Here is a 345,483-nt window from a genome sequence, read left to right on the forward strand (position 1 = left end):
CCTAGTACGAGAGGACCGGGACGGACGAACCTCTGGTGTGCCAGTTGTTCCGCCAGGGGCATGGCTGGTTGGCTACGTTCGGGAGAGATAACCGCTGAAAGCATCTAAGTGGGAAGCTTGCTTCGAGATGAGGTCTCCTGCCCTTGTGAGGGGGTAAGGCTCCCAGTAGATGACTGGGTTGATAGGCCGGGTGTGGAAGCCTTGTGAGGGGTGGAGCTGACCGGTACTAATCGGCCGAGGGCTTGTCCACCGCAGATGGCTGGGTGCTCGCGCACACTATCGACACTTTGTGGCCCGGGAGGGTCGGGTGTTGTCGCACACGAATCAGGATTGTTTTATATTTTTATAGTGCCGCGTGTTGTCGTGGCCCGTGGTTTTCCACGCTGGCGGGTTGTTCCTGTTGGTGGTGGTTGAGGGTTGCGGTGGTTATGGCGGGAGGGGTACACCCGGTCTCATTCCGAACCCGGTCGTTAAGTCTCCCTGCGCCGATGGTACTGCCTTCATGGTGGGGGTGGGAGAGTAGGTCGCTGCCGCGCGTTTTGTTGGTGGGGATCGTCCTGTGGGGCGGTCCCCACTTTTTTGTTGCCTGGGTTTGTGAACAAGTGAATGAATTTCAATTGGACACCATGACAGCTCAGCCGCTAGAGTCACCCCCATGAAGCGCGCTGCTATTACGACGACGCCGGAGAGTGTCCCGGCGCGCTGATCTGTGTCTTAGTCCGAAGCCCTGGGGCGAGTGCCCCGGGGCTTCGGCGTTCGGTCACTCGCCCTGTGTAAGCGAGGAGACCGTAATGTATGACCATCGCAAGATCGGCCGCGAGCTGGATCTGTTCGATACCGACCCCCTAATCGGCTCTGGGCTGCCGTACTGGCTGCCCAACGGAGCTGCTGTGCGCCACGCCCTCGAGCAGTACATCCGTTCTGCCGAGCAGCGGGCCGGCTATCGGCACGTTCACTCGCCAGTGCTGGGGAAACGGCAGCTGTACGAAATCTCCGGCCACTGGTCTCACTACAGAGACGACATGTTTCCCCCGATGGACCTGGGGTCGGAACAGGTTGTCCTACGGCCGAGTCTGTGCCCTCACCACGCAGTGATTTACCGTTCCCGTTCACACAGCTACCGCGATCTTCCCCTGCGCATGGCCGAGTTGGGTGGAATGTACCGGTCTGAGCTCTCGGGCGTGCTCGGCGGGCTGAGTCGGGTGCGGGCCATCCACCTCAACGACGCACATATTTTCTGCACACTTGACCAGGTCGCTGCCGAGGCGCAAGCGGCCTTGGACATGATCCGTCGCGCCTATGAAGCTCTAGGCATCACCCCCGTTCGCTACCGGCTCTCCCTGCCCGGCCATGGCGGGAAGTACATCGACGCCCCTGAAATGTGGGAACGGTCCACCGCATTGCTGACCGCTGCTCTCAAACAGTCTGGCCTGGTTTACGAGGCTGTAGAGGACGAGGCCGCGTTCTATGGCCCAAAGATCGACGTTCAGGTGGCTGATGGCGCCGACCGGGAGTCCACTCTGTCCACCGTCCAGGTTGACTTTCATCAACCTAAGCAGTTTGACCTGCATTACATCGGTTCGGACGGTGCGAAGCAGCGCCCAGTTATGGTTCACCGGAGCATTATTGGCAGCGTGGAGCGGGCCGTCGCTCATCTCATCGAGCACCATGGAGGTGCTCTTCCCCCTTGGCTTGCCCCCGTTCAATTAGTAATTTTTCCGATCTCCGAGGCCGAGCTGGCAAGTGCCTCCGCGTTGGCCGAGCAATGTGCCGCCCTTGGGCTTCGGGCCGAGCTTTTCGGGTCGGAACGTGGAAAATTGGGTGCCCGCATTCGGGAAGCGCGGCTGGTTCCCTATCAGGCCGTTATCGGCCCAAAGGAGGTCGACAGTGGTCATGTGGCCCTGCGGCTGCGCGACGGACGACGAATCGATTCGCTCCCTGCGGTTGACGTCCTTGAGCGTATTGGTGCGCTTATCGATGCCCACAGCACTGAGCTATGGGAGCGAACCTCTCGTGCCTCTTAGGGTTTTCTTAAATTAGAAGCATAAGCCGTCGTCTCTCTCACGAGGCAGTTATCGGAGCGGGGTGGCGCTGTGTCTGGGCTCCCCTTTTTTTGTCTGTGCTGGGCCCTCAGAGCAGGCCGGACAGGGGATGCGACGTCGCCACGTGGCGGTCCCCGAGGGGGATGGCCCTGTCGGCGACTGCGGCTCGGGTTGGGTGCGTCTTGGGGCACATTGAGCTCGCCCATGACATGAACAGGGATACTGGACGTCCGTTATCTCCTCTGTTGGTGCGTGAAAAGAACGCAAGAAAAGTTATCCACAACAGGAAAATCTCCTATGACACTCCGTGACGGGGGTCTCTAGCGTGGATGGTATGGGCGATGAGGCATCCTTTTCCGGTTCCTCCCCGCAGCCGCCGGACGGTATGGGGGAGGCGGTGGCGTGCCTCCAGCGTGCCGCCCGGATCCTCCGGGAGGTGGTCCAGGCCGACATCCCAGCTGGGGCCTCGCACGCTCTGGGGAAGGACCTCATCGCGGTGCTGGGAGCGCTGGATGACGTAAAGTTGGCGTGCGCCGATGGTGCGGCGGTGTTCCAGGCCCGCGGCGGGCTGAAGGGATCGGGTCAGCCTTCGTTGGCCCGCTGGCTGCAGCACACCGCCGACCGGGCTCCAGCAGAAGCCTCCCAGCTGGCCTCGTTAGCCCACCGTTCGGCCCACCTGGAGGAGTCTGAGCAGGCCCACGCCGACGGGGAGATCTCGCTGGCGCGTTTCGAGCGGATCTGTCACTGGGTGGGTGAGGGTCTGCACGTGCGGTGCAGGAAAGAGTGGCCGAAGGCCGAGGCATTCGTGCACGCGGCCGAGGGCACTCTGCTGGCATTGGCCTGTGAGCCGTCGGCGACAGTGCGGAAGTTGAACCATGCGGGGCGCCGGGTGCGTTATATGTGCGACCCAGCCCGGCACGAGAGGGAGTACCAGGACCGGTATGTGGGCCGGGGCGCCCGGTTGACGCGGGGCGTGGACGACTCCTTCCACCTGGAGGCCTGGGGAGACGAGGCCAGCGGGGATGTACTGCGCAACGCGCTGGACGCTTTTCTCACCCCGCCGCGCGACAGCGACGAGCGCACCAGCGCGCAGCGCACCCACGACGCCCTCATCGAGATATGCCACACCGTGGCGGAGCTATCGGCCGACAAGGCGCCGTGCCGCAAGGCGGGCGCGGCCCCCGTCACCGTGGTGGTGGGCCTCGACTTGCTCCAAGGCGAGCGGGAGGCGGGCCCGGCGGTCAGTGAGTACGGCACGCTGTGGCCGGCCTCGGCAGCCCGGGCGCACGCGGGTGATTGTGTGTTGACACGGTTGGTGGTCGACCCGCTGGACGGGCGCGCGGTCGATGTGGGGCGCTCGCAGCGGTTGTTTCCTCCGGCTGTGCGCGTTGCGTTGAAGGCGCGGTACCGGACTTGTGCGTGGGAGGGTGGGTGTGATCGGCCGGTCGCCTGGTGTCAGGCGGACCACCGGCAGGCGTGGTGGGACGGTGGTGCGTCCGACCTGGCCAACGCTCAGCCACTCTGCCGGTTCCACAATCTGGAGAAAGAACACCGCCGCGCTCGTGAGCGCGGCTGGGCGCACAGGCCTCACAGGAAGAAGAGGCCGCTATCGCCCCCAACCCAGCCGTCTGCGGGACGGCCTCCGGGCGTGCCCGAGCAGCGCAAGCGGTCCGGGCGGGGTGCGCGTCTACCGGACGAGGATTCCGACGCCTCCGACCCGCCTTCAGGTTCCTCAACGGACCCTTCGGCGGATCCGACGTCCTGATAGCGGTCTCCCTGTGGCGGGGGTGGACCCCGCTGAGGTCATGCGCTCAGCGGACGACACCCGTGACTGCACCCGCCAGGTGCGGCTGACCCGCAGGAAGGCAACCCGATATGGATCACCAGTCAATGTTTTGTGCGGGTGCGGCAGCTTACACGTGCCTCCTGATCTGCTCGATCAGACTTGCTAGGCCTGCCTCGGCGTGACCAGCGGCCACCGTACGGTCGGTGAGCCCTTTGAGGTGCTCAAGGATCGTGGTGTCAATGCCCTCGTCATGGAAGGCCTTGATAAAGGTCTGCATCCCGGCTGCCTGCATGGCGAGCGGGGAGGCGTCGTCCGGGTAGTGGCCGTCATCGATCTGCCGGGCGGTTTCGTCCATGTCGCCTAGCACGATGCCAGAGATGACGCCCTCCGCGAAGGTAGCGAAGGACGTCGCATCGACATTGGCCGTGCCCACCAATGCAGCGCCGTACAGAAAACCGGCGAACGACATGTACATGCTCGTGAGCAGGGCGATGTCATACAAGGAAGCAAGCCCCGGGTCGGTGCCGAAGTAAGAGCTAGCGCCTCCGAAGCGTTTGAGTGTCGCCTCATGGGCCTCATAGGCTTGCTCCGAGCCGCTGTAGAGCAGGAAGGCTTCCGGCTGTCCAATCATCGGCGGTGTGGCCATGATCGCGCCGTCCAGATAAGTGGTCTTCATCGTCGCGGCCCACGCACCCGCCTCACGAGCCTGCTTCGGCGTGCCGGTGGTCAGGTTGACCAACACTCGACCTGCGAGGCCCTCACCCAGCGGGTCAAGGAGTTCGTGCATGATCGTGTGGTCGAGTACGCAGACGATCACCAGAGGGCTCGCCTGCACTGCCTCGACAACAGTCGCTGCCCTACTCGCACCCTGCTCGGAGAGCGCTTCGGCTTTCTCCGCCGAGCGGTTCCAGACGGTGGTGGAGTGTCCGGCTTTGAGAAGCGCTGTTGCCAGCGCGGAGCCCATCGCGCCCAGACCGATCACACTCACAGGTGTAAGGGTGGTTTCCGTCATTGGGAATCTCCTTGAGAGGGTTCCGTGGTCGTCTTAGTGCGACCTCGTTACTGCCAGAGTGTCGACCGGACCTTCGGATTGACTTCGGTTCTACTTCGGACTCGCCCAGGGCTCGCTTCGGGCAGGCGGAGTCCTTCTTGACAGGGGCCATGAGGAATTCCCCAAGTACGGCCAGTTACCCCAGTGACCGTGCGTGGTTTCCATCCAGGGAGTTCCGCCTCGCCATAGGCGCAGACGTGCCCGCTCCTCGAAGCCGCACGCGTTACTGCCAGGTCAACCGCGAGCGTCAGCCGCGTGATCCGGGAACATGACCGCACGTCATCGCCGGGTCGATCTCTGGTTGACCTCAACCCCGCTAGAGGTTGTGTACTGGCGTCAGCCCAAGGAAGGAAGATCTTGACCACCAAGACACTGCAGATTCCCACCCCAGACGGCCAAGCCGATGCTTTCGCCGCCTTCCCCGACTACGGCGAGCGGCACCCGGGGGTACTGATGTACGCGGACGCCTTCGGTATCCGGCCCGTGCTAGAGGAGATGGCCCGTGAACTGGCCGAGCACGGCTACTATGTGCTCGTCCCCAACTTTTTCTACCGGCACGGCCCGGCACCGCTGATCGAACTTCCCGAACACATCGGAGAAGAGGTCCGGCCCGCGGTCATCGCCCAATTAATGCCCTTGATCGAGGCGCACACCGCCGAACGTGTCCTGAGCGACGCCGACGCCTACCTCAGGTTTCTCAGCACCCAGCCCGGGGTCAGCGCCGGACCGGTCGCGGTGACCGGCTACTGCATAGGCGGTCTTTTGGCGATGCGCACCGCCGCGGCCCACCCCGAGCAAGTGGCCGCCGTCGCCGGATTCCACGGCCCCGTGGGCGCTGACGGGCCTGACAGCCTGCACCGCCTCTTCTCCAAGCTCACCGCCCAGGTCCACCTCGGCCACGCCGAATCCGACCTGACGCCCGAGGCCCTCGGCGAGCTCAACCAGGCCCTGGATGCCGCGGGTGTTGGCTACACGTCCGAGATCTACCCCGGCACCGTCCACGGCTTCACCATGGCCGACACCGACGCCTTCAACCCCGCCGCACTGCAGCGCCACTGGGACCGCCTACTTGCCCTCCTCGACCGGACCCTGCCCACCAGCTGAAGCTCAGGGCCTAGGAGTCCTAGTTCCCACGCCAGCCGCTTAGTGCCCGATTTTTGTCGCCCACAGTCACATACGCGGCCAGTTAGCTTCCTGCGAACTGGCCGCGGGTGGGGGAGCGGAACTGGCCGCTTACATCCTCCTACCGTCACGCCGCATGCGCCGCTTTTCAACTGTTTTGCCGGGCTATCGTGACGCCATGCGCTTCGGGATACTCGGTCCACTGGAGGTATCGACAACCGACGGGAGATCGGTCAAAGTTCCTGAGCTGAAGGTCCGCACCGTGCTCGCCGATCTCTTGGCGCACGACGGTCGACCGGTGTCCGCCGACCGGCTGATCGATGATCTGTGGGAGGTGAGCCTTCCCGCCAATCCGGTTGGCGCCCTCCAAGCGAAGGTGTCCCAGCTGAGGCGTGCACTCGACGACGCCGAACCAGGGAGCCGTGACCTGGTGGTCTCGCGGTCCTCTGGGTACCAATTGGTGGTCGCCCGCGAAGCCGTGGACGTCCGGCGCTTCCAAAATCTGACGGCTCGTGCGCGTGCAACGGTGGACCTTCGCACCAGGGCCGACCTTCTTGCTGACGCCCTCGCATTGTGGCGGGGCCCAGCACTCGCTGACTTCGCCGACGCGGAGTTCGCTCGTCCCGTGATCGCGCGCCTGGAGGAACAACGCCTCCTCACGCTGGAAGAACAAGCGGAAGCCCGCCTGAAACTGGGAGAACATGGGCCACTGGTCAGCGAGCTGGGCGACCTGGTAGCGCGTTACCCCCTCCGCGAGCGTCTGCGCGCGACACACATCCGTGCCCTGTACCGCGCTGGCAGACAGAGCGAAGCCCTCGCCGATTACGAGGACCTGCGCGTTCATCTCGCGGAGGAACTCGGTGTGCAGCCAAGCCCGGAGCTCGCCGCCCTCCACCAGGCCATCCTCGAACATGATCCCGGCCTTGCGGCTGACCTTGACGACGCCCTTACCCCGTCGAAACAGGCGCGCACAAACCTGCCAGCTCCACTCACCGATCTCATCGGACGCGGTACCGCAATCGCCCAGGTGCTCACACGCCTCCGTTCCGAGCGTCTGGTGACCCTCATCGGTCCGGGGGGCGTCGGCAAGACCCGACTGGCCCTCGAAACGTCAGCGCAGCTGACGGGGTCATTCCCTGAGGGCGTGTGGGTCGTCGAGCTCACTGCTATTGGACGTCCCAATGGACGCGAAGGAGCGAAATTCACACTCGCGCAATGCGGCGAGGCCGTAAGCTCGGTACTTGGAATTCGGGACGACTGCGCAGTCACTTCCGGGGTACTGGACACGCCAACCGCATTAGTCGACCGCGTCGCGGCTGCCCTGCGCACCAAGAACCTGCTGTTGATACTGGACAATTGCGAGCACATCGTCGACGCGGTCGCCGAACTCGCAGAGCTGCTCCTGAAAGCCGCCCCCGACCTCCGGATCCTCGCCACCAGTCAGGAGCCCCTCGGTCTCACGGGCGAAGTGCTGTGGCCCGTCCCACCGCTCTCCCCGCCCGCCCCGTCAGCGGATTCGTCCCGTTCAGCCGTGGAGGCATCCAGTGCGGCCCGGCTCTTCATCGCTCGGGCGACCGCTGTCGCACCCGCCTTCACTCTTGACGCCGACAATGCGAAGGCGGTCGCGACCATCTGCCGTCGTCTCGACGGAATCCCGTTGGCCTTGGAGCTCGCGGCGACCCGGCTGCGCGTCCTCGACGTCCGCGAGCTGGCTGATCGTCTCGACGACCGGTTCCGCCTCCTCACTTCAGGTAACCGCGGCGCCCCGGCCCGGCAGCGGACACTGCGCGCGATGATTGACTGGAGCTGGGAACTGCTCACCGACGCCGAACGCACCGTGCTGCGCCGCCTAGCTGTTTATTCCGACGGCTGCACGCTGGAGGCCGCCGAGACGGTGTGTGCGGGGGAAGGCGTACAGGCCTCGGACGTCCTCGATCTGCTCGCCCGTCTTGTCGACCGCTCGCTTGTCGTCATGGCCGCCGATACCACGGCTACTCGGTACCGGCTCCTCGAATCGGTCGCTGCCTACTGCATGGAGCGTCTGCAGGAAGCCGGCGAGTTCGACCGTGTGTCCGATCGTCACGGCCGGTACTACGCGCGACTGGCCGAGCATGCCGAGCACCACCTTTGCGGACACGAGCAGCGGCAGTGGCTGGAACGCCTGGACGCCGAGGCCCCAAATCTGCGCTTGGCCCTCGAACGCGCGACGTCCCGCGAGGATGCCGACCTTGCCCTCAGGCTAGTCAACGCCCTGGGCTGGTACTGGTTCCTACGTGGGCGGCGAGGAGAAGCTCTCCGGTCTCTCACCGCAACCCTGTCGCTCGGCAATGGAGCAGGAGCATCGGGCGCCCGAGCGCGGGCCGCCGCATGGAAAACGGGTATGCGGCTGCTGGTCGCTGATGTCATCCATGGCGGAGAACAGGCGACGGAGCTGAGGGCGGAGCAGGCTGAATCGGCGCTGCCGCCCTACCAGCACATCGACGACGCTGCCCAGCGCGCTGGCGCCCAGTGGTTCGTGGCCTACGCGGGGTGGGGCACTGGTGACCTTGCTACAAGCGTCGACAATGTCAGGCAGGCGCTCGCGGACTTTCGCGCTGTCGGTGACCGATGGGGTGAGGCTGCGGCACTCAGCACCCGAGCCACGCAGTCCCTGCTGTTACATGGTGATCTGGATGCCGCGCTGTGCGACGGTGAGCACAGTGCACAGCTATTCCGGGAACTCGGTGATCGCTGGGGACTGCTGCAGGCGATGGACGCCATCGGCACGGTCGCTGAAGCCGCCGGTGACCACGAACGCGCCCGCCGGTTGCATCAGGAAGGGGCGTGTATCGCCGAGGACCTCGGGCTCTGGGGCGAACTCTCCGTGAAGTTGTCCCAGCTCGGCCGGATGGCGCTACTGAGCGGCGAATACCGGCAGGCCGAGGAGCTCCACGAGCAGGGTCGGCGATTGGCTATCGAACAGTCTGACGTGCGTAGACGCGAGTATGCGGAGCTGGGGCTTGCGCTCGTCGCCCGACGCGAGGGTCGACTCGATGTTGCAGAGAACTATCTGCGCACCTGGGTCGACTGGTGCCGCCAAGTAAACGGGCAGCCGGGACTGGCGCTGACCTTGGCGCAGCTCGGGTTCGTGGCTGAGCAGCGCGGAGACGCCGCACACGCCCTCGCCTTACACCTGGAGGGATACGAGGCGGCGAGGAGTACGGGTGACCCGCGAGCCATCGCGCTCGCCCTGGAGGGGTTGGCCGGGGCACAGGCGCTCACGGGTCACCTCCTGCATGCGGCCGAGCTGTTGGGATGCGCTGCCGCATCCCGAGACGCGGTCGGAGCGCCGCTTCCATCCGCCGAACGCAGTGATGTCGACCGCATCTCGGCGGCGGTCCAACGGGCGCTGGGCGAGGAGGATTTTGAAGCCGCGCTAGGACGCGCCGCCAGGCTGAGCTACGAGGAGTGCGTATCCGCTCTGGCGAACGCGGATCACTTGTGGGCAGGGCCATAGTCCAGCGACAGGGCGGGCACGGGCGTTGAATCTCCTGTAAATCCGTTCATGGCTGGCCTGGGCTCGGCGGGCAGGATGGTGCCGGTCCACCCACTCGGCCTAGCCAGCGCGACCTAGCCAAGGGGATTTTCCCGGCGGTGGGGCTTGACCAGCTCGGTCTTGTGCAACACGACCGCCGACTCCATCGAGGCGTTAGCGTTGGCGTCGCTTTACCGGCCCGATGGACGCGGCGAACCGGACCAGGGTGATCGCCAGCCCCTGTCCGGCAGGGAGGGCCGCTACTTCCGTCCGAAGGGCAGGGATTCGCTTTCGTGCTGCCGTAGCACGGCGTGCTTCCGCGAGGAGTGTTTCCGTTCCATGCTCTTAACCGGGGCGCCGATCAAAAGGTGGGTGGGGGAGAGTTGGCCGTACGCAGCCTCGGTCGCTGTGTGGAGGAGTCAGGACGGTGCCGACAGTTCGTCGAGTAACTCCCCGGACGGTGCAGCGCGATCGGCGGCGCTGTCCCGTCGGGACGGAAGTGGTTACCCTGACCGTGCCCTTGGTGAGCGTGCACGGTTTCGCCACGGTCGTCCTACCGAGCGATCAGCTCTCCGGATGGGAAGGGGCGTGTGACGCCTAACCTGAGGTGTGCCCACCGCGCATCTCTCGGGAGCGCTGCGAGGACGCGTCTGCCCACCTTTGCTCTTCCGATCCTCCTGGCCCCCAGAGCCCGGGGGCTGGCCGGTTGCAGAACATGTCACCACGGCTATGCGCGGGATGAGAACTTGATGGGTTGTCACCCAACCGCGGTGCCGTACCGAGTAGTCCGGAAGACGGCGAGAAGGGCGGCACGCGACGGCACGACGTCGTCGCATGGTGTGAGTCGTTGCCGCTTCCCCTTACTCCGTGGGGGCTGTTGGATGGGCTGTGCCAGGGGCGCGATGGCGTAAAGTGGGATGACCGGGAATCACAATGCGCTGCTACGAGTAGGTGGCAGCGCTTTTGACTGCTTACGGACGGGTAATGACTGACGACAGCCGATCGGGGGGCCGCGACGGCTCCGGAGCTCGCAACAACAGGGGGCACCGCCCTGGGGGTTCCGGTGGTCGCAGGAACGGCGGCGGCAGTAGCGACCGTTCCCGGTCGGACTACGGCCGAGGGGGCGGCGAGCGCGGAGGAAACCGCGGCGGAACCGGCGGTAGAGGAGGACGTTTCCGCGACGGTGACCGCTCGGGGTACCGGGGCGGTGAAGGCCGCCGTGATGATCGTTCCGGATACCGGAGCGGTGAAGGTCGGCGTGACGACCGTTCAGAGTCCCGCGGTGGCGAGGGTCGTCGAGACGACCGTTCCGGTTACCGCGGCGGTGAGCGCAGGCGAGGCGGGTCCTCCGGTGGCGATGAGCGCGGTGGGCGGCGCGACACCCAGGGGCAGGGGCGCGGTGAGCGTTCGTTCCGCTCTGACGATCGCCGCTCGGGTGGGCGCTTCGACCGCGACCGTCGTCCGAACCGGCCTAACCGTCCCCACCGTGACGAACGGGACCGCCGCGACCGCCGGAACGAGGAGCGCGATCCTCGGGACATCGCTCCCTCGATCCCGGAGGACGTAACTATCGCTCAGCTCGACTCCGAGGCCCGCAGAGAGCTCGGCTCACTGCCGCGCACGCTTGCCGAGGTCGTCGGCCGCCACCTGGTGATGGCCGGGCGGCTGCTGGACGAGGACCCCGAACTGGCCTATCAGCATGCCGTCTACGCGCGCCGCAAGGCGTCGCGTCTGGGTGTCGTGCGTGAGGCCGCCGGCGTCGCCGCCTACAGCGTCGGCAACTGGCAAGAAGCCCTTTCGGACCTGCGTGCGGCCCGCCGAATGACTGGTAGCAATAGCTTCTTGGCCGTCATGGCCGATTGCGAGCGTGGCCTGGGCCGCCCCGAGCGCGCGCTGGAGATCTCTCGGTCTCCCGAGGCCGAGCACCTGGAAGACGCGGAGCGTGTCGAGCTGCGGATCGTGGCCGCGGGAGCTCGACGCGACCTTGGTGAGATGGAGGCGGCCCTCGTTGAGCTGCAGATTCCGGAACTCAAGGAGCGCCGCGCTCGCCCGTACATCGCGCGGCTGTTCTACGCCTACGCCGATGTTCTGCAGGAACTCGGCCGTGATGCCGAGGCTCGGGAGTACTTCGCGCGAGCATCGGCCGTCGACCAAGAAGGGGTAACCGACGCCGACGAGCGCCTTGCGGCGCTGGAGGGCGTTGAGATCGTCGACATCGACGATGGCGTCGTCTGGACCGACGCTGAGGATCCTGCGGCGGAGGAGGACCTCGTGGCAGAGGTCGACGCTGACTCTGCCCTGGACTCCGACGCTGAGGCGACGGCTGATCCCGCCGCCGTCGGCGCCGGATCTCGCGATCGGTCCGAGGAGGAGGCCCAGGCTGAGTCTGAGACCGCTCCGGAAGCCGACCGCGGACGCGAAAACGAGGCCGAGGGCGACAGCGGACAGCCGTCGCAGCCCGCGCAGGAGTCCGATGGGGGGCCTACGCAGGACCCTTCCTCAAGCTCTCCTAACTGAGTCGGGCAGCGCTGCAGCGACAGGGCGCCTGTCCCCCGCACCGGGGACAGGCGCCCTGTCGTTTGTCGGCCGATGGGGGTGCCCGGTCGCGTCCTGTGTACGCGCGTCCCGCTACTCGCCCCCCGGGCCGTGCTGCTCCGGGGTGTGACGGGCGGTGTAGGGCTGGCTTGCCCCGGCTTCTCACGGCCACGCCCCTGGTGTCCTGCTTCCTGTGTGCCGCCCCGCTGGCAAGCCAGGGAGGTGCGGCTGCGATTGGGGCAGGGGGTGTCACCCCAGCCGATCGGCTTCCGCCCGCGTCAGCCCTTGCTGACCGGCTCCCCCGCGATGTCCGGGACGCCATGGCGGCGGTAGTGCGCACTGCGCCGCATCAGGATTCCCGCCGAAATCAGTGTGGCGAGGAGGGACGCGATCAGCACGCCGCCCTTGGCGTGATCCAGGACCGTTCCGGCGGGAAACGCGAGCTCGCTGATGAGAAGCGACACCGTGAAGCCGATGCCACCGAGGATGGACATCCCGCAGATGTCGATCCACTTCAGGGTCGGGTTGAGCTCGGCCCTGGTCAGCTTGGTCGTGAGCCAGGCTCCGCCGAAGATCCCAAGTAGCTTTCCACCGACGAGACCGAAGATGATGCCGAGAGCGACGGTGTTGGTGATCATGCTTCCCATGCCCGAGAACACGACACCAGCGGACATCAGCGCGAAGATCGGCAGCGCGAGCGCCGAGGACCAGGGGCGAAGCGCGTGCTCCACGCGGTGCAGGGGGGAGTCGCTCTCTCCCTTATGGACGCTGGTGCGCATGAGGAGACCCATGGCCACGCCCGCGATGGTCGCGTGCACGCCGCTCTCGTGCATGAACGTCCAGATGGCGAAGGCCAGGGGGACGTAGATGATCAGCATCGGGAACGAAGAACGGTCCAGTGCGGCGGCGATCCCACGACCCTGCTGCAGGTAGGCGAAGAGACCGAGGAGGAGAAGGGCACCGAGCAAGGCGAAAAAGTTGAGCTTGTCGGTGTAGAAAATCGCGATGACCATGATCGCGCCGAGGTCGTCGACGATGGCCAAGGTCAGCAGGAAGGTGCGCAGCGCAGTTGGCAGGTGTCGGCCGACAACGGCGAGGATGGCCAGCGCGAACGCGATGTCGGTGGCCATGGGGATGCCCCAGCCGCCCAGCGTCTCGGGGCGGGTGGCGTTGAAGGCGACGTAGATCAGCGCGGGTACGATCATGCCGCCGATAGCGGCGATGATAGGCAGCATCGCGCGGCGCGGATTGCGCAACTCTCCGTGGACGAACTCCTGCTTAAGCTCGGCGCCGACGATGAAGAAGAAGATGGCCAGCAGGCCGTCGGCCGCCCATGTGCCGATGCTCAGGTTGAGGTGGAGTGCCCCAGGGCCGACTTCGAAGCCGCGGATGCTCTCGTACAGCCCGGCCGCGGGGGAGTTCGCCCAGATGAGGGCGATGGCGGCGGCGGTGATGAGCAGGAAGCCTCCGACCGCGTCTCGTCGCAGCGCGTCAGCGATCGCATGCATTCCTGACTTCTTCGCCATGCCCAAGCTCCCGAGTCGTCCTTGGAGGATTGCGTCTTTCCAGCCGACCAGACTTCCCGGCACACCAGTGCGCCACGATGACGACGCGAACCACTACCTTGCCCTATGCGCGGGGTGGTGTCCAAATCCTCCCACGCAGTTCGCTACTTCACCGTTTGCGGATTCCTAACGTGGCGTGGGAGTTCCCGTTGCTCGCGAGAGCAGTGTCACAGGGGGGAGAGTCTGAAATCTGAGACCGACACGCCCTGTAGGATAACCGCGCCTAAGCTTGTCAAACCGGGAGGCCTGCGCGGATGAGCCGACTTCACCCACTCAAAGGGGCGAAAGTGCGGCTCGGTGGCCGTCTGCCCGAGCGCTACGACTCGGTGGTCTGCCTCCTCTTCTCAGGGGACCGTCCGGTGCTCGTGCGCAACCGGAACCGCGCGTGGGAGTTCCCCGGCGGGCACGCCGAGGCAGGGGAGGATGTCGAAGCCACCGCCCGTCGCGAGGCGCGCGAGGAAGCCGGGGCCGAGCTGTCGGACGTGGTCGTCGACGGCTACTACGTGCTGGCCAGCGGCCACACCACGGTTGTGACACATGCCCAGGTGGCGGAGTGGAGTTCGCTCACTGGGGAGTTCGAGACCGTTGAAGCCCGTGAGTTCGATGCCCTGCCCAGCGACCTCTCGTGGGACGACGGGCTCTACGCCTACCTGCTGCGGATGCTCGGCCTGCCGGGTGCGCCCGGGGCCGAGTGATCGCGCCGATCATCCTCACCGCCCGGCGGCCACTCGGACGTTTGCGGACCGGCAAGATGCGACGGCTCCGCGCTCCTCCCGCGGCGCCGCCCTCAGGTCCACCTCCGCGAGCAGCCGCGCCAGCACCTCTCACGACTCCGTTCACAGAACCAGGGCATAGTGCGCCTCGGTGGTGTGGTGTCTATACCCGAGCCATGTGTTGATGGCGAGCATGGGCGCGTTGGTCTCGTCATTGGCGGTGTAGGCCAGCCGAAACCCGCGCTCGCGGGCGCGGTGCAGCGCGACGGCCTTGGCGTACTTTGCGAACCCGCGCCCCCGGTACTCGCGGAGGGTCCCGGTCATAGCGGACACCAGTCGTGTCCGGCGGTCGGACTGAAGGGCGACGATTCCCGCGGGGCGTCCATCCACCAAGAACACGACGCTCAGATCGTGATCCAACCGAGGCTCGTGCCAGCAGAGGTCGAGCCATGTGTCATAGGGCATCGCGTCGATCGGGATATCGCTCGGTTCGTCAGCGCTCACGGCCTCGTCCAGCGTGTGCGGGATCCGGGGGTCATCCGCGTAGTCGGCCATGGGGCGCAGCTCCACGCCCGCAGGGACCGGTGGAAGCGTCGGCAGCCCGGTCAGGTCCAGTTCCTGGTGGCGGGAGGTGGAAGCTCGTTCGTAGCCGCGACGGCGGGCGAACCCATCAGCCTCGGAGATTGGCCCGCCGCCCTGGAGGACAGTCGCCCCAGCGGTGCGCAGGTGGTCCTCCGCGGCGTCAGCCAACGCACCGCCCACCCCTGCCCGCCGGTGGTCCGGATCGACCATCACCACGATCTGCCCTTGGTCGCGTCGGGTGCTGTCCCAAGTGAGCATCGCGGTTGAGTAGCCGACGACCCTCCCGCCGAGCTCGGCGACGAACATCCTGAACCGTGCCTGCTCAGGGGTCCTTTCCGCGCGCCAGCTAAAGGCTTCGCGTACTGAGATCTCATAGGGGAACACGCGGCTGCGGATGCTGACCGCAATGGGGAGGTCGTCCGGTCGGGACGGGCGGATGCCAAGGCTCATGGCGCGGACGCTAGACCATTGGTCCGTGAGAAGTCGCCGGATTTTTCCGGCGCGGGCGCGTGGCGGACGACGTTAGCCGAGGTGACCAAGCATCGGCCGCTTCACTCTCCCGTAATCCCCTACTCCGCCTTCCGCGGCTTCTCTGCCTTGGTCTCCCGCTGGTCGGCGGCGACACGGTCGAGCCAGTGCGCGATGCCCGCGACGTTGCTATCGACCCCGCTGAGCAGCTCCATAACCTCCGCCGACTCGCGGGACGCCTCCTCAGGCAGCGGCCGGTAACGAGCCTGCACACGCTCGCGGACCATCGCAACCGCGTGGTCGAGGTCCCCGCTACCGGAGTGGCGCGCGTCGCGGACCGCCTCGACCCACGCGTGTAGCTCCTCGCGAGCCCGCTCCAGCGTCTCCTCGACCGTGTCCACCGCCCCGAAGTGCGAAAACATCAGACGCCGCGCACGTACGTCCCCCAACAAACGCAACGAGGCCAAGGCCGCCTCCATGTCGAAATCCGGCGGGGGAGTGGCCGGGCGGACGTCGCGGGTGTGCGGGTTGTACACACCGAGCGCGTCGCCGACATACAGGTCACCGGTCAGGGAATCCACCAGGCCCATGTGGTGCTTGGCGTGCCCGGGCGTGTAGTGGGCGACCAGGCGCCGCCCCTCGCCGAGTTCGACCGTCCCGGTCTCGGCGACCGAGCGGATACGCGCCGCCTCCGTCGGGTGCATCTCGCCGAACAGCACGTCGAGCTTGTCGCCCCACACCATCTTGGCGCTGTTCATCAGCCGGGCGGGGTCGGCGAGATGACGGGCACCGCGCTCGTGCACGACGATCTCGGCGTTGGGGAACATGGCCGCGACGTCGCCCGTGCCCCCCGCGTGGTCGAGATGGATGTGGGTGACCACGATGGTGGCGAGGTCATGCGCCTCCACACCGAGCGCGGCCAGCGCGTCACGCAGGACCGCAGCCGATCCGGCGGTGCCGACCTCGACGACGCAGGGCCGTTCGGTTCGAATCAGATAACTCGAGGTGATCCCCGGGTACCCGGCCATCCAGGTGTCGATGGCGTAGACCTCGTCGCCCAGCGGGGTGATGCCGCTGGGGAATCCGGTCGTGCCCGCGTGCTCGTGCACTGCCTCGCCTCCTTCTGATCGACCCGCGCCGCCGGGTTTAAGAATCTAGTTCACCACCGGATGGGAGCCGCCTCCGGGTTGTCCACAGGCCGCAGATTTGACTTTCGGGGGAGGGGCGCGGGGCTTGACGCTGGAATCGCACGACGGACCATCCGGTCGAAGCGCGCTGTCGGCCGGGGCACCGGATATCCCGATCGGGAGGAGCAGCATGCAGGAGAAGCACCCACCCCACGCCGCCACCAGCCGTTCCACCGCCCGCTGCACCGCCACCGGGCGGACCGCCACCGCGCGGGCCACCCCTGGTCGGCCCGCCTCCGGCCACTCGCTGTGCTCGGCACCCAAGGTGGCACCCGCGACGGGCACTGTCCCGGTCCCGCGCGACGGCCGTGCGCGCGACCGCTGCGGGCACCGCAACGAGGTCGTAGTGGCCGGACGCGTTACGGCCGAACCCTACGTCCGCGAGCTGCCCAGCGGCGACCACCTCATCACGTGGCGTATCTCCATCACCCGGCCTCCGGCGGACCGGCGTCCGAGCCAGCCCGCCGATCCGATCACGTGCGTCAGTTTCCGCCCGGACATCGAGGAGGCAACACGCGGCTGGAGGATCGGCGACGTGGTACAGGTCAGCGGCTCGCTGCGGCGGCGGTTCTGGCGCTCGTCGAAGGGGTCGACCAGCGTGATCGAGGTCGAGGCCGCCGCGGTCGTCCTGTTGGAAGGCGCCTCCGTCGACAACAGCGGCCCCAACACCAGCAACAGCGGTCAAGGAACCAGCGGCGGGACGGGGCCGTCGACCGTCGCCGCGCGTGACGAATCCGAGGAGCGCGGAGGGCCGGGAGCGCGCGGGTCAGCGACCAACGATCAAAACGAGTAGCAACAGCACCACGAGTGAGTGGGGAGGGCGGCGGCTACGCGGAAGCCGCATCACCAGCCGAGCTGAGCCAACGCCGACCCGAAGGAGGCCGTCTCGGCCCGCGCCGCGTCCGCCGCTCCTCCAGCCACCGGTGCGGCAGGGGCGTTCCATGCCGCGGCACACAGCGCCCGCAGGGCGTCGAGCCGGTCGCCGCCGCCGGTCAATTGGAGTCGTCCCCCGTGCACCGCGGCGGTCCAGCCCCCGCAGTGCACGCCGGCGGCGTCCATGTGGATTTCGGGGTGGGCGAGATTCATCCCGGACAGGTCCCAGGCGAGATAGGAGGGGCGGCAGTGGGCTGGGGCGGTGATCAGGTCGGCGGGTGCCGTGACCCCCGAGAGCACTAGCATGCTCGCCGCCCCACGCGCGCACGCGCCTTCTATGTCGGTGTCGAGCCTGTCGCCGACGACGAGCGGGTGGGCGGCGCCGGTGCGGATCACGCCCTCCTCGTGCAGTGGCTGCATCGGCTTGCCCGCGACGAGGGGTTCCTGTCCGGTGGCACTGGCGATCACACGGGAGAATGAGCCGTTGGCTGGGAGCATGCCGCGTTCCATCGGGGCCGTGGCGTCGGAGTTGCTCGTGATGAACAGTGCCCCTTGGGCGACGGCGAGCGTGCCCTCGCAGATGAGGTCGTAGCCGATTCGCGGCGAGTACCCCTGGATAACTGCCACCGGACGTTCGGCGGCCACCGAGACCGGCCGCATGCCCTGTCGGCGCACCGCCACACGGAGGCCCGTGTCGCCCACGACGAGCACCGGCGACCCCGCGGGAAAACGCTGGGCCACCATTCGGGCGGCGGCCTCGGCCGAGGTCACCACGTCGCCCGGTGCTGCGTGGATGTCCATCGCGGTGAGCCGTTCGGCGATCGCGGCGGGGGTACGCGAGGCGTTGTTGGTGACGAACGCCACCCGCATCCCGGCGGCCCGGGCCTTGTCGATGGCCTCGGGAGCGGCTGGGACGGCCCGCGGACCAATGTAGACGACGCCGTCGAGGTCAACCAGTGCGGCGTCATAGACAGTGTTCAGGGGCTGGGCAGAGCCGAGCAGGGTCATGAGTCAACCAGTTCGTCGTGTCCGTCGAGTGTGGTGGTGGCATGGGTGGGACCGGGCGCCGGTCGCGGATCCGGCATGGCGGCACACGGGTGCTATGACGCTCGTCCTCCGCCCGTGAAACGCGATCGGGGCCGCCAGCTCTTCCCCGCGCGGCAGCGGGTACCGGGTCATTCCAGATGCCGCATGACCAGTCCAGTCCGTGGTTTGGGGCCGAAGGAGGTGGACTTACGCGGGGTGAGCTCCCCGCGCGCGGTCACAGCGTAGACGTCCTCGATACGAAGTTCCGGAGCCAGCACGGCGGTATCGATTCCGGGCCGTGCTGCCTCGACCGCTTCGGCCGGGTCGTCGTGGACCAGGTCGATTCGGCCGTTGTCGACCTCCCACAGAGGGCAGAGGAGGTGTTCGAGGGCGGCGGTGGGCAGCATCCGCCACTCGGCGGATCGGTTCGGAGCGACCGCCGCGAGGTGCTCCGGAGTGAAACGGTGCAGCAGGTAGGAGGCGTCGTCACCAGGTCCGGCGAGCAGCAGAGCGGGACCGTTGCCTGCCTCAAGGCGGAGCCGCTTCATCGCCGCGCTCACGTCGCCCGGCCCGGTGACCGGCTCGGAGAGCCGTTCGACCTCGGCGACTTTCGAGGCGCGACGGGCGGCCGCGTGGACGTCGATATCGCGCACGACGCGATGGATGGCGCCCAACCGGGGAGGTGAGGAGTCGGAGTCGACCAACATGGCCAAGCCGTGCTCCCATGGCCCGGGACCGGGTCTCTCGGAGCGAAGCCGCTGGTAGGCGGCGTAACGGTGGTGACCATCGGCGATCAGTGCCGTGCGCGTGGCCAGGTCCGCGGCGATGTCGGCGTGAACGGCCGGGTCGTCAATGGCCCACAGACGGTGCGTGATCCCGTCGCTGGTGACCGTGTCCACCAAGGGTGTGGTCCCGCTGTCCGCGGTGGCCTCGGTGGCGAGCGTGGCCGCGCCTCGCGCCTCGCCGGTGCCGCCCTGGTAAAGGAGGAAGATCGGCTCAAGGTTGGCTCGGGTCGTGGCCATCAACCGGGCACGGTCGGCGACCGGGCCCGGCGCGGTGTCTTCGTGTGGCCGAACCGCTCGCCCGTTGGGTGGCGGCAGCCGAAGAGCTCCGATGAGGCCACGTTGGCGCTCCCCCGTGGGCGAGGTCTGCTCGTAGACGTAGATCACGGGAGCGGCGTCGCGCACCAAGACCCCGTTGTCGATCCAGTTCCGCAGCGTATGAGCCGCCGCCTGGTACCGGTCCGGGCCGGTGAGCTCCAGAGCGGAGGGGATGAGCCCGGACGCCGATTCCGCGTCGACACCGACGGGAGGGGCGGTGAGCCGCATGGCGTTGTGCGGCTCCGCGCGCATCATGTCGAGGAAGGATCCCGCGTCCACGACGTCATAGGGCGGGGCCAGCGCGAGAGCCAGGTTGAACGCTGGGGAGTCGATCAGCGCCCCGGCGTCACGGGTGGCATAGCGCAGGCCGCGCAATGGCGCCAGTTCAAGGGCATCAGTGCCCGCATCTCTCCGCACGTTTGGACGATACCCACCGTGAACCGATGATCCGTGATCGGATTAAAGCAATTTGCGCATCCGCATCAGGTCACTGAAGCTCGCGTCGATCTTCACACGACCGGAGAACAACGCCTTGCTGAAGTCCAACCGGTCCTCGGCGAGGGCCACGAGGTCGTCACCGGAGGCAGTGATGCGGACCTGCGCGCGGTTGCCGGGGGTGCCGGCGTCGCGCGAGGTGACATCCTCCAGGCCGTTCTGGGTGAGCCGCATGTCGAACACGGTGTCCAGGTCGCGAACCGTGACGCTGATCGTGCGCTCCACGATGTGTTTGCGCCGGTCGGCCTCGTCGACCTCCATGATCCGGTCCGAGACTTTGTCGATCGCGTTCCGGCAGTCTTCAACGCTGGTCATGCGCTCCATCATGCCCCACGCCGCCGCGCGCGAAAGTACCGCGGGGTGGGAGAGGCATCACACAGAGCACGCATAGCGTGCGGGTTTCGCTCCACGTGCGGGGCCGGTCCCGGTAGCGTTGTCGCTTGGTCCCCTCGTCGCTTAGTCCGACCGGTCACTCACTGAGGAGCACGTCACGATGGTCGTGGAAGCGGTTCGCACGTATCTCGATGCCGCCAGTGGCCTTACCGAGCTGACCCGCAAGCGCGCGGTCGCGGCCGCCAAGACGCTGCTGAAGGCTAACGACGACCGCGCCGCCAGCACTGCCGACGCTGGCGGTTCCGCGGCCGGACCAGGACGGGTGGGGCAGAACATCCAGACGCTCGCCACCGAGCTGATGGAGACGAACGACGCCAACCGCCAGGCACTGGGCGACCTTGTGCAGGCGGAGGTAGAGCGGGCACTGGAGCGCCTCGACCTGGTCCGCCGCTCCGACTACGAGCGCTTGGCTCGCCGAGTCGCCGAACTCGAGCGCAGACTCGCCGCCCAGCGTCCCCCCGCACAGCCGGCCCAGACCCCGGTCCGGGCGGCAGTTCAGCCCGCCGCTCCGGCGGCCGTTCCGTCTCCAGCGCAGGTATCAGCCCCGGTCGCTTTCCATGCGACGGCCCCCGCTCCGGCCGCGGCGGTGTACCCGGCTTCCGCGGCACCTCCATTTCCGATAGCGGCTCCGGCTCCGGAGGTGGCTTCGGCACCAGGGGCGTTCGCCGAGGCGAACCGCCAACCGGCCGCCGAGGCGGCCACGGAGGCGCCGACCGCCGAGAAGGGCTCCGAACAGCCCAGCTCGCCTGGGAAGAGCGAAGCGGTGCAGGCCGAGGCCGCAACCGCGGCGACGCCCGAGGTCGAGCAGAACGCCGAGCAGGACACCGAGCAAAAGCCTGAGAACAAACCTGAGACGGACCCAGGGGGCGATCAGACGACCGCGGCTGAGGGCAAGAAGGCGGCCGGGGCGAAGTCGGCGAAGACCCAGAAAGCCACCCAGCAGAGCGCGGGTAAGACGTCGACGAGTAAGAGCAAGAGCACAAGCTCGCGCACCCGTTCCACGTCCGCGAACAAGACCGGAACAAAGCGAACGGGAAGCCGGTCGAAGAACGCCACCGCCCCCAAGAAAGGCGAGCAGAAGTGAGCGACCAGCCCGAGGATGACGCTGCGGCAGACCTCGCGAAGCAGACACTGGACGGCACCCGTCAGCGCCTCGCTGACCTTGACAGCCTGCCGATCTCTGAGCACGTCGCCGTCTTCGACCAGCTCCACCGCGACCTGAGCACGGTGCTGAACACCATTGACCAGCAGGAGGATCAGGGAAGGGCCTGAGTCGTCCCGCCTTGACCGCCGCGCGGTGGAGCGGCTGCCGCCGAAGGGGCCGCATGCCGGGCATCGGCGTAGGAAACACCACACGCCACCGAGGTCGCCTCGTCATTGCGGGGACGGTTCGTCGGCGTCCAGCGAACTGGGGGCTGACCGGCGTCGGCGCCGCGCACGCTCCGGGGAGCTGGTTGATGTGCTTCCAACGTGAACAAGTGCCCCCTGGGGCCCGCAGAGGCGGGGAGGGGCTGGCAGGACACTCGCCGGGCACACGCGCTCGTACGCGCCTCGCCCGCACAAAGATGGTCCCGTGGCGGACCCGAACGGCCGGGGTCGGCGCTGCGCCGCCGAGGCTCGAAAAAGGGCGGCTCTCCCGATACAAGCGCGGATCTGACGAGAAACCTGGGGACACATCGGAGTACGCAACGGTCCGGAATGCGGTCAGCGCACGAGGAACGGGGCTCTCCGCCCCCACATGCGCCGCATGCGTCCGAAGGGGAGCAGGGGGTGGGCCCATCGCCTGCGGGATGATCGGTCGGTCCGCTGGCGCGGGTATCGTCACAACGCAGGATTTCTCTAGCGGATAGGCGCCTGACCTTCACTATGGCCAAGAGAGCCCGGCTCGATGCCGAACTGGTCCGTCGTGGGCATGCTCGCTCACGCGGGCACGCCGCTGAACTCATCGACAGCGGGTGCATCCGCGTCAACGGCATGGTGGCGACGAAACCCGCGACCCAGGTGGGGACTGATCAGGCGATCGTCGTGAAGGTTCCCGATGAGGAGCCCGCCTACGTCTCGCGTGGTGCGCACAAGCTCGTCGGGGCGCTTGACGCGTTCGGGATCGATGCCAAGGGCCGTCGTTGCCTTGACGCGGGGGCGTCGACCGGCGGCTTCACCGACGTTCTCCTGCGCCGCGGCGCCGCTCACGTTCTCGCCGTCGATGTCGGGTATGGGCAGCTCGCCTGGTCTCTGCGCAGTGATGACCGGGTGCGGGTCGTAGAGCGGTGCAATGTCCGCGACCTCACGCCGGAGTTGGTCGGTGAGCCGCGCCCCGACCTGGTCGTAGGCGACCTGTCGTTCATCTCGCTCAAGCTGGTGCTTCCTCCCCTGGTGAACTGCGTCGCGCCCGACGCCGACTTCGCGATGATGGTGAAGCCGCAGTTCGAGGTGGGCAAGGAGCGGGTCGGCGCCGGAGGCGTGGTGCGCGACCCCGACCTGCGCGCCCAAGCGGTGCGTGAGGTTGCCGAGCACGCGGCCACGCTCGGCCTTGGGACCAAGGCCGTGGTCGCCAGTCCACTCCCCGGGCCGTCCGGCAACGTCGAGTACTTCCTCTGGCTGCTAGCCGGGGCCCCGTCCCTCGATGAGGAAGTGCTGCGGCGCGCCATCGAAGAAGGGCCGCGGTAAGGGCGGTACGGACGATAGGGGCGGTGGTGAGGGCGACGCCCGTCACCGGCGCCTGCGGTGGGAGGGTCCGCGTGGCCGCGACCCGTGGCGAGGAGGCGTGGGTCGGCCGCGTGGCCCAGCGCAGCTGCCTGGCGCCCCCGCGTTTTCCCTGCTCCCCCCTGTGGCGGGGCGCCTTTGCCGCTCCGCCACCTGCGACAGGGAACAAGACACGCGCGCCGAATCGTTCTCCACAGGTGGCGACATGGCCGTGACGGCGGACGTTCCGTGCGCGGGGGCGGTGCTCGGATTGGGCCACGGGCACCCTCGGGTTCGTTGTAACGTGACCCGGCCGGGGGCGCAGCGGCTCCCGGATCGGGGGCCGAAACGGTGACGAGAGGATCTTCCATGACCAGCGCGGGTCAGGGCGGCAGCGGGGTGGCTGGGGCAGAGGGCCGGTCGGACCGCAGTGTGCTGCTGCTGGTACACACGGGGCGTGCCGCCGCGATGCGCAGCGCCAAGCTGGTCCATCGCAGCCTGACCCAGGAAGGGCTGACGGTCAGGATGCCTTCCGCTGAGGCCGACGACCTCAAGCAGGCCGGATACGAGCTCGACCCGATCGAGGTAACGCGCGGCCCGGACACCGCCGATGGCGCGGAGCTGGTCATGGTGCTCGGTGGGGACGGAACGCTGCTGCGAGCCGCGGAGATCGCCCGTCCCGCCGGAGTGCCTGTCCTCGGTGTCAACCTCGGCCACGTCGGCTTCCTTGCCGAAGCCGAGCGGGAGGACCTGAACGAAACCGTACGGGCCGTCGTCGACCGTGCCTACGAGGTCGAGGAGCGGATGACCCTCGACATCGCCGTCTACAACAGTGGCCGCGACGGCGGCGCACCGCCGATCCACAACTGGGCGCTTAACGAAGCCACCTTGGAGAAGTCCACCTCCGGCCGGATGCTGGAAATGGTGTTGGAGATCGACGGCCGCCCGTTGTCGCGCTGGGGCTGCGACGGCGTGGTCTGCGCCACACCCACTGGTTCCACCGCGCACGCCTTCTCCGCTGGGGGCCCCATCGTGTGGCCGGAAGTGGCGGCGCTGTTGGTCGTGCCGATAAGCGCGCACGCCCTGTTCGCCCGGCCTGTGGTCGTCTCCCCGGATGCCACCATTGCTCTCGAAGTCGTACCGGACACGACCACGGGCGTGCTCTGGTGCGATGGACGCCGTATGGTCGAATTGCCCCCAGGGGCACGGATCGAGGTAACGCGTTCGGATGTGCCGGTTCGTCTGGCGCGTCTGCAGCGGCCGCCGTTCACCGATCGGCTGGTCGCCAAGTTCGGCCTCCCGGTCGCCGGATGGCGCGGCCGTAGCGAGCGCGACCTGTAGTCGGACGGCGCCCCCCGCCGGAGAACGACCCGGATCCGGGTCCGCAGGCGAACATCGATGACGCTGGACGGACCTGGACGGACGCTTCAGGGTGGGCGGCACACCAGTGGTGGGAGCAGGAGAGGGTTCGGTGCTCGAAGAAGTTCACATCCGCGGTCTCGGCGTCATCGATGACGCCGTACTGGAACTATCTCCGGGGTTCACCGTGGTCACGGGTGAGACCGGTGCCGGGAAGACCATGGTGGTGACCGGATTGGGATTGCTCTTCGGTGGGCGCGCCGACCCGCAGCGTGTTCGGCCCGGCGCCGATCGCGCCGTCGTGGAAGGGCGCCTCACTGTGCCCACCGACGGCCGCGTCGCCGACCGCGTCGCGGAAGCCGGCGGCGAACTGGACGACGACATCCTCATCCTCACCCGCATGGTCTCCGCCGAGGGGCGCTCCCGCGCCACGCTCGGCGGCCGGTCGGCGCCGGTGAGCCTGCTCGCCTACCTCGCCGATGACCTCGTCGCCGTGCACGGGCAGTCCGACCAGCAGCGGCTTCTGCGCACCGACCGCCAGCGCGCCGCACTCGACCGCTACGCGGGGGCCGAGCTGAGCGCGACACTGAAGTCGTATGTCGCCACGTACCGCCGCCACCGTGAGATCGCCGAGGCGCTCGACGAGCTCACGACCCGCGCGCGGGAACGCGCGCAGGAAGCCGACATGTTGCGCTTCGGCGTGGCGGAGATTGCCGCGGCCGAGCTGCAGCCCGGCGAGGACGCCGAGCTGCTCGCCGAGGAGAGCCGACTCGCCCACGCCGACGCGCTCCGCGTCGCCGCCACCACCGCGCACGAAGCGCTCACGGGTGATCCTGCGGCCGATGTGCAGGCCGACGTGGTGGGTCTTCTCGCCGCCGCCCGTGGGTCGCTGACCGCCGTGCGCGAGCACGATCCCGCGCTTGCCTCGGTCGCTGACCGGCTCGACGAGGTCTCCTACGTGCTCAGCGACGCCGCCACCGAACTGGCCTCGTACGCGGAGTCGGTGGAGGCCGACCCGGCCCGCCTCGCGGCCATCCAGGAGCGCCGGGCGCTGCTCACCCAGCTGTCCCGGAAGTATGGCGAGACCACCGATGACATTCTGGCCTGGGCCGAGGATGCCACCAAGCGGCTGGCCGAGCTGGAGAGCGACGACGACCGGATCGACGAGCTCCGCGCCGAACAGGCGGAGGTCAAAGCGAGTCTCGATGAGCTCGCCGCCGACCTCACCCGGATCCGGACCGAGACCGCCGAGCGGTTCGGCGCCGCAGTGACCGAGGAGCTCACCGCCCTCGCGATGCCCCACGCGCGCGTCACCGTGAAGGTCACGACCGGCGACGAATTCGGTCCGCACGGGCGCGACGACATCGAGCTCCTGCTGGCCCCGCATCCCACCGCCCCGCCGTTGCCGCTGGCCAAGGGCGCGTCCGGTGGTGAACTTTCGCGGGTCATGCTCGCCATCGAGGTCGTGTTCGCGGGCGCCGACCCCGTCCCCACGTTCGTCTTCGACGAGGTCGATGCCGGTGTGGGCGGCAAGGCGGCGGTCGAGATCGGTCGTCGGCTGGCCCGGCTGGCCCGACGGGCCCAGGTCATCGTCGTTACCCACCTACCGCAGGTCGCGGCGTTCGCCGACAACCATCTCGTGGTGGAGAAGTCCAACGAGGGGACCGTCACCGAGAGCGGCGTGATGCGTCTCGACCGGGGCGGCCGGACGCGGGAGCTCTCCCGGATGCTCGCGGGCCTGGAGGACTCCGAACTGGGGCGCGCGCACGCTGAGGAGCTGCTCACCATCGCCGCCGCTGACCGCGCGTCCTGACCCCGCGGCAGCGTCGGGGATCCCGGGGTAACCTCCCACCTCCTTCTTCCTTTCCTTTCGTTTTCTCCTTTCCCGCCGCGCATGGTGGACTTCGCTGCCCGCTTTCCGGATCCGACCCGGCATTCTGTTCTGGTCAATCCGGGCGGTGTGGCGGTGTCCCCTTCCGGCCATCAATTCGTCACCTGCGCCTCGTTTACACCCTGGTGAGCACGGGAAACATGCCCGGAACGACGCTGGTGTGGTGAACACGCCGTGTACTCGCCGTTATAACTATTCCGGAATCGGCTCTGGCAGGATGCGAGCGATGAAGGTTCCGGCGGCGCTCAGCGCCCGACTCACGAAACTCCGTCGACCGCTCCCTGACGACGGTTCCTCCGGTATTACCGCCCCCGCTCGCTCGGACCGTCGGACCAAAGACCTCACCAAGCGCCTCAAGCCGGGCGACATTGCGATTATCGACCACGTCGACATCGACCGCGTCAGTGCCGAGGCGCTACTCGAGCGCGGCGTGTCGGCGGTGCTCAACGTCGCCACCAGCATCAGCGGCCGATATCCCAACCTTGGTCCGAGCCTGATCGTGGAGGCCGGCATCCCCCTCGTCGACGACGTCGACCCGGAGATTTTCTCCCGGGTCCATGACGGCGAAGAACTGCGCCTGGACGCCGGGACCCTGTACCGGGGGGACGAGGTCCTGGCCAAAGGGGTCGTGCAGAACGTCGAGTCCGTCGCGGCCGCGATGGCCGAAGCCCGCGCGGGGCTCTCGGTACAGCTGGAGGCGTTCGCGGCGAACACCATGGAGTACCTCAAACGGGAGCGGGAACTCCTCTTCGACGGCGTCGGAATCCCCGATCTCCATACGAGGATCGACGGCCGTCACGTGCTCATCGTCGTCCGCGGCTACCACTACCGCGAGGACATCTCGACACTGCGCTCCTACATCCGCGAATACCGACCCGTCATGATCGGCGTGGACGGCGGCGCCGACGCGCTCCTGGAGGCCGGGTACCGGCCCGGCATCATCGTCGGGGATTTCGACTCGGTGTCCGACCACGCCCTGGCCACCGGTGCGGAACTCGTAGTGCACGCCTACCGCGACGGCCGTGCTCCCGGGCTCAAGCGCCTCACCGACCTCGGTTACGAGGCCATCGTCTTCCCGGCCACGGGCACCAGCGAGGACGTGGCCATGATGCTCGCCGACGACTCCGGTGCGACCCTCATCGTCGCGGTCGGCACCCACGCCACGCTGGAAGAGTTCCTGGACAAGGGGCGCGCCGGCATGGCCAGCACCTTCCTCACCCGGCTGCGGATCGGCGGCAAGCTGGTGGACGCTAAGGGCGTGAGCCGCCTCTACCGCAGCCGGATCTCGCCGTGGGCGCTGCTGGCGCTCGTCGCGGCCTCTCTGCTCACTGTCCTTGTCGCGGGCTACAGCTCGCCGGCAGGACAGGTGTTTCTTACCTCCCTTGCGGCGCGCTGGGACGCGCTCGCCTACTGGCTCACGGGGCTGTTCACGTGATCGATTTCCGTTACCACCTGGTGTCCATCGTTGCGATCTTCCTTGCCCTGACGGTCGGCATCGTGCTCGGCACCACCATGCTCCAGGATCCGCTGCTGAACACGCTCAAAGCGGAGACCTCCGACCTGCGCGAGCAGAGCGACCGGCTGCGGACGGAGAAGGACGTCGCCAACAGGCTCAACGCGGGCGGGGGCGAACTCATCTCCGCCTACGCCGAGGACATGCTGGACGACCTGCTGACCGACGTCGACGTCGTCATACTGGAGTCGCCCGGTGCCGACAAGTCCACCCGGGACGAGCTGATCGCCCGCATCGAGCAGGCCGGTGGAGAAGTTCCCGGCCAGGTGGTGTTCACCGACAAGTACATCGACACCGGGCAGGCAACGTTCGTCGACGAACTCACCGAGCAGCTCGCCGAAGGGATGCGCCTCCCCAAGGGCGGCGCGTACGAGAAGGCCGGGGCCGAACTGGCCCGCGCTGTTCTCCGCCACGAGCAGGACGACAGCACAGCGAACAACGAGGACGACACAGCGGGCAGCGAGGGCGCCTCCGCGAACGACGGGGGCGGCGACGCGGACACAGTGGACGAGACCGGTGAGGAGGCCGTCTCCGAGTTCGACGCGGACGCCGTGCTCGCCGGGTTCTCCGAAGCCGGGCTGCTGACCGTTCAAGGCAACGTCGTCGAACAGGGCGACATCGCCGTGGTCCTCGCTCCGGCGCAACCGTTCCCGACCGAGAGCAGATCCAGCCCCAAGGAGCACGACACTCCGACGGCTAATGCCGCGATGCTGGCCCTGGCGCGTGCTGCGGACGACGCGGCGCACGGCGCGGTACTCGTCGGCGGCCCCACCTCGATCGAACCGGGCGGTCTCGTGGCGCAGGCCCGCGCGCAGGAGGCGAGGTACAGCACCGTGGACACCGCCGGATCGACCAGTGGAAACGTGGTCGCCGCTCTGGCTGTCGCCGCCGCGGAGGCGAACCGCAGCGGAGCCTACGGCATCGGCGAGGGAGTCGACGGGTTCCTGCCTGACCCGCTGCCAGAACCCAAGGAGAACACCAAGGGGAACAGCGAGGGCAGCGGTAAGGAGCACAACAGGTACGAGGGGACCGGGAAGAAGAAGCGGGACGCGACGGCATCGGCGTACGCCTCGTAAGACATCGCAGGTGCGGCCGGACGCCCTCACCCCCCGTCCGAGGGCGGAAGCGGCCGCGGCCGACAAGCGCCTCCGAAAACCGCAGGACCGCGCGCCGCGCGCGGAGGACGCCCGGACCGGAGAGGAGCGTGGTCGACGCCCGCACCCCCATTCTCCGCGCACCTCGAACACCCCCGGTCCTTCCCCCCCGGAGAGCTCTCCAGTGGGACAGGCGCCGGGAACGACGCTTCCGAGGACCGCCGCGGCGCACGGCCGTAAAAAACGCCGCCCGACGGACGGTCCGACGACGAATCGACGACGAAGAATCGGAGCGAGCTCATGGCTTTCCCTCGCCGCACCCGACGTGCGAGCCGCAGCCGGTCCCTCTTCCGGGGACTGGCCGGTGCCGCCCTCGGCGCCATCGCCGCGCGAACCGCCTTCACCCGCGCGACCCACGCACCCCGTGGCGACTCGGTCGACGACGTGTTCCTCGGATCCGGTGCCGCCCGCGACCTGTGGGCGCGCACCAATTTCCGCGGCGAGAAGGTCACCCTGCTGGAAGGCCCCGCCCTCGCCGCTGGAACGTGCGCCGCGGCCGCCCTCACGCCCGGTGTACCCGGACGGCTGCGCCTGGCCACCATCACCGCCGCCACCGGCGCGGCGGGCTTCGGCGCGTACGACGACATCTCGGGGTCCTCACGTTCACGTGGGTTCAAAGGCCACCTGAGCGCGCTGGGGCGAGGAGAGATCACCACGGGGGCGGTCAAGGTGGCGGGGATCGGCCTGACCGGGCTGCTCGCCGGAGCGATGATCCACCGCCGGCCGGTCGACACACTGATCAACGGTGCGCTGATCGCGGGCTCCGCCAACCTCCTCAACCTCTTCGACCTTCGTCCGGGCCGCGCAGCCAAGGTCGGACTGATCGCGGGCCTCCCCGCCCTCACCGGTCCGGCCGCCGGAGTTGTCGGGCCAGTGCTTGGCGCCACCGCCGCACTGCTCCCCGACGACCTGGGCGAACGCGCCATGATGGGCGACGCCGGAGCGAACGCGCTCGGCGCTGTCCTTGGTGTCACCGCGGCGGCATCGCTGCCCCGCCCGACACGTGCGGGGATGCTCGGCGCTGTCGTGGGTCTGACGCTGGCCAGCGAGTTCGTCAGTTTCAGCAGGGTCATCAGCGCCACCCCTCCGCTGCGGGCCCTGGACGACGTGGGCCGACGCCCCGCGCCGCGGCCGACGACAGCGGACTCGGCGACCGGGGACGACGGCCGGAGCGGCCCGCGCCCTTTGGATGCGGCGGACACCCCGCCGATCAACGTCCCGGCACAGCAGAGCCTCCAAACGACGCGCCGCCACAGCGACGGAGGCCCGGACCGGACGTGAGACGCTGCTCATCACGCCCGAGCGCCTCCATCCCCGACGTCGGACCTGGTCACCCTCAGATGTGTGCCCGGTCGAGGGGAGGGCCGCTCCTCATCCGTACCAGTTCTACGGACCCGCGGGCGGCCGCCCGTCCGACGGTCGCACGAGCAGAGGGAAAAGGCGTGTTCCCCACGCACGCGGGGATCGAGGCCGCCCGTCCCCGGGCCGCATCACGCGGACGAACTCTTCTCCGGCTGGTCGGGTGCCGCCGGGCTCGTATCAGCGGGCTTTCCCGTGGAGCACCCCCGTGTGGTGAGGATGCGGTGCGCCCATGTGGCTGAGACAGCGCCTGTGGGCGGGTGTGGCTGGTGCGGCGGCGCTGATCGCCGTTGTCACGGCGTTCGCGCGCGTGGCCGGGTTCGCCCGGACCGTGGTCTTCTCGCAGACCGTGGGGGACAACTGCCTGGGCACCGCCTATGTCACCGCGAACATGCTGCCCACCATCCTGTTCGAAATTGTCATCGGCGGCGCGCTCGCGGGGATGGTGGTACCCGTCTTGGCGGCTGGCGCCGACAAGGGCGATGACGCGCATGTGCGGCACACGGCTTCGGCGTTGGTGACGTGGGTGATCGTGATCGCGGTGCCGCTGAGCCTGGCGCTCGCCGCCATCGCTGTTCCGGCGATGTCGGTGATGTTGGGGCCGGGCCAGGGATGCGACCGCGCCGAGCTGGTCTGGTTGGCCGCGCGATTCGTGTTCGTCTTCGCGCCGCAGATCCTGTTCTACGGTCTCGCGGCCGTACTCTACGGAATCCTGCAGGCGCACCGGCGCTTCCTCGCCCCGGCGCTCGCTCCCCTGGTTTCCAGCCTCGTGGTGATGGCCGCCTACGTCGCGTTCCGGCCGCAGGGCGGGGCCTACACCAACGACCTTGCCCACCTGCCGCTGAACGCGGAACTGACGCTGTCGGTCGGTACCACCACCGGTGTCGCCGTGCTGTTCGCCACCGCGCTCTTCCCGACCCTGCGGTTGCGCCTCGGCCTGCGCCCTCGGCTGGCGTTCCCGCCCGGTGTGGGGCGGAGGGTCCGGTCGCTGGCGGCTGCCGCGCTGCTGCCGCTGGTGGCCATGCAGCTCAGCCTGTTGCTGGCGGCCGCCCTCGCGAACCGAGGCGGGGGATCGGGCGCGATCGTGCTCAACAACTATGCCTGGGTGCTGTTCACGCTGCCCTACGGGATCATCGCGGTGCCCATCGCCACCAGTGCGTTCACCACGCTCGCCGTACGCCACGGCGAGCACGACCAGCGCGGGTTCGACCGGGTGCTGGTCGGGAGCGCACGCGCGTCGCTGATCATCACGGCCGGCCTGGCCACCGCCCTGGCCGCCGCCGCGGCGCCCGTAGGCGCGCTGTTCGCCCAGGACGACCCGCTTCCCCTCCAACGGGCGCTGCTCTGCTACGCGCCCGGCGTCGTCGGATTCGGCCTGGTCGCGCTGTTGAGCCGGGCGCTGTATGCCTCTCGGCACGGACGTGAGGCCGCGGTGGCCCAAGTGACCGGATGGCTCGCGGTCATGGTGGGAAACGTGGTGCTGGTCGGGGTACTGCCTGCCGAGTGGACGGTGGCGGCGCTGGGCACCGGGACCTCCATCGGCCTGACGCTGGCCGCCATACTGCTGTCCGTCGCGACGCTCCGGGCGCACGGGCGGGCGGCCTTCGCGGGGCTGGGTCGGGGACTGCTGGCGGCGGTCATCGGCGCGGCGGCCGGGTACCCCGCCGGGGCGGCGGTGTCCGGGCTGTTTCCTCTCGACGGGGCGTGGGGCGACGCCATAGCGGCCCTCGTCGGGGGAGGAGCCGCCTTCGTGGTTTTCGGTGCGGCGGCTCTGGTGATCGACGGCCGCGCGGTGAGGTCCGCGCTGGCGCGGGGGACGGCGGTGCCCCGGGTGGCCGACGACGAGGGACAGGCACCTCCTGGCGATGATGAGATAACGGGTGAGGGTAGGTGAGGGGCAGGTGAACAAGATGCGGGTCGCGCTGGTGATCGGCACCAGCAGCGGGGGCGTGGGCAACCACGTCCGCTCCCTGTGTGAGGGGCTGGCCGGCCGGGGGCACCGGGTGGCGGTGATCGGGCCGCCGGAAACCGAGGAGCACTTCGGCTTCACGGCCACCGGTGCGAGGTTCGCCGCCGTCGATATCGGCGCGCTGCCGCGCCCTGGAGCCGATGTGGTCGCGGCCGCCAGGCTCAGTGGACTCCTGGCGGGTGCCGACGTCGTGCACGCCCACGGGATCCGCGCCGGCGCCATGTGCGCTCTCGCCGGGGCCGCCCCGCTGGTGGCCACCGTGCACAACGCGCCGCCCGAGCTCAGCGGGCCACGCGCCTGGGTGTTCCCGACACTGGAGCGTGTCGTGGCCCGGCGCGCGGACATCGTGCTGGGGGTGTCCAGCGACCTGGTGGACCGCATGCGCGCCCGCGGCGCGCGCCGCGTCGTGCGAGCCGTGGTCACCGCACCGCCGATGCCCGCGGCCGGGACGGCACGCGCGCAGGTCCGGGCCAGACTCGGTGTCTCCGGTGATCGCCCGCTTCTGCTGGTCGTGGCCCGCCTCGCCCCGCAGAAGGGGCTGAAGGTGCTGCTGGACGCGGCGCCCATGATCGCGGCAGGCGTCGGTGCCCCCGCCGAGCGCGCGACCCGTGTCCCCGCGACGGCCGCGCGCGACGCGGGGGCGGTGCCTCCGCTCATCGCCATCGCGGGGGACGGGCCGATGCGTGAGGAACTCTCCAGGCGGATCGACGCCGAGGATCTGCCCGTGCGACCGCTCGGGCACAGGTCGGACATCCCGGACCTGCTTGCCGCGGCCGACCTGTTCGTCCTGCCGTCCCTCTGGGAGGGGCCCTCGCTGGTCATCATGGAGGCGCTGCGCGCCGGGCTGCCCGTTGTGGCGACGCGCGTCGGGGGCATCCCGGACCTGTACGAGGATGTCGCGCTGCTGGTACCGCCGGGCGATGCGGGGGCGCTGGCCGAGGGGGTGACCCGGGTGCTCGGCGACCCGGGGCTGGCCGCGAAGATGCGCGCGGACGCGGAAGAGGCGGCGGAACGGCTCCCTACGGTGGAGGACACGCTGCGTCAGGTGGACGGGATCTACGCGTCGCTGACGGGTCGGTGAATTCTGGACGACCGGGAGGTGGACGGCCGGGTGTCGCCGCGGGTCGGATCGGCCCTCCGCGATTCCGATATCGCGTGAGGTCGGGGGATACCCGCACTCTGACCACGTCGTGGACGCAGCGGACATGGTCTGGTTCGCGCGCTCCGCGGGCGGCGAGGATCCGTCGAATATCCGTCAAGGATGGTCCCCAGCATGGCCAAGAGATGGCATGATGGACGTCAGTTCCCGGATCCGGCGGTAGTGCGCCCGGTGTCCGGATCGTTGAAGACAGGTGAGGGGAGTATCCCTTCGCGACGGTGTCGTCATCACGGATCGCAATGATGCGCTCCCGGTGCCGTCGGTCCACCTTCCGCGCTGTGTTCTCGGCGTGGTGCCGCGTGGGCGGGAGAGACCTCCGGTTAACTGGCATGCGCGGAGTCTCGGCTTCGGGCGGTGTGACCGGAGGAGTACCCCGATGGACGTTCCCCTGTGGGTGTGGATCGCGACGATCGGCGCGATGACCGCCATCCTGCTGATCGATCTCGCGATCGTCGACCACCCCTGGAGCAAGAAGAGCGGGCCGCGCGAGTTCGGCATGAAGCAGGCGGCCTGGTGGGCCGTCTTCTACGTCGGTATCGCGATCGTCTTCGGGTTCGGCCTCTGGTATTTCGGCGGGGCCACGGTAGCCGGTGAGTACTTCGCCGGGTTCATCACCGAGAAGAGCCTCAGCGTCGACAACCTCTTCGTCTTCTATCTGATCATCGGCGGGTTCGCGGTACCCCGGCGGTACCAGCACGAGGTGCTGCTCGTCGGCATCGTGATCGCGCTGATCATGCGCGGCTTCTTCATCGCCATCGGTGCCCAGGCCATCAACGCCTGGAGCGAGGTCTTCTACGTCTTCGGCGCGTTCCTCATCTACACCGCCGTGAAGATCGTCCACGATCACCTCAACGGCGACGAGGACGCCGACTACACCGACAGCTTCGCGGTGCGCATGGTCAAGAAGGTCTGGCCGGTGGCCGATGACTACCACGGCTCCAAACTGACGGTGCGTCTGAGCGGACGTCGCCACGTCACCCCGATGCTGATGGTCATCGTCGCGATCGGCGTCACCGACCTCGTCTTCGCCGTCGACTCGATCCCGGCGATCTTCGGCCTGACCAAGGACCCCTACATCGTCTTCACCGCCAACGCCTTCGCCCTCCTCGGGCTGCGCCAGCTCTACTTCCTCCTGGCCGGGTTGATGGACCGCCTCGCCTACATCAGCTGGGGCCTGGCGGCGATCATGGTGTTCATCGGCGTCAAGATGATCCTGCACGCGCTGCACGAGAGCGGCTTCACCGTCCCGGAGATCTCCACGAGCACGTCCCTGGTGGTGATCATCGGCGTGATGACCGTCACTATCGTGGCGAGTCTGCTGTGGTCCCGCGGCAGTGGCCGAACCGGGGAGAAGGAGCTCGAAGCCGAGCGCGGCGTCCCCTCGGAGTGACGGGGCGTGGCCGCCGAACCGGCCACCGAAGGACCTTCCTTCGAACGAATGTTCGTCTATAGTGGTGGTGTCCGCCGGTGATCCCGTCGGGCACCACGCGTTTCCCCCGGGCGGAAGATTCCGCCCGCCGAAGTCGTTACCGTTAAAGGTCCATCACCGCGGTCGCCTGCGTGCCCCTACGCGCCGCCGCGTTCTGGTGGGCCATATTCCGTGCGGTGTCTGGACGGGGCCGGTGTGTTCTCCGGCGCCCCAACCGCGCGCCGATGCCGAGGGGGCTGAAGCAAGAACATGGCCGAGCAGCTGGTGATCCGGGGCGCCCGGGAGCACAACCTCAAGGATGTCTCACTGGATCTGCCGCGCGACGCGATGATCGTGTTCACCGGCCTGTCCGGATCGGGCAAGTCATCGCTGGCATTCGACACGATCTTCGCCGAGGGGCAGCGGCGCTACGTGGAATCGCTCTCGGCCTACGCCCGGCAGTTCCTCGGCCAGATGGACAAGCCCGACGTCGACTTCATCGAGGGGCTGTCCCCGGCGGTCTCCATCGACCAGAAGTCGACCAGCCGCAACCCCCGCTCCACGGTCGGCACCATCACCGAGGTCTACGACTACCTGCGACTGCTGTGGGCGCGCATCGGCGTACCGCACTGCCCCGAGTGCGGCAGGGAGATCGCCCGCCAGACCCCGCAGCAGATCGTGGACCGCGTTCTGGAGCTCACCGAGGGGACCCGCTTCCAGGTGCTCGCGCCGGTCGTGCGCGGACGCAAGGGCGAGTACACCGAACTCTTCAAGGACCTGCAGTCCAAGGGCTTCACCCGGGCCATGGTCGACGGCGCCATGGTGCGGCTGGACGAGGCGCCCACGCTGAAGAAGCAGGAGAAGCACGACATCTCCGTGATCGTCGACCGCCTCACGGTCAAGGAGTCCGCGCAGAAGCGCCTCACCGACTCCATCGAGACCGCGCTGCAGCTGGCGGGCGGCACCATCGTGCTCGACTTCGTCGACCTGCCCGCCGACGACGCCGAACGCGAGAAGGTCTTCTCCGAGCACCTCTACTGCCCCTACGACGACCTTTCCTTCGAGGAGCTGGAGCCGCGCTCCTTCTCCTTCAACTCGCCCTACGGCGCGTGCCCCGAGTGCGCCGGGCTCGGCAGCCGCATGGAGGTCGACCCCGAGCTGCTCATCCCGGACCCGGCCAAGACGCTCAACGAGGGCGCCATCGCCCCCTGGTCCGGCGGGCACGCCAGCGAGTACTTCGGTCGACTCATGCAGGCCGTCGGCGACGCCATCGGCTTTGACCTCGACACCCCCTGGGAGCGCCTGTCCAGAGCCGCGCGCAAGGCGCTGCTGGAAGGCCACAACACCCAGGTGAACGTGCGCTACCGCAACCGCTACGGGCGCACCCGCTCCTACTACACCGACTTCGAGGGCGTCATCCCGTGGGTGAAGCGCCGCCACGCCGAGAGCGAGAGCGACTACGGCCGCGAGCGCCTGGAGGGCTACATGCGCACCGTGCACTGCCCCGCGTGCGGCGGCCAGCGGCTCAAGCCGGTGGTGCTGGCGGTGACCGTCGGAGGCGCCTCCATCTCCGAGGTGAGCGCCATGCCGCTGAGCGAGTGCGCACAGTTCCTGCGCGACCTCACGCTGAGCGAGCGCGACCAGGTCATCGCCTCACAGGTGCTCAAGGAGATCAACGCCCGCCTGGGCTTCCTGCTCGACGTCGGGCTCGACTACCTCAACCTTGAACGCCCCTCCGGCTCACTGTCAGGCGGTGAGGCGCAGCGCATCCGGCTGGCCACCCAGATCGGCTCCGGTCTGGTGGGTGTCCTCTACGTGCTCGACGAGCCGTCCATCGGCCTGCACCAGCGCGACAACTTCCGGCTGCTGGAGACGCTGCAGCGGCTCCGCGACATCGGCAACACCCTCATCGTGGTGGAGCACGACGAGGACACCATTCGCGCCGCCGACTGGGTCGTCGACATCGGCCCGGGAGCAGGGGAGCACGGCGGCAAGGTGGTCGTCTCCGGTCCCGTCGAGGACCTGCTGTCCAGCACCGACTCCGCCACCGGCGACTACCTCTCGCGTCGGCGGAAGATCGAGGTCCCCAACGAGCGCCGCCCCGTGACCAAGGGCCGCGAGCTCGTGGTCAAGGGCGCCCGCGAGAACAACCTCCACAACATCGACGTGGCGTTCCCGCTCGGCGTGTTCACGGCCGTCACCGGCGTCTCCGGGTCCGGAAAGTCCACTCTCGTCAACGAGATCCTGTACAAGGCACTGGCCAAGGAACTGCAAGGCGCCCGCTCGGTGCCGGGACGGCACACCAGGGTCAACGGGGTTAACCAGGTCGACAAGATCGTGCACGTCGACCAGAGCCCCATCGGCCGCACACCGAGGTCCAACCCCGCCACCTACACCGGGGTTTTCGACCACATCCGCAAGCTCTTCGCGCAGACCACCGAGGCGAAGATGCGCGGATACCAGCCGGGCCGCTTCTCCTTCAACATCAAGGGCGGCCGCTGCGAGGCGTGCGCGGGTGACGGCACCATCAAAATCGAGATGCAGTTCCTGCCCGACGTCTACGTCCCCTGCGAGGTGTGCCACGGGGCGCGCTACAACCGCGAGACGCTGGACGTCCACTACAAGGGCAAGACCATCTCCGAGGTGCTCAACATGCCGATCGAGGAGGCCCTGGAGTTCTTCGAGCCGATCTCCGCGATCCGCCGGCACATGCAGACCCTGAACGACGTCGGCCTGGGCTACGTGCGGCTGGGCCAGCCCGCGACCACGCTCTCCGGCGGTGAGGCCCAGCGCGTGAAGCTCGCCTCGGAGCTGCAGCGCCGCTCCACCGGGCGGACCGTCTACGTGCTGGACGAACCCACCACCGGCCTGCACTTCGAGGACATCCGCAAGCTGCTCGGCGTGCTCAACCGGCTGGCCGACAGCGGCAACACGGTCATCGTCATCGAGCACAACCTCGACGTCATCAAGACCGCCGACTACATCATCGACATGGGGCCCGAAGGCGGTGCTCGGGGCGGCACCGTCGTCGCCACCGGCACCCCCGAGGCGGTCGCGGCCGTCCCCGACTCCTACACCGGGCAGTTCCTCAACAAGATGCTCTAGCCGCGACGGTCCCACGGGCTAGGGTGGGACACGGCATCACCACTGCCTGGGGCGCGGCCGACATGAGACGATCCTGCCCGGAGCGGTTCCGTCCGGGCGGCGGATGCGCGGGTTGGCGCCGCTCGGAGCGGCGCTGCCCGGGTCGGCGTGCGCCGGATCGGCACCTGCGGTGGTCAGCACGTCCGTTGTCCAGAGCTGGGGCGGCCGGAGCGGTGGTGCGCCAGCGCTGTCGTGGGGTGGCACTGTCGGGGTCGGCGCCTCCGGCGCCGTAACGCCTGGAATCGAGGAGACGATGAACGACGCCCTCTCCGGGGAGCCCGGTGCCGGCGTCCAGGTACCGGCCGGAATGGGCATGCGGGTCCTCGCGCGGGTGATCGACCTGGTGATCGTCGGCGCTATCGGACTGGTCGTGAGCGCCGCGGTCTCCTACGAGGTGCCGGTCGGCACCGAGACCGCGTTGAAGGAGTTCCTGGCCTCGCTGGTCACCTCCCTTATCCTGTTCGTGCTCTACGCGGGCTATGAGGTCGCCTTCACCGCGGTCTACGGCGCCACGCCCGGCAAGCTCTTCTGCCGCCTGCGTATCGCCGCCGCGGTGGACGAGGAGACAGGCAGCGGGGGCGGGCCGGCCGACGCCCTGGGCGTGCTGAAGCGCTCCGCCGTCCTCTACCTGTCGGTGCTGCTCAACTTCGTCCCGATCATCGGCCTGCTGGCACTGGGTGTGTCCATCTACGCGGTCACATCGGCGTTCCTCGACCAGCCGCGGGGCAGGGGGCTGCACGACCGTATCGGCGGCACCGAAGTGGTGACCACGCGAGAGCGGCCGGTATCGTCGGATGACATTTGATACGGGCGTTTTGGCGCCCCTCCACCGCCCTGATCAACCCCATCCGAGAGGGTCTCAGCGCAGATGAACCAAGCTCCGCCGCCGTGGAATGAGGGTGCGGTACCCGCCCCCGGTCCTGGCGCGTCCGGGACCCCCGGGGGGCCGCCGGGTGTGCCAGGTGTGCCGGGAGTTCCACAGGAACGCGGGTGGTCCGCCGACGCCGCGTCCGGGACCCGCCACGGCCCGCCTCCGCCCTACCGGGGTCCCGGCATGCCGGGACCGGACCCGGGACATCACGGCGAGGCGCCCCGCCAACCGGCGCCCTGGATGCGGCGGGCGGGGGCGCGCCTCGTCGACGTCATCCTGGTCATGATCCCGGCCGCCGTCGTGGCCGCGATCGTCGCCTTGGTGTGGCTCGGCGCGCAGGCGCTCGTCGGCGGCGCGACGTCGGAAAGCTACTTCATCATCTTCTGTGTCTGCTACTACCTCATCCTGGTGGGGTACGACGCGGTCAGCGTGGCGCGCAAGCGCCGCACCGCCGGCAAGAAGCTGCTCGGCCTCGAAGTGGCGCCCCAGGACGCGGAGGGCCGCCCGGGCCCCATCCCCATCACCGCGATCGTCGCTCGCGCGGCCGTGTTCCACCTGTGGGTGCTGTTCTGGTGGATTCCCGGCTGGAAGTGGGTGGTCGGCGTCCTCTTCCTGGTCCTGTGCGCCCTGTGGCCGCTGCGGGCGCGCCCCTACCCGCAGGGGGTCCATGACAGGGTCGCCCGCACGATCGTGGTGCACAGCGCCTGATCAGGCCCGCGCGCCGCGTCCCCGGTGGTCGGTCCGCACCAAAGTAGTACTACGCTATGTAGTGCTTTTCTGGGTTCGATCGAAGGGAGCCGTGCGATGGACGCGGGGGCGACGTGTGCGTGCGGAATGAGCCGGAGACGGCTGCTCGGCGCGGCAGGGGCCGCGGGGGCCGCCGTAGTAGGGGCGAGCGCGTGCTCGAGCGCCGAGGGCCGTCCCAAGCCGCAGGACGCACTGCGGGGCACGGTGGTCGCGCAGACGACGGACATCCCCGAGGGCGGCGGCAAGGTCATCGTCCGCGACAAGCTCGTCATCACCCAGCCGGAGAAGGGGGACTTCCGGGCGTACAGCGCCGTGTGCACCCACGCCGGATGCACGATCCAGGAGGTCACCGAGGCCGACAACATCCACTGCCTGTGCCACGGCAGCGAGTTCGACATCGCGACGGGTGAGGTGCTCAAGGGCCCGGCTACCGAACCTTTGGAGAAGTTCGGGGTCACCGTGAACGGCACCGACATCGTGCTCGACGAGGCTGAGTAGACGACCCCTCCGTCACACGGCACTGCGAGGGTGCCCGCGAGGTGCGACCACGGCTGCGGCGGCCCGCCCCATATGGGGCGGGCCGCGCGCGGGACGGGGTGGCGGGCCGCCGCAGCCGTGAAGACAGGGAGCGAAGGTAGAGATCAGGGAGCGAACGGGAGAAGGGGCTTAGGTGCCGTCTCCGTCGCCATCGCCGTCGCCGTCGGGTCTGGACCCCTCGGACCCCTCCGACGCCTCCTCCCGCAGCGACCCGTCGGGAGCCCCGCCCGTGCCCCGGGGCCGAGCGTGGGGGCGCCGGAACGCCGAGTCGGGGAAGATCTCCGCGTAGGCGTCGTCCCCGTCCCGGACCACGAACTCGGTCCGGCGGCGTGGCAGCGAGTCCGGGTAGTTCGTGGTGATGAAGGCGATCAGGTGCTCGCGCAGATCGCAGCAGAGATCCCACCGCGCGTCGGAGTCGGCGGTGGTGGCCACGGCGCGCAGTTCGACCAGGCCGCCCTCCAGGATGTCGGTGGCCTGCAGCGACCAGCGGCGGCCGTCCCACAGCGGGTGGGAAGTGACGAAGTCGCCCACCTCCTCGCGCAGCCGTCCGATCGGAATACTCCAGTCGACCCGGAGCATCACCCATCCGGTGATGGACGTGCTCTCCTTGGTCCAGTTCTCGAACGCGTGGCCGGTGAAGTGGGAGACCGGCACCACCAGCCGCCGCTCGTCCCACAGCCGCACCGTCACGTTGGTCAGGCTCAGCTCCTCGATCCGGCCCCAGTTGCCCTCGAACACGACGATGTCGTTGATCCGCAGCGAGTCGCTGAACGCCAACTGCAGCCCGGCGAAGAGGTTGCCCAGTGTCGACTGGGCGGCGACACCGGCGACGATGCCGATCAGTCCCGCGGACGTCAGCAACCCGGCGCCGAGCAGCTTCACCGAGTCGAAGGTGAACAGCACCGCGGCCGTGGCGATGACGGCGATGACGGTGGCGACGATCCGGCGCAGCAGGCGCACCTGGGTCTGCAGCCGCCGGGCGCGGCGGTCGGCGTCCCCGTTGCTGGTCGAGAGCCGCTCCAGCACGCTGTCGGTGATCGCGTAGGCGACCGTGATAGCGAGCCAGGTCAGGGTGATGATCATCGCGATCGTCAGCACGTGCTGGATCACCGGGTAGAGCGCGGTGTCCTTCATCTCGGTCTTGTCCGGCCGCGCGATGTTCACCCCGACGACGATGGCCGCGGCGTAGGCGGAGTAGCGGCACCGCCGGACCAGGGGCGGGGCCACCTGCCAGACCTTGGACAGCTGGTGGGTGAGCAGCCAGTGCACCACCGTCACCAGCAGGACGGAGATCGCGACGGAGACGCCGATCACGGTCCACTGTGCGGCATCCACGGGAACGGTCCCCCTTAGAGAACGTGAGAGAAACGGAATAATCGGCAAGTACCACGCCCAACCTAGGCCATCGAGATGCCGAATCGTGACGTTTGCGGGGTGAGGCATGGCATGCGCGCTGGTCACCGCCCGCGTTTTCCACCCTAGGTCCGCCGGGCGGCCCGATCCCGGAACAGCCGATCGGGAGGCCGGCGCCTCGCCAGTTGGCCGAATGTCACCCTCGCCCACGAGAATGGGGCTATGGCTGCCCGTTCCCATCTGCGCCCCAGTCCCGGTTCCATTCCGACCTCCCCCGGGGTGTACCGGTTCCTGGACGAGCACGGCCGGGTCATCTACGTGGGCAAGGCCAAGAACCTGCGGGCCCGGCTGTCCTCCTACTTCCACGACTTCGCCGCCCTGCACCCGCGCACGCAGAGCATGGTGTCCACCGCCGCCGACGTCGACTGGACGGTCGTCGGAACCGAGGTGGAGGCGCTGCAACTGGAGTACTCCTGGATCAAGGAGTACGACCCGCGCTTCAACGTCAAGTACCGCGACGACAAGAGCTACCCCTACCTCGCGGTCACCCTCAACGAGGAGTACCCGCGTGTGCAGGTGATGCGCGGCGCCAAGCGCAAGGGAGTGCGCTACTTCGGCCCCTACGGGCACGCCTGGGCTATCCGCGAAACCGTCGACCTGCTGCTCCGCGTCTTCCCGGTGCGGACCTGCTCGGCCGGGGTGTTCCGGGGCGCCCGCAACAGCGGCCGCCCCTGCCTGCTCGGGTACATCGGCAAGTGCGCCGCGCCGTGCGTGGAGCGGGTCTCCGCCGAGGAGCACCGGCGGTTGGCCGAGGACTTCTGCGCCTTTATGGCGGGCGACACCAGCCGGTTCATCCGGAGGCTGGAGCAGAGCATGCGCGAGGCCGCCGCCGAGCAGGAGTACGAGCGCGCCGCACGCATCCGCGACGACATCGAGGCGCTGCGCACCGCCCTGGAGAAGCAGGCCGTGGTGCTCGGCGACGCCACCGACTGCGACGTGATCGCGTTCGCCGAGGACCCGCTGGAGGCCGCCGTCCAGGTGTTCTACGTACGCGGCGGGCGCATCCGCGGCCAGCGCGGCTGGGTGGTCGACAAGGTCGAGGACGTCGGCACTGGTGAACTCGTCGAGCGCTTCCTCGCCCAGACGTACGGCGGCACCACCAGCGCGGGGGCCGGCGACTCCGCCGATGACGGAGCGCCCGGCGGCCCGGAGTCGGCGATCCCCCGCGAGGTGCTGGTGTCGGCGGAGCCCGCCGACCGGGAGGCGGTCATCGCCTGGCTCAGCGAACGCCGCGGCGCAAACGTGAACCTGCGGGTGCCCCAGCGCGGCGACAAGAAGACCCTGCTGGAGACCGTGGCGAAAAACGCCGAGCAGGCGCTGGCCCGGCACAAGACGCAGCGCGCCGGCGACCTCACCACCCGCAGCCGCGCGCTGCACGAGATCCAGGAGGCCCTCGGCCTGGACGAGGCGCCTCTGCGTATCGAGTGCTTCGACATCTCCAACCTCATGGGCGAGCACGTTGTGGCCTCGATGGTGGTCTTCGAAGACGGCCTGGCGCGCAAATCGGAGTACCGGCGCTTCAGCGTCCGCGGCACGAGCAAGGGCGACAAGGAGCAGAACGACGTCGCCTCCATGCACGAGGTCATCAAACGCCGCTTCACCCGCTACCTTGAGGAGAGCAGCCGACACGGTGAGGTCGCCCGCATGGGCGACGGGGCCACAGGCGACGGCGCCGCGTCGGAGAACGGTGAGGGCGCGGCCAGGCCCGGGAAGTTCGCCTACCCGCCTAACCTGGTGGTGGTGGACGGTGGACTCCCGCAGGTGCGGGCCGCGCACCAGGCCATGGCCGAGCTGGGCATCTCCGACATTGCGGTGTGCGGCCTGGCCAAGCGTCTGGAAGAGGTGTGGCTGCCCGACGACGAGGACCCGGTCATCCTGCCACGGGCCGGAGAGGGGCTCTACCTGCTGCAGCGGGTGCGCGACGAGGCGCACCGCTTCGCCATCGCCTACCACCGGCAGAAGCGGGCCAAGGCGCTCACCGGAAGCGCGCTGGACGACCTTCCGGGCCTGGGCCCGGCCCGGCGCTCCGCGCTGATCAAGCACTTCGGGTCGGTGAAGCGGCTGGCGGCGGCCGAGGCCGAGCAGATCGCTGAGGTACCCGGCATCGGTCCGCGCCTCGCACAGACCATCCACGACCGGTTGTCCGGCGCGGACGGCGGCGCGGCCACGGCCACCACCACGGAGGCGCCGGAACCGGACGCGGGTGGCTCCGGCAGCGCGAGCGCGGACGACGCAAACTGTGAGCCGCGCCGTAACGCGCCGGACAACGAGGGCGGCTAGCGTCGGAGGCCCACAAGCGGGGGACGCGGGAGCGCGCGACGAAGCGCGCGTGAATGAGGACCAGTGGCGAAGACCCATCGCGAATTGGGGGAGAGGGGACGGATGACGAACAATCTCAGCGGGGAACTCCCGCCCGAGATCGTCATTGTCACGGGTATGTCGGGTGCGGGTCGGAGCACGGCCGCGCGGGCGCTGGAGGACCTCGACTGGTTCGTGGTCGACAATCTCCCGCCGGGGCTGCTCCCGACCATGATCGATCTCGCCGGGCGTACCCAGGGAGCGGTCCCGCGTGTCGCCGCGGTCGTCGACGTCCGGAGCATGGCCTTCACCGAGGACCTGCTGTCCACCGTGGAGGAGCTGCGCTCGCGCGGCATCATCGCGCGCGTGGTGTTCCTGGAGGCGGGCGATGACGAACTGGTCCGCAGATTCGAGAGCGTGCGCCGCCCGCACCCGCTGCAGGGCGACGGCCGGCTCACCGACGGCATCGCGCGCGAGCGCGAGACCCTGCGCGCCATCCGGGGCGAGGCCGACCTGGTCATCGACACCTCGCAGCTCAACGTGCACCAGCTCAAGGCGAAGGTCATCGGCTTCTTCGGCGGGGCCGAGGAGGCGCGTCCACGCGCGAACGTGGTCTCGTTCGGGTTCAAGCACGGCCTGCCCGTCGACGCCGACCTGGTCCTCGACTGCCGCTTCCTGCCCAACCCGCACTGGATTCCCGAGCTGCGTCCGATGAACGGGCGCGACACCCCGGTGCGCGAGTACGTCCTGGCCCAGGAGGGCGCCAAGGAGATGCTGGACGCCTACACCGAGGTCCTGCGCCTGATCCTCGCGGGCTACCAGCGGGAGGGCAAGCACTACATGACGTTCGCCGTGGGTTGCACCGGCGGGAAGCACCGCAGTGTGGCCATGGCGGAGCGCTTCGGTGAGCGCCTGCGCGAGCAGGGGATCGAAGTGCACGTGGTCCACCGGGACCTCGGCCGCGAGTGATTTCGGCCCCGAACGGGCAGCGCGGCGCTCCCGGACGTCCGGTCGTCTGCGGGGACCTGCGGTGGAGCGGGCGGACGGCCGCGACGCGGGGCCGTGGCGGAGCCCCGGCGCGGACCCCGTCGCCGCGCCCGGATGGCCAAAGGGCGCCGGGATCCCTAGCATTGGCACGTTCACCCTCGGTGGCGCGGAGCTCTTCGACGTGTGCGGCGCGGGCACCCTGCTTCGGGCACGGACCGCGGATGAGAAGCGGGCAGGAAGAAGCGGGCAAGAAAAGGTACGAGGTACACGACACTGATGTCAGGCAACACGCAGGCGCGCGACGACAGCGGACGCGCCGACCCGGACCGACGGGCGGCGGACGCCGCTGAGGACGGTCTCCCCCCGCGCGTCGTGGCCCTGGGCGGCGGCCACGGGCTGCACGCCTCGCTGTCGGCGCTGCGCCGCGTTACCACCGACCTCACCGGAGTGGTCACCGTTGCCGACGACGGCGGGTCGAGTGGCCGGCTCCGCCGCGAGCTGGGGGTGCTGCCCCCGGGCGACCTGCGCATGGCGCTGGCCGCGCTGTGCGGCGACGACGAGTGGGGCCACACCTGGAGCGAGGTCATCCAGCACCGCTTCCGATCCGAGGGCGAGCTGCACGGCCACGCCGTCGGCAACCTGCTCATCGTCGCGCTGTGGGAGCTGCTCGGCGACTCGGTGGCCGGACTCGACTGGGTGGGCCAGCTGCTCGGCGCGCACGGGCGCGTTCTGCCGATGTCCTCGGTACCGCTGGACATCGCCGCCGAGGTGCAGGGCGTCGATCCCGCGCGGCCCCATGACATCACCACCGTGCGCGGCCAGGTGGCCTGCGCGAGCACGCGCGGCCGGGTGCGTTCGATCTCGCTGATCCCGCAGAACCCGCCCGCCTTCCCGCAGGCGCTCAAGGCGGTCCGGGAGGCCGACTGGGTGGTGTTCGGCCCCGGCTCCTGGTTCACCAGCGTGCTGCCGCACCTGCTGGTCCCCGAGCTGGCCGAAGCCCTGGTGGCCACTCCGGCGCGCCGGATCGTGACCCTCAACCTGTCGCCGCAGCGGGGCGAGACCGACGGCTTCCAGCCCGAGACCTACCTGGAGGTACTGGCCGCTCACGCGCCGGACCTGCGGGTGGACGTGGTGCTGGCCGACCGGGGTGTGGTGGAGGACACAACGCGGCTGATCGAGGCCGCCAAGGCGCTCGGCGGACGCCTGGTGCTGGCCGACGTCGGCGCGCCCGACGGCTCGCCGCGCCACGACCATGAGCTGCTCGCCGCCGCCTTCGACGACATTATTCGAGGCTGACCGAAACCGGCGGTCCGCGTTGCGCCACCCGCTCCGCGGCACCGCCGCGGGGCGGGGACCGGCTCCGGGCGGAGCCGGCGCGGGAATGGACAGTGCGGTGCTCTGAGCGAAGACGGCCGCAGGTCGGCGGGGCGGCGGCCCTATTCCTACCAAGATCGTTGGAAGAGGGAAGAACGCGACTCGCCGGTTCGACCAGGGAGATCGGACACGCGGCCAGGGGAGTGGCGTACCGGCTGTTGGCCAGTAGTCTGCGTACGAGGCCGCTGCGTTCGCACCCACCCGTGCGTGAGTCGTCGCCCCTGTGGCGATCGCGGCCGCCTCGCGATGGCGAGGACCCCGCAGGCGTGGGGGGAGAACCGCGACGAATTCCAGGGGGAGGACCGCATCCATGGCGATGACCGGTGTGGTGAAGGACGAGTTGAGCAGGCTGACCGTTCTCAAGCCATGCTGTCGGAAGGCAGAGGTCTCCACGATCCTCCGGTTCACCGGCGGTCTGCACCTCGTCGGCGGACGCATCGTAATCGAGGCCGAACTCGACACGGGGGCGGCCGCCCGCCGGTTGCGCAAGGACATCTCCGAGGTGTTCGGGCACGAGTCCGAGGTCGTCGTTCTGTCCCCCAGCGGCCTGCGCAAGGGCAACCGCTACGTCGTCCGGGTCATCAAGGACGGCGAGAGCTTCGCCCGCCAGACCGGGCTGATCGACAACAACGGGCGGCCGGTGCGCGGGCTGCCGCGGCATGTCGTGGCGGGTGGTTCGTGTGACGCGGAGTCGGCGTGGCGGGGCGCGTTCATCGCCCACGGGTCGCTGACCGAGCCCGGGCGCTCGATGTCGCTGGAGGTCACCTGCCCCGGCCCGGAGGCCGCCCTGGCCCTCGTCGGCGCGGCGCGGCGGCTGAAGGTGCACGCCAAGGCGCGCGAGGTGCGGGGGGTGGACCGGGTCGTCGTGCGCGACGGCGACTCCATCGGGGCACTGCTCACTCTCCTGGGGGCGCACCAGAGCGTACTGACCTGGGAGGAACGGCGGATGCGCCGCGAGGTGCGGGCCACCGCCAACCGGCTGGCCAACTTCGACGACGCCAATCTGCGCCGCAGCGCCCGCGCGGCGGTGGCCGCCGGCGCGCGGGTGGAGCGGGCCCTGGAGATCCTCGGTGATGAGGCCCCCGACCACCTGGTCGCGGCGGGGCAGCTGCGGCTGGCCCACAAGCAGGCGTCGCTGGAGGAGCTGGGCCAGCTGTCCACGCCGCCGCTGACCAAGGACGCGATCGCCGGCCGCATCCGACGGCTGCTCGCCATGGCCGACAAGCGCGCCTCCGACCTCGGCATCCCGGGCACCGACGCCAACCTGACCCCGGACATGCTGGTGCCATAGGCCGTCGCCGTGGGGCCCGGCCGCGCTTTGAGGGGCGGCTTCCCCGGGGCGTGACGAGGGGGTGGCACTGCGGCCGGGACCGCGGGGCAAAGCGTCCTGGTCCCGGGGCCGGCCGCCCGGTGGATATCGCGTCGCCCAGCGGCCAGTGTTGCCCTGTGTGAACAGCGGCGATGTCGGGATAACTTTGGAAAATGGTATAGACCTCTGCTCGGCCAGGGTGCCACCATGGCGGGGGTGCTCGCGGAGCAGGCCGTCGAAGGCAGGGCGGACATCGTCACCTGCCACTACTCCGCTAAGCTCGGTTTCGACCCCAGCGCGCATCTTCGCCGGGCCGGTACAACCTATGCCTCGTCGGTGCGGCGATCGTCAAAGCATGCAACAAGTGAGGAGACTGGTTCCGTGACCATCCGTGTAGGCGTCAACGGATTCGGCCGGATCGGCCGCAACTTCTGGCGGGCGGCCCAGGCCGCCGGCAGCGAGGTGGAGATCGTCGCGGTCAACGACCTCACCGACAACGCCACGCTCGCTCACCTGCTCAAGTACGACACCGTGCTGGGCACCCTCGACGGCGACGTCGCGGTGGAGGGCGACACCATCCGCGTCGGCAACGCCTCGGTCAAGGCCATCGAGGAGCGCGACCCGGCCCAGCTGCCGTGGAGCGACCTCGGGGTCGACGTCGTGATCGAGTCCACCGGCCGCTTCACCAAGGCCGAGGACGCCAAGAAGCACATCGACGCCGGTGCTAAGAAGGTCATCATCTCCGCTCCGGCCAAGGGCGAAGACCTGACCGTCGTCATGGGCGTCAACGACGACAAGTACGACCCCGCCCAGCACCACATCCTGTCCAACGCCTCCTGCACCACCAACTGTGTGGCGCCGATGGCCAAGACGCTGCTGGACAGCTTCGGCATCGTCAAGGGTCTGATGACCACGACCCACGCGTACACCAACGACCAGGTCATCCTGGACTTCCCGCACAAGGACCTGCGCCGGGCGCGCGCGGCCGGACAGAACATCATCCCGACCACCACGGGCGCCGCCAAGGCCACCGCCCTGGTGCTGCCGGAGCTCCAGGGCAAGCTGGACGGCATCGCCATGCGCGTCCCGGTTCCGGACGGCTCCGTCACCGACCTGGTGGTCGAGCTGGAGCGCGAGGTCACCAAGGACGAGGTCAACGCCGCGTTCAAGGCCGCCGCTGAGGGCCCGCTCAAGCAGGTGCTGACCTACACGGAGGACCCGATCGTCTCCTCCGACATCGTCGGCACCTCGCCCTCCTGCACCTTCGACGCGAGCCTGACCATGGCCTTCGGCAACACGGTCAAGATCATCGGCTGGTACGACAACGAGTGGGGCTACTCCAACCGCCTCGTGGACCTGGCCAAGCTGGTCGGCTCCAAACTGTAACCGTCACCGGGTTCGGCCGTGTGAGCACCGGGGTGGCGCCCCTTCGATGTGCGGAGGGGCGCCACCGCTCCCATGTACAGGGCGGTTCTGTACGAGGCGGTTTCGCGCGCGCCACCACCGCGGAAGAAGGAGAAACTCACATGCGGACGATCGAGGACCTCGACGTCTCCGGCAAGCGCGTGTTCGTCCGGGCCGACCTCAACGTCCCGCTCGACGGTGACCGCATCACCGACGACGGCCGGATTCGCGCAGCCCTGCCCACCATCGCCAAGCTGCGCGAGCGCGGCGCCCGCGTCATCGTCGCCGCCCACCTCGGTCGGCCGAAGGGCGCGCCCGACCCGCAGTACACGCTGCGCCCCGTCGCCGCCCGGCTCGGCGAGCTGCTCGGCACCGAGGTCGCCTTCGCGACCGACACCTCCGGGGAGTCGGCCGCCGCCGTGAGCGCCGCACTGGCCGACGGCGACGTCGCGCTGCTGGAGAACCTGCGCTTCGAAGCCGGGGAGACCAGCAAGGACGACGCCGAGCGGGGCGCGTTCGCCGACCGCCTGGCCCGGCTCGCCGACCTGTATGTCGGCGACGGGTTCGGCGCTGTGCACCGCAAGCACGCCAGCGTCTACGACCTGCCGCAGCGGCTGCCGCACGCCGTCGGCGGACTGGTACTCGCCGAGGTCGAGGTGCTGCGCAGGCTGACCAGCGACCCCGACCGCCCCTACGCGGTCGTCCTCGGCGGTGCCAAGGTCTCCGACAAGCTCGACGTCATCGACAACCTGCTCAACACCGCCGACCGCCTCATCATCGGCGGCGGCATGGTCTACACCTTCCTCAAGGCGCGCGGGTACGAGGTCGGCAGCAGCCTGCTGGAGGCCGACCAGGTCGAGACGGTCCAGGGCTATTTGCAGCGGGCCCAGGAGCAGGGCGTGGAGATCGTGCTGCCGGTCGACGTCGTCGCCGCCGAGGCGTTCGCGGCCGACGCGCCGCACGGCCCGGTCGACGCCGACGCCATCCCCGCCGACCGTATGGGCCTGGACATCGGGCCGAAGAGCGTCGAGCTCTTCGCCGCCAAGCTCGCCGACGCCCGCACCATCTTCTGGAACGGCCCCATGGGGGTCTTCGAGATGGAACCCTACTCGCACGGCACCCGCGGCCTGGCCGAGGCGCTCATCGGCTCCGGCGCGTTCACGGTCGTGGGTGGCGGCGACTCCGCCGCCGCCGTTCGCGCGCTCGGCTTCGACGAGAAGGCCTTCGGGCACATCTCGACCGGCGGCGGGGCGAGCCTGGAGTACCTGGAGGGCAAGACCCTGCCGGGCATCGAGGCGCTCGACGACTGACCACCTGACCGACGCCCACCACCGCAGTCGAGGACACCGAAACACCATGGCAAACGCCCAGCGCAAACCGCTGATCGCGGGCAACTGGAAGCTCAACAACAACCACCTGGAGTCGATCGCTCTCGTCCAGAAGCTGGCGTTCGCTCTGAACGACGCCGACTTCGACGCCGCTGAGATCGTCGTGCTTCCGCCGTTCACCAGCCTGAGGACCGTCCAGACCCTGGTCGACGGCGACAAGCTGCGGATCGGCTACGGCGCCCAGGACATCTCGCAGCACGACAAGGGCGCCTACACCGGCGAGGTCTCCGGCGCGATGCTGGCCAAGCTCGGCTGCTCCTACGCCCTGGCCGGGCACTCCGAGCGGCGCGAATACCACCACGAGGACGACGCTATCGTCAACGCCAAGGTCAAGGCGGCGTTCGCTAACGACATCACCCCGATCCTGTGCCTGGGAGAGGGGCTGGAGGTCCGCAAGGCCGGCAACCAGGTCGCCCACACCCTGGCCCAGCTTGAGGGTGCCCTGAAGGACGTCACCGCCGAGCAGGCCGCCCGGCTGGTCATCGCCTATGAGCCGGTCTGGGCCATCGGCACCGGCGAGGTCGCCACGCCCGACGACGCGCAGGAGGTCTGCGCGGCGCTGCGCCAGCGCATCGGCGAGCTCTACACGCCCGAGGTCTCCCGCGAGACGCGCGTCCTGTACGGCGGCTCGGTCAAGGCCGACAACATCGCCGGGATCATGGCCAAGGCCGACGTCGACGGCGCGCTCGTCGGTGGCGCCAGCCTTAAGCCCGACGAATTCGTGAAACTGGCCCGCCTCGGCGAGGAGAAGTGATATACCGCTGCTGAGCGGCTATGAACGGATGACCGACGGACGTGGCCGGGCCCGCCCCTGGCGGTCGGGCCCGCGCCGCGTCACGGGACCGTGACGTTGTCGGCCCGCGCGGCCCGACCAGCGGCGGAGCGAGACGCGATTCGTTCGGCCGAGGTCGGAACGGAATGGTCCTCCGCGCGCGTTAGACTGCGCGGAAGGTATTTTCCTGCAGTGTCCGTGTGTCGTTGTGGTGCACGGTAAAATCGAGCAACGTCCCCGGTCCCTCCTCCGTCTGGCCCATGACCCCGCCCCGGCGGGGCCCTCCTGCGGTCGTTGGATCTAGGTCGTCAATTCCCCCTCGTCGGGGTCGAGTTACGGGTGAGAGCGTGATCATCGGTCTGTCCATTGTCGTGATGCTCTGCAGCGTGCTGCTGATCCTGCTGGTGCTCCTCCACAAGGGCAAGGGCGGTGGCCTCTCCGACCTGTTCGGCGGCGGTGTGACCTCTTCGCTGGGCGGATCGTCGGTGGTGGAGCGCAACCTCGACCGGCTGACAATCGCCACGGGTCTCATCTGGATCGTGTGCGTGGTCGTGCTCGGTCTGCTCATCAACCGGGGCGTGTAGGTCCGTCCGCGCCTCGCGCCCGCACGGCGCGGGTGTGCGTGTGACGCGCCCCGCCGCTGTGTGGGGCGCGTGTCCGTTGTCCCCCGTCGTGGGGTATGTCCGCCGAAGGAGTTTTTCGTGGGTAGTGGCAGCGCCATCCGTGGCAGCCGCGTCGGCGCCGGTCCCATGGGCGAGGCCGAGCGCGGTGAGTCCGCGCCGCGTATCCGGGTTCCGTTCTACTGCGCCAACAATCATGAGGTTGTGCCGAGCTTCGCGCACGAGGCGCAGGTTCCCGAGGAGTGGGACTGCCCCCGGTGCGGTTTCCCGGCGGGCAAGGACCCGCATAACCCCCCGGCCCCGCCGCGCACCGAGCCGTACAAGACGCACCTCGCCTACGTGAAGGAGCGCCGCAGCGACGAGGAGGGCCAGGCCATCCTGGACGAGGCTCTCGCCAAGCTGCGCGCCGACCGCGCCGAGGTCGAGGCCTACATGCGGGCCAACGCCAACTGAGGCGTGGCCGGCCGGGGCCGGACGCAGACATCGCGGCGCCCGTGGTCCTCGCAGGGGGCCGCGGGCGCCGTTGTCGTATCCGGGGTCGTCCCGCGCGGCCTCAGTGTCGGCGCCGGCGCAGGTGCAGCCGGGTCACGTAGGCAAGCTCGACCTGGGTCGTGGCGCCGTGGCGCTCCAGCAGGGCGCGCAGCTCGGCCGAGATCCGCTCCTGGCCGAGGCGCCGCACGACCGGCTGCATCATGGTGGTCGACATCGCCAGGCCGATGAACGCGTCGGGTTCCAGCGTGCGTACCCAGGGCGTGGCGCTGTCGTCAGGGTCGCCGAGCCCGTCCACGCGGTTCAGTTCCGCGGCGAAGTCGATGTCGCGGTAGTGCCGTGAGTAGCCGTCGCCGTGGCGTTCGAGAAACGTCTCGTACTCGTCGACGAGGGCGCTGCGCTCCCCGTCCTTGTCGTTGGCCATCAGCGCCACCGCCCCGCCGGGGCGCAGCACGCGGACCGCCTCGGCGTAGAAGGCCGGACGGTCGAACCAGTGCGCGGCCTGCGCCGCCATGACCAGTGAGGCGGTCCCGTTCGCCGCGGGCAGGGACTCGGCCGTTCCCTCGATGAACCGGATGTCCATCGCCTCGCGGGGGCCGCCGGGGCCGTGCTCCGACTCGGCTGTCGTGCGCATGCCCACCCCCGGTTCCACGCCGATGATCTCGGGCTCCGGGCCGAAGGCGGCCCGCAGCGCGCGGGCGGAGATGCCGGTGCCCGCCCCCACGTCGATGAGCAGGGCCGGGCCCCCGCCCCGCGCCGCGGTGCCCGCGCGCACATAGGCGGTGATCCGGTCCAGCGCGGCCCGGGGGTAGCTGGGCCGGAAGCGCTCGTAGAGGCCGGCCAGGTCGTTGAACCGCTGCGTGTCGTCGATGACGCTCACCCGTTTTCCGTCCCCTGCCACGGCGGCCCCGTCCCGCTCGCGGTGCGCCGGAGCGGGACCGCGGGACGCGTACAGCTTCAGTTGTACCCGGTGGCCGGGGGCGCCGGGGGAGAGGGTGCGGCGCGTCGGGCACGGGGCGCGGTGGTGGCACCCCCGCGCTTCAGGACGGTTGGGGTATCCTGCCGCCCAGCCGCCGGGTCAGTTCGGCGGCGGCGTCGCGGGCGCGGGCCGCCAGCGCGGCCGGGGTGACCGGGCGCGCGGAGGGGATGGTGAGGCTGATCGAGGCGACCGGGGCGCCGTTGTGGTCGAAGGCCGCGGCTGCCACCGACGAGAACCCCTCGGTCACCTGTCCCTCCTCGATCGCGTAGCCCTGCCGCCGCTCGCGGCCGAGGAGTTCGCGCAGCTCGCTGGGGGATGCGGGACCGAGACCGGTGCGGGTCACGAAGCTGTCGGAGGTGGGGTAGAGCGCCCGCACCTGGGCGCGGGGCAGGTGGGCCAGTAGGGCCCGTCCCGACGCGGTGAGGTGTGCGGGCAGGCGCACTCCGACGCCGGTGATGAGTGTCGGCGCGTGCGGCGGCTGTTCCTTGAGCAGGTAGAGCGTGTCGGCGCCGTGCAGCACACCGAGGTGCGCGGTCGCGCCGGTTTCCTCCGTCAGCCGCTCCAGCAGCGGGCGGGCCAGGCGCTCCAGCGGGTCGTGGCGCAGGTAGGCCGACCCGATCTCGAACGCCGCCAGGCCGAGGCCCCAGCGGTGCTCCTCGGGCAGGTGGGTCACGAACCCTTCCTCGGCCATCGCCTCCAGCAGCTGGTAGACGCTGGAGCGCGGCAGGCCCAGCTCGGCGGCGATGGCTGTCGCCGACACCGGCCCGGAACGCGTCGCGAGGAACCTGAGCAACCGCAGTGCCCGGGTGGCCGCCGGAACGTGAGTCATCACGCGATTGTGCCACGGAGCGCGACCGCCTCCGGCCGGTCCGGGACCGTGCCGGGCCATGGTGATCGTCCCCCGCCGCAGGGCTCCACCGGTGTCCCCGTGCCCGTCCCTGGCGGGGGACGGCCGATGGTCGGGGCATGCGCACCGCGACGCCTCTCTGCGGAGCGGGGAAAGCGGCGACGCGGAGGCGGGGGGCGGGTGCCCTGCTCCCGATGATGGGGGGACGGAAAACGGGTGAGCGTCATCGACGACACGCAGCGGTTCAACGACCTGGCCGGCCTCTACGAGCGCTTCCGGCCCAGCTACCCCCGGGCCGCGCTGGACCGGATCACCGCCTATGTGCGCGCGGGCACCGCGGCGCGGGGCGGGGGCCCGGCCCTGCTCATCGACGTGGGGGCGGGCACCGGCATCTCCGCCCGCGCGCTGCGGGCCGCCTTCGGCCCGGAGCCCGGGACCACGGGAATGCTCCCGGCACAGCGGGGGTGGCTTCCTGTGGCTGTTGCGGCATCGCACGTGATGAAGGTGGTGGAATGCCCGCTAGGACCTCAACTGGCGCACACCCGCCGACGTCCTCGATCCGTTACTCGCTGCGATAACCCCGTGATACCAAGCGGACAGAATCGCATTCCCGGCCGTGATCACCCGCGGAAGGTGCTTGTGCAGGGATGGCGCTTTCGGAACGCGGCATGCCCCTCACGCGCAGCCGAGGCCAGGAGTTCCGGCGGGTCGGCCGTGCAGATGTGCCCGCCCGCGACCGTCCCCTGTCCCTTACCGCAACCGACGTCCGGACGGTACTCGCCCGCTCGTACAGGGCCGCTCATGTCCACCCGTTGGCGGGCGGGGGTGCCCCACCCCGCCGCCGTGTCGCTGCTGCCAGCACCACCCCGTCGGGAAGCCGTGCGGCGTGCCGGTCGTCGCCGACGCTGGCCCGGCGCCGCTCGCTCCGATCGGCGCGGGGGCCGCAGGACGCGGTCCCACGCTGCTGGCCGATATCGGGTGTCCCGGGCTCCGGGATGGGCATGACGACGGCCGGTGGGTCATGGCGGGTCATCTGAAATCTCAGACACATCCCGCGTGTTACCCCTCGCGAGAACGGTGCGAAGGGCGTGCAATGGGTGCATGTCCACCACCCTTGAGATTCCGGTCGGCCGCGAACCACTGCGTCCCCAGGACGTCGTCGCCGTCGCGCGCGACGGGGCGCGCGTCCAGATCACCGACGACGCGCGCAAAGCCCTGACCGAAGGGCGCGAGCGGGTGCTGGCGCTGGCCGCCGGTGAGGTCCCCGCCTACGGGGTGAGCACCGGATTCGGTGCGCTCGCCACCCGGCACATCGCCCCCGACCTGCGCGCCAAGCTGCAGCGGTCGCTGATCCGCTCGCACGCCGCGGGGACCGGGGCCGAGGTCGAGCGCGAGGTCGTGCGCGCCCTCATGCTGCTCCGACTGCGCACGCTGGCCTCCGGTAACACCGGTGTGCAGGTTGTGACCGCCGAGACCCTCGCGGCCATGCTCAACGCCGACATCACCCCCATCGTGCGCGAATACGGCAGCCTCGGCTGCTCCGGCGACCTCGCGCCGCTCTCCCACATCGCGCTCGCGCTCATGGGCGAGGGCGAGGTCCGCACCGCCGACGGCACGCTCACCTCCGCCTACACAGCGCTGCACAGCGCCGGGCTGCGCCCGGTGGAACTCGGCGCCAAGGAAGGGCTCGCCCTGATCAACGGCACCGACGGCATGCTCGGCATGCTGCTGTTGGCCTGCCACGATCTCGACCGGCTGGTCCGCGTCTCCGACATCAGCGCCGCCATGAGTGTCGAGGCGCTGCTCGGCACGGACCGGGTCTTCGCCGCCGACCTGCAAGAGCTGCGCCCCCACCCCGGCCAGGCGGCCTCGGCGCGCAACCTGCGCAACCTGCTCGCTGACTCGCCGATCGTGGCCTCCCACCGCGGGCCCGACTGCACCCGGGTCCAGGACGCCTACTCGCTGCGCTGCGCGCCCCAGGTCACCGGCGCAGCGCGCGACACCCTCGACCACGCCCGCAACGTGGCCATGCGCGAACTCGCCGCCATCATCGACAACCCCGTCGTCCTGGACGACGGCCGGGTGGAGTCCAACGGCAACTTCCACGGCGCGCCCGTGGGCTACGTGCTCGACTTCCTCGCCGTCGCCGTCGCCGACCTCGGCTCCATCGCCGAGCGCCGCACCGACCGCATGCTCGACGTCGCCCGATCCCACGGCCTGCCCGCGTTCCTCGCCGACGACCCCGGCGTGGACTCCGGCCACATGATCGCCCAGTACACCCAGGCCGCGATCGTCTCCGAGCTCAAGCGCCTGGCCATGCCCGCCAGTGTCGACTCCATCCCGAGCTCGGCCATGCAGGAGGACCACGTCTCCATGGGCTGGTCGGCCGCGCGCAAGCTGCGCCGCGCCATCGACGGCCTGACCCGTGTCCTGGCCGTGGAGCTCCTCACCGCCGCCCGCGCCCTGGACCTGCGCTCCCCCCTGCTGCCCGCGCCCGCCACCGGCGCCGTGGTGCGCACCCTGCGCGAGCGGGTCCCCGGCCCCGGGCCGGATCGCTACCTGGCGCCCGAGATCGACGCGGTGGCCGCCCTCATCGCCGACGGTTCCGTCCTCGATGCGGCCGAATCCGTTACCCCGCTCGCCTAATCGCCCCACGTGACCCAGAAGGGGAAAGGGGAATCGACCACATGACAACCCACAACGCGACCTCCGGCCCGCGCCCCGTGCGCGCACCGCGCGGCACCGCGATCTCCGCCAAGGGCTGGCAGCAGGAGGCCGCCCTGCGGATGCTCCATAACAACCTCGACCCGGAGGTCGCCGAGCACCCCGACGACCTCGTCGTCTACGGCGGAACCGGCCGGGCCGCCCGCGACTGGCCCAGCTTCGACCGCATCTCCGCGTCCCTGCGCGACCTGGAGGCTGACGAGACCCTGCTCGTGCAGTCCGGCCGCCCCGTCGGCATCATGCGCACTCATGAGTGGGCGCCGCGCGTCCTCATCGCCAACAGCAACCTCGTCGGCGACTGGGCGAACTGGGAGGAGTTCCGCCGCCTGGAGGCGCTTGGCCTCACCATGTACGGGCAGATGACCGCCGGGTCGTGGATCTACATCGGTACCCAGGGCATCCTCCAGGGCACCTACGAGACCTTCGGAGCGGTCGCCCGCAAGCTCGGCCGCTCCGGCGGGCAGGGCGACGGGACGCTCGCCGGGACCATCACCCTCACCGCCGGCCTCGGCGGCATGGGCGGCGCCCAGCCGCTCGCCGTCACCATGAACGACGGTGTCGCCATCGTGGTGGAGTGCGACTCCAGCCGCATCGACCGCCGCATCGAGCACCGCTACCTGGACGCGCGCACCGACAGCATCGACGAGGCGCTGCGCCTGGCCGTCGAGGCGCGCGACGCCCGCCGCCCGCTGTCCGTCGGCCTGCTCGGGAACGCCGCCGACGTGGTACCCGAGATGCTGCGCCGCGGCGCCCCCATCGACATCGTCACCGACCAGACCTCCGCCCACGATCCGCTGGCCTACCTACCGGTGGGGGTGCCCTTCGAGGAATGGCGCGACTACGCCGCCGCCAAGCCCGAAGAGTTCACCGAGCGGGCGCGCGCCTCGATGGCCGCGCACGTCGAGGCGATGGTCGGGTTCATGGACGCCGGGGCCGAGGTGTTCGACTACGGCAACTCGATCCGCGGCGAGGCCAAAACCGCCGGATTCGCCCGCGCGTTCGACTTCCCCGGTTTCGTGCCCGCCTACATCCGACCGCTCTTCTGCGAGGGCAAGGGCCCCTTCCGGTGGGCGGCGCTGTCCGGCGACCCCAGCGACATCGCCCGCACCGACCAAGCTATCTGCGAGCTCTTCCCCGACAACGAGCATCTGATCCGGTGGATCCGCATGGCCGGGGAGCGCGTGGCCTACCAGGGGCTGCCCGCCCGCATCTGCTGGCTCGGCCAGGGCGAGCGCGCCGCGGCGGGTCTGCGCTTCAACGAGCTCGTCGCCTCCGGTGAGATCAGCGCGCCCCTCGCGATCGGCCGGGACCATCTGGACACCGGCTCGGTGGCCTCCCCCTACCGGGAGACCGAGGCGATGAAGGACGGCTCCGACGCGATCGCCGACTGGCCCTTGCTCAACGCTCTGGTCAACACCTCTTCCGGCGCGTCGTGGGTGTCCATTCACCACGGTGGCGGGGTCGGCATGGGACGCTCGATCCACGCGGGCCAGGTCACGGTCGCCGATGGCACCGACCTGGCCGCGATGAAGCTGGAGCGGGTGCTCACCAATGACCCGGCCATGGGCGTGATCCGGCACGTCGACGCCGGTTACCCGGAGGCCCAGGAGGTGGCCCGGCGGCACGGGGTGCGCGTTCCGATGAGCGAGCGCTAGGCCCGCGCCGGCGGGACGGCGGTGCCGGGGCCGACTTCCCCCAGCCCCGGCACCGCCGTCCGGTACGGGACCACGCACGTGCCACGGCAGCGATATCCATGACCAGCGAGGACGAGGACAGAGGGCGGGCATGAGCGACGGCTTCGATCAACTCTGGGCGGACCTGGAACCTTTGGGCCGGAACCGGACCACCGGCGGCTACCGGCGCTTCTCCTGGGGGGAGGCCGACGCCGACGTTCGCGCGTGGTTCGTCGCGGCGGCGACCGCCCGCGGGCTGACGGTCGAGACCGACCGCAACGGCAACCTGTGGGCGTGGTGGGGCGAGCCCGGACCCGACGCCGTAGTCACCGGCTCCCACCTGGACTCCGTCCCGGACGGCGGCGCCTTCGACGGCCCGCTCGGCGTCGTCAGCGCGCTGGCGGCGGTGGACGAGCTCAAGCGCCGCGGCGTGCGCCCTTCCCGCCCGCTCGCCGTCACCGTCTTCGTTGAGGAGGAGGGCGCCCGCTTCGGTGTGCCGTGCCTGGGGACCCGGCTGCTCACCGGAGCTATCACCCCCGAACGCGCCCTCGGGCTCACCGACGCCGACGGCGTCACCTGGGAGCGCGCCATGGAACAGGCCGGACACGACCCCAGCCGCATCGGCGCCGACCCCGACCTCCTCGGCCGCGTCGGTGTCTTCATCGAGCTCCACGTCGAGCAGGGCACCGCGCTCATCCACACCGACGCCGCTGTCGGCGTCGCCAGCTCCGTGTGGCCGCACGGCCGGTGGCGGATGGACTTCTCCGGCCAGGGCGACCACGCCGGAACGACCCGCCTGGCCGACCGCAAGGATCCGATGCTGCCCTTCGCCGAGACCGTGCTGGCCGCGCGCGCCGCGGCCGAGGCCCACGACGCCGTGGCCACCATCGGGAAGGTGCACGTCGCCCCCAACGGCACCAACGCGATCCCCAGCCGGGTCCGCACCTGGCTGGACGCCCGCGCTCCCGATGAGGCGACGCTGCACGCGGTCGTCGGCCACGTCGACGCGGCCGCCCGGCGCGCCGCCAACGAACACAACGTCTTCCACGCCCGCTTCGAGGAGTCCTACACCCCCGTCGTCGACTTCGACCCCACCCTGCGCGACCACATCGCCGCGGTCGTCGGCGGAGACGGCACCCCCGCCCCCGTGCTCCCGACCGGAGCCGGACACGACGCCGGAGTCCTCGCCGCCTCGGTTCCCACAGCGATGCTGTTCGTCCGCAATCCCAGCGGCATCTCCCACGCCCCGCAGGAGTTCGCCCGTCCCGAGGACTGCCACCAGGGCGTCGTCGCCCTCGCCGACGTCCTGGCCGACCTGCTCGGCGACGCGTAGCCCAGCGACGGGCAGCTGGAGAGAAGAATGGAGAACGAGTGAGCCCCAGCCCCACCTCCGCCGGTCAGGGACCGGACTCCGGTGCCTCCCACACTGGGCGCGACCCGCGCCCGGCACCCGGGGCGCCCGGAACCGGGAGCACCACAGCGGGCAGTACCATGCGCCGCTACTGGTGTGAGTGGGCCTGGACCGGCGGGGACGACGCCCCGGTCGAGGCCGATGTCCTGATCGAGCTCGGCGCCAACGGCCGGATCGCCGCGGTCACCCCCGGATCGGCGCCGGCCGCCGACGCCGAGCGACTGCCCGGCCTCACCATGGCCGGGCTCGCCAACGCCCACTCCCACGCCTTCCACCGCGCCCTGCGCGGGCGCACCCACGGCGACGGCGGCTCGTTTTGGACCTGGCGCGAGCGCATGTACGAGGTTGCCGACCGGCTCACCCCCGACTCCTACCACCGGCTCGCCCGCGCGGTGTACGCGGAGATGGCGCTGGCCGGTATCACCTGCGTCGGCGAGTTCCACTACCTGCACCACGACCGTGCCGGCGTACCGTACGCCGACCCCAACGCGATGAGCGCGGCCCTGGTCGCCGCCGCGGCCGACGCCGGGATCCGCATCACCCTCCTCGACACCTGCTACCTGTCCGGCGGCCTGTCCGCCGAGGGCGGGCATACCCCCCTCGACGGCACGCAGCTGCGCTTCGGTGACGGCGACGCCGACGCCTGGGCCGCCCGGGTGGACGCCTTCCGGCCGCAGGGCGACCACGCCCGCCTCGGCGCGGCCGTGCACTCGGTGCGCGCTGTCCCCGCCGCGCAGATCCCCGGCGTCGCCGCCTGGGCCGAGGCCCGCGAGGCCCCCCTCCACGTCCACCTCTCCGAGCAGCGCGCCGAGAACACGGCGTGCGCTGCCGCCTACGGCCGCACCCCCGCCGCCCTGCTCGCGGACGCCGGCGCGCTCGGCACCCGCACCAGCCTGGTGCACGCCACCCACCTCACCGACGCCGACGTCAGCGCCGTCCGGGCGGCGCGTGCCACGGTCTGCCTGTGCCTGACGACCGAGCGGGACCTGGCCGACGGCATCGCCCGCACCGGCGACCTGGTGGCGGGCGACGCCGCGGACGGCACCGGCCCCGCCGCCCTCTCCTTGGGCACCGACCAGCACGCGCAGATCGACATGTTCGAGGAGATGCGCGGCGCGGAGCTGCACGAGCGGCTGCGCACCGGCCGGCGCGGCGTCCTCACACCCTCGGCCCTGCGGACCGCCGCCACCCTGCACGGGCACGCGTCCCTCGGCTGGATCTCCGAGACCACCGCCGAGGCGGGCGCGCTCACCCCCGGAGCCCGCGCCGACCTGGTCACCCTGCGCCTGGACAGCATCCGGCTCGCCGGGCTCGACCCCGCCCGCGCCAGCGACGCCGTCGTGTTCGCCGCCACCGCCGCCGACGTTCGGCACGTCATGGCCGACGGCCGGTGGATCGTCCGCGACGGCGCGCACCTGACCGTCCCCGACACCGCCCGCGAGCTCGACGCCGCCATCACCGAGCTGTACGCGCCGGCCGCGCGGAACCGCTGACACGCCGCGCCCGAGCGGGCCGGGAACCCGCGCGCGGACGAGAACCCGACGACAAGGAGCACCGCAGATGACCGCACCGGCCGCGCCGACCTCCGTACTGATCGACGGGATCGGCACCCTCGTCACCAACGACCCCGGCCTGGGGGAGGGGCCGCTGGGCGAACTCGCCGACGCCGCGCTGCTGATCGAGGAGGGCCGTGTCGCCTGGGTTGGGGCCCGCGCGCGAGCCCCCGAGGCCGACGTCCGCGTGGACGCGAACGGGCGCTGCGTCATCCCCGGCTTCGTCGACAGCCACTCCCACATCGTCTTCGCTGGTGACCGCAGCCGCGAGTTCGCCGCCCGGATGAGCGGGCAGCCCTACGCGGCCGGCGGGATCCGCACCACGGTCGCCGCCACGCGCGCCGCGGGCGACGCCGACCTGCTGGGCAACGCGACCCGCCTTTTGCGGGAAGCGCACGCCCAGGGCACCACGACATTGGAGATCAAGTCCGGCTACGGGCTCAGCGTCGCCGACGAGGAGCGCGCCCTGCGGGTGGCCGAGCGTCTCACCGACGAGGTCACCTTCCTCGGCGCCCACATCGTCCCCCCGGAGTACACCGACGACCCCGGCGGGTACGTCGACCTCGTCACCGGCCCCATGCTGGACGCCTGCGCCCCGCACGCGCGCTGGATCGACGTGTTCTGCGAACGCGGCGCGTTCGACGAGGAGGCGTCGCGGCGTATCCTCGCCGCCGGACAGGGGCGGGGGCTGCGCGCGCGTGTGCACGGCAACCAGCTCGGCGCAGGGCCGGGCGTGCGGCTGGCCGTCGAGGTCGGCGCCGCCTCGGTGGACCACTGCACCTACCTGACCGGCGACGACGTGGACGCCCTCGCCCAGTCGGCCAAGAGCGGCGACGGCACGGTCGCCACCCTCCTCCCCGGCGTGGACTTCTCCACCCGCCAGCCCTACCCCGATGCCCGCGCCCTGCTCGACGCCGGTGCGACGGTCGCCCTGGCCGGGGACTGCAACCCCGGCTCCTGTTTCACCTCCAGCATCGCCTTCTGTATCGCCCTGGCGGTGCGGGAGATGCGGATGACCCCCGACGAGGCGCTGTGGGCGGCGACCGCGGGCGGAGCGCGCGCCCTGCGCCGCACCGACGTGGGCCACCTGGGTGTCGGCGCCCGCGCCGATCTCGCGCTACTGGACGCGCCCAACCACATCTACCTCGCCTACCGCCCCGGCGTCCCCCAGGTCGCCGCGGTGTGGAAGGACGGGGAGATCGTCAGCGGCCGCCCCTGAGCACGGCCGTCACTCCCGGGATCTTCCGTCACTCCACGTCACTCCCTGCCCCGGGGGAACAGCACCTCGCACCGGCGCAATCCCCGACACCGCAACGGTTCCGGGTTGATGGCGACGCTAACCTCCCCGTAGCCTGCCGGAAACATAGGGTAAGCAGACTCGGAGCGACTCGGCGCATTTCTACCGCCGATCCAACGCCGTATCGCGGTGGGAATGCGCCCATCTGAAGAGGGAGTGCTCATGACCCTGTGGCGGATCCGAACGGTCGTCGACGACCGGCCAGGTCAGCTCGCCGGGGTGGTCGAGACGATGGCCGCCCACGGCGGAAACATCGTGGGCCTGTCCATCCACACCGACGCCGCCGGGGTGGTCGATGAGTTCATCGTCGACATCCCCGGAGAGCACCACTCGCTGCTGCGCGCGGTCAGTCAGCGCAGCGTCACGGACTCCGTGATCGCCGTCCCCGCCGAGCGCCGCGAAGTAGGCGACGACGTCACCCGCGGCCTCCTGCTCACCGCGCGGCTGCAGCGCGAACCCAACCGGCTGCCCGAGGCGCTGGCCGAGCTCCTGCTCGCCGACGATGGCCGGTGGACCAACCTCACCCAGCCCGTGCCCGAGTTCCCCGAGGAACCCGAGAGCACCCTGCTGGTGCCGGTCGGCCCGCTGCGCGGCGTCCGGCTGCGCCGCGAGGACCAGCCGTTCACCTGGACCGAGTCGGCCCGCGCCGACGCCCTGGTCCGCTCCGTGCTCCCGTCGGCGGGTCCCGCTCCCACCGACGGCGCCGTCGTCACCCACCACGGCACCGACATCTACGTCTGGCAGGTGGGGGCCGGGGACGCCGCCGCCCTGCAGCGCCTGCACCGGCGCTGCTCGGCGGAGACGACGCGCCGCCGCTACCTCTCCAACGTGCGCGAGCTCAGCCCGCGGATGCTCGGCGTCTTCTGCGACCCCGAACGCGGCCTGACCCTGGCCGCGCGGTCGCTCAAGGGCGGTGAACCCGTCGCCCTGGCCCACCTGATGTACACGCTCGATCCCGGGGTGGGGGAGATCGCGTTCCTCGTCGAGGACGCCTGGCAGGGAACGGGGGTCGGGACGGCCCTCGCACGGGCACTGACCGCGATCGCCGCCGACTGGGGGCTCGCGGAAGTCCGCGCCGAGACCACGCCGGGCAACCGGTCGATGCTGCGGATCATGCGACGGCTGGGCGCCTCGGTGAGCCCGCCGCGCCAGGGTGTCGTCCAGGCCCGGCTGCCGGTCGCGGGGACGGTGCCGTCGCGTCGGCCCGGGCGGTTGATGACCCTGATGAGCCAGTCCGGAGCGCCCGGCGGCCCCATGGGCTGACGGCGGGGGCCGGGCGGAAGGTCGCCACCGGGCCGCGACAGGACCAACCAGGACGATGAGAAGACGAGAAGAACACGAGGCGGGGTCCGCGCCATGGCGCGGACCCCGCCTTTCGACCGTGCGTGAGCGGTGGGACCGGGAGCCTCAGCCGCCGGTACCGCCAGCACCCCCGGTGCTGGCAGTGGGCCCGCTTCCGACCGGCTCGGGCGTGGCGGCGCCCTCCCGCTCGGCGCGGCCCACACGGCTGTTGCGCATGCCGTAGGCGAGGTAGATGACCACACCCACCGCCATCCACACCAGGAAGCGGATCCAGGTGTCGACGGTCAGGTTGACCATCAGCCACGCGCAGGCCAGGGCCGCGATGATCGGGAGCACCGGGACCCACGGGGCGCGGAAGGCGCGCGGCAGGTCCGGTCGGCTCCTGCGGAGGACGATCACGCCGATGGACACGATCACGAACGCGAACAGCGTCCCGATGTTGACCATCTCCTCCAGCGTGCCGATCGGCACCAGTCCGGCCAGGACGGCGACGACGACCGTGGTGACGATGTTCATCACGTAGGGCGTGCCGAAGCGCGGGTGCGACTTGGACAGCCCGCGCGGCAGCAGCCCGTCGCGCGACATCGCGAACCCGACCCGGGCCTGGCCCATCATGAGGACCAGGATGACCGTCGTGATACCGATGACGCCGCCCAGCGAGATGATCGAGCCCGCCCAGTCGGCACCGACCGCGCGGAACGCCTCGGCGAGCGGGGCGGGGGTGTCCAGCTCGGCGTAGGGGCGCATGCCCGTGATGACCGCGGAGACGGCCATATAGAGGAGCGTGACGATGATCAGGGAGCCGAAGATGCCGATCGGCATGTCGCGCTTGGGCTTCTTGGTCTCCTCCGCGGTCGTGGCGACGACGTCGAAGCCGATGAAGGCGAAGAACACGACCGAGGCGGCGGTGATCACGCCCCAGAGGCCGTACTGGCTCGGCTCCAGGCCGAACACGACGTGGGTGAGCGGCTCGTGCCCGATCGACGTCTCCTGGGCGGGGACCGCGTGCGGCGCGGGGATGAACGGCGTCCAGTTGGCGGCCTTCACATAGAAGGCGCCGACGCCGATGATCAGCAGCACGATGCCGACCTTGATGGCGACGATGACCATCGACACCCGCCCGGAGAGCTTGGTGCCGAGCGTGCTGAGGACACCGAGGACGATCACGATGAGGATCGCGCCGGCGTTCACCGTCCACCCGCCGACGTCGAACGAGGTGGGGATGCCGCTCAGGTCGCTCGCGTAGCCGGACCAGCCCACCGCGACCACCGATGCGGCCAGGGTGAACTCCAGGATCAGGTCCCAGCCGATGATCCAGGCGAGGAACTCGCCCAGCGCCGCGTAGCCGAACGTGTAGGCGCTGCCGGCCACCGGGACGGTGGAGGCGAACTCCGCGTAGCACATGGCGGCGAGGCCGCACACGAGTCCGGCGATGAGGAACGCCAGGACGATCGCGGGACCCGCGTTCTCCGCGGCCTGCCGTCCGGTGACGACGAAGATGCCGGTACCGATGATGACACCGATGCCGAAGATGATCAGGTCGAACCCGTTGAGGTCCTTCTTGAGCTGGTGCCCGGGCTCATCGGTGTCCCGGATCGACTGCTCGATGCTCTTGGTGCGCGCGAGACTGCGCAGGATGCTCAAGAGCGCCTCCGTGCCCGTACTTGGCCCTTGTGGGGCGAGTGGGATGAATGATGAATAACGTCGGGTGATCTTACCGGGGATTTAACCCGCGCTAATACGCACCGTTTAGCGAGGGGTGAGCTAGACGGTGCGGTCGGAGAGCCTAGATGAAGCTTCGCAGCCTGCATAGAGCAAACACGTTTAGCCGAACTTCATGTCATGCTCGCGCGTCACCTCGGCCTGGGCGCGTCGGCGCTGATCAGCGGAGGCCGGGCTCGGCGTGCCGGGGAGGGGCCGGCCGGAGGATGCCGGAGCACGCAAAAGCCGGTGCCGCGCCTGCAGGCGCGGCACCGGCTTTTGCGTGCGGGGTCGAAAGGTCAGGCGTCGGTGGAGGCCTCGGCCGACGACCCGTTGTCCGCGGCATCCTCGGGGGCGGCGGACTTGGTGCCGGTCTTCTTGGTGGCGCGGCGCTTCTTCACCGGGCGGGAGTAGTCGACCAGCGGCTCGTAGCGGGTCTCGTGCTCCTTCTTGCACTCGGCGCAGGCGTCGACCTCGCGGACGGTGCCCTCCCAGGCGAACTGGATGATGTCAGTCGCCTCGACCTTCTCCTCGCGGAGTGCGTGCGGATCGCAGTACTTGAGCGTGAAGACCTCGGTAACCACGGCGGTGGCATCCCTTCGGTAGTCGGTATGGGGACTGGTGCCCAGATCATACACGTGTTCGAAGGGTCCGTAGGGGTTATGGCGGACCGATTCTCGGGGCCGGACGCGCGGCGAGTGCGGGCGATGGGGCCCTCGGGAAGCCTAGCGAAGTCCGGGGCTGAGCCGGGGCGGGCGAACAGGGTATGGCAAGGGGATATGAGTCACGCCTGTGTGGCGACGGACACGTGTTGCGTCTGAGTACGTTGAATACGATGTAACTTCCAAGGAAGATTCTTTCCTTGTAATTCCCTGTTTCCGGGGATGCGGGTGGATCGCCGCCCGCGCCTGTCCCCGACACCGACTCATGGAGAGAGACCGATGCCAGGACAGACTCTGCCGGCGAGGGCCCTGCTGGCCGACATCACCACCCTGCTCGCGCGCATCGCCATCGGCGCCGCCTTTATCATCCACGGGCTGCAGAAGCTCGGCATGGGGGTGGAGGCAACCGCCGGCTTCTTCCGGGACCACGGTGTCCCCATGCCGGAGATCGCCGCGATCGTGGCCATCGTCATCGAGGTCGGCGGCGGAACCGCGCTGCTGATCGGCTTCGCCCTGCCGGTCGTCGGCGTGCTACTGGCGCTCCAGATGGCCAGCGCTATCTTCTTCGTCCACTTGGGGCAGCCGTTCGTCTCGGCCGAGGGGGGACCCAGCTTCGAGCTTCCGCTGGTAATGGGGGCCGCATCGCTCGCGCTCGGCTTTGCCGGCGGGGGCCTCGCGGTCGACCGGTTCCTGCCGTGGGGTGCACGGACCATGCAAGTCCGCGCCTGAAGGGGGCGGGGCCGTGCTCCCGCCGCGCGCCGCCGGGTGCGCCCGGCGCGAGATCGGCCCGCCTCCGCGCGGGCGTGAGACGCCACTGCTGTCGGTGCCACACCGTGCGCGTCCCTGCCTTCGCTCATCACCGCAGCCATCCCAGCGACAGGGCAGCCGACCGGTGAGCAGCCGCGAGAACCGATCGCCCCGCACGACGTCGGCCCACGGCGTGCGGGGCGACGACGCGCCGCTGTTGGCTGGCGGGGCGGGGAAGTGCGCTGGCTCCGCTGGGCGGCCTGGCCCGCTTTCGTCGGTGTTCGGTGCTGGAAAGCGGCCGCGACGGCCGGCGGGGTGGCGGCTGCCTCTCGACCACTGGTAGGGCCCGGGCAGGTGAGCGCCGGGGAGCGCCCACCGCGGAGCTTTTCGGGTGGAGCGGGGCAGGAGACGACGAGGGAGGCGGGGCGGGGCGCCCGGGTCGGCTTCCGGGCGGCCCCGAGGGGCGGGTCAGCGCTGCCCGTACCCCCGGTCAGCGGTGATCACGGCGAACGTCCTCGGTTCTGGCCCTTTCCGGCCCTTGGTCTCCATGGGTCGTTGCACCGAGGAACTGGTCGAGGACTTCGGCGGGGCTGCGCCAGTCCGGGTTCTGGCGGCATCGGCCGACGGCTCCTTCCCCAGGGTGATCGCGTTCCTCCTCCGCGTGCCGTTCCCGGACAGCTTCCGGGGGCAGGGCCGCCAGCGATGTGCCGCGGATGATCCGGAACCCCGGAAATTTATCAGGTCGATTTGCGAATATGGACCCGACGGAACCTGATTCGCGTATAACGTGTTCCACCACCCCGATCGATACCGATGTGTGCGGGAGGCACGTGCGCACGGAGGTCGATCGGTACCGATATCGCCCAGGGGAGGGCGAATCGGAAGTAAGGGGGAGGAGTGGACCGCGGGTCCGCTATGTCTGGTAACTATCCACGTATTGGGGGAGGATCGTGGTCGACTATCTCGAAGGAAAGCCCGGGATGGTGCCCGAAGTAAAGGAGGCGGAGCCGCTCCGCGGCGTTGGTGAACAGCGCGGACGGTCGCAGGGAGCGACCATGTCGGCCGTCTTCGCCTCATGGAATCCGCAATTCGTCACGCTGCGCAGGCGTTCGATGGCGCAAATGATCATTTTGGTGGCCACCGTTCTGGCGTGGTATCTCGGCTATCTATTTCTGTCCGCCTATCAGCGCGACGTCATGGGCTACCAGGTCGTCGGCTCGGTCAATGTCGCGCTCATTGTCGGCGTCGGGCAATTCGTCTCGACATTCTTCATCGCGTGGGCGTACGGGCGCTACACCAGGCGTCGCCTCGACCCCCTCGCCGAACAGATCCGCACCGGATCCGACAACGGGGACGCGGACACGCGCACCTGCCACGGCGGGAAGGCGGGACGCCCGTGACCACCGCCGAACTCGCCGCGATCCCCGAACGCACCTTCGGCGCCTCCCACGTCTGGACGCTGCTGCTGTGCGCCCTGTTCATCGGCGTGACCCTCGCCATCACCATCCGCGCGCGGCGTACCACCCGGGCCGCCGTGGACTTCTACGCGGGCGGGCGCAGTTTCAGCAGCACGCAGAACGGCCTCGCTCTGACCGGGGACTACCTGTCGGCCGCCTCATTCCTCGGGATCGCGGGCATGATCTCGCTGAAGGGCTACGACGGCTTCCTCTACTCCATCGGCTTCCTGGTGGCGTGGCTTCTGGTACTGCCGATGGCGCAGCTGATCCGCAACACCGGCCGCTTCACCCTGGCCGACATACCGGGGTTCCGGATGCGTCGGATGCGGATCCGCCTGGCCTGCGCCACGTCCACGGTAACGGTCAGTGTTTTCTACCTGCTCGCCCAAATGGTCGGCGCCGGAGCCCTGGTGACCGTCCTGCTGGGTATCGCCGAGGGCGGGACCTTCCTCGGCCTGACCGCGTCGCAGGCCAAGACCGGGTCAATCGTCTTCGTCGGCCTGCTGATGATCATCTACGTGATGTATGGCGGCATGAAAGCGGCCACCTGGCTGCAGATCATCAAGGCGTTCCTGCTGCTGGCCGGAACGCTGCTGATGTCGCTCATGGTGCTGGCGGTGTTCGGCTTCAACGTCAGCGCGCTGCTGGGCAGCGCCGCCGAGGCCAGCGGCCACGGGCAGGCCTTCCTGGAGCCGGGGCTGCGCTTCGGCGTCGAGGTCCCGGGCGATCCCGCACAGAGCCTGACCAACAAGCTCGACCTGTTCAGCCTGGGCATGGCCCTGGTGCTCGGCACCGCGGCGCTGCCCCACATCCTCATCCGCTTCTACACGGTCCCCGATGGCCGCGCCGCGCGCACGTCGGTCAACCGCACCATCCTGCTGGTGGGCACGTTCTACCTGATGACGCTGGCCCTGGGGTTCGGGGCCGCCGCGCTGGTCGGCCCGGACCGCATCCGCGCCCAGGACGCCGCGGGCAACACGGCGGTGCCGCTGCTCGCCGAGGAGCTCGGCCGGATCGTCGCGGGGCCGGCGGGCGGCGCGGTGATGCTCGCGTTCATCAGCTCGGTGGCGCTGGCCACCATCCTCGCGGTCATCGCCAGCCTCACCCTGGCGTCGTCGTCCTCGGTGGCGCACGATGTCTTCGGGCACATCCTCATGTGGGGCCGCCCCCGGGAATCCCAGGAGGTGGGTGTCGCGCGTTTCGCCGCCGTCATGATCGGCCTCGTCGCGATCATCCTGGCGATCCGGGCGCAGAACCTCAACGTGGCCTTCCTCGTCGGGCTCGCGTTCGCCATCGCCGCCGCCGCCAACCTGCCGGTCATCGTGCTGTCGCTGTTCTGGCGGCGGTTCAACACCCGGGGCGTGGAGTGGGGGATCTACGGCGGTCTCGGCGCGTCGCTGCTGCTGGTGCTCCTGTCCCCGGTGATGTCGGGCAAGACCGACCCGGCCACCGGGGAGAACCTGTCGCTGCTGCCGGAGTGGATCGACATCCAGGTGTTCCCGCTGGAGAACCCCGGCCTGGTGGCCATCCCCCTCGGCTTCGTCTGCGCCGTTATCGGGACCCTGCTCTCCGACGAGCGCAACGCCACCCGCTTCCAGGAACTGCGGGTCCGCGCGCTCACCGGGCTCGGGGTGCGGTAGGCGGGGCGGGGTGAGATGACGCGTTGCGTCGCGCCGCTGCGCGGTGGCAACGCCGGCGGTCACCGGCGGGTGCCCAGGGTCGGCCTGCGTTAACCGTTGGCCGACCTGGGGTGCGCCGGCGTCCGGCCCCCCGCCCGCGGAGCGGTGACGCCGCTCTGTCGGCTGCTGACCGGCACCCAGCCCCCGGAGCTGGCCCGCGGCCGACCCGTCCACCCCCGGCCGTGGGGACGCTTTGACGGGCGCCGGTCCCTATCGGCGATCCACCGGCGACGACATCACATTGCGCCCGGACGTCGCGCGCCGCCATCATCTCCCCCATGGTGATCAGAGACGCGACGCCCGACGACTGGGCGCAGATCTGGCCGTTCCTGCGCGAGATCGTCGCCGCCGGGGAGACCTACACCTGGCCCCGCGACATCGACGAGGAGCGAGCCCGCGCGCTGTGGATGAAGGAGCCCCCGGGCCGCACGGTCGTCGCCGTCGACGCGCAGGGGGAGGTCGTGGGGTCCGCGGCGATGTACCCCAACCAGCCGGGACCCGGCGCGCACGTCGCCAGCGCCAGCTTCATGGTCGCGCCGGGGCGGGCGGGCCGGGGCGTCGGCCGCGCCCTGGGCACCCACGTCCTGGACCGGGCGCGGGCCGACGGCTACCGCGCGATGCAGTTCAACGCCGTGGTCGAGGCCAACACCCGCGCTGTCGGCCTGTGGCGCTCGCTCGGCTTCGAGATCGTCGGGACCGTGCCCGAGGCGTTCCACCACCCGCGGGAGGGGTACGTGGGGCTGCACATCATGTACCGGCGCCTCTAGGTGCCTCACCGAGCAGCGCCGGCGCCAGCTCGCGCAGCGCGGCCACCTGCGCGGTGAGGGTGGCGGCCAGCGGCTGCACGGCCACGTGGTCGGCACCGGCGTCGCGGTGCTCCCGCAGGCGCTCGGCGATGGTGCCGGGCCCGCCCCAGGGGACGATCGCGTCGACCAGGGCGTCGCTGCCGCCGTCGGCGAAGTCCGCGTCGTCCCAGCCCAGTTCGCGGAGGTTATTAACATAGTTCGGCAGGGCCAGGTACCGGGCCATGTGGTCGCGTGCCGTGGCGCGGGCGCGCCGCGGATCGGTGTCGAGGACCACCGCCTGTTCAGGGGCGAGGAGCGGCGCGGTGCCGAGGGTCGCGCGGACCCGCGCGGTGTGGGCGGGGGTCGTGAAGTAGGTGTGGGCGCCGTCGGCGCGGTCGCGGGCCAGACCCACCATCTTGGGTCGCAGCGCGGCCAGTACACGCGGGGCGGGAGCGGGCCGCGGCTCGCTAGGGAAGTCGACGGCGTCCATCGCGTCCAGGTAGGAGCGCATCGCCGTGAGGGGTTTGCGGTATTCGGACCCGCGGGCGGCGACCAGCTTCGCGTGGCTGACGCCCAGTCCCAGGAGGAACCGGTCGGGCCACGCCTCGGCGAGGCTGGTGGCGGCCGTGGCGGCGGCGAGGGCGTCGCGCGACCAGATGCTGGCGATGCCGGTGGCCACGACCGTGCGCTGGGTGGCCGACAGCAGGATCGCCGCCTGCGAGATCGCCTCCTTGCTGCCGGGGCCGTCACCGCCGAACCACAGCGCGCCGTAGCCGAGCCGATCGAGGTCCTGGGCCGCCTGGCGGACCGTGTCCGCGGGGGCCGCGGCCAGGGTGTACCCGAGCCAGACGCCGGTGGGGCCCAGCCGCCGCTTGAGGTCGGCGGTGTCGGCGCGGCGCGGCCGCGGTGCCGGGGACACCGGAGACGGGGCTCGCTCGCTGCTCTCGCCGCTCTGACGCGTGTCCGCTTGGTCCTGCTGGTCGCTCATGGGGGTCCGCCTCTCCCGACACAGAAACTTATGTTCTTAATCTTGCGAACATAGAAGCTACATCATGTTCGCAAGAATGCGAACATCGAGGGAGGGGAGAGGTGGGGCATACTCAAGACCATGGCCAGCCGCACCGCCACCCCACTCGTCCACCCCGGCGTCAACGAACTGGTGTTCACCACCGTGATGGCCGCTCTCAGCGACCCCGTCCGCCTGGGGATCGTCGCCGTCCTCGCGGACCACCCCGGCACCCCGTGCGGCACCTTCGAACTGCCCGTCGGCAAGTCCGCAGGGTCCCGCCACTTCCGCGTACTGCGGGAGGCCGGGCTCCTGCGCCAGTGGGACGACGGTACCCGGCGCCGCAACGCACTCCGGCGCGAGGAGTGCGATCGGCGCTTTCCCGGCATCCTCGACCTGGCCATCGCCGAGGGGCGGCGCCAGGGCACCGTGCGCGTGGCCGACCACGCCGATCCGGACTACGTGCGCGCGGACACCGCGCCCCAGCGCGACGCGAGCGACCCCGACGCCACGCCGTGAACGCGCCCCGACGGCGTCGGCCCCGCCCACCTCGAACAAAAACGGGGGCGGGGCCGACAGCGTCACGGTCGGGCCGTAGGGGCTTTACAGCGCGCCGGGCACCTCGATGCCGTCGGGCAGCTGGGCCGCGGCGGCGTGGTCCAGCAGGAACAGGGTGTGGTTGCGCCCGCGCGCACCGCACGCCGGCACCTGCACCGCTCCGCCGTCGCCCAGCGCCACACGCACGGCGCCGGCCTTGCCTTCGCCGCTCGCCAGGACCCAGACCTCGTGGGCGGCGCGGATGGCCGGCAGCGTCAGCGAGACGCGGGTGGGCGGCGGCTTGGGTGCGCCGTGCACCGCCACCACGGTCCGCTCCTCCTCATACAGGGCGGGCATGCCGGGAAACAGCGAGGCCACGTGCGTGTCCGGGCCGATCCCCAGCAGGCAGACGTCAAACGAGGGCACTCCCGCGTGGTCCTCGGGGCCGGCCGCCCGCGCCAGCTCCGCGGCGTAGCGCTCGGCGCCCGGTTCGGGCACGTCGCCGTCGGGGCCGTCGGACGCCGGCATCGGGTGCACCCGTGCCGGGTCGACCTTCACGTGGTCCAGCAGCGCCGCGCGCGCCTGGGTCTCGTTGCGCTCCGGGTCGCCGGCGGGCAGGAAGCGCTCGTCGCCCCACCAGATGTCCAGGCGCCGCCAGTCGATGGCGTCGCGCGCCGGTGCCTGGGCGAGTTCGCGCAGCACGGCGATCCCGATGCCGCCGCCGGTAAGCACGATCGACGCCGTGCCGCGCGCGGCCTGCGCGTCGACCAGGCGGGTCACGACGCGCGCCGCCGTGGCCGTGGCCAGCAGGGCGGCGTCGGGGTGGACGATGATGCGGGGAGCGGTCACGCCGGCGCCCCCGCTCGTTTCCTACGGCTTCCCACGTGCTTCGCGGTCCTTTCGTAGATCTCGTCGGCGTCCAGGCGGCGGAGCTCCTCGGCGAGCGCCTCGGCGGCGTGCCGCTGCGACAGCGCCACGTGCTGGTCGGGCTGGTTGGGCCGGGTCAGCGTGGCCACGCGCCCGTCGAGCCGGTTGATCGCGATGTCACCGCAGTCGGTGATGAGCCGGGCGCCGGTGATGCCGGGGCCGTCGGACTCCTTGCGCTCCACCGGCACCTCCAACTGGTCCGACAGCCACGACGCCAGCAGCTCGGCGCTGGGGTAGTGCGGTTCGGCGGTGACCTCGGCGGCCGTCACCCAGCCGCACGGCTGGTCCATGGTGCTGGCCAGCAGCGAGCGCCACGGGGTGAGCCGCGTCCAGGTCAGGTCGGTGTCGCCGGGGCGGTAGTGCCGGATGCGCTCCAGCAGGTCGTTGACGGGGTCCTCGGCCCGCAGCGCGTCGGTGATGCGGCGGTGCGCGATCTGCCCGACCGGGTCCGACGCCGGGTCCGCGGGGCCGGCCCCCGGCCACCACGCGACCACGGGCGCGTCGGGCACCAGCAGCGGGACGACGACCGAGTCGGGGTGGTCGCCCAGCGGCCCGTACAGGCGCAGCAGCAGCGCCTCGCCGGGGCCGGCCGTCCCGGGGCGGCGGATCTCGGCGTCGATGGCGGGTGCGGCGTCCGGGTCGCGGCGGATCAGCGCGATAACGCGCGACGGGTGCTCGCGCCCGGCCTCGGTGGCGGCGCGCACGGCGTCGTAGTGGTCGGCCTCGTCGGTGACGATGATCAGGGTCAGCACCATGCTCATCGCCCCGCCGCCGACGCTGTGCCGCTCGGCGGTCAGTTCCTCGGAGATCTGGGAGGTCGTGGTGCGCGGCAGGTAGAGCGTCATGGTCTCCTCCATTGGCGGCCGTCACGGCCGAGCAGCTCGTGTCCCGAGGAAGGGCCCCAGGTGCCGGCGCTGTAGGCCTCCGGGCGGCCGTTCTTGGCCCAGAACTCCTCGATCGGGTCGAGGATCTTCCAGGACAGCTCGACCTCCTGCTGGCGCGGGAAGAGCGGCGGGTCGCCGATGAGCACGTCGAGGATGAGCCGCTCGTAGGCCTCCGGGCTCGACTCCGTGAACGACTGGCCGTAGGCGAAGTCCATGGTCACGTCGCGCACCTCCATGGCCGCGCCCGGGACCTTGGAGCCGAACCGCAGGGTGACCCCCTCGTCGGGCTGGATGCGCAGGACCAGCGCGTTCTGGCCGAGGTCCTCCACGTCGGTCTGGCTGAACACCTGGTGCGGAGCGCGCTGGAAGACCAGGGCCACCTCGGTCACCCGGCGCCCCAGCCGCTTGCCGGTCCGCAGGTAGAACGGCACGCCCGCCCAGCGCCGCGTGTTCACGCCCAGCCTCATCGCGGCGTAGGTCTCGGTGATGGAGTCGGACGGGATGCCGTCCTCCTCCAAGTAGCCCGACACCCGCGCGCCGCCCTGCCAGCCCCCGGCGTACTGGCCGCGCGCGGTCCCCGTGGCGAGGTCGGACGGGAGTGTCACCGCCGACAGCGCCTTCTCCTTCTCCGCCCGGATCGCGTCGGCGGTGAAGGACACCGGCTCCTCCATCGCCACCAGCGCCAGCAGCTGCAGCAGGTGGTTCTGGATGACGTCGCGCGCCGCGCCGATGCCGTCGTAGTAGCCGGCCCGCCCGCCCACGCCGATGTCCTCGGCCATGGTGATCTGCACGTGGTCGACGTAGTTGCGGTTCCACAGCGGCTCGAAGAGGGTGTTGGCGAACCGCAGCGCCATGATGTTCTGGACGGTTTCCTTGCCCAGGTAGTGGTCGATGCGGAAGACCGCCGACGGGGGGAACACGTCGTCGACGACCGCGTTGAGCTCCTGGGCGCTCTGCAGGTCGTGGCCGAAGGGCTTCTCGATGATGACCCTGCGCCACGCATCGCCGTCCGAGTCGGCGAGGCCCGAGCGCTTCAGCTGCGTGACGACGGTCGGGAACAGCTTGGGCGGCAGCGACAGGTAGAACGCGTAGTTCCCGCCGGTGCCCCGCTGGGTGTCCAGCTCGCGGACGGTGCGGGCCAGCTGGTCGAAGACCGCGTCGTCGTGCAGCTCGCCCTGGACGTAGCGGACGCCCTCGCTGAGCTGGCGCCACACATCCTCCCGGAAGGGGGTGCGGGCGTGCTCGCGCACCGCGTCGTGGGCCAGCCGCGCGAAGTCCTCGTCCTGCCAGTCCCGGCGGGCTACCCCCACCAGGCCGAAACCCGGCGGCAGCAGTCCCCGGTTGGCGAGGTCGTAGATCGCCGGAAGCAGCTTCTTGCGGGCGAGATCGCCCGTGACTCCGAACAGCACGAGCACACTCGGCCCGGCGACGCGTGGCAACCGCCGGTCGAGGAAGTTGCGCAGCGGATTCGGGATCGCTCCCGGCATCACCGGTTCTTTCACTTTGTGGAAACTCCCCGTGTGGTCGTGTGTCGCCGCGCTCCCGCGAGGCCGCTCCGGCGCGCTGGTCGGCCTCGGCCGCGGCCCGTGTCTCCTCGGCTGCTTCCCTGGCTGTCCTTCTGCTGGAATCGTCCGCCGCCCGGAGGGTCCCTGTCAGGAGAACACGCGGGGACCCTCCGACGCGATGCCGATCGCGGGATCAGCCGGCCGACCCCAGGCGGCTGGCGACCATGGCCAGCAGCTCCTTCCAGGACTTCTCGAACTTCACGACGCCCTCGTCCTCCAGGAGCTTCACGACGTCGTCCATGTCGATCCCGACCTCGGCCAGGGCCGCCAGGTCGGCGCGGGCCTGAGCGTAGCCGCCGCGCACGGTGTCGCCGACGATCTCGCCGTGGTCGGCCGCGGCCTCCATGGTGGCCTCGGGCATGGTGTTCACGGTGCCGGGCGCCACCAGCTCGGTGACGTACACCGTGTCGGGGTACGACGGGTCCTTGACGCCGGTGGACGCCCACAGCGGACGCTGCGGCTGGGCACCGGCCGCCTCCAGGGCCTTCCAGCGCTGCGAGCCGAAGACCTCCTCGTAGGCCTCGTAGGCCAGGCGCGCGTTGGCCAGGGCGGCGCGGCCGCGCAGCTCCTTGGCGGCGTCCGTGCCGATCGTGTCGAGGCGCTTGTCGACCTCGGTGTCGACGCGGCTGACGAAGAACGACGCGACCGACTGGATACGGGACAGGTCGTGCCCGTTCTCCTTCGCCTTCTCCAGACCGGCCAGGAACGCGTCCATGACGGCCCGGTAGCGCTCCAGGGAGAAGATCAGGGTGACGTTGACGCTGATGCCCTCCGCGAGCGCCGCGGTGATGGCCGGGAGGCCCTCGACGGTGGCCGGAATCTTGATCATCAGGTTGGGACGGTCCACCATCCACCACAGAGCACGCGCCTCGGAGATCGTGCGCTCGGTGTCGCGGGCCAGCCGGGGGTCGACCTCAAGGGACACCCGGCCGTCGGTGCGGTCGGTGGAGTCGTACAGCGGGCGCAGGACGTCGGCCGCCCAGCGGATGTCGTAGCCGGTGATGAAGCGGACCGCCTCGTCCACCGAGACGCCGCGCGCAGCCAGGTCGTGCAGCTGCGCGTCGTAGGCGTCGCCCTCCTTGAGCGCCTTTTCGAAGATCGTCGGGTTGGAGGTCACGCCGACGACGCTGCGGGTGTCGATCAGCTCCTGGAGGTTCCCGGAGCGGAGCCGCTCGCGGCTGATGTCGTCCAGCCAGACGGCGACGCCCTCACCGGACAGTTTGTGCAGCGGATTCGTCATATAGTCTTCGCCTCTTCACTCGTCGGGCGCCAGGCCGTGTCCCCGGGCACCCTGCCTGGCGGGGCGCCGTTGTGGTGCGCGGCGCCCGAGCCGCAGTGGGGTCCTTTAGGTGCGGTGAAGGATCCCCTAGTACAACACTCAGTTTCCGGTTGTCGTTCCCCGCTCACCGCCGACCTTGGCGATGCTGGCGTGCACCGCGGCGACGACGCGGTCCGGGGTGATCCCGAACTGCTCGTAGAGCGTCTGGTACGGGGCGGAGGCACCGAAGTGCTCCAGGCTCACCGTCTCGCCGGCGTCGCCGATGAACTCGCGCCAGCCCATGCCGATGCCGGCCTCGACCGCGACGCGGGCGCGCACCGACGGGGGCAGCACGTGCTGGCGGTAGGCGTCGTCCTGCTCGGCGAACCACTCGACGCTCGGCATGGACACCACGCGGGTGGGGATGCCGGAGGCCTCCAGGCGCTCGCGGCCCTCCAGAGCGATGGCGACCTCGCTGCCGGTGGCCAGGATGATCGCCTCGGGCTTGCCGTTGGACGCCTCGGCGAGGATGTAGCCGCCCTTGGCGGTGTCCTCGGCGTCGCCCAGCTCGGAGCGGTCGAGGGTGGGGACGTTCTGCCGGGTCAGCGCCAGCGCGACGGGGCGGTCGCCGTTGCACATGATGGTGCGCCAGGCCACCGCGGTCTCGTTGGCGTCGGCCGGGCGGACCACGTCCAGTCCGGGAATGGCGCGCAGCGCCCACAGCTGCTCGACCGGCTGGTGGGTGGGGCCGTCTTCGCCCAGGCCGATGGAGTCGTGCGTCCACACGTAGGTGACCGGCAGCTTCATCAGCGCGGCGAGCCGGACCGCCGGGCGCATGTAGTCGCTGAACACCAGGAAGGTGCCGCCGTAGGGGCGGGTGGGGCCGTGCAGGGCCATGCCGTTGAGGATCGCGCCCATGCCGTGCTCGCGGATACCGAAGTGCAGCACGCGGCCGAACCGGTTGCCGGAGAACGCCTTGGTGGAGTACTCCTCCGGGATGAAGGAGGGCTCGCCCTTGGGCGTGGTGTTGTTGGACCCGGCGAGGTCGGCGGAGCCGCCCCACAGCTCTGGCAGTACCGGCGCGATGGCGTTGAGGACCTCACCGCTGGCCTTGCGGGTGGCCATGCCCTTCTCGCTGGCCTCGAAGACGGGAAGCGCGTCCTCCCAGCCGTCGGGCAGCTTGCCCGCGGCCAGCCGGTCGAAGAGCTCGGCGCGTTCGCCGACCTGGCGGCGCCAGCCGTCGAAGGCCTCCTCCCACGCCGTGCGCGCGGCGCGGCCGCGGTCGACGGCCTTGCGGGTGTGGGCCAGCACGTCCTCGGGGACGTCGAAGGAGACCTCGGGGTCGAGCCCCAGGACCTTCTTTGTCTCGGCGACCTCGGCCGCGCCCAGCGCGGAGCCGTGGACCGCGCCGGTGTTCTGCTTGCTCGGCGCGGGCCAACCGATGATGGTGCGCAGTTTGATGAAGGAGGGGCGCTCGGTCTCGGCCTGGGCGGCCAGGATCGCGCGGTGGAGCGCCTCGACATCCTCGGTGTAGGAGCCGTTGGCGGCCCAGTCGACCTCTTGGACGTGCCAGCCGTAGGCGGCGTAGCGCGCGGCCACGTCCTCGGAGAACGCGATCTGGGTGTCGTCCTCGATGGAGATGTGGTTGTCGTCCCACAGGAGGATGAGGTTGCCCAGCTTCTGCGTGCCGGCGAGCGCGCTGGCCTCGTGGCTGACACCCTCCTGGACGTCGCCGTCAGAGCAGATGGCGTAGATGAAGTGGTCGAAGGGGCTCTCGCCGGGCGCGGTCTCGGGGTCGAACAGGCCGCGCTCGCGGCGCGCCGCCATGGCCATGCCCACGGCGTTCCCGATGCCCTGGCCCAGGGGCCCGGTGGTGGTCTCCACGCCAGCGGTGTGCCCGTGCTCGGGGTGGCCGGGGGTGAGGCTGTCCCACTGGCGCAGCCGCTTGATGTCGTCCAGGCTCAGCCCGTACCCGGCCAGGAACAGCTGGATGTAGAGGGTCAGGCTGGAGTGGCCGCAGGACAGGACGAAGCGGTCGCGGCCCACCCAGGACGGCTCGCTCGGGTCATGCCGCATCATCTTCTGGAAGAGCAGGTAGGCCGCTGGAGCGAGGCTCATCGCGGTCCCCGGGTGGCCGGAGCCCGCCTCCTCGACCGCGTCCATTGCCAGGGCACGGACCACATCGACGGCACGCCGGTCGAGGTCCGACCAGTCAAGGGCTTGGGAAGTGTCGATGTTCACGCGGGCTTCAGGGCTCCTTTCGCGCATCCAGCCGATACCCGGACACCTCGGCCGGGGACCGTGAATGTGAGGTTGTCCATCTTTATGGTGATCTGCCGTGCGATCCGCGCGCGCAGAAGCGCTGGCACGGCGCGGCGGCCGACTCGTGACGGCGCGACCGCGTACCCCGGAGGACGCGGCAGGTGTGACCAACTGCGAGCTTACCGCCCACATGGACGCCGCGCTTGTCCGGGATGTCACAAATGAGCTTATGTCCCCACAACTGAGCACGGCCATAGCGTCGAAAGCGTGGCGTGCCGGGCGTTCCGGCGCAGGATATGGAAAGCTGCGGACCACGGCCGAAGCCGGCCGGGTGGCGGAAGGAGGGCGCGCCCTGCCGCATACTCGGGCAAGGGCGGGCGCGGAGGGACGAACCGCCGGGGCGGGTCGAACCCCGGTCAAAGAAGCGCCGCACGAAGTACTACAGTATGTCGTTGACGGGGCATACGGCACCTTGACCTGGCGTCTGGAGTGACCTGGATCCCCGCTGTGGCGAGCAGTGTAGATCCCTGATTTCTTTGAGGTTCAGCGTGTCTTTGTCCGTAAAACGGATCATCCCCGTCGTCATCCCCGACGAAGCGGCCCCCGCGCGGCCGGGAACACGGCGGCACTCATGGCACTGATGAACCGATCCCCTCGCGGCGGGTCCGAGACGCCCGCTGATACGCCCCCCGCGGGCGCGTCCCGCGGCGCCCCCTCCTTCGGCGACTACGTCCGCGCCTACGTCGCACTGTCCAAGCCCCGCGTCATCGAGCTGCTGCTCATCACCACCATCCCGGTGATGTTCGTCGCGGCCGGAGGGGTACCCCCGCTGTGGACCGCGGTCGCCACCCTGCTGTTCGGCACCATGTCGGCGGCGAGCGCGAACGCCATCAACTGCTACATCGACCGCGACATCGACCAGGAGATGCGGCGCACCCGCCGCCGCCCTGTCGCCATGGACCAGGTCACCCCGCGCGGCGCCATGATCTACGGGCTGGTGCTGGCCGCCGCCTCCACCGCCGGCTTCGCGGTGTTCGTGAACTGGCTGTCGGCGGCGCTGTCGCTGTTCGCGATCGCCTTCTACATCTTCGTCTACACGATGCTGCTGAAGCGGCGTACCGCGCAGAACGTCGTGTGGGGAGGCATCGCCGGGTGCATGCCGGTCCTCATCGGATGGTCGGCCATCACCGAGCGCCTCGACTGGGCGCCGTTCATCCTGTTCCTGGTCGTGTTCTTCTGGACACCGCCGCACACCTGGGCACTGGCCATGCGCTACCGCGAGGACTACGCCGCCGCCAAGGTCCCGATGCTGCCGGTGGTCGCCGGTGACCGCCGGGTCATGCTGGAGTGCGTGGCCTACAGCTGGGCCACCGTCCTGGTGTCGCTCCTGCTGTGGCCGGTCGCCGGGACCACGCTGGTCTACCCCCTGGTGGCTGCCGTCCTGGGCGCCCTGCTGCTGGTGCAGGCGCACCGGCTCCTGGCCAAGGTCAACGCCGGGGTCAGCGGGGCGAGACTGCAGACGATGGGCTTCTTCCACCTCTCCAACGCCTACCTGGCCCTGCTGTTCTGCGTCGTCACCATCGACCCGCTGCTGGTCGGCATCCTTCCCTGACCTGCGCAGTCAGCGTCTGCGCGGCCCGTCCCCCGCGCGGATCCGCCGGGGGCGGTGCCGCGCCCCTGCCGCGGCCGCGGCGCCCCCGCGCCCTTCCGAACCACATCCGACCGGCGCGGACGGGCCCCCAGGAGCCCCGGACCCGTTACCATCTGGGGCCATGCCCGCACTTGACACCAAGGCCATCCTCCAGGGGCGCAAGCCCGGTCGATCCACCAGCCTGACCATCGGCATCACCGTCGGCACACTGTGCACGCTGGGGATGATCGGCTACCTGCTCCTGTCGGGGCTGGCCCAGGGCGGTGTCCACGGCATCCTCGGGTTCCTGCTGAGCCTGCTCGCGGCCGTCATCCCGGTCGCCATCCTCATCCCTCTGATCCTGCTGCTGGACCGGCTGGAACCGGAACCCGGGTCGATGCTGGTGTTCGCGTTCCTGTGGGGCGCGGGCGTCGCGGTGGTCGTCTCGTTCATCCTCAACACCCTGGGCATGGAGGCGGTCGCCGTCCCCGTCTTCGGCGCCGACCTCGGCCACATGCTGAGCACGTCCGTCGGCGCCCCGCTCGTCGAGGAGAGCGCCAAGGGCATCGTGCTGCTCCTGCTGCTGTGGCGGCGCCGCCACGAGATCGACTCCTTCACCGACGGCGTCACCTACGCCGCCATGGTCGCCACCGGCTTCGCCTTCACCGAGAACGTGCTGTACTTCCTCAGCTCGTTTTTCTCCGAGGGCTTCTTCGGCCTGGTCTTCACCTTCGTGCTGCGCGGCCTGGTCGCCCCGTTCGGGCACCCGATCTACACCTCGATGATCGGCATCGGCGTCGCCTATGCCGCGATGAACCGCGGGGTGCTGCGCTTCCTGGCCCCCGTGGCGGGCTGGGTCGCCGCGGTGCTGCTGCACGCGCTATGGAACGGTTCGACGTTCTTCGGCTGGGTCGGGCTGGGTGTCGCCTACCTCGTGCTCTTCTTCGTGCTGATGGGGATCGTGGTGATCGCCGTACAGGACCGGCGCCGCCAGGTTGAGGCGATCTCCTCCTACCTGCCCACCTACACCCCCACCGGTCTGGTGACCCCCGCCGACATCCGGATGCTCAGCTCGATGAAGGGCCGCCGCGGGGCGCGGGCCTGGGCGCAGCGCAACGCCGGGCAGCGCGGGCGCCAGGCGATGAAGGACTACCAGCTCGCCGCGACCGAGCTCGCCCTGCTCCACCAGCGCCTGGACCGCGGGGTGGCCCGCCCCCACTGGGAGGGGCGCCGCGACTCCTTCCTGGCGCTGATGCACGTGGCGCGGGAGGCGTTCCTCGGCCGGGTCCAGCAGCCGGTCGCCCCGGGCTGGGCGGCTAACCCCACCGACTCCGGCTTCCTCAAGCGTGCCGACTTCGCCCACGTCATCGCCAGTGCCCAGGACCAGCGCGGGCAGCGCCCCACCCCGCCTCGGCCGACCGGCGGCGGGCCAGCCCAGCAGGGGCGCCAGGGGCCGGGCACCCCGCCTAGCGGAGATCAGCCGCGGCCGGGTCCGCACGGCCCCGAGGGGCCCGCTCAGGGCCGCTGATGGCCACGCGCTCGGCTGTCGCGAAGTAGAGCCGCAGGATCGCGATCCACGTCAGCGCCGACCCGAGCACATGCAGCACCACCAGCCCCTCGGGAAGGCCCAGCAGGTACTGGGTGTAGCCGATCACGCCCTGTCCGAGGATCACGGCGATGAGCAGCCACGACTGTGTCCGCGCGGTGCGGGGCGCGTCGCTCCGCGCCAGCAGTACCGCCATGGCGACGGCGCCGATGAGCGTGCACCAGGCCAGCGCGGAGTGGATCCGGACGACGAGGACCATGTCGAAGCCCCAGCGCGGTGCCTCCGCGTCCCCGCCGTGCGGGCCGTTGCCGGTGACCACGGTTCCGGCGGCCAGCAGCACGAAGCCGAGCACGACGAGCGCTGTGGCAAGGTGGCGCGCGGCGGGGGCGACGGTCAGTCGCAGCTCGCCCTGCGGCTCGCGGCAGCGCACGTAGAACGCCACCGTCAGGATGACGACGAGCGTGGAGAGCAGAAAGTGCGCGGCCACCGAGGCCGGGTGCAGCTTGCTCCACACCGTGATGCCGCCGACCACGCCCTGGCCCAGGACGCCGACGGGGATGATCGCCGCCAGGCGCGTCAGATCGCGGCGGCGCGGTCGCATGCGCAGGCAGGCGACGAGCACGATGATGCCGACCGCCATCACGAGGAAGGTCAGCGTGCGGTTGCCGAACTCGATGGCGGCGTTGATCGCGGAGTGGTCGGTGGCGACGGGAACGAAGCTGTCCTCGGTGCACTTGGGCCACTCCGAGCAGCCCAGCCCCGACGAGGTCACCCGCACTGTCGCGCCGGTGACGGCGATGCCCGCGTTGAAAATGATGTTCCCCAGCGCCCACCAGCGCAGCGTGCGGGTGGTCGGATTCCAGATGGTCCGGGCGAGCAGGACCAGCGCGACGACGCCGGCGACGGCGAACGCGACCTGCCAGGCCCACAGGGGGACGGAGAGGAATTCGATAGCGTCCGTCGCGAGCGCGGCCGGACCGGGGTCACCAATCATACGACGAACTGTAGTAGACGACGGTGGCCGCCCTCGTCAGGGGCGAGCCGGGCGGTCGGTGGTGTCGCGGGGCCGACCCCGCGGTCGTGTGCGGGCGGCCCGCGGCCCGGGGGAGAGACTAAGAGGCTAGGAGACGGGGCCGGTGCCGGGTGGCCGGGGCGTCGCGGCCCGTTGTTCTCTGTCGTCCTGTGGGCCCGGGTCGGGGCGCGGGCGCCGCGCGCGGGTGGCGCCCGCGCTGGCACCGACCACGCAGGCCACAGCGATCCACTGCCACACCGACAGCAGTTCGCCGAGCAGTACCAGCCCGATCAGCGCGGCGGCCGCTGGTTGCAGGCTCATCAGGATGCCGAAGACCCGCGGCGGCATGCGGCGCAGCGCGTGCATCTCCAGCGAGTAGGGCACCACCGACGACAGCACCCCCACCGCCAGGCCCAACAGCAGCAGACGCGGGTCCAGCAGCGCGGTGCCTCCCGCGGCGACCGCGGCGGGGGAGAGCAGCACCACGCCCGCCAGGCTGGCGATCGCCAGTCCGGAGGTTCCGGTGAACCGCCGCCCGGTGGCGGCGCTGAGCAGGATGTAGCAGGCCCACGCCCCGGCCGCGAGGAGGGCGAAGGCGAGCCCCGCGAGGTCGATGGCGCCGTCGCCGCGGCCGAGCAGCACGACGCCCGTACCGGCGAGCACCACCCACACGAGGTCCAGTGCGCGCCGGGAGCCGATGAGGGCGAGGGCAAGCGGGCCGAGGAACTCGACGGTGACCGCGATCCCCAGCGGGATGCGCGCGATGGCCTGGTAGATCGCCCAGTTCATCCCGGCGAGCGCCATCCCGAAGCCGAGGACGACCAGCCAGTCGGCCCGGGTCCGTCCGCGCAGGGCGGGCCGGGCCACCACCGTGAGCAGAACGGCCGAGGTGAGCAGCCGCAGCCACACCACCGTGCTCGGCGGCAGCACGGCGAACAGGTTTTTGGCGATCCCCGCGCCCGCTTGCACGGACAGGATGCCGATCAGGATCATCCCTGTCGGCGGGACCGCGTCACCGGCTGTGCGCAGCAGGGTTCCGGCGCTCGGCAGTCGGCCCCACAGGGCACCCCCGCGATCGTTCACCGCTGTGTTGGCACTCACGACCGACCATCCTACGAATGACGTGGGGGAGCTCACGCCGTTGAACGGCTCTCATTGGCGCGAGTGCAGGTCAGCGACGCTTACCGTGTCCAAGTGCCGTGAAGGGCCCTGAGCCGGGGTCCGCCACCGCACGCGGGGACCGGCCGCACGGCCCGGACTCGACGGATTCCTCCGGGCGCGCCAGGAGCCGCCCACGCCGCACCTTCCGCGCCCGACGCGCGCGGTATGGCACGGCCGCGGACCGCCCGGCGGGCGCCGGCCGGAATCGACGGGGGAATCCATCGGAGCGGGCCGGAAAGCGTCCGCCCGGTCACACCATCGACCTGTCGGCACGGGCGCCGTCGCGCCCGCAACGGAAACGGATGCCACTGTGGCTGTATCGCAGGCGGAACGGGCACCGCTGCAGGAGGAACACTCCCGCCCGGACAGGGGCGGTCGTGGCGCCCTCGGCCTGCCCATGGCGACCGCACTGGTCATGGGCAACATCGTCGGCATCGGCATCTTCCTGCTCCCGGCCGAGATGGCCGGCTTTGGCACGGTTAGCCTGGTGGCGTTCGCGCTGGTGTCCCTCGGTGCTGTGGCGCTTGCCGCCGTCTTCGGCCGCCTTGCCGCGCGACTGCCCGCACCCGGCGGGCCCTACGCCTATGCCCGCGCCGCCTTCGGGGACTTCACCGGATTCTGGATCGCCTGGTCGTTCTGGATCACCACGTGGGCCGGGATCGCCGGGATCGCGGTGGCCTGGACCGGCTACGCCAACCACTTCCTGGGCTGGGAGTCGAACGAGGGGCGGGCCGCCGTCGCCCTGGCCGGTGTCTGGATCCCGGCCATGATCAACCTGCTGGGCGTGCGCGTTATGGGCGCCATCCAGGTGATCAGCACCATCGCCAAGTTCGTTCCGCTGGTGCTGGTGGCGGTCATCGGCCTGTTCTTCATCGACCCGGCCAACTACGGGCCGTTCAACGCCACCGGCGGGTCGCTGCTGACCGCGGTCTCGATGGCTGGTGCCGTCCTGCTCTTCGTCTACTCGGGCGTGGAGAGCGCCTCCGTCGCCGCCGAGAAGGTGCGCGACCCCCGCCGCAACGTCGGCCGCGCCACGGTCATCGGCACGCTGGCCTGCTCCGCCGTCTACCTGCTGTGCCTGGTGTCGATGATGGGTGTGGTCCCGAGCCAGGAACTGGCCGGCTCCCGGGCGCCGTTCGCCCTCGCCGCCGACACCATGTTCGGCGGGGTTTTCTGGGGCTCGGCTGTGGCCCTGATGGCGGTGGTCTCCGGGCTGGGCGCGATGAACGGCTGGATGATGGTGGTCGCCGAGATGCCCATGGCCGCCGCGCGCGACGGCCTGTTTCCCCGGTTCCTGGACCGCGTGAACCGCCGCGGCGTGCCGCACACGGGCGTGCTCGCCGGAGCGGTCATGGCCTCGCTGGTCATCATCGGCAACTTCTATGGCGCGGCGGACGCGTTCCGCTCGATCGTCCTGCTGGCCACCTTCACTTCCGTGGTGCCCTACTTCTTCTCCGCCTGCGCCCAGCTGTACTGGCTGGCCACCGGCGCCCGGCCGGTGAGCGCCGCCCGCCTCGCCGTGGACGCGGTCCTGGCCGCGCTGGCGCTGCTCTTCTCCCTGTGGATGGTGATCGGCGCCGGAGCCGAGGCGACCTTCCAGGGCGTGATCATCATGCTGCTGGGGGTGCCGATCTATACCGTCGTCAAGGCCCGACGCGAACGCGAGCGAGCGAGCGGAGGCGTCGATGCCGCTCCGGCCGGAGGCCCGGTTGCTTCGGCGGTGGAGTGAGTGAGGAGTGTGAGCGCGGGGGTGGTGCTGTCGCGAACGCGATCGAGCGAGCGGAGGCGTCGATGCCGCTTCGGCCGGAGGCCCGGTTGCTTCGGCGGTGGAGTGAGTGAGGAGCGGGAGCGCGGCGTAGCCGCTCCTACCAGCTCCTGACCCTCACCACCCCGGTGGGAAACGGCGCCGCGCCGGTCCCACCGGGGTTCGCGGAGAGCGCGCGGGGAATGTTTCCGGCGTTGCGAATTCGCGAGAGAAACCGAGGCACCATGGGGTTTTCGGTCGCGTCGGAGGTGGGGCGGCTCCGTCAGGTGGTCGTCCACCGCCCGGATCTGGAACTTAAACGGCTCACCCCGTCGAACAACGACGAGCTGCTCTTCGACGATGTCCTGTGGGTCCGGCGCGCCCAGGAGGAGCACGACGCCTTCGTCGAGCAGCTCTACGACCGGGGCATCCGGGTGCACTACTTCCACCGGCTGCTCCGGGACGTCCTGGAGATCCCCGAGGCCCGCGCCTACGTCCTCGGCAGCATCCTGGACGACCGCTTCTTCGGGCCGATGGCGGTCGACGCTATTCGCACCGCCTTCGACGCCATGGACGCCGAGACGCTGTGCCGCTTCCTCATCGGCGGCATCACCAAGCGCGAACTGCTCCAGCGCATGACCGAGCCCAGATCGGTCTGGTTCCACACCCTCGGCACGGACGACTTCGTCCTCACCCCGCTGCCCAACCACATCTTCACCCGCGACACCTCCTGCTGGCTGTACAACGGGGTCTCCATCAACCCGATGCGCAAGAAGGCGCGGCGCCGCGAGACCATCCACTACGAGGCGGTCTACGCCTGGCATCCGATGTTCGCCGGGGCCGACTTCGAGGTCTGGAACCCCGGCCGGGCGTGGGCTCCGGCGACTATCGAGGGCGGCGACGTCATGCCTATCGGCAACCGGGCTGTGCTGATCGGGCTGAGCGAGCGGACCCGGCCGCAGGCCGTGGAGCTGCTCGCGCACGAACTCTTCGCCCGCGGCGGAGCCGACCGGATCCTCGGACTGTGGATGCCCAAGGCTCGCGCGGTGATGCACCTCGACACCGTGATGACCAACGTGGACTACGGGGTGTTCACCAAGTACGCGGGTCTGGGCATGCTGCCGTCCTACACCATCGAGCCGGGCGACAACGAGAAGGAACTCAAGGTCACCGACCACCCGCCCGACGACATGCACCGCGCGATCGCGCACGCCGCGGGCCTCGACGACATCACGGTGCTCACCCCCACCCAGGACGTGTTCTCCACGGAGCGCGAGCAGTGGGATGACGGCTGCAACGTCTTCGCGGTGGAACCGGGCGTGGTGATCGCCTACGAGCGGAACATGACCTCCAACACCTCCCTGCGCAAGAACGGCATCGAGGTCATCACCATCGGCGGCAGCGAACTGGGCCGGGGAAGGGGCGGGCCGCACTGCATGACCTGCCCGATCGAGCGCGACGCCTGAGCGGGCGCGATGGCGTCAGGCCCCCGGGGGTCTGACGTTCTGACCCGCCGGGAGCGGGCGGCTCCACACGACGACGGCCCCGACAGTAACCAGAAGGAGGGGCGGTCCCAGATGTCGAACCAGCACACACCGGGGCACCCCAATGACGTCCCCCGAGCGACCCTGCCGATGCGACCGGACACTCCACCGCACCTTTGCCGGGGCGGTCAATCGACGGGGGAGTCCGGAGAATTGGTGGGATTCCCATCCCACCGGCGTGTAGCTTGTGCCTATGAGCGTACGCAAGCTCTCGATCTCGGTCCCACCTGAGGTCGAGGAGATGATCAAGGCCTCTGCTGCCAAGGAGGGCCAGCCGGTGTCCGCCTGGCTGGCACATGCGGCCGTGCAGCAAGCGATGGAGGCTGCCCGCATCGAGGAAGGCCGAGAGGCAGCCCGGGAACTTGTAGCCGAGTATGAAGCGGAGTTCGGGCCGCTGCCGGAAGAGTCTCGGGAGAAAGCGCGCGAATTCATGCGGGAGGCCGGGTTGCTGGACGATCAGTGGCCGGCGGCGGGTTGATGCGCCACATCGTTTACGACACAGGCGCTTTGATCGCGGCGGAACGGCGCGCTCCCGACATGCTGTCCCTGCATGACGAGGTGACGGGGGCGGGGCTGTGCCCGATCGTGCCGGTCGTTGTTCTGGCTCAGGCGTGGCGCGGTGGCCCTCAGCAGCGTCTATCCCGCCTGCTCAAGGGATGCGACATTGTGCCAGACGACGCGGCCATAGGGAGGGCTGCCGGTACCGCCTGTGGTGCAGCCGGTACGTCCGATATTGTCGACGCAATTGTTGTCACGACCGCTCTCCAGAGCAACGCTTCGATCGTTACGAGTGACCCGGACGACCTCAATCGAATCGCTGGTGGAGTCAGCGTCAAGCTTCGGCTCTACGTCGTGTGACGTTTCGTTTTACTCCCAGCGGAAGAAGCGGGCGGCCAGCGCCGCTCCGATGGCTGCCCAAGCGGCCAGCACGACGATGGGGAGCACCGAGGGGGAGGCACCCTCGGTCAGAACGGAGCGGAGGCCGGAGGCCAGCGCCGTGATCGGCAGCGCCTCCAGTACCGGCTGCACAGCGGACGGGAAGCGGTCGACCGAGAAGACGACGCCGCCGAGGCCCAGCAGCACCACGTAGACGAGATTGGCGGCGGCCAGGGTGGCCTCGGCGCGCAGGGTGCCGGCCATCAGCAGGGCCAGCGAGCTGAACGTGGCGGTGGCCAGCACGATGAGCAGGGCGGCGTACAGCGCGCCGATGACCCCGCCGTGGGGCGACCAGCCCAGGGCGAGAGCGACACCGCAGATCACCGCGATCTGCAGGGCCTCCACGGCGACCACGGCCAGGGTCTTGGCCGCGATCAGGCCGAACCGCGACAGCGGGGTCGCTCCCAGGCGCTTCAGTACGCCGTAGCGCCGCTCGAAGCCGGTGCCGATGGCCTGTCCGGTGAACGCCGTGGACATCACGGCCAGGGCGAGGATGCCGGGGGCGAGGAAGCCGACGCGGGAGCCCGCTCCGATGTCGAGGACCGAGGTCAGGCTGAACCCGACCAGCAGCAGCACCGGGATGACCATGGTGAGCAGCAGCTGCTCGCCGTTGCGCAGCAGGATGCGCAGTTCCATTGCGGCCTGCGCGCGCACCATGCGGTGCATGGGCGCCGCGCCCGGCGCGGGGGCGAACGTCGTCGGAGAGTTCTGGACGGAGTTGCTGCTCATGTCTCGCGGAGGTCCCGGCCGGTGAGGTTGAGGAAGACGTCTTCGAGGGTACGGCGCTGCACGCGCAGGTCCTGGGGGAGGACACCGTTGGCGGCGCACCAGGTGGTGACCGTGGCCACGAACTCGGGGCCGATGTCGTCCGCCGCGGCCGTGGTGATGGCGTAGCGGACCACGTCGTCCTCGTGGTCCCGACCGGGCCGGTCGCCGGAGGCCTCATCGGACCGCACCTCGACCCGGCTCTCGGGCGGCAGCGCGGCGAGCAGGCTGTCGGTGTCGAGCCCGCCCTTCGCCGCGAAGCGCAACTCCTGGCGGGCGTCGGTGAGGTCGTCGGTGGTCCCGTCGGCGACCACGCGGCCGTGGTCGATGATCACCACACGGTCGGCGAGGCGCTCGGCCTCTTCCATGTAGTGCGTGGTGAGCACAACGCCGACCCCGGCGGCGCGCAGCTCGCGGATGAGGTCCCAGGTGGCCATGCGCGCCTGCGGGTCGAGCCCGGCGGTCGGCTCGTCGAGGAAGACGAGCTCGGGGCGGCCGATGACGGCGGCGGCCAGCGACAGCCGCTGCTGCTGCCCGCCCGACAGGCGACGGAAGGGGGTCGTGGCGACCGAGAGTAGGCCGAGCCGTTCCAGGAGCGTGTGCGGCGGGATGGGCTGGGCGTGGAACGAGGCCACCAGGCGCAGCCATTCCCCGGCGCGGGCGCCGGTGGGGACCCCGCCGGACTGCGGCATCACGCCGACCTTGGGCTTGAGCGCGGCGGCGTCGGCCACGGGGTCGAGGCCCAGCACACGGACCCGGCCGGAATCGGCTGACCGAAACCCCTCGCAGATTTCGATGGTGCTCGTCTTGCCCGCCCCGTTGGGGCCCAGCAGCGCGGTCACCGCGCCGCGGGGTGCGGTGAACGACAGGCCCGCCACGGCGGTGGTGTCGCCATAGCTCTTGACCAAGTCGGAGACCTCGACCGCGGCTGTGCTCATGGAGTGAGAGTCTACGGCCGGTCCGCGGGCGCCTTGCACACCCCCGTCCGTTTTGCAAGGGGCTGGGGGTATCTCGCGGAAAGGTGCCGCCGTCCGCTGCCGCGCCGGCGCGGCAGCGGACATCGCAAAAAAGTTCGGTCGGGTCGGCGGGAATATCCACCGTCCTGTCGCGGTCGTGACCTGTGGTGGGGCGCGTTTTCCCTTCCCGGTTCCGTCTCACATCGTGGTCAGTCCGTATCGTCCCGCGAGAATTTCAGCGCGCGACCCCGGCGCCGCGGGTGGAGGTCAGGGCGGCGTGCGTCGAGAAATGCCTGTTAGGCAAGGCTTGCCTGCGTGAGTAAGCGCACGGAGTGGCGGTTGCCCGCAGGGACTGATTTACGCCACACTGATGTTGTGAAAAAGGTGAGCAGCAAACGACGAGTAGACGGGAGCGCCGATTCCGGCGCGCCCCGGGTGCCCGTCGGTCCGGAGCGGGGGGCCGAGACCGGTACCCGCGCGCGGGTGGCGCGGCTCATTCTGGAACACGGTCCGATCACGGCGTCCACGCTGGGGGAGCGCCTCGGACTGACACCGGCGGCCATTCGCCGCCACCTTGACAACTTGATGGATGAGGGAATGGTGGAGGCCCGCGATGCCCGTCCGCACGGGCGCCGCGGACGGGGCCGCCCGGCCCGTGTCTTCGCCATCACCGAAGCCGGCCGTGATGCGTTCGTGCACGGATACGATGACCTGGCCTCCAGCGCCCTGCGTTTTCTCGCTGAGAAGGCGGGCCCCGAGGCCGTCACCGAGTTCGCCCGGCTGCAGGTCGCCGATTTGGAGCGCCGTTATCGGCCGCTGCTCGAATCCGTACCCCCGCAGCAGCGGGTCCGGTTGCTCGCCGAGGCGCTGTCCAGCGACGGCTACGCGGCGACGGCGGGTGAGGCCCCCGCCCCCGGTGGCGGCGAGCAGCTGTGCCAGCACCACTGCCCGGTGGCGCACGTCGCGGCGGAGTTCCCGGAGCTGTGCGAGGCCGAGGTCGAGGCCTTCGCCCGGCTGCTGGGGACGCCGGTGCGGCGGCTTGCGACCATCGCCCACGGCGACGGCGTGTGCACCACACACGTCACTCCCCGCGACATCGCCCGAGAGGACCCGCCCGAAACCCCGTGAAGCAGGCCAGGGCGGCAATGACAGCAATGCCAGATGAAGGACGTCTGAGTCCAGGAGGATCCGCGTAATGACGTCTATCGCGCACCCCGAGCTCGAAGGGCTCGGAACCTACGAGTACGGCTGGGCCGACCGTGACGAGGCCGGAGCCTCTGCTCGGCGCGGTCTGAACGAAGAGGTCGTCCGCGACATTTCGGCCAAGAAGGGTGAGCCGGAATGGATGCTGAAGCGTCGGCTCAAGTCGCTGAAGCTCTTCGACAAGAAGCCGATGCCCTCCTGGGGTGCCGACCTTTCGGGGATCGACTTCGACAACATCAAGTACTTCGTCCGCTCCACGGAGCAGCAGGCCGCCTCCTGGGAGGACCTGCCCGAGGACATCAAGAACACCTATGACAAGCTCGGCATCCCCGAGGCCGAGAAGCAGCGCCTGGTCGCCGGTGTCGCCGCGCAGTACGAGTCCGAGGTCGTCTACCACCAGATCCGCGAGGACCTGGAGGAGCAGGGCGTCCTCTTCCTCGACACCGACACCGCGCTCAAGGAGTACCCCGAGATCTTCGAGGAGTACTTCGGCACCGTCATCCCGTCCGGCGACAACAAGTTCGCCGCGCTGAACACGGCGGTGTGGAGCGGCGGCTCCTTCATCTATGTTCCCAAGAACGTGCACGTCGAGATCCCGCTGCAGGCCTACTTCCGGATCAACACCGAGAACATGGGCCAGTTCGAGCGGACCCTGATCATCGTCGACGAGGGCGCCTACGTCCACTACGTCGAGGGCTGCACCGCGCCGATCTACAAGACGGACTCGCTGCACTCCGCGGTCGTCGAGATCATCGTCAAGAAGAACGCCCGCTGCCGGTACACGACCATCCAGAACTGGTCGAACAACGTCTTCAACCTGGTGACCAAGCGCGCCGTCGCCTACGAGGGCGCCACCATGGAGTGGGTCGACGGCAACATCGGCTCCCAGGTGACCATGAAGTACCCGGCCGTCTACCTGATGGGCGAGCACGCCAAGGGCGAGACCCTGTCCATCGCCTTCGCGGGCGAGGGCCAGCACCAGGACACCGGCTCCAAGATGGTGCACTGCGCGCCGAACACCTCCTCGACCATCGTCTCCAAGTCGGTGGCCCGCGCTGGCGGCCGCGCCTCCTACCGCGGCCTGGTGCAGGTGCAGGAGGGCGCCGCGCGCGCCAAGTCCACGGTCAAGTGCGACGCGCTGCTGATCGACACCATCAGCCGCTCCGACACATACCCCTACAACGACCTCCGTGAGGACGACACCGAGCTCGGCCACGAGGCGACCGTCTCCAAGGTCAGTGAGGACCAGCTCTTCTACCTGATGAGCCGGGGTCTGGACGAGGACGAGGCCATGGCGATGATCGTGCGCGGCTTCGTCGAGCCCATCGCGCGCGAACTGCCCATGGAGTACGCGCTGGAACTGAACCGGCTGATCGAGCTGCAGATGGAAGGAGCGGTTGGTTAAGTTGGCCAGCCCGAATCTCGGAATCAAGGAACACTCCCACGGCGACGTGGAGCTCCCGATCTCCAAACTCGACGTGCACGGCTCGTTCGACGTCGACGCGTTGCCGGTGCCCACCGGCCGCGAGGAGGAGTGGCGCTTCACCCCGCTGCGCCGCCTGCGCGGTCTGCACGACGGCCGGGACATCAGCGACGGTTCCGTCAAGGTCGAGACACGTGCGCCCGCCGGGGTCACGGTCGAAACCGGTGTCGGCTCCGACGACCCCCGCCTGGGGACCTCGTTCCTGCCCACCGACCGTGTGAGTGCGCTGGCCTACCGCGACTTCGACAAGTTCGACGGCGCCACCGTCGTCACCGTGCCCAAGGAGACCGAGGTCTCCGAGCCGGTCTTCATCACGACCACCGGCACCGAGCAGGGCGACGCCTATGGCCACGTGCTGGTCCGCGTCGAGCGCCACGCCTCGGCCACCGTCGTCCTGGAGTACGCCGGGTCCGCGGTCTACGCCGACAACATCGAGTTCATCGTCGACGACGGTGCCAAGCTCACGGTGATCAGCCTGCAGGACTGGGACACCGACGCGGTCCACGTCGCCCACCAGTACACCAAGGTCGGCCGCGACGCCCGCTTCAAGAGCCACGTGGTCACCCTCGGCGGCGACCTGGTGCGGATCTCCCCGAAGGTCGGCTACACCGGCCCTGGGGGCGACGCCGAGCTGCACGGCCTGTACTTCACCGGCGACAACCAGCACCACGAGCACCGCTCGCTCATCGACCACAACGTGTCCAACACCCGCAGCCGCGTCAACTACCGTGGCGCGCTCAGCGGCGAGGGCGCGCACGGCGTGTGGATCGGTGACGTCATCATCGGCGAGGGCACCGAGGGCACGGACTCCTACGAGCACAACCGCAACCTCGCGCTCACCGACGGCACCCGGATCGACTCCGTTCCCAACCTGGAGATCTTCACCGGTGAGGTCGAGGGCGCCGGGCACGCCAGCGCCAGCGGCCGCTTGGACGACATCCACCTGTTCTACCTCCAGTCGCGCGGTATCCCGGAGGACGAGGCGCGCCGCCTGGTCATCCGCGGCTACTTCGCCGAGCTGATCAACACGATCGAGATCCCGGAGCTGCGCGACCGGATCATGGACGAGGTCGAGGAGAAGCTGGCCCGCCATGAGTAACGACGGATTCACCAAGGTCTGCTCGCTGAACGACATCCCCGAGGAGGGGGCGCTCGGCGTGGAGGTCGATGGCACTCCGGTGGCCGTCGTCCGCAGCGAGGGCGAGGTGTTCGCGATCAGCGACATCTGCTCGCACGCCGAGGTGAACCTGTCCGAGGGGGAGGTCGAGGACGGCGCGATCGAGTGCTGGCTGCACGGTTCGTGCTTCGAGCTCTCGTCGGGCAAGCCGATCAACCCGCCGGCGACGCAGCCGGTCTCCACGTACGCAGTCAAGATCGAAGGCGATGACGTGCTCGTCTCGCTGGACACGAAGAATTCCTGAGGCTGATTCACACATGACGAAGTTCGAACTCCGCGGGGTGCGCGCCGATGTCCTCATCGGCGCCGAAGAGCGCGAAGAGATCCTCAAGGGCGTCGACCTCACCATCAACTCCGGTGAGACGCACGCGATCATGGGCCCCAACGGCTCCGGCAAGTCCACCCTGGCCTACGCGATCGCCGGCCACCCGAAGTACGAGATCACCGCTGGCGAGGTCCTCCTCGACGGCGAGAACGTGCTGGAGATGAGCGTCGACGAGCGCGCCCGCGCCGGCCTGTTCCTCGCCATGCAGTACCCCGTCGAGGTCCCGGGCGTCTCGATGTCCAACTTCCTGCGCAGCTCGGTCACGGCCGTGCGCGGCGAGGCCCCGAAGCTCCGCGCCTTCTCCAAGGAGCTGCAGGGCGTGATGTCGGACCTGTCCATCGACTCGTCCTTCGCCGCCCGCGGCGTCAACGAGGGCTTCTCCGGCGGTGAGAAGAAGCGCCACGAGATCCTCCAGCTGGAGCTGCTCAAGCCCAAGATGGCCATCCTCGACGAGACCGACTCCGGCCTCGACGTCGACGCCCTGAAGGTCGTCTCCAAGGGCATCAACCGGGCCAAGGAGAACCACGAGATGGGGGTCATGCTGATCACCCACTACACCCGGATCCTCAACTACGTGAAGCCGGACTTCGTGCACGTCTTCGCCGACGGCCGGATCGCGGAGTCGGGCGGCCCGGAGCTGGCCGACACCCTGGAGTCCGACGGCTACGAGCGGTTCGTGAAGGCGGGCGCTTAATCGTGGCGACGAGCGAGCTGGCGCTGCTCGACGTGGAGGCCATCCGGGCGGATTTCCCGATCCTCGCCCGGACGGTCCGCGACGAGCGCCCACTGGTGTATCTCGATTCCGGGGCGACCTCCCAGAAGCCCCGGCAGGTCCTCGATGCCGAACGCGAGTTCTACGAACGCCACAACGCGGCGGTGCACCGAGGCGCGCACCAGCTCGCGGAGGAGGCCACCGACGCCTATGAGGCCGCGCGGGCGACCGTCGCGGCCTTCATCGGGGCCCAGTCCGACGAAGTGGTGTTCACCAAGAACGCCACCGAAGCGGTCAACCTCGTCGCCTACGCCATGAGCAACGCGGCCACCAGCGGGGACTCCTACGCCCGCTTCCGCGTCGGCCCGGGCGACGAGGTCGTCGTCACCGAGATGGAGCACCACGCCAACCTGGTGCCCTGGCAGGAGCTGTGTCGGCGCACCGGTGCGACGCTGCGCTGGTTCTCGGTCACCGACGAGGGCCGCCTCGACCTGTCCGCCATGGACGAGCTGGTCAACGAGCGCACCAAGATCGTGGCCCTCACCCACCAGTCCAACGTGCTCGGCACCATCAACCCCGTGCGGACCATCGCCGATCGGGCGCACGAGGTCGGTGCGCTGGTCGTGGTCGACGCCGCCCAGTCCGTGCCGCACATGCCGGTCGACGTCCGTGACCTCGGCGCCGACTTCCTGGTGTTCTCGGGGCACAAGATGCTCGGCCCCAACGGCATCGGTGTGCTGTGGGGGCGGCCGGAGCTGCTCGCCGCGATGCCGCCGTTCATCACCGGCGGGTCGATGATCGGCGTCGTGTACATGGACCACTCCACCTGGGCCGAGCCGCCGCAGCGCTTCGAGGCCGGAGTGCCGATGTCGCCCCAGGCCGTTGGCTTGGCCGCCGCGTGCGACTACCTGAGCGCCCTCGGGATGGAGAAGGTGTTCGCCCACGAACACGCGCTCACCGAGTACGCGCTCAAGCACGTCGGCGCGCTCGACGGTGTGCGGATCGTCGGCCCGATGGACAGCGACCAGCGCGGCGGCGCGCTCTCGTTCACCGTGGACGACATCCACCCGCACGACGTCGGCCAGGTCCTGGACGACCAGGGGGTCGCGATCCGCGTCGGACACCACTGCGCGTGGCCGCTGCACCGCCGTTTCGGAACGGTGGCCACCACCCGGGCCTCGTTCTACCTGTACAACACGTTTGCTGACATCGACGCGCTGGTCGAAGGCATTAAGGCGGCTCAGCGGTTCTTCGGGACCGCCGAGGCGCGGTGAGGGTGAGGATAGCCACAGCGATGCGTTTGGACGCGATGTACCAGGAGATCATCCTGGACCACTACCGCAACCCGCACAACAAGGGGCTGCGCGACCCGTACAACGGCGAGGCGCACCATATCAACCCCACCTGCGGCGACGAGGTGACGCTGCGGGTGACGCTCACCCCGCCCGACGGTCGCGAGCTCGACGGAAGCGCCGTCGTCAGCGACGTCTCCTACGACAGCATGGGGTGTTCGATCAGCCAGGCCAGCGCCTCGGTACTGACCGACCTGCTGATCGGAAAGACGGTTGACGAGGGCATGCGGACGCTCGACGCCTTTAACGAGCTGATGCACTCCAAAGGCCAGGGCGAGCCCGACGAGGACGTCCTGGAGGACGCGGTGGCCTTCGCCGGTGTGTCCCAATATCCTGCCCGTATCAAGTGCGCCCTGCTCGCCTGGATGGCGTGGAAGGACGCGACCGCCCAGTCCCTGGACAAGGAGAAGGAGGGCGCCTCATGACGGACAACGAGTCGGCCGAGGCCGTGGCGGCCCCGGAGCAGAGCGCGGCCGGCGGCGACGAGGCGCTGAGCGAGGAGATCGCCGAGGCGCTGAAGGACGTCATCGACCCCGAGCTGGGCGTCAATGTCGTCGACCTCGGACTGCTGTATGGCGTCAACGTCGACAAGGACGCCATCACCCTCGACATGACGCTGACCAGTGCGGCCTGTCCGCTGACCGACGTCATCGAGGACCAGGCCACCAGCGCGCTGGACGAGTTCGAGCGTGACGTCAAGATCAACTGGGTCTGGATGCCGCCGTGGGGTCCGGACAAGATCACCGAGGACGGCCGCGACCAGCTGCGCATGCTGGGCTTCAACGTCTGACCTTCTCCCGGCCGGGGCGGTCGGATCGAGCAACTTCCTTCAGGGGCGAGCGCGAACGCGCTCGCCCCTGACGCTTTATGCCCGGACACGAGCCGCTCGGCCTGAACGGCCCGCCCCGACCTCCGCGCGCGGGAGAGGCGACTAGTTCACGGCGTACAGGCCCGGCCCCAGCTCACTGACGATGTCGTCGTCGCCGCGCTTGGCGAGCCGCTCCAGCAGGGCCTGCGGCTCGGCCGGTACCTCCTCGCCCTCCGGGCTGATCCGGTGCGCGATGATCTTCATCGCCTCCTCGGTCGTGGCCGGGGCCGTGTAGCCGATGAGGTGCAGCGCCCGGCTCGTCGGGGCGTGGTCGCTGAGGTCGGAGGCCGGAAGCCGCCGGGCATCCAGCTGGTCGCCGTTGACGGTCATGAAGACCCGGTCACCGGGCTGGGCCGACAGGCGGCGCAGCAGCGGGCGCAGCGAGTCGAAGGCGGGCTGGTCGCGCCACACGAGCACGAGGAGGTCCGCGCCGGGCGCGGTCAGGCACAGCAGGCGTCCCGGCCGGAGACCGAGGTGGGTGGCGTAGCCGGGCGGTACCGTCACCGGCGCCCCGTTGAGGTGGTCGGCGGTGACGTCGACCCGGTGCCACCACCGGCCGTCCGGTGCGCGGAAGCACCGTGGCGAGGTCTCGACGCCGGGAAGCGGCTCCGCCTCCGCCACGAGGTGCTCCCCGGCGTGCGGCTGACCCGGCCCGGGGCGGCGCCGGATGGGCAGCCCGTTGGTGGTGGTCGACCCGTCGCCCGCCTGGTGCATCCCCGCGTGGCCGCCACCTGCGGCCTGCGGCGGCGGCTCCATCGGCGTGGCGGGATCCACCAGCACCTGGCCGTCGCGGATGGTCACACCGGGGGTGCTGAGCAGCCACGCGCGCAGCGACTGCTGCCGGATGCCCAGGCGGCCGAGCCGGATCCCGGCCTCGGTCAGGCTGGGGGCGTCGCCCAGCATCTCCCGGGTCTGCCAGCGCAGACGCTGCGGGTCCTCGGTGACCAACCAGCCGTTGTGCAGGCGGCGGTCGGTGAACAGGGTGATGACGACCCGCCACAGGGGGGTGCGCAGTGTGGGGACCTCCGCCGAGTGGTCCGGGTGGGCGCTGATCAGGTGGTCGATGGTGGTGGCGGTGCCGAGCTTCTCCGACAGGTCGCGCAGGTGTTTGGTGACTGGTGCGCCGGAGGGGGAGCCCAGCCACTGGAGCAGCCGCTCCTCGACGCTGCGCTGGGCGTTGCGTATCTCGGCGATCTCGACGCGGACCTGGTCGGCCAGCAGGCGGATGCTGACGGGGTCGGCGGCGAACAGGCGCTCGGCGGCGACCGTGCGCTCCAGGTCGCCCCAGCTTCGGAAGAGGTCTTCCAGCAGGTCGACCAGGGGGTGTGTGCCGAGCTCCCGGGCGCCCTGGTTGGTGTCCTGTACCGCTCCGCACGGCTCCGCGGGCGGGGTGAAGCTGGGGCGGCGTGACCCGTCGCGCCCCAGGAGAGCGTTGCGGCGCTTGGCGAGCTTGCCGGACAGGGACGCCGCGGTCGGGGCGGGTTGCTCGGCGCCGCTCTTCGCGGCCTCCTCCTCGCTCCGTTGGGCGCGCAGCGCCCGCAGCGTACGGATCGCCCGGGAGGCGGGGCTCTGCGGGGCCTCGTGGTCCGATGCGGGTACGGGGTCGCCCGCGCAGTCGGCGCCGGTGGCCAGCGCGAGGTAGGAGAGGGCGTTGTGCACGTGCTCGGGCGCCGAGGCGGGCATCCAGTTGCTGATGGCGCGCACGGCCTCGATCACCAGCGCGGGCGAGGGGGCCGGGGTGCGGGCGGCGCCGTCGGTGAACGGCTGCAGGGCCTGCCAGGAGACGGTACTGACGACGTCGACGATGCCGCAGTCGCCGTGCGGGAACCACCCGGCCATCGTCTCCGGGCTGGTCGACACCAGTTGGTCCCAGCTGCCCGCGGTGGCCAGAACGGCGCCGCGCACGGGCTCGGCGATGTCGTGGAGGTCGAGGGGGCACTCCCGCAGGGTCGGCAGGAAGTCGCCGAGCTCCAGGTAGGCCCACTGCTTGGTGGCGAGCCTGGCCAGGCAGTGCGACAGCCAGGTGGGACCGGCGATGTCCAGGACACGGGGGAGGGGGAGGGACCGCCACCATCCGTCGACCAGCCGGGCATGGCGCAGCACTGGGGAGACGTCCGCGGGGTTGCTCCAGCGCAGGGCGGGCGCGAGGTCGGTGAGGCAGATCGGGGAGATGGCGTTCATCTGCGAGAGACCTCGACCTCCAGGCTGTCGGCTCGTGAACATGAAGGGGACCGCACGGGCATTCGGCTAGTGCTCCACATTACGCGCCCTCGGCCGGGGTGGCGGACCGAGTGGGCCCAACGGTTGCCGGAAGCGACGATGGAGTCGCGGTGCGCACTTCCCGGTGATCGTACGTGGGTCCATGTCTCCTGGGTAGTCCCCGCTGCAGGATCGACGGTGCTGACAAGGCGGCATGGGGGTACGCGGCGTGCGCGCCACGGGCACTCGGGCGCGGACCGGCGGCTGGCCCTCGTCCGAAATGTAACATGAATCACACCTTGTGGCCGGGGCTGGTCAGACTGCCATCTGGCGGGGCCGCGCCACGTGTGATATCTGACCGGAGCGGCGTCGCGGACCGGCCCGCCCGGCCCCTCACCAGGTGGCGGGGCGCCTTGTCCACCGGCGAGGGAAGGCGGGCGGCGGTATGCTGGTCGCGCACGCCGCCCGATCCCCAGTGGCGTCCGCTCGCGCTTGGTGCGAAGAGGGCTCCTGGCAGGCCAAGTCCACGACGTATCCGTGCGCGTCCATGCGGCCCGGCGTGCCGCGCGCACGGGGTCGTGCCGCACGATTGGTTGTACGTGACTGACCTGGACATGAATCCCCACCGAGGCTCTCCGCCAGCGAGCCCGCCGGCCATTCGCTCATACGTGGCGCTCGGGGACAGCCTGACCGAGGGCCTCGACGACCCCGGGCCCGACGGCGAGTACCGCGGATTCGCGGACCGGCTCGCCGCCCACCTCGCCCACGGCGCCGCCGACTTCCGCTATGCCAACCTCGCGGTGCGCGGGCGCCGCATGCGCCACATCTTCGGTGAGCAGCTCGAACAGGCCCTGGTTAGCGCCCCCGACCTGGTCACCGTGCACGCCGGAGGCAACGACCTGCTGCGTCCCGGCGCCGACCTGGACGAACTCGCCGCCGCGTTCGAGCGCGGCATCCGCAGGATGCGGGCGGTCGGGATCCGCACCGTCATCCTCTCCGGCCACGACACCGGCTGGATCCCCGTGCTGCGCGCCTATCGCGGCCGGATCGCGGTGTTCAGCATGCACCTGCGGGCCATCGCCGAGCGGACCGGCAGTGACATCGTCGACCTGTGGGCCATGGCCTCGCTCAACGACCCGCGCGCCTGGAGCGTGGACCGGCTGCATTTCAACGCTGCCGGCCACCGAATCGTCGCCGCGCGCATCGCCGAGGTCCTCGGCGCCCCCATGGGGCCGCGGGAGGTCTGGGAGCGCCCGTGGGACACCCCGCCGCCGCAGCTGCCCCGGATCCTCCGCCGCCGGGAGACGCTGCGGTGGACCCGCGAGCACCTCGTGCCCTGGCTCAGCCGCCGCGCCCTGGGCCGCTCGTCCGGCGACGGCCGCCTGCCCAAGCGCCCCGAGCTCACCGAACTCGACGGTGACGCGGGCGACGACCGCGGGCATCTGCCGCTGTAGTCCCCGTCGGCCCGGACCGGGGGAGCTGTCGGGGGTGCCACAACGGCCTGGGGGCTCGTCCCGCTAGTCCTGCGACGCGGAATCCGCGACGCGCGAGCACAATCCCCCCCACGGTCCCCGTCCGGCGGCGACCACGGGAGTCCCTCGGGTGAACCGGCACGGGGCCGACGGGGGGAGACAAAAGGGCCGCACCCGCGTGTGCGGGTGCGGCCCTTACCGAGCCGTCCGGGCGTCCTCCGATATCCCTCTCCAACACCGGATGACGGCCTCCGGCGGCCTCGGCCTGGGGCTGCAGTTGGGATCTACAGCGGAATGTTCCCGTGCGCGCCGCGGGCGGCGGGGGCGGTGGAAATGGCCTGGGCCAGAGCGGTGCGGGTGCGTGCCGGGTCGATCACCTCGTCGACCACACCAAGCTCTTGAGCCCGCTCCAGACCCCCGGCCTTTTTCTCCTGCTCGGCGGCGAGCTGCTGCTCAAGCGCCGGACGCTCCTCCTCCGGGACGGCGGCGAGCTGCTTGCGGTGCAGGATGCGCACCGCCGCCACGGGGCCCATGACCGCGATCTCCGCGGTCGGCCAGGCCAGCACCCGCGTGGCACCCAGCGAGCGCGAGTTCATCGCGATGTAGGCACCGCCGTAGGACTTGCGCGTCACCAGCGTCACCCGCGGCACGGTGGCCTCAGCGAAGGCGTGCAGCAGCTTGGCGCCGCGGCGCACCACGCCGTCCCACTCCTGACCGACGCCGGGCAGGTAGCCGGGCACGTCCACCAGGACCACCAGCGGAACGCCGAACGCGTCGCACATCCGGACGAAGCGCGCCGCCTTCTCCGCCGACTTGGAGTCCAGGCACCCGCCGAGCCGCAGCGGGTTGTTAGCGATCACACCGACCGTGCGCCCGCCGAGGCGGCCCAACACCGTGACCATGTTCGGCGCCCACTTGGCCTGCAGTTCGATCGAGCCCTCGCCGATCGGCGCGTCCAGGACACGGTTCACCAGCGGCTTGACGTCGTAGGCCCGGCGCGGCGACTCCGGCAGCACGTCGCCCATGTCGGCATCGGCGACGTCGTCGGGGCGCATCTGGCCCTGGTGGCCCATCAGCAGCGCGAGCTCGCGGCCCCTGACCATGGCGGCGGTGTCGTCCGGCGCGGTCAGGTGCACCACCCCGCTGCGCCGCCCGTGGGCGTCGGGTCCGCCCAGCTCCTCGGCGGTGATCTCCTCGCCCGTCACGCTGCGGACCACGTCGGGTCCGGTCACAAACACCTTGCCGCGCTCGGACATGACCACGATGTCGGTCAGCGCCGGACCGTAGGCCGCGCCGCCCGCGGCAGCTCCGAGTACCACCGAGATCTGCGGGACCACGCCCGAGGCCCGGGTCATCGCCGCGAACACCCGGCCGACGGCGTGCAGGCTCTCCACGCCCTCGGCGAGGCGCGCGCCGCCGGAGTGCCACAGCCCGATGACGGGCATCCGCTCACGCACCGCGTGCTCGTAGGCGACCTCGATCGCCGCGCAGCCGGCGGTGCCCATGGCCCCGCCCTGGATGCGGGCGTCGTTGGCGAAGGCGACGGCGGGCATGCCGTTGATCCGGCCCAGGGCGGCGAGCGCGGCGCTGTCGTCCTCGGCGGTGAGCAGCCGCAGCGACCCCTCGTCGAAGAACGCGGCGAGCCGCAGCCGCGGCGTACGCGGGTCCTCGGGTTCGGTGGGGGCGGTGGTCGCCGCCGGCGCCCCCGCCACTCTGTTGTCGGTCACGGTCATGAGGGCCGACTCCAATTCTCGTGGAAGCGGTCGATGGTGAATCGGTCTGAGCCGCCGGTGCTCGTCCGCGGATGTGGGTTCCCCGCGCGGTCGGTGGTCGTCGGCGGATGGTCGGCGCACCTCGGGAAGCGGTCCGCCTCCCGGTGGCCGGTACGGTCCCCGGCACCGGCCACCGGAAGGGGACGGATCAGGGGCGGCGGAAGACGGTGCAGATGTTGTGGCCGCCGAAGCCGAAGGACTCGTTGATGGCGGCGAGCGGCCCGGTCGGCAGGTCGCGCGGCTTGTCCCGGACGATGTCCACCTGGACACCCGGGTCGAGTTCCTCGATGTTGGCGGTCGCGGGGATCACGCCCTCGTGGAGGGCCAGGATGGTGGCGATGGCCTCGACCGCGCCCGCACCACCGAGCAGGTGCCCGGTCATGGACTTGGTGGAGGTGACCGCCACCTGGTCGGCGGCGTCGCCGAGGGCAGCGCGGATGGCGATGGTCTCGCCGACGTCGCCCATCGGCGTCGACGTGGCGTGGGCGTTGATGTGCGCGATGTCGCTCGGCTTGAGGTCGGCGTCGGCCAGCGCCTGGGTGATGGCGCGCGCCTGCCCGGCGCCCTCCGGGTCCGGTTGGACGATGTCGTGGGCGTCGTCGGTGTAGCCCGCACCCGCGGCCACGGCGTAGACGTGGGCGCCGCGCGCGGCGGCGTGCTCGGCCGACTCCAGCACGATGATCCCGGCGCCCTCGCCCAGGACGAACCCGTCGCGGTTGACGTCCCAGGGGCGCGAGGCGTGCTGCGGGTCGTCGTTGCGGGTCGACAGTGCCCGCATGGATGCGAACGACGCGATGTTCAGCGGGTGGAGCGCGGCCTCGGTGCCGCCGGCGATGACCACGTCGGCGCGGCCGTCGCGGATCATCCTGATGGCGTCGCCGATGGCTTCGGAGCTGGAGGCGCAGGCGCTCACTGGAGCGTGCGCGCCGGCGCGCGCCGTGAACTCCAGGGCGACGGCGCCCGCGGGGCTGTTGGGCATGAGCATCGGCACCGTGAACGGCGAGACGCGCTTCCAGCCGCGCTCGCGGAAGATGTCGTACTGCTCCAGGATGGTGAGGATGCCGCCGATGCCGCTGGAGACGACCACGCCCAGGCGCACGGGGTCCACCTCGGGGGCTCCCGCGTTCTGCCACGCCTCCTGCGCGGCGATCAGCGCGAACTGCTGGGTGCGGTCGAGCTTGCGCAGCCGCTGGCGGGGCAACTTCTCCGCGGGATCCACGACGGCCTGACCGGCGAAGTGGACCGGGAGCTGCTCCTTCCACTCGTCGGGAAGCTCGGTGATGCCCGACCGACCTTCGAGGAGGGCGGACCAGGTCGTGGGGACGTCACCCCCCAGCGGGGTGGTGGCGCCCAGGCCAGTGACGACGACTTCGGTGGTACTCATCGGCCTATCGCCCTCTCGTCTCGTAGGTCGATCCCCGGCGGGGTCGCGGCGGGGAATGGTGTCGGGTGGGTGGCGGCGTCCGGGTGCGGACGCGGGGCGAGGTTGGGACGGGGCCCGCCGGCGGGGGGTGGACCGGCGGGCGCGGGGAACCGGCGCCGTGACGTCGGCCCCGACTTCCCTCCTGCGCTACTTCTGGATGAAGGTGATGACGTCCTGGACCGTCTTGAGGTCCTTGAGCTGGTCGTCGGGGATCTCGACCCCGAACTTGTCCTGCGCGGCGACGGCGATCTCGACCATCGACAGGGAGTCGATGTCGAGGTCGTCGACGAAGCTCTTCTCCGCGGTGACCTCCGCCGCGGGGACGCCCGCGATCTCGTCGATGATCTCGCCGAGGCCGGCCAGGATCTCCTGCTCGGTGTGAGCCATTTGGGGTCGCTCCTTTGTGAGTACTACTGCGATGCGGTGAAACGTTCGCCGTGGGGCCGGGCGCGCACGCCGAAGGCCGGGGTCCACGGAGGTTCAGGGAATCTCCAGCACCTGGGCCGCGTAGGTCAGGCCGGCGCCGAATCCCAGGGTCAGCACCGTGCCGCCGGATGGCAGCTCTCCGCGCTCGATCATGCGCGAGAGCGCCAGTGGGATCGAGGCGGAGGAGGTGTTGCCCGCAGTGACGATATCGCGAGCGATGATCGCCTGTGGCGCTCCGAGCTTGCGGGCGATCGACTCGACGATGCGGAGATTCGCCTGGTGCGGGACGAAGGCGGTGAGCTCGCCCGGGTCGACCCCGGCTCGTTTCATCGCCGTGAGCGCCACCTCGGTGAGCTCGGTGGTGGTCCACCGGAAGACCGCCTGGCCCTCCTGGTGGAGGTACTTGTGGTCGCGCAGGTAGATCTTGTCGGCGCGCTCGCCGGAGCTGCCCGACACCATAGGGCCGATGCCGGGGGTGTCGGAGGCGCTGACCACGGCCGCGCCCGCGCCGTCGGCGAAGATGACGCAGGTGGAGCGGTCGGTCCAGTCGACCCAGTCGGACAGCTTCTCCGAGCCGATGACCAGAGCGTTGCGGGCGGACCCGGCGCGCACCTGGTCGGAGGCCACGCCCAGCCCGTAGCAGAACCCCGCGCAGGCGGCGTTGATGTCGTACGCGCCGGGGGCGGTGATCCCCAGCCGCGCGGCGACGGTGGCGGCGGCGTTGGGAATCTGGTCGTGCTGGGTGCAGGTCGCGACGATCACCAGGTCGATGGCGTCGGGGGTGAGCCCGCTGGCCGCGATCGCCTTGCCGCCCGCGATGGCCGCCATGCTCTCGACGGTGTCCTCGGGGCCGGCGATGCGCCGCTCCGTGATGCCGACGCGGCTGCGGATCCACTCGTCGGAGGTGTCGACCCTCTGTGCGAGGTCGTCATTGGTCAGGATGTTGCTGGGCTGGTAGTCGCCCAGGCCGAGGATCCGCGCCCCGGGGGCCATTGGGGGCTGCTTCATCATCGGGCACCTTCCGGTTCGGAGGCCGGGCGTCCGGCGTGCTCCGCGATCAGCCGCTGGGCGGCGTCGAGATCGTCGGGCGTCTTCATGGCGAGGCGTTCGACGCCGCGCATCGACCGCTTGGCCAGGCCGGTCAGCGTGCCCGCGGGGGGCAGCTCGATCAGGGCGGTGACACCGAGCTCGATGAGGGTCTCGGTGCAGGCGTCCCAGCGCACCGGGGAGCTGATCTGGGCGACCAGGCGGTCGAGGTAGTCCTGGCCGTCGGCGACCACGGCGCCGTCGCGATTGGACAGCAGGCGGGTGCGGGCGTCGGCGGGTCTCATCCGGTCGGCGGTCGTGCGGACCCGCCGCACGGCCGGGGCCATGTGGTCGGTGTGGAAGGCGCCGGCGACCGACAGCGAGCGCAGGCGTGCCCGCGCGGGTGGGTTCTCCGCGAAGGCGGCGAGCTGCTCTGTGGTCCCGGCGGCGACGATCTGGCCCGAGCCGTTGTCGTTGGCGGGCGTGAGTCCGGCGGTCTCGATGGCGGCCAGGACCTCGTCGCGGTCGCCGCCGAGGATGGCGGTCATACCCGTGGCGGTGGCCGCCGCGGCTTCGGCCATGCCCCGGCCGCGCTCGGCGACCAGCGCCACCGCGTCGGTGGGGCTCAGCACACCGGCGATACCGGCGGCGGTGAACTCACCGACGCTGTGCCCGGCGACGGCGTCGATGGCGTCGGGGGCCTTGGCGAGGTCGTCGAACAGGGCGATGGCGGCCGCCAGGCCCGCGCTGACCAGCAGCGGCTGGGCGACGGCGGTGTCGCGGATCTCATCCGCGTCCGCGGTGGTGCCGTAGCGCGCCAGGTCGACCCGGGCGACATCGGACCACTCCGCGAGACGCTCGGACATGCCGGGGAGTTCGAGCCATGGAGAGAGGAAGCCGGGGACTTGGGCGCCTTGGCCGGGAGCAACGATTGCAAGCACGACATCAACATTGCCCTGTAGAAGATCGCCAGAATGATGGCGGGAAGCACGAAGTTTCCAAGATCCGTTTTGTGGGATCCCTACAATAAGAGGCGCCGGTCGGGCGAATCGGGTGGAGCACGTCACGTTGTGACCGCTCGGTAGGGCGTGCGGCCCCGAACCGCCCCCCTGCGACAACCGGCGGACCACGCCCTCCCGGGGCGGCGCCCAACCGGGTGCCGTGGATGCGGTGTCCCTCGCCGCACCGGGTTGATGACACTGTAGGAAATGTGACCACGGAACCCACTGAACACAACGAACCGGCCGGTCAGGCGCGTACCTCCGGCGATGACCCCCAGGTGCGTGCCGAGACCGCGCGGCGGCTGGAGCGTGCCATGGGGACGCTCGGCACCGCCGCCGTGGCCCGGATGGAGAGCCGCCTGTCCTGGTTCCGCCAGATGTCGGCCGAGGACCGGTCCTGGGTGGGCCTGGTGGCGCAGTCGGGTGTGGCGGCGTTCGTCGAGTGGTTCAAGAAGTCGGGCAGGGGGCGCCCCGCCATCACCGTCGAGGTGTTCGGCACGGCCCCCCGCGAGCTCACCCGGTCGGTGACGCTGCAGCAGACCGTGGACATGCTGCGGGTCGTCATCGACGTGGTGGAGAACCAGGTCGACGAGCTCGCAGCGCCAGGGGGCGAGCAGCAGCTGCGCGAGGCGGTGCTGCGCTACACCCGCGAGGTCGCCTTCAGCTCGGCCAAGATCTACGCCCGCGCGGCCGAGGCGCGCGGGGCGTGGGACGCGCGGCTGGAGGCGCTCATCGTCGACGCGCTGCTGCACGGCGACCGGGAGGAGGGGCTGCAGACGTGGGGGGCGGCCCTGGGATGGTCGCGCACACCCGTCGTGGCCGTCGCCGGTGGGCTCGGCGAGCAGGAGGAGGCGGGCCTGCTCGACGATCTGCGCTCGGTCGCCCGCCGGGTGGGACACGACGTGCTCGCCGGCGTGCAGGGGCAGCGCGTCATCGCGGTGATCGGCGTCAACGAGAAGTACGCCGGGGACTCCGATCCGATGGCGGCCGTGGAGCCGCTCACCGGGATGTTCGGCCCCGGGCCGGTGGTCGTCGGTCCGGCCGTCGCCGACCTGCGCGCCGCCGGGGAGTCGGTGGCCGCCGCCGTCAACGGGCTGAGGGCCGCGGTCGCCTGGCCCGACGCTCCACGCCCGGTGCTCGCCGAGGACCTGCTACCCGAACGGGCGCTGGAGGGGGACGCAGCGGCCCGTCGCCAGCTCGTGGAAGAGATCTACCTGCCACTGCGCAACGCCGGTTCGCCGCTTCTGGACACGCTTTCGGTCTACCTGGAGTACGCCTCCTCACTGGAGTCCACCGCGCGGATGCTGTTCGTCCACCCCAACACGGTGCGCTACCGGCTCAGCCGGATCGCCGAACTCACCGGGCACGTCCCCGCCGACGGCCGGGGCTCCTTCGTTCTGCGGATCGCGGTGACGCTCGGGCGCCTGTCCGAGGGTGCGGCCTCCGGGGCGTAGCGGGGCATGGCGGCGCTGGGGCGGCGGAGGGCCGGTGCGAGGGACGGTGGGGCCACCGGTGGGCGGGGCGCTACCGGGCCGTCGACGCGCACGATCTTGGCGGGGCGAAAATTCATGAAAACGGACGCCGGAACTGGGAACCCCGCGCGGAGACGGGACGTTGCCACCGAAGCGGATGTCCTCGTCCTGACAGGATGGAACATCGCAGGTGGACGCCTATGTGAGCGAACCTCCACGAATCGTGCGAGGACCGTGTCAACCGGGAGCGGAGCACAGGCGTCTACTTTCAGCGGGGGAATATCGGGCGATGGTGAATAGAGGGCCGAAAAGCGGATAACGTGACACATGAGTGGGTGTTCACGGGCTGAAGCGAAATTCGGCTTTCCTCTCCAGTCGGTGTGGACAGACGCCGACCGCCGCGTCGGCTCGAAGGACCCCCTGCGTAGGAGTGTCGGCGCGTGAGCTTTGGGGGGTGCGATGGCAGATTTCGGCGAAATCGTAGAGAAGCTGTACAGCAGATGGCTGGAAATTGTCCGAGAACCGACGGAATCCGGGCAGTTGGCCCGCCAAGTTATTTTCTTCATTCCGGTCCCCCTTCCCGTGCTCGCCCTCGTCGCGCTGATCGTCGGAGGCAGTTGGTCGGCGTCGGGCTGGATGATCCTCCTCTCCGGGTCCGTCGCGGTCGCGGCGCTGCTGCTGGCCATCGTCGTGCAGCCGACACCGCTGCCCGAGGGGCTGTCCGCCGAGGCATCGGTGCGCCGCTCACTGCACCGCTTCCGGCAGATCACCTCGCTGCGCATCGCGCTGGCGCTCACCCCCGTCGCTATCGGCGCCGGTGCCTCCATCGCCGGTGGCGGCATGCTCCCGCTGCTGGTCGCGCTGCTGATGGCCTGGCCCCAGCTGGTGCTCGCCGCCCCGCTCTTCTTCACCATCACCCGGGCACGGCGCGCCATGGAGGCGTGGGGGACCAAGGCCTACCTGTGGGCGGCGCTCGCCCAGCCGGCGCCCGTGGAATGGCCCATCGCCACTGAGCTGGCGGCCCGTTACCGCGCGTGGCAGGCGCAGCGTGCCGCTACCGAGGGACGGCAGAGCCAGCCCGCCGCGGCGGCGGCCGAAGGCGAGGACGGAGACGACGACCTGGCGGAGCATTCCGCCACCGCGACGGACGCAAGCGGTCGCACCACCGCCGCCGACAGCTCCGACAACGGGCCGGTGGCCGGTCTTCCCGAGCGGCTGGCCGTTCCCAGCAGCGAGCCCCGGCCGGAGCCGGGCCAGCTGATCCCCGGCTTCGAGCTCCCGGCCGTCTCGGTGACGGCCCGGCGCGTCCTGCGCAGCGGAGGTGCCCTGCGCCGCAAGGCCCGCCAGGCGCGCGCCGGCAATCGGCGGCCCAAGACCAGGAGGTGACGAGAGCTGGCTGACGCGGGCGGATCCGTCCCGCGCGGTCACGACCACACCGTGGGGGGCCGGGGCGTACGCCCCGGCCCCCCACGGTTGTCCCGGCATCCCCCGTCCCGCTCCCCACTCCGCCCGTCGCCCTGGTGACCGCCACCCGGACGCGTACATCGTGCGTCGCCCGGGAACACCGTGACGCAGAGGAGCCGGGTGGAAAGGGGAGCGGTGTGCCCGCACGAGGCTGGCGGTTCTGGGTGGACCGCGGCGGCACGTTCACCGACATCGTCGCCCAGCGCCCGGACGGGCGGCTGGTCACGCACAAACTGCTCTCGCAGAGCCCCGCACACGACCGCGACGCCGCCGTAGCGGGGATCCGCGTCCTGCTCGGGCTCGGACCGGACACACCGATCCCCGGAACCGACGCGGCGCCGCCTCCCCACGATGGGGTCCCCGCACCGACCGACACCGGGGGCGACCGCGTCGGCGTCGAATCCGTGCGGATGGGCACCACCGTCGCCACCAACGCGCTTCTCGAACGCAAGGGGGAGCGCACCGTCCTCGTGATCACCCGCGGGTTCGCCGACGCGCTGCGCATCGGGTATCAGGACCGCCCGCGCATCTTCGACCGGCACATCGTGCTGCCGGAGCCGCTGCACGAGCGCGTGATCGAGACCGAGGAGCGCGTCACCGCCGACGGCACCGTGCTGCGCGCCCCCGACCTCGATCACCTCGCCGCCGAGCTGGAGCGCGCCTACGCCGACGGCATCCGCGCGGTGGCGGTCGCGTGCATGCACAGCCACCTCTACCCCGCCCACGAGCGGGCGATCGGCGTACTGGCCGAGCGCCTCGGCTTCCCCCAGGTATCGCTGTCCAGCGAGACCAGCCCCCTGACGAAGCTGGTGTCGCGCGGCGACACCACGACGCTGGACGCGTACCTCTCGCCCGTGCTGCGCCGCTACGTGAGCCATGTGGACGCGCAGATGCGCGGGGTGCGGCTGATGTTCATGCAGTCCAACGGCGGTCTCACCGAGGCCGGGCACTTCCGCGGCAAGGACGCCATCCTCTCCGGACCGGCCGGGGGCATCGTCGGGATGGTGCGGGTGTCGCGGATGGCGGGGTTCTCCAGGATCATCGGCTTCGACATGGGCGGTACCTCCACCGACGTGTCGCACTGGGCCGGGGCCTATGAGCGGGTGCTCGACACGCGCGTGGCCGGGGTGCGGCTGCGCGCGCCGATGCTCGACATCCACACCGTGGCGGCGGGCGGCGGGTCCATCCTGCACTTCGACGGCAGCCGCTACCGCGTCGGCCCCGACTCGGCCGGGGCCGACCCCGGCCCCGCCTGCTACCGCGCCGGAGGGCCGCTCACCGTCACCGACGCGAACGTGATGCTCGGCCGCGTCCAGCCGACACACTTTCCCCGGGTGTTCGGTCCCGGCGGCGACCAGCCCATCGACGCCGAGACTGTGCGGCGGCGCTTCGCCGACCTGGCCGCCGAGATCACGCGCGCGACCGGTGACGAGCGCCCGCCCGAGCAGGTCGCCCAGGGGTACCTGCACATCGCCGTGGCCAACATGGCCAACGCGGTCAAGCGCATCTCGGTCCAGAAAGGCCACGACGTCACCGGTTACGTGCTCACCACGTTCGGCGGAGCGGGCGGGCAGCACGCCTGCGCGGTGGCCGACTCCCTGGGCATCTCCACCGTGCTCGTGCCTCCGATGGCCGGTGTGCTGTCCACACTCGGGATCGGCCTGGCCGACACCACCGCGATGCGCGAGCAGTCGGTGGAGGCGCCGCTGCGAGACGAGGAACTGCCGGAGGTCGGCGCGCTCGCCGACCGGCTCGCGGACCAGGTCGCCGCGGAGCTGAGGGACGAGGACGTGCCCGAGGAGCGCATCCGGATCGAACGCAGGGCGCGGCTGCGCTACGACGGAACCGACACCGCGGTCGAGGTCGACCTGGTCGACATGAAGTCCATGATCGCGGAATTCGAGGCGGAGCACCGCCGCACCTACTCGTTCCTCATGGACCGCCCGCTCATCGTCGAGGCCGTCACGGTGGAGGCCGTCGGACGCACCGACGAGCCCGACCTGCGCCACCTGGGCACCGTCTCCGAGCCGCAGCCACCAGGGGCGCCCATGACGCCGCCCGGCCCCGCTGCGGTCCGGCTCTACGCCAACGGCACCTGGCGCGAAGCCCCGCTGTACGAGCGGCCGCACCTGCGGCCGGGGGAGCAGGTGACCGGACCGGCGATCATCGCCGAGGCCGACGCCACCACGGTCGTCGACGACGGCTGGCGGGCGACCGCGACGCCGACCGGGCATCTCCTCGTCGAGCGCGTCAAGGCACGCGCCGAGGCGGGGGTGGGCACGCGGGCCGACCCGGTGATGCTGGAGATCTTCAACAACCTCTTCATGTCCATCGCCGAGCAGATGGGCGCGCGGCTGGAGTCCACCGCGCAGTCGGTCAACATCAAGCAGCGCCTCGACTTCTCCTGCGCGCTCTTCGACCCCGAGGGCAACCTCATCGCCAACGCCCCGCATATGCCGGTGCATCTGGGGTCGATGGGCACCACCATCAAGGAGGTGATCCGCCGCAACGCCGGAGACATGCGGCCCGGCGACGTCTACGCGGTCAACGACCCCTACCACGGCGGCACCCACCTGCCCGATATCACGGTGGTGACCCCGGTGTTCGACACCGCCGGAACGGAGGCGACCGGAGGGGCGAGCCCGGGCAGCGGCGACGTCCTGTTCTTCGTCGCCTCGCGCGGCCACCACGCGGAGATCGGCGGACTCACCCCCGGCTCGATGCCCGCGGCCAGCCGCGAGGTCCACGAGGAGGGCGTCCTCTTCGACAACCACCTGCTCGTGCGCGGCGGCGAATTCCGCGAGGACGCCACCCGGCGCCTACTCACCGAGGCGCCCTACCCCTCCCGCGCACCGGAGACCAACCTCGCCGACCTGCGCGCGCAGATCGCCGCCAACGCCAAGGGCGTCGAGGAGGTCGGCAAGATGATCGACCACTTCGGCCTGGATGTCGTGCAGGCGTACATGCGCCACGTCCAGGACAACGCCGAGGAGGCGGTCCGCCGCGTCATCGACGCCCTCGACGACGGCCACTACCGCTATGAGATGGACTCCGGCGCGGCGATCGAGGTGCGCGTCTCGGTGGACCGCGAGCAGCGCGGTGCGACGCTCGACTTCAGCGGCACATCGGCGCAGCTCGACACCAATTTCAACGCGCCCTCCTCGGTGGCGACCGCGGCCGTTCTCTACGTCTTCCGCACGCTCGTGGCCGACGACATCCCGCTGAACGACGGTTGCCTCAAGCCCCTGCGCATCAACATCCCGCCGGGATCGATGCTCTCCCCGGTCTACCCGGCCGCGGTCGTCGCCGGAAACGTCGAAACCTCCCAGGCCATCACCGGCGCCCTCTACGCCGCCCTGGGGGTCCAGGCCGAGGGATCCGGCACGATGAACAACGTGACCTTCGGCAACGAGCGGTACCAGTACTACGAGACCGTCGCCTCGGGTTCGGGCGCCGGGGAAGGATTCGACGGCGCCCCGGTGGTGCAGACCCACATGACCAACTCCCGCCTGACCGACCCGGAAGTGCTGGAATGGCGGTTCCCCGTGCTGCTCGAAGAGTTCCGCATACGGCGCGGCAGCGGAGGGGCCGGACGGTGGCGCGGAGGCGACGGCGCCGTCCGCCGGATGCGCTTTTTCGAACCGATGACCGTCAGCACCCTCACCGGGCACCGCCGCCGTCCCCCGTACGGGCTCGCCGGAGGCGCACCGGGCGCCCTGGGGAGCAACAGCGTGCAACGCGCGGACGGCACGGTCGAACCCTTCGAGGGCTGCGGCTCCGTCGACATGCGCCCGGGCGACATCCTGGTCATCGAAACCCCCGGCGGAGGGGGGTACGGCCCTCCGCCGCCATGAGCCGGTGGGGGTGATGGTCAGGCGGTCACCGGCGGAAGGGAGGGCGGCCGGGGCCCGCGGGGCGGCCGTGTCGCCGGTCGCCCTGTCCGGTGTTCCGCGATGGGCAGCGGCGAGGACGGGGTGGGGCGCCGTGGACGCTGGTCTCCTGACAGGTGGGGCGGATGGGGGGCCAGCGCCGTGGGCGTGCACGACGCGAAGCTGTGAGACGGAGCGAGGGAAGGGCGTCCCCGACGGCGGGCGGTGGCACCCCCCTGCCGCCCCTCTGGCACCCACCCGGTGATCGAACAGAGAAGCCCCTCACCCCCACCGGGAGGCGTGCCGGGGTGGATGCCCCGGCGCTCGCCGGCGGTGGCCGGCGCCCCGCGTCCCGGGCGCCCGCGCGGTCGATTCAGGCGGGCTGTTCGAGTTCGGCGAAGGCGTCGACGAGCTGGCGTTCGGCGACGTCGAAGTAGTCGGCCAGCCGCTCGGCGGCCTGGTGGGCGGCGCCGTCGCTCAGCAGCTGGTAGATCTCGCGGTTCTGTTCGAGGTAGGGGACGTGGAAGTCGCGGGGAGCCGCCATGACGTGGAAGACGAGCCGCAGTTCGGCGAGGAGCCGGTCGACGATTTCGTCGGTACGCGGGCTGTCGGCCAGTCCGGCGATGGCCTGGTGGAAGTGCATGTTGGCCATGCCCACGCCCCACCAGTCGCCGCCGTTCAGGGCGGCGGTGCCCTCCTCGACGGCGGCGCCCACGCGGGCGATCGCCGCGTCGTCGGCGTCCGTGGCGCCGCGGAGGGCCGACAGTTCCAGTGCGCGCCGGACGCGGAACAGGTCGGTGACGTCCTCTGCGGTCGGCTTGGCGACGAAGACGCCGCGGTTGAACTCGTGGACCAGCAGGCGCTCGTGGCTCAGCAGGCGGAAGGCCTCGCGCAGGGTGTTGCGGGAGACGCCGAGCGCGGAGCCGATGGCCTCCTCGGACAGTCGGGTGCCCGGGGCCATGGCGCCGTCGACGATCTGGGCGCGCAGGGCGTCGGCGACGCGCTCCGCGGTGCTCGATCGCTCCAGCATTCCGCGGAAGCGGGTGAGCCCTTCGAATCCGTCGCCGGCCACCGTCGTGGTCACTCCATTCTCCGTCGCGGGGGATGGCTTCATTCTCGCTGATACGGCCGCGGGGCGCGGCCGGTCGGGCGGAGGTCCGAGGGGGCGTCGGGGGCGGCGGACCAGCGGGATCGTCGGGGTGTGTCGTGCGGCATACGGGGGTGTGTCGCAGTCGGCGCCGCCCATGTACTATGGCGTCCTTCACACGATTGAAGGATTGTTCAACAATCCTCGAAAATCCTCTGTGGAGAGGATCCCGCCTCGGACCAACCCGCCGATCCGACAGAAACGAGGGTCGCCATGGGCGAAACGCAATCCCCCGCCCCCGCTCCCACCGTCCGCGCCGCGGCCGCGCGCGGCACCCTCCTCGGCGCGATGTTCCTGATGGCTACCAGCGCCATCGGCCCCGGATTCATCACCCAGACCACGAAGTTCACCGCCGAGCTCGGGGCCGCGTTCGCCTTCGCGATCCTGGTGTCGATCCTCATCGACATCGCCGTCCAACTCAATCTCTGGCGGGTGATCGGCGTCGCGGGAGAGCGCGCCCAGGACCTCGCCAACAAGGTCGTGCCCGGCGCGGGGTACCTCCTCGCCGCCCTTGTCGTCTTCGGCGGGCTGGTGTTCAACGTCGGCAACATCGGCGGGACCGCCCTCGGCCTCGACGCGCTGGCCGGAGTCGACGTCCGGATCGGCGGCGCCGTCTCCGCCGTGATCGCCATCGCCATCTTCCTCAGCAGGCGCGCCGGGATCGCCATGGACCGCATCATCGTGGTCCTCGGCGTGCTGATGATCACGCTGACCCTCTACGTCGCGTTCGTCTCCGCACCGCCCGTGGGCGAGGCGGTGCGCAGCGCCGTGCTGCCCGGCGCGATCGGATCGGACGGCTTCGTCGCGATCGTGACCATCGTCGGCGGAACCGTCGGCGGATACATCACCTACGCCGGGGCGCACCGGCTCATCGACGCGGGGATCAGCGGCCCGAACAACGTCCGTGCGATCACCCGCTCGTCCGTCATCGGCGTCATCGTCACCGGCGTGATGCGCATCGTGCTCTTCCTGGCCGTGCTCGGCGTGGTCACCGGCGGCGCCTCGCTCGTCGGCGTCGACAACGCACCGGCAGAGGCGTTCTCCCACGCCGCCGGCGAGGTAGGGCTGCGCCTGTTCGGCGTGATCATGTGGGCCGCGGCGATCAGCTCCGTCATCGGGGCCTCCTACACTTCCGTCTCCTTCATCACCACGTTCTCCGCGGAGCTGGAGCGCCGCCGTACCTGGCTGGTCGCCGGGTTCATCGCGGTCTCCGCGATCGCCTACCTCCTCCTCGGCAAGGCCCCGACCACCCTGCTCATCCTCGCCGGCGCCCTCAACGGCCTCATCCTTCCGGTCGGCATGGGGATCATGCTCTGGGTCGCCACCCGGCGCTCCGCCGACCTGCTGCACGGCTACCGCTACCCCGCCTGGCTCCTGGCCATCGGCTGGATCGCCTGGCTGATCACCATCTACATCGCCTGGATGGCGCTCTCCGGCATCACCGACCTGTGGGTGTGACACCCGACGGGCCCGCGCACCCCCGGCCCCGCTCACCACGACACCACGCGAGACAAGGAGACCCGCTGACGTGCGTATCGACCTCAACTCCGACCTCGGGGAGAGCTTCGGCCGCTGGGAGCTCGGCGACGACGCGGCCCTGCTGACCATCGTGACCAGTGCCAACATCGCCTGCGGCTTCCACGCGGGGGACCCCACCGTGCTGCGGACAACCTGCGCACAGGCCGTTGAGCGCGGCGTGGCCATCGGTGCGCAGGTCGGTTACCGCGACCTCGCCGGGTTCGGGCGGCGCTTCATCGACGTGCCGCCCTCCGACCTGACCAACGACGTGCTCTACCAGATCGGTGCGCTGGACGCGATGGCCCGCGTGGCCGGGGGCCGGGTCCGCTACGTCAAACCGCACGGGGCGCTGTACAACGCGATCGTGCGCCATGAGGAACAGGCGGCCGCCGTCGTCGAGGCGGTCCTCGCCTACGACCCGGCCCTGCCCGTCATGGGGCTGCCGGGCTCGGCGTGTCTGCGCCTGGCCCGGGAGGCCGGGCTGAGCACGGTCCAGGAGGCGTTCGCCGACCGCGCCTACACGCCCGAGGGCGCCCTGGTCCCGCGCGGGGAACCGGGGGCGGTGCTCGACGACGCCGCCGAGATCGCGGACCGCTGCCTGCGCATCGTTCGACGGGAGCCCATCACCGCCATCGACGGCACCCCCGTGCGGATCGAGGCCGACTCGCTGTGCGTCCACGGCGACAGCCCCGGAGCGGTGCGCATCGCCCGGGCCGTCGCCGATCGTCTGGGCTCGGCGGGGGTGGCCATCGCCCCGTTCGCCGCCGTCCCGGCATCGTGACCCCTCCGGTGCCCCCGACCCCCCGGATACCGCCGATCCCGCGTCCCTCTTCCCGGAGGCACACATGCGCGTCCTGAACTGCGCCGACACCGGTGTCCTCGCCGAGGTCGCCGACCTCGACGAGGTCCTGGCCCTGCACGGCGCCCTGGCCGAGGACCCTCCGCCAGGGGTCACCGAGGTCGTCCCGGCCGCCCAAACGGTGCTGCTGCGCCTGGCCGAGGACGGCGACGCCGCCGCCGTGGCCGCGGCGGTGCGGCGGCTGCGCCCGCGCGCCCCGCGGCCGGGAAGCGCGGACGAGGCGGAGATCGAGGTGGACTACAGCGGGGCCGATCTCGCCGACATCGCGGCCCACACCCAGATGAGTGAGCGCGACGTCGTCGCCGCGCACACCGGAGCTGTCTGGACCGTCGCGTTCTGCGGCTTCGCGCCCGGGTTCGGCTACCTGGTCGGTGGCGACCCCCGGCTCGACGTCCCCCGCCGGGCGGAGGCGCGCACCCGCGTCCCGGCCGGGGCCGTGGCCCTGGCCGGGCGGTTCACCGGCGTCTACCCGCGTGCCTCGCCCGGCGGCTGGCAGCTGCTCGGGCACACCGACGCCGTGATCTGGGACCTGGAGCGCGACCCGCCGGGGCTGCTGCGTCCGGGGATGCGACTCCGGTTCCGGGAGGCCTGACCGCGGCGCCGGGACGGGGCCGGAGCGCGGGCACAGGCGCGTGCCGGTGGTGGAACAAGAGGCCCGGGGGCGGACCGGGCGAGACGACAATGAAGACCAGGAAAACGAAGACCAGGGGGGAACGGTCGGCGACATGGCGGGCATGACGGGTGTGGCCGGTGCGGCGGGGCTGGAGGTGCTGGGCACCGGCCCGCTGACCACGCTGCAGGACAGCGGACGGATCGGGCACGCGTCCCTCGGTATCGGCCGCTCGGGAGCCGCCGACGGCGCCTCCTACGCCCTGGCCAATCGCCTGCTGGCCAACCCGCCCGGCGCGGCCGCCCTGGAGGTGACCCTCGGCGGTCTCGCGGTGCGCACGCGCGGCGCGGTCACCGTCGCGGTCACCGGCGCCCCCGGGCCGGTCACCGTTGACGGACGCGGCGCCGCGATGAACACCGTGCTGGACCTGCCCGACGGCGCCGAACTGCGGCTGGGCACACCCGCGCGCGGGCTGCGCGCCTACCTGGCGGTGCGCGGCGGGATCGACGTTCCCCCCGTGCTCGGCTCGCGCAGCACTGACACCCTCGCGGGGCTCGGCCCCGCCCTTCCCGCCCCCGGCGACGTCCTCCCGGTGGGCGCGCCACCGGCGGAGTTTCCGGTGCTCGACCACGCTCCGGCGCGGGCCGTCCCCGGCGACGAGGCCGAACTGCGGGTCGCTCCCGGCCCGCGCGACGACTGGTTCCATCCCGGGGCGCTGGACGTGCTGTTCGGCCACACCTTCGAGGTGACCGGACGCAGCGACCGGGTCGGCGCCCGGCTCGCCGGCCCGGAGCTGCGCCGCGCCAAGCACGAGGAGTTGCCCAGCGAGGGCATGGTGCCGGGATCACTGCAAGTCCCGCCCGGCGGGGACCCCGTTCTTTTCCTGGCCGACCACCCGGTCACCGGCGGGTATCCGGTCATCGCGGTGGTGATCGCCGCCGACCTTCCTCGCGCGGCCCAGGCCCGCCCCGGCACACGTCTGAGATTTCGGCCATGGCGCGCGCTCGGCGCTCCGGCGCGGTGACGGCGGTGCCGGGCCGGAGGGGTGGCGGAGGGAGCGCAGCACGGACGAACGCGGGCGCGGCTGGTCGATGGGTGCTCACCGCCGTCCAGGTCGGACCGGCGCCGTATCGGCCGCCGTCCACCGCGACGCCGCAGCGGCTCCCCCGTCGACATCATCGGCCGTGAGGGGATGACGATGGAGAAGGACCGATCGCATCGACGCGAACACGGAGCAACCCCATGAGCGCTGACGACTCCGACGCCTCCGCCACCGCCGCCGAGCTGCGCCCGGATCAGGCCAGGGCGCGGTTCCGCAGGGGTACGCGGGTGACCACCTCCGGGTACTGCGCCGGGTACGCCCAGGCCAACCTGATCGCCGTACCGCGCGACCTCGCCTATGACCTCCTCCTGTTCGCACAGCGCAACGCCAAGGCCTGCCCGGTGCTCGACGTGACCGACCCGGGCGAGAGACGCGCCTCGATCTTCGCCGGCGACCTGCGCACCGACCTGCCCGCCTACCGCGTCTACGCCAACGGTGTACTGGTCGCCGAACCCGGCGACGTCCGCGACGTCTGGCGCCGCGACCTGGTGTCCTTCCTCATCGGGTGCAGCTTCACCTTCGAGACCGCGATGCTCAGGGCCGGAATCCCGCTCCGGCACCTGGAAACCGGCGGCAACGTCGCGATGTACCGCACCAATCGGCGATGTCGCCCCGCCGGGCGCCTGCGGGGCCCGCAGGTGGTCTCGATGCGCCCGATCCCCGCCGACCGGGTCGCCGATGCCGTGCGCGTCAGCTCCCGCTACCCGGCGGTGCACGGAGCGCCGGTACACGTCGGTGACCCCGGCGCCCTGGGTATCGCTGATCTGGACCGCCCCGACTTCGGTGAGCCCGTGGAGGTGCGCGCGGGTGATGTCCCCGTGTTCTGGGCCTGCGGGGTCACCCCGCAGGCCGCCATCATGGCATCGGCTCCGGAGTTCGCGATCTCGCACGCGCCGGGCCACATGGCGATCACCGACGTGCGCGACACCGCCTACCAGGTGCCCTGAGGGAGCGGGGCGGCACCGGGCGATCCCGAACGGTTGGCCGACGCACCGCCGCCCTAAGCCGAAGTGACACTCACCCGGACAGCGTCCGGCGCATCAGCTCGGCGACCGGCGGTCGGAGCGGATCCCCCTCCGAAGCGTTCCCTGCCGGGGCCGCCGCCCGCGCCACGTGCTCCCAGCACACCTCGGCGCCGCGCCCCTTTAGAACCAGAGTTGCCAGCGCGTTCTGATATTTCGGACCATCCGCCAAGCGCCACCTCAGCGGCGGTCGGCCGACCCCCGCGAGGCGCGACAGCACCGCGCCGACCGCACCCGCGACGCGCAGCGCCGACAGCGAGGTCAGGCGACCCATGAGCGGGGGCAGGCGGTTGCACGTGGGTGAGCACACGAGCTGGGTGATCCGGGTGGCGGACCGCCGCGCCGCCCCGCTGCTCGGACGTGCGCGGGCGAGGTAGGAGAAGTGCACATCCCCGCCGAGGAACAGGACGGTGGCGGGGGGCGCGCCGCGCTCGCCCGCCGCGATATCGAGCACCGCGGCGGCGAGGAAGCGGAACGAGCGCTGGAACGCCGCCCAGTGCTCCAGGTCGATCGCGCGGCGGAGCCGCTCCCCGAAGCCGCGCAGCGCCCGCCCCCACCGTCCGGCGCACACCGCCTCGTTCCACGCCTCCAGGTGGTGCACGGCGGTGGGCAGCAGGAAGGGCAGCGTGCTGGCCACGACGAGGTGATCGACATCGCCGGTCAGCTGCGCGTCGAGCCACGCGGTGCCCGTGCGGCCGAGGATCGAGCGGCGCGCGTCGTCATCGACGTCGCGGCCGCAACGCGTGTCCACCATCAGTACCCGGGTGCGTCCGATGTCGAACCTGGAGGACCAGACGTAGGTGCCGGGCTCCTCATGCGCCCGCCACGCGAACGCGTCGACGATCGGGGCGGCGTCCCCGTGCCCCGACGCGCCCTGCCCAGTGGCGTCCCGCCCGCTGCCCGCCGCTTTGCGTACCGCTGCGAACACGGGGTCGGCGGCGCGCTGGTCGGGGCGGAGATTGCCCAGGTGCTGGTAGATCCAGTAGGCGCCGAGCCCGGACGTGATGCGCTGCGCCCACCAGGGGGTGCGCGCGATGTCGCGCCGCCAGGAGCCGGACGTGTTCCAGTCGTCCCGGATGTCGTGGTCGTCGAAGAGCATCAGGGTGGGGACGGTGGACAGCAGCCAGCGCAGGTCGGGGTCGGACCATGCCTGCCGGTAGAGCTCGGCGTATTCGTCGAAGAAGACGACCTCGTCGTCCGGGGGACGGGCGGCGTGCGCGCGCAGCGACCGGTCGCTGCGGACACCGCCGCCATCGGGCCCATCGACCTCCGCGCGCTTTTGGCACCCATCGCTCTCCCCGCGTTCGCCGACGCCATCAGCGCGGCTCGCCCCCAGGAACTCCAGCATGCGCGGCTGTAGCTCGTCGGCGTAGACCTGGTCGCCAATGAGGAGCAGCACCGTCGGCTCGCCGCCCTCGCCCGCTCGGCGCCGCTCCGCGAGGCGCAGCGCATAGGCGCGGAGCATGTCCGGGCCGTAGCGCGCGACGGCGGCGGGAGAGTGATCGGTGGGTATGTGGCAGGAGCCGAAGAGGATCCGGGCCGGTGCCGCGTGGTCCAGGGTGCGGACGAGACTCGGCGGGTAGGGCGCGTCCGGTTGCGGCCATACAACGGCGTCGTCGAGGCGGACCTCGTAGGAGAGCGTGCCACCGGCGGGCAGTCCGGACAGGTCGCAGAGCGCGTAGTGGTGGCCGTGCACGGCGAACGTCGGTGTGTGCGCGGTGTAAGCGCCAGCAGGCGTGTCCCCGCCCGCATCGGCCTGCGCGCGTGCGATGACCGTCACCCGGCAGGGGGCGTCGGTCTCCACCCAGACGGTCGCCGTTGTGTCGGTCACGTTCCGCAGCACGGGACCGAGCCGCAACGCAGCGCCCACATTCACCCCTCGTGTTGTGCCTGCCGTACCCAACCGTGCCCGCCATCGCGGGAGGAACACGCCCGGATGGTCGTGCACGGACGGTTCCTGGCCCCGAGTATGGCGCGTCCGGCGGACAAGGGTGGATCCGGACCGGTCGGCACGGTGCGCGTGGTCATGGTTGCACGTGGACGCCGTGTGGGTAACCGTTGCCACATGCGGACACAACTTCTCGACCTCCATACCGGAGGTTCGGAGAGCATCACCGATATCACCGGAGCGTGCCGGGACTTCACCGCCGAGGCCGGGGGAGACGGCCTGCTGCACGTCTTCGTCCCGCACGCCACCGCAGGTGTGGCGATCATCGAGCTGGGGGCCGGGTCCGACGACGACCTGCTGGCCGCACTGGACGACCTGCTCCCCGCCGACGACCGGTGGAGGCACCGGCACGGCTCACCGGGACACGGGCGCTCGCACGTCATGCCGGCGCTGATACCGCCCTACGCCACGATTCCTGTCACCGGCGGCCGTCCCGAGCTGGGAACATGGCAGTCGATCGCCATTGTGGACCTGAACGTGGACAATCCGAATCGTCAGGTGCGGCTGTCGTTCTTGACGAGTGCGCCAGAGAGAGCAGGATGGTAGGTCAGACGGTGGGAGCGGTGACGCGTTGACGGATCAGGCTCTCAGCGTGTGAACTTAACGAGCAACAGCGGGATCGACCCGGTAACGGGGCCGCGTACAGGGCCGCGCCCGTCGAAACGGATCGCGGGCCGGCAGGATGAATGAAGTGTGGAGGAGGACTTTCGTGAGCGCGACCGCGGGCCAGGCACAAAGTGAACGTGGCCTGGCCGATCGACTCGGGTTCAAGCCGGGTCAGGTGGTGCAGGAATTCGGGTTCGACGATGACGTTGACGAGCAGCTGCGCACGTCGATCGCCGAACGCACCGGTGAAGAGCTGGTCGATGAGGACTACGACGGCGTCGTCGACGCCGCCCTGCTGTGGTGGCGGAGCGACGAGGAGGACGACCTCACCGATGTTCTGGTCGATGTGCTCGGCGCGGTCGAAGGCGGGGGCATCATCCTGGTGCTGACCCCGAAGGCCGGGCGCGAGGGCCATGTGTCGCCGAGTGACGTGGCAGAGGCCGCGAGCACGGCGGGCCTGTCGCAGACCAGTGCAGTGAGCGCCGGCTCGGACTGGGCGGGGACTCGTCTCGTCGCACCCAAGATCCAGCGCTGAATCGATCCTGTCGTGCCCGGGGACGGCGGCCGGGGCCGCCGCCCGCTCGGAGATGAGCCGCGCAGCGTACCGCCCGCCCACGGAGGCGGGCGGTATCAGTCCTGTGCCTGCGACACGGAGCCCCGGACCGTCCGGAGTGGAGATGACCGCAATGTCCATCGAGGTCGGCCAGAGCGCGCCCGATTTCGAGCTGTCCGACCAGCACGGCCAGACCGTCCGGCTGTCGGATTTCACCGGCCGCAAGAACGTCCTCCTGGTGTTCTACCCGCTGGCGTTCTCCGGCGTCTGCCAGAGCGAGATGCACGAACTGCGGGACCACGCCGCCGAGTTCCCCGGCGACGACGTCCAGGTGCTGAGCGTCTCCGTCGACTCGATGTTCGCCCACCGCGCCTGGGCCGACGCTGAAGACCTTGAGTTCCCGCTGCTCTCCGACTTCTGGCCCCACGGCGACGTGGCCAACGCCTTCGGGGTGTTCGACGAAACCCGGGGCGTCGCCCTGCGGGCCACCTTCCTGATCGACACGGAAGGCGTCGTCCGCTGGAAGGTCGTCAACCCGATCTCCGAGTCCCGCAGCCTTGAGGACTACCGCAAAGCCCTCGCGGAGCTCGCCTGACGCCGCCCCGATCCGCCCCGCCGCTCCGGAACGCGCCCACATCCCAGCGCCCCCCGCGGCGCGCGCCCCCACACGCCGCAACGGCCGCACCGCCGTCGGAAACCCGGTACTATTTCTTCCGTTGTCCGATCCTGCACGCCGACGGCGGGGCGGATCGGGCCAGCCACGTATCACCGGGGCGCGTAGCTCAGTTGGTTAGAGCCCCCGCCTTACAAGCGGGTGGTCGGAGGTTCGAGTCCTCTCGCGCCCACCCTGGACGGCTTACTAGAACCCTTAACCAAATCAAGGGAGTCGAGAAGCACGTCGACCGAGCTCCACACAGCACACTCTCCGCCACCGGAGGGGGTGCTGTCGTCGTCCCGGGGTGAAGCGCCATCCTTCGTCCTGTTCGCGCCTGTGTGTGCGTCCTGAAGGGCGTGCAGCCGGTCGAATGGCTCCTTGAGGAGGTGGCCCCTGATCTTTTCCTCCTCCACGTACAGGGCATGGAAGAGCGCCTGGTTGAGCATGCGCCGCTGCTCCTCGTCGCCACGTAGGTAGAGCGCCTGCGGGTTCTCCAACAGCCGCAGACACAGCTCGATCAGTCGTGCGGCGTCGGATAGATCCTCGCCGGTCTGATTGAGCCGTTCGGAGATGCGGGCACGATGCTGCTTTACCTCGCGCAGCTTCTCGCGGAGCCGGTCGTGGCCGATCGTGGGATCGCCGGCCAGGTTAAGCAGCCCATCCTCCGTGGTGTCCAGCTCACGCAGTTGGGCGGTGAGCTGTTGGTGGAGGAGCCGGTTCGCGGCCTGCTGCTGCTCGATCGTCTGTGCCAGGTGCTCGCGTACCCGGGCGGTGAAGCCCGCGCTGAACCGCACCGTGGCGTAGTGTGCCTCGACCGCCTCCTCCAGCCGTATGGCGCTGATGTGTGGGGTGTGGCACTGGCCGCGTTGGTTGCCGATGCAAAAGAAGTACAGGTAGTCGGTGCCGTAGCGATTGGGGTCTTCTGGATGATCACGCGCGTGTCGACGCCGTGGACCCGCTTGCAGTCACCGCACAACAGCGAGCCCTTGAGGTAGTGGTGGTGCGTCCGCCGCCGTTCCGTCTGCGGGCGACGCAGCTTCCCGGTCTGGTGCTTTCGATGGTCGGGGGGCCGACGGCCAGTTCGAACCGGCCGTTGATCGTCGCCACCGCAGTAGGCACCACCGCCAGAACTGCTGTATCAGGCTCCGCCCCTCGATCAGAGAGGGCGGAGCCCGCCCGCTTCGTAGAAGAGGCTGCGTGGTCAGCGAGCTTGCCGCTACGAGCTGTTCTGGCTGACTGCTGCCGAACTGGCCTAGGTGTTCTGCTGCAGGCTCTTCTTCCGCTGCTGGTACTGGCTGCCTGCGAAATAGGCCCACACGATTAGGGTGGCTGAGCCGACGCCATAGCCAACGATGCCCGACCACTGCACAGGGGCATAGGTTGCGAAGAGGAGACTGCAGGAGACGAAGGCAGCGAACCCGATGTGCGGCAAACGACGCTTATCCACTTACGATGACCTCCTCATTTACCAGGCTTCGTTAATGCAGTACCCGATCACGCCGCCGGTGGTACCTGCAGCCGCTGCAATGCAGGGGACACAGGCCGTCCCGGCAGTGCCGCCGCAGACCACCCCGCAGGCGGCGACGATCGCGGCGACGACCCAGGCGGCTATGCCGGAGTTGTTCAGGCAGTCGACGAATTCCGACCACCCCTTAGTCGTGGCCCGGGGTACATCGATCACCCGGTCGAGGCTCTTTACTCCGTTGACCCAGAACTCCACGCTTCCGGAGGTGGCGCTGATCTCCCGCAGGAGTATCTCGTGGACTCCGGTGTCTCCGTTGGGGGAGAAGGAGACGGTCAGTGCGCTGCGGGTGAGGTCTCCGCCGGTCAGCGGGAGGACCACGAGGGTCGTGCCATCGTCGAGGCGGGTGACGCGCCCCTTGGAGAACTCCGCAGTCCCGCCCTCATCCGCGCGCAGGTGTGTCCCCGTCGCGGAGGCTTTATCGTGGGCTTGGTCGATGTAGGAGGCGGCCTCTTCGCCTTTGACCTCCTCCGCGCCGGTGAGCGTCTCCCTGGCGTTTCCAAGGTTTTCCATAGCAGGCTGGGAGGGGGCCACCGACGCACTCCCGCCTGTGCCCGTAAATGCGGACGCTGGAATAGAGTTCTGCACCAGGACCGCCGTCGACAGGAGGAGAATGGTCAGGAAATTAAGCGATCTCGATTTTATCATTTTCTCTTGCTACCAGCCTTCACTGATGCAGTACCCGATCGTTCCTCCCGTAGTTCCGGCAGCGGCGGCGATGCAGGCAATGCAGGCCGTCCCGGCGCTCCCGACACAGATCGCCGAGCAAGCAATGGTGATCGCCGTCACGATCCACGCGGCTACGCCGGAGTTGTTCAGGCAGTCGACGAATTCCGACCATCCCTGTGTCGAGGCCTGGCTTTCCTTGACGATGTGGTCGACCTGCTTGAGGCCGTCGACCCAGAATTCGACGCTTCCGGACGTGGCGCTGATCTCCCGTAGGAGCATTTCATAGACCGATCCGGTCGTTCCGTTGGGAGCGAAGGAGACGGTCAGTGCGCTGCTGGTGAGGTCTCCGCCGGTCAGAGGAAAGACAACAAGGGTCGTGCCATCGGCCAGGCGGCTTACCTCGCCTTGTGAGAATTTGCTGGACTCGCCCTCCTTCAGGTGGGTGCCCGTCGTGGAGACCGCGTCGCGTGCCTGAGCGATATATGAGTCGGCTTTCTCGCCTTTCACGAGTTGGGCTTCGGCCCGCTGCTCTAACGCCTTTGCCAAGTCCGCCGTCGCGGTTTGCGATGGAGCGGCCATAGACATAGCGCCAGCTGTCGTCAGCGCCGATGCTGGGAGAGTGTTATAGACCAGGGCCGTCATCGAGACGAGGAACACCGTCAATGCCGTAAAGGCTTTGGATCTCATAGTTTCCCAACGATATGGGGGCAGTTCGGTGGCAGACCTTAAATGAGGTCCGGCTCCAGCAGCAAGGGTCCCTCGATCGGAGCTATTATCCCGAAGTCGTCCCGTGAGATCTTTAATGTTTGGAGTTCCTGGTGTGAGCGTGAGTACCGGCGAATATGCAGAGGCGAGGGCTGTCCGCATTCGGCCCGAGTCTTGACATGTTTGGTTCTGGTCTTTAAGGGGACAGAAACGCCATGCTGCTCCGTCTCCCTGCCGGAGATTCCTGGGGCCTGCAGCCTCGCGAGTCACTGGGGATAGCGATGCCGCCTAGCACGAGGTGGGCGGTTGTCGGGCTGCGGGCGTCCTGTCGAGCGTAGTGTAGGTGGGGCGCCTTCTCGGCGAGGACGTCGAAGCCCTCGTCGGTGGAGCGGCCGATGCCGTGGTGGGGTGCCAAGACGGCTGGGCTGGTGCCGTCGCGGTAGTGGCGCAGGACCACGACGGCCTGGCAGAAGCAGCCCAGGGCGCGGGTAGCCAGTGCGGGTGCCGCGTTGTCGGAGCTCGTCGGCCAGGAGCTTAGACCGGATCGGCTCACGCGCCCGAGGGATCGCGCTGAAGGCGCAGAATTCGGGACGTTGCATCGAATACGCGTCGACGTCGCGACACGGGCAACATCGCCGCAGTTCAGGGCAGGTTGCGCAGACGTCGGTCAAACCGCCGCCTCAGGCTACGTAGGTTTGAACGCCATGCTTGTCTCAAAGTATGACGCCCCTTGAGCGCTCCGATGCGCGGTTGAGGGATGGAGCCGAAGCTATTCGGACAGAAAATCCGACCCATGCCTGTCAACGTCGTTTGAATCTGGGCTCTTGCACGGGTTTCGTGAGTCGACCACGTGAGTCCGGCTGCCCTGGCGAAGATGCCGGGTGTCGATCTTTTCCCTGATAGAGACTCTCTTTCCCCATCTGTCCCGGTTGCAGATCAATGACGTCCGCCGGTGCGGCACCGCCATCGTGATTAGCGCCTGTGCCCGGCAGCGGAGCGCTTGCTGCATTTCATGTGTCCTGTATGGGCGCAATCAAGACGCGGCTGGAAAGAATGATGGCCTTATATCGTCGACGCCGCAGGGAGTGCTACCGCTAAATCCTATGCCGATCTGCCAACTAGCGCCAATGGTATATGAAGCGAATATGCGAAGGTTGTATAAACGCGATTGGGGTGCGCCAGAAACCCTGTGCGACCTGGCTATCAGCATGTCCGCTTCTTTGACGGATCGATGGCGTTTGCTACTTCCAGAACGGCCTTGCGTACGTAGTACAGGTTGCCCTCAGGGGCATCGCGGGTTCCGCGTACATCGTCGAGGTTGATCTCGTAGACCATCTGCGGGAGCGAACCAAACGGCCCCTCAGCGTCGATCGTGACAGTGTGGATCTGCGGCCCTTCGCTTTTAAGGAGTTCGAATCCGCGTCCGATGGACCAAATGAGCTTGTGGCCAGGGCCGAGCGTTGCAATACTGTCGCCCAAGCGCCTCAGGCCGTCGGCGCCACAGCTCGACTCCTCGTACGGCAGCTCCGGTTCGATCGTGGCACGGACGTTGGGCGCGAACGTCGGCCCCGAGTTGCCCAAGACCAGATTGAGAAGTGTCCCCTGGGCTTCGTCCGGCCGTACGTCCACCCATACGTAGGGCTGGGCGGCATCTTTCCTCAGCTCCCGCTGGATTTCTGTCTGTGCCTTTGCTGCATTCGCCGCTCGCCTCGTGTAGAAGAGACCAGGGAGGTGAGGGCGGCCGCGATGGCAGCCAGCGCGGCCGCGGCCCCGGCGATCGCGGAAACAGTCTGCGGATCCAAAGCTCCATACTCCCACTTGCGGGAGCAGTGGGCCCGTCATAGACGGTTTTGCTTTCCCTCTCAAACGGAGGCGTTGGCTTCCACCTGTGCCAAATACGTGCTGAATATTGCCGATAGCTTGGCTGGTGCCGCTGTTGTCGCAGGTCAGGGTGCTTGTGTTCGAGGCGTGATGGAGGGCGCGGGCCGCCGCTGTACCGTGCTCCTCAGCCAGGCCGCAGGGGATGAGGCGGATCTGGTCCGCGAGGCCGTGGCGGCGCATGGCGTCGCGCGGTCGCCGCGCCATCGAGACGACCTGGAGGCGGCTGCTCAGCTCGGCGATTCGGGCGGCGGGCGCTTTTCGTGGCCGAGCAGGAACAGTACCTCGCAGCGGTCAGCGAGGAGCGCGTCGACGGCACGCTGCTCGCTGCGGCCGCGGCCCCTGACACCCAGCTCCCACCTGCTGGTGGTGGTTTACCGGTGGCCGGTGGCCGGTGGCTCGCGTGAGCGGCCGAGATTCACACGTTCGGACACTCTGGGTAATCGGTTGGGTGTATTGTGCTACGGGTCGGGTGGTCGAAGCGGGGGAGTCATCGTGCGTGTCATCGGGTCTGACGCCCGGGGAGAGGAGCGTCCGAGCCGGGTCGCGGAGGTCGGCGAGCGGGACGGCAGAGACGGCGAAAGGGCGGGCACCGAGGGAGTGGAGGCGGCATCTCCCGGCCCGTGGCATCCGTTGGACGTCGCCGCCAAGCCCGTGGTGCTCGACCGGTTGCGCGTGCAGGCCGCCGCGTTCTTCGACCTCATTAGGCCCGAGCGCGTATGGGAGGATCCAACGGCGGCGGGCCACTGGGAGGTGCGGGACCTGGCCGCGCAGATGGTGGCGGAGACCACGCGGCATCTGGTCGGCCTCACCGCCCCGGCGAGCACCTGCCCCACCGCTCCGCCGTCGCTGAGAAGGCACGCGCGGCGCAATGACGAGGTGACGATGGCGGCCCGCGTCGTCGGCCGCGGCGACACCATTGCCACCCTTCGCGACCGCCTCGCCGTGGTCCTGGCCCTGCTTGAGGGCCTCGACGCGACCATGTGGACGCGGCCGGTCGCCGCTCACCCGGTGTTCGGTCCGGTCTCCGGTGCCTTCTGCGCCGTCCACCAGATCCTCTCCTACACCGTCTACGCGTGGGACATCCGCGAGGGGCGCCGACAGCGGCACGCCGTCTCGGCCGACGCCGCCGACATGGCGTCCCCGTTCCTCCTGACCACGTGGCAGCGCACGCTCTACGCGGCCCCCGCCGGGCCGATCCGCGTCGGAGTCCAGGTCAGCGGGCGCAACGGCGCCGGCTACCTGGTCGACGTCGATCGTACCGGCGGCTTGTCCTACGCGCTTGGTGACGCGTGGAGCGCGCCGGCCGTGCTCGCGTTCGACCCGGGAAGCTTCCTGTTGACCGTCTACGGGCGCGTCAACGGCGGTTGCGATTACGGCGACCTCGCTCTGGCGCGCAAGTTCCGCAACCTGTTCTTCCGGATCTGATCAGCTGTTTCGCCGGGGATCCAGGGTGATGCCCGCTTGGCGCCGCGCTGGGCCGCGTTGCCTGGGCGCGGTTCCCGAGTGGCATTTAGGGTGGCCCATATCGAAATCTCAACTGTAAAGGTGCCGGTTCCGAGGGGATGTGATGGGAGGCGACACGGTCTACTCGACATCGGTCCGATAGCGCGGCCGCAGCGCCCGTGCGCGCAACGCGGCGAGCGCGGTGATCTCCCCGCCTTCGGTCAGCACTGGCGGCTCGTCCACCAGGCAGTCGTCGTCGAGCATGCCCAGCGCCCACATCCGGTACCGGAACCGGTGGGTCTCCCTCCGAATCGGTCCACCGAGGTCACCCCCGTCGCGGAAGGCCCAGCCCTCCTCCGCGAGCATCGAGGTGAGCCGCTGCGTCAGCTCGTCGGCGGTACGCGGTGTGGAGGTCAGCAGGACCAGCAGCGCCGCCTCCCGCACGGCCACACCGAAGTCGGGCTCGCCGCCCTCGCGCCCGATGACCGCGGCCGTGGCGGTCCTCCAGAACACGTCCTGGTCTTCCAACATGCGGACGCCCGTCTTGGTGAGGACGAGGGAGGTCCCAGCGCGGCGGATGGCGCGCATCTCGCGCTGCGCGAGCGTGCGCAGCGTGTGCAGCGGGACGACATCGAGTTCCCGGTTGAGCGGGCCGGTGAGCCACTCCCGCCAGCCGAACAGGTCGACGGCCTCGGAGACGAGCATCGGGGCGATGTAGTGCCGGGCGGTGAGCGGGAGCCGGTCGCGGCTGTGGCCCAGCAGCCAACCAAGCGCGCGCAGCACCCCCTCCGGTGCCGGATCTGGGGCCTTGCAGGGCATCGCCAGCAGCCGCGGTGCCAGTTCCCCGGCGAGGGTGGAGCGCTCCCCGTGGCGCTCCACCACCCACGTCTCCAACCTCTCGGAGTGGATCCGCTCCAACCAGCAGGCGCCGTCGAGTTCGGGCCGCTGCTGGGTGAGCCAACGCGTCAGCAGCGCCTCGCGCGCCTTCTTCCATCCGCGCCCGCCCACCCGCAGCTCCCCCGACGCCAGCGCCAGATCCAACGCCGCAGCGCAGTCGCCGAACGCCGCGTTCTCCTCGGGGCCCATCAGCGTCCCCCAGGTGTGCAGCGGGGTGGCGGTGGGTACCGAGCCACTCCTGGTCGTGGCCTCGGTGTAGGCGGCCACTCCGGCGTCGTGGCCCTCCTCCTCGTAGATCCGCAGGATCTGCTCGGTGAGCTCGGACTCGCAGACCGCCGCGTAGCGTTCCAGGCCGTTGAGGTTGAGCAGGCGGCCGAGCGCATGGGCCACCTGCACACGTTTCTCCGTGCTGATCATCCATTTGACCGGCAGGGCGTACCAGAGGAAATCCTGCATGCGCAGCAGATCGATACCCTCCAGGCCACCGCTGGACAGCCAGCCCATGGCGGCGGCCGCGTCTTCGGCGTGCTCGGGATTCTCCCGGCGCAGTACCGTCAGCGCCTCTCGTTCGCTCAGCATGGCGCCAGTCTGCCGTGTCGTATGCGTTGAAGTACACCAGCAGGTGGAGGTGTTCGCGGTTCCGTCGAAGTGGAGCTATGGCTCCGTGCGTGGATAACGGGTCTGGACGGGGGCCGCTGCGGGACCATGGGGACGGAGGCCGGCGAAGGGACCGGGTAGTGTGAGGTGCACGACGGCGCCCTGATCTCCCCAACGTGGTCGGACACCAGCGCGGAGGATGAAAAAGGCCGAGAGGGGTGCCAGCACCCCTCGACAAGGGCGTGTCCAAGCCATGGCGGTCGTTTCGTCGTGCTCCGTAGATTGATGGTGTCGGTTCCGGCCGCGCTCACGTGCGCACACGGCGCCGATCCCCGCATTGGCCGGGGAGCGAGCACGTGCCACCAACGCGGTGACCGGTCGGCCGACTCCGCTCGCATCGCAACGCACGACCCGCAGGGTCGTATGACCACGACATAGGGCCTGCTGGGTGACCCGATCCGCCCACCCCCCACGACCCAGAGCTCCGCGCCCCGCGCTGTACCCCCATCTTCTGTACCTCCCCGTCCACGACCGTTCCGGACGCGGGAGCCCGCTCGCCAAGGAGGAACGACCTTGCCCGCCACCGGAGTGAACAGCAGCCCGGTCGAACCCGATGCCCGGACACGACGCCGCTCACCGTCGGGACGGGGAAGCGACTTCGCCCGACTGTCGCAGCGCGTCGCCGCCGTCGGCCTGCTCGATCGCGCGCCCTTCTCCTACTACGCCCTGCGGCTGGGCGCCATCGGCCTTCTTTTCGTCGCGAGCTGGGCGGCAGTGTTCGTCCTTGGCGATTCCTGGTGGCAGATGCTGGCGGCGGTCTTCCTCGCCGCCATGTTCGGCCAGGTCGCACTGGTCGCCCACGACCTCGCCCACCGCCAGGTGTTCCGGACCCGGGTCCCCAGCGAGGTGTGCGGACGCCTGGTTGGAAACCTCGGCATCGGTATGAGCTACGGGTGGTGGCAGGACAAGCACACCCGGCACCACGCCAACCCGAACCACGAGGACCTCGACCCCGACGTCAACCCCGACGTCCTTGTCTGGTCTTCCGACCAGGCCGCCGAGGCCACGGGCCTGCCCCGCTTCATCGGCCGCTACCAGGCGTTCCTGTTCTACCCCCTGCTCACGTTGGAGGGCCTGAACCTGCACGCGCAGAGCGTGCGGGCGCTGTTCCAGCCCTACATGAAGCAGCGCTGGCCGGAGGCGGCCCTTCTCCTCGGCCACTTCGCGATCTACCTGACCATCGTGTTCTCCGTGATGTCGCCCGCCAAGGCCGTCCTGTTCATCGCCGTCAACCAGGCCCTGTTCGGCGTCTACCTCGGTAACGTCTTCGCGCCCAACCACAAGGGCATGCCCACCCTGAAGAAGGGCGAGAAGCTCGACTTCCTCCGCAAGCAGGTGCTCACCTCGCGCAACGTCAGGGGCGGCTGGCTCATCGACAACGCCATGGGCGGTCTCAACTACCAGATCGAACACCACCTCTTCCCGAGCATGCCGACCCCGCACCTGCGCCGCGCGCGGCTGATCGTGCGGGAGTACTGCGCCGAGAACGGTATCCCGTATCACGAGACCGGGTTTATCCGCTCGCACGTCGAGGCCATGCGGCACCTGCACAGCCTCGGTTCGCCGATCCGCGGTGCGGCCCGGGCGGCCTGAACCGCAGGAACCGGCCTCGCGCTCTGAGTACCTGTACTCAGGCGCCTCCGCCCCCGTTCGCGGTGAGATGGGGGCCGCGAGGGTAGGTTTCCAGCGACGGCCGCAAGCGGTCCGCGTCCGATCAACCGGGTCGCGGACCGCTGCGGCGTTCGAGAGGGGACGGCGAGGATGTCCAGGCAAGCACGGGCCCGCGACTCCGAGGCGCGAGAGGAGGTCTTGCGCCAACTGGTGGTGGAGGGCGTGCTCTCGGCCGAACAGGCGGGTGCGGTGGGAACGGCGCTCCGTCGTGCCGGTGTCGGTGGCGGAAGCGGTCGGACGCTGGTCCGCGGGGCCGAGGTCGCCGGGTACGCCGGCGGCGGCCTGGTACTGGCCGGTGTCTTCGCGCTGCTCGCCACGGCCTGGCAGGACCTGGACGTCGCGGTGCGGGTGCTGCTGCTGGCCGCCATTGCCGTGGCCGCGGCGGGTTCCGGGCTCGTCATGGCCGGTGGGCCGCGTGTGGCACTCGGGCCCGACTCGCTGGCCGGGCGGCTCCGCGGGCTCTCGGCGGGTCCGACGGTTCCCGCGGTGCGCCGCCGGGTGGCCGGCGTGCTGTTCGCGCTGGCAGCGCTGGCCGCGGCGTTCGCCGTGAGCGTCGGGCTCGACGGCGCGGAGGGGCTGGAGTGGGTCGCCCCGCTGGTCGGGTTGGTGGTCGCCCTCTCCGGGTATGCGGCGCTGCCCTCAGCCGTGGCGCTGGTGATCAGCTGGTGGATGAGCGGGACGCTCGTCATAGTGGCGTTCAACGCGTTCGTGACGGACCGCATCGACGTCACACTGGCCACAGGGCTGACTCTGGTCGTGGTGGGCGCGGCATGGGCCGCCCTGACCGCATGGGGCGCGCTGGTCGAACGCGGGCTCGGCATCGGCCTGGGAGCGGCGATGGCCCTCCTCGGCGCGCAGTTCCTGCTTTTCCGGGAGGAGACGTCGTTCCTCGGCTACATGCTGACCCTGGGCGCGGCGGCGCTGTGCCTCGGCTTCTACCGGTGGGAACGGACCGTGGTGCTGCTCGTGTTCGGGATTCTCGGGATCACCGTCGGCGTGACGGAGCTGGTGTGGGATCTCACCGGTGGCGCGATCGGTGCGGCGGCGATCCTGCTGACGGCCGGGGCCGTCCTCCTCGCTTCCTGCTGGGTCGGCATCAGGCTGCACAGAGACGGCGCCGCGGAACCCGCGCGGGCAGGTGGGCCGGAGGAGGCCGAGCCGACCAGCACGGGGCCGGCACCTGAGGGACCCGCGCCGAACGGTCCGACGCCGACACCCGGGGCCGACCGGCCCGAGTAGGGACGCCCGCGGCCGCGCGGCGGTCCGGTTCCCCCCGCATTCTCCTCCGCCCGGCTTCCGTTGCCTGGCGGGGGCACCGAACGACGACGCGGGCGGGGGGCCCGCCCACAGGGGCGGGGCCCGCGGCCGCGTCCGGTGCCGGTCACCTCGAACCAGCGGATCGGTCCTCTTACACCTCGGCCCGCGCAGGCGCGGACCAGGGCACCTGCCTCAAGGCGTCTCGCTAGCTCAGGCCCTTGTCGAGTCCGGCGCGGCGCAGCGCTTCGGCCATCGCGCCCCCCGGCGCGGCGTCCTGGCGTCCACCGCGGTCCCGGTTCGATCGGCCGTCACGCCCTGACTGGCCGCCCTTGCCGCGCCCACGGCCGGAGGAGCCGCGCTCCCGCTGGCCTCCGCCCTCGGCGCTGCCGCGCGTGCCGCCGCGCCTGTCGCCCCCGGCAGCAGCAGTGTCGGCATCGTCGTCCAACCGCATGGTGAGCGAGATGCGCTTGCGCGCGGTGTCGACGTCGAGCACCTTCACCCGCACGATGTCGCCGGACTTCACCACGTCGCGGGGGTCGTTGACGAAGTTCTTCGACATCGCCGAGATATGCACCAGGCCGTCCTGGTGCACGCCGACGTCCACGAACGCGCCGAACGCGGCGACGTTGGTGACGGTGCCTTCGAGCAGCATGCCGCGTTCTAGGTCGTCGAGGGTTTCCACGCCCTCCCTGAACGACGCGGTGGTGAACGCCGGGCGCGGGTCGCGGCCCGGCTTCTCCAGCTCGCTGAGAATGTCGGTGACGGTGGGCAGACCGAACGTGTCGTCGACGAACTCCTGCGGCTTGAGCGTGCGCAGGACCGACCCGTTGCCGATCAGCGACCCGATCTGCACGCCCGCGCGCTCCAGGATGCGGCGCACCACCGGGTAGGCCTCCGGGTGCACGGCCGACGCGTCGAGCGGGTCGTCGCCCCCGGGGATGCGGAGGAACCCGGCACACTGCTCGAACGTCTTCGGTCCGAGCCGCGGGACCTCCGTGAGGGCCGCGCGGGAGCGGAACGGCCCGTTGGCGTCGCGGTGGGCGACGATGTTCTCCGCGATCGTGGAGTTGATGCCGGACACCCGCGTCAGAAGCGGCGCCGAAGCCGTGTTGACGTCGACGCCGACGCCGTTCACGCAGTCCTCGACCACAGCGTCGAGCGACCGGGAGAGCTTCACCTCGGACACATCGTGCTGATACTGGCCGACGCCGATCGACTTCGGGTCGATCTTGACCAGCTCGGCCAGCGGGTCCTGCAGGCGGCGGGCGATGGAGACGGCGCCGCGCAGGGACACGTCGAGGTCCGGCAGTTCCTTGGAGGCGAACGCGGAAGCCGAGTAGACGGAGGCGCCGGCCTCCGACACCGTGACGCGGGTGAGGCCGAGCTCCGGGCGGAGCTTCATCAGCTCGGCGGCGAGCTTGTCGGTCTCCCGCGACCCGGTGCCGTTGCCGATCGCGACCAGCTCGACGCCGTGCTCCTGGGCGAGGCGGCCGAGCGTGTCCAGCGACTCGTCCCAGCGCCGCTGGGGCGCCAGGGGGTAGATCGTGGTGGTGGCGACCACCTTGCCGGTACCGTCGACCACCGCGACCTTCACGCCGGTGCGGATGCCCGGGTCCAGGCCCATGGTCGGGCGGGTTCCGGCCGGTGCGGCGAGCAGAAGGTCGCGCAGATTGGTGGCGAAGACGCGCACGCCGTCGTCCTCCGCCGCCTGCCACAGCCGCATCCGCAGGTCGATGTCGAGGCGGACGAAGACACGGGTCCGCCAGGCCCAGCGCACGGTGTCGAGCAGCCACCTGTCGGCCGGGCGCCCCCGGTCGACGATGCCGAAGTGCGCGGCGATGGTGGTCTCGTAGGTGCTCGGGGCGCGGCGCTCGGCCAAGGGTTCGGCGGGCTCCTCCGGCTCCAGGGTGAGGCTGAGCACCTCCTCCTTCTCGCCGCGGAACATCGCCAGGATCCGGTGCGAGGGCAGCTCGGTGAGCGGCTGGGCGAAGTCGAAGTAGTCGGCGAACTTCGCGCCGTCGGTCTCCTTGCCCTCGCGCACCTTGGCCACCAGGCGGCCGCGCTCCCAGACGCGCTCGCGCAGGGTCCCCACGAGATCTGCGTCCTCGGCGAATCGTTCGACGAGGATGGAGCGGGCGCCGTCGAGCGCGGCGTCGGCGTCGGCGACGCCCTTCTCGGTGTCGACGTAGGCGGCGGCGCTGGCCTGGGGATCCTGCTCGGGGTCGGTCAGGAGCAGGTCGGCGAGCGGTTCGAGCCCGGCCTCGCGGGCGATCTGGGCCTTGGTGCGGCGCTTGGGCTTGTAGGGGAGGTAGATGTCCTCCAGCCGGGCTTTGGAGTCGGCCTGCCTGATCCGCTCTTCGAGCGCGTCGTCCAGCTTGCCCTGGGCGCGGATCGATTCCAGCACGGTGGCCCGGCGTTCCTCCAGCTCGCGCAGGTAGCGCAGCCGTTCTTCGAGGGTGCGCAGCTGGGCGTCGTCGAGGGTGCCGGTCACTTCCTTGCGGTAGCGGGCGATGAACGGGACGGTGGCGCCGTCGTCGAGCAGCCCGATGGCCGCCGTCACCTGCTGCTCGCGAACGCCGAGTTCGTCGGCGATCCGCTGATCGATGGAGGTCGTCACGTTGGCTTGTTCACCTTCTTACTCAGGGACACCGATGCATTGTCCTGGTGGGGGGACGGGTTGTCACGCCGGGGTCGTGGATCGGGGCGAGAGTGTGACGCGGTCGGCGGCCGGTGGGAGGGCGGCCGGGGTCGGTTGGGCGGCCTGGTCGGCGTGGATCCTGTCCGGTGGTGTGCGGTAGGCGGCGGCGAGGATTGGGGTGGTGGCCGGGGCCGCACCCCCGCCCGGACGCGCACGGGGTACCGAAGGGCCCGAAGCCATGGGGGCCTCATTGCGTTCCTTTGGCCGGACTCTGGGACGCAGCTCACCGAGCATTGATAGCGTCCCTGTTCTCCTGTTAGGGAGGGAATAATCACCTCTTCCGGCGCGCCGGATGGGGCACATCGACGAGGGGCGGTATGACCGTGATCCTTGATCAGACGTCGCTGCGGGATCTGGCGACGATGTCGGACGCCAGTGGAGTGCTCTCGGTCTACGCGACGGCCGATCCACGAGACCGAACAGCCTCACCCACCTGGCGGCGGACCGTCGCCAACGCGATTACCCGCCTGCGCAACGAGGTCGCCTCCAACGGCGACAAGAAGCACGCCTCGGCCGTGCTCACCCGGCTGGACAAGTTGGAACCGGAACTCGACGGCATCCTCGGCGCCACCGAACCCGGCCTGGGGCGGGCGCTGTTCGCCCCGGTCAGCAGCGACGAGGTGCGCACCGTTGTCGTGCAGGTCCCGCTCGATGACTGTGCTGTCCTGGAGCCCAAGCCCTATCTGCGGCCGCTGGCCGCCGCCTTCGCCACGGGGGCGCCCGCCGGCGTCCTGGCGGTGGCGCAGGACGGGGTGCGGGTCGTCGACATGCGGTTCGGCATCGCACGCGACCTCACGCGCTTCACCTTCGCGCCGGACACCGGGGAGTGGCGGGAGATGCGCGGTCCGGCGTCGGCGGGCCGCCCGGGCATCGCCGACCGCTCCGCGAGCCAGACCGACCGCTTCGACCGGCGCATGGAGGAGCAGCTCCTGCGCTATCTGCACTCGGTGCGTCCCAGGATCACCGAGCTGGCCGACCAGCAGGGGTGGCAGTCCATCGTCATCACCGGCGACTCCCGGCTGATCGACGTCATCCGCAAGGGCCTCCCGGCCAACGGGCCGCGCGACATCGTTCTGCTGGACCGCGTCGTCGAGACGCTGTCCGTCTCCGACATCGCCGCGCGGGTGCGCCCGGACCTGGAGGCCGCACGCGTCCGCCGCTGCCGCGAACAGGCCCGACAGGCCCGCGACGCCGCGCTCTCCGGTGGGCAGGGGACGGTCGGGCTGAGCGACACCCTCGGCGCCTTCCGCGAGGGCCGGGTGGCCCACCTCTTCCTCGACGGCTCCAGGGAGATGCGCGGCCACCGCGCCGCGAACGGCTGGTACTACGCTCAGGGCGAGACCCCGCCGGGGGAGGCCGCCACCGATATGACGGCCGAACGGGACCTGGGCGAGCGCATGATCGAGCTTGGTTTCGTCGGCGGCTCCGAGGTCACGGTGCTACCTGAAGAGGCCGCGGACGTGCTCGCCGAGGACGAAGGCGTGGCCGCGCTGCTGCGCTGGTAACGCGACGCCGGCCGGGCGCCCCTGACCGCGGGGCGCCCGGCGCTTCGCGCGTCGCGCCCGAACACGGAGCCCTGGGGGCCGCCTCGGACACGGTCGCGGACACGAGTGGGAAAGCCGTCAGGAGGGCGCGCGCTGTGGCGATGGCCGGGATCGACGCACGCGGCTTCCAGCTGGTGCTGCTGCGGCGCATGGCGGACTTCCAGCCGGAGCGGGTCGAGGAGGCGGTGCGCGCGCTGGGCGCCTCGCGCACCGAGATGCGGGAGGCCAACCGGCGCTGGCAGGCCATGATCCGCTCCACGCGGGCTCCCACAGGGGCCCGGCGCTACTCGGCCGTCCTCGGACCCGCCGAGACGGTCCGCGACCAGAGCATCGGCGACCTGGCCTGTCGCGCGCACCGCTGGCCTCTGGACCTCTGGCCCGACCTGCGCTTCGAGGTCGTCGCCCTGCCCAACGGCGCGGTCGTGCAGGAATGGCTGGTGCGCTTTACCGACGCGTCCGCGCCCGCCCTGCGCGATGTCACCGACCTGGAGCCGTGGTCCTGCGTCATCGACGACGTCGCCCGGGCCTTCGCCCCGGCCACCCCGCTGGAGGGGACCGCGCCGTCGCGCTGGCGGTTGATGTTCAGCGCCCCGGATACCGAGGGGCACAGCGGACGCTTCGTCGCCGACTTCACGTGGGGACTGCTGCAGCGGGTGACACGGGCGGACCAGGGCGCAGCGGGGTGACGGGCGCGCGGCACCCGCGGCCGCCGACAACGGCGGGGCGACCGAGGAAAAAGGGCCGACCACGGCATGGCCTCGGGGCCACGCCGCCATGATGGCGCCTCGGAGCGTGCCGGACCGGTGACGCGTTCAGCGCCGGAAGCTGTGCTGCGAGTGGTGGCGCATCAGCAGCGTGACCGTCGCGAAGATCGTCGGTATCCCGATGGCGAGCAGGGCGATGATCACGAGCTCAGCGGTTTGCAGTCCCATGAGGGTGATGTACCCCTCCTGCCTGGTGAAACACGACGCGCCCCCGTGCCGTATCCCGGCTGTCGTCGGTGGAGCCCTCGCGTGGCCTGTCTCCTTTGAACCCGGACGGATCGGGCGGCGGGAAAACGGCTTCAGCCCTCGTCGCTAAGCAGGTCGGGGGCGTAGTACTCGTCCAGCGGGACCGGGCCCCGGTAGCCCTGGCACATGCACTGGCGGTAGGTACCGCCGGCCTGGCCCGTCCAGCGTCCGGGGATAACGACCTGGGCCTGGCACATCTTGGTCTTCTGGTCGTGAAAGACGAGGTGGTGGCCGCAGCCGCAGATGGGCCGGGGCGTGCGCTGGGCGGACGAGAGGGCCTGCTGGTGCTGCTGGTGTGGCGGGAAGGCCTGCCGGTCAGCGCGCCTGGGGAGCATTCGGCCGACGAGGACGCCGCCGAACGCGATGGCCGCTCCGAGCACCAGACTCACCGGGTCCATGGTGTGCACCGCCCTCCGTTGCGCGTCGTTTTTCATTGTGGCCCACATTCGGGGCAACGGTTCCCCGGGGCGAGGGGAGTGCCCGCACATTACCTACCCGATTTTGGTGGTCTGCCGGGATGGGCGGCGCCGTGCATCGCGCGACGCCAATCCGGACAATCCCTTAGGCGGTTTTTCGGTGACCGCGGCGAGGCCGGAGCGTCGGTGGGCGGCCCGGTTGCACGCCGGTTCGGGCCGCACAATGTGGGCCACCTCCGGGGTGCGGCGTTTCTTCGCGATGAATGGCCAGGTCGCGTGGGCGGTCCCGCGGTACGGCCGAGGGGGCCGCGGACACCGAACTCCAGAAGATTTTCTTTGTGTTTCTCATGAGGTGCGGTGGGCGTTCGAACACGTCGCGGTGGGTAGCCCTGCACCAGACCGTCCTGTGCGGACGGGGCACGTCCAAGATCGATCCTGGGAGGGTCCGTGGAGATCACCGGCATCATCAGTGCACTGGTCGTCGGCCTGATCATCGGCGCGCTCGGCCGTCTTGTCGTTCCAGGCAAGCAGGCGATTCCGATCTGGCTCACCCTGATCCTGGGCATCATCGCGGCGTTCATCGGCGGCGCCATCGCCGCCGTTTTCACCACGTTCTGGCTCTTCGTGCTGATCGTCCAGGTCCTCGTGGCGGCCGCCGCGGTGGTCCTCGCCGAGAAGCTGTACACGCGAGGCACGTGACCACGGTCGGCCACGCGCGCCGTCCGGCGCACGACCACCGCGGCACGGGCGGTGCGCCCGCTGCTGCGCGGGACTAGCCCTCGCGCAGCGTCTTCAGTGTCCGCACATCCGCCGCGTGCGGGCCTTCCGGGCCGGGGGTCTCCAGCGTGATGGGCACTCCCGCGCTCACGGGGTGGCGGAACAGCTCGCCGAACGGCTCGGCACCGATGTGGCCCGCGCCGATGTTCTCGTGCCGGTCCTTATTGCTGCCGCACGGCTCCTTGGAGTCGTTGGCGTGGATCAGCCGCAGCCGCTCGGCGCCGACGACCTCGCCGAACCGGTCCAGCATGTCCCGCATGCCCTCGCGCGTCGCGACGTTGTGGCCCGCGGCGAACACGTGCGCGGTGTCCAGGCACACGGCCGCCTGGGGGTGCCAGTCCAGCGCGTCCAGGTACCCGACGAGGTCGTCCACGGTCGCGCAGAGCACCTGGCCCTGACCGGCCATCGGCTCCAGCAGCACCGGCGGGGCCTCGTCCCCGAGCCGCTCCAGCAGGGGCAGCAGTCGCGACCGCATCCGCTCCAGGCCCTCGGCGCGCGTGCCCTTGACCGCGGAGCCGGTGTGCACGACGACACCCCGCGCCCCGGTCTGCGCACCTCGCCGCAGAGCGTGCTCCAGCGACGCCACCGACTTGTCCGCCACCTTCGCGTCCGGCGCCCCCAGGTTGATCAGGTAGGGGGCGTGGATGAAGACGGGCAGGTCGTCGCGTTCGCGCAGCCGCGCGTCCTCAGCCGGGTCGCCGTCGGCGGTGGCCCAGCCGCGCGGGTTGGTGACGAACACCTGGATGGTCTCGGCGCCGATCTCGGCGGTGTAGGCGAGGCCGCGCTTGGCCAGCCCGCCGGATACGGGTACGTGCGCCCCGATGGGCGTGAAAGGGAGTTCAGACATGGCTGGTCACTACGTTAGCCGCCGGGGCGGGCCGGCCCGACCGGGACAGGCGGCCCACCCGCGCGAACCGGCCGCCGGAAGCCCCGGACCCCCGGGCTAGCGTTCCCCGGAACGGCCGGTCAGGGCGTCCACGCACACGGCCACACTCACCACCAGGGCCGGATCGCCGCCCAGGTCGGTGCGGAAGGTGTTGACGTCGACCGCGTAGGTGTCGCGGAGCTGGAACCACTTCCTGGAGATCTGCGCGACCGGCCCCTCGGCGTCGCTGATGGAGTACTCCTTGTCCAGGAAGCTACCGGTGATATCCCACGCCCCGCCCCCCGCCAGGTCCACGTCCAGCCGGTCCTTGATCAGGTTGAACATGCGCTGGCGCACCGTGGCGACGGTCTGCCCGTCCCGCTCGATCTCCATGGTGCCGCGCAGGCTGAGGAGCTTCTTGCGGATCACGAAGAGGATCTGCCCATCGGGCGTCTTCAGTTCGAAGGTCTGGCGCAGCCGCAGCGCCTTGCCGTCGACCCAGAAGGCCCGCTGCCCCTGCTCGTCCTCGACCCAGAAGTCGTCACCGATGTCGAAAATGCGCGCCCGGACCAGGAACTTCATCGCTCAGCCTCTCGTGTCCCCCGCTGTCATCGGGCACGGCTCCCGTCGCGTGGAGGATGCCCTCGCCGTCCAAGCTACGGGACTCCGGGGGCGAAGAGCGGACAGGCCCGACGCGCGGGCGCGGTACGCGCCCGCGCGAACCGCTAATCTGCGGTTCGTGACCACAACGCCTGCACCCATCACCCTGCACGACGTGACCCGCGCCTTCGAGGAGATCTATCCCCCGGCCTGGGCCGCTTCGTGGGACGCCGTCGGCCTGGTGTGCGGCGACCCCGCGCAGCACGTGCGGCGGATCCTGTTCGCGGTCGACCCCGTCTCCGCCGTCGTCGACGATGCCTCCGCGTGGGGCGCCGACCTGATCATCACGCACCACCCGCTGCTGCTGCGCGGGGTGACCAGCGTCGCCGCGACCACGCCCAAGGGGCGCCTCGTCCACCGCCTCATCTCCTCGGGCATCGCCCTGTACACGGCCCACACCAACGCCGACACCGCGGCCCCGGGCGTCTCCGATGCCCTGGCCGCCGCGGTCGGTCTGGACGGCGACCTGCGCCCGCTCGACCCTGACCCCACCGACACCGAAGGGCGGCGCGGCATCGGCCGCGTCGGGGCCCTTCCCCGGCCGATGGCCCTGCGCGAGTTCGCGGCGCAGGCCGCCGCCGGGCTCCCGGAGACCGCCGCGGGCGTCCGCGTCTCCGGCGACCTCGACCGCCAGGTCCGCACGGTGGCGGTATCCGGCGGGGCCGGGGACTCCCTCCTCGGCGCGGCCCGCGCCGCCGGGGTCGACGTCTACCTCACCTCCGACCTGCGTCACCACCCCGCCTCCGAGTTCGCCGAGCACGACGACACCGCCCTCATCGACACCGCGCACTTCGCCAGCGAATGGCCGTGGCTGGCCGATGGCGCAGCCCGGCTGCGCGGCACGCTGGGCGGCGAACGGGCTAACGTGGAGACCCGCGTATCGACGACCGTCACCGACGCCTGGTCCCAGACGTTCTGAGCCCCGGTACCCCGCCCGGTCAGCCCGTCGAAGCGCCTCACCCCGTCCGGCGCGACCGGTCGGGGACCACCGCCGCACAAAAAGGAGTCTGAGTACACCCGTGAAAGCAGAACCCGCCGAACAGAAGCGACTGCTGGACCTGCAGGAGATCGACAGCCTCCTGGGCCAGCTGACGCATCGCCTCCGCACCCTCCCGGAGGCCGCCGAAATCCAGCGGCTGGAGGCTCGGGTGCGCGAGCTCCGCGACCAGAAGGCCGTCGCCGCGACCAAGCTGACCGACCTCGACCGCGAGCAGCGCAAGGCCGAGTCCGACGTCGAGCAGGTGCGTGCCCGCGCTGAGCGGGACACCCAGCGGCTCAACGCCGGGCAGGTCTCCTCGCCCAAGGAGCTGGAGCGGCTGCAGTCGGAGATCGGCTCGCTGCAGCGCCGCCAGACCGAGCTTGAGGAGGTCGTGCTGGAGGTTATGGAGCGGCGCGAGGCGACCGATGCCGAGCACGTGCGGTTGCAGAAGGAGATCGAGGCGGCCGAGGCCGAGCTGGAGACCCTGGAGGAGCGCCGCTCCGCGGCGGTCGTGGACATCGAGGCGGACCGCGCCTCGGCGAACGACCGCCGTCGGCGGATCGTCGGAGAGATCCCCGAGGACCTGCTCGCCCTCTACACCAAGCTGCGCGACCAGCACGACGGTGTGGGCGCCGCGATGCTGCGCTACGGCCGCTGCGAGGGCTGCAAGCTGGCGCTGAGCACCGCCGAACTCGGCGAGATCCGCCAGGCTCCCGCTGACGAGGTGCAGCGCTGCGAGGACTGCCGCCGCATCCTGATCCGCACGACCGAGTCCGGCCTGTGACGGCCGTCGCAGGGGAGCGGGGGAGCCGCGCATGACACGGCGTCTGGTGGTGGAGGCCGATGGGGGTTCCCGGGGCAACCCGGGACCCGCGGGGTACGGCGCGCTGGTTCGCGACCCCCTCGGCGGAGAGGTGCTGGCCGAGATCGCCGAGCCGATCGGTGTGGCGACCAACAACGTCGCCGAGTACCGGGGCCTGATCGCCGGTCTGCGCGCGGCGGCGGAGATCGACCCCGGGGCACGCGTCGAGGCGCGGCTCGACTCCAAGCTCGTCGTGGAGCAGATGTCGGGGCGCTGGAAGGTCAAGCACCCTGATATCCGCCCGCTGGCAGAGCAGGCCCGCGAGATCGCCGCGGGCCTGGCCGAGGTGGTCTACACCTGGGTGCCGCGCGCGGAGAACGCTGACGCCGACCGGCTGGCCAACGAGGCGATGGACGGTGTGCCGGTGCGCCGCGGGCCGGACCGTTCGGGCGGAGAACCGGGCGCCGAGACGAGCGGGGGCGCCTCCGGGGACACGGCAACGGGCGCACCCCCGGGCGGCGCGGCGGGTCCCCGGCACGGCTCCGGACCGAGCACGGCCGCGTCCGGCCGCACCGGCTGGGCCGCGCCCGACACCACGCCCACCCGCCTGATTCTGCTGCGGCACGGCCAGACACCGATGTCGGTGGAGCGGCGCTTCGCGGGTGTCGGCGACATCGAGCTGACCCCGACCGGCCACGAGCAGGCCCGGGCGGCGGCCCGTCGGCTCGCCGAGCGCGGCGACGTCGACGTCATTGTCAGCTCTCCGCTGCGCCGCACCCGTGACACCGCCGAGCACGTCGCGCGGGAACTGGCGCTGCCCGTGGAGGCGTGGTCCGGGTTCGCCGAGACGGACTTCGGGGCGTGGGAGGGGATGACCTTCGGCGAGGTCCGCGAACGCTGGCCGGACGAGATCGCCCGGTGGCTGGCCGACCCCTCGGTCCCGCCGCGGGGAGGGGAGAGCTTCGCCGCGGTGGCCGAGCGCGTCGGAGCGGCGCGCGACAAGGTCCTGGCCGACTACGCGGGACAGACGGTGCTCGTCGTCAGCCACGTCACGCCGATCAAGGTGTGCCTGCAGCAGGCGCTGCTCGCCCCGCCCGAAGCGCTGTTCCGGATGCACCTGGATGTGGCGTGCCTGTCGGAGGTCGACTGCTACAGCGACGGCCCGGCGGTGGTCCGCTCGCTCAACGACACCGCTCACCTGGCCTGAGGGGGCCGTCCGCGAGCTGGCACGCGACCGCGGACGGCTGCACGACCCCCGAAAGCGCCGTAGAATAGGGGGTGCAGGGGAGAGTCGACCAGACGGCCGCGGCACCGTTCGCGGTGTCGAGGAAAGTCCGGACTCCACAGGGCAGGGTGGTCGGTAACGCCGACCCGGGGTGACCCGCGGGACAGTGCCACAGAGAACAGTCCGCCACCGCGTGCGGTGGTAAGGGTGAAACGGTGGTGTAAGAGACCACCAGCGGCCGGAGTGATCCGGTCGGCTAGGTAAACCCCACCCGGAGCAAGGTCGAGAAGGGGGATCCCGTTCCCCCGCGCGGATGTTCGAGGGCGGCCCGCCCGAGTCCGCGGGTTGACCGCACCGAGGCTGTCGGCAACGGCAGTCCCAGATGGATGGCCGTCCGGTCCCACCGGGACCGACAGAATCCGGCTTATCGGTCGGCTCTCTCCTTCGCGGTTCTTCGCACCCGTCGCGCGGGATCGCGTTCCGCGCTCGCCCCCCGGGGTTGAAGCGGCGGAACGTCGCTCTCACGCCGGCCCTGGCGCGCCGGCGCCCCGGGGACCGGTCGGGGCGTGGGAGCGGCGGGATCACCGCTAGATTGGGGAGCGTCTGCCCCCCATCGAGCCGGCGTGCGGGTCGGAACCGCGTCTCGGTCGGCTCGCTCGCGAATCAGGTGTCGGTACATGCTGGACTCTCCCGTGATCTGGATGATCATGTTCGGTCTCCCTATCGTCGCGATCATCACGATCGTCTCGTTCGCCTATTACCACACCACCGAAGTGCGGGATGACGGCCGGGACGACGAGCCGACTGAACCGACCGACGGGTGAACACCGGGCCTCGACGTCGTGACGGCCACGGCACGGCGCCGGGCGGCCCGGGTCTCTGGGCCGCCCGGCACCGTGGTGACGTCGGGCGGAAGCGGGTCCGGCCGCCTGGTCAGGCGGGGGAGCGCTCCCCGGCGCTGTCGCGTGGAGCCGTGCGCGGACCGGGGATCCGGTCCGGCGGAACGGGGACGAACTCGCCGCGCTGCCCGTCCAGCACGTGCACCTGGGCCGTCTCAAGGTCGTAGTACAGCCCCGTCAGCTCCAACCGCCCCTCCTGCAGCCGGTGGTGAACCGCGGGATAGGTCAGCAGGTTCTCCAGCTGCCGCACCACGTTGGACTGGGAGAGCATGCGCACCGCCGCGGGTGACGGCCCTTGCGGGGCCTCGCCGTCGCCCCGGGGCAGTTCGGCCGCCCCGTCGCGCAGCCACTGCTGCAGCTGGGTCAGCCGCGCGTCTCCGGGATCCTCGTGCGCGCCGTCCAGCAGCGCCTGCATCGCCCCGCAGTGCGAGTGCCCGCACACCACGATGGACGGCACCTCCAGTACCGTGACCGCGTACTCGATCGCGGCCCCCACCGAGTCGTCCCCGCTGCCCTTGGGCGGCACCAGGTTGCCGATGTTCCGCAGTGTGAAGAGGTCCCCCGGCCCACTGGCGGTGATGAGGTTCGGCACGACCCGCGAGTCGGCGCAGGCGATGAACAGGGCCCGCGGATGCTGGGCGTGCGCCAGGCGGCTCATCAGCGAGCGCATCCGCCCGGCCGTACTCGCGTGGTACTCGCGCGCACCGGTCATCAGCAACCCGGAGGCGGAGTCGGCGTTGTGGTCGTAGCCGCGCAGCCCCCACGGCGCCCACCAGCGCGCCAGGCCGTCCGGGGACGTCTTGCCGGATGGGGGAGCGTGCATGGACCGCCGCTCGTACCAGTTCTCGTGCACCTCGTCGATGTCGACGGTGCCGCCGGTGCGCTCGTGGTCGAGCCGCCAGGCGTGGATCGACTCGAAGGCGGCGTGGTCCATGAAGTCGACGTGCAGGTCCAGGTCGACCCGGGCGCCGTGCGGGACGTTGCGCAGCACCTGGGTCACGCGGGGGACACCCAGGAATGTCAGGGAACCCTGCACGATCACGTGGTGGCGGTCATCGCGCTCCTCGGTCAGGACCGTCACCCGGGTCAGGCGGTGCAGGGAGACCGCCATGGCGAGGCCGAAGCCGATGAGCACGCCCTCCAGCAGGCCCAGGAGGACGACGCTGGCCAGCGTCACCAGGTAGATGCTCGACTCGTGGTGCCGGCGCAGGTCGCGCACGTGGGTGAGGTTGACCATCTGGATCCCGATGAAGACCAGCAGCCCGGCCAGGGCCGCCATCGGGATCAGCTCCACGAGGTCGGCGAACAGGGCGACAAAGACGAGGATCCACACGCCGTGCAGGACCGCCGACAGCGGGCTGCGCGCTCCGGCGCGGACGTTGGCGGTGCTGCGTACGATGACCCCGGCCACCGGAAGTCCGCCGAGGGAGCCGCTGACGGTGTTGGCGGCTCCCTGCCCGATGAGTTCGCGGTCGAGGCGGGCGCGGCGGCCATCGTGCATGCCGTCCACCGCGATCGCGCACAGCAGGGACTCGACGCTGGCCACCATCGCGACCGCCGCCACGGCGACCGCGACCCCGTGGATCTGGTCGGGTGCGGGCAGAGCGGGGCCGGACCAGGCGTCGGCCAGCGAGTCGGGCAGATGGACGCGCTCCAGGTTCCAGCCGCCGGCGGTCGCGGCGGCCGTCGCGGCCACCACCGCCACCAGCGCGGCGGGGACGCGGTTCACGCGCAGGCCCCCGATACTGGGCAGCCGCCCCCACAGGAACATGATGGCGATCGTGATGAGGCCGACGGCGACGGCGGCGGTGTGGTTGTCGGCGATCTGACCGGGCAGCTCGGCGATGTTGTCCAGGGCCGAGCTCTGCGGTGCGCCGCCCAGGATCACGTGCAGCTGGGCGAGGGCGATGGTCAGCCCCACCCCGGCCAGCATCCCGTGGATGACCGCGGGGGAGATGGCCAAGGCCGCCCGGGCGATGCGGAAGGCGCCCAGCGCCAGCTGGACCACTCCGGCCAGCAGGGTGATGAAGCAGGTGACCCGCCAGCCGTAGGTGAGAACGAGGTCGGCGACGATGATCGTGAGTCCGGCGGCGGGGCCGCTCACCTGCACCGCCGAGCCGCCGACGGCTCCGGCGACGATGCCGCCCACGACCGCGGCGATGATGCCCGCCACGAGGGGCGCCCCCGAGGCGACGGCGATGCCGAGTGACAGGGGCACGGCGACGAGGAACACCACGACGGAGGCGGTGGCGTCAGACAGCGGGGCCTTCGGTAACGGGACGGAGCGGACACCGGAGAGCGGGCGGACCGCCCTCTCCTTCGGGTTGAGATCTGGTCCCTGGGCGTCGTGACGCATGCTTCCCCCCGAGTGGGTGAACGAAATGGCGCTCTGGGACAGCCGCTGGTCGGAGGAGCCCCGACACCGGATCCGGGTGCGCGGAAAAGTCCCGCTTTTCCTCGGATCCGACGATTCGGTTACTCAACGAATGCTGTCGACAACTAAAGGTAGTTCCTGGGAGGGCTCTGCGCGCCGTGAGACGTGGGATATTGATCACCATTTTTCTTGCGCGAACCACCGGCGGCGCCGAGACCGGGGAGGAACAGCGAAGGGCGGGGTGCTGGCAGCACCCCGCCCTTCGCGTGTCGACCGCGCTGGACTCAGCGGAACCAATCGTCGCCGGGTCCGCCGTACCCGTATCCGTAACCGCCCTGATCGTAGGTGGGCGCTCCGCCGTCGGCGGCTTCGCGCCGATCGGGGTACACGTCGCGGTAGGACGGCCACTCGCCGCTGGGGGACTCGTAGGCGGGGCCCGGGTAGCCGCCGGTCTGGTCGGGCGCTCCCCGGCCGTAGTCGCCGAGCACGTCGGCGTAGCCCGGGTAGGCCTGCGGGGGCTCGGGGTAGCCCGGCATGCCCGGCGCGCTGGGCATGCCGTCGTGTGCCCCGGTGTGGGGGTAGGACCCGCGGTTGTAGGACCCGGTGTCGTGCGGCGTCGGCGGCTCGAACCCCGTCTGCGGCGCCAGCGACGGCTGCCCGCCGGTGGCCCCGCCCCAGCCGTTCGGATCCCACGGCGTGGCCGGGGTCCCGTTGTCGTAGCCGTAGGTGTAGCCCGCGGGCGGCGGGTAGGCCCCGGGACCGGAGGGGTCCTGGGCCGGAGGGGGCGGCGGAACATCCCCGCCGGGGCGGGTGTAGGGGCCGGTGTCGTAGGCGGACCGGTTGAACGCTCCCGTGCTGTAGGACGGCGGCGTCTCGCCCGGCAGGGGGCCTTGGGCCGGGGGGAAGGACGGTGGGGCCGGCGGCTGCGCGGGGGGTGGGGACGGGCGCGCGTGCGTGCCGGTGTCCATGCTTGACCAGATGGGGGAGGGGGGCTCGGCACCCGGGCGCGCCGTCGGCGCGAGCGGGTCGGTCAGCGGGTCGCCGCCCGGCACGCCGCCCGCGGGGGTTGCACCGTCGTAGGAGGAACCGCTGTAGGCGGAGCGGCCGTGGGGGCCGGTGTCGTAGGACGATCCGGTGCTGTGCGCGGTGGGGTCGTAGGCCGAACCCGGGGTGAAGGACGTCCCCCGGGAGTGCGCGCCGGTGTCGAACGACGAGGACGGCTGTGCCCCCGTTCCGTAGCGGGAGCGGTCGTGGGGCCCGGTCTCGTACGACGCGCCGCGCGTGTGCGCGCCCGTGTCGGACGACGAGGAGGACCCGCTGTCCCACCCTCCGCTCCGCGGAGTGGGGGTTCCGGGGTCCAGGGAGGAGCCGCTGTAGCCCGATCCGCGGGCGTGGGAGCCGGTGTCGTAGGACGAGCCGGGCATGGAGGGCGCCCCCCGCGTATACGCCCCGGTGCCGTAGGAGGCGGGACCGCTGGACGCGCTGGGCGCGCCGAGGGGGTCGCGGGAGAAGGAGCCGGAATCCCACGCGGCGCCCCGGTCGGACTCCCCGCGGTCGGGTGCCGCCGTGGGGGACCAGGGGTGCCCCGGCGTCAGCGGCCCGGAGGAGGGCGAGGGTGCGGCCGGAGTGGGGCCGGTGTCGCGGCTGCGCGGCAGGGGGCCGCTCAGCGGGTCGTCGTCCACCGCGGGCGGGCGTCGCTGGGCGGCCGAGGCCGCGGAAGTCTCGGCGGAACCTGAGGGGGCCGCTGGTGAGGCGTCCTGGCCGAGGCTGGCCAGGACCGCGATGTCGCGGTTGGCGAAGTCGCCGGTGTCCTTGGAGGAGGGGCCGGACGCGGACGGCGCGGAACCGGCGTCGCGGCCGGAGCGGGGCCGCCGACCGCGCGCCCGCGGGGTCGACGCGGCCTCGTCGTCCTCATCGTCGTCCACGACGGCTTCCATCGCCTGCGTGGATTCGTGGCGGGTGTCGCGCCGCCCGCTGCGTTCCGGGCGCTCGGGCGGCTCGTCATCCGGGGCGTCGTCGGCGAGGCTGGACCAGAAGTCGTTGTCGGACAGGTCGCCGGAGTCGTCCGCCCAGTCGTCGTCGCGGCCCCGGCGTGACCGGGAACGGCGCGACGGCCGGGCGGCGGCGTCCTTCTCGGCGCGGGGGCGGCGACCGCGAGCGCGCGGCGCGGGTGCGTCCGCGCCGTGGCGGTCGTCCTCCGGGTCGCCGTCATCGGCATAGGCGTCGTCATAGCCGTCGTCGTACTCGTCGCGGGCGCTGCCGACGCTGAGCGCCCGCATACCGAGGAGGATCAGCACGAGCACGATGAGAACGACGATGATCGCGATGATCGAAAGGATCGCGACGGTCATGGTGAAAGCACCACCCTTGGGCCCGTGGCCGTTACGAGGACAGAGGTGCCACCGGCGGGGGTGACGTGGCCGAAGCGGGGGGAGCCGCCCGAGACGGGCCACTGACGGTGGGGTATCTCCGGATCCGATGCGCGTCGCCCGCGGCGTCGGTCACGTGGATCCGCCGGTGCGGGGGTGCGGATCCCGTGGTGGCCGCAGCGGTGTGCCGGGCCGCTGGGGACGGGCGGCCCGTCGTCGGTGCCCGCCGGGGAAGGGGCGGGGCGGCGCGCTACGGCATGCTGCATGGAATCGGTCATTACAGAATCGACGGGGGGCACGGCCCCACTTTATGCATAGTTGCGCTGTCAGTGCAGTGGGCGACCGGTGACGACTCCCGTGATTCCGGAGAAGTCGGGAACGAAATGCGGACAATGTACCAATTTCGGGGGGCGATGCGATGGTTCCGCATTCCACTACTCGCCGGTAGCCGTAAGCGTACCCCGCGCGATCGTGCGTTGCGCGATGGCCTCAAGCGAGTCCTGGAGCGGCGCGTCGTCGCTCAGGCCGATCTCCCCGTCGAGCGCGTACACGGTGAAGCGGACGTCGTGGCCGTGGGACTCTCGGGGGCAGGGGGGCGCGTACTCCGCCGTGCCCTCGCTGTTGCGGCCCGTGCGCCCCGGTTGCGGAACACTGTTCTGCCGGATCTCCGCGAGCTGCGGGTCCAGCCCGTAGAGCACCCAGTGCACGGTCGCGTTCCCCGGGTCGTCGACCACCACCGCCAGGGACTTTACGTTCTCCGGCAGGCCCGACCACTGCAGAGGCGGCGACACCCCCTCGCCGTCGCAGGTGTAGGTGTCGGGCAGCGGTTCGCCTTCCTTGATCATCGTGCTGCTCACGTTGATGTCGGAGCTGACCTCGCCATTGGTCCCGGGGATGAGCCCGCCGCACCCGGCCGCCGTCAGCAGCACGACCGCCCCGCCCGCCGCGGCGGACAGCCGCGCCGTGCGCGCGCGAGCCGGGGACATGCGTTGTGAGCGGTGAGGTGCGGCCGTGTACATGGGGCTCCAGCGATGGGTGATCGGCGACGGGGATGGTCGGTGGTTCCGACGGGACTCGACCGTTGGGCGGTGGGCCTCCGGCACGGCGAGTTCCTCTGCGAACCTTACTGCGGTCGGTGCGAACACGGGCCGCTCATTCGCGGACTGTACATATGTATGCGGCAGATGTCCGTGACCGGCGCATCCGTGTCCGTTCGCGCCGGGCGGACGTTTGGCGGACGTCAGCCGCCCCCGATCATCAGGGATCATGGGACCGTGCGGTTCTCGATTCTGGGCCCAGCGACGGTCCGCGACGACGCGGGCGAAACCATCACCATCGGCGGGGCGCGGCTGCGTCGCCTTCTGGTGCTGCTCCTGCTCAGCCCCGGCCGCACGGTCGGCACGGATCGGCTCATCGACGGGATCTGGGGCGGCGAGGCGCCCGCCAGCGCGGGCAACGCCCTGCAGGCGCTGGTCTCCCGGCTGCGGCGGGTCCTGGGCGACGAGGCGCCCCTGTACGGCGACGCCACCGGGTACCGGCTGGACGTCCCGCCCGACCGGATCGACCTGCATGAGTTCGACACGCTCGTGGAGCGCGGCCGCCGCGCCCGCGCGGAGGGGGATCCGCGCACCGCGCAGCGGCTCCTCGGCGAGGCGCTCGACCTGTGGCGCGGTCCGGCCCTGGCCGACCTCAGCGGCCCCGACGGCGCCGAGGACGTCATCGTCCGGATGGAGGGGCTGCGCCGCGCCGCGATCACCGAGCGTCTGTCCATCTCCCTCGACCTGGGCGCCTACGCGGAGGCCCTGCCGGAGATCGAAGCGCTGGTCGCCCGCGAACCGCTGCGCGAGCAGCCGGTGGAGCTCCTCATCCGCGCGCTCGCCGGGTGCGGCCGCCAGGCCGACGCGCTGGCCGCCTACGAGCGGCTGCGGCGCGGGCTCGCCGACGAGTTGGGCATCGACCCCTCCGAACACATGCGGGAGCTGCATGTGCGACTGCTGCGGGGCGAACTGGAACCGCAGGCGCCCGAAGGCCCGGTCGCCGCCGACCGCGCCGCGGAGGTATCCGCGCCGCGTCCGGCCATCACCCGGCTGCCCCACATCCTCACCAGCTTCATCGCGCGGGAGGAGGAGGTCCGCGACGCGGTCGGGCAGCTGTGCCGCGAACGTCTGGTCACGCTCATCGGGCCCGGCGGGGCGGGCAAGACCCGGTTATCCATCGAGACCGGAGCCCGCTTCGCCGAGGAGCACGCCGACCTGGCCGCCGACGGCGTCTGGTTTGTCGAGCTCGCCCCGGTCAGCGAGGGCGCCAACCTCACCCACGCTGTCCTCAACGCCCTCGGCCTGCGTGAACTGTGGTCGCGGACGCTGAGCGCCGCGCCCGCCTCCGGCGGGAGCGACGACCCCGTGGAGCGGATCATCGAGGTTCTGGCCGAGCAGAGACTGCTGGTCATCCTGGACAACTGCGAGCACGTCATCGTCGACGCGGCCCGGCTCATCGAGCGGCTCCTGGCCGCTTGCCCCGGTCTGCGCATCCTGACCACCAGTCGGGAACCCCTGGCGCTGGCCGGAGAACGGCTTCTTCCGGTGCCCTCACTCGCCCTGCCGCCGGAGCACACCTCCGCCGCGAGCGCCGGGAACTACGCCTCGGTGCGCCTGTTCGTCGAGCGGGCCGCCGCCGTCACCCCCGGGTTCGCCCTCGACGACAGCAACGTGGACCCCGTCGTGCGCATCTGCCGCGAACTCGACGGCATGCCGCTGGCACTGGAGCTGGCCGCCGCCCGGGTGCGCGTCATGCCGGTCGCCCAGCTGGCCGTGCGGCTGTCCGACCGCTTCCGGCTGCTCACCAGCGGCAGCCGGTTCGCGCTGCCCCGCCACCAGACCCTCCAGGCGGTCGTCGACTGGAGCTGGGAGCTGCTGGACGAGCCGGAACGCACGCTCATGCACCGCCTGTCCGTCTTCCCCGGCGGGGCGACCCTGGAGTCCGTCGCACGCGTGTGCTCCGACGGCCCGGGCGACACGATCGGCGGCCGGGACGTCTGGTCGGTGCTGTTCGCGCTCGTCGACAAGTCCCTCGTCGTCTGCGACGGCTCCTCCGACGACGGCGCCGATCCCCGCTACCGGCAGCTGGAGACCGTGCGCGCTTACGGGGCGCAGCGGCTCGCCGAGAGCGGGGAGGAGGACCCCGTCCGCCGCGCGCACGCCGAGCACATGCTGCGCCTGTGGTCCGAGGCCGACCCGCACCTGCGCGGCGCCGAGCAGCTGACCTGGCTGTCCCGGGTGCGCGCCGAGCACGACAACTTCACCGCCGCACTGCGCTGGGCCATCGACCGGCGCGACGTCGAGCTCGCCCTGGACCTCAGCCACGCCGCCCAGTGGTACTGGCAGATGGCGGACGACTGGGCCGAACCGGGCCGCTGGTCGGCCGAGATTCTGCGGCTGGCCGGCGACACGCCGCCCGAAGGCCGGGAGGTCGCCTACGCCGAGTGCCTGTTCATGGTCTCGATCGACCACGGGAACGCCGACGAGCAGCTGCTGCTGCGGATCACGGAGGTCCTGGAGGGGGCGGGGGAGCGGGCCGAGGACCACCGGGGCCTGGTGTTCGTTCCGATCGTGCTGGCCATGTTCGGCCACGACCTGGAGGGGACCATGCGGCGGCTGGACGCCCGGGCCGAGCGCCAGGAGCCGTGGCTGCGCGCCACCACGCGGGCCTTCGTCGGCGTCGTCGCGATGTCGACCGGTCAGGCGCGGATGGCCCAGGAGCGACTCACCGCCGCCCTGGAGGAGTTCCGCGTCATCGGCGACCGGTGGGGGACGTCGCAGAGCGTCGTCATGCTCTCTGAACTCGTGCGCCTCGGCGACCTGGAAGAGGAGGTGGCGCTGCTCGACGAGGCCGTCACCCTCGCCGAGGAGATGGAGCTGACCGGCATGGTCCGCGCCCTGAAGGCCCGGCAGGCCGCCAGCTGGGCGCGGATGGGGCGGGTCGACGACGCCCGCCGCGTGGTGGCGGAGGCCCACCAGCTCACCGGGATCTCCCGGGACAGCCGCACGATGCTCCTGCTCAGCGAGGCCGACGTGGAGCGGTCGGCGGGAAACCCGGCCCGCTCCCGGGAGCTGCTGCTCGGCCTCACCGACGACATCAACGCCTTCGCGCCGATCGTGCGCGCCCATGTGGAGCCGATGTGGCACGTCATGATCGCCTCGGCCTGCGCCGACCTGGGCGACGTCGACGAGGCGTGGCGCCGGGTCGGCCTGTCCTGGCGGGCGCTCGCGCCGGAGTGCATCTCCTCGCAGGTCGGCGGGGTACTGGAGTGCCTCGCCGGGCTGGTGGCCGAACGGGAGCCCGAGCGCGCCGGCACCTTCCTCGGCTACGCGGAAGCTATCCGGGGACTGCCCAACGTGGCCGACCCCGCCGTCGGGCGGATCCGGCAGCGGATACGCCGACGCCTGGGCGACGCGGGGTTCGCCCAGGCGTACGACGCCGGTGCCGCGACGGCACCCGAGAAGGTTTTCGAGGTCGTCGGCGCCTGGCTTGAGGAGGCGGGGCCCCGCTGAGGAACGCCCCGCCCGACTGCCCGGCCCCTGAGGAGGCCCGCTAGGAGCGCCGCCGGTAGGCGCGGGTCGCCAGCGGAAAGAACACCGCGATGAGCAGGACGGCCCACACGGCGGTCCACATCAGCGGCCCGGCCACGTCCCCGCCCTCCAGGAACGCGCGCATCGCGTCGGTGACGTGGGTGACCGGATTGATTTTCGCGAACGCCTCCATCCAGCCCGGCATCAGCTGCGGGTCGACAAAGGTCGAGCTGGCGAACGTCAGCGGGAACATCCACAGCGTGCCGAAGATGTTCACCGCCATGGGCGTGCGCATCAGCAGCCCGACGAACGCGGAGAGCCAGCACAGCGCGAAGGCGAACACCATGACCACGGCGAAGGCGCCCAGCACGCCGACGAACCCGCCGCCGGGCCGGTACCCGATGGCCACACCGACCAGCAGCACGATCAGCACGGTGATCGCGTAGCGGACCAGGTCGCCGAGGACCGCCCCCGTCAGCGGCGCCGACCGCGCCACCGGCAGTGACCGGAACCGGTCGAAGATGCCCTTCTCGATGTCGGTGTTGAGCGAGACACCGGTGCCGATGGTCGCGAAGATGACCGACTGCGCGGTGATGCCGGGAATAATGAAGTCCCGGTAGGTCTGCCAGTCGCCCATCATCGCCTCGCCGAAGACGAAGACGAACAGCGCGACGAACATGATCGGCATGAACGTCAGGCCGAGGACCTCTTCGGGGTTGCGCTTGATCTTCAGCAGGCTGCGCCAGGTCAGCAGCGCGCCGTGGTGGAGAGCGGAGACGGGGGTGATCCGCTCCGCCACGCGCGGTCCGGGCGGGGCCGACCGCTCCTGGGTGGTCACGGCGCTCATCGGGGTACCGGGGCGTGGACCGCGGCCGATGGCCGCGGGCGGGGCGCCCCTCCCTCCTCTCTGGTGGTCGGATCGAGTGCGGGGATGGGGGTGACGACGGGTGGCATCAGGCTCCGGTCCTCTCGGGGGCGGGGGCCGCGGAGCCGCCCGGGATGTCGTCGGCCGGGTGGCCGGTCAGCGCCAGGAACACCTCGTCCAGGCTGGGCTTGCGCAGGGTCAGCTCGGCCACCTGGATCTCGTCGTCGTCCAGGCGGCGCACCACCTCGGGCAGCGCGGCGGGGTCGGTGACCGAGGCGCTGACGGCGGAGTCGGAGGAGCGGACCTCCGAGCCCGTCACCGCCTCCACGATCCGCGCGGCCCGCGGCAGCAGCCCGTGGTCGACCGGCCGGACCTGCAGCACCTGCGTGCCGGCCTGCGCCTTGAGCTCGTCGGGGGTCCCCCGGCTGATGACCCGGCCGTGGTCGAGCACGACGATGTCGTCGGCCAGCTGGTCGGCCTCCTCCAGGTACTGGGTGGTCAGCAGCACCGTGACGCCGTCGTCCGTGAGACCGCGCACCACGTCCCACAGCTCATTGCGGCTGTGCGGGTCCAAACCGGTGGTCGGCTCGTCGAGGAAGAGCAGGCTGGGCCGTCCCACCAGGCTCGCCGCGAGGTCGAGCCGGCGCCGCATACCGCCCGAGTAGGTCTTGGCGGCGCGGTCGCCGGCGTCCGACAACGCGAAGCGCTCCAACAGCTCGGCGGCGCGGGCGCGCGCCTGCGGGCGCGAGTAGCCGAGCAGCCGGGCGATCAGCACCAGGTTCTGGGTACCGGTGAGATCCTGGTCCACCGCCGCGTACTGGCCGGTCAGGCCGATGAGGCTGCGGACCTTGTGCGGATGGGAGACCACGTCGAACCCGCCGACGGTGGCGCGCCCGCCGTCGGGGCGCAGCAGCGTCGACAGGATACGCACGGTGGTCGTCTTGCCGGAGCCGTTGGGACCGAGGACACCCAGCACGGCTCCCGTGCGTGCCACGAGGTCGACCCCGCCCAGGGCGATCTGCCCTTTGAACTCCTTGACCAGGCCTTCCGTTCGGATGGCGTCAGTCATTCGTCCTCCAATTGGCGTGTAGGGCCCCAGTGTCTCCAGTGCTACTGACAAAATGCTGATACCGGTTCTATGGGACCTGACAGTCGGCTGTCACGAGGTTTTCCGGCGGCGCCATCCGACACGATCGGGCGCGGGGCCGGCCGCGCGGCACCGACCGTTCTGCGGTATCACCGGATGCTTGGTCCGGGTTCCCCGCGATACCGGGGCTTTACCGCCGTTTCCCGAATCGGGAATCAGGGCGCGGGCGCCGTAGACTCGGGCTTGTGACAATCTCTCCATTGCGTCCTCCGGCGCACCGCGTCTCGCCTCGGGCCGTTCCGATGTGGACCCTGTCCATCGCCATCGGCGCGCTGGTGATGGTGGCCGTACTGGCCGCGGCGGCCTGGGGGATCACCACGGCCGGCTGGGACTGGATCCCGGCATGGGTCGCCGGGTACGCCTGGTGGGTGCCGGGCCTCTACGCCCTCTACGCCGCGGCCAAGACCGCCATCGCCCCGCGCTGGCGGTACAAGGTCCACCGCTGGGAGATCACCGCCGACATGATCTACACCAGGACCGGGTGGATCAGCCGCGCCTGGCAGCTCGTGCCGGTGAGCCGGATCCAGACCGTCGACCACACCCAGGGGTGGCTGGAGCGGATGTTCCGGGTCGCCACGCTGGAAGTGCAAACGGCCTCGCACGCCGGGTCCTCGACCATCGAGGGCCTCGACGCCGACGAGGCACGGCGCATCTCCGAGGAGCTGGCGGTGCGCGCGGGCGAGCTTCGGGATGATGCGACGTGAGCGGCGAGGACCAGCGCGGCCACGAGGAGGAGGCCGCCGTCGATCGGCCGACCGCGGAGCCACCGGTCCCCAGCGCCGCCCGGGAACATGAGGCCGAGCACGCCCCCGCCGGGTCCGGCGCCCCGGGCACCGATCCCGCCGCGGGGCCGGACGCCGTTCCGGCGTCCTCCCCGCACCCCGGGTCCGGCGGGGAGAGCGGCTCCGAGCCCGAGATGCGGCTCAGTCCGCTGACCCTGCTCACCGCTCCTGTGGGCTACCTGAAGAACCTCGCCGTCCCGCTGATCGTGGCGCTGGTGGCTGGCACCTTCAACCCCTGGGTGCTGGGCAGCACGCTGGTGGCGATCGTCGGAACACTGGCCGCCGGTGTCGTCACCTACAAGACGTTCCGCTACCAGGTGGGCACCGACCGGCTGGAGATCCGCAAGGGGCTGATCAGCCGGTCCCGGCGCACCATCCCGCTGGAGCGCATCCGCGGCGTGGACGTCACCTCCCAGCTCCTGCACCGCATGCTCGGCCTCGCCGTGGTCAAGATCGAGGCGGCCTCTGGCGGCGGGGAGAGCGAGGAGGGCAAGCTCGACGCCGTGACGGTCGCCGAGGCCGAACGCCTGCGCACCGTTCTGCTCCACCGGCGCGCCGTGCTCCGCGGCGACACCGCCCCGGGCGGCCCTGCCGACGCAGGGCCCGCGGCCGCTCCCCCCGGGGGCGCGCCCGCCGCACACCCCCAAACGCCGTCGACCGTCTACTTCGTGATGCCGCCCCGGTGGTACTTCTACGCGGTGTTGAGCCTGGGCTACCTGCTGACGCCGTTCGTGGCCATCGCCGCGCTGCTGGGGTTCGCCGGGCAGGCCATCGACGTCGCTCCGGGGACGGACGGCGGCGACGCGGCGCACCTGACCTACCTGTGGCTGCGCGACATCGGCTGGACCATGGTGCTCGCGCTGGCCACAGCCGTCGCGCTGGTCCTGGTGCTGATGATGCCGGTGGCCGCCGTGGTCTCCTACGCCGTCACCTACTGGCGCTTCACCCTGTTCCGGCGCGACTCCTCACTGGTGACCGAGCGGGGGCTGTTCACCCGGCAGAGCGTGACCCTGGAGCACCGCCGGATCCGCGGTTACGAGCTGCTCGACAACCCGCTGCAGCGCCTGCGCGACGCGGTGAAGCTGCGCGCGATCGTGACCGGCCTGGGCGAGACCACGACGCGCGCGGTGCTGCTGCCCATCGGCGACCGCACGCGCGTACTGGAGGTCGTCGGCCGCGCCCTGCGCCCGTTTGGCGGCACGTTGATCGGGCACCCACGCGCGGCGCTCGGCCGGCGGATGTTCCGCGCGGTGGCGCCGTTCGCCCTCGCCACGGCGATCGCGGCGGCACTGGACCTGTGGTGGGCCGCGGGCCTGTTCGCGGTGCTGGCGCTGGCGGGCATCCCGCTAGCCGTCGACCGCTACCGGTCCCTCGGGCACGGCTACGACGGTGAGCTGGTCAGCGTGCGGTCGGGGTCCATCAGCCGGGAACAGGCCGTGGTCGAGCGCGCGGCCATCATCGGCTGGACCTGGCGGCAGACCCTGTTCCAGCGGCGCTCGGGCCTGGCCCACCTCGACCTCGCGGTGGGGGCGGGGGACGGCGCCTACACCGCCCTCGACGCGGGGTTCGACGAATCGGTGCTCTTTGCGTCGGGCGTGACACCCGAGATGGTGCGGCCGTTCCTGCGGGAGGGGGCGGCGACCGCGTCCGCGGGCGGCACGGAGCCCGCGCGGGGCGGCGGGGCACCGGGCGGCGGGCCCTCCGGCACGGCGTGAACGAGTGAGCGTGCGCGGTGCCCGGGGCCGCGCCCCGGGCACCGAAGATCAGGCGGGTGGGGTCAGTCCGTCTTCTTGGAGCCGAACATGATCTCGTCCCAGGACGGCACCGAGGCGCGACGGCCACGGCTCTTGCGTCTTGGAGGCTGGGACCCGGCGGTCGCCGCACCGGCCGCCGCGGCGGGCAGCGGCGGCTCCTTCCGGCGGCGCGGCTCCGGGCGCTCCGCGGCGGCGGGACGCTGGACGGCCGGCGCTTCGAGGGGGTCGATGGTCGGACGGGCCCGGGTCGGGCGGCTGATCTCGGAGCGATCCGGGCGGGTCGGCGGCTCCGGCGCCTCGTGGGGGGTCTCGTGGTCGACGTGGACCGCCGTGCTCTCCTCGGCGGCGGGGGCGGGGCGCACGTGGTCGGCGGTGACCGGGATCCGTCCGGACGCGGTGGGGCGCTCCGGCAGCGCGGAGGGGAGCGGGCCATCGGCGGGCTCCGCCACGGGCTCCGGCGCCGCCTCTTGGCGGCGCGGCACGAACGGGGTCACGTTCGCGCTCGCCGGACCCAGGTCGATCGGTTCGTCGGGATCGGGGTCGAGGAAGCGCAGCGCCTCCTCATCGGCCGGCGCCACGCAGCGGCGGCGCGGTTCATAGACCCAGTGCGCGACGCGCTCCTCACCGGCCAGCAGGAAGGCCAGCTTGATCTGCCAGGTGTTGTCCTCGCGCTTCCAGGAGTCCCAGACGGCGTCGCCGGTCTCCAGCTGGTGGGCGCCGACGCGCTCGGCCACGAGGTCGCCGAGGGCCGGACCGGGGGCGGATTCTCCCGGGCGGCGCACGGAGGCACGCTGGGCCTGCTGCGCCATGTACTCGCGTTCCTGGAGGACGGGCCCTTCGAACCAGCGCACGCGTTCGATGGGGATCCCCGCGTGGTCGGCGATCGCCTCCGCTGTCTCACCGGAGCGTATCCGGGCCTGGATTTCCTTGGGGCGCAACGGATTCTCCACTTCGATCTCGTACTGGCCGAGTCGGGAGAACTGGCCGCGAACGGCGGCGCGGAGACGGTCGTCGACGGGCAGCATGAAACGGGTTCCACGGCCGGCGCTCGCCAGTACCAGGTAGGTGCCGTCCTCACTCACGGCAACGAGGCGAAGCTCCTGCATCGCCCTCCCTTTCGCGTCCCGTCGAGGGTAGGTCCTCGGCCATCCCCCATGTTCTCAGTCTCATCAGCAACCGGTTGTTCGGCCAGTACCGCGCCCGGCATGTCCGAACTGTGGGCGACCCTCCGGGCGTGTGTGCCGCCGCCGCGAGCGTCGTGGTGCTCCCATCGTGCCATCTTGGCACGGGAGTGGTCCGGTGGCCGAGGGGCGGGAGCCGGGTTTCGGTCGGGCCCGTGCGTGACCGGGCACACCAGGCGCCGGTACGCCGACGCCGACCGCGTCCAGCGCGCCCCCCGGTCGTGATGGGCGTCACCGCGGGAGTGGGGCTGCGCAACTCGACACGCCGATCGAGATCACAGGGTGATTGATCCAATCTCTGACATTTATAAGAACATTAGTGATCTTCGCGTAAGTTGTTCCGTTATGTATGGGGTGGAGCCGGTCGACTCCGCGAGAACGCGTTGCGGCCGGGCCGAAACCCGCCATGGCTTATCGGGAATCCCGACGGGCGTCAGGGGGCGCCGGAAGGGGGAGGGTTGAGCGAGGTCGAAGAGAAGAAGAAGCGGATCGACCTGAGCATGTCCCAGGTCGTCGGGGGTGGTATCGCTACGCTCGGCGCCGCGTCGGCGGCCTCGTATCTGGGGGTCTGGGGCACCATCGGGGGTGCCGCGGTCATGAGTGTCATGAGTACGGTCGGCGGCGCGGTGATCCAGCACTTCGTCAAGCAGAGCGGAGACAAGGCCAAGAAGTTAGCCGAGCGCACCCAGCTGGCCCCCGCTGGCAGGCAGCGCAGCACCAGCGCGGGTGCGCCTGACGGCGCCACCGCTGTGGCCGGTGGCGCGCCGGTGTACGACGGCGCGGACGCCACCCAGGCCATGCCCGTGCCGGGTGCGGCGGACGCGACCTCCGAGATGGCCGCGTCCGGCGGGGCCGACACCGAGGCGACCCGGGCGATGCCCGTGGTCGACGCCCCCGCCTCCCTGGGGGAGGAGCCGCCTGGGGACACCGAGGACGAGCGGACCTGGTGGCAGCGGTGGCGCTCCGTCGTCATCCCCGCCGCCGTCGTGTTCGTCCTGGTCATGGGGGTGATCCTGGCGATTGAGCTGATGACCGGCCGCACCCTCAGCGACAATATTCAGGGCAACGACGTCCAGTCGGGCCCCAGCATCTTGGGCGGCCAGAGCCAGGCCTCCACCACCGACACCCCCGACGACCCGGGTACGGCGCCCGACACCGGGCGCCAGGACGACGGGACCACGCAGCACAAGCCCCAGAGCCCCGCGCCGAGCGCCAGCGCTAAGCCCGACCCGAACGGCGGCACGGACAGCGATGCCGACCAGGGCAGCGACAGTGACAAAGGCGGGTCCACCGAAGGCGACGGCGGCGACACCGGCGGCGACACGGGTGGCGACACCGGTGGCGACACGGGGAAGGACGACGGAGGCTCCGGCGGCGAACAGCCGGGCGGCGGTGGCGGCGGAGCCGGCTCAGACCAGCGGGCCCCGAAGTCGGCCCCCTCCCCGGGCTGAGCCGGACCACGTCTCCGTTGAAGGCGCGGCACTACCCCGGCCAGGGGTAGTGCCGCGCCTCCCGGGGCCGGGACGTGGTCAGCGCCCCAGGACGCCGTCGAGGTAGGTGTTGGCGAACCTGCGCTTGGGGTCGACCCGGTCGCGGACGGCCACGGCGTCGCCGAAACGCGGGTAGACGGACTCCAGGTAGGCGCGGTCGCGGGTGTGCAGCTTGCCCCAGTGCGGCCGTCCGCCCACCGAAGTGAAGACGGCCTCCAGGTCGGCGAAGTACCGCTCGTAGGGCGCCCCCCGGTAGACGTGCGCGGCCACGTAAGCCGTGGCCCGGCCGTAGGCCGTGGACAGCCAGACGTCGTCGGCCGGGGAGAAACGCACTTCGATCGGGAAGCTGATCCGGTGGTCGCGGCGGTCGATGATCGAGCGGATCTCGCGAAGCACGTCGGTGAGGTCCTCGGCCGGGATGGCGTACTCCATTTCCACGAACTTCACCCGCCGTGTGGTGGCGAACACCTTGTAGGAGGTGTCGGTGTAGGTGCGCGACGACAGGGCGCGCGCCGAGATCTGGTTGATCGTGGGGATGGCCGCGGGGGACCGCCGCCCGGCGCGGTTGACGAGATCGAAGACGGTGCTGGAGAGGAACTCGTCGTCGAGCCAGGCGCGGAACGGGCTGACCGGGTGGGCGGGCCCGGCCACGCGGTTGTTGCGCTTGGTGTAGGTGCGTCCGGTGTGCGGGAACCAGAAGAACTCGAAGTGCTCGTTGTCAGCGCGCAGCCGCGCCCAGCTCTCCAGCACCTCCTCCAGCGGCATCGGGACCTCCTGGGCCCGCAGGAGGAAGGACGGGCGCACCGCCACGGTCAGCGCGGTGACGACCCCGAACGCCCCCAGGCCGACCCGCGCGGCATGGAAGAGGTCGGTGTTCTCCTCGGCCGAGCAGGTCACCACGCTGCCGTCGGCGAGCACCAGTTCCATGCCCACGACCTGCGAGGCCAGGCCGCCGAGGTCGCGGCCGGTGCCGTGGGTCCCGGTCTGGATGGCTCCCGCCATCGTCTGCGTGGCGATGTCGCCCATGTTGGCCAGGGCCAGTCCGTGCCGGTGCAGCGCCTCGTTGGCATCGCATATCGGCAGCCCGGCCTCGACCGTGGCGGTCCCGGACGCGGGGTCCACGTCGCGCACGCGGGTCAGCGAGGTGGGGGAGAGGAGGGTGCCGTCGGTGATCGCGACGTCGGTGAAGGAGTGGCCGGTGCCTACCATCCGCACCCGGATGCCCTCCTCAGCCGCGGTGCGGACCGCCGAGACGACGTCGTCGGCGGTATTGGGGTATCCCATTCGGCGCGGCCGGGCCCGATGTGTTCCAGGCCATGTGGTCCACAGCACGTTCGTCATGCTTTGGCACGCTACCGAACTCCCGCGAGCGGGTGGCACCTGGGCCGACGGATCGGTGACGATCGTTACGCGCCGCCGGGGCCGACCCGGGACGCGGCGACCGCTGCGGCCTGGTTATATGTAATTCATGAGGCCCTACGACGCGTTTCTGCTGATCTCCTTCGGCGGCCCGGAGGCCGTCGACGACGTCCTGCCGTTCCTGGAGAACGTCACGCGCGGACGCGGGATCCCCCGCGAACGACTGGCGGAGGTCGGCGAGCACTACTACCTGTTCGACGGTGTGAGCCCGATCAACCAGCAGTGCCGCGACCTGATCGAGGCGATCCGCGCCGACTTCGCCGCCAACGGGGTGGACCTGCCCATCTACTGGGGCAACCGCTTCTGGGAGCCGATGCTCACCGACACCGTCGCCCAGATGGCCAAGGACGGCGTCCGCCGCGTCGTCGCGCTGGCGACCTCGGCCTTCAGCAACTACTCCAGCCACCGCGCCTACCTCAACGACATCGAGGCGGCGCGTGCGGCCGTTGGCCCCGACGCGCCGGAGATCGAGCTGATCCGCCCGTTCTTCGACCACCCCGGCTTCATCGAGCCCCTGGTCGAGTGCGCCCGCGCGGCGCTCGACCGGCTGCCCGAGAGCGAGCGGGCCGGGGCGCGGCTGCTGTTCTCCGCCCACTCCATCCCCACCGCCATGGCCGATGCCAGCGGCGCCCCCGAGCAGGGGTACGGACCGGGCGGCGCGTACGTCGCGCAGCTGGAGGAGGTCGCGCGACTGGTCACCGAGCGCCTGGGCGGCGGGCACGACTACGAGCTCGTCTACCAGAGCCGCAGCGGCCCGCCGAGCCAGCCGTGGCTGGAGCCCGACATCAACGACCGGTTGGAGGAGCTCGCCGCCGAAGGCGTGTCCGCGGTCATCGCCATCCCGCACGGGTTCGTCTCCGACCACATGGAGGTCAAGTACGACCTCGACCACGAGGCGGTGGAGACCGCGCGTCGCCTGAGGATCGCCTTCGAGCGCGCGCTGACCCCCGGCACCCACCCGAGGTTCGTGGCGATGGCGCGTGAGCTCGTCACCGAGCGGGCGGCAGGAGCCCCGCGGGTCGGGCTGAGCACGCTCCCCGGCTGCCCCGACGGCTCGACCACCTGCTGCGCACCCCGGTGACCGGCGTCGACCATTTGTGATCATCCTCACCACGAGCCCCTGGTGCGGGGCCGTGGCCTCGCAGTTGCACGCGCGCCGGGTCGCTGCGGGGGTTTCCGCTACGTGAGGCCGCGGCGGGGTGGGCCTCCTGGCCTCGCGGGACGACGGCTACGATGCAACGCGTGAGAGCCTGGCTGACGCGTGCTCGTCCACGCGTGACCGTCCCGGTCGCACTCCTGGCCCTGGCCGTTGCCGCCGGGGCCGTCGCCGCGGCTGGGCAGGGGGCCGACGACGGCGGCTCGTACCGGGTGGTCGAGCAGGTCATCGACGTCCCGGAGGAACCCGGCGGCGACACCGACATCGGGCTCGACACCAGCCTCTTCCTCCCGGACGACACCGAGGGCCGTGTCCCGGCGATCCTCGTGGCGCACGGCTTCGCCGGCAGCAAGGAGAACAGCCGGAAGGAGGCGGCCGCCCTGGCCGAAGCCGGGTACGCGGTGCTGACCTGGACGGCGCGGGGGTTCGGGGCGTCCGGCGGGGAGATCGGGCTCAACGACCCCGACTACGAGGTCGCCGACGTTTCCCGCCTCCTCGACTGGCTGGCCCAGCGCCCCGAGATCCAGCTCGACGGCGAGGGCGACCCCCACGTCGGGATGACCGGGGGCTCCTACGGCGGGGCCGTCACCCTGCTGGCGGCCGGGACCGACGACCGGATCGACGCGATCGCACCGCGCTCCACCTACAGCGACCTGGCCGACGCGCTCTTTCCCGACGCCTCCGGCAACGGGCCGCGCAACGGCGTCTTCAAGCAGATGTGGGCCGGGCTCCTGTTCACCGCGGGCAGCGTCGGCACGCAGGACCCCGGCGGACTCGGCGGTGCGGGCGGGTTGGCGGCACCCGGCGGCGCCCGCGCCCCCGCCTCGGACTCCGCGCCGCCTCCCCAGGGGGCATCCACGGGGGAGGCGGAACCCGGCGCCACCGGCTCGGCGCGCTGCGGGCGCTTCCGCCCCGAGGTGTGCGACCTCTACGTGGCGGCCGCCGAGGAGGGGCGCCCCTCACAGAAGATGCTCGACCTGCTGCACCGCAACAGCCCCGCCTCGGTCGTCGACGACATCGCCGCCCCCACCCTGCTCGTCCAGGGCATGCAGGACTCGCTGTTCCCCCTCGACCAGGCCGACGCCACCGCACGGGCACTGGAGAACAACGGCGTCCCGCTGGACGTCATGTGGACCGAGGGCGGCCACGACGCGGCGGAACCCGCGACCCAGGACGAGGCCGAGGCCATTCGGAACTGGTTCGACGCCTGGCTCAAGGGCGACGGCGCGGCCGACGCCGCGACCGGGTTCTCGGTGACACGCGAGCAGCATGTGAGCAACGGCGGCCGCTCGACACGGCAGGGCACGATCCCCCGCGCCGCGCGCACCGAGGCCTACCCCGGCCTGGACGGGACCGACGCCGCGTCCGTCCCGCTCAGCAGTGGGACGGGAGGCGGTGACGGCGGTCAGCGGATCGTGGCCCCGCCGGGAGGCTCGCCCGCCGCGCTGTCCTCGATTCCCGCCCTCGGTGCCCTCAGCGGTCTGAGCGGCGGCCTGCCCGGGGGCGCCGGGTTCGCCCTGGACATCCCCGGGCAGACCGCGACGTTCACGTCCGCACCCCTGGACTCCGACCTCACGGTGACCGGTGCGCCCACGATCACCATCCGCGTCGCCGACGGCGGGGACACGGCACCGGCCGACACGAAGGACGACCAGGGGGACGACCGGGACGGCACCCCCACCGAGGCCGTCCTCTTCGCCAAGGTCTACGACGTCAGCCCCGACGGCACGGCCAGGCTGCCGCGCCAGCTCGTCGCCCCCGTGCGCGTGCCCCTCACCGCGGACGGCACCGATGTGGAGATCCGCCTGCCGGCGGTCGACCACACCTTCGCCGAGGGACACACCCTCCGCTTCGCCGTGAGCACCACCGACCTGGCCTACGACCGGCCGCGCACCGCCGCGACCTACGGCATCGACCTGCCCGACCCCCAGGCCGGGCTTACCCTCCCCACCCAGCCCGACCTGGTCACCCCGCACCCCCTGCTGCCAGTGTGGACCTGGGCGCTGCCGCTGTCGGCGGTGATCGTGGCGGCCGGACTGCTGCTCATCGGGCGTCGCAAGGCCGGACCGGCCCCGGTCGACCCGGACCTCGCCGACGTTCCGCTGCGCATCGAGGGCCTGACTAAGCGCTTTCCCAACGGTTACCTCGCGGTCGACCACCTCTCCCTGCGGGTGGAGCGCGGCCAGGTGCTCGGCCTCCTCGGGCCCAACGGTGCGGGCAAGACCACGACCCTGCGCATGCTCATGGGACTGGTGCGCCCCGACGCGGGCGACATCCGCGTCTTCGGCCACCAGGTCGTCCCCGGCACCCCCGCGCTCGCCCGCCTGGGATCCTTCGTCGAGGGCCCCGGCCACCTGCCGCACCTGTCCGGCCGGGCCAACCTGGAACTGTACTGGCGTGCCACCGGCCGCCCGCTGGCCGAGGCCAACATGGACGAGGCCGTGCGTATCGCCGCCCTCGGCGCGGCGCTGGAGCGACCGGTTCGCACCTACTCCCAGGGCATGCGGCAGCGGCTGTCCATTGCCCAGGCGATGCTCGGCCTGCCCGACCTGCTCGTCCTCGACGAACCCACCAACGGGCTCGACCCGCCCCAGATCCGGGAGATGCGCGACGTACTGGTGGCCTACGCGGCCACCGGCCGTACTGTGATCATCTCCAGCCACCTGCTCGCCGAAGTCGAGCAGACCTGCACCCACGCCGTCGTGATGGACCGGGGGCGGCACGTCGCCGCCGGTCCGGTCACCGACATCGTGGGCGAAGGGGACGCCGTCCTCGTCGGAGTGCCGGACCCCGCCGCCGTGGCCGATCGCGTCCGCGCCATGGACGGCGTCGCTGAGGCCGAGCCGGCCGAGGGCGGACTGGTCGTGCGGTTGCGGGAGGGGACCGTCGCCGGGCTCGTCGCGGCGCTCGTGGCGGCGGATATCCCCGTCCAGCGGGTGGTGCCGCGGCGCCGTCTGGAGGACGCGTTCCTGTCGCTGATCAGCAGCACCGAGCGGCGAGCCGACGAGTGAGCGGAGTCGTCGTTGCCGGGTGCCGGAGGCCGGGTCGCTTCGGCGGCGGAGTCGCGTGAGGAGGGGAGTGCGGGTGGGGGTGCTGTGCGGCGAGCTGACGGGTGAGCGGAGTCGTCGTTGCCGGGTGCCGGAGGCCGGGTCGCTTTGGCGGCGGAGTCGCGTGAGGAGGGGAGTGCGGGTGGGGGTGCTGTGCGGCGAGCTGACGGGTGAGCGGAGTCGTCGTTGCCGGGTGCCGGAGGCCGGGTCGCTTCGGCGGCGGAGTCGCGTGAGAAGGCGAGCGCGAGCAGAGGCCTAGAGGCGGGGGAGCGCACGTGAGTGGACCACAGTCCGGCGTGTTGGGCGGCGGGGCGAGCCAGGGAGGAGAAGCGATGAGCGAATCGACGCGACCGGAGCGCCACGTCCGGCACACGCTGCCGCTGCGGGTGGAGTTCAGCCGCCAGCTGCGCCGCCGGCGCACCCTGCTGACGTTCGGTTTCCTGCTGCTGCTTCCCTGGCTGCTGGTGCTCGCCTTCGCGGTGGACAGCGGGGATTCCAACGGCGGCGGCCCCACCTGGAACCTGCTGGACCTGGCCACCACCGGCGCGTTCAACTTCACCGTGTTCACGCTCTACGTGGCCGCGGGCTTCCTGCTCGTCGTCGTGGTCGCGCTGTTCTGCGGCGACACCGTGGCCAGCGAAGCGGGCTGGTCAAGCCTCCGCTACCTGCTGGCCGCGCCGGTCCCGAGAATGCGGCTGCTGCGGCAGAAGCTGATCGTCGCGCTCGCGCTGAGCGCGTCCGGTGTCCTCATCCTGGCCCTGATGGCGCTGGTCGCGGGCGGACTCGTCTACGGCTGGCGGCCCGTCGAGCTGCCCGCGGTCGGGCCCGCGCCGAGCCTGGCCGACTCGTTCCTGCGGATGGGCGTCGTGGTGTGCTACCTGATGGTGGCGCTGCTCGTGGTCGCCGGGACCGCGTTCGCGCTGACCGTGGTCACCGACTCCCCGCTGGGGGCCGTCGGCGGTGCCGTCGCGCTGGTCATCATGTCCAACATCCTGGAAGCGGTCGAGGCTCTCGGCGCCGTCCGCGAGTTCCTCCCCGCCTACTGGATGTTCGCCTGGACCGACGCGCTGCGCCCCGAACTGCCCTGGGACGGGATGGCGCGCGGGGCGGCCGTCTCGTTCACGTACGCGACCGTGCTCATCGCCTGGGCGTTCCGGTATTTCCGGGACAAGGACGTGGTCTCCTAGGACGCTCTGCGCCCCCGCGGAGCCGAGGATGACCGGGCGCTCGCCCCGGCCCCCGCCCTCGGTAGGGTCGCTCCAGACCAAGAGTCGACAACGCGGGAGGTTCGCTGTGGTCCGTTCCTGGTATGAGCTGCCCGACTACGTCAGGTTGCGCCGCGTCAACGGGCTGCGGCTCTCCCCCGACGGGTCACGGCTCGTCGCGCCCGTCAGCGAGCTCAACCCCGACGCCACGTCGTTCGGGACGGCTCTGTGGGAGATCGACCCCGCCGGTGACCGGGAGCCGCGCCGCCTTACCCGTTCCACCGCCGGGGAGGCGGCCCCGGCCTTCCTCCCCGACGGGTCGGTGCTGTTCACGTCCACCCGCGCCGACCCCGAGGCCACGTCGAACGGGTCCGCCGACGCGCGCAAGCCCGCGCTGTGGCTGCTCCCGGCCGAGGGAGGGGAGGCCCGCCAGGTGGCCGATCCCGCGGGCGGTGTCAAGCGGTTCTCCGTGGCCCGCGGCTCCGGCACCGTCGCCTTCACCGCCCACACGCGGCCCGACGCCGAGGACGCCCAGGTCGACGCGGAGTGGCGGGCGGCCCGCAAGGACAGCGGGGTGACGGCGATCCTGCACGAGTCCAGCCCGGTCCGCTACTGGGACCACGATGTCGGCCCGGATCTCCCGCGGCTCTACGCGGCCACGCCTCCGGCCGACGCCGCGTCCCGCCTGGGAGAAGCGCGTGACCTCACCCCCGACGCGGGCAAGGCGCTGATCGAGCAGACCGGGGAGATCACCCCCGGCGGCGGCACGGTCGTCACCGGCTGGCAGGTGCACGCGGGCAAGGGCGTGTGGCGCAGCGAGGTCGTCACCGTCGACGTGGCCACGGGGGAGCGCGTCGCGCTGGCCACCAGCACGACGTTCGAGTTCCAACATCCCCGGGTCTCCCCCGACGGGCGGTACGCGGTGATGCTCCGCACCTTCGAGGGGGAGTACGACGGCGAGCCCCGCGACTGCACGCTGTGGCTCGCGGACCTCACCACCGGCGAGGGCCGCGACCTGCTGCCCGGCACCGAACTGTGGCCGCGCGAGTACGCCTGGGCCGCCGACTCCGCGGCCGTCTTCTTCGCCGCCGACCTCGGCGGGCGCCGCCCGGTGTTCCGCGTCGACCTCGCCACCTCCACGCTGGCCCGGGTGACGGGCGACGACGGCGCCTACAGCTCCCTCAACCCGGGGCCGGACGCGCACACGCTGTACGCCCTGCGCGACGCCTGGGACGCCGCGCCCGCGCCCGTGCGCCTGGACGGGGCGGCGACCGAGGGTCGGCCGACATTCCTGAAGTCCCCCCAGGCGCCCCTGGACGTCCCCGGGACGCTCACCGAGGTCGAGGCGGCGGCCGAGGACGGGACCCCGCTGCGGTCCTGGCTGGTGCTGCCCAGCGGAGCCGCGGTGGACGCCCCGGCTCCGCTGGTCGTGTGGGTGCACGGCGGCCCCTACCTGAGCTTCAACGGCTGGACCTGGCGGTGGAACCCGTGGCTGCTGGCGGCGCGCGGGTACGCCGTGCTGCTGCCCGACCCGGCGCCGTCGACCGGGTACGGCCAGGACATGCTCCGCCGCGCCTGGGGGCGGTGGGGGTCGTGCACGTTCGGTGACGTCGTGGCGATCACCGACGCCGCCGTCGCCCGCGCCGACATCGACGCCGACCGCACCGCCATGATGGGTGGCTCCTTCGGCGGCTACATGGCCAACTGGATCGCCGGGCACACCGACCGCTTCAAGGCGATCGTCTCGCACGCCTCGCTGTGGGCCCTGGACGCCTTCGGCAGCTCCACCGACGCCCCGTGGGTGTGGGCGCGGGAGTTCGGCGATCCCCGGAGCCAACCGGAGCGGTACGAGCTCAACAGCCCGCATCGGCACGTGTCCCGGATCACCACGCCCATGCTGGTCATCCACGGGGACAAGGACTATCGGGTGCCGATCGGCGAGGGACTGCGGCTGTGGTGGGATTTGGTCAGCCACGAGGTGGACGCTAAGTTCTTGTACTTCCCGGACGAGAGCCACTGGGTCCTCACCCCGGGCAATATCGCGGTCTGGTACGAGACCGTCTTCGCGTTCCTCGACCACCACGTGCTCGGCAAGGAATGGTGCCGCCCGGAGCTGCTGTGACGTGCGGCCGTGCGGCCGTTGTGATCACCGTCGCGGTTCCGTCCCGGGCGGCTCCGGGCACAACGCGTGCGTAACCACACACCAGGGGGATTTTCCATGTCCGTTGCGGATCCGGCCGAGCTCCTCGCGCTCGCCCTCGACGCCGCCCGGGAGGCCGGGCGGCTCGCGGCCGAGGGCCAGGAGGGCATCGGCGTCCTCGAAACCAAGTCCACGCCCACCGACGTCGTCACCGCCATGGACCGCGCGTCGGAGGACCTGATCCGCAAGCGCCTGCTCAGCGCCCGCCCCGGGGACGCGGTCCTCGGTGAGGAGGGCGGCGCCGCGACCGGTTCCAGCGGGGTCCGCTGGATCGTCGATCCGATCGACGGGACGGTGAACTACCTCTACGGCCGCGAGGACTGGGCGGTGTCGGTCGCTGCCGAGCGCGACGGCGAGGTCGTGGCCGGTGCCGTGGTGGCGCCGGTGCGCGGCGACGAGTACACGGCGACGCGGGGCGGCGGGGCGTTCTGCAACGGAGCGCCGATGCGCGTGCGCCCCGCGGTGCCGCTGGAGATGGCGCTGGTGGCGACCGGTTTCGGCTACAGCACCGAGCGCCGCGCCCACCAGGCGGAGGTGCTGCGGGCGCTGCTGCCGCGGGTGCGCGACATCCGGCGCGCCGGATCGGCGGCGCTGGACCTGTGCGCGCTGGGTCGGGGGCGCCACGACGCCTACTACGAGCGGGGTCTCAACGCGTGGGACTGGGCGGCGGCCGCCCTGATCGCCCAGGAGGCCGGTGCGCGCGTCGAAGGACTGCGTGGGAGGCCCGCCAACCCCGACCTGGTGGTCGCGGCCCCTCCGGGCCTCTTCGAGGAGCTGCACGACCTTCTGGAGCCGCTGCGGGCGGACAGCGACGCCGCCGCGCCCCCGGCGTAACGCGGCGGTGGCCCGCCTCCGGAGGCGGGCCACCTGGCGGCGGTCGGGGCGCCACCGAGCGGGCGCGGGCGCAGGAAAAAGGGCCGGTCGGATCTTCGCGATCCGGCCGGCCCACGGTGTACGACGAGGTCAGGCGCTTTCGGGGTCGATCCCGTTGCGAGCCGCGATGCGGTGCAGGTCCTCAAGTTCCGACAGGTGCGCGTCGGCGAGGAAGTCGTCTCCGGCGGACTGCGCCGCTTGGAGCGACATGGAGGTCTCTCTGATGCGGCATTTGATCTCCGCGAGGAACTCGCCCATTTCACCTCACTCTATGTTCAAGCAGGAACTACGATGCGTCACACCAGTGTGACAGGGGAATAGCAGTTCGGACCGTGCGTACCCACCTCACCGGTCCGGGTAAACCTCGCCTGGGCGGCTATGGGCGGTCGGCGATCGGATCGCTCCGGACGGTGCGGCGTGATCACATCATGCCAGTCGATGTGATGCGTGTCCCATCAGGGGCGGCGATCGGGTGGCCTGGGCGGCGGCCCCATGCGCCCGGATTTGGTGCCGTAGGTGCTGATGAGGGGTGATGGCGGGTATTGGGGATGATGGTCGCCCTTCGGGCGTGGCGCGGGACACAACGGATGATTCGTGCGAGTGCTTACTTGTTTCTTATCCTGGATGTGTCAGATTCGAGATGTGCGGGGTGATGCCGCTGCCGGCGGTTGGGGGATACGTCGGCAGCGGCTCCTCGCATTCGGGGGAACGTCGGTGCGCCGATCCCGACCCTGGGATCGGTCACCGATACTCGAACTCCCGGCGCCTTTCGAGGTTGCCGCGCTCCGGGTGCCGCTCTACGTTGGGCGGTACCGGATGAAAGCCAGGGCCGCGTTATCGTGGCCACGCAGCAGAACGTATCCGGCTGCGACGGTTTACTTCATCCTTATCCGGGGTGTGGGACAACGTTGGACGCGGCCGGGTTATAGACGCCGCTGCCGGTGTGTTGGGGGATGCGCCGGCAGCGGCCCACCGGGCTCTGCGGGAAACGAAGGACACAGTGCGCGTACTTGTGGTCGAAGACGAGCGAGTGCTCGCCGACACCGTCGCCGTCGGACTGCGGCGGGAATCGATGGCCGTTGACGTCGTCTATGACGGGGACAGTGCCCTGGAGCACGCCGGAGTCAACGAATACGACGTGATCGTCCTGGACCGGGACCTTCCCGGGGTCCACGGCGACGACGTGGCGCGGTCACTGGTCGAGCAGAGCTACACCGGCCGGATCCTGATGCTCACGGCCTCCCGCGAGCTGGAGGACAAGGTCGAGGGTCTCACCCTCGGCGCCGACGACTACATGGCCAAGCCGTTCGCCTTCCCCGAGCTCATCGCCCGCGTGCGCGCCCTGGGCCGCCGCGCCGTCCCGCCGCTGCCTCCGGTGCTGCGCCGCAGCGGCATCACCCTCGACCCCGCCAACCACACCGTGGAGCGCGACGGCCGCGACGTGGTGCTTACCCCCAAGGAGTTCGCTGTCCTGGAGGTGCTGATGCGCGCCAACGGCACGGTGGTGAGCGCCGAGGGGCTGCTGGAGAAGGCCTGGGACGAGAACGCCGACCCCTTCACCAACGTCGTCCGCGTCACCGTGATGACCCTGCGCAAGAAGCTGGGTGAACCCCCCGTCATCCAGACTGTCCCCGGGGCGGGATACCGGATTTGAGTACGGGCGACGGCCAACCCGAGGTTCCACCGGGAGAGGTGGCGCCGACCCCGCCCGGTGAGACCGGGACCTGGCGGCGGCTGACGACCCCCGCCACGCCCTCGACCAAGCCGCAGAGCGTGGTCTCCCACCACGTGCACCGACTGGCCGACAACATGAGCCTGCGCGCCCGGCTCACGCTGATCTACGGCATGCTGTTTTTCGCCGCCGGCTCCCTGCTGGTGCTGCTGAACTACGTCATCGTCGCGGGCGTGCTGAACACCCTGCCGTTCATCGCCAACCCCGAGGTCGACTCCCCGAATCTGTCGCCCGAAGCCATCGCCTACTTCAAACAGCGACTGATCGAGAGCATGCTCGCGCAGGTCACCCGGTTCTCGGTGCTGGCGCTGGTCATCGTGGGGCTGCTCGCGGTCGCGCTCGGCTACGTGATCGCCGGGCGGGCCCTGTCCCCGCTGCAGAAGATCACCCGCACCGCGCGGCGCCTGTCCGAACGCTCCCTACACGAACGCATCGCGCTCGGCGGCCCCGAAGACGAGATCCGCGAACTCGCCGACACCTTCGACGGCATGCTGGAGCGTCTCGACCGCGCGTTCGACGGGCAGCGCCGGTTCGTCGCCAACGCCTCGCACGAGCTGCGCACCCCCCTCGCCATCAACCGGACGCTGCTGGAGGTCGCACTGAGCGACCCCGACGCATCGGCCGATCTGAAATCGGTCGGGCGCACGCTGCTGGAGACCAACGCCCGACACGAGCGGCTCATCGACGGGCTGCTGCTGCTTGCCAAGAGCGACAAGGAGCTCGACACCCGCGTCCACATCGACCTGGCCGAGGTTGCCGAGACCACCCTCAGCCAGCTGTCGGCGGAGATCGAGGAATCCGGTCTGACGCTGCGCTCCGACCTGCGGTCGGCCCCGGTCACCGGCGACCCGGTCCTCCTGGAACGGCTGGTGGGCAATCTGGTGGAGAACGCGCTGCGGTACAACGTCGCTGATGGCGAGATCACCATCCGCACCGGCATCTACGACGGCGCGCCCGCCGTCCAGGTGGAGAACTCCGGCCCGGTGATCCCCGGCTACGAGGTCGAGGGCCTGTTCGAGCCCTTCCGGCGCGCTTCCGGGGACCGCCTGCGCTCCGCTAAGAGCGCCGGGCTGGGGCTGTCCATCGTGCGCTCGGTGGTGCGGGCCCACGGCGGTACGGTGCAGGCCTGGCCGCGCTCCGGAGGCGGCCTCGTGGTGACGGTCTGCCTGCCCGAGCGACGCGCCGAAGGCCCCTCTGGAACGGGCCGCTGAGTCCTTCGGCGACCAGGCTGCGCCGAGGATCTCCTCCGTGATATCTATACGTGTCGCACGACACGGCCACCCTGGGTCCGAGCACCCGCCAACGGTAGGTATGCTCTCCCGGGCGTGAATACGGAGGGAAATCATCCCGACGTAGGCGTGTCTGTTCTGACCTTGCCACTCGGGGAGTACCCGCGCTCGGCCGGTGCGAGGAAAGACGAAGAAATAGGTCGGAATCCTTCGGGCGTTGGGTAGCACATGAGAACGAACCGGTCCGCGTCGTGTACCGACATGACCGGACCCGGCCGATCCGTGTCACCAGCAGGTGGAACGTCACCCGGGAGGGGGAACACTCCACTCGCGCCCACGGAAAAATCCGGCTGAAACGGGCACAAGAGGCGTCTCTCAAGCGTTACATCCGCGCGACGAGGCATAGAACGAGGGGGATGGAGTTAGCGCAATGGCCACCGATTACGACAGCCCGCGCAAGACCGACGAGGACATCAACGAGGACAGCCTGCAGGAGCTGCAGGCGCGTCGGGTCGACAAGGGCACGGGCACCATCGACGTCGACCCCGACGAGGTCAACGAGGGCCTGGAACTGCCGGGCGCGGACCTGTCCGGCGAGGAGCTGGCGGTCCGGGTGCTGCCGCGGCAGGCGGACGAGTTCACCTGCTCGCGCTGCTTCCTGGTGCACCACCGCAGCCAGCTCGCCGAGGAGCGCAACGGGCAGCTGGTCTGCAAGGAGTGTGTCTGAGACAGGAGGGCCTCCCTCCCTTGAGTCGCCTCGTAGGCCATGCGCCCTGGCATGCTGATGCGCCCCTCATGGCGGGGGCGCATCGCCATGTTCGCCCGGTGCCCACCCGACCCGGCCCCACCCCCGGCGCCCCACCCCCGTCTGGTTTCATGGAGAGGGACGTCGAGAGGAAGGTGAGCACGGTGTCCAGCGCCAGTGCGGAGGACGGCGGCGGCGCGGCAGCGGAAACAACCCCCGTCCCCGCCGAGAACGACGATGTCGGCGCGCTCGTCGGGCGCATCATCACCGACGACGGCACCGACCCGAAGCGGAAGGCCGGACTCCTCGGACGCCTCGCCCGCGCCCTGTCCGACGGCGCGCGGCGGGCGGGCGTCAAGGGCACGGCCGGCGGCCGCTGGATCACCGAGGTGTTCGCCGACGACATCGCGCCCCGCATCCCGGTACGCGACCGCGCGACACTGGTCCGCCACCACAACGGCCTCGACGGCGAGGAGCTCGCCGACGCCCTGGTACGCAACGCCGCCCACGCCACCACCACGGTCGGCGCCGCCGGCGGCGCCCTGGCGGCCGTCCAGTTCACCGCCCCGCCGCTGCTGCTGACCGCGCCCGCCCAGATCGTGGCCGAGACGCTCGTGGTCGCGGCCGTCGAGGTCAAGCTCATCGCCGAGCTGCACGAGGTGTACCAGACACCGGTGCCGGACTCCGGATTGCGGCGTGCCTCGGGCTACCTGTCGGCGTGGTCCCGCAAACGCGGCATCGACCCCCTCCAGGTGCCCGAATCGGTCGCGGTGGCGCTGGGGACCGCCGCCAAGGCCGCCCTCCGCAAGCGCCTGCTGCGGCTGATGGGCCGCCACCTCACCACGCTGGGCCCCTACCTCACCGGCGCGGTCGCCGGAGGCACCCTCAACCGCATGGCCACGTTCGCCTTGGGCAAGGCCGTCCGCGCCGATCTGCGCGCCCAGGCGCCCGCACCGCTGCCCACCGCGGCGGGGCGGCAGGTGCGCGCCGCACCCTCCGCCCCGGACACCGGCCCGGACGCCTGATCAACGGAGAGCCGGCGATTCATCGGTGAAGGCTCAGCGGCCTTCCAGCTCCCGGCGGCGGTGCGGCCCCATGCGCTTGTAGGCGGCGCGCACCGCCAGGACCCGCGCGACCTCCATGCCGACGCCGGTCACCACGGCCCACCCCAGCGCCTCGCCCAAACCGATGTCCAGCGACTCCGGGTCGTTCGGCGGCTCCTTGCCGGTCACCTGGGTCCACGCGAAGGTCAGGACCTTGCGGGCCGCGAACCCGGCCGCGAGAGCGGCCACGCCGCCCACGATCTGCGCGGCGAGCTCACCTTCCTGCTTTGCCATGTGATTCGATCACTTCCGTTCTCGTGGTCAACATGCGGGGGTCTGCCGACGATACTGTCATGTCCCAGGCCGCGCGGCACGGCGTCCCACCGGTGTCGTCCCGGCGACATTGGGCGTGCCGTCCCAGTGAGGCACACGCCACGATCATCCCCGGTGCCCGGAAAACCAGGAGCGATCACGGTCGGCAGAGCAATACCATTGCCCCATGACCAACCGCTCTCGTTCCTTCCGCGTGCCCGACAAGCCTTCGCTCGACGGTATCGAGGCGAAATGGGTCGACGTATGGGATGAGTCCGGCGTCTACCATTTCGACCGCGCCAAGAGCCGCGACGAGATCTTCTCGATCGACACCCCGCCGCCCACGGTCTCGGGGGCCCTGCACATCGGGCACGCCTTCTCCTACACCCACACCGACACCGTCGCGCGCTTCCAGCGCATGCGCGGCAAGTCGGTCTTCTACCCGATGGGCTGGGACGACAACGGCCTGCCCACCGAACGCCGGGTGCAGAACTACTACGGCGTCCGCTGCGACCCGTCGATCCCCTACGACCCGGACTTCTCCCCGCCCGCCAAGCCCGACCCCAAGCGGCAGGTGTCGATCTCGCGCCGCAACTTCATCGAGCTGTGCGACCGGCTCACCGCCGAGGACGAGAAGGTCTTCGAGAACGTCTGGCGCCGCCTGGGGCTGAGCGTCGACTGGCGCTACACCTACGCCACCATCGACGACACCTCCCGTGCCGCCGCCCAGCGGGCGTTCCTGCGCAACCTCGCGCGCGGCGAGGCCTACATGTCGGAGGCGCCCACGCTGTGGGACGTCACCTTCCGCACCGCCGTCGCCCAGGCCGAGCTGGAGGACCGCGAGCGCCCCAGTGCCTTCCACAAGCTGGCGTTCCACCGCGCCGACGGCGGCCAGGTCCACATCGAGACCACCCGCCCCGAGCTGCTGGCCGCCTGCGTCGCTCTGGTCGCCCACCCCGACGACGAGCGCTACCGCGACCTGGTCGGGCAGACCGTGCGCACGCCGCTCTTCGGCGTCGAGGTCCCGGTCAAGGCGCACCATCTGGCCGACCCCGAGAAGGGCTCGGGCATCGCCATGATCTGCACCTTCGGCGACACCACCGACGTCACCTGGTGGCGTGAGCTGCAGCTGGAGACCCGCGCGATCGTCGGTTGGGACGGCCGCGTTGTGGCCGAGCCGCCCGCGGCGATCACCTCCGAGGAGGGCCGCCTGGCCTACGGCCGCCTCGCCGGCGCCACCGTGCACACCGCCCGCGAGCGCGTCGTCGAGATGCTGCGCGAGTCCGGCGAGCTGATCGGCGATCCCACGCCCATCACCCACCCGGTCAAGTTCTACGAGAAGGGCGACAAGCCCCTCGAAATCGTCACCACCCGCCAGTGGTACATCCGCAACGGCGGCCGCGACACCGATATCCGCGAGGCGCTGCTGTCGCGCGGCCGGGAACTCGCCTGGTACCCGGGGCACATGCGGTCCCGCTACGAGCACTGGGTCGAGGGGCTCAACGGCGACTGGCTCATCAGCCGCCAGCGCTTCTTCGGCGTCCCCTTCCCCGTCTGGTATTCGCTGGACGGCGAGGGCAACCCCGACTACGAAGCGCCCATCGTCCCCGACGAGGCGGCGCTGCCGGTCGACCCCAGCTCCGAGGCCCCCGCGGGCTACACCGAGGACCAGCGCGGCCGTCCCGGCGGGTTCATGGGCGACCCCGACATCATGGACACCTGGGCCACCTCCTCGCTGACGCCGCAGATCGCGGGCGGCTGGGAGCGCGACAACGACCTGTTCGAGCGCGTGTTCCCGATGGACCTGCGTCCCCAGGGGCAGGACATCATCCGCACCTGGCTGTTCGCCACGGTCGTCCGGTCGCACTTCGAGCACGGCACCGTCCCGTGGCGGAGCACCGGCATCTCCGGCTGGATCCTGGACCCCGACCGCAAGAAGATGTCGAAGTCCAAGGGCAACGTCGTCACCCCCCTCGACCTGCTGGAGCGCTACAGCTCCGACGCGGTCCGGTACTGGGCGGCCAGCGGGCGGCTGGGCACCGACACCGCGCTCGACGAGGGCCAGATGAAGGTCGGGCGCCGCCTGTCCATCAAGATCCTCAACGCCAGCAAGTTCGTGCTGTCGGTCGCCGGTGAGGACGCGACCGACGCCCCGGCCGCCGTCACCGAGCCGCTGGACCGCGCCATGCTCGCGGCACTGTCCGAGGTCGTCGAGGACGCCACCGCGGCCTTCGAGGCCTACGACCACACCCGCGCCCTGGAGCACACCGAGCGGTTCTTCTGGGAGTTCTGCGACGACTACCTGGAACTGGTCAAGGCCCGCGCCTACGACGGCGACGCCACCACGGGGGCCGGCGCCTCGGCGCGCGCCGCCCTGCTCATCGCCCTGTCGGCGCTGCAGCGGCTGTTCGCCCCGTTCCTGCCGTTCGTCGCCGACGAGGTCTGGTCCTGGTGGAACGAGGGCTCGGTGCACGCCGCGTCCTGGCCGGACGCCGCGGAGTTCCGCGCCGCCGCCCAGGACGGCGACCCCGCCGTCCTCGCCACGACCTCCGACGTGCTGCGGGCGGTCCGCAAGGCCAAGTCCGAGCGCAAGCTGTCGATGCGCGCCGAGGTCGAGCGGGTCGTCGTCCGCGGTAAGAACGTGCGCAACGCGCAGGTCGCCGAGGGCGACCTCGTCGCCGCGGGGCGAGCCGCCGAACTCGACTTCGAGATCACCGGCGACAGTGAGCTCACGGTCGACGTGGTGCTGCCCGCGTCCGACGCCTAGCGGCCGAACCGGCGGGGGGTCCGCGCACGCGCGGACCCCCCGTCCCTCAGCGGCCATCGGATCCACTGAGCATGGCGGCTGCCGAGCCGCGATAGGCTCGCCAAGTGTGAGTAGTGATTCCGTTAACGGCCCGGTGGAGATCCTCATCCACCGCCTAGACCCCGGGGTGGACATCCCCGCCTACGCCCACGCCGGCGACGCCGGCGCCGACCTCGTCACCACCGAGGACGTCGTCCTGGATCCCGGGCAGCGCGCGACCGTGGGAACCGGCGTCGCCATCGCGCTACCCGAGGGGTACGCCGCGTTCGTGCACCCCCGTTCCGGGCTCGCCGCCCGATGCGGCCTGACGATCGTGAACGCGCCCGGCACCGTCGACGCCGGGTACCGCGGCGAGATCCGGGTCACCCTGATCAACACCGACGCGACGACCCCGGTCAAGCTGCAGCGGGGCGACCGGATCGCCCAGCTGGTGGTCCAGCGGGTCGAGCGGGCCGCTTTCCGCGAGGTGGACGGTCTCCCGGACGACTCGACGCGTGGGGAGGGCGGCTTCGGTTCCACCGGCGGCCACGCGGCACGGAGATGACGACCACCACCCCGGCGCGGCCGGGGATCAAGAAGTAGCGGGAGAGGTGTGAGGCGTGTTCGGACGCCGACGCAAGAAGAGCGAGAAGAACGGCGCTGCCGACACCCCCGAGGTCGCCCACGAGTCGACCCCGGTACAGGAGCCGGACAAGCCCGAGGACGAGCACCGGGCCGAAGGGCCGTGGGACGCTTCGGAGGACGCGCCCGAAGCGGCCCGCATCGACCTGGGCTCTATCCAGGTGCCGGTGGAGCAGGGCCTGGAGGTGCAGGTCAACGTCGCCCAGCGGACCAACCAGATCATCGGTGTCACGCTCGTGCAGGGCAACTCCGCACTGCAGGTCCAGCCGTTCGCCGCGCCCAAGTCCAGCGGACTGTGGCAGGAGATGCTCGATGAACTGCGCGAGCAGGTCGTCTCGCAGGGCGGTAAAGCCGAGGACTTCGACGGCCCGTTCGGCAAGGAGCTGCGGGCGATCGTCCCCGTCGAGGGCAAGACCAACGAGCAGGGCCATCAGCTGGGCCAGCGGGTCCGGTTCATCGGCGTGGACGGCCCCCGCTGGGTCCTGCGCGGCGTGATCCGGGGCGAGGCCGCAGCCAAGCCCGAGGCCATGGCGGCGGTTGAGGCGATCTTCCAGCAGATCGTGGTCGTCCGCGGCGATCACCCCATTCCACCGCGCGACCTCCTGGAGATCACGGTCCCGCCGGAGATCAAGGAGTCGATGGACAAGCAGCAGCGTGCGGCGCAGGCCCAGCAGAACGGACAGGCCGGGCAGCCGGACCAGGACTGACCCCCGCCCCCTGCCACCCGCCGATCGCCCTTGGCCCTTGCGCTGCCCGCGACCCGCTGTCGGCTGACGGCTCTACCGTGCTCGGGGCGGCATACCGCGTCCGCCTGCCGCCCCGAGCCGCCGTCGGCCGTACGCTGATCCCCATGACGACCACAACGGCCCCCGAACCGCTGCCCGAGGACTGGACCCGCGCCCTCACCGTCGTGGCGCACCCCGACGACCTGGAATTCGGTGCCTCCTCCGCCATCGCCCGGTGGACGGCACAGGGCAAAGACATCACCGAAGTGCTGGTAACCCGGGGCGAGGCGGGCATCGACTCGCTCCCACCCCAGGAGAGCGGTCGGCTGCGGGTCGAGGAGCAGCTCGCCTCCGCCCGCGCTGTTGGCGTCGAATCCGTCGAGTTCCTCGACTTCCCCGACGGCACCCTGGAGTACGGCCTGCCCCTGCGGCGCGCCCTGGCCCGGGCGATCCGCCGGTACCGGCCGGAGGTCATCGTGTCGCTCAACTTCCGCGACCACTTCCCGGGCTCGGCCGCCTACAACCACGCCGACCACCGCATGCTGGGCCCCGCCCTGCTCGATGCCGTCCGCGACGCCGCCAACCGGTGGATCTTCACCGATCTGGTCGATGAGGGGCTGGCGCCCTGGTCGGGCGTGCGCCAGGTGGCGTTCTCCAACTCGCCCCGCGTGACCCACTTCGTCGAACTCACCGAGGAGCACCTGGCCGCCGGAATCGCCTCGCTCGACGCGCACGAGGTCTACCTCGCCAACATCGAGGGCTTCGACCAGAAGTCCTTCCTGCGCACCGACGCCGAGCGCGACGGTGCCTCCTGCGGAGTGGGGCTGGCGACCACCTTCGAAGTCGTCCCCGCCTGAGGCCGACGGTCGCGGCGCCGCGGGTGGGTCCTGCGGGCACGGGGCAGGCGGCGTCCCGGCGGCTTTTGTTCAGCTGCCCGGCCGCGGATCGGCCACCACTGCCGCCTGCCCGCGCCGCCGGAGGGGCCGAAGCTCCGCGTGCGGCACGCCCGTCGCGACTACGCGGGACCGGGGTCGCGCGGATCGGCCACCACGCCGAGGAACAGGATGGCCGAGCGGCGCCGGAGCACCACCGTGAACGGGCGGTCCGCCGTGAACACCACGGGACGGTTGGGGATCGCTGCCGCCAGCGCCACCATGACCGCGGTGGCGGCGGCGCCCTCGGCGCCCTTCTCGTCCACGCGCAATACCGCCTGATGGATCACCTGGTCGATGCGGAGCGGCCGGTCGCTGATCCCGCCCAGGTCGCCGTCGTCGGTGAACACCGTCCGCACGCCGACGGCCTTCAGGGAGCTGTTGAGTTCGGTACGGTGCGTCAGCTCGAAGCGCGGCAAGGACAGGTCCACGGTGGTCGGGGTGGCCTTGCGGTAGAGCTGGGTGAGCGCCTTCGGAGTGAGCGGAGCGTCGGCCCGGTCGGGCAGCAGCACATCCAGCGCGAGATCGTGGTCACCGGCGAGGGTGACCATGCGCCACCCGGCCGCCTGCGCGTAGGGGATGCTGCTCTCGCTGCGCATCATCGGGACCTCGCGGGTGCCGCTGGGCGCGTGGAACCTCCGGGGGGCGGTCGCTGCGGGGCTGAACGGCTTGCACCACCGCAGCCGCACCCACAGCGCGTTGAGCAGGAGGGCCTGGGTGTCGGTGGTCACCGTGCCGGGCAGGAGCAGCTCGTCGATCATTCCCCGGGTCACCTTGGCGACCTCGCTGTTGACCGCTGTGCGCACGCCCTCGGGGTCGTTGGGGAAGTCGGCTGTGTGCACGGAGGACTCCGGGCGGCCGCGCAGCGCGGCTTCGAACTCGGGACGGATCGACAGGTCGTCGCGGACCCACAGGCCGGTCGTGGTGGCGAGTTCGGGGCCCTCGGAGACGGCGTCGTCGAGCGCCGCCAGGTGGTCGGCCAGATCGCGGCCGAGCAGGTCGGTCAGTTCCGTGTGCGTCGCTCCGCGCGTACCGGTCGCCACGAGGCCCATCGCGCTGGCCACCGAGTAGGGGGACCAGACGAATCCTGACGGGGCGGCCGAGGCGGTCAGTTCGGAGTGCAGCCGCAGTGCGAAGTCGAGGTGATCGGGGCGCAGGGACACGGACGCAGACACAGCACTCTCCTCGCGAGAACCACTCACACTCAGGTCTGCCGTCAGCCTACGCATCCCGCCGTCGGGGGTCCACGGACGTGCGCCCGCCTGCCCGCCCGGGAGCTGGCCCGACGCCGACGTGTCCGGGGACGGCCCCGCCAACACTCGGGTGAGGGGGGAACACCGGCCACACGGCGGCGCGTTGGCCTAGGGTGGACACCACAACGGCCGATACCGGTTTCCCGTCGGACGCAGTGCCACCGATTCCCACTGGAGCAGCATGACCGACCAGCAGCGGGCCGTGGAGACGTCCCGCCCGTCACCCCCGACCACCCGGAGCGGTGGCGCCGAGCGCCGTGCGTCGTCCGACGAGGCCGCGAACCAGGCCGCGGACCGCGCGACGGAGGCCCCCGAGCACCCTGAGGTCTCCGAGCAGACCGTCGAGGCCGTCGTGCGCGCGCAGCTGTCCAAGGCGCTGGGCGGGAAGCGGGGCATGGTGGAGGCGGCGGTCCCCACCATCGCCTTCACGGTCAGCTACATCATCACCCAGAACCTCCAGCTGGGGCTCGGGCTGGGGATCGGTGCGGCGGTCCTGCTGGCGATCGCGCGGCTCGTGCAGCGTTCGTCGGTCCAGTTCGTGTTCAACAGCCTGTTCGGCATCGCTATCGCGGCGATATTCGCACTGCGCAGCGGCGACGCCGAGGACGCGTTCCTGCCCGGCATCATCTACAACGCGGTCTACGCGGTGGTCCTGACCCTGACGATCGTCGTCCGATGGCCGGCCATGGGACTGCTCATCGGCTCGGTCACCGGCGACCCCACCGGGTGGCGGAACAATCCCGCGGTGGTCAAGCTCAGCTCCCGGTTGACCTGGCTGCTGGTGGCGCCCTGCGTCATCCGGGTCGCGGTGCAGTGGCCGCTGTGGGCCGCGGCGAGCTACGGCGTCGCGGACACCTTCGCCTTGCTGGGCTTCTCCAAGATCGCCATGGGATGGCCGCTGCAGGTCGCCGGACTGGCGGCCATGGTGTGGCTGCTGGCCCGCGGGCGCACGGCGATGAACGGGACGTCCCTCGCGCCGCCGCGCGAGTCCGACACCCCCTGACACGCCCGACCACCGTTGATCTCGGCGATATCGACGTAATAACCGCCGAAATTCGGTCGATATCGCCGAGATCAACGGAAGGGCCGGGGAATCAGGGCGCGAGCAGCACCCCGAGCTCGTCGACGGACTCCGCACTGCTCAGGAAGACCAGGTCGTCGCCCGCGGCTAGGACCGTCTCCGGTGCGGGCGGGCGCACCCGGCCCTCGCGCACGAGCGCGACTAGGACGATATCCTCCGGCAGGGCCGGGGTCAGCTCGCCCACCGGGCGGCCGGCGTGCGGCGTATCCGGCGGCAGCGTGAACTCCAGCAGGTCGGTCTCGGGCAGCGACAGGAGCGCCATCGCGTCCCCGGCCTCGTTGACCTCGGCGACATCGTCCACCAGTGAGGCGATGAGCCGGGGCGGCGACACCGCCACATCGACCCCCCAGGAGTCGGTGAACAGCCACTCGTTGCCCGGATCGTTGATCCGCGCGATAGTGCGGTCGACCCCGAACTCCTTCTTCGCCAGCAGGCACACCACGAGGTTCACCTTGTCGTCACTGCTCGCGGCGACGACCGTGTCGAAGTCGGCCAGCCGCGCGTCCTCCAGCGTGGACAGCTCGCAGGCGTCGGCCAGCATCCACTCCGCGCGCGGCAGCTCGTCCACGCCGATGGCGCGGGTGTCCCGGTCGATGAGCAGCACCTCGTGCCCGCTCTCGCTGAGTTCGGCGGCGATGGAACGGCCGACGCTTCCTGCTCCGGCGATTGCGACCCGCATCGGCTAAACCCCCTGGTCATGGCTCTCGTGCGCGCCCAGCCGCGCCTGGAGAGCGTCGATGTCGGCGGCACGGGCGAGGACGTGCAGGACGTCCCCGGCGCGCAGTGTCTCGTCTCCACGCGGGAGCAGGATCTCGCCGCCCCGTGACAAGTAGGCCACGCGCAGCGGCAGCGCGGCCTCCAGCTGTTCCACGCGCTGCCCCACCCAGGTGGCGCTGAGGGGCGCCTCGGTCATCAGCACCGTCCCCGACGGGTCGCGCCACAGCGGGCCAACGTCCAGTCCCGCCGATCCCGGGATGAGTCGCCGCAGCACGGTGTCCGCTGTCCACCGCACCGTGCCCACGGTCGGGATGCCGAGCCGCTGGTAGACCTCGGCACGCCGCGGGTCGTAGATGCGGGCGACCACGTGCTCCACCCCGAACATCTCGCGGGCCACCCGCGCGGCGATGATGTTGGAGTTGTCACCGCTGCTCACGGCGGCGAAGGCGTCGGCCCCGGCGATCCCCGCCGTGATGAGGACGTCGCGGTCGTGGCCGATGCCGTGGACGGCCGTCTTGGCGGTCGAGGAACGCAGCCGGCGGAAGGCCTCGGGGTCCCTATCGATCACGGCGACTGTGTGCCCCATGTCCTCCAGTGTGTGCGCGAGGGTGGAGCCCACCCGGCCGCAGCCCAGTATGACGATGTGCACAGGTCATCCGCTCCCGGTCTCGGCGTTCGGACGTACACCCGCTCGGCAGGTGGGAATGCCGCTGATGAAGCGGCCCCGGCAACGGTATACCCAACCGGAGCGGGGTGCCCGCTCGGCTAGAGTTACCGCAGATGGGCGGTGGCTGTACGCGGGAGTCACCTGCGACATGCCCGAGGAAGTCCCGTCGTGCCGGAGGTCGTCTTTACATGAGCCGTGTCGGAACCCACCTGGAGCTGCGCATCGACGGTGTCGCGCACGGCGGGTGGTGCGTGGGGCGCCACGACGAGCAGGTCGTCTTCGTCCGGCACGCGCTGCCCGGGGAGCGGGTTCGGGTGCGGATCACCGAGGAGACCAAGCGCTTCCTGCGCGGTGAGGCCGTCGAGGTGCTGGAGGCGTCGCCCGACCGGGTGGAGGCGCCGTGCAAGTTCGCCGGTCCGGGCAAGTGCGGCGGCTGCGACTGGCAGCACGCCTCCCTGGAGGCGCAGCGCCGGATCAAGGCGCAGGTGGTCACCGAGCAGCTGCGGCGCATCGCCGGGATCGAGCGTGATGTGCACGTCGAGGAGCTGCCCGGCACGCCCGACGGTCTGGGCTGGCGCACCCGCGTGCGGTTCGCGGTCGATGCCGACGGTACGGCCGGGCTGCGCAAGCACCGCTCGCACGCCGTGCAGCCCGTCGACGAGTGCCTGATCGCCCACCCCGAGGTCGACCGGCTGGGGGTTACCGAACTGCAGTGGCCGGGCGTCAGCGAGGTCGAGGCCGTCTCCTCGGCCTCCTGCGCCGACACCGCGGTCATCGTCACGCCGCGTGGCGCCAAGCTCCCCCTGCTGCCGACCCCCAAGGCCTCGGCCGCCGTCCTGCGGCGGTTCAAGGGCGGACGTACCCAGTCGGTCCGCGGGCGACGGGGGATCCGGGAGACCGTCGGCGGACGCGAGTACCGCGTCAGCGCCGGAGGGTTCTGGCAGGTGCACCCCGCCGCCGCGCAGACGCTCAGTGACGCCGTCATCGCGGCCCTGGAACCGAAGCCGGGGGAGACCGCCCTCGACCTGTACTGCGGTGCCGGACTGTTCGCCGGGGCCCTAGCGGACGCCGTCGGCCCCGAGGGGCGCGTCCTGGGTGTGGAGGGCAACGCCGAGGCCGCCCGCGACGCCCAGCACAACCTGCGCGACCTGCCCTGGGTCCGGGTGGAGCGCGCCGATGTCGCCTCGCAGCTGCGCGAGTGGGTCGATATGCGGGTGGACATCGCGGTCATCGACCCGCCCCGGGCGGGTGCCGGGCGGGTGGTCGCCGAACAGCTCGCCGAGCTGCGCAACCGCCGCGTCGCCTACGTCTCCTGCGACCCGGCGACGCTGGCCCGCGACCTCGTGGCGTTCATGGACTGCGGCTATGAGCTGGCGGATCTGCGGGCGTTCGACAGCTTCCCGATGACCCACCACGTGGAGTGCGTGGCGACCCTCGTGCGAGACGACGCCTGAGGCGCGCGACGGGGCGGTCCTCCTCGGACGAGGAACGGCCCCGCGCCAGTGAGCGCCGAACCGACGATCGCGTCGTCGAAGATCCCTCCCAGTGGGCCAGTCGACGGACGTCGAGGCCGCGGAGCGAGACGTAGGCGATCGCCAGCCACGGGAAGGGGCTGCGCGCCAGGCGCGTGAGCTCAAACCCGACCAGGCGCGTCAGGGACGCGGCCGCATGCGCGTCGCCGTGAACCCCTCACCGGCACGACGGCGGAGCAGGCTCGGCGGTCTCATCGGCGGGGGCACTCTCCTCGACCAGGGGGAAGTCATCGGAATCGCCAGTACCGAAGAAGCGCTCGATCTCGCTCCGGGCGCGGGCCCGGTGGACGTCGGTCACCTCGATGCCCAGCAGTTGGGCGGCCTCGGCGGAGGTGGTGTCAGGTGAGAGCAGCCGTTCCCAGGACCGGTTTAGCCCCCGGAGGACCGTGGCATCGGGGGCCTCCCGCATAGCGAAGGCGAGCGCGATGTCCCCGACATCGGGGTAACTGATCCCGGGGAGGGACACCAGATCGGGGGTGCGGGAGAACGGCCGCATCGAAAGCCAGATGTAGACCGGGAGCCGTCCCTGGCCCGCGAGCGTGCACTCGCCGTCATTCCCGTCCATGGGCATACCGGCCACGATCCCGGCGACCTCAGCGGCCAGAGCCCGCTGCTGGTAGGAATCGTCGAGGAACCACCTCTCAGCGGGTGCGGCGACCCCGTCCTCCGCTGTTTTGCGCGGGGCTTCGAACGATTGCAGGGCGACGGTCGGCAGGTCCTCGCGGGCGCGCGGCGGGACGGCCTCGGCCACCGGGTCCACGACCTCCTGCCAGTAGGGGATCCAGTTCTCGTAGCCCGCGTAGCTGCAGTAGGTGACGTCACCGTGCGCGCGGCATACTCGCTCCGGCGCGGAGATTCCGAGGGGCAGCCCGCCCGCGGCCGCGACGTCGCCTTGCAAGGACAGCCGCTGGCCGGCGTACGCACCGCCCACACCGGTGAAGAGGAGCAGTGCGAGCAGGACGGTGGTGATTCGGTGCCATTTCCTCGGGGAGACCCGCACCAGCGTCGTCGCGATGCCACCGCCCATCAGGAACAGCAGTTGGACCAGGTGGAGCGGCGGCACACCCCACAGGTCGGAGGCAGCGCCCCCCTCCGGGGGGTTAAGCAAAACGTTGGCCACGGTGTAGAGGGCGTTAGCGCCGGTTATCGGGGCACCGACGATCGGCGACTCGCTGACGGGGTACCAGCTGAAGGCGACGAACGTCGGGACGGCCAGGAGCGGAACCAGGGCGGGGACCCACGACCGCGTCCAGATGCCCACCAGCGTCCCGGCCACGCCGCCACTGGCTACGATGAGCGACGGCGTCACGAGGTCGGCCAGGCTCAAGGAGCCGATGACCTTGTCGTAGGAGACCAGCGCCAGCGCCGCCCCCCAGACGAGCGCACCCTTGGCCGCTCCGCAGATAACGACGGCGGCCAGCAGCGCGATCGCCCGCTCCCGAGCGGCGACCGGTGAGGTGATGGCGCCGCCGTACCGCGCCTGGCGGACCGCGGGGAGGAGCGCGGCGATAAACATGACAGCGGCGGCGGCCTCACTGATGTACAGCGTGTTGTGGGTGATGGCTGGCCAGGACGGCAACTCGACCGGGGATTCGGTGGCCTTCACGGCGCCCTGAAGGCCGATGACCCCGAGCAACCCGAGCCAGAACACGGGGCTGCGCAACAGCCGCTTGAGCTCGAACCAGGACAACCGCGCGATGGAGATCGTCATGCGCGACCCGCTACCGCCCCTCGGCCGCTCGCGGTGTCGGCGGCTCCGGTCAGCAGGAGGTAGCCGTCCTCCAGCGTGGGCTCGACCGGTGCGGCCGACGCTTCATAGCCCTCAGGCGGGCGCGTCGCGTACGGCGTGAGCACGCGGTACCGGCCGTCGGGCCGCCGCCACGTCGTGGTGCCGGCGGCCGGGCGCTCCGGCAGCGCCCACACGTGCCCGCGCGCCTGGCCGATGAGTTCGGCGGGGGTTCCGGTGAACACCAGCCGCCCCTCGTCCAGCACGATGACGCCGTTGCACAGCGCCTCGACGTCCTCGATCTGGTGGGTCGACAGCACGACGGTGCGCGTGGTCGCGAACTCCGAGACCAGGTCGCGGAAGCGGATCCGCTGTTCGGGGTCGAGGCCGATGGTGGGCTCGTCGAGGAGCAGCAGCTCCGGCTCGCCGAGCAGCGCCCCGGCCAGCGCGAGCCGCTGCTTCATGCCGCCCGACAGCCGGCGCACCCGGGTGAACCGGCGGTCGTACAGCCCGAGCAGGCCCAGCACCCGCCGTACCTCGTCGTGCCGCTTCCTGCGACCTCCCAGCTCCTTGAGCACGGCGATGTAGTCGAGCAGCCCGAACGCCGTGAAGTGCGGGTAGAGCGTCGGATTCTGCGGCAGGTGGCCGAGGCGGCGGCGGATGTCGGTCCGCTCGCGGGGGCGCTCCGGGTTGCGGCCCAGGATCTCCAGGCGGCCGCTGCTGGGGTCCAGGTCGGTCGACAGGCACCGCATCAGCGTGGTCTTGCCCGCGCCGTTGCGGCCCAGCAGTCCGGTGACCCCGCGGCCGATCTCCAAAGACACGTCATCCAGTGCGGTGCGCAGGCCGTACCGCCGCGTCACCGCCTGCGCTACCACCGTGCCCAGGGCGGTGCGCACGGGAACCTCGGGCGCGGTCATCCGGCCCACCCCCGGCGTGCCTTCAGGACCGCGAACGCTCCCACGATCAGTACGAAGGCCGCGGCCCACAGCATCTGCGCGTGCGGCGCGAACAGTTGCTCGGGCCTGAGGTGCCTGGCCGCCGAGGCCAGCGCCAGTGCCGCCAGCCAGCCGCTCGCCAGTGCCGCACTGGCGAGGGTGAGGTTCACCCACCGCGAGAGCATCAGCGACGCGGAGACCAGGGTCAGCGCCGGGAGCAGCCACGCCACGGGCGCCCAGTCCGGGCCGCCGACCCCGGGCAGCAGCAGGGCCGCGCCCGTGCACAGCGTGAAGGCCGGGACGAGCACCGCCATGGCGCGCAGGAACAGCAGCCGCTGCCCGGCCATCGGCGTCACCGAGGTGAACTCGTGGGCCGGATCGACACCGCGTCCGTAGGCCAGCGCCACGCCCGCCAGCGGCAGCACCGGGGCCAGGAAGTAGAACATCAGCGAGCCGCGGGGCACCGTGTGGGCGGCGATCAGCGCCGTCCCCAGGACGACCACCATGGCGATCAGCCACGCCCGGTAGAGCGTGGGCGTGGCGACAAGCAGCCGGGCCGTGGCCTCGTTGAGCCCGCTGGCCTCCAGCGCGCGCTCCAGCAGGCCGCGCCGCGGGCGGTCGACGATGTCGCGCAGTTGCGCCCAGCTCCTTTCCAGCCATTCCTCGTCGGTCGGTAGTTCCTGGCGGCAGGTCGCACAATGCATCAGGTGAGCCTCCGCGGACATCGCCACAGCGTTGTCCGCACGTCCAGCGGCGTAGTCCGTGAGTTGCCGGGATGTGAGATGCCAGGTCATGTCAGCTGCTCCCGGAGTTGGGCCTTGGCCCGCATGACGCGGGTCTTGACGGTGCCTTCGGGGATTTGGAGCATCAGCGCGGCCTCACGCACGGTCAGGCCGTCCAGGATCGTGGCCTGGATGGCCAGGCGCAGCTCCGGGGAGAGGTTGTTCAGCGCGGCGCCGAGCGGGCCGTGTTCGATCCGGAGGAGCACCAGGTCCTCGGCGGACGCCTCGCCCACGGGTTCGTAGGGTTCCGGGTCGGTGGCCCCGAGCCACTGGTTTCCGCGCCTGCGTAGTTGCGAGATGAGTTGGCGGATCGCGATCGTCCAGATCCACGCACCGGCGTCGCCGTCGGCATCGCGGGGGGTGAAGGTCTTCGAGTTCTTCCAGATCGCGAGAAACGTCTCCTGCAGCGCGGCGTCCACCAGGTCGGGGTCGCCGCACCGGTAGCGCAGGCGGGCCCGCAGCCAGGGCGCGTGCCTGCGGTGCAGGATCTCCAAGGCGCGGGAATCACCGCATGCGACTGCGCCGATCAGCTCGGCGTCCGAGCTGTCGGGGTCGTAATCGGGGGTGCGCTTGGCACGTCGGAACAGCTTCACGTCGGAACTATCGCGCCTTCGGTCGGGTCCGGTTCACGGGGTGTTTCGAGCGGTGTCCGAATATCGACGTTATCCGCTCAGCGCTCCACTGTGAGCCGGTGACCTGCGAGATGTCCGTCGGGGCGGAGGGAAGCGTAGCGACCGTGCCGACCGCTCCACACGTTCGCTCCGGGTGCCCTGGTGGGCACTGAGCGTATTCCGGTTTCACGTTCTGCGCTTAGGTAGAACAATGGGACGCATGCGCTTGAGGATTTTCACTGAGCCGCAGCAGGGCGCGACCTACGACACGCTGCTGACGGTGGCGAAGGCAGCCGAGGACCTCGGCTACGACGCCTTCTTCCGTTCGGACCACTACCTGAAGATGGGGGATGTCGACGGCTTTCCCGGCCCCACCGACGCCTGGATCACCCTCGCGGGGCTTGCCCGCGAGACCTCGCGCATACGCCTGGGCACGCTGATGACCGCGGCGACGTTCCGTCATCCCGGCCCCCTGGCGATCTCCGTCGCCCAGGTCGACCGTATGAGCGGGGGACGGGTCGAGTTCGGATTCGGCGCGGGCTGGTATGAGGAGGAGCACCAGGCCTACGGGATTCCGTTTCCAGCGTCGGCCCGTGAGCGCTTCGACCGCTACGAGGAGCAGCTGGACATCATCACCGGCCTGTGGTCGACCCCGGTGGGCGACTCGTTCCGCTACGAGGGCCGCCACTACCGGCTTGCCGAGGGGCCCGCGCTGCCCAAGCCCGAGCAGGCACCCCGCCCGCCGGTGCTGATCGGGGGGACCGGGGTGAAGCGCACACCGCGCTTGGCGGCGCACCACGCCGACGAGTACAACGTGCCGTTCAACGGCATCGACGACACCTTGGCGGCCTTCGAGCGCACCCGCGCCGCGGTCAAGGCCTCCGGCCGGACCGATCCGATGGTGTACTCGGCGGCGCAGGTCCTGTGCTGCGGCCGCAACGACGCCGAGGTCGCCCGCCGCGCCGCGGCGATCGGGCGGCAGGTGGACGAGCTCAAGGAGAACGGCTTGGCCGGAACCCCGGCCGAGGTCGTCGACAAGATCGGTCGCTACGCGGAGATCGGCAGCGAGCGCATGTACCTGCAGGTGCTCGACCTGTCCGACCTCGACCACCTGGAACTGGTCGCCGACCAGGTCGCCCCGCAGGTGCGCTGAGCGCCTCGCCGCGGTCGGTAACGGAAAGCGAAGCAATCGGCCAATGGACGGTGCTGGATCGCGAGCGCGGTCCAGCACCGTCTGCTATGCGTGGGTCCCGCCCTGTGTGAGGCCTGCGCAGCACCACACCCCGCCCCCGTCGACGCAGGTCCACCCCGGCGCGGTGGATACGGAAGAGGACCGCGATGCCGCGGCGCGCTGTGTTCTCGCGGTGCCCTGACGTTCGTGTTCGTGCACTCGCGCACCTGGATTGGTTCGTGGCGCTGGTGCGCTTCATCATCCCTGTGGGGTTATCCGCTTGTTTTGGGTAGGGGTGGGATTGGGCGCCCAGTATCTGCCGTATGGGGTGTTCCGTGATGCGGTGTCCTGTCGTTGAGGGCGTCGCCTTTCCTGCGCCTCCGCGTGGGGCCTGTCTCTGCGCACCGTGCTTCGGGCTGAGGAGAAGGCCGGACGCGGGCGGAGAGATCGCACGGGCGTCTACTCGCGGGTAACTTGATATCGAGATATACGTTCGATAGCTTGATGTCGAGATAAAACGACAGTTGATTACTGGGTGTGTGAGGTTGGCCGCTGCCACCTGAGGCAGCCGCTCGGAACGAAACCGTGCGGCCGGTGCGCGCGGCGGCGCAGGCGGCGACATCACCCCTGGTAGAACAGTTACTTTGGCGTGCTGTGAGGTGGGTCGGCCTCGGTCCACGCGCCATCTCATAAGGGCAGCCTCAGTGATTTCCCGGCCCCGCCATTGGTGCAGGATGCTGGGAGAAAGTGGCGAGATCAGGAGGCAAGCATCGTGTCCGCGAACAGCTTCGGCAGCCGTGACACGCTCCGCGTTGGCGACGAGTCGTATGAGATTTTCCGTTTGGACGCCGTCGAAGGCTCCGAGCGACTTCCCTACAGCCTGAAGGTGCTGCTGGAGAACCTCCTGCGCACTGAGGACGGCACGAACGTCACCGCCGAGCACATCCGGGCCCTCGGCAACTGGGACCCCAAGGCCCAGCCGAACCAGGAGATTCAGTTCACCCCCGCGCGGGTGATCATGCAGGACTTCACCGGCGTCCCCTGTGTGGTGGACCTCGCGACCATGCGCGAGGCCGTCAAGGAACTGGGTGGCGACGCCAACAAGATCAACCCGCTGGCCCCCGCCGAGCTGGTGATCGACCACTCCGTCATCGTCGACATCTTCGGGCGCCCCGACGCCTTCGAGCGCAACGTCGAGATCGAGTACGAGCGCAACCGCGAGCGCTACCAGTTCCTGCGCTGGGGCCAGACCGCCTTCGACGAGTTCAAGGTCGTCCCGCCTGGCACCGGCATCGTGCACCAGGCCAACATCGAGCACCTCGCCCGCGTGGCCATGGTCCGCAACGGGCAGGTCTACCCCGACACCTGTGTGGGTACCGACTCCCACACCACCATGCAGAACGGTCTGGGCATCCTGGGCTGGGGCGTCGGCGGTATCGAGGCCGAGGCCGCCATGCTCGGCCAGCCGATCTCGATGCTCATCCCGCGCGTTGTCGGCTTCAAGCTCACCGGCCAGCTCAACCCCGGCACCACCGCCACCGACCTGGTGCTGACCATCACCGAGATGCTCCGCAAGCACGGCGTGGTCGGCAAGTTCGTCGAGTTCTACGGCGACGGCATCGCCTCGGTGCCGCTGGCCAACCGCGCCACCATCGGCAACATGAGCCCGGAGTTCGGGTCCACCGCCGCGATCTTCCCGATCGACGGGGAGACCATCCGCTACATGAAGCTGACCGGTCGCAGCGAGGCCCAGACCACCCTCGTCGAGACCTACGCCAAGGAGAACGGCCTCTGGCACGACCCGGCCAACGAGCCCGCCTTCTCCGAGTACCTGGAGCTGGACCTCGGCGACGTCGTCCCGTCCATCGCCGGCCCCAAGCGTCCGCAGGACCGCATCGCGCTCTCCAGCGCCAAGCCGACCTGGCGCCACGACGTGCAGAACTACGTCAGCGACCCGGTCGACGAGTCCAGCGACGAGTCCTTCCCGGCCTCCGACGCCCCGGCGCAGGCCGCCAACGGCGGTCGCCCGAAGAAGCCGGTCAAGGTCACCATGTCCGACGGCACCGAGACCGAGATCGACCACGGCGCGGTCGTGATCGCCGCGATCACGTCCTGCACCAACACCTCCAACCCGTCGGTCATGCTGGGCGCCGCCCTGCTGGCCAAGAACGCGGTGGACAAGGGCCTGACCCGCAAGCCGTGGGTGAAGACCTCGCTGGCGCCGGGCTCCAAGGTCGTCACCGACTACTACGAGCGCTCCGGGCTCACGCCGTACCTGGACAAGCTCGGCTTCAACCTGGTCGGCTACGGCTGCACCACCTGCATCGGCAACTCCGGCCCGCTGCCGGAGGAGATCTCCAAGGCCGTCCAGGAGAACGACCTCGCGGTCACCGCGGTCCTGTCGGGCAACCGGAACTTCGAGGGCCGGATCAACCCCGATGTCAAGATGAACTACCTGGCCTCGCCGCCGCTCGTTGTGGCCTACGCCCTGGCCGGGTCCATGGACATCGACATCACCACCGAGCCGCTGGGCACCGGCGCTGACGGCGAGCCGGTCTACCTGGCCGACATCTGGCCGTCGCCGGAGGAGATCGAGGAGGTCATCGACTCCGCGATCGCCTCCGACATGTACGAGTCGGCCTACTCCGACGTGTTCGCCGGTGACGAGCGCTGGCGCTCGCTGCCGACGCCGACCGGCAACACCTTCGAGTGGGACACCGACTCCACTTACGTGCGCAAGCCCCCGTACTTCGAGGGCATGGCCACCACCCCGGACCCGGTCAGCGACATCACCGGCGCCCGCGTGCTGGCCAAGCTCGGCGACTCCGTCACCACCGACCACATCTCGCCCGCGGGTGCCATCAAGCCGGGCACCCCGGCGGCCGACTACCTGAAGGCCAACGGAGTGGAGCGCAAGGACTTCAACTCCTACGGCTCACGGCGCGGTAACCACGAGGTGATGATCCGCGGCACGTTCGCCAACATCCGCCTGCGCAACCAGATCGCGCCGGGCACCGAGGGCGGCTACACGCGCGACTTCACCCAGCCCGACGCCCCGGTGTCGTTCATCTACGACGCCGCGCAGAACTACGCCAGGCAGGGCACCCCGCTGGTCGTCCTGGGCGGCAAGGAGTACGGCTCCGGATCGTCCCGCGACTGGGCGGCCAAGGGCACCCGCCTGCTGGGCGTCCGCGCGGTCATCGCCGAGTCCTACGAGCGCATCCACCGCTCCAACCTCATCGGCATGGGCGTCCTGCCGCTGCAGTTCCCGGAGGGCAAGTCCGCCGACTCGCTGGGCCTGACCGGCGAGGAGACCTTCGCCATCGTCGGCATCACCGAGCTGAACGAGGGACGCATCCCGTCCACGGTCAGGGTCACCACGAACACCGGTGTCCAGTTCGACGCCGTGGTGCGCATCGACACCCCGGGTGAGGCCGACTACTACCGCAACGGCGGCATCCTGCAGTACGTGCTGCGCCAGCTGATCGCCGAGTAACAGCAGGCGCCAGTGGGCGAAGCCGATCGGCCGTGGCAGCAGTAGCCGTCCGCCGGCCCTTCTACGGGGTGGACCCCGGATGGGAGGAGCGGCGGACGGCGGGGCCACAAGAACGGGCCGCCATCGTCTTTTTTGACGGTGGCGGCCCGTTCGCATGCGGTGCGGAATCAGCGGCGGTTCAGCGATTGGCGCCCACCAGCGAGCCCGTGGTGCCCTCGGGATCGACGGCGATGCAGGTGATCTGGCGGTAGTCGAACAAGTTCCACATCGTCTCAGTCGGGTGAAAAGCAAAGTAGTCGAGTTCGGACTCGCTGGGGGCGATGTGGATAAACCACGCGAACTCCTCAACGCAAATGTCCCGTACCATCTCCTCGACCTTCCTCTGGCCGGGGTACTCGCCGTCGTCCATCGTGGCGCTCGCATAGACCTCGGCCTCGTGGGTCTCCGAGCAGTCGACGATCTCGACGTCGTGGAGTGCGTCGTCCATGGGATCCCTGAGCAGACAGTCGCCGACTTCGAGGTCCGAGGGGCGGTCCGCCGTCGAGGCGAAGTAGATGTCCGCCATGAGGGAGCACCCCGACATGGACAGGCCCGCGACGACAGCGGCGGCGGTGGCGATGCCACGCCTGATGCGGACGTGGGGGGATGACGGCAGCCATACAAGCTCCGAGGTGACGTGGTTGGGGGATGTCGGGGATCAATCTAGTAACCAGTTGGGACGATCGGATCTCTGTTCGGTCATAGTCGAAAAACGTTGCACAGGCTGGGACCAGCACGGACGGACGATTCGGAGGCGCCGGCGACTCGGTCGAGGCTGGGCGGGCGGATATGGCGGCTGCTCGCCGGCGAACCGCACCGGGACCCGGCCGTCTACCCCTCGCACGACGACGCGATCACCAGGAGTAGGAACAGGATCGCCAGCACCGAGAAGAAGCCGAAACAGCCGTGAGAGTCGTGCTTCTCCGCGTTGAATTCGACCATGCCGCCGGGGATGAGTTTTGGGTGGTGGTCGGCGTAGTGGGCGACCGCTCGGTCCTCTGCCTCGGATTGAGTGATCCACCCCGTCTTGAAGGAGCATTCGCCGCATCGGTAGCGGTATGCCATACCGATCCTCCTGAGTGTCGCTACCGGATGAGGGGGAGAGCCGGGCCTCGGCGCGGTTCTGCGTGCTGGCGGAGCCGTCCCTTGCGTCCAGCCCGGACTGCGGGGGCTGAGCAAGCACCGCCTCGTATGCGTTCTCCGGCCGATGGAACGGCCCGGCTCACCACAAAGATGGCGTTTGGTGTGCTCAGTGCACAGGCCAGGGGACCGGCCATCCATGACCGGTCGTCGTTTCGACGGCCTCTCACGTGGTCCGCTGCGGCGCGTCGGTGCCGATCCGGGCGCGGAGTTCGGCGAGGGCTTCCGCTCCACCGTCGGCGTCAGCCTCACCTCATGCCTGCCGTAGGCGCGCGAACGCCCCGCGACGTACGTGTGCTCCGCGGGGCGTTCGCTGTAGTTCGGGGACCGATGGGGGTTCAGGTCCGCTCTGGCTGGCCCTCGCACAGGGCCGTGTCCATCAGGTTGGTCAGCTGGACGCCTGGGTTGTTGGTCAGGAAGTACACGTTGGTCACGGCGGACGCATGGCGGCCGTCCTCGGTGACCAGGGTGTAGGTGTGGTAGCCGGGAACCCCGCCGTTGTGGCCCCATGCCACGCCCCCGCAGGGCAGGCTGTGCTTGCTGAGGCCGAGTCCGTAGCCGTCCCCGGAGTCGCCCAGGTCCCGCACCTTCCGCATCTCGTCCAGCCCCGCGGGAGAGATGACCTCCCCTGCGACCAGTGCCTGATAGAAGGCCGTCAGGTCCTCCAGAGTCGAGACCATCGCTCCGGCGCTGCTGTAGAGGGACGGGTCATAGGTGACGACCGAGCGCCAGAGGCGGACACCGCCTATGCGCAAACCGTGATAGCCGTTGACGGCCGGGCTCGGCAGCGTGCGGCTCCCCGGGGAGGGGAATGCGGTGCGGGTCAGGCCGAGCGGGTCGATGATGCGGCCCGTGATGGATTCGTGCACCTGCGTACCCGTCACCTTCTCGATGAGCATGCCGAGGATCAAGTAGTTGGTGTTGGAGTAGGTCAAGCTGGCACCGGGCTCGGCGACCGGGCCGCGACTGAGCCCCTTCCGCACCGAGGCGGAGAGGTCGTATGTGCCGTCGGGGTTGGGCTTGGGCGTCTGAGTGATCGGATACGGGTCGTAGGGAGCGATCCCGCTGGTGTGTTGGAGCAGCTGGCGCACGGTGATGCGCGTGCCGTCATAGCCATTGCCGGTGACGACACCGGGAAGGTAGTCCCCGATGGGCGCCTCCAGGGAGATCTCTTTCTCGTCCACCAGTTGCAACAGCACCGCCGCGGTGAAGGTCTTGGTCTGGCTGCCGATACGGAAGTGCTCGTCCGCCTTGATGGGCCGGTTGGCGGGCCAGGCGCCCGTGCCGACGGACAGGGTCCAGGCGTCGCCGCCGCCTCCTGCGTGGATGGCCGCGCCTGGCCCGGCGTTCGCCTGGAAGACCTTCAGCGCCGCGAGCGTGTCGGCGTGGTCGTCTCCGGTCGTCTGGGCGTGCGCGGCTGGACTCGGCAGCGCCAGCATGGTCGCGCACACCGCGCCTATGACGACGGAGATCCGCGTCCTGCTCCACTTCGTTTTCATTGCCATCGTGTCGGCTCCTCGGGGGTAGGTCACTTCGTCTCCTCGGCCGCGAACGCGGCCTCTAGGCGGGGGATGTAGTCCGCGAAGGCGGGTGCCCAGCAGCCGTAGTTGTGGCCGCCGTTGCATGTTGGGGAGAGCGATGACCCGTCGCCGTAGTTGACCGCACGGCTGGGGATGCCGAGCTTGTCCAGACGGGATGTGACGATGTCGACGCCGTCCGCGGTGTGGTTCTCGACGAGGTCGTTGTCGCCGGTGTAGAGCGTGATGCCGGTGTCGGCGAGCTTGGCCAGGTTGGCGGAGGCCGCGGGGTTGACCGATCTCCAGATGTGGTCGGCGTTGAAGACGGGGTAGGGGGAGCCGAAGATCGCGTCGCTGTCGACGACGGGGCCGTAGTCGGCGCATCCGCGCGAGCTGGAGACGGCGCACCAGGCGGTCGTGAGGTTGAGCTCCGTGGCCACCACGGCGCCGCGGACGGCGTAGTTCCCGAAGTCGATACCGCCGGACATCGAGGCGACATGGCCGAACAGGTCGGGTCGGGTCTGGGCGTAGTGCATGGAGCCGAAGCCGCCCATGGACAGCCCGACGACGGCGCGTTGGCCGCGGTCGGGGATGGTGCGCAGGTTGGCGTCGATGAGGGGGACGACCTGTTCGAGGTGGAAGGTCTCCCAGTTGGCCGCGCCTTCGGCGGTGTCCTGCATGAGCCAGTCGGCGTACCAGCCCTTCCGGCCCCCGTCCGGTGCGACGGTGATCATCTGGTCGGAGCGCAGCGCCTCGACCGTGCCGGCCTCGTCCGGGTTGCCGGGTCCGCCGTGGAGGAAGTACGTCACCGGCCACCGCTTGCCGGGCTCGGACGCGTAGTCGCTGGGCAGGAAGATACGGATCTTGTGCTGGCCGGCCACCTCGGGGGTGGTCACCGTGATCGAGAAATCGGTGCTGGAGTGCACCTCCCTGTCCTCCGTGACCTGGCTCAGTCCGAATCCGTCATCGAACTCCGGGACGGCGGGCGTGTCGGCGTGGGCGACCTGCCCGGTGACGGAAGCTAATGCCAGGACCGCGGTGGCTGCGGTGACGGCTCTGGTGGCGCGGAACCTGCGGGACAGTAGGGATCTCATCAGGATCGTGTCCTCTGTGAGCAGTAGCAGGAGGAGGCGGGGCCGCCGCGCGGCGGCCCCGCCTTTGTCCGGGTGGACGAGGGCGGCTCTGCCGGGGTCTGGCACGGAGTGCTGAACACGACCACCCGCAACGACCATGTGGTTCGCGTTGCTCACAGAACAGGCCAGGGGACCGGCCATATGTGACCGGTCGTCACGCTAAGCTCTCAACGCCCGTATTCGTGCGAAGGGTGGCCGATGTGACGGACCATTCAGGAACGCCGCTACGTCGGCTGCGCAAGCAGGCGGGTCTCACACAGGAAGAGCTTGCGGAACGCGCCGAGGTGAGCGTGCGCACCATCCGCAGACTGGAGTCTGGCAAGTCAGCAGACCACCGGCTGGCGACGATCAATCTGCTGGCGGACGCCCTGAATGCCAGTCCCGAAGACCGGCGTTACCTGACAGACCTGCCGGGCAACGGACAACCCGAGCCGGGCACCTCGCGGCTGGCACCGGGGGCCTCACCGTCGCTGCCGCTTCCCGGGTCGGATTCCGGGACGCAGCCCGCGGGCGCAGCGCTCGCCGAGGCTGCCGAAGCACTGGCGAGAGAAGTCAGACGTCGCTGGCGACGGGAGGAGGGGCAGCGCCGGGTTCACGATCCGTTTCCGCTTCCCGTGCGGTGGCAGCAGGCTCCGACGGGACTGACGGACCATGCAGAGAACATCCAGCGTCTTCCGCCGGGAGCGGCCTTGCGGGAGGTGGACCTCAGCGGTGATGCGCGGAACGTGGCCGCGACCTACCGGCGCATTTCCTCGGGGCGGCTGGTGATCCTCGGCAGGGCGGGCTCGGGGAAGTCGATTCTGGCGATCAGGTTCGCGCTTGACCTCCTCTCGGCCCCGGATCCCCCCGACCGTGTGCCGGTGATATTCAGCCTCGGGTCCTGGGACCCGACAACCACTTCGTTGCGCGACCTGCTGGTCGACGGGCTCCTGCGAGACCATCCGCACTTGAGCGGCCGGGTCCCCGGCGGGGCGACGCTGGCCGCCGCTCTGGTCGACGACGAACTGATCCTGCCGGTCCTGGACGGCTTCGATGAGATCGCCGAAGGATTGAGGGGCGAGGCGCTCCGCGCGCTCAACACCACGTCGCTGCCGCTCGTCCTGACCAGCCGACGTGACGAGTACGAGCGAGCCGTCCGCGGGGGAGAGCCGCCCCTGGTCTGGGCCGCCGGTATCGAACTCACCGACCTCACCCTCGATGACCTCGCGGACTATCTGCCCCGCACCGCGCGGCACGCTGCCCACGGCAACGGCCCCGACCAGGACGCGGGCACATGGGATGGCGTCCTGAAGGAGCTGCATGCCGGGCAGACTCCAAAGAGCGTGAACCTCGCCCGGGTTCTGCGTACCCCGCTGATGGTCAACCTGGCACGGACGATGTACAGCGAGACACCCGGAACGGACCCGCGGGAACTGCTCGACACCGAGCGCTTCCCCACGGGGGACCTGCTTGAAGAGCACCTGCTGGCGGGGTTTGTACCGGCGTTGTACCGGCGCCGTGCCCCCGAGCGGGCCGAGGACGGCCAACTGCGGAAGCAGTGGGACCCGGACCGAGCCCAGCACTGGCTCGGCTACCTTGCCCGTCTGGACCCCGGTCGGCAGGACATCGCGTGGTGGCGCATCGCGGGCTCGCTTCGGCTCTCGACACGCATCCTGAGCGTCGTGCTGGCATCCACACTGTGCGTTTCCGTGTCCGCGTGGACTGTCGGCCTCGCTTTCTCCTTATGGGTCCTCGGAGAGCCGGTGGGCCTCGGCTGGATTCTGGTGCAGGGTGCCCTGAGCGGGCCGTCCGCCGGTGCCGCGTTCGGAACCGCCTACTGCGTCATTCCCATGTACCGCCGAGGCGAGTTCCAGCCATCCCACGTACGGCTGCGGCTTCCTGCTGCGAGTCGTGGTGTGAGCCCCAGACCGTTCCGCGCGTTCACCACCCGCTTCACCGTCATGCTGCTGGGCGGGTTCGTGTTGGGCACCGGCTATGCGTGCGCTCTCGCCGTACTACGGGTGCTGTTCCAGGGGCTCTCACTCACGGCCACGAGTATGGTACAGGTCACACTCATCAACATGCTGGTCTTCGGCCTGGTCTTCGGATTGGTGACCGGGCTGGTCTTCGGGCTCCTCGCCGCACTCGAAGCCCCCATGGTCACCACTGCCGCCGCCACCCCGGTCAGACTGCTGTCCTCCAACCGCGCGACCGTGCGACGGCAGTTCCTGGTACTCGTACCGATGCTCACCCTCGGAATCTTCCTGTCCGGGCACGTGGTCGTCGAGTTGCTCCAGGGCGTCTTCGGTCCAATGGTCTGGGGTCCGGACGGCTTCCTCATCGGAGCAGCCGGAGGGCTCGGAGGCGCGGCCGCCTACATGCTCGCCTTCACCGCCTGGGGCCAATGGCTGACGCTGTCCCGCATCTGGCTCCCGCTCACCGGCAAGCTCCCCTGGGATCTGGTCGCCTTCCTCGATGACGCTTACCACCGTGGTGTGCTGCGCCAGACCGGCGCCGTCTACCAGTTCCGCCACATCCGACTCCGACAGCACCTCGACCGCACGTTTCGCCATCAGCAGCCCGACAGCCAACCCGATCAAGCCGCGACTCCATAATCGGCCCTCTCCCGATCAGCCCGTGATCACGACGATGCGGGCAGCTCGTCAACGGTCAGTGTGTTCGGGCTTGTCCCCATGTCGCCAAGGCGTTCCGGTAGCAGTTCCGCCGCTACTGGCCATCCCCCGGCAGAAGCGGACGAAGTGCCGCACACCGACCCAGCGACCGGCTCCCTTTTGACGTAGCGAGACCACGACCGCCTGGCCCGCCTCCCGAGGAGGCGGTGTGGGTCTGTTTGCCGTAGGCAGGGTCAATCTCCCAGGAACCAAAGGTAACGGTGGACCTTTCTTGTCCCCATACGACACATACGTTCTACCAATTCCAGGGATTCCTGCTGCGTTTGTGTGATGAACGATTCCTTTTTCAATCGTTCTACCTCACTAAGGAGTGTGACCATTTGCTGTCTATTGAATATCGTGTTTCCATATAAGTCGATATGGCCGATCATCGGATACTCATCTGGGTTGACTTGGGGGAGAAGCTCGTTTCCCCGTATTGACTCCTCAGCTTCAATGCGTCCGCGTTCGGTCTGAAGGCTCACGATCATCCTATGATGGCCTTTCAATTGGACCTGGGTGGATGGTCACCAAGTCGCCAGTCCATCTGTCTCTAATCACAGTATAGGTGCTTGTATGGGATCCGTCGTGATTTTTCCCGATGGGTTTGCCTGCGTCCACCTCGTAGGCAACAACGTCCCCCTTTGGATTCTTTTGTATTGTGCCCTCCATGTCCTTTGTTGCATTTGCAAGTTCCGCCTTCTTCTTGTTGTCAATTTCACTTTCCCAAACACTGTCCTTGCCAGGCCTATATCGATCCCCTGTCTCATCGTGCCGATCGCTGGAGTGCTCGATTCCGTCCGTATCATCGCGTTCGTTCCAGGTCTGCTCATCGAACTTGAAGCATTCCTCATTGTGCGTCAGCGCTTCGGCCGCTCCGGCGCGGACGTAGTACGTGTTGAGGTCTTGAACGGTAAGGTTGTGAACCTGCTGGTTTGTGACGATGCGGTTCTCAACTGCTGTAACTTTCGCCCAGGTGCCGCCAGATGTGCGCAGCCAGGTTCCTGGCTCCAGGTCGATCGCGTTGACCCACTCGGCCGTCTCGGGCACCCAGAACGGGTGTCCGTCGGTGGCGGTGACCGAGCCCGTATCGCCCTCGTCATCGACGATGGTTATATCGACGAGGGTCTTCTCGCCCGAACCGGTGATGGTGGCGGTCACTGGGCGCGGGCCTTCTTCACCGGTCAGGGGATCGAAGGCCCAGACCGCGTGGCCTACTGCTACATCTTCGATGGGGGAGGTGGTGCCGTCCGCCAGTAGGACAGGGGTGCCAGGAAGGAAGCTGTTGCCCGTTGAACACCCAGCCGTGTTTTTGTCCCCATCGTTCTTCTCGGAGTCTGAGGAATCCTCTTTATCAGGCTGCTTTCCGCCGTCCTTGTCGGTATCGCTTCCCTCTGGAGGTTTCGCGCCGTTCCCTGTCGGCGCCTTGCTGAGAGCTTTGCTGGCCTTCAAGATCAGACCGACACCACCGACGAGGGTTGTACCGACGTCCCACAGACCATAGCCAAAGGCCGCTGGCCAGTCTCCATTCTTCCAGGCGTCTCGGAACTCTTCGCTGAGGATCAGTCCGACGGGGTCCTCGACGATGGCGTCCACTGCGTCGCTGGCGGTTCCCACGGGGTCAGTAAGGAGGGACCAGAAGCCGTCGACAGCCCCTGAAGCATCGTTACCGGCGCCGTCTGCCAGAGCATCGAGGAACCGTTCCACCGGCGGGTCGTCATCATTGATCTCTCCGAGTCCCTCCGGCGTCACCTCGCTGTCCGGCGCCAAGTTCAGCGGTTCGCCGTTCTCATCGGTAGGAGCGTCTGTGCCGCGGGTGCGGGCATACTCGCGAGTCGCGGACCCTTCGGGTGTCCCCGTGATTTTAGCGCCTTGCTCGGTGGCGTCGTCTGGGCTGGCGTCATTGTCCGCGAGATCGGTCGGACCACTCTTGTTTCCGCTCTCCTCACCATAGATCCCTGCCAGAGCTTGCTCGATTCCGGCCGCAACGCGGTCTCCGATTCCCGCGTTCATGACTGCGCTAAAGATCGCGGCGACGAGGAGAACGACAGCGGCGTATTCGATCATGTTCGCACCGCGATCAGGGTCATGAATTCTGCGGAGCATCAGGAGGACCTATCAAGGGTGGGGGTGGGAGGTCGCAGCGCAGCTTTTATTTGGAGACGGAAGAGTCTGACGTCAGAAAGGCACGAGAGGATTTCTGGAGGACGAAGACGGTGATCAGAACCGGGAAAACGAGGTTCGTCAGTCCTCGCGGGTCGCCGTTGCCGATCCTTCCAAGCGCGAAGAGGAGGAGGAACGCCTGAAGGATCAAAATCGCCGCCATCATCCCTCGGCCGCCCTTGGGCAGCCTCAAGCCGAGGAGTAGCGCTGCGATCCCGGGGAGCGCGGTCCATACGAGCACGCCGAGGAGTTCGGGCCCCAGCTCATAGATCATCAAGCCGCCGACGATCTGCAGACCGACGACAACAGCCAGTACGAACAGCAGAATCCGGGCTACGCGGAGCGGGGTCGGCAGCGTTTCACGCATGGTGGTGACCCTTTGGAGCGAGAACAGGCACACGGCCGAGTTCGAATCGGGGGAACAAGCGGGACACGGTGTTCTCCGCGGGTTGGGGGAGATGTGGTTTGGGCGAAGGCGCGCTTGGGGGATGGGCAGTCGTGACCCTAGCGCGGCTTGCGGTCCGAACGCCAAACCTGTGACCGTTTGCGGACACACGTGTGCATCGTTGTTCGGGCTGCCAAGTTCACGAGGTCACCGTGGGTTTTCCAGCCGCGGTGAACAGCGTGAACATACAGCAGGGCCCCGGACCAGGATGAGGTCCGGGGCCGCACCCGAGGTGTGAAGTTATGTGGGGTCAGCTGTCCAGTTCCCCCTTCTTGATGGAGGAGATGAAGGCGCTCCAGTCGAGGAGCGCGAACGACAGGTGACCGTGATCCGGGTGCTGGGAGTCTCGGACCAGAGACGCACGCGCCGCCTGAGCGACCTCGACGCATTCTTTCCCGCCTCCGCTATAGCTGCTGGTGCGCCAGAGCGGCTCGGCGGACTCGCGGACCATCTATCTGGTCTCCTTCGCAAGGCGTTCAATGAACGCGACAGTCTCAGCTTTGCTGAGAGCCGCGTCGAGAGACTTTTCAGCGGCCAGCATATAACGGGACATATCGGCCACGTCTTCGACGTAGACGTCGCCGAACAACCCTTCCTGGTAGGCGACAGGTGGGTCCTCGGGGTCGGGGAACTCGAAGAGAGTGAACTGGCCTTCTTGCCCCATGTGCTCGCCCGCTTGAAAAGGGATGACATGGAGGTCCACGTTCGGCCGTTTCCCCAGCTCCAGCAGATGCTCAAGCTGCTTCTTGTAGGTCGTTTCCCCTCCGACGGTGCGGCGAAGAACGCCTTCGTCCATAACCGCGAGGATTCGCGGAGGCTTGCGTCGGGTGAGGATGGCTTGGCGCTCCATCCTGACCTGGACCTGGCGCTGGATGGCGTCGTCGGCCATGTCGGGGTGCGCGGCACGTATCAGGCAGCGTGCGTAGTCCTCCGTCTGCAGCAGCCCAGGGAGGAGATTCGGAGCGTAGAAGCCGATCTTAGCGGCGTCGTTTTCCATGACGAAGAAGCTCTCGCCCTGGTAGAGGTCCCTGTAGGCAAGCCACCAGCCACGTTTCCAGGCATCGCGGCCGAGTTGGAACAGGGACTCACGTTCGGGGGAGCGCACGCCGTACAGCTCCAAGAGCTCTTCAAGGTCATCGAGGATGAGCCGACTCTCGCCTCGCTCAATCCGATAGAGCTTCGTCTTATGCCACCCCAGCCGCCTGGCTACCTCTTCGGGGCTCATCTCTCGCTCCATGCGATGCCGACGCAGCTCGCGCAGTAGCCGCTTGCCACGGACCGACAAGCTGAGCCGTGTTCTCATACCCACTCCACTCGACGCGTCAGGCTGGTTGCAGTGCCTCATCTTGCCAGCTGTCGCCTGATGCATGCGAAGCAAAAATGCGACGAACTATTAATAGTCCCTTGCGTCAGCGTGCTCAAGCGCTCATGCTAGGTGGTGCGTGAGCAACACGTGGCCGCTTCGCCACAAGTGGTTAGCTTTGCGCGCACAAAAACGGCCCCAGCCAGAGTGCGCAACCACTCGGCCAGGGCCTCAGCCCTCACACCTGTAGAGGCAGGCGAGGACCTATGTCCCAACGTATCGCCGACACGTCCACCCGAACTCCCAGGCTCCCCCTCCGGCTGAGCCGCCGCCGATTCGCTGGCGAACCCCCCAGTGTCAAGGCCGCCCGTGACTGGCTGCGTGCCCGGTTGACGCAGGCGGGCGTCCCTGACCAGCCGACCGACAACGCCCTGCTCCTCCTCTCGGAGCTGGCGTCCAACTCCCTGCGGCACGCGAGTGACCCCGACGATCACAACGGCTTCCGCGTTCGCGTGCACCTATGTCGCAACGGTCTTCGCGTCGACCTGCACGACGACGAGCCACCCTTCGCGATGTTCATCGGCCCGGCAGCCCACGATGCCGAGCACGGTCGCGGCCTGTTCCTGGTCGACGCGATCGCCGACCGCTGGGGGCACTCCGCCTCCCCGAACGGATCCGGGATGTTCTTCGCCATCAGCTGGGACGATCCGCCGGATGCGGCGGGGGAACCGCTCGCTTCCGGAACGGCACGGTGATCCCTGTGCCCGGGTACGGACTCTTTCCCAGCAGCGACGTCATCCGGCTCCGTGCCGAATTCCCCGGCTATCTCATCTGTGAACTGCACGACGAGCTGGGCTTCCCCAGTTACGTGGCCACGCGGCGCGCACGATCGGAGGGCGGTCAGGTCCTGTTGATCACGGCCCGCACCGTCGCGAACCTCCGCGCCGAGATTCAGGCCCAGGAACACCGGCAGGGAGGCGACGCATGACGACCGACCCCAACGACATCGCTAAGCGCCGCGCCGCACTCTTCTGGCTGGGCAGCGTCCACAGCCGATCGGGATGGATCTTCTGGTACGGCTCAGCCACCGGTCAGTACTGGGCGGCACACGCGAACGCCATGATGCTCATCTGCGGCGACACCCCGGACGAGCTCGACCGCTCGATTCACCGATTTTGCGCCCCCCGGCACGCGCCTCGGGGGCCTCGACACCTCCCGCCGAGACCTTGGCCAGGGCGCCGCCCAGAGATGCGAAGAACACGACCCGTACCGGCGTAAGCGCGTGGCATGACACAACAGTGCCCCGGCGCGGTACGCGTCGGGGCCCGTCATCGACAGCCGGTCAGACGTCACTCCGCAGGCCCCCGTTCGTTGGCGAGCGCCACGAGCGGGGGCGGTTTCGAATCAGCGCTCGGCGCCCTTCAGCGAGCCCGTGGTGCCCTCGGGGTCGGCGATGATGCAGGTGACCTGGCGGTCGTCCCACGTGTTCCACGACTCCTCGGTCGGGTACAGCGAGGTGAACTCCAGTTCGGAATCGTTGTAGCCGATGCCGACGAATGACTCGAACTCCTCCGAGCACCGGGCGTCGACCGTCTTCTCGATCTTCTTCACGCCCGGGAAGTCACCGTCATCAAGCGTGACGTTCGCATAGACCTCTCCTTCGTGGGTCTCCGCGCAGTCGATGGTCTCGACGTTGAAGACCTCCCCGTCCTGAGGGACGGACGCCAGGCATTCGCCGACCTCGATGTCGAAGGCATTGCCCATGAGGAAACCGCAACCCGACAGGGATACAGCGGCCGTGGCGAGGGTGGCGGCGGCCACGCCGCGACCGGTGGGGATACGGGGGATGAGTGCACGCATGAAAACTCCGCGTCGATCCAGGGGAATGTAGAGGATCAACATAGCGGGCATTGGTGGCACGAAAGGACTTATTGGGGCATCGACGACAAACGTCACAGAAACGTGGCCTGCGGCGGCTAACGTGCGCCGTGCGGCGGCCGGTGATGGCAAAGGCCGGTTCTGACGTGCCGACTGAACGCTGCCCTCAGCGTGGCACACCCGCCCGCAGTTCTTCTCCCACCTCCTGGGTGCGCTCGCGGGCGTTCGTCGAGACGGGCTCGGGCACGCTCTTTTCACGGCCGGGAGCCCACACCCACCGCGTGAGGCGGGAAAAGGACACGAGGGGCTATAGTCGCATCCCGTACCCCCACCCGCATATCCCCCGCAGGGCCCGTGCCGCACGCTATCGGGCCGCCTCGGGGACGTCGTCGGAACCGGCGGCTTGCTCGGTTCCTAGAGAGACGGGAATGACCGAACATCCCGAGACGGCGGCCGGTAACCGGACGATCGGCAAGTACCGGCTGGTGCGACGGCTTGGCCGAGGCGGATTCGGCGAGGTGTTCCTGGGTGAGGACCCTGACGGCCGCCGTGTGGCGCTGAAGCTGCTGCACGACAGCTGGGCTTCCGACGCCGAGGCCCGTCGCAGATTCGCCGAGGAAGTGACCCAGGCGCGCCGGGTCAGCGGATTCTGCACGGCGGACATCCTCGACGCCGATCCCGACGCCGTGACCCCGTGGATCGCCTCGGAGTACATCGACGGCCCCACCCTCCTGGAATCCGTGCGCGCCGACGGGCCGCGCCACGGTGCCGACCTCCACCGGCTGGCCGTGTCCACCGCCACGGCGCTGACGGCGATCCACGCGGCGGGCGTCGTGCACCGCGACCTCAAGCCGGAGAACATCATGCTCGCGGCCGACGGCCCGCGCGTCATCGACTTCGGCATCGCCCGGGCCGTGGAGGCGACCTCCGTCACCGCCAGCGGTGTGGTGGGGACCATCGGCTACATGGCTCCGGAGCAGCTGGAGGGCTCGCGGCTGACCGCCGCCGTGGACATCTTCGCGTGGGGCGCTGTCATGGTGTACGCCGCCACCGGGCACGAGGCGTTCGCGGCTCCAACGCAGGCGGCCCGTATCGCCCGGATCCTGGCGGGCGAACCCGACACCGGCGACCTCGGTGCCCCGCTGCTGCCCATTGTGCTGGCCTGCCTGGAGAAGACGCCCGAGGCCCGTCCCAGCGCCCGGACCCTCATGGACTGGCTGGTCACCGGCACGCCGACCCGGGACACGGGCGGCGGTGCCCCGGCCGAGGGCGGTGCGGCGACGGCGGATCCCTCGCACGCCCCCACCTCCGTGGTGTCGCCGACCTCGCCGACCACGGTCGAGTCACCCACCGCGCTCACAACCGTGGAGCCCCAGCTGTCCCCGACGACCGCCGCGCCCGCCACCCCGCCCACCCGCGTCGCCCCGGGCGCATCGGCGCCCGGGACGCCGCAGGGCGGGACGCTGGCCTACACCCACGCGGCGCCGCCCACCGGGACCGACGAAACCAACGAGGCATCGCGCCACGCGCAACCACCGGTCGATCCCGACCGCGGCACCGCCGTGGTTCCGCCCGGCGGCGGAGAAGGCTTCGGGGCCGCCTCAACACAGCGGCCAGGAACGGGAAGCATCCCGCCCTACTGGTTCGCGGGCGAAAAGTACAACGACGCCGCCGAACTCGCCGCAGCCATGCAACTGAACTGGGGCGAGGCCGTCCGCGTCTTCGCCAACGAGTCCGAGCGGGCTGTGCTGGGCTCCTGGATGGTCGACGACGTCGGCGACACCACGGTCGACCGCTCCGTCTTCCGCCGCAAATCCGAGGACGTCAACCAGACCGTCGCCTGGTTCATCGCCCAGCTGCGCCCCGACCTCCCACCGGTCTTCCGCGGCCAGGACGCCTCCGTCGACGGTCTCCGTGAACTCTTCGCCGACGTGCGCCCGTTGTTCACCGGCGCCCCGCCGGCCAACGAAATGCTGCTCCTGGCCAGACCGGATGTGCTGCGCACGATGGCCCTTTACCACGGCCCGGACAGCGACCTGCGGCGGCAGCTGGGCGACGATCTGCAGACGGCCGAATCTGCCGCCGTCTCCTTCCTGGAGCAGCTGCGCGGACGACTCGACGGATGGCGCCAGGCCCCGCCGGTCTACGTCGACGCCGGACTGATCGTGGCCTTCCTGCTTCGCCCCGGCCAGATCCAGCCTCCGGACAGCAACGGCGACGACGAGGCCCGGGAACTGTTCAACGCGCTCTGGCAGCGCGTGGAGCGCGCCCAGGGCCCCGAGCGCGCGGGATACGCCGCCGCTGTCCATACCGCCGCAGGCACGGTCCGGACGATGGCGAAGCACCGGCGCACGTGGCGCCGGGAGCTGGAACAGGCCCACACGGATCTGGACAAGGCCCGTTCGCGGGCGCTTTTGCAGACAGTGTTGTACGTGGCCAAGTTCCTGCTCTTCGCGGCCGCGATTGTGCTCGTCCCCGCAGGCTGCATCAACCTCGGCTACGTTGCATCGAACTCTCCCGCTGACGCTGACGGCGCGTTCGACAGCTGGGTCACCTGGGAGGTCTTGCTGGTCGTCGCGGCAATCGCCATCCAAGTGACCACGGGTCCTGTCAACGGGTACAAGTCACGTCGGCACGCCGCCCAGGCGGCAAAGGTCGAAGTCGCCGCCCGCGTCGATCACCTACGCACCGGGATTGCGGAGGGGGACCGCGAACTCCAGCTCACCCGCGAGATCTGCGCCCGCTACTGAGCTTTCACCGAGGCGCGGGTGCTCGTGGCGAGGGCCTATACCTCGACCTTCATCGGCTCCTCGCTCGGTTCGGGCATGCCGGACGCCGGTTCCAGGGTGATGCCGATCTGGCGGGCCGAGCCCAGGTCCTTGGCCATGCCCGACAGCATCCCGTCGGCCGTCTGCTCCAGCATCCCGGCCGAGCGCATACCGCCGTCGTCCACCAGCCACATCTGGTAGCCCATGCCCTCAGGCGGCGGGGCCAGGCCCTCGACCATGATCATGGCGCTGTCCATCTTCTCGGAGGTGACAACGGTCGCGCGGGCGGTGGTGTGCGAGACCTCCGACTCCCGCATCCGGGCGTCGGACGCCGCCAACAGGGCCTCGACCTCGGCCGTGTGTGCCCGCATGTCGTCCATCCGCTGCTGCATCGACACCACGACACCGCCCAGGATGAGCGTGATGACCAGGCACGCGGCAGCGACGAGCCACGGCACCACCGTGCGACGCCGCAGTGCCGCGACGGGCGCGGGTTGATCGGACACCTCGGGGGTCGACTCATCGGACGCGGCGGGTGCCGATGTCTCGGCCCCGGCGGGCTCCTGGCCGCGCTCGGCCGTCAGAGGCGGGAGCTGCCGGATGTGCGGGACGGCGGCGCGCAGCCGTTCCCAGACCCGCTCGGGGGGCGCCTCCGCCTCGCCGTGGGCCAGCCGCGTTGTCGTCGCCCGGAACTCCCGCAGGTCGCGGCGGCAGTCGGCGCACTCGGCCAGGTGCCGTTCGGCCCGCTCCCGCTCCTCGCCGGTCAGCGCGTCGACCGCGTAGGCGGCGGTCAGGCCGTGCACCTCGTTGTTGTCGGGTGCGTTGTGGTCCGGCGTGCTCATTGGGCCACCCCCAGGCAGTCGCGCAGCTTGATCAGTCCATCGCGCAGGCGGCCCTTGACCGTGGTCAGGGGGACCCGGAGCAGCTCGGCCGCCTCGCGCTGCGTGTAGCCGGTGTAGTAGGTCAGCCGCACCGTCTCGCGCTGGACCTCGGTCAGGCGGCGCAGGCAGCGCCGTACCTTCTCCCGTTCCAGTCGGTGTTCGACCTGGTCAGGTACGTCATCGACGGGGGAGGAGTCCGGTTCCAGCCGGCCGACCTGCTCCAGGCGGGTCGCGGCCGCCTGCTCGGAGCGGACCCGGTCGACCGCGCGGCGGTGCGCCATGGTCAGCACCCAGGAGCGCGCGCCGCCGCGCTCGGCGTCGAAGCGGGCGGCCGTCCGCCACATCTCGGTGAACACCTCCTGGGTGACCTCCTCGGCCTGGGCGCGGTCCCGGAGCACCCGCTGCGCCAGCCCGAAGACGGGGCCGGAGAGGTCGCGGTAGACCGCTTCGAACGCGGTGAGGTCACCGCGGGCGGTGCGGCGCAGGAGGTCGCCCAGATCATCCGGTGGGTGCACCTCCGCGCCGCCGCCTTCCGGTAGGGAGCCCACCGGTGCCGCCTGCTCCACCCCGGCCACCGCCCTTTCCCCTGGTGCTTTCGCGTAGCTGTCTTTTACTTTGGCATTCGGAGCGGGGATGCGGACGGCGACGCCGCTCGTGCCCCGTTCTGCCGTATTTATCTTTTCGTTACCGAAGTCTCCGTTGCCCCGCCACACGCCGGTCCGAAGCAGAGGCGTGTCGGATCAACGGAATCATTCATCCACGCCCGATGGGTCCGGCGACACGGCCCCCGTAGTGCGCCCCGCCATCGGCGCGTTGAGCGGGCTGGTCGCCGCGGGCGCCGGACTGGCGGCGGCCGAGGTCGCCGGCGCCATCACGCGACCCGAGGCCACCCCGCTGCTCGTCGTCGGCGCGGCGGTCATCGATCTTGTCCCGCGCCCGGTCAAGGAGTTCGCCGTCGCGACCTTCGGGACCGCCGACAAGGCCGTGCTGCTGGGCGGGATGGCCGTCACGCTGGCCGCCCTCGCCGCCCTGGTCGGGAGCGCGGCCCGGCGTCGGCCCGCTATCGGCGACGCCGGGATCGTGCTGGCCGGTCTGATCGGTGTCATCGCTGCGCTGACCCGGCCGGACGGCGGACTGCTGGACGGGCTGCCCTCGGTGCTCGGCGCGGCCGTCGCGATCGCGCTGCTCCGTCTCCTGCTAACCCGCGCTCCGCGCGAAGCACCCCGACAGGACGCGGGCGTCCTCGCCCCCGCCCCGCCGCCGACCCGCCCGGACGCGGTGGCGACGCCCACTCCCGCCGCCGAGGCTCCCGGCGGGTTCGACCGCCGCGGATTCGTCCTGCTCGCAGGTGCCGCCGCAGCGGTGTCGGCCGGTGTCGGCGCGGGTGCTCGCTGGTACGCGTCGTCGAAGGCCGAAAGCGCCGCGGCCGCTCGGAAGATCACGCTTCCCGCCCCGGCCGCGCCCGCACCACCCCTCCCGGACGGCGCTGACTTGGAGCTGGAAGGGCTGGCCCCCTTCCTCACCCCGTCCACCGCCTTCTTCCGCATCGACACCGCACTGTCCGTGCCGCGCATCGACGCCACCGCCTGGACCCTGCGTATCCACGGCCGGGGCGCTACCGAGCGCCGGTACTCCTTCGACGACCTGCTCAACCGCTCTGACCTGATGGAACGCGACATCACGCTGGCGTGCGTCTCCAACCCCGTGGGCGGGTCCTACATCGGCAACGCCAGGTGGATCGGGGTCCCGCTGGCGGCGCTGTTGGAGGAAGCGGGTGTCCGCCCGCCCTCCGAGGGCGGCCCGGCCGATCAAATCGTGTCGCGCTCCTCCGATGGCATGACGATCGGCACCCCCGTGGCCGATGTGCTCGATGGCCGCGACGCGATGCTCGCGCTCGGCATGAACGGCCGCCCCCTGCTGCCGGAGCACGGCTTCCCGGTGCGCATGCTCGTCCCCGGCCTGTACGGATACGTCTCGGCGTGCAAGTGGATCGTCGAGATCGAGCTGACCACGTTCGACGCCTTCGACGCCTACTGGGTCCCCCGCGGATGGTCGGACCGGGCACCCATCAAGACCCAGTCGCGCATCGACACCCCCAGGCCGGGGGCGCGGCTCGACGCCGGACCGGTGGTGGTCGCCGGTGTCGCCTGGGCGCAGCGCGTCGGCGTGGACGCCGTCGAAGTCCGGGTGGACGATGGCCCGTGGCGCCCCGCCCGACTCGCGGCGGAGGATACGACCGACACCTGGCGGCAGTGGGTGCTGGAGTGGGAGGCCGGACCGGGAGAGCACCGGCTCAGTGTCCGCGCCACCGATCGGAACGGGGCGCTCCAGCCCGGGGACGAGTCCCCGCCTGCCCCCGACGGCGCCACCGGCTGGCACACGATCGACGTCACCGTGGAATGACCGACGTTCGGGCAGGGGGCGGAAGCCACCGCACGACCCGCGCGATTACCCCGCCCGACACCCCCATGACTCCGTGCGGTCACCGCGACCGGTCACGGTATCGACGGGAGCGCCCCCGCTCCCGTCAGGAATCGCAATGCCCGCTGAAGACAAGGAGACCGAGATGTCCATTCGCTCGATGAAGCGGCTTCGCTCCCTCGCCGCCGCCGGCGGTATCGCCCTCGCCATCGCGGTTCCGCTGACCGCCTGCAACGACACTGAGGGCTCCGGGGACGAGGTCTCGAACGAGCAGGAGTCCGGCCAGGAGTCCGGTGACGAGGAGATGCAGGGCCAGGAAGGCCAGGAGAACATGGACGACGAGTCCATGGACGAGGGCGGCGAGATGGACGGCAAGGAGAAGGGTGAGGACATGGAGGACGACAGCTAGGCCACCCTCTCCTCCGCCCCCTCGTGCGTGCCCCGCATGCGGCTGAGGGACCGGGGCGGGCGGCCGTCGACCGAGCCACCCGGGACCCGGCGGTGGGCGGGGCGCTACAGCAGTCCCGCCGCCGGGTTCTCGATGATGAGGTCGGCGTGCTCGCGCGGGCGGTGGTCGGCGTAGAAGGCGTCCTCCTGACGCGCCCACATCTCCCGGTAGGGCGCGTACAGGTCGGCGTCCCAGCGCCGCGCGAGGCGTTGACCGCGTAGCGGAGCCGGGGCCTCCACCCAGGCCAGGACCGACAGGTATGGGCGCAGCTCCTCGGCGCCCGTCCCGCAGCCCTCGATCAGCAGTGCGTCGCCGACCGGCGCCTCCCGCCACGCGGTCGCGTGGCGGCCCAGATCCCAGTCGAACGGCCGCCATCGCGGGTTTCGGCCGCGCAGCAGCGGCTCGATCAGCCACGCCCGCGCCAGCGGGACCGACGCCGCGAGTCCGTCCCACCCCGGGTACAGGTCGTCCATGTGCAGGACCGGGCAGTCCAGCTCGGCGGCGAGACGCTCGGCCACCGCGGTCTTGCCCGCACCGGAGGGCCCCTCCACCGCCATCACCCGGCAGCGCCCGGCACGGGGCGGCCTACCGCGCACCAGTCGCGCCGCGGCAGGGGCCCAGTCGGGCGCGGAAGTCGAAAGGAGAGGCACGCGACGGGAGTCTATCCCGGGCGCGACGCCCTCGACTGCGGCCTGCCGCGCCCGGTCCCGTCCCGGCTCCCGGCCGGGTTTCGGCAGCGGGGCCGTCCGCCCACGGCCGAGGAGCAGCCGCCCTGAGCGGTGACCGAGGATCGCGGCTAAGCTCCCTGTCACCGAGGGCCCGGCCGTCCAGGTCGGGATCAACCCGTGAACTCAGGAGTGACAAGGGGAACCCGCTGTGAACCCTCCCCCAAGCACAGGAGGGCGATTCCTGGCTCAGGAAGCCCCACAGGTCAGCGACCGGAAAGGTCGTACTCCATCACCATCGGCCGGGGCGGGACCCGCCGGGTGTGCCGCGGCGACGCCTGCGAGTTCTGTGCCGTCGTGGTGTCCGATCGGCGCGGTGGACGCGCTTGGCTGCCGCAATCCACGCGGTACCCCGGCCCCGATCATGCAGGCGGCCGTTCGCCCTGGCAGCACACCCCCGTCCTCGCCCTGCTCCGCGGGGGCTCGCTTCCTCCCCCGGCTCATGCCGGGGGCATCTGCGAAGGAGTCCCGGTGACCGAGACCGAGGCGGCACCGGGAAGCCAGGCGGAACTGCGTCGGGCCAACCAGCGTCGGGTGGTCGAGGCGCTGCGCGCCGGCGGCACGCTCACCCAGGCGGAGATCGCCCGCGCCACGGGGCTGTCTCCCGCCAGCGTTTCCAACATGGTGCGCGACCTCCGCGCGGCAGGGACGGTGTCGGTGCGCGAGACGTCGTCGAACGGGCGGCGGGCGCGCGCGATCACCCTGCTGCGTCCGCCCGGCGCCGCGGTCGCCATCGACTTCACCCCGGCCGGGCTCACCGTCGCCCTCGGCGACAGCCAGGGGACGACGCTGGCCCGGGAGTCGGTCGCCTATGACGTCGCCGCGGACCCCGTTCGGGGCGTTCGGCGCGCGGTGTGGCTGGTCGAGACCGTGCTGGCCGGTGCTCGGGTGGACCATTCCACGGTGACCTCCGTTGTCGCGTCGATCCCCGGCCCCATCGACCTGGCCACCGGAGAGATCGGTGATATCAGCTGCCTGCCCCGCTGGGCGGGCTTCTGCCCGGCCGACGCCCTGACCGAGAAGCTGGGGGTGCGGGCGGTGGCCGAGAACGACGCCAACCTGTGTGCCCTGGCCGAGACGGCCTCCGGTGCCGGGCGCGGCCTGGACCACATCATCCACGTGCAGCTCTCCGAGGGCGTGGGCGCCGGGATCGTCATCAACGGTCAGCTGCTGCGCGGTGCGCGCGGTAACGCGGGCGAGATCGGGCATATCGGGTTGGACGAGCGCGGGCAGGTGTGCCGCTGCGGAAACCGGGGCTGCCTGGAGACCCTGGCCGGGGCGCCCTACCTGCTGGGCATGCTGCCCGGGCAGCAAGGACAGGGGAACGGCGGTGGCCCCGCCACGATCCCGCAGGTCGTGGCGGCTGCCGACGTCGGCGATCCGGGGTGCCGTCGCGTCATCGCCGAGGCCGGGAGCGCGCTGGGCCGCGGTATCGCGATCCTGGTCAACACGTTCAACCCGGACCTGGTGACCGTCGGCGGCGAGCTGGCCGCGGCCGGGGAGCTGCTGCTGGAGCCGATGCGCCGCGAGGTGCAGCTGGGCGCCCTGGGCAGCGCGGTGCGCGACCTGCGCATCGTGCGGGCCGACTTCAGCACCGACTCGGCGCTCCGGGGCGCCTTGCGGCTGGCCGCGGCCTCGGCCGAGTGACACGATTCGATAAACACGGCGGATGGGCACAGATCTTCACGTGTCACACATCACCGGCATGGTCTGGCTTTCTGTTGCATTCACGCATTGAATCCATGTCGCGTGACGTTTCAGTTATGTGTTCACGCCTTGACGGCAAGATTGCCGGGGGTTTGACTTCCCGCCATGACCTCACCGGGCGCCACCCCCCCATCCCCTGCCCGGTGTGAGCCCAGGAGGAGGACACCCCGTTGCAGAAGCGAACTGGAATGGTGAGCCGCGCCGCGGTCGGTACCGCGGCCGCGTTTGCGCTGCTCGCCGCGGGATGCGGGACCACCACCAGCGGGGACGCCGAGGGCGGCACCGCCAGCATCGAGGACGGCTTCAAGGTCGGCCTGCTCCTGCCGGAGTCCAAGACCGCCCGCTACGAGAAGTTCGACAAGCCCTACTTCGAAAAAGCCCTGGCCGAGCTGTGCGAGAAGTGCGAACTCTCGTACCAGAACGCCGACCAGGAGACCGCCAAGCAGCAGGCGCAGGCCGAGGCCATGCTGACCGCGGGAATCGACGTCCTCGTCCTGGACGCGGTCGACGCGGAGTCGGCCGCGAAGATCGTTAAGGACGCCAAGGGCCAGGGCGTGCCCGTCGTCGCCTACGACCGGTTGGCCCAGGGCGGCGTCGACTACTACGTCTCCTTCGACAACCGCAAGGTCGGCGAGGTGCAGGGCAAGGCGCTGGTCGAGGCGCTGGAGAAGGAGGGGACGGCCGGAGAGGGCGAGATCGTCATGATCAACGGTTCGCCGACCGATCCCAACGCGGCGGACTTCAAAGCCGGCGCCCACGCGATCCTCGACAACGAGGCCGAGATCGGGGCAGAGTACGACACCCCCGACTGGTCGCCGGACCGAGCGCAGACCGAGATGGAGCAGGCGATCACATCCATCGGCGCCGACGACATCGTCGGCGTCTACGCCGCCAACGACGGTATGGCCCAGGGCGTCGTGGCCGCGCTGAAGAGCGCGGGCGTCGACGAGCTGCCGCCGGTCACCGGACAGGATGCCGAGATCCACGGCATCCAGCGGATCATCGCCGGTGAGCAGTACATGACCGTCTACAAGGCCATCCGCCCCGAGGCCGAGACCGCCGCCACGATGGCGGTCGCTTTGGCCACCGGCGAGGAATACGACGGCGGCGAGATCGGCCTCACCGAGGTCGAGAGCGGCGACGGAGAGAAGGTCCAGGCGGTGCTGCTCGACCCCGTCCCGGTCACCGAGGAGAACGTCGAGGAGACGGTCGTCTCCGACGGCTTCTACACCATCGAGGAGATCTGCACCGACGCCTACGCCGCGACCGACTTCTGCGCGGCGGCCAACGACAGCAAGTAGCCCGGCGCGGTGTCCGGCCCCGGCACCACGGCGGTAGGGGCCGGACACCGCGGCCGAACGGTGACATCGCAGGTAGGAAAACGGACCGCGAACACGGCCGCCGATGGCCCCGGGGAAATCGGGGAGTGTCCATCTGCACCGGCGGCGGTTGGCCGATGGCGGGAGCGGACACGGACCCCGCCGCCCAGGGCCACGCCCCACCGCGCTGAGTGACAGAGAACCGGCAAGCCACGGCCGCTCCCCGCGACCCGAGGAGCCAACCCACCCGCCCACCCGTCCACCAGGGGTCCGCCCGAAGGACCATCCGAAACCCGCGGCACGCGGAGTCTGAGGGAACACGACATTGAGCACACCAGTCCTGGAGCTGTCCGGGATATCCAAGAGGTTCGGCGCCGTCCAGGCGCTCAGTGAAGTCGACCTGCGGGTCGGGGCCGGTGAGGTCGTCGCCCTGCTGGGCGACAACGGCGCCGGAAAGTCCACCCTGGTCAAGACGATCGCCGGGGTGAACCCGGCCGACAGCGGCTCCATCCTGTGGGAGGGGAAGCCGGTCTCCATCGGCAAGCCGAACGACGCGCAGCGCCTCGGCATCGCGACCATCTACCAGGACCTCGCGCTCTGCGACAACCTGGACATCGTGGCCAACCTCTTCCTCGGCTCCGAGCACACCGGGCTCGGGCTGCTGGACGAGGTGGAGATGGAGCGGCGCGCTCAGGAGCTGCTCGACTCCCTGTCGGTGAGCATCCCGAGCCTGCGGGTTCCCGTGGCCTCGCTCTCCGGGGGGCAGCGGCAGATCATCGCGATCGCCCGCTCCCTGCTCGGCGACCCCAAGGTCGTCATGCTCGACGAGCCCACCGCCGCGCTGGGCGTGGCCCAGACCGCGCAGGTGCTCGACCTCATCGAGCGCCTCCGGGACAAGGGGCTCGGCGTCATCCTGATCAGCCACAACATGGCCGACGTGCGCGCGGTCGCCGACCGCGCCGCCGTGCTGCGGCTGGGCCGCAACGCCGGTGACTTCCGGGTCGAGGACACCAGCTACGAGGAGATCGTCGCGGCCATCACCGGTGCCGCGGACAACCCTGTCTCGCGTCGGTCCGGACGGGTCTCCGTGGCCGGAACGGAGGAAGCGTGATGGCGCAGCAGACCCCCGTCTCCACCGGCGCCCCGGCGCCCGGCATGCCCGAGCGCGACCCGCGGCTGGTCGTCACCGCGCCCCACTCGCCCGCCGACATCCTTCGCGCGCTCATGGAGCGCGTGCGCGGCGGCGAACTGGGGCCGCTGCCGGTGCTGACCGGCCTGATCGTCATCTCGATCGTCTTTCAGGCCCTGCACGAGCGGTTCCTGTCCCCGCAGAACCTTTCCAACCTCACCGTGCAGATCGCCGCCGTGGGCCTGATGACCACCGGCGTGATCATGGTGCTGCTGCTCGGCGAGATCGACCTGTCGATCGGGTCGGTGGCTGGGGTGTCGGCGGCGGTCCTCGCCGTCCTCACCGTCAAGCAGGGCGTCCCCGAATGGGCCGCCATAGCGGCGGCCGTCGGCGTCGGCCTGGTTATCGGCATCATCCACGGCACGATCTTCGCGAAAGTCGGGGTCCCGGCGTTCGTCGTCACCCTCGCCGGACTCCTGGGCTGGCAGGGCGCGCAGATCTATCTGCTCGGCGCCGACGGAACGATCAACATCAGCGATGGCGGCGCGATCGCCTACCTCACCCAGACCTACTTCGTCCCCGCGGTCGGCTGGGGGATCGCGGCGGTCGTGGTGGTGGTGTACGCGGCCACTACCGTCTACGGTGAACGGCGCCGCGTGCGCGCTGGCCTGCCTCCCCGGACGCCCCTGGAGATCGCGTTCCGCGCGCTGCTGCTGGTCCTGCTGGCCGTTCTCCTCTTCGGCGCCGTAGCGGTGCTGAACCAGTTCAAGGGGGTGCCGCTGGCGTTCCTGATCTTCGTCGGGTTCGTGGTCGCCTTCGACCTGATGCTGCGTAAGACCCGCTACGGGCGGATGGTGTTCGCGGTCGGCGGGAGCGCCGAGGCGGCCCGCCGCGCCGGGATCAACGTCGACCTGATCCGGATGTCGGTGTTCGCGCTGTCCTCCATGCTGTCGGCGATCGGCGGCGTGATGATGGTGTCGCGCTCGTTCTCCGCGAGCCTCGACACCGCGGGCGGTGACGAGCTGATGCTCGCGATCGCCGCGGCGGTCATCGGCGGCACCAGCCTCTTCGGGGGGCGGGGCAACGCCTATTCGGCACTGCTGGGCGGTCTGGTGCTCGGCGCGATCACGTCCGGGCTGTACCTGTTGCAGATGGACGCGTCGGTCCGCTACATGATCACGGCCCTGGTACTGCTGATCGCGGTGATCCTGGACGCCATGTCCCGACGGAGCCGCAAGACGCACGCCCGAGGATGACCCGCGTGTGCCCCCGCCCCGACTCGTCGCGGCGGAGCGGCCACGCCTAGTCGACCGGCCGCGCCCCCACTCCCGCTCCCGGCGGGCGCGGCCGGTCTCTCCGCGGAAGAGTGGAGACGCCGATGCGGAATCCGATCGAGCATCGGGGGAGGAACGGACCACCGCCGCGCCTCCGCCGACCGGCGGTGCGGCTGGGGCTGACCCCCGTGTCCCGTCCCGCCCGCGGTCGAAATCGATCCGGAGATCCTACCTCTGTATTCAGGTCAGGAATGCGGGGAAATAGTCTCGTTCAACGATGCCCGACATGACCTTCCTCCTCGTCGCCGGAACCGCGGTGATGCTCGGAGCCGTGGTGCAGAGCAGCGTCGGTCTGGGACTCGGCCTGGTCGCGGCGCCCGTCGTCTCTTTCCTCGACCCCACGCTGATGCCCGGTGCCATGCTCGTCGCGACCGCCGTGCTCCCCATGCTCACCCTGGCCACCGAGTGGCGTCACATCGACTGGCGCGGCCTGGCCTGGGCGGTGCCCGGGCGCGTCCCCGGATCGGTCCTGGGCGTGTGGGTGGTCTCGACGCTCGACCCGATGATGTTGCGGGTCGCTGTGGGCGCCATGGTGCTCGTCGCGGTGGCGCTGTCGGTCCGAGCGGTTCGCGCCCGGGTCACCCCGTCCTCCCTCGTGTGCGCCGGAGCACTGTCCGGCCTCACGGGCACGGCCACCTCCATCGGCGGACCGCCCATGGCGCTGCTCTACCAGAGCGAAGAGGCCGCGAAGGTCCGCGGAACCCTGGCCGGGTTCTTCCTCGTCGGCGTCGTGATCTCCCTCGCCATGCTCGCCGCGGGCGGTCAGCTGGGCGTTCACGAGATCCGCGGAGGTGCGGCGCTGATCCCCTTCCTCGGCGCGGGGTTCCTCGCCGGGCGCCCGCTGCGCCGCGTTGTGGACGCCGGGCTCATGCGTACCGCCCTGCTCGTCGTCGTCACGGTCTCCGGCCTGACGCTGATCGGCACCTCGTTCTTCTCCTAGTGGTCCCGCAGCGGGAACCATACAGACACCGGAGAGAAGGTAGGCTCCACACCCCATGAAGGCGACACCCACGGCGAGGCCGACCAAGGCCGAGCTCGCGGCCGCGCACGGCGCCACGATCCCCGATGTCATCGCGCCCGATCTCGACGTGCTGTTCTGCGGTATCAACCCGGGGCTGTACTCCGGGTACACCGGCCACCACTTCGCGCGCCCGGGCAACCGGTTCTGGCCCGCGCTGCACCGATCCGGTTGGACACCGCGGCAGCTGCGCCCCGATGAACAGCACCTCCTCCCCGAGTGGGGAATGGGCATCACCAATATCGTGGCCCGCGCCACCGCCCGCGCTGACGAGCTGACGGCCGAGGAGCTCCGCGCGGGCGGCGACGCGCTACGAGAACGGCTGGAGCACTACCGCCCCCGCCTGCTTGCCGTCCTCGGCGTCACCGCCTACCGGCAGGCATTCGGCCGTCCGAAAGCACAGATCGGGCCACAGACGGACCGCATCGGGCCTCCACCTGTGTGGGTGCTGCCCAACCCGAGTGGGCTCAACGCCTCGTGGCCCGTGTACGCCATCGCCGAGGAGCTCATCCGTGTGCGCCGCCAATGCAAGGGGGACGACGCGTGATGCGCGGGCGCGGCCCCGCGGGGAGGGAGAGCGGTGCGGCGGCCGCAGCAGGTGGGCGACCTGGACGTCGCCCACGAATGGATAGAGATAGGTTCAGGTAAAGGTCACTTCACGTGGCCCATAAACTCGATGGCACGTGCGTGGTCGGTGTGCAGTGCGCAACCCGCACTCACGCCGAACGGACGTTGGACGAGGGGACTGAGGAGAGTTGGCGCTGCTTGAGTCGATCGGCAATCCGGACGACCTGAAGAAGGTCAGCGAGGACAAGATTCCGCAGCTGACACAGGAGATCCGTGACTTCCTCATCTCCGAGGTGTCGCGCACGGGCGGACACCTGGGGCCGAACCTGGGAGTCGTGGAGCTGACGGTCGCACTGCACCGCGTGTTCGACTCGCCGCGTGAACCGATCCTCTTCGACACGGGGCACCAGTCCTACGTGCACAAGATGCTCACCGGGCGGCAGGACTTCTCCAAGCTGCGCAAGTCCGGCGGCCTGTCCGGCTACCCGTCGCGCGCGGAGTCCGAGCACGACTTCATCGAGAACTCGCACGCCTCCACCGTCCTCTCCTACGCCGACGGGCTGGCCAAGGCCAACGAGGTCCAGGGCCGCACCGACCGCACGGTCGCTGCGGTCATCGGCGACGGCGCCCTGACCGGCGGTATGGCCTGGGAGGCGCTCAACAACATCGCCGAGGGCAGGGACCGGCGGGTCGTCATCGTCGTCAACGACAACGGGCGCTCCTACTCACCGACCATGGGCGGGCTCGCCGACCACCTCGCCACCCTGCGCATGGCGCCCGGTTACGAGCAGGCCCTCGACCTCGCCAAGGCCGCGCTCAACAGCGCGCCCGTGGTGGGGCCGCCGCTGTACGAGGCGCTGCACGGCTTGAAGAAGGGCCTCAAGGACGCCATTCAGCCGCAGATGATGTTCGAGGACCTGGGGCTGAAGTACCTCGGCCCAATCAACGGCCACGACGAGCAGATGGTCGAGAAGGCGCTGCGCCGCGCCCGCGACTTCGGCGGTCCGGTCATCGTCCACTGCATTACCCAGAAGGGCAAGGGCTACGCCCCGGCCGAGAATCACGACGAGGACCAGTTCCACGCCATCGGCGTCATCGACGCCGAGACCGGCGAGGTGCAGTCCACGCCGGGCGTCGTGAAGTGGACCAAGGTCTTCAGCGAGGAGATGGTCAAGCTCGGCGCCGAGCGCGAGGACATCGTCGCGATGACCGCGGCCATGCTGCACCCCACGGGCTTGGCGGCGTTCGCCGAGGCCTACCCGGAGCGCACCTATGACGTCGGCATCGCCGAGCAGCACGCCGCCACGTCGGCCACCGGGCTGGCCATGGGCGGCCTGCACCCCGTGGTGGCCGTGTACGCGACCTTCCTCAACCGCTGCTTCGACCAGGTGCTGATGGACGCCGCCCTGCACAAGCAGGGGGTCACCTTCTGCCTGGACCGCGCCGGCATCACCGGCGACGACGGCGCCAGCCACAACGGCATGTGGGACCTGTCCATCCTGAACGTCGTCCCGGAGCTGCGCCTGGCTGTGCCGCGCGACGCCACCCGACTCCGCGAGGAGCTGCGCGAGGCGGTCGCCGTCACCGACGCCCCGACCGTGCTGCGCTACCCCAAGGGCGAGGTCAGCCCGGACATCCCCGCCGTCGGGACGGTCGGATCGATGGACCTGCTGCGCCGCGCCGCGGACAGCGGACACTCCGAGGACCTGCTGCTCGTCGCCGTCGGCCCCATGGCCGAGACCTGCTGCGAGGTCGCCGACCGCATGGCCGACCAGGGCATCGGCGTCACCGTCGTCGACCCCCGCTGGGTCAAGCCCCTCGATGACGCCCTCGTCGGCGAGGCCGCCAAGTACAGCGTGGTCGCCGTGGTCGAGGACAACGGCCGCGTCGGGGCCGTCGGGGACGCCGTCGCCCGCGCCCTGCGCGACGCCGACCTCGACATCCCGGTGCGCACGTTCGGCATCGAGCAGAAGTTCCTGGACCACGCCAAGCGTGCGGCCATCCTCGCCGATATGGGCCTCACCCCCCAGGAACTCGCCCGCAAGCTGACCGAGACGGTCTCCCGGCACACCGAGAAGCCGTTCGAAGACGAACCGGCGCAGAGCTGACGGCCGAGCGGCGACGAGAATCGCCCGACATCAGAAGCGGGCCCGCAGATCATCGGATCTGCGGGCCCGCTTCGTGTGGTCGCAGAGGTCTCTGTGTCCGTCGGCCTCGCGCGACCGTCAGTTCACGAATCCGTGCCTGTGTGCCGGTGGAAAGGGCCGGACCCGCTCAGGCGGTGCCGCCAGACACAAATCCCGGCCATCACCTTCGTGCCGTGGGTCCCGGTGCCGCGGGCCGTCGCCTCCGACGTCGGCTTGACGGAGCCGCTCCGGCTGGCAGCGTCCACTCTGACGGTGGAGGTCGCAGCCCATCATCACTCCTCGATTCCGCGTGTTCAGGTGGTCTTCCCGAGAACACGGATTCGATAATCGAGTGAAGAAAAGGGGCGGCCAACACCTTTCAGTGGTGATGGGAATCCTTCCGGGGAGATCCTTCTCTCCGGAAGGATTCTCCATGGGAAGGCTACGTGGGTCTTTTGGTGTGCTGAGTCCGAGATGTGCCCTGTTTTCCTACGTCTTGGTTTTGACAGCGAATTCCACCAGGGCCCTCTTCACGGGGGTGTTTTGGCAGTCGCCCTCTGTCGGCTGGAATGTGGCGGTACCTTCCAGGCCGCCGCTCACTACGACCAGGCCACCGGCGATCTGGAAAGAGAACGTCGTCGTGTGGGTCTTCTTCTGGCCGTCGACGGTGGTCACGGCGATCGAGGACGTGCCGGTCCCTGTAAAGCCACTAGCGAGCGACGCACAGTTGATGGGCTCATCCGTATCGGCGTTGACCCCCCAACTTCCCAGCTCCGTCGTGTCGACGGTCTCGCCGCCGATCGTTCCCTCGCAGGCGGCTGTTCCGCCCTTGCCGTTGAAGTTGGCAGGCTTCTTCGTTACGAGATCGATCGGCGGGTCGATCTTGCCTTCGACTTTGAGGACACATGTCATGCTGGCCGTGCTTGACTCGGTCTCGGCGGCCTGCGCGCCGACTGCGCTGAGGGTCGTCAGGCCGAGTGCGGTGGCGGCGATGGCTGCGGGGAGGGTGCGTCGGATCGAGGGACGTGTCATGGAAAACCTCCATTTCGTCGTGGTCCCACCATGGTGAAGACATGGGGGGCCGATAGGAGAGACGCGATTCTGCGCTGCCTATTTGTGTGTCCCGTTCCTAACAGCCGCCCGCGGAGGTCCGGTCCTCGCCATTGGTCTTACGCCAAGTAGGCATCCATCCGCAATATCGGGTTTTGTGTTGAACAAAGGGATTTATACGGAGTGTAGTGAACGGCCTTGGCAGGGCTGGCGAGTTCGTGGTGGTCGCGCCTTCTCGGATCGAGTGGTTCTGCGGTCGACGGGTGGCGGAGGAGCAGGCCAATGCCCGGCGCTGTGGCATCGGAGAGGCGTTAATGGTCGAGCCCTCGGGTGTCCAGGGAGGTCTGAAGCTCGCCGTTGGCCTGCCCTTCGCTACAGTTCGTGATGGTATTACCCGCCAGGTGGTGTTGGAAGGATTTTCGAACCTGGCCACCTGGTGCTTGTCGGCGGGAGGGTCGCCGTGCGCCGGTCGGCTCAATACGCAGGAACATCGGGATGTAGGGTGAGCGGTCGGCGATGCTGTGGGCCGTCATGACGTCCGGACGTGGTCGGGGTGCGATCGCCGATCTCGATATCTAACATCACCCAGAGGGTCATGTGGTGGGTGGATCACAGAGGTGGTCGGCCCCGAGATGTCGACGGCGCCCCTCCGGGGCGGGCGAACCTCAGCCGTCGGCGGCCCGCGCGCGAAACCCGTCGATGATCAGGCGGAGGCCGTAGTCGAAGTCGGCGTCGCCGTCCTGTGCGCGGAGCACGTCCGCGGCTTGCGCCAGGAGCGGAGTGTCCCGCAATGCCCCATCGGGGAACGGTTCGCTGGCCTGTCGGCCGGAGGCGTCCTGGCTCAGGGCCTGCTCCTCGGCCACCCACCCCATCGTGTAGCGGTCCACCGCCAGGCACAGTCGGAGCGCGTCGCGTGGAGCGAAGCCGGCCTGGTGCAGCGCGCGTAGCTGCGCCTCGACGGCCGGGAGCTCACCGGCGGTGGGCAGGGTTCCGGCGTGCACGCGGGCGCCGTCGCGGTGGGCGAGCAGGGCTCGCCGCTTGGCGTGCGCATCGGCGATCAGCCACCCGTCCCAGTCGTCGGGTGAGGGCTCACGGTCGTGCGGCAGGGCGTCGGCCAGCATCGCCTCGGCCATGAGGTCGAGCAGCTCCCGCTTGTTCTTGAAGTGCCAGTACAGCGCGGGCTGGCGTACGCCCAGTTCGGTAGCGAGGCGACGGGTGCTCAGCCCGTCGATGCCGACCTCGTCCAGGAGACGCAGTGCCGTCCGCACCACGGTTTCGCGCTCCAGTGCCATCCCGTCCGCCTCGCCTCAGCTGTCGACTGCTCGAAAAACCGATCGTGTCCCCGACCTTATCGGTGATAAGTTTCCGTCGCTAGATTGCTTATCACCGATAAGGAGAGAATCCCGTTGGACGACACCGAGCGCCGTCAGCGGCGCTACATGATCGACCTCGGCCCGCTCCGCGACTCACGCGACTTCCGCTTGGTCTGGACGTCGGGGGTGGTCACCCTCATCGGGTCGATGTTCACGATGGTGGCCCTGCCCCTGCAGATCGCCGACACCACCGGCTCGCCCTGGGCGGTGGGACTGATTGGCGCGGTCGAGCTGGTCCCGATGGTCGTCTTCGGCCTCTACGGCGGAGTGCTCGCCGACCGCTTCGACCGGCGTGCCATGGCCCTGGCCACCGAACTCGCCCTCGGCGTGCTGAGCCTCGCCCTCCTCGCCAACACCCTGCTCGACGCGCCACTGCTGTGGCCGCTGTACGCGGCCGCTGGCTGCGCGGCGGCACTGCAGGGCCTTCAGCAGCCGTCGCTGGAGGCGATGGTCCCGCGGCTGGTCCCCCACGAGCAGCTCACCGACGCGGGGGCGCTCACCTCGCTGAGGTGGAGCGTCGGGGGAGTGGTGGGTCCCGCCCTGGCGGGGCTGGTCGTCACCGCCGGAGGGTTCGCCGCCGCCTACGCGGTGGACGTGGCGACCTTCGCCATCTCCCTCCTCCTGCTGTGGCGGCTGCGCCCCGTGCCCACCGCCGACGGTGCGACACCGGCGCCCGCCCTACGGGAGATCGCCGAGGGGCTCGCCTACGCCTGGAGCCGCCCCGACCTGCTGGGCACCTACCTCGCCGACATGGCAGCCACCGTCCTGGCCGTGCCCACGGCACTGTTCCCCTTCCTGGCCTCGGAGCTCGACGCCCCTTGGGCGCTGGGCCTGCTGTACGCGGCGAGCGGAGCCGGTGCCCTGCTGGCCGCCGCCACCGGCGGCTGGACCGGACGCGTGCACCACCACGGCCGGATGGTCCTGCTCGCGGGCGCCGCGGTGGGGGCCGCGACGGCCGCGGCGGCGGTCGTCGGCGGTCTGTGGGCGGTCATCATCCTGCTCGCGGTGGCCGGAGCGGCGGGATGGGTCGGCGACGTCTTCCGCACGACCATGTGGAACGCCTCCATCCCCGACCGCCTCCGGGGGCGCCTCGCCGGAGTCGAACTCCTCATCGGCGCGGCGGGACCCGCCGCGGGCGACCTCCGCGCGGGCGGTACCGCGGCGCGGTTCGGCATCAAAGCGGCGATGTGGAGCGGTGGCCTGGTCTGCCTGGGCTCGGTCGGGGTCCTCACAGCTGCACTCCCGGCACTGTGGCGCTACGACGACCGCACCGACCCCCACGCCTCCGCCGTCCGAGCGGAGAGCCGAGAGGGGGCGTAGCGGGGCCTCCCACCAAGGGCAGCGGGCGCCGACTCGCGGATCAGCCTTCCGCGGCGGGCACGACCGGCGGGGAGTCTCGGTAGAAGATATCGATATCGACCTCCTCGCCTCCCACGGCCAGCGTCTCCCACGGTCCACTGGCCACCAGGGTCCGCAGCGTCTCGCCGCCCAGCGTTCGCAGGTGGTTCCGGAGGAGTGCGTCGTCGGGCATACCGGGGATACGAGATGACAGGCGGCTTCGGATCCTGCGCAGCTGCTCCATGAGCGCGTCGATGTCCGCCTCTTTGTGCTTGTCCGCATCCTCGGCTGTCACCCGCTCGATGCTCTGGGCGATTCTGTCCTTGATCGTGCAGACGGATCCGTGCTCATCGGTAGTCACCATCGCCTTCCAGGCGCGGCTCTTGTGCCGGTACTGGAGCATCGACATCGCCGCTTCGTGGCGGATGAAGTCGGCATCACGGAATGGCCGCCCACTCCAGGCGCTGCTGAACGACCTCGCCAGCGATATGGCCGACGCAAGCCCGCTGTTGAGCCCGCGTCCCGGCCAGAAGTGGATCGCGTTGGCGGCATCACCGAGCAGAAAACCGTAGGTCCCCGGGGTGGTCGATGTCGTTGCGTAAAGCTGGGCGGTGAATCGCGGACGCTGCACCATAGCCAGACGAAAGCCGGTGACAGCGCTCAGGTTCTCCTCGGTGATGCCGAAGAGCGTCAACCCCTCCCGCACCCGTTTCCACAACGCCGAGCCTTTGACCAAGGCGGGCAGGAAGAGCGTGCTGTGGGTGGGGCAGCAGAAGTCCCCGTCTTCGTTCCTCCCCATCACGCACGGGCGCGAGGCAATGCACTCCTCGAACACGTGCCGGACGGGGTCGACCCCGATGACTTCCCTGGCCTCCGCGTCCGTGAGGCGCATGTTCAGGAAGCCTTCGCCACGCAGAGAGTTCAGCAGGAAGCGGTTCTGGGCCACGGTCAGCAGGACGATCATCGGGTCCGACAGGTCGGACTTGACCCGCAGGCCAAGTACGACATCCTGTACGTGATGGCCATCCAGTGAGTAGATCCTTTTGTCGGCTTTTCCGAACTTGTCGGTGAAGTGCTCGCGCGTTGGGGACCGCGCCCCCTCGCAGATGGCGAGTGCATGGCCCTCGACCACACTCGCGTGGTACTCGACGGGGTCAAACCTGGTGGGCATGAGCCGAATACTGTCGGGTTTTTCATTCGCCACCTCAAGGAGTCTGTCCTCGATGTAGGCGATCCGGAGATTCCGTGGGCTGTAACCGCGGATCGAATCGGGGCCCGGCGGCCACATTTCGGTGTACGCATCGGCGCTGAACAACCGCTCCTGAACCTCCTCGGGGAGGTTGAGGAACTGACGGCTCTGGATCGTCACGACTTGCTGCCGCCGGACGTTGCCCTGTCCTTCGTTCTTCCATACGATCCGTGACCCGTCCTGAGTCCAGCGGTCGTCGTAGACCGTGATGGCCACTTGCCGCCCCATGAGGTGTTCGAGTAGCAAGGCAAAACTCAGCCCGACAGGACCGCCGCCCGAAACGGTGACATCCAGAACCGGCCCTGGAGTCTCCTCCACCATGGTCATGGTCTGGCTCTCGGAGAGATCAGTGATCGTCGCTGTTTCGTCGACGCTTTCGAAACGGAACGCCTCATCGCCGATCGTTATCACATCGCCGGGCTGGAGCACGTGCGACGTCACGCGTTCCCCATTGACCAGTGTCCCGTTACTGCTCTCCCGGTCGTGCAGGACATAGTCGTCGCCGTCGCGGACCACCTCGGCGTGGAACCGTGAGGCCTTCTTGCTGGCGACTACCACGCGGTTGTTGTTCTTGCGGCCGAAAGTGATCGGCGTTTCCCCGAAAGGGTACCGCCGTCCGGCCAGAGGGCCCTCACTCCCAACGATTTCACATGGCACAGGCCGCTTCTTTCTATAAGGGGATCGCGGAAGACCTCCGCCTGATGGGCAGCTACAGTCCGCTCATTCGCGATAACACAGGTCGGGGGCCCCGGATCGGACGCGTGCGGGGATCGCCGCCCCGCTGCGCGACCCGACCGGCGTTCGGCCGCGGCGGCGGGGCCGGACCCGCGGTCGGTCAGGACGCGGCGGCGGGCGCCGGCGGCTGGCGGAGAATCGGGAAATGCCATGCCGGAATCGGTGTTCCGGTGCGCCTCTTCGACGTCGGCGCGCGGCGCCCTCGCAGCCCTTGCGCGCGAGGTGACCACTGCCTGACCCACCTGCCACACCGTCACCTCAGCCCGACCGATATTCCACCCCTCCTCAGCCGGAGCTGCCGGATCCCTCGCCCGCGTACGCGGGACCAAAAGGCCTGAGCATTTACTTTCTAAGGCAGCTATTGAGGAAAGTCAACCCTGAAAGGTGCCTATGCGTCGGCATTTCGGCGGCGGCATCCGGTGGCCCGACGAAAGGATTGGGGAGGGTGGATCGACCTTTCTGCAGAGACCGCGTATTCGTATCTCGTGGGTGCCGGAGGATCTTTTTTGGCTGGCCAAAAAGCGAAACCGGCAGAGTGGCGGCTGAGATTCGGGTATTGGGGGGCATAGTGCCTCTCGCTGGCGGCCCCTCCCTCGCAGACGTCAGGAGGTGAGCAAGGAGGCGATGGCCAGAGCCACCGCGGCCGCCGCCAGGATGATCAGTGCGCGGTTGAGTTCCGGTGACAGCGGACCGCCTCGGCTCTGGGCGTAGCTCCAGACCAGCAGCACCCCGGTCGCCAGCAGAGTGACCACCATCAGGCCGAAGAGCAGCTGCGATACCGACATCGGGGTGGCTCCCTCGCTCCCATCCGCGGACGCGGCCTTCCTTTCCCATCCTCTCCCAACGCGGGTGGCGGGGGCGGCCGGGCGTCGACACTAGAGGCGGAAACACTGCGTGATGGGGGAGAATGGAGTAATGAGCTCTCCCGACTCACTGCGCGTCGCCGTCATCGGTTCCGGTCCCGCCGGAATCTACACCGCTGACGCCCTCACCAGGCAGAGCCGCGAGACCGTGGCGGTCGATGTCATCGACCGCCTGCCCACCCCCTATGGGCTGGTGCGCTACGGTGTCGCCCCCGACCACACGAAGATCAAGGGTGTGGCCCGCACCCTGCGTCAGGTCCTGGAGCACCCCGACGTCCGCTTCATCGGGGGTGTGCGGTTCGGCCGGGACGTGACCGTCGACGACCTGAACCGTGTCTACGACGCCGTCGTGTATGCCACCGGCGCGAGCGTCGACCGCAAACTGGGCATCCCCGGCGAGGACCTGCCGGGCAGCGTCGCCGCCACCGACTTCGTCAACTGGTACTGCGGACACCCCGACACCGACGTGCAGCGGTTCCTCCTCGACGCGAAGGAGATCGCCGTCGTCGGGGCGGGCAACGTCGCCCTCGACGTCGTCCGCGTCCTCGCCAAGAGCGCCGACGAGCTGCGCCACACCGACATCCCGCAACCCGTCCTGGAGGTCCTGGCCGCCAGCAAGGTGCTGCGCATCCATCTGCTGGCCCGTCGCGGCCCCCTCCAGGCCAAGTTCACCGCGCCCGAGCTCCGTGACCTCGGCGAGCTGGCCAACGCCGATATCACCGTCCGCCCCGAGCAGATCGATATCGACCCCGCCAGCGAGGCGATGCTGAGCGCCGCCCGCGCCGCTCGCACCAACCTCAAGATCCTCACGTCGTGGGCGCGGCAGGAGCCCGCCGGCCGGCCGCGCCAGATCGACCTGCGGTTCTGGGTCCGCCCCATCGAGATCCTGGGCCAGGAGAGCGTTGCCGGGCTGCGTGTCGAGCGCACTGAGCTCGGCGATGACGGCCGCCTGACCGGAACTGGCGAGGAGGAGGTGCTCGACGTCGGCATGGTGTTCCGCTCCATCGGCTACATGGGCGTCCCGCTGCCCGATGTCCCCTTCGACGAGTCCACCCGCACCGTGCCGCACGCCGACGGCCGTGTGCTCGGTCCTGACGGCGCCGCGCTGCCCGGACAGTACGTGGCGGGGTGGATCAAGCGCGGGGCGACCGGAGTGATCGGGACGAACAAGTCCGATGCGGCGGCGACCGTGCGCGGGCTGCTCGACGACGCCCCCGTACTGCGCGAACGGCGCGGGGAGGGCGCGGAGGAGCTCTCGATCGACCGTCTGCTGGGCGAGCGCGGGGTGACCTTCACCGACTACGGCGACTGGCTGACCATCGACGCCGCCGAAGCCGAGCGCGCAGCCGACCTCGGGCGCGGTGAACGCGTCAAGCTGCACCGCTGGGACGAGCTGTACGGCGCGCTCGGCCACTCCTGAGAGCCGCGCACCGGATGCTCGCGCCGACAGAGAAGTGGGAACCGAGGAGCGGCAGGGGCGCCAGCGCCAGCTTCGCGGTCACCGAGGAGTACCGGAACGGTCCCCTTCGCGTGTGTCGGTAGGCGGCCCACCTCGCGAGGAGTGCGGGCGGGAGAAGAGCGGGAAAACGAGGGGCGGGGGTGCGGTGCTGCAGCACCGCACCCCCGCCCCTGTGCCGTGAACCGCGCTAAGGGCGCTGGGATCGTCGCCCGCGGTCAGCGGACCTTCGACGCCGGAGCGCCGAAGGTGTTGCACGATTCCAGGGTGTCCCCGGCCGCGCCCGCCTGGTACCACTGGCGGCGGTTGATCGACTTGCCGTGGGTGGGCAGGTCTCCGCCGGAGTTGAGGAGCTCGTTGATCTCGTCGATCTGGGTGTCGTCGAACTGGCCCAGGCCGCGCATGGCGACGCCGGAGAAGCATTCGGCCTGAAGCTCGGTGCGGCGCAGCTCTTCCAGCTGGTCCGACTCGGAGTCGGCCTCGTACTCCGCCTCGACGGACTTCGCGAGGACCGCGGTCACGTTCTGGACATGGTGACCGTACTCATGGCCGAGCAGCGCGGACCAGACGCCCTCCTGCTGGCCGTCGGGAATGAACCCCGCCATCTCCTTGACGTTGGGCAGCACCACCGTGATGGTGCGCTCCTCAGGCTGGTAGAAGGCGAGGGTCGACCCCTCCTGCACGAGGTCCTGCTGAGGCTTCTCGCTGGAGACCCCGAACTCCGGTCCCGGTGTGCGGATCCCGAGCTCCTCGAAGCGCGGCGTCCACATCTCGTTGAGGCAGTCGCCCACCTTCGTGCTGAAGCTCTCCCACGACGAGTCGGAGGCGGTGTCGAGCTTCGGAAGGTCGCACTCGATCGGCTCGGGCATCGCCACGTTGTAGACGGGGTGCTCGTCGTTCTCGAACTCCAGGTCGCCGGGCCGGTCGTCCAGCTTCCGCGAGTAGAACGAGGACAGCTCCTTATCCCGGGCCGCCTGCTGTTGGGACTCCGACGCCGTGGACTCCGCCCCCTGGGCCATCAGGGCGACGAGGATCGTCAGGGCGACGACAGCGGCGAGAGCGGAGCCGCCCGCGCTCACCACGACAGCGGTGGACGCACGGCGCCGCCGCCGGGGCGGCGCGGGCGGGGGGTAGGCACCGAACGGCCCCGGCATCCCTTGAGCGGGGATTCCCTGAGGAGGCATCCCTTGGGGCGCGTGGGCGCCATACGGCCCGTAAGGGCCCTGGGGGCCCTGGGGACCTTGCGGGCTCTGTGGACCATAGGGCCCGGGGTGGCCCTGGGGGAACGGCTGCCCCGGCTGCCCTTGCGGTCCATAGGTGGGATGCGGGCCCTGCGGGGGCGGTGCGGAAGGCGGAGGAGGGAACGCGGGGTGCGGTCCCGGTTGCGGCGGGGGCTGCTGGCTGTGGGGCGGGGGCATCGGGGGGCGCTGCGGTGCCGCGTCCACGGGAGCCGAGCCGTGCGGCCCACGCGCCGGTTCGGGGCGCGGTCCGGGGCCGCTCGGGGCGGTGGCCGGTCGCCCCTCGGGTGGGGGCGGGCCCGCGGCCTGCGGCACGTGACCGGGAGGGTCCTGCGGGGCGTCCCGGGGGTCGGTGGGCCGACGCGTGTCGGGCGTGGGGCCGGGCGCACCCGAGGGCTCGGACGGGGGGCCGCTCACGGGCATGGGCTCACCATCGGGGGAGGTGTCCACTAGGTTGTTCCTTCTGTTCTGCTGCGCGCGGGCAAGCGTGACGATCAACCTTATTCGGACACGCGGTGGGGCCGGTACTTCGACGGCCTTTCCCACGTGGCCGAGAGTGGCCGGTGTGTGGGCTGGGGCTGTCAAGGGGAAGCGCACCAGCGGCCGGCAGCGGCCCGAACCAGCTGACCTGTACCCGCTCCTAGTTGTTCAGCGGCTCTGCCTGCCCCGCCGACCGGAGCAGGCAGAGCACGGATCACGGCGCGCGGTAGGAGACGCCCACCGTGCGCAGGATGTCGGGAAGCTCGGCCTCGAAGAGCGGCTCCATGTCGGCCATGACGAAGGACAGGTGCTGGAAGACCTCCATGCAGACCAGTCCGTAGAGCCGCACCCAGCAGGAGGTGAGCACGCGCATCGCGCCGTTGGAGACGTTCTCCGTCGTGAATCCGGTCTGCTCGGCGAAGGCCTCAAGCTGGCGGCAGAGTACCGGCGACAGTTCGGCGTCGCCGGGCACCTCGAACCGCCGTTCCTGGAGCAGCCGGTCGAAGAGGGCGAAGAAGATCGCGGCGAAGCGCTGCCCGGCCTCCAGCGCGCCCCCTTCGTGCCTGCGCTGGTGCGGTCCGGGTGGGCCGAAGAGCAGGGCGAACTCCGCGCGGTTGGCCAGTGCCCACGTGCGGAAGGCGCGCAGGGAGGCCAGGATGCGGCCGTCGACGTCGTCCTCGGGGAGGGACTGGTCAGAGGCTTGGACCGACTCGGTAAGCTCGGTGAAGAAGTCGGCTGTCAGCGAGGACAGCAGATCGTCGAGACTGTTGAAGTACCGGTACAGGCCGGGTGCGGTCATGCCCATCTCGCGCGCGATGGCGCGCAGCGATACCCCCGGGGGCCCCTGTTCGACGAGGTGGCGGCGCGCGATCTGCTTGATCTCCTGCGCGGTGGCCTCCCGGACACGTTCGCGCCGTGACAGCGCGGCTGCTGTCGGCTTGTCCTCCTCGACGTGCACTGGTGTCGCCTTTCTGACCGCGTTCTGTCTTGCGGGGAGCGCGGGTCGGGATGCCATAGGTCACATTGACATCGGTGAATAACGTCGGATCTAGTAAACACTGTAAGCAAACAGCGTTCACCGTGCTCCGCATCTCACGTTAACAGTCACGCCGGAGGACCGATTGATGTTCGCAGGCCTTGGGCGGTTCACCTACCGGCAACGGATCTGGGTGCTCGCCGCCACGGCGCTGTTCATCGCCTTCGCCCTCAGCTGGGGTACGGGCCTGTTCAGCTATGTCGACCACGGCGGGTTCGAAGACCCCGGCGCCGAGTCCACCCGGGCCGCCGAAGTCTTGGAGGACGAGTTCGGGCACGACGCCGTCGACGTCATCGTTGTGTACCGCAGCAGCGAACTCAAGGTCGACAACCCCGTCTTCGCGGCCAACGTCCGCAAGACGGTCGAGGGACTTCCCAAGGACAAGGTCGCCTCCGCTCCCAACTACTTGGACGAGGACCTCTCCAAGCGCGAGCGCGGCGCCCTCATCTCCAAGGACAAGATGGCCACCTACGTGCCCATCACCCTCAAGGGCAAGACCAACGACGACCGCATGGACTCCTACAAGGCCATCGCCGACGACCTCGACGCCGGTCCGCTGGACACCTACGTCGGCGGTTCACTCGGGGTGGGCAAGGAGATCTCCGACCGGGCCGAGAGCGATGTGGTCACCGCCGAGGCCATCTCCCTTCCGGCGCTGCTCGTCCTCCTCGTGGTCATCTTCGGCGGGGTCGTCGCCGCGCTCATGCCCCTGGCCGTGGGCGGGCTGGCCATCCTCGGCTCTCTCACCATGCTGCGCGCCCTCACCTACGTGACCGAGGTGTCGGTCTTCGCCGTCAACGTCGCTACCCTGCTCGGTCTCGGCCTCGCCATCGACTACGGCCTGTTCATGGTCAACCGGTTCCGCGAGGAGTCCGCCCGCGACGGTACCGACACCCGTGAGGCCGTCGCCCGCACACTGGCCACGGCCGGACGCACCGTCGCGTTCTCCGGGATCACCGTGATGATCGCCTTCTCCGGACTGCTGTTCTTCCCGCAGCCGATCCTCAGATCGATCGGACTGGGCGGCATGGCCGTCGTCCTGTTCGACGTGCTGGCCGCCCTGGTGGTGCTCCCGGCGCTGCTCTCCGTCGTCGGTCCGCGCATCGACGCGCTCCAGCTCCGCCTGTTCCGCCGCCGCCCCGCCGCCGTCGGTACCACCGCCGCGACCGCGACTCCCATCGCGACGGGCACCGGCGCCTGGGCACGACTCGCCCACAGTGTCATGCGCCGGCCATCGCTCTACCTGGCGTCCGTCGGCGGCGTCCTGCTCGCCTTCGCCTCCGCCCTGGTCTTCACCCACGTCGGCTCCACCGACCAGCGCTACCTGCCGCAGGACGCCAACCCCCGCATCGCCACCGACATGCTGCGCAATGACTTTCCGGCCGGGGGCATCGGCCAGATCGACGTCGTGCTCACCGGCGACATGACCAAGAAGGGGCTGGAGGACTACGCCGACCGCCTCAACGATCTCCCGGGCGCCGTCAACGCCAACGTGGCGCGCACCGATGACGACGCCGCGCACGTGGCCGTCTCCTACAAGGGCGAGACGGACGATCCGGAAACCGCGGACCTGGTGCGCGACGTGCGGGCCGAAGCCCCACCGAAGGGCGCAGACGAGGTCCTCGTCGGCGGCGCCGCCGCGCTGCAGAACGACAACATCGACGCGATCGTCCAGGCCGTGCCCTGGACGCTGGCCTTCGTCATCGCCGTGACCACCGTGCTGCTCTTCCTGGCGTTCGGGTCGGTGGTGCTGCCGCTCAAGGCCATCGTGATGGGCTTTCTGTCGCTGGGCGCGTCGCTGGGCGTGGTCATCTGGGGCTTCCAGGAGGGCCACCTGGGCGGACTGCTCGGCTTCGACGCCGTGGGCACGATCGACCCCACCTATCTCGTCCTCATCCTGATCGTGGCCTTCGGCCTGGCGATGGACTACGAGCTGTTCCTGCTCAGCCGTGTCCGTGAGGAGTACCTGCGCAGCGGGGACAACACCCACTCCGTTGCCGTCGGCCTGCAGCGGACGGGCGGGATCATCACCAGCGCGGCCCTGCTGCTCGTCGTGGTCATGGTCGCGATGGGCTCGTCGGCCCTTCTGTCACTCAAGATCATCGGCATCGGCCTCGCCGTCGCGGTGGTCGTCGACGCCACCCTCGTGCGCGCCCTGCTGGTCCCCGCTGGAATGCGCCTGCTCGGCCGCGCCAACTGGTGGCTCCCGCGCCCGCTGCGGTGGCTGCACGACCGCATCGGCGTCAGCGAGGGCGAGGAGGCCGAGCCGCGCCCCCAGTCCGCATCTGCGCCGGCCGTCCCACTGGCCGAGAACGCCGATAACCAGAAGATACGACCCTGATAATCCGCGCCCGCAGCGTTCCTCTCGGTCTTGGCTATGGCTCCCGGTGTGTGATGCTGGACACCAGGGTAAGCCCTGCCGTACTGGCGGGCTGACTTTTGGGTGAGTGGTGGGATGCGGGTAACACCGGTGCGGGATCGGGCCGGGCGATCGGACTTCCTGCGGCTGCCGTACCAGCTGTACAGCGGTGACCCTCGGTGGGCGCCTCCCCTGCTGCGGGAGCGTCGGCGCTTTCTGGATCCGGCGGTGAACCCCTTCTTCGAGTTCGGCGAGGCCGAGCTGTTCGTGGCGTACCGCGACGGTAGGCCGGTGGGGCGGGTCGCCGCGCTGATCAACCATCGCCACAACGAGCTGCACGACCCGGATGTTGGCTTCTTCGGCCTGTTCGACGTGGTCGACGACGAGGCCGTGGCGCGGCGGCTGGTGGAGGCGGCAGCAGACTGGCTGCGCACTCGCGGCAAGCAGGCGATGCTGGGCCCGACGAACTTCACTGTCAACCAGGAATGCGGCGTCCTGGTAGACGGGTACGACCGAGAACAGTCCTTTCTGACGCCGTACAATCCGCGTTATTATCCCGCCCATCTCGAATCCGCCGGACTGACCAAGGCCAAAGACTTCTGGGGGTGGCACGGGCCGGTACCCTCCGAGCCGCCGGCGGGTATGTGCCGGGCCGCGCAGTGGGCCGCGCGCAGGCCCTCGGTTCGGGTCCGCACCGTCCGGATGCGTGATTTCTCTGCCGAGCTGCGGACGTTCCAGGACATCTACAACGCGGCCTGGGCCGACAACTGGGGTTTCACGCCGATGACCTCCCGTCAGGTCGCGTACCTCACCCGTCAGCTGCGCCCGGTGGTGCGCCCGCAGTTGCTCCTGGTGGCCGAAGTCGATGGAGCGGCGGCGGGGATGCTGCTGGCGGTGCCGGACATCTGCGTCGCGCTGCGCGCGGCCGAGGGCCGGTTGACCCACCGGGGGCTGCCGCTCGGTCTGCTGCGGATGCGGCGGGCCGCCCGGCGCATCACCCATGTGCGGGTACTGGCCGGCGGTGTCCATCCGAAGCACCGCCGACTCGGCCTGGACGCCCTGATGTACACGGAAATGATGCGCACCTTCTACCGGCTGGGCTACCAGACCTTCGAGGCGGGGCCGACGCTGGAGGGCAATCTGGCCATTACCCGCGTGGCCGACCGGGTGGCCACACGAACCAGGACCTACCGACTCTATTGCGAGGACATCTGAACTCGCGAGGTCCGGACGACTGCGGGGACCAGTAGTGACCAGGCGCTGTGAGCCCCGCGGACAGCACGTCGCACGAGCTCTTACGCTGTCGGCCCGTCACTCCGAGGTCGGCGGGGCCGCAGCGGCGGGCGCTGGTCGCCCGGTCACGGCCGCGTACGCGGCCGTGACCGCCTCCAGCGTCTCGTCCACGTCGGCCGGTTCATGAGCGGCGGTCGGCACCAGGCGCAGCTGCACCACGTCCGGTGGCACGACCGGGTACATGACCGCGGAACAGAACACGCCGTGTCGTAGGCGCATCGTTTCCACGAACTCGCTCGCCTCCGCGGCGGTCATCGAGAGGTAGACCGGTGTAATGGGGCTGGCCGTTCCTCGTACTTCCATGCCCCGCTCGCGCAGCCCTGTTTGCAGGGCTTTCGCGATTGACCAGCAGCGCTGGCGCGGCTGTGGCTGGGATCGGATGAGGTCCAGCCGCGCCCGGTTGCTCGCCACGATCGGCCACGGCACACTCTTGGCGAAGATCTGCGACCGCATTGTGTACCGGAGTCGCCACACCACCTCGGCGGTGGACGCGACGAACGCGCCGATACTCGCGGCGGCCTTGGCGAAGGTGGCGAAATACAGGTCAATGCCGTCGTGAGCGTCCTGCGCCTCGCCCGTACCACCACCGGTGGGGCCCATGACGCCGAAGCCGTGGGCATCGTCGACCAGGAGTCGAAAGTCGTAGCGCTGCTTGAGTGCGACGATGTCGCGCAGGGGTGCGACGGCTCCGGACATACCGAAGACGCCTTCGGTCACCACAAGCACCGCCTCGTCCGGCGCGCGCTCGCGCTCGATCCGGGCGAGCACGCTGGCCAGGCGCTCAACGTCGTTGTGCCGGAAGCTCCTCGCGCGCCCGTTGTGCATGCGTACGCCATCCAGAATGCACGCGTGGCTGCCGCTGTCATACACCAGCCAGTCCTTGCGGGTCAGCAGCGCATCGATCAGCGAAACCATGCCCTGGTAACCGTAGTTCAGGAACAGCGCGGCAGGTTTGCGGCAGAAGTCCGCCAGTTCGGTCTCGAGGGCCTCCAGGTCGCAGGTGTCACCCGACATCATCCGCGAGCCCATTGGCGCGGACAGGCCATGCTGGTCAACGAATTCGGTGTCGAGTGCACGGATGCGGGGGTCGTTGGCGAGTCCGAGGTAGTTGTTGAGGCTCCACACCACCTGCGGAACGCCCTTGTACGTCATCCGGTTGCCGATGTCCCCCGTCAGCCTGGGGAAAGTCGCCGCGCCGTGGATGCTGTGGGAGAGGACCGCGATCGGGTTGCTGGTGGATTCCACGAACTTGGCGAACAGGTCCATGTGCTCCTCATCGCCTGGTCGCGGTGAAGGGATGTCAAAGAACGAGGGGACAGTCGGCTCAACACGAGGCCCGCGCCCCATGGGTCTGGCGAGCTTGATGGCGATAGTAGTGCCCCGCCCGCGTCCCTGGCCGGTATTTGCTGAACATTGCCGCTTTCACCTCGGCGTGGGTGGGAGCGTGGGCGATGGCTGGAGACGGGATCTTCTCGCTGGAGGCGAAGATACGTCCGTCGAGCAGGAAGAACTTCAGGGTCAGAGTGCGCCGAGCCGGAGTGCGTGGGTACGCCTGGGGCCAGGGAGCTCGTGTTTTGCCGCGTGGTGGGGTTGGGCACGATGCTGTGCATGCCCAGGTCCGAGCGGTGTGCGCCCGGCTGATCACGGCTGCGTTGCACCGGGCCGCCCCCGATCCCGCATCCACCGCTCGCCGCCACCCCCACCCCTGGCCGGACATTTCCCGCGATCGACCTCAGGCCCCGGACCGATCCGGTGGGGCCGTACTCTCCCGCGCCACGACCGTGCCTGTGACCGGGACGGTGGCCGGCTCGTCGGTGCCCTTGCCCTCGCCGAGGGCCAGGCGTGCCGCCTCCTGCCCCATCCACTCCAGGGGAAGGCGCACCGTCGTCAGGCCGGGGGTGAGGTCGCGCAGGGCGGGGATGTCGTCGAATCCGGCGACGGACAGGTCCGCGGGCACCCGCAGCCCCGCGTCGCGGACGGCGGCCATGGCGCCGCTCGCCATCACGTCGTTGACGGCGAACAGGCAGGTCGCGTCCGTTCCGGCTCCGAGCAGCCGTCGGGCTGACTGATACCCGCCATCGCGGGTGAACCCGCCGTGCACCACGTTGCCCGGGTCGAGGGCGATGCCCGCGTCGGCGAGAGTCGAGCGGAAGCCGTCCAGGCGATCGGACGCGGTGCGCAGCTCCGTGGGCCCGGCCAGGACGGCGAAGCGGCGGTGTCCCTGGGCGATGAGGTGACGCGCCAGTTCGGCCGCGCCGCCCCTGTTATCGGGGGCCACGGTGGGCGCGGGCAGCCCCTCCTGGGTCACGCAGGTGACGCTGCCGCCCTGGGTGACCATCGCGCTGATCTCATCGCCCAGCCGGACGAGCGCCGCCGGGTCGGTCGTGCGGCTGCCGATCAGCACCACCGCGCGGGCGCGGTGCGCGCGCAGCGTGGCCATGAGGGTGACCTCGCGCTCGGGTACGCGCCCCGTGGTGCCCAGGACCACGACGAGGCCCGCGTCCTCGGCCACCCGGGTGACCCCGGCGGCGATGCTGGAGAAGTAGGGGTCGGCGATGTCGTGCACGACCAGACCCACCAGGCAGCTGGTGTTGCGCGCCAGGGTCTGCGCGGAGGGGTTGGCGAGGTAGCCGAGCTCTTTGGCGCTGGCGCTGACCCGCTCGGCCAGCTTCCGGCCGACCTGACGCGTGCTGCCGTTGAGCACGCGTGACGCGGTGGCGAGCGATACTCCGGCGTGCCGGGCGACCTGTTCCAGAGTCACGTATCCGCCGCCCAAGGCGTCCTCCCGCTCCCCATTCTTCCGGCCCGGCCACGCTTTTCAGTAGTTTTCCCAATCGTAGAGCAACCACTGCGACACTCTTGGTCGATTGGTGTAGCGGCGGGGACCGGGATGGTGCGCGGTTCGCGGCCCAGGGGCCGCGTCGGCCGCCGGGCCGTCAGTCGATGCGTTGGCGGCGCGTGCCCGGGGGGCGTCGGTCGTCGAACGCCAGACCCGGGCGGTACCGGCGGGCGGCGGCCACGACCTCGTCCACGGTGTGGTCCCAGGAGCGGCGGACGCGCACGGCGCGGTTGGGCTCCCAGGGCGTCGGCGGGTGGAACGGCTGGTCGGCCTCGCTGTGCGGAACGAAGACGAGGTACCACTGGCGGGCCGTGCCGCGATAGTAGTGGATGTCCTGCGAACACGTCCTGATGAGAGCGATGTCGTCCCAGGTCAGCCACAGGTCGTCGACCGACGAGCGGGGCCAGGGCGCTACGACGCGCACGCCCTCGGAGTCCAGGACGAGGGTCGGCCGCCGGGAGAGCACACGGGAGGCCGCCAGCAGCCCGCCGCCGCCGAACATCACCACGGCCAGCAGCCCGATGACGATATCGACCGTGCCGCCACGCGCCACCAGGGCGGCCCCCATCCCCGTGAAGATGAGGCAGCCTGCCGCCAGACCGACTCCGTCCCACGTGACGCGGAACGTGTCACGAACGGTGAACTGTTCGGGTGGACCGGTCATTCACCAAGGATAGAACGGCGACGGCCCCCGGACCGGGAGATCCGAGGGCCGTTGTGGGATTCCCACTGATATTCGCGGATTCGCTCCGCTCTGTCGGGTATCCAGTGGTGCGGTGCACCCGGGGTTTTAGGACAGGGCGGAGAGGCCCTCCGGGTGGAACAGCTCGCCGTTGACCTTCTCCGAGATACCCGACCGGTCCAGGTACGGCGTGATGCCGCCCAGGTGGAAGGGCCACCCGGCGCCGGTGATCAGGCACAGGTCGATGTCGGCCGGCTTGGCGACCACGCCCTCGTCCAGCATGATCTTGATCTCCCGGGCCAGCGCACACAGGGCGCGGTCCAGGATCTGCTCCTCGGAGGAGGGCGCGCCGCCGCCGGTGAACAGCTTCTTGACCTCGGGGTCGATGGTGAAGTCCGGGCCGTAGATCTCCGTCTTGCCCGCGTCCACCAGGGTGCGCAGCTGCTCGGAGACTCCGAAGCGCTCCGGGAAGGAGGCGTGCAGCGTCTCGGTGACGTGCAGGGCGACGGCCGGCCCGACCAGCTGCAGCAGGAGCAGAGGCGACATCGGCAGGCCCAGCGGGGCCACAGCGCGGTCGGCGACCTCGGGCTCGGTGCCCTCCTCGACGGCGGCCAGCACCTCGCCCATGAACAGGACGAGCAGCCGGTTCACCACGAACGCCGGGGCGTCCTTGCACAGCACCGCCGACTTCTTCAGGGTCTTGGCGGTGGCGAAGGCCGTGGCCAGGGTGGCGTCGTCGGTCTTCTCGCCCCGGATGATCTCCAGCAGCGGGAGCACGGCCACCGGGTTGAAGAAGTGGAAGCCCACCACGCGCTCGGGGTGCTTGAGCTTGCTGGCCATCTCGGTGATGGACAGCGAGGAGGTGTTGGTGGCCAGCACGGTCTCGGGCGAGACGACCGCCTCGACCTCGGCGAAGACCTGCTGCTTGACCTCCATCTTCTCGAAGACGGCCTCGATGACGAAGTCGGCGTCGGAGAAGGCGTCCTTGGTCAGCGAACCGGTGACCAGGCTCTTGAGCCGGGAGGCCTTGTCGGCGTTCACGCGTCCCTTGGCCAGCAGCTTGTCGACCTCGCCGTGCACGTAGGCGACGCCCTTGTCCAGGCGGTCCTGGTCGAGGTCGGTCATGACCACCGGGACGCCGAGGCGGCGCGCGAACAGCAGGGCGAGCTGCCCGGCCATGAGGCCCGCGCCCACCACGCCGACCTTGGTGACCTTCCGCGCCAGCTGCTTGTCCGGGGCGCCGGCGGGGCGCTTGGCGCGCTTCTGCACCAGGTCGAAGGCGTAGAGCCCGGCCTTGAGCGTGTCGCTCATCATGAGGTCGGCGAGCGCGTCGTCCTCGGCGGCGAAGCCCTCGTCGCGCGTGCGGTCCTTGGCCGCGGCGACCAGGTCCAGCGCGCGCACCGGTGCCGGGGCGGCGCCGTGCAGCTTGCCCTCCACCATGAAGCGGGCGTTGTTGACGGCCTGGTCCCAGGCCTCGCCCTTGTCCACCTCGGGGCGCTCGACGGTGATGTCGCCCTTGACGACCTTGGCCGCCCAGCGCAGCGACTCCTCGACGAAGTCGGCCGGTTCGAAGATCGCGTCGGCGATCCCCATCTCGTGCACCTGCGGGCCCTTGATCATCTTGTTCTGGTTCATCGGGTTATCGATGATGATCTTGAGGGCCTTCTCCGCACCGATGAGGTTGGGGAGCAGGTAGGTGCCGCCCCACCCCGGCACGAGGCCGAGGAAGGTCTCGGGCAGCGCGAACGCCGGGACACCGGAGGAGACGGTGCGGTAGGTGCAGTGCAGCGCCACCTCGACACCGCCACCCATGGCCGCGCCGTTGATCAGCGCGAACGTCGGAACGTCCAGCTCACCGAGCTTGCGGAACACATCGTGCCCGAGCTTGCCGATGGCGTGGGCCTGCTCGCGGTTCTCGACCTTGGGCACACCGGTGAGGTCGGCGCCGACGGCGAAGATGAACGGCTTGCCGGTGACGGCCACCGCCACGATGTCGGTGCGGGCCTTGGCGGCCTCGATGGCGGCGTCCAGCTCCAGCAGCCCGCCGGGGCCGAAGGTGTTCGGCTTGTTGTGGTCGTGGCCGTTGTCCAGGGTGATCAGGACGGCCTTGCCCGCGCCGTAGGGGAGTTCGATGTCGCGCGCGAGGGCCTTGGTGACGACCTCGTCGCTGAACAGCTCCGAAAAGGAACTGTGGCGCGCAGCGCCTCCGCTGAGGGCGGTGGCGGGCGACGGGCGGGATTGCTCGATCGGGGTGCTCACTTGGCGTTCCCTTCCCAGTTCGTGTTCTCCCAGAGCACGGTTCCGCCCATGCCCATGCCCACACACATCGTGGTGAGGCCGTAGCGGACGTCGGTCCGCTCGGCGAAGAGCCGGGAGAGCTGCATCATCAGCCGCACGCCCGAGGAGGCGAGCGGGTGGCCCAGGGCGATGGCGCCGCCCCACGGGTTGACGCGGGCGTCCTCGTCGGCGATCCCGAAGTGCTCCAGGAAGGCCAGCACCTGCACGGCGAACGCCTCGTTGATCTCGATGAGGCTGATGTCGTCCATGCTCAGGCCCTGGCGGGCGAGGAGCTTCTCGGTGGCCGGGACCGGGCCGACGCCCATGACCTCCGGCTCGACACCGGCGAACGAGAAGTCGACCAGGCGCATCTTGGCGTCCAGGCCAAGTTCGGCGGCGATGTCCTCGGCGGCGATGACGGCACCGGTGGCGCCGTCGTTCAGACCCGCGGCGTTGCCCGGGGTCACGTTGCCGTGCGGACGGAACGGCGTCTTGAGCCCGGCGAGGTTCTCCAGGGTGGTGCCGGGCCGCGGCGGCTCGTCGGCGGTGGCCAGGCCGTAGCCCTCCTCGGCGGAGCGGACCAGCACCTCGACCAGGTCCTGCTGGATCTTGCCGTCGGCGTAGGCCTTGGCGACCTTCTCCTGGCTGCGCACCGCGTAGGCGTCGGCGCGCTCCTTGGTGATGGACGGGTAGCGGTCGTGCAGGTTCTCCGCCGTGTTGCCCATGACCAGGGCGGAGGGGTCGACCAGCTTCTCGGAGAGGAAGCGCGGGTTGGGGTCGACGCCCTCACCCATGGGGTGGCGGCCCATGTGCTCGACGCCGCCGGCGATGGCGATGTCGTAGGCGCCGAACGAGATACCGGCACCGGTGGTGGTGACGGCGGTCATCGCACCGGCGCACATGCGGTCGATGGCGTAGCCGGGGACGCTGCGGGGCAGCCCGGCGAGGAGGGCGGCGCTGCGGCCGATCGTCAGCCCCTGGTCGCCGATCTGGGTGGTGGCGGCGATGGCGACCTCGTCGATGCGCTCCGGCGGCAGACCGGGGTTGCGGCGCAGCAGCTCTCGGATGACCCGGACCACGAGGTCATCGGCGCGCGTCTCAGCGTAGAGGCCCTTGCCGGCCTTGCCGAACGGAGTCCGAGCCCCGTCGACAAACACGACATCGCGGGCAGTTCGCGGCACGATTGCCCCTCCTTCTCAAGCAGGTGGGTGACTTGTGCCCCTCATGCTACTCGCGAGTAACTAGTGGCGCGAGCCGCGGGGGTCCGCAAACCGAATCGAGTTGGGAATATTGCCGCCAATTGGCCTGAGCGTGCCATCAGAGGAGGTGGCGCGGGCCGCCCTCGGCGGCGTGGACGCGGTGTCAGCGAAACGTAAGGGCCGTCGGGCATGCTGCGTTCGCGAGCGATGCCGGTCCCATCCCGAAATCCCCTTGATGTCGGATCATCCTTCACACAAGGATGAGTGCTCGCTGTCCGCGGACGAGAACGAACGGAGACGAAATGGTCGTGTCGGAGCGGCGCACACGGGACGCGCACGCGCAGTATCCCCACGATGCCCCCCGCGCATCGTGGCGCCGCATCTGGGACTACGGTCGGCCGCACTGGAAGGCGCTGCTCGTTGGGGGCCTGCTGTCCTTCCTCGGCGGCATGACCGGAATACTCCAACCACTCGTCGCCAAGGTCGTCATCGAGGCCCTGGGCGCGGGGGAGTCGCTGGTCCGCCCTCTCCTCGTCCTCACCGCCGCCGTCATCGGCGGCGCGCTCATCAGCGCCGCTGGCGCGTTCGTCCTGGAGCGGACCGGGCAGAGCGTCGTGCTCGCGGTCCGCCGCCAACTGGTCTCCCGGCTCCTCCGGCTGCGCGTCGCCGAGGTCGACCGGCTCAAACCCGGCGACCTCGTCTCCCGGCTCACCGCCGACACCACCCTGCTGCGCACCGTCGCCACCAGCGGCATCAGCGACGCCGTCACCAGCTCGGTGCTCCTGGTCGCCGGAATCGTCCTCATGGCGGTAATGGACCCCGTCCTGTTCGGCGTGACGGCCGTCGTGGTCGTCGTCGCCGCCATCACCATGGTCGCGGTCCTGCCCAGGATCGGCCGGGCCACCGAGGCATCCCAGGCAGCGCTCGGCGAGATGGGCTCCCAACTGGAGCGCGTCTTCGGCGCGTTCCGGACGATCAAGGCGTCCTCCGCCGAGACGGTGGAAGCCCGGCGCCTCGACGCGTCGGCGCGGCGCGCCTGGACCAAGGGCGTGGCCCAGGCCGGGTGGAGCGCCGTCGCCGGTGTGACCGCCTGGCTGTCCACCAACGTCGCGTTCCTGGTGGTGCTGGGCTTCGGCGGAGCCCGGGTCGCCTCCGGCGCGCTGGAGGTCTCCTCGCTCATCGCCTTTCTGCTGCTGCTCTTCTACCTGATGGAACCCATAAGCACGCTGGTGAGCGCCGCGACCGACCTGCAGAGCGGACTGGCGGCCGTCCGGCGCATCGACGAGGTCGGCGCTCTGGAGGGCGAGGACACCGACGCCTCGGAACCGCACCGCGCAGCGGGCGCGGAGACGCTCGACGGACACGCGGATGCGGGCGTTACCACCCCTGCCGGGAAGGTCGCCGGCACCCGGCACAACGGCGTCCACCGGACCCCGGTACCCGGAGCACGGCAGCCCGCCCGGGTCTCCTTCGCCGACGTGGTCTTCCGCTACGCCGACGGCCTGCCGCTGGTCCACCACGGCGTCACGTTCGAGGCGGCCGGGGCCGGACTCACCGCCCTGGTCGGCCCGTCAGGAGCGGGCAAGACCACGGTATTCTCTCTGCTCGAACGGTTCTACGACGCCACCGGCGGCAGCGTCAGCGTCGACGGCGTGGACGTGCGGGACTGGCCGCTGGCCGGGCTGCGTGGCGCGATCGGCTACGTGGAGCAGGACGCCCCGGTGCTGGACGGGACGCTGCGGGACAACCTGGTGCTCGCGGCCCCAGACGCCACCGACACCGACGTCGAGGAGGTCGTGGGGCGGGCGCGCCTGTCCGAGCTGGTGGGCCGTCTGCCCGACGGCATCGACAGTGCTGTCGGCCACCGCGGTACCACCCTTTCCGGGGGCGAACGGCAGCGCGTGGCGATCGCGCGGGCGCTGCTGCGCCGCCCGCGCCTGCTCCTGCTGGATGAGGCCACCTCCCAGCTGGACGCCGCCAACGAGGCCGCGCTCAAGGAAGTGATGCTGGACGCGGCCCGCGATACCAACGTCATGGTCGTGGCGCACCGGCTTTCCACGGTCACCAGCGCCGACCGCATCGTCGTGCTCGACGCCGGAGTGGTCCGCGCGGTGGGCACGCACGAGCAGCTGGTCGCCTCCGACGACCTCTACCGCGACCTGGCCGCCTCCCAGTTGCTCACAGCGTCCTGACCGCGTGCGTTGATCTCGGCGATATCGACCGAATATCGGGGGACTGGAGTTTCGGGTTTTTGGGGGTTATAACGCCCCGATGTCGCTGAGGATCTGTTCGATCTCGGTGATCCGCTGTTCTGGCTGGTCGGGGTGGTCAGCGCAGACTTCCGTGATCGCCGGGGCATGCCGGGCGCGGATGATGTCGCGGCGCAGGCAGGCGGCCATGTCGATGAACGCCGGGTAGGCCTTGGCCGTGTAGTAGGGCGCCTCGGCACGGCGCCGCGCGGTGTCACAGCCGGGTTGCCCGTGCAGGGCGTAGTAGCAGATGACTACCTTCTCCCCAAAAACCCGAAACTTGAGCTCGCGAGTATTCGGTCGATACCGCCGAGATCAACGGAGGGACTGCGGCGGAGGGCGGTCAGCACGGGACGACCTGGACCTCGACCCCCGCGTCGCGGATCCGCCGCAGCTCGGCGCGGGGGATGCCATCGTCCACGATGACCAGGTCGAAGCGGGTCAGCGGCGCCAGGGCGTAGAGGCCCTGACGCGTGAACTTGCTGTGGTCGACCAGCAGCACCCGGCGTTCTGCCGCCTCCATCAGCGCCCGCTTGACGTGCACGGTCTCCTGGGACTGGTGGTAGCAGCTGCCGTGGGTGATGGCGGTGGTCGACATGAACAGCACGTCGGCCCGGAACGAGCCCACGGCGTCGGCGGTGTGCAGGCCCAGGAAGGCGTCGTAGGCGGGATAGTAGGCGCCGCCCAGCGCCACCACGTCGATACCGGGTACCCCGGCGAGCGCCTTGAGCGCGGTCAGGAAGTTGGTGATGACGGTCAGCGGCGCGCGCTGCGGCAGCCGCCTGGCCACGTGCAGGGCCGTGGTGCTCTCGTCCAGCATCACCGACTGCCCGGGGGACACGAGTCGGAGCGCGGCGGCGCTGAGCCGGTTCTTCACCTCGGGCATCGCGGCCGTGCGCTGCTCTAGGTCGCCGTGGAACACCGCCGAGGTCTGGGTCGTCGCACCGCCGCGGACCTTGCGCAGCCACCCCTGCGACTGGAGTGCGTCGAGATCGCGGTGGATCGTCATCGGGCTGACGTCGAACTCCTCGGCGAGCGCCTCCACGCGCGCGAACCCGGCGTCGGCGACCCGTTGGCGGATGCGCAGCTGCCGGACGTGCCGGTCGGCTCCCCGCGCCGCGGTGTCCCGCTCTGTCAATGGTCGGTGCGGCATGGGCTCCTGTTCCTCGTGGCTGTGGCGCTGTGTGAGATCTAACAGTATTTAACATCCGGGAAACACGCGAGACTCCCGCTATGAGAAGGGAGAAGATCACGAGATTCACATTCGACGGCCGCGGATGTGTGATGAGTTCGAGGATAAATCTTGTGTCCCGTAACACCCCGCCTCTTTCATGGTCCTCGCACGCGGTACCGCACCAGGTCCAACGGCCGGCCCGCGTGGCCGGCCCCGACGAGAGAGGTGACCTCGGTGTCCAGCACACACATCGATCCGCGTCCGGAGGCGGCGCCCGCGCGCCGCCACTGGACCGAGCGGATCGGCATCCCCCGACCGCTGGCATGGGGCTTCATCGGCGTTCTCATATTCATGATCGGTGACGGCGTCGAAGCCGGGTATCTGTCGCCGTACCTACTGGACCAGGGCGTCCCCGGACAGCGCGTGGCGCTGGTCTTCACCGTCTACGGGACCACCGCGAGCATCGCGGCCTGGTTCTCCGGCGCCCTCTCCGACCTCTGGGGACCCCGCCGCGTGATGTGGACCGGCCTGGCGATCTGGGTCAGCTGCCACATCCTCTTCCTCACCACGGCGCTCACCACCGTCGACTACCGCCTCATCCTCCTCACCTACGGCCTGCGGGGGTTCGGCTATCCGCTCTTCGCCTTCGGGTTCCTGGTGTGGGTGGCGGCGGCCACCCCGCAAAAGCGGCTGGGCACGGCCGTGGGATGGTTCTGGTTCGCCTTCACCGGCGGGCTGCCGACGCTGGGGTCACTGGTGGCCAGCGGCCTGGTTCCGTGGATCGGCGCCTACTCCACCCTGTGGGTCGCCCTCGGGCTCATCGTCATCGGCGGCCTGATCGCGCTGCTGCTGGTCCGCGAGCCCACCGGTCACCGGCGTCTGGCACCCGAGGGCGAGCGCCCGATCAGCACGCTGCTGGGCAGCCTGTCCATTCTCTGGCGGCGGCCCCGCATCGGCGTCGGCGCCGTGGTGCGAACGATCAACACCGCGCCCCAGTTCGGGTTCCTGGTCTTCCTGCCGGTCTTCTTCACCGAGACCGTGGGCTTCGCCCTGGAGGAGTGGCTGCGGCTGCTCACCGTCATGTTCGCCACCAACATCGTGTTCAACCTGGCCTTCGGCGTCATCGGCGACCGGATGGGGTGGCGCCGGACCGTCGCCTGGTGCGGCGGCGTCGGCTCGGCCGTCAGCGTCCTGGCGCTCTACTACGTGCCCGTCGCAGCGGGGCCGCAGTACGCGCTCGCCGTACTGGTCGCGGCCTTCTACGGCGCGACACTGGCGGGCTATGTGCCGCTGTCGGCGCTCATGCCCTCCCTCGCCCCCGAACACAAGGGCCAGGCGATGGCCGCCCTGAACCTCGGCGCCGGCGCCAGCGTTGTCGCCGGACCTGCCATCGTGGCAGTCTTCCTCGAACCGCTGGGTGTCGCCGGGGTGATGTGGATCTTCGCCATCCTCTACCTGGTCAGCGCGGTCATGACGGTGTTCCTTCGGCTGCCCGGCGAGGAGAGCGACGGCACGGCCGCGCCCGCGGCGGACAGAGTGCGGGCCACCGAGGCAACCGTCCCCCAGCGGGAATGACCACTCCCACCAGCCACTTTCGACGTTCACTCACCCGATGAGAGCTCGCCGCCGCCCCGCCGGGCGGCGGCACAACCCCCGACAGGAGGACACAGATGGCGGTCATCGCCGTCGATGTCGGCACCTCCATGATCAAGGCCGTCGTCTTCGACGACGGCGGGAGCGAGGTCGCCGTCGCCCGCCGCGCCTCCGAGGTGCGGCGCCCCCGGCCCGGATGGGCCGAACAGGACATGGACGATGTCTGGCGCACGGTGGCCGCCGCCATTCGCGACGTCCGGGAACGCGCGGGCGCACCCGTCGACCTCCTGTCGCTCACCGCCCAGGGCGACGGCTGCTGGCCGGTCGACGCCGCGGGGCGGCCGACCGGCCCGGCGATCCTGTGGTCCGACGGCCGCGCGGCCGCGATCGTCGACGAGTGGCGCGCCGAAGGCGTCCTCGATGCCGCGTTCCGCCGCAACGGCTCGCTCACCTTCGCCGGGCTGTCCAACGCGCTGCTCACCTGGCTGTCCCGCAACGACCCCGACCGCCTGCACCGCACCGCCGCCGTGCTCTCCTGCGGCGGCTGGGTGTTCCACCGGCTCACCGGCGCGTTCGCCGTGGACGAGTCGGACGCCTCGGCCCCCTTCCTCGACCTGCGCACCCGCCGATACGACCCCGCCTGCCTCGCCCTGTTCGGCCTGGAGTGGGCGGCCGAGCTGCTGCCCGAGGTGCGCGGCGACACCAACCGCACCGGCGGGCTCACCCCCGCCGCGGCGGCCGAACTCGGGCTGCCGACCGACCTCCCCGTCGTCATGGCCCCCTACGACATCGCCGCCACCGCCCTGGGCGCCGGTGCCGTCACCGACGGCCAGGCCTGCGGCATCCTGGGAACCACACTGTGCACGGAAGTGGTCACCTCCGCCCCCGACACCGCCGCCGACCCCAGCGGACTGACGATCGCGCTCGACTCCGCCGGGCACCTTCTGCGCGCCTTTCCCACCCTCGCCGGAACCGAAATCCTCACCTGGGCGGCCACGCTCCTCGGCGCGGGAGACCCGGCCCGGCTCGGCGAGCTCGCCCTGAGCGCCCCGCCCCGGCCCGACAGCCCGCTGTTCCTCCCCTACCTCTCGCCCGCCGGGGAACGGGCGCCGTTCCTCGACCCCCACGCGCGCGGCACCTGGTGGGGCCTGTCCCTGGAGCACGACCGGGGGCGCGTGGCGCGCTCGGTGTTCGAGGGCCTGACCCTTGTCCTCAAGGACTGCCTGACCGCGGCCCACATCCCCGTCACCGAGCTGCGACTGTGCGGCGGCGGAGCCAACAGCGACGCGTGGTGCGGCCTTATCGCCGACGTCACCGGCGTCCCCGTCGTCCGCTCCACCGACACCGAGGTCGGCGCCAAGGGCGCCTACCTCAGCGGCCTGGTCGCCACCGGGCACGCCCCCGACCTGGCCACGGCCGCCCAAAACCACGTCCGGCTGCGCGCCGCCCGCGAACCCGACGCCGACGTGGCCAAGCTCTACGCCCACACCTACGAGCGGTTCCTCGAACTGCGCGACCTGGCCCGGCCTGGCTGGCAGCGGATGGCCGACACCCCCGCGCCAGCCCCCACAGGAGAGGAGGACGGCGGTGCGTGACACCCGACAGGACGCCGTCTGGGTCGGCATCGACGTCGGTACCCAGAGCGCGCGAGTGCTCGCTGTGGACGCCGCGGGCGCCGTGGTCGGCGAAGCCCGCGCTCCGCTCCACGGGAACCGCGACGGCGACCGCCACGAACAGGACCCCCGGCAGTGGTGGGCCGCCGTGGCCACGGCGTGCCGCGCCGCGCTGCGCACCGTCCCGGCGCACTGGGTCAGGGGAGTAGCGGTCGACGCCACCTCCGGCACCATCCTGCTCGCCGATGCCCACGGCACACCGCTCACCCCCGGCATCATGTACGACGACCGCCGCGCCACGGCCCAGGCGGCGCGCGCCGACGAGGTCGGCGCCCGCGTCTGGGACGAGCTGGGGTACCGCCGCATGCGGGCCCCCTGGGCGCTGCCGAAGCTGCTCTGGCTGCTGGAGCGCGATCCGCGCGCCCGGTCCGGCAGCGCGCTGCTGCTGCACCAGTCCGACCTGATCACCTGGCGCCTGACCGGGCGGCGCACCGCCACCGACGCCAGCCACGCCCTGAAAACCGGCTACCACCTCATCGAGGAACGCTGGCCGCGGGAGGTCATGGCCGACCTCGGCGTCCCCGAACGGCTGCTGCCCGACGTCGTACGGCCCGGCACGGTCCTGGGGGAGGTGTGCGCCTCCGCCTCGGAGCACACCGGTCTGCCGCGCGGTGTACCGGTGATCGCGGGCATGACCGACGGCTGCGCCGCGCAGCTGGGCGCCGGAGCCCTGGCGCCGGGCGCGTGGAACTCCGTCCTCGGTACCACTCTCGTCCTCAAGGGCGTGACCCCGCGTCTCCTGCGGGACCCGGGCGGCGTCGTCTACTCGCACCGCTCACCCACCGGAGACTGGCTGCCCGGCGGCGCCTCCAGCACCGGAGCCGGAGCGCTCAGCCACGCCCTCCCCGGGCGCGACCTCGACGACCTGTCGGCGCGCGCCGCCGAGCGCGGCGCCACCGCCACCGGGGCCTACCCGCTGGTGGGGCGCGGAGAGCGGTTCCCGTTCAGCGCGCCCGACGCCGAGGGGTTCCTGCTCGACACGCCCGTCGACGAGGTCGACCACTACGCGGCCCTGCTGCAGGGGGTCGGCTACATCGAGCGGCTCTGCTTCGACTACCTCGACCTGCTCGGCGCCCCCACCAACGGCCCGCTGAGCCTCACCGGCGGAGCGGTGCGCAGCCGCTACTGGTGCCAGCTGCGCGCCGACATCCTCGGCCGCCGGGTCGTCGTCCCCGCCAACGCCGAGCCCGCACTGGGCATGGCGCTGCTCGCCGCCTCCCAGCACCGCGACCCGGCCGAGGCCGCCGCCGACATGGTGCGGGTCCGCGCCGCCATCGACCCACGTGACGACCCCGGGGAGACCGCCCGCCTGCGGGAGGGCTATCTGCGGCTCGTCGACGAGGTGCGGGACCGCGGCTGGCTCGCCCCCGAAGTCGCCAAGCACGCCCACGAGAGGTGCGCGTCGTGAGGGGAGGTGAGCGGCTCGTGCCACGCAGTGGGTAGCACTCAGAAAACGGCACTGACCAGTGAAAAGGCGCGGCGCAGGGAGCGCTGCGACAGGCCCGGCGGGCGAGCGGCCCGACCGGGCGGCGAGAATGGAGTACACAGTGACCGACCTTGTACTGGCGCGGCACGGCGAGACGACCTGGCACGCGAACAACCGCTACGCCGGTTCCAGCGACGTCCCGCTGACAGCACGCGGATACGACCAGGCCGAAACGCTGGCGACCTGGGCGGGCGGCGCGGGGCTGGACGCGGTCTGGTGCTCCACGCTCTCCCGTGCCCGCGAGACCGCCCTGCCGAGCGCCCATGCCATCGGCAGCGAGCCCCATAGCGATGAGCGGCTGTGCGAAGTGGACTTCGGCGAAGGGGAAGGCAAGACCGTCGCCGAGATGGAGCAGCTCTTCCCCGAGCGTCGCGCGGCGTTCGTCACCGACCCGGTGGCCCACCACCTCCCGGGCGGCGAGGACCCGCGCCTGGCCGTCAAACGCGCCCTGGCCTGCTTCGACGACATCGTCGACGCCCATCCCGGCCGCCGCGTCCTGGTCATCGGGCATGGCACGCTGATGCGCCTGATCCTGTGCCGCCTACTCGGCATTCCGCTGCGGGAGTACCGCCGCGTCTTCCCGGTTGTGCGCAACACCGCCCTGACGACGCTCCGGATGGGCCGGGCGAGCGCGGCCCTGATCGAGTACAACGTCCCGCCCGAGATCGCGACCGCGCACCACCTCGGACCGCGCTGACCGCGGCCCGTCACAGGGCCGACGCCGGCAGCACGCCGAACACGCGGGTGTGTCGCCGAGCGGCCGCTCTATCCGGCGCCGCCACCAGTGGCCGGGGGACGTGGCACGGCGGTCCGCACCCGTCACGCCTCAGGGGCTTCCCGGCCCCTCGGCGATTAGTCGAGGCCGCTGCTCAACTTCCGCTCTCAGTGCCGCCGGGTGGGGCGCTCCTCCGCTCACGCGGCCGTTGTGGTCGTCGTCGGCGCCCTCCCGGCGCGTTCGATCGGCGGCTGGGCCACCCTGAGGCGCCGCCCCGTCCTTGTCCCACCCTTCGCGACGCACGTGAAACCGGGCGCCCGAGCGGCCACGCCCGGGCGCCCACATCCCCGTCCCCACCATCGACACCCCGAAGGAATCCCCATGACCACCACCGTCCTGGCGGCAGGCGACCGCTTCGTGCTGCCCCGGCTGCTGTCCGACGCCGTCCGTGCCGAGGCGGGAGCCGACATCGAGGTACGCGAGCTGGAGCTGCCGTGGCCGCACGTGCCCTTCGGGCCGGTCGCCGAGGTCCACGAGGCCTCGGGCACCGAGGAGCAGCTCATCGAGGCACTGCGCGGCGTGCGTGTCTGCATCACGCAGATGGCGCCTCTCACCGAGCGCGTGCTGGCGGCCTGCCCGGAGCTCGAACTGTTCTGCGTCAGCCGGGGCGGGCCGGTCAACGCGAACCTCGACGCGGCCACCCGGCACGGCGTCGCCGTGTGCTACGCCCCCGGGCGCAACGCGGCCGCGACGGCCGAGCACACCCTCGGCCTCATCCTCTCCGCCGCCCGCCACATCCCCCACCTCCACGCCGACCTGTGCCACGGGCACTGGCGCGGCGACTTCTACGACTACGACAACTGCGGTGTGGAGATCGAGGGCGCCACCGTCGGCCTCGTCGGCTACGGAGCCATCGGCCGCCGCGTCGCCGCCGCCCTCGCGGCGCTCGGGGCGCGCGTCCTGGTGCACGACCCGTACGTGACCGCTGATGCCCTAGCGGGCACCGCCACCAAGGCCGACCTTGAGGACGTGCTCGCCGAGGCGCACATCGTCTCGCTGCACGCCCGCCTGACCCCGGAGACGGCGGGTCTCCTCGGCCCGTCCGAGATCGCGGCGATGCGGCCGGGCGCCGTTCTGGTGAACTGCGCGCGCGGCGGACTGGTTGACTACGACGCCGTCTGCGACGCCCTGGAGCGCGGCCACCTGCACGCGGCGGCGTTCGACGTCTACGCCGAGGAACCGGTCCCTGCGGACTCCCGCCTGCTGTCAGCCCCCAACGTCGTCCTCACACCCCACGTCGCCGGGGCCAGCCGCCAGGTCGCGCACAAGGCGGCCGACATCGTGGCGGCCGAGGTCGGCCGCTTCCTGACCGGCCGGCCGCTCGCGCACTGCGCCAATCCGGCCGTTCTCACGCCTGAGGGCGCGCGTCGCAGCCGGTGAGCAGGGGCCCTCACCGCAAAGGACGGTGGGCCGCGGGCGGCCGCTGATGAGCGCCACCGCCGGGCCCACTGCCCGGGGGAAGCTCGGGCGGCCCGACCAGGAACCCACGGACGACCGTTCCTCACGAACTGTCGCCCCTGCCGTCCTCTCAGCCGCAGGCCCGGGCGGGGCGGACGCGGCACAGCGGGGAGAAACGGCCGGGAGGCGCGGTGAGCGACCTTCGTCGGCGGAGAGGAAGGGAGCCGGGCAGGAAACCGCGACACGCGGGAACCCCGCCACTGCGGCTGGGGCGCAGAGCCACGGGCGGGGTGGGAACCACCCGAGACCACCCGTGGCCCGGGTGGCCTGGTGGCGGCGGTCAGAACAGCGAGGCGGCCTCGCGGTGGCGCCCGCAGGCGCTGAGGGCACCGGCGAGGTCGCGGCGCATCTTCATGGTGAGCATCCGGATCTCCGGGTCGCCCGCTTCGGCCAGGGCGCTGCGGTAGGCGGCCTGGAGGGTTTCGACGGCCTCGGCGCTGCGCCCGGCCTGGGTGTAGGCACGGCCCAGGCGGTGGTGGATCACCAGGGTGTCGAGGTGGCGGTTGCCGAGCCTGCGCCGCCGCTGGGCGAGGACCATGCGCAGCTGCTGGATGGTGTCGTCGAAGCGGCCCACCCCGCTGTAGGCGAGGCTGAGGCCGATCCGCAGGTTCTCTCGGTCCTCCGGGACAGCTGAGTCCTCAATCGCCCGCTCGAAATGGGCGATCGCCGCGTCGTGGCGGCCGCTGCGGCGGTAGGAGACCGCCAGGCGGGAGCGCGCGGCGACGGTGTCGGCGGCCATGGGCCCCAGGTGCTCCTGGCGGTGCTTGAGGAGTGCCTCCCACTGCTCGGCGGCGTCGGCATGCCGCCCCACGTCCCCGTAGGACCACGCGAGGTTCTCCCGGATAACGTCGGTCTGGGCGTGGTCGTCACCGAAGACACGCACCGCCTGCTCCAGGGCCAGCTCGAACTGGGCGACCGCCGCCTCGCGTCGACCGATCTGGGCGTATTTGCTCGCCAGGTTGTTGCGCGCCGTAATACTGCGCGGATCCTCGGCGCCCAGCTCATCGAGGTGGTCGTTGAGGGTGCGCTCCAGGGACGCCGCGCGTAGCGCCGGCGTCTCACCGGGATCGGGCGCGGGAACACGGACGGTAACTGGGTTCTCGCCTATCGGGGTGTCCGCGGAGACGAATCCGGTTCTGCGCAACAAACTGCGCCACATCGACACGCGGCTCACCACCCCTGAATGACTTGAATCCCCACCGCCACGGACCTTGCTACCCCGCATCAGCAACAGCACGATTCCATAACTTAATCCGCAAATCGGAGCGGCGAAAGCATCTAGAGCTTAGCGGAGGGTGAGTTGTCTCACTTATCGGATTTTTAACGCGATGACTGGTTTAAAAGCGGGCAGAGGGGCCCAAAGCCTGGTGCGGGGCCGCTGGGGGCAATGTGTGTGCGCCCGGTCACCGGCAACGCATGTGTGTCGGTTTGCGCGCTCGTGCTCTTCGCTTGCTTTGCCGCCGAGGCGGTTTGGCCTTTGGCGGTTGGCCACGACGCCTCCGCTCGCTCGATCGCACTCGCGTTGGTGTCGGTTTGCGCGCTCGTGTTCCTCGCTTGCTTTGCCGCCGTGGCGGTTTGGCCTTTGGCGGTTGGCCACGACGCCTCCGCTCGCTCGATCGCACTCGCGTCGCTCCCCGTCTCGGCCTCGGTAGCGACGGGCCACCGAAGCCGGGAAAGGGACCGATCGCCTACGTTTCCGCCGGGTCCGACCAACCGCGACCGGTCGCGGTCCGACCGCGCCTACTCGTTCGCCCGCTTCAACGCCGCCGCCAGCTCCTCCGCCGTCAGCGAGATCTGCCACGCGCGGGCACCGTTGGAGCGCAGCTGCTCGGCCACCGAATCGGCGTCGATGGACGCCGGGGGCATCCAAGAGAGCCGCCGAACGAGGTCGGGCTGCAGCAGATTCTCCGTGGGCATGACGACGCGCTCGGCGATCTCGCTGACCGCCGACCGTGTGGCCTCCAGCCGGCGGGCCGCCGCCGGATCGCGGTCGGCCCAGCGGTTGGTGGGCGGAGGGCCATCGCCCGGCGCACCCGGCTGGGGCAGGTCGGCCTGGGCCATGTCGCGCACCCGGTTGATGGCCTTGATCCAGGTCGTGATGTACCGGCGCCCCAGGCGCACGCCGAACGGCTTGATCGCTCCCAACTCCTGCGCGGTGCGCGGCATCACCGTGGCGGCTTCGACGATTCCCGAGTCGGGCAGTACCCGGCCCGGCGACATGTCGCGCTCCTGGGCGATACGGTCACGCTCCTGCCACAGCTCCCGGACGACACCCAGCCCGCGCTGATTGCGGACCTTGTGGATGCCCGACGTGCGCCGCCAGGGGTCCGGGCGCGGCTCCTTGGGCGGTGCGGCCAGCACGGCGGCGAACTCCTCCAGCGCCCAGTCCAGCTTCCCGGACTTCTCCAGCTCCCTCCACAGCGCGTCGCGCAGGTCCACCAGGACTTCGACGTCCAGGGCGGCGTAGGTCAGCCAGTCCTCCGGCAGCGGCCGGATCGACCAGTCCACCGCCGAGTGCTCCTTGGCCAGCCGCAGGCCCAGCACCCGTTCGACCATGGATCCCAGGCCCACGCGCTGGTATCCGAGCAGGCGCCCGGCCAGCTCGGTGTCGAACAGGCGACTCGGCCGCAGACTCACCTCACTCAGGCACGGCAGGTCCTGGTGGGCGGCGTGCAGCACCATCTCCGTGCCGTCGAGTGCGGCGTCAATGCCGCTCAGGTCCGGGCACGCGATCGGGTCGATCAGCGCCGACCCCGCCCCCTCCCGGCGCAGCTGGACCAGGTAGGCGCGCTGGCCGTAACGGTACCCCGAGGCCCGCTCGGCGTCGACGGCGACGGGTCCGCTTCCCGCCGCGAATGCCTCGACGGTGCGGGCGAGACGCGCCGCGTCGGAGATGACGGGCGGGAGCCCCTCCCGTGGCTCGCTCAGCAGAGGGGCCTGCGGGCCGTCCTGTTCACCGGGATTCTCCGGATCCGGTGTATCTGTCTTGGGGTTCAGCACATTCGCCACAGCACTACGGTATGTGCTTTCGTCCCCTTACATGCGCCGCCGGGGTATCCCGACGGCATAGCGGACCGGCGGAATCCCGTCGTGGCGGGCCTGATCATCCGCCGGAGGGTGGTCGGCGCTGGGCGATAGCCGCGACATCGGCGGGGGGCAGTCCGGCGGCCGCCGCCAGCAGGTCCAGCCAGGCCGCCATATCGCCGGACAGGTCGTCGGAGGTGGGGGACCAGGACGCCCGCAGTTCCAGCTCGGTGGAGGTGGGCTGGTCGGCCTTGGCGGCGAAGCCCTCCGTGGTGGCACGGGTGACCGTGCCGCTGAGGGCGTGGTGGTCGGCGCCGTGCGCTTCGAGTGCCTCCGAGAGCCAGCTCCAGGCCACCTGCCCGAGCAGGGGGTCCGCGGCGAGCTCGGCCTCGACATCGGCACTGGCGTAGGCGACGACGCGGAAGGGGCCGGGCCAGTCGCGGGTCCCCTCCGGGTCATAAAGGACGATCAGCCGCCCCAGCGCGACATCGTCGCCATCGACGCGAACGGCCGCCGATTTGGCGACGGCATGGGGAGCGAGGCGCTGGGGGGCGGGGATGTCGTCGACCGTGACCTCGGGTCGGACCGCAGGTGTACGCAGGCTCTCGACTGCGCGCCGGAATTCGGGAGGCGCCTCATCGACTCTGCCGAGAGGGGGCATGATGGAAACGTCAGCCTTAATCTTGTGAATCGCTAAATCCTGTGCAACAACACCGCGCGCCACGGGCCTTGGACGTCCGGGTCCGCGCGGAGCGGGCATGGGGTGACCACGACCCCACCGCCATGGAGAACCGCTCCCGAGGAGCGACGGAGCGTGACGGTGGGCACCGTACGACGGTGGCACGAGTCACCGCGGAGATCGCGGAGTTGTCCCGGCGTGTCGGGGTTTCGTAATGATCTCGGAATCCCTCCTGAGATGCCGCCGTTACGAACGGCTTCGGATGTCCGTGTCCGGGGTCGGCCACCGACCAGCGGGAGCGGGTAACGGGAGTCGGGGCACGGGGGTGCTCGGCGCATGGCACGATCGAGGTGTGACGCTGCAAGACTCTTCATTCCTTCGCGCCTGCCGGCGCCTCCCGGTGGAACATACGCCGGTGTGGTTCATGCGCCAGGCTGGCCGCTCACTGCCCGAATACCGCAGGGTTCGCGCCGATGTCCCCATGCTGGAGGCCTGCGCGCGGCCCGAAATGATCGTCGAGATCACCATGCAGCCGGTGCGCCGGTACGACGTGGACGCGGCCATCTACTTCAGCGACATCGTCGTGCCTCTGAAGGCGATCGGCCTCGACCTGGACATCAAGCCCGGCGTCGGTCCTGTCGTGGCCGAACCGATCCGCGACGCCGAGGGCGTCAAGCGGCTGCGCGACCTTGACCCCGGTGACGTTCCCTACGTGACCGAGGCCGTCGGCGAGCTCGTCGGCGAGCTGGGTGACCGACCGCTCATCGGCTTCGCCGGCGGGCCGTTCACCCTCGCCTCCTACCTGATCGAAGGGGGACCGTCGAAGAACCACGAGCACACCAAGGCGCTCATGTACGGCGCCCCCGACCTCTGGGCCGACCTGATGCGCCGCCTGTCGGCCATCACGCTGGAGTTCCTCAAGGTGCAGATCGCCGCGGGCGCCAGCGCCGTGCAGCTGTTCGACTCCTGGATCGGTGCGCTCAGCGCTGAGGACTACCGCGAGTCGGTGCTGCCGCACAGCTCCTGGATCTTCGAGGAGCTGGGCCGGTTCGACGTGCCGCGCATCCACTTCGGTGTGGGCACCGGCGAATTGCTCAGCCTGCTCAGCGAGGCCGGAGCCGACGTCGTCGGCGTGGACTGGCGGGTGCCGCTGGACAAGGCCGCCCAGCGCGTGCAGCCCGCGACGGCCTTGCAGGGCAACCTCGACCCGGCCACGCTGTTCGCGCCGTGGGAGGCCGTGGCCGAGCGCACCCGCGACGTCCTCTCCCGCGGCCGCGCCGCCGAGGGGCACATCTTCAACCTCGGCCACGGTGTGCTGCCGACGACCGACCCGGACGTCCTCACCCGCCTGACGGAGTTCGTCCACCAGGAGTCCTCCCGCTAGGACCTCCGGTCGTCGCCACGCCACAGCGAGCGACGGCGACACGGGGTGGCGCCCACACGGTGTGCGCCGCCCCTGATGCGTGCGGGGACTTCGGTGCCCGGCTGCCTGTGATCACCGCAGAGCGGGGAGGCGGGGGTCTGCTGGGCGCCCGGTCCTCTGGCGGGTGCGAACCGAAGGTTCCCTCTGTTGATGATCATGGGAACGGTCCCGGTTCTGTCCGGTTTGCCGGGATCATCCCCATGATCATCGCAGGGAACTTGTGGCAAACCGGGCATACCCGGCGCACGGTGCCCCCAGCCCTCGTCGCTGCCGCCCCCGCTCCTCCACCCGAAGGGAGACCAGCGGGGCGGGCCGCCGATGCCCCGCCCGGCCGCACCCCCGGAGACGACCGGCGCCCCCAGCCCCCTCCAGCCGTCGATGCCGCTTTTCACCACCGAACACCGGATCAGCAGAACGCCGACACGGCCGCCCAGCAGACCCCTGGCTTCCCACGCGGAACTGTCAGCTCCGGTTCGCGTCGGGGATGTCCTTGCCCTCCTCGTCCGTTGTGGAAGATGCTCCGGTGGCCGTCCCTTCGACCGCGCCGTCCGACGCCCCGCTCTCTTCCTCCCGCTGCGGTCCGGTCGGCAGGGCCTGGGCCGCCGAAGCGCTGTTGGCTCGACGCGACCGGCGCCACCACAGCACGACGGGCGAGGCCAGAACGAGCACGGTGATGAGGAACGGGAGCGCCCAGCCCGCGGCCGCGGCGAGGTCGTCGAGAAGCGTGGTGAAGGCCGCCCACCCCTCCTTCAGGCCACCGAGGAAGCCCAGCGATCCGGTGTCGTCCTCCTCGACCTTCCCGGGCGGCGGCGTCAGCTCCAGGTTCACTGTTCCCAGCGACGTCTGGTCGGCCAGCGCGGCCTGGCGTGCCTGAAGCGACTCCAGCTCCGCCTGGCGGTTGTCGATCTCCCGCTCGACGTCGAGGATGTCTTGGACGTCGTCGGCCTCGTCGAGCAGCGCCCGCAGACGCTTCAGCGAGGCCTTCGCCGACTTCACGCGGCTGTCGACGTCGGCGACCTCCTCGGTGACATCGACGGCCTCGCGGTCCAGGCTCTTGCGCTGGCCCAGATCGGCGAGGTCCTCCAGGATGTCCTCGTAGTGCTCCTGGGGCACCCGGAGCCGGAGCGAGGCCCGAGGCGCGTCACCGGCCTCGGTCCCGATGTTCTCCGAGCCGACGTGGCCGCCGACGCCGAGCACCAGGTCCTTGGCCTCGGACACCGCCTCCTGCACATCGGAAACCTCGACGTCGAGGTCGGCGGTGTAGATCACCGTGCGCTTCTGGTTCTCGACTGCGAGGTTGGTCACGTCGGAACCGTCCTCGGAGGCGCCGCCCTCCTCCGCGGGGGCGCCCGCCTCCGCTCGGCCGTCGGCGTTCTCGCCTCCCGGCGCCCGCGGGGCCGCGTCGCGCGCCGCGGCGCCCTCGCTTTCGGTGCTGTGCTCGCTGGTCGTTCCCGAACACCCCGCGAGCAGGGCGATCGCGAGCGATGCGGTGATGGTGGCCGCTGTCGCGCGGCCCGTGCCAGGTGTGACCACTGCAACCCTCATGCCCTTTCGACGTGACGCCTTCCACGGCCGTTGCGGGCCTCCCGTAACGCGTGTGTCACGGTTGCGGGGCGCGGGTCCCGACACCCCGTCAGCACCGCGCTTGCCGCGGCGCCGCGTCGCCCGGGGCCGGGTAACACTGGCGGTGACGATCTGGAAAGCTGGGTTCCATGCAGAGGAAACCGCACGTCGTCGTGGTCGGTGGCGGAATCACCGGGCTGACCGCCGCCTACCGGCTCACCCGTGCCGGGGCCAGCGTCACCGTGCTGGAGTCCGCCCCGCGGGTGGGTGGCAAGCTCGCCGCCTCGCAGGTGGCCGGAGTCCCGGTGGACGCGGGCGCGGAATCGGTGCTGCGTCGGCGCCCCGAGGCCCTGGCGCTCATCTCCGACCTGGGCTTGGACGACCGGGTGACCTCACCCGCCCCCGCTCCGGCGAGCATCTACTCGCGCGGACGGCTGCGGGCCTTCCCCGAAGGCCAGATGATGGGGGTTCCCGGTGATCTCGCCGCGCTCGCGCGCAGCGGGGTGCTGTCGTGGCCGGGGACGCTCCGTGCGGCGGCCGACCTCCTCCTTCCGCGCACGCCGGTGGACGACGACGTGCCGGTCGCCGGGTACATCGGTCGCCGGATGGGTGGCGAGGTCGTCGACCGGCTGGTGGAGCCCCTCCTCGGCGGCGTGTACGCGGGCCGCGCCGATCAGCTCTCGCTGCGTGCCACCCTCCCGCAGATCGAGCAGCTCGCCCACGGCGAGCGCTCCCTCGCCCGAGCCGTGCGCGCCGCCAAGGCGAAGCAGGCGGCCGCGCCGGGCGGCTCCGGGCCGGTCTTCGCCACCCTGCGCGGCGGCCTGGCCGTCCTCATCGACGCCCTCGCCGAGCAGAGCGGAGCTGGGATCATCACCTCGTGCCCCGTGAGCGAACTGCGCCGCGACGGCTCCTCCTGGACGGTGACCGCAGGCTTAGAGGAGGCGCCCCGCGAGGTCGCGGCCGACGGCGTCGTGCTCGCCTGCCCGGCCCCGGCCGCCGCCCGCATTCTCGACCCCCTCGTTCCGACCGCCGCTCGCGAACTGGCCGCGGTCGACTATGCGAGCATGGCCATCGTCACCCTCGCCTACCCCACCTCCGCTTTCCCCCGGCCACCCGAGGGCAGCGGGTTCCTCGTGCCGGGCCGGGAGGGGCGCACGATCAAGGCCGCGACCTTCAGCAGCGTCAAGTGGCCGTGGCTGGGCGAGGCCCTGCGCGCCGCCCACCCCGACACCGAGACGGTGCTGCTGCGCACCTCGATCGGTCGCTTCGGCGAGGAGGAGGCGCTGCGGCGCGACGACGCGGAGCTGATAGCGCTGGCCACCGCCGACCTCGCCGACATCTGCGGCGTGAGCGGCACCCCGCTCGACCAGCGGGTGACCCGCTGGGAGGCCGGGCTGCCGCAGTACGTCACGGGCCACCTCGACCGCGTCGAGCGCGCCCGCGCCGCACTCGCGGACCATCCAGGGCTGGTGCTCTGCGGGGCCGCCTACGACGGCGTGGGCATCCCCGCCTGCGTCGGGGGCGCCGAGTCGGCGGCGCGCGCGCTGGCCGCGCACCTGGCCGATGGCCGCCGCTCGCCCCAGCACGCGGAGTAGAACCGAGCAAACCGAACACCCGGCCCACGGCGCGCCCGGTGCCACCGAGCACGCCACGCCGACCGCATGGCCGGGTCCAGCGCACCCGCTGGACCCGGCCACCGAAGCCAACCGATCGACCGACGACGTATCAAGGGAGTGCACGTGACTACGGGCCAGCCCGCCACCCCAGAGGCGGCAGAGGAACTCAACAAGCTCATCCGCTACACCATGTGGTCGGTGTTCAAGACCGGCGACCTGGCCGGCATCGACCGTGTGGCCGCTACCGAGGAGCTGTCGGCGCTGATCGACGGCGCGGCCGAGAAGGGAGTCGCCACCCGGGGCGCCTACGACGTCCAGGGTTTCCGCGCCGACGCCGACATCATGTTCTGGTGGATCGCCGACACACCCGAGGCGGTCCAGGAGATGTACTCCGCGTTTCGCCGCACCCGGTTGGGCCGCGTCAGCGAGCCGGTCTGGTCGGTCGTCGGCATCCACCGCCCGGCCGAGTTCAACCGCGCCCACATCCCGGCGTTCCTCGCGGGGGAGGAGCCGCACGACTACATCTGCGTCTACCCCTTCGTCCGCTCCTACGAGTGGTACCTGCTGCCCGACGAGGAGCGCCGCGCCATGCTCGCCGAGCACGGCCGAATGGCGGCGGGCTACAAGGATGTGCGCGCCAACACCGTCTCCACCTTCGCCCTCAGCGACTACGAGTGGATGCTCGCGTTCGAGGCCGACGAGCTGCACCGCATCGTCGACCTGATGCGCCACCTGCGCGGCGCGGAGGCGCGTCGGCACACGCGGCTGGAGGTGCCGTTCTACACCGGCCGCCGCAAGAGCGTCGCCGAGCTGGTCGAGGCGTTGGCCTGACAGCGGCGCGGTAATGGTCTGAACGCGATGCCCTCCCCCGGCGGCCTGGACCTGTCCTGACCGTCCCTGGGAGGGGCCGTGAGGCCGCGAAGGGGTCCATCCCGGCCTGGATGGACCCCTTCGATGTTTTCTGCCCTCAGCGGCCGCCTCAGCCTTCCCGAGGGGTGGGCGGGGCCGGTGTCGGAAGCGCGTCGGCCGTGCCGTCGTCACTGCCGCCGCGACGCGTCATGACCACGTAGAACGGGATCGCCAGCATCAGCAGCAGGACGAGGCTGGAGCCGGAGTACAGGAGGGTGTCTCCGGCCGGGGCGTCGATGGCCCACGCCGCCAGGCAGGCCACGCTGCCCAGCATCCAGGCCAGCACGGCGTAGGCGAGGCGCCCGCGCGGCTTAGGGTATTCGATGCGGCTGACCATCAGCCACGCCACCGCGAGAACCGCAGCGGTCCCGACGAGCACGGGCGGGTCGAGCAGCACGATGGTGACGACGGCCATCGCGCCGAACGGGCCGGGCAGCCCGCTGAAGCTCGTGGCGCCGGGGGACTGGCAGGAGAACCGGGCCAGCCGGACCACGACCGCCAGCAGCACGGCCGCCGCCGCGGCGACGGGCGCCGGACCGCCGTTGCCGCCGAGCGTGCCCCAGGAGACCACGAAGAACGCCGGGGCGAAGCCGAAGCTGATCACGTCGGCGAGGTTGTCCAGTTCGGCGCCCATGCCGCTGCCGCCGAAGCGGCGCGCGACGCGCCCGTCGAACAGGTCGAAGGCGGCGGCCGCGAGCAGCAGGATGACGGCCGTCGCGATGGCGTCGCGCTGGAGGGGCACCGACGCCGCGGCCGCGTAGTGGGCGGCCGCGGCGAGCTGCCACACCGCCATGAATCCGCACAGCGCGTTGCCGAGTGTGAAGTAGTCGGCCATCGCCAGGCGGAGGCTCGGAACCGCGTCCTCCGACCCCACGGTCGCGGTGCCGGGGGCGAGATGGCCCTTAGTCGTGATCAAGGCGCGTTTCACCCGCCCGGACCTTTTGCCCGATCGCGACCGATGGGGATATACCGGCCGGGAGGTAGACGTCGACCCGGGAACCGAACCGGATGAGGCCGATCCTCTCGCCCTGTTCGACCTTCTGGCCCTCAGTGAAATACGGGACGATACGCCGGACCATCGCGCCGGCGATTTGGACGACCGTGATCTCACCGATCTCGGTTTCGAAGGTCCAGATGAGGCGTTCATTGCGCTCGCTGTCCTTGTCAAATGCGGGACGGAAGCCCCCGGGTCGGTGTTCGACGCGCTTGATCACGCCCGCCAGAGGCGCACGGTTGACGTGCACGTTGAGCGGGTTCATGAAGACCGCGATCCGGGTCCGGCCGTCCGGCTGGGGATCGATACTCTGGACGACCCCGTCGGCTGAGGAGAGGACTCGCCCGTCGGCCGGACCGCGGTCCGGGTCACGGAAGAACCACGCCATCCCGGCTACCAGTCCGACCGCGGGCACCGATAGTGCGCGGCCGACGCGTGTTCTGCGGCCGGCCAGAACGGTGGCACCGGCGATCGCGCATGCGGGCACGAGCCAGGGCGCAGAGCCTTTGGCCATCCGGATACCCGGCCTGGCAGGAACATCGGGATGTGAGTCGTGGGTCATCGAGAGCTTTCGTCGGAGTGTTGTTGGTGGATCCCCAGTGCCCGTTGGGGACCGTTGCGATCCACAGCGGGGTCCGCAGTGCGCCGGGACGGCTCCGGAACTGGGGGATTTCGGTCGGCGGAACCCGCTGAATGAGGATGCTATTGCACCGAGTCGTCCGCCTCTAGTGTGAGAGCGACCGAGTTGATGCAGTAGCGGTCATCGGTGGGGGTGGCGTAGCCCTCACCGTGGAACACGTGACCGAGGTGGGAATCACAGCGTGAGCAACGGACCTCGGTACGTATCATGCCAAGGCTCCGATCCTCATGCAGCGTTACCGCGGAGCTGTCCGAAGGATCATAGAAACTCGGCCACCCGCAGTGCGAGTCGAACTTCGTTGTGGAGCGGAAGAGCTCGGCGCCGCAGGCGCGGCACCGGTAGATGCCGACCGCCGTTGTCCCGACGTATTCGCCGCTCCACGGCCGCTCCGTCGCCCCTTCGCGCAGCACGGCATAGGCCTCAGGGTCCAACCGCTGGCGCCATTGCTCCTCGTCCTGGGGGATCGGAGCCGTCGATTCGTCCATGGTAAAGACGCTACCTCCCCTGCGGCGACCATTCTCGCCCCTCGTCCGCCGCCTTCCCGCCCGGACGTGGTGCGCGCCACCCGCAGTTCGGCCGCCCAGTCGTCACCCTCGGTAACAACGAGCGAACGCCGGTCGCGTGACGCACTGCATCTCCTCCGCGACGGTGAGGGGCCAGTCAACCGTTCGCATTGGATAAATGTCGTTTTCTTCACGCCTGGTGAGTTCGCGAAAAATCTTACCGGGTAGGCATTTGACAGGGTCTCATGGGTAGCCGGGAGAACTGACCATGCTCGTTTCGTATCGACAACCGTTGGGAGTGGGATACCGGCAACAGCCTTTGCACGTGGGCTGGACGCGCTACCTCCGCCTCTGGTTGGACCACCACGCAGATCACCTACGAGAGGAAATGCGGCCCGGTTGGCGGACGCTGACCGGAGCCGCGGCAGAAATTCGCTGGGTCACCGTACTGACCGTCACGGACGCGGCGGCCCGCATAGAACGGGTCCGACCGGACCCGTGGCCGGACAGCAAACTCCTCACCGCGCTGACAGTGACCGCGTTTAGCGCGGTTTCGCTGGCCACCGTTCTGGGGTTCTCCCTGTCGGAATGGTGGGCGGACACCTCCAACGATGTCCTGCCCGCCGCGGCCGGCGCGCTGGTCGTCGGACTGGCGCTGCTCGCGCTGAGCTTCCTGGTCTTCGCCTCGGGGCGACGAGGCCGGGCAGAGGAGCGTTGACAACGGAATTCGGGGGGAGGGGAACACGTCGGCCCTGGGCTCGCATCAGCGGGCCGGGGCCGTCCTCCCCGGCCCGCCGTTAGCGGCCCCTTACTCGCGGTGCCGGAGAGCCTTCGATCGGGGCCCGGGAGGGTTCTCTAGAGAACCCGCACCCCTATCACGACACGGAACCTCCCGCGCGTCAACCGCTTTCCCGTCGAATGTCGGTGTTCCGTTGCAATTTCATAGGAGCAATGGATTGTGCAGGGGAACGGCCCGGTGCTGCCAGCAGCGGAACGCGTTCTCGTTTCCGCAGGTCAAGCGTCGAAGTCGTACTGCAGCACGTAGGCGGACCCGTCCAGGGTCATTTCATTGAGCTCGATGGCGCGGTGGTCCTCCGTCAATGCGGTGCGCAGCACTTCCAGAACGGGGGTTCCGGCCGTCAGCCGCAGATCGCGCGCTTCGACGGGGGTCGGCATCCGCACGCGGATCTCCTCGGTGAAGTGGGCGGGGGCGTGGCCCAGCTCGGCCAGCCGGGCGTAGATGCCGCCCGGACCGGTGTCGACCTGCGTCACCGCCGTTCCCGCTACCAGTTCGACCGGCAGGTAGGACGTCGCGAGCTGCATGGGTCGGCCCTCCAACCGGTAGCGGCGTCGGCGCCGGACGACGCGCGCGCCCTCGGCGAGGCCGAGGGCGCGGATCACGTGGTCCGGGGCGGGATCCTCGCTCACCTCGATGTTGTCGGTCTCGAACCCCCGATCGGCCGCGTCGGCCTGCCAGATGGACCGGCCGCTGCCCCACAGCTCGCGGGACAGGCGGCGCGGACCGTGTCGGCGCAGTGGGCGAAACGTTCGCACGTAGATGCCCGATCCGCGGATCGGGACCACCAGACCCTCATTGATGAGCACCGACAGGGCCTGGCGTGCTGTGGCCCGGGCGACGCCGTACTGCTTCATCAGTTCGTTCTCGCCCGGGACGCGGTCGCCGTCGGAGAGCTGGCCGGAGGCGATGGCGGACCGCAACGCCTCGGCGATTTCCCGGTAGACCGGAGGGGAGTCGTTTTCGGACGTCGGCACTGAGTTCATCCTCTCGCCCGGAATGCGTGGTCATGCCGTTCGAGTCGTCCTTGTGGTCCTTATAGTCCTCATGGTCCTTGTTCGGACGTCTCCGGGCGGCACTTTGCTCAGAGAGGGGCGCATACCGGTTTGTTCCATGTTTATACCCCGTCCCGATTCACCCGGATCGCCGTCGAAGCTACACAGCCGGTATGTCCCGTTGCGGAAGGGTTTATGCGTGCACTGGGGGCATCCGGAACCGGCCACCCCCAGCGGAACTCGCGCCCCGGCGCGCGCCGGTCAGATGGCTGTGTAGCGGGCGAACAGCGCGCCGTCGGACTCCAGGAGGGATTCCAGGCGCAGGTCGCGCGGGTGCGAGGGGGCCTCTCCGGCCACGATGCGTGACGCCGCGGGACCGAGCAGGTGCGGGCTCACCGTCAGGCACAGCTCGTCCAGGAGCCCTTCGCCGGTGAATTCGGCCAGGAGGTGCGGACCGCCCTCGGTCAGGACGCGGAACAGCCCGCGCTCGGCCAGGGCCGCCAGGACCTGTTGCGGTCGGACCGAATCCTCTCCTGCCACCACAACATCGGCCATACCGGCGGCGACGCGGCGCCGTTCCTCGGGCGCGGACTCGGTCGTGAAGACGAGCGTGCGCGCGTCGCCGGGTGCCTCCGACAGCAGGTCAGGATGGAAGTCCAGGGTGCGGGTGACCACAGCGACGGGGGGCGTTGCGGGCCGTCCGGCGCGCAGTTCCTTCCACACCTCGCGCGGTCGGACGGGGCGATAGCCCTCGATACGGGCGGTCGCGGCCCCTGCGAGCACCACGTCGGCCAGGCCGCGCAGCACACCCATCACCGCGCGGTCCGCGCGCGAGGAGAGGTCGCGAGAACGCCCCGACGGTCCCCACGCCCCGCCGTCGGCGCTGGCGACCATGTTGGCGCGCAGCCACGGCCGCTCCAACACGGCGGGGTAGGCGTAGGCGGAGACGAGGTCGATGTCGAACTCGGGGTGCGGGAAGAGCGCCCGGAACAGGGGCGCGGTGTCGGCGTGAACGGAACCCATGGTGTCCGAGCGTAGACGGTGGACGCGGCGGCGCGGCGCACGCGCGGCGCGCGTCAGGACACGGACGGAGCCGATCGGGGGCGGGCGATCGCGCGGCTGACGGAGGTCACTCACCCCGCTGCGACGCGCCCGCGGAGGGACCCCGGTGCGAGACACGACGCAGCAGCACCAGCGCCCGCTCGACGAGCCGCACCGTCCCGGCGGCGGGCACGGGCGGGCGGTCGTTGACGTCGGGCTCGGCGGTATCGAGCGTGGTCTCCCACGCGATGCCGTACTCGGGGCCGGGCACGGTGAACTCCACCGGCTCGGGGCTGCCGTTGAGCAGAAGCAGGAAGGAGCTGTCGGTCACCGGCCGCCCGCGCGGATCGGGCTCGGTGATGGCGTCGCCGTTGAGGAAGACGCCCAGCACCCGCCCGCCCGAGCCCCAATCGTCCTCGGACATCAGCCCGCCGTCCGGGCGCAGCCAGGCGATGTCATGCAGATCGCCGTCGCGCGAGGGCGGACCCTTGAAGAACCGGCGGCGGCGGAAGACCGGGTGCTCGCGGCGCAGCCGGGCCAGGCGACGGACGTAGTCCAGCAGGTCGTCCTCGTCCTCCGCGCCCTTCCAGTCCACCCACGTGAGCTCGTTGTCCTGGCAGTAGGCGTTGTTGTTTCCGCCCTGTGTGCGCCCGACCTCGTCGCCGTGGGAGAGCATCACGACGCCTTGGGAGAGGAAGAGCGTGGCCAGGAAGTTGCGCACCTGGCGGCGGCGCAGGGTGACGATCGCGGGGTCCTCCGAGGGCCCCTCCACCCCGTGGTTCCACGACCGGTTGTCGTCGGTGCCGTCGCGGTTGTCCTCACCGTTGAGCTCGTTGTGCTTGCGGTCATAGGAGACGAGGTCGGCGAGCGTGAACCCGTCGTGGCAGGTGACGAAGTTAATCGAGGCCACAGGGCGGCGACCGTCGTTCTGGTAGAGGTCGCTGGAGCCGGCCAGTCGGGAGGCGAACTCGGGCACCACCGGCTGGCCGCGCCAGAAGTCGCGCACGGTGTCGCGGTACTTGCCGTTCCACTCGGTCCACAGTGGCGGGAAATTCCCCACCTGGTAACCGCCGGGGCCCACGTCCCACGGTTCGGCAATGAGCTTGACCTGGGAGATCACCGGGTCCTGCTGCACGATGTCGAAGAACGTGCTCAGCCGGTCGACGTCGTGGAACTCCCGCGCCAGCGCCGACGCGAGGTCGAAGCGGAAACCGTCGATGTGCATCTCGGCGGCCCAGTAGCGCAGGGAGTCCATGATGAGCTGCAGCGAGTGCGGGTGGCGCATGTTGAGGCTGTTGCCGCAGCCGGTGTAGTCGAGGTAGTAGCGCTTGTCGTCGTCGCGGACGCGGTAGTAGCTGAGGTTGTCGATGCCGCGCAGGGACAGCGTGGGCCCCATGTGATCGGCCTCGGCGGTGTGGTTGTAGACGACGTCCAGCAGCACCTCGATGCCGGCCGCGTGCAGCGACTTGACCATGGCCTTGAACTCCTGCACCTGCTGGCCGCGCGAGCCGTTGGCGGCGTAGCCGCTGTGCGGGGCGAGGAAGGCCAGGGTGTTGTAGCCCCAGTAGTTGGTCAGGCCGCGGGCGACGAGCGCGTGCTCGGGCAGGAAGTGGTGCACCGGCATGAGCTCGACGGCCGTCACGCCGAGCGAGGAGAGGTAGTCGACCATCGCGGGGTGGGCGAGGCCGGCGTAGGTGCCGCGCTGGTGCTCGGGGATCTCGGGGTGGCGCATCGTGAGGCCGCGCACGTGCGTCTCGTAGATGACGGTCTCGTGGTACGGGATGCGGGGGCGGCACTCGTTGCCCCAGTCGAAGAACGGACTCACCACCACGCATTTGGGAACATAGGGGGCGCTGTCGCGGGTGTTCTGTTTCGACGGGGCGTCGAAGTGGTAGCTGAACAGCGACTCGTGCCAGGTCACCGACCCGTCGATGGCCTTGGCGTAGGGGTCGGTCAGCAGCTTGGCGGGGTTGCAGCGCAGGCCGTGCTCGGGGGCGTAGGGGCCGTGCACGCGGTAGCCGTAGCGCTGCCCCGGGCCGATACCGGGCAGGTAGCCGTGCCAGACGAAACCGTCGTACTCGGTGAGCGGGATGCGGGTCTCTTCGTCGGCGTCGTCGAACAGGCAGAGTTCGACCTGGTCGGCGACCTCGGAGAAGAGGGAAAAGTTGGTACCCGTGCCGTCGTAGGTCGCACCCAGGGGGTAGGTGCTCCCGGGCCAGATCTCCATCATGGCCTCACAGGCCTCACACTCGGGCTCATCCCCACGCAGGTGGGGCTCGGAGTCCGGCCGGGATCCCGGGGCCGGACGTCACACCGCTGGACACCCCCATTGTGCACACTTCTACGGTCGAGGCCAGGGACCTGGCGCGCCGACGCGGCGGGGGCACCGCCCACCGCCGCGCCCCGCCCGCGTTTCTGCCTGCGGCGATGCGCGTCAACCCAGGGTGCGCGGCCGATTCCGGTCGATGAGGACGCGGGTGTCGGTGCCGCGGGGGAGGGTCCCGAAGACGTGGCCCCACTCGCCGCCCAGGCGGGAGGCGACAAAGGCGTCGGCGACCGGGGTGGGGGCGTGGCGGAGCAGGAGGGACGCCTGGAGGGTGAGCGCCATCAGCTCTACGACGCCGCGGGCGCGGAACTCGGCATCCTCCACATCACCCAGCTCAGACTGCAGCCGTTTGACGGCTGCGTCGTAGCGGGCGTCGGCGCCCTGCGCGCGGCCGAGCTCGGTCAGGAACGCTTCGACGGACTCGGGCTGCTTGGCCATGGCCCGCAGCACGTCCAGGGCGGCGACGTTGCCCGAGCCCTCCCAGATGGAGTTGAGCGGCGACTCGCGGAAGAGGCGCGGCATGCCGGACTCCTCCACGTATCCATTCCCGCCCAGGCACTCCAGGGTCTCCGCGGCGTGGGCGGGGAAGCGCTTGGTGACGTAGAACTTGCCGACGGCCACGGCCAGGCGGCGGAAGGCAGCCTCGGCCGCGTCGCCCCGGACGGCGCGGTCGGCGGCCCCGGCCAGGCGCATCATCAGCGTTGTCGCTGCCTCGGACTCCAGGGCGAGGTCGGCCAGGACGTTGCGCATCAGCGGCTGCTCAATCAGCGGCTTCCCAAAGGCCGCGCGCTCGCTGGCGTGGTGAACCGCCTGCATGAGGCCTGCGCGCATGCCAGCCGCTGACCCGATGACGCAGTCGAGGCGGGTGCCGTTGACCATCTCGATGATCGTGCGCACGCCCCGGCCGAGCTCACCGACCGGCCAGGCCAGGGCGCCGTCGTATTCCAGCTCGGCGGAGGCGTTGGAGCGGTTGCCGAGCTTGTCCTTGAGCCGCTGGATGTGGAGGGGGTTGCGCGTGCCGTCCTCTAGGACGCGCGGCACCAGAAAACAGGTCAGACCTTCCGGAGCTTGCGCAAGCGTCAGAAAAAGGTCGCCCATGGGTGCGGACGTAAACCACTTGTGCCCGGTCAGCCGGTACGAGCCAGCGGAGCTCGGAACAGCTCGGGTCGTATTGGCTCGGACATCGGACCCGCCCTGCTTCTCGGTCATCGACATTCCGGCGAGCAGTCCCCGCTTGCTCAGAGGTGGCCGCAGTCCGAAGTCATACGTACGCGCGTCCAGGAGCGGCTCGAACCGCGCCGCCAATTCGGGGGAGTGGCGCAGCGCGGGAACGGCCGCGTAGGTCATCGAGATGGGACACGCGTGCCCGCCCTCGACCTGCGACCACGCATAGAACTTCGCTGTTCGCGCGACGTGTGCCCCCGCGCGCTCATCGGCCCACGGCGCGGCGTGCAGCCCGTAGGACACCGCGGTCTCCATCAGCACGTGCCAGGAGGGGTGGAATTCGACCTCGTCGATCCGGTGCCCGTAGCGGTCGTGGGTGCGCAGCTGCGGCTCGTTGACGTTCGCCTGCTCTCCCCACGAGCGCGCCCGCGCGGTCCCCGCCAGCCGCCCCACCTCGTGCAGCTCGTCAGAGGCCCAGGCGGCGCCTTCGCGCTCCAGCCCTTCGGTAAGCGCGGCGTCGGCGGCGACGTCGAAGTCCTCCAATGGGGAGGACTGGTTGAACACCTCGTGAGTGGGGGGCATGGGGAGCGCCCTTTCTCTTCCGAACGCTATTCGGTTTCCGGGTGTCCTCAGCCTAGCGTGTGGCTCGGCAGTACCGCGCGAACGGGTCATGGCGCCATCCCCCCGAGGCGGCCCTTTCCGTGGGCGAGGGAGTGCGGACGGCGTCTCTCGGGGGCGGATGTCCGGCTATATGTATGTTGACATAGGTATGCTCTCATATATAATTCTCAAATGCCCGAAGCCGACGCGTCCGAGCAGGACACCAACCACGTAGCCGCCGAGCTCGTGGCCCTCCTACCCGCGCTGCACCGGGCTCTGGACCGGCGTCTCGCCCAGGACTTCCCGCACCCGAATCTTCCCGAGGGGCAGCGGGCGCTGCTGCGGCTCGTCGGCGACCGCGAGGGCCTCACCGTGCGCGAGGTGGCCGAGGCTCTGCAGATGAAACCGAACAACGTGAGTGCCCTGGTCTCCCAGCTGGGAAGCCAAGGACTGCTGGACCGCAGGCAGGACCCCGACGACAAGCGGGTCGCACATCTTCACCTGACGGACGAGGCCCGGCATCGGCTCGCGGCGGTCGACGGCCTCAGGAACGGCTACGTCATCGAGGCGCTGAGCGCCCTCAGCGACGGAGAGCGTGACGCCATCGGGTCAGCCCTGGGTGCCTTGCGAGAGCTTCAGCGGAACATCCAGTCCGCCGCGCGCTAACGGCGCGCCCGCGGTCGCCTGCCCACCTGCGACCGCCTCCGCAAGCCCGTCACAGGAAAAAGGAAACAAGGCCCTGCTATGCCCTCCACCGTCGTGGACCGCTCACCCCTGCCCCCGCACTCTCCGCCGCACGCCCCCCAGGGTCGCCGCGGGAACCCCTGGCTGACGCTCATCGCCGTCGCCTTCGGCCTGTTCATGGTCGGCCTCGACGGCAGCGTCGTCTCTATCGCCAACCCCGCGATCGGCCGGGACCTGCACGCGTCAACCGCCGACCTGCAATGGGTCACCAACTCCTACCTGCTTGCCCTGGCCGCCGCGCTCATCCTCGGCGGCAAGCTGGGCGACCGCTTCGGCCGCCGCACCTTCTACATGGTCGGCGTCGCCGGGTTCACCGTCGCCTCCGTCGCTATCGGCCTCGTCGGCTCGATCGAGGGCGTCATCGCCTTCCGGGCGGTGCAGGGCTTCTGCGGCGCCCTGCTGATGCCCAACACGCTCGGCCTGCTCCGCGCGGTCTTCCCGGCAAAGAAGTTCGGGATGGCCGTGGGGATCTGGGCGATGGTGTCGTCGGTGTCCACCGCGCTCGGGCCGATCGTCGGCGGGCTGCTCGTCGAGCATGTCGACTGGGAGTCCGTCTTCTACATCAACGCGCCCATCGGCATCGCCGCCCTCATCTTCAGCGCGTTCGTGCTGCCGCGGAGCAGGAACGCCGTCGAGGACCAGCGCTTCGACATCCCCGGCGTCGTCCTGCTGGCGCTTGGCCTGCTGGCCGTCGTCTTCGCCGTGGTCAAGGGGGAGACCTGGGGCTGGGGCTCGGCCGCGACCCTGGGCACGCTCGCGGCGGGCGTCGTGGTGCTATTGCTCTTCGGGTGGTACGAGGCGCGGATCGCCCATGCGCTGCTGCCGATGCGGCTGTTCCGCAGCCCCGCGCTGACCGTCGGCGCGGTCATCACGGCGGTCAACTTCTTCGTCCTGCTGGGCGTGATCTTCTTCGTCATGCTCTACCTGCAGAACGTGCGCGGCTTTACGCCCGTCGAGGCCGGTGTGCGCACGCTGCCGCTCAGCCTCGCCTCGGTCGTCGCCTCGCCGCTGGGCGCGAAGCTGACCGAAAGGTTCGGCGCCCGCTTCTCCATGCCGCTCGGCATGGTTCTGCAGGCCGGTGCGTCCTTCGGCATGCTCGGCTGGGGTGCGCACTCCCCGTATGCCGCGATGTGGCCGCCGTTCATCGCGCTCGGGCTCGGCGTCGGCATGGTGATGGCCGCCTCCTCCGACGCGATCGTGGGCAACGCGCCGGTCGAGGACGGTGGCGTGGCCGGAGGCCTGCAGGCCACGTCGCTCCAGATCGGCGGTGCGCTGGGCACCTCGGTCCTGGTCTCCCTGATCGGCACCCGGGTCGGATCCACGCTGACGGGCGAATTGACGTCGGCCGGTGTGCCCGCGCCCGCTGCCGAGGGCCTGCATGAGGCCAAGGACGCGGTGGCGATGGGTGCCGCGCCGGTGTCCGCGGACATGCCCGGACAGCTGAGGGCCGCCGTGCTGGAGGGCAGCGGCCAGGCGTTCATGAACGGCGTGCACACGGCCGCGCTCGTCACCGGCGTGCTGTGCGTCGCGGGAGCCGTCCTGGCGGCCGTGTGCGTGCGGCGCGGCACGTAGGGATCGCCCTGCCGTGGTGAGAGGCGCGGCGGCCCGGCCTCAGGGTGGCGCCGCCGCACTCCCCGGGGCGGGGAGCGTGCCGCTCGCCGCTTGTGGCCTCGGCCGCACGCCGCAATCGCGGGGATCCATCCAGAGCGGGGTCACACCTTGCGTCCCACCGCGCAGTACTGCAGCACGTCGGGGCAAGCGTCGCCCTTCGGCTCGGGCCGCCAGCGCGAGCACGAGACGACGCCGGGCTCCAGCACCTCAAGTCGGCGCATGAACCGGGCCAACTCACGCGGCGAACGCAGCTTCTGCGGCGTCGCACTCGTTTCGTTGAGCTTTTGGATTGCCTCCTCGGTCTTCACACCGCCGACCTCGGCGGTCGGGTGGGCCAGGGCCAGATAGCTACCTGCGGGAACGGCGTCCAACAATCGGTCGACGATCGCGTGAGCCTCGTCGTCATCCAGGATGAAGTTGAGGATCCCCAGCATCATCACCGCAACCGGCTGGCCAAAATCAATGGTCTGGGTCGCCTTCGCGAGGATCCGCTCGACATCGCGGGCATCGGCGTCGATGTACTCGGTCGAGCCCTCCTCGGTTCCGACGAGCAAGGCCTGGGCATGCAGGAGAACGATGGGATCGTTGTCCACATAGACGGTCCGTGACTCGGGAGCAATCCCCTGAGCGACCGTGTGCGTGTGATCCACGGTCGGCAGCCCGGTCCCAATATCGAGGAACTGCCGGATACCGGCCTCACCCGCCAGAAACCGCACGACCCGCGCCAAGAACGCCCGGTCCGCCCGGGCGACCTCCCGCAGGTCCGGCTGCAGCTGCAACGCTTGGCGCACGGCCTCGCGGTCGGCGGCGAAATTGTCCTTCCCGCCCAGCAGGTAGTCCCAGAACCGCGCCGAGTGGGGCACGCTGGTGTCGATCTGATGAGGAAGGTCAGGAGTGGGGTTACTCATTCACAACGCTCCATCGTGTCTCGCTGGAGTCTCCGCGTGCGCATCACGTCCGCCGGACATTGGACGGAATCCTATGACTATCGCTGGCACACCGGAAAAATCAGGCGACACCACCCATGACAGCCTGTTAACGTCCCCTGGTCACGGGCGCCCCCACCCGGCTCAGCGCCAACAGAACAAGAAGAACCAGGAGTCACTTTTGGCCTCAGGCCTCGATCTACGCGAAGTGCAGGTGGGAATCTACGGAACACGTTCTGACCTGCACTGGTATCTGGAGGAGATCCGCGAACTCCTTGACGAGACGAAGCAGCACGGCTCTCCGGGCATGGCGTACGAACTCCACTACCTGGAAAGCGACGCACCGGGTTCGCCTGAAGTACCCGAGGAGAACCAGACGTCCATCGCGGAGATGTACGAAGAACTCCCCGAACAGTGGCGCGACGAACATCCCGGGGAGACCCCAGACAACCGGTCGGTGTTCGAAGTCCGTGTCGGAATCCTGAGCACGTGGGAGGAGTACGACTACCTCAACGAGCGTCTCCCATTGCTGATCTGCCCGGAGCCATTCCACAAGGGCCCCTGCCGCATGCCGTGGTCGGTCGCCTCCTGTTCCTCGTCGGTCAGCCCGGAATTGCGTGTTTACCTGGAGGCCCGCTACGCCCACCTGCGCGACTGACGCGACCGGAGGCACCGCCGGGGCGCAGCACCTCCGGGCCAATCGGTTGTGCCAGCACCACACGAGCACGCCGTCGCGCCTGAAAGCGAACACCTCGGCGTCCCTGGAACGCGAAGAAACCGCCACCGTTCAGCTGCTGCGCGATGCCACCTCCTGCCGGGGAGGTCACGCCGTAGCAGACATGCACGAAGTCTTCGGTGTCGTCATCCCAGCAGTCGCCGAATACCTCCAACGGAGCATGGGTACGGTCAGGCACATAGGGCCTATGAGGATAGGTAACTGCTGGCCTTCTCGTGTGCCGGATATAAAGAAGGCTCCCCGCTATTCTCGGGCTGAGAATGGCGGGGAGCCTCGGTACGTGCGGGTAGGTATTCGTCACGACCCCATATCCGGTTAATCCGAAGAACTCAGCTGCAACGCCTCAAGCCACGTCGGCGGCGTTGCTCAACCACTTTCCGGCCTCCAGCGCCTGACGGATAGCCGCGTCACGGGTCTCGCGGATGGACTGGAGCTCTTCTCCACTCTGCAGGTGGTCGCCTCCAGGGAAGTCGGCGGTAGCTTCGGCGAGGAGGTCACCGTACTCGTCGTTCCTGGCTATGTTGGCCTCAATTTGTTCCCACTCGCGTTGGGCAGCGACGGCTCGGTCGATCTTGCGAACGTAGTCCTCGATCGCCTCGACCCGGCTGCTGATTGCTTCTCGTGAGGAATTGATTGCGTCATGCTGCGGCTGTAGGGACGAACGGACGGTGTCGGACACGGCCGCGTTGAAACGTTTGTTCAGGTCCGTGCGCAGGCGGGTCTGTTTGAGGAGGACTCGGGCCAGCCGCCATTCCTGATCACGGAGGACCATGTCGGCATGCTGTCCGTCGAAACCATCCCCGAGCGCTGAAGCGGCAGGCCGAACGCGCTGGCGGGCCCGTTGTACTCTCTGCAAGAAGCGGATTTCCTCGTCGCCGAGGTCTGCCGGAATGATGTATTGGCCCTGGTAATGGTGAGCGGCTTGTTCAGGATCGATCTTTCTGGCCTTACCGCCCGTGGTGTCCTGGCTTGGGTCGCTGAAGAGCGTTGCGAAGGTGAAGAGCAGACCGAGTAGGGCGGTGGCCCCCGTGAGCAGCCAACTTACCCCTGTATCCCCGAGCGCTTCGACAACAGTGATCAAAGTGGCCGCGAGCACGATGGACAGGAGGCCGATCCAGCACCCTCCCGCTCGGAATGCCATGACGATACCGCCGAGCACAAGCAGTGCGAAGATCCCCATGATCAGGGGCATGATTATTGTGGTGAGCCACAGCACCCCTCCGCTGAGCAGGCCAGTGAGGATCAATAGGGCGACGGCGAGGGCGACCTTGCCTCCATTGGAGAGGGGCTCGCGCTCTTTCTGCTCGGTGGGGAGAGAGCTTTTGCGTCCTGGGGTTTCATTAGAGGAGAGTAACTTGCTTGTGTCCGATGACAGGGCGGTAATAGCCTCATTGGGGAGGTCCGGGTGGAATGCCGGAAGAGCTCTCTGCGGGGGGTTCTTGTCGTTTTCTTTTGTCGTCAAAGTGGTCCTCGGTTGCCTTGGGGAATAGGTTCGAGGTCGGAGGCTCCCCGAACTTGGAACACTTTCTGGCTAGTGGGTGCCCCCAAGACTAGCCCGCTCTGGTCAGGGGCGAGCGGCCAGCTAGGCCCTCTTGTCTTGACTGAAGACACCGTCGGCCCTGGGCTGAATACACCGGAACCGGTGAGGACGTCCCCTGCTGCCACACGGTGCAGCAGAACGCCGACGAACTTGAGACCAAGCGCACCGCCGTGTACGGGTAGCGGGGGAGAGGCGGCATCTCTCCCTCAGTCGGTGAGTAACCGCCATGCGGTCAGGGCGAGACCGGCCCGTATCAGTCCGGTGGGTTCGGTGAGTTCGATGCCCAGGGTCTTTGCGATCTGTTCGAGTCGGCGGGCGACGCTGCTGTGGTGCAGGTGGAGGAGGTCGGCGGCCCGGCGTAGGGAGCCGGTGGCGCAGTAGGCGTCCAGAGTTTCCAGATCCTCTGGGTTGTCGGCGATTCGGGCGATCGCGGTCACGTCGGCGTTGTCTCGCGCGGTGTCCTGGGGTAGCTGCGCGAGCAGCGCCAATGCCCCCAGGTTGTCGTAGTGGACGACAGGTCGGCGTGGGGTGGTGAAGCGGAGGGCGGTGCGCGCTTCATGCCAGGACCGGTGGGGGCTGTCGGCGGCGCCGATGCCCGCGCGTACGCCTTCCGGAAATCGGGCCCGGTCGACGGTGGTCGCCAGGATGACGCCCACGTCGGCGAGCGGCGCCGCCTTCACTGGGCGGGCTGGGCAGACCAGGCCGCCGACCTGGTCGAGCGGAAGCCGCGACCGTACCGCGACAACGTGGACCGGCAGGTCGGCGGCGAACCCCAGGAGCCGTAGCGCCCGAGCTCGGGCCGCTTCGTCGCTGTCGGAGCTGATCACTAGTTCGACGAGGGCGGGGTCGGCCATCGTGGTGCGGGCCGGGCCGTACCGCTCGACGACCGCCGCGGCGGCGATGGAGAGCCGGTCCAGCAGCAGCTCGTCGAGGTCGAACGAGCCGGACGCCGCGGGGCGTTCCAGCCACACCGTGCCGATCTCCTCCTCATCGAGTGTGATCGGCGTCGTGGCGGCCGTGAGTGGCGGCGGGGCGGACGTTTCCCTGCCATCCGGCGAGACGCGGATCGCCCGCCCCGCGCCGTGGAGCCGGATCCCGGCCACGCACTCGGCCAGGCCAGCCGAGGCACGGGCGAGTGCCGGGAGATCCACCCGTCGGCGCATCAGTGTGTCGTAGAACATGACGACGCGGATCGCGCCTTCTGCGTGCGAATCCAGGTGCGACAGCCGTAGGGCCAGTGCCTCCATGACGGAGAGGATATGCGCCGATCGGTGCGCGATTTAGCCAGAACCCCCGACGTTTGGCGGGTGATCCCGGAAATGGCGACCGGCAGGATGGCCCACATGGATCCCGAACTGGAAGCTTTCGTCCCGCTGTTCCCCCCTGCCGACCTGACCAACCCCGTCACCGCGCGCAAGAACCTCGCCGAGCTCGCCGGCGGGGCGCCGGCACCGGACACCACGGGAATGAGAATCGAGGACCGCACCGTGCCCTCCGATCCGGACGTGGTGGTGCGGATCTATCGCCCGCACCGGGCACAGGGCGCCATCGTCTGGCTGCACGGCGGCGGATTTGTCATGGGTGACCTGGACACCGAGCACCCGTGGGCCGCCCGGGTGGCGCACGACTCCGGCTCGATGGTGATCTCGGTCGGCTACCGCGTGGCCCCCGAGCATCGGTTCCCGGCCGCCCTGGACGATGCCTACGCCGTGCTGACCTGGGCCGCCGAGCACGCGGCCGATCTCGGCGTCGACCCATCCCGCGTCGCGGTCGGAGGTCACAGCGCCGGCGCGGGGATCGCGGCGGCCGTGGCGCTGCGGGCCCGTGACCAGCAGGGTCCGCCGATTCGCTGCCAACTGCTCAACCAGCCCGAGCTCGACGACCGTCAGGAGACATGGTCGGCACGGAATTTCACCCATACGCCCTGGATGACCCGCGACAAACTCGCCGCAACGTGGCGGCACTACCTGGGCTCCGCGCCCGCCACACCCTACGCCGCCCCCGCGCGAGCCACCGACCTGTCCGGCCTGCCACCGGCCTACATCGCCACCGCGGAGTTCGACCCGCTCCGCGACGAAGGCATCGAGTACGGGCTGCGCCTGCTGCGGGCGGGTGTGCCGGTCGAACTCCACCAGTGGCCCGGCACGTTCCACGGCTCGCAGGCGATCTTGTCCGCCGAGGTGTCGCAGCGGCAGATCGCCGAGCTTGGCGCGGCCCTGCACCGTGCCTTGGCCGAGTGAAGTGGTCGCGGCCGAAACGGCCGATCACGTTCGGGCCTCAACCACAACCCACCAGATGAATGACCACCGAGGGAAGGACGTCTCGACATGCCTATGACTCCGATCGACCTCTTCACGTCCGCTATCCACCTGCACCAAGACGGCCAGGTGAACGCCGAGCAGCAGACGATGGGCTCCGAGCGCGAGCGGGGCAGCTGGCTGCTAACGGCCGTTCATGCGGAGACCGACGCCGACGTTCACGGCGACCACTGGGAAGTCCACCCCGACGCGGATGAATTCGTCTCCTGCCTCTCCGGCGCAATACGCCTCATCCTCCGTCCGGAACAGCTGGGAGACGAGGAGGAAGTCAAGCTGACGGCTGGAACCGCAGCCATCGTGCCGAGCGGGCGATGGCACCGCATCGCACTCGACGCCCCCGGCGACATCATGGCCGTCACCCTGCCACGTGGCAGCCGTCTGGAGAAGCGGACTGATGCCTGAGGGCAAAAGGGTTGGAGATGGGCGACACGGCAGCGTAGTTGCACGGCACGCGATCCACCGCCTGCGCCCCCGTTGGTGGGGTGGCAGCCGTTGTGCATATTCCACACGCCGATCGCGGCTGCGGGTTCGTCCTCGCTCGTGGGCTCCCTGGTGTAGAGAATCCCCTGTGCCAGGATGCGCTGGTAGCGCTCCACCTTCGCGTTGTGCCCCGGCGTACTCGGATTGATCGTCCGGTGGCAGGTCTGTTTGCCAAGGATCAGCGCGGAGTCGCCAGACCAATAGCACGCACCGTTGTCCGTCACCACGCGGTGGATGCGGGTGATGACGCGCACGGCAAACGACACCTTGGCCCGAGCGGGATACGCCGCCGCGGCGGCGTATCCCGCTCGGGCGCCAGCGGTACGGTGGAGGCGAAGTGCGAGAAGCCGTCGGCGATGGAGTACGGCTAGACGTAGCCGCACTTTGCGCCAGCAGGCTTCGCTCGGCCCATGCCCTTGGCTTGTTCGCTGCCGCGGCCGTGGACGCTCCAGCCGCCATCGGGGATCCGGCCCACCTTATTTCGCTCGCACACGTCAGCGGGCGTGGTGTTCGGGCTCCTGTGGGGGGTCGAGGATCGGTCGGCCACTCCCATTTCCCCGTAGCGGTGGTAGCGATTGACCGAGTCCGAGGCTCATACCCGTAAGATCTCCATCTCGGCCGCGACCTTCGCAATCGGTCGGGGAAGCGGCATCGCTCGACCAGCCGCCGTCAGCCTTTAGGACTTTTAGGACTGAGCGGGGTTTTGCCGCGGGTCACTTCGGCCCCCTCGCGTTCCAAACCGAGCGGACACCGGTGAGGCTGGTCGACACCCGCCACAGACGCTCGGCACTCTCACGGTCGAGCGCGTAGTTCCGGACGCCGCCGTCATCCATCGATCCATCGGGCGCGGCGAGCGGGGCGATGTCGCAGTTCTCGCAGTAGAGGCCGCCGCGACCATCCAGAGTCCGCGACGTCGCGGCCCACAGGCCCGTGGCCGCCCCTTGGCTCCGTGTCTTGAAGCCGCGACCGATGATGTGGCCGTCGGTGTCGATCCAGCCGAGCTCGACCTGCTCGGCGCGAGTCAAATCCCGCTGCAACTCGGTGAGGATGGGCCCGGGGTGCAACGAGAACGCCCTGACTCCATCCGACCGACCGAGCTCGTCCAGGTGCGCGGCGAAAAGCACGTTGGCGGTTTTCGACTGCCCATAGGCCACCCACTTGTCGTAGCCGGAGTCGAAGTGCGGGTCGTCCCAGCGAATGTCGGACAGGTGGTGACCGGCCGAGGAGTAGCAGACCACCCGCGCCCCACCGCCGCGCGCAAGCAAGGGAACGAGCAAGTTGAGCAGAACGAAATGGCCGAGATGGTTGATCGCGAACTGACTCTCCCAGCCAGGCCCGACTCGGCGCTCTGGGGAGGCCATTACGCCCGCGGCGGCAACGACGAGATCCAGTTTCGCTTCGGCGTCCAGTAGCTGTTCGCACGCACGATGAACGCTGGTGAGGTCGGCGAGGTCCATCGGGACGATCGTGCACTCGACGTCGATGAGCCTGTTCCGAGCGAGTCGCGGCCGCCGAGCCGGAACGATGACGCGTGCGCCTGCCTGGGCCAAGGCCCGGGTGGTCTCCAAGCCAAGGCCCGAATACCCGCCCGTCACCAAGGCCGTCGTTCCGTGAAGGTCGATGTCCGCCATCACCTGCTCGGCCGTGGATGCAGCCGTGAAGCCCGACTGCACCGGCATCTGCTGCAAATGTGCCATGCACCGGACGCTAGGATCTAGAGCGCACTCTAGATCAAGTTGTAGAGGTGTGACCGTGACCTCCGCGCCAGCCACCAGCGGTACCTTCACGATCGGGGAGGTCGCTGACCGCACCGGCCTGAGCGTGCACGCACTGCGGTACTACGAGAAGCAGAATTTGCTGATCGGCCCCGTGCAGCGCACAGCCGGAGGTCGGCGAACCTACACAGCAGTCGATGTGGACTGGCTGATGATCTGCGTCAAACTCCGCGAATCCGGAATGCCGGTGGCGGAGCTGAAAAGATTCGCCGAGCTCGTCCGCCAGGGTCCCGGCAACGAAGAGCAGAGACTCCAGCTTCTGGACACCCATCGTCGACGCGTCGAGGCGCAGATCAACGCGCTCGAAGAGTGCCGATCGTTGATCGAATGGAAGGTCGGTGTCTATACCGGGCACCTCCGCGCTGGTGAGGCCGAGGGTCTGTGGGATCCAACACGTCACGGCTGAGACCAACGCGCTTCTCCGCGAGGCACGTCATCAACGCCCCGTCTCACGTACCTACGCTGGGGCCCTACACCCCGTCCACAACATCCACAACGACGCGCCGCCAGGTTTTGTGGGCTCCGACCCCCAAGCGCGCGGGGCGCCTGAGCGGCCAGGGCAGCATCGGGGGCAGGTAAGACCGCACGGCGGCCCAGCCGCGCCGCGGCTACTCGCGCTCGGTCTTACCCCGTGGCCCGGCTGATGCGGGTGCGCCAGAGGAGCCAGATGAAGTAGGGCGTGCCGACGAGGGCGGTGAGGAGCCCGGCGGGGATCTGGGCGGGGGCGATGACGGTGCGTCCGATGGTGTCGGCGAGGGAGACGATCAGCGCGCCGATCAGAGCCGCGACGGGGAGCACACGGCCGTGGCGGGCGCCGACCAGTGCACGGGTGATGTGGGGTGCGACGAGCCCGACGAAGCCGATGACGCCGACGGCGGAGACAGCGGTGGCGGTGAGCACCGCCGCCGCTCCGAGGGCGACAAGGCGGGTGGCTTCGAGGCGGACCCCGAGGACGCGCGGGGTGTCGTCGTCAAGCGCCAGGAGGTCGAGCTCGCGGCGGACCAGCACGATGACCGGGGTGGCCACGACGAGGGCGAGCGCCACCGGCAGGATCTGCTCTGACGTGCGGCCGTAGGTGGAACCGGACAGCCAGGTGAGCGCTTTGGCGGTGTTCCACGGGTCGAAGGCGACGATAAGGAACGTGGTGACGGCGTTGGCGCCCATCCAGGTGCCGATGCCGATGAGGATGAGCCGGTCGGAGTTGAGGCTGCCGCGCCAGGACAGTCCGTAGACCAGGGCGAAGGTCAGCAGGGCTGTGGTGGTGGCGACCCCGGTCATGGTCCACACGCCGACGCTGGGCATGAACGTGATCAGCGCAACCGCGCCGACTCCGGCGCCTGCGGTGATGCCGATGATGCCGGGTTCGGCGAGCGGGTTGCGGCACACGGCCTGCACGACCGTGCCCGCGACGCCGAGCGCGGCCCCCGAGAGCAGGGCGCCCAGCACACGCGGGTAGCGCTGGTCGAGCACGAAGGTGAGGGCGGTGCCGGTACGCCCGGAGAGCCAGTTGGCGATGTCGCCGGTCAGGACGAGGGTGTCGCCGAGCAGCATCGCCGCGACCAGAGCGCCCGCGACGAGGGCGGTGCAGCCGCACAGAATGGTCAGGTAGCCGCGGGTGGAGCGCAGCGCACCCGCATGTCCGGCGGCCGGCTGCCGGGCGGGGCCGGAGTCGCGGTGGCGGCGCGCCAGCCAGACGAGCACGATGGCGCCGAGGATGGTGGTGACGACCCCCGTGGGGATGTCGACACCGGCCTGCCCGCCCAGTACGGCGCGCACGGCTATGTCGGCGCCGAGGACGATCAGCACCCCGGTGAGAGCGGCGAGCGGGAACAGCAGCCGGTGCCGCCCGAGACCGGGGATACGGGTCGCCACCAGCCGGGCGATGGCGGGGGCGGCGAGGCCGACAAAGCCGAGCGGCCCGACGAGGGTAACGGAGGCAGCGGAAAGCAGGACGGCGAGCAGGACTGCGGTCAGGCGGGTGCGGGCGACCGGGACGCCGGTGACGGCGGCGGTGTCGTCACCGAGGCCGAGAATGTCGAGGCGGTGCCCGATAGCCCAGCAGCCCGCGACACCCAGGACGATCACCGGCAGGAGACGCAGTGTTGCGGAGAGGTCGGTCTGCACGAGGGAGCCGTTGCCCCAGGCGAACAGGCCGTGGGTCTCCTGCTCGTAGAGCAGCAGGAACAGAAACGTCAGCGACTGCAGCGCCAGCATGATCGCGGTACCGGCGAGGATCAGCCGAGTGGGACCGGTGGCGCCGCCCGCCGACAGCATCAGGACGAGGCCCGCGGCGGCGAGCCCGCCGACGAATGCGGTCCCCAGGGCGGCCAACCCGCCGAGGAACCCGGTGCCGGCCATGGACAGGCCGAACGCGGCGGACAGCACGACGGCCAGATGGGCACCGGCGTTGACCGCGAGCGTGTCGGGCGAGGCGAGCGGGTTGCGGGCCACGGACTGCAGCACCGCCCCCGCGACCCCCAGGGCGACGCCGACGACGACGGCGGCGAGCATCCGCGGCAGCCGCGAGGCGATGAGCACGTCCGCGGTCTGGCTGTCACCGTCGCCGAGGAGCACCCGCAGCAGATCGCCGACGCCGACGCTGGACGTGCCCTGGGTGACGTGGACTCCGGCGAGCAGCAGCGCGACGATGCCGCATACCAGGTAGACCGCGGTGGCTGGGATCGGACGTAGTGGCGGCGGCGCCGGGGCGCCCGCGACGGGCGCCCCGGACCGCGGCCGAAGAAGCGCGCGGCTCACGACGTGTAGATCTTGACGATCTCGTCGGCGTACTGCTCGCAGGATTTCGGCCCGCCGAAGGTCCAGATGCCGTCGCTGAGCTTGTGCACCCGCCCGTCGTCAACGAACGACAGCGATTCCCAGATCCGGTTGCCCTCCAGCCCGTCGGCGAACACGTCCTCGCCGTCGGAGGCGTTATAGAGGAACCGCACGTCGTCGCCCTCGATGGTGGTCAGCCCTTCGACGTCGGTCTGGCCGAGTCCCCACACCTGGTCGGCCTCGCCCTGCCAAGCGTTCTCCAGGCCGAGCTGCATCGCGACCTCGGAGACGAGGGCTCCTTCGCCGAATGGGCGGATGGAGACGGCGCTGCCGTCCTGCCAGCCATCGGCCATCACGAATGACTGCCCGGCAGCACCGGCATCGGCGATCTCCTGCTTGCCTTGGGCGAGCGCGCTGTCGAAGTCGGCGAGGACCTGCTCCGCCTTGTCGCTCTTGCCGACGGCGGTGGCGATCATCGTGAAGTCGTCGCGCATACGCTGGAGGTTGTCCGAGGCGTCGCTGCCCTTGGCGACGAGCACGGGGACGTGCTCCTCCAGCTGCTCGACCACGTTGGACTCGCGTGTCTCCTCCATGACGACCAGGTCGGGGTCGAGCGCGACCACGGAGTCGACGCTGGGTTCGGCGCGGGTGCCGACGTCCTTCACGGAGTCGTCGAGCTTCTCGGCGGTCACCCAGGTGCTGTAGCCCTCGGTGTCGGCAACCCCGACCGGCATCACACCGAGCGTCACCAGCATTTCAGCCTCGCCCCACTCCAGGGCGACGACCTTGCGCGCGGGCGCGTCGAGCGTGATCTCCTCGCCCCGGCTGTCGGTGACGGTCACCGGCCCACCGGCCGCTTTCTCGTCGTCGGTTTCGGTGGGCTTCTCGGTGGTGCCGCACGCGCTGAGCGCCAGCGCGGCGACCATGCCGGCGGCGAGCGCGGCGATTCGGTGTCGCAACATCGGGTTCTGCCTATCGGTTGGGGGATATCGGGGATGGGGATGCGGACGAGCGTCCGCTACCGCGTCGTCTCGCGGAGCCGGTGCGTATGGCGGCCGACCGGGCATGTGGTGATCGCGCCGGTCAGGGGGTCGGAGCTGACGTCGATGCGGATGCCGTACGCCTCGGTCAAGTCCTTTTCGGTCAGCACCTCGGCGGGGTCTCCGGCGGCGCGGACACGCCCGCCATGAAGCAGGACGACGTGGTCGGCGACCTGGGCGGCGTGGTTGAGGTCGTGCAGCACGACGCCCACGGCGACAGCGTGGTCGTCGGCCAGGTCGCGGATCAGGTCGAGGATCTCGATCTGGTAGCGCAGGTCGAGGAAGGTGGTGGGTTCGTCCAGCAGTAGCACCCCGGTGTCCTGCGCCAGGCACGTGGCCAGCCAGACGCGCTGCCGTTCTCCGCCGGACAGCTCGTCCACCGGCCGGTCGGCCATGGCGGTAACGCCGGTGACCTCCATGGCCTGGGCGATCGCTTCCGGCCCGCCGGGGTCGTCGGCGCTCCACCGGCTCCGGTAGGGGTAGCGGCCGTAGGCGACCACGTCGCGGACAGTCACCCCGCTGGGGGTCGGGCGGCTCTGGGCGAGGAGCGTGACCCGGCGGGCGAACTCCTTCGACGTCAGCGCACGCGCCGGGGTACGGTCGGCGAGAACGACCTCGCCGCCCGTCGGGCGATGCAGTCGGGCCAGCGCACGCAGCAAGGTTGACTTGCCGCTGCCGTTGGGGCCGACCAGGGCGGTCACCACACCCGGCAGCAAGCGGATCGAGGCGCCGTGCACCACTTGGACGCCGTGGTAGCCGACGTCGAGCTCGCGTCCGTCGATCCCGGCGCTTGAGCTGCCTCTTTCCTCACGCATGGCTAGGCAGGTTAGCCTAACCTAAAGAATCCTTCAACTGCTGGTCATGGACCCACGGTGAGAAGTGTCCCAGGTCACGATGCCTCTGGCCCGTGCGCCCGGTGAAGGAGGAACGGCGTACGCTCTCGGGTTGCGCGCGGACGGCGGCGGTGTCGCCGCTCGGCCGCGGGTAGGGCGTGTCCGACGACGGACCACGGTGCGGGTCGGTTCCGCCCGACACTACGTCCCACGATCGCGGCGGGCATCACCGGCGCACCGGTGGCCTGGGCGCCCGTTTACACGTTGAGCGGCGGCAAGCCGCTCAACGAGGAACATCACGGCCGGAGCTCTAACGCCAGCGGTCGCAGTCACCCCCGCTCTTGCACACCGCGACCCACAGGCTCCGCATCGGCATCCGTGGATGCCTGTATCTCATTTGCGCCTTGGCGGAAGTCGGTGCGTACTCTCCTTCGGTGCTCGCGAGGTACGCAGTGAAGGTCTCCCAGCCGCCGTTGCGGAGCTTGTAATTGGCCAAGAATTCGGCGTACTCACCATCCCCAGTGGTGTCATGTACTCGACCGTCGAGATCGACACGCAGCCAGCCGCCCTTGTGGTAGTTGGACCAGCAGATCTTGGCCCAGAGCCAGGCGCCGCTAACCGAGCTTGTGGGTTCTCGGCATCCGGGCACCGCAGCCTGCTCGGAGTCCGGTTCCGGCAGGGCGATCTCGACGTATTCCACGGAGCGGGTCGTCCCCGTCGTGACCGGCTTCGTATCGGCGGATCCGGGCGCACCCATCAGGCCAGTGGCCAGGCTGAACCCCGAGATGACAACCGCGATGCGGCGGGTCGGAGAATTCTGCATCGGATCATTTCCCTTCGTGGATCCCAGTGTCCCTGTGTTGATCTACAGGGGGGCGGGTAGCGGGATTGTGAAGGATGCTGTCCTGCGATGAATTCGACACACTATCAAACAGGTGCGCCTTTGTTGGGTGTCGATCATGGCCGGATTAGGACATAAATAAAATTTAATAGTTTCCGGTGATGTTGATGTTGGCTGGACATATTTTTTGCTGGTGCCGCTCAGGCGAAAAACTGCCAGACGGGTCACCCTCAAAAAGTTCCGACGAAATGATCCAGGTGTGCCTGGAAAGCCGTGAAGCCGATGCTCTGAAGGGGGGCGGGCCCACGTGCGTCAGAGGACGCCAACAGCGGGCTGGGGCGCGTGAGCACCCCGCCGACCAGGAGCGACTTGCGTGTTGGGAGCCATGTCAGAAGGTCACCGACAGTTGCTCGCTCCCCGGAACACTCCGATCATCCGGCGTGCCGGAGATTTCAGCCCCGTACACGCGGGGATGGAACCAGCAGCCAGTTCGCGGGCGCGGGGATACCGGCCTGCTCCCCGCGCGGGGATGGTGCATAAGACGTGGTGGGGGCCCGTGGGGCCCCCACCACGTCTTGGATGACTAGGAAGGTATTTAGTGCTATCTCAGGACGTTCTGATACCTGAAAGGGGGACGTTGCGCTTTGCTGCCTCGTAGCGGTTCAGGATTACCTGAGCCAGCTGAGGGGCGTCGCCCAGGGCCGGGGACACAATTGTGGCGCCGTTGGCGATGGACTGGTCGGCGACGCGGTCGGAGAAGAAGCCGGGGGCTAGAAGGTAGCCCGACACTGCGATCTTCGTGGCGCCAGAGGCTTGCAGTCGGGCAACTGCTTCTCCCGGGGTGGGCGACGCGGCCGAGGCGTAGGCCGGGGTGACCTCGCGCCATGGTCCTCGGGCGGCGAGGTCGGATGCCATCTGTTCAATGACGCGATTTGCCGCGGCGTCGCTCGAACCCGCTGAGGCCAGTACCAGGGAGGTGTCAGGCGCGGCCACCGCGCCCGCTTCGGCCAGGCGTTGTTCGACTGCGTCGAGCAGTAGCGGGTGCGGGCCCAGCGTGTCGGCGTAGTGGATGTGCAGCCACGGGCAGGACTCGCGGACCCGCTCCAGCACCGCAGGCAGGTCGATCTTGCTGTGGTAGGCGGCGGTGAGCAGAGCGGGCAGGACGACGACCTCGCCCGCTCCCTCCGCGGCCACCGCCGTGATGGCCTCCTCGGCGCTCGGGGCGACGTGGTCGAGGTAGGCGACCCGCACGTCCAGGTCCGGGCGGAGGCGTCGCACGCGGGCGAAGATCTGCTCGACCGCGTGCGACGACCGCTCGTCCTGGCTGCCGTGGGCCACGGCGACCAGGGGGATGGGTGCGTTCCCAGCCCCCCGCGTCGTGGCGGCTCCGCGTGCCATTAGAGGTGGATTCCGCATTCGGTCTTGCCCATCCCGGCCCAGCGGCCGCTGCGCGGGTCTTCTCCGTCGGCCACCGGCCGTGTGCAGGGGGCGCAGCCGATGGAGGGGTAGCCGTCGTACTGGAGCGGGTTGACGATGACGCCGTTCTCCTCCATGTAGGCGTCCACATCGTCCTGGGTCCACCGCGCGATGGGGTTGACCTTGACCATCTTCTTCCGGGGGTCCCACTGCACCACGCCCACGTTGCGCCGTGTCACCGCCTCGTCGCGGCGCAGGCCGCTGACCCAGGCGTCGTAGGGTTCGAGCGCTCGCTGTAGGGGTTCCACTTTGCGCAGGTAGCAGCAGATGTTGGGGTTGCGTCCGTGCAGCCGTGGCCCGAGGTCGCGGTCCTGTTCTTCTACCGTGCGCAACGGCGTCACGTTGATCAGGTTGATCGGGTACACCTGCGCCACCGCGTCACGCGTGCCGATCGTCTCCGCGAAGTGGTAGCCGGTGTCCAGGAAGATCACGTCGACGCCCGGCTTGACGCCCGACACCAGGTCGACCATGAGCGCGTCGGCCATCGAGGAGGTCAGGCACAGCCGGTCGCCGAAGGTCTCGGCGGCCCACTGGATGATCTCCTGCGCGCTCGCCTCCTCCAGCTGTTCCGAGGCCCGATCCGCCAGGGCCTGGCCGTCCTCTAGTGCGACGTTCATGCGTTCTCCACCGTCCCGTCCGTATGTCTCTCCGCGCTGGCCACGGCCGCCGCGCGGAGTCCGACGAACTTCACTCGAAACACCCGTGCGCACGACATGCAGTCCCAGGCGTATCCCGCGCCCTTTTCCGCGTCGCCCTCGTGCGGCATCAGGTCCTCGTCTCCGCAGTAGGGGCAGTAGTGCGGTGCCGCCCGTTCACTCACGTGTCTCACTCACTTGAGGTCGCTGTCTTCGGCCCGGCCGACCCACGTCGCGAACGCCTCGCCGTCTTCCTTGGTCTCCAGGAAGCGGCGCAGCACCCGCTCGACGTAGTCGGGCAGTTCCTCGGCTGTCGTCTTCAGTCCGCGCACCTTGCGGCCGAACCCGGCGGTGAGCCCCAGGCCCCCGCCCAGGTGCACCTGGAAGCCCTCCACCTGCTCGCCGTCGGCGTTAGTGACCAGCTGGCCCTTGAGCCCGATGTCGGCCACCTGAATGCGGGCGCAGGAGTTGGGGCACCCGTTGAGGTTGATCGTGATCGGCTCCGGGAAGTCCGGCAGCCGCCGCTCCAGTTCCTCAACCAGTGACGCGCCCTGCGCCTTGGTCTCGACGATGGCGAGCTTGCAGAACTCGATGCCGGTGCAGGCCATGGTCTGCCGCCGGAACACGCTCGGCCGGACCTCCAGGTCCTCGGCCTCCAGTGCCGCGACGATCGAGTCCACCTGGTCGTCCTCGATGTCGAGGATGACCAGCTTCTGGTCGGCAGTGGTGCGGATGCGGTCCGAGCCGTGTGCCTCGGCGATGTCGGCTACCCGCGTCAGCTTGGTTCCGGAGACCCGGCCCACCTTGGGGGCGAAGCCGACGTAGTTGCGCCCGTCGCGCTGCCGGTGCACGCCGACGTGGTCCCGGCGCAGTCCCTCCTGCAGCTCCGGCTCGGGGCCGTCGGGTAGGGCGTAACCCAGGTACTCCTTCTCCAGCACCTCGCGGAACTTCTCCGCCCCCCAGTCCTTGATCAGGAACTTGATCCGCGCGCGGTGCCGCAGCCGCCGGTAGCCGTAGTCGCGGAAGATCGAGCAGACCGCTGCCCACACCTCGCTGACCTGTTCCGGGCGGACGAAGGTGCCGAGCCGCTTGGCGAACATCGGGTTAGTGGACAGCCCGCCGCCGACGAACAGGTCGAACCCGGGCGTGCCGTCCGGTCCGACCACCCCAGCGAACGCCACGTCGTTGATCTCGTGGTTGGTGCAGTAGGAGGAGCACCCCGAGATCGAGCTCTTGAACTTGCGCGGCAGGTTGGAGAAGAGCGGGCTGCCGATGTGGTCGTCGTAGACCTGCTGGATCTGGTCGGTGGCGTCGACGATCTCGTCGGCGGCGATGCCGGCCAGCGGGCAGCCCAGGATGACGCGCGGGGTGTCGCCGCAGGCCTCCATCGTGCTGAGCCCCACGGCCTCCAGCTTCTCCCAGATCGCGGGCACATCCTCGATGCGCACCCAGTGCAGCTGGACGTTCTGCCGGTCGGTGATGTCGGCGGTGTCGCGACCGTAGGCCGTGGAGATCTCGGCGACGGTGCGCAGCTGCGCTGCGCTGAGCTGGCCGCCGTCGATACGGATCCGCAGCATGAAGTAGCGGTCGTCGAGCTCCTCGGGCTCCAGGACGGCGGTCTTGCCGCCGTCGATGCCCGGTGCGCGCTGCGTGTACAGCCCAAACCAGCGGAAACGGCCGCGCAGGTCAGCGGGGTCGATGGAGTCGAATCCGGCCTTGGAGTAGATGTCGATGATCCGTTGCCGGACGTTGAGCCCGTCGTCGTTCTTCTTGTTCTCCTCGTTCTTGTTCAGTGGTTCCCGGTAGCCGAGGGCCCATTGGCCCTCGCCCCGGCGCGGCCGAGGTTTGCCGACGCGGTCGGTGGGGGCGGCGGGTGCGGAGCCGGCCGGTGCGGATGTGGGAGGCATCGCGGAGTCCTCCGGAGAGTGCGCGGGGGGCGGGGAGCGGCCGCCGCGCGCATCACCGCCGGGCTCCGTGCCCGGCACGTCGTTGTGCTCTGGTCACGTAGCTCGTCTACGGGTGATGGGTATACGTCGGCACCACTCACGCCCCAGAAAATGGGCGGAATCGATCACACGGTGGTGGCGGGGTCTAGCCGACGTTGCGACAGATGGCGCTGCTGACCCGCAGAAAGTCCACGTGGCGGCGCACGCGGAGCATCGGGTCCAGAACAGCAGTCATGCACTTGACGATGACATGGCGCAGGTTGGTTTGTCCAGGGATCGACGTCGCCTGTACTTCGTGAAGCACGTCACGTCCAGGGGTTCGAGGGTGGTGTGAGGGGCGGGCGCGCGGAGCGGGCCCTTCGCCTACGGTCGTGTCCGGTCGTGTGGGGTGACCTCTGGCCGACCGTGCTCGGCCGGCGCTGGTCACGATCGTCCATCGAATCCATATGGATATGCGCGGATCGGTCATCGGAAGCGGTGCTGGTGGCGGGGCTGCGCCTAGGTTGGACCGCGTGTGGGGTTGGTGGGAACGAATCTGGCGCGGTGTCGACGAGGTAGTCGCCCGGCACCGACGGCTGGGCAACCTCGCCCTCCTTATCGGGCGTACCGGCCGCTCGGCGGCCCGAACCCGCCTCATCGGCCTCTCCGCCGAGTCGGCGTTCTTCGCCCTGCTGTCGCTCCCCGCGCTGCTGCTGGGCCTGGTGGGCACCCTCGGCCACCTCAGCGCCGTGCTGGGGACACAGACCGTTCTGGACATCCGCGAATGGATGCTCGACCTGGCGACGAAGGCGGTGACCGCCGATGTCGTCAGCACGGTCGTCGTCCCCCTGATCGACGACTTCCTGCGCGGCGCCGAGGCCAACGTCCTCTCCCTCACCTTCCTGGTGTCGCTGTGGTGGGGGTCGCGGGCGATGAACGTCTTCATCGATGCCATCACCATCGCTTACGGGCTGGAAGGCCTGCGCGGCTATTTCCGACGGCGGGCGCTGGCGTTCGTCGCCTACCTCGGCGGCCTGCTGTTCGCCCTCATCGTGCTGCCGGTTCTGGTGGCAGGGCCCGATCTGGTGCGAGAACTGCTCCCGGTCACCGCGGGTCAGCTGAACTTCGCCTACTGGCCAGTCGTCGGCGGCCTCTCGGTGGCCGCCGTTGCCATGCTCTACGCGTTGGCGGTTCCGGTGCGGATGCCCCTGCGCCGCCACCTGCCGGGCGCCGTGCTGGCGACGCTCATCCTGATGGGCGGATCGGCACTCCTGCGCCTCTACCTGAACCGCTCCTTCGGCGAGGTCACCATCTACGGATCGCTCGCCGCACCGATCGCGATCCTGGCGTGGTTCTGGGTGGTGGCGATGGCGGTCCTCGCGGGCTCCCTGCTCAACGCCGAGATCGACTCGATGTGGCCGACCGCCCGCACCGCCGCCGCCCGAGCCGAGATCGCGGCCCGCCGCCACGCCCACGCGACTCGCCTAGTGGAGCGGCGCGAGCGCGCACTGCGCACGGTCGCCGAGGGCGGTGACGAAGGCGATGACGACCGGCGCGACGAGGAGGCGGAGGACCACGGGGATGGCGGGACCCCGGAGCATCCCGAGCCGGAAGCAGCGACGGCGGGCGGCGCACGGCCGGAACAGGACGATTCCGCCGCCCCAGCTCCGTGCCGCACCGCGACTACCGCTGGCACTGCGGAGGACATGGAGTTCGGGGAGGGGCCTGAGGTCGAGGAGGACCGCTCTCCCGGCGTGCGCGGCGCGGAATGAGAGCAGAGGCACGCGGTCGGCGGGAGAGACGGGATCGCGCGATCCGGCATGATCATGTCTGGTCGGCTTCCTCCCGGTTTTTCCGGCGGGTCGGCCTCCCGTTTCCCTCCCTCTGACGCGCACGCAGGAGAATTGAATGAACCGTCCCTCCCGCCGTGAGACCGGTGTGCCCAGCTGGAGACGGCTGACGGGGCTTGTCGCCTCTGTGGTCGTACTCCTCGTACTCGCCGCCCTGACCTCCGCACTCACGGGTAAGGATCTTTTCGAGGCAGCGGGCGATCTCCTGGGAAGGGACGGGAGTTCTGGTTCCTCCTCGACCGGATCCGGCGCGGGGGGTGCGTCTCCGGAGGCGTCCGACGACCGTTGGAACCCCTCTGACCAGGAGGTCACCGAGGCGCGGGAGCGCCTTGCGGAGATCGAAATCGCCGAGCCGCGTCCCCGCGGCGACTACGAGCGCAAGGAGTTCGGTTCCTCCTGGATCGACACCGACAAGAACGGGTGCTCCACCCGCAACGACGTCCTCCGCCGCGACCTTGAGGACGCCCGCGTCAACGCCGACTGCAAGGTGCTGGAGGGGACACTGGAGGACCCCTACACCGGTAAGACGATCGAGTTCAGTGCCGACAAGCCGCAGGCGGTCCAGGTCGACCACCTCGTCCCGCTGTCGCTCGCGTGGAGGATGGGCGCCAGCGAGTGGGATCGCGACAAGCGCGTGCAGTTCGCCAACGATCCGGACAACCTCTTTGCCTCCGATGGCCCGGCCAATATGCAGAAAGGCGACGCGGGGCCGGGGGAGTGGAAGCCGTACGAGGGCTTCCAATGCAGCTACGCGGTGTCCTACGTCGATGTCACCCTCGATTACGGCCTGCCGATCGCCAGGGAGGACAAGGCCGGTCTTGAGGAGATGCTGGGTACCTGCTGACCGCGGACCGGTGGCCGCACGGCCACGGGCCGGCGCGGTTCTGTGACGGGCCGTGAGGCGAGCTAGTGGCTTGTTCTACCACGGCCGGATGTGGACATTTTCGGTATAACTTTTCGGTTGATTGCGGTGATCCTAAACCGGGTTATTCGCGTCCCCTTCGCTGGTTGTCCTGCTGCTCACGGAGAATTACCGCAGGTGAGGGGATGTTTGGGCGATGTGGGCATCCGGTGCGACGCTCCCCGTGCGCCACTGCGCCCCCGCCTTAAGGGGTGCGGCTGCGACCGTGGGCGTTGTCCGAGGTCAGTATCATCTCGTTGGCCCGCCATCACGTCACGGCCCAGTGGCGGCCGATCTTCTTTTCCTCCTGCACTGAGATGTCCCCCGACCCCCGTGCCGGGCGTCCCGCTGGCGCCCCACGCTCGATCACGAACAGGTTCACCATCATCATGAGCGCCGCGTTTCCGCCGCGACGAGGACTGCGTCCCTGTCCCAACGGATCCGCCGCAGGCCGCCCGTCGGTGTGCCCGGACTGCGGACCGCACCCGCGTGCCGACCGGCGGGCGATCGCGTGAGCGGCCGCAGGGAACCGGGACGCCAGCGGGGCTCGGTCGTCATCGTCATCTCGCGCGACGAGCACAGCGCGGAAATCACCATCGAGGGACGCACCCAGGTGGTCACCGGCTCCATCCCCAAGGAGACCCGCCGCGCCGCGCTCGACGTCGCCACCGGATACGCCGCCCACCTCGGCCGTTCCGTCCTGGTCAACGCCAGGGACGCCAACGGCGCCTGGCAGCTCATCATCAGCCCGACGGGTGTGGTCCGGGCGGCAGGCGGTAGCGAAGCCGAACTCGTGGCTCGGCCCGCCGCCAAGCGCCAGAGGAAGGGAAAGAAGGTCGCCCTCGCCCTGTCCGGTGGCGCGCTGGCGGTTGTCGCGGCCCTCGCTGTCGGTGCCGTATGGGTCTGGGGGCCCGACGGGACCAACACCACGGTCAACAACGGCGGTGCCGAGGAATCCGGCGTCCTCCTGGAGGCCCGCGCCGCACCGCCGGGGTTCTCGCGGGAAGCGGCGTGGAGGCTCCCAACACGGACCGGGACCCGCCCGGCCCTCGCTCCCGATGGGAGCCTGGCCGCTTACATCAACCCCAACGACGAGCTCGTGGTCGTCGACCCCGAGGGCGAGCAGAAGTGGTCGGCCAAACTTCCCCTCGCCTCCTCGGACATCGTGGGGGCACCGGTCTTCGTGGGCGCGGACGACGGCTACGGGATGGCGGTCACCGACAACGAGACCCTGTGGCAGTGGCCGGTCGGCGGAGGTGACCCCGAGGCCATCAAGCTGCCCGACGACGCCCGCGTGACCTTCGCCGGGACGAGCCCCCTTGTCCTCGATCCAAGCGATGCCTACATCCCGGACGGCGGGAAGCTGGCGAAGATCAAGGTCCCCTCCGGGTTCGGCGCGATGATCGCCGACGGCGGCCGTGTCCTCACGGGCGTCAAGACCGGCAGGTGGATCTGGGTGACCGCCGACGACGCCGACGGCAAGGAGATCGTGCCGAAGGCGCCTTCCGGAGCCGACCGGCCGATCGAGCTGCTCACCGCCCGCGCGGACTACACCGTCGTCCTCTGGGAAGCCGAGGATGGAGACGACGACCTGCTCGCCGTGCACGACGCCCAGGACGGCGCACCGATCGCCGCGGCCGCGGTCGACGGCGATGAACTCGCTGAAGCCCGGTGGGTGCGGGACGGCTCTCGTGCGGCCTACGGCCCGGTGATCTTCGACCTCGAATCCGGTGACGCGCGCACGCTTGAGGGGTTCAGTCCCGTCAGCGTGGCCGGCGACATGGTCTACGGCGAAGCCGTCGGCGCCCGTGTCGCGGTTCCTGCTGGCGGCGCCCCCATCGATATGGACATGGACGCGGTCCGGCCCTGGGGGCTGCTCGGCGACCGCGCCATCGTCATCGCCAATGGCGACCTCTATGCCCTCTCCCCCGAATAGAAGTATCCCCCGATGAAAGAAAGGAGCAGGATGTCCTTTACAGCACGCGCGGTCACTGTGACCGCCGCGGGTCTGATGGCCGCCGGATTCCACGCGGCCCCGGCGTTCGCGGACACTGTCGCGGAGGCGGCCCCCGAGGCCGCCGAAGCGCCTGCGACCACGAGCGAAGCCCCCCAGGGGGCTCCGGCCACCACGGCGTCGCTCGCCGCTTCCGCGGAGACGGCACCGGTGACCTTCGCCCCGCCTGTGGACGAGGGGCAGCCGGGCGACGACGGTGGCGGCGGTGACGTCGACCCGGGCGATGACGGCGGCGACAGCGGCGCCGGCGAACCCGGCGGCGGTGACGGCTCTGGTCAGCCGGGTGGTGGTGACGACGGCTCTAGTCAGCCGGGTGGTGGTGACGACGGCTCGGGTGAACCGGGTGGTGGTGACAACGGTTCCGGTGAGCCGGACCCGAACCAGCCTGGCGAGCCGGGTGGTGGTGACGACGGCTCGGGTGAACCGGGTGGTGGTGACAACGGTTCCGGTGAGCCGGACCCGAACCAGCCTGGTGAGCCCGGCGACGACCAGAACCCGGGTACCCCCGAGAAGCCCGGGACTCCGGAGGAGCCGGGTAAGCCCGGTAAGCCCGGCCCTGAGGGCCCTCAGGGACCCCAGGGGCCCCAGGGGCCTCAGGGTCCGCAAGGCCCCACGGGTCCGCAGGGTGAGCAGGGCTCAGCCGGTTCGGGTGCGACCGACGCCGACGGCCAGACCGCTCCGCAGCAGGGCACGTCCTCCAACGGTGGCGGCACCACCAAGGCCGGCCAGCAGCTGCCGGTCACCGGTGTCGACCTGTCGGGTTTCGTGCTCGGTGGTGCGGTCATCGCCGGTATCGGCGCGATGACCGTGTTCGCCTCTCGGGGCCGCGCTCCGCAGCTGCGCTAGGACAGGCGGCGATCACCGCGCGGGCGACCACGTGACGTGAGGCGTCGATGCCGTAGGGCTGTTGGCCCGAACGGTACGGCGGCGAACTGAGCAAGGAGCCCGAGCACGCGGACATCCCCAATCCCGTCCCGGGCCACCACTGTGGCCCGGGACGGCCTAAGTTCGGGTGATCTGACCGGGATCTACGCGCGCGGACGCAGGGTCGCGGCGAGCAGCGCCGCGCACAGCGACCCCAGCGGAACCAGCCACAGCGCCGTCCCGAGCGACGAAGCGTCGGCGACCGTCCCGACCAGCGGTGGGAACGTCAGGAACCCCAGGCGTCCCAGCCACCCCACGACCACCACCCCGTCCCCGCTGCGCACGCCCGGAACTTCGCCAGCCGACGCCAGTGTGAGTGGAAAGAGTGTCGCCACCCCCAGGCCGACCAGGCCGAACCCCGCGATCGTCGTCGCGGTCCCCGGCCACAGCAACGCCCCCGCCATCCCCGTGGCCGCCAGCAGCGTGCCTCCGCGTGCCACCGCCACCGCGCCGAACCGGTCGGTCAGCCGGTCGCCGGTCAGCCTCCCTACGGTCATCATCGACTGGCAGGCGATGAACGGCAGGCTCGCGAGCATCAGCGGCGCACCGAGCTCGCCGTGCGTGTAGACCGCGCCCCAGGACGCAGCCGCGTCCTCGATCGCTCCCGCTAGCATCAGCAGCAGGCTCAATGCCAGCAGCGTTCCGACCGCACAACGCGCACGCCGCAGCAGGTCCCGCGGCCCTTGCGCGGGTCCGCCACCAATGTCGCGTTCGGCGTGCTCCGGTCCCGGAAGCAGGAATCGGGACGACGCCAGCGCCGCGGCGGCGAGGACGACCGCGACCCCTCCCAAGTGGGCCGGCAGGGGGACACCCAGCTGCGCCGCGCTCGCTCCGACCAGCCCCCCGCTGACCGCCGCAATGCTCCACAGCGCGTGGAACAGGTTGATGATGGACCGGCCGTAGCGGCGCTGTACCCGCAGCGCGTGCGCGTTCATCGCTGAGTCCATCCACGCGTCGGCGCATCCCAGCGCGAACAGCGCCGCGGCCAACGTCCCCCATCGCGGCGCCGCCGCCACCAACGGGAGCACACCGGCGCCGAGCACTCCTGAGGCCACCGCGACCCTGCCGCTGCCGAACCGCCTGATCAGCGGACCGGCCAGCATGCCGGTCAGCAGCGCCCCGAACGGCATCGCCGCGATCGCCGCCCCCAGAGCGGCGTTGGACAAGCCCAGACTGTCCTTGATCGCGGGAAGCCACGGCACCACGTTGGTGTAGGTGAACCCGTTGACGAGGAAGAGGACCGCCACCGCACCCCGCGCGTGGCCGGCCTCCCGACCCGGTGTCCGTGCTTGACGACCGATCGCCACGTGAGCCTCCCGGATGCCCACGCGGCCTCTGGCGACGCCGCGCGTCCGGACATCGTAGGGGTTGCGTTCGATCGGGAGTGCCCTATACGTATGATCTTCTGGCAGATTCCGCCGACCTATGACGATCGCGACGCCCCCAGCCGGATCCCCGCTCGTCCGGCCGATGACGACCGGAGCCCCTCAACGATGATCGACCTGAGCGCGCTGCGTGAAAAACCCACTCTGTCGGGTGAGCACGTCCGCCTGGTGCCGGTACGGGAGGAGCACGCCGACGACTTCTACGCCTCGATGCGGGACCAGGAGGTCCGCCGCCTGACCGGGACGCATCGGCGGTTCACCTACACCGAAGTCCGCCAGTGGTGCGCCACCAGAGGCGAGCAGGCCGACCGGGTGGATCTGGCCATCATCGAGCGGTCGTCGGGGCGCTTCCTCGGTGAGCTGGCCCTGAACGACATCGATCCCGACAACGAGAGCGCCGCCTACCGCATCGCGCTGTCGGCCATCGAGTTCACCGGGCAGGGAATCGGCAAGGAGGCCACTCGCCTGGTGCTGGAGTACGCCTTCGACCGTCTGGGGCTGCACCGCGTCTGGCTCGACGTCTACGCCTTCAACATGCGGGCGATCGCCGTCTACCGTGCCTGCGGATTCAGCGTCGAGGGCCGCCTGCGCGACGCACTGCTGTGGGAGGGGCGCCGCCACGACGCCCTGATCATGGCGGTACTGGAAAACGACTACCGCAAGGCACTGGGCTGAGGCGGGACCTGGGGGCGCGGCCGGTTCCCCGCGGCGTGGGCCTTCGACGGCCCCGGTCGCCCACGGGTGGAGATTTGCTCGCCGAGGATGTTGTCCAAGGTAGGGAAACGGGTATCCCGGTAGCACTTTCTCCACCGCACCTCGGGAGGGGAGCGGCGTCGCCACCGCCGCACCGGCGGGCGGAGACGCCGGATGACCATGAATCCGCTACCCGTATCGTTGCCGTTTACCGATCGCTCCGAGGCCGGGCGTCGGCTCGCCGAGCGCGTGCGCACGTTGGACCTCCGCAATGAGCCCATCGTGCTGGCCCTTCCACGCGGCGGGGTGCCGGTCGCTGCCGAACTGGCCCGCCGTCTGCGGATCCCCCTGGACGTCCTGATGGTGCGCAAGATCGGCCTGCCCGGCCACGCCGAGCTGGGGGTGGGCGCGATCGCCGAGGACGGACAGGTCGCCTTCGACGACGTCGCCCTCGCGCGCCTGCATGTGTCCCGGGACGCGCTGATGGCCACCGTCGACCAGGAACGGGCTGAGCTGGACCGGCGCCTGCGCGCCTACCGCGGGTCGCGCGGGGCGCCGCGCCTGGCCGACCGGGATGTGATCGTCGTGGACGACGGTGTCGCCACAGGCGGCACCGCGCGCTCGGCGCTGCGCATGGTCCGCCGCGCCCATCCGGCGCGGCTCGTGCTGGCGGTCCCCGTTGGTTCGCAGTCGGCGATGGAGGCGCTGCGCCCCGAGGTCGACGACCTGGTGGTGCTGACGGCGCCGGAGAACTTCCATGCCGTGGGGGAGTGGTACCGCGACTTCGCCCAGCTCACCGACGCCGACGTGACGGCCCTGTTGACCGAACTGCGCGAGGCCGAGACCGGCGGCGAGGCGGAGCGCGCGGTCCGCATCCGCGCGGGCGACGTCTACCTCGACGGGGATCTCGCGACCCCGGCCAACGTGCGCGGGGCTGTGGTCGTCGCGCTCGGCCACGGGCGGCACGACCCGCGGCACCGGTCGGTCGCCGCGCGGACGCGCCGGTCGGGGCTGGCCACCCTGCTCATCGATCTGTTCACCGCGGAGGAGTGGAACCGCGTCAATGGCGGGGGCGAGGAGGTCACCGCCATGACGCTGGGCGAGCGGTTGGAAGAGGTGGTGGGGTGGCTGCGCCGGGCCACCGAGCTGGGCGACGCCCGCGTCGGATTGTTCGGGTCGGGGGCCGGGGCGCCGGCGGCGCTGGTGGCCGCCGCGGGGCGCCCCGACGACGTCGCGGCGGTCGCGGCCCACGGTGGCCGGATCGACCTGGCCGAGGAGCGACTGCCCGGCGTACGCGCGCCGACCCTCGTGCTGGTCCAGGGCGACGATTCCTTCCTCCGGGAACTCGCCGAGTGGGCGATGAGTCGCATGGGAGCACCGCACGAGCTGTGCGTGGTCCCCGGGGCCGAGCAGCTGCTCGGTGAGCCTGGCGGGTGGCAGGAGGTCAGGGACGCTGTGGCCGAGTGGTTCGACCGGCACCTCTGATTCGGCACTCGGGCGGGGGACGCGTGGCGCGCGGTGCTCGGCCCCGTGCCACGGTCGGGTCGTGCGGGTGCGCCACTGGCCGGGAAGCGCGGGGGTGGCGCCACCGGTGCTGGAGCGGTTCTCGCTCAGCGCGCCATGGCCCGACGACCGCGTGCTGTGGCGGTTGCGGAGGATGGCGAGGAAAGAAAGGGGCCAGAAAACCCGTGGCGCCCTCGACGTGTGCTACGTCGGGGCGCCACGGGTGAATATTTGAGGCCGGGGCCGCAAAGGGAACTGGGATCATCCCCGCGGGTACGGGGACACCTGGTGTCATGCCTCCGCCCGCTGCCAGGGGCAGAGCCCGGGGAGAGAAGCCGGATCAGGCGGCGTTGGCGCGGCGCATGCGGCGCCGGCGCTCCGAGGCCCGCTCGTCTTCGTTGAGGCCGCCCCAGGTGCCGTACTTCTCAGGCCGCGAGATCGCGTAGTCGAGACACTCGGTACGGACCGGGCAGGCACCACAGATTTCCTTTGCCTTGCGCTCGCGAATCTCCCGCTCCGGCTGGCGCTCGCCATCGGGGCCGAAGAAGAGCACGAGGTCTTCGCCCCGGCACGCGGCGGCATCCTGCCACCCCCAGCTCGGGCGGGGGCGCAGCGCGGCCTGCCGACGTACCTGAGACATGGTTGAACCACCTCTACTGAATTCGCTAGTAAGCTGTTGAACAGCTAGGGTCAGAACAAAACGTTGGTCATACGGCGTGAGGCACCCCGCACGACGCAACGCCGTGCGATGCTTCGGTGTTCCCGGTGTGGCGGAGACCACTGCGGCGCAGATCCGCCGAAGACGGCGGGCGCTCACGCAAACGGCCGGGGAGGCGATCCCGCACTCCCTGCGAGCCGGTACGTAATCATGCCATCCCCACTCCCGCTTGCGCACGGGGGGTGGGGAAATTACTCGCTCAACCGTTACCTCAACCGCCCGATCCGCGACCGATCTTTGCGGATCTGTCCGGTTTTGGTCGTGAATCACGAGAACCGGCCTGCTTCAGCCAGACCTCAGACATCGTATGGGGGATTTCGGTCCGTGCCTAGGGGGAGACCCTGATGCACGCATCACATTCCGGTCTAGACCAAGACGGTACGGCGCCGCGCCGTCCGCGCAGCTAGAGGTCGTGCTGCTCGCCCGGGAGCAGCCGCGTGTAGTCGACGTCGGCCACCGTCATCTTCAGTACGCGGGCGTAGATGCCCGCTCCATCCTCGTTGAGCAGGCCGTCGTGGATGGCGAGAGCGGTGCGCGGCGCGACCCGGCGGAGGTAGTCGATCACCTCGCTCACCTTCGACCACGGTGCCTGCACCGGAACCAGGAGCGTGGTCACTGGATCCTCGGGCACGGTCAGCGCGTCCCCCGGGTGGAACACCCCACCAGCCGATGTGTCGATCCGGAAACCGATGTTGGTTATGACCGGAATGTCGGGGTGGATCACCGCGTGCCGCTCCCCGTAAACATGCGCGTCGAACCCGGCGATGCGGGGCGTGTCGCCGTGGGCCACCGCGTGCACCCGCGCGCCCAAGTCGCGGAGCTCGTCCAGCTGCGCGGCGATCCCCGCGTGCGTATAGATCTCCACGCCGGGGCGGGCCCGCACCGCCGCCCGCAGCCGGTCCAGGTCGAAGTGGTCCGGATGCTCGTGGGTGACCGCGATGGCGTCGGCCCCCACCGCCGCATCGGGTTCGCTGAAGCCTCCCGGGTCGATGACCAGGGTGGCGCCGTCCCGCTCCAGGCGCACGCAGGCGTGCCCGTGCTTGGTCATGCGCGTCGTGCCGGTGTGCACGGTCAAATGGTCCTTTCCCTCTACGTCGAACCGTCGAGCCGGGGGATGAGGTCCCGGGCGCGGCCGCGCCCAGGACGCCACGCAACGTCGCACCGACCCTATCGGCGACCCGGCTTGCGGACAGGGGCACGAATCGCCGTGCCCCCGACCCTTAGGGGAAGAGTGCGGGGGACAGCAGGGAACGGACAGCGCCGCGACATCGTCCGATGGAGGTAAACATGAACCGGGGCGCCGTCATCCTCAGGCCTCCGGACGAACCGCATACCAACGTAGAAACGAGGAAGCGTGGCTCTGCTGCGGCTTATTCTCAACATCATCTGGCTGGTCGTCGCCGGCTTCTGGCTGGCGCTCGGCTACGTGGTCGCCGGCCTCATCTGCTGCGTCCTCATTGTCACCATCCCCTTCGGTGTCGCCTCGTTCCGCATGGCGAACTACGCGCTGTGGCCGTTCGGCCGGGAACTCGCGCGCCGGCCGGGGGCGGGCGGCGGCAGTACACTGCTCAATGTCATCTGGATCATCGTGGCCGGGTGGTGGCTGACCATCGGCCACATCGCGACGGCGCTCGGCTTGGCCGTGACCATCATCGGCCTGCCCTTGGCCTGGGCCTCGCTGAAGATGATCCCGGTGGCGCTCGCTCCGTTCGGCAACGAGATCGTGCACAGTGGTCGTGTCCGGGAACCGTGGCAGTTGTGACGCGGTCGCCGAGGTGCACGCGGGCGACGCGGCCCCGCGGGGCCGCGACGTGGGGGAGTGCCGTTCGGGAACAGGGGCGCGGTCCGCGTCCGGGGCCGCGGTCAGCCCGGTGACCGGGTGCGCGGCAGGGTAATCAGCAAAGGGGCCGATGTGTGGATGAACCGGCCGGGGACGTGGTCGTTCCTGGAGTCGTTCTTGAAGAGGCGGAAGACGGCGCGGACGGTCGTGGCCGAGCAGCCCGATCCCGAACCGGCGCCCGACCCGCGGGACGCGGCCGCCCCCGACGATGACGACCTGCTGTTCCGCATGAGCGCCGCCGCCTGGCGGATCCTCGTCATCGGGCTGTTCATCGCGGTCATCATCTACCTCCTGGTGCAGATCCGGCTCGCGGTCATCCCCGTGGTCCTGGCCGTCTTCGTCACCGCCCTGCTCATGCCGCCCACCAACTGGATGCGCCGACACGGCATGGGGCGGGGGTCCTCCACGACCATCTCCATGATCGGCGCGCTCGTGGTGCTCAGCGGCGTCATCACGATGATCGTGCAGCCCGCCATCGACGGCTTCAGCGGACTGGTCAAGAGTGTGCAGGAGGCCGTGGACGGCCTCCCGAAGCTGGCCGAGGCGATGGGGCAGGACCCCAAGGTGGTCGACCAGCTCATCAAGAACATCACCGAGCAGGCGCAAGGGGCGCTGCAGGAGGACTGGGCCACCTGGGTCAGCCAGGCGTGGGCCGCCGGTTCCAGCGTGGCCGAGCTCCTGGTGGGCCTGATCCTGGTCCTGGTGCTGACCATCTACTTCGTGCACTCCGGCGACCGGCTGGTGACCTGGCTCCTCAGCCTCTTCCCGGCGCAGACGCGGCGCTCCCTGGGGGCCGCCGGGGAGGTCGCCTACGGGGTGATGGGCCGCTACGTCCGCGGCGTAGCCCTGGTCGGCCTCATCGACGCGGTCGGCATCGGTGTCTTCCTGATCTTCCTGATCGACCCCAGCCTCGCGATCCCCCTGATCGTCCTCACCTTCATCGGCGCGTTCCTGCCGGTCATCGGCGCCTTCGTGACCGGCCTGCTGGCCGCGCTCGTCGCGCTGGTCACCGAGGACTGGGTCATCGCGCTCATCGTCGTCGCCGTCGTCGTCATCGTCCAGCAGCTGGAGAGCCACGTCTTCGCCCCGCGCGTCTACGGCAAGGCGCTGGAGCTGCCCTCCGCCGTGGTGCTGCTGGCGATCACCATCGGCGGGCTGGTCGCCAGCATCGCGGGGATGTTCCTGGCCACCCCCACGGTCGCGGTGCTCGCGGCACTGCTGCGCAATCGCCCCGCCACACCGCCCGCCGCGGAGCAGGTCGAGGAGGGGGACGACGACTCGGGCGGGGAGCCCGCCCCCGCGGCGGCAGCCCCGCCCGCCTCTACCACCCCGGAGCGGTCGGAACAGGACACCACCGAGCAGTGAGCGCCCGGCGGGGCCCGCACCGGCGACGGTCCGGTGCGGCCCCCGCCGCTGCGGGTCAACCGGGAGGACGACGAGGGAGCAGGAGGGCGGTGAAAATCACGCGCGCCGGCCGCCACGTTGCGGATACTGTTGAGCCCGTGCGTGTGATTCCGGACTGATCCCCCGTCCCGTTCCCTTCGGCCCCGGCCATGACCGAGTGCGCCCGATGACGCCGCCGCACACCCTCGTTAGAGAGAAAGTTCCTCTACTCCTATGCTGATCGCTTCTGATCTGGAAATGCGTGTGGGCTCCCGGCTGCTGCTGGAGTCCGCTTCCTTTCGCGTCGGGGCCGGTGACCGTATCGGGCTGGTCGGCCGCAACGGCGCCGGGAAGACGACGCTGACCAAGGTCCTGGCCGGAGAGGGGCTCCCCGCAGCGGGGCAGGTGACCTCCACGGGCACCATTGGCTACCTCCCGCAGGACCCCCGCACCGCCGACCCTGACGAGATCGCCCTCGACCGCGTCCTCTCGGCGCGCGGGATCGACGACGCGCTCCGCGAGATGCGCGTCGCCGAGGAGAAGATGGGCAGCGACGACCAGAAGACGCGCGACAAGGGCGTGCGCGCCTACGCGCGGGCCGAGGAGCGCCTGCACATCCTCGGCGGATACACGGCCGAGTCGGAGGCCGCCTCCATCGCCAGCAGCCTCGGCCTCGACCAGCGGGTTCTCGGCCAGCCGCTCGGTACGCTCTCCGGTGGCCAGCGCCGCCGGATCGAGCTGGCGCGCATCCTGTTCAGCGGGGCCGACACCCTTTTGCTGGACGAACCGACCAACCACCTCGACGGCGACTCGATCGTCTGGCTGCGCGACTTCCTCAAGTCCCACCAGGGCGGCCTGATCGTCATCAGCCACGATGTCGACCTGGTCGACGAGGTCGTCAACAAGGTCTTCTACCTGGACGCCAATCGCTGCGTCATCGACATCTACAACATGGGCTGGAAGGCCTACCAGACCCAGCGCGAGGCCGACGAGCGGCGCCGCAAGCGCGAGCAGGCCAACGCCGAGAAGCAGGCCAGCGCGCTGCAGAAGCAGGCCGACAAGTTCCGTGCCAAGGCCACCAAGGCCAGAGCGGCCCACCAGATGGAGAACCGCGCGGAGAAGATCCTCAACTCGGTGCAGGGGCAGCGCAAGGTCGACCGCGTCGCCAAACTCCGCTTCCCCGACCCCGCCCCCAGCGGGCGCACCCCCCTCATGGCCGAGGGGCTGTCCAAGTCCTACGGGTCGCTGGAGATCTTCTCCGGGGTGGACCTGGCCATCGACCGCGGGAGCCGGGTGGTCATCCTCGGCCTCAACGGCGCGGGCAAGACCACGCTGCTGCGCCTGCTGGCCGGGGTCGAGAGTCCCGACACCGGCAGGGTCATCGAGGGGCACGGGCTGCGCCTGGGGTACTACGCCCAGGAGCACGAGACGCTCGACCCCGGCCGGTCGGTGCTGGAGAACATGATGAGCGCCGCCCCCGACCTGCCCGAGGTGGAGGCACGGCGCACGCTCGGCTCCTTCCTGTTCACCGGTGACGATGTCGACAAGCCCGCGGCGGTGCTCTCGGGCGGTGAGAAGACCCGCCTGGCGCTGGCCACGCTGGTCGTCTCCAGCGCCAACGTGCTGCTGCTCGACGAGCCCACCAACAACCTCGACCCGGCCAGCCGCGAGGAGATCCTCGCCGCGCTGCGGAACTACAAGGGCGCCATCGTGCTGGTCACGCACGACGAGGGCGCGGTCGACGCGCTGCAGCCGGAACGGGTGATCCTGCTGCCCGACGGTGTCGAGGACATCTGGAACGCCGAGTTCGCCGACCTCATCGCCCTGGCCTGAGCCGCATCGGACGCGGGGCCGCCCGGGCGCGGGCGGCCGGCCGGCGTACACGGACGTTCTTATAGGCCCTTGGGTTGACACACTTCCGGTTTCGGCCGGGGTTATCTACGGCCCGAAATCCGCCCTCTCGCTCGACACTCCGGTGTGCCGCTGCTGATGGGTAGCCAGTCGCGTCGCCATGGCTGATCATGGTCTGCAATGTCGCTACACGATCACTGAGAGCACACAGGAGGAACTCGTGGCCGAGACCTTGAGAAAAGGCACCCGCGTGACGGGCAACGAGCGCTCTGAGCTCGCGAGTGAGCTCAAGAGACGTTATGACGACGGCGAGAGCATCCGCTCACTGGCCGCCTCGACGGGGCGTTCCTATGGGTTCGTGCACCGTCTTCTCACGGAAGCGGGCGTGACTTTGCGTGGTCGTGGCGGTGCGACCCGTCGCGGCTGATCACGCGGTGATCGCTCCCGGTTGGGGCGGCCCCCATCGGAGCCCGCCAGTGCCGGCGGACTAGGGTGGGCGACCGTCGAAGGTGAACCGAAGGCGCGCCCGGCGGGCCGGGTGCAGCGGATGTGCGGAGGCAGGACATGGTGGAGACGGCACTCCCCTCGAAGGACGATCTGGCGGCGGCCGGGCTGCGGCTGGAGGTCGAGGACGCGGTCGCGAAGATCACCCTGTCCCGCCCCGAGCGTCGCAACGCCATGACGGGACGCACCTGGACGACTTTGGCCCATGTCGGCCACACGCTGCCCCCATCTGTCCGAATTGTTGTAGTTGATGGTGAAGGATCAACCTTCTCCTCGGGCATCGACCTCGCCATGTTCTCCCCGGAGGGTGTCGAAGGAGAGACATCCGTCCTGCAGAACATCGGGGACGACGCCGAGAGCCGCTCGGCCCTGGACGCGACGATCGCCGGGTACCAGGAGGGCTTCCTCTGGCTGCGCCGACCCGACATCGTGTCGATCGCGGCGGTGCGCGGCCACGCCATCGGTGCAGGGTTCCAGCTCGCCCTCGCCTGCGACCTGCGGGTGCTGGCTGACGACGCGCAGCTGTGCATGAAGGAGCCCGCGCTCGGACTGGTCCCCGACCTCACCGGCACCAAGCCGCTGGTGGACATCGTCGGGGTGAGCCGCGCCATCGAGCTGTGCCTCACGACGCGCACCGTGGGCGCGGCCGAGGCGCGCGAGCTCCGGCTCGCCGAGCTCGTGGTCGGCGGCTCGGAACTGGACTCGGCCGTGCGGGACCTGGTGTCGGCGCTGCTCGCCACCTCGCCCGAGGCCGCCGCCGCGACCAAGGAACTGCTGCTCCAGGCCCCCCACAACAGCCTGGAGGAGCAGATCGTGGCCGAGCGGCGGGCGCAGGCCGATCGGCTCAACGCTCTCGCCCGACAGCTCGGAGGCTGACAAGGCGCGGCTGCGGCCGGGGTACCCCGGCCGCAGCCGCCGGGCGAGGGAGGCGTGGATCACCCGGGAATTCGCCGGGCCGCGCCCCCGTTGTGGGATGAGTTCTAGTACGCTGCATCAAGCGGTCAATTCATGCTGCGCGCATCCGGCGCGCCGGGCCGCTCGGCGCCGGGGGAATCTTTCCATCACCCCCGAGTCGCGTTTCCGGCGCGTTTGTGTGATTTCTTCGCTGTGCCCGTAGGGTTGCGGAGCCTTCCTCGAAACGCCGCCGATTGATGAGGAAGGTTTACGTCACTTGACGGAAAATGAAGCATGCCCGCTTTTCGCTGACCTCGGCCTGCCCGAGGGGATCATCGAGAAGTTGGCGCAGAACGGCGTGACCAAGCCGTTCCCGATCCAGGCCGCGACGATCCCCGACGCACTCGCCGGACGCGACGTCCTCGGTTGTGGCCGCACCGGATCCGGTAAGACCCTGGCCTTCGGCCTCCCCCTGCTGGCTCACGCGGCCGAGAACCGCGCCGCCTCGCGCCGCCCCTGCGGACTCGTGCTGGTCCCCACCCGTGAGCTCGCGCACCAGGTGCGCGACGCCCTGCGGCCCTACGCCCAGGTGCTGGGTGCCCGCGTGGGCGACGTGGTGGGCGGCAGCTCCTACACCCGGCAGATCAACGAGCTTCGGCGCGGTGTCGACATCCTCGTCGCTACGCCGGGCCGACTCACCGACCTGATCGACCAGGGCGCCGTCGAGCTCGACGCCGTGCGGATGTCCGTGCTCGACGAGGCCGACCAGATGTGCGACATGGGCTTCATGCCGCAGGTCAGCCAGCTTCTCGACCAGGTCCAGTCCGGCAGCCAGACGCTGCTGTTCTCCGCGACGCTCGACGGCGACGTGGACAAGCTCGTGCGCCGCTACATGAACGAGCCCCGCACCCACTCCGTCGACCCGCCGGTCTCGCAGGTCACCACCATGGAGCACCACCTGCTCAAGGTGCTGCCCCGCGACAAGAACAAGGTCATTACCCTGATCGCCGCCCGCGAGGGGCGCACCATCCTGTTCGTGCGCAGCAAGCACCGCGCTGACAGCATCAGCGAGCAGCTGGTCAACGCGGGTGTCCCCGCGGCCTCGCTGCACGGCGGCAAGACGCAGAGCGTGCGCACCAAGACGCTGGCCAAGTTCCGTGAGGGACGCGTCCAGGCGCTGGTCGCCACCGACGTCGCCGCGCGCGGCATCCACGTCGACGGCATCGACATGGTGGTCAACGTCGACCTGCCCACGGGGCACAAGGACTACCTGCACCGCGGTGGCCGTACGGCGCGCGCTGGAGAGTCCGGCCTGGTCGTCTCCCTGGTGGCGCCGAACCAGCGTCGCATGGCGCGCCGACTCCTCGGCGATGCCGGGGTGGAGGCCCAGCAGCACATGGTTAACCCCGGTGACGAGCTGCTCTCCGAGATCACCGGGGCGCGCGAGCCGTCCTGGGAGCCGTGGATCGAGCCGCCGGAGCCGGAGCGCCAGCGCCGCGGCCGCGGCGGTCCGCGCGGCCGACGCAACGGGTTCAGCGGCCCGCGCGGCGACCGCCGCCGCCCGGCGGGGGATCGCGGGGGCCGCGATCAGCGCGGCGACAACCGCGGCGGTGGCCGCGGGTTCGACGGCGAGCGCCGCCCCTTCCGCGACGACCGCGGGGGCGGTGACTTCGGCCGCGACCGGCGCGATGACAACCGCGGCGGTGGCCGCCGCTTCGACGGCGACCGCCGGGGTAGCGGACGCCCGGGTGATGACCGGCGCGGCGGTGGGCGTTCGTCCCACCGCGGCGACCGCCGGGACGTCAGCGCTCCGCGCGGCTGATCGCTTCTGATCACGGAATGACGGCCGCCTTCCTATTCAGGGGGAGGCGGCCGTCGCCGTGTGCTGGTACGCCCGGGTGGCCGGCGCCCGCTGCGCGCTGTGCTCCGCGGCGATCCGCCCGGCCGACCCGCGCTCCTGTGGCGCGAACGCTGTGCAGCGGGGGACGCGGGGCGGCCGTACCGTGCTCCCGCGCTCCGAACGGACACGAATACGCATCAGCTGCGCATCAGTACCCCCTGCCAATACGGATGAACGGGATATAGCACTCAGATTGGTGTTATTGTCGTCATTCTGCGGGGCCGTGGCGTCCTCACGCGTGTCGATTTAGGGCAAAGCCACCTGTCGGGGCGAAGATGGACGCAACGGGGCCGGGACACCACCGGGCCGCCGATCCGTCGGCCGCTCCCTTGGCACAGGACCCACCGCAGACCGCCCGCATCGCGTTCACCCCGTCCGTGGGTGGAGTTCGCCGTGCCCTCTCGAAGGAGAAAGTCACCGCGTGGACGCACTGAACGACGGCATTGTCACGCTCAACAATGCCTTCTGGACCTTCCTGCTCATCCCGTTGCTGCTGGTGCTCGCGGTGTACTTCACCGTGCGCTCCGGCGTGGTGCAGCTCCGGCTGCTGCCCGAGATGTTCCGGGTCATCCGCAGTCAGCCCGGGATCGCCCCTGACGGAAAGAAGGAGATCTCCTCCTTCCAGGCCTTCGCCATCTCCGCGGCGGCGCGCGTCGGGACCGGCAACATCGTGGGCGTCGCGGTCGCCATTACGCTCGGCGGACCGGGCGCGGTCTTCTGGATGTGGCTGATGGCGATGGTCGTGGGCGCGGCCTCGTTCGTCGAGTCCACCCTGGCCCAGCTGTACAAGGTCCCGGTATCGACCGGGTTCCGCGGTGGCCCCGCCTACTACATGCTGCACGGCCTCAAGCAGCGCTGGATGGGCGTTCTGTTCGCTGTCGTCATCACCGTGACCTTCGCCTTCGTCTTCAACTCGGTGCAGGCCAACAGCATCGCCGACTCCATCGTCGAATCGGCCGACTCCCTCGGATTCGCCACCGGGCGCGGGCTGGAGGTCGGAATCGGTGCCGTCCTGGTCCTCATCACCGGCCTGGTCATCTTCGGCGGTGTCCGGCGCATCGCGCACGTCGCCCAGGCCCTCGTGCCCTTCATGGCCATCGTGTACATCCTCCTCGGCCTGGTCGTCATCGGGATGAACATCGATCGGGTGCCGGCCATCGTCTCCGACATCGTGGCCAGCGCCTTCGGCTTCAAGGAGTTCGTCACCGGTGGCCTCATCGCCGCGATCATGAACGGCATGCGCCGCGGCATGTTCTCCAACGAGGCCGGCATGGGGTCGGCCCCCAACGCGGGCGCGACCGCGTCTGTCACCCACCCCGTCAAGCAGGGGCTGGTCCAGACGCTCGGGGTGTACTTCGACACCCTGCTCGTCTGCTCCGTCACCGCCTTCATCGTGCTGCTGTCCGACCCGACCTACGGCGAAGACGTCGGCATCGCCATGACGCAGGGCGCCCTGGCCGCCAACCTCGGCACCTGGTCCGTGCACGCGCTCACGATCATCATGTTCCTGCTCTCCTTCACCTCGGTGCTGGGCAACTACTACTACGGCGAGTCCAACCTGGCCTTCCTGTCGGCCAAGCCCGGGGTCATGACCGGCTACCGGCTGCTGGTCCTGGCCATGGTCTTCATCGGGTCGTTCGCCCCGCTGCAGCTGGTGTGGAACATGGCCGACGTGTCCATGGGCGTCATGGCGACGATCAACCTCATCGCCCTCGCGCCGCTGTGCGGGATCGCCTTCATCCTGCTCAAGGACTACACCGACCAGCGCCGCCAGGGGATCGACCCCGTGTTCAGCCGCGGCAACTACCCCCAGCTCACCGGCGTGCAGTGCTGGGGCAGCGAATCGGACGAGCACGGAAGCCCGGCCGCGCGCTCCTGAGCGCGCCGCCGTCACCGGCGAACGAGGGGGAGCAGTGCTCCCCCTCGTGCCGTTTCCGCATGTCCCGACACAACTGAAAACGATTTCCGGTAGGGTGCCTCGGGAGCGAACCGACGACTGACGGAGTATCACTGTGCCCGAAAGGCCGCCGGGAAGCGCACCCGCTACCCCCTCCTCTCTCGGCGACTCCCTGGTCAGTGGCTGGGACACCCACGACGACATCCTTCCCCCCTCCGACTGGGGGCGGCCGAAAGGACCACGGCGCACGGCGACCGTGTGGATGTTCGCCGTCTTCATCTCGGCCCTGGCCCTGGGCAACGCCTGGCTCTCCGACCGGCTCACCAGCGAGGCGTTCCTCGCCTGGGCCACCATCTTCACCGCGATCAGCCTGCAGGCCCTGCCGTTCCTGGTGTTCGGCGTGGCGCTGTCCGCGGCGCTGACCGCCTTCGTGCCGCCGTCCTTCTACCAGCGCATCATGCCCGCCAACCCCGCCGTGGGGGTCCCTGCCGCCGGACTGGCCGGCGGGCTGCTGCCCGGCTGCGAATGCGCGTCGGTGCCGATCGCCGGTGGTCTGGTCAGGCGCGGTATCGCCCCCGCTGTCGCACTGACGTTCCTGCTCGCGGCCCCGGCGATCAACCCCGTCGTGATGGTGGCCACCGCTGTGGCGTTCGCCGGCCAGCCGGAGATGGTGGCGGCGCGGTTCGTCGCCTCCCTCGGTGCGGCCATCCTCGTGGGGTGGGTGTGGGTGCGCTTCGGCAAGGCCGACTGGCTGCGCCCGCCGCGGCGCCACCACGACGCGTCCGCGTCCTCGTGGGCGGTGTTCCGCGAGTCGATGTTGCACGACCTGATGCACGCGGGCGGATACCTGGTGGTGGGCGCTCTGGTGGCGGCCTGCCTCAACGTGCTGGTGCCGCGCGAATGGCTGCTGACCGTCGCCGGTATGCCGGTGGTCTCCGTCCTCGTCCTGGCCCTGCTGGCGATCCTGCTGTCCATCTGCTCGGAGGCCGACGCCTTCGTCGCGGTCAGCCTCACCGAGTTCTCTCCCACGGCCAAGCTCGCCTTCATGGTCGTCGGCCCGATGGTCGACCTCAAACTCATCGCGATGCAGGCGGGAACGTTCGGCTGGGGATTCGTGCTGCGCTTCGTGCCGCTGTGCCTGGGCGTGGCCCTCCTCCTCAGCTTCCTGATCGGAGGTCTGCTGCCGTGAACCGGATCGCGCAGGGACTCGTGCTGGTGCTGCTGGGAGCGGCGGCGCTGAGCAGCACCGTGGTATCCGACCTCTACCTGAACTACGTCCAGGCCTACTTCCGGCCGTTCCTGGCCGCGTCGGGTGCGGTGCTGGTCCTCCTCGGCGTCTGGGTCGTCGTCGCCGAGGTCCGCGCCGCCGCGCGGACGCACGGCGACCACGGTCCCATCCCGAGCGAGGACGACGCCCACGACCACTGCAACGCCCCAGGGGTGTCCTGGCTGCTCCTGGCACCGGTGGTCGCGGTGTTCGTCATCGCACCGCCCGCCCTGGGCTCATTCACCGCCAGCCAGTCGTCGTCCCCGGAGCCCACCGCTCCGCGCGCCGACAGCGACGACAGCGGACGCTACGACGACGCCCTGGCGGAGACCGATCCCGCGACGCCCGCGAAGCTGGAGCTCCAGGAGTTCGTCCTGCGTGCCTGGACCGACGAGGAACGCGAGATGGCCGGGCGCCCGATCGAACTCACCGGGTTCGTCGTCCCCAACGAGCAGGGCGAGGGCTGGTACCTGGCGCGGCTCCAGATGGCGTGCTGCGCGGCCGACGCGGTCGTCAACCGGGTCCTGATCACCAACACCGAGGCACCGGAGAAGGACAGCTGGTGGACGGTCCGCGGCACCTGGGTGGAGCCCGAGGGTGAGCTGCAGTCCGTCCGCGACCACCGCTTCTCGGTCGACACCATGACCGAGGTCGACAACCCGCCCGACCCCTACGAGTAACCCGGCTCCGCGTACGGGGACGACCACGGCGCCGCCCTCCAAGCGGGAGAGGGCGGCGCCGGTCCTGGTGGGCGCGGGTATCAGAAGTCGAAGACCCCGGCGGCCTCAACTCCCACGAGGCAGGGGTTGCCGAAGGTCCGCGCGTGGTGCACGGGGGTGCCCTTCCAGACACCGAAGACCTCCATGGGCACGGGGCGGTACTCCAGGGTGCAGGTCCCCTCGCGCCGCGGGATCCGGTCGAGATGGCCGGAGGCCTGGCGGATGGCCGTGCAGGCCTCCTTGGCGCGGGGGTGATCACCGCTGTCGGGGCCGCAGATCAGGCTTCCGACGTACTCGTGCGCTACGGGGGCCTGGCCCGTGAGGGTCGGTTCCGCGCGGAAGAAGTGGAGGACGGCGTCCGGGCGCTTGTCGGTGGGGGCGGGGGCGTCGGCGGCAGCGGGGGTGGCGGCGGTCGGTACGAGGCCCCCTGCGAGGGCGAGCGTCGCGAGGGCGCTCGCGAAGGAGGGCGTGCGCATGGTCGGTCTCCTGAGGTGCACCAGTCGATGGCGTGGTCACTAAAAGTAATTTCTCAACGACCTTATGTGCTCACGCGTCAAAGTCGCGGGATTCCGCGGGGGTGTCGGCCGCGCGGGGCGGCCGGTGGGGGCGTGTGTCGGCGGTGTCGGCGGCGTTGTAAGATAACGATAATCATTTTCATCACCCGAAAGTCGAGGTAACCCCACATGCCCCAGGCCCTGCCCGCCCGGGTGGTCCTCGTAGCCGGGCTGCACGGCGCGGCCCGGTCCGCCGCCGTCGACCTGTTGCTCCACGCCGACCCCCGGGCGATCGCCATCCACCACGACCTGAGCCGCATCGCCGACGGCGAGGTGCAGCGCGTGACGCGCGACCGCTGGGGCGAGGTCGACCGGACCCGGGTCGACCTCGTCCACGCCTGCGTCTCCTGCACACTGCGCGAGGACCTGATCCCCCTGCTCTGCGAACTGGCCGAACGCGGCGAATACTCCACCCACATCGTCGAGGCCTGGGACGGCGTCGAACCCCGCCCCATCGCCGAAGCGCTGACGGGGACGGTCGTCAACCGCCGCCCGGTGACCGACTGGCTGCGTCTCTCCTCGGTCATCACCGTTGTCGCCGCCGACCGGCTGATCGCCGACCTGTCCACCGATGAGGACATGGTCGACCGCGGCCTCGCCGTCGCGGAGGCGGACGACCGGACCGTCGCCGAGGTGCTCGCCGAGCAGATCGAGTACCCGACCGCCGTCGCGCTGGACGGCGGCGACCGCGACCCCCGGGTAGCAGAGCAGTGCACCGCTGTGCTCGTCCAGCTCAACCCGGCCGCCGCCGTCGTCCCCACCGAGCGCTCCGCGCTGCACGCGCTCACCAACGGCGGATTCGATCCTGTCGCGGCGGCCGCGCGCACGGACCCGACCGCCGCCCAGCCGCCGGACCGCTGCGAGATGGGCGACGTCCGCACCGTCACCTGGCGGCGCTCCCGCCCCCTGCACCCGGGCCGCCTGCACGCCGCGCTGGACGACGTGGTCGCGGTCTCACTGCGCAGCCGCGGCCGGTTCTGGCTGGCCAGCCACCCCGACACCATGTTGGTCTGGGACGCCGCCGGGGCGTCGCTGGCCCTGCAGCCCGCCGGTCCGTGGCTGGCCGCGCTGCCCGACGCCGCCTGGGCGCTCGTCTCCGAGCACCGCAAAGCGGCCGCCACACTCGACTGGGCGCCCGACTGCGGCGACCGGTGCCAGTGCATCTCCTTCACCGGGGTCGGCCTGGACACCGACCGTCTGGTCGAGGTCCTCGACTCCTGCCTGCTCACCGAGGAGGAGATCGCCGACACCTCGCTCACCTTCGACGGCGCCGCCGACCCCTTCGCCGAGCTGCTGGACGTCACGTCCTGACGGCGTGGCCCGCCTGCGCCGTCGACCCGACGCATTCCCACCCAGAACACACAGGAAGGACCTTCTCCTATGGCGTCGCAACGCCGGAGGCCGCAGACCTCGCGCAGATTCGCCAACCCGCTGCACGACCTCGACTACATCGACTACAAAGACGTCGATCTCCTCCGCAAGTTCATCTCCGACAAGGGCAAGATCCGCAGCCGTCGTGTCACCCGCGTCACCGCTCGCCAGCAGCGCCTGATCGCCGCCGCGATCAAGAACGCACGCGAGATGGCGCTGCTGCCCTACCCCAACGGCGACCGGCCCGACCGCACCCGCGACTGACACGACGCGCGTGGCGCACGGGCGGCCGGTCGGGCGGAGAACCACCCTCGGACGCCCGTGGCGTTGGGAGTGCGCCCCTGTTCTCGTCGGGCCGGGAGCGCGCCGGTGCTGCGCGCCGTGTCGGTGGCGCCCGACGCCGACTCGGCGTGGCGGCCGCTGATCGCTTCCCTACGGCCACACGGGGGGTAACGTCGTAATCAGAGGTTGACTGGGCGGTAGGCAAAAATTTTCTCTAACGCCGAGTTCTCAACGTTCGCCTACCCCGCGGGTCGGTGGGGCGGCATCGGGACGACCCGAACCATGGGAGGGGCTTGCCAGTGCAGGAAGGCGACTCCGTCATGCCCGCGGACGTCTCCCGCCGCCGCGAACGGCGCCCCCGCTCGATCCGGTCACGGGTGACCGTCGGAGCGGTGGTCGTGGTCGGCGCCGCCCTCGTCCTGGCCATCACGGGGGCGTCGCTGATCACCCGGGACGCCATTCAGCGCGACATCTCCGACCGCACCGCCGCGGCGGCGCGGCATGTCGTGGAACTGGCCCAGCAGCGGCGTATCGACGGCCCCATCCCGGCCCAGGGCGGTGTCACGCGCCTCCAGGTCGTCGACGAGGACGGTCGGGTGGTCGCGGCTAGCGCGACGCTGCAGGGCTACGCCCCACTGACCCACGCCCGGCCGGAGAACGGCGACTTCCGTATCGACACTACCGTGTGCCGCACATCCGCTGCCGTCGCCGGATGCCTGACGGTGGTCGGGTTCCGCGAGAAGAAGAGCGCCTACGGCGATGTGATGGTCTACGCGGCGGCGCGGCAGCCCGCTGTGCTGTCGGGAATCGTGCTGGAACTCATGCTGGTGGTGCTCGGGCTGGTCGTCCTGGCCGTGGTCGGGTGGGTGACCTGGTGGGGCGTTGGCCGGACGCTGCGGCCCGTGGAGACCATCCGCGCTGACCTGGAACGGCTCACCGCCTCAGAGCTCGACCGCCGCCTGACCGTGCCCGACACGGGTGACGAGATCGCCGACCTGGCGCGCACCGCCAACGCGACGCTCGACCGGTTGGAGACGGCGATGCAGCGCCAGGCCCGTTTCGTCGCCGACGCCTCACACGAACTGCGCAATCCGATCGCCGGGCTGCGTGTCCGCTTGGAGCTCCAGCTCTCCGAGCCCGAAGGCGAAGAGGTGGCCGAGACACTGCGCGGCGCGCTGGCGGACATCGAGCGGCTGGAGGGGATCGTCAACGACCTCCTCGAACTGGCCCGTCTGGACGCCGATGTCGCCACAGCGCGGGAATCCGTCGACCTGGCCGAACTCGCGGCGAGGGAGGTCCGCGGCAGGGTGACCGCCAAGGAGGTGACGACCGCGCTCACGCCCGGCACCGTCGTCGCGGGCAATCGGCTGCGGTTGGCCCGGCTCCTGGTCAATCTGCTCGCCAACGCGGAGCGGCACGCCCAGAACCGCATCCTCGTCACGGTCGGCGCGGAGGGCGATGACGCTGTCCTGCGGGTCCACGATGACGGGCACGGCATCGCCCCCGAGGACCGCGAGCAGATCTTCGAGCGCTTCTCCCGCCTCTCCGAATCCCGCCGCCGCGATCCGGGCGGCAGCGGGCTGGGCCTGGCGATCGCCCGTGAGGTCGCCCGCGCGCACGGCGGCCAGGTCGAGGCGGGCGAGAGCCCGGAGCTGGGCGGTGCGGTGTTCACCCTGCGGCTGCCGCGCGCCTGACCCGTGGTGGCTATGGGAGACCTGTGGCGCCGCGAGAAAGGCGGGGCGGGGTTTGTCGTGGATGTCGGAATGGGGAATGTACAGGGCAGAGGTTTCAGGGTGTCAGCCGAGGGGGGAAGGATGCCCGACGACAGAACCGATGACCTGGGAAACGACCTGCAGGAATCGGAGATCAGCCTCTACCAGAGGTATATCGACGACCCGCCTGAAGAGGAACTGGTCATCGAGGAGGCCGAGGTCGGCCACGAACTCGGGATCTCCGAGGAGGTCGCCGAGGAGGTGCCGCCCACGGTCGGTGAGGACGAAGACGAGGACGAGGAGCTCCCGGCACCGCGGCCGTCCTCGGAAGGCGGCGTCCTGCACGTCGAGTCATGACGGCGGGAGCGCGCGAGGACTCCACGTCCACGTTTCCCACGTTCCCGGGGTGGCGCACCACCGGGCGGCCGGTGGTGCGCGGAGCCACGGGTCAGGACGGTCCCGTCCGCGAATCCCCCACGGGGATCCTCAACCGAGGAGCCCCCGGGCGATGACGTCCTCGCGGAGGGTGCGCACGATGTCGTCGGCGTCGCCGAGATGCCCGGCGTGCTCGGTCCGGCGGCGGACCTCGACGCGGATCGCCTCAACGACCGTGTCGGCCAGAAGCGCGTCGGCCAGCTGCTCGGCCACCAGCGCCTCGCGCCACCGGCGCAGGTCATCCAGCCGACCGTCCTCGACGGCCTCGCGGCTCAGGTGGAACAGCAGGTCGAGGGTCTCCTGTGCCTCCTCGGCGTCCAGCAGGTCCACATCGAAGACGAGCCCGCTGCCACTCGTCTCCCCGGCGCCGATGTGATGCATCTGCCACCGGCGGCCGTTGGTGAGTAGCACCCACTCGACGCCGTCCTTGTCGGCCTGCGACTTCGCCGGGCGCAGACTCCGGTGGTCGAGTTCCTGGCCGCACTGCTTCACTTCGACGAACGCGAATACCTGGTCGCCGAGCAGGATCCCATAATCGATGGATTCCCCGGAGGTGCGGTATTCGGTCGTTAGCTCACCGTACTTGCTGTAATTGAGCCCCTCACTGAGAAAATCCGCGACCAACATACGAGTATCGCCCTCGTTGGCGTCCCGCGCGATCAGGTCGGACAGGGGGCCGGAGAAACGGTGGACGCACGCCGCGAGCCGCGCGCGAACCTCCGCCTCCCACTGCGGCGTGGAGGCCGATTCAAAGGTGAATTCCCCAGTCCTGGTCATTACCTGGGTCGAGTCCGAATCCATTATGCTATTAATTTCCGTTCCATCAGATGCCGCCAGCTGCGGCGCTCAGCCGAAAAACCGCGCCGAATCAAAAAGATAACTCTCACTGAGGGCGGCTGGCAAAACGATCGATGGTGCCAGCGAAGACGCGTGGCCGGAATTGGCCGGGGAAGCACGCGGCCCGGACTCCGGGACGGGGCGGAGTCCGGGCCGGTGCGGCGTGCCGCGAGGGAGGAGCGGCGGCACGAGTATGGCGTGGAGCGGTGGTTACCAGCTCGCCTTCCGGATGCCGGGAAGCTGGCCCCGGTGGGCCATCTCGCGGAACCGGATGCGGGACACCCCCGCCTTGCGGAGGTAACCGCGGGGGCGGCCGTCCACGGAGTCACGGTTGCGCAGCCGCGTGCGACTGGCGTCCCGCGGCTGCGTGTTGAGCTCGCGGACCGCCTTGGCGCGCGCTGACGGGTCGGTGTCGGGGTTCTTGACGATCCGCTTGAGTTCGGCCCGGCGCTCGGCGTACTTGGCCACCACCAGGGCGCGCTGCTCGTTGCGGGCGATCTTGCTCTTCTTCGCCACGACTCAGACCCGCTCTCCACGTGCGCGGATGTCGGCGACGACGCGTTCGATTCCGCGCTTGTCGATCACCTTCATCCCCTTGGTGCTCACCCGCAGCCTGATGTGGCGCTGCTCGCTGGGCAGCCAGTAGCGCTTGCTCTGGATGTTGGGCTCGAAGCGGCGCTTGGTGCGCTGATGGGAGTGCGAGATGTTGTTGCCGGAGGCCGGGTGCTTTCCGGTGACCTGGCAGACGCGGGACATGACGGGCTGTCTCCTCGGTCGGGTGCTGTGGACGAGAAGAGCAGCCTACACGAAATGAAAACCATTTTCATTCGTGTGTCGTGGTGGCGCACGCCACCGTGCCACAGCCTCTCGCCTTACCACCAGGGGGTGCGCAAGTCTTCCTCGCACGGTTTGGTGGTGTCCGTCAGCACGCAGGCCTGGAACGCCCGCTCCTGGAATTTCGCGGTGGGATACGCGGGGGTGTACTGGCGGTCGCCGAGGCGTACGTAGCGTGCGTCGTCCCACTGTCGATCGCCGTCGAGATCGACGTCCAGGGTGAGGTGTTCGTCGGGGTTGGCGGGATCCTGCACCCACGCCCAGGCATACTCGACGCCCAGGTAGGTGCCGTAGGCCATGTGGATGGTCCCGGACTCGGTCTTCGTCGAGGAGCCCACCTTGCCGCCCTCGATGATGGCCGGGTCGTACAGCCACGGGTCGTGCTTCGGGTCGTCGTCCTTGGGGTCGTGGACCTCGGGGGTGCCGTCTTCGGAGCCGTCGTCTTCGGGGGCATCGTCCTTCGGGGTGTCGTCCTTGGGATCGTCGTTGTCGTCCCGGTGCTCCGGGCCGCCGCGCACCTGTGGGTCGGCGTCCGCTGGCGCGGCGCCGAGCAGTGTGAGCGCCATGGCGGTCCCGGCCCCGGCCGCCGCGATCCGTCGGGCGAGAGTTCCGGTGGGTTGCATGCGTCTTTTCCCCGTTCTCCGTTGGTGTGCGTCCCTCCGCACGTCGAGCCGAGCGCCGGAAAGGCAACTTCTCAGCCGTAATGCCGGTGAGGGTTTCCGACATCGATGAGATTACGCTCCGTATGCGGATGGCCCGGGGAGGGAAGGACGGGGTGTCGCGTGCCTCCGTCGAGTCGACCGGGGCCGTTGGCTAGCGTTGATGCGCCGGTTCTCGTGATCAATTGGAGGCGGACGTGGCAAACGGGCGGAGCGGGGCAGGAGACGGGGCCGGGGCGAGTCACGGTGGGGGAGAGGACGGGCCCGAGCCGGCGCACCAGCCGCGCGGATCCGCTGTCTCGGGGGAAGAACCGGACGAGGAATCGGGCGGCCGGCGGAGCGGGGAACCCTCAGCGCCGGGCGCGGCCCGCGAGGCGCCGCCGACCAGCGGGACCCCCGTCGGCACCGGGCGGGGACGCCTCAACTTCTTCATGCTCGGCTTCACCGGCGCGCTGGGTGTGTTCGCCGCGTGGCTGCTCTTCCAAGCGCTCGTCGGGGCGCAGGAGATCTTCGTTTACATCCTGGTGGCGCTGTTCATCGCCGTCGGCCTGAATCCGATCGTCGAGTCGCTGCGCAGGCGGCGGATCCCTCGCTGGGGCGCCATCCTCATCATCTGCGTGGCCCTGATCGCTTTCGTCGCCGTGTTCATCTGGGCGATCGTGCCACCGCTCACCCAGCAGGTCGGCGACTTCATCTCGCGCGTCCCCCACTACGCGAACCAGCTGCAGGATAACCGGCTGATGGCCGACCTGGACCGGCGCTTCGGGCTGCTGGCGAAGTTCCAGTCCCTCATCACCGACCCCAACGTCGGGCAGCAGGTGTTCGGCGGGGTGTTCGGCATCGGACAGGCGGTGCTCAACTCGCTCATCGCCACGTTCACCATCCTCGTCCTCACGCTGTTCTTTATGGCCTCGCTGCCGGGCATCACCGAGGTCGGCTACCGGCTGGTGCCGCGCTCGCGCCGGGCGGGCGTGCGTGAACTGGGTGACGAGATCATCGAGCGCATCGGGTCCTACATCGGCAGCCAGCTGCTGATCGCGCTGATGGGCGGTGTCGTGGCACTGGTCTTCCTGGCGCTCATCGGTTCCGACTACGCCCTTACCCTCGCGCTGATCGTCGGGGTCACCGCGCTCATTCCGCTCATCGGGACCACGCTGGGCGCGCTCGCCGCCACCATCGTGGTGGGCGTCGGCGACCTCGTCCTCGGCGCGGTGACGCTGCTGTTCTTCATCGTGTACCAGCAGATCGAGAGTTACGTGATCGCCCCGCGCATCATGCGGCACGCGGTCGACGTGGCGCCCACCGCGACGATCACCGCCGCTCTGCTCGGCGGTGCTGTCTTGGGGCTGGTCGGTGCGCTCATCGCCATCCCGATGGCCGCCGCCGTGACGCTGGTGCTGAACAAGGTCGTCTTCCCCCGGCTGGAGGAGAGGTAGCGCCGCCGGAAGCGGCGATCCGCGGGACGGTCGTGGCGCAACGACGGGGCCATAAGCGGCGTGTGCAGGAGAAGGGGCGCGACGGGCCGGGAGCCGGCCTATGAGGGGTTTGTCGCGTTTCTGTGGGTTGACACCAGATGTATCCGAAGCGAAGACTGTCGGTTGGCTGGTTAGGTAAGCGTAACCTTAGTAAGGTTTGCTTGGCCTTTGTCACCCGAAAGGACCCCAGTGACCCCCATGCAGCAGCCCGTGTCCACCGGCATCCTGACCGGCGTCAGGCGTGGACCGTCCCACGGCGCGGCACCAACCGCCGACCCCCTCGTCGCCATCGCCACCCGGACATCTCGCGTCCGATGACCGCCACCGTGACCGACGCGTGCCCGACCGACGATGACGACGAGGCGCCGATTCGGGCCTTCGGCGTGGACCCCGCCACCCACCGGGCCGTGTGCCGGGCCGCGGAAGACCACGGCGTCAGCGCCTCCGTGTTCCTGCGGACCGCCATCGCCATCCTGCTGCACCGCCTGGGCGCGGCCGCGGATCTCCCCACCGCCCCCGCGCCGCCGTACCGCGTCGACCTCTCCGGCGATCCCACCTCGCGCCAAGCCCTGGCCCGGGCCCGTGCCGCCGATCGCGCCGGGCGGCTTCGCGCGCAGACGCCCCCCACGCTTCTCCTCCGCCGCCTGCTGCGCGGTACGGGGCAGGGGGAGGACCCCGGCCCGGCGGAACGGCTCAAGCAGGTCCTGGTACCCATGCTGGTCGCACCGGACCTGCCGATCAGTGAGATCGACGTCCTGACCGACGCCGAATGCCAGAGTCGGCACCGCGCCGACGCCGCGGCGGAGCCGCCCGGTGCCCCGAGTCCCCATGCGCCGATCCCCTGCGGGCCCGCAAGTGCCCTCCGTGTCTCCGGACGGGGACGGGCGGAAGCGGCCAGGGGCCCCGTCATCCCCCTGTCGACGGGGCAGCGCGGTGTGCGTGAGCTCGGACGGACGCGCGACCGACAGGAGCCCGACAACGGGTGGTGGGTCATACGGCTGCGGGGCCACCTCGACACCGGCGCCCTGCGCCTGGCCGCGCGCGATGTGGTCGGCTTGCACGAGCCCCTGCGCACCCGCTACCCCGAGCGGGACGGGAAACCCTGGCTGGAGATCCTGGACGCGGACGCCGTCCGCGATCCGCTCGACGTCGTCGATGCCGTGGGCCGCGACGCGGAAGCGCTTCTGGACGCCGCGGTCCGCCGCCCCTTCGACCTGCGTTCGGAGCCGCCATTCCGGATGGTCCTGTTCACGGTCGCCCCCGGTGAGTACGTTCTGCTCCACCTCTTCCACCGCATCGCCGTCGACGCGGACTCCCAGGGCCCGTTCCTCTGGGACCTGCAGGCCGCCTATGCCGCCCGCTGCGCGGGCACGGCACCGACCTGGCCGCCGCTGCCCCTGCGGTATGCGGACTATGCGGCGCGGCAGCGTGCGCTGCTCGGCGCGGAGGACGGCCCCAGCGGCTGGGCCGCCCAACGGCGCGCGTTCTGGAGACGGGAACTGGCCGACCTCCCCGCGGCCGTCACCCTGCCCCACCTCCCCTCCGCTGTTCCCGACAGGGGCGGTCACCAGCAGGACACCGCACCCCCGGCCCGCGACCCGGCCGCATCCACCGACCCGGTCGGCGTCGTCCGCACCGAGATCCCTTCCGACCTGGCCCGAAGCGTGCCCACCTTCGCCCGCAACTACGGCACGACGCCGGCGACGGTGATCGGCGCCGCCGTGGCCGTCCTGCTGCACCGCCTTGGCGCGGGAGACGACATCCCCCTCGGCGCCCTGATCAACGATCGCGCGGACGAGGCGCTCGACGACGCGGTGGGCATGTTCCAGCGGCCCGTCGTCCTGCGCACCGATCTCTCCGGCACGCCCTCGTTCGGCGACGTCGTGGAGCGCCTCCAGAGGCGCGCCCGGACGGCCCGCGCTCACGCCGACCTTCCGCTCGACCAGGTGGCCGACGCGTGCACCCCCGTCCCGTCCGGTTCGCCCGACCGCGCGCCGCTGTTCCACGTGACGGTGGAGCACGTGACCCGGCCGGAGCGTCCGCGGCGCCTCTTCGGCCTGGACACCGCCATCGAGGATGACGGCTGCTCCGCCCCGCGCGGCGAACTGGATTTCGCGGTGGTCGAGGAACCGGAGGAGGGCCGGTCGATCCTGACCCTGCGGTACGCGGCCGACCGGTTCGCCCGCCCCGCCGCCGACACGATCGCCGCGCGCCTGCTGCGGCTGCTGTCCCAGGGCATCGCCGCCCCGCGCCGCCCCGTCGGCGACCTGGAGACCACACCCGGTGGAGAACGCCGGGGCGGCGGGCGGTCGGGCGTCATCCTCATCCTGCCCGAGCGATCGCCGTCGGCCGCGGGCGGGGCATCCCGACCCGCACGCGCCGCCGGGGCCGCCCGCACCGCCGCCGTCCACCGTGGCACATCCCACCCCGCCTGGAGATCCACATGAACAGCGCACCTCGCCGGGAGGACACCCCTCCGCACATCGGCGCCCTGGCGTCCCGGCGGCGGGTGAGCCAGGAGCGCCCCGGCACCGGACCCGCCGTCCTGCCGTTCGCCGCCGCGGGGGCCCGGCTCACCGCCGCCGAGATCGACGAGCGCGTCGACCGACTCGCGCGCGACCTCACCGCACGCGGTGCCAGGCCGGGGACTGCGGTCGCGGTGGTGCTGCCGCGTTCGCCCGCACTCGTCCTCGCCCTGGTCGCCGTCATGCGGACGGGCGCCGCCCACCTCGCACTGGACCCGGAGCATCCCGACCGCATGGCCCGCGCGCTGGCACACACGCCGCCGGTGTGCGCGGTCTGCGCCCCGGAGACGGCCGACCGGACGGCGTCCCTGCTCACGGCCGGACACGCGGGGCGGAACACCAGCGCCCATTCGCGCGTTCGACCGGTCAGCGGACCGTAGACCGGCAGGGGAACGGCCCCCGGGGATGCGCCCACGGCGCGGTAGGGGCCATGATGGAGGAGTTCACGGGACCCTTCGGGGCCTGTAGTCCCCTTGCATCACACAGCTGAGGATGAAGCACGTGCGTCGCACACTGTTCAACGGAAAGATCCACCGCGCCACGGTGACCCAGGCCGACCTGCACTACGTCGGATCCATCACGATTGACGCCGACCTCATGGAGGCGGCCGACATCGTCGAGGGCGAGCAGGTGCATGTGGTCGACATCGACAACGGTAACCGTCTGGTCACCTACACCATCACCGGCGAGCGCGGCAGCGGCGTCATCGGTATCAACGGAGCGGCGGCGCACCTGGTGAACCCCGGCGACCTGGTCATCATCATGTCCTACGTCGAGGTCGACGAGTCGGAGCGCGCCCAGCACACCCCCAAGGTCGTCCACGTCGACGCCGACAATCGCATCGTGCACCTCGGTGACGACGCCGCCGAACCGGTTCCCGGCTCCGGTCTTGTCTCCGGCGCCGCGACCGCGGCCCCCGCCCGCCCGCGCGAGCGGGCCTGAACGCGCTGCGAGCAGCGGCAAAGTAACGGCGGCCGGTGCGCCTCAGCCGAGGTGCCGGCCGTCACAGGTGCCACGGGTCCCCCCTGATGACCACATCCGGCCCGGAGGACAGGTGAGCACGCGGGTGGGCGCGCGGGTATGCACCCATCGCGATGAACGGTGAGGATTCAGACCAGCGGCAGGTCGCGGCGCACATCGAGTGGCAGAAGCAGGGTATGTGGCTGGTTCTGTGGGGGTATTACACCCGCCGTTATTGGGCATATGCCCGCTGGCCGGTCCCGACGGGCGGGGTGGTCGTCTCGGCGCCCGACCCCGACGGACTCTACGCGGAGATGCGGCGTATGGAGCGCGAACACGATTTTCTCCGCTGGCGTTATGGGAACAGGTGATCTCCGCCGAAGTGTGCGCCGTTCGCGTCACCCCCCGGTCAAAAGGTTTCTCTCGATCGCGACAACACGCCTCCGCATCCGGTGTGGCGGGTGCTCGTGATGGTTATGGTGCGGGATGGGCACGCGCCGGATCCCGAAGTGAACCGCTGGGGCACGGGATCCGTCGGGTCGACGAGGGGTGTTTCGCATGACCCACCATCCGCCGCCCGGGGAGTCTCCGGACGGAAACCATCCTGGGCCGCCGCCTCCCGGCGGTCCGTCCCCCGATGGTCCGCCCGACGGCCCGGAGCAGCCGCAGCAGCCCAGGCCGTGGGGCAGGATTCTCGGCGTCGGCTGCGTCGTGGCCGTCCTGCTCGCCCTCTTCGTGGCCGGGTGCGTCGTCGTCCTGATCAGCATCGGCGATGACGCCATCGAGCCGGGAATCGAGTACACGCCGGAGGGGCCGATGCCGACCGGGGCGACGTCCGGCGCCATCGGCGACCCTGTCGTCTCCGGGCACCTGCGGATGACCGTGACGGGGGTGCAGACCGGGGTGATGAGCGTCGGCAGTGACCCCCTGCGCAAGGACGCCGAAGGCCAGTACGTCATCGTGAACGTCTCCGTGAAGAATCTCGGAAAGTCGCCGACCAAATTCGAGGGTCCCGGGCAGGTGCTCATCGGGGACGACGGTGAGCGCTACGCCAACGATCCCCAGGCCGAGATCTACCTCGGTAACCGGGACAAGTTCTTCCAGCGGATCCAGCCCGGCGAATCGGTGGACGGCCGGCTCGTCTACGACATCCCCGCGGACGTCCGCCCGGACTACCTGGAGATGAAGGACCTGCTGTCGCCGGACCCGCCGGTGAGGGTCGATCTGACGAGCTGACCCGCGGGTGCTGCCGCTACGGCGCCAGTGCGGGGTTGCGGATCCACTCTTGCAGCTCGGCGCGGCGGTCGGCGTCGCACTTGAGGGGGCAGGTGGTGCAGAACCCGTGCTCGGGGTCGTCCTTGTAGTCGAAGCAGCAGGTCCCGCGCACCGCCCAGGTGCCCCGCGGGTGGTTGTCCCAGAACGGGAAGAGCCGGGGCCGGGCGCGCGTGACGGCGCCCGCCTCAATCAGGGCGTCGCCGAGCCGGCCCGCGCGCTTCCAGGCGTCCTCGGCGTCCTGGCCCAGGAACCGGGCGGGGTTGAGCATGTAGAAGTGCACGATGTCGAGGACCCAGCCCCACAGCGTACGCAGGCCGACACGGGTGTGGGCGTGGACGGCGTCGATGATCGGGGCGAAGGTCCGGACCATGTGCTCCGCGGCCAGCCGATCCAGCGCCGCCTCGTCCTGGACGACGACGGCGTCGGGGTGCCCGACGGCGGGGTCATCGGGGGTGACGGCGACTCGCGAGCTGGTGATGGTGGGCGTGCCGAAGGTTCCGCTGGACAGCCAGGGGAACCAGAGGTGCTCGGGGTCCAGCAGGACGGCGCGTCCGGTGAGGTAGAGGCCGGCGGAGTCCAGGAAGATCGGTTCGCGCAGCAGCGCGCGCAGGAAGTGGGTGGAGGCCGGCAGCTTGTGTCCGGGGCCGTGCTGGGCGACAAGCTGGTCGAACAGGGGGCCGATCACGCCCTCGGCGACCATGAGGTCCGTGCGGTACCAGTGCTCGCTGCCGGGATGTTCGCGCACGGAGGAGACCCGCTTAATCCGGATGTCGGGGAGCGGCGCGAACTTCAGCGGCGCACAGGCATCGACCACCGCCTGGAGCGGGGCTTGCGTCATGGTCATGCGGATGCGTCGACCTTTCTGCGCGGATGCCGTGCGGAAGGCAATGCGGTCCTGCGGGCAGACTCCGGAACGTCCCAGAGGCGGGGAAGTGGACGGGGAAGACACGTCGACCGGCCCCCGTGCTGAGGTCGACACCCGTCGTCTATTAGATGAGGCTACCCTAATGTATCTCTCCGAGGCAATGGGGGCGCGGATCCCGCCGCACCGGTGTTTGTCGTGCTCAGTGCGGGTGTGTCAGCCTCAGCGGCGCCGTTCTCGAACTCCGTTCGGTGATTCGGACATAAAGTTGTATATTTCTCAAACGAGTTCGTAGTTCCCCTGCGAGGCCGCGGCGTCTCGCGAGGTCGCCCTGCACGGAAGGCGTCCCCGGGGCTGCGTTCCGACACCCCCGCACCACAGGGTTCGACCAGCGCGGCCGGATGCTGTCGCATGCCGTGCTATACGGGCGCACCCGTGGGTCGGGTCCAGCCACACGCGACCACAGGGGAAGGAAGGCGTAACCCGTTGCGCACACACCCCAGAGGGCTGCTCACCCTCGCCGGCACCGAACTCAACGAGCGCATCTCCTTCTACGGAATGCGCGCCATCCTCGTCCTCTTCCTGGGGGCGGCCATTGCCGAGGGCGGCATGGGCCTGGGAACCGGGACCGCCACCGCCATCGTCGGCCTCTACATGGCGCTGAGCTACTTCGCCACGCTGCCCGGCGGATGGATCGCCGACCGGGTGCTCGGCCAGCGCCGCACCGTCCTGGTGGGCGGGATCATCATCATGCTCGGCCACATCTCCCTGGCCATCCAGCTCGGCGACCTGTTCGTGTGGGGCGGGCTGATCCTGGTCTGCGTGGGCACCGGCTTCCTCAAGCCGAACGTCACCTCGATGGTCGGCAAGCTTTACGCCGACGACACCGACGCCCGCCGCGACGCCGGCTACTCGCTCTACTACATGGCCATCAACATCGGCTCGGCCATCGGGCTCTTCGTCGTTGGCTACATCGGTGAGGTCGTGTCCTGGCACATCGGCTTCGGTGTCGCCGCTCTCGGTATGGCCCTCGGCCTGGTCTCCTACGTGCTGGGCCAGAAGGGACTGGGTGACGCGGGCAAGGCCCCGGGCCAGCCGCTGACCGCGGCCGACCGGGCCGCGATGGTGAAGTGGATCGCGATCGGGGCCGTCGTCGTGGTGGCCGCCGTCGCGGCGTCCGCGGCCACCGGCACCCTGAGCGTCGACAACGTCACCTACGTGCTGACGGCCCTCGCGGTCGTCGTCCCGATCCTCTACTTCATCAACATGTTCGTGGTGAAGCGCGACCAGATCGTCGGCGACGAGCGCACCAAGCTCACGGCCTTCATGTGGCTGTTCATCGCCTCGGCCGTCTTCTGGATGATCTTCGACCAGGCGGGCGGCACGCTCACCCTGTTCGCCAAGCACGACGTCGACCTGAACTTCTCCGGTTTCCACATCCCGGCCGGATGGACCCAGGCGGCCAACCCGGTCATGGTCATCCTGTTCTCCGGCGTCTTCGCCCTGATGTGGACGAAGCTCGGCAACCGCGTCAGCACCCCCGCCAAGTTCAGCTTCGCGCTGGTCGTGGCCGGTCTCTCCTTCGTCCTGATGTCGGCCGCCTCGGCGGCCACCGAGGGCGGCACCGTCAAGGTGAGCCTGCTCTGGCTGATCGGCGTCTACCTCCTGCTGACCATCGCCGAGCTGTCCCTCAGCCCGGTCGGCCTGTCGATGACCTCCAAGCTCGCGCCCAAGGCCTTCGCCGGGCAGATGATGGGGCTGTTCTTCCTCTCCACCGCCGCGGGAGACGCCGTCGGTGCCCAGGTCAGCCGGTTGGAACCGGTGCTGGGCGGCACGTACTACCTGGGGCTGGGCCTGCTGGCCGTGGTCTGCGGGATCGCCCTGAGCCTGTTCATCGGCAAGCTGCGCGTGCTCATGAACGAAGAGCGCACGAAGGAGAACGCGGCCGAGCTCCAGCCCAGCGCCTAGCCGGCCTGTCCTGCGCGAGCGCGAGGAAAGCCCGGGACCGGCTCTCCGCCGGTCCCGGGCTTTCTGCGTCCGGGGCCGGGCCGACAAAGCCGGGCCGACAACGCGGCGTTCGATTTTGCTCGACGCGGATGCGTGTCGCCCGTCCCGTCGTCTCCTTTCCCCGAATTCCGTCAGCCGGACCGGCAGCGCTCGGCGGACGCCGGGGGTCGGTGATCGCGTATCCGGGCCGGGGGGACTGACCGCCGCCGGGGCGTCGCACGCGGCTGGGGTCAGGACGGTGACGAGCCGGCGCCGCCTCCCTCACCGGGATGCTCGTTGACGTCCGCGGTGATCGCCGACCGCAACTGGGCCTCGCTCAGCCCCCGCACCGTCGACAGGTCCACGCCCCACAGGTCGGCGTCCTTGAGGTCGGCGCCCACCAGGTTGGCGTGGTCGAGGGTGGCGCCCACCAGATCCGCGCGCTGGAGGTGGGCACCCACCAGGTCGGCCCGGTCCAGGTGGGCGTCCACCAGGTTCGCCTGTTCCAGGTGGGCGCCGACCAGATAGGCGTCGTCGAGGTGGGCGCCGCCGAGGTTCCCCCGTTCGAGGTGCGCCCCCCGGAGATTGGCGTGGTGCATGTGCGCGCCCAGCTGGTTGGCGTCCTCCAGGTGGGCGTCGACCAGATAGGCGTGCTCCAGGTGCGTGTCGACGAGATTGGCGTGGGAGAGGTGGGCCCGCCGCAGGTTGGCGTGTTCCAGGTGGGTCCCCACCAGGTAGGCGCGCTCAAGGCGGGCGCCCAGCAGGCGCGCGTGCTCCAGGTGCGCGCCCACGAGATTGGCGTCTTCCAGGTGGGCGCCCCACAGGTCCGCGCGGCGGAGATGCGCACCCCCCAGGTAGGCGTGTTCCAGGTGGGCGCCCCACAGGTCGGCGTGTTCCAGGTGGGCACGTCTCAGGTTGGCGTGCTGGAGGTGGGCGCGTCTCAAATTGGCGTCTTCGAGGTGGGCGCCCCGCAGGTCGGCGTGTTCGAGGTGGGCACCGCGCAGATCCACCTGTTCGAGGTGGGCGCCGCGCAGGTCCGCGCCGCGCAGATTGGTTGTGCCCAGATCGACCCGGTTCCGCTCCGGGCGCCGCGGTCTCCGGGCGATCACCGTCAGCGCGGTCTGGATATCGGTCGCCGGGCGCTTGCGCGCCTGCGATTCGTCGGGAGGATCCACCGTGCCCGCGGGCGGATGCATCCACCGCCCCAGATCCCGCATCGGCGGACTCCCCTCCTCGTCTTCGGCGGAGGCGTTCTCCCGGATGAAGGCCGACAGGACCTCGACGACCGTCGAATGGTCCCGCTCCGACTCCCGCATGATGTGCTCCAGCGCGTACATCCCCCCGATGCGCTCCGCGAGTTTGTCCGACGCCAGGTTGCCGATCGCCGAGGTGTAGCGCTCGGTGATCTGCCCCCGGCGGTTCAGCCGATAGTTGACCACGGCGAACGCCAGCGCCGAGAGCGCCGCGGTGCCCCCGACCGACTGCAGCACGGTCCTGCGCACGTGGTTGAGCGCCACTGCCTGCTGGTCGTCGGGCAGCCGGTGCACGACCGGGCCGGCCACCCAGTGCGTCACCGGCCCGAGCAGTATCGCCAGCACCAGCCCGGCGAACGCCACACCGAACGGGGCCGCCAACCAGACCCCGTATCGCATGGTCCACGCCACCTCTGCATCGCCCCGCCCCAGAGTCCTCCCCATGCTGTAATTCCAGCACTACGGACGGTGCATCGTCCGTGAAACGGCCGCCAACGTTGGGGCCGCCGCGTGCCCGCCCGAAACGCGCGCCGCCGGCCACAACGGCGCCAAGTGTCTGGACTCCGCGAACGCGCGCTAATCAGGCCTCGCGACCTGCCTGCCGGTCATCCGTAGCGATCCGAATCCGCGGGAATCGGTCCTCGTCAATGGGGCGAATTCCGGTCGTCAGGCGTGGGCGTGACCGGCGTTCCGGAACACCGCGGCGCCGCCTCAGCGCAGCAGTACCAGCTGGTGGCGGACCAGCGCCCGCAGCACCTCCGCGGTGAGCGGCATCGGCGTCCCCGAGCGCTCGGCCAGTTCGCCGGCCGTGAGTTCGCGCCCGCGGGCCAGCTCCGCCAGGACCGGTTCGGCCACGGACGGAAAACGGTACCGCCGACCGGACACCGTCACGCTCACCTGGGTCCCGTCGTGCTCCACCGGCGGCGTGAGCAGCGGGACGAACTCCACCCGCGTGTCGGGACCGGGCACGTTCCCCTCCACCGCCCATGCCAGGGAGAAGGACCGGCGGCGCGGGAAGCGCGCGTCGCGCCCGTCCAGGAACGCGTCGACATCGAGCTCCTCGGCCGCATCGGCCAGGTGCCGAAGAAGCTCGTTGTGGTGCTTGGCCCGCTCGTCGGGCGCGGCGAACCGCGGCAGGTCGCGGCGCATGAACTCCACCTCTTGCAGCCGGTCGAGCAGCGCCCGCGCCCAGTCGATGCCGGTGGCGCGGGTGAAGCCGAACGTCAGGTGCATGCTCACCCCGCCGGTGCCCCGCACCGTGTGCCACCAGCCGCGCGGTACGTGCAGCACCTGGCCGGGGCGCAGTACCCCGTCCCACACCGTGTCCTCGGGCGGGGTGTGGGTGTGATCGGCGTCCACCTTCATCGGGTAGGTGCGGCTGCCGTGGCCATGCACCTGCCAGGACTTCTCCCCGACCAGCTGCAGGACGAACGTGTCGTGGTCGTCCCAGTGGGTGTCGAACCCGTGCGAGTCGCCCCAGATCAGATACAGGTTGGCCTGCGCGCGCTCGCGGACCAGCCGCATCAGGTCGTCGGTGGCGGCGCGGACGGGAGGATGCAGCCGGTCGATCCCGTCCATCACCAGGCTGGCGCCCTCGCGCAGCTCGCGGTAGAAGTCCTCGGGCCGGATGACCGAGCGCGCGGTGCCCGACGCCTCACCCGGCTCGGTATAGCGCGCTGCGGGGACCGGCTTGCCGCGCTTGTGCAGACGCACACGGGGTGGTTCGAGTTCGCGGGTCCGCAGGATCTCGTCAAGATCGTCGAAGGTCAGCAGCGAGCGCACGGCGTCGGGTCCGAGGTCGGTGAAGATGACGTCCGACGACAGCCGGGCGGAGAGCAGATCGTCGCCGACGGCGGCGCGCAGCGTTTCGGTGAACAGGCGATCGGTCACGGTCGGCCCTTTCCTCCGCGAAGTCGGTGGGCCGCCGGGGAGCAGGGTCTCCCCGGCGGCCGGTTGCCGATGTGTCGGTCAGAGCACCGAACCGGATGTCCGGTGGGACATCGGATCAGGCTCAGATGAAGTCGGAACTGGAGTCCGTGCCGTCGCTGTCGCCGCCCGCGGTGATGTCCCGCGAGGTGATCTCGGTCAGCTCCTCGACCTCGACCTCAATCGGGTCCATGTGCGTTCACCTCTCTTCCTGTGGGGGAGTAGGCCGTCCTACGCGGACCGGGTCCGCGGGGACAGCCCCGTTCGCGCGGCCGCGAACGCGTGCGCGTCGGCCGCGAGTTCGATGGCCCTCGTCACGGCGCGCGCCCCGTGCCCGGCATCGCGCTCGTAGCGGAGCAGGACAGGGCGATCCGGCGAGGCGGCGGCGCTCAGCGCCGCGCACATCTTGCGGGGGTGCGCCGCATCGATGCGGGTGTCGCCGTGGCAACCGGTGAGCAGTACGGCGGGGTAGCGGTGCCCCTGGCCGTTCAGCGCCCGGTGGTAGGGGGAGTAGGACATCAGCGCCGTGAAGTCGACGGGGTCCGATGCGGTGCCGAACTCCCGCGTCCACATCCGCCCGAGCCCCAGCTGCTCGAAGCGCGCCATGTCGGCCAGCGGGGCCGAGGCGATGACGGCCGAGCAGAGGTCGGGGCGCATGGTGGCCGCCGCGAGCACGAGCAGCCCGCCGGCCGAGCCGCCCGACAGGCACAGGTGGTCGCGCGCGCAGTACCCGTCGGAGACGAGCGCGTCGGCCGCGGCGATGAGATCCTGGACCGACCGGATCTTGTCGCGGTGGACGCCGCGCGGGTGCCACGCCTTACCGGCGTCGCCGCCACCGCGGACGTGCGCGACGGCGTAGCGGCCCCCGGCCAGCAGCCAGGCCAGCACGGTCGCGCTGAACCCGAACTGCCGGGGGCGGCCGAACCCGCCATAGGCGTGCAGGATCGTGGGACCGGGCGCGTCGGCGGATCCGGTGGAGAACACGGTGACGGGGACGCTCGTGCCGTCGGTCGAGCGGCACCACAGGGTGTGGCGGCGGGGTCCGCGGCCCGGCTTCGAGCTGTTGGGGGCCGCCGCGCCCGGGGCGGAAACGCGTGGAGCACGGGGTGGCGCGTGGAGGGGCCAGCTGTGGGGATGACGCTGACCGTGGCCGAGCACCAGCACTGTCTGCTGTGTGGCGACGTCGGCATAGCAGAAGGAGGCCGAGCCGTCGGTCCCCGCCTCCAGCCGGGTCACCATACCGTCGCCGGGAAGCTCGACGCGGCGCAGGCGGCGGCCGTCGCGTGCGCCGTGTGCGGACAGCTCACTGATGCCCAGGCGTGTCCGGCTCACCAGGAGCTCGATGTCGGCCGACCCTTCGGCGGCGTCGGCCGCGGTGGCGGGGCGCGGAGATCGTGGGGCGGAGCTGGTCACCGCGAACCCGTCGAGCGTCGTGCCGGGGTCCTCGGGCACGACCTCGCGCCACTGGGTGGGGCTCGGGTCGGCGGGATCGGCGACGCAGATGCGGCGGCGCGGCGCGTCCAGAGTGGTTCGCAGGTAGAGGAGGCCGTCCGGGCCGGCCTCGGCCTCGGACGCGATCTCCTCCCCGGTATGCACCGCGCGCAGCCGCGGCGCGTGCGCGCTCCCGCCGCGGAGGTCGGCGATCCACAGGTCGTTGCGGTGGCCGCTCCCGTGGTTCTCGGAGACCAGCAGCCATCGGCCACGCAGCAGCCGGACGGCCGGGACGGTGCACGGTCCGGCGCAGGGGTGCACCAGGATGTCGGGGCGGCGCGGGAGGGCCAGGACACGGTGCAGCCACACGCCGTAACGCCCCTCGGCGCTGTCGCTGCGGACGTAGTAGAAGGCGGTGTCGCGGGGGGTGGGCAGCCATGCCACGTGGGAGCAGCGCACGCCCCGGATCGGTTCCTCGACGGGCAGCCCGTTCTCGGTGGACAGGACGCGCAGCGCGCCGCGCCCGGTGCCGCCGGTGGAGGTCTGCACCGCGACCAGGCGCCCGTCGGGACTGGGTTCCCAGGCGTCGAGGGTGGTGCGGCCGCTGGGGTCGTGCACGGCCGGGTCGAAAACCACGCGCTCGTAGCCGTCGCGGACGGTGATGAGGCGCGGGTGGTCCGCGCCGGCGTCGCGGCGGGTGGTGAAGGCGAGATCGCCCCGGCGGACGGGAGGGGACCACAGATCGGTGGCGATGAGTCGGCGGATCCGGGCGGCCAGGCGGTCGCGCATCGGCCAGTTCGCGGCGGCCCGCGCGAACTCCCGTGCGCGGTCGGCGAGCCAGGTGCGGGTGGCGGGGGAGTCGGGGTCCTCCAGCCAGCGGTAGGGATCGGGGATGGGGTGACCGTGCAGGGTGTCCACCACCGACACGAGGTCGCCGCGCCCTGGCGACGGGGCGGGACTTTGACGAGCGGGCGCCGTGCTCACCGCAGGAGGATCGGTCGACGGGCGAGGGCGGGGGGCAGGCCATGGTGTCGGTTACGCACGCCCACATCCTTTAAGCGCCCTGTGACGGCGGTCAAGTAGTAGCTGACTGGCTGTAGGTAACAGAAAGCTGCCCTTCGGGTAAGGGAAATATCCTGAAATACCCCATTCGAACTGCGGAAATGTGCGGAGGAGGGGTGTGCGGCGCGCGCCCGATTGCGACTTCCAGGATGGAATATCCTCACTCCCCGGAGTCATTCCCGTGGGCGCCGCGCCTCCCCTGCGGCGGCGCGGCGTTCCCGTGCACGCCCCGTCCTTCTCGGCCGCACCGGGTGGTTCCGGCATTCGAGATCCTCACGACATTGACCGTTCTGCCGTGTCTCGTGCCTTTCGCGACCTCGCCCCGATCATCGGCGTCCCACGGTGGCGCCGGGCCGTTCGACGACGTGGGGTGACCCCTGCGCTCGCTGGCCGCCCGGCCCGGTCTCCGCTGGGCCGCGGGGTGGCGACGGCGCGGCCGGCCCCGGCGCCGGTCGACCTCGTGAGCCAGCGGGACCGACTTCGGTCACGGCGTCGCATCCCAATGGACGATGCGCCCTGGCCGCCACACCCCGTAGCGTCGGGTGATGCCCGGTGCCGCCGGAACGCCCCGAACCCGGCGGCGTACGTCGATGTGGAAAAGCGAAGAGACCGCGCTATGGAAACCCCGATGACCCCGAGTAGGAACACCACCGTCGTCAGTGAACGGGTGTGGTGGATCGGACTCCCACTGATCGGCGCCGGAGGGGGATGGCTGGTCAAATCCGTGGCCGGGTGGGTCGCCTCCCTGGAGTGGGCGCCGTTCCAGGGGCCGTTCCGGCTCATCGCGTCCCTGCCCGAGCCGGTCGCCACCATCGGTGCCCTCGTGCTCGGCGCGGCCGCCGGGCTCGTCCTCGCGTTCTTCTGGTGGCTGGGGAGCCTGTCGGTCACCGTCACCGATGACGCCGTCGAGCTCAAGCGCGGCGACAACGTGCAGGAGATCCACCGCGCGTCGGTCAACGCGGTCTTCCTCGACGGCAAGGACCTGGTGCTCCTCGGCGGCGGTACGCGGGAGCTGGCCCGGGAGAAGAACGACCTGGACGCCACAGCCCTGGAGAACGCCTTCAGCGCTCACGGCTACACGTGGCTGTCCGGGGGAGACCCCCACCGCGACGATTTCCGCCGCTGGGTACCGGGCATGCCCGAGCTCTCGCCGGGAGCACACGCCCTGTTCAAGGCCCGCCAGCGGGCGCTGGATAACGACGACGGGGACGACGCCGCGGAGCTCCGCCAGGAGCTGGCCAAGCTGAACCTCGTCGTCCGCGACGAGAAAAAGCGCCAGTACTGGCGCGCCATGGACACCGGCGAACGCCCCTGACGCGTGCCGCCGCCTGGGGCCGCGCCGTCGCGCGACGGGGATGGGCGACACGGTGACCCGTGTTTTTCATCCAACTCTCAGGACCGGTCGCCACCATCGGGCCGCATGGCAGAAGAACCGACCGACATTCCCGAGTCCCCCACCCCGGCCGCCCGGAGCCCGCCGCCCCGCCCAGGGCGGGGGGTGACCGCGATCGCCGCCTGTCTCGGCGTCGCCGCGGCAGTTCCGCTGGCCGTCGCCGCCGCACCACCCCCACCGTCACCGGTCCGGGTCGAGGACGGCGCGGTCGTCGTCCCCATTGATGGCGGCGAGGCCGTGGTCGACCCGGCCACCCTGGCGGTCGCCGCCCGCCCCGACAGCGGCGGCCGCATCACGCTGTCCGACGCCGCCAAGCAGGACCTGGGCGACCCCGATGCTCTCACCATCGGCCCCGGGGGCGCGCGCTGGTCGTACCCCGACCGAGGGTTCGACGCCAGCGCCACGGCCGAGCAGGGCCGCCTCTCCATCGAGGTGCGCGCCACCGCGGGCGGCGACGACCCCGACTCCACGCTGACCTGGCCGGTCACCGGCACCGACCCGGCCGCCTCCGCTGTCCGGTTCCCGCGCGGGGAAGGCCTGTCGGTCCCGCTCGACGACGATTTCTTCACCTCCGAGGACGCCGGTCTCGCCGGTGCGGACATCGCGATGTCCTCGGGGCTGACCCTGCCCTTCTGGGGTACCGCCATCGGCGGCCTCGGCGCGAGCTACACCGTAGGCGACGACGGCATCGGCACACTGCTGCGCTTCGTCTCGGACACCGGTCGACTGTCCAACGAGGCCGAACACACCTTCTCCGCGCGGTCCGGGACGCTCAAGTACGCTGTCACCTTCGCCCTCACCGGTCCTGAGCCCACCGCCGCGGCGGCCGACTACCGCGCCCTGCTCACGGAGCGCGGGCAGCTCGGCTCGCTGAAGGCGAAGATCGCGAACAACCCCGAGGTGGGCAAACTCATTGGGGCCTTCCACGCCTACACGTGGGGCAGCGGGCGCCGCGCTGCCGCCGTCGAGAGAATGCGCGAGCTGGGCATCGACCGCATGTGGCTCGGCTACGACGCCGACGGCGCCCCATGACCGCCGACGCGGTGCGCGCCGCCGACGACGCCGGCTACCTCGTCGGCCCCTACGATTCCTGGGCCAACGCCCAGGACCCCGCCGAGTCCGACGCGCCCACGTCGACCTGGCCTGAGGGCGTCTACCCGGGGGACTGCGTCATCGGGGCCGACGGCCGGCCCAAGGCGGGCTTCCACGACCGCGGCTGCTATCTCAGCTCCCAGGCCATCGCCGACAACGACGCCACCCGCGCCTACCTGGACGACCGTGTCAAGGAGATGACCGCCAACGGTGCCACGAGCTACTTCCTCGACGTGGACGCCGCGGGGGAGCTCTTCGACGACTACAGCCCCGACCACCCCATGACTCGGGCCCAGGACCGTGGCAACCGCATCGAACGTATGGGCCGCCTGTCGGAGGAGGACGGCCTCGTGCTCGGTTCGGAATCGGCCGTCGGTTGGGCCAATCAGGTCATCGCGTTCAGCCACGGCTCCTTGACACCGGTGGCTGACGGACTGTGGGCGGTCGAGCGCGACCGGGAGAACTGGGGCGGGTACGCCCCCGGCGAGCGGTCCCAAGTTCTTCTTCCAGCCCGCGACCCTGCCCGAGAACGTCGCCACGGCCATGTTCGACCCCGCCTACCGGGTGCCGCTGTCCCAGACCGTCCTGCACGACGCGGTGATCAGCACCGACCGCTGGGAGCTGCCCCTGTACAAGCTCCCCCACCAGGCGCGTGACCGCATCCTGCTCGCGATGCTGTACAACACGCCGGTCAACCTCGTGCTGAACGACGACGAACTCGACTCCCACGGCGAGCAGATCGCCGAGCTCCAGAGGTTCTTCCACCCCCTGCACGAGGCGGCGGCCACCGAGCCGATGACGGGGTTCGACTACCTGTCCGGGGACAACCTGGTCCAGCGGACCGAGTTCGGCGACGGCGCCCTCACCGTGACCGCCAACTTCGGCGACACGGCCCATCCCGCGTCCGGTATCCCGGGCGGCTGCGTCGAGGCGAGCGTGAACGGCGGCCAGCCCCAGCGGCTCTGCCCCGGCAACGGGTAGGAACCGGCCCCCGGGGGGACCCCGTCGCCGCAGCGCGGGGGGTCCCACGCGCCGCGGAAGCGGCCGTGCTCCTCGGAACGCCGCCGCAGCCGCTGATCCGGGGGAGCGGGTCGGCGGGCTACACCCACCCCGCGTCGTGGGCGAGGATGGCCGCCTGGACGCGGTTGGTCATGGCGAGCTTGGACAGGATCCGGCTGACGTGCGCTTTGACGGTGGCTTCGCGCATGCCCAGTTCGCGGCCGACCTCGGCGTTGGACATACCGCGGGCGATCGCGATGAGGACGTCCCGTTCGCGGTCGCTGAGCACCTCCAGCCGCTTGGCCGCGACCGGGGCCTCATCCGAGGCCGGGGCGGCGAAACGCTCCAGCATGCGCTTGGTGACACTGGGGGCGAGCATGGCGTTGCCCTCGTCGATGGTGCGCACGGCCGCGATGAGATCGCGGGGCGGGGTGTCCTTGAGGAGGAAGCCCACGGCCCCGGCACGCAGCGCTTGGTGGACGTACTCGTCCAGGTCGAAGGTGGTCAGGAGGACGACCTTGGGCGGGTCGGGCAGGGCGGTCAGTTCGGTGGCGGCGGTCAGGCCGTCGACACCTGGCATGCGGATGTCGAGGAGCACGACGTCGGGTTGGAGTTCGCGGGCCAGCCGCACCGCCTCGGCGCCGTCGGATCCCTCCCCGACGACCTCGATGTCGTCGGCCGAGTCCAGGATCATTCTCAGGCCCGAGCGGACCAGCTGCTCGTCATCGATCAGAATCGTGCGGATCACCCGCGTTGTCCCCCGTCTCTTCCGGCACATGCTCCCCCACAGGCAAGATAGCGCGTACCTGCCACCCGCCGTCCGGGTACGGGCCCGCCGACAGGCTGCCGCCGGCCAGCGCGACGCGCTCGCGCAGCCCCGCGAGACCATAGCCGCTGCTGGGCGGGGGTTCCGGGCGCGGACCGGTGCTGGGGGCGGGGGGAGCGTTCGTGACCACGATCTCCAAATCATCGTCACCGTAGTCCATGCGGACCACCACCGCGCCGCCGCGCGCGTGTTTGCCCGCGTTGGTCAGTGCCTCCTGCACCGTTCGGAAAGCGGTGCGCTCCAGCTGGGCGGGCAGGGGGCGCGGGGTGCCGGAGGTGCGCCAGTCGATCTCCATTCCGGCCGCCCGCCAATCCGAGATCAACCGAGCGAGATCGGCGAGGACGGGCTGCGGGGCGGTGGGCGCCTCGGAGGCGGGGTCGTCGCGCAGCACGCCGAGGATCTCGCGGAGTTCCGACAGGGCCTCCCGGCCGGTGTTGCGGATCAGCCCGGCGGTCTCGACCGTCTTGGCGTCGGTGGCGGAGACCTCCAGCCCGCCGGCGTGCAGAACCATCAGGCTCACCCGATGGGCCACGACGTCGTGCATCTCACGGGCGATACGGGTGCGCTCGGCCGTGATGGCGCGGTCGGCCATGAGATGCTGTTCGCGCTCCAGCCGCTCGGCGCGCTCCTTCAGGTTGTCGATCAGCTGGCGGCGGGTGCCGACCCACAGTCCGGCGGTGAGGGGGAGCGCGATGAACACGATCCACACGCTCACCGTCGCGAACACGGCGCCATCGCTGAACGCGTAGGCCGTGGCTGCCCCGACCACCATGATCAGGGTCCAGCTGGCCAGCCGCCGCCGGTTGGAGAACCAGGCGGCATAGGAGTAGAGCGCGATCGCGACCGGTACCGGGTTGCCGAGCAGGACGAGCATGAGCGCTGCGGCGGCCAGCAGGAGGTGGGGGCGGGTGCGGCGGAACAGGATCGTGCCCGCGACCGCCGTGGGGATGACGACGAGGGTGCCCCCTATGGCCACCAACTGGATGGTCCGCCCGACGGGCTCACCGATGAGCGCCAGCACCGGGGCGGCCAGCCCCGACTTCGAGGTGACGGTGAAGAACGTAATCCACGGCCAGAAGGCGATCGCGTAGAACCAGTCGGCGAACCGGTAGCGGCGGTCCCACCACCAGCCCCAGATCCGCACCGGCCTTTTCCCGAAGGCGCGCCGCAGTTTCTCTCCCTCACCATGGAACATGTGCCGGAGTCTATGGCGCGCTCAGCAGCGGTCCTTCGCCTGGTCAACGGCGTTTCCCGCAGCTCAGGCGAAAGTCGGCCCCGGCGCGTTCGCGCAGGTCACAGGCGTTGAGTCGGGTGAGGCCGCTCGGGTTGGGGCAGGGCGGCACCGACGAAAGTCGGTAGGGGGCACCCAACGAAGGCGTCGTTGGCGCCGCCGCGCCGTACTTTCGGCCACCGCGAAGATCGGCACTCCGGCCGAGGAATCGGTGACCTGCGCGGACCTAGCGTTGTCCGTGTTGCCGCGAGCCGTGCCCCCGCTCGCCGCAGGAATCGCGACACCGCCTATTCTCAGGAGAACCCATCGTGAGCGAAAGCCCCGCCTTGGCTACGCCGTACCAGCAGCCGCCGCAGGCTCCACCGGTCGTGATCGCCCGCGGGCTGTCGAAGGTGTATGGGAGTGGGGACTCGGCGGTCCGGGCCCTGGACAACGTGACCGTGGAATTCACCCGCGGCGCCTTCACCGCGATCATGGGCCCCTCCGGATCGGGCAAGTCCACCCTCATG

286 protein-coding genes, 1 tRNA gene, 2 rRNA genes, 1 other RNA gene and 2 pseudogenes are annotated in these 345,483 nt (G+C 70.2%); 170 read left to right on the forward strand and 122 right to left on the reverse strand.

From position 1 onward, the window contains the following. The 4 genes from ABD259_RS05290 to ABD259_RS05305 all read left to right on the forward strand — a co-directional run. Positions 1–250: ribosomal RNA gene (locus ABD259_RS05290) — 23S ribosomal RNA — on the forward strand; the annotation flags it as partial. A gap of 168 nt (positions 251–418) precedes the next feature. Beyond that, positions 419–536 (forward strand): 5S ribosomal RNA (gene rrf, locus ABD259_RS05295). A gap of 153 nt (positions 537–689) precedes the next feature. Next, positions 690–2,024, forward strand: a complete 1,335-nt coding sequence (gene thrS, locus ABD259_RS05300) for a threonine--tRNA ligase (protein ID WP_344160545.1) — start codon at positions 690–692, stop codon at positions 2,022–2,024. A gap of 352 nt (positions 2,025–2,376) precedes the next feature. Beyond that, complete coding sequence (locus ABD259_RS05305; RefSeq protein WP_344160548.1) at positions 2,377–3,807, forward strand: HNH endonuclease signature motif containing protein; 1,431 nt, start codon at positions 2,377–2,379, stop codon at positions 3,805–3,807. A 148-nt stretch (positions 3,808–3,955) separates the two neighbouring features. On the opposite strand, the gene ABD259_RS05310 is transcribed toward ABD259_RS05305, so the two are convergent. Continuing rightward, the gene (locus tag ABD259_RS05310) at positions 3,956–4,840 is read right to left on the reverse strand and encodes an NAD(P)-dependent oxidoreductase (RefSeq protein ID WP_344160550.1); all 885 of its coding nucleotides are present in this window, start codon (positions 4,838–4,840) and stop codon (positions 3,956–3,958) included. A gap of 396 nt (positions 4,841–5,236) precedes the next feature. Here ABD259_RS05310 and ABD259_RS05315 point away from each other — a divergent pair, with 396 nt between their 5' ends. The 3 genes from ABD259_RS05315 to ABD259_RS05325 all read left to right on the forward strand — a co-directional run bounded on the left by ABD259_RS05315 (position 5,237) and on the right by ABD259_RS05325 (position 12,032). Then, positions 5,237–5,983, forward strand: a complete 747-nt coding sequence (locus ABD259_RS05315; RefSeq protein ID WP_344160553.1) for a dienelactone hydrolase family protein — start codon at positions 5,237–5,239, stop codon at positions 5,981–5,983. A gap of 154 nt (positions 5,984–6,137) precedes the next feature. Further along, positions 6,138–9,497 (forward strand): ATP-binding protein, encoded by a 3,360-nt coding sequence (locus ABD259_RS05320; protein WP_344160556.1) that lies wholly within the window; start codon positions 6,138–6,140, stop codon positions 9,495–9,497. A gap of 1,002 nt (positions 9,498–10,499) precedes the next feature. Beyond that, entirely contained in the window at positions 10,500–12,032 is a 1,533-nt protein-coding gene (locus tag ABD259_RS05325) for a hypothetical protein (RefSeq protein WP_344160559.1), read from the forward strand. Between the two features lie 296 nt (positions 12,033–12,328). Here ABD259_RS05325 and nhaA read toward each other — a convergent pair whose 3' ends face one another. Continuing rightward, on the reverse strand, positions 12,329–13,576 hold the full coding sequence (gene nhaA, locus ABD259_RS05330) for a Na+/H+ antiporter NhaA (RefSeq protein WP_344160562.1): 1,248 nt from the start codon (positions 13,574–13,576) through the stop codon (positions 12,329–12,331). Positions 13,577–13,869: 293 nt separating this feature from the next. On the opposite strand from nhaA, the gene ABD259_RS05335 reads away from it, so the two are divergent. Then, the gene (locus ABD259_RS05335; RefSeq protein WP_344099722.1) at positions 13,870–14,310 is read left to right on the forward strand and encodes an NUDIX domain-containing protein; all 441 of its coding nucleotides are present in this window, start codon (positions 13,870–13,872) and stop codon (positions 14,308–14,310) included. Positions 14,311–14,451: 141 nt separating this feature from the next. On the opposite strand, the gene ABD259_RS05340 is transcribed toward ABD259_RS05335, so the two are convergent. Together ABD259_RS05340 and ABD259_RS05345 are read right to left on the reverse strand one after the other, a co-directional pair. Further along, positions 14,452–15,360: a GNAT family N-acetyltransferase gene (locus tag ABD259_RS05340; protein WP_344160565.1), complete on the reverse strand. Its 909-nt coding sequence runs from the start codon at positions 15,358–15,360 to the stop codon at positions 14,452–14,454. 119 nt (positions 15,361–15,479) lie between these two features. Further along, positions 15,480–16,487: an MBL fold metallo-hydrolase gene (locus ABD259_RS05345; RefSeq protein WP_412759335.1), complete on the reverse strand. Its 1,008-nt coding sequence runs from the start codon at positions 16,485–16,487 to the stop codon at positions 15,480–15,482. A 208-nt stretch (positions 16,488–16,695) separates the two neighbouring features. Between ABD259_RS05345 and ABD259_RS05350 the strand changes: the two genes are divergently transcribed. Then, positions 16,696–17,358 carry a single-stranded DNA-binding protein gene (locus ABD259_RS05350; protein WP_344099727.1) on the forward strand — a complete coding sequence of 221 codons (663 nt, stop codon included), beginning with the start codon at positions 16,696–16,698 and terminating at the stop codon, positions 17,356–17,358. Between the two features lie 50 nt (positions 17,359–17,408). Here the strand turns inward: ABD259_RS05350 and ABD259_RS05355 are convergent, their stop codons facing one another. The 3 genes from ABD259_RS05355 to ABD259_RS05365 form a co-directional block, all read right to left on the reverse strand. Further along, a complete protein-coding gene (locus ABD259_RS05355; RefSeq protein ID WP_344160568.1) occupies positions 17,409–18,446 on the reverse strand; it encodes an HAD-IIA family hydrolase in 1,038 nt (345 codons plus the stop codon). 167 nt (positions 18,447–18,613) lie between these two features. Beyond that, positions 18,614–19,981, reverse strand: a complete 1,368-nt coding sequence (locus ABD259_RS05360) for a DUF1015 family protein (protein WP_344160571.1) — start codon at positions 19,979–19,981, stop codon at positions 18,614–18,616. A 42-nt stretch (positions 19,982–20,023) separates the two neighbouring features. Further along, positions 20,024–20,374 (reverse strand): SCP2 sterol-binding domain-containing protein, encoded by a 351-nt coding sequence (locus ABD259_RS05365; protein WP_344099733.1) that lies wholly within the window; start codon positions 20,372–20,374, stop codon positions 20,024–20,026. Positions 20,375–20,552: 178 nt separating this feature from the next. Between ABD259_RS05365 and ABD259_RS05370 the strand changes: the two genes are divergently transcribed. From ABD259_RS05370 to ABD259_RS05440, 15 genes are all read left to right on the forward strand, one after another. Next, positions 20,553–21,536, forward strand: coding sequence for a coiled-coil domain-containing protein (locus ABD259_RS05370; RefSeq protein WP_344160573.1), 984 nt, complete (start codon positions 20,553–20,555; stop codon positions 21,534–21,536). After that, positions 21,533–21,724 (forward strand): hypothetical protein, encoded by a 192-nt coding sequence (locus ABD259_RS05375; protein ID WP_344160576.1) that lies wholly within the window; start codon positions 21,533–21,535, stop codon positions 21,722–21,724. Before ABD259_RS05370 ends, ABD259_RS05375 begins: the two co-directional genes overlap by 4 nt. Positions 21,725–22,318: 594 nt before the next feature. Next, entirely contained in the window at positions 22,319–23,119 is an 801-nt protein-coding gene (locus ABD259_RS05380; RefSeq protein WP_344099740.1) for a TlyA family RNA methyltransferase, read from the forward strand. Positions 23,120–23,503: 384 nt separating this feature from the next. Next, the gene (locus ABD259_RS05385) at positions 23,504–24,475 is read left to right on the forward strand and encodes an NAD kinase (RefSeq protein WP_344099742.1); all 972 of its coding nucleotides are present in this window, start codon (positions 23,504–23,506) and stop codon (positions 24,473–24,475) included. Between the two features lie 130 nt (positions 24,476–24,605). Continuing rightward, positions 24,606–26,306 (forward strand): DNA repair protein RecN, encoded by a 1,701-nt coding sequence (gene recN, locus ABD259_RS05390; RefSeq protein WP_344099744.1) that lies wholly within the window; start codon positions 24,606–24,608, stop codon positions 26,304–26,306. Between the two features lie 304 nt (positions 26,307–26,610). Continuing rightward, the gene (gene steA / locus ABD259_RS05395; protein ID WP_344160579.1) at positions 26,611–27,819 is read left to right on the forward strand and encodes a putative cytokinetic ring protein SteA; all 1,209 of its coding nucleotides are present in this window, start codon (positions 26,611–26,613) and stop codon (positions 27,817–27,819) included. After that, the gene (locus ABD259_RS05400) at positions 27,816–28,973 is read left to right on the forward strand and encodes a copper transporter (RefSeq protein WP_344160583.1); all 1,158 of its coding nucleotides are present in this window, start codon (positions 27,816–27,818) and stop codon (positions 28,971–28,973) included. Before steA ends, ABD259_RS05400 begins: the two co-directional genes overlap by 4 nt. Positions 28,974–29,291: 318 nt before the next feature. Beyond that, on the forward strand, positions 29,292–30,332 hold the full coding sequence (locus ABD259_RS05405; RefSeq protein ID WP_344160586.1) for a hypothetical protein: 1,041 nt from the start codon (positions 29,292–29,294) through the stop codon (positions 30,330–30,332). Between the two features lie 310 nt (positions 30,333–30,642). Further along, the gene (gene murJ / locus ABD259_RS05410; protein WP_344160589.1) at positions 30,643–32,304 is read left to right on the forward strand and encodes a murein biosynthesis integral membrane protein MurJ; all 1,662 of its coding nucleotides are present in this window, start codon (positions 30,643–30,645) and stop codon (positions 32,302–32,304) included. Positions 32,305–32,320: 16 nt separating this feature from the next. Then, entirely contained in the window at positions 32,321–33,460 is a 1,140-nt protein-coding gene (locus ABD259_RS05415; protein ID WP_344160872.1) for a glycosyltransferase family 4 protein, read from the forward strand. Positions 33,461–33,914: 454 nt separating this feature from the next. Further along, positions 33,915–34,928: a TerC family protein gene (locus ABD259_RS05420; RefSeq protein ID WP_344099754.1), complete on the forward strand. Its 1,014-nt coding sequence runs from the start codon at positions 33,915–33,917 to the stop codon at positions 34,926–34,928. A 288-nt stretch (positions 34,929–35,216) separates the two neighbouring features. After that, on the forward strand, positions 35,217–38,051 hold the full coding sequence (gene uvrA / locus ABD259_RS05425; RefSeq protein WP_344099757.1) for an excinuclease ABC subunit UvrA: 2,835 nt from the start codon (positions 35,217–35,219) through the stop codon (positions 38,049–38,051). A gap of 292 nt (positions 38,052–38,343) precedes the next feature. Then, positions 38,344–38,895: an RDD family protein gene (locus ABD259_RS05430; RefSeq protein WP_344160592.1), complete on the forward strand. Its 552-nt coding sequence runs from the start codon at positions 38,344–38,346 to the stop codon at positions 38,893–38,895. Positions 38,896–39,144: 249 nt separating this feature from the next. Continuing rightward, complete coding sequence (locus tag ABD259_RS05435; protein WP_344160595.1) at positions 39,145–39,669, forward strand: RDD family protein; 525 nt, start codon at positions 39,145–39,147, stop codon at positions 39,667–39,669. Between the two features lie 126 nt (positions 39,670–39,795). Continuing rightward, the gene (locus ABD259_RS05440; RefSeq protein ID WP_344099763.1) at positions 39,796–40,206 is read left to right on the forward strand and encodes a Rieske (2Fe-2S) protein; all 411 of its coding nucleotides are present in this window, start codon (positions 39,796–39,798) and stop codon (positions 40,204–40,206) included. Positions 40,207–40,374: 168 nt separating this feature from the next. On the opposite strand, the gene ABD259_RS05445 is transcribed toward ABD259_RS05440, so the two are convergent. Then, positions 40,375–41,580, reverse strand: coding sequence for a mechanosensitive ion channel family protein (locus tag ABD259_RS05445; RefSeq protein ID WP_344160598.1), 1,206 nt, complete (start codon positions 41,578–41,580; stop codon positions 40,375–40,377). 240 nt (positions 41,581–41,820) lie between these two features. On the opposite strand from ABD259_RS05445, the gene uvrC reads away from it, so the two are divergent. The 9 genes from uvrC to ABD259_RS05490 all read left to right on the forward strand — a co-directional run bounded on the left by uvrC (position 41,821) and on the right by ABD259_RS05490 (position 52,263). Further along, on the forward strand, positions 41,821–43,938 hold the full coding sequence (gene uvrC / locus ABD259_RS05450; RefSeq protein ID WP_344099767.1) for an excinuclease ABC subunit UvrC: 2,118 nt from the start codon (positions 41,821–41,823) through the stop codon (positions 43,936–43,938). 102 nt (positions 43,939–44,040) lie between these two features. After that, a complete protein-coding gene (gene rapZ / locus ABD259_RS05455) occupies positions 44,041–44,925 on the forward strand; it encodes an RNase adapter RapZ (RefSeq protein WP_344099769.1) in 885 nt (294 codons plus the stop codon). 294 nt (positions 44,926–45,219) lie between these two features. Beyond that, the gene (locus tag ABD259_RS05460; protein ID WP_344160601.1) at positions 45,220–46,239 is read left to right on the forward strand and encodes a gluconeogenesis factor YvcK family protein; all 1,020 of its coding nucleotides are present in this window, start codon (positions 45,220–45,222) and stop codon (positions 46,237–46,239) included. 388 nt (positions 46,240–46,627) lie between these two features. Continuing rightward, on the forward strand, positions 46,628–47,608 hold the full coding sequence (gene whiA / locus ABD259_RS05465; protein ID WP_344099773.1) for a DNA-binding protein WhiA: 981 nt from the start codon (positions 46,628–46,630) through the stop codon (positions 47,606–47,608). A gap of 399 nt (positions 47,609–48,007) precedes the next feature. After that, positions 48,008–49,012: a type I glyceraldehyde-3-phosphate dehydrogenase gene (gene gap, locus ABD259_RS05470; RefSeq protein ID WP_344099775.1), complete on the forward strand. Its 1,005-nt coding sequence runs from the start codon at positions 48,008–48,010 to the stop codon at positions 49,010–49,012. 140 nt (positions 49,013–49,152) lie between these two features. Beyond that, positions 49,153–50,340, forward strand: a complete 1,188-nt coding sequence (locus ABD259_RS05475) for a phosphoglycerate kinase (RefSeq protein WP_344160604.1) — start codon at positions 49,153–49,155, stop codon at positions 50,338–50,340. A gap of 46 nt (positions 50,341–50,386) precedes the next feature. Further along, positions 50,387–51,172 (forward strand): triose-phosphate isomerase, encoded by a 786-nt coding sequence (gene tpiA, locus ABD259_RS05480; RefSeq protein WP_344160607.1) that lies wholly within the window; start codon positions 50,387–50,389, stop codon positions 51,170–51,172. A 365-nt stretch (positions 51,173–51,537) separates the two neighbouring features. Then, a complete protein-coding gene (gene secG, locus ABD259_RS05485; RefSeq protein ID WP_344099782.1) occupies positions 51,538–51,774 on the forward strand; it encodes a preprotein translocase subunit SecG in 237 nt (78 codons plus the stop codon). Positions 51,775–51,891: 117 nt separating this feature from the next. Continuing rightward, on the forward strand, positions 51,892–52,263 hold the full coding sequence (locus ABD259_RS05490; protein WP_017618074.1) for an RNA polymerase-binding protein RbpA: 372 nt from the start codon (positions 51,892–51,894) through the stop codon (positions 52,261–52,263). A gap of 100 nt (positions 52,264–52,363) precedes the next feature. On the opposite strand, the gene ABD259_RS05495 is transcribed toward ABD259_RS05490, so the two are convergent. From ABD259_RS05495 to ABD259_RS05505, 3 genes are all read right to left on the reverse strand, one after another. Next, complete coding sequence (locus tag ABD259_RS05495) at positions 52,364–53,179, reverse strand: class I SAM-dependent methyltransferase (RefSeq protein WP_344160610.1); 816 nt, start codon at positions 53,177–53,179, stop codon at positions 52,364–52,366. 160 nt (positions 53,180–53,339) lie between these two features. Beyond that, entirely contained in the window at positions 53,340–54,107 is a 768-nt protein-coding gene (locus ABD259_RS05500; protein WP_344160613.1) for an IclR family transcriptional regulator, read from the reverse strand. An 817-nt stretch (positions 54,108–54,924) separates the two neighbouring features. After that, positions 54,925–55,158: a hypothetical protein gene (locus tag ABD259_RS05505; protein ID WP_344160615.1), complete on the reverse strand. Its 234-nt coding sequence runs from the start codon at positions 55,156–55,158 to the stop codon at positions 54,925–54,927. A 68-nt stretch (positions 55,159–55,226) separates the two neighbouring features. On the opposite strand from ABD259_RS05505, the gene hutH reads away from it, so the two are divergent. The 6 genes from hutH to ABD259_RS05535 all read left to right on the forward strand — a co-directional run bounded on the left by hutH (position 55,227) and on the right by ABD259_RS05535 (position 64,046). Next, positions 55,227–56,771 (forward strand): histidine ammonia-lyase, encoded by a 1,545-nt coding sequence (hutH, locus tag ABD259_RS05510; protein WP_344160617.1) that lies wholly within the window; start codon positions 55,227–55,229, stop codon positions 56,769–56,771. Positions 56,772–56,812: 41 nt separating this feature from the next. Continuing rightward, complete coding sequence (gene hutU / locus ABD259_RS05515) at positions 56,813–58,504, forward strand: urocanate hydratase (protein WP_344160620.1); 1,692 nt, start codon at positions 56,813–56,815, stop codon at positions 58,502–58,504. A gap of 130 nt (positions 58,505–58,634) precedes the next feature. Beyond that, the gene (locus ABD259_RS05520; protein WP_344160623.1) at positions 58,635–59,855 is read left to right on the forward strand and encodes an allantoate amidohydrolase; all 1,221 of its coding nucleotides are present in this window, start codon (positions 58,635–58,637) and stop codon (positions 59,853–59,855) included. A gap of 158 nt (positions 59,856–60,013) precedes the next feature. Next, positions 60,014–61,426 (forward strand): formimidoylglutamate deiminase, encoded by a 1,413-nt coding sequence (locus ABD259_RS05525; RefSeq protein ID WP_344160875.1) that lies wholly within the window; start codon positions 60,014–60,016, stop codon positions 61,424–61,426. Positions 61,427–61,493: 67 nt separating this feature from the next. Continuing rightward, on the forward strand, positions 61,494–62,705 hold the full coding sequence (gene hutI / locus ABD259_RS05530; protein WP_344099797.1) for an imidazolonepropionase: 1,212 nt from the start codon (positions 61,494–61,496) through the stop codon (positions 62,703–62,705). A 240-nt stretch (positions 62,706–62,945) separates the two neighbouring features. Next, positions 62,946–64,046, forward strand: a complete 1,101-nt coding sequence (locus ABD259_RS05535) for a GNAT family N-acetyltransferase (protein ID WP_344100243.1) — start codon at positions 62,946–62,948, stop codon at positions 64,044–64,046. 144 nt (positions 64,047–64,190) lie between these two features. Here the strand turns inward: ABD259_RS05535 and ABD259_RS05540 are convergent, their stop codons facing one another. After that, positions 64,191–65,729: an amino acid permease gene (locus tag ABD259_RS05540; protein WP_344099799.1), complete on the reverse strand. Its 1,539-nt coding sequence runs from the start codon at positions 65,727–65,729 to the stop codon at positions 64,191–64,193. Positions 65,730–66,085: 356 nt separating this feature from the next. Beyond that, complete coding sequence (locus ABD259_RS05545) at positions 66,086–66,370, reverse strand: hypothetical protein (protein WP_344100245.1); 285 nt, start codon at positions 66,368–66,370, stop codon at positions 66,086–66,088. Between the two features lie 357 nt (positions 66,371–66,727). Between ABD259_RS05545 and ABD259_RS05550 the strand changes: the two genes are divergently transcribed. From ABD259_RS05550 to ABD259_RS05565, 4 genes are all read left to right on the forward strand, one after another. Beyond that, complete coding sequence (locus ABD259_RS05550; protein WP_344099802.1) at positions 66,728–67,177, forward strand: DoxX family protein; 450 nt, start codon at positions 66,728–66,730, stop codon at positions 67,175–67,177. A 968-nt stretch (positions 67,178–68,145) separates the two neighbouring features. Next, positions 68,146–68,595, forward strand: a complete 450-nt coding sequence (locus ABD259_RS05555) for a DUF485 domain-containing protein (RefSeq protein ID WP_344099805.1) — start codon at positions 68,146–68,148, stop codon at positions 68,593–68,595. Further along, the gene (locus tag ABD259_RS05560) at positions 68,592–70,292 is read left to right on the forward strand and encodes a solute symporter family protein (protein WP_344099807.1); all 1,701 of its coding nucleotides are present in this window, start codon (positions 68,592–68,594) and stop codon (positions 70,290–70,292) included. Before ABD259_RS05555 ends, ABD259_RS05560 begins: the two co-directional genes overlap by 4 nt. 317 nt (positions 70,293–70,609) lie before the next feature. After that, positions 70,610–71,098, forward strand: coding sequence for a GNAT family N-acetyltransferase (locus ABD259_RS05565; RefSeq protein WP_344099809.1), 489 nt, complete (start codon positions 70,610–70,612; stop codon positions 71,096–71,098). Here the strand turns inward: ABD259_RS05565 and ABD259_RS05570 are convergent. Further along, on the reverse strand, positions 71,079–72,104 hold the full coding sequence (locus ABD259_RS05570) for a TIGR03620 family F420-dependent LLM class oxidoreductase (RefSeq protein ID WP_344099812.1): 1,026 nt from the start codon (positions 72,102–72,104) through the stop codon (positions 71,079–71,081). The two genes, ABD259_RS05565 and ABD259_RS05570, sit on opposite strands and share 20 nt — an antisense overlap. A gap of 120 nt (positions 72,105–72,224) precedes the next feature. Here ABD259_RS05570 and ABD259_RS05575 point away from each other — a divergent pair, with 120 nt between their 5' ends. Continuing rightward, positions 72,225–72,641 (forward strand): ArsR/SmtB family transcription factor, encoded by a 417-nt coding sequence (locus ABD259_RS05575; protein WP_344160626.1) that lies wholly within the window; start codon positions 72,225–72,227, stop codon positions 72,639–72,641. 84 nt (positions 72,642–72,725) lie between these two features. Here the strand turns inward: ABD259_RS05575 and pgl are convergent, their stop codons facing one another. The 5 genes from pgl to tkt form a co-directional block, all read right to left on the reverse strand. Continuing rightward, positions 72,726–73,508 (reverse strand): 6-phosphogluconolactonase, encoded by a 783-nt coding sequence (gene pgl / locus ABD259_RS05580; protein WP_344099816.1) that lies wholly within the window; start codon positions 73,506–73,508, stop codon positions 72,726–72,728. Continuing rightward, complete coding sequence (locus ABD259_RS05585; protein ID WP_344099818.1) at positions 73,505–74,431, reverse strand: glucose-6-phosphate dehydrogenase assembly protein OpcA; 927 nt, start codon at positions 74,429–74,431, stop codon at positions 73,505–73,507. Before ABD259_RS05585 ends, pgl begins: the two co-directional genes overlap by 4 nt. After that, entirely contained in the window at positions 74,428–75,957 is a 1,530-nt protein-coding gene (zwf, locus tag ABD259_RS05590) for a glucose-6-phosphate dehydrogenase (protein ID WP_344100247.1), read from the reverse strand. The genes ABD259_RS05585 and zwf overlap by 4 nt, the downstream gene beginning before the upstream one ends. Before the next feature lie 211 nt (positions 75,958–76,168). Further along, the gene (tal, locus tag ABD259_RS05595) at positions 76,169–77,275 is read right to left on the reverse strand and encodes a transaldolase (protein WP_344099820.1); all 1,107 of its coding nucleotides are present in this window, start codon (positions 77,273–77,275) and stop codon (positions 76,169–76,171) included. Between the two features lie 138 nt (positions 77,276–77,413). Continuing rightward, positions 77,414–79,534, reverse strand: coding sequence for a transketolase (gene tkt / locus ABD259_RS05600; protein ID WP_344099822.1), 2,121 nt, complete (start codon positions 79,532–79,534; stop codon positions 77,414–77,416). A gap of 652 nt (positions 79,535–80,186) precedes the next feature. Between tkt and ABD259_RS05605 the strand changes: the two genes are divergently transcribed. After that, on the forward strand, positions 80,187–81,167 hold the full coding sequence (locus ABD259_RS05605) for a heme o synthase (protein ID WP_344099824.1): 981 nt from the start codon (positions 80,187–80,189) through the stop codon (positions 81,165–81,167). 160 nt (positions 81,168–81,327) lie between these two features. Further along, positions 81,328–82,713 carry a PrsW family intramembrane metalloprotease gene (locus tag ABD259_RS05610; RefSeq protein WP_344099826.1) on the forward strand — a complete coding sequence of 462 codons (1,386 nt, stop codon included), beginning with the start codon at positions 81,328–81,330 and terminating at the stop codon, positions 82,711–82,713. Here ABD259_RS05610 and ABD259_RS05615 read toward each other — a convergent pair. Together ABD259_RS05615 and ABD259_RS05620 are read right to left on the reverse strand one after the other, a co-directional pair. Then, on the reverse strand, positions 82,652–83,725 hold the full coding sequence (locus tag ABD259_RS05615) for a COX15/CtaA family protein (protein WP_344160629.1): 1,074 nt from the start codon (positions 83,723–83,725) through the stop codon (positions 82,652–82,654). The two genes, ABD259_RS05610 and ABD259_RS05615, sit on opposite strands and share 62 nt — an antisense overlap. Positions 83,726–83,851: 126 nt before the next feature. Continuing rightward, entirely contained in the window at positions 83,852–84,736 is an 885-nt protein-coding gene (locus ABD259_RS05620) for an EamA family transporter (protein WP_344100249.1), read from the reverse strand. A 478-nt stretch (positions 84,737–85,214) separates the two neighbouring features. Here ABD259_RS05620 and ABD259_RS05625 point away from each other — a divergent pair, with 478 nt between their 5' ends. The 4 genes from ABD259_RS05625 to ABD259_RS05640 all read left to right on the forward strand — a co-directional run bounded on the left by ABD259_RS05625 (position 85,215) and on the right by ABD259_RS05640 (position 89,050). Continuing rightward, a complete protein-coding gene (locus ABD259_RS05625) occupies positions 85,215–86,633 on the forward strand; it encodes an amino acid permease (RefSeq protein WP_344160632.1) in 1,419 nt (472 codons plus the stop codon). A 260-nt stretch (positions 86,634–86,893) separates the two neighbouring features. Continuing rightward, positions 86,894–88,114 (forward strand): arginine deiminase, encoded by a 1,221-nt coding sequence (locus ABD259_RS05630; protein WP_344099833.1) that lies wholly within the window; start codon positions 86,894–86,896, stop codon positions 88,112–88,114. Between the two features lie 271 nt (positions 88,115–88,385). Further along, positions 88,386–88,670, forward strand: coding sequence for a hypothetical protein (locus ABD259_RS05635; protein ID WP_344099835.1), 285 nt, complete (start codon positions 88,386–88,388; stop codon positions 88,668–88,670). Continuing rightward, positions 88,670–89,050, forward strand: a complete 381-nt coding sequence (locus ABD259_RS05640) for a PIN domain-containing protein (RefSeq protein ID WP_344099837.1) — start codon at positions 88,670–88,672, stop codon at positions 89,048–89,050. Before ABD259_RS05635 ends, ABD259_RS05640 begins: the two co-directional genes overlap by 1 nt. Positions 89,051–89,059: 9 nt before the next feature. Here ABD259_RS05640 and ABD259_RS05645 read toward each other — a convergent pair whose 3' ends face one another. Both ABD259_RS05645 and ABD259_RS05650 read right to left on the reverse strand, forming a co-directional pair. Next, positions 89,060–89,857 carry an ABC transporter permease gene (locus tag ABD259_RS05645; RefSeq protein WP_344099839.1) on the reverse strand — a complete coding sequence of 266 codons (798 nt, stop codon included), beginning with the start codon at positions 89,855–89,857 and terminating at the stop codon, positions 89,060–89,062. Continuing rightward, positions 89,854–90,831: an ABC transporter ATP-binding protein gene (locus ABD259_RS05650; protein ID WP_344160635.1), complete on the reverse strand. Its 978-nt coding sequence runs from the start codon at positions 90,829–90,831 to the stop codon at positions 89,854–89,856. Before ABD259_RS05650 ends, ABD259_RS05645 begins: the two co-directional genes overlap by 4 nt. A gap of 402 nt (positions 90,832–91,233) precedes the next feature. Here ABD259_RS05650 and ABD259_RS05655 point away from each other — a divergent pair, with 402 nt between their 5' ends. From ABD259_RS05655 to ABD259_RS05690, 8 genes are all read left to right on the forward strand, one after another. Beyond that, positions 91,234–91,977 carry a helix-turn-helix transcriptional regulator gene (locus tag ABD259_RS05655; protein ID WP_344099843.1) on the forward strand — a complete coding sequence of 248 codons (744 nt, stop codon included), beginning with the start codon at positions 91,234–91,236 and terminating at the stop codon, positions 91,975–91,977. A 67-nt stretch (positions 91,978–92,044) separates the two neighbouring features. After that, the gene (sufB, locus tag ABD259_RS05660; protein ID WP_344099845.1) at positions 92,045–93,457 is read left to right on the forward strand and encodes a Fe-S cluster assembly protein SufB; all 1,413 of its coding nucleotides are present in this window, start codon (positions 92,045–92,047) and stop codon (positions 93,455–93,457) included. A 1-nt stretch (position 93,458) separates the two neighbouring features. Continuing rightward, a complete protein-coding gene (gene sufD / locus ABD259_RS05665; RefSeq protein WP_344160639.1) occupies positions 93,459–94,634 on the forward strand; it encodes a Fe-S cluster assembly protein SufD in 1,176 nt (391 codons plus the stop codon). Then, a complete protein-coding gene (locus ABD259_RS05670; RefSeq protein ID WP_344099849.1) occupies positions 94,627–94,956 on the forward strand; it encodes a non-heme iron oxygenase ferredoxin subunit in 330 nt (109 codons plus the stop codon). The genes sufD and ABD259_RS05670 overlap by 8 nt, the downstream gene beginning before the upstream one ends. Before the next feature lie 13 nt (positions 94,957–94,969). After that, positions 94,970–95,731 (forward strand): Fe-S cluster assembly ATPase SufC, encoded by a 762-nt coding sequence (gene sufC, locus ABD259_RS05675; RefSeq protein ID WP_344099851.1) that lies wholly within the window; start codon positions 94,970–94,972, stop codon positions 95,729–95,731. A 2-nt stretch (positions 95,732–95,733) separates the two neighbouring features. After that, positions 95,734–97,023: a cysteine desulfurase gene (locus ABD259_RS05680; RefSeq protein ID WP_344160642.1), complete on the forward strand. Its 1,290-nt coding sequence runs from the start codon at positions 95,734–95,736 to the stop codon at positions 97,021–97,023. 20 nt (positions 97,024–97,043) lie between these two features. After that, positions 97,044–97,526, forward strand: coding sequence for a Fe-S cluster assembly sulfur transfer protein SufU (gene sufU / locus ABD259_RS05685; RefSeq protein ID WP_344099855.1), 483 nt, complete (start codon positions 97,044–97,046; stop codon positions 97,524–97,526). Further along, complete coding sequence (locus tag ABD259_RS05690; RefSeq protein WP_344160645.1) at positions 97,523–97,891, forward strand: metal-sulfur cluster assembly factor; 369 nt, start codon at positions 97,523–97,525, stop codon at positions 97,889–97,891. Before sufU ends, ABD259_RS05690 begins: the two co-directional genes overlap by 4 nt. Before the next feature lie 141 nt (positions 97,892–98,032). Here the strand turns inward: ABD259_RS05690 and ABD259_RS05695 are convergent, their stop codons facing one another. After that, positions 98,033–100,150: a hypothetical protein gene (locus tag ABD259_RS05695; RefSeq protein WP_344160648.1), complete on the reverse strand. Its 2,118-nt coding sequence runs from the start codon at positions 100,148–100,150 to the stop codon at positions 98,033–98,035. Between the two features lie 686 nt (positions 100,151–100,836). Here ABD259_RS05695 and ABD259_RS05700 point away from each other — a divergent pair. After that, entirely contained in the window at positions 100,837–101,622 is a 786-nt protein-coding gene (locus ABD259_RS05700; protein ID WP_344099861.1) for an SGNH/GDSL hydrolase family protein, read from the forward strand. A 302-nt stretch (positions 101,623–101,924) separates the two neighbouring features. On the opposite strand, the gene ABD259_RS05705 is transcribed toward ABD259_RS05700, so the two are convergent. The 5 genes from ABD259_RS05705 to ABD259_RS05725 form a co-directional block, all read right to left on the reverse strand. Next, positions 101,925–103,373: an acyl-CoA carboxylase subunit beta gene (locus ABD259_RS05705; protein WP_344099863.1), complete on the reverse strand. Its 1,449-nt coding sequence runs from the start codon at positions 103,371–103,373 to the stop codon at positions 101,925–101,927. A gap of 187 nt (positions 103,374–103,560) precedes the next feature. Beyond that, positions 103,561–104,796: a beta-ketoacyl-ACP synthase II gene (gene fabF, locus ABD259_RS05710; RefSeq protein ID WP_344160651.1), complete on the reverse strand. Its 1,236-nt coding sequence runs from the start codon at positions 104,794–104,796 to the stop codon at positions 103,561–103,563. Between the two features lie 186 nt (positions 104,797–104,982). Then, on the reverse strand, positions 104,983–105,222 hold the full coding sequence (locus tag ABD259_RS05715) for an acyl carrier protein (protein ID WP_344099867.1): 240 nt from the start codon (positions 105,220–105,222) through the stop codon (positions 104,983–104,985). Positions 105,223–105,315: 93 nt separating this feature from the next. Then, on the reverse strand, positions 105,316–106,269 hold the full coding sequence (locus ABD259_RS05720; protein WP_344099869.1) for a beta-ketoacyl-ACP synthase III: 954 nt from the start codon (positions 106,267–106,269) through the stop codon (positions 105,316–105,318). Further along, entirely contained in the window at positions 106,269–107,153 is an 885-nt protein-coding gene (locus ABD259_RS05725; protein WP_425573489.1) for an ACP S-malonyltransferase, read from the reverse strand. The genes ABD259_RS05720 and ABD259_RS05725 overlap by 1 nt, the downstream gene beginning before the upstream one ends. A gap of 344 nt (positions 107,154–107,497) precedes the next feature. On the opposite strand from ABD259_RS05725, the gene ABD259_RS05730 reads away from it, so the two are divergent. The 3 genes from ABD259_RS05730 to ABD259_RS05740 all read left to right on the forward strand — a co-directional run bounded on the left by ABD259_RS05730 (position 107,498) and on the right by ABD259_RS05740 (position 114,078). Beyond that, entirely contained in the window at positions 107,498–108,742 is a 1,245-nt protein-coding gene (locus ABD259_RS05730; protein ID WP_344099873.1) for a PucR family transcriptional regulator, read from the forward strand. Between the two features lie 477 nt (positions 108,743–109,219). Next, positions 109,220–110,146 carry a hypothetical protein gene (locus ABD259_RS05735; RefSeq protein ID WP_344099875.1) on the forward strand — a complete coding sequence of 309 codons (927 nt, stop codon included), beginning with the start codon at positions 109,220–109,222 and terminating at the stop codon, positions 110,144–110,146. A gap of 215 nt (positions 110,147–110,361) precedes the next feature. Next, positions 110,362–114,078 carry a hydantoinase B/oxoprolinase family protein gene (locus ABD259_RS05740; RefSeq protein ID WP_344160653.1) on the forward strand — a complete coding sequence of 1,239 codons (3,717 nt, stop codon included), beginning with the start codon at positions 110,362–110,364 and terminating at the stop codon, positions 114,076–114,078. A 388-nt stretch (positions 114,079–114,466) separates the two neighbouring features. On the opposite strand, the gene ABD259_RS05745 is transcribed toward ABD259_RS05740, so the two are convergent. Further along, positions 114,467–115,123, reverse strand: a complete 657-nt coding sequence (locus ABD259_RS05745; RefSeq protein ID WP_344160878.1) for a GntR family transcriptional regulator — start codon at positions 115,121–115,123, stop codon at positions 114,467–114,469. Between the two features lie 330 nt (positions 115,124–115,453). On the opposite strand from ABD259_RS05745, the gene ABD259_RS05750 reads away from it, so the two are divergent. The 5 genes from ABD259_RS05750 (at position 115,454) to ABD259_RS05770 (ending at position 120,276) form a co-directional block, all read left to right on the forward strand. Next, entirely contained in the window at positions 115,454–116,698 is a 1,245-nt protein-coding gene (locus tag ABD259_RS05750) for an NRAMP family divalent metal transporter (RefSeq protein ID WP_344099879.1), read from the forward strand. 70 nt (positions 116,699–116,768) lie between these two features. Next, positions 116,769–117,539, forward strand: coding sequence for a LamB/YcsF family protein (locus ABD259_RS05755; protein WP_344099881.1), 771 nt, complete (start codon positions 116,769–116,771; stop codon positions 117,537–117,539). Positions 117,540–117,603: 64 nt separating this feature from the next. After that, positions 117,604–118,209 (forward strand): 5-oxoprolinase subunit B family protein, encoded by a 606-nt coding sequence (locus ABD259_RS05760; protein ID WP_344160655.1) that lies wholly within the window; start codon positions 117,604–117,606, stop codon positions 118,207–118,209. A 133-nt stretch (positions 118,210–118,342) separates the two neighbouring features. After that, positions 118,343–119,251: a 5-oxoprolinase subunit C family protein gene (locus tag ABD259_RS05765; protein WP_344099885.1), complete on the forward strand. Its 909-nt coding sequence runs from the start codon at positions 118,343–118,345 to the stop codon at positions 119,249–119,251. Positions 119,252–119,469: 218 nt separating this feature from the next. Then, positions 119,470–120,276 carry a putative hydro-lyase gene (locus ABD259_RS05770; RefSeq protein WP_344099887.1) on the forward strand — a complete coding sequence of 269 codons (807 nt, stop codon included), beginning with the start codon at positions 119,470–119,472 and terminating at the stop codon, positions 120,274–120,276. A gap of 70 nt (positions 120,277–120,346) precedes the next feature. Here the strand turns inward: ABD259_RS05770 and ABD259_RS05775 are convergent, their stop codons facing one another. Next, positions 120,347–122,221, reverse strand: coding sequence for an alkaline phosphatase D family protein (locus ABD259_RS05775; RefSeq protein WP_344160657.1), 1,875 nt, complete (start codon positions 122,219–122,221; stop codon positions 120,347–120,349). A 195-nt stretch (positions 122,222–122,416) separates the two neighbouring features. Here ABD259_RS05775 and ABD259_RS05780 point away from each other — a divergent pair, with 195 nt between their 5' ends. The 5 genes from ABD259_RS05780 (at position 122,417) to ABD259_RS05800 (ending at position 125,108) form a co-directional block, all read left to right on the forward strand. Then, positions 122,417–122,845, forward strand: a complete 429-nt coding sequence (locus tag ABD259_RS05780; RefSeq protein ID WP_344099891.1) for a YjbQ family protein — start codon at positions 122,417–122,419, stop codon at positions 122,843–122,845. Between the two features lie 163 nt (positions 122,846–123,008). Beyond that, positions 123,009–123,440, forward strand: a complete 432-nt coding sequence (locus tag ABD259_RS05785) for a DUF3052 domain-containing protein (protein ID WP_344099894.1) — start codon at positions 123,009–123,011, stop codon at positions 123,438–123,440. 151 nt (positions 123,441–123,591) lie between these two features. Next, on the forward strand, positions 123,592–124,053 hold the full coding sequence (locus ABD259_RS05790; protein WP_344160881.1) for a peroxiredoxin: 462 nt from the start codon (positions 123,592–123,594) through the stop codon (positions 124,051–124,053). Between the two features lie 176 nt (positions 124,054–124,229). Beyond that, positions 124,230–124,303: transfer RNA gene (locus ABD259_RS05795), tRNA-Val, on the forward strand. Between the two features lie 391 nt (positions 124,304–124,694). Then, positions 124,695–125,108, forward strand: a complete 414-nt coding sequence (locus ABD259_RS05800) for a hypothetical protein (protein WP_344160660.1) — start codon at positions 124,695–124,697, stop codon at positions 125,106–125,108. Positions 125,109–125,365: 257 nt separating this feature from the next. Here ABD259_RS05800 and ABD259_RS05805 read toward each other — a convergent pair whose 3' ends face one another. The 5 genes from ABD259_RS05805 to ABD259_RS05825 form a co-directional block, all read right to left on the reverse strand. After that, positions 125,366–125,560, reverse strand: coding sequence for a hypothetical protein (locus tag ABD259_RS05805; RefSeq protein WP_344099898.1), 195 nt, complete (start codon positions 125,558–125,560; stop codon positions 125,366–125,368). A gap of 18 nt (positions 125,561–125,578) precedes the next feature. Next, positions 125,579–126,148, reverse strand: coding sequence for a hypothetical protein (locus ABD259_RS05810; RefSeq protein WP_344160663.1), 570 nt, complete (start codon positions 126,146–126,148; stop codon positions 125,579–125,581). A 144-nt stretch (positions 126,149–126,292) separates the two neighbouring features. Then, positions 126,293–126,991, reverse strand: coding sequence for a hypothetical protein (locus tag ABD259_RS05815; RefSeq protein WP_344099902.1), 699 nt, complete (start codon positions 126,989–126,991; stop codon positions 126,293–126,295). Between the two features lie 214 nt (positions 126,992–127,205). Continuing rightward, on the reverse strand, positions 127,206–127,562 hold the full coding sequence (locus ABD259_RS05820; RefSeq protein ID WP_344099904.1) for a hypothetical protein: 357 nt from the start codon (positions 127,560–127,562) through the stop codon (positions 127,206–127,208). Between the two features lie 650 nt (positions 127,563–128,212). Continuing rightward, entirely contained in the window at positions 128,213–128,590 is a 378-nt protein-coding gene (locus tag ABD259_RS05825) for a hypothetical protein (protein ID WP_344160666.1), read from the reverse strand. Between the two features lie 560 nt (positions 128,591–129,150). On the opposite strand from ABD259_RS05825, the gene ABD259_RS05830 reads away from it, so the two are divergent. Beyond that, positions 129,151–129,294, forward strand: a complete 144-nt coding sequence (locus ABD259_RS05830) for a hypothetical protein (protein WP_344099908.1) — start codon at positions 129,151–129,153, stop codon at positions 129,292–129,294. A gap of 88 nt (positions 129,295–129,382) precedes the next feature. Continuing rightward, positions 129,383–130,315 (forward strand): hypothetical protein, encoded by a 933-nt coding sequence (locus tag ABD259_RS05835; RefSeq protein WP_344099910.1) that lies wholly within the window; start codon positions 129,383–129,385, stop codon positions 130,313–130,315. 159 nt (positions 130,316–130,474) lie between these two features. On the opposite strand, the gene ABD259_RS05840 is transcribed toward ABD259_RS05835, so the two are convergent. Next, positions 130,475–131,809, reverse strand: coding sequence for a hypothetical protein (locus ABD259_RS05840; RefSeq protein WP_344099912.1), 1,335 nt, complete (start codon positions 131,807–131,809; stop codon positions 130,475–130,477). 591 nt (positions 131,810–132,400) lie between these two features. Here ABD259_RS05840 and ABD259_RS05845 point away from each other — a divergent pair. Then, positions 132,401–133,480: a fatty acid desaturase family protein gene (locus ABD259_RS05845; protein ID WP_425573484.1), complete on the forward strand. Its 1,080-nt coding sequence runs from the start codon at positions 132,401–132,403 to the stop codon at positions 133,478–133,480. 168 nt (positions 133,481–133,648) lie between these two features. Beyond that, entirely contained in the window at positions 133,649–134,797 is a 1,149-nt protein-coding gene (locus tag ABD259_RS05850; RefSeq protein WP_344160669.1) for a hypothetical protein, read from the forward strand. A 223-nt stretch (positions 134,798–135,020) separates the two neighbouring features. On the opposite strand, the gene ABD259_RS05855 is transcribed toward ABD259_RS05850, so the two are convergent. Then, entirely contained in the window at positions 135,021–137,432 is a 2,412-nt protein-coding gene (locus ABD259_RS05855; RefSeq protein WP_344160672.1) for a Tex family protein, read from the reverse strand. Positions 137,433–137,830: 398 nt separating this feature from the next. Between ABD259_RS05855 and ABD259_RS05860 the strand changes: the two genes are divergently transcribed. Further along, entirely contained in the window at positions 137,831–139,018 is a 1,188-nt protein-coding gene (locus ABD259_RS05860; RefSeq protein ID WP_344099918.1) for a VLRF1 family aeRF1-type release factor, read from the forward strand. Positions 139,019–139,158: 140 nt separating this feature from the next. Next, positions 139,159–139,743 carry a hypothetical protein gene (locus tag ABD259_RS05865; RefSeq protein ID WP_344160884.1) on the forward strand — a complete coding sequence of 195 codons (585 nt, stop codon included), beginning with the start codon at positions 139,159–139,161 and terminating at the stop codon, positions 139,741–139,743. A 377-nt stretch (positions 139,744–140,120) separates the two neighbouring features. Here ABD259_RS05865 and ABD259_RS05870 read toward each other — a convergent pair whose 3' ends face one another. Continuing rightward, positions 140,121–140,465 (reverse strand): hypothetical protein, encoded by a 345-nt coding sequence (locus tag ABD259_RS05870; RefSeq protein WP_344100259.1) that lies wholly within the window; start codon positions 140,463–140,465, stop codon positions 140,121–140,123. A gap of 465 nt (positions 140,466–140,930) precedes the next feature. On the opposite strand from ABD259_RS05870, the gene ABD259_RS05875 reads away from it, so the two are divergent. After that, the gene (locus tag ABD259_RS05875; protein WP_344099920.1) at positions 140,931–141,182 is read left to right on the forward strand and encodes a GlsB/YeaQ/YmgE family stress response membrane protein; all 252 of its coding nucleotides are present in this window, start codon (positions 140,931–140,933) and stop codon (positions 141,180–141,182) included. A gap of 73 nt (positions 141,183–141,255) precedes the next feature. Here ABD259_RS05875 and ABD259_RS05880 read toward each other — a convergent pair whose 3' ends face one another. Continuing rightward, complete coding sequence (locus ABD259_RS05880; RefSeq protein ID WP_344160675.1) at positions 141,256–142,107, reverse strand: deoxyribonuclease IV; 852 nt, start codon at positions 142,105–142,107, stop codon at positions 141,256–141,258. A gap of 96 nt (positions 142,108–142,203) precedes the next feature. Further along, positions 142,204–142,707, reverse strand: a complete 504-nt coding sequence (locus ABD259_RS05885) for an LURP-one-related/scramblase family protein (RefSeq protein ID WP_344099924.1) — start codon at positions 142,705–142,707, stop codon at positions 142,204–142,206. Positions 142,708–142,885: 178 nt separating this feature from the next. Between ABD259_RS05885 and ABD259_RS05890 the strand changes: the two genes are divergently transcribed. The 5 genes from ABD259_RS05890 to ABD259_RS05910 all read left to right on the forward strand — a co-directional run bounded on the left by ABD259_RS05890 (position 142,886) and on the right by ABD259_RS05910 (position 146,615). Beyond that, complete coding sequence (locus ABD259_RS05890; protein ID WP_344160887.1) at positions 142,886–143,704, forward strand: Nif3-like dinuclear metal center hexameric protein; 819 nt, start codon at positions 142,886–142,888, stop codon at positions 143,702–143,704. Positions 143,705–143,804: 100 nt separating this feature from the next. After that, on the forward strand, positions 143,805–144,548 hold the full coding sequence (locus tag ABD259_RS05895; RefSeq protein ID WP_344160678.1) for a zinc ribbon domain-containing protein: 744 nt from the start codon (positions 143,805–143,807) through the stop codon (positions 144,546–144,548). Positions 144,549–144,579: 31 nt separating this feature from the next. Next, on the forward strand, positions 144,580–145,773 hold the full coding sequence (locus ABD259_RS05900) for a bifunctional RNase H/acid phosphatase (RefSeq protein WP_344160681.1): 1,194 nt from the start codon (positions 144,580–144,582) through the stop codon (positions 145,771–145,773). 80 nt (positions 145,774–145,853) lie between these two features. Beyond that, positions 145,854–146,234: RNase P RNA component class A (gene rnpB / locus ABD259_RS05905), an RNA gene on the forward strand. A 234-nt stretch (positions 146,235–146,468) separates the two neighbouring features. Next, a complete protein-coding gene (locus ABD259_RS05910; protein WP_344099930.1) occupies positions 146,469–146,615 on the forward strand; it encodes a hypothetical protein in 147 nt (48 codons plus the stop codon). Between the two features lie 109 nt (positions 146,616–146,724). Here ABD259_RS05910 and ABD259_RS05915 read toward each other — a convergent pair whose 3' ends face one another. From ABD259_RS05915 to ABD259_RS05925, 3 genes are all read right to left on the reverse strand, one after another. Beyond that, on the reverse strand, positions 146,725–149,046 hold the full coding sequence (locus tag ABD259_RS05915) for a SulP family inorganic anion transporter (protein WP_344160684.1): 2,322 nt from the start codon (positions 149,044–149,046) through the stop codon (positions 146,725–146,727). A 302-nt stretch (positions 149,047–149,348) separates the two neighbouring features. Further along, positions 149,349–151,415: a hypothetical protein gene (locus ABD259_RS05920; protein ID WP_344160687.1), complete on the reverse strand. Its 2,067-nt coding sequence runs from the start codon at positions 151,413–151,415 to the stop codon at positions 149,349–149,351. A gap of 452 nt (positions 151,416–151,867) precedes the next feature. Beyond that, positions 151,868–152,419 carry a YbhB/YbcL family Raf kinase inhibitor-like protein gene (locus ABD259_RS05925; RefSeq protein ID WP_344160690.1) on the reverse strand — a complete coding sequence of 184 codons (552 nt, stop codon included), beginning with the start codon at positions 152,417–152,419 and terminating at the stop codon, positions 151,868–151,870. 288 nt (positions 152,420–152,707) lie between these two features. On the opposite strand from ABD259_RS05925, the gene ABD259_RS05930 reads away from it, so the two are divergent. Then, positions 152,708–155,983: an AfsR/SARP family transcriptional regulator gene (locus ABD259_RS05930; protein WP_344099938.1), complete on the forward strand. Its 3,276-nt coding sequence runs from the start codon at positions 152,708–152,710 to the stop codon at positions 155,981–155,983. 40 nt (positions 155,984–156,023) lie between these two features. On the opposite strand, the gene ABD259_RS05935 is transcribed toward ABD259_RS05930, so the two are convergent. Both ABD259_RS05935 and ABD259_RS05940 read right to left on the reverse strand, forming a co-directional pair. Then, positions 156,024–156,848, reverse strand: a complete 825-nt coding sequence (locus tag ABD259_RS05935; RefSeq protein WP_344099940.1) for an ABC transporter permease — start codon at positions 156,846–156,848, stop codon at positions 156,024–156,026. 106 nt (positions 156,849–156,954) lie between these two features. Then, entirely contained in the window at positions 156,955–157,935 is a 981-nt protein-coding gene (locus ABD259_RS05940) for an ATP-binding cassette domain-containing protein (RefSeq protein WP_344099943.1), read from the reverse strand. Positions 157,936–158,198: 263 nt separating this feature from the next. On the opposite strand from ABD259_RS05940, the gene ABD259_RS05945 reads away from it, so the two are divergent. After that, positions 158,199–158,717, forward strand: coding sequence for a PH domain-containing protein (locus ABD259_RS05945; RefSeq protein WP_344099945.1), 519 nt, complete (start codon positions 158,199–158,201; stop codon positions 158,715–158,717). Then, positions 158,714–160,510 (forward strand): PH domain-containing protein, encoded by a 1,797-nt coding sequence (locus ABD259_RS05950; protein ID WP_344160693.1) that lies wholly within the window; start codon positions 158,714–158,716, stop codon positions 160,508–160,510. Before ABD259_RS05945 ends, ABD259_RS05950 begins: the two co-directional genes overlap by 4 nt. A 62-nt stretch (positions 160,511–160,572) precedes the next feature. On the opposite strand, the gene sepH is transcribed toward ABD259_RS05950, so the two are convergent. Further along, positions 160,573–161,655, reverse strand: coding sequence for a septation protein SepH (gene sepH / locus ABD259_RS05955; RefSeq protein WP_344160696.1), 1,083 nt, complete (start codon positions 161,653–161,655; stop codon positions 160,573–160,575). Positions 161,656–162,188: 533 nt separating this feature from the next. Between sepH and ABD259_RS05960 the strand changes: the two genes are divergently transcribed. Beyond that, the gene (locus tag ABD259_RS05960; protein WP_344160699.1) at positions 162,189–163,181 is read left to right on the forward strand and encodes a hypothetical protein; all 993 of its coding nucleotides are present in this window, start codon (positions 162,189–162,191) and stop codon (positions 163,179–163,181) included. A gap of 78 nt (positions 163,182–163,259) precedes the next feature. On the opposite strand, the gene ABD259_RS05965 is transcribed toward ABD259_RS05960, so the two are convergent. Then, a complete protein-coding gene (locus ABD259_RS05965; RefSeq protein WP_344099953.1) occupies positions 163,260–164,561 on the reverse strand; it encodes a D-arabinono-1,4-lactone oxidase in 1,302 nt (433 codons plus the stop codon). Between the two features lie 127 nt (positions 164,562–164,688). On the opposite strand from ABD259_RS05965, the gene ABD259_RS05970 reads away from it, so the two are divergent. From ABD259_RS05970 to ABD259_RS05990, 5 genes are all read left to right on the forward strand, one after another. Then, entirely contained in the window at positions 164,689–165,720 is a 1,032-nt protein-coding gene (locus ABD259_RS05970; protein WP_344160702.1) for a ferrochelatase, read from the forward strand. A 194-nt stretch (positions 165,721–165,914) separates the two neighbouring features. Then, positions 165,915–168,806 carry a CocE/NonD family hydrolase gene (locus tag ABD259_RS05975; RefSeq protein ID WP_344099957.1) on the forward strand — a complete coding sequence of 964 codons (2,892 nt, stop codon included), beginning with the start codon at positions 165,915–165,917 and terminating at the stop codon, positions 168,804–168,806. A gap of 368 nt (positions 168,807–169,174) precedes the next feature. After that, positions 169,175–170,029, forward strand: coding sequence for an ABC transporter permease (locus ABD259_RS05980; RefSeq protein ID WP_344099959.1), 855 nt, complete (start codon positions 169,175–169,177; stop codon positions 170,027–170,029). A 106-nt stretch (positions 170,030–170,135) separates the two neighbouring features. Beyond that, positions 170,136–172,169, forward strand: a complete 2,034-nt coding sequence (locus ABD259_RS05985) for a S9 family peptidase (protein ID WP_344160705.1) — start codon at positions 170,136–170,138, stop codon at positions 172,167–172,169. Positions 172,170–172,265: 96 nt separating this feature from the next. Continuing rightward, positions 172,266–173,081, forward strand: a complete 816-nt coding sequence (locus ABD259_RS05990) for an inositol monophosphatase family protein (protein ID WP_344160708.1) — start codon at positions 172,266–172,268, stop codon at positions 173,079–173,081. Between the two features lie 129 nt (positions 173,082–173,210). Here the strand turns inward: ABD259_RS05990 and ABD259_RS05995 are convergent, their stop codons facing one another. Further along, positions 173,211–173,378, reverse strand: a complete 168-nt coding sequence (locus ABD259_RS05995) for a hypothetical protein (protein ID WP_344099965.1) — start codon at positions 173,376–173,378, stop codon at positions 173,211–173,213. A 742-nt stretch (positions 173,379–174,120) separates the two neighbouring features. On the opposite strand from ABD259_RS05995, the gene ABD259_RS06000 reads away from it, so the two are divergent. The 4 genes from ABD259_RS06000 (at position 174,121) to ABD259_RS06015 (ending at position 177,851) form a co-directional block, all read left to right on the forward strand. After that, positions 174,121–174,774 (forward strand): response regulator transcription factor, encoded by a 654-nt coding sequence (locus ABD259_RS06000; protein ID WP_344099967.1) that lies wholly within the window; start codon positions 174,121–174,123, stop codon positions 174,772–174,774. Beyond that, positions 174,771–176,063 carry a sensor histidine kinase gene (locus ABD259_RS06005; protein ID WP_344099969.1) on the forward strand — a complete coding sequence of 431 codons (1,293 nt, stop codon included), beginning with the start codon at positions 174,771–174,773 and terminating at the stop codon, positions 176,061–176,063. The genes ABD259_RS06000 and ABD259_RS06005 overlap by 4 nt, the downstream gene beginning before the upstream one ends. 448 nt (positions 176,064–176,511) lie before the next feature. Then, positions 176,512–176,808, forward strand: coding sequence for a DUF4193 domain-containing protein (locus ABD259_RS06010; protein WP_344099971.1), 297 nt, complete (start codon positions 176,512–176,514; stop codon positions 176,806–176,808). A gap of 182 nt (positions 176,809–176,990) precedes the next feature. After that, positions 176,991–177,851: a hypothetical protein gene (locus ABD259_RS06015; protein WP_344099973.1), complete on the forward strand. Its 861-nt coding sequence runs from the start codon at positions 176,991–176,993 to the stop codon at positions 177,849–177,851. Positions 177,852–177,884: 33 nt separating this feature from the next. Here ABD259_RS06015 and ABD259_RS06020 read toward each other — a convergent pair whose 3' ends face one another. Then, positions 177,885–178,163: a DUF4235 domain-containing protein gene (locus ABD259_RS06020; RefSeq protein WP_344099975.1), complete on the reverse strand. Its 279-nt coding sequence runs from the start codon at positions 178,161–178,163 to the stop codon at positions 177,885–177,887. A gap of 205 nt (positions 178,164–178,368) precedes the next feature. On the opposite strand from ABD259_RS06020, the gene valS reads away from it, so the two are divergent. The 4 genes from valS (at position 178,369) to ABD259_RS06040 (ending at position 183,190) form a co-directional block, all read left to right on the forward strand. Beyond that, positions 178,369–180,948, forward strand: coding sequence for a valine--tRNA ligase (gene valS, locus ABD259_RS06025; protein WP_344160711.1), 2,580 nt, complete (start codon positions 178,369–178,371; stop codon positions 180,946–180,948). Between the two features lie 106 nt (positions 180,949–181,054). Then, entirely contained in the window at positions 181,055–181,531 is a 477-nt protein-coding gene (gene dut / locus ABD259_RS06030; RefSeq protein ID WP_344099980.1) for a dUTP diphosphatase, read from the forward strand. Between the two features lie 55 nt (positions 181,532–181,586). Then, positions 181,587–182,315: a DUF3710 domain-containing protein gene (locus ABD259_RS06035; RefSeq protein WP_344099982.1), complete on the forward strand. Its 729-nt coding sequence runs from the start codon at positions 181,587–181,589 to the stop codon at positions 182,313–182,315. 143 nt (positions 182,316–182,458) lie between these two features. Beyond that, on the forward strand, positions 182,459–183,190 hold the full coding sequence (locus tag ABD259_RS06040) for a PIG-L deacetylase family protein (protein WP_344160714.1): 732 nt from the start codon (positions 182,459–182,461) through the stop codon (positions 183,188–183,190). A gap of 158 nt (positions 183,191–183,348) precedes the next feature. On the opposite strand, the gene ABD259_RS06045 is transcribed toward ABD259_RS06040, so the two are convergent. Continuing rightward, positions 183,349–184,440, reverse strand: coding sequence for a serpin family protein (locus tag ABD259_RS06045; protein WP_344099986.1), 1,092 nt, complete (start codon positions 184,438–184,440; stop codon positions 183,349–183,351). A 259-nt stretch (positions 184,441–184,699) separates the two neighbouring features. On the opposite strand from ABD259_RS06045, the gene ABD259_RS06050 reads away from it, so the two are divergent. Beyond that, on the forward strand, positions 184,700–185,521 hold the full coding sequence (locus tag ABD259_RS06050; RefSeq protein ID WP_344099988.1) for a DUF3159 domain-containing protein: 822 nt from the start codon (positions 184,700–184,702) through the stop codon (positions 185,519–185,521). A 91-nt stretch (positions 185,522–185,612) separates the two neighbouring features. Here the strand turns inward: ABD259_RS06050 and ABD259_RS06055 are convergent, their stop codons facing one another. Both ABD259_RS06055 and ABD259_RS06060 read right to left on the reverse strand, forming a co-directional pair. Beyond that, positions 185,613–186,278, reverse strand: a complete 666-nt coding sequence (locus ABD259_RS06055; protein WP_344099990.1) for a potassium channel family protein — start codon at positions 186,276–186,278, stop codon at positions 185,613–185,615. Positions 186,279–186,281: 3 nt separating this feature from the next. Then, positions 186,282–186,965 (reverse strand): potassium channel family protein, encoded by a 684-nt coding sequence (locus ABD259_RS06060; protein WP_344099992.1) that lies wholly within the window; start codon positions 186,963–186,965, stop codon positions 186,282–186,284. 206 nt (positions 186,966–187,171) lie between these two features. Between ABD259_RS06060 and ABD259_RS06065 the strand changes: the two genes are divergently transcribed. Beyond that, positions 187,172–188,437: a class I SAM-dependent RNA methyltransferase gene (locus ABD259_RS06065; protein ID WP_344099994.1), complete on the forward strand. Its 1,266-nt coding sequence runs from the start codon at positions 187,172–187,174 to the stop codon at positions 188,435–188,437. A gap of 235 nt (positions 188,438–188,672) precedes the next feature. On the opposite strand, the gene ABD259_RS06070 is transcribed toward ABD259_RS06065, so the two are convergent. From ABD259_RS06070 to ABD259_RS06085, 4 genes are read right to left on the reverse strand one after another with little or no spacing between them, the layout of a single operon-like run. After that, positions 188,673–190,226, reverse strand: a complete 1,554-nt coding sequence (locus tag ABD259_RS06070; RefSeq protein ID WP_344099996.1) for a hypothetical protein — start codon at positions 190,224–190,226, stop codon at positions 188,673–188,675. Beyond that, the gene (locus ABD259_RS06075) at positions 190,223–191,158 is read right to left on the reverse strand and encodes an ATP-binding cassette domain-containing protein (RefSeq protein WP_344160717.1); all 936 of its coding nucleotides are present in this window, start codon (positions 191,156–191,158) and stop codon (positions 190,223–190,225) included. The genes ABD259_RS06070 and ABD259_RS06075 overlap by 4 nt, the downstream gene beginning before the upstream one ends. Beyond that, complete coding sequence (locus ABD259_RS06080) at positions 191,155–191,970, reverse strand: zf-HC2 domain-containing protein (protein ID WP_344160720.1); 816 nt, start codon at positions 191,968–191,970, stop codon at positions 191,155–191,157. Before ABD259_RS06080 ends, ABD259_RS06075 begins: the two co-directional genes overlap by 4 nt. Further along, a complete protein-coding gene (locus tag ABD259_RS06085; protein WP_344100002.1) occupies positions 191,967–192,551 on the reverse strand; it encodes an RNA polymerase sigma factor in 585 nt (194 codons plus the stop codon). The genes ABD259_RS06080 and ABD259_RS06085 overlap by 4 nt, the downstream gene beginning before the upstream one ends. Before the next feature lie 238 nt (positions 192,552–192,789). Here ABD259_RS06085 and ABD259_RS06090 point away from each other — a divergent pair, with 238 nt between their 5' ends. Together ABD259_RS06090 and acnA are read left to right on the forward strand one after the other, a co-directional pair. Continuing rightward, a complete protein-coding gene (locus ABD259_RS06090) occupies positions 192,790–193,722 on the forward strand; it encodes an LLM class F420-dependent oxidoreductase (RefSeq protein ID WP_344100004.1) in 933 nt (310 codons plus the stop codon). A 790-nt stretch (positions 193,723–194,512) separates the two neighbouring features. Next, positions 194,513–197,236 (forward strand): aconitate hydratase AcnA, encoded by a 2,724-nt coding sequence (acnA, locus tag ABD259_RS06095; RefSeq protein ID WP_344100007.1) that lies wholly within the window; start codon positions 194,513–194,515, stop codon positions 197,234–197,236. Between the two features lie 178 nt (positions 197,237–197,414). On the opposite strand, the gene ABD259_RS06100 is transcribed toward acnA, so the two are convergent. Then, a complete protein-coding gene (locus tag ABD259_RS06100; protein WP_344100010.1) occupies positions 197,415–197,801 on the reverse strand; it encodes a septum formation family protein in 387 nt (128 codons plus the stop codon). A gap of 305 nt (positions 197,802–198,106) precedes the next feature. Beyond that, positions 198,107–198,340, reverse strand: a complete 234-nt coding sequence (locus ABD259_RS06105) for a hypothetical protein (protein WP_344100012.1) — start codon at positions 198,338–198,340, stop codon at positions 198,107–198,109. A 214-nt stretch (positions 198,341–198,554) separates the two neighbouring features. On the opposite strand from ABD259_RS06105, the gene ABD259_RS06110 reads away from it, so the two are divergent. Next, on the forward strand, positions 198,555–198,683 hold the full coding sequence (locus tag ABD259_RS06110) for a hypothetical protein (RefSeq protein WP_344100014.1): 129 nt from the start codon (positions 198,555–198,557) through the stop codon (positions 198,681–198,683). Between the two features lie 70 nt (positions 198,684–198,753). Here the strand turns inward: ABD259_RS06110 and ABD259_RS06115 are convergent, their stop codons facing one another. Together ABD259_RS06115 and ABD259_RS06120 are read right to left on the reverse strand one after the other, a co-directional pair. Beyond that, the gene (locus ABD259_RS06115; protein ID WP_344100016.1) at positions 198,754–199,920 is read right to left on the reverse strand and encodes a serine hydrolase domain-containing protein; all 1,167 of its coding nucleotides are present in this window, start codon (positions 199,918–199,920) and stop codon (positions 198,754–198,756) included. 23 nt (positions 199,921–199,943) lie between these two features. Continuing rightward, positions 199,944–201,026 (reverse strand): alpha/beta hydrolase, encoded by a 1,083-nt coding sequence (locus ABD259_RS06120; protein ID WP_344100018.1) that lies wholly within the window; start codon positions 201,024–201,026, stop codon positions 199,944–199,946. 239 nt (positions 201,027–201,265) lie between these two features. Here ABD259_RS06120 and ABD259_RS06125 point away from each other — a divergent pair, with 239 nt between their 5' ends. After that, complete coding sequence (locus ABD259_RS06125) at positions 201,266–203,659, forward strand: helix-turn-helix domain-containing protein (protein WP_344100020.1); 2,394 nt, start codon at positions 201,266–201,268, stop codon at positions 203,657–203,659. A gap of 251 nt (positions 203,660–203,910) precedes the next feature. On the opposite strand, the gene ABD259_RS06130 is transcribed toward ABD259_RS06125, so the two are convergent. The 5 genes from ABD259_RS06130 to ABD259_RS06150 form a co-directional block, all read right to left on the reverse strand. Beyond that, a complete protein-coding gene (locus tag ABD259_RS06130) occupies positions 203,911–204,201 on the reverse strand; it encodes a hypothetical protein (RefSeq protein ID WP_344100022.1) in 291 nt (96 codons plus the stop codon). A gap of 7 nt (positions 204,202–204,208) precedes the next feature. Continuing rightward, positions 204,209–205,783 (reverse strand): polymorphic toxin-type HINT domain-containing protein, encoded by a 1,575-nt coding sequence (locus ABD259_RS06135; protein ID WP_344100024.1) that lies wholly within the window; start codon positions 205,781–205,783, stop codon positions 204,209–204,211. Between the two features lie 85 nt (positions 205,784–205,868). Next, a complete protein-coding gene (locus tag ABD259_RS06140) occupies positions 205,869–206,246 on the reverse strand; it encodes a hypothetical protein (protein ID WP_344100026.1) in 378 nt (125 codons plus the stop codon). 328 nt (positions 206,247–206,574) lie between these two features. Beyond that, the gene (locus ABD259_RS06145) at positions 206,575–206,775 is read right to left on the reverse strand and encodes a DUF397 domain-containing protein (RefSeq protein WP_344100028.1); all 201 of its coding nucleotides are present in this window, start codon (positions 206,773–206,775) and stop codon (positions 206,575–206,577) included. Continuing rightward, positions 206,776–207,693 carry a helix-turn-helix domain-containing protein gene (locus ABD259_RS06150; RefSeq protein WP_344100030.1) on the reverse strand — a complete coding sequence of 306 codons (918 nt, stop codon included), beginning with the start codon at positions 207,691–207,693 and terminating at the stop codon, positions 206,776–206,778. Between the two features lie 200 nt (positions 207,694–207,893). Between ABD259_RS06150 and ABD259_RS06155 the strand changes: the two genes are divergently transcribed. Together ABD259_RS06155 and ABD259_RS06160 are read left to right on the forward strand one after the other, a co-directional pair. Then, the gene (locus tag ABD259_RS06155; RefSeq protein WP_344160722.1) at positions 207,894–208,382 is read left to right on the forward strand and encodes an ATP-binding protein; all 489 of its coding nucleotides are present in this window, start codon (positions 207,894–207,896) and stop codon (positions 208,380–208,382) included. A gap of 5 nt (positions 208,383–208,387) precedes the next feature. After that, the gene (locus ABD259_RS06160; protein ID WP_344160724.1) at positions 208,388–208,615 is read left to right on the forward strand and encodes a hypothetical protein; all 228 of its coding nucleotides are present in this window, start codon (positions 208,388–208,390) and stop codon (positions 208,613–208,615) included. A 416-nt stretch (positions 208,616–209,031) separates the two neighbouring features. On the opposite strand, the gene ABD259_RS06165 is transcribed toward ABD259_RS06160, so the two are convergent. Continuing rightward, complete coding sequence (locus ABD259_RS06165) at positions 209,032–209,487, reverse strand: septum formation family protein (RefSeq protein ID WP_344160727.1); 456 nt, start codon at positions 209,485–209,487, stop codon at positions 209,032–209,034. 446 nt (positions 209,488–209,933) lie between these two features. Between ABD259_RS06165 and ABD259_RS06170 the strand changes: the two genes are divergently transcribed. Next, positions 209,934–212,255, forward strand: coding sequence for a serine/threonine protein kinase (locus tag ABD259_RS06170; protein WP_344160730.1), 2,322 nt, complete (start codon positions 209,934–209,936; stop codon positions 212,253–212,255). Between the two features lie 35 nt (positions 212,256–212,290). Here the strand turns inward: ABD259_RS06170 and ABD259_RS06175 are convergent, their stop codons facing one another. Next, complete coding sequence (locus ABD259_RS06175; protein WP_344160733.1) at positions 212,291–213,115, reverse strand: anti-sigma factor; 825 nt, start codon at positions 213,113–213,115, stop codon at positions 212,291–212,293. Further along, on the reverse strand, positions 213,112–213,729 hold the full coding sequence (gene sigK, locus ABD259_RS06180; protein ID WP_425573486.1) for an ECF RNA polymerase sigma factor SigK: 618 nt from the start codon (positions 213,727–213,729) through the stop codon (positions 213,112–213,114). Before sigK ends, ABD259_RS06175 begins: the two co-directional genes overlap by 4 nt. Before the next feature lie 217 nt (positions 213,730–213,946). Here sigK and ABD259_RS06185 point away from each other — a divergent pair, with 217 nt between their 5' ends. Together ABD259_RS06185 and ABD259_RS06190 are read left to right on the forward strand one after the other, a co-directional pair. Beyond that, positions 213,947–215,557, forward strand: a complete 1,611-nt coding sequence (locus tag ABD259_RS06185) for a molybdopterin-dependent oxidoreductase (protein WP_344160735.1) — start codon at positions 213,947–213,949, stop codon at positions 215,555–215,557. Between the two features lie 136 nt (positions 215,558–215,693). Continuing rightward, positions 215,694–215,984, forward strand: coding sequence for a hypothetical protein (locus ABD259_RS06190; protein ID WP_344100042.1), 291 nt, complete (start codon positions 215,694–215,696; stop codon positions 215,982–215,984). Positions 215,985–216,088: 104 nt separating this feature from the next. Here ABD259_RS06190 and ABD259_RS06195 read toward each other — a convergent pair whose 3' ends face one another. Beyond that, complete coding sequence (locus ABD259_RS06195) at positions 216,089–216,673, reverse strand: nucleoside/nucleotide kinase family protein (protein WP_344100043.1); 585 nt, start codon at positions 216,671–216,673, stop codon at positions 216,089–216,091. A gap of 546 nt (positions 216,674–217,219) precedes the next feature. On the opposite strand from ABD259_RS06195, the gene ABD259_RS06200 reads away from it, so the two are divergent. The 7 genes from ABD259_RS06200 (at position 217,220) to dxs (ending at position 225,930) form a co-directional block, all read left to right on the forward strand. After that, complete coding sequence (locus ABD259_RS06200) at positions 217,220–218,395, forward strand: ROK family transcriptional regulator (RefSeq protein WP_344100044.1); 1,176 nt, start codon at positions 217,220–217,222, stop codon at positions 218,393–218,395. Positions 218,396–218,643: 248 nt separating this feature from the next. Next, entirely contained in the window at positions 218,644–219,756 is a 1,113-nt protein-coding gene (locus tag ABD259_RS06205) for a sugar ABC transporter substrate-binding protein (RefSeq protein ID WP_344100266.1), read from the forward strand. Between the two features lie 343 nt (positions 219,757–220,099). Continuing rightward, the gene (locus ABD259_RS06210; protein ID WP_344100045.1) at positions 220,100–220,885 is read left to right on the forward strand and encodes an ATP-binding cassette domain-containing protein; all 786 of its coding nucleotides are present in this window, start codon (positions 220,100–220,102) and stop codon (positions 220,883–220,885) included. Further along, positions 220,885–222,159, forward strand: a complete 1,275-nt coding sequence (locus ABD259_RS06215; RefSeq protein ID WP_344160738.1) for a sugar ABC transporter permease — start codon at positions 220,885–220,887, stop codon at positions 222,157–222,159. The genes ABD259_RS06210 and ABD259_RS06215 overlap by 1 nt, the downstream gene beginning before the upstream one ends. Before the next feature lie 295 nt (positions 222,160–222,454). After that, entirely contained in the window at positions 222,455–223,177 is a 723-nt protein-coding gene (locus ABD259_RS06220; protein ID WP_344100049.1) for a TSUP family transporter, read from the forward strand. A gap of 55 nt (positions 223,178–223,232) precedes the next feature. Continuing rightward, on the forward strand, positions 223,233–223,802 hold the full coding sequence (gene mug, locus ABD259_RS06225) for a G/U mismatch-specific DNA glycosylase (RefSeq protein WP_344160741.1): 570 nt from the start codon (positions 223,233–223,235) through the stop codon (positions 223,800–223,802). A 208-nt stretch (positions 223,803–224,010) separates the two neighbouring features. After that, a complete protein-coding gene (gene dxs, locus ABD259_RS06230) occupies positions 224,011–225,930 on the forward strand; it encodes a 1-deoxy-D-xylulose-5-phosphate synthase (protein WP_344100053.1) in 1,920 nt (639 codons plus the stop codon). A gap of 507 nt (positions 225,931–226,437) precedes the next feature. On the opposite strand, the gene ABD259_RS06235 is transcribed toward dxs, so the two are convergent. Then, entirely contained in the window at positions 226,438–226,980 is a 543-nt protein-coding gene (locus ABD259_RS06235; RefSeq protein WP_344160744.1) for a hypothetical protein, read from the reverse strand. A 683-nt stretch (positions 226,981–227,663) separates the two neighbouring features. Continuing rightward, the gene (locus tag ABD259_RS06240; protein WP_344100057.1) at positions 227,664–228,290 is read right to left on the reverse strand and encodes a TetR/AcrR family transcriptional regulator C-terminal domain-containing protein; all 627 of its coding nucleotides are present in this window, start codon (positions 228,288–228,290) and stop codon (positions 227,664–227,666) included. A 114-nt stretch (positions 228,291–228,404) separates the two neighbouring features. Here ABD259_RS06240 and ABD259_RS06245 point away from each other — a divergent pair, with 114 nt between their 5' ends. Then, a complete protein-coding gene (locus tag ABD259_RS06245) occupies positions 228,405–229,691 on the forward strand; it encodes an MFS transporter (RefSeq protein WP_344160746.1) in 1,287 nt (428 codons plus the stop codon). 40 nt (positions 229,692–229,731) lie between these two features. On the opposite strand, the gene ABD259_RS06250 is transcribed toward ABD259_RS06245, so the two are convergent. Together ABD259_RS06250 and ABD259_RS06255 are read right to left on the reverse strand one after the other, a co-directional pair. Beyond that, positions 229,732–231,615, reverse strand: coding sequence for an FHA domain-containing protein (locus tag ABD259_RS06250; RefSeq protein WP_344160749.1), 1,884 nt, complete (start codon positions 231,613–231,615; stop codon positions 229,732–229,734). Between the two features lie 680 nt (positions 231,616–232,295). Next, positions 232,296–232,478 carry a hypothetical protein gene (locus ABD259_RS06255; RefSeq protein ID WP_344160752.1) on the reverse strand — a complete coding sequence of 61 codons (183 nt, stop codon included), beginning with the start codon at positions 232,476–232,478 and terminating at the stop codon, positions 232,296–232,298. Positions 232,479–232,608: 130 nt separating this feature from the next. On the opposite strand from ABD259_RS06255, the gene ABD259_RS06260 reads away from it, so the two are divergent. Beyond that, a complete protein-coding gene (locus ABD259_RS06260; RefSeq protein WP_344160755.1) occupies positions 232,609–233,976 on the forward strand; it encodes an FAD-dependent oxidoreductase in 1,368 nt (455 codons plus the stop codon). A gap of 254 nt (positions 233,977–234,230) precedes the next feature. Here the strand turns inward: ABD259_RS06260 and ABD259_RS06265 are convergent, their stop codons facing one another. Further along, complete coding sequence (locus tag ABD259_RS06265) at positions 234,231–235,166, reverse strand: neutral zinc metallopeptidase (protein ID WP_344100067.1); 936 nt, start codon at positions 235,164–235,166, stop codon at positions 234,231–234,233. A gap of 778 nt (positions 235,167–235,944) precedes the next feature. Next, positions 235,945–236,688: a TetR/AcrR family transcriptional regulator gene (locus ABD259_RS06270; RefSeq protein WP_344160758.1), complete on the reverse strand. Its 744-nt coding sequence runs from the start codon at positions 236,686–236,688 to the stop codon at positions 235,945–235,947. A gap of 166 nt (positions 236,689–236,854) precedes the next feature. On the opposite strand from ABD259_RS06270, the gene ABD259_RS06275 reads away from it, so the two are divergent. Both ABD259_RS06275 and ABD259_RS06280 read left to right on the forward strand, forming a co-directional pair. Beyond that, on the forward strand, positions 236,855–239,107 hold the full coding sequence (locus ABD259_RS06275) for an MMPL family transporter (RefSeq protein ID WP_344160761.1): 2,253 nt from the start codon (positions 236,855–236,857) through the stop codon (positions 239,105–239,107). Positions 239,108–239,353: 246 nt separating this feature from the next. Then, positions 239,354–240,340, forward strand: coding sequence for a hypothetical protein (locus ABD259_RS06280; RefSeq protein ID WP_344160764.1), 987 nt, complete (start codon positions 239,354–239,356; stop codon positions 240,338–240,340). 96 nt (positions 240,341–240,436) lie between these two features. Here ABD259_RS06280 and ABD259_RS06285 read toward each other — a convergent pair whose 3' ends face one another. From ABD259_RS06285 to ABD259_RS06305, 5 genes are all read right to left on the reverse strand, one after another. Further along, complete coding sequence (locus ABD259_RS06285) at positions 240,437–241,684, reverse strand: aminotransferase class I/II-fold pyridoxal phosphate-dependent enzyme (protein WP_344160767.1); 1,248 nt, start codon at positions 241,682–241,684, stop codon at positions 240,437–240,439. 466 nt (positions 241,685–242,150) lie between these two features. Beyond that, positions 242,151–243,194 (reverse strand): LacI family DNA-binding transcriptional regulator, encoded by a 1,044-nt coding sequence (locus ABD259_RS06290; RefSeq protein ID WP_344160769.1) that lies wholly within the window; start codon positions 243,192–243,194, stop codon positions 242,151–242,153. Positions 243,195–243,354: 160 nt separating this feature from the next. After that, complete coding sequence (locus ABD259_RS06295; RefSeq protein WP_344160771.1) at positions 243,355–243,921, reverse strand: STM3941 family protein; 567 nt, start codon at positions 243,919–243,921, stop codon at positions 243,355–243,357. Between the two features lie 126 nt (positions 243,922–244,047). Then, positions 244,048–246,198 carry a 3-hydroxyacyl-CoA dehydrogenase NAD-binding domain-containing protein gene (locus tag ABD259_RS06300; protein WP_425573487.1) on the reverse strand — a complete coding sequence of 717 codons (2,151 nt, stop codon included), beginning with the start codon at positions 246,196–246,198 and terminating at the stop codon, positions 244,048–244,050. Then, positions 246,195–247,397 (reverse strand): thiolase family protein, encoded by a 1,203-nt coding sequence (locus ABD259_RS06305; RefSeq protein ID WP_344160774.1) that lies wholly within the window; start codon positions 247,395–247,397, stop codon positions 246,195–246,197. Before ABD259_RS06305 ends, ABD259_RS06300 begins: the two co-directional genes overlap by 4 nt. A 320-nt stretch (positions 247,398–247,717) precedes the next feature. Between ABD259_RS06305 and ABD259_RS06310 the strand changes: the two genes are divergently transcribed. Continuing rightward, positions 247,718–249,607, forward strand: coding sequence for an ABC transporter ATP-binding protein (locus ABD259_RS06310; RefSeq protein ID WP_344100079.1), 1,890 nt, complete (start codon positions 247,718–247,720; stop codon positions 249,605–249,607). 66 nt (positions 249,608–249,673) lie between these two features. On the opposite strand, the gene ABD259_RS06315 is transcribed toward ABD259_RS06310, so the two are convergent. Beyond that, entirely contained in the window at positions 249,674–249,814 is a 141-nt protein-coding gene (locus tag ABD259_RS06315; protein WP_344160777.1) for a hypothetical protein, read from the reverse strand. A gap of 193 nt (positions 249,815–250,007) precedes the next feature. Continuing rightward, entirely contained in the window at positions 250,008–250,817 is an 810-nt protein-coding gene (locus tag ABD259_RS06320) for a DeoR/GlpR family DNA-binding transcription regulator (RefSeq protein WP_344100082.1), read from the reverse strand. Between the two features lie 255 nt (positions 250,818–251,072). On the opposite strand from ABD259_RS06320, the gene ABD259_RS06325 reads away from it, so the two are divergent. The 5 genes from ABD259_RS06325 to ABD259_RS06345 all read left to right on the forward strand — a co-directional run bounded on the left by ABD259_RS06325 (position 251,073) and on the right by ABD259_RS06345 (position 257,745). Further along, on the forward strand, positions 251,073–252,413 hold the full coding sequence (locus ABD259_RS06325; RefSeq protein WP_344100084.1) for an MFS transporter: 1,341 nt from the start codon (positions 251,073–251,075) through the stop codon (positions 252,411–252,413). A gap of 95 nt (positions 252,414–252,508) precedes the next feature. Beyond that, entirely contained in the window at positions 252,509–254,026 is a 1,518-nt protein-coding gene (locus ABD259_RS06330) for an FGGY family carbohydrate kinase (protein WP_344160780.1), read from the forward strand. Further along, a complete protein-coding gene (locus ABD259_RS06335) occupies positions 254,019–255,512 on the forward strand; it encodes an FGGY-family carbohydrate kinase (protein WP_344160783.1) in 1,494 nt (497 codons plus the stop codon). The genes ABD259_RS06330 and ABD259_RS06335 overlap by 8 nt, the downstream gene beginning before the upstream one ends. 139 nt (positions 255,513–255,651) lie before the next feature. Next, a complete protein-coding gene (locus ABD259_RS06340) occupies positions 255,652–256,287 on the forward strand; it encodes a histidine phosphatase family protein (protein ID WP_344100090.1) in 636 nt (211 codons plus the stop codon). A gap of 399 nt (positions 256,288–256,686) precedes the next feature. Continuing rightward, positions 256,687–257,745 carry a 2-hydroxyacid dehydrogenase gene (locus ABD259_RS06345; RefSeq protein ID WP_344160786.1) on the forward strand — a complete coding sequence of 353 codons (1,059 nt, stop codon included), beginning with the start codon at positions 256,687–256,689 and terminating at the stop codon, positions 257,743–257,745. A 358-nt stretch (positions 257,746–258,103) separates the two neighbouring features. Here the strand turns inward: ABD259_RS06345 and ABD259_RS06350 are convergent, their stop codons facing one another. From ABD259_RS06350 to ABD259_RS06360, 3 genes are all read right to left on the reverse strand, one after another. After that, positions 258,104–259,048 (reverse strand): tetratricopeptide repeat protein, encoded by a 945-nt coding sequence (locus ABD259_RS06350; protein WP_412759342.1) that lies wholly within the window; start codon positions 259,046–259,048, stop codon positions 258,104–258,106. Between the two features lie 515 nt (positions 259,049–259,563). Next, positions 259,564–260,832 (reverse strand): HRDC domain-containing protein, encoded by a 1,269-nt coding sequence (locus ABD259_RS06355; protein WP_344100096.1) that lies wholly within the window; start codon positions 260,830–260,832, stop codon positions 259,564–259,566. 94 nt (positions 260,833–260,926) lie between these two features. Next, positions 260,927–261,508: a DUF3000 domain-containing protein gene (locus ABD259_RS06360; protein ID WP_344100098.1), complete on the reverse strand. Its 582-nt coding sequence runs from the start codon at positions 261,506–261,508 to the stop codon at positions 260,927–260,929. A gap of 433 nt (positions 261,509–261,941) precedes the next feature. On the opposite strand from ABD259_RS06360, the gene hemE reads away from it, so the two are divergent. After that, positions 261,942–262,910: a uroporphyrinogen decarboxylase gene (gene hemE, locus ABD259_RS06365; RefSeq protein ID WP_344100100.1), complete on the forward strand. Its 969-nt coding sequence runs from the start codon at positions 261,942–261,944 to the stop codon at positions 262,908–262,910. 501 nt (positions 262,911–263,411) lie between these two features. Here hemE and ABD259_RS06370 read toward each other — a convergent pair. Continuing rightward, on the reverse strand, positions 263,412–264,482 hold the full coding sequence (locus tag ABD259_RS06370; protein WP_344100102.1) for a DUF4349 domain-containing protein: 1,071 nt from the start codon (positions 264,480–264,482) through the stop codon (positions 263,412–263,414). A 179-nt stretch (positions 264,483–264,661) separates the two neighbouring features. Here ABD259_RS06370 and hemG point away from each other — a divergent pair, with 179 nt between their 5' ends. Together hemG and hemQ are read left to right on the forward strand one after the other, a co-directional pair. Then, positions 264,662–266,107 carry a protoporphyrinogen oxidase gene (gene hemG, locus ABD259_RS06375; RefSeq protein WP_344100104.1) on the forward strand — a complete coding sequence of 482 codons (1,446 nt, stop codon included), beginning with the start codon at positions 264,662–264,664 and terminating at the stop codon, positions 266,105–266,107. Between the two features lie 210 nt (positions 266,108–266,317). Continuing rightward, positions 266,318–266,959 (forward strand): hydrogen peroxide-dependent heme synthase, encoded by a 642-nt coding sequence (gene hemQ, locus ABD259_RS06380; protein WP_412759343.1) that lies wholly within the window; start codon positions 266,318–266,320, stop codon positions 266,957–266,959. 148 nt (positions 266,960–267,107) lie between these two features. Here the strand turns inward: hemQ and ABD259_RS06385 are convergent, their stop codons facing one another. The 3 genes from ABD259_RS06385 to msrB form a co-directional block, all read right to left on the reverse strand. Beyond that, positions 267,108–267,953, reverse strand: coding sequence for a CDP-alcohol phosphatidyltransferase family protein (locus ABD259_RS06385; protein ID WP_412759339.1), 846 nt, complete (start codon positions 267,951–267,953; stop codon positions 267,108–267,110). Then, entirely contained in the window at positions 267,940–268,593 is a 654-nt protein-coding gene (locus tag ABD259_RS06390; RefSeq protein ID WP_344100108.1) for a phosphatidylserine decarboxylase, read from the reverse strand. The genes ABD259_RS06385 and ABD259_RS06390 overlap by 14 nt, the downstream gene beginning before the upstream one ends. Before the next feature lie 140 nt (positions 268,594–268,733). Next, the gene (gene msrB, locus ABD259_RS06395) at positions 268,734–269,156 is read right to left on the reverse strand and encodes a peptide-methionine (R)-S-oxide reductase MsrB (RefSeq protein WP_344100110.1); all 423 of its coding nucleotides are present in this window, start codon (positions 269,154–269,156) and stop codon (positions 268,734–268,736) included. 406 nt (positions 269,157–269,562) lie between these two features. On the opposite strand from msrB, the gene ABD259_RS06400 reads away from it, so the two are divergent. After that, positions 269,563–269,892 (forward strand): hypothetical protein, encoded by a 330-nt coding sequence (locus ABD259_RS06400; RefSeq protein ID WP_344100112.1) that lies wholly within the window; start codon positions 269,563–269,565, stop codon positions 269,890–269,892. A gap of 296 nt (positions 269,893–270,188) precedes the next feature. On the opposite strand, the gene ABD259_RS06405 is transcribed toward ABD259_RS06400, so the two are convergent. The 4 genes from ABD259_RS06405 to ABD259_RS06420 all read right to left on the reverse strand — a co-directional run bounded on the left by ABD259_RS06405 (position 270,189) and on the right by ABD259_RS06420 (position 276,078). Next, the gene (locus tag ABD259_RS06405; RefSeq protein WP_344100114.1) at positions 270,189–270,947 is read right to left on the reverse strand and encodes a GntR family transcriptional regulator; all 759 of its coding nucleotides are present in this window, start codon (positions 270,945–270,947) and stop codon (positions 270,189–270,191) included. Between the two features lie 279 nt (positions 270,948–271,226). Next, positions 271,227–271,988: a pyrimidine reductase family protein gene (locus ABD259_RS06410; RefSeq protein WP_344100116.1), complete on the reverse strand. Its 762-nt coding sequence runs from the start codon at positions 271,986–271,988 to the stop codon at positions 271,227–271,229. 106 nt (positions 271,989–272,094) lie between these two features. Then, entirely contained in the window at positions 272,095–274,236 is a 2,142-nt protein-coding gene (gene glgX, locus ABD259_RS06415) for a glycogen debranching protein GlgX (RefSeq protein ID WP_344100118.1), read from the reverse strand. A gap of 204 nt (positions 274,237–274,440) precedes the next feature. Then, positions 274,441–276,078: an acyl-CoA dehydrogenase family protein gene (locus ABD259_RS06420; protein WP_344100121.1), complete on the reverse strand. Its 1,638-nt coding sequence runs from the start codon at positions 276,076–276,078 to the stop codon at positions 274,441–274,443. A gap of 210 nt (positions 276,079–276,288) precedes the next feature. Here ABD259_RS06420 and ABD259_RS06425 point away from each other — a divergent pair, with 210 nt between their 5' ends. Together ABD259_RS06425 and ABD259_RS06430 are read left to right on the forward strand one after the other, a co-directional pair. After that, entirely contained in the window at positions 276,289–276,762 is a 474-nt protein-coding gene (locus ABD259_RS06425; RefSeq protein WP_344160789.1) for a MarR family winged helix-turn-helix transcriptional regulator, read from the forward strand. A 78-nt stretch (positions 276,763–276,840) separates the two neighbouring features. Beyond that, a complete protein-coding gene (locus tag ABD259_RS06430) occupies positions 276,841–278,412 on the forward strand; it encodes an MFS transporter (RefSeq protein ID WP_344160791.1) in 1,572 nt (523 codons plus the stop codon). 140 nt (positions 278,413–278,552) lie between these two features. Here ABD259_RS06430 and ABD259_RS06435 read toward each other — a convergent pair whose 3' ends face one another. Further along, a complete protein-coding gene (locus ABD259_RS06435; RefSeq protein ID WP_344100127.1) occupies positions 278,553–279,359 on the reverse strand; it encodes an SAM-dependent methyltransferase in 807 nt (268 codons plus the stop codon). Positions 279,360–279,558: 199 nt separating this feature from the next. Here ABD259_RS06435 and ABD259_RS06440 point away from each other — a divergent pair, with 199 nt between their 5' ends. Then, on the forward strand, positions 279,559–280,035 hold the full coding sequence (locus ABD259_RS06440) for a hypothetical protein (RefSeq protein WP_344160793.1): 477 nt from the start codon (positions 279,559–279,561) through the stop codon (positions 280,033–280,035). Positions 280,036–280,456: 421 nt separating this feature from the next. Here ABD259_RS06440 and ABD259_RS06445 read toward each other — a convergent pair whose 3' ends face one another. Both ABD259_RS06445 and ABD259_RS06450 read right to left on the reverse strand, forming a co-directional pair. Continuing rightward, entirely contained in the window at positions 280,457–281,575 is a 1,119-nt protein-coding gene (locus ABD259_RS06445; RefSeq protein WP_344160795.1) for a hypothetical protein, read from the reverse strand. A 284-nt stretch (positions 281,576–281,859) separates the two neighbouring features. Then, positions 281,860–282,900 carry a helix-turn-helix domain-containing protein gene (locus ABD259_RS06450; RefSeq protein WP_344160798.1) on the reverse strand — a complete coding sequence of 347 codons (1,041 nt, stop codon included), beginning with the start codon at positions 282,898–282,900 and terminating at the stop codon, positions 281,860–281,862. Between the two features lie 96 nt (positions 282,901–282,996). Between ABD259_RS06450 and ABD259_RS06455 the strand changes: the two genes are divergently transcribed. Together ABD259_RS06455 and ABD259_RS06460 are read left to right on the forward strand one after the other, a co-directional pair. Continuing rightward, positions 282,997–283,893, forward strand: a complete 897-nt coding sequence (locus tag ABD259_RS06455; protein ID WP_344160801.1) for an alpha/beta hydrolase — start codon at positions 282,997–282,999, stop codon at positions 283,891–283,893. Positions 283,894–283,980: 87 nt separating this feature from the next. Beyond that, positions 283,981–284,373: a cupin domain-containing protein gene (locus ABD259_RS06460; RefSeq protein ID WP_344160804.1), complete on the forward strand. Its 393-nt coding sequence runs from the start codon at positions 283,981–283,983 to the stop codon at positions 284,371–284,373. 14 nt (positions 284,374–284,387) lie between these two features. On the opposite strand, the pseudogene ABD259_RS25800 reads toward ABD259_RS06460, so the two are convergent. Next, positions 284,388–285,114, reverse strand: a pseudogene (locus tag ABD259_RS25800) (transposase family protein); the annotation flags it as partial. 50 nt (positions 285,115–285,164) lie between these two features. Further along, positions 285,165–286,148 (reverse strand): oxidoreductase, encoded by a 984-nt coding sequence (locus ABD259_RS06465; RefSeq protein WP_344160807.1) that lies wholly within the window; start codon positions 286,146–286,148, stop codon positions 285,165–285,167. Positions 286,149–286,203: 55 nt separating this feature from the next. On the opposite strand from ABD259_RS06465, the gene ABD259_RS06470 reads away from it, so the two are divergent. Next, positions 286,204–286,632: a MerR family transcriptional regulator gene (locus ABD259_RS06470; RefSeq protein WP_344100143.1), complete on the forward strand. Its 429-nt coding sequence runs from the start codon at positions 286,204–286,206 to the stop codon at positions 286,630–286,632. Positions 286,633–286,850: 218 nt separating this feature from the next. Here ABD259_RS06470 and ABD259_RS06475 read toward each other — a convergent pair whose 3' ends face one another. The 9 genes from ABD259_RS06475 to ABD259_RS06515 form a co-directional block, all read right to left on the reverse strand. Beyond that, positions 286,851–288,983 (reverse strand): iron ABC transporter permease, encoded by a 2,133-nt coding sequence (locus ABD259_RS06475; protein ID WP_344160810.1) that lies wholly within the window; start codon positions 288,981–288,983, stop codon positions 286,851–286,853. Next, the gene (locus ABD259_RS06480) at positions 288,980–289,963 is read right to left on the reverse strand and encodes an ABC transporter substrate-binding protein (RefSeq protein ID WP_344160813.1); all 984 of its coding nucleotides are present in this window, start codon (positions 289,961–289,963) and stop codon (positions 288,980–288,982) included. The genes ABD259_RS06475 and ABD259_RS06480 overlap by 4 nt, the downstream gene beginning before the upstream one ends. A gap of 56 nt (positions 289,964–290,019) precedes the next feature. Further along, a complete protein-coding gene (locus ABD259_RS06485) occupies positions 290,020–290,856 on the reverse strand; it encodes an ABC transporter ATP-binding protein (protein ID WP_344160816.1) in 837 nt (278 codons plus the stop codon). A 328-nt stretch (positions 290,857–291,184) separates the two neighbouring features. Continuing rightward, positions 291,185–291,697 carry a hypothetical protein gene (locus tag ABD259_RS06490; RefSeq protein ID WP_344160819.1) on the reverse strand — a complete coding sequence of 171 codons (513 nt, stop codon included), beginning with the start codon at positions 291,695–291,697 and terminating at the stop codon, positions 291,185–291,187. 624 nt (positions 291,698–292,321) lie between these two features. Then, the gene (locus ABD259_RS06495; RefSeq protein ID WP_344160822.1) at positions 292,322–293,113 is read right to left on the reverse strand and encodes a sirohydrochlorin chelatase; all 792 of its coding nucleotides are present in this window, start codon (positions 293,111–293,113) and stop codon (positions 292,322–292,324) included. Further along, on the reverse strand, positions 293,113–293,808 hold the full coding sequence (locus ABD259_RS06500; protein ID WP_344160826.1) for a phosphoadenylyl-sulfate reductase: 696 nt from the start codon (positions 293,806–293,808) through the stop codon (positions 293,113–293,115). The genes ABD259_RS06495 and ABD259_RS06500 overlap by 1 nt, the downstream gene beginning before the upstream one ends. Next, positions 293,805–294,011 carry a hypothetical protein gene (locus ABD259_RS06505; RefSeq protein WP_344160829.1) on the reverse strand — a complete coding sequence of 69 codons (207 nt, stop codon included), beginning with the start codon at positions 294,009–294,011 and terminating at the stop codon, positions 293,805–293,807. Before ABD259_RS06505 ends, ABD259_RS06500 begins: the two co-directional genes overlap by 4 nt. Before the next feature lie 9 nt (positions 294,012–294,020). Beyond that, the gene (locus tag ABD259_RS06510) at positions 294,021–295,733 is read right to left on the reverse strand and encodes a nitrite/sulfite reductase (RefSeq protein ID WP_344160832.1); all 1,713 of its coding nucleotides are present in this window, start codon (positions 295,731–295,733) and stop codon (positions 294,021–294,023) included. A gap of 184 nt (positions 295,734–295,917) precedes the next feature. Then, entirely contained in the window at positions 295,918–296,007 is a 90-nt protein-coding gene (locus ABD259_RS06515) for a putative leader peptide (RefSeq protein ID WP_332459723.1), read from the reverse strand. 277 nt (positions 296,008–296,284) lie between these two features. On the opposite strand from ABD259_RS06515, the gene ABD259_RS06520 reads away from it, so the two are divergent. The 4 genes from ABD259_RS06520 to ABD259_RS06535 all read left to right on the forward strand — a co-directional run bounded on the left by ABD259_RS06520 (position 296,285) and on the right by ABD259_RS06535 (position 301,362). Further along, positions 296,285–297,523 carry a YihY/virulence factor BrkB family protein gene (locus ABD259_RS06520; protein ID WP_344160835.1) on the forward strand — a complete coding sequence of 413 codons (1,239 nt, stop codon included), beginning with the start codon at positions 296,285–296,287 and terminating at the stop codon, positions 297,521–297,523. A 136-nt stretch (positions 297,524–297,659) separates the two neighbouring features. Beyond that, positions 297,660–298,445: an HNH endonuclease family protein gene (locus tag ABD259_RS06525; RefSeq protein ID WP_344160838.1), complete on the forward strand. Its 786-nt coding sequence runs from the start codon at positions 297,660–297,662 to the stop codon at positions 298,443–298,445. A 568-nt stretch (positions 298,446–299,013) separates the two neighbouring features. Continuing rightward, positions 299,014–300,438, forward strand: a complete 1,425-nt coding sequence (locus tag ABD259_RS06530) for a hypothetical protein (protein ID WP_344100166.1) — start codon at positions 299,014–299,016, stop codon at positions 300,436–300,438. 30 nt (positions 300,439–300,468) lie between these two features. After that, positions 300,469–301,362: a hypothetical protein gene (locus ABD259_RS06535; protein ID WP_344160840.1), complete on the forward strand. Its 894-nt coding sequence runs from the start codon at positions 300,469–300,471 to the stop codon at positions 301,360–301,362. 182 nt (positions 301,363–301,544) lie between these two features. On the opposite strand, the gene ABD259_RS06540 is transcribed toward ABD259_RS06535, so the two are convergent. After that, positions 301,545–302,747: an MFS transporter gene (locus ABD259_RS06540; RefSeq protein ID WP_344100170.1), complete on the reverse strand. Its 1,203-nt coding sequence runs from the start codon at positions 302,745–302,747 to the stop codon at positions 301,545–301,547. Positions 302,748–302,933: 186 nt separating this feature from the next. Between ABD259_RS06540 and ABD259_RS06545 the strand changes: the two genes are divergently transcribed. Further along, positions 302,934–303,500: a GNAT family N-acetyltransferase gene (locus tag ABD259_RS06545; protein WP_344100274.1), complete on the forward strand. Its 567-nt coding sequence runs from the start codon at positions 302,934–302,936 to the stop codon at positions 303,498–303,500. A gap of 198 nt (positions 303,501–303,698) precedes the next feature. After that, on the forward strand, positions 303,699–305,003 hold the full coding sequence (locus ABD259_RS06550) for a phosphoribosyltransferase family protein (RefSeq protein ID WP_344100276.1): 1,305 nt from the start codon (positions 303,699–303,701) through the stop codon (positions 305,001–305,003). Positions 305,004–305,361: 358 nt separating this feature from the next. Here the strand turns inward: ABD259_RS06550 and ABD259_RS06555 are convergent, their stop codons facing one another. Both ABD259_RS06555 and ABD259_RS06560 read right to left on the reverse strand, forming a co-directional pair. Further along, entirely contained in the window at positions 305,362–305,661 is a 300-nt protein-coding gene (locus tag ABD259_RS06555; protein ID WP_269769149.1) for a WhiB family transcriptional regulator, read from the reverse strand. A gap of 481 nt (positions 305,662–306,142) precedes the next feature. Further along, positions 306,143–306,787: an MBL fold metallo-hydrolase gene (locus ABD259_RS06560; protein WP_412759345.1), complete on the reverse strand. Its 645-nt coding sequence runs from the start codon at positions 306,785–306,787 to the stop codon at positions 306,143–306,145. Positions 306,788–307,093: 306 nt separating this feature from the next. Here ABD259_RS06560 and ABD259_RS06565 point away from each other — a divergent pair, with 306 nt between their 5' ends. The 9 genes from ABD259_RS06565 to ABD259_RS06605 all read left to right on the forward strand — a co-directional run bounded on the left by ABD259_RS06565 (position 307,094) and on the right by ABD259_RS06605 (position 317,955). After that, positions 307,094–307,501: a YccF domain-containing protein gene (locus tag ABD259_RS06565; RefSeq protein ID WP_344100173.1), complete on the forward strand. Its 408-nt coding sequence runs from the start codon at positions 307,094–307,096 to the stop codon at positions 307,499–307,501. Between the two features lie 117 nt (positions 307,502–307,618). Continuing rightward, on the forward strand, positions 307,619–308,944 hold the full coding sequence (locus tag ABD259_RS06570; RefSeq protein WP_344100175.1) for an AI-2E family transporter: 1,326 nt from the start codon (positions 307,619–307,621) through the stop codon (positions 308,942–308,944). Positions 308,945–309,196: 252 nt separating this feature from the next. Continuing rightward, positions 309,197–310,795 (forward strand): ABC-F family ATP-binding cassette domain-containing protein, encoded by a 1,599-nt coding sequence (locus ABD259_RS06575; RefSeq protein WP_344160842.1) that lies wholly within the window; start codon positions 309,197–309,199, stop codon positions 310,793–310,795. Positions 310,796–311,033: 238 nt separating this feature from the next. Further along, on the forward strand, positions 311,034–311,240 hold the full coding sequence (locus ABD259_RS06580) for a helix-turn-helix domain-containing protein (protein ID WP_344100179.1): 207 nt from the start codon (positions 311,034–311,036) through the stop codon (positions 311,238–311,240). A gap of 137 nt (positions 311,241–311,377) precedes the next feature. Next, positions 311,378–312,193: an enoyl-CoA hydratase/isomerase family protein gene (locus tag ABD259_RS06585; protein ID WP_344160844.1), complete on the forward strand. Its 816-nt coding sequence runs from the start codon at positions 311,378–311,380 to the stop codon at positions 312,191–312,193. A 295-nt stretch (positions 312,194–312,488) separates the two neighbouring features. Further along, entirely contained in the window at positions 312,489–314,033 is a 1,545-nt protein-coding gene (locus ABD259_RS06590; protein WP_344160847.1) for a DEAD/DEAH box helicase, read from the forward strand. Between the two features lie 499 nt (positions 314,034–314,532). Then, positions 314,533–315,990, forward strand: coding sequence for an alanine/glycine:cation symporter family protein (locus ABD259_RS06595; protein ID WP_344160849.1), 1,458 nt, complete (start codon positions 314,533–314,535; stop codon positions 315,988–315,990). Between the two features lie 133 nt (positions 315,991–316,123). After that, positions 316,124–317,197: a permease gene (locus ABD259_RS06600; protein WP_344160852.1), complete on the forward strand. Its 1,074-nt coding sequence runs from the start codon at positions 316,124–316,126 to the stop codon at positions 317,195–317,197. Further along, positions 317,194–317,955: a TIGR03943 family putative permease subunit gene (locus ABD259_RS06605; protein ID WP_344100189.1), complete on the forward strand. Its 762-nt coding sequence runs from the start codon at positions 317,194–317,196 to the stop codon at positions 317,953–317,955. The genes ABD259_RS06600 and ABD259_RS06605 overlap by 4 nt, the downstream gene beginning before the upstream one ends. An 80-nt stretch (positions 317,956–318,035) precedes the next feature. Here the strand turns inward: ABD259_RS06605 and ABD259_RS06610 are convergent, their stop codons facing one another. Next, positions 318,036–318,470: an SSI family serine proteinase inhibitor gene (locus ABD259_RS06610; RefSeq protein WP_344100191.1), complete on the reverse strand. Its 435-nt coding sequence runs from the start codon at positions 318,468–318,470 to the stop codon at positions 318,036–318,038. A gap of 207 nt (positions 318,471–318,677) precedes the next feature. Here ABD259_RS06610 and ABD259_RS06615 point away from each other — a divergent pair, with 207 nt between their 5' ends. The 4 genes from ABD259_RS06615 (at position 318,678) to ABD259_RS06630 (ending at position 322,270) form a co-directional block, all read left to right on the forward strand. Continuing rightward, positions 318,678–319,859, forward strand: a complete 1,182-nt coding sequence (locus tag ABD259_RS06615) for a CobW family GTP-binding protein (RefSeq protein ID WP_344100193.1) — start codon at positions 318,678–318,680, stop codon at positions 319,857–319,859. A gap of 69 nt (positions 319,860–319,928) precedes the next feature. Further along, positions 319,929–320,183: a 30S ribosomal protein S18 gene (gene rpsR / locus ABD259_RS06620; RefSeq protein ID WP_344100195.1), complete on the forward strand. Its 255-nt coding sequence runs from the start codon at positions 319,929–319,931 to the stop codon at positions 320,181–320,183. 317 nt (positions 320,184–320,500) lie between these two features. Beyond that, positions 320,501–321,895: a sensor histidine kinase gene (locus ABD259_RS06625; RefSeq protein ID WP_344100280.1), complete on the forward strand. Its 1,395-nt coding sequence runs from the start codon at positions 320,501–320,503 to the stop codon at positions 321,893–321,895. Between the two features lie 120 nt (positions 321,896–322,015). Further along, positions 322,016–322,270: a hypothetical protein gene (locus tag ABD259_RS06630; protein WP_344100197.1), complete on the forward strand. Its 255-nt coding sequence runs from the start codon at positions 322,016–322,018 to the stop codon at positions 322,268–322,270. A gap of 129 nt (positions 322,271–322,399) precedes the next feature. Here ABD259_RS06630 and ABD259_RS06635 read toward each other — a convergent pair whose 3' ends face one another. The 4 genes from ABD259_RS06635 to ABD259_RS06650 form a co-directional block, all read right to left on the reverse strand. Continuing rightward, positions 322,400–323,125 carry a hypothetical protein gene (locus ABD259_RS06635; RefSeq protein ID WP_344100199.1) on the reverse strand — a complete coding sequence of 242 codons (726 nt, stop codon included), beginning with the start codon at positions 323,123–323,125 and terminating at the stop codon, positions 322,400–322,402. 270 nt (positions 323,126–323,395) lie between these two features. Then, positions 323,396–323,701, reverse strand: a complete 306-nt coding sequence (gene rpsN, locus ABD259_RS06640) for a 30S ribosomal protein S14 (protein WP_344100201.1) — start codon at positions 323,699–323,701, stop codon at positions 323,396–323,398. Between the two features lie 3 nt (positions 323,702–323,704). Next, positions 323,705–323,941 (reverse strand): 50S ribosomal protein L28, encoded by a 237-nt coding sequence (gene rpmB / locus ABD259_RS06645; RefSeq protein ID WP_344100203.1) that lies wholly within the window; start codon positions 323,939–323,941, stop codon positions 323,705–323,707. 116 nt (positions 323,942–324,057) lie between these two features. Next, the gene (locus ABD259_RS06650; protein WP_344100205.1) at positions 324,058–324,642 is read right to left on the reverse strand and encodes a hypothetical protein; all 585 of its coding nucleotides are present in this window, start codon (positions 324,640–324,642) and stop codon (positions 324,058–324,060) included. 233 nt (positions 324,643–324,875) lie between these two features. Here ABD259_RS06650 and ABD259_RS06655 point away from each other — a divergent pair, with 233 nt between their 5' ends. From ABD259_RS06655 to ABD259_RS06680, 6 genes are all read left to right on the forward strand, one after another. Beyond that, entirely contained in the window at positions 324,876–326,114 is a 1,239-nt protein-coding gene (locus ABD259_RS06655) for an AI-2E family transporter (RefSeq protein WP_344100207.1), read from the forward strand. Between the two features lie 353 nt (positions 326,115–326,467). Beyond that, on the forward strand, positions 326,468–328,600 hold the full coding sequence (locus ABD259_RS06660) for a condensation domain-containing protein (RefSeq protein ID WP_344160855.1): 2,133 nt from the start codon (positions 326,468–326,470) through the stop codon (positions 328,598–328,600). Beyond that, on the forward strand, positions 328,597–329,058 hold the full coding sequence (locus ABD259_RS06665; RefSeq protein ID WP_344100211.1) for an AMP-binding protein: 462 nt from the start codon (positions 328,597–328,599) through the stop codon (positions 329,056–329,058). Before ABD259_RS06660 ends, ABD259_RS06665 begins: the two co-directional genes overlap by 4 nt. A 121-nt stretch (positions 329,059–329,179) precedes the next feature. After that, positions 329,180–329,620 carry an aspartate 1-decarboxylase gene (panD, locus tag ABD259_RS06670; RefSeq protein WP_344100213.1) on the forward strand — a complete coding sequence of 147 codons (441 nt, stop codon included), beginning with the start codon at positions 329,180–329,182 and terminating at the stop codon, positions 329,618–329,620. 152 nt (positions 329,621–329,772) lie between these two features. Continuing rightward, entirely contained in the window at positions 329,773–330,009 is a 237-nt protein-coding gene (locus ABD259_RS06675; protein ID WP_344100215.1) for a hypothetical protein, read from the forward strand. Between the two features lie 187 nt (positions 330,010–330,196). Beyond that, entirely contained in the window at positions 330,197–330,874 is a 678-nt protein-coding gene (locus ABD259_RS06680; RefSeq protein WP_344100217.1) for a DUF4352 domain-containing protein, read from the forward strand. Positions 330,875–330,890: 16 nt separating this feature from the next. Here the strand turns inward: ABD259_RS06680 and ABD259_RS06685 are convergent, their stop codons facing one another. Continuing rightward, positions 330,891–331,757: a (2Fe-2S)-binding protein gene (locus tag ABD259_RS06685; RefSeq protein WP_425573488.1), complete on the reverse strand. Its 867-nt coding sequence runs from the start codon at positions 331,755–331,757 to the stop codon at positions 330,891–330,893. A 504-nt stretch (positions 331,758–332,261) separates the two neighbouring features. On the opposite strand from ABD259_RS06685, the gene ABD259_RS06690 reads away from it, so the two are divergent. Continuing rightward, the gene (locus tag ABD259_RS06690; protein WP_344160857.1) at positions 332,262–333,743 is read left to right on the forward strand and encodes a peptide MFS transporter; all 1,482 of its coding nucleotides are present in this window, start codon (positions 332,262–332,264) and stop codon (positions 333,741–333,743) included. 269 nt (positions 333,744–334,012) lie between these two features. On the opposite strand, the gene ABD259_RS06695 is transcribed toward ABD259_RS06690, so the two are convergent. From ABD259_RS06695 to ABD259_RS06705, 3 genes are all read right to left on the reverse strand, one after another. After that, a complete protein-coding gene (locus ABD259_RS06695; protein WP_344160860.1) occupies positions 334,013–335,413 on the reverse strand; it encodes a pentapeptide repeat-containing protein in 1,401 nt (466 codons plus the stop codon). Positions 335,414–335,725: 312 nt separating this feature from the next. After that, the gene (locus ABD259_RS06700) at positions 335,726–336,904 is read right to left on the reverse strand and encodes a JmjC domain-containing protein (protein ID WP_344160863.1); all 1,179 of its coding nucleotides are present in this window, start codon (positions 336,902–336,904) and stop codon (positions 335,726–335,728) included. 267 nt (positions 336,905–337,171) lie between these two features. Further along, positions 337,172–339,298, reverse strand: a complete 2,127-nt coding sequence (locus ABD259_RS06705; RefSeq protein WP_344160866.1) for a prolyl oligopeptidase family serine peptidase — start codon at positions 339,296–339,298, stop codon at positions 337,172–337,174. Between the two features lie 763 nt (positions 339,299–340,061). On the opposite strand from ABD259_RS06705, the gene ABD259_RS06710 reads away from it, so the two are divergent. The 4 genes and pseudogenes from ABD259_RS06710 (at position 340,062) to ABD259_RS06725 (ending at position 342,899) form a co-directional block, all read left to right on the forward strand. Continuing rightward, positions 340,062–340,748 carry a YqeB family protein gene (locus tag ABD259_RS06710; RefSeq protein ID WP_344100225.1) on the forward strand — a complete coding sequence of 229 codons (687 nt, stop codon included), beginning with the start codon at positions 340,062–340,064 and terminating at the stop codon, positions 340,746–340,748. Positions 340,749–340,853: 105 nt separating this feature from the next. Beyond that, positions 340,854–341,858, forward strand: coding sequence for a hypothetical protein (locus ABD259_RS06715; RefSeq protein WP_344160869.1), 1,005 nt, complete (start codon positions 340,854–340,856; stop codon positions 341,856–341,858). Continuing rightward, positions 341,855–342,337: pseudogene (locus tag ABD259_RS06720) on the forward strand (glycoside hydrolase); the annotation flags it as partial. The gene ABD259_RS06715 and the pseudogene ABD259_RS06720, both read left to right, overlap by 4 nt. A 100-nt stretch (positions 342,338–342,437) precedes the next feature. Beyond that, the gene (locus ABD259_RS06725) at positions 342,438–342,899 is read left to right on the forward strand and encodes a glycoside hydrolase (protein ID WP_344100286.1); all 462 of its coding nucleotides are present in this window, start codon (positions 342,438–342,440) and stop codon (positions 342,897–342,899) included. Positions 342,900–343,017: 118 nt separating this feature from the next. Here the strand turns inward: ABD259_RS06725 and ABD259_RS06730 are convergent, their stop codons facing one another. Together ABD259_RS06730 and ABD259_RS06735 are read right to left on the reverse strand one after the other, a co-directional pair. After that, complete coding sequence (locus tag ABD259_RS06730; protein ID WP_344100229.1) at positions 343,018–343,665, reverse strand: response regulator; 648 nt, start codon at positions 343,663–343,665, stop codon at positions 343,018–343,020. Further along, positions 343,640–344,938 (reverse strand): sensor histidine kinase, encoded by a 1,299-nt coding sequence (locus ABD259_RS06735; RefSeq protein WP_344100231.1) that lies wholly within the window; start codon positions 344,936–344,938, stop codon positions 343,640–343,642. The genes ABD259_RS06730 and ABD259_RS06735 overlap by 26 nt, the downstream gene beginning before the upstream one ends. A gap of 362 nt (positions 344,939–345,300) precedes the next feature. Here ABD259_RS06735 and ABD259_RS06740 point away from each other — a divergent pair. Beyond that, the coding region (locus ABD259_RS06740) for an ATP-binding cassette domain-containing protein (RefSeq protein ID WP_412759346.1) at positions 345,301–345,483 on the forward strand (183 nt) is incomplete at its 3' end.

The organism is Nocardiopsis rhodophaea (assembly GCF_039530945.1).
GTDB lineage: Bacteria > Actinomycetota > Actinomycetes > Streptosporangiales > Streptosporangiaceae > Nocardiopsis_C > Nocardiopsis_C rhodophaea.

Coding starts and splice junctions, on each gene's coding strand:
- ABD259_RS06275 (WP_344160761.1), top strand. CDS start 236,855: ATGTTCGCAGGCCTTGGGCGGTTCACCTACCGGCAACGGATCTGGGTG.
- whiA (WP_344099773.1), top strand. CDS start 46,628: ATGGCGATGACCGGTGTGGTGAAGGACGAGTTGAGCAGGCTGACCGTT.
- ABD259_RS06425 (WP_344160789.1), top strand. CDS start 276,289: ATGCCCGAAGCCGACGCGTCCGAGCAGGACACCAACCACGTAGCCGCC.
- ABD259_RS05550 (WP_344099802.1), top strand. CDS start 66,728: ATGCCAGGACAGACTCTGCCGGCGAGGGCCCTGCTGGCCGACATCACC.
- ABD259_RS05525 (WP_344160875.1), top strand. CDS start 60,014: ATGCGCCGCTACTGGTGTGAGTGGGCCTGGACCGGCGGGGACGACGCC.
- ABD259_RS05925 (WP_344160690.1), bottom strand. CDS start 152,419: ATGTCCCCGGCTCGCGCGCGCACGGCGCGGCTGTCCGCCGCGGCGGGC.
- ABD259_RS06650 (WP_344100205.1), bottom strand. CDS start 324,642: ATGCAACCCACCGGAACTCTCGCCCGACGGATCGCGGCGGCCGGGGCC.
- hutU (WP_344160620.1), top strand. CDS start 56,813: ATGACAACCCACAACGCGACCTCCGGCCCGCGCCCCGTGCGCGCACCG.
- ABD259_RS05870 (WP_344100259.1), bottom strand. CDS start 140,465: ATGGACCCGGTGAGTCTGGTGCTCGGAGCGGCCATCGCGTTCGGCGGC.
- ABD259_RS06190 (WP_344100042.1), top strand. CDS start 215,694: ATGCCCGCTGAAGACAAGGAGACCGAGATGTCCATTCGCTCGATGAAG.
- ABD259_RS06360 (WP_344100098.1), bottom strand. CDS start 261,508: ATGCCCCCTCTCGGCAGAGTCGATGAGGCGCCTCCCGAATTCCGGCGC.
- ABD259_RS05935 (WP_344099940.1), bottom strand. CDS start 156,848: ATGAGCGCCGTGACCACCCAGGAGCGGTCGGCCCCGCCCGGACCGCGC.
- ABD259_RS06410 (WP_344100116.1), bottom strand. CDS start 271,988: ATGGGTTCCGTTCACGCCGACACCGCGCCCCTGTTCCGGGCGCTCTTC.
- tpiA (WP_344160607.1), top strand. CDS start 50,387: ATGGCAAACGCCCAGCGCAAACCGCTGATCGCGGGCAACTGGAAGCTC.
- ABD259_RS05815 (WP_344099902.1), bottom strand. CDS start 126,991: ATGAGATCCAAAGCCTTTACGGCATTGACGGTGTTCCTCGTCTCGATG.
- ABD259_RS05860 (WP_344099918.1), top strand. CDS start 137,831: ATGACCGTGATCCTTGATCAGACGTCGCTGCGGGATCTGGCGACGATG.
- ABD259_RS05615 (WP_344160629.1), bottom strand. CDS start 83,725: ATGATTGGTGACCCCGGTCCGGCCGCGCTCGCGACGGACGCTATCGAA.
- ABD259_RS06500 (WP_344160826.1), bottom strand. CDS start 293,808: ATGAACGTCGCACTAGAGGACGGCCAGGCCCTGGCGGATCGGGCCTCG.
- ABD259_RS06260 (WP_344160755.1), top strand. CDS start 232,609: ATGAGCTCTCCCGACTCACTGCGCGTCGCCGTCATCGGTTCCGGTCCC.
- ABD259_RS06220 (WP_344100049.1), top strand. CDS start 222,455: ATGCCCGACATGACCTTCCTCCTCGTCGCCGGAACCGCGGTGATGCTC.
- ABD259_RS05500 (WP_344160613.1), bottom strand. CDS start 54,107: ATGACTCACGTTCCGGCGGCCACCCGGGCACTGCGGTTGCTCAGGTTC.
- ABD259_RS06480 (WP_344160813.1), bottom strand. CDS start 289,963: ATGTTGCGACACCGAATCGCCGCGCTCGCCGCCGGCATGGTCGCCGCG.
- ABD259_RS06115 (WP_344100016.1), bottom strand. CDS start 199,920: ATGGCAATGAAAACGAAGTGGAGCAGGACGCGGATCTCCGTCGTCATA.
- ABD259_RS05715 (WP_344099867.1), bottom strand. CDS start 105,222: ATGGCTCACACCGAGCAGGAGATCCTGGCCGGCCTCGGCGAGATCATC.
- ABD259_RS06110 (WP_344100014.1), top strand. CDS start 198,555: ATGACCGGTCGTCGTTTCGACGGCCTCTCACGTGGTCCGCTGCGGCGC.
- ABD259_RS06080 (WP_344160720.1), bottom strand. CDS start 191,970: ATGACCTGGCATCTCACATCCCGGCAACTCACGGACTACGCCGCTGGA.
- ABD259_RS05920 (WP_344160687.1), bottom strand. CDS start 151,415: ATGACCGTCGCGATCCTTTCGATCATCGCGATCATCGTCGTTCTCATC.
- ABD259_RS06100 (WP_344100010.1), bottom strand. CDS start 197,801: ATGGCGGACATCTACTTCGCCTCGACGGCGGACCGCCCCTCGGACCTC.
- ABD259_RS05630 (WP_344099833.1), top strand. CDS start 86,894: ATGGGGTTTTCGGTCGCGTCGGAGGTGGGGCGGCTCCGTCAGGTGGTC.
- ABD259_RS05690 (WP_344160645.1), top strand. CDS start 97,523: ATGACGGACAACGAGTCGGCCGAGGCCGTGGCGGCCCCGGAGCAGAGC.
- ABD259_RS06055 (WP_344099990.1), bottom strand. CDS start 186,278: ATGCGGGTCGCAATCGCCGGAGCAGGAAGCGTCGGCCGTTCCATCGCC.
- ABD259_RS06545 (WP_344100274.1), top strand. CDS start 302,934: ATGATCGACCTGAGCGCGCTGCGTGAAAAACCCACTCTGTCGGGTGAG.
- ABD259_RS05720 (WP_344099869.1), bottom strand. CDS start 106,269: ATGAAGCAGCCCCCAATGGCCCCCGGGGCGCGGATCCTCGGCCTGGGC.
- ABD259_RS05435 (WP_344160595.1), top strand. CDS start 39,145: ATGCCGGGACCGGACCCGGGACATCACGGCGAGGCGCCCCGCCAACCG.
- uvrA (WP_344099757.1), top strand. CDS start 35,217: ATGGCCGAGCAGCTGGTGATCCGGGGCGCCCGGGAGCACAACCTCAAG.
- ABD259_RS05420 (WP_344099754.1), top strand. CDS start 33,915: ATGGACGTTCCCCTGTGGGTGTGGATCGCGACGATCGGCGCGATGACC.
- ABD259_RS05310 (WP_344160550.1), bottom strand. CDS start 4,840: ATGACGGAAACCACCCTTACACCTGTGAGTGTGATCGGTCTGGGCGCG.
- ABD259_RS05965 (WP_344099953.1), bottom strand. CDS start 164,561: ATGACGAACGTGCTGTGGACCACATGGCCTGGAACACATCGGGCCCGG.
- ABD259_RS06735 (WP_344100231.1), bottom strand. CDS start 344,938: ATGTTCCATGGTGAGGGAGAGAAACTGCGGCGCGCCTTCGGGAAAAGG.
- ABD259_RS05635 (WP_344099835.1), top strand. CDS start 88,386: ATGAGCGTACGCAAGCTCTCGATCTCGGTCCCACCTGAGGTCGAGGAG.
- ABD259_RS05570 (WP_344099812.1), bottom strand. CDS start 72,104: ATGAGCGACCAGCAGGACCAAGCGGACACGCGTCAGAGCGGCGAGAGC.
- sufU (WP_344099855.1), top strand. CDS start 97,044: ATGCGTTTGGACGCGATGTACCAGGAGATCATCCTGGACCACTACCGC.
- ABD259_RS06635 (WP_344100199.1), bottom strand. CDS start 323,125: ATGACCAGGACTGGGGAATTCACCTTTGAATCGGCCTCCACGCCGCAG.
- ABD259_RS05535 (WP_344100243.1), top strand. CDS start 62,946: ATGACCCTGTGGCGGATCCGAACGGTCGTCGACGACCGGCCAGGTCAG.
- ABD259_RS05565 (WP_344099809.1), top strand. CDS start 70,610: ATGGTGATCAGAGACGCGACGCCCGACGACTGGGCGCAGATCTGGCCG.
- ABD259_RS06710 (WP_344100225.1), top strand. CDS start 340,062: ATGACCCCGAGTAGGAACACCACCGTCGTCAGTGAACGGGTGTGGTGG.
- steA (WP_344160579.1), top strand. CDS start 26,611: ATGAAGGTTCCGGCGGCGCTCAGCGCCCGACTCACGAAACTCCGTCGA.
- ABD259_RS05990 (WP_344160708.1), top strand. CDS start 172,266: ATGTCCGTTGCGGATCCGGCCGAGCTCCTCGCGCTCGCCCTCGACGCC.
- ABD259_RS06120 (WP_344100018.1), bottom strand. CDS start 201,026: ATGAGATCCCTACTGTCCCGCAGGTTCCGCGCCACCAGAGCCGTCACC.
- ABD259_RS06715 (WP_344160869.1), top strand. CDS start 340,854: ATGGCAGAAGAACCGACCGACATTCCCGAGTCCCCCACCCCGGCCGCC.
- ABD259_RS05725 (WP_425573489.1), bottom strand. CDS start 107,153: ATGTCCGAGCGTCTCGCGGAGTGGTCCGATGTCGCCCGGGTCGACCTG.
- ABD259_RS06515 (WP_332459723.1), bottom strand. CDS start 296,007: ATGACTGCTGTTCTGGACCCGATGCTCCGCGTGCGCCGCCACGTGGAC.
- ABD259_RS06295 (WP_344160771.1), bottom strand. CDS start 243,921: ATGACCGGTCCACCCGAACAGTTCACCGTTCGTGACACGTTCCGCGTC.
- ABD259_RS06575 (WP_344160842.1), top strand. CDS start 309,197: ATGCTGATCGCTTCTGATCTGGAAATGCGTGTGGGCTCCCGGCTGCTG.
- ABD259_RS05650 (WP_344160635.1), bottom strand. CDS start 90,831: ATGAGCACAGCCGCGGTCGAGGTCTCCGACTTGGTCAAGAGCTATGGC.
- ABD259_RS06585 (WP_344160844.1), top strand. CDS start 311,378: ATGGTGGAGACGGCACTCCCCTCGAAGGACGATCTGGCGGCGGCCGGG.
- fabF (WP_344160651.1), bottom strand. CDS start 104,796: ATGAGTACCACCGAAGTCGTCGTCACTGGCCTGGGCGCCACCACCCCG.
- ABD259_RS05605 (WP_344099824.1), top strand. CDS start 80,187: ATGGCACTGATGAACCGATCCCCTCGCGGCGGGTCCGAGACGCCCGCT.
- ABD259_RS06010 (WP_344099971.1), top strand. CDS start 176,512: ATGGCCACCGATTACGACAGCCCGCGCAAGACCGACGAGGACATCAAC.
- ABD259_RS05320 (WP_344160556.1), top strand. CDS start 6,138: ATGCGCCGCTTTTCAACTGTTTTGCCGGGCTATCGTGACGCCATGCGC.
- hutI (WP_344099797.1), top strand. CDS start 61,494: ATGACCGCACCGGCCGCGCCGACCTCCGTACTGATCGACGGGATCGGC.
- sufB (WP_344099845.1), top strand. CDS start 92,045: ATGACGTCTATCGCGCACCCCGAGCTCGAAGGGCTCGGAACCTACGAG.
- ABD259_RS06155 (WP_344160722.1), top strand. CDS start 207,894: ATGTCCCAACGTATCGCCGACACGTCCACCCGAACTCCCAGGCTCCCC.
- ABD259_RS06615 (WP_344100193.1), top strand. CDS start 318,678: ATGCCCCAGGCCCTGCCCGCCCGGGTGGTCCTCGTAGCCGGGCTGCAC.
- ABD259_RS06495 (WP_344160822.1), bottom strand. CDS start 293,113: ATGGCACGCGGAGCCGCCACGACGCGGGGGGCTGGGAACGCACCCATC.
- ABD259_RS05585 (WP_344099818.1), bottom strand. CDS start 74,431: ATGACGCTCTACCTGCCGCGCACCACGACCTCCCAGATCTCCGAGGAA.
- ABD259_RS05760 (WP_344160655.1), top strand. CDS start 117,604: ATGCGCGTCCTGAACTGCGCCGACACCGGTGTCCTCGCCGAGGTCGCC.
- ABD259_RS06525 (WP_344160838.1), top strand. CDS start 297,660: ATGAACCGTCCCTCCCGCCGTGAGACCGGTGTGCCCAGCTGGAGACGG.
- ABD259_RS05750 (WP_344099879.1), top strand. CDS start 115,454: ATGGGCGAAACGCAATCCCCCGCCCCCGCTCCCACCGTCCGCGCCGCG.
- ABD259_RS05610 (WP_344099826.1), top strand. CDS start 81,328: ATGCCCGCACTTGACACCAAGGCCATCCTCCAGGGGCGCAAGCCCGGT.
- ABD259_RS06680 (WP_344100217.1), top strand. CDS start 330,197: ATGACCCACCATCCGCCGCCCGGGGAGTCTCCGGACGGAAACCATCCT.
- hemG (WP_344100104.1), top strand. CDS start 264,662: ATGCAGAGGAAACCGCACGTCGTCGTGGTCGGTGGCGGAATCACCGGG.
- ABD259_RS06435 (WP_344100127.1), bottom strand. CDS start 279,359: ATGAGTAACCCCACTCCTGACCTTCCTCATCAGATCGACACCAGCGTG.
- ABD259_RS06660 (WP_344160855.1), top strand. CDS start 326,468: ATGACCGCCACCGTGACCGACGCGTGCCCGACCGACGATGACGACGAG.
- ABD259_RS06165 (WP_344160727.1), bottom strand. CDS start 209,487: ATGCGTGCACTCATCCCCCGTATCCCCACCGGTCGCGGCGTGGCCGCC.
- ABD259_RS06315 (WP_344160777.1), bottom strand. CDS start 249,814: ATGGCCGCCTGCCTGCGCCGCGACATCATCCGCGCCCGGCATGCCCCG.
- ABD259_RS05305 (WP_344160548.1), top strand. CDS start 2,377: ATGGGCGATGAGGCATCCTTTTCCGGTTCCTCCCCGCAGCCGCCGGAC.
- ABD259_RS06685 (WP_425573488.1), bottom strand. CDS start 331,757: ATGACCATGACGCAAGCCCCGCTCCAGGCGGTGGTCGATGCCTGTGCG.
- ABD259_RS06150 (WP_344100030.1), bottom strand. CDS start 207,693: ATGCATCAGGCGACAGCTGGCAAGATGAGGCACTGCAACCAGCCTGAC.
- ABD259_RS05370 (WP_344160573.1), top strand. CDS start 20,553: ATGGTCGTGGAAGCGGTTCGCACGTATCTCGATGCCGCCAGTGGCCTT.
- ABD259_RS06175 (WP_344160733.1), bottom strand. CDS start 213,115: ATGAGCACGCCGGACCACAACGCACCCGACAACAACGAGGTGCACGGC.
- ABD259_RS06430 (WP_344160791.1), top strand. CDS start 276,841: ATGCCCTCCACCGTCGTGGACCGCTCACCCCTGCCCCCGCACTCTCCG.
- ABD259_RS06490 (WP_344160819.1), bottom strand. CDS start 291,697: ATGCAGAATTCTCCGACCCGCCGCATCGCGGTTGTCATCTCGGGGTTC.
- ABD259_RS06555 (WP_269769149.1), bottom strand. CDS start 305,661: ATGTCTCAGGTACGTCGGCAGGCCGCGCTGCGCCCCCGCCCGAGCTGG.
- ABD259_RS05695 (WP_344160648.1), bottom strand. CDS start 100,150: ATGAACGCCATCTCCCCGATCTGCCTCACCGACCTCGCGCCCGCCCTG.
- ABD259_RS06320 (WP_344100082.1), bottom strand. CDS start 250,817: ATGCCGCACCGACCATTGACAGAGCGGGACACCGCGGCGCGGGGAGCC.
- ABD259_RS06485 (WP_344160816.1), bottom strand. CDS start 290,856: ATGCGTGAGGAAAGAGGCAGCTCAAGCGCCGGGATCGACGGACGCGAG.
- ABD259_RS06145 (WP_344100028.1), bottom strand. CDS start 206,775: ATGGTCCGCGAGTCCGCCGAGCCGCTCTGGCGCACCAGCAGCTATAGC.
- ABD259_RS06560 (WP_412759345.1), bottom strand. CDS start 306,787: ATGACCAAGCACGGGCACGCCTGCGTGCGCCTGGAGCGGGACGGCGCC.
- ABD259_RS06040 (WP_344160714.1), top strand. CDS start 182,459: ATGACGACCACAACGGCCCCCGAACCGCTGCCCGAGGACTGGACCCGC.
- hutH (WP_344160617.1), top strand. CDS start 55,227: ATGTCCACCACCCTTGAGATTCCGGTCGGCCGCGAACCACTGCGTCCC.
- ABD259_RS05475 (WP_344160604.1), top strand. CDS start 49,153: ATGCGGACGATCGAGGACCTCGACGTCTCCGGCAAGCGCGTGTTCGTC.
- mug (WP_344160741.1), top strand. CDS start 223,233: ATGAAGGCGACACCCACGGCGAGGCCGACCAAGGCCGAGCTCGCGGCC.
- ABD259_RS05790 (WP_344160881.1), top strand. CDS start 123,592: ATGTCCATCGAGGTCGGCCAGAGCGCGCCCGATTTCGAGCTGTCCGAC.
- ABD259_RS05460 (WP_344160601.1), top strand. CDS start 45,220: ATGTCAGGCAACACGCAGGCGCGCGACGACAGCGGACGCGCCGACCCG.
- ABD259_RS06020 (WP_344099975.1), bottom strand. CDS start 178,163: ATGGCAAAGCAGGAAGGTGAGCTCGCCGCGCAGATCGTGGGCGGCGTG.
- ABD259_RS05705 (WP_344099863.1), bottom strand. CDS start 103,373: ATGACCGTGACCGACAACAGAGTGGCGGGGGCGCCGGCGGCGACCACC.
- ABD259_RS05970 (WP_344160702.1), top strand. CDS start 164,689: ATGAGGCCCTACGACGCGTTTCTGCTGATCTCCTTCGGCGGCCCGGAG.
- rpmB (WP_344100203.1), bottom strand. CDS start 323,941: ATGTCCCGCGTCTGCCAGGTCACCGGAAAGCACCCGGCCTCCGGCAAC.
- ABD259_RS05575 (WP_344160626.1), top strand. CDS start 72,225: ATGGCCAGCCGCACCGCCACCCCACTCGTCCACCCCGGCGTCAACGAA.
- ABD259_RS05840 (WP_344099912.1), bottom strand. CDS start 131,809: ATGCTGAGCGAACGAGAGGCGCTGACGGTACTGCGCCGGGAGAATCCC.
- rpsR (WP_344100195.1), top strand. CDS start 319,929: ATGGCGTCGCAACGCCGGAGGCCGCAGACCTCGCGCAGATTCGCCAAC.
- ABD259_RS05995 (WP_344099965.1), bottom strand. CDS start 173,378: ATGGGCGAGTTCCTCGCGGAGATCAAATGCCGCATCAGAGAGACCTCC.
- ABD259_RS05885 (WP_344099924.1), bottom strand. CDS start 142,707: ATGAAGTTCCTGGTCCGGGCGCGCATTTTCGACATCGGTGACGACTTC.
- ABD259_RS06465 (WP_344160807.1), bottom strand. CDS start 286,148: ATGGCACATTTGCAGCAGATGCCGGTGCAGTCGGGCTTCACGGCTGCA.
- zwf (WP_344100247.1), bottom strand. CDS start 75,957: ATGCCGGGAGCGATCCCGAATCCGCTGCGCAACTTCCTCGACCGGCGG.
- ABD259_RS06330 (WP_344160780.1), top strand. CDS start 252,509: ATGGCGGTCATCGCCGTCGATGTCGGCACCTCCATGATCAAGGCCGTC.
- ABD259_RS06450 (WP_344160798.1), bottom strand. CDS start 282,900: ATGGAGGCACTGGCCCTACGGCTGTCGCACCTGGATTCGCACGCAGAA.
- ABD259_RS05735 (WP_344099875.1), top strand. CDS start 109,220: ATGGCAGATTTCGGCGAAATCGTAGAGAAGCTGTACAGCAGATGGCTG.
- ABD259_RS05640 (WP_344099837.1), top strand. CDS start 88,670: ATGCGCCACATCGTTTACGACACAGGCGCTTTGATCGCGGCGGAACGG.
- ABD259_RS06170 (WP_344160730.1), top strand. CDS start 209,934: ATGACCGAACATCCCGAGACGGCGGCCGGTAACCGGACGATCGGCAAG.
- rapZ (WP_344099769.1), top strand. CDS start 44,041: ATGACGAACAATCTCAGCGGGGAACTCCCGCCCGAGATCGTCATTGTC.
- ABD259_RS06400 (WP_344100112.1), top strand. CDS start 269,563: ATGCGGCCCGGTTGGCGGACGCTGACCGGAGCCGCGGCAGAAATTCGC.
- ABD259_RS05865 (WP_344160884.1), top strand. CDS start 139,159: ATGGCCGGGATCGACGCACGCGGCTTCCAGCTGGTGCTGCTGCGGCGC.
- ABD259_RS05780 (WP_344099891.1), top strand. CDS start 122,417: ATGCGGACACAACTTCTCGACCTCCATACCGGAGGTTCGGAGAGCATC.
- ABD259_RS06535 (WP_344160840.1), top strand. CDS start 300,469: ATGTCCTTTACAGCACGCGCGGTCACTGTGACCGCCGCGGGTCTGATG.
- ABD259_RS06630 (WP_344100197.1), top strand. CDS start 322,016: ATGCCCGACGACAGAACCGATGACCTGGGAAACGACCTGCAGGAATCG.
- ABD259_RS06050 (WP_344099988.1), top strand. CDS start 184,700: ATGACCGACCAGCAGCGGGCCGTGGAGACGTCCCGCCCGTCACCCCCG.
- ABD259_RS05355 (WP_344160568.1), bottom strand. CDS start 18,446: ATGACCCTGCTCGGCTCTGCCCAGCCCCTGAACACTGTCTATGACGCC.
- ABD259_RS05745 (WP_344160878.1), bottom strand. CDS start 115,123: ATGCTGGAGCGATCGAGCACCGCGGAGCGCGTCGCCGACGCCCTGCGC.
- ABD259_RS05620 (WP_344100249.1), bottom strand. CDS start 84,736: ATGATCCTGATCGGCATCCTGTCCGTGCAAGCGGGCGCGGGGATCGCC.
- ABD259_RS05670 (WP_344099849.1), top strand. CDS start 94,627: ATGAGTAACGACGGATTCACCAAGGTCTGCTCGCTGAACGACATCCCC.
- ABD259_RS06075 (WP_344160717.1), bottom strand. CDS start 191,158: ATGACCGCGCCCGAGGTTCCCGTGCGCACCGCCCTGGGCACGGTGGTA.
- ABD259_RS05430 (WP_344160592.1), top strand. CDS start 38,344: ATGAACGACGCCCTCTCCGGGGAGCCCGGTGCCGGCGTCCAGGTACCG.
- ABD259_RS05880 (WP_344160675.1), bottom strand. CDS start 142,107: ATGTCTGAACTCCCTTTCACGCCCATCGGGGCGCACGTACCCGTATCC.
- ABD259_RS06090 (WP_344100004.1), top strand. CDS start 192,790: ATGCGCTTGAGGATTTTCACTGAGCCGCAGCAGGGCGCGACCTACGAC.
- ABD259_RS05900 (WP_344160681.1), top strand. CDS start 144,580: ATGACACGGCGTCTGGTGGTGGAGGCCGATGGGGGTTCCCGGGGCAAC.
- valS (WP_344160711.1), top strand. CDS start 178,369: ATGACCAACCGCTCTCGTTCCTTCCGCGTGCCCGACAAGCCTTCGCTC.
- ABD259_RS06610 (WP_344100191.1), bottom strand. CDS start 318,470: ATGCGCACGCCCTCCTTCGCGAGCGCCCTCGCGACGCTCGCCCTCGCA.
- ABD259_RS06215 (WP_344160738.1), top strand. CDS start 220,885: ATGGCGCAGCAGACCCCCGTCTCCACCGGCGCCCCGGCGCCCGGCATG.
- ABD259_RS05350 (WP_344099727.1), top strand. CDS start 16,696: ATGCAGGAGAAGCACCCACCCCACGCCGCCACCAGCCGTTCCACCGCC.
- ABD259_RS05385 (WP_344099742.1), top strand. CDS start 23,504: ATGACCAGCGCGGGTCAGGGCGGCAGCGGGGTGGCTGGGGCAGAGGGC.
- ABD259_RS06420 (WP_344100121.1), bottom strand. CDS start 276,078: ATGCCCCCCACTCACGAGGTGTTCAACCAGTCCTCCCCATTGGAGGAC.
- sepH (WP_344160696.1), bottom strand. CDS start 161,655: ATGCAGGAGCTTCGCCTCGTTGCCGTGAGTGAGGACGGCACCTACCTG.
- ABD259_RS05415 (WP_344160872.1), top strand. CDS start 32,321: ATGCGGGTCGCGCTGGTGATCGGCACCAGCAGCGGGGGCGTGGGCAAC.
- ABD259_RS05850 (WP_344160669.1), top strand. CDS start 133,649: ATGTCCAGGCAAGCACGGGCCCGCGACTCCGAGGCGCGAGAGGAGGTC.
- ABD259_RS06105 (WP_344100012.1), bottom strand. CDS start 198,340: ATGGCATACCGCTACCGATGCGGCGAATGCTCCTTCAAGACGGGGTGG.
- ABD259_RS06140 (WP_344100026.1), bottom strand. CDS start 206,246: ATGCGTGAAACGCTGCCGACCCCGCTCCGCGTAGCCCGGATTCTGCTG.
- ABD259_RS06455 (WP_344160801.1), top strand. CDS start 282,997: ATGGATCCCGAACTGGAAGCTTTCGTCCCGCTGTTCCCCCCTGCCGAC.
- ABD259_RS06135 (WP_344100024.1), bottom strand. CDS start 205,783: ATGATCGAATACGCCGCTGTCGTTCTCCTCGTCGCCGCGATCTTTAGC.
- nhaA (WP_344160562.1), bottom strand. CDS start 13,576: ATGGCGAAGAAGTCAGGAATGCATGCGATCGCTGACGCGCTGCGACGA.
- ABD259_RS06240 (WP_344100057.1), bottom strand. CDS start 228,290: ATGGCACTGGAGCGCGAAACCGTGGTGCGGACGGCACTGCGTCTCCTG.
- ABD259_RS05770 (WP_344099887.1), top strand. CDS start 119,470: ATGAGCGCTGACGACTCCGACGCCTCCGCCACCGCCGCCGAGCTGCGC.
- msrB (WP_344100110.1), bottom strand. CDS start 269,156: ATGGACGAATCGACGGCTCCGATCCCCCAGGACGAGGAGCAATGGCGC.
- ABD259_RS06345 (WP_344160786.1), top strand. CDS start 256,687: ATGACCACCACCGTCCTGGCGGCAGGCGACCGCTTCGTGCTGCCCCGG.
- murJ (WP_344160589.1), top strand. CDS start 30,643: ATGTGGCTGAGACAGCGCCTGTGGGCGGGTGTGGCTGGTGCGGCGGCG.
- ABD259_RS05335 (WP_344099722.1), top strand. CDS start 13,870: ATGAGCCGACTTCACCCACTCAAAGGGGCGAAAGTGCGGCTCGGTGGC.
- ABD259_RS05365 (WP_344099733.1), bottom strand. CDS start 20,374: ATGACCAGCGTTGAAGACTGCCGGAACGCGATCGACAAAGTCTCGGAC.
- ABD259_RS06310 (WP_344100079.1), top strand. CDS start 247,718: ATGGTCGTGTCGGAGCGGCGCACACGGGACGCGCACGCGCAGTATCCC.
- ABD259_RS06255 (WP_344160752.1), bottom strand. CDS start 232,478: ATGTCGGTATCGCAGCTGCTCTTCGGCCTGATGGTGGTCACTCTGCTG.
- ABD259_RS05800 (WP_344160660.1), top strand. CDS start 124,695: ATGCTGCTTTACCTCGCGCAGCTTCTCGCGGAGCCGGTCGTGGCCGAT.
- ABD259_RS06675 (WP_344100215.1), top strand. CDS start 329,773: ATGAACGGTGAGGATTCAGACCAGCGGCAGGTCGCGGCGCACATCGAG.
- ABD259_RS05325 (WP_344160559.1), top strand. CDS start 10,500: ATGACTGACGACAGCCGATCGGGGGGCCGCGACGGCTCCGGAGCTCGC.
- ABD259_RS05505 (WP_344160615.1), bottom strand. CDS start 55,158: ATGACCCGCCATGACCCACCGGCCGTCGTCATGCCCATCCCGGAGCCC.
- ABD259_RS05940 (WP_344099943.1), bottom strand. CDS start 157,935: ATGACTGACGCCATCCGAACGGAAGGCCTGGTCAAGGAGTTCAAAGGG.
- ABD259_RS05645 (WP_344099839.1), bottom strand. CDS start 89,857: ATGAGCAGCAACTCCGTCCAGAACTCTCCGACGACGTTCGCCCCCGCG.
- ABD259_RS06390 (WP_344100108.1), bottom strand. CDS start 268,593: ATGACCCACGACTCACATCCCGATGTTCCTGCCAGGCCGGGTATCCGG.
- ABD259_RS06265 (WP_344100067.1), bottom strand. CDS start 235,166: ATGCCGGGGCCGTTCGGTGCCTACCCCCCGCCCGCGCCGCCCCGGCGG.
- glgX (WP_344100118.1), bottom strand. CDS start 274,236: ATGATGGAGATCTGGCCCGGGAGCACCTACCCCCTGGGTGCGACCTAC.
- ABD259_RS06460 (WP_344160804.1), top strand. CDS start 283,981: ATGCCTATGACTCCGATCGACCTCTTCACGTCCGCTATCCACCTGCAC.
- ABD259_RS05520 (WP_344160623.1), top strand. CDS start 58,635: ATGAGCGACGGCTTCGATCAACTCTGGGCGGACCTGGAACCTTTGGGC.
- hemQ (WP_412759343.1), top strand. CDS start 266,318: ATGTGGTCGGTGTTCAAGACCGGCGACCTGGCCGGCATCGACCGTGTG.
- sufC (WP_344099851.1), top strand. CDS start 94,970: ATGACGAAGTTCGAACTCCGCGGGGTGCGCGCCGATGTCCTCATCGGC.
- ABD259_RS06070 (WP_344099996.1), bottom strand. CDS start 190,226: ATGACGATCTCCATCGCGCGGTTGTCCTGGTTCGAGCTCAAGCGGCTG.
- ABD259_RS05765 (WP_344099885.1), top strand. CDS start 118,343: ATGGCGGGCATGACGGGTGTGGCCGGTGCGGCGGGGCTGGAGGTGCTG.
- ABD259_RS06665 (WP_344100211.1), top strand. CDS start 328,597: ATGAACAGCGCACCTCGCCGGGAGGACACCCCTCCGCACATCGGCGCC.
- ABD259_RS06350 (WP_412759342.1), bottom strand. CDS start 259,048: ATGCGGGGTAGCAAGGTCCGTGGCGGTGGGGATTCAAGTCATTCAGGG.
- ABD259_RS06205 (WP_344100266.1), top strand. CDS start 218,644: ATGGTGAGCCGCGCCGCGGTCGGTACCGCGGCCGCGTTTGCGCTGCTC.
- ABD259_RS05380 (WP_344099740.1), top strand. CDS start 22,319: ATGGCCAAGAGAGCCCGGCTCGATGCCGAACTGGTCCGTCGTGGGCAT.
- ABD259_RS06285 (WP_344160767.1), bottom strand. CDS start 241,684: ATGGACCTGTTCGCCAAGTTCGTGGAATCCACCAGCAACCCGATCGCG.
- ABD259_RS06510 (WP_344160832.1), bottom strand. CDS start 295,733: ATGCCTCCCACATCCGCACCGGCCGGCTCCGCACCCGCCGCCCCCACC.
- tal (WP_344099820.1), bottom strand. CDS start 77,275: ATGACGAATCCGCTGCACAAACTGTCCGGTGAGGGCGTCGCCGTCTGG.
- ABD259_RS06695 (WP_344160860.1), bottom strand. CDS start 335,413: ATGCGATACGGGGTCTGGTTGGCGGCCCCGTTCGGTGTGGCGTTCGCC.
- ABD259_RS06550 (WP_344100276.1), top strand. CDS start 303,699: ATGAATCCGCTACCCGTATCGTTGCCGTTTACCGATCGCTCCGAGGCC.
- ABD259_RS05405 (WP_344160586.1), top strand. CDS start 29,292: ATGGCTTTCCCTCGCCGCACCCGACGTGCGAGCCGCAGCCGGTCCCTC.
- ABD259_RS05980 (WP_344099959.1), top strand. CDS start 169,175: ATGAGCGAATCGACGCGACCGGAGCGCCACGTCCGGCACACGCTGCCG.
- ABD259_RS05810 (WP_344160663.1), bottom strand. CDS start 126,148: ATGGAAAACCTTGGAAACGCCAGGGAGACGCTCACCGGCGCGGAGGAG.
- ABD259_RS05915 (WP_344160684.1), bottom strand. CDS start 149,046: ATGCGTCACGACGCCCAGGGACCAGATCTCAACCCGAAGGAGAGGGCG.
- uvrC (WP_344099767.1), top strand. CDS start 41,821: ATGGCTGCCCGTTCCCATCTGCGCCCCAGTCCCGGTTCCATTCCGACC.
- ABD259_RS05910 (WP_344099930.1), top strand. CDS start 146,469: ATGCTGGACTCTCCCGTGATCTGGATGATCATGTTCGGTCTCCCTATC.
- ABD259_RS05440 (WP_344099763.1), top strand. CDS start 39,796: ATGAGCCGGAGACGGCTGCTCGGCGCGGCAGGGGCCGCGGGGGCCGCC.
- ABD259_RS06235 (WP_344160744.1), bottom strand. CDS start 226,980: ATGACACGTCCCTCGATCCGACGCACCCTCCCCGCAGCCATCGCCGCC.
- ABD259_RS06065 (WP_344099994.1), top strand. CDS start 187,172: ATGAGCCGTGTCGGAACCCACCTGGAGCTGCGCATCGACGGTGTCGCG.
- ABD259_RS05340 (WP_344160565.1), bottom strand. CDS start 15,360: ATGAGCCTTGGCATCCGCCCGTCCCGACCGGACGACCTCCCCATTGCG.